This window comes from Prevotella sp. Rep29, from assembly GCF_019551475.1.
Taxonomy (GTDB): domain Bacteria; phylum Bacteroidota; class Bacteroidia; order Bacteroidales; family Bacteroidaceae; genus Prevotella.
Genome location: NZ_CP047159.1, coordinates 691565 through 1152937, shown reverse-complemented (window position 1 = coordinate 1152937; position 461373 = coordinate 691565). Strand labels below are relative to the sequence as shown.

378 protein-coding genes, 8 tRNA genes, 3 rRNA genes, 2 other RNA genes, 5 pseudogenes and 2 riboswitches (2 of these 398 only partly in view) are annotated in these 461373 nt (G+C 47.4%); of the genes and pseudogenes, 147 read left to right on the top strand and 249 right to left on the bottom strand.

Features of this window, described 5'->3' with window-relative positions; all coding sequences use genetic code 11:
* Positions 1-1410: the 3' portion of a transglutaminase family protein gene (locus GRF55_RS04895; protein ID WP_220369406.1), read on the top strand. The gene continues 1215 nt to the left of window position 1, outside the view; 1410 of the gene's 2625 nt are visible here — the last part of the coding sequence; its start codon lies off the left edge, out of view; the stop codon is at positions 1408-1410.
* 428 nt (positions 1411-1838) lie between these two features.
* On the opposite strand, the gene dinB is transcribed toward GRF55_RS04895, so the two are convergent.
* The 3 genes from dinB to GRF55_RS04880 all read right to left on the bottom strand — a co-directional run bounded on the left by dinB (position 1839) and on the right by GRF55_RS04880 (position 3601).
* Complete coding sequence (gene dinB / locus GRF55_RS04890; protein ID WP_220369405.1) at positions 1839-2918, bottom strand: DNA polymerase IV; 1080 nt, start codon at positions 2916-2918, stop codon at positions 1839-1841.
* Positions 2919-2988: 70 nt separating this feature from the next.
* The gene (locus tag GRF55_RS04885) at positions 2989-3357 is read right to left on the bottom strand and encodes a hypothetical protein (RefSeq protein ID WP_220369404.1); all 369 of its coding nucleotides are present in this window, start codon (positions 3355-3357) and stop codon (positions 2989-2991) included.
* A gap of 1 nt (position 3358) precedes the next feature.
* Positions 3359-3601 (bottom strand): hypothetical protein, encoded by a 243-nt coding sequence (locus GRF55_RS04880; RefSeq protein WP_220369403.1) that lies wholly within the window; start codon positions 3599-3601, stop codon positions 3359-3361.
* 290 nt (positions 3602-3891) lie between these two features.
* Here GRF55_RS04880 and GRF55_RS04875 point away from each other — a divergent pair, with 290 nt between their 5' ends.
* The 4 genes from GRF55_RS04875 to GRF55_RS04860 all read left to right on the top strand — a co-directional run bounded on the left by GRF55_RS04875 (position 3892) and on the right by GRF55_RS04860 (position 9287).
* Positions 3892-4839: an IS30 family transposase gene (locus tag GRF55_RS04875; RefSeq protein WP_220369626.1), complete on the top strand. Its 948-nt coding sequence runs from the start codon at positions 3892-3894 to the stop codon at positions 4837-4839.
* Between the two features lie 235 nt (positions 4840-5074).
* Positions 5075-5644: a hypothetical protein gene (locus GRF55_RS04870; protein WP_220369402.1), complete on the top strand. Its 570-nt coding sequence runs from the start codon at positions 5075-5077 to the stop codon at positions 5642-5644.
* Positions 5645-5839: 195 nt separating this feature from the next.
* Positions 5840-6676, top strand: a complete 837-nt coding sequence (gene ispE, locus GRF55_RS04865) for a 4-(cytidine 5'-diphospho)-2-C-methyl-D-erythritol kinase (protein WP_220369401.1) — start codon at positions 5840-5842, stop codon at positions 6674-6676.
* Positions 6677-6749: 73 nt separating this feature from the next.
* The gene (locus tag GRF55_RS04860) at positions 6750-9287 is read left to right on the top strand and encodes an ATP-dependent Clp protease ATP-binding subunit (RefSeq protein ID WP_220369400.1); all 2538 of its coding nucleotides are present in this window, start codon (positions 6750-6752) and stop codon (positions 9285-9287) included.
* Positions 9288-9384: 97 nt separating this feature from the next.
* On the opposite strand, the gene GRF55_RS04855 is transcribed toward GRF55_RS04860, so the two are convergent.
* The gene (locus GRF55_RS04855) at positions 9385-11910 is read right to left on the bottom strand and encodes an N-6 DNA methylase (RefSeq protein WP_220369399.1); all 2526 of its coding nucleotides are present in this window, start codon (positions 11908-11910) and stop codon (positions 9385-9387) included.
* A gap of 714 nt (positions 11911-12624) precedes the next feature.
* On the opposite strand from GRF55_RS04855, the gene GRF55_RS04850 reads away from it, so the two are divergent.
* The gene (locus GRF55_RS04850) at positions 12625-13845 is read left to right on the top strand and encodes a site-specific integrase (RefSeq protein ID WP_220369398.1); all 1221 of its coding nucleotides are present in this window, start codon (positions 12625-12627) and stop codon (positions 13843-13845) included.
* Between the two features lie 119 nt (positions 13846-13964).
* Here the strand turns inward: GRF55_RS04850 and GRF55_RS04845 are convergent, their stop codons facing one another.
* Positions 13965-14261 carry a helix-turn-helix domain-containing protein gene (locus tag GRF55_RS04845; RefSeq protein ID WP_220369397.1) on the bottom strand — a complete coding sequence of 99 codons (297 nt, stop codon included), beginning with the start codon at positions 14259-14261 and terminating at the stop codon, positions 13965-13967.
* Complete coding sequence (locus tag GRF55_RS04840; protein WP_220369396.1) at positions 14258-14578, bottom strand: helix-turn-helix domain-containing protein; 321 nt, start codon at positions 14576-14578, stop codon at positions 14258-14260. The genes GRF55_RS04845 and GRF55_RS04840 overlap by 4 nt, the downstream gene beginning before the upstream one ends.
* Before the next feature lie 525 nt (positions 14579-15103).
* Between GRF55_RS04840 and GRF55_RS04835 the strand changes: the two genes are divergently transcribed.
* Both GRF55_RS04835 and GRF55_RS04830 read left to right on the top strand, forming a co-directional pair.
* The gene (locus tag GRF55_RS04835; RefSeq protein WP_220369395.1) at positions 15104-16039 is read left to right on the top strand and encodes a hypothetical protein; all 936 of its coding nucleotides are present in this window, start codon (positions 15104-15106) and stop codon (positions 16037-16039) included.
* Between the two features lie 2 nt (positions 16040-16041).
* Positions 16042-16329 carry a hypothetical protein gene (locus GRF55_RS04830; protein ID WP_220369394.1) on the top strand — a complete coding sequence of 96 codons (288 nt, stop codon included), beginning with the start codon at positions 16042-16044 and terminating at the stop codon, positions 16327-16329.
* Positions 16330-16370: 41 nt separating this feature from the next.
* Here GRF55_RS04830 and GRF55_RS04825 read toward each other — a convergent pair whose 3' ends face one another.
* On the bottom strand, positions 16371-17324 hold the full coding sequence (locus GRF55_RS04825) for a DUF5677 domain-containing protein (RefSeq protein ID WP_220369393.1): 954 nt from the start codon (positions 17322-17324) through the stop codon (positions 16371-16373).
* Positions 17325-17365: 41 nt separating this feature from the next.
* Here GRF55_RS04825 and GRF55_RS04820 point away from each other — a divergent pair, with 41 nt between their 5' ends.
* The 3 genes from GRF55_RS04820 to GRF55_RS04810 are packed head-to-tail and all read left to right on the top strand — an operon-like array spanning position 17366 to position 20193.
* Complete coding sequence (locus GRF55_RS04820; protein ID WP_220369392.1) at positions 17366-18265, top strand: sce7726 family protein; 900 nt, start codon at positions 17366-17368, stop codon at positions 18263-18265.
* On the top strand, positions 18247-19191 hold the full coding sequence (locus GRF55_RS04815; protein ID WP_220369391.1) for a sce7725 family protein: 945 nt from the start codon (positions 18247-18249) through the stop codon (positions 19189-19191). The genes GRF55_RS04820 and GRF55_RS04815 overlap by 19 nt, the downstream gene beginning before the upstream one ends.
* A 9-nt stretch (positions 19192-19200) precedes the next feature.
* Entirely contained in the window at positions 19201-20193 is a 993-nt protein-coding gene (locus GRF55_RS04810; RefSeq protein ID WP_220369390.1) for an RES family NAD+ phosphorylase, read from the top strand.
* 1275 nt (positions 20194-21468) lie between these two features.
* Here the strand turns inward: GRF55_RS04810 and tilS are convergent.
* From tilS to GRF55_RS04795, 3 genes are read right to left on the bottom strand one after another with little or no spacing between them, the layout of a single operon-like run.
* A complete protein-coding gene (tilS, locus tag GRF55_RS04805; RefSeq protein WP_220369389.1) occupies positions 21469-22812 on the bottom strand; it encodes a tRNA lysidine(34) synthetase TilS in 1344 nt (447 codons plus the stop codon).
* Between the two features lie 15 nt (positions 22813-22827).
* Complete coding sequence (locus tag GRF55_RS04800) at positions 22828-24009, bottom strand: class I SAM-dependent rRNA methyltransferase (RefSeq protein ID WP_220369388.1); 1182 nt, start codon at positions 24007-24009, stop codon at positions 22828-22830.
* Positions 23978-24640, bottom strand: coding sequence for a 3'-5' exonuclease (locus GRF55_RS04795; protein ID WP_220369387.1), 663 nt, complete (start codon positions 24638-24640; stop codon positions 23978-23980). The genes GRF55_RS04800 and GRF55_RS04795 overlap by 32 nt, the downstream gene beginning before the upstream one ends.
* A 108-nt stretch (positions 24641-24748) precedes the next feature.
* Between GRF55_RS04795 and GRF55_RS04790 the strand changes: the two genes are divergently transcribed.
* The 3 genes from GRF55_RS04790 to GRF55_RS04780 are packed head-to-tail and all read left to right on the top strand — an operon-like array spanning position 24749 to position 29350.
* The gene (locus GRF55_RS04790) at positions 24749-27181 is read left to right on the top strand and encodes a DNA translocase FtsK (protein WP_220369386.1); all 2433 of its coding nucleotides are present in this window, start codon (positions 24749-24751) and stop codon (positions 27179-27181) included.
* Between the two features lie 49 nt (positions 27182-27230).
* Positions 27231-27839 carry a LolA-like putative outer membrane lipoprotein chaperone gene (locus GRF55_RS04785; protein ID WP_220369385.1) on the top strand — a complete coding sequence of 203 codons (609 nt, stop codon included), beginning with the start codon at positions 27231-27233 and terminating at the stop codon, positions 27837-27839.
* A gap of 2 nt (positions 27840-27841) precedes the next feature.
* Positions 27842-29350 carry a DUF5687 family protein gene (locus GRF55_RS04780; protein WP_220369384.1) on the top strand — a complete coding sequence of 503 codons (1509 nt, stop codon included), beginning with the start codon at positions 27842-27844 and terminating at the stop codon, positions 29348-29350.
* 67 nt (positions 29351-29417) lie between these two features.
* Here GRF55_RS04780 and GRF55_RS04775 read toward each other — a convergent pair whose 3' ends face one another.
* Complete coding sequence (locus GRF55_RS04775) at positions 29418-29753, bottom strand: PAS domain-containing protein (protein ID WP_370626759.1); 336 nt, start codon at positions 29751-29753, stop codon at positions 29418-29420.
* Between the two features lie 90 nt (positions 29754-29843).
* Here GRF55_RS04775 and GRF55_RS04770 point away from each other — a divergent pair, with 90 nt between their 5' ends.
* Positions 29844-31583, top strand: coding sequence for a bifunctional UDP-sugar hydrolase/5'-nucleotidase (locus GRF55_RS04770; RefSeq protein ID WP_220369382.1), 1740 nt, complete (start codon positions 29844-29846; stop codon positions 31581-31583).
* Positions 31584-31834: 251 nt separating this feature from the next.
* Here the strand turns inward: GRF55_RS04770 and pruA are convergent, their stop codons facing one another.
* The 6 genes from pruA to GRF55_RS04740 all read right to left on the bottom strand — a co-directional run bounded on the left by pruA (position 31835) and on the right by GRF55_RS04740 (position 39562).
* Positions 31835-33460 (bottom strand): L-glutamate gamma-semialdehyde dehydrogenase, encoded by a 1626-nt coding sequence (gene pruA, locus GRF55_RS04765; RefSeq protein ID WP_220369381.1) that lies wholly within the window; start codon positions 33458-33460, stop codon positions 31835-31837.
* Positions 33461-33706: 246 nt separating this feature from the next.
* Entirely contained in the window at positions 33707-34783 is a 1077-nt protein-coding gene (locus tag GRF55_RS04760) for an ABC transporter permease (RefSeq protein ID WP_220369380.1), read from the bottom strand.
* 56 nt (positions 34784-34839) lie between these two features.
* The gene (locus tag GRF55_RS04755) at positions 34840-35898 is read right to left on the bottom strand and encodes an ABC transporter permease (RefSeq protein WP_220369379.1); all 1059 of its coding nucleotides are present in this window, start codon (positions 35896-35898) and stop codon (positions 34840-34842) included.
* Between the two features lie 32 nt (positions 35899-35930).
* Entirely contained in the window at positions 35931-37391 is a 1461-nt protein-coding gene (locus tag GRF55_RS04750; RefSeq protein ID WP_220369378.1) for an ATP-binding cassette domain-containing protein, read from the bottom strand.
* Between the two features lie 2 nt (positions 37392-37393).
* The gene (locus GRF55_RS04745; protein WP_220369377.1) at positions 37394-38284 is read right to left on the bottom strand and encodes an HlyD family secretion protein; all 891 of its coding nucleotides are present in this window, start codon (positions 38282-38284) and stop codon (positions 37394-37396) included.
* 9 nt (positions 38285-38293) lie between these two features.
* Positions 38294-39562, bottom strand: a complete 1269-nt coding sequence (locus tag GRF55_RS04740) for a TolC family protein (protein WP_220369376.1) — start codon at positions 39560-39562, stop codon at positions 38294-38296.
* A gap of 168 nt (positions 39563-39730) precedes the next feature.
* Here GRF55_RS04740 and GRF55_RS04735 point away from each other — a divergent pair, with 168 nt between their 5' ends.
* Positions 39731-40630: a helix-turn-helix domain-containing protein gene (locus GRF55_RS04735; protein WP_220369375.1), complete on the top strand. Its 900-nt coding sequence runs from the start codon at positions 39731-39733 to the stop codon at positions 40628-40630.
* A gap of 328 nt (positions 40631-40958) precedes the next feature.
* Here GRF55_RS04735 and GRF55_RS04730 read toward each other — a convergent pair whose 3' ends face one another.
* Genes GRF55_RS04730 through GRF55_RS04720 form a run of 3 tightly spaced genes read right to left on the bottom strand, consistent with a single transcriptional unit; the run spans position 40959 to position 42419 of the window.
* Complete coding sequence (locus tag GRF55_RS04730) at positions 40959-41180, bottom strand: DUF2795 domain-containing protein (protein WP_094399307.1); 222 nt, start codon at positions 41178-41180, stop codon at positions 40959-40961.
* Between the two features lie 60 nt (positions 41181-41240).
* Positions 41241-41798: a cob(I)yrinic acid a,c-diamide adenosyltransferase gene (locus GRF55_RS04725; RefSeq protein ID WP_220369374.1), complete on the bottom strand. Its 558-nt coding sequence runs from the start codon at positions 41796-41798 to the stop codon at positions 41241-41243.
* 12 nt (positions 41799-41810) lie between these two features.
* Entirely contained in the window at positions 41811-42419 is a 609-nt protein-coding gene (locus GRF55_RS04720; RefSeq protein WP_220369373.1) for a hypothetical protein, read from the bottom strand.
* Positions 42420-42837: 418 nt separating this feature from the next.
* Between GRF55_RS04720 and GRF55_RS04715 the strand changes: the two genes are divergently transcribed.
* On the top strand, positions 42838-43833 hold the full coding sequence (locus GRF55_RS04715; RefSeq protein WP_220369372.1) for a hypothetical protein: 996 nt from the start codon (positions 42838-42840) through the stop codon (positions 43831-43833).
* 31 nt (positions 43834-43864) lie between these two features.
* Positions 43865-44977, top strand: coding sequence for a hypothetical protein (locus GRF55_RS04710; protein ID WP_220369371.1), 1113 nt, complete (start codon positions 43865-43867; stop codon positions 44975-44977).
* 209 nt (positions 44978-45186) lie between these two features.
* Here the strand turns inward: GRF55_RS04710 and rrf are convergent.
* The 5 genes from rrf to GRF55_RS04685 all read right to left on the bottom strand — a co-directional run bounded on the left by rrf (position 45187) and on the right by GRF55_RS04685 (position 50705).
* Positions 45187-45299, bottom strand: a 5S ribosomal RNA gene (gene rrf / locus GRF55_RS04705).
* A gap of 235 nt (positions 45300-45534) precedes the next feature.
* A 23S ribosomal RNA gene (locus GRF55_RS04700) occupies positions 45535-48445 on the bottom strand.
* 227 nt (positions 48446-48672) lie between these two features.
* Positions 48673-48746 (bottom strand) — tRNA-Ala (locus GRF55_RS04695).
* A 215-nt stretch (positions 48747-48961) separates the two neighbouring features.
* A tRNA-Ile gene (locus GRF55_RS04690) sits at positions 48962-49035 on the bottom strand.
* Positions 49036-49174: 139 nt separating this feature from the next.
* A 16S ribosomal RNA gene (locus GRF55_RS04685) occupies positions 49175-50705 on the bottom strand.
* Together the 16S, 23S and 5S rRNA genes with 2 tRNA genes alongside form the textbook arrangement of a ribosomal RNA operon.
* Before the next feature lie 17 nt (positions 50706-50722).
* On the opposite strand from GRF55_RS04685, the gene GRF55_RS04680 reads away from it, so the two are divergent.
* The 4 genes from GRF55_RS04680 (at position 50723) to GRF55_RS04665 (ending at position 54638) form a co-directional block, all read left to right on the top strand.
* Positions 50723-50860: a hypothetical protein gene (locus tag GRF55_RS04680; protein ID WP_220368030.1), complete on the top strand. Its 138-nt coding sequence runs from the start codon at positions 50723-50725 to the stop codon at positions 50858-50860.
* 951 nt (positions 50861-51811) lie between these two features.
* Positions 51812-52219: a DUF4332 domain-containing protein gene (locus GRF55_RS04675; protein ID WP_220369370.1), complete on the top strand. Its 408-nt coding sequence runs from the start codon at positions 51812-51814 to the stop codon at positions 52217-52219.
* 291 nt (positions 52220-52510) lie between these two features.
* Positions 52511-52807: an HU family DNA-binding protein gene (locus GRF55_RS04670; protein WP_255563859.1), complete on the top strand. Its 297-nt coding sequence runs from the start codon at positions 52511-52513 to the stop codon at positions 52805-52807.
* A 256-nt stretch (positions 52808-53063) separates the two neighbouring features.
* Positions 53064-54638 carry an Rne/Rng family ribonuclease gene (locus GRF55_RS04665; protein WP_220369368.1) on the top strand — a complete coding sequence of 525 codons (1575 nt, stop codon included), beginning with the start codon at positions 53064-53066 and terminating at the stop codon, positions 54636-54638.
* Positions 54639-54723: 85 nt separating this feature from the next.
* Here the strand turns inward: GRF55_RS04665 and GRF55_RS04660 are convergent, their stop codons facing one another.
* On the bottom strand, positions 54724-55476 hold the full coding sequence (locus tag GRF55_RS04660) for a tRNA1(Val) (adenine(37)-N6)-methyltransferase (protein ID WP_220369367.1): 753 nt from the start codon (positions 55474-55476) through the stop codon (positions 54724-54726).
* A gap of 327 nt (positions 55477-55803) precedes the next feature.
* Here GRF55_RS04660 and lon point away from each other — a divergent pair, with 327 nt between their 5' ends.
* The 5 genes and pseudogenes from lon to mltG all read left to right on the top strand — a co-directional run bounded on the left by lon (position 55804) and on the right by mltG (position 62928).
* Positions 55804-58266: an endopeptidase La gene (gene lon, locus GRF55_RS04655; protein WP_220369366.1), complete on the top strand. Its 2463-nt coding sequence runs from the start codon at positions 55804-55806 to the stop codon at positions 58264-58266.
* Positions 58263-59390 carry a tRNA guanosine(34) transglycosylase Tgt gene (gene tgt / locus GRF55_RS04650; RefSeq protein ID WP_220369365.1) on the top strand — a complete coding sequence of 376 codons (1128 nt, stop codon included), beginning with the start codon at positions 58263-58265 and terminating at the stop codon, positions 59388-59390. The genes lon and tgt overlap by 4 nt, the downstream gene beginning before the upstream one ends.
* 5 nt (positions 59391-59395) lie before the next feature.
* Positions 59396-60616, top strand: coding sequence for an LptF/LptG family permease (locus GRF55_RS04645; RefSeq protein ID WP_255563839.1), 1221 nt, complete (start codon positions 59396-59398; stop codon positions 60614-60616).
* Between the two features lie 13 nt (positions 60617-60629).
* Positions 60630-61892: pseudogene (locus tag GRF55_RS04640) on the top strand (DEAD/DEAH box helicase); the annotation flags it as partial.
* Positions 61885-62928, top strand: a complete 1044-nt coding sequence (gene mltG / locus GRF55_RS04635) for an endolytic transglycosylase MltG (protein WP_220369363.1) — start codon at positions 61885-61887, stop codon at positions 62926-62928. The pseudogene GRF55_RS04640 and the gene mltG, both read left to right, overlap by 8 nt.
* A gap of 273 nt (positions 62929-63201) precedes the next feature.
* On the opposite strand, the gene GRF55_RS04630 is transcribed toward mltG, so the two are convergent.
* Together GRF55_RS04630 and mtaB are read right to left on the bottom strand one after the other, a co-directional pair.
* Positions 63202-64230 carry a glycosyltransferase family 2 protein gene (locus GRF55_RS04630; RefSeq protein WP_220369362.1) on the bottom strand — a complete coding sequence of 343 codons (1029 nt, stop codon included), beginning with the start codon at positions 64228-64230 and terminating at the stop codon, positions 63202-63204.
* Between the two features lie 5 nt (positions 64231-64235).
* Entirely contained in the window at positions 64236-65600 is a 1365-nt protein-coding gene (gene mtaB, locus GRF55_RS04625) for a tRNA (N(6)-L-threonylcarbamoyladenosine(37)-C(2))-methylthiotransferase MtaB (RefSeq protein WP_220369361.1), read from the bottom strand.
* A gap of 323 nt (positions 65601-65923) precedes the next feature.
* Here mtaB and GRF55_RS04620 point away from each other — a divergent pair, with 323 nt between their 5' ends.
* The gene (locus GRF55_RS04620; protein ID WP_220369360.1) at positions 65924-66121 is read left to right on the top strand and encodes a hypothetical protein; all 198 of its coding nucleotides are present in this window, start codon (positions 65924-65926) and stop codon (positions 66119-66121) included.
* A 351-nt stretch (positions 66122-66472) separates the two neighbouring features.
* On the opposite strand, the gene GRF55_RS04615 is transcribed toward GRF55_RS04620, so the two are convergent.
* The 9 genes from GRF55_RS04615 to GRF55_RS04575 all read right to left on the bottom strand — a co-directional run bounded on the left by GRF55_RS04615 (position 66473) and on the right by GRF55_RS04575 (position 80705).
* On the bottom strand, positions 66473-68458 hold the full coding sequence (locus GRF55_RS04615) for a M13 family metallopeptidase (protein ID WP_370626758.1): 1986 nt from the start codon (positions 68456-68458) through the stop codon (positions 66473-66475).
* Positions 68459-68686: 228 nt separating this feature from the next.
* Entirely contained in the window at positions 68687-69160 is a 474-nt protein-coding gene (locus tag GRF55_RS11810; protein ID WP_220369358.1) for a hypothetical protein, read from the bottom strand.
* 9 nt (positions 69161-69169) lie between these two features.
* Positions 69170-70813, bottom strand: coding sequence for an alpha-amylase family protein (locus tag GRF55_RS04605; RefSeq protein WP_220369357.1), 1644 nt, complete (start codon positions 70811-70813; stop codon positions 69170-69172).
* 18 nt (positions 70814-70831) lie between these two features.
* On the bottom strand, positions 70832-71719 hold the full coding sequence (gene fabD / locus GRF55_RS04600; protein WP_220369356.1) for an ACP S-malonyltransferase: 888 nt from the start codon (positions 71717-71719) through the stop codon (positions 70832-70834).
* 236 nt (positions 71720-71955) lie between these two features.
* Positions 71956-73131: a type II restriction endonuclease gene (locus tag GRF55_RS04595; RefSeq protein ID WP_220369355.1), complete on the bottom strand. Its 1176-nt coding sequence runs from the start codon at positions 73129-73131 to the stop codon at positions 71956-71958.
* Positions 73131-74432, bottom strand: coding sequence for a DNA (cytosine-5-)-methyltransferase (dcm, locus tag GRF55_RS04590; protein ID WP_370626750.1), 1302 nt, complete (start codon positions 74430-74432; stop codon positions 73131-73133). The genes GRF55_RS04595 and dcm overlap by 1 nt, the downstream gene beginning before the upstream one ends.
* Positions 74433-74641: 209 nt before the next feature.
* Positions 74642-76480, bottom strand: a complete 1839-nt coding sequence (locus GRF55_RS04585; RefSeq protein WP_220369354.1) for an ABC transporter ATP-binding protein — start codon at positions 76478-76480, stop codon at positions 74642-74644.
* Positions 76477-78315: an ABC transporter ATP-binding protein gene (locus tag GRF55_RS04580; RefSeq protein WP_220369353.1), complete on the bottom strand. Its 1839-nt coding sequence runs from the start codon at positions 78313-78315 to the stop codon at positions 76477-76479. Before GRF55_RS04580 ends, GRF55_RS04585 begins: the two co-directional genes overlap by 4 nt.
* 452 nt (positions 78316-78767) lie before the next feature.
* Positions 78768-80705: an ABC-F family ATP-binding cassette domain-containing protein gene (locus tag GRF55_RS04575; RefSeq protein ID WP_220369352.1), complete on the bottom strand. Its 1938-nt coding sequence runs from the start codon at positions 80703-80705 to the stop codon at positions 78768-78770.
* Positions 80706-80828: 123 nt separating this feature from the next.
* Here GRF55_RS04575 and GRF55_RS04570 point away from each other — a divergent pair, with 123 nt between their 5' ends.
* Positions 80829-82994: a Tex family protein gene (locus GRF55_RS04570; protein WP_220369351.1), complete on the top strand. Its 2166-nt coding sequence runs from the start codon at positions 80829-80831 to the stop codon at positions 82992-82994.
* Here GRF55_RS04570 and GRF55_RS04565 read toward each other — a convergent pair.
* From GRF55_RS04565 to GRF55_RS04520, 10 genes are all read right to left on the bottom strand, one after another.
* The gene (locus tag GRF55_RS04565; RefSeq protein ID WP_220369350.1) at positions 82959-83585 is read right to left on the bottom strand and encodes a DUF2284 domain-containing protein; all 627 of its coding nucleotides are present in this window, start codon (positions 83583-83585) and stop codon (positions 82959-82961) included. The genes GRF55_RS04570 and GRF55_RS04565 overlap by 36 nt on opposite strands.
* A gap of 126 nt (positions 83586-83711) precedes the next feature.
* Positions 83712-84056, bottom strand: a complete 345-nt coding sequence (gene rplT / locus GRF55_RS04560; RefSeq protein WP_220369349.1) for a 50S ribosomal protein L20 — start codon at positions 84054-84056, stop codon at positions 83712-83714.
* A gap of 30 nt (positions 84057-84086) precedes the next feature.
* On the bottom strand, positions 84087-84284 hold the full coding sequence (gene rpmI / locus GRF55_RS04555; protein WP_220369348.1) for a 50S ribosomal protein L35: 198 nt from the start codon (positions 84282-84284) through the stop codon (positions 84087-84089).
* A 77-nt stretch (positions 84285-84361) separates the two neighbouring features.
* Complete coding sequence (infC, locus tag GRF55_RS04550) at positions 84362-85048, bottom strand: translation initiation factor IF-3 (RefSeq protein ID WP_220369347.1); 687 nt, start codon at positions 85046-85048, stop codon at positions 84362-84364.
* Positions 85049-85200: 152 nt separating this feature from the next.
* Positions 85201-85275 (bottom strand) — tRNA-Arg (locus GRF55_RS04545).
* 102 nt (positions 85276-85377) lie between these two features.
* Complete coding sequence (locus GRF55_RS04540) at positions 85378-87042, bottom strand: hypothetical protein (protein WP_220369346.1); 1665 nt, start codon at positions 87040-87042, stop codon at positions 85378-85380.
* Between the two features lie 23 nt (positions 87043-87065).
* On the bottom strand, positions 87066-88601 hold the full coding sequence (dnaB, locus tag GRF55_RS04535; protein ID WP_220369345.1) for a replicative DNA helicase: 1536 nt from the start codon (positions 88599-88601) through the stop codon (positions 87066-87068).
* 93 nt (positions 88602-88694) lie between these two features.
* Positions 88695-90329: a glutamine-hydrolyzing GMP synthase gene (guaA, locus tag GRF55_RS04530; protein ID WP_220369344.1), complete on the bottom strand. Its 1635-nt coding sequence runs from the start codon at positions 90327-90329 to the stop codon at positions 88695-88697.
* Between the two features lie 205 nt (positions 90330-90534).
* Positions 90535-91365, bottom strand: a complete 831-nt coding sequence (locus GRF55_RS04525) for a nucleotidyltransferase family protein (protein WP_255563838.1) — start codon at positions 91363-91365, stop codon at positions 90535-90537.
* Positions 91366-91395: 30 nt separating this feature from the next.
* Entirely contained in the window at positions 91396-91722 is a 327-nt protein-coding gene (locus GRF55_RS04520) for a multidrug efflux SMR transporter (RefSeq protein WP_220369343.1), read from the bottom strand.
* A gap of 154 nt (positions 91723-91876) precedes the next feature.
* On the opposite strand from GRF55_RS04520, the gene GRF55_RS04515 reads away from it, so the two are divergent.
* The 3 genes from GRF55_RS04515 to GRF55_RS04505 all read left to right on the top strand — a co-directional run bounded on the left by GRF55_RS04515 (position 91877) and on the right by GRF55_RS04505 (position 94677).
* A complete protein-coding gene (locus GRF55_RS04515) occupies positions 91877-93160 on the top strand; it encodes a putative DNA modification/repair radical SAM protein (protein ID WP_220369342.1) in 1284 nt (427 codons plus the stop codon).
* Between the two features lie 14 nt (positions 93161-93174).
* Positions 93175-93966, top strand: coding sequence for a TIGR03915 family putative DNA repair protein (locus tag GRF55_RS04510; RefSeq protein WP_220369341.1), 792 nt, complete (start codon positions 93175-93177; stop codon positions 93964-93966).
* 93 nt (positions 93967-94059) lie between these two features.
* Positions 94060-94677 (top strand): hypothetical protein, encoded by a 618-nt coding sequence (locus GRF55_RS04505; protein WP_220369340.1) that lies wholly within the window; start codon positions 94060-94062, stop codon positions 94675-94677.
* 95 nt (positions 94678-94772) lie between these two features.
* On the opposite strand, the gene GRF55_RS04500 is transcribed toward GRF55_RS04505, so the two are convergent.
* From GRF55_RS04500 to GRF55_RS04490, 3 genes are all read right to left on the bottom strand, one after another.
* Positions 94773-96341: an RNase adapter RapZ gene (locus GRF55_RS04500; protein ID WP_220369339.1), complete on the bottom strand. Its 1569-nt coding sequence runs from the start codon at positions 96339-96341 to the stop codon at positions 94773-94775.
* A 184-nt stretch (positions 96342-96525) separates the two neighbouring features.
* A complete protein-coding gene (gene groL, locus GRF55_RS04495; protein ID WP_220369338.1) occupies positions 96526-98154 on the bottom strand; it encodes a chaperonin GroEL in 1629 nt (542 codons plus the stop codon).
* 46 nt (positions 98155-98200) lie between these two features.
* The gene (locus tag GRF55_RS04490; protein ID WP_220369337.1) at positions 98201-98470 is read right to left on the bottom strand and encodes a co-chaperone GroES; all 270 of its coding nucleotides are present in this window, start codon (positions 98468-98470) and stop codon (positions 98201-98203) included.
* Between the two features lie 263 nt (positions 98471-98733).
* On the opposite strand from GRF55_RS04490, the gene GRF55_RS04485 reads away from it, so the two are divergent.
* Positions 98734-99606: a neutral zinc metallopeptidase gene (locus GRF55_RS04485; protein WP_220369336.1), complete on the top strand. Its 873-nt coding sequence runs from the start codon at positions 98734-98736 to the stop codon at positions 99604-99606.
* Between the two features lie 436 nt (positions 99607-100042).
* Here the strand turns inward: GRF55_RS04485 and GRF55_RS04480 are convergent, their stop codons facing one another.
* The 11 genes from GRF55_RS04480 to GRF55_RS04430 form a co-directional block, all read right to left on the bottom strand.
* Complete coding sequence (locus tag GRF55_RS04480; RefSeq protein ID WP_220369335.1) at positions 100043-101608, bottom strand: NAD(P)/FAD-dependent oxidoreductase; 1566 nt, start codon at positions 101606-101608, stop codon at positions 100043-100045.
* A 23-nt stretch (positions 101609-101631) separates the two neighbouring features.
* Positions 101632-102630, bottom strand: coding sequence for a glycoside hydrolase family 130 protein (locus tag GRF55_RS04475; RefSeq protein ID WP_220369334.1), 999 nt, complete (start codon positions 102628-102630; stop codon positions 101632-101634).
* Positions 102627-103850, bottom strand: a complete 1224-nt coding sequence (locus GRF55_RS04470) for an MFS transporter (protein ID WP_255563858.1) — start codon at positions 103848-103850, stop codon at positions 102627-102629. Before GRF55_RS04470 ends, GRF55_RS04475 begins: the two co-directional genes overlap by 4 nt.
* A 135-nt stretch (positions 103851-103985) precedes the next feature.
* On the bottom strand, positions 103986-106295 hold the full coding sequence (locus GRF55_RS04465; RefSeq protein WP_220369332.1) for a transglycosylase domain-containing protein: 2310 nt from the start codon (positions 106293-106295) through the stop codon (positions 103986-103988).
* A 160-nt stretch (positions 106296-106455) separates the two neighbouring features.
* A complete protein-coding gene (locus tag GRF55_RS04460) occupies positions 106456-107655 on the bottom strand; it encodes a transglycosylase SLT domain-containing protein (protein ID WP_220369331.1) in 1200 nt (399 codons plus the stop codon).
* A gap of 20 nt (positions 107656-107675) precedes the next feature.
* On the bottom strand, positions 107676-107993 hold the full coding sequence (locus GRF55_RS04455; RefSeq protein ID WP_220369330.1) for a hypothetical protein: 318 nt from the start codon (positions 107991-107993) through the stop codon (positions 107676-107678).
* Between the two features lie 111 nt (positions 107994-108104).
* Positions 108105-108308: a hypothetical protein gene (locus GRF55_RS04450; protein WP_220369329.1), complete on the bottom strand. Its 204-nt coding sequence runs from the start codon at positions 108306-108308 to the stop codon at positions 108105-108107.
* Positions 108309-108320: 12 nt separating this feature from the next.
* Positions 108321-110294, bottom strand: a complete 1974-nt coding sequence (locus GRF55_RS04445; protein WP_220369328.1) for a tetratricopeptide repeat protein — start codon at positions 110292-110294, stop codon at positions 108321-108323.
* A 48-nt stretch (positions 110295-110342) separates the two neighbouring features.
* Complete coding sequence (gene def, locus GRF55_RS04440) at positions 110343-110894, bottom strand: peptide deformylase (RefSeq protein ID WP_220369327.1); 552 nt, start codon at positions 110892-110894, stop codon at positions 110343-110345.
* 10 nt (positions 110895-110904) lie between these two features.
* Entirely contained in the window at positions 110905-111324 is a 420-nt protein-coding gene (gene ruvX, locus GRF55_RS04435) for a Holliday junction resolvase RuvX (protein ID WP_220369326.1), read from the bottom strand.
* A gap of 10 nt (positions 111325-111334) precedes the next feature.
* Complete coding sequence (locus GRF55_RS04430; RefSeq protein WP_220369325.1) at positions 111335-111829, bottom strand: SPOR domain-containing protein; 495 nt, start codon at positions 111827-111829, stop codon at positions 111335-111337.
* 249 nt (positions 111830-112078) lie between these two features.
* Here GRF55_RS04430 and GRF55_RS04425 point away from each other — a divergent pair, with 249 nt between their 5' ends.
* The 3 genes from GRF55_RS04425 to GRF55_RS04415 are packed head-to-tail and all read left to right on the top strand — an operon-like array spanning position 112079 to position 112970.
* On the top strand, positions 112079-112297 hold the full coding sequence (locus GRF55_RS04425; RefSeq protein WP_220369324.1) for a YtxH domain-containing protein: 219 nt from the start codon (positions 112079-112081) through the stop codon (positions 112295-112297).
* 24 nt (positions 112298-112321) lie between these two features.
* Positions 112322-112672 carry a phage holin family protein gene (locus tag GRF55_RS04420; protein WP_220369323.1) on the top strand — a complete coding sequence of 117 codons (351 nt, stop codon included), beginning with the start codon at positions 112322-112324 and terminating at the stop codon, positions 112670-112672.
* Positions 112673-112676: 4 nt separating this feature from the next.
* A complete protein-coding gene (locus tag GRF55_RS04415; RefSeq protein WP_220369322.1) occupies positions 112677-112970 on the top strand; it encodes a hypothetical protein in 294 nt (97 codons plus the stop codon).
* Positions 112971-113483: 513 nt separating this feature from the next.
* Here the strand turns inward: GRF55_RS04415 and GRF55_RS04410 are convergent.
* The 3 genes from GRF55_RS04410 to GRF55_RS04400 are packed head-to-tail and all read right to left on the bottom strand — an operon-like array spanning position 113484 to position 116136.
* On the bottom strand, positions 113484-114245 hold the full coding sequence (locus tag GRF55_RS04410; RefSeq protein WP_220369321.1) for an MBL fold metallo-hydrolase: 762 nt from the start codon (positions 114243-114245) through the stop codon (positions 113484-113486).
* 26 nt (positions 114246-114271) lie between these two features.
* Entirely contained in the window at positions 114272-115285 is a 1014-nt protein-coding gene (gene murB, locus GRF55_RS04405; RefSeq protein ID WP_220369622.1) for a UDP-N-acetylmuramate dehydrogenase, read from the bottom strand.
* On the bottom strand, positions 115282-116136 hold the full coding sequence (locus GRF55_RS04400) for a DUF4348 domain-containing protein (protein ID WP_220369320.1): 855 nt from the start codon (positions 116134-116136) through the stop codon (positions 115282-115284). Before GRF55_RS04400 ends, murB begins: the two co-directional genes overlap by 4 nt.
* 131 nt (positions 116137-116267) lie before the next feature.
* On the opposite strand from GRF55_RS04400, the gene pheS reads away from it, so the two are divergent.
* Positions 116268-117305, top strand: a complete 1038-nt coding sequence (gene pheS, locus GRF55_RS04395; protein WP_220369319.1) for a phenylalanine--tRNA ligase subunit alpha — start codon at positions 116268-116270, stop codon at positions 117303-117305.
* Positions 117306-117582: 277 nt separating this feature from the next.
* A complete protein-coding gene (locus tag GRF55_RS04390; RefSeq protein WP_220369318.1) occupies positions 117583-118905 on the top strand; it encodes an ATP-binding protein in 1323 nt (440 codons plus the stop codon).
* A 277-nt stretch (positions 118906-119182) separates the two neighbouring features.
* Here GRF55_RS04390 and GRF55_RS04385 read toward each other — a convergent pair whose 3' ends face one another.
* From GRF55_RS04385 to gap, 5 genes are all read right to left on the bottom strand, one after another.
* Positions 119183-119395, bottom strand: coding sequence for a hypothetical protein (locus GRF55_RS04385; RefSeq protein WP_220369317.1), 213 nt, complete (start codon positions 119393-119395; stop codon positions 119183-119185).
* Positions 119392-119898: a hypothetical protein gene (locus tag GRF55_RS04380; RefSeq protein ID WP_220369316.1), complete on the bottom strand. Its 507-nt coding sequence runs from the start codon at positions 119896-119898 to the stop codon at positions 119392-119394. Before GRF55_RS04380 ends, GRF55_RS04385 begins: the two co-directional genes overlap by 4 nt.
* 61 nt (positions 119899-119959) lie before the next feature.
* Positions 119960-123991: a leucine-rich repeat domain-containing protein gene (locus GRF55_RS04375; RefSeq protein WP_220369315.1), complete on the bottom strand. Its 4032-nt coding sequence runs from the start codon at positions 123989-123991 to the stop codon at positions 119960-119962.
* Between the two features lie 879 nt (positions 123992-124870).
* Entirely contained in the window at positions 124871-126061 is a 1191-nt protein-coding gene (locus tag GRF55_RS04370; protein WP_220369314.1) for a sialidase family protein, read from the bottom strand.
* Positions 126062-126177: 116 nt separating this feature from the next.
* Positions 126178-127206: a type I glyceraldehyde-3-phosphate dehydrogenase gene (gene gap, locus GRF55_RS04365; protein ID WP_220369313.1), complete on the bottom strand. Its 1029-nt coding sequence runs from the start codon at positions 127204-127206 to the stop codon at positions 126178-126180.
* Between the two features lie 166 nt (positions 127207-127372).
* On the opposite strand from gap, the gene mscL reads away from it, so the two are divergent.
* The 9 genes from mscL (at position 127373) to lpdA (ending at position 136130) form a co-directional block, all read left to right on the top strand.
* On the top strand, positions 127373-127747 hold the full coding sequence (gene mscL / locus GRF55_RS04360; RefSeq protein ID WP_220369312.1) for a large-conductance mechanosensitive channel protein MscL: 375 nt from the start codon (positions 127373-127375) through the stop codon (positions 127745-127747).
* 99 nt (positions 127748-127846) lie between these two features.
* Complete coding sequence (locus GRF55_RS04355) at positions 127847-128635, top strand: TlpA disulfide reductase family protein (protein ID WP_220369311.1); 789 nt, start codon at positions 127847-127849, stop codon at positions 128633-128635.
* Positions 128636-128913: 278 nt separating this feature from the next.
* Positions 128914-129276 carry a hypothetical protein gene (locus GRF55_RS04350; RefSeq protein ID WP_220369310.1) on the top strand — a complete coding sequence of 121 codons (363 nt, stop codon included), beginning with the start codon at positions 128914-128916 and terminating at the stop codon, positions 129274-129276.
* A 109-nt stretch (positions 129277-129385) separates the two neighbouring features.
* Positions 129386-130378: a lipoate protein ligase C-terminal domain-containing protein gene (locus GRF55_RS04345; protein ID WP_220369309.1), complete on the top strand. Its 993-nt coding sequence runs from the start codon at positions 129386-129388 to the stop codon at positions 130376-130378.
* Between the two features lie 12 nt (positions 130379-130390).
* Positions 130391-131482: a glycine cleavage system aminomethyltransferase GcvT gene (gene gcvT, locus GRF55_RS04340; protein WP_220369308.1), complete on the top strand. Its 1092-nt coding sequence runs from the start codon at positions 130391-130393 to the stop codon at positions 131480-131482.
* Positions 131483-131523: 41 nt separating this feature from the next.
* A complete protein-coding gene (gene gcvH, locus GRF55_RS04335) occupies positions 131524-131907 on the top strand; it encodes a glycine cleavage system protein GcvH (protein ID WP_220369307.1) in 384 nt (127 codons plus the stop codon).
* Between the two features lie 102 nt (positions 131908-132009).
* Entirely contained in the window at positions 132010-133326 is a 1317-nt protein-coding gene (gene gcvPA, locus GRF55_RS04330; protein ID WP_220369306.1) for an aminomethyl-transferring glycine dehydrogenase subunit GcvPA, read from the top strand.
* A gap of 13 nt (positions 133327-133339) precedes the next feature.
* Complete coding sequence (gcvPB, locus tag GRF55_RS04325) at positions 133340-134806, top strand: aminomethyl-transferring glycine dehydrogenase subunit GcvPB (protein ID WP_220369305.1); 1467 nt, start codon at positions 133340-133342, stop codon at positions 134804-134806.
* On the top strand, positions 134796-136130 hold the full coding sequence (lpdA, locus tag GRF55_RS04320; RefSeq protein ID WP_220369304.1) for a dihydrolipoyl dehydrogenase: 1335 nt from the start codon (positions 134796-134798) through the stop codon (positions 136128-136130). Before gcvPB ends, lpdA begins: the two co-directional genes overlap by 11 nt.
* A gap of 99 nt (positions 136131-136229) precedes the next feature.
* Here lpdA and GRF55_RS04315 read toward each other — a convergent pair whose 3' ends face one another.
* From GRF55_RS04315 to GRF55_RS04300, 4 genes are all read right to left on the bottom strand, one after another.
* On the bottom strand, positions 136230-137231 hold the full coding sequence (locus GRF55_RS04315) for a zinc ribbon domain-containing protein (protein WP_370626749.1): 1002 nt from the start codon (positions 137229-137231) through the stop codon (positions 136230-136232).
* Positions 137212-139092 (bottom strand): U32 family peptidase, encoded by a 1881-nt coding sequence (locus tag GRF55_RS04310; RefSeq protein WP_220369303.1) that lies wholly within the window; start codon positions 139090-139092, stop codon positions 137212-137214. The genes GRF55_RS04315 and GRF55_RS04310 overlap by 20 nt, the downstream gene beginning before the upstream one ends.
* Positions 139093-139240: 148 nt before the next feature.
* Positions 139241-140365 (bottom strand): DUF262 domain-containing protein, encoded by a 1125-nt coding sequence (locus GRF55_RS04305; protein WP_255563837.1) that lies wholly within the window; start codon positions 140363-140365, stop codon positions 139241-139243.
* On the bottom strand, positions 140362-141420 hold the full coding sequence (locus GRF55_RS04300) for an adenine-specific methyltransferase EcoRI family protein (protein ID WP_220369302.1): 1059 nt from the start codon (positions 141418-141420) through the stop codon (positions 140362-140364). The genes GRF55_RS04305 and GRF55_RS04300 overlap by 4 nt, the downstream gene beginning before the upstream one ends.
* Positions 141421-141827: 407 nt before the next feature.
* Here GRF55_RS04300 and pgk point away from each other — a divergent pair, with 407 nt between their 5' ends.
* Positions 141828-143075, top strand: coding sequence for a phosphoglycerate kinase (pgk, locus tag GRF55_RS04295; RefSeq protein ID WP_220369301.1), 1248 nt, complete (start codon positions 141828-141830; stop codon positions 143073-143075).
* A 396-nt stretch (positions 143076-143471) separates the two neighbouring features.
* Here pgk and GRF55_RS04290 read toward each other — a convergent pair.
* Positions 143472-143545: transfer RNA gene (locus tag GRF55_RS04290), tRNA-Thr, on the bottom strand.
* Position 143546: 1 nt separating this feature from the next.
* Positions 143547-143645: signal recognition particle sRNA small type (ffs, locus tag GRF55_RS04285), an RNA gene on the bottom strand.
* 152 nt (positions 143646-143797) lie between these two features.
* On the opposite strand from ffs, the gene GRF55_RS04280 reads away from it, so the two are divergent.
* The 6 genes from GRF55_RS04280 to GRF55_RS04255 are packed head-to-tail and all read left to right on the top strand — an operon-like array spanning position 143798 to position 148136.
* Positions 143798-144340 carry a DUF4199 domain-containing protein gene (locus tag GRF55_RS04280; RefSeq protein ID WP_220369300.1) on the top strand — a complete coding sequence of 181 codons (543 nt, stop codon included), beginning with the start codon at positions 143798-143800 and terminating at the stop codon, positions 144338-144340.
* Positions 144341-144342: 2 nt separating this feature from the next.
* Positions 144343-145308 (top strand): glycosyltransferase family 2 protein, encoded by a 966-nt coding sequence (locus tag GRF55_RS04275; RefSeq protein ID WP_220369299.1) that lies wholly within the window; start codon positions 144343-144345, stop codon positions 145306-145308.
* Positions 145296-145772, top strand: coding sequence for a DUF6452 family protein (locus GRF55_RS04270; protein WP_220369298.1), 477 nt, complete (start codon positions 145296-145298; stop codon positions 145770-145772). The genes GRF55_RS04275 and GRF55_RS04270 overlap by 13 nt, the downstream gene beginning before the upstream one ends.
* Complete coding sequence (locus GRF55_RS04265) at positions 145723-146415, top strand: DUF6048 family protein (RefSeq protein ID WP_220369297.1); 693 nt, start codon at positions 145723-145725, stop codon at positions 146413-146415. The genes GRF55_RS04270 and GRF55_RS04265 overlap by 50 nt, the downstream gene beginning before the upstream one ends.
* Positions 146412-147452, top strand: coding sequence for an FAD:protein FMN transferase (locus tag GRF55_RS04260; RefSeq protein WP_220369296.1), 1041 nt, complete (start codon positions 146412-146414; stop codon positions 147450-147452). The genes GRF55_RS04265 and GRF55_RS04260 overlap by 4 nt, the downstream gene beginning before the upstream one ends.
* Before the next feature lie 9 nt (positions 147453-147461).
* On the top strand, positions 147462-148136 hold the full coding sequence (locus tag GRF55_RS04255) for a Crp/Fnr family transcriptional regulator (protein ID WP_220369295.1): 675 nt from the start codon (positions 147462-147464) through the stop codon (positions 148134-148136).
* 79 nt (positions 148137-148215) lie between these two features.
* Here the strand turns inward: GRF55_RS04255 and rnpB are convergent.
* Both rnpB and GRF55_RS04245 read right to left on the bottom strand, forming a co-directional pair.
* Positions 148216-148630, bottom strand: an RNA gene (gene rnpB / locus GRF55_RS04250) — RNase P RNA component class A.
* 415 nt (positions 148631-149045) lie between these two features.
* On the bottom strand, positions 149046-149888 hold the full coding sequence (locus tag GRF55_RS04245; protein ID WP_220369294.1) for an ATPase: 843 nt from the start codon (positions 149886-149888) through the stop codon (positions 149046-149048).
* Positions 149889-150112: 224 nt separating this feature from the next.
* Here GRF55_RS04245 and kdsA point away from each other — a divergent pair, with 224 nt between their 5' ends.
* From kdsA to GRF55_RS04230, 3 genes are read left to right on the top strand one after another with little or no spacing between them, the layout of a single operon-like run.
* Complete coding sequence (gene kdsA, locus GRF55_RS04240) at positions 150113-150868, top strand: 3-deoxy-8-phosphooctulonate synthase (RefSeq protein ID WP_220369293.1); 756 nt, start codon at positions 150113-150115, stop codon at positions 150866-150868.
* Positions 150869-150880: 12 nt separating this feature from the next.
* Entirely contained in the window at positions 150881-151837 is a 957-nt protein-coding gene (locus tag GRF55_RS04235; RefSeq protein WP_220369292.1) for an SIS domain-containing protein, read from the top strand.
* Positions 151838-151853: 16 nt separating this feature from the next.
* On the top strand, positions 151854-153119 hold the full coding sequence (locus GRF55_RS04230; RefSeq protein ID WP_220369619.1) for a phosphatidylserine/phosphatidylglycerophosphate/cardiolipin synthase family protein: 1266 nt from the start codon (positions 151854-151856) through the stop codon (positions 153117-153119).
* A 56-nt stretch (positions 153120-153175) separates the two neighbouring features.
* On the opposite strand, the gene GRF55_RS04225 is transcribed toward GRF55_RS04230, so the two are convergent.
* Positions 153176-153805: a response regulator transcription factor gene (locus GRF55_RS04225; protein WP_220369291.1), complete on the bottom strand. Its 630-nt coding sequence runs from the start codon at positions 153803-153805 to the stop codon at positions 153176-153178.
* Positions 153806-154410: 605 nt separating this feature from the next.
* Between GRF55_RS04225 and GRF55_RS04220 the strand changes: the two genes are divergently transcribed.
* From GRF55_RS04220 to GRF55_RS04195, 5 genes are all read left to right on the top strand, one after another.
* Positions 154411-155232: a DUF2971 domain-containing protein gene (locus tag GRF55_RS04220; protein ID WP_220369290.1), complete on the top strand. Its 822-nt coding sequence runs from the start codon at positions 154411-154413 to the stop codon at positions 155230-155232.
* A 17-nt stretch (positions 155233-155249) separates the two neighbouring features.
* Positions 155250-157802 (top strand): leucine-rich repeat domain-containing protein, encoded by a 2553-nt coding sequence (locus GRF55_RS11695; RefSeq protein WP_255563836.1) that lies wholly within the window; start codon positions 155250-155252, stop codon positions 157800-157802.
* Between the two features lie 201 nt (positions 157803-158003).
* On the top strand, positions 158004-158798 hold the full coding sequence (locus GRF55_RS04205) for a DUF2971 domain-containing protein (RefSeq protein WP_220369289.1): 795 nt from the start codon (positions 158004-158006) through the stop codon (positions 158796-158798).
* A 7-nt stretch (positions 158799-158805) separates the two neighbouring features.
* Positions 158806-160182 (top strand): leucine-rich repeat domain-containing protein, encoded by a 1377-nt coding sequence (locus GRF55_RS11690; RefSeq protein WP_255563835.1) that lies wholly within the window; start codon positions 158806-158808, stop codon positions 160180-160182.
* A gap of 216 nt (positions 160183-160398) precedes the next feature.
* Positions 160399-160472 (top strand) — tRNA-Arg (locus GRF55_RS04195).
* Between the two features lie 561 nt (positions 160473-161033).
* On the opposite strand, the gene GRF55_RS04190 is transcribed toward GRF55_RS04195, so the two are convergent.
* Positions 161034-162593 (bottom strand): OmpP1/FadL family transporter, encoded by a 1560-nt coding sequence (locus GRF55_RS04190; RefSeq protein ID WP_220369288.1) that lies wholly within the window; start codon positions 162591-162593, stop codon positions 161034-161036.
* Between the two features lie 46 nt (positions 162594-162639).
* Positions 162640-163632, bottom strand: coding sequence for a hypothetical protein (locus tag GRF55_RS04185; RefSeq protein WP_220369287.1), 993 nt, complete (start codon positions 163630-163632; stop codon positions 162640-162642).
* Positions 163633-163779: 147 nt separating this feature from the next.
* Between GRF55_RS04185 and prmA the strand changes: the two genes are divergently transcribed.
* Complete coding sequence (gene prmA / locus GRF55_RS04180; protein WP_220369286.1) at positions 163780-164643, top strand: 50S ribosomal protein L11 methyltransferase; 864 nt, start codon at positions 163780-163782, stop codon at positions 164641-164643.
* Positions 164644-165009: 366 nt separating this feature from the next.
* Here prmA and GRF55_RS04175 read toward each other — a convergent pair whose 3' ends face one another.
* Both GRF55_RS04175 and GRF55_RS04170 read right to left on the bottom strand, forming a co-directional pair.
* Entirely contained in the window at positions 165010-165849 is an 840-nt protein-coding gene (locus tag GRF55_RS04175; protein ID WP_220369285.1) for a glycoside hydrolase family 25 protein, read from the bottom strand.
* Positions 165850-165876: 27 nt separating this feature from the next.
* Positions 165877-167538: a diphosphate--fructose-6-phosphate 1-phosphotransferase gene (locus GRF55_RS04170; RefSeq protein ID WP_220369284.1), complete on the bottom strand. Its 1662-nt coding sequence runs from the start codon at positions 167536-167538 to the stop codon at positions 165877-165879.
* Between the two features lie 250 nt (positions 167539-167788).
* Here GRF55_RS04170 and GRF55_RS04165 point away from each other — a divergent pair, with 250 nt between their 5' ends.
* Genes GRF55_RS04165 through GRF55_RS04145 form a run of 5 tightly spaced genes read left to right on the top strand, consistent with a single transcriptional unit; the run spans position 167789 to position 173795 of the window.
* Positions 167789-168058 carry a hypothetical protein gene (locus GRF55_RS04165; protein WP_220369283.1) on the top strand — a complete coding sequence of 90 codons (270 nt, stop codon included), beginning with the start codon at positions 167789-167791 and terminating at the stop codon, positions 168056-168058.
* Positions 168059-168076: 18 nt separating this feature from the next.
* Positions 168077-168622 (top strand): 1-acyl-sn-glycerol-3-phosphate acyltransferase, encoded by a 546-nt coding sequence (locus GRF55_RS04160; RefSeq protein WP_220369282.1) that lies wholly within the window; start codon positions 168077-168079, stop codon positions 168620-168622.
* 28 nt (positions 168623-168650) lie between these two features.
* A complete protein-coding gene (locus GRF55_RS04155) occupies positions 168651-171548 on the top strand; it encodes a fibronectin type III domain-containing protein (RefSeq protein ID WP_220369281.1) in 2898 nt (965 codons plus the stop codon).
* A gap of 27 nt (positions 171549-171575) precedes the next feature.
* Entirely contained in the window at positions 171576-171902 is a 327-nt protein-coding gene (locus tag GRF55_RS04150) for a hypothetical protein (protein WP_220369280.1), read from the top strand.
* Between the two features lie 57 nt (positions 171903-171959).
* A complete protein-coding gene (locus tag GRF55_RS04145) occupies positions 171960-173795 on the top strand; it encodes a YgiQ family radical SAM protein (RefSeq protein WP_370626757.1) in 1836 nt (611 codons plus the stop codon).
* Positions 173796-173840: 45 nt separating this feature from the next.
* Here the strand turns inward: GRF55_RS04145 and GRF55_RS04140 are convergent, their stop codons facing one another.
* Both GRF55_RS04140 and GRF55_RS04135 read right to left on the bottom strand, forming a co-directional pair.
* Complete coding sequence (locus tag GRF55_RS04140) at positions 173841-174416, bottom strand: hypothetical protein (RefSeq protein WP_220369278.1); 576 nt, start codon at positions 174414-174416, stop codon at positions 173841-173843.
* An 84-nt stretch (positions 174417-174500) separates the two neighbouring features.
* A complete protein-coding gene (locus GRF55_RS04135) occupies positions 174501-177947 on the bottom strand; it encodes a leucine-rich repeat domain-containing protein (RefSeq protein ID WP_255563856.1) in 3447 nt (1148 codons plus the stop codon).
* 1 nt (position 177948) lies between these two features.
* On the opposite strand from GRF55_RS04135, the gene GRF55_RS11685 reads away from it, so the two are divergent.
* The gene (locus GRF55_RS11685) at positions 177949-178140 is read left to right on the top strand and encodes a hypothetical protein (RefSeq protein WP_255563883.1); all 192 of its coding nucleotides are present in this window, start codon (positions 177949-177951) and stop codon (positions 178138-178140) included.
* Positions 178141-178732: 592 nt separating this feature from the next.
* Here GRF55_RS11685 and GRF55_RS04130 read toward each other — a convergent pair.
* Both GRF55_RS04130 and panB read right to left on the bottom strand, forming a co-directional pair.
* A complete protein-coding gene (locus GRF55_RS04130) occupies positions 178733-179947 on the bottom strand; it encodes an MFS transporter (RefSeq protein WP_220369276.1) in 1215 nt (404 codons plus the stop codon).
* Positions 179948-180010: 63 nt separating this feature from the next.
* Positions 180011-180832, bottom strand: coding sequence for a 3-methyl-2-oxobutanoate hydroxymethyltransferase (gene panB / locus GRF55_RS04125; protein ID WP_220369275.1), 822 nt, complete (start codon positions 180830-180832; stop codon positions 180011-180013).
* Between the two features lie 161 nt (positions 180833-180993).
* On the opposite strand from panB, the gene GRF55_RS04120 reads away from it, so the two are divergent.
* Genes GRF55_RS04120 through GRF55_RS04110 form a run of 3 tightly spaced genes read left to right on the top strand, consistent with a single transcriptional unit; the run spans position 180994 to position 183522 of the window.
* Positions 180994-181611, top strand: coding sequence for a flavodoxin family protein (locus GRF55_RS04120; RefSeq protein ID WP_220369616.1), 618 nt, complete (start codon positions 180994-180996; stop codon positions 181609-181611).
* 31 nt (positions 181612-181642) lie between these two features.
* Positions 181643-182809 carry an iron-containing alcohol dehydrogenase gene (locus GRF55_RS04115; RefSeq protein WP_220369274.1) on the top strand — a complete coding sequence of 389 codons (1167 nt, stop codon included), beginning with the start codon at positions 181643-181645 and terminating at the stop codon, positions 182807-182809.
* 23 nt (positions 182810-182832) lie between these two features.
* Complete coding sequence (locus GRF55_RS04110; RefSeq protein ID WP_220369273.1) at positions 182833-183522, top strand: DUF554 domain-containing protein; 690 nt, start codon at positions 182833-182835, stop codon at positions 183520-183522.
* A gap of 439 nt (positions 183523-183961) precedes the next feature.
* On the opposite strand, the gene GRF55_RS04105 is transcribed toward GRF55_RS04110, so the two are convergent.
* The 3 genes from GRF55_RS04105 to GRF55_RS04095 form a co-directional block, all read right to left on the bottom strand.
* On the bottom strand, positions 183962-184735 hold the full coding sequence (locus tag GRF55_RS04105; protein ID WP_220369272.1) for a hypothetical protein: 774 nt from the start codon (positions 184733-184735) through the stop codon (positions 183962-183964).
* Positions 184736-184919: 184 nt separating this feature from the next.
* Positions 184920-186884 carry a threonine--tRNA ligase gene (gene thrS / locus GRF55_RS04100; RefSeq protein WP_220369271.1) on the bottom strand — a complete coding sequence of 655 codons (1965 nt, stop codon included), beginning with the start codon at positions 186882-186884 and terminating at the stop codon, positions 184920-184922.
* A 138-nt stretch (positions 186885-187022) separates the two neighbouring features.
* On the bottom strand, positions 187023-187979 hold the full coding sequence (locus GRF55_RS04095; RefSeq protein ID WP_220369270.1) for a LuxR C-terminal-related transcriptional regulator: 957 nt from the start codon (positions 187977-187979) through the stop codon (positions 187023-187025).
* A 284-nt stretch (positions 187980-188263) separates the two neighbouring features.
* Here GRF55_RS04095 and GRF55_RS04090 point away from each other — a divergent pair, with 284 nt between their 5' ends.
* Positions 188264-189211 (top strand): IS30 family transposase, encoded by a 948-nt coding sequence (locus tag GRF55_RS04090; RefSeq protein WP_220369615.1) that lies wholly within the window; start codon positions 188264-188266, stop codon positions 189209-189211.
* Positions 189212-189531: 320 nt separating this feature from the next.
* Here the strand turns inward: GRF55_RS04090 and rny are convergent, their stop codons facing one another.
* From rny to GRF55_RS04070, 4 genes are all read right to left on the bottom strand, one after another.
* Positions 189532-191070 carry a ribonuclease Y gene (rny, locus tag GRF55_RS04085; RefSeq protein ID WP_220369269.1) on the bottom strand — a complete coding sequence of 513 codons (1539 nt, stop codon included), beginning with the start codon at positions 191068-191070 and terminating at the stop codon, positions 189532-189534.
* Positions 191071-191122: 52 nt separating this feature from the next.
* Positions 191123-191413, bottom strand: a complete 291-nt coding sequence (locus tag GRF55_RS04080) for a cell division protein ZapA (protein ID WP_220369268.1) — start codon at positions 191411-191413, stop codon at positions 191123-191125.
* 20 nt (positions 191414-191433) lie between these two features.
* Positions 191434-191730 (bottom strand): hypothetical protein, encoded by a 297-nt coding sequence (locus tag GRF55_RS04075; RefSeq protein ID WP_220369267.1) that lies wholly within the window; start codon positions 191728-191730, stop codon positions 191434-191436.
* Positions 191731-191849: 119 nt separating this feature from the next.
* The gene (locus tag GRF55_RS04070) at positions 191850-192485 is read right to left on the bottom strand and encodes a hypothetical protein (RefSeq protein ID WP_220369266.1); all 636 of its coding nucleotides are present in this window, start codon (positions 192483-192485) and stop codon (positions 191850-191852) included.
* Between the two features lie 577 nt (positions 192486-193062).
* On the opposite strand from GRF55_RS04070, the gene GRF55_RS04065 reads away from it, so the two are divergent.
* The 4 genes from GRF55_RS04065 to GRF55_RS04050 all read left to right on the top strand — a co-directional run bounded on the left by GRF55_RS04065 (position 193063) and on the right by GRF55_RS04050 (position 198394).
* Complete coding sequence (locus tag GRF55_RS04065; RefSeq protein WP_220369265.1) at positions 193063-194475, top strand: undecaprenyl-phosphate glucose phosphotransferase; 1413 nt, start codon at positions 193063-193065, stop codon at positions 194473-194475.
* Positions 194476-194488: 13 nt separating this feature from the next.
* Positions 194489-195373: a glucose-1-phosphate thymidylyltransferase RfbA gene (rfbA, locus tag GRF55_RS04060; RefSeq protein WP_220369264.1), complete on the top strand. Its 885-nt coding sequence runs from the start codon at positions 194489-194491 to the stop codon at positions 195371-195373.
* Positions 195374-195407: 34 nt separating this feature from the next.
* Complete coding sequence (locus GRF55_RS04055) at positions 195408-197894, top strand: polysaccharide biosynthesis tyrosine autokinase (RefSeq protein WP_220369263.1); 2487 nt, start codon at positions 195408-195410, stop codon at positions 197892-197894.
* A gap of 71 nt (positions 197895-197965) precedes the next feature.
* On the top strand, positions 197966-198394 hold the full coding sequence (locus GRF55_RS04050) for a BT0820 family HAD-type phosphatase (protein ID WP_220369262.1): 429 nt from the start codon (positions 197966-197968) through the stop codon (positions 198392-198394).
* A gap of 103 nt (positions 198395-198497) precedes the next feature.
* Here the strand turns inward: GRF55_RS04050 and GRF55_RS04045 are convergent, their stop codons facing one another.
* The 15 genes from GRF55_RS04045 to GRF55_RS03975 all read right to left on the bottom strand — a co-directional run bounded on the left by GRF55_RS04045 (position 198498) and on the right by GRF55_RS03975 (position 215314).
* A complete protein-coding gene (locus GRF55_RS04045) occupies positions 198498-199598 on the bottom strand; it encodes a nucleotidyltransferase family protein (RefSeq protein ID WP_220369261.1) in 1101 nt (366 codons plus the stop codon).
* 16 nt (positions 199599-199614) lie between these two features.
* A complete protein-coding gene (locus tag GRF55_RS04040; protein ID WP_220369260.1) occupies positions 199615-201546 on the bottom strand; it encodes a nucleoside-diphosphate sugar epimerase/dehydratase in 1932 nt (643 codons plus the stop codon).
* A gap of 24 nt (positions 201547-201570) precedes the next feature.
* On the bottom strand, positions 201571-202875 hold the full coding sequence (locus GRF55_RS04035) for a DegT/DnrJ/EryC1/StrS aminotransferase family protein (RefSeq protein WP_220369259.1): 1305 nt from the start codon (positions 202873-202875) through the stop codon (positions 201571-201573).
* Positions 202876-202883: 8 nt separating this feature from the next.
* On the bottom strand, positions 202884-203906 hold the full coding sequence (locus GRF55_RS04030; protein ID WP_220369258.1) for an acyltransferase family protein: 1023 nt from the start codon (positions 203904-203906) through the stop codon (positions 202884-202886).
* Between the two features lie 3 nt (positions 203907-203909).
* The gene (locus GRF55_RS04025) at positions 203910-204521 is read right to left on the bottom strand and encodes a sugar transferase (RefSeq protein WP_220369257.1); all 612 of its coding nucleotides are present in this window, start codon (positions 204519-204521) and stop codon (positions 203910-203912) included.
* Entirely contained in the window at positions 204511-205083 is a 573-nt protein-coding gene (locus GRF55_RS04020; RefSeq protein ID WP_220369256.1) for a transcriptional regulator, read from the bottom strand. The genes GRF55_RS04025 and GRF55_RS04020 overlap by 11 nt, the downstream gene beginning before the upstream one ends.
* A gap of 65 nt (positions 205084-205148) precedes the next feature.
* Positions 205149-206351, bottom strand: a complete 1203-nt coding sequence (locus GRF55_RS04015) for a glycosyltransferase family 4 protein (RefSeq protein ID WP_220369255.1) — start codon at positions 206349-206351, stop codon at positions 205149-205151.
* 109 nt (positions 206352-206460) lie between these two features.
* Positions 206461-207486 (bottom strand): glycosyltransferase, encoded by a 1026-nt coding sequence (locus tag GRF55_RS04010; RefSeq protein ID WP_370626756.1) that lies wholly within the window; start codon positions 207484-207486, stop codon positions 206461-206463.
* A 161-nt stretch (positions 207487-207647) separates the two neighbouring features.
* Positions 207648-208505, bottom strand: a complete 858-nt coding sequence (locus tag GRF55_RS04005) for a glycosyltransferase family A protein (RefSeq protein WP_220369253.1) — start codon at positions 208503-208505, stop codon at positions 207648-207650.
* Positions 208499-209644, bottom strand: coding sequence for an EpsG family protein (locus tag GRF55_RS04000; protein ID WP_220369252.1), 1146 nt, complete (start codon positions 209642-209644; stop codon positions 208499-208501). The genes GRF55_RS04005 and GRF55_RS04000 overlap by 7 nt, the downstream gene beginning before the upstream one ends.
* Before the next feature lie 16 nt (positions 209645-209660).
* Positions 209661-210647: a glycosyltransferase gene (locus tag GRF55_RS03995; RefSeq protein WP_220369251.1), complete on the bottom strand. Its 987-nt coding sequence runs from the start codon at positions 210645-210647 to the stop codon at positions 209661-209663.
* A 5-nt stretch (positions 210648-210652) separates the two neighbouring features.
* Positions 210653-211741, bottom strand: coding sequence for an acyltransferase family protein (locus tag GRF55_RS03990; protein WP_220369250.1), 1089 nt, complete (start codon positions 211739-211741; stop codon positions 210653-210655).
* Positions 211742-211832: 91 nt separating this feature from the next.
* Positions 211833-212834 (bottom strand): acyltransferase family protein, encoded by a 1002-nt coding sequence (locus GRF55_RS03985; protein WP_220369249.1) that lies wholly within the window; start codon positions 212832-212834, stop codon positions 211833-211835.
* A 150-nt stretch (positions 212835-212984) separates the two neighbouring features.
* Positions 212985-214280, bottom strand: a complete 1296-nt coding sequence (locus tag GRF55_RS03980; RefSeq protein ID WP_220369248.1) for a nucleotide sugar dehydrogenase — start codon at positions 214278-214280, stop codon at positions 212985-212987.
* A 47-nt stretch (positions 214281-214327) separates the two neighbouring features.
* Positions 214328-215314, bottom strand: coding sequence for a hypothetical protein (locus tag GRF55_RS03975; protein WP_255563834.1), 987 nt, complete (start codon positions 215312-215314; stop codon positions 214328-214330).
* 1282 nt (positions 215315-216596) lie between these two features.
* On the opposite strand from GRF55_RS03975, the gene GRF55_RS03970 reads away from it, so the two are divergent.
* Positions 216597-218138 carry an IS1634 family transposase gene (locus GRF55_RS03970; protein ID WP_172774742.1) on the top strand — a complete coding sequence of 514 codons (1542 nt, stop codon included), beginning with the start codon at positions 216597-216599 and terminating at the stop codon, positions 218136-218138.
* A gap of 347 nt (positions 218139-218485) precedes the next feature.
* Here GRF55_RS03970 and GRF55_RS03965 read toward each other — a convergent pair whose 3' ends face one another.
* The 59 genes and pseudogenes from GRF55_RS03965 to GRF55_RS03685 form a co-directional block, all read right to left on the bottom strand.
* Positions 218486-219472, bottom strand: a complete 987-nt coding sequence (locus tag GRF55_RS03965) for a glycosyltransferase (protein ID WP_220369247.1) — start codon at positions 219470-219472, stop codon at positions 218486-218488.
* A 125-nt stretch (positions 219473-219597) separates the two neighbouring features.
* Positions 219598-220440, bottom strand: coding sequence for a glycosyltransferase family 2 protein (locus GRF55_RS03960; protein ID WP_220369246.1), 843 nt, complete (start codon positions 220438-220440; stop codon positions 219598-219600).
* A gap of 13 nt (positions 220441-220453) precedes the next feature.
* Entirely contained in the window at positions 220454-221275 is an 822-nt protein-coding gene (locus GRF55_RS03955; RefSeq protein ID WP_220369245.1) for a glycosyltransferase family 2 protein, read from the bottom strand.
* Positions 221276-221360: 85 nt separating this feature from the next.
* Positions 221361-222245 carry an acyltransferase family protein gene (locus GRF55_RS03950; RefSeq protein ID WP_220369244.1) on the bottom strand — a complete coding sequence of 295 codons (885 nt, stop codon included), beginning with the start codon at positions 222243-222245 and terminating at the stop codon, positions 221361-221363.
* A gap of 83 nt (positions 222246-222328) precedes the next feature.
* Positions 222329-223348: an acyltransferase family protein gene (locus GRF55_RS03945; RefSeq protein WP_220369243.1), complete on the bottom strand. Its 1020-nt coding sequence runs from the start codon at positions 223346-223348 to the stop codon at positions 222329-222331.
* A gap of 11 nt (positions 223349-223359) precedes the next feature.
* Entirely contained in the window at positions 223360-224286 is a 927-nt protein-coding gene (locus GRF55_RS03940) for a glycosyltransferase family A protein (protein WP_220369242.1), read from the bottom strand.
* Entirely contained in the window at positions 224283-225161 is an 879-nt protein-coding gene (locus GRF55_RS03935) for a glycosyltransferase family A protein (protein ID WP_220369241.1), read from the bottom strand. Before GRF55_RS03935 ends, GRF55_RS03940 begins: the two co-directional genes overlap by 4 nt.
* A gap of 1 nt (position 225162) precedes the next feature.
* Complete coding sequence (locus GRF55_RS03930) at positions 225163-226152, bottom strand: glycosyltransferase family 2 protein (protein WP_220369240.1); 990 nt, start codon at positions 226150-226152, stop codon at positions 225163-225165.
* Between the two features lie 31 nt (positions 226153-226183).
* Positions 226184-227062: an ATP-grasp fold amidoligase family protein gene (locus GRF55_RS03925; RefSeq protein ID WP_220369239.1), complete on the bottom strand. Its 879-nt coding sequence runs from the start codon at positions 227060-227062 to the stop codon at positions 226184-226186.
* A 90-nt stretch (positions 227063-227152) separates the two neighbouring features.
* Positions 227153-228352 carry a hypothetical protein gene (locus GRF55_RS03920; protein ID WP_220369238.1) on the bottom strand — a complete coding sequence of 400 codons (1200 nt, stop codon included), beginning with the start codon at positions 228350-228352 and terminating at the stop codon, positions 227153-227155.
* Between the two features lie 137 nt (positions 228353-228489).
* Positions 228490-229548: a hypothetical protein gene (locus GRF55_RS03915; protein WP_220369237.1), complete on the bottom strand. Its 1059-nt coding sequence runs from the start codon at positions 229546-229548 to the stop codon at positions 228490-228492.
* 3 nt (positions 229549-229551) lie between these two features.
* Positions 229552-230829: an ABC transporter ATP-binding protein gene (locus GRF55_RS03910; RefSeq protein ID WP_220369236.1), complete on the bottom strand. Its 1278-nt coding sequence runs from the start codon at positions 230827-230829 to the stop codon at positions 229552-229554.
* Positions 230830-230922: 93 nt separating this feature from the next.
* On the bottom strand, positions 230923-231768 hold the full coding sequence (locus GRF55_RS03905; RefSeq protein ID WP_220369235.1) for an ABC transporter permease: 846 nt from the start codon (positions 231766-231768) through the stop codon (positions 230923-230925).
* A 173-nt stretch (positions 231769-231941) separates the two neighbouring features.
* On the bottom strand, positions 231942-232133 hold the full coding sequence (locus GRF55_RS03900; protein ID WP_220369234.1) for a hypothetical protein: 192 nt from the start codon (positions 232131-232133) through the stop codon (positions 231942-231944).
* A 337-nt stretch (positions 232134-232470) separates the two neighbouring features.
* Complete coding sequence (locus GRF55_RS03895) at positions 232471-233214, bottom strand: SDR family NAD(P)-dependent oxidoreductase (protein ID WP_220369233.1); 744 nt, start codon at positions 233212-233214, stop codon at positions 232471-232473.
* Positions 233215-233223: 9 nt separating this feature from the next.
* The gene (locus GRF55_RS03890; protein ID WP_220369232.1) at positions 233224-233982 is read right to left on the bottom strand and encodes an SDR family NAD(P)-dependent oxidoreductase; all 759 of its coding nucleotides are present in this window, start codon (positions 233980-233982) and stop codon (positions 233224-233226) included.
* Position 233983: 1 nt separating this feature from the next.
* Positions 233984-234202 carry a phosphopantetheine-binding protein gene (locus GRF55_RS03885; protein WP_220369231.1) on the bottom strand — a complete coding sequence of 73 codons (219 nt, stop codon included), beginning with the start codon at positions 234200-234202 and terminating at the stop codon, positions 233984-233986.
* Positions 234203-234224: 22 nt separating this feature from the next.
* On the bottom strand, positions 234225-235301 hold the full coding sequence (locus GRF55_RS03880) for a 3-oxoacyl-ACP synthase III family protein (protein WP_220369230.1): 1077 nt from the start codon (positions 235299-235301) through the stop codon (positions 234225-234227).
* Positions 235302-235329: 28 nt separating this feature from the next.
* Positions 235330-236085, bottom strand: coding sequence for an SDR family NAD(P)-dependent oxidoreductase (locus GRF55_RS03875; RefSeq protein WP_220369229.1), 756 nt, complete (start codon positions 236083-236085; stop codon positions 235330-235332).
* A gap of 5 nt (positions 236086-236090) precedes the next feature.
* Complete coding sequence (locus GRF55_RS03870) at positions 236091-237158, bottom strand: 3-oxoacyl-ACP synthase III family protein (RefSeq protein WP_220369228.1); 1068 nt, start codon at positions 237156-237158, stop codon at positions 236091-236093.
* Complete coding sequence (locus GRF55_RS03865; RefSeq protein WP_220369227.1) at positions 237158-237388, bottom strand: acyl carrier protein; 231 nt, start codon at positions 237386-237388, stop codon at positions 237158-237160. Before GRF55_RS03865 ends, GRF55_RS03870 begins: the two co-directional genes overlap by 1 nt.
* A 31-nt stretch (positions 237389-237419) precedes the next feature.
* On the bottom strand, positions 237420-238484 hold the full coding sequence (locus GRF55_RS03860; protein ID WP_220369226.1) for a 3-oxoacyl-ACP synthase III family protein: 1065 nt from the start codon (positions 238482-238484) through the stop codon (positions 237420-237422).
* Positions 238484-238714 carry a phosphopantetheine-binding protein gene (locus tag GRF55_RS03855; RefSeq protein WP_220369225.1) on the bottom strand — a complete coding sequence of 77 codons (231 nt, stop codon included), beginning with the start codon at positions 238712-238714 and terminating at the stop codon, positions 238484-238486. The genes GRF55_RS03860 and GRF55_RS03855 overlap by 1 nt, the downstream gene beginning before the upstream one ends.
* A gap of 3 nt (positions 238715-238717) precedes the next feature.
* Complete coding sequence (locus GRF55_RS03850; RefSeq protein ID WP_220369224.1) at positions 238718-239524, bottom strand: N-acetyltransferase; 807 nt, start codon at positions 239522-239524, stop codon at positions 238718-238720.
* Positions 239517-241052: an AMP-binding protein gene (locus GRF55_RS03845; protein ID WP_220369223.1), complete on the bottom strand. Its 1536-nt coding sequence runs from the start codon at positions 241050-241052 to the stop codon at positions 239517-239519. Before GRF55_RS03845 ends, GRF55_RS03850 begins: the two co-directional genes overlap by 8 nt.
* 520 nt (positions 241053-241572) lie before the next feature.
* On the bottom strand, positions 241573-242196 hold the full coding sequence (locus tag GRF55_RS03840; protein ID WP_220369222.1) for a GNAT family N-acetyltransferase: 624 nt from the start codon (positions 242194-242196) through the stop codon (positions 241573-241575).
* 44 nt (positions 242197-242240) lie between these two features.
* Positions 242241-243317 (bottom strand): hypothetical protein, encoded by a 1077-nt coding sequence (locus GRF55_RS03835; protein ID WP_220369221.1) that lies wholly within the window; start codon positions 243315-243317, stop codon positions 242241-242243.
* On the bottom strand, positions 243314-244531 hold the full coding sequence (locus GRF55_RS03830; RefSeq protein WP_220369220.1) for an acetyl-CoA carboxylase biotin carboxylase subunit family protein: 1218 nt from the start codon (positions 244529-244531) through the stop codon (positions 243314-243316). The genes GRF55_RS03835 and GRF55_RS03830 overlap by 4 nt, the downstream gene beginning before the upstream one ends.
* 13 nt (positions 244532-244544) lie before the next feature.
* Positions 244545-245009, bottom strand: a complete 465-nt coding sequence (locus tag GRF55_RS03825; RefSeq protein ID WP_220369219.1) for a hypothetical protein — start codon at positions 245007-245009, stop codon at positions 244545-244547.
* Between the two features lie 202 nt (positions 245010-245211).
* Positions 245212-245592, bottom strand: a complete 381-nt coding sequence (locus tag GRF55_RS03820) for a GxxExxY protein (RefSeq protein ID WP_220369218.1) — start codon at positions 245590-245592, stop codon at positions 245212-245214.
* A 393-nt stretch (positions 245593-245985) separates the two neighbouring features.
* Positions 245986-246591 (bottom strand): annotated as a pseudogene (locus GRF55_RS03815) (DegT/DnrJ/EryC1/StrS family aminotransferase); the annotation flags it as partial.
* A gap of 54 nt (positions 246592-246645) precedes the next feature.
* Positions 246646-246993, bottom strand: a pseudogene (locus GRF55_RS11680) (endonuclease domain-containing protein); the annotation flags it as partial.
* Positions 246994-247035: 42 nt separating this feature from the next.
* Positions 247036-247533: pseudogene (locus tag GRF55_RS03810) on the bottom strand (DegT/DnrJ/EryC1/StrS family aminotransferase); the annotation flags it as partial.
* A 44-nt stretch (positions 247534-247577) separates the two neighbouring features.
* Positions 247578-248237: a DUF1919 domain-containing protein gene (locus GRF55_RS03805; RefSeq protein ID WP_255563855.1), complete on the bottom strand. Its 660-nt coding sequence runs from the start codon at positions 248235-248237 to the stop codon at positions 247578-247580.
* 84 nt (positions 248238-248321) lie between these two features.
* Positions 248322-249626: a nucleotide sugar dehydrogenase gene (locus GRF55_RS03800; RefSeq protein WP_220369216.1), complete on the bottom strand. Its 1305-nt coding sequence runs from the start codon at positions 249624-249626 to the stop codon at positions 248322-248324.
* Between the two features lie 831 nt (positions 249627-250457).
* On the bottom strand, positions 250458-251429 hold the full coding sequence (locus GRF55_RS03795; protein ID WP_220369215.1) for a F0F1 ATP synthase subunit gamma: 972 nt from the start codon (positions 251427-251429) through the stop codon (positions 250458-250460).
* Between the two features lie 3 nt (positions 251430-251432).
* A complete protein-coding gene (atpA, locus tag GRF55_RS03790) occupies positions 251433-253019 on the bottom strand; it encodes a F0F1 ATP synthase subunit alpha (RefSeq protein ID WP_220369214.1) in 1587 nt (528 codons plus the stop codon).
* An 11-nt stretch (positions 253020-253030) separates the two neighbouring features.
* Positions 253031-253567 carry a F0F1 ATP synthase subunit delta gene (locus GRF55_RS03785; RefSeq protein WP_220369213.1) on the bottom strand — a complete coding sequence of 179 codons (537 nt, stop codon included), beginning with the start codon at positions 253565-253567 and terminating at the stop codon, positions 253031-253033.
* Positions 253568-253573: 6 nt separating this feature from the next.
* Positions 253574-254098: a F0F1 ATP synthase subunit B gene (gene atpF, locus GRF55_RS03780; RefSeq protein WP_220369212.1), complete on the bottom strand. Its 525-nt coding sequence runs from the start codon at positions 254096-254098 to the stop codon at positions 253574-253576.
* Between the two features lie 21 nt (positions 254099-254119).
* On the bottom strand, positions 254120-254371 hold the full coding sequence (gene atpE / locus GRF55_RS03775; RefSeq protein ID WP_220369211.1) for an ATP synthase F0 subunit C: 252 nt from the start codon (positions 254369-254371) through the stop codon (positions 254120-254122).
* A gap of 50 nt (positions 254372-254421) precedes the next feature.
* Positions 254422-255498 (bottom strand): F0F1 ATP synthase subunit A, encoded by a 1077-nt coding sequence (gene atpB, locus GRF55_RS03770; protein WP_220369210.1) that lies wholly within the window; start codon positions 255496-255498, stop codon positions 254422-254424.
* Entirely contained in the window at positions 255495-255896 is a 402-nt protein-coding gene (locus tag GRF55_RS03765; RefSeq protein WP_220369209.1) for a hypothetical protein, read from the bottom strand. Before GRF55_RS03765 ends, atpB begins: the two co-directional genes overlap by 4 nt.
* A 30-nt stretch (positions 255897-255926) precedes the next feature.
* Positions 255927-256187 carry a F0F1 ATP synthase subunit epsilon gene (locus GRF55_RS03760; protein ID WP_220369208.1) on the bottom strand — a complete coding sequence of 87 codons (261 nt, stop codon included), beginning with the start codon at positions 256185-256187 and terminating at the stop codon, positions 255927-255929.
* 40 nt (positions 256188-256227) lie between these two features.
* On the bottom strand, positions 256228-257754 hold the full coding sequence (gene atpD / locus GRF55_RS03755) for a F0F1 ATP synthase subunit beta (RefSeq protein WP_220369207.1): 1527 nt from the start codon (positions 257752-257754) through the stop codon (positions 256228-256230).
* A gap of 177 nt (positions 257755-257931) precedes the next feature.
* Entirely contained in the window at positions 257932-259323 is a 1392-nt protein-coding gene (locus GRF55_RS03750) for an SLC13 family permease (RefSeq protein ID WP_220369206.1), read from the bottom strand.
* A gap of 151 nt (positions 259324-259474) precedes the next feature.
* A complete protein-coding gene (locus GRF55_RS03745) occupies positions 259475-260455 on the bottom strand; it encodes a glycosyltransferase family 2 protein (RefSeq protein WP_220369205.1) in 981 nt (326 codons plus the stop codon).
* Positions 260448-261944, bottom strand: coding sequence for an oligosaccharide flippase family protein (locus GRF55_RS03740; RefSeq protein WP_220369204.1), 1497 nt, complete (start codon positions 261942-261944; stop codon positions 260448-260450). The genes GRF55_RS03745 and GRF55_RS03740 overlap by 8 nt, the downstream gene beginning before the upstream one ends.
* A 56-nt stretch (positions 261945-262000) precedes the next feature.
* The gene (locus GRF55_RS03735) at positions 262001-263008 is read right to left on the bottom strand and encodes a TerC family protein (protein ID WP_255563833.1); all 1008 of its coding nucleotides are present in this window, start codon (positions 263006-263008) and stop codon (positions 262001-262003) included.
* 10 nt (positions 263009-263018) lie between these two features.
* Positions 263019-263420, bottom strand: coding sequence for a (deoxy)nucleoside triphosphate pyrophosphohydrolase (locus GRF55_RS03730; RefSeq protein ID WP_220369203.1), 402 nt, complete (start codon positions 263418-263420; stop codon positions 263019-263021).
* A 430-nt stretch (positions 263421-263850) separates the two neighbouring features.
* Positions 263851-264249 carry a hypothetical protein gene (locus tag GRF55_RS03725; RefSeq protein WP_220369202.1) on the bottom strand — a complete coding sequence of 133 codons (399 nt, stop codon included), beginning with the start codon at positions 264247-264249 and terminating at the stop codon, positions 263851-263853.
* A gap of 15 nt (positions 264250-264264) precedes the next feature.
* A complete protein-coding gene (locus tag GRF55_RS11675) occupies positions 264265-264399 on the bottom strand; it encodes a hypothetical protein (protein WP_255563832.1) in 135 nt (44 codons plus the stop codon).
* Positions 264400-264691: 292 nt separating this feature from the next.
* Entirely contained in the window at positions 264692-265036 is a 345-nt protein-coding gene (locus tag GRF55_RS03720) for a DUF86 domain-containing protein (RefSeq protein WP_220369201.1), read from the bottom strand.
* A complete protein-coding gene (locus GRF55_RS03715) occupies positions 265020-265319 on the bottom strand; it encodes a nucleotidyltransferase family protein (RefSeq protein WP_220369200.1) in 300 nt (99 codons plus the stop codon). The genes GRF55_RS03720 and GRF55_RS03715 overlap by 17 nt, the downstream gene beginning before the upstream one ends.
* A gap of 689 nt (positions 265320-266008) precedes the next feature.
* Positions 266009-266731, bottom strand: a complete 723-nt coding sequence (locus tag GRF55_RS03710; protein WP_220369199.1) for an SDR family oxidoreductase — start codon at positions 266729-266731, stop codon at positions 266009-266011.
* Positions 266732-266928: 197 nt separating this feature from the next.
* Positions 266929-273441, bottom strand: coding sequence for a DUF4465 domain-containing protein (locus GRF55_RS03705; RefSeq protein ID WP_220369198.1), 6513 nt, complete (start codon positions 273439-273441; stop codon positions 266929-266931).
* A 52-nt stretch (positions 273442-273493) separates the two neighbouring features.
* The gene (locus GRF55_RS03700; protein ID WP_220369197.1) at positions 273494-277090 is read right to left on the bottom strand and encodes a DUF4465 domain-containing protein; all 3597 of its coding nucleotides are present in this window, start codon (positions 277088-277090) and stop codon (positions 273494-273496) included.
* Positions 277059-278120: a hypothetical protein gene (locus tag GRF55_RS03695; protein WP_220369196.1), complete on the bottom strand. Its 1062-nt coding sequence runs from the start codon at positions 278118-278120 to the stop codon at positions 277059-277061. The genes GRF55_RS03700 and GRF55_RS03695 overlap by 32 nt, the downstream gene beginning before the upstream one ends.
* A gap of 15 nt (positions 278121-278135) precedes the next feature.
* Positions 278136-279323, bottom strand: coding sequence for a YncE family protein (locus tag GRF55_RS03690; RefSeq protein WP_255563831.1), 1188 nt, complete (start codon positions 279321-279323; stop codon positions 278136-278138).
* Positions 279324-279337: 14 nt separating this feature from the next.
* Complete coding sequence (locus tag GRF55_RS03685; RefSeq protein ID WP_255563854.1) at positions 279338-281320, bottom strand: TonB-dependent siderophore receptor; 1983 nt, start codon at positions 281318-281320, stop codon at positions 279338-279340.
* Positions 281321-281391: 71 nt separating this feature from the next.
* A riboswitch (cobalamin riboswitch) is annotated at positions 281392-281574 on the bottom strand.
* Positions 281575-281680: 106 nt separating this feature from the next.
* On the opposite strand from GRF55_RS03685, the gene GRF55_RS03680 reads away from it, so the two are divergent.
* The 6 genes from GRF55_RS03680 to GRF55_RS03655 all read left to right on the top strand — a co-directional run bounded on the left by GRF55_RS03680 (position 281681) and on the right by GRF55_RS03655 (position 285986).
* Entirely contained in the window at positions 281681-282781 is a 1101-nt protein-coding gene (locus GRF55_RS03680) for a DUF2027 domain-containing protein (RefSeq protein ID WP_220369194.1), read from the top strand.
* Positions 282782-282990: 209 nt separating this feature from the next.
* Positions 282991-283623 (top strand): hypothetical protein, encoded by a 633-nt coding sequence (locus tag GRF55_RS03675; RefSeq protein ID WP_220369193.1) that lies wholly within the window; start codon positions 282991-282993, stop codon positions 283621-283623.
* A gap of 15 nt (positions 283624-283638) precedes the next feature.
* Complete coding sequence (locus tag GRF55_RS03670; protein ID WP_220369192.1) at positions 283639-283947, top strand: hypothetical protein; 309 nt, start codon at positions 283639-283641, stop codon at positions 283945-283947.
* A 70-nt stretch (positions 283948-284017) separates the two neighbouring features.
* Positions 284018-285220, top strand: coding sequence for a dimethylarginine dimethylaminohydrolase family protein (locus GRF55_RS03665; protein ID WP_220369191.1), 1203 nt, complete (start codon positions 284018-284020; stop codon positions 285218-285220).
* Positions 285221-285793: 573 nt separating this feature from the next.
* A tRNA-Ser gene (locus GRF55_RS03660) sits at positions 285794-285880 on the top strand.
* Between the two features lie 34 nt (positions 285881-285914).
* Positions 285915-285986: transfer RNA gene (locus GRF55_RS03655), tRNA-Glu, on the top strand.
* 79 nt (positions 285987-286065) lie between these two features.
* Here the strand turns inward: GRF55_RS03655 and proS are convergent.
* Positions 286066-287547 (bottom strand): proline--tRNA ligase, encoded by a 1482-nt coding sequence (proS, locus tag GRF55_RS03650; protein ID WP_220369190.1) that lies wholly within the window; start codon positions 287545-287547, stop codon positions 286066-286068.
* A 427-nt stretch (positions 287548-287974) separates the two neighbouring features.
* On the opposite strand from proS, the gene GRF55_RS03645 reads away from it, so the two are divergent.
* The 3 genes from GRF55_RS03645 to GRF55_RS03635 all read left to right on the top strand — a co-directional run bounded on the left by GRF55_RS03645 (position 287975) and on the right by GRF55_RS03635 (position 291856).
* Positions 287975-288661: an OmpA family protein gene (locus GRF55_RS03645; protein ID WP_220369189.1), complete on the top strand. Its 687-nt coding sequence runs from the start codon at positions 287975-287977 to the stop codon at positions 288659-288661.
* Positions 288662-288737: 76 nt separating this feature from the next.
* Entirely contained in the window at positions 288738-289481 is a 744-nt protein-coding gene (mtgA, locus tag GRF55_RS03640; protein WP_220369188.1) for a monofunctional biosynthetic peptidoglycan transglycosylase, read from the top strand.
* Positions 289478-291856, top strand: coding sequence for an ATP-dependent helicase (locus GRF55_RS03635; protein ID WP_220369187.1), 2379 nt, complete (start codon positions 289478-289480; stop codon positions 291854-291856). Before mtgA ends, GRF55_RS03635 begins: the two co-directional genes overlap by 4 nt.
* Positions 291857-291927: 71 nt before the next feature.
* On the opposite strand, the gene kdsB is transcribed toward GRF55_RS03635, so the two are convergent.
* From kdsB to ligA, 3 genes are all read right to left on the bottom strand, one after another.
* Positions 291928-292668 carry a 3-deoxy-manno-octulosonate cytidylyltransferase gene (kdsB, locus tag GRF55_RS03630; protein ID WP_220369186.1) on the bottom strand — a complete coding sequence of 247 codons (741 nt, stop codon included), beginning with the start codon at positions 292666-292668 and terminating at the stop codon, positions 291928-291930.
* Between the two features lie 464 nt (positions 292669-293132).
* Positions 293133-293801: a B3/4 domain-containing protein gene (locus GRF55_RS03625; protein WP_370626747.1), complete on the bottom strand. Its 669-nt coding sequence runs from the start codon at positions 293799-293801 to the stop codon at positions 293133-293135.
* Between the two features lie 22 nt (positions 293802-293823).
* Complete coding sequence (gene ligA, locus GRF55_RS03620) at positions 293824-295932, bottom strand: NAD-dependent DNA ligase LigA (protein WP_255563830.1); 2109 nt, start codon at positions 295930-295932, stop codon at positions 293824-293826.
* A gap of 435 nt (positions 295933-296367) precedes the next feature.
* Between ligA and recJ the strand changes: the two genes are divergently transcribed.
* The 4 genes from recJ (at position 296368) to GRF55_RS03600 (ending at position 302802) form a co-directional block, all read left to right on the top strand.
* Positions 296368-298101, top strand: coding sequence for a single-stranded-DNA-specific exonuclease RecJ (gene recJ / locus GRF55_RS03615; protein WP_220369185.1), 1734 nt, complete (start codon positions 296368-296370; stop codon positions 298099-298101).
* A 37-nt stretch (positions 298102-298138) separates the two neighbouring features.
* Positions 298139-300037 (top strand): ATP-dependent DNA helicase RecQ, encoded by a 1899-nt coding sequence (locus GRF55_RS03610; protein ID WP_220369184.1) that lies wholly within the window; start codon positions 298139-298141, stop codon positions 300035-300037.
* Between the two features lie 131 nt (positions 300038-300168).
* On the top strand, positions 300169-301569 hold the full coding sequence (locus GRF55_RS03605; RefSeq protein WP_220369183.1) for an aminopeptidase P family protein: 1401 nt from the start codon (positions 300169-300171) through the stop codon (positions 301567-301569).
* Between the two features lie 39 nt (positions 301570-301608).
* Entirely contained in the window at positions 301609-302802 is a 1194-nt protein-coding gene (locus GRF55_RS03600) for an aminopeptidase C (RefSeq protein ID WP_220369182.1), read from the top strand.
* 164 nt (positions 302803-302966) lie between these two features.
* Here the strand turns inward: GRF55_RS03600 and GRF55_RS03595 are convergent, their stop codons facing one another.
* Entirely contained in the window at positions 302967-304508 is a 1542-nt protein-coding gene (locus GRF55_RS03595; RefSeq protein ID WP_172774742.1) for an IS1634 family transposase, read from the bottom strand.
* Positions 304509-304735: 227 nt separating this feature from the next.
* On the opposite strand from GRF55_RS03595, the gene GRF55_RS03590 reads away from it, so the two are divergent.
* Complete coding sequence (locus GRF55_RS03590; RefSeq protein WP_220369181.1) at positions 304736-306985, top strand: family 20 glycosylhydrolase; 2250 nt, start codon at positions 304736-304738, stop codon at positions 306983-306985.
* Positions 306986-307006: 21 nt separating this feature from the next.
* The gene (gene trmD, locus GRF55_RS03585) at positions 307007-307681 is read left to right on the top strand and encodes a tRNA (guanosine(37)-N1)-methyltransferase TrmD (RefSeq protein WP_220369180.1); all 675 of its coding nucleotides are present in this window, start codon (positions 307007-307009) and stop codon (positions 307679-307681) included.
* Positions 307682-308202: 521 nt separating this feature from the next.
* On the opposite strand, the gene GRF55_RS03580 is transcribed toward trmD, so the two are convergent.
* A complete protein-coding gene (locus tag GRF55_RS03580) occupies positions 308203-308973 on the bottom strand; it encodes an acyl-[acyl-carrier-protein] thioesterase (RefSeq protein ID WP_220369179.1) in 771 nt (256 codons plus the stop codon).
* Positions 308974-309172: 199 nt separating this feature from the next.
* Positions 309173-310339, bottom strand: a complete 1167-nt coding sequence (locus tag GRF55_RS03575) for an OmpA family protein (RefSeq protein WP_220369178.1) — start codon at positions 310337-310339, stop codon at positions 309173-309175.
* 257 nt (positions 310340-310596) lie between these two features.
* Between GRF55_RS03575 and cobU the strand changes: the two genes are divergently transcribed.
* Genes cobU through cobC form a run of 4 tightly spaced genes read left to right on the top strand, consistent with a single transcriptional unit; the run spans position 310597 to position 313500 of the window.
* Positions 310597-311133 (top strand): bifunctional adenosylcobinamide kinase/adenosylcobinamide-phosphate guanylyltransferase, encoded by a 537-nt coding sequence (cobU, locus tag GRF55_RS03570; RefSeq protein WP_220369177.1) that lies wholly within the window; start codon positions 310597-310599, stop codon positions 311131-311133.
* A gap of 6 nt (positions 311134-311139) precedes the next feature.
* Positions 311140-312186 (top strand): nicotinate-nucleotide--dimethylbenzimidazole phosphoribosyltransferase, encoded by a 1047-nt coding sequence (cobT, locus tag GRF55_RS03565; protein ID WP_220369176.1) that lies wholly within the window; start codon positions 311140-311142, stop codon positions 312184-312186.
* A complete protein-coding gene (gene cobS, locus GRF55_RS03560; RefSeq protein ID WP_220369175.1) occupies positions 312161-312955 on the top strand; it encodes an adenosylcobinamide-GDP ribazoletransferase in 795 nt (264 codons plus the stop codon). Before cobT ends, cobS begins: the two co-directional genes overlap by 26 nt.
* 14 nt (positions 312956-312969) lie before the next feature.
* The gene (cobC, locus tag GRF55_RS03555) at positions 312970-313500 is read left to right on the top strand and encodes an alpha-ribazole phosphatase (RefSeq protein ID WP_220369174.1); all 531 of its coding nucleotides are present in this window, start codon (positions 312970-312972) and stop codon (positions 313498-313500) included.
* Between the two features lie 84 nt (positions 313501-313584).
* On the opposite strand, the gene GRF55_RS03550 is transcribed toward cobC, so the two are convergent.
* The 8 genes from GRF55_RS03550 to ffh all read right to left on the bottom strand — a co-directional run bounded on the left by GRF55_RS03550 (position 313585) and on the right by ffh (position 321588).
* Positions 313585-316386, bottom strand: coding sequence for a prolyl oligopeptidase family serine peptidase (locus GRF55_RS03550; protein ID WP_220369173.1), 2802 nt, complete (start codon positions 316384-316386; stop codon positions 313585-313587).
* A gap of 95 nt (positions 316387-316481) precedes the next feature.
* Positions 316482-317024: a 2-oxoacid:acceptor oxidoreductase family protein gene (locus GRF55_RS03545; RefSeq protein WP_220369172.1), complete on the bottom strand. Its 543-nt coding sequence runs from the start codon at positions 317022-317024 to the stop codon at positions 316482-316484.
* A 16-nt stretch (positions 317025-317040) separates the two neighbouring features.
* Complete coding sequence (locus GRF55_RS03540; RefSeq protein WP_220369171.1) at positions 317041-317811, bottom strand: thiamine pyrophosphate-dependent enzyme; 771 nt, start codon at positions 317809-317811, stop codon at positions 317041-317043.
* 2 nt (positions 317812-317813) lie between these two features.
* Positions 317814-318899 carry a 3-methyl-2-oxobutanoate dehydrogenase subunit VorB gene (locus GRF55_RS03535; protein ID WP_220369170.1) on the bottom strand — a complete coding sequence of 362 codons (1086 nt, stop codon included), beginning with the start codon at positions 318897-318899 and terminating at the stop codon, positions 317814-317816.
* 3 nt (positions 318900-318902) lie between these two features.
* Positions 318903-319133, bottom strand: a complete 231-nt coding sequence (locus GRF55_RS03530) for a ferredoxin family protein (protein ID WP_220369169.1) — start codon at positions 319131-319133, stop codon at positions 318903-318905.
* Between the two features lie 45 nt (positions 319134-319178).
* Positions 319179-319358: a tetratricopeptide repeat protein gene (locus GRF55_RS03525; protein WP_220369168.1), complete on the bottom strand. Its 180-nt coding sequence runs from the start codon at positions 319356-319358 to the stop codon at positions 319179-319181.
* A complete protein-coding gene (gene folD / locus GRF55_RS03520) occupies positions 319355-320233 on the bottom strand; it encodes a bifunctional methylenetetrahydrofolate dehydrogenase/methenyltetrahydrofolate cyclohydrolase FolD (protein WP_220369167.1) in 879 nt (292 codons plus the stop codon). The genes GRF55_RS03525 and folD overlap by 4 nt, the downstream gene beginning before the upstream one ends.
* A gap of 8 nt (positions 320234-320241) precedes the next feature.
* Positions 320242-321588, bottom strand: a complete 1347-nt coding sequence (gene ffh, locus GRF55_RS03515; RefSeq protein WP_220369166.1) for a signal recognition particle protein — start codon at positions 321586-321588, stop codon at positions 320242-320244.
* Positions 321589-321785: 197 nt separating this feature from the next.
* Between ffh and GRF55_RS03510 the strand changes: the two genes are divergently transcribed.
* Positions 321786-322409 (top strand): GYF domain-containing protein, encoded by a 624-nt coding sequence (locus tag GRF55_RS03510; protein ID WP_220369165.1) that lies wholly within the window; start codon positions 321786-321788, stop codon positions 322407-322409.
* Between the two features lie 445 nt (positions 322410-322854).
* On the opposite strand, the gene GRF55_RS03505 is transcribed toward GRF55_RS03510, so the two are convergent.
* The 6 genes from GRF55_RS03505 to GRF55_RS03480 form a co-directional block, all read right to left on the bottom strand.
* Entirely contained in the window at positions 322855-324366 is a 1512-nt protein-coding gene (locus tag GRF55_RS03505) for a tetratricopeptide repeat protein (protein WP_220369164.1), read from the bottom strand.
* 61 nt (positions 324367-324427) lie between these two features.
* Positions 324428-325174: a M15 family metallopeptidase gene (locus GRF55_RS03500; protein ID WP_255563829.1), complete on the bottom strand. Its 747-nt coding sequence runs from the start codon at positions 325172-325174 to the stop codon at positions 324428-324430.
* 34 nt (positions 325175-325208) lie between these two features.
* The gene (locus tag GRF55_RS03495) at positions 325209-325793 is read right to left on the bottom strand and encodes a hypothetical protein (protein ID WP_220369163.1); all 585 of its coding nucleotides are present in this window, start codon (positions 325791-325793) and stop codon (positions 325209-325211) included.
* 142 nt (positions 325794-325935) lie between these two features.
* Positions 325936-326898 carry an endonuclease/exonuclease/phosphatase family protein gene (locus GRF55_RS03490; protein WP_220369162.1) on the bottom strand — a complete coding sequence of 321 codons (963 nt, stop codon included), beginning with the start codon at positions 326896-326898 and terminating at the stop codon, positions 325936-325938.
* Positions 326899-326909: 11 nt separating this feature from the next.
* Positions 326910-327995 carry a bifunctional 3-deoxy-7-phosphoheptulonate synthase/chorismate mutase type II gene (locus GRF55_RS03485; RefSeq protein WP_220369161.1) on the bottom strand — a complete coding sequence of 362 codons (1086 nt, stop codon included), beginning with the start codon at positions 327993-327995 and terminating at the stop codon, positions 326910-326912.
* 22 nt (positions 327996-328017) lie between these two features.
* Positions 328018-328893 carry a lipopolysaccharide assembly protein LapB gene (locus GRF55_RS03480; protein WP_220369160.1) on the bottom strand — a complete coding sequence of 292 codons (876 nt, stop codon included), beginning with the start codon at positions 328891-328893 and terminating at the stop codon, positions 328018-328020.
* A 374-nt stretch (positions 328894-329267) separates the two neighbouring features.
* Here GRF55_RS03480 and GRF55_RS03475 point away from each other — a divergent pair, with 374 nt between their 5' ends.
* Complete coding sequence (locus GRF55_RS03475; RefSeq protein WP_255563828.1) at positions 329268-329975, top strand: hypothetical protein; 708 nt, start codon at positions 329268-329270, stop codon at positions 329973-329975.
* Positions 329976-330162: 187 nt separating this feature from the next.
* Here GRF55_RS03475 and GRF55_RS03470 read toward each other — a convergent pair whose 3' ends face one another.
* From GRF55_RS03470 to GRF55_RS03450, 5 genes are all read right to left on the bottom strand, one after another.
* A complete protein-coding gene (locus GRF55_RS03470) occupies positions 330163-332127 on the bottom strand; it encodes a cation-translocating P-type ATPase (RefSeq protein WP_220369159.1) in 1965 nt (654 codons plus the stop codon).
* Entirely contained in the window at positions 332127-332885 is a 759-nt protein-coding gene (locus GRF55_RS03465; protein ID WP_220369158.1) for an SDR family oxidoreductase, read from the bottom strand. Before GRF55_RS03465 ends, GRF55_RS03470 begins: the two co-directional genes overlap by 1 nt.
* Before the next feature lie 12 nt (positions 332886-332897).
* Positions 332898-333998, bottom strand: a complete 1101-nt coding sequence (locus GRF55_RS03460; protein WP_220369157.1) for a UDP-N-acetyl glucosamine 2-epimerase — start codon at positions 333996-333998, stop codon at positions 332898-332900.
* 3 nt (positions 333999-334001) lie between these two features.
* Positions 334002-334955: an SPFH domain-containing protein gene (locus GRF55_RS03455; protein ID WP_220369156.1), complete on the bottom strand. Its 954-nt coding sequence runs from the start codon at positions 334953-334955 to the stop codon at positions 334002-334004.
* A gap of 100 nt (positions 334956-335055) precedes the next feature.
* Positions 335056-335505 (bottom strand): NfeD family protein, encoded by a 450-nt coding sequence (locus GRF55_RS03450; protein WP_220369606.1) that lies wholly within the window; start codon positions 335503-335505, stop codon positions 335056-335058.
* Between the two features lie 469 nt (positions 335506-335974).
* Between GRF55_RS03450 and GRF55_RS03445 the strand changes: the two genes are divergently transcribed.
* From GRF55_RS03445 to GRF55_RS03425, 5 genes are all read left to right on the top strand, one after another.
* Positions 335975-336838: a gamma-glutamyl-gamma-aminobutyrate hydrolase family protein gene (locus GRF55_RS03445; protein WP_220369155.1), complete on the top strand. Its 864-nt coding sequence runs from the start codon at positions 335975-335977 to the stop codon at positions 336836-336838.
* A 33-nt stretch (positions 336839-336871) separates the two neighbouring features.
* Positions 336872-338101 (top strand): carcinine hydrolase/isopenicillin-N N-acyltransferase family protein, encoded by a 1230-nt coding sequence (locus tag GRF55_RS03440; protein WP_220369154.1) that lies wholly within the window; start codon positions 336872-336874, stop codon positions 338099-338101.
* 37 nt (positions 338102-338138) lie between these two features.
* A complete protein-coding gene (locus GRF55_RS03435) occupies positions 338139-340961 on the top strand; it encodes a sodium/glutamate symporter (RefSeq protein ID WP_220369153.1) in 2823 nt (940 codons plus the stop codon).
* 136 nt (positions 340962-341097) lie between these two features.
* Entirely contained in the window at positions 341098-342039 is a 942-nt protein-coding gene (locus GRF55_RS03430) for a DUF362 domain-containing protein (protein WP_220369605.1), read from the top strand.
* A 9-nt stretch (positions 342040-342048) separates the two neighbouring features.
* Entirely contained in the window at positions 342049-342621 is a 573-nt protein-coding gene (locus GRF55_RS03425) for a flavin reductase family protein (RefSeq protein ID WP_220369152.1), read from the top strand.
* 118 nt (positions 342622-342739) lie between these two features.
* Here GRF55_RS03425 and GRF55_RS03420 read toward each other — a convergent pair whose 3' ends face one another.
* The 6 genes from GRF55_RS03420 to GRF55_RS03395 all read right to left on the bottom strand — a co-directional run bounded on the left by GRF55_RS03420 (position 342740) and on the right by GRF55_RS03395 (position 351130).
* Positions 342740-344281 (bottom strand): IS1634 family transposase, encoded by a 1542-nt coding sequence (locus GRF55_RS03420; protein WP_172774742.1) that lies wholly within the window; start codon positions 344279-344281, stop codon positions 342740-342742.
* A gap of 202 nt (positions 344282-344483) precedes the next feature.
* A complete protein-coding gene (locus GRF55_RS03415; RefSeq protein WP_220369151.1) occupies positions 344484-345263 on the bottom strand; it encodes a metallophosphoesterase in 780 nt (259 codons plus the stop codon).
* A gap of 140 nt (positions 345264-345403) precedes the next feature.
* Complete coding sequence (mcrC, locus tag GRF55_RS03410; protein WP_220369150.1) at positions 345404-346477, bottom strand: 5-methylcytosine-specific restriction endonuclease system specificity protein McrC; 1074 nt, start codon at positions 346475-346477, stop codon at positions 345404-345406.
* Positions 346474-348972, bottom strand: a complete 2499-nt coding sequence (locus tag GRF55_RS03405) for an AAA family ATPase (RefSeq protein WP_255563826.1) — start codon at positions 348970-348972, stop codon at positions 346474-346476. Before GRF55_RS03405 ends, mcrC begins: the two co-directional genes overlap by 4 nt.
* 80 nt (positions 348973-349052) lie before the next feature.
* A complete protein-coding gene (locus GRF55_RS03400; RefSeq protein ID WP_220369149.1) occupies positions 349053-350054 on the bottom strand; it encodes a YhcG family protein in 1002 nt (333 codons plus the stop codon).
* 29 nt (positions 350055-350083) lie between these two features.
* Entirely contained in the window at positions 350084-351130 is a 1047-nt protein-coding gene (locus GRF55_RS03395) for a YafY family protein (protein ID WP_220369148.1), read from the bottom strand.
* 808 nt (positions 351131-351938) lie between these two features.
* Here GRF55_RS03395 and GRF55_RS03390 point away from each other — a divergent pair.
* From GRF55_RS03390 to GRF55_RS03375, 4 genes are all read left to right on the top strand, one after another.
* A complete protein-coding gene (locus tag GRF55_RS03390; protein WP_220369147.1) occupies positions 351939-352283 on the top strand; it encodes a hypothetical protein in 345 nt (114 codons plus the stop codon).
* A gap of 150 nt (positions 352284-352433) precedes the next feature.
* Entirely contained in the window at positions 352434-354533 is a 2100-nt protein-coding gene (locus GRF55_RS03385) for a TonB-dependent siderophore receptor (RefSeq protein WP_255563825.1), read from the top strand.
* A 57-nt stretch (positions 354534-354590) separates the two neighbouring features.
* Positions 354591-354830: a DUF6712 family protein gene (locus GRF55_RS03380; RefSeq protein ID WP_370626746.1), complete on the top strand. Its 240-nt coding sequence runs from the start codon at positions 354591-354593 to the stop codon at positions 354828-354830.
* Entirely contained in the window at positions 354827-355693 is an 867-nt protein-coding gene (locus GRF55_RS03375; protein ID WP_220369145.1) for a hypothetical protein, read from the top strand. Before GRF55_RS03380 ends, GRF55_RS03375 begins: the two co-directional genes overlap by 4 nt.
* Before the next feature lie 144 nt (positions 355694-355837).
* Here the strand turns inward: GRF55_RS03375 and GRF55_RS03370 are convergent, their stop codons facing one another.
* The 13 genes from GRF55_RS03370 to GRF55_RS03310 all read right to left on the bottom strand — a co-directional run bounded on the left by GRF55_RS03370 (position 355838) and on the right by GRF55_RS03310 (position 373222).
* Positions 355838-357385: a glycoside hydrolase family 10 protein gene (locus GRF55_RS03370; protein WP_370626745.1), complete on the bottom strand. Its 1548-nt coding sequence runs from the start codon at positions 357383-357385 to the stop codon at positions 355838-355840.
* A gap of 70 nt (positions 357386-357455) precedes the next feature.
* Positions 357456-359606, bottom strand: a complete 2151-nt coding sequence (locus tag GRF55_RS03365; RefSeq protein ID WP_220369144.1) for a peptidylprolyl isomerase — start codon at positions 359604-359606, stop codon at positions 357456-357458.
* A 176-nt stretch (positions 359607-359782) separates the two neighbouring features.
* Positions 359783-361117 carry a hemolysin family protein gene (locus GRF55_RS03360; protein WP_220369143.1) on the bottom strand — a complete coding sequence of 445 codons (1335 nt, stop codon included), beginning with the start codon at positions 361115-361117 and terminating at the stop codon, positions 359783-359785.
* A gap of 42 nt (positions 361118-361159) precedes the next feature.
* On the bottom strand, positions 361160-361750 hold the full coding sequence (gene lptC, locus GRF55_RS03355; RefSeq protein ID WP_370626744.1) for an LPS export ABC transporter periplasmic protein LptC: 591 nt from the start codon (positions 361748-361750) through the stop codon (positions 361160-361162).
* Positions 361751-361893: 143 nt separating this feature from the next.
* Positions 361894-363186 carry a hypothetical protein gene (locus GRF55_RS03350; RefSeq protein WP_220369141.1) on the bottom strand — a complete coding sequence of 431 codons (1293 nt, stop codon included), beginning with the start codon at positions 363184-363186 and terminating at the stop codon, positions 361894-361896.
* 161 nt (positions 363187-363347) lie between these two features.
* The gene (gene cbiB, locus GRF55_RS03345; protein ID WP_370626755.1) at positions 363348-364310 is read right to left on the bottom strand and encodes an adenosylcobinamide-phosphate synthase CbiB; all 963 of its coding nucleotides are present in this window, start codon (positions 364308-364310) and stop codon (positions 363348-363350) included.
* A 25-nt stretch (positions 364311-364335) separates the two neighbouring features.
* Positions 364336-365364 carry an aminotransferase class I/II-fold pyridoxal phosphate-dependent enzyme gene (locus GRF55_RS03340; protein WP_220369139.1) on the bottom strand — a complete coding sequence of 343 codons (1029 nt, stop codon included), beginning with the start codon at positions 365362-365364 and terminating at the stop codon, positions 364336-364338.
* A gap of 3 nt (positions 365365-365367) precedes the next feature.
* On the bottom strand, positions 365368-366894 hold the full coding sequence (locus tag GRF55_RS03335; RefSeq protein WP_220369138.1) for a cobyric acid synthase: 1527 nt from the start codon (positions 366892-366894) through the stop codon (positions 365368-365370).
* A gap of 122 nt (positions 366895-367016) precedes the next feature.
* Positions 367017-367865 (bottom strand): ABC transporter ATP-binding protein, encoded by an 849-nt coding sequence (locus tag GRF55_RS03330; protein ID WP_220369137.1) that lies wholly within the window; start codon positions 367863-367865, stop codon positions 367017-367019.
* 2 nt (positions 367866-367867) lie between these two features.
* Positions 367868-368884 (bottom strand): iron ABC transporter permease, encoded by a 1017-nt coding sequence (locus GRF55_RS03325; RefSeq protein ID WP_220369136.1) that lies wholly within the window; start codon positions 368882-368884, stop codon positions 367868-367870.
* A 4-nt stretch (positions 368885-368888) separates the two neighbouring features.
* Complete coding sequence (locus GRF55_RS03320; RefSeq protein ID WP_220369135.1) at positions 368889-370019, bottom strand: ABC transporter substrate-binding protein; 1131 nt, start codon at positions 370017-370019, stop codon at positions 368889-368891.
* A gap of 33 nt (positions 370020-370052) precedes the next feature.
* Positions 370053-371204 carry a YncE family protein gene (locus GRF55_RS03315; RefSeq protein ID WP_220369134.1) on the bottom strand — a complete coding sequence of 384 codons (1152 nt, stop codon included), beginning with the start codon at positions 371202-371204 and terminating at the stop codon, positions 370053-370055.
* Between the two features lie 11 nt (positions 371205-371215).
* Positions 371216-373222 (bottom strand): TonB-dependent siderophore receptor, encoded by a 2007-nt coding sequence (locus GRF55_RS03310; RefSeq protein WP_220369133.1) that lies wholly within the window; start codon positions 373220-373222, stop codon positions 371216-371218.
* Between the two features lie 37 nt (positions 373223-373259).
* A riboswitch (cobalamin riboswitch) is annotated at positions 373260-373443 on the bottom strand.
* A gap of 590 nt (positions 373444-374033) precedes the next feature.
* Between GRF55_RS03310 and GRF55_RS03305 the strand changes: the two genes are divergently transcribed.
* The 5 genes from GRF55_RS03305 to GRF55_RS03285 all read left to right on the top strand — a co-directional run bounded on the left by GRF55_RS03305 (position 374034) and on the right by GRF55_RS03285 (position 379989).
* Positions 374034-374903 (top strand): hypothetical protein, encoded by an 870-nt coding sequence (locus tag GRF55_RS03305; RefSeq protein ID WP_220369132.1) that lies wholly within the window; start codon positions 374034-374036, stop codon positions 374901-374903.
* A 54-nt stretch (positions 374904-374957) separates the two neighbouring features.
* On the top strand, positions 374958-376457 hold the full coding sequence (locus tag GRF55_RS03300; RefSeq protein WP_220369131.1) for a TolC family protein: 1500 nt from the start codon (positions 374958-374960) through the stop codon (positions 376455-376457).
* Between the two features lie 17 nt (positions 376458-376474).
* Positions 376475-377461: an HlyD family secretion protein gene (locus GRF55_RS03295; protein WP_220369130.1), complete on the top strand. Its 987-nt coding sequence runs from the start codon at positions 376475-376477 to the stop codon at positions 377459-377461.
* Positions 377462-377478: 17 nt separating this feature from the next.
* Positions 377479-378657: an ABC transporter permease gene (locus tag GRF55_RS03290; protein WP_220369129.1), complete on the top strand. Its 1179-nt coding sequence runs from the start codon at positions 377479-377481 to the stop codon at positions 378655-378657.
* Positions 378658-378771: 114 nt separating this feature from the next.
* Positions 378772-379989, top strand: coding sequence for an ABC transporter permease (locus tag GRF55_RS03285; protein ID WP_220369601.1), 1218 nt, complete (start codon positions 378772-378774; stop codon positions 379987-379989).
* Positions 379990-380397: 408 nt separating this feature from the next.
* On the opposite strand, the gene GRF55_RS03280 is transcribed toward GRF55_RS03285, so the two are convergent.
* The 8 genes from GRF55_RS03280 to GRF55_RS03245 form a co-directional block, all read right to left on the bottom strand.
* Positions 380398-381498, bottom strand: coding sequence for an Mrp/NBP35 family ATP-binding protein (locus GRF55_RS03280; protein WP_220369128.1), 1101 nt, complete (start codon positions 381496-381498; stop codon positions 380398-380400).
* Positions 381499-381520: 22 nt separating this feature from the next.
* The gene (locus GRF55_RS03275; RefSeq protein WP_370626743.1) at positions 381521-381856 is read right to left on the bottom strand and encodes a heavy-metal-associated domain-containing protein; all 336 of its coding nucleotides are present in this window, start codon (positions 381854-381856) and stop codon (positions 381521-381523) included.
* A 28-nt stretch (positions 381857-381884) separates the two neighbouring features.
* On the bottom strand, positions 381885-383900 hold the full coding sequence (locus GRF55_RS03270; RefSeq protein WP_220369127.1) for a TonB-dependent siderophore receptor: 2016 nt from the start codon (positions 383898-383900) through the stop codon (positions 381885-381887).
* A 10-nt stretch (positions 383901-383910) separates the two neighbouring features.
* Positions 383911-384681 (bottom strand): tRNA (guanosine(46)-N7)-methyltransferase TrmB, encoded by a 771-nt coding sequence (gene trmB / locus GRF55_RS03265; RefSeq protein WP_220369126.1) that lies wholly within the window; start codon positions 384679-384681, stop codon positions 383911-383913.
* Between the two features lie 116 nt (positions 384682-384797).
* Positions 384798-385820, bottom strand: coding sequence for a branched-chain amino acid aminotransferase (locus tag GRF55_RS03260; protein WP_220369125.1), 1023 nt, complete (start codon positions 385818-385820; stop codon positions 384798-384800).
* Positions 385821-385946: 126 nt separating this feature from the next.
* On the bottom strand, positions 385947-386141 hold the full coding sequence (gene xseB / locus GRF55_RS03255; protein WP_220369124.1) for an exodeoxyribonuclease VII small subunit: 195 nt from the start codon (positions 386139-386141) through the stop codon (positions 385947-385949).
* A 6-nt stretch (positions 386142-386147) separates the two neighbouring features.
* Positions 386148-387449 carry an exodeoxyribonuclease VII large subunit gene (xseA, locus tag GRF55_RS03250; RefSeq protein WP_220369123.1) on the bottom strand — a complete coding sequence of 434 codons (1302 nt, stop codon included), beginning with the start codon at positions 387447-387449 and terminating at the stop codon, positions 386148-386150.
* Positions 387450-388850 (bottom strand): S8 family serine peptidase, encoded by a 1401-nt coding sequence (locus GRF55_RS03245; protein WP_220369122.1) that lies wholly within the window; start codon positions 388848-388850, stop codon positions 387450-387452.
* A 199-nt stretch (positions 388851-389049) separates the two neighbouring features.
* Here GRF55_RS03245 and GRF55_RS03240 point away from each other — a divergent pair, with 199 nt between their 5' ends.
* From GRF55_RS03240 to GRF55_RS03230, 3 genes are all read left to right on the top strand, one after another.
* Complete coding sequence (locus GRF55_RS03240) at positions 389050-389691, top strand: lactate utilization protein (protein WP_220369121.1); 642 nt, start codon at positions 389050-389052, stop codon at positions 389689-389691.
* A 26-nt stretch (positions 389692-389717) separates the two neighbouring features.
* Positions 389718-391748 (top strand): DNA topoisomerase 3, encoded by a 2031-nt coding sequence (locus GRF55_RS03235; protein ID WP_220369120.1) that lies wholly within the window; start codon positions 389718-389720, stop codon positions 391746-391748.
* 75 nt (positions 391749-391823) lie between these two features.
* The gene (locus GRF55_RS03230) at positions 391824-393917 is read left to right on the top strand and encodes an OmpA family protein (protein ID WP_220369119.1); all 2094 of its coding nucleotides are present in this window, start codon (positions 391824-391826) and stop codon (positions 393915-393917) included.
* A 17-nt stretch (positions 393918-393934) separates the two neighbouring features.
* On the opposite strand, the gene GRF55_RS03225 is transcribed toward GRF55_RS03230, so the two are convergent.
* Both GRF55_RS03225 and GRF55_RS03220 read right to left on the bottom strand, forming a co-directional pair.
* Positions 393935-395104: a hypothetical protein gene (locus GRF55_RS03225; protein ID WP_220369118.1), complete on the bottom strand. Its 1170-nt coding sequence runs from the start codon at positions 395102-395104 to the stop codon at positions 393935-393937.
* A complete protein-coding gene (locus GRF55_RS03220; RefSeq protein WP_220369117.1) occupies positions 395088-396086 on the bottom strand; it encodes a site-specific DNA-methyltransferase in 999 nt (332 codons plus the stop codon). The genes GRF55_RS03225 and GRF55_RS03220 overlap by 17 nt, the downstream gene beginning before the upstream one ends.
* A gap of 922 nt (positions 396087-397008) precedes the next feature.
* Here GRF55_RS03220 and GRF55_RS03215 point away from each other — a divergent pair.
* From GRF55_RS03215 to GRF55_RS03200, 4 genes are all read left to right on the top strand, one after another.
* Positions 397009-398412 carry an RsmB/NOP family class I SAM-dependent RNA methyltransferase gene (locus GRF55_RS03215; RefSeq protein ID WP_220369116.1) on the top strand — a complete coding sequence of 468 codons (1404 nt, stop codon included), beginning with the start codon at positions 397009-397011 and terminating at the stop codon, positions 398410-398412.
* Complete coding sequence (locus GRF55_RS03210) at positions 398409-399203, top strand: thymidylate synthase (RefSeq protein WP_220369115.1); 795 nt, start codon at positions 398409-398411, stop codon at positions 399201-399203. The genes GRF55_RS03215 and GRF55_RS03210 overlap by 4 nt, the downstream gene beginning before the upstream one ends.
* Positions 399204-399221: 18 nt before the next feature.
* Complete coding sequence (locus tag GRF55_RS03205) at positions 399222-399716, top strand: dihydrofolate reductase (RefSeq protein WP_220369114.1); 495 nt, start codon at positions 399222-399224, stop codon at positions 399714-399716.
* A 151-nt stretch (positions 399717-399867) separates the two neighbouring features.
* Positions 399868-400575, top strand: a complete 708-nt coding sequence (locus GRF55_RS03200) for an SDR family NAD(P)-dependent oxidoreductase (protein WP_220369113.1) — start codon at positions 399868-399870, stop codon at positions 400573-400575.
* Between the two features lie 192 nt (positions 400576-400767).
* Here GRF55_RS03200 and GRF55_RS03195 read toward each other — a convergent pair whose 3' ends face one another.
* The 6 genes from GRF55_RS03195 to GRF55_RS03170 form a co-directional block, all read right to left on the bottom strand.
* Positions 400768-401265 carry an Lrp/AsnC family transcriptional regulator gene (locus GRF55_RS03195; protein WP_220369112.1) on the bottom strand — a complete coding sequence of 166 codons (498 nt, stop codon included), beginning with the start codon at positions 401263-401265 and terminating at the stop codon, positions 400768-400770.
* 99 nt (positions 401266-401364) lie between these two features.
* On the bottom strand, positions 401365-401817 hold the full coding sequence (locus tag GRF55_RS03190) for a biopolymer transporter ExbD (RefSeq protein WP_220369111.1): 453 nt from the start codon (positions 401815-401817) through the stop codon (positions 401365-401367).
* Positions 401814-402410: a biopolymer transporter ExbD gene (locus GRF55_RS03185; RefSeq protein ID WP_255563824.1), complete on the bottom strand. Its 597-nt coding sequence runs from the start codon at positions 402408-402410 to the stop codon at positions 401814-401816. The genes GRF55_RS03190 and GRF55_RS03185 overlap by 4 nt, the downstream gene beginning before the upstream one ends.
* A 20-nt stretch (positions 402411-402430) precedes the next feature.
* A complete protein-coding gene (locus tag GRF55_RS03180) occupies positions 402431-402916 on the bottom strand; it encodes a hypothetical protein (RefSeq protein WP_220369110.1) in 486 nt (161 codons plus the stop codon).
* On the bottom strand, positions 402916-403728 hold the full coding sequence (locus GRF55_RS03175) for a MotA/TolQ/ExbB proton channel family protein (protein ID WP_220369109.1): 813 nt from the start codon (positions 403726-403728) through the stop codon (positions 402916-402918). Before GRF55_RS03175 ends, GRF55_RS03180 begins: the two co-directional genes overlap by 1 nt.
* A gap of 217 nt (positions 403729-403945) precedes the next feature.
* Positions 403946-404033, bottom strand: a tRNA-Ser gene (locus tag GRF55_RS03170).
* Between the two features lie 392 nt (positions 404034-404425).
* Here GRF55_RS03170 and GRF55_RS03165 point away from each other — a divergent pair.
* From GRF55_RS03165 to GRF55_RS03100, 14 genes and pseudogenes are all read left to right on the top strand, one after another.
* Positions 404426-405169 (top strand): hypothetical protein, encoded by a 744-nt coding sequence (locus GRF55_RS03165; protein ID WP_220369108.1) that lies wholly within the window; start codon positions 404426-404428, stop codon positions 405167-405169.
* The gene (locus GRF55_RS03160) at positions 405166-407046 is read left to right on the top strand and encodes a leucine-rich repeat protein (RefSeq protein ID WP_370626754.1); all 1881 of its coding nucleotides are present in this window, start codon (positions 405166-405168) and stop codon (positions 407044-407046) included. Before GRF55_RS03165 ends, GRF55_RS03160 begins: the two co-directional genes overlap by 4 nt.
* A complete protein-coding gene (locus GRF55_RS03155; protein WP_220369106.1) occupies positions 407043-407264 on the top strand; it encodes a hypothetical protein in 222 nt (73 codons plus the stop codon). The genes GRF55_RS03160 and GRF55_RS03155 overlap by 4 nt, the downstream gene beginning before the upstream one ends.
* 189 nt (positions 407265-407453) lie before the next feature.
* Positions 407454-408362 (top strand): phosphate acyltransferase, encoded by a 909-nt coding sequence (locus tag GRF55_RS03150; protein WP_220369105.1) that lies wholly within the window; start codon positions 407454-407456, stop codon positions 408360-408362.
* 27 nt (positions 408363-408389) lie between these two features.
* Positions 408390-409448 (top strand): butyrate kinase, encoded by a 1059-nt coding sequence (gene buk, locus GRF55_RS03145; RefSeq protein ID WP_220369104.1) that lies wholly within the window; start codon positions 408390-408392, stop codon positions 409446-409448.
* A gap of 591 nt (positions 409449-410039) precedes the next feature.
* A pseudogene (locus GRF55_RS03140) lies at positions 410040-411451 on the top strand (MATE family efflux transporter).
* Positions 411405-412037: an AAA family ATPase gene (locus GRF55_RS03135; RefSeq protein ID WP_220369102.1), complete on the top strand. Its 633-nt coding sequence runs from the start codon at positions 411405-411407 to the stop codon at positions 412035-412037. The pseudogene GRF55_RS03140 and the gene GRF55_RS03135 overlap by 47 nt, the downstream one beginning before the upstream one ends.
* Entirely contained in the window at positions 412034-412522 is a 489-nt protein-coding gene (locus GRF55_RS03130) for a metallophosphoesterase (protein WP_220369101.1), read from the top strand. The genes GRF55_RS03135 and GRF55_RS03130 overlap by 4 nt, the downstream gene beginning before the upstream one ends.
* Before the next feature lie 35 nt (positions 412523-412557).
* Positions 412558-412737: a hypothetical protein gene (locus GRF55_RS03125; RefSeq protein WP_220369100.1), complete on the top strand. Its 180-nt coding sequence runs from the start codon at positions 412558-412560 to the stop codon at positions 412735-412737.
* A gap of 20 nt (positions 412738-412757) precedes the next feature.
* On the top strand, positions 412758-413891 hold the full coding sequence (locus GRF55_RS03120; RefSeq protein ID WP_220369099.1) for a dTDP-glucose 4,6-dehydratase: 1134 nt from the start codon (positions 412758-412760) through the stop codon (positions 413889-413891).
* Between the two features lie 38 nt (positions 413892-413929).
* On the top strand, positions 413930-414334 hold the full coding sequence (locus GRF55_RS03115; RefSeq protein ID WP_220369098.1) for an FdtA/QdtA family cupin domain-containing protein: 405 nt from the start codon (positions 413930-413932) through the stop codon (positions 414332-414334).
* Complete coding sequence (locus tag GRF55_RS03110) at positions 414322-415260, top strand: GNAT family N-acetyltransferase (RefSeq protein ID WP_220369097.1); 939 nt, start codon at positions 414322-414324, stop codon at positions 415258-415260. The genes GRF55_RS03115 and GRF55_RS03110 overlap by 13 nt, the downstream gene beginning before the upstream one ends.
* A complete protein-coding gene (locus tag GRF55_RS03105; protein ID WP_220369598.1) occupies positions 415257-416357 on the top strand; it encodes a DegT/DnrJ/EryC1/StrS aminotransferase family protein in 1101 nt (366 codons plus the stop codon). Before GRF55_RS03110 ends, GRF55_RS03105 begins: the two co-directional genes overlap by 4 nt.
* A 10-nt stretch (positions 416358-416367) precedes the next feature.
* Positions 416368-417105, top strand: a complete 738-nt coding sequence (locus tag GRF55_RS03100) for a nitroreductase family protein (RefSeq protein WP_220369096.1) — start codon at positions 416368-416370, stop codon at positions 417103-417105.
* A gap of 201 nt (positions 417106-417306) precedes the next feature.
* Here GRF55_RS03100 and GRF55_RS03095 read toward each other — a convergent pair whose 3' ends face one another.
* The 7 genes from GRF55_RS03095 to GRF55_RS03065 form a co-directional block, all read right to left on the bottom strand.
* Positions 417307-418959 (bottom strand): hypothetical protein, encoded by a 1653-nt coding sequence (locus GRF55_RS03095; protein ID WP_220369095.1) that lies wholly within the window; start codon positions 418957-418959, stop codon positions 417307-417309.
* Positions 418960-419025: 66 nt separating this feature from the next.
* Complete coding sequence (locus tag GRF55_RS03090; protein ID WP_220369094.1) at positions 419026-419256, bottom strand: hypothetical protein; 231 nt, start codon at positions 419254-419256, stop codon at positions 419026-419028.
* A gap of 12 nt (positions 419257-419268) precedes the next feature.
* Positions 419269-419469, bottom strand: a complete 201-nt coding sequence (locus GRF55_RS03085) for a hypothetical protein (protein WP_220369093.1) — start codon at positions 419467-419469, stop codon at positions 419269-419271.
* 329 nt (positions 419470-419798) lie between these two features.
* The gene (rmuC, locus tag GRF55_RS03080; RefSeq protein ID WP_220369092.1) at positions 419799-421145 is read right to left on the bottom strand and encodes a DNA recombination protein RmuC; all 1347 of its coding nucleotides are present in this window, start codon (positions 421143-421145) and stop codon (positions 419799-419801) included.
* A gap of 36 nt (positions 421146-421181) precedes the next feature.
* A complete protein-coding gene (locus GRF55_RS03075) occupies positions 421182-423656 on the bottom strand; it encodes a bifunctional UDP-N-acetylmuramoyl-tripeptide:D-alanyl-D-alanine ligase/alanine racemase (RefSeq protein ID WP_220369091.1) in 2475 nt (824 codons plus the stop codon).
* 160 nt (positions 423657-423816) lie between these two features.
* On the bottom strand, positions 423817-425031 hold the full coding sequence (locus GRF55_RS03070) for a carcinine hydrolase/isopenicillin-N N-acyltransferase family protein (protein ID WP_255563823.1): 1215 nt from the start codon (positions 425029-425031) through the stop codon (positions 423817-423819).
* A gap of 1 nt (position 425032) precedes the next feature.
* Positions 425033-426256, bottom strand: coding sequence for a hypothetical protein (locus GRF55_RS03065; RefSeq protein WP_220369090.1), 1224 nt, complete (start codon positions 426254-426256; stop codon positions 425033-425035).
* 233 nt (positions 426257-426489) lie between these two features.
* Here GRF55_RS03065 and GRF55_RS03060 point away from each other — a divergent pair, with 233 nt between their 5' ends.
* The gene (locus GRF55_RS03060) at positions 426490-428283 is read left to right on the top strand and encodes a helix-turn-helix domain-containing protein (RefSeq protein WP_220369089.1); all 1794 of its coding nucleotides are present in this window, start codon (positions 426490-426492) and stop codon (positions 428281-428283) included.
* A gap of 110 nt (positions 428284-428393) precedes the next feature.
* Here GRF55_RS03060 and GRF55_RS03055 read toward each other — a convergent pair whose 3' ends face one another.
* From GRF55_RS03055 to GRF55_RS03040, 4 genes are all read right to left on the bottom strand, one after another.
* Positions 428394-429458, bottom strand: coding sequence for a glycerate kinase (locus tag GRF55_RS03055; RefSeq protein WP_220369088.1), 1065 nt, complete (start codon positions 429456-429458; stop codon positions 428394-428396).
* Positions 429459-429461: 3 nt separating this feature from the next.
* On the bottom strand, positions 429462-430274 hold the full coding sequence (locus GRF55_RS03050) for a GSCFA domain-containing protein (RefSeq protein ID WP_220369087.1): 813 nt from the start codon (positions 430272-430274) through the stop codon (positions 429462-429464).
* Positions 430275-430818: 544 nt separating this feature from the next.
* On the bottom strand, positions 430819-433668 hold the full coding sequence (locus tag GRF55_RS03045) for a bifunctional fucokinase/fucose-1-phosphate guanylyltransferase (RefSeq protein ID WP_220369596.1): 2850 nt from the start codon (positions 433666-433668) through the stop codon (positions 430819-430821).
* Complete coding sequence (locus tag GRF55_RS03040) at positions 433668-436184, bottom strand: YfhO family protein (RefSeq protein WP_220369086.1); 2517 nt, start codon at positions 436182-436184, stop codon at positions 433668-433670. Before GRF55_RS03040 ends, GRF55_RS03045 begins: the two co-directional genes overlap by 1 nt.
* Positions 436185-436583: 399 nt before the next feature.
* Here GRF55_RS03040 and GRF55_RS03035 point away from each other — a divergent pair, with 399 nt between their 5' ends.
* Complete coding sequence (locus GRF55_RS03035) at positions 436584-437252, top strand: 5'-methylthioadenosine/adenosylhomocysteine nucleosidase (protein ID WP_220369085.1); 669 nt, start codon at positions 436584-436586, stop codon at positions 437250-437252.
* 1127 nt (positions 437253-438379) lie between these two features.
* Here GRF55_RS03035 and GRF55_RS03030 read toward each other — a convergent pair.
* The 3 genes from GRF55_RS03030 to GRF55_RS03020 all read right to left on the bottom strand — a co-directional run bounded on the left by GRF55_RS03030 (position 438380) and on the right by GRF55_RS03020 (position 442842).
* Entirely contained in the window at positions 438380-438559 is a 180-nt protein-coding gene (locus tag GRF55_RS03030; RefSeq protein WP_220369084.1) for a hypothetical protein, read from the bottom strand.
* Between the two features lie 111 nt (positions 438560-438670).
* The gene (locus GRF55_RS03025; RefSeq protein ID WP_220369083.1) at positions 438671-440713 is read right to left on the bottom strand and encodes a leucine-rich repeat domain-containing protein; all 2043 of its coding nucleotides are present in this window, start codon (positions 440711-440713) and stop codon (positions 438671-438673) included.
* 800 nt (positions 440714-441513) lie between these two features.
* A complete protein-coding gene (locus tag GRF55_RS03020; protein WP_220369082.1) occupies positions 441514-442842 on the bottom strand; it encodes a leucine-rich repeat protein in 1329 nt (442 codons plus the stop codon).
* Positions 442843-443718: 876 nt separating this feature from the next.
* On the opposite strand from GRF55_RS03020, the gene GRF55_RS03015 reads away from it, so the two are divergent.
* The 10 genes from GRF55_RS03015 to GRF55_RS02970 all read left to right on the top strand — a co-directional run bounded on the left by GRF55_RS03015 (position 443719) and on the right by GRF55_RS02970 (position 451096).
* Positions 443719-444960: an exo-alpha-sialidase gene (locus tag GRF55_RS03015; RefSeq protein ID WP_220369081.1), complete on the top strand. Its 1242-nt coding sequence runs from the start codon at positions 443719-443721 to the stop codon at positions 444958-444960.
* Positions 444961-445177: 217 nt separating this feature from the next.
* Positions 445178-446161, top strand: a complete 984-nt coding sequence (gene nusB, locus GRF55_RS03010) for a transcription antitermination factor NusB (RefSeq protein WP_220369080.1) — start codon at positions 445178-445180, stop codon at positions 446159-446161.
* 22 nt (positions 446162-446183) lie between these two features.
* Positions 446184-446519, top strand: coding sequence for a preprotein translocase subunit YajC (gene yajC / locus GRF55_RS03005; RefSeq protein WP_220369079.1), 336 nt, complete (start codon positions 446184-446186; stop codon positions 446517-446519).
* A 16-nt stretch (positions 446520-446535) separates the two neighbouring features.
* A complete protein-coding gene (locus GRF55_RS03000) occupies positions 446536-447504 on the top strand; it encodes a CdaR family protein (protein WP_220369078.1) in 969 nt (322 codons plus the stop codon).
* Positions 447501-448082, top strand: coding sequence for a dephospho-CoA kinase (gene coaE, locus GRF55_RS02995; protein WP_220369077.1), 582 nt, complete (start codon positions 447501-447503; stop codon positions 448080-448082). The genes GRF55_RS03000 and coaE overlap by 4 nt, the downstream gene beginning before the upstream one ends.
* A gap of 19 nt (positions 448083-448101) precedes the next feature.
* Positions 448102-448530, top strand: coding sequence for a DUF5606 domain-containing protein (locus GRF55_RS02990; protein WP_220369076.1), 429 nt, complete (start codon positions 448102-448104; stop codon positions 448528-448530).
* Positions 448531-448713: 183 nt separating this feature from the next.
* Positions 448714-449367, top strand: a complete 654-nt coding sequence (locus GRF55_RS02985) for a 50S ribosomal protein L25/general stress protein Ctc (RefSeq protein ID WP_220369075.1) — start codon at positions 448714-448716, stop codon at positions 449365-449367.
* Between the two features lie 49 nt (positions 449368-449416).
* On the top strand, positions 449417-450049 hold the full coding sequence (gene pth, locus GRF55_RS02980; RefSeq protein ID WP_220369074.1) for an aminoacyl-tRNA hydrolase: 633 nt from the start codon (positions 449417-449419) through the stop codon (positions 450047-450049).
* A gap of 4 nt (positions 450050-450053) precedes the next feature.
* A complete protein-coding gene (locus GRF55_RS02975; RefSeq protein WP_220369073.1) occupies positions 450054-450479 on the top strand; it encodes an RNA-binding S4 domain-containing protein in 426 nt (141 codons plus the stop codon).
* Between the two features lie 41 nt (positions 450480-450520).
* Complete coding sequence (locus tag GRF55_RS02970; RefSeq protein WP_220369072.1) at positions 450521-451096, top strand: phosphoribosylglycinamide formyltransferase; 576 nt, start codon at positions 450521-450523, stop codon at positions 451094-451096.
* Between the two features lie 87 nt (positions 451097-451183).
* Here GRF55_RS02970 and GRF55_RS02965 read toward each other — a convergent pair whose 3' ends face one another.
* A complete protein-coding gene (locus GRF55_RS02965) occupies positions 451184-454135 on the bottom strand; it encodes a TonB-dependent receptor (protein WP_220369071.1) in 2952 nt (983 codons plus the stop codon).
* A gap of 252 nt (positions 454136-454387) precedes the next feature.
* On the opposite strand from GRF55_RS02965, the gene aroB reads away from it, so the two are divergent.
* Entirely contained in the window at positions 454388-455425 is a 1038-nt protein-coding gene (gene aroB, locus GRF55_RS02960) for a 3-dehydroquinate synthase (RefSeq protein WP_220369070.1), read from the top strand.
* A gap of 6 nt (positions 455426-455431) precedes the next feature.
* Here aroB and GRF55_RS02955 read toward each other — a convergent pair whose 3' ends face one another.
* The 6 genes from GRF55_RS02955 to menC form a co-directional block, all read right to left on the bottom strand.
* The gene (locus GRF55_RS02955; RefSeq protein WP_220369069.1) at positions 455432-456418 is read right to left on the bottom strand and encodes an AMP-binding protein; all 987 of its coding nucleotides are present in this window, start codon (positions 456416-456418) and stop codon (positions 455432-455434) included.
* A 170-nt stretch (positions 456419-456588) separates the two neighbouring features.
* Positions 456589-457890 carry a PepSY-like domain-containing protein gene (locus tag GRF55_RS02950; RefSeq protein WP_220369068.1) on the bottom strand — a complete coding sequence of 434 codons (1302 nt, stop codon included), beginning with the start codon at positions 457888-457890 and terminating at the stop codon, positions 456589-456591.
* Between the two features lie 45 nt (positions 457891-457935).
* Positions 457936-458379 carry a PepSY-like domain-containing protein gene (locus tag GRF55_RS02945; RefSeq protein WP_220369067.1) on the bottom strand — a complete coding sequence of 148 codons (444 nt, stop codon included), beginning with the start codon at positions 458377-458379 and terminating at the stop codon, positions 457936-457938.
* A 355-nt stretch (positions 458380-458734) separates the two neighbouring features.
* Complete coding sequence (locus GRF55_RS02940; protein WP_220369066.1) at positions 458735-460009, bottom strand: HAMP domain-containing sensor histidine kinase; 1275 nt, start codon at positions 460007-460009, stop codon at positions 458735-458737.
* Positions 460006-460683 carry a response regulator transcription factor gene (locus GRF55_RS02935; protein ID WP_220369065.1) on the bottom strand — a complete coding sequence of 226 codons (678 nt, stop codon included), beginning with the start codon at positions 460681-460683 and terminating at the stop codon, positions 460006-460008. The genes GRF55_RS02940 and GRF55_RS02935 overlap by 4 nt, the downstream gene beginning before the upstream one ends.
* 137 nt (positions 460684-460820) lie before the next feature.
* Positions 460821-461373, bottom strand: partial view of an o-succinylbenzoate synthase gene (menC, locus tag GRF55_RS02930; RefSeq protein ID WP_220369064.1) — the 3' portion only. The gene runs 497 nt beyond the window's last position; only the last 553 of its 1050 coding nucleotides appear in the window; its start codon lies off the right edge, out of view — the gene reads right to left on this strand; the stop codon is at positions 460821-460823.

The window sequence follows — 461373 nt, the reverse complement described above, 5'->3', positions numbered from 1 at the left end:
AAGCGGAACAAAGAGCGCTTTGCGTATGAAGACTCTATCCGCAACGCCTACGTCGCCACCTTCATTTCTCAAGAGACAGCAAGCAACTTCCCCGCTGAAGCGACACCTTATTTAATAAAGGCGCGCGGCAACTGGCAGACGATTCTTGCGTTCCTCGAGAAATACAGCGACCGGAAAGAGCGCGCATACAAACTGCTCTCGACGCTGAGCGACAAAGATTTGCGCGACATGCAGATGGACATTCTGGATGATAACATGAACGCAACGAGCGACCAACTCTGCCCGCGTGTAGAAAACGAGATGATTATTCTCCCGTTCAAGCAGTTCTTCGAGAAGGCTTTCGACAAGAAAACGGCTGACCGCTTCCGCAAGAATCCTTCAGAACTGGTCGGCTGGGTGAAGAAAAACATTCGCCTCAATCCCGACAAGAAAGCCATCCGCATTGCACAGACTCCCGTCGGAGTATGGCGTTCACGGGTGACTGACACACGTTCGCGCGACATCTTCTTCGTTGACGTGGCGCGAAGCCTGGGCATTGAAGCGCAAAAAGACGGCGTCACCTCGAAGGTGCAATACAAGCAGGACGGCAAATGGGTAGATGTGAACTTCGATGCTACCGAACAGGCGAGCGCCCCGCAAGGCACACTCATGTTGGGATATACCCCGACGAAGATGGTGGACGACCCGAAATACTACAGCCACTTCACCATCTCGCGCATCGACAACGGAACGACATCGCTCCTCAGCTTCGACGAGGGGCAGGTAGATATGGGCGGCGGTGTCAGCTGGTCGAACACATTCAAGAACGGAACGTTGCTCGACGAGGGAACCTACGAACTGGTGACCGGTATGCGCCTTGCCAACGGCACGGTGCTCTCCACCTCACAGATATTCAACATCCGTGCGGGAGAAACGACCAACATCGAACTCACGTTGCGCTCTACCGACCAAGAAGTGAGCGTCATCGGCAGCTTCGACTCCGAAAGCAAATTCCTCACAATTGGCGACAAGAAGGAAGTTAGCATCCTCTCACAGACAGGCAGGGGCTACTTCATCGTAGGACTCATCGGCGTAGGACAAGAGCCGACCAACCATGCGCTGCGCGACATTGCCAAAGTGCGGAAGTCGTTCGAGACGTGGGGACGTCCGATTCTCCTGCTTTTCGAAAACGAAGAGGAAGCACGGAAATTTAACAAGAAAGAGTTCGGCGAACTGCCCAACACCATCATCTACGGTATCGACAAAGACGGCGCCATCAAGCAGCAAATCGTCAAGGAGATGAAACTCCAAAGCGACCGCCTGCTGCCTATTTTCTTCACCTCTGACACGTTCAACCGCGTGGTTAGCATCTCACAGGGTTACACCATCGGACTTGGCGAGCAACTGGAGAAAATCATCAAAAAACTCTGAATGAAATCATCACGTCATGATACGCAAAAGGTGTCTTTCCATTTTGGAGAGACACCTTTTTGCGTTGGCAGCAGATAGACTTTGCTCTTCATGAGCGCAAACGTGCCGTTTACGATGGATGAACGTGCTGTTTGAGAACGTGAATTCAATGAAAAAGAACCACAAAAACATGTTTGCATAAACATACGGAAAAGGGCGTATAAATATACGGTTGAACTTTCACTTTCCAAAAGTTCAACTTTTGCGTCCTGAAAGTTCAACTTTCATCGCCTAAAAGTTCAACTTTTGCAAGCTAAAAGTTGAACTTTTGGAAAGCAGTATTTAACATGTTGAAATTCAAGAGTTTACAAAACGAACGTCAACAGTTCCACCTCTGCATAAACATACATAAACAGCATCTGCCAGAGGGAGACGGTTTCCGCATGACGCTACGCCGAGAAGTCGAGTTCACCTTCTACCCAAACCGAATGGGTGTCGGCCAGATGGGGATTGGAGACGCTCACGCCTATCAGTCGGATGGCACGTTTCTCGTAATCCACTTGCTTCATCAGCTCCTTGGCAAGTGGCAATATCTGTTCTTTCGTTTGCAGGGGGTGCGGTTTTGTTACGCTGCGGGTGAGTTGTGTAAAGTCCTCGTATTTCACTTTCAGCGTGAGCGTGTAACCTTCGAAATGGCTCTTTCGGATACGCTGTATGAGTTCGAGGACGATGCGATAGAGTTCCACCAAGACGGCTACTCGCGTGTTGATGTCTTCCAGGAACGTCTGCTCACACCCTACCGACTTCCTCACGCGAGACGTGACGACGGGGCGGTCGTCTATTCCCCGTGCGAAATTGTAATAGATTCTGCCCACTTTGCCGAAGACGAACGACAGTTGTTCCATCGTCAGTTTTCGCAAATCGGCACCGTTGAAGACACCCATGCGATGAAAGCGCGTGGCGGTTTTCGGTCCCACTCCCCAGAATTTCTCAATCTTCAGTTGCGCGATAAACTCATCGGAACGGTCGGGATGAACCACACACATACCGTCGGGCTTGCGCATGTCAGACGCTATTTTCGCCAGAAACTTGTTATAGGAGATGCCTGCCGAGGCGGTCAGATGCAGCTGTTGGCGGATTCGTTCTCTGATTTCGCGGGCAATATCGACCGCCATTTCCATGCCTTTCTTGTTTTCCGTCACATCCAAGAAAGCCTCATCAATCGAGAGCGGTTCTATCACGTCGGTATATTCGCGGAAAATCTCCTGAACCTCCATCGACACTTCCTTATAATGCGTATGGTCGGGAAAGACAATGGTCAGCTCCGGACAGAGATACTTCGCCCGAACAATCGACATGGCGGAATGAATACCATACCGACGCGCTTCGTAGCTGGCGGTCGCCACCACCCCGCGCGGTCCGTCAAAACCGACGGCAATCGGTTTGCCCCGCAATTCGGGATGGTCTCTTTGCTCTACCGCCGCAAAGAACGCATCCATATCAATATGTATAATCTTTCTGTACGCCATTCCGCATGAAACAGAAGGCTATGCCTCCCCGTCGGAGAAGCATAACCCATGAGTGATGAGTCGATAAAGCTTAATCCAAAGCGAACTGCTTTTTCCAAGCCATGCGGTTGGCATTCTCCGCCTCAGCCATGCGCTTGTCTGCCTTAATCACTTTCGCCACAAACGCGTCGATGGTCAAGAGAATGGCTTTCTGTTCGTCGCGGTTGAAGCCTTCGAGCACTTCCTGCGTGTCGCGAACGATTTCCTCAAGCGTATATTTGCGGTCGATGGCTCCCGTCACTTCCTTCTTCAGCTCCTCGTCAATCGTCCCCACTTGCTCTATCTGAGCAATGAAACCATGGATGAAATCCTTCTCCGGCTGAGCATACTGACCGTCGCAATTGGCAAAGAACAATCCCGTTTTTGCCATCAGTCTCACAACATTAGCTAACTTTTCCATATCATTCCTCCTCTACTACTGTTTCGTCTTCAACTACTTCCGCTTCGCCTTCCGTTGCAACCGAATTGCCGGCAAGCCCAATAATACTCAACACGCTTTGGGCGAGGCTCCCGAGATCCATATTCTCCAGATTCAATTTCTCCTTGACAGCATCAAGGACTCCTCCTCCCAACTTCTCCTTGAGCCCTTCGAGAATTCCACTCTCTTCGCCCATCTTCAGGATGTTCTTAAAAAATTCTCCCATAATAATACCTTTCTGTGTTTTAGTAAAAAACTGCACCAAAGATACAAATAAATAAGGAAAATGCAAAAGGAAAACCTGCCTATTTTTGCCATTTTTCAAACCATAAGTTCCAATAAGAAGTGCAAATGGTTTTCAATTGTAAGCCCTCAACCATGTAAAACACTCGTGGAACGCTGTCGGCAAGGGGCAGACAGCCCCGGCGAGACATTGATTCACCAGTAGCAATACAAAAAAAAAGCAAAAAGGGAGACTGCTGTCTCCCAAAGATTAGTTAACTTTGTATTGTAATGATGTATCATCAACTAACCTCACAGCAAAGGTACACAATTTTCGTGTTACGGCAAAAGAATGTAGCGATAAAAGACATCGCTGATACGATAGGAGTGCATTACAGCACAGTCTATCGTGAGTTGAAACGCAACAAAGGCACACACCATTACCATTATGGTATAGCCCAGCATAAGTGTGACGAGCGTAAGCACAGGATGAGGAGACACCGCAAGTTCTCCATAGATATGCGAAGGAGAATCGTCTCACTCCTGGTGTGTGAGCAGTGGTCGCCGGAACAAATCAAGGGATGGATGGAAAGGAATGGAGAAAAGTGCGTTTCAGTAGAAACCATCTATCAATATATCCGATTTGACCGCAAGTGCGGAGGAGAACTCTACAAACACTGCAGGCACCGCCTGAAGAACATCAGAAGGACTGCCGAAACTGCACATACTGCCATAAAGGACAGGGTAATGATAGAACAGAGGGAAGAAGAGGCTGACGGAACACGATTCGGGGATTTCGAAATGGACACCATCATCGGAAAGGACGGAAAAGGGACAATCGTTACAATTGTCGAGAGAAGCCGGGACTTCTTCATGATGAGAAAACTCAGACACGGGAAAAACGCAAAGCAGCTGGCAAAAACCGTAGTAGCCATGATGACACCGTACATAGGAAGGATAAAAAGTATTACCACAGACAACGGAAGTGAGTTCGCTGAGCACAAATACATAGCAGAGAGACTCAAAACAAAGATCTTCTTCACACATCCATACTCATCATGGGAGAAAGGAAACATAGAAAACACCAACAAACTCATCAGGCAATATATACCAAAAGGAACTGACTTTAAACATATTTCAGAGGAACAAATAAAGAGAATACAACATAAAATAAACCGTAGGCCAAGAAAAAAACTAAACTTTTCCACACCTACTGCTGAATTCTTCAAAAAAATAACATAACTTTGCACTTGCTACTGGAATCTACAAACAGACCCCGTGAAAGATTTGGATGCGGGAATTTTGAGAATTGAATATAATTCGCTAAATTTACATAAGATAAGATGCACCTCGGCATAAAAAACAAATGAATTTATTTTGTTCTGCGCTCGGTTTTCATTATCTTTGCCGAGTATAACAGATATACTTCGCAAGCGGTAAAAATTCTTTCTGAAGTATAGTTCATAATATACATAACATGAAACATATCTTATCAATATTATTACTTTTATTATTTGGTTCAGTATTTCTGTCATGCAGAGGAGAAGCAACCCCCAAATTGGTAAATAGTGAATCTTCAGTACTTGAAGTAGAAAAAAAAGAAAACACTCTCTTCCAAATGAATTTAATTAGGGGTTTGGATAAATGTATCATAAAATATTATGGATCTGCTTCAACTTTAGGATATCAATTTGTCTTTGAATTAGATACTATGGGAGGTATTGTTCGGATAGTTGGGGAAAACATAATAGAAAAACTTCCGCAGTATGATTATTCTAAAATATTTTATTATGCTTATGAAATTTGCATAAAAAAGAAACCTATTATTGTTAAAAAAGAACATAAAGAATTGTATGTTGAAGCAGATTTTCCGTTTTTTACTATTACAGGATATAATAATAATCAGAAAATATTTTCCTATGATATGATAGTTGGAACGAGACAAGGCTACTACGAATATAACTACTCGAAAGAATTTACGGAATTATACGATCTAATTTCTTCAATTTCAAGGAATCTGTACCTAAACAATAAAGAAAAGCTATGAATACGACGCCAACGGCAACCTGACGAAAGATTTGGACGCTGGGATTTTGAGGATTGAATATAATTGCTTAAATTTGCCGAAGATGATACGTTTCGGTAACAACAGCAAGCATGTATATACGTACGACGCCACGGGCAGGAAGCTTCGTGCAGAGTACTACACGCCCATCATATCAACCATATTTATCAGAGAACGATGAAAATATATCCTTGTGCGAAAGTCAATCTGGGTTTGAACATCGTGGAGCGTCGCACCGACGGTTACCACGATTTGGAAACGGTGTTCTATCCCATCCCGCTATACGACACGCTGGAAGTAGAAGCCATGACAGGCAATAATGCGTCGGGAGAATGCGAATTCACGATGAGCGGCATCGAAATCGAAGGTGCGCCGACGGACAACCTCGTGTTGAAGGCTTATCGCCTGTTGGCTGCGGAGCACGCGCTTCCACCCCTCAGCATACACCTCCACAAAGCCATTCCCTCACAAGCGGGCATGGGCGGAGGCTCGAGCGATGCTGCCTACATGATTCGTCTGCTCAACGAGAAGTTCCGCTTAGGACTCAGCGTGGAAGAAATGCAGACGAAAGCCACCAGACTTGGTGCCGACTGCGCCTTCTTCATCGAGTCGATACCAGCATTTGCAAGAGGCATAGGTGACAAGCTGTCAGCAGTCGAAGGGAACTTGTCTCATTTGAAAGGGCTCTACATGGCGGTCGTAAAGACCAACGTGGCAGTATCCACCCGCGAAGCCTTCGCCCGGATTGTGCCGAAAAAGCCCGAACGCTGCTGCCTCGACATCGTGCAACAACCCGTCGAGACATGGCGCCATCAGCTCACCAACGACTTCGAAACGTCCGTGTTCAGCATTTATCCCGAGCTTGCCCGCATCAAGGAAAGGCTCTATTCCGAAGGAGCCATCTATGCACAGATGACCGGCAGCGGCAGCGCTATCTATGCCCTGTTCGACAAAAAGCCAGACAGCCTCAGCCTCATTTTCCGCGACGCATTCTGCCACATCGTCGCCCTATAGAAAATGTTTGGCACACTATTTGCATGAATGCCAATACATTATTCATATATAATATATAAAAGAAAGGCATACCATGAACAACCTGTTTTCAGACAGACTCTCTGAGATTCTCACCTTCAGCCGTGAGGAAGCAGAACGCCTCTGCTGCCAGTCGGTAAGTCCCGAGCATCTGCTCATGGGCATCATGAGGGGGAAAGGCGACGTTGTACACGATATGTTCGATAAACTGAACATCAATCTGCAATCCATAAAGACAGAACTTGAAAACAACGTGCGGAGAGAGCCAGCAAGCACCCATCCGACAGAGCTCGCTCTCAGCGAGCAGTCGAGCAACATACTCCGACAAGCAGTCATCGAGGCACGCACGCAGCACCGAGACACCGTCGACGTGCAGCATCTCCTCCTCGCTATCCTCCACGACCCATCGGGCAACGAGGCAAAACGAATCTTAGAACTCAACAAAATGAACTATCAAGACACCTTGGAATATCTCCAGCAGAAAGCCAACATGCCACAAAGCGGCATCGGGCTCCCCGATGAAGACGAGGAAGAACTCGAACCCATCGGACAAAACCCGCGCAACGAGGAGCAGAACGGCAGCCATACGACCACACAAGCACGCAAGAGTAGCGGAAAGACCCCCGTGCTCGATAACTTCTCGGTCAATCTCACGGCTGCTGCCCTCGAAGGAAAGCTTGACCCCGTCGTGGGACGCGAGCGCGAGATACAGCGTGTGACAGAGATTCTCTGCCGCCGAAAAAAGAACAACCCCATACTCATCGGCGAGCCGGGCGTCGGCAAAAGCGCTATCGTCGAAGGACTGGCACAACTCATCGCCAAGCGCAAGACATCGCCCGTGCTGTTCAACAAACGCCTCGTGAGTCTCGACCTCACCGCCGTCGTGGCAGGAACCAAATACCGCGGACAGTTCGAAGAGCGCATCAAGGCACTTATCAAGGAAATCGAGCAGAATCCCGACATCATCGTCTTCATCGACGAGATACACACCATCATCGGAGCAGGCTCGACACCCGGTTCAATGGACGCTGCCAACATCCTCAAACCGGCACTCGCAAGAGGCACCATCCAGTGCATCGGAGCCACTACTCTTGACGAATACCGCAACAGCATAGAAAAAGACGGAGCACTCGAGCGACGCTTCCAGAAAGTGCTCGTCGAGCCAACCAATACCGTCGAGACACTGCAGATACTCGAAAACATCAAAGACCGCTACGAGCAACATCACCACGTTGCCTACACCGACGATGCCATCACAGCATGTGTCAAACTGACAGAACGCTACGTGACCGACCGCTCCTTCCCCGACAAAGCCATCGACGCGCTCGACGAAGTGGGCGCACGCGTACATCTGCAACACGCACAAGTGCCGCCCGAAATCAACGAGAAGGAGAAAGAGATAGAACTCGTCAAGCAAAAGAAAGACGCTGCCGTCAAGAGTCAAGACTTCGAACTCGCCGCCAACTACCGCGACCGACAGACACAGCTCGAAGCCGAGCTCCAACGTCTCAACGAGCAATGGAGCAACGGCGAGGCAGGAACGCGCGAGACCGTCACCGAGAAAGAAGTGGCAGACGTCGTGTCGATGATGACCGGCGTGCCCGTACAGCGCATGGCAGAGGCTGAAGGCATACGTCTCAGAAACATGGCAGAGCGGCTCAAAGGCGCCGTCATCGCACAAGACGAAGCCATCGAAAAGATGGTCAAAGCCATCCAGCGCAACCGCGTAGGACTGAAAGAGCCCAACCACCCCATCGGCGTCTTCATGTTCCTCGGTCCGACAGGCGTCGGAAAGACCTATCTCGCCAAGAAACTCGCCGAAGAAATGTTCGGAAGCGAAGACGACCTCATACGCATCGACATGAGCGAATTCACCGAGAGTTTCAACGTCTCCCGACTCGTCGGCGCCCCTCCGGGATACGTCGGCTATGAAGAAGGCGGACAGCTCACCGAAAAAGTGCGTCGCAAACCCTACTCCATCGTCCTGCTCGACGAGATAGAGAAAGCCCACGGCAACGTCTTCAACCTCCTGCTGCAAGTGCTCGACGAAGGACGACTGACCGACGGCAACGGGCGACTTATCGACTTCCGTAACACCGTCGTCATCATGACCTCCAACGCCGGCACCCGACAACTCAAAGAGTTCGGACGCGGCATCGGCTTCAACACCGGAGGACAGTTCGGTGGCGTGCTCGACGAGAAAGACAAGGAACACGCCCGCTCCATCATCCAGAAGAGCCTTAGCCGACAGTTCGCCCCTGAGTTCCTCAACCGCCTCGACGAAATCATCACCTTCGACCAGCTCGACCTCGACGCCATCAAGCGCATCATCGACATCGAGCTCAAAGGACTCTTCAAGCGGATAGAGAACATGGGCTATCACCTGACCGTCAGCGACGCTGCCAAGGAGTTTGTTGCCACAAAGGGCTACGACGTACAGTTCGGTGCCCGCCCGCTCAAACGCGCCATCCAAAACCACATCGAAGACGGTGTCTGCGAGCGCATCCTGAGCGGTGAACTGCAAAGCGGCGACACCATCCACGCCGACAAACATCCCGAAAAAGAAGAACTCGTCTTCACCAAGAGCGAGTAACGTCGCAACTGTTCGACGAGGACACAAAAACATATAACTATCAAAAAAAGCACGGTACATTTATTTGTATCGTGCTTTTTTATTGTCCTATCAAAATTTACAGATTACCTATCTTAGCTTTATTTCTTAAGCCCATCAAATTCTCCTGTTTTGTCATGATGATATATGATTGCGCTTTCTTTTTTGCTTCATTTTTATTATTAATTATTATTTTCATGTCATCAATTATTCTACTTTTGAGTACATCATCGGTTGGTATTGGTATTTTCACTTCCATTAGCCTATTCCCCATTGTTGAAATAGTACCCTGTCTAAATGATTTGGATTCAATTTGTCTTTGAACGATTTCCATTCCCAACAGGGCCAAAAGCAAATAAGGAGACAGAATATCCTTTCTGTATATTTTGATTCTTCTAAAATGGCTTTGAAAGATTATCTTTAAATCAGACTCGGTTATCATTGCTGCTCTACCCATAAGATAGGTGCCATCATTTACGACAAGTATGTCTTCCGTCTCAAGATTTTGCTTATCTTTATACTTCATATAAATATCTTCTGAAAGGCAATGAGTACAGTCAGAAGTTATTTCCCAATTCGAAATTTCAGAAGTCCGGACAAAAGGAATATCTCCCGTCCCATAATGTTCGCTACCAACCTCGTGTCCTCTTGAAACTTTCAATATTTTATCATCCTGAAGTTCTTGCAAAGTTTTAAGTTCAAAATCTCCAGATTGTAAGTAAGAATCCAATTCCGTCTGAATGTCTGGATTGTAATATTTTGGCAATAATATATTGTCTTTCAAATCACTGATTCGCATAAACCATCCAAGATGTGAAGGCTTTTCTATTTTTCCGTTTCTCAACATTTTCAAATATTCTGGAATTTCTGCTATCTCATCATTTTTAATTTCACGACCTCGTTTATCATGACCACAACTTTTAGCGTAACTCATGAAAAATGGATAATCGTCTCTCGGGGTTGCTGTTTTTTTCAGAAAAATAAGATGTGTTTTCGTTGGCGTATATGGTAAAAAAGAGCTCATTGGTAAATCTATTAGTCCAAGAAGTTCCGTCTTGCTTAATAACTCTTGTACAATATATCCGTCTGTCGGATTACATAGTACACCATCTGGAACAACTATTGCAAGTTTTCCTCCTTCTCTTACCAAATCTATACACCTATCCAAAAAAAGAATCTGCGGAGCTTCACTTTCTTTTACTTTGTTTGTCTTTGTCCACAATTTGCCATCTCTATCATATTTCCATTTATGACCTAATGGATATTGTGAAAGTTTTTTCTCACCCTTCACGGGAATCTTTGCACCAAAAGGAGGGTTTGCTAAAAGAATATCAAAACAATCTAATTGAATACGAGCTTTTGTTTTTCCATCCCAATCTTTTGGTTCATTCAAACTATCTTCACAGAAAATGCCACTTTTGCCATCACCCATCAAAATCATGTAGGCTTTTACCACCTTGCTCAAAAAAGTATCTTTTTCTATTCCACAGAAATTTATATTTGCCTTGGCTATCTTCTCTTCTTTTATCATTTCCTCCGGCCAATTCATTTCTGCTCCCATTTTTTCCACTTTACCATGAAGATACTTGAGCCCCTCTATAAGAAAACCTCCAGATCCACAAGCAGGGTCTATTATTTTGTCATCACAACCTGGATCCAAAATTTGAATTGCTGTGCGAACTATATTTTTAGGCGTAAAATATTGCCCTTGCCCTCCCTTTAATGCACGATGGATAAACACTTCGAAAGCATCTCCAATCACATCGCGTTGCGCTGTCATCAATGAATAGGGCTGAAGTTCACCGACAATATAAGCTAATGACTTATCATCCAATGTTATGTTATCCGAATCATCCAAGACATCTTTGTATGTCCTTTTTGCTTCTTTGAACCTGTCAACAATTCTCTTTTTTATATCTTTAGGACTTTCATCTATTCCGGCTCTAAATGTCAGTACTTCGGTAGGACGGGTATATTTTTCATCATACAACTTGCAAAGGATAACGTTTATAATCTGTCTTGCATACTCTTCATCACGCGTAGTACCCACAGCATTACCAGCCAAATAGTTTCTAATTGATATAAACTTCTGTTTCAAGTTATGCGTAGGTATCAAATCCTCCTTTTTATATTTTCCTATATCCTCAAGTCTTTGCCCATACGCCGGGATGTTCAGAAGATTTTCATCAAACTCTATTCTTCCTCCTTTAATAACTTTTCTAATGTAATGAGTGTTTTCACCATTAAACCAAACTCCAAGTTCCGCTTCAGAAAACTTAAGATACAACTTCAACTGTTCTACACCATCTTCACGGGTTGGTTTTTTACATTCCACCACTATATATTCATCCCCACGTTTTTTCTCTTCCGTTTTAAATACAACAATATCAACAGGATATCTATACTCCGTATCTGATGGTGATGCCTTGACCCTAAACTGAGGATGAGTTTGTATTTGATTACGATTATAATTATAGTCTGCTACTAACATTTTCGAATAAACCTGTACAGCATTAACTTCTTCTGGAGTTGCCTTAACAGGTTCGTTAGATATAAAGTCTATAATATATCCATTTCCTAATTCTTTAACAGCATTTACATCCATCCGTTCTTTTGTTATAAATACTGACCGATACCCAAACATCAGCTGTTTTTTACCTTGTTTGCTACATAAACGAAAAACGGGGTATCCTCATCTGCTCGCCCGCAACTCAAGGTTTACCACAACCTGACCAGTGAACGAAACAGAGTCTTGAATACCCACGCTGGTAAGTATATATGCATCCCAAAAGTGTGCGTGAGGACACAGTTTGCCCTCGGCACACTCCGGGGAGTATATACTACACCCGTAGCATTCACCTCCGCAATGTTCTTGACTGGTCTTTTCTGTGGTAATTTTGAGTTGCCAAAAACAAAGCATCAATGACGCTTTTCCAATATGTAGTTGTCCCATCTGCGTTTTGTGCGCAAATTGGAACACTGCAAAGTTACGAAAAAAGCTTGTAAAAGCGAAGCGATTTTGGAAGATTAACGCAGTTCGGCCTAAAATAAAGGCAAGACGGGGAAGAATGAAGAAGTTCAATTTGGGGCTAAAAGCAAATTAGGGAGGATTGGTGAAGGAGTTAGGTTGCCAAATCGTAACCCAAAATTAGGGTTCTGATGCAGGTTAATCGACTAAGCAAATCGGGGCAGAATGGCGTACCTTTCACCATCCGTTCACTTCCAGTTTCTTATTCCGCAAACTGCTACATTTTGCATAGCGATGGATGCCAAAAGAAACAGTAGTTTTGCAGCCAAAATTAAAAAAGGAGTAAGAAACATGAGAAGTACTTTTAACATTCTGTTCTATGTGAACAAGAGTAAGGAGAAGAACGGTGTTGTGCCTGTGATGGGCAGGGTGACGATTAATGGGACTCAGTCGCAGTTCAGCTGTAAGAAGACGATTCCGCTTGACATGTGGGATGTAAAGGGCAATTGTGCCAAAGGCCGTAGCAAGGAGGCTTTGCAGATCAACCGCGAACTGAATAACATCAAGGCACAGATTATCAAACATTATCAGCATCTTTCTGACCGTGAGGCTTTCGTGACGGCAGAGATGGTGCGCAACTCCTATCAGGGATTTGGAAGCGAGTACGAGACATTATTGAGTGCTTTCGACAAGGACATCGACAATCAGAAGAAACGTGTGGGCAAGGACAGGGCTGCAAGCACGCTTTGGGCTATGGAGCGTTCGCGGAAGGATGTGGCAGAGTTCATTCAGTCGCACTACCGTCGCACAGACATGTCGATGTTGGAACTAACACCAGAGTTCATCAAAGACTTTGCCGCCTACCTCAGTACAGACCGTGGACTGGCCAACGGCACTATCTGGCAGCGATGTATGTGGCTGAAAGGTGTTGTTCTGAGAGCGCACTATAACGGCAAGATTCCCCGTAACCCGTTCGCGCAGTTCCACATCAGCCCGAACTGTAAGGAAAGGGAGTTTCTGACCGAGGAAGAACTGAAGGCTGTCGTGACCCATGAGTTCGACGACGACAGTCTCGCCTTCGTGCGTGACATCTTTGTATTCGTGTGCTTCACTGCCCTTTCGTTCATCGACGTGAAGAACCTGACGACGGCCAACATCGTGGACATCAACGGTGACAAGTGGATTATCAGCAAGCGACATAAGACCAACATTCCCTTTCAAGTGAAGCTGATGGAGGTACCCTTGCAGATTATCGACCGCTACAAACACCTACAGGAAGACAAACTGGTGTTCGGCAAGATGAACTACTGGTCAATGTGCAAGAAACTGAAAACGGTGATGTCAGCTTGTGGCATAGAGAAAGCCATATCCTACCATTGCGGACGTCACTCATTCGCAACCTTAGCGCTTTCAAAAGGAATGCCTATTGAGAGCGTGAGTCGCGTATTGGGACATACTAACATCGTGACCACCCAGATTTATGCCAAAATCACGAGCCAGAAACTCGACAATGACTTGACGATGCTCGGCAATAAGCTCAATGCCTCATTCAAGGATATAAAGAGAGCATAACCACTAACGACGCATAAATACTTCAAAGCAGAAAGACGAATGATTAGCGAAGTCTGTCATCCGTCTTTCTGCATTATATTCCCTCAGCACACAAGCCACTGACGGATCTTTCTTTTTCCCTATCGTATATACGCAGGGTGATAGCAACTTTCCAGAACCCTTTCCAAGTCACTCTCACGATATAGCACCTTGCCACCTAATAATATATAAGGTAGTAAACCATCATTTCGGTATTCCTGTAGCGTTCGTCTGCTGACCTTCAGGATCTGTGCCACCTCTCTGTCTGTCAGGTAGCGTTCACCATCAAGCAATGGGCGATAATTGCCTATCACCTTCTTGTATAGGGCAAGCACCTCTTTCATGTTCTCCAACGCATTCTTTACGCTGACGTTATGAGGCATTATCAGTTCGTTCATAGGCACTCCGTTTTGAGGTTACACATCTTGCTATCCTTATCTCTACCTGCCACAACATGAAGAATACTCTCCACATCCTCAGGCTTGTAATATACCTTACGATTGATTTGAGAATAGGCCAATGTTCCGTTGTCTCGTAAAGTTTGTAATGTTCTTGGGCTGATGTTCAGCATCTGGCACACGTCTTGGTTGTCAAGCCAGTTACCTAACCCTTTGTCTGTGCCTCTACTGGCCATCTCCTTCATCTTTGTGACGAAACTGTTGAAGCTCGTCAGCAGCTCCTCGTAGGTACTGCGCTCAATTGATACTACTTCCATGTCTGTTTAGTTTTTGAATTTTGCGTGCAAAGGTAGGCCATGATCTCCAGATAAACTCATTCTGATAATTCCTTGTTGTGAAATAACAATTCAGGGAAACAAAAGCCTAATGTCTGCCGAGCTTGCTTATTCGAAAGCAGACAAGCATCTTTGTGTGGTACTCCACAGAAAAGTGCGTATTAGGCTACACCCTTCATGGGAAATGTATGCCTTATAACATTGTCGGTTCTTCATTAATTCCTACTTGTATAGCCGCAAAAACACTAATTTCATTTTTTTTCTTCATTTTAGTCATAATCTCGAAATTATTTGTTATTTTTGCACTCGCAATCCGATAGGAGCGCAAAGACATAAAGCTCGATAGCCGCACAATCACCACCGTACTTGCTACGAGCGAACATAGAATATAGGAGCTGCCCCGTATAGGGCGCAGATTTCCCATATTTCTATGTGGTTTGTGGTGAACCGTGCGGCGTATGGCGAAAGTCTGCGCCTCTTTATGTGGAAATTTTAAAATAATCATATATGAATATCAAACAATTATTTCCATTGAAGAATCAAGCAGAATTGTGCTTTTTCTCTTCTGTTGCAGTATTGCTATCTATGCCTTCATATGGTTTTAGTACAGCGCATGTAATTTTGGCCATTTTATCGGTAATTTCTTTCTTCTGTGTAAAAGACTCGATTGTAGTTCGAGCTTTATGTGTTTCCGTATGCCTCAATTCCACTTATTCAGTTCTTGACTTATATTATGACAATATCATAAACGCTTTGATACTTTTAGTTATAGTTGTAGGCCCAATCGTATATGCAATAATAAAGGCTGGCGAAGTATCGACAAGAGTGTTTCTTGGAATCATTATATTGACCATATTGCCGAGAATGTGGAATGGTTATAGTTATTCTTTTGATACCAATACACTTCTCTGTCTTAGTTTCTATTTACTCATTATTTCACTAATCTTTCTTTTTCTCTCATCTGCTTTAGACACAACGGACATAATTACTCGATACATATCATTGGGAGCGGCAATTGCATCTGCCTTTATACTATTTGTCGCTGTTATAGGTATCATCTATGAATTTTGTGACCAACCAAAAAGTGGAAAATTCGGATATGGAATAATTTCAGAATATGATTTCACACCTGAAGAGTATCCCTTATACGCTGCTTGCCGAAATATCTTCAGTTTCTCAACAAATTGGGTTTTCTTAGCAGGTATTATTATGGCATCATATTTTGGTTACCTTCTTAAGAGATCTAAGATGGCTCTCAGTGGAGTGTGTATTCCTGCTATTCTTTCCATGATTGGGTTTGGTGTCATGTATGGAGCTAATACTATGTTTGCACATTATAGAGGCTTTGGCTTATGGAATGAAGCAGACGATGTGGTTTTACTTTATTTTGCTGAGTATGTAGTTTTGACTTATTCATTATATAAATTTTACAAAAAACTTTAAGTATGGGTAATTTAGAAAACATGTTGGAAAACCAACAAAAAGAACAAGCATCAACTGCAAGCAATCAAACCATTGGTTCTACACTTCTTGGTAAAGTTTCAACAATTTACAAATGGCTTGGAGGATTGTTTATCGTAATTGGAGTAATAGCGTTTCTTGCATCTTTAAGTAATGATAAAGCTGACGCAGCAATATTTGGAGCCAGTTCTTTCTTTGGCGGTTTATTCACCCTGTTTGGAGGATGTATCGGAGAGGCAATTGACGACATTAGAAATAGCGTCAAGAAATAAGAATACATAATGATACTAATGGATAGCCACTAACACATTTCTTATTTCGTCATAAACGCATCGGGGATATTTTCATATTCGTCTTTGATGTGTTCAAAAATCAGTCGAAGGACACGTTGGATGTCTTCGGCCATTGAAACCAAAGCGTCGCCTGCAATGACAACAGCTTTGGTTTCATTTATGTATGGAATGAACGCTTGTATTGCCAGTGTGATGATGTCTGCTATAGGAAGTATAATGCGATAATGATTATATACTCGTTCGTCTATATTCGGTACCATCATTCCATCCCCAATATCATTTAGGTGAATTTGACGTAGCTCACCCCAGTCAGAATGAATAGCATCAGATGAAAGTCCATATTCTAAAGTGTAAATCAAATCCTTTTCTTCCTGTGTATAAGTTTGATCGACAAGATTCAGTATTGTTTTGAAGTTCTTTGGATGGATAGACTTTAAGTCCTCAATAGTAAAACCGTCAGCTTTCAAATCGTCTAAAAACTTTGTGTTTCGAACAAGATTAACTCCATCAACTTTCTTTTCTGTTTTGTTATATACGTTGATTCGATTTTTGTATGAGGCTAGCCTAAAGTCATCCAATGCTTCCTTACCATTTACGATTAGATAGACCATTTTTGTAAATGCCTCATATAAGATGCGTTCATAGACAATGTATACGCCAAACTCTCCACGCTTGTTAACATCTATACATTCCTTCCAGAACTTGTAAATTTTTACATACAGACCAAGAATTGGAGCTTGTTCTCTTTGACAACAAATATAGTCATCATCATTGGGACTGATAGACTTTCTCATCAGAAATGTCAGATTGTCACACAACGACAGCACAAAATTATTGTCATTCAATAGAAGAATGACATCTTGCTTAGTTTTTATAGATGTGTATGGCGTCAACATATGATGCAAAAATACAAAAAAGTTGGCACATTGTGCACGTTTTTGCGAAAAAACTTCAAAAATCGTTGCTATTTTCAAGAAAAAACATTATTTTTGCACAGATTATTGCAATATCATGTATGAATAAGACTACACCATACGTACAGGGCGAAAGATTGAGAAGCTATTCTTCAGTCTTTACTCGAAAGGTGTTTTCAGATATTATCAACTATAACGATTTCTCTCATTTGAATTGGCTATATTCAACGTATGACCAGTATCAGAGAGGTATTGAATCATATTCTGACTATCTTCTATACCTATATAAGTATATTGCGAGATTTTATAGATGCGAGTATGTATACAAGAACGAAATTATAAATCAACTCTTGTTGAAGAAGTATGGTACAAAAAACACCATAGCATTCAATGAATTTCGGATAGGCAACTCTATCGTCGACTTTGCCATGATGAATGGAGAGAGTAAAGCTTTTGAAATTAAGACCCAGTTCGATACATCAAGAAGGCTTTCCAAACAGATGGGAGATTATAAGAAAGTATTCAACAAATGTTATATTGTTGTTGCTTCTGAAGATTTAGGTTATTATGAGAGTATTGTTGAACCAACTATAGGCATCATAGAGTTATTTTATGATAGAGGGAGAATAAAATTAAATGAATACAGACCTGCTGTTAAGAATTCAGAACTCGATTCCGAAATTCTAATGGGATGTCTGAGAACACAGGAATACAAGGACATCGTGTTATCATTTGATGGTTATCTTCCTGACGTTAGTGAATATCAAATGTACAATGCATGCAAAGCACGCATTATGCAAATACCATCCTTGAGGCTAAATGAGCTATTCCTTTATGAGATTAAGAAAAGAAAGAGTGTAACAAGCAAATTGAAGGATGTTCCGAAAGAACTCAGGCAAATATGTCTTTCTTTAAATCTCTCAGAAAAGCAAAGGCTCGAATTGGCTAACCAACTATGTAACCCAATAAAAAAGTCTGATTTATGTATTTCCCGTATTTAAGAGGTAAACAGTTTGAGTTATTGGCTTTGCGAGATTTCGCAACAGGAAATCAAGGCAAAGAAAAGGTAGTCCCCATTATAGAGCCTGTAAAGCAACAATTTGGAGGGCTTAACACAGCCATATCTACCATGTTGGATAGCGGGCTCCAATTTGCGATGATTCTTAACCCTAAGGATGGAGATTTCAAACATCCAAATGTAAATAATGACATTTTTGGAAGCCTGACTTCTTTAGCCGGTACGCATGATGGTTGGATTCCCGCTTATATATACAGACGAAATGCCAATGCCCTTCTCGATCATATTGATCAAAATAATCTCCAGCAAGTAATGATTATACTTCCTAATGGGGCTGATGTCAATGATGAAAGTTTGATGGACTTTCTTCGTAATGAAAGGGTTTCTTATATCGTGAATGGGAACAATGGAAATAGATCAACTCGGGCAAGGCTTCTTAGATTAAACAAGCAACTAATCTCGCTTGAAGACAGATTTAACAATAAGTCAAGAAATGCAGATTATGCGGAACCCGATGATGAATTCTTTAGTGATGATTTCGCGTATTACAATGCTGATGGCCTATATGGTTTTTCTGACTACACTTCATTGCCTAAAGACTTTATAGAGGGGGGCATGATGCCATATGCAATTGCCATTCATCTGACATACCAAAAGGCAGAAGACCAGATTTTTGTACATCATTTTGTATCAGATAGCAATTTTGACCAATCCAATGTTCGTGGAAAATTCCATGAAGCAGCCATAAAGATAGCTCCATTCTATAGTAATGGTATTGCCCATACTACTGCTGTTGACGAGTTAATTGAAAAAGCAAACCAGGAAGATGGCTACCCAGGGCTTGGCTATATAAAAAAGTTATCAATACTGAATCATCTTGAATTAATAAACGGCATTTTGTCCGACTGATATATAACTATGTTAATCTGTAGTAACTGCTTTAATGATGTAGAATTACAAATTTCTGTCAGCAACGAATCGTCAGTTTTTGGGATTTGCGATGCGTGTGGGCAAGAAGCATATGTTGTAGACATCGACATCTTTGCAGATTTCTTCAAGGAATTGTTACATTTGTTTCAGCCAGCCAGAGAAGGGGTAGATATAGTTGGTCTTCTTCAAAAGGACTGGGACATTTTTGTTGATGATGAAGTTGGCAAAAGAATCATAGGTCATTTTTTGTCATTAGACAATTATGGTTATGATTTAAACGAAAAAGTTGGATATGTTGATGCTATCAAGAGTGACATCTCAACATGGGATGATATAAAAAGGGAAGTTCGAGAAGAAAAGAGGTTCTTTGCAAATTTGTCATACTTTGATGGTAACAATATGATAGAAGCGAATACAACAATTCCCCAAGGCACTATTTTGTATAGAGCAAGAGTCATTCCATCAGAGCGAACCTATCTGACCAAAAACGATATGGGTTGTCCTCCGAGAGGGAAGGCAACAGCAGGTAGAGCAAATCCTCTTGGTATACCCTATTTGTATTTGTGCAAGAACGAGGAAACAACATACTACGAAGTCCGTGCGTTGTATTTGGATAAGTTAGCCATAGGAAGTTTTAAGACTACAAGAGACTTAAATATCTTGGATTTCACCTCTGCATTGAGTTTGTATTATGCGTATAACAATTCTACCATTTCGCTTTCAGAAGTAATTGCAAAACAAAAAATACTACAACTTATAAGTTCAGACTTGTCAAAACCCTTAAGACGATATGATTCCGAGTTAGAGTATGTTCCAACGCAACTAATTTGTGAGTATTGTAAGATTAATGGTATTGATGGTATATGCTTTAATAGTTCATTACATAATGGTGGCGTAAATGTCGTACTATTCGATTCCTCGTCCGCAGAATGTATCAAAGTAAAGAGTAGAGAGATAAAAGATGTACACATTTCAAGGTAGATTCTCCTGATGCAGTATTCTTAGGTAGTTCTGTATGCGACATATCATTTCAGAAGAAGGACGTAGCCTAATACGCACTTATCTGGCAAGTGCCACAAAAAATGCCGCAATCAGTTCAAGAGCGATGAGCAAGCTCAGAGGAAAAAAGAGATGAATAGATTTTGCTCTTTCAAAAGAAATGTTTACCTTTGCACCCGATGATGAGTTATTGAAACGGCTGGTGGCTCACCGTCGGGTGTTCATTGAATGCATTTCATAGCAGAATGTGGAATTGAGTACGGTTGCCAATTCGTAACCCTATTTTCTTTCAATTCCTCAGACAGCCTTTATACAAAGAAAAGCTGAGAATTCTTACAAAGTTACGAAAAATCGAGAGCAGAACAAAACAAATACATTTGTTTTTTATGCCGAGATGGTGTAACATTCATAATTCTTTAATTAAGGTATGACGCATGTAGGGGTCGATTGATGTATCGACCCGCAGGAGCAAATCGGGCGGATACACCAATCCGCCCCTACTCCAAGACAAAAGAAATGAGACTTTCCACTGATTCTACCGGCTTAACTTTCCTGACTTCCATTTGTCATTTTCCTTGACATTTTTCTGATGACGTTTTAGGTTTCTTTACAAATATTAACGCACTCAGAGGCTGTATATTTAAGTCGGTGGACTGTGACGAGGGCGGAAGCATTTTAAGCGCTCCTGTGAAAAGTTTCTTGAAAATCAGCGCGTTAGAAACGCAAAAAGCACATTTTATACCAAAAACATGCAGACGCGATTTGCGAAAGTTCAACTTTGACCTCCCCAAAGTGCCACTTTCGCATTCCCAAAGTTGCACTTTTGAAGCCCGAAAGTGGCACTTTGGGAAGCAATTTCCACCATTTTTCGGTGAAAAATATGCACGTTTTGCATAATTATTCGGAAACAGCCGTATATCTATTCAAAAACTTTCATCCCGTTTGTAAGCATTTTTCGGGTGAAATCTTGACATTTTAACAATTAAATGAAACGTCATTAACCGCAGATTGCACAGATTACACGGATTGTTTTCTGCGGATACATTGATTCACTCGAATAGTATTAACCGCAGATTGCGCAGATTATACAGATTGTTTCTTTGCGGGCGGATACATCAATCCGCCCCTACGAGGGATAAAACATTTTAGGTAGAAAACACCTAATCATATTTATATAATCGTCTCTAACGCTTTTCTTGCGCTCCGTAGGTGCTCAGGTGCAAAGCGAAATCCCAAGCGAAGCGACTAAAAGAACTATCAATTGTCAATTATCAATTTTATAGTGATTAGACTGCGCGTTTCGCCGGTAACAGCGAAGCGGTGGTCGGGTCGGTGGCTGACGACCCAGATGATGCGTCCGGTGGCGTCGGTGACGACGAGCTGGGCACGTTTCTCGAAGCGCGTCATCTTGCGGTCGGTCATGAAGTCGCTGAGCAGCTTGGAGCCTTTCATGCCGAGAGGCACGAAGCGGTCGCCTTTCGCTGCGCGCCTGACGGTCAGGGGGAACGTCACTTTCGCCTTGTCGAGAAGTGCACAATGTGGTCCTCTATCAAGAAGCATTCCGGGCGTGTACTCCTCTTCTGCCACCGTGAAGGTCTTGTCGCCGGAATAGGAATATGTCCCTGTCGCGGTGATGGTGAGCGGCGGAATATTTTCCCACCCCCGACGTTCCACAATGATGTTTCCGCGGTCGAAAAGCAGTTCGTAGGTATCGGAGCGGAACATCTTCCCCGTCGTGGTGTGAAGGTTGTCGTAGATTTGTTCTATCTGCTGGGGTTTGAAGCCGTAATCTTCCAGTAGGAGGTACAGGTGTTCTTCGTTTTTGATTAATGCTATGGAGATGAATATAGGTCTGTGTGTGCTGAAGAGGTCGAAGTCGCCAGTCCGTTCTTCCATCACGCGGTCGATGATGGATGCTGCATCGCGCATACGGCCGGCAGTCTTGGCGATGCACTTGCGCACGGAAGGGTTGATGGTCTCCAGCAGCGGCAGTACGTTGAGCCGGATTTTGTTTCTCACCACGTCGTCCACGAGATTCGAGCTGTCGGTGATGTAGTCTTGCCCGATGCTGCTGAGATAGTCTTCTATCTCCATCCGACTGACGCCGAGCAGCGGTCGGTAGAAAATCTCGTTGACTGGTGTGATGCCGCGCAAGCCATGAATGCCTGTACCGCGGATGAGATTGATGAGCAGCGTCTCAACGGAGTCGTCGCGGTGGTGGGCGATGCACACTCCAGCATACCCATATTTCCAGAACATCTTATAGAAATACGTATAGCGCAGCTGTCGGGCAGCCATCTCGATGCTTATCTTGCGCTTGGCGGCATGGGCGCGGGTGTCGAAATTTGTCTGATGCATGAAGATGCCTCTCTCCTTGCACAGCTGCTTGCAAAACTTGGCGTCCCTGAGCGACTCTTCGCCACGGAGATGGAAATTGCAATGTGCAGCTTTCACGCGATAGCCCAACGCCTGCAGGGCGCACAGCAGCGCCACGCTGTCGGCTCCGCCCGAGAGTGCCACCAGGTAGGTGCCTTCCTTCTGAAGCATCTGGTGCTTGGCGATGAAGGCTGAAACTTTCTTCAGGAAATCGCTGTTCGACATATCCGCTGGTGTGTGTTATTCGACGTACAAGACAAGTCCTTTCAGGTACTCGCCTTCGGGGTGGTAGATGTTGACAGGATGGTCGGCGGGCTGATGCAGCTGATGCAATATCCGCACCTTGCGTCCCGACTGTGCGGCAGCGGTGAAGACGGCGTTGCGGAAGTGGTCTTTCGTGACCACCTGGCTGCAGCTGAACGTGAAGAGGATTCCTCCCTCGCGTATCCGCTCGAAAGCCTTGGCGTTGAGGCGTGTGTAGCCTTTCAGCGCATTGTGGAGCGCTCCGCGGTGCTTGGCAAAGGCTGGCGGGTCGAGCACGATGAGGTCGTAGCGCCCGTCGATTCCGTCGAGAAACTTGAAGGCATCTTCGCAAAACGCCTGATGGCGGCTGTCGTCGGGGAAGTTGAGGGCGATGTTCTGACGGGTCAGCTCAATGGCTTTGGCGCTGCTGTCCACCGAATGTACCGTCTGCGCACCGCCGCGCATGGCATAGAACGAGAAGCCACCCGTGTAGCAGAACATGTTCAGCACGTCCCTACCCTTGGCATATTTTTCCAACAGGAGGCGGTTCTCGCGCTGGTCGATGAAAAAGCCCGTCTTCTGCCCTTTCAGCCAATCGACATGGAAGCGCAAGCCGTTCTCAACAGCCGTATCGTCGGCACTCCCGCCAATGATAAAGCCGTTCTCCTGCCCCAAATCTGCTTTGAAGGGGAGCGTCGTCTCACTCTTGTAGAAGACGTTGGCGATTCTGCCTTCCATCACGCTGACGAGCGTTTGGGCTATCTCGTGGCGTGAGACGTGCATTCCTACGCTATGTGCCTGCACGACCGCCGTCTTGCCATAGCAGTCGATGACCAACCCTGGCAGGAAGTCGCCCTCGCCGTGCACCAGACGGTAGGTGTCGTTGCCCGTCACGTCAGCCAAACCTACGGCAATGCGCATCTGCAAAGCCGCCCTCAGCCGGCGCTCCCAGAAGGCTTCACCCACCTCCTCGTCGTCGAACGAAAGCACACGAACGGCAATGGAGCCCACCTGATAGTGACCAACGGCAATGAAATCGCCATCGACGGTCAGCACGCGCACCACTTCGCCCTCGCCGATGCCCTCATCCACATGATGAATCGCACCCGAGAAAATCCACGGATGAAAGCGCTTGAGACTTTCCTCCTTACCCTTCTTCAGATATACTTTCCTGTACATATTCCTCTTTCTTTGCTTCACTTATAACGAGTTGATAATCACCCGTCTCCCGCAATCGGTTATATTCATTATACAAATTGATGCACGCCCACGCATCGGTGGCAGCATAGCCTTTCTGCTTCTCCGACAACGTGTCGTTCTCCCAGTTCGAGAGCTGCTGCCGTTTGCTGATTTTCTCGTGGAAAAGATTGGCATAGAGTTTCTGCAGACTCTTGTCCTCGATGCCTATCTCGGTCATCAAGTCCTGTAAATCGGCAAAACGCCCCGCCGTGAAGGCTCCCAGACGGTGGAGAGAAAGCAAATCATCGTGTAACGACAAGCCCACCTTCAGCGTCCTCTTGTCCTCCAGCAGCCGCACCACCGACGGCACCAAGCCCAAGCGGTTCAGACGGAAGAGGAAACAGCGCTGCGGCGTTGCCACCTGAAGGAGCGCCACCCGGTTCTGCTTGCCTTTCCTGAACGAGGGGCGCGTCTCCGTATCAACGCCCAAAAGCGGATGGGAAAGCAGAAAATCAACGGCACGGTCAGCCTCGGCAGCATCGACAATCACCACCACTTCACCCGGGAAAAGCACCTGAGGCAAACCGCCTATCAGAGCCTTATCATATTTATTGTAGATGACTTTTTTCATCAACCACTCTCTTTTGAAAGTGCAAAATTAAAAAAAAGTTGCGAATTTATCGGCTTTTCTAACTTTTTTCCTTACTTTTGCATGTAAATTCACAACAACATATTCCACATGGCAAAGAAAAAGAAAACGGCGCAGAAGAAAAAATCATTCCTCGAAGCATTGGGCGCCCGCAATATATTTCAAAAGAACGAAACATTCAACTTCGTCTCAGGCATCGTCCTGATACTGCTGGCGATAGTCATGGTCATCGCCTTCATCTCCTATTTCTCTACGGGCGAAGCCGACCAAAGTCTGGTGACCGATTTGCGACCGGGCGAAATAGAAAACACGGCGCGCAGCTTCCAGAACACCTGCGGGTCGGTGGGAGCCATCGTCTCCTACTTCTTCATCTCCCGCTGCTTCGGAATAGCAGCGTTCACGATTCCCTTATTCCTCATCATCTGCGGACTCAAACTCATGAACGCCTACCAGCTGAACCTCTGGAAATGGTTTTTCAGCCTCGCCATCATCACCATCTGGTGCTCGGTCACCTTCGCAAAATTCCTCAAACCCATCTTCGGCGACCGCATATTCACCCCCGGCGGAGACCACGGAGCGCACGTCTCGCAATGGATTGAGAACGTCATCGGAGCACCGGGACTCATCGCGCTGCTGCTCATCGTGGCACTCGCCTTCCTCGCTTTCGTCAGCTCCGAGACCATCAATATCATTCGGAAGATGTTCAATCCGTTCGGCTATCTGAAAAAAATACCCTTTGTCATCACCAACAATTCATCAAAAGAATCTAAGACCGCAGAAGTGGGAACCTTCGACGACGGGGAAACAACCGATGAAGCCGGCACTTCACAAGAGGAATACCTTCATCCACAAGAACAGGAAGAGGAAAAGCCGATTGCAGAAGAGCCCCTCAGCAATGAAGGCACGAACAACTCGAACGGGTTGGGCATGAAGGTTGAAGTGATGAAAGAAGAGGAAAAAGCCGATGGGAAGACCGTGGCAAACGTGGACATCAACACGCCCATCAACCCCCGCGAGCCCTTCACAAGATACAAATTCCCGACGCTCGAACTGCTCAAGAAATACGAAGACGACGGAAAACCATATATCGACCGCGACGAACAGGAGTCGAACAAGAACCGAATCATCCGCGTACTCAACTCATTCGGCGTGCAAATCAGCGAGATACGAGCAACCATCGGACCGACCATCACCCTCTATGAAGTCACTCCCGCACCTGGTGTGAAAATCTCGAGAATCAAAAACCTGGAAGACGACATCGCCCTCTCGCTCTCAGCCATGGGCATACGCATCATCGCACCGATACCGGGAAAAGGAACCATCGGTATCGAAGTGCCCAATGCCAAGGCAAATGTCGTCTCCATGCAGAGCATCCTCAACTCGAAGAAGTTCCAGGAAGCGGAAAAGAGCATGGAACTGCCTATGGCGCTCGGAAAAACCATCATGAACGAGGTCTATATGGTAGATTTGGCAAAGGTTCCACACCTGCTCGTGGCAGGAGCGACCGGTCAGGGAAAGTCGGTCGGCATGAACGCCATCATCACTTCGCTGCTCTACAAGAAACATCCCAACGAACTGAAGTTCGTGCTCATCGACCCGAAGAAGGTGGAATTCAGCGTCTATAGTCCCATAGCCGACCATTTCATGGCTGCGCTGGACGAGAACATGGACGAACCTATCATCACCGACACCTCGAAAGTAATCAAGACCCTGAACGGACTCTGCGTGTTGATGGACCACCGCTACGACCTGCTCAAGAAAGCCGGAGCACGAAACATCAAAGAATATAACACAAAATTCCTCAACCACCGGCTCAGTCCCAAAGACGGACATGCTTTCATGCCCTACATCGTGGTCATCATCGATGAGTTTGCCGACTTGATTATCACCGCAGGAAAAGAGGTGGAAACGCCATTGACACGTATCGCACAGTTGGCACGTGCCATCGGTATTCACATGGTAATTGCCACCCAGCGTCCTTCAGCGAAAGTCATCACCGGCGGAATCAAAGCCAACTTCCCCGGACGCATCGCCTTCAAGACAGCTCAACGCATCGACTCCAGTATCATCCTCGACCGCACGGGAGCCAACCAACTCATCGGTCGCGGTGACATGCTCTGTCTCGTAGGCAACGAACCGGAACGCGTACAATGCGCCTTCGTTGATACACCCGAAGTGGAACGCATCAACGAACACATCTGTAACCAACCTGGTCCGCAGCACCCGTTTGAAATTCCTGAACCCATCGTGGAAGAAAGCGCAGGCGGAGGCGGCTCATTCGACGCCAACGCACAGATAGACCCGCTCTTCAACGAGGCGGCACGCTCCATCGTCTCCTCGCAACAAGGCTCAACGAGCATGGTTCAACGGCGCTTCTCTATCGGCTACAACCGTGCCGGACGACTGATGGATCAACTCGAACAGGCAGGAATCGTGGGCGTGGCACAAGGCAGCAAACCGCGCGAAGTGCTCATACAAGACCTCAACACGCTCGAGCAACTGCTCGCCTCGCTGGCAAAATAAGTTAAACCTTGTTCGCAAACGAGCGTCATACTGACAAAAAGCAATAACGATGAAAAGAAAAAACATACTGATAGCGCTGACCCTTCTGCTCTCTTTAACCGCCTATGCGCAAAATGCGGCTCAGGCAAAGCAGATACTTGACAAGGCAGCAAAACTCATCACGCGCAAAGGAGGCGCAAGTGCCAACTTCACCATCGACGGAGGCGCCAGTGGAAAACTCTCGGGAACGCTCTACGTCAAAGGAAACAAGTTCTACGCAAAGACACCACAGGCAGCCACATGGTACAACGGAAAGACCCAATGGACCTATCTGGCGAAGAGCGAAGAGGTGAACGTCAGCAATCCGAATGCCGCACAACAGGCACAGATGAACCCCTACACGTTCATCACATTATATAAAAAAGGATATGCACTGGCGATGAAAACCGTCGGCAACAGCTATCAGATACATCTCAAAGACCAGAAAAAACAGTCGATACAAGAGATGTACGTCACCGTCAACAAGGCGACCAACCTTCCCACACAAGTAAGAATGCGGCAGAACAACAAGTGGAGCACCATCACCATCAGCAACTTCCAGATGAAGACACTCAGTGACGCGCTCTTCACATTCAACGCGAAGAATTATCCCAATGCGGAAATCATCGACTTGAGATAAACATGAACAAGTTCCAGCTCTTTAAGACATTGCGCACGCATAACAGTCTGGCAGACAAGCGCAATCCCGCCGTCACACAAAACAAAGTGGCAAAAGTATTTTTGTGGATTGGCGCTGCCTTCATATTACTCTACCTGATAGGCTTCGCCATCATGTTTGCCTTGATTGCCAACGAGAGCCATAGCACCACGGCATCAGAGCTGATATTCGGCATTGCGCCATTCATCCTTGCCTTGGATTTCTTTTTCAGGTTCATCGCACAGCAAACGCCTTCGCAGCAAATCAAGCCCTACATACTCCTCCCCATTTCCCGATACACGTGCATTGACTGCTTCATAGCCAATTCGCTGCTCAGCATCGGCAACCTCACGTGGTTTGCCATGCTCATACCCTACAGCATCATGTCCATCGTCTTTTCTGAGGGAATAGGAGTCACGCTCGGTTGCCTGGCAGGCTTCTACGTGCTGATACTCATCAACAGCCAATGGTACATGCTGGCAAGGAGCCTCATCAACCGCCATATAGCCTGGTGGGTGCTGCCACTCATCGTCTATGCCCTCATCTTCTTGCCGGCATACGCCTGGGAAGGTGCCGACATGGCAAAATGCTGCCAGTTTTATGCCGACGGGGGATACCTGCTTGCAACGTGGAAACCCCTTCCCTGGCTCTTTTTGTTTGCGGTGCTGGCGATACTTATCTACATCAACCGCCGACTGCAATACCGCTTTGTGTATGCGGAGTTGTCGCGCACGGAAACGACCAAGCTCCATCACGTCAGCCAGTTCAAGATGTTCGACCGGTTCGAGGAGACGGGCGAATACCTGAAGTTAGAGGTAAAAAGCATCATGCGCAACAAGAACATCAAGAAGGGATTTATCTTCGCTACGGTAGCGGTCGCGCTCCTGAGCTTCGCTATTTCATTTAGCGATATTTACAACAATATGGTCGTCTTCTGGTGTATCTACAACTTCGGCATCTACGGCGCCATGATTCTCGTCAAGGTCATGTGCCACGAAGGCAACTACATCGAGTGTCTGATGGTGCGCCAAGAGAACATTGTCTCGCTCCTGCGCGCCAAATACTACTTCTACACCGCACTCCTGCTGCTTCCCCTCCTGCTGATGCTTCCGATGGTCGTCACGGGAAAGTGCTCGCTGATGATGCTTCTCGCCGTCATGGTCTTCATGGCAGGATTTCTCTATTTCCTGTTCTTCCAGATGGCAGTATATAACAAGCAGACCATTCCGCTAAACAGCAAATTCGTCGGAAAAGGAAGCATGGAGACCAACTATCTGCAACTCTTTGTGAATATCCTCGTCTTCGCCGTGCCGCTCATTCTCATCTCGGTGCTTAAACTTGTCATTGGCGAGACACCCACTTACCTCGTGCTGATGGCCATCGGCTTTGCCTTCATCGCAACCCACAAACTATGGATACGCAACATCTACAGACGCATGATGAAGCGCAAATATGAAAACCTCGAAGGTTTCAGAAGCACGATAAGCAACTGACCCTTTCACGCACCGCAAAGAGCACGTTCACTCTTTGCAAAGAGCACGTTCACGGCTCGCAAAAGACCTATCCGCGCACATAGTGCGGCATCTCTTCAGGAATGACCATGGAGATTTCCACGAGCCCCATTATCTCGCCGTTCTCCCGCCACGGTGTCTGATAAATCATCTTCTTCACACCGTTCTTCTGAATCGTATAGCTGTTGCTCGTTCCTTTCTCCAACATCTCACGGATGATTCCCTGCGAACGCTCATTGTGGCAAGGTATCATGGAGCGACCAACCATCGACTCGCCATTCTTACAGAACGTCTCACGCGACTTCTGATTCATAAACACAATCACTCCCGATTTGTCACACACCGTGACGGCGCAGTTCATATCCTCCGCCCAGTTAAAACTCATTTCCATTTTTCGTTTTGTATTTGTTTATCTCTCTTTTGCAAAGATAAGAATTTTTGCTTACTTTTGCACACAAAATAAAAGATATTACACATGAAGAAAATATTTATCCTATGTATGGCAGCATTCTTCTTTAATTCATTCATCACGGCAAAACCAAAGACAGTCAAGTTGAGAATCATTCAGACAAGCGACGTGCACGGATGCTTCTTCCCTTACGACTTCATCAACAGGAAGCCGAAAGAAGGAACGCTGGCACGCGTCATCACCTATGTTGACAGCCTGAGAAAGCACTACGGCAACAATCTGCTGCTGCTCGACAACGGCGACATCCTGCAAGGCCAACCGACGTGCTACTACTGCAACTACATCAATCCCAACATTCCGAACGTCGCGGCGGAAGTCATCAACTACATGAAATACGACGCACAGACCATCGGAAACCACGACATAGAAACAGGACACGAGGTGTATGACAAATGGATACGAGAAGTGGAATGCCCCATGCTCGGAGCCAACATCATCGACACGAAAACCGGCAAACCCTACGTTGCGCCATACGCCATATTCAAACGCGAAGGCGTGAAAATAGCCGTCGTCGGAATGCTCACACCCGCAATACCCAACTGGTTGCGCGAATCACTATGGAGCGGACTACGGTTCGAAGACATCACCGCATCGGCACGCTACTGGGTGAACCACCTCAAGACGACAGAAAAGCCCGACATCATCATCGGACTCTTCCACTCGGGAAAAGACGGAGGCATCACCACCGACGAGTATGAAGAAGACGCCACCATGCGCGTGGCAAGGGAAGTGCCGGGATTCGACATAATTCTCTTCGGACACGACCACGCACAACACAAAAGCATCGTCAAAAACCAAGAGGGCAACGACGTGCTCCTGCTCAACCCCTCAGCCAACGCCTATATGGTGGCTGATGCGGAAATCAACCTCCAAATCAACAAGAAAGGACAAATCCTGAAGAAAGAAATAACAGGCGAAGTGGTCAACATCGAGCAACAAGAAATCGACGAGGCATACATGAAACGCTTCGAAGAGACAATCGACAGCGTGAGCAACTTCATTCACCGACCCATCGGCGTGTTCGAAGAAAGCATCTATTCGCGCGACTGCTATTTCGGAAATGCCGCATTCACCGACTTCATACACGACCTGCAACTGCAGATAACAGGTGCCGACATCTCGTTCAACGCCCCACTCGCCTTCGACATCAGCATACAAAAAGGCGTGGTGTATGTGAGCGACATGTTCAACCTCTACCGATATGAAAACCAAATCTACGTGTTGAGACTCACGGGCGAGGAGATACGCAAACACCTCGAAATGAGCTACGACCTGTGGGTCAACACCATGACATCGCCCGACGACCACATCATGCTCCTCAGCGAATACACGCATAACGACATGAAGCGATTCGGATTCAAAAACCTCGCTTTCAACTTCGACAGCGCCGCAGGTATTGACTACGAAGTGGACGTGACCAAACCCGACGGAGAGAAAGTGCGCATACTGCGCATGAGCAACGGAGAGCCTTTCAACGAGAAGCAATGGTACAGAGTGGCAATGAACAGCTATCGCGGAAACGGAGGCGGCGAACTGCTCACCAAAGGAGCGGGAATACCGAGGGAAGAACTCGTGAACCGCATCATTTTCGAGAGCGAACGCGATCAGCGATACTACCTCATGAACGAGATTGAACGCATGAAAATAGTCAAACCAAAGAAACACGACAATTGGCGCTTCGTGCCCGAAGAATGGACAAAGCCTGCCATCGAGCGCGACAGAGCCATCATATTCCCCAAGAAATAAAAGCCCCTGAATGGACTCTTGCCAGACAAAACGGCAACGTTCAGCAACCAAAGTTTAACTCTCGAAAACCAAATTCACTGAATTTGATTACCAAATCAAGTGAATTTGATGACCAAATTCATTTGATTTGAAAATTAAAGGTTCTACCCTTGACTGAAAAAACGAGAAACAATAAACCCCAAAAGCTTTCCGGCTTTTGGGGTTTATTCGTATTTACAGGTTAGCTGCGCCTTTCGGCTTCGCTACCTACATTATTTCAAATAGGTGTAACGGTAATCCGTCGGCGAAACAAGCGTCTCCTTAATCACACGCGGGATAATCCAGCGAATGAGGTTGAACTCGCCACCAGCCTTGTCGTTCGTACCGCTCGCACGTGCACCACCGAACGGCTGCATACCAACCACAGCACCTGTCGGCTTGTCGTTGATGTAGAAGTTTCCGGCTGCATAGCTCAACTTGTCGGCAAGTTTCTCTACTGCAAGGCGGTCACGTCCGAACACCGCACCTGTAAGTCCGTAAGGAGAAGTCTCGTCGCAGAGCTTAACTGCCTCGTCAACCTTGTTGTCGTCATAAGGATAAACGGTGAGAATCGGGCCGAAGATTTCTTCTACCATCGACTTGAAGCGCGGATTTGTTGTCTCGATAACCGTAGGCTCAACAAACCAACCCTTCGTCTTGTCGCACTTACCGCCCATCACGACCTTAGCGTCTTTCGCCTTCTTCGCATAGTCGATATACGACTTGCACTTGTCGAACGAAGCCTGGTCAATCACGGCGTTGATGAAGTTCTTCGCATCTGCCACGTCGCCCATCTTCACTTCTTTCGCCATGCGCTTGATATCTTTCAGCACATCACCCCAGAGGCTCTTCGGGATGTACATGCGAGAGGCTGCCGAGCACTTCTGTCCTTGGAACTCGAACGCACCGCAGAATGCTGCCGTTGCCACTGCCTTCGCATCTGCAGAAGGATGAACGAAGATGAAGTCCTTACCACCCGTCTCACCTACGAGGCGCGGATAAGAGATGTATTTGCCAAGGTTCTGACCTGCCTGACGCCAGAGTGAGTTGAACGTCTCCGTAGAACCGGTGAAGTGAATGCCTGAGAAGTATTTCGACTGCGTAGCCACCTCGCCTATCAGCGCGCCGCTACCCGGCAGGAAGTTGATGACACCATCGGGAAGACCTGCCTCCTTGTAGAGCTGCATCAGATAGTAGTTGCTCAGCAAAGCGGTCGTTGAAGGTTTCCAGAGCGCCACGTTACCCATCAGAACCGGCGTCATGCAAAGGTTGGATGCAATCGACGTGAAGTTGAACGGGGTGACTGCCAGGATGAATCCTTCCAGCGGACGATATTCCATGTGGTTCAAGTGTCCTACTCCATCTTTCGGCTGCATGCTGTAAATCTTCGAAGCGTAGTGCACGTTGTAGCGGAAGAAGTCGATTGTCTCGCATGCAGAGTCGATTTCCGCCTGATAGATGTTCTTGCTCTGTCCGAGCATCGTGGCAGCATTCAGGATGGGGCGATACTTCGTAGCGAGCAGCTCTGCCATCTTCATCACGACAGCTGCGCGTGTTGTCCACGGCGTACGGCTCCATTCCTTCCAAGCTTTCATGGCAGCCTTGACCGCCATTTCAACTTCCTTCTTGCCCACCTTGTGGTAAGTAGCCAGCACGTGCTTATGGTCGTGCGGACAAGTCACCTTGCCCACATCGCCCGTGCGAATCTCTTCACCGCCGATGATAATTGGAATGTCAACCACTAATTTGCTCTGGCGCTTCAACTCTTTCTCGAGTTCAACGCGCTCCGGAGAGCCAGCCAGATAGGCTTTTACGGGCTCGTTTGCCGGCACCGGGAATGTAATAACTGAATTTTTCATTTTGTTGTTAATTAAAAGATTAAGTTTCCATCTGTTTGCAAATATAAATAAAAAATGTAGATTTGACAAATGTAAAGCACTTTTTCTTTCATTTTTCTTATCAACAACGTGATTGACGACATGCATATTTCAACGCTCGCTCATGCTGCGCTCAACACAGCGGGGCGCTACGTTTAACAGAGCGAGGCGCTACGTTTAACAGTGCGGAACGCAGTGTTCGCTACGGCGGAGCGCGGCGTTCACGCTTCAGCTGTTTTTCTTATAGCTCCGCACCGCCCAGACTGCCATGAAAATGCCGATGGCGAGGAGGGCGGCAAGCTGGTGGGCGACCGCTGAGAAGGAGCCTCCGCGAACGAAGACGGTGCGGATGGCGTCGATGAAATAGTGCATCGGATTGACATAGGTGGTCATGTACGCCCATTGTGGCATGGAACGCGTCGGCGTGAAAAGTCCGCTGAGCAGCATGATGCACACCACGAAGAACCACATCACGAAGACTGCCTGCTGCATCGTGTCGCTATAGTTGGACACGATAAGCCCGAACGAGGAGAAGAACAGCGCAAGCAGCATCGCCAACACGTAGATGAGCCAGAGCGGACCGGCGGGCGCGATGCCGTAGATAAGCCACGCCAACAGCAGACACACGGTGATGACGAAGAGCGCAATGAGCCAGTAGGGAATCAGTTTGGCAAGGATGAACGCCCACTTCGGGACGGGCGTGACGTTGATTTGCTCGATGGTTCCAGCCTCCTTCTCGCCCACGATGTTGAGCGTAGGCAGAAAGCCCGTCATGAGCATCATCACGATAGCGAGAAGGGCGGGAATCATAAAGAGCTTGTAATTCTGACCCTTATTGTAGAGAACGAGCACCGAGGGCAAAGACGCAGCGGAGGGAACGGAGACCGAAGAAACGACAATCTGCGAAAGGTATGCGCTGCCCATCGACCCCTTCGTGCCGTTCACGGCGTTGGCGGCAATGAGCACCTGCGGCAATCTGCCCTTGACGAGGTCACGCCCGTAGTCCTTCGGAATGACCAGCACCACGTCGCTCCTCCCCTTCTCCACTTCGGAGAGGGCAAGCCGGTAACTGGATTTCTGCCCGCCAAAGATGAAATAGCGGCTCTGCTCAATGGCGTGAACGAGGCGCTGGCTGGCAGTCGAGCGGTCGTTGTCAACCACATCGACGCGAATGTTCTTCACCTCCATCTGCATCACCCACGGCATGACACACATAATGACAACGGGAAACGCAACGATGAGCCGTGGCAGGAAAGCATTGCGCCTGATCTGAAGGAACTCTTTTCGGATGAGATGTCTTAGCATTGTTATTATTTTCGTTATTTCGTGATGACGTGATGACGTTATATCGCTTTTCTTCATTACTCCAACCGCTTCTTGAACTTGGCGATGGCGACGGAAAGAAACAGGAAAGTCATTCCTGCAAGTATGGCAACCTCCTTCACCACCTCACCGATGCCCACTCCCATAATCATCAGCTTACGCATGGCATCAATGTAATAACGCGGAGGAACGACGGCAGCCCCCCATTGCAACACTTGCGGCATCGACTCCACAGGAAACATCATGCCCGACAGCATCACCACAGGCATCAGCAACACCATCGCCGACAAGAGCAACGCCACGAGCTGCGTCCGCGCGACATTCGAAATGAGCAACCCCAGCGAGAGCGCCAATAATATATATAATGTGGAGACAGCGACAATCCAGAACAACGAACCGACAAGCGGCACGTCGAGCACATAGTGCGCCATCAGCAGAATGACGACGAGAATGGTGAAAGCCAGCACCAGATAAGGAACCGCCTTGGCTATAATCACCATCAGCGGACGGACCGGCGACACGAGCAGCACCTCCATCGTGCCACGCTCCTTCTCGCGCACAATACTGATAGATGTCATCATCGCACAGACGAGCATCAGCAACATGCCCATAATGGCAGGCACAAAGTTGTACGCAGAACGCATCTGCGGATTATAGAGCATCTTCGAATTGACAACTGACGACGACGGATTGGCAACGACTTGCTGCGCATAGGTTGCCCATTGCTGCGCCATGTTCGGATCGGCGCCATCGACAATCAACTGGACACCCGACTTCTTGGCAGCAAAATCTTTCCCGAACACGACAGCCATGTCAGCCTCTTGATGGCGAATCATCCGCTCAGCATCGCGAGGAGTGGCAACGGCGGCGGTAATCGTGAAATATTCGGAAGCCGAAAGGCGCTCAACGGCTGCCTGGGTCTGATGGTCCATCTGCGACGTGACCACCACCGTCCGCACATTCCGCACGTCGGTCGAGATGGCAAAGCCGAACAGGAGCATCATCACCGTCGGCATACCGAAGAGAATGAGCATCGTCCGCTTGTCGCGCACGATATGGCGGGCTTCCTTGATGACGAATGACATGAATTGACGCATAAGCTTAATATCCTTTTTAGCCGTAGTGACTGTTAATCTGAAGACCTTGTTGCCTGACGCGCAAGATAGGTGAAGACATGATCCATATCGGGTTGACTGAAACGCGTCTTCAACTCGTCGGGCGTGCCGAGAGCGCTGATTTTCCCATCCACCATGATGGAGATGCGGTCGCAATAGTCCGCCTCGTCCATGTAGTGGGTGGTCACGAAGACGGTAATGCCACGACGGGCAGCATCGTAGATGAGTTCCCAGAACTGGCGACGCGTGGAAGGATCTACGCCTCCCGTCGGTTCGTCCAGGAACACGACGCCCGGCTCATGGAATATACTCACGGAGAACGCCAGCTTCTGCTTCCAACCAAGGGGCAGCGACGAGACGAGGTCGTCTTTGTGGGCTTCGAACTGGAGACGGTGCAAGAGCTCGTCCGTCTTTGTACGTATGGTGGAATCGTCCATTCCGTAGATTCCCGCAAAAAGCCGGATGTTTTCGGCGACAGTCAGGTCTTCATAGAGCGAGAAGCGCTGCGACATGTAGCCGATATGACGCTTGATCTGCTCATATTCCGTACGGATGTCATAGCCACATACGCGCCCCGTACCGCTCGTCGGCTGACTGAGTCCTGTCAACATGTGCATGGCGGTGGTCTTGCCTGCGCCGTTGGCTCCGAGGAAACCGAAAATCTCACCGCGCCTGACCGTGAACGAGATGTCGTCAACGGCATGGAATGTACCGAAAGCCTTCACCAAATGTGAGACCTCGATGACGTTTTCGTCTTCTACTTTCGTCTCGTTCTGTCGCGCTAATCCCGGCGGATTGAATATCTCTGCGAAGCGGTCGAGAATGATTTCGGGCGAGTCAATGCCACGAATCTTTCCTTGGTCGAGGAATGCCACCCGCTCACAACAGCGCACTTCATCGAGATAGGGCGTGGAAGCCACAATCGTGATGCCCCGTTCCTTCAGCATGAGCAGCATCTCCCACAACTCTTTGCGGCTCACGGGGTCAACTCCCGTCGTCGGTTCGTCAAGGAAAAGCACGCTCGGCGAATGTACCAATGCACAACTCAATGCCAGCTTCTGCTTCATGCCGCCCGACAATGCTCCTGCCCGCCGGTTGCGGAAACGCTCTATCTGCGAATAGATGGCACGAATGCTGTCGTAGCCTTCCTCAACGGTAGTGCCAAAAAGGGTGGCGAAAAACTTCAGATTCTCCTCCACCGTCAAGTCCTGATAGAGTGAGAAGCGTCCGGGCATATACCCCACTCGCTTCCGGATTTCCCCCATCTGCCGGATTGTATCGTAACCGTCCACCAAGGCATTCCCACCATCCGGCAAGAGCAACGTGCTGAGAATGCGGTAGAGCGTCGTCTTGCCGGCACCGTCGGGACCGATGATGCCGAACACCTCGCCCTTCCCCACCGTCAATGACACGTCGTGCAACGCTTGCACCCGTCCGTACCGCTTGCTGATTCCGTTTACTTCGATGGCATTCATGACTACAGCTTCACTTCGCCGTACATACCTATTTTAATATATCCGTCACTCTCGACGGCAATCTTCACGGCATACACCAAGTCGGCGCGCTCGTCGTCTGTCAGAATCGTCTTGGGCGTGAACTCCGAACGGGAAGAAATCCACACGACGGTGCCGCCGTATTCCTTCCGCTGACCATCGCCATAATCGGCAAACACCTTCACCCGACGCCCCACTTTCATGTCTTGCAACTGAGACGAGGTGACATAGGCGCGGAGAAACATCTTGCGTGTGTCTGCCATCTTGAACAGCGGTTTGCCAACGGCTACGAACTCACCACGCTCCACATATTTCTCCAAGACGGTGCCTGCCGTCGGAGCCACGACGTGGCATTTCTGCAGTTGGTCCCTGAGCTGACTGACTTGGACATCGACCGCAGAGCGCTGGGAGTTGAGCGTCGAAAGCTGCGTGGAGAGAGCGGAAATCTGGGCGTCAAGCTGCCGCTGGAGCACCTGCACCTGACTCTTCGCATCGTCGAGCATCTTGCTGGGAGCGGCTCCGTCGTTCACCAATTCCTGATAGCGCCGTTGCTCTTGTCGCGCCTTAACCAACTGTTGGCGTGTGGCGGCTATCTGTTTTTCCATGTCTGGTTTCTGACTCTGATACACCGTCTTCGTGGCTTCCGCCTGGCGAATCTTCAGCCATATCTGGGTGGTGTCTATCAACCCCACTTCGCGTCCTGCCTCTATCGCATCACCCTCATTGACGTTGAACATCAGTAAAGCACCGCTTTGTTCTGCCGAAACGGTAGTTTCAGTAGCCTCAAACGTGCCTGTTGCGTCGTATTCTTTTTCCGTTTTTCCGCAAGCTGCCAGCACGACGGCTACACTTGCAATGGCAAAAATCCTTTTCATATCTTGAACTTAGTTGTTGGTTGTAAATCTCAGGTCATACATCTCTTTCAGCATTTCAATCTCGTGGACGGACATCTGCAGGCGCGCGGCGTTCTCATTATTGATTTCGCGAACAAGATCGTTCACGTCGATGATGCCATGCGCCAGCTTCGACTCGGCAGCCTTACGGACGGAGGAGCGCAAGGCGATAATCTCCTCGTCGGAAGCCATCAGCCGGCGATAGCGCTCTATGTCTTCATTCTGCCGTATCTGTTCCAACTGATTGTTGAAGAGGAACACGTCGCGGTTGGTCGTTGCCATGTCGCGCTGCAACTGTATTTTCGCCTTATCGTTCTTCCGGGTATAGAGGGCACCGATATTCCACGAGAGCCGCGCCCCTATCAAACCATTCCACGACCAACGATGAGACATCATATCTTCGAACATGTTATATCCCGGATAGCCGTAATATCCCTGAACGAACACCGACAGCTTCGGCATGAGCGCAGCATCAAGCGCCTTCTCTTGGGCATCGGCGAGCCGCAATTGCGCATCGATGGACTTGAGCTCCGGGCGTTGTCCTGCCGACTGCATGCCCGACGAAGTCGCCTGTGGTTTTTCCAGCTCTTTCACTTCCAGCCCGCAGAACATGCTCAGCATTCTTGCCACCGCATTCCGCTGTGCCTGAAGGCTCGAAACCTGCTGCACCACATTCAGCCGCTCGGCTTTCACGGTTTGGTAATCGCTCTTTGCCGCCGTACCGCGTTCATACATCGACGACAGCTTTCGCTCGTTGGCTGCCAGCACCTCCTGCAAATCATGGTTCAACTGTATCTGTTTGTCCAACAGCAACAGCCCAAAGTACATCTCGTTGACCCTGCGCCGCACCTGATACATGGTCACTTCGTTCTGAGCTTCCTGCACCTTGCCCTGCTCGCGCACAATATTCTTCTGACTGCTGATTGCGCCGCCGTCGAACACCATCTGTTGCACATCAATGCCGACACGATACTGGTCTTTCCTGAGCCCGCGCATATCAAGCCCCATTTGCTGATACACCGATTGCATCTGCTCGGGCCACGACACCACATCGCTCTGCAGCGTGGCCTGTGCCGAAGCCGACACCTGCGGCAGCCAGCCTTTCCGGATGTTGCTCACCGTCAATTCTGTCGTCTGCGCTATCAGTCCATATTGCCTGATGAGAGGATAGTTGCGCTCTGCTGCCTGCTGACATTCCTCCAGCGACTGCGCACCTGCCATCACAGGCAACAAAGCCATGATTACGAATAGTTTCTTCATACGTCGTTCTTATTTTGATTTCATCGGTGCAAAGGTAACATGAAGATTCCGAAGCAGCACTATCTTTACAAATGGGAAAATGTTCTTTTTGTTCGATTTACGTACAAAAAGAATACCATTTTGCAGAATTTTATTATCTTTGCGACGCAATTTCGACAACAAAGCCTTATGGACAGACAACCGAAACTGATGAACTTCTCACGGATGCACGACATCTTTGAACCCCACTTCGCGCAGATACGTGAACAGATTTATTTCAGCCGTGAGCTGGGAATCGTTCATGCCAACTCACGGGTTTTTCAGCTGGTCATGCAACAGCATCCGCCTTTCGCTATCGACGACTACCGCCTCGGGCTCATACTGCGCGGGCATATCCGCGTCAACTTCAATCTGGTGGAGAAACAGTTGGAAGCCGGTACGCTCGTATTCATCGGACCTGGCACCATCATCAACCCCATCGCCATTTCCGACGACCTCGAAATCACCGGGATGGTCATCTTCTCCCAATTCCCCATGCCCTTTGCTGCCGGACAATTACCGTCAGCATTCAACGGACAGGTGCGCGACTTCCAACTGAAGGTCGATAAAACAGACTTCGACACTGCCCGAAACATCATTGACACGCTCTGGCAACTGGTTCACCAACAAGACTACAACCGCCCTGTCGCCAGCAGCCTCGTAGCGGCATTGATGCACCATTACGACAGCCTTTATCATCGGCTGAACGAACAGCAACAGGCAAGCAAGTCGCGCGAGCAGACCATCTTCGACCGCTTCATCTACCTGGTCAACCTACATGCCGCACAAGAACACCAAATCAAATTCTACGCGTCCAAGATGTGCCTCACCGAACGCTATCTCGGCACCATCATCCGACAGACCAGCGGCATCACCGCCAAGGAATGGATTGACCGCGCCATCATCCTACGCATCAAGGTTGAACTGAAACACACGGAAAAGACAGTAGCACAAATCTCGGACGAGATGAACTTCCCCAACCCCTCTTTCTTCTGCAAATATTTCAAACGGCTGACGGGAATGACACCCGCCGAATACAAAAAACGCTGACAAATCACAGACGAAACACGCTGACAAATTACCGACAAAATACGCCCGCATAAACATACAGGAAAGGACGTATAAATATGCAGTTGAACTTTCACTTTCCAAAAGTTCAACTTTTGCGTCCTGAAAGTTCAACTTTCATCGCCTAAAAGTTCAACTTTTGCAAGCTAAAAGTTGAACTTTTGAAAAGCACCACTTAACATCTTGAAATACAGAAGTTTACAAAACACCCCTCAACCATTCCACCCTTGCATAAATATACAAGACGACAAACGACTCAACAAAAAAATAAGCGACACAGCTCAAATGCCATATCGCTTATTTCTAAGTCCTAATACTCATCCTCGTTGAAAAGGAAGTCTTCCTTGGTGGGATAGTCGGGCCAGATATCTTCGATACTTTCATAGACATCACCCTCATCTTCTATCTCCTGAAGATTTTCAAGAACCTCAAGAGGCGCACCTGAACGAATAGCGTAGTCGATAAGCTCTTCCTTCGTTGCAGGCCATGGCGCATCTTCTAATTTAGAAGCCAATTCTAATGTCCAATACATAGTCTAAAAATTATTACGTTTAACAATTAGCGTGCAAATGTAGTAATTTTTATTATATAATCAAGGCTTCTTCCAAATTTTTTCACGCACGCCATCAACAAAATTCAATTTGCGCGCCAAAACAAACAAATAGTCGGACAGGCGATTCATGTATTGAAGGATTTCCCTTGACACGGGCGATGTCTCGTGAAGGAAGAATATACGGCGCTCTGCACGACGGCAAACCGTTCTGCACACATGACATATCGCCGCCTCGTGGCTGCCACCAGGCAACAGGAATGAGGTGAGAGGAGGAATGTTTGAGTTGATGGCGTCAATCTCTTCTTCCAGCAACTCCACCTCTTCTATCGGAAGCATATAAGAAGGTCCGACCGGTGTCTTCGACTGATCCGTGGCAAGATACGAAGAAATCGTAAAAAGATTGCGCTGCGCCCGGACAATCAACTCCTTGTCATCACCGTCTTTCATCCAAGACGTGAGCAGACCAAGGTTGGCACTCAGTTCATCCACCGTTCCGTACGCTTCAATACGGGAATTTGTCTTCTTCACACGATAACCGCCGACAAGACTGGTCAATCCCTCATCACCGGTCTTAGTATAAACCTTTGTTATCTTCATAGTCGTTAATGTTTAAAAGTTTATCTTATAATATTGTTTATAATGTTTCTTCTCAAACAAGATGACGCCACAATAATATAAATCGAACGCCACCGTCACAGTCTCATGAGCACACAGTTCTTTCCAATATCTGAACATCGACGCATCACGATGTATCTGTTCCACGACCAAAACACTCATCTCATGCGCACCAGCCAGTATCCGCTCACAAAACTCCTTATAACCGCCCTCCGGCACCACACGGATGAAACTCACCACGCCCGCCAATGCAAGAAGTTCCTTCTCCACTTCGGTCATCAACGCAGAACAATCCACGCTCACCACCCGCACAGCACGACGCCCAGCCGTGGCATAGGCACGAAAAGAATCCTGCTCGCCACCAAAACTCAGAGCGACTTCAGGCTGCTTCCAGTTTACTATCCTGAAGTACAGGCGTCCCAGTTTATGCGCTTTCTTGCCGATATCCGGCATCTGCCGCATCAGTCGCTCATAAGCATAATACGGATAATGCTCATTCACGACATAACGGACAAATCCGTAAGCAAAGGGCGACTGCACGCCGAAACCACGACTGTATCGGGAACGACGAAGCCACACAAATAGCCTTCGAATCCTATACATACCGAATGCAAATATACGAAAAAAGTAATAAACCGTCACAAAAAAATACTTTTATTTAACCATACAAACTATTTTTCATCTCCCCGCAAAATTATTGCATTCATATTTGGAACTTTTCCTCTTTTTCCATATCTTTGCAAATGGATATATATAAATATGTGTCCAAGACATCGAGGAAAAGAAGCGTTATGCTCATCTTGTCATTGGGAACCTGAGAAATTTCTATTAAGCACAAGAAAAGTATAATAGTTTCCACGCAAACTGGCGTGGGTATCTATCATTACATTCGTGCTTAAGGGTTTTCTCAGGACCTCCAATGAAGAAGTGGTGCATTAGTCCCCACGCTTTTTCATGTCTTTATCCAAAAGTTTAACCGCCCAACCGCTGGGGATAGAGAAAGGCACAACAAATAAAGATTATGAAAAATTGTATCAAAATCCTTGGTATCATCGGTATCATCACAACTCTGAGCATGCAGACTGTCTCTGCACAGAACGACAGGGTTAATTTACAACAACATATTAAAAACGTCTATCCTAATGGTATTCCCAAGAAGATTATTATTGAGCCTGAAGTGAAAATCTTTGAGAAATACAAGAATTCTGATGCTTCAGAATCAGCGGTCGCATACACTATAACAATAGAAGAAGCTGAAATAAAAAGCGGAAAGATTGGCGAAGTCGTGTTTAGCCAGCCAGCCGTAGGTGATTTTATTGTGACATATCCAGACTCTTCTACAGCTTTCATCAAATGCAACAATCATGGACTGGCAGAAGAAGTGAATAAGGTTATGCGCTACGATAGAACTATTGATGACGAGACTATTTATTTCGACCAAGAGAAATTATCTTACGATAATTCCCTTAATTTAAAATTAAGACATACAACCATTGCCCCTTACGACGGCCAATATAATGAACTTCCACGATTTTCTTATAACGATGGATGTATTACTGATTGTTATGTGGATTCCGACGGTCCCTATATTACAAAGTTTTGTTACAACACGAATGATATAACAAAGACCAAAAATACTTTTTGCGAAGAAGTGTCAGAGAAACAGTTTAAAGAGTTCTATGCTGATAAATTTTGGAAAGAGTATACAAACACCAATCCTTATCAGGAATACGACAATAACGGTTTTATCATTTTGGAAGACGGAAAGGACATCTATCTTGCTTTAGCTGGACTACTCGGGAATCCAAACAGAAAACTACCCATTGCTACATATTCTCATTACCACGGTGGCGATCACAGTGAAACACGCAAAATCTTTAAATGGACATTAAACGAAAAAGGGCTTCCTGTGAAATGTGAAGTACATGAATACGAGTATTCTTATGAGTATGGGAATGGAAAAGGAACAACACTGTCTTCTATTAAATACCAGACTACAAAATATATTTACGACTAATACTTTCAAACCATTTAATATCAAGGAAATTATGAAAAAGATTTTATTTCTATTGTTGTTTGTCTTAACAGCTAACAACAACGTGTTCAGTCAAAACAAAGATGACGAAAGTTCTGAAATTATTATCAATTTGGAACGCATTTTTCCCTATGGTCTTCCGAAAAACATCAAAGGCTATGCCACGGACCATAAAGGAAAAGACAGCCTTTTTTTGGACATGAAGTTCAAATTATGGTCTACTGAAGATGAAGAGATCAATTACAACCTCGTTCAGCAAATCATAAATGGAAGAGATACCGTCCATTTTGCGTATGGCATAGAAACACCTATTATGAATTATGGACTTTTCAAAGACGGATATATAGGATTTAAAGGGAACGATATAGGACAAATTGCCATCATCAATTATTCGATAAAACGCTTCATGGAAGAATTTGAAGAAGATGGAGGAAAATATGGAACAGACACCCGATTAGTCCTAAATAAAGAGGGATTTGCCAAATGGGCTTTGGATATAGAAACTGCCAGAGGATACGGAGGATACGTCTTCAATTATGATGAAGAACATCATATTATATCCATCTCTTCTCCACATGGTGACAACTATTTCAATCAGGATCAATTGCTTTCCCGTACATATCCGAACATAGAAGTACATGAACCAAGCATAGGCAACCTTCTATTCAGAGATTATGATGTAATCCCTTCACATGCTTTTGGACATTATTTAACGCGTTCCTATTATTGCAACCTCGAGAACCCCATATTTAATAATTCCGGTATCATGGTAGATATGCTTTTGGATTTCAATCCTGCCACTCTTCTCTATTATGCAGGCCTCCTAGGGCTTCCATGCTCGTTCTTACCTAATACTTGTTACGAATCGGGAACAAGATATGAATATGATGGTGATGGTTTGAATTTTGTCAAAAAAAGTACATTCACTTGGGCGTTTTCTAATTATACAAAAAAGACAAAGTCTGGGGAAACTGAATCTATTGAACTACCAACAGAGGTCGTAATAGACTATACTTATGACTTAGAGAAGCTTGACGGCACTAAGTTAACGAGAACGGACAAGAAAAAGATACTAAATGAGATACTAAATGAGCCCCAAAAAGTGGTTTTCACTTTTGAGTGGTAATACTCATATATGTTCTATCAAACATATTCAATCTTAATTAAGAGCTTCGTCAGTTAAGAGGGTATGCCCCATAAAAGGCTTACCCTCTTTCTGTTTATCCTTTCTTATTATATAATCAGCTCCTGTACTCATAGAACAGCCTTACCCCTTGCCAACAAAAAAGGCGGGTGCTCCAGTCAGGAACACCCGCCTCAAAAATAAATTCAAAAAAACGGCAGCCACCTACTCTCCCGCATTGCATTGCAGTACCATCGGCGCAAGCGGGCTTAACTGCTCTGTTCGGAATGGGAAGAGGTGGGACACCGCCGCAATAACCGCCATAAATCTCTCTGCCGACAAATCATCGTGAACGATAGCGTCATAACGAAAGGCGTAATAACGATATAACGGTATAACGGAATAACGCCAACACCACAACACGACATCGCGACATATACGATTGACATCATGCACAGGCAAAACGACAAGCAGAAGGAACTGCCATAACAATACACACTGTATTCATACGCCGGCATACTTGCCGGCACATCACGACAGACAGAAGAACATGCCACAACGGAAAAAAGCGTTCGGGCAATTAGTAAGGCTCGGCTTTGACGTCACCGTCTTTACACCTGCCTCCTATCAACGTCCTCGTCTCGGACGACCCTCAAAGGAGCCCTCATCTCGCGGATGGCTTCGCACTTAGATGCTTTCAGCGCTTATCCTTACCAGACGCGGATACCCGGCGGTGCACCTGGCGGCACAACCGGTAAACCGGAGGTCTGTCCAACACGGTCCTCTCGTACTAGTGCCAGACCCGCTCAAGACTCCAACGCCCGCGATAGATAGAGACCGAACTGTCTCACGACGTTCTGAACCCAGCTCGCGTGCCACTTTAATGGGCGAACAGCCCAACCCTTGGGACCTTCTCCAGCCCCAGGATGTGACGAGCCGACATCGAGGTGCCAAACCACCCCGTCGATATGAGCTCTTGGGGGGGATCAGCCTGTTATCCCCGGAGTACCTTTTATCCTTTGAGCGATGCAGTTTCCATACACTTGCACCGGATCACTATGCCCCAGTTTCCTGCCTGCTCGGCATGTCTGCCTCCCAGTCAAGCGCCCTTGTGCCATTACACTCCAACGGCCGGTTACCAAACGGCCAGAGGGCACCTTTGGAAGCCTCCGTTACGCTTTTGGAGGCGACCACCCCAGTCAAACTGCCCACCAAGCAGTGTCCGCATAAAAACACGCGTTAGGACTCAGGCGCAGGAAGGGCCGTATTTCAAGGATGACTCCATAAATACTGGCGTACCTACTTCAAAGTCTCCGGCCTATCCTACACATCCGGCGACCAAGTCCAGTGCTAAGCTGCAGTAAAGGTTCACGGGGTCTTTTCGTCCCATCGCGGGTAATCGGCATCTTCACCGATACTACAATTTCACTGGGCTCATGGTTGAGACAGCGTCCGGATCATTACACCATTCGTGCAGGTCGGAACTTACCCGACAAGGAATTTCGCTACCTTAGGACCGTTATAGTTACGGCCGCCGTTTACCGGGGCTTCAATTCAATGCTTCACCCAAAGGGCTGACATCTCCTCTTAACCTTCCGGCACCGGGCAGGTGTCAGGCTGTATACGTCATCTTTCGAGTTTGCACAGCCCTGTGTTTTTGATAAACAGTTGCCTGGACCTGGTCTCTGCGCCTCACAATAAAGTGAGGACCCCTTCTCCCGAAGTTACGGGGTCAGTTTGCCTAATTCCTTAACCATGAATCACCCAACGCCTCAGTATACTCTACACGACCACCTGTGTCGGTTTGCGGTACGGGTTCCCACACAATTAACGCTTAGCGGGTTTTCTCGGGAGTATGATTACCCACACTATCCACCGTCCCAAAAGGGACGACGGTACTCTCAGGGTCGGCTCTGCGTACGGATTTGCCTATACGCATCGGCGCCTACACCCTTCAACGCACTACTCCGGCAGTGCGCGGCGGTTCCACTGCTCCGTCACCACATCGCTCATGGGGGAAGTCACGGAATGTTGACCGTGAAGCCATCGGCCTCGCCACTCGGCTGAGCCTTAGGACCCGACTGACCCCGGGCTGATCAGCATCGCCCGGGAAACCTCGGTCTTGCGGCGGGGGCGGATCACACGCCCCTAATCGTTACTTATACCTACATTTGCGTTTCCGTGCGCTCCAGGATAACTCACGTACACCATTCAACGCACACGGAATGCTCCCCTACCGATACTATAAATCAATATACTATCCCGCGCCTTCGGTGGCTGCCTTATACCCGATTATTATCCACGCCCGGACCCTCGACCAGTGAGCTGTTACGCACTCTTTGAATGAATGGCTGCTTCCAAGCCAACATCCTGGCTGTCACGGGGACCGGACTTCGTTAGACTAACTCAGGCAGCACTCGGGGACCTTAGACGGCGGTCCGGATTCTTCTCCTCTCGGGCACGGACCTTAGCACCCGCGCCCTTACTGCCGCGCTACTACGCGTGAGCATTCGGAGTTCGTCAGGACTTGATAGGCGGTGAAGCCCTCGCATCCTATCGGTCGCTCTACCTCTCACGCGAAACACGCGACGCGGCACCTAAATGCCTTTCGGGGAGTACGAGCTATCTCCGAGTTTGATTGGCCTTTCACTCCTACACACAACTCATCGGGAAGCTTTTCAACGCTTATCCGTTCGGGCCTCCATTCCGTGTTACCGGAACTTCACCCTGGCCATGTGTAGATCACTCGGTTTCGCGTCTGCCACCACCGACTAAACGCCCTGTTCAGGCTCGCTTTCACTGCGGATAACGCGTCTCGTGACGCTTAACCTCGCCGGCGACGGCAACTCGTAGGTTCATTATGCAAAAGGCACGCCGTCACATGCAAAAACATGCTCCGACCGCTTGTAGGCGCACGGGTTCAGGAACTATTTCACTCCCCTGCCAGGGGTGCTTTTCACCTTTCCCTCACGGTACTAGTACACTATCGGTCTCACGGGAGTATTTAGCCTTACCGGATGGTCCCGGCAGATTCACGCAGGATTACTCGTGTCCCGCGCTACTCAGGATACCGCTAGGCCATGCATTGCTACGAATACGGGGATATCACCCTCTCTGACGGAACTTTCCAGATCCTTCTTCTCGCAATACACATACCACAGCGCGGTCCTACAACCCCGGACATGCGCAAAGCACACGCCCGGTTTGGGCTCTTCCCCGGTCGCTCGCCACTACTGGGGGAATCATTCAGTTATTTTCTCTTCCTCGGGGTACTAAGATGTTTCAGTTCCCCCGGTTCGCCTCCTTACAAAATACGTAAGGATGACCGTCCTTCAGACGGCCGGGTTGTCCCATTCGGAAATCCGCGGATCAATGGTCATTTGCACCTACCCGCAGCTTATCGCAGCTTATCACGTCCTTCATCGCCTCCGTGAGCCAAGGCATCCACCGTGCGCCCTTGCTCGCTTTATCTCCGCACTGCACGATACTCTGAAAGACTAACCCGCAAAAGCAGGAAAGCCGACAAAGCACGGCAGGCATATACTTCTGGCTGTCAAAATTGTATTGTTGTTGATTCAATCTACTTACAGTCTTGCCTGTGTCAATATGTCAAAGAACGATTCCATAGGATATCCGGACAACACGAACCGCAGCGCAAACCGCGGAAACGCGAAAAAACCAAGATACCGACGGACAAGTGGAGAATAACGGATTCGAACCGTTGACCCCCTGCTTGCAAAGCAGGTGCTCTAGCCAGCTGAGCTAATCCCCCGTGACTGGAATAATTGATAATTGATAATTCATAATTGATAAATATGATTACTAGTGGTATGTCAAGTCAACATATCTGTCAATTGTCAATTGTCAATTCTCAATTAACACTCGCGTAGTCCCAGGCAGACTTGCTACCTAGTACACATTGGCTCTCGCCCATGTGTAGTCCCAGGCAGACTTGCTACCTGGTACACATTGGCTCTCGCCCATGTGTAGTCCCAGGCAGACTTGAACTGCCGACCTCCACATTATCAGTGTGGCGCTCTAACCAACTGAGCTATAGGACTCCGTGATGGTATCCGAGCGGGAACAGCGCCCAGCCTCGCCTCTCTCAATAATATCCGATAGACAGGAAAAGTAGCGGGATGGACAAAACCATACAATATATAAATATACATACCATAAAAAACAGGCATCCATCTCCAGAAAGGAGGTGTTCCAGCCGCACCTTCCGGTACGGCTACCTTGTTACGACTTAGCCCCAATCACCGGTTTCACCCTAGGCCGACCCTCGCGGTCACGGACTTCAGGCGCCCCCGGCTTTCATGGCTTGACGGGCGGTGTGTACAAGGCCCGGGAACGTATTCACCGCGCCATGGCTGATGCGCGATTACTAGCGAATCCAGCTTCACGGGGTCGGGTTGCAGACCCCGATCCGAACTGGGAACGGCTTTCAGGATTAGATGACTGTCACCAGACACCAACTCGCTGTACCGCCCATTGTAACACGTGTGTAGCCCCGGACGTAAGGGCCGTGCTGATTTGACGTCATCCCCACCCTCCTCCACCTTGCGGCGGCAGTATCCACAGAGTGCCCAGCATAACCTGATGGCAACTATGGAAAGGGGTTGCGCTCGTTATGGCACTTAAGCCGACACCTCACGGCACGAGCTGACGACAACCATGCAGCACCTCCACAGCAGTCCCGAAGGACCTCATCATCTCTGAATCGTTCTGCTGCAGTTCAAGCCCGGGTAAGGTTCCTCGCGTATCATCGAATTAAACCACATGTTCCTCCGCTTGTGCGGGCCCCCGTCAATTCCTTTGAGTTTCACCGTTGCCGGCGTACTCCCCAGGTGGGATGCTTAACGCTTTCGCTTGGCCGCTCACCAATAAATGGCAAACAGCGGGCATCCATCGTTTACCGCGCGGACTACCAGGGTATCTAATCCTGTTCGATACCCGCGCCTTCGAGCTTCAGCGTCAGTAAAGCAGCAGCAAGCTGCCTTCGCAATCGGAGTTCCTCGTGATATCTAAGCATTTCACCGCTACACCACGAATTCCGCCTGCCTCCTGCATACTCAAGAACACCAGTTCGCGACGCAGTGCCATGGTTGAGCCACGGCATTTCACGTCACGCTTAGCATCCAGCCTACGCTCCCTTTAAACCCAATAAATCCGGATAACGCCCGGACCTTCCGTATTACCGCGGCTGCTGGCACGGAATTAGCCGGTCCTTATTCATAGGGTACATGCAAAAAGGTATGCATACCTCACTTTATCCCCCTATAAAAGCAGTTTACAACCCATAGGGCCGTCATCCTGCACGCTACTTGGCTGGTTCAGGCTTACGCCCATTGACCAATATTCCTCACTGCTGCCTCCCGTAGGAGTCTGGTCCGTGTCTCAGTACCAGTGTGGGGGACCTTCCTCTCAGAACCCCTAAGGATCGACGGCTCGGTGGGCCGTTACCCCGCCGACTACCTAATCCTACGCATCCCCATCCCATGCCGATCAAATCTTTCGTGCAAATCTGATGCCATCTTCGCACAACATAGGGCATTAATCCGTCTTTCAACGGGCTGTTCCCTGGCAGGGGGAAGGTTGGATACGCGTTACGCACCCGTGCGCCGGTCGCCATCAACAAGAGCAAGCTCTCGTCATGCTGCCCCTCGACTTGCATGTGTTAAGCCTGTAGCTAGCGTTCATCCTGAGCCAGGATCAAACTCTACATTGTAAAAAAAAATATCGACGATGACACGCCATATCCCAAAAGACCGCAAGACCCACAAAGGGAAAAGCGGGAAGGGAAACAAGCGCGCACCGAATAATCTGTCTCAGAACGCCTGTCCGGTAGTATCGGACCGCCCCACAAAGGGGCGGATGAATTGACGGTTCGTCACAACGTCTCCAGCGCCCAAAGGGCAAAGGGACGTCCCGTACTACTTCCTCGTCTATGGAAAACTTTCAAAGAACTCTTTCTGTGCAACCGGAAAAAAACCGGAAGGCTGACACCCGAAAATGGGCGAAAGCGAGTGCAAAGGTAACACTATTTTCCGAAACAGCAAACTTTTTACGGACTTTTTTTCGGAAAAATAAAAAAAAATAATGAAAGCAAGGAATAACGACAGGGAAAAAAGAAAATAAAACGAAAAACACACATTATTATATATAACGCGCGCGAAAGAAGAAAAAAGGGGAAAGGGAAACCGACCCAATAAAACAGGCGAACACACCAAGCCACCCCTACCCCAAGGTTGACAACCTGTGGCGGACAGCATACCAGCCTGCACGAAAAAGGAAAAGACTGCAACGGAACAAATCCTCATAACCACCAGATAATCAGAGGATATTGCAGCGAGCGTCGGCAGAAAACGCAAGGGACGTTGGGCGAAAGGGGAACTTTCATTAACCAAACTCGTACGAAGTTGCATACCAAACTCGTACGAGATTGCACACCAAAGTCGTACGAAGTTGCATACCAAACTCGTACGAGATTGCATAGCAAAGTCGTACGAGATTGGTCAACGACGGAGGAACTTTCGGGGAACGAAAGGTGCAGGACCGCCGAATGAACAGTGCAGAACTGCAGAACGGATGGCGCATAAAGAACAGATAAAGAAGGAGGAAAGGGATTAGAAACAGGAAGATGCCGCTCTGTTGACACACGGAAATGCCATGAATATAAAGCGACAAATAGCGTAATGGGGTCTTACGTTTTGGGGAGGATTATTAAGAACAGAACGTTAAAATATATTATAATCCCTAAGTTATTTCTCTTTTTTGAACCATTTTATGTATCTTTGCGTAAGTATTTTTTTATTAAACTAAATAAGAACGCTTATGATTTACAAGATTATTGACATTGAAGGCATCGGTCCTATTTATGCAGAGAAGTTGCTTGCTGCTGGTATTGAGACCGACAAGCAGTTGTTGGAAAAATGTGCCAAGCCTGCAGGGCGTAAGGCGCTTGAAGAGGAGACCGGAATCTCCGGTAAACTGATTTTGACATGGGCGAACCATGCCGACCTGATGCGTATTGACGGTGTTGGTCCTCAGTTCTCTGAACTGCTTGAGGCTGCTGGTGTTGATACGGTGAAGGAGTTCCGCCACCGGGTTGCGGAAAACCTCCAGCCGAAACTAGAAGAAGTGAACGGAGAGAAGCATCTCGTGGGACGCGTGCCCAGCTTGAAAGAGATTCAAGACATGATTGACCAGGCAAAAGCACTGGACCCCGTCATGGAGTATTAAATTCTCTTTTCCGATTGAGTAAGTGGCAGGGAGCTTCGCACGAAGCTTCCTGTCGTTTTTTTGAAGGGGTTCGTGCAGCGATGGTATCGCTGCTTACGGGGGAAGGCGTTTTTCGAACTATAATTCTGCTGATTCATTTGGGGCTTTTGCGGAGATAAATAGGTGTATATTAAGCATTTCTAAAAAGAAAAAAGGTCTGTTTGCGCAAAAAAAACAAAATAAATTTCGGTATCACAGCAAAAACTTGTATATTTGCACACCCAAATGGGATGATATAAAATAATCATTACAATAAAACAAGCTAAGAATATGACAAAAGCAGAAATTATCAACGAGATTTCCAACCAGACAGGTATTCCCAAGAAGGATGTATCTATCACGGTTGAGTCACTGATGGAAGTGATTAAGAACAGTTTACTTGAGAAAGAGAATGTTTACCTTCGTGGTTTCGGTAGTTTCATTGTGAAGCACAGAGCAGAGAAAACAGCTCGCAACATTTCGAAGAACACGACAATTACTATTGCTGCCCACGACATTCCCAGTTTCAAACCCGCCAAGAGTTTTGTCAGCAAGATGAAGGGTGAATAAGAACGTTAGGAGCAGGTAAGAATATTTATTTTATTAACATAACACGACTTTATTATTATGCCAAACGGAAAAAAGAAGAAGGGCCACAAGATGGCTACTCACAAGCGTAAAAAAAGACTAAGAAAGAACAGACATAAGAACAAGTAAATCTTGTCAAGTCAGTCTTTCCGACTGAGAGGTATGCCAAACGGCTTTTTGAGTAAGCCGATTGGCATGCCCTTTTTGGTATTCATTCACTAAGTTTAATCAAAGGAACATGACTAGCGAAGTAGTAATTGATGTGCAGGACAAGGACATTTCGATTGCGCTCATGGAGGACAAGAACCTCGTTGAGTATCAGTCGGAACCGCGTTCGGCATCATTCTCTGTCGGCAACATCTACATTGCGAAGGTGCGTAAGATCATGCCTGGTCTGAACGCCTGTTTTGTAGATGTGGGCTCTGAACGAGATGCCTTTCTTCACTACCTTGACTTAGGGAATCAGTTTAACTCTTATGCGAAGTATCTCAAACAAGTAGGGAGCGACAAGAAGAAACTTTATCCATTCTCCAAGGCGTCACGCCTTCCCGACCTGCCGAAAGACGGCAACATTGCCACAACCCTTACGGTCGGTCAGGAAGTGATGGTGCAAATTGTAAAGGAACCTATTTCGACGAAAGGTCCACGACTTACGGGTGAGCTCAGTTTTGCCGGAAGAAACATTGTGCTCATCCCCTTTAACGATAAAGTATCAGTCTCTTCAAAAATCAAGAGCGGCGAAGAGCGTGCCCGCCTCAAACAACTCATTCAGAGCATCAAGCCCAAGAACTTCGGCGTTATCGTGAGAACTGTTGCCGAGGGAAAACGTGTGGCAGAACTCGACTCTGAACTGAAAGTGCTTTTGAAGCGCTGGGAAGACGCCATCACCAAAGTTCAGAAGACGGAAACCCGTCCGCAGCTGGTGTTTGAAGAGACAGGAAGAGCGGTAGCCATGCTCCGCGACCTCTTCAACCCTACTTATGAGAACATTTATGTGAACAATGAGGAAGTCTGCAATGAGGTGAAGCACTATATTTCACTCATAGCCCCTGAAAAGGCGAATATAGTGAAGCTCTACACAGGCAACACTCCCATCTTCGACAATTTCAACATCACGAAACAACAGAAGTCCAGTTTCGGAAAGATTGTCAACTACAAAAAGGGAGCATATCTCATCATTGAACACACCGAAGCCATGCACGTGGTTGACGTCAACAGCGGAATCCGCACGCGCTCGGAAAACGGTCAGGAAGCCAACGCCCTCGAAGTGAACTTAGGAGCTGCCGACGAATTGGCACGACAGCTGCGCCTTCGCGACATGGGCGGAATCATCGTCGTTGACTTCATCGACATGAACAAGGCGGAAGACCGGCAAATCCTCTATGAGCGCATGTGCAAGAACATGCAGACCGACCGCGCCCGGCACAACATCCTCCCCTTGTCGAAGTTCGGACTGATGCAGATTACCCGTCAGCGAGTACGTCCGGCAGTCGATGTCAATGTAGAGGAGACCTGTCCGAGCTGCTTCGGAAGTGGAAAGATTAAATCGAGCATTCTTTTCACAGACCAACTTGAGAGTAAAATTGACAACATGGTCAACAAGATCGGCATCAAGAAATTCTATTTGCACGTACACCCCTACGTCGCAGCCTTCATCAACCAAGGCTTTATCAGCCTGAAACGAAGATGGCAGATGAAATACGGGTTGGGCGTGCATGTCATCTCCTCGCAGAAACTCGGATTCCTGCAATACGAGTTCTACGACGATAAGCGGCAGTTTATCGACATGAAAGAGGAAAACGACAAACACTAAAAACGGCGAGGAGTTCACCCAAAAAAGGTTGAACTCCTCGCTGTTTTCTCATGCCTCTTCCCTGCTTCGTGCTTTCAAGGAAAGCCTATCCCTGCGACGGTTTGAGGTAGAACCCCGAAGTCAAGTTTTCATACCATTCCGACCGCCTATGGTTCTCCCCTTCCAACACCGCTTCCGTACGCTCCAGTTCCAGCACGGGATGCTTGGAGAATGCCAACAGATAGCGCCGCGGAGCCTTTTGTGGTATAGTGCGCACCGCACATATTCGCGTCTGAAACAAACCTGCCAGCCGCGCCTCGTCCTGAAAATCCGCAAGACAATCGAAAGGTATGATTGAGGAAAACACCCCGTCGTCCGTCAGCAGACGCGAGACTGCCTTGAACAAATCCGCATAAGTCAACGTGTCAGTATGTCGAGCCGTCCTGCGCGCCATGTCCGGATTCTTCAACGAATGGTTGAAATAAGGCGGATTGGAGACTATCGAATCAAAGAACGCCGTTTTCCCATGACCTTCCACGAGAGCCCCTCCTCCCTTTTCACACATAAAATCCAATGCACCGACATGATTTATTTCCATACGCTCCGAAAAAGGCGAATCAGACACATTTTCCATTGCCTGCCTGCATGCCACGTCATCAATATCTATCCCCGTCACGCGAGCATCAGGAAAACGCTGTGCCATCATCAAGGCGATGAGTCCCGTCCCCGTTCCGATATCCAAGATTTGCCGACCGCCGGCAGCCCATGCCCCCAGCAGCACGCCATCGGTACCCACTTTCATCGCGCACGCACCCTGCCTGACCGTGAATTGCTGAAACTTGAAGTAATCGTTAGACATCGTGAAACCCATTTACTGCGACAAAGTTACTGCAAAGTATAGAAAACACGAAATAAAAACGAGACAAATTCACGACAGGAGGAAACGCCCACCTCCCCCTACCCCCTCACGCCTTCTATCCATAGGCAGCCGAAACAGGCGACAGAATGTTGAAAATCCCTAAATATTCGGTCGCATTTCCGTTTTCTCGTTTTTATTGAGTAACTTTGTCGCGTAATAGCTTCAAAGCGCTTGTCATAGGGAAAAATAAAGCAACTTTTATTTTGTATTCTCTATACTTTGCAGTAACTTTGTCGCTCAAAAAAATCATAACAGGATACGAAGAAGATGAACAAAGAAAAGAACAATACATTCCAGATGATTGTTGACTATGAAGGTGATGTGAATAATCTTTTCAAGATTGAGCCTCCTGAAGAAACGCCCATTCTGGCGACCCGAAACATGGTGCTCTTTCCCGGCATCATCTCCCCTATTCTCGTAGGGCGTGCCAACAGTCTGAACCTGATTAACTATCTGCAACAGCATGAGAATGTTGTCTTTGCCATATTTTGTCAGCGCGATGCCAACATTGACCATCCCATAAGCAGCGACCTCTTTGAGTATGGTGTATATGCTAAATTACTCAAAGTGCTTGACATGCCCGGACCCGGCAAGAATGTGACCGTCATCGTGCAAGGACTGGGACGCTGCCAACTGCATGAACTGAAAAGAACCCGTCCCTATCTCGTAGGCAGGACATCACTTGCAGTGGAAGCCTTTCCCGAACCGAACGATGCGGAATATGCCGCAGCTGTCGAAGACTTAAACAAGACAACGATAGAATATGTGCACGAGAACGAGGAAATCCCAGACGAGTCGCAGTTTGCCATAACGAACATCAGCAACCCGATTGTTTCTGTGAACTTTGTGTGTGCGAACATGCCATTCAGCATCCGCGACAAAGTCAAACTTCTCGAGTTCAGCAGCATGAAAGAGCGCGTGTTCGGCGTATTGAAAGTTCTCAACAAGGAATTGCAGTTGCTCCGCCTGAAACAAAACATCCGTTCAAAAACACGAGAAGACATCGATGAACAGCAACGGGAATACTTTCTCCAGCAACAGATAAAAAACATCAAAGAGGAGTTGGGCAACGGAGAAGGTTCGCCCGAACGGATGGAACTTTTGGAGAAAGCGAAAGGAAAGAAATGGTCGGAGGAAGTGGAAAAAGTGTTCCACAAGGAATTGGAGAAACTGGACATGCTGCATCCGCAAGGTCCGGAATACAGCGTACAGATGAACTATCTGCAAACGATGGTTGACCTGCCTTGGGGCGAATACACCGAAGACGACCTGAACATCAAGCGTGCAGAACGCATTCTCAACCGCGACCACTACGGAATGGAGAAAGTGAAAGAGCGCATACTCGAATACATGGCAGTGCTCGCACTCAGAGGCGACCTGAAATCGCCCATCCTCTGTCTGTACGGACCTCCGGGAGTCGGAAAGACGAGTCTGGGAAAGAGCATCGCCTCGGCAATGAACCGCAAATACGTGCGTGTGTCATTGGGCGGTCTGCACGATGAGAGCGAAATACGCGGACACCGCCGCACATACGTCGGTGCCATGCCTGGACGTATCATCAAGAGCATCCAGAAAGCCGGCTCGTCCAACCCCGTCTTCATACTCGACGAGATAGACAAGGTGACACAGAACACCATCCATGGCGACCCTGCGTCTGCCCTGCTCGAGGTGCTCGACCCTGAACAGAACAACGCATTCCACGACAATTACCTTGACGTGGATTACGACCTTTCGAAGGTCATGTTCATCGCTACCGCCAACGACCTCAACACCATTCCACGCCCACTGCTCGACCGCATGGAGATTATCGAAGTGAGCGGCTACATTACGGAAGAGAAAATCGAGATAGCCAAGCGGCACCTCATACCACGCGAACTTGAGAACACCGGTTTGAACCAACTCAAGGAAAAACCTTCGTTCAACAAAGGAGCCATCGAGAAAATCATTGAGCAATATACGCGGGAGAGCGGTGTCCGCCTGTTGGAGAAGCAAATCAACAAAGCTTTCCGGAAAATCGCATTCCAGATTGCACTCAACAAAGACGTTTCATTCAGCAAAATATCTGCAGACAAGATAGAGGGACTGCTGGGCAAACCGCCATTCTATCGCGACATCTATCAAGGAAATGACTATGCCGGAGTGGTCACCGGACTGGCATGGACGAGCGTTGGCGGAGAAATTCTCTTTATCGAGACATCGCTCAGCAAAGGCAAAGGCTCGAAACTGACCCTCACCGGAAATCTCGGCGACGTGATGAAGGAATCGGCAGTCATCGCGCTGGAATACATCAAAGCTCATGTAGATATCCTGAAGATAGACTATCGCCTGTTTGACCAATGGAATATCCACATCCACGTGCCGGAAGGCGCCACCCCGAAAGACGGTCCGTCGGCAGGTATCACCATCGCCACCTCTATCGCTTCGGCACTCACCCAGCGGAAGGTGCGCAAGAATACAGCCATGACAGGCGAAATCACCCTGCGCGGAAAAGTGCTGCCCGTCGGAGGCATCAAAGAGAAGATTCTCGCAGCCAAGAGGGCTGGCATTACAGATATCGTCATCTGCAAAGACAACAAGAAAGATATTGACGAAATACCTGCCATGTATCTCAACGGCATTGAGTTCCACTACGTCGAGAACATACAAGACGTATGGAAATTTGCCCTGACAAACGAGAAAGTTAAGCACCCCATCAAGTTGGACATAGAGGAAGAGGAAAAAGACAAGTGACATTCGAACTGCAACATACAGACAAAGCATCTGACGCCAGAACGGGACTGATTACCACCGTGCATGGTCAGATAAAGACACCCATCTTCATGCCTGTCGGAACATGCGGGTCGGTCAAAGGCGTTCACTTCTCCGAACTTACGGAACAAGTGCAGGCGCAAATCATCCTGGGAAACACCTATCACCTGTATCTGCGACCGGGTCTGGACGTTCTGAAATCGGCTGGAGGACTGCATCGGTTCAACACATGGGATAAACCCATATTGACAGACTCCGGAGGCTTTCAGGTGTTTTCGCTCACTGGAATCCGGAAACTGCGCGAAGAAGGATGCGAGTTCCGTTCACACATTGATGGGTCGAAACACATCTTCACCCCTGAAAACGTGATGGATACGGAACGGATTATCGGCGCCGACATTATGATGGCGCTCGATGAATGCCCACCGGGACAGAGCGACTATCAATATGCCAAGAAAAGCCTCGGATTGACCGAGCGGTGGCTTGACCGGTGCATCAAACGATTCAACGAGACCGAACCGTTGTACGGATACGAACAAAGCCTGTTCCCCATCGTACAAGGCTGCACGTTCAAAGACTTGCGAAGTGAGGCGGCGAAGTTTGTTGCCGACAAAGGTGCAGACGGAAATGCCATTGGAGGACTGGCAGTCGGCGAACCGACAGAAGTGATGTACGAAATGATAGAAGTGGTGAATGCTATTCTCCCCAAAGACAAGCCCCGCTATCTGATGGGAGTAGGAACGCCGCAGAACATTCTCGAAGCCATAGAGCGAGGAGTGGATATGTTCGACTGTGTGATGCCGACACGCAACGGACGCAACGCCATGCTCTTCACCTATCAAGGAACGATGAACATGCGCAACAAAAAATGGGAAAAAGACTTCTCACCCATTGATGCCGACGGCTGCGAGATAGACCGACTTCACACAAAAGCCTATCTGCACCATCTATTCAAGGCACAGGAACTGCTTGCCATGCAGATAGCAAGCATTCACAATCTGGCGTTCTACCTGCGACTCGTCGGCGACGCAAGAAAACATATCGAGCAGGGCGATTTCACGACCTGGAAGGCAAGTGTCATCCATCAATTAGGACAAAGGATATGAAAGGAATGGGAACAAAAATGAACGATGCACTCCATCGGTTGCAGGAAAACGGCAGACATATCAAAGAACGTCTGACGTGGATTCCCGTTCTTACCAATTGGTGCAAGACACACTTGGGATGGCTCAATCCCCGAAGATACATCAAGCGGTTGGATTGGTACATCATCAAGAAGTTCATTGGGACCTATATATTCTCTATTATCTTGATTATCTCTATCTCCATCGTCTTCGACGTAAACGAGAATCTTGCCAAATTCACGCAATACCATGCGCCTTTCCGGGCTATCGCACTCGATTACTATGCAAATTTCGTTCCCTACTTTGCCAACCTTTTCAGCCCGTTGTTTGTCTTTATCGCCGTTATTTTCTTCACCTCAAAACTGGCAGGGAACTCTGAAATCATTTCCATGCTCGCCTCAGGCATTTCGTTCAAGCGAATCATGCGTCCATATATGATTTCCTGTGTACTGATATCACTCGTCACTTTCTATCTTGGCGCATACGTCATCCCGCACGGAACGGTTATCAGGCAGAACTTCGAGGCGATGTACAAAAATAAGAAAAGGAATACTGCTGCCGAGAATGTGCAGCTGCAAGTAGGAAACGGCGTGATTGCCTACATCCAGCACTACGACGATAACCACAAACGGGGATACGGATTCTGTCTGGACAAGTTTGAGAACAAAAAGCTTGTCCAACACATGACAGCAACGGAAATTCAATACGATACCATCTCCGAAAGCAAGTACCACTGGAAAGCACGCAACTGGAAAATCAGAAGCCTGCACGGACTTCGTGAGAAAATCACCAGTGGCACCGTCATGGATACCGTTATTCAGATGGAACCTACCGACTTGGTTTATTCGAAAGGACAGCAGGAGACGTTCACCAGTCCGCAACTCAGAGAATATATCAGCAAGCAACAGAGCAGGGGCTCAGGAAATGTCGTGCAATATGAGGTGGAATATCACAAGCGCATAGCCTCCTCGTTCGCATCATTCATCCTAACCATTATCGGTCTCTCGCTCTCTGCCCGCAAGCGTAAAGGCGGCATGGGCTTATATCTGGGAATCGGATTGGCATTGAGTTTCGCCTATATCCTGCTTCAGACCGTATCGTCAACCTTTGCCATCAATTCCGGATGGCCGGCAATGCTCGCAGCATGGCTTCCGAACATCCTGTTTGCCATCATTGCCTATTTCTGTTATCGTAATGCACCCAATTAAAAAAAGATGAACGATGTATTTTGATGAACTGAATCTCAACCCAAATATTTTGGATGCACTCGACGACATGAGGTTCGAAGAATGCACACCCATACAGGAGAAATGTATTCCGCAGATTCTCGATGGCCGTGATGTAATGGGAATAGCCCAAACCGGCACAGGGAAGACTGCCGCCTATCTCCTTCCCATCCTCAGTCTGCTGGACGACGGATATTATCCTAAAGATGCCATCAACTGTATCATCATGAGCCCTACACGCGAATTGGCGCAGCAAATAGACCAAGCCATGCAGGGGTTCGGCTACTATCTGGATGATGTCAGCAGCGTAGCTGTCTATGGCGGCAACGACGGCACACGGTTTGACCAAGAGACAAAAGGACTGAGTCTGGGCGCAGAGATTATCATCGCTACACCGGGAAGGTTCCTGAGCCATCTCAAAATGGGACACGCCGACCTGTCGCGCGTCTCTTTCTGCGTGCTCGACGAAGCCGACCGGATGCTGGACATGGGCTTTTATGATGATATCCTGAAAATAAAGAAACTGTTGCCTGACACCTGTCAGACAGTCATGTTCTCCGCTACTATGCCCGACAAGATTGGAATGCTGGCAAAGAATATGCTGAAGAATCCTGTCGAGATAAAAATTGCAGTCAGCCAACCCGCAGAGAAAATCAGCCAAACAGCCTATGTCTGCCATGAGAGCCAGAAACTTGGAATCATCGAGCATCTGTTTAAAGACAACCAATTGAAACGGGTTATTATCTTCTCCAGTTCAAAAGTCAAGGTGAAAGAAATCAACCGCTCTTTAAGGCGGATGGAGATTAACAGCGACGAGATGCATGCCGACCTGCAGCAGTCACAACGCGACGATGTGATGCACAGATTCAAGAACCGCCATATTGACGTGCTCGTTGCAACCGACATCGTTGCCAGGGGCATTGATATTGACAACATCGCGACCGTCATCAACTACGACGTTCCGCATGATGCCGAAGACTACATACACCGCATCGGACGAACGGCACGGGCAGACCAAGCCGGGCAAGCCATCACTTTCGTGCGAGGTGCAGACATCGGAAAGTTCATGGCAATAGAGAAATTCATGCACCACGTCGTCACAAAACTCCCATTGCCCGAGGGCATGGGCGACGCTCCGGAGTATAAAGCTCAACCCGAGAAAAAGCGCACACACTACTCAAGGGGAAAAGGACGGAACGACAGGAACAGAAAAAGGAACAACAAATCGAACCAAGCTAAAAGACAAAAACATGAAAAATAAAAAGAGACGCATCCTTGTCGCATTAGGAACCATTGCGATATTGATTGCCGGTATCATTTACTACTATTTCTTCACTTCACTTACAAGTGGGAAAGATACACATTATATATATATAGATGAAGATGACAACATCGATTCTGTCTATGCGCAACTCCAACCCGTCGCAACAAACAAGGGAATGACGGGTTTCCGGACACTTGTGCGTCACAGCCAATACGATGAGCATATACGGACCGGACGATATGCCATCAAGCCCGGAGAGAGTGCATTCACAACCTTCCGCAAACTGAAAAACGGAATACAAGAACCCGTCATGCTGGTTATCCCATGTGTGCGCACGATGGACCGACTCGCCGGAACCATCTCGAAGAAAATGATGGTGGACAGCCTTTCACTCTATCGGGCTTTGAGCAGTCAGAACGTCTGCGAGAAACTGGGATATGACACGACGACCATTGCCTGCATGTTCATTCCAAATACGTATGAAGTATTTTGGAATATGCCGATAGAAAAATTTCTGGAACGGATGCAGAAGGAAAGCAAGAAGTTCTGGACAAAGGCAAGAACACAGAAAGCTAAGGACATGGGACTCACACATAAAGAAGTCATTACGCTGGCAAGTATCGTTGACGAAGAGACGTCCAACGATGCAGAAAAACCGGTGATTGCAGGATTATACTATAACCGACTCATGCTTCGCAACAGCGAATATCCCGACGGAATGCCCCTGCAGGCTGACCCAACCATCAAATTCGCATTGAAGCGCTTCGAACTGAAACGCATCTACACAAATATGTTGCGCACACAAAGCCCGTACAACACTTATCTCAACGCCGGACTGCCTCCCGGACCGATTCGCATTCCGACGATTGCCGGCATCGATGCCGTGCTCAACTATGACAAGCATGACTATCTCTACATGTGCGCAAAGGAAGACCTCAGTGGCACGCATAACTTTGCAGCCACCTATCAGGAGCATCTCGCCAATGCGGCAAAATATGCCAAAGCACTTAATGAGAGAGGTATCAAATAGCCTGCACATAGCGCCATCCAACCGACTTTCCAAAGGAGCGTAAGTACCTATAAATAAAAAAGAAACGCCCGTTCTTCACAGAGGAGGCGTTTCATCTCAATAGGTATTAGCTTTTTAAAGGTAAAAAGATTGTATTCAGGATAACGGTGCAAATATAGATATATTTTTTGAAACTCACAAATAATTTATCATTTTTTTTTGCGAAATTGTCGTGTTTTGTTATTTATTCTTCTTTTTTTTTGATAATTCAACAAAAAACACTTCATAAACGAATCATTTCTCAACTAATTTCGAGAAATGATGATTTCCTTTTACATAATATTGCCAAAGGATGGAATGGGCATACATCCCCATTGCCGTTCCCTCTGCCCTACGCTGTTGAATCTGCTCACGGTCAGCGGAAAAATCTTTTCGCCATGCCTTGAATGCCCGTCGGGCGCGATATACCGCCTTGAACTCCCCGACGTTCCGATCCAACAAAAGCATCTTCCATGCTGCCAGATAATCCAGGAACCACCGCCAGCGCATCACATGCCTCAGCTCACTTTCGGGAAGATTTTTATAGAGCATCGTCAGGTTATTCCGGAAATTCAGGAAGGTTTTCATCGGATTGCCCTTCGGCAAGCTGCCGCCTCCTAAATGATAGACCACACTCTCCGGAATGCAATATATCTTCCGTCCGCGCAACCTCAGGCGCCAGCAAAGGTCTATCTCTTCATTATGGGCGAAGAAACGTGCATCCAATCCACCGACATCCGCATAGTCTTTTGCGCGGATGAACAGGCATGCGCCTGTTGCCCAGAAAATTTCCTGCCGATAGTCGTACTGCCCGTTGTCTTCCTCCAAGGTGTCGAATATGCGACCGCGACAAAACGGATATCCATAACGGTCGATGAATCCGCCTGAGGCACCGGCATACTCAAAGAAATCTTTGTCAGTCAGTGAAAGGAGTTTCGGCTGGCATGCCGCCACTTCCTCATGGCTATCCATGAATTCAATCAGGGGAGTCAGCCAATGATGTGTCACCTCGACATCGCTGTTCAGCAACACAAGATACTCGGCATCTATCTCTGCCAAAGCCCGATTATATCCTTCGGCAAAGCCCCAGTTTTTCTCCAACCGAATCAGCTTGACCTCCGAAGCATAATGCTGCTGAAGGAAGTCCACGGAATCGTCGGTTGACGCATTGTCTGCCACATAGATATCGGCATCAGCCCGCGAATAGTCGAGCACGGACGGCAGATACTCGGCAAGCATCTTCCTGCCGTTCCAGTTCAGTATAACAATCGCAACTCGCTTCATACATTTTATATTATTACAGCTCTCAGGGCATCACCGCCACGGTTGAAATCCCCCAGCCTCACCTGCAGCAACTGGTTATCATACGCTTCATCAGCCTCTGCCGGCGGCAACTCCACTCTGACGTAATTTCTCGTAAACCCATGCATCGCCTTTCCCCGAACAGCTTTTTCGAACAACACTTCTGCCGTCTGCCCAATATGCTTTTCATAAAAAGCATGCGTCTTTTCATCGGACAGCTCAAGCAAGCGATGACTTCTTTGGCGCTTATCGGCTTCTGAGACCACGTGGGGAATCTTCAATGCTGCAGTTCCGGGACGTTCACTATATGGGAACACATGCAACTGGGTCACATCCAGCGAGCGCAGGAATTCGTATGTCTCCTCAAAAAAAGCCGGTTCCTCGCCCCGCGTTCCAACCATCACGTCCACTCCAATAAAAGCATCGGGCATACGTTCCTTTATCCGCTGAATCTTATGCGCGAACAAAGCGGTGTCGTATCGGCGGTGCATCAGTTTCAGCACAGCATCCGAACCGCTCTGCAACGGTATATGAAAATGCGGCATGAAGGCGCGGCTCGCTGCACAATAGTCAATCAGTTCGTCGGAAAGCAAATCGGGCTCCAGGCTGCTGATGCGGAAACGCTGTATGCCTTCCACACCATCCAAAGCCTTTACCAAATCGAGAAAAGTTTCGTTCGTCGTGCGCCCGAAGTCACCGATATTCACTCCCGTGAGCACAATCTCCTTCCCTCCCTCGCGCGCCGCCTGTTCTGCCTGCTCAACCAAGGAGGTAACAGAAGGATTGCGACTGAATCCACGCGCATAAGGTATCGTGCAATAGGTGCAGAAATAATTGCATCCGTCCTGCACTTTCAGAAAATAGCGGGTGCGATTGCCGCGAGAACAACTCGGTGCAAACGACTTGATATCTTTCGACTTGACGGAATGACAAAGATGCAGACTCTCCCTCTCCTGCCCTTCTCCTACTTGCCGTTCCTCTTTCATCACCCATGCGTCTGAAAGGAATTGCACCAGATGCTGCTTCTCATCCGAACCAAGCACCAAATCGACACCGTCCATCCGGCTCACCTGTTCGGGTTCCAACTGGGCATAACACCCCGTAACGACCACGAACGCTCCCGGATGTTGGCGCACCATCCGCCTGATAATCTGCCGACACTTGCGGTCAGCCACATCGGTCACCGAGCAAGTATTGATCAGACAAATATCTGCCTGCTCGCCTTGCCGGACCGTACGCACCCCCATCTCCTGAAGCAGTTTCCCGAAGGTGGATGTCTCGGAGAAATTCAGCTTGCAGCCCAATGTGTAATAGGCTGCCGTCTTGCCTTGAAAAGCCGAAGAATCTATCATCTTTTGATTATTGTTTCGTCACCGCTTTCGCCGTAAATACGACACAAAGGTAAGCAATATTATTGGATTTCAGAAACGAACCTACCTATTTTGCCACCACCAAAAATCACTTTTTGCCACTTTTTGCCAGAAAAAAACGGAAAATATTAATAAAATTAACAAATATTATCTATTTGCAAAATACTGTATATCAACAGTTTATAAAAAAGTTACACATAAAACATAAAAAAAAACGAAAAAAAAGAGCGGTGTATCAAAAAAATATTTACCTTTGCAACGTTTTAATAAACATGATTGTTTTACAGATTTAAAAAGAAAAGAAAATGAAAAAATTAGTTTTTGCAGTTGTAGCTTTCGCAGCTATCTCTTTCGCAGCAACATCTTGTGATCAGACAAAGAAGACTGAAGCTCCTGTTGACACAACAGCAGTTGAGGAAGTTGTTGACACAAACGCAGTTGAGGAAGTTGTTGACTCAGCAGCAGCAGTTGTTGAAGAGGCTGTTGAAGAAGTTAAGGAGTAATCCTACGACTCAATTCGAGAAAAACGACCGCCGGACGATAGTTCGGCGGTTTTTTTATTTCCATGAATCCGTTGAACACAAGCCGGGACTCAGTATTTGTTCTTCCACAAACCAAATCAAGTTGATTTGCCACATAAAAGTTCAACATTAAAAAAACAAATTCACTGAAATTGATTACCAAATTCAGTGAAATTGGTCATCAAATTCAGTGAATTTGGTTGGAGAGACAAAAAGAAAATGCCCCTGAAACATGGCGAACACTCATGTTTCAGGGGCATTATTTCATGGTGATATTCAGTCAAAGGCAAATCAATTCTTCATGAATTGCCGTCAGAACTGCAATCTGATTGCTTACCAAAGGTCAAGACGCTGCTCTTTCGGGATAAACATCTTGTCGCCTTCTTTCACGCCGAATGCTTCGTACCACATATCAACGTGTGGCAGCGCACCGTTTACTCGCCATTCGCCCAGAGAGTGCGGGTCGGTCTTCACGCGGTTGCGGATTTCCTGCTCGGTAATGTTCTGTCCCCACACGCCGGCGTAAGCGATGAAGAAGCGCTGGTCGCCAGTCAGTCCATCCTTCACTTTCAGCGGTTTCTTGGCTGTTGCGTTCTTGTATCCATACCATGCCACTTGCAGTCCGCCGTGGTCAGCCAGGTTTTCGCCGAGCGTGAAGTGTCCATTGGCATTCAGGTCGGGCAGCACCTTGATGTTCGAGAAGAAGTTGGCATACATTTCTGCACGCTCCTCAAATCCCTTGGCATCTTCTGCTGTCCACCAGTCCTTCATATAGCCTTCCGAGTCGAATTGGCGACCTTTGTCGTCAAATCCGTGCGTCATTTCGTGTCCGATAACGACACCGATTGCTCCATAGTTGAATGCCTCGTCAGCCTTCGGGTCGAAGAACGGATACTGGAGAATGCCAGCCGGGAAGCAGATTTCGTTGGTCGTCGGATTGTAGTATGCATTGACGGTCTGCGGTGTCATGTACCACTCGTCACGGTCAACCGGCTTACCTGCCTTTTCGGCAATGTGCAAATTGTTTCTCCATTGGCGACAAGCCATTACGTTTTCATAATAAGATTTCTGCGGATTGATTTGCAGCGAGGAGTAGTCGCGCCATTTGTTGGGATAGCCAATCTTAACGTAGAAAGTGCTCAACTTCTTGTGTGCGTTGGCTTTTGTCTCTGCTCCCATCCATTTCTGTGCATCGATACGCTCGCCCAGTGCAATCTGGAGGTTCTTAACAAGCTGCTCCATGATTTTCTTTGAAGAAGCCGGGAAGTAGCGGTCGCAATACATTTTTCCGAGAGCCTCTCCCATAACACTTTGCACGCTGTTGGTTGCACGCTTCCAGAGCGGATAATCCTCTTTCCGTCCCGACATGGTCTTTCCGAAGAATTCGAAGTTGGCTTCACGAATATCGTCAGAGAGCAGCGATGCCGAACTGGTAATCACATCCCACTGCATGTAAGCCTTCAGGTCGTCTGCGTTGAGTGCTGCCGACAGTTTGTCGAGTCCTTCCATGAATTTGGGCTGTCCCACAATCATTTCCTGAATATACTCGCTCTTCACGCCCTCGGCATTAGCCAATACCTCGAGCGGAATGTTCGGATAGTTTGTCTGGAATTCCTTCAGCGTCATCTTGTTGTAGTTCGACTGCGGGTCGCGCAACTCGGTGCGACTCTTCGAAATCAGTGCCAGAGCCGTCTCGTAGCGGAAAATGGCATCACGCTTTTCAATGGCATCATCTTCATCGAATCCGAAGAGTTTAAACATCTTCACGATGTGCTTTTTGTATGCTTCACGAATCTTTACCGTTGCCTCGTCGTTGTTTAGGTAGTAGTCTTTCTGTCCGAGTGTAAGACCGCCCTGACTCACGTGGAAGATATTCATCGTCACGTTTTTAGCATCTGCGCTAAATCCCGAACCGAATGGAACACCATATCCAAAGACGGCATATTTCTTCTGGATTTTGAACAGGTCGTCTTTCGTATCGGCTTCTTCCATCTCGTCCAACAAAGGCTTCACGGGTGCAATTCCCTCTTTGTTCCGACGTTCAGCATCCATTGCCAGTTTGTAGAAATCAGAGAGTTTGCGCTCTGTCGTTCCCTCCGCAAATTTCTTTTTCTGAAGCTCATCCAGAATAGAATTGATGCGCTTGTTGTTGTCCTCCTGCAGCTGGTCGAAGCTACCGAACCGTGAATAGGCAGCAGGGAGCGGATTGCGTTTCTGCCATCCTCCCGTCGCATACATGTAGAAGTCGTCCTGCGGCTTCACGGTTTTGTCCATGTTCTCAGGTTTGATTCCCGGCTGATTTTGCGCCGAGACTGCCATTGATGTCATTGCAATAGCCATTAGTGTCAATAATTTTTTCATTGTTTCAGTATTTATGATTAGGGTTATATGTTGCAAAGATAAACATTTTCCGAAAAAGTATCTACACATTGTTTGTTAATAAATACAAACTCAAAAAATATAGGAGTTACATAGGAGGCATATAGGAGGTAGTGAGTAGGCAAAAAGGGAACTGTCCTCCACTATATAATAAAATGTGTTAACGCCTTATTGAATGATTTTGAATCGTATTCTGAACGTACGTGTATCGTTATCCCAATTGGTTCCCAACATCTCGAACTTCCCGATTTGCGAGGTTGAACGGACGTGCTTTCCGATGCACGGGCATACGTCGAAGTCGCCTATTCTCACCAAGCGTATAGTGTCGCTGGCATCTTCGGGCAAACGGTCGGCATCAACCTCATCGGGGAGCTCATCTCTCGTCACATATTCGAAAGTCACCGGCAGGTCTTCGGCTATCAGTTCGTTCATGCGCCGCTCTATTTCCCGCTCCTCTTTCCTGTCGGGCTTATGGTCAACAACATAGCTGATTTTACTCTTCTTGCGCTCGATGTGTGCATTGCGCGACCGCTCACAACCGAACATCCGCACCATCAGTTGGTTCAGCAAGTGCTCAGCCGTGTGTGCCGGAGGAAATTCTTCCTTGTTGTGGTCATTGAACAGATAGTCTTCGTCTTTCATTCCTGGTATCTATTTTTGGTCTGTCATTTTCCATACTCTTCCTGACAAGGCAGGGATTTCCATTTTTACCATAGCGTCTGCCTGAAGTTCGAAGTTGCGTTGTTCTTCCGTCAGCAGGTCAACGGCGTGGAAATGCCTTCCCCGTATCTGCATGTAGTCGATGGCATGTTGCGGTATAAACACTTCGGTGCGTATCGCCCGTTCAGAGAAATTGGCAACAACGAGCAGCATCTCCCTGCCCTCTTTTCTAAGGAAAGCGAACTGCTGACTGCCAAGCTGCGGGTTGACATACATCAGGTCGAACATTTTTCCCTTCGTCACCGCTTTTTCTTGTTGCGCAAGATGAAAGATGTGGCGATAGAAATGCGCAAGTTGCTTTTGCTCTTCTGTCTGTTTCTCCCGTTCGAAATAGCCGGTTATGAGTGTGTCCAGACTCCAATAGTCGAAGATGGAAGTGCGCCCGTCCTCGCCACTGAAACCCTCCGTATCCATTCCCTGCTCCCCATATTCCTGCCCGTTGTAGAGCATGAAAGGATTCTTTCCCAACATGGTAGCCACCAACAAGGCGGGAAAAGCCTTCTGCGGACTACCAGCAAAGAAGGGAGATGCCAACCGCTGCTCGTCATGGTTTTCCAGGAAATAGAGCATGTGTGTGCGGATGTGGTCGGTGGCTTGCCACTCTCCCGTGATGGCTGCCGACGGCTGTCTGCCACAAACGACGTTGCGCAGGCAATTATACATGCCCACTTTGTCGTAGAGATAGTCGAACCCTGCCTCTAAGAAACCCTGATAGCGCACCGGCTGATAGACCTCTCCGATGATAATCAGATGCGGGAAATTTCCTTTCAGATCACTGATGACCCATTTCCAAAACTCTTCCGGAACCATCTCTGCCATGTCACAACGGAAGCCGTCCACTCCTTTTGATGCCCAGAAATGCAATATCTCCCGCATTTTCAGCCATGTGTCGGGCTTTTCGTTTTGCAGTTCTGTGCCGGCAGCATAGTTGAGCTTGACGGTCTCATACCAATCATTTTGCGTGGGATGCACGCTGAAACAATCGTTTCCCGTCGCCTTTGCCGGAAACTCTCTGTAGTCATCCACATTGAATTGCGGAGCCAACGGCTGGTTGGGATAATAGTAAAAATTATTGTTCGGTGAGAAATGAACGGTCACGTCCTCGTTTTCCCCCAAATCACGAATGCCTGCCGGCTTGGTCACGGAGTGATATTCACGAGCCACATGGTTGGGAACGAAATCGATAATCACCTTCATCCCTGCCTCATGAGTGCGATGCAGCAAAGCCTCGAACTCCTCCATCCGATGCCTCACGTCCACCGCAAGATCCGGATCAATATCGTAATAATCGACAATGGCATAGGGAGAGCCAGCCTTTCCCTTGACTATCGCAGGATGCTGGCGCGGTATCCCGTAGGCTGTATAATCGGTTTGCGTAGCATGGCGTATGATGCCCGTGTACCAAATATGGGTGACACCCAAATCACGAATCAATCCCAACACCTCACCACTGAAGTCATTCAGCTTTCCGCAGCCGTTTTCCGCAATGGTCCCGTTCTTCTTCCGAGTGCGATTGCGATTCCCGAAGATGCGTGGGAAAGCTTGATAGATGATGAGTTTACGGGAATCTTCCATGAGTTAATCCGTGCGATATTAGAGGATTCCGTGTGCTGCCACATCCTTATTGATGCGCCCGATCATTCCCTGCAGCGCTTTTCCAGGACCGCACTCCGTGAAGTCGTCGGCACCGTCGGCAATCATATTCTGCACGCATTGTGTCCAGCGCACGCTGCTTGTCAGCTGAGCTATCAGGTTTTGCTTGATTTCTTGCGGGTCAGTATGGGGTTTCCCATCCACATTCTGATAGACAGGACACTTCGGTGTCTTGATTTCCGTCTTCTCAATAGCTGCCTGCAACTCATCCTTTGCCGGCTGCATGAGTGGGGAATGGAATGCTCCGCCCACTTTCAAGGGCAACGCACGCTTGGCACCTGCTTCCTTGATTTTCGCACATGCCTCGTTGATAGCCTCCACGTTTCCAGAGATGACTAACTGTCCCGGACAATTATAGTTTGCCGGCACGACAACATGTCCTTCCCTGTTGATTGCAGCGCATATCTCTTCCACGTTCTCGTCGGGCAACCCTACGATAGCTGCCATGGTCGATGGTGCCATCTCGCACGCTTTCTGCATCGCCATAGCACGTGCATAGACAAGTTTCAATCCGTCTTCGAAGCTCAGCGCTCCGGCAGCCACCAATGCAGAAAATTCCCCGAGCGAATGGCCGGCGGTCATCTCCGGCTGAAATGCCTCTCCCATGCAGAAGGCACTGATGACACTATGAAGGAAAACGGCAGGCTGAGTCACCTTCGTCTGAGTGAGTTCTTCATCCGTTCCCTCGAACATGATGTCGGTGATTCTATAGCCGAGAATGTCGTTTGCTTTTTCAAACAACTCTTTCGCCAACTCATTACTCTCATACAAGTCCTTGCCCATTCCTGAGAACTGAGCACCTTGTCCTGGAAATACAAATGCTTTCATATTCTTTCGTTTTTTATCTGTTTACATTTTCAATTTGCAAAGTTACGATTAAGCGAGCGAAAAACCAAATTTTATTTAGTTTTTCCGAGCGTGAGAAGTTCCCTTGAGCTATGCGAAAAACTATGTAACGTTACGAAAAATTGAGAGCAGAACGAAATAAATCCATTTATTTCTTATGCCGGGATGGAACACTTTGCTAAAATCCCTGAATGTTAATAATATATTAAAACACACGACTAACATTGCCGTTCCCGAACCATCCCGATAAAGTCTGAAAGACACATGATGTTCTCATGAAATTCGGGCAAGAACAAAGATTTATTTTCTTTGGGAACAACAAGTGTCAGATGCTCGTCTTTCATTTCTTGAAGCTGATTTCTCGAAACACCACGCTGCAAGGTAAACAAGTGTTTGTTGGGTATTCTGTTAGCTTCATTAAGCACTTGGCGCCAACGGTCTTTGCATGTGGTCTTGGCTCCGAGCATTGTCAGTTTGTCTGCAGGGAACATGAAATTGTGATAACTCTCACCATCGGGGAAAATGAAATCTGGTTTCTTCTTGTTTTCAGTTATTACCTGTTCTTCAAACCTCAGATGAGAAGCACTAAATATTTCTGCCAAATGATGTTCCAATGACTTTCCCGCTCTCGACTTTCTTCTATTAAGAATCGTATTTGAGAACTCAACAAGACTTTGACAATTCTCAAAAGGTCGTGTAAAAACAGGGCGATAGATTTTTTCTTCTAACCCTCGAAATAGCTGATATTCTGCATCTATCCATTTTAATATAACTTTATCGGCTTCGCTTGAAATGGTACTTTCTGTATAACCATTGGCTGTTATTACACATTGACGCACGAATGTTGCCATCTGAATGGTATCTGGGAAATCAGTGTGGGCATCTATGAATGCTTGGAAATCATTGCTTAATCTTTCGTCTGGAGATAAAATGGAGGCTCTTTCTATGACTTGGTTTCCCTTAAATAAATCAAGACTGAAAGCGTCCATAAAGTCTTCTATATTGTCTTGATTCGACAATATGTACGCACAATAATTGCCTTCTCGGTTTCTTGTCATTATTTGAAGACTTCCAATGTAGTCGTCACGAAGGAATTCAAAACCTCTACCGAATCTTGTGATACGATATTCATTTCTTGTTCCTACGCCATAATAAATAGCGCGGCTTTGGGTCTTAAAAAGCCCTTTTTGCCAATCTATTTCTATAAACTCGTCTTTATTTAAACCTTTAACGCCAGGTTCATCGAAAAACATTTTATAGCACGGTTTGGCAAAAGTAAAACCATATTGATGGCTGCCTGTCTCACCAACATCATTAGGTGTAATATAATGACAATAAGCAAACTCAGATTCGTTCACTAATTGTATAGCATCTTGTAAACTCTCTTCAATCATCAGTTTTCCTCCATAGTATTAATAATTCTTTCTGATACGGCTGTTATCAACGGCACTATAACTGAATTACCACATTGCCTATAGGCTTGTACATCTGAAACCCGGTCAATCCTATATTTATCGGGATAACCCATCAGACGCGCACATTCGCGAGGCGACAATCTGCGAGGATTCTTGCCTTCTTCCTGCGGAATCAGTATCTCAGAACCATCCTTGTAGTATCTTGCGCTGAGCGTCCTGCTAATACCATTCAGGTCAACAAGTCCATAGCCGAAACCATTTCCCTTTGCGCGATGTTTTTCGGCGTAGTTCTGCAAATAAGCCCAAAGCTTATCGCTCAACGTGTATTTAGGGTCAATATTGGGCTCAAGTATTTCCTTAATAGCTCGTGTTGCCTCATGCTGTTCGGGAAACTCAAACTTCTCCTCACCATGATAACGTTTCTTGTCGAAACCAACAATCATAATGCGCTCACGGTGCTGGGGAACGTATGTCTGCCCGTCCATCACTTGGTAATGAATGGAATAGTTCAATTCCTCTAATGTTTCGCGAATGATGCGGAAGGTGTTTCCCTTATCATGAGAAGTAAGATTCTTAACATTCTCCAAATAGAATGCTTTTGGGCGATGCCGACTAATGATGTCTGCAACATCAAAGAACAGCGTGCCCTGCGTCTTGTCCTTGAAGCCTGTCTCACGTCCCAAACTTTTCTTCTTTGAAACTCCGGCAATGGAAAAGGGTTGGCATGGGAAACCAGCACAAAGAACGTCAAACTTTTCGGGTATATATGATTTCGTCAATTCTTTCGTAATGTCTCCAAATGGCATCTCTCCAAAATTGGCGAAATAGGTCTTTTGTGAATAGGCATTCCACTCCGAGGAGAATACGCATTTTCCTCCTTGTGCCTGCATTGCCAAACGAAAACCTCCCATTCCAGCAAACAAGTCGATGAATGTAAATTTCGGATGCTCCGGCGCAGGGAAGGGCACATCGAAAAAGTCGCGGAAGAGATCATTCTCCAGTGGACTTTCTGCCGCCTTCGTCACCTCTTCATCGTCCACGTCCTGCCACATCGGATTCTTTTTGTCGTGGACGCGTTTGTATTCAATATAGTCGCGGATGGCCGTCAGAATCTCATCGCGATTGACCCGCGCCTCCATGTCCTGCCTTCCGTCGAACGAGTGCAGATAGTGGCTCAGTATGGCTATCTGCGTCTCGTAGGACGTGAGGCCATACTCCTTCACGCCGTCGGCGGTAGTAGTTTCGGGCAATTCGGAAAGTTTTATTTTATTCTTAACCACGAATGCAATATCTTATTTTAATTCGCAAAAATACAAAATATTTTCGAGAATGCAATCAGACACCAGTAAAAAACGATGTTATCTTTTTTTATTTTGGCTATTTGCAAAAAAGAGGTACCCATAGTTACTCTAAGAAATGTGGGAAATTTAATGCCGAGCAAAATAAATCCATTTATTTCTTATGCCGGGATGGAGAAACTCGCCAATGCCTACAAGCTTCCGCCTGTATAGAGTTGATAGTATTTCCCTTGCAAGGCAATGAGTTGCTCGTGTGTTCCCTGCTCGATGATGCGCCCATGGTCGAGAACGATGATGCAGTCTGCATTACGAACGGTGGAGAGACGATGCGCGATGACAAACGTGGTGCGCCCTTTCATGATAGAGTCCATTCCTTGTTGCACGAGGCGCTCCGTGTAAGTGTCGATGCTACTGGTTGCCTCATCGAGAATCAACACCGGAGGATTGGCTACGGCAGCACGGGCAATGGCAAGCAGCTGGCGCTCGCCCTGACTGAGAGCCGCACTGTTTCCCTCTTGCAATTCTGTCAGATAGCCATTACTCAGACGACGGATGAAATCGTCTGCGCCTACCAGTTTTGCAGCCTTGACACAATCTTCGTCGGTCGCATCAAGACATCCGTAGCGGATATTGTCGATGACCGTTCCGCTGAACAGATGGGTTTCCTGGAGCACCATGCCCAGACTCTTGCGCAAATCGGTTTTCCGGATGTCATTGATATTGATGCCGTCGAATTGGATTTTCCCGTCCTGGATGTCATAGAAGCGGTTGATGAGGTTGGTAATCGTGGTCTTTCCCGCTCCTGTCCCGCCGACAAAAGCGATTTTCTGACCTGGCATCGCATCTATCTGCACATCGAAAAGGACTTGTTTTTCCGGCACATAACTGAAATCTACCATGTCGAACTTCACGCCGCCACGCACGGGAACGCTTGTCTTCCCGTCCGTCCAGCACCCGTCTTTCATCGTCCAATGCCCACGGTCGGGCTCCTGACTGTCATCCAACAGCCTGAACACCCGCTCTGCTCCTGCCGATGCCATGATGATACTGTTAATCTGCTGACTGACATGGGCTATCGGCTGCGAGAAATTCTTGTTCAGCGTCAGGAATGAAACAATCGTACCCAGCGTAAGACTGAAATTGCCGGAGAGTGCCAGCGTGGCGCCGACAACAGCAATCAGCACATAACCGAGGTTGCCGAGATTACCGTTCACTGGCATCACGATATTGGCAATCCGGTTGGCATGGTAGGCACTCTTACGCAATTCCTCGTTGATTTCCTCAAACTCCCTGATGGCTTCCTGCTCGTGGCAGAACACTTTCACGACCTTCTGCCCGCTCATCATCTCCTCAATAAAGCTATTGACGCGCGCGATATTCTGCTGCTGCAACGTGAAGTGGCGCCGCGAGCGCTTGCCGAGTTGCGTCGTTGCCACACCCATCACCACTGCCATCAAGATCGAGACAAGGGTCAGCGGTATGCTCAGCACAATCATGCTGGCAAACGTGACACACAGAGTTATCACGGAGTTGAACGCTTGCGGCAAGCTCTGCCCTATCATCTGCCGCAACGTATCGACATCGTTCGTATAGGTGGACATCACGTCGCCGTGCGACCGACCGTCGAAATAGGAGACCGGAAGTTTCTGCATGTGGGCAAACATATCGTTTCGCAGGCGCAGCATGGTGCCTTGCGTGACGTTGATCATGATGCGGTTGTAGGTGTAGGAGCATATTACGCCGAAAAGCAAGACGACTCCCAGAGTGAGCAGTGCCTGTGCCAACGACCCATACTGCGGATTGTCTGTCTGCGTGAGCGGCACGATATAATCGTCTATCAGCGTCCGCGTGAAGAGCGTTGACGTCAACGTCGTGACTGCCGTGACGAGGATGCAGAACGCAACGGTCAGGCACGAGAAGCGGTAATTCTTCAGCACGTAGCGTGTCAGTCGCAACAAGACACCCTTCTTGTCAACCCCTGCAAGGTTTTCCACCTTGTTCCGTTGATGAGGAGTAAAAGCGTTTCTCATTCGTCACCTCCTTTCGCCTGGCTGCCTGGCTCGTCAAAATCGCCGCCGTCTTCCGTCTGTATCTGATAAATCTCCCGATAGAGTTCATTCGTCTGCAGCAGTCTCTCGTGTGTGTCGAAGCCACTCACCTGTCCATTCTCCATCACAAGAATGCGGTCACAATCCTGCACACTGGCGATGCGCTGGGCGATAATCAGCTTGGTCATGGCAGGAAGTTCCTCGCGCAATGCCTTTCGTATCTTTGTATCGGTTGCCGTGTCGCAGGCACTCGTCGAATCGTCAAGAATCAACACCTTCGGCCGCTTCAGCAAGGCACGGGCGATGCAAAGACGCTGACGCTGCCCGCCGGAGAAGTTCGCCCCACCCTGTTCCACACGCGTTTCATAACCGTCGGGCAACTGGTCGATAAACTCATCGGCACAAGCACACCGACACGCCTCGCGGCATTGCTCCAGAGTAGCCTCCGCATTTCCCCAATGGAGATTGTCAAGAATCGTGCCCGAGAACAGCACATTCTTTTGCAGCACAACCGAAACTGAGTTCCTGAGCGCTGCGAGGGCATACGACCGCACATCCCTGCCACCGACCTTCACGGTTCCTTCGGTCGCATCATACAGGCGGCTGACAAGATTGACCAGCGACGACTTGCCGCTTCCCGTTCCGCCAATGATGCCGATGCTCTCACCCGACTTCACGCTCAGAGTGATATTGCGCAACGCATAGTCACCCTCAAGGGCTTTCTGACCGAGCAACTTTCGCAACGAGTCGAATAGTTTACCGAACCTCTCCAGCTGTTTCAGGCTCATCCCGTGGTAAGCAAAGCATACGTTTTCGAAGTCTATTGCACCGCTTTGAAGCTCGTAAACAGGCTTTTCAGGGTCCACAATGTCAGCCTTCTCGTCAATCACCTCAGCCACTCGTTTCCCACTCGCAGCACTCATGGTCAACATCACGAAAATCATGGAAAGCATCATCAGCGACATCAGAATCGACATCACGTAGGTGAACAATGACGTCAGCTCACCCGTAGTCAACGAACCACCCACCACCAGATGGGCACCAAACCACGAAATGGCGATGATACAACCATACACCACCATGTTCATGACCGGATGATTGAGTGCCATCAGCCGCTCCGAACGCACGTACAGGCGGTATAACCCCTGAGCAGCACGGCTGAACTTCAAGGTCTCATAGTCTTCACGCACAAACGCCTTTACCACCCGGATGCCCGATATGTTCTCCTGCACACACTGGTTCAACACGTCGTACTGCTGGAACACCTGCGTGAAAAGCTTTGCCACCCTGCTGATGACCAGATAAAGAAAGACAGAAAGAATCACGGTGGCAATAATAAAGATGAACGAGAGCTGCGGATTGATTACCACACACATCACAATGCTCAGCACCAAACGGTAAGGAGCCCGAACCGTCACGCGTAATATCTGCTGATAGGCGTTCTGCAAGTTCGTCACATCCGTCGTCATGCGCGTCACCAAGCCCGACGTGGAAAACTTGTCGATGTCGGAAAACGAAAAGGTCTGCACGTTGCGATACATCGCCCGACGCAAGTTGGCAGCAAAACCTGATGACGCATAAGCCGAATACCTGCCGGCAAGTATCCCGAACAAAAGACTCACACACGCCATTCCAACCATCACCGCACCATAGAAATACACATCACCCATGTTGCCGGCATTCAGTCCATCGTCAATCAACCGAGCCGTCACATAGGGAATCAGCACATCCATCACCACTTCCAACGAAGTGAAAAGCGGTGTCAAAACCGATGCGGTCTTATATTCGCCTATCTGTTTGTAAAGAGTTTTCAGCATTATCTCTGCAAAGGTAAATAAATTTCCGAGATTATAAGCCAATCCCATCAAGAAAACTCATCTTTCCCATCAAGAAAATGACGAACGGCGGAGTTTGAAATGATAGTCTGTCCAATCGACCAAATTGTCCTATTTCTTCATGGAAACCACCTTTGCATAAACATACGGAAAAGGGCGTATAAATATACAGTTGAACTTTCACTTTCCAAAAGTTCAACTTTTGCGTCCTGAAAGTTCAACTTTCATCGTCTAAAAGTTCAACTTTTGCAAGCTAAAATTTGAACTTTTGGAAAGCACTTCCTAACATACTGATAGACAAATATTTAGGAGCGAGCACCCGAAACTTCCACTGGTGCATAAATATACAATCGCGCGGTGAGGACCGACAAAACGTTCACTATCACAAAAAAAAGAATGGCTTTTCTTCTGTCCAGTCCTGCCGGCAGCCTCCACTAACCTTCAAGGCTCTCGAGCTCTTCAGACAGTTGTCCCCAGCGTTCCACCTCCTCATCCAGACAGCGTTTCGTAGATGTGTATTCGGTGACGAGGTTCATGTCCGAAGCATTCTCCGGCTGAGAGAGGATTTCATCGAGTTCCTTCAGGCGATTCTCCATCTCTTCAATTTTCGCTTCCGACTGACTGACAGCCTTTTCCAGCTTGCTCTTCGCACGCTGTCGCTCCTTGCGCTCCGCATAGCTTTCCTTCGGCGAAGTGTCTTTTTCCGTTTTTTGCGACGGCTGCTCTTTCGCGACGGGCACGGTCTGCCCCAACTGGTTGAGCGACTGGATGTTTCGCGACTGCAGGAAATCGTAGATTCCACCAATATGCTCACGCACTTTCCCGCCGGAGAACTCAAAGACTTTCGTCACCAGCCCATCGAGAAATTCACGGTCGTGCGAGACGATGATTGCCGTTCCGTCGAATGCGCGGACAGCTTCCTTCAACACATCCTTCGACACCATATCGAGATGGTTGGTCGGCTCGTCGAGAATCAACAGGTTGACTGGCTCCAGCAATAGCTTGATCATCGCCAAACGACTGCGCTCGCCGCCACTGAGCACCTTCACCTTCTTCTCCGATTCCTCGCCGCCAAACATGAAAGCGCCGAGAATATCGTTGATGCGCAGGCGTACGTCGCCCCTCGCCACGCGGTCGATGGTCTCGAAAACGGTCAGCGACTCGTCCAAGAGCTGCGCCTGGTTTTGTGCAAAATAGCCTATCTGTACATTGTGTCCCACTTTCAAGTCGCCCACATAGGGAATCTCGTTCATGATACACTTCACAAGCGTGGTTTTTCCCTCACCGTTTTTGCCGACAAAGGCAACCTTCTCGCCACGGCGGATTGAAAGATTGACTCCCGAAAACACCTCATGTTCACCATAACTCTTTCCCACCTCTTCGCAGATAATGGGAAAGTCGCCACTACGCAGACAAGGAGGAAACTTCAGGCGAATGGCAGACATATCCACTTCATCAATCTCCACTGGAACGATTTTCTCTAACTGCCTGATTTTCTGTTGAACCTGAACAGCCTTCGAAGGCTTGTACCGGAAGCGATTGATGAACTCTTTCGCATCAGCTATCTCCTTTTGCTGGTTCTCATAAGCGCGTATTTGCTGCTCGCGCCGCTCCTTCCTCAAGACAACATATTCGTCGTATTTCACCTTGTAGTCGATGACCTGTCCGCAAGAAATTTCCAACGTCCGATTAGTCACGTTGTTGATGAACGCCCTGTCGTGGCTCACCAAGACAACAGCCTGCCCGCTCTGCGAGAGGAATTGCTCCAGCCACTGAATGCTTTCTATATCAAGATGGTTGGTCGGCTCGTCCAACAACAACACATCAGGGCGCTGAAGAAGTATCTTCGCCAGTTCGATTCGCATGCGCCAACCGCCCGAGAACTCTTTCGTCGGACGGTCAAAATCTGTCCTGAGAAATCCCAGTCCCGTCAGCGTGCGCTCCATTTTCGCCTCGTTGTTCTCCGCACCGAGCATCTGATAGCGGTCGTGCTCCTGAGTGAAACGCTCCACCAGCGCCATGTAGTCTGGCGAGTCGTAGTCGTTCCGCTCCGACAGCTCACGCTCCATCCGGTCGAGTCGCTCCTTCAATGCGGTATGCGCAGAAAAGGCTTTCCGCGCCTCTTCGCACACCGTCGTGTCGTCAGCCAACCGCATCACCTGCGGCAAATAGCCGATTGTGGTGTCGTTGGGAATATTCACCGTGCCCGAAGTAGGACGCTGCTGCCCGCATAGAATCTTCAAAAGAGTTGATTTTCCTGCCCCGTTCTTTCCAACCAGCGCAATCCGGTCACGATCATTGATGACAAAGCCGACACCCGAAAAGAGCGGGCGCGCCGAAAATTCCACACTTAAATCGTCAACCGAAATCATCCTGTTTTTTCATTTAATTGCGCAAAGATACTGCAAAAAATCGGTTAAGACAATAAAGAACGGAAAGATTTCTTGCGCATTAGCGTGATTTTTCGTAATTTTACAAACAAAACCGAGACCGACATGAATATATTCACGAAAATGATTGCCAGCGAACTGGCACTGAAAGAAGGCAATGTGGAAAACACATTGGCGCTACTCGAGCAGGGATGTACCATCCCGTTTATTGCACGCTACCGGAAAGAGCGCACAGGAGGACTGGACGAAATACAAATCGGGCAGATTGCCACATTATATAATAAGTATAAAGAGATTGCCAAACGCAAGGAGAGTATCACCAAAAGCATCACCGAACAGGAACGCATGACGCCCGAGCTCCAGAAACGCATCGAGGAATGTTGGAACACAACCGAGCTGGAAGACATTTACCTGCCCTATCGACCCAAACGGCGCACACGGGCACAAGTGGCACGCGAACAGGGACTGGAACCGCTTGCACAACTACTTTTGCTCCAACGCGAGCAACGCCCGGACGAAGCCGCAAAGCGATTTGTGAAAGGCGAAGTGGAAGACGTTGAGAGCGCACTGAAAGGAGCCATGGACATCATCGCCGAGCAAGTCAGCGAAAACGAACAGGCACGCAACACCATCCGAATGATGTTCAACAAACACGCCACCATCTCGTCCAAGGTCGTAAAAGCAAAAGCCGAAGAGGAAAATGCACAGAAATTCGCTGACTACTTCAATTGGTCAGAACCGCTGAAACGATGCTCCGCACACCGGCTGCTCGCCATGCGCCGAGGCGAGGAGGAAGGCTTCCTGCGCGTCAGCATATCAGCCGACAACGAGGAGTGTGTCAGCCGGCTGCAACGGCAATTTGTCAGAGGTTCCTCACCATGCGGAAAACTGGTAGGAGAAGCGGTGGAAGATGCTTACAAACGATTGCTCGAACCGTCGATAGAGAACGAATTTGCTGCCCTCAGCAAAGAGCGGGCAGACGAAGAATGTATCGCCGTTTTTGCCGAAAACCTGCGGCAACTGTTGCTCGCTGCACCGTTAGGACAAAAGCGGGTGATGGGCATCGACCCCGGATTCCGAACGGGATGCAAAGTGGTTTGCCTCGACGCACAGGGAAACCTGCTGCACCACGAAGCCATATTCCCCCACCCTCCCGTCAACCGCCGCATGCAGGCAACCATGCACCTCATGAAGATGCTGAAAGATTATCAGATTGAAGCGATTGCTATCGGCAACGGCACAGCCAGCCGTGAGACGGGCGACTTTGTGAAAGACACATTGAAGGAACTGGAGAAAGAGACTGCAGGCACACATACAGTCAGAGTCTTCACCGTCAGCGAGGACGGAGCGTCGGTATATTCCGCATCGAAAACCGCTCGCGAAGAGTTTCCCGATGAAGACGTGACCGTGCGGGGTGCCGTGAGCATTGGCAGACGACTGATGGACCCGCTGGCTGAACTGGTGAAGATTGACCCGAAAAGCATCGGCGTCGGGCAATACCAACACGACGTGGATCAGTCGGCACTCAAGAGGAGTCTGGACATGACCGTCGAGAGTTGCGTCAACCTGGTGGGAGTCAACCTGAACACAGCATCGCAACACCTGCTCACGTACGTCAGCGGATTAGGACCGGCATTGGCAAAGAACATTGTTGAATACCGGCGGGAACATGGCGCTTTCACCGCACGCACACAACTCAAGCGAGTGGCACGCCTTGGTGAGAGCGCATTCGAGCAATGTGCCGGATTCCTGCGCATCCCCGAATCAAACAACCCGCTCGACAACAGCGCAGTACACCCCGAGAGTTATCCAATCGTCGAACAAATGGCAAAAGATTGCGGGTGCTCGGTGGCTGAACTTATCAACGACAAAGAGCGCCAAAAGAATATTCGCATCGAAAACTACACCACGGCAGACATCGGTCTCCCCACCTTGACCGACATTATGCGCGAACTGGAAAAACCGGGACGCGACCCACGCGAGCAGATTGAAGAGTTTGAGTTCGACCCAAACGTGCAAACCATTGATGATTTAGAAGAAGGAATGGTGCTACCGGGCATCGTCACCAACATCACCAACTTCGGAGCGTTCGTCGATATTGGCGTTCACCAAGACGGATTGGTACATGTCTCACAACTCGCTGACCGCTTCGTGCGCGATGCTAACGAGATAGTGAAACTCCATCAGCATGTGACGGTGCGCGTCAAGGAGGTTGACCATCGGAGAAACCGCATATCACTGAGCATGAAGGGCATCAAAACCAAGAAGTGAAGATGGCGTTTCGGCGATTTCGCCCTTCACAAACAGCGCCGTGACAAGCACCAGATATTCGGGCAGCTCTATTCCCGTTGCCCATTTCAGTTCCATGCCGAGCAACTGACTGGCTGTCTTGCTGATGTCGAAGCCCACCGACTCCAAGGAGTGACGCATCTGCTCCGGGTGACGGCAAGGCTCGTTCTTCAACCGTGCACACGGCTCAGGCGCACAGAGGAAACATTTGGCTCCCGTAAACGAAAGACTACCGGGGTATTCCTTTTCCAATTGGCGATGACACTCGTCCATCAGCTTGATGGCAGTCTCCATCGCCTCGTTTGATGCTTCATTGCGTTCCTTCGCAGTAGTAAACGAATGGCGGTACGCCTCGTCGAACGTAATCTTCGTGCCGAGAATCATCACTTGCTGATAGCCGGCGATATAGGTGTCAACATCAAAGTCATAAGGCGGACACGACCAACGCTTCCCATACTGACCGCATTGCTTGCAATAGCCCATAAAACGCTCCTTGTCGCGGTAATCGCGCACATAGTCTTCCAACGGAATGGTTGCCGTGACATGTGTCAAAGTAAATGCTTCGTGAGTCATCTTTATTTATGTTTTCAGCATACAAATCTACAAAAAATATCTGAAGATTTCTCTAATAACCACAAAAAAGTGGCGACAGCCCCGTCTGGAAGCTGCCGCCACTCTCGTCAAATATATTCATTCTTTTTACTTCACTTTTGCCACAATCGCCTTGAAGGCTTCGGGATTGTTTACTGCGAGGTCAGCCAGTACTTTGCGGTTGATTTCGATACCAGCCTTGTGCATAGCGCCCATGAACTGCGAATAACTCATTCCTTCCATGCGTGCAGCAGCGTTGATACGCTGAATCCACAATGCGCGGAATGTACGTTTCTTATTACGACGATCGCGATAAGCATAGGTGAGACCTTTCTCCCAAGTGTTCTTGGCTACTGTCCAAACATTCTTACGGGCTCCGAAATAACCTTTCGTGAGTTTCAGGATTCTTGTTCTTTTTGCTTTAGAAGCAACGTGATTTACTGATCTTGGCATAATTTTTCTCCTTTTTAATTTTTAATGTGATTAACGGAGGCAGAGCAAATCGCGTACCTGCTTCATGTTCGACCTGTCAACGAGTGTCTGGTGCACCAGATTTCGTTTTTGTTTCTTTGTTTTCTTTGTCAGAATGTGGCTGTGATAAGCGTGGTTACGCTTGATCTTGCCTGTTCCGGTGAAGCGGAAACGCTTCTTAGCTCCGGAGTTTGTTTTTACTTTTGGCATTGTTTTTATTGTTTTAAATTGTTATTAAATTACGAGCGGCAACGCATATACCGGGCGTTACGCGCATCGCGTTCTTCTCATTCCTGTTCTTTCAGTCTTTCAAGGGCATCGCTACTAATCTTCGCATTGGCGAGCAATCCATTCTCCACTGCCGACGCTTCCTTCTGCTGACGAGCCGTCTCCTTGGCTTCCGCCTCACGTTTCTCACGGTCCATCTTCTGTTGGCTCTTCTTAGCTACGCCCGCTTTCTTCGGCGACATGATGATTGCCATCTTCTTGCCTTCAAGTGCCGGCAACTGTTCAACCTTTCCGTACTCCTCCAAATCGTTGGCAAAACGGAGCAGAAGCACTTCTCCCTGCTCTTTGAACAGAATGGAGCGACCACGGAAAAAGACAAAAGCGCGCACTTTGTTACCTTCTTCCAAAAACTCCTTGGCATGCTTAAGTTTGAAGTTGTAGTCGTTCTCGCCCGTCTGCGGACCGAAACGAATTTCTTTCACTTCCACCTTCACCTGCTTCGCCTTCATTTCTTTCTGGCGTTTTTTCTGCTGATAGAGGAATTTGGAATAGTCGATGAGGCGACAAACTGGCGGCTGTGCATTGGGAGATATTTCCACAAGGTCAACACCCTCCTGGCGAGCCAAGTCCAACGCTTGGCGCAAAGGCATCACTGAAGACTCGCCATCGCTGACGACACGCACTTCACGTGCCCGAATCTGTTCGTTCACTCGATACTGATTTTCTTTTTTCTTGTCGTTTCTCATTCAACTGGTTTACATTAAGCGGCTGCAAAGGTACGAAAAAGAATGTAAAGTGCAAAACAAAAAGGACTTATTTTTTTGTTCCGTCAAAATTCATCGACAAAAAAGAACGGAAATCAGAATCAACTTCTAATTTCCGGTCTCTTGTCATTTCGTGATTCCGTTGGGGCTCGAACCCAAGACCCACAGCTTAGAAGGCTGTTGCTCTAATCCAACTGAGCTACGGAACCATCGTAATCGGCTGCAAAATTAGTCTTTTTTCGGTTTGCCACCAAATATTTGGACAGAAAGTTTGCAACCTTTGTCTTTGTTTTCTCTATTTTAGAAAGTTGTCATTTGTATTTATCAATGAGCGATTGTGCCTGCTCATTTCCAAGTTCTTTTGCCTTTTGCAGGTCGTCAAGCCCTTGTTTTTTCCGCCCTTGCTGAACGGCTGCCAGCCCTCTCAGCAAGTAACCTTCTGCATATTCCGGTGCCATTTTGACGCAGTTGTCGGCGGTGGCAAAAGCTTCCTCTTTCATGTTCACGCGAAGAAGCAGCGATGCTTTTTCTGCAAGGTACATCGGCTCGCCCGGTGCGAGCATGATTGCCCGGTTAATGTCTTCGAGTGCTTGCTTGTAGAGTTTTCCTTTCACCTCGCACTGCTCGCGCATATAGTAGAAGTCTGCTCCTATCCTTCCTACCATCAGAGTGTCATACACATTATAATCCCTGACAGCACGGCGATATTCCCCGATTTCTTCAAGATACATTCCCCTTGCCAAGAGGTAGGGAGCCGATATTGGCAGCAATGGTTTCGGACAAACAGCGACCGCACTATCAAGAAGCTCCAGCACTTCGCTTTGCGGAGCATTCAGCATTTTCTTGCATTGTGCTCCTTCATAATAGAGTTCTGAATTTCTGATCGGCGTTTTGGTCAGGTCTATAAATGTGTCGTATGCTTTTTGGTAGTCGCCCTTGACGTAATCTATCTGTGCCTGCAAGTGGCGATAGATGGGCAGCGGACTGACATCGTATGCTTTTTGCGCTTCTTCATAAGCTTTGTCAAGGCTCCAGGCGGTATATGGTTTGTCTGCCTGATAGAGTTCTTTCTGATAGATGAGATTGGCGTAGGCAAAGTGTACTTCATCCTTTTTCTCTGCATATTTAAGCGCCGTCTCCATGTCGCGTGTCGCTTTTTCGAAATCGCCGGCAGCCATGCTGATTCCGGCGCGTGTGACATATCCGTCGTGTGCCGTTGGGAATTTTTTGATAAATGACTCTACCAAAGCAACATATGCAGCAGAGTCATATTGTTCGGCTGACATCATCAACGGCAGCAACGCCTGTTCTTTGTCATCGGGCAAGTCGATACGGATTTTTGTGCGTCGCAAAGTTGAGTTATTTGCCGACAGTGCTTCCGGTTTGAAAGATGCTATGTAGAGGGCACTCGTACCGGAGCTTTTGCCTGCCTCTGAAGAGGGCTGCAGCAGAGCTACGACCTCTCCGTTCGCAGCGACCAACGGACATCCCGTCAATTCCGGCTCTACCGATGGCGTCAAAACATAATATAAATAGGTGTCCATGAATTTCTCCGTCTGCGACACATTCATCTCCATCGTCGAAGCTTTTTTAGCGGAAGGAGACACTGCCCACAGCTTGCTCTCCTTGTCGGACGGTGTTTTTGCCAGTGTCACGGGTGTGAAACGTCCTTCGACGCGAAACTTTACCACGTCGTAGAGTTCGTTGGCACCACAGACGCAATCCACGGGATAGGTTTTTCCGCTGCCATCTGTCACTTCCGCCCGCACTGCACCGATAAAGGGTTTCCACTCACTGAGTGCCAGTCCGTCGGAAGAAATGAAAAAGCCGTGCGAGGTGGCGATTACCGTACCATCCTCGCTATAAGTTGTCAGCGTGAAGACCGAGCGTCCCACTTTCTGCACAGCTGAAGATTGTGCAGATGCCTGTCCGAGTACTGTCAGCAGGCATACATATATCAATATTATTTTTTTCATGCGATGTTCGTCTTATCTGTTTATCATCCCTCTAAAAATGCGGGGCGTTCCATGTCGCCTCCGCCGAACGGGTCGCCTTCGGGGCCGTTCATCTTTGAATCGATATATCCGCCTGCCGGTGGAGCGGCATAGGATGTTGACGTATTCCGATTATTCTCAAAGCGTGTATATTCTTGCCTGAATGCAAGCAAGACATCACCCGTAGCGCCTTTACGATGTTTTGCTATGATGGCAAAAGCCTTTCCACGCAGGTTTCCGTTCTTGTTGTCTTCATATATCTTATAATATTCCGGTCGGTGGACGAAAATCACCATATCGGCATCTTGCTCTATGGCACCCGACTCACGCAAATCGCTCAGTTGCGGACGCTTGCCGTCAACTCCTTCCACCGAATTATCGCGTGTGTCCACACTACGGTTCAGCTGTGAAAGGGCTATAATCGGCACATTCAGTTCCTTGGCAAGTCCTTTGAGTGAACGGCTGATGGTCGAGACCTCTTCCTGACGGCTTCCAAAGCGTATTCCGCTGGCATTCATCAGCTGCAGATAGTCTATCATGATGATTTTTACGCCTTTCTCGCGCACCAGTCGCCGTGCCTTTGTACGCAACTCGAAAATCGACAAGTTGGACGAATCGTCCACATAAAGAGGTGTTCCATACAACCTGCTGATCATCTTGTCGAAGCGCATCCACTCCTCCTTGTCAAGCTGTCCGCTAAGGATTTTTGTACCTGAGATTTCGCAGACATTCGATATCAAGCGGTTAGCCAACTGCACGTTAGTCATTTCAAGCGAGAAGAAAGCGATTGGAATCTGGTGGTCAACGGCAATATTCTTCGCGATGGAAAGGGCGAACGATGTCTTTCCCATTGCAGGACGTCCGGCTATGATAATCAAGTCGCTCGGCTGCCATCCTGCCGTAATCTTGTCCAGGTCGTCCATGCCGCTGGGGATTCCCGTCAATCCATTCTCCTGCCGGCTCGCCGCACTCTGAATCGCCTCGGTAGCCAATTTCAGTACGGGGTCGATATGCATATAGTCGGAGCGCATATTCTTCTGCGACAGTTCAAATAATTGCGCCTCTGCCTCCTGCATCAGTTCATCTACGTTCACCGTCTCGTCGAACGCAGACGTACTCAGTTTGCTGGCATACGTTATCAACTGTCGCGCAAGATGCTTTTGCGCAAGAATCTGGGCATGGTATTCTATATGGGCGGAAGATACCACCTGCGAACTCAGCTCGACGATATATCCGGGACCGCCCACATTTTCCAACTCGTTTTCACGCTTCAGCTGTTCGGTCACGGTCATGATATCCACCGGACGCTCTTCGATACTCAGCGCTTGTATGGCATGGTATATCTTCTGGTGGCGCGGCTCATAAAATGTCTCGGGGTGCAAACGTTCGCTCACCACCGAAAAGGCGTCCTCATCAATCATCAAAGCACCGAGCACCACTCGCTCGATATCCGTCGCCTGCGGTTGCAGATGACCATACGACATGTCTATCTCCTGCGTCTTGCGTGCACGCGGTTTCGTGTTATTTGTTTTCTCTGGCATAAATCAATTCCATTTGTATTTTGGTTTGCAAAAATAAGAAAAAAAGATGAAAGGGACTGTAATATGCCTTTTCTTTTTTCTTATTCTCCACTCCTACTCCCACTCTATAGTCGAAGGCGGTTTGGAGGAGATGTCGTAGCAGACGCGGTTGACACCATGCACCTTGTTGATGATCTCATTAGACACTTTCGCCATGAAGTCGTAAGGCAGATGCGCCCAGTCGGCTGTCATCGCATCGGTACTGGTCACGGCGCGCAGGGCTACAGGATGCTCATAGGTACGCTCGTCGCCCATCACACCGACGCTGCGGACGGTAGAGAGCAACACGGCTCCTGCCTGCCAAATCTGGTCGTAAAGGGAAACTTCTATCTCGCCATCCTGCATCTGTGCGGGAACACCCGCAGCCAACACTCGGCGCGCAGCTTCTCCCGTGAGTTTCTCTTTATATTCGCGCAAGCCGCGGATGTAGATATCGTCGGCATCTTGCAGGATGCGCACCTTCTCGGGAGTGATGTCGCCAAGTATGCGCACCGCCAGTCCCGGTCCCGGGAACGGATGCCGGGTGATGAGATGTTCGGGCATTCCGAGTTGCCGACCGACACGGCGCACCTCGTCTTTGAACAGCCACTTCAATGGCTCGCACAACTGCAAGTGCATCTCTTCGGGGAGTCCGCCCACGTTGTGATGGCTCTTGATGACCTTGCCCGTGATGTTGAGCGACTCGATGCAGTCGGGATAGATAGTGCCCTGTGCCAGCCAGCGGGCATCGGTTATCTTCTTCGCCTCCGAATTGAACACCTCAACGAAGTCGCGACCTATGATTTTCCGCTTCTGTTCGGGGTCGGTCACGCCTTTCAAATCAGCGAAAAACTTCTCACTGGCATCTACTCCAATGACGTTCAATCCCAAGCCTTTATAGTCTTCCATCACCTGCGCGAACTCATTCTTGCGCAACATGCCGTGGTCAACGAAAATACAAGTGAGGTTCTTACCGATTGCCTTGTTGAGCAAAACGCCGGCAACACTCGAGTCAACACCGCCGGAAAGACCGAGAATGACACGGTCGCTGCCAATCTGCTCTTTCAGCTCTGCCACCGTCGTATCGATGAATGAGGCTGCGCTCCAATCCTGTCGAGAGCCGCAGATGTCAACCACAAAGTTATTCAACAGCAACGAACCCTGAACGGAATGGAACACCTCCGGATGAAACTGAACTGCCCAGACGGAAGCCTCACTCCCGCCCATGCCAAGTGGAGAGGGAGCCCAATAGGCTGCATACTTCACATCTGCCGTCGAAGCGATACATTTGAAGCCTTCGGGGATGGCGGTGATAGAGTCGCCATGACTCATCCACACCTGTGAGTTTTGCTCGAATCCTTTAAAGAGAGCATTCTGAGTATCAACCGTTTGCAGATGCGCACGACCATACTCACGCGTATCGGTCTTCTCCACTCTTCCACCATTTGTGTGGGAGATGAATTGCGCCCCATAGCAGATGCCCAGCACGGGTATTTTTCCTACAAATTGGCTGAGGTCAACCTGAAATGCCTCGGGGTCGTGAACGGAATATGGCGAGCCGCTGAGAATCACTCCGATGACTGATTCATCGCCTACGGGAAACTTATTGTACGGGAGAATTTCACAAAACGTATCCAGTTCACGCACACGGCGACCAATCAGCTGGGTGGTTTGCGAACCGAAGTCGAGAATGATAATTTTCTGAGTCATGGCTTCATTTTTTATAATGGTGTATTACGTTATTTCGTTATTACGACATTATGACATTTTGATATCATGGCATTCTTTTGTGCTACAAAATTAGCAAAAAAAAATCATCCGTGCAAGAAACGTATCGCAAAAACGCCACATCTACACCACGCAAACATATCATTTGCGTCGCACAAACATAGTATTTACATTTTAAGAAGCATAGTCAGACGTGCTCCTGGAGGAACGTTTCAGCAGCGTCGAGTGAGTCGAGTTTGCCTACGTCGAGGATGTGGAGGTCATCTTTGATACAGCCATAGATGCGGGTACGATGGCAGGTCTGCAGATAGAAGTCCATAATGGGGAAACGCTCGGGGAAGCGTTCCATCAAGGGGAACAAGCGGGGCGAGAAGGAATGGATACCTGAGAAAGCAAAGGCATAGAGAGCCTCCTCCAATCCGCCCTCTGTGGAGGAGGTTTCAAACGGTGGACGCTGTTCGCTGACAATCGCTCTGTAACTGTCATCTATAGTAACCTTGGCATTGCGCAGCCATGGGAACGGACTCTTCACTTCCCCCGTCTCCACATTCATCCATCCCATCAGCCGCATGGCATGGTCGAAAAGGAGATAGCGCTTGGTCTTCCGCCGGCTCACGAGCAACACGGCATCTTCGCTGTCGAGGTGCTGCCGGTAGAACCACTCGTAATCGACGTTGTCGAGAATATCGACATTATGGATGAGCAACGGAGTTTCGTCGTCGAACAAGGGAATGGCTTTCTTGATACCTCCGCCTGTTTCCAAGAGCGCCTCACGCTCATCGGAGATACGTATGTCGATGCCGAAATGGTCGTTGGCTACCAGATAGTCGATGATTTGCTGAGCGAAGTGGTGAACGTTGACGACAATATGCGTATATCCTGCGTCTTTCAGGCGGAGGACGACGTGTCTGAGCAGCGGCTCTCCCCCTACCCTCACCAATGCTTTTGGCATCGTGTCGGTCAGTGGTTTGAGACGTGTCCCCAATCCTGCTGCAAATATCATGGCTTGCTTGCTCATACGCCTTTCGTTCACTTTTTTGCTTGTTCGCTATGATGATATCATCTTCAATCCGATGATGGAGACGATGAGCATCGTGATGAAAAAGAGTCGCCAAAAGGTTGCCGGTTCATGGAAGATGAAAATTCCGATGAGCACCGTTCCCACAGCTCCGATGCCTGTCCACACAGGATAAGCCGTTCCGAGCGGCAGGGAATGCGTCACTTTTGCCAACAATCCCATGCTGATGAACGTGAAAACGAGGAATCCTCCCATCCATGCCCACCACTCAATGCCAGTAACCGACTTTGCCCGACCAAGGCAATAGGTGAATCCCACCTCGCAAAGTCCTGCAACGACTAACAATATCCAGTTCATAATCATGTACCCCCCCTTTTTTTCCTTACGCATCCCCTCGCTTGGCGGGGATTGTCCGAATCTCTAAGGGCGGTGCAAAGATACAACTTTTTGCGTGAAAAGTTTTTCTTTTTCATCGCTTTTCTTCTAAAAAAAACGTACCTTTGTCAGACCTATGCTGACGGAAAAGACCATAGAAAAGCTACGAATACTGACAGAATCGGCAAAGTACGACGTTTCGTGCTCGTCGAGCGGAACTGTGCGAGGAGGAAAGAAAGGCATGGTGGGCAATACTGTCGGCGGCGTGGGCATTTGCCACTCGTTTGCCGACGACGGGCGGTGCATCTCATTGCTGAAGGTGATGCTCACGAACCATTGCATGTATGACTGTGCCTATTGCATCAACCGCCGCTCGAACGACATCCAAAGGGCAACCCTCTCCGTCAGCGAACTGGAAGAAATCACGATGGAGTTTTATCGCCGGAACTATATCGAAGGGCTCTTTCTCTCGAGCGGAGTGGTGCGCAACCCCGACTATACGATGGAACGGCTGACAGCCATCGTACGCGACCTGCGGACCATACACCGCTTCAACGGGTATATTCACCTGAAAACCATTCCCGGGGCAAGCCGCGAATTGCTGACCGAAGCGGGACGATACGCCGACCGCATGAGCGTGAACATCGAGATAGCAAAGGAAGATTCGCTCAAACAGCTCGCACCGGAGAAAGACCATCAAAGCGTGTTCCGACCGATGCAACTCATACAACAAGGCGTATTGGAGAACAAGGAAGACCGACGACGCTACCGACACACCCCGCGATTCGTGCCGGCAGGACAATCCACACAGATGATTGTCGGCGCCACAAAGGAAACCGACCGCGACATACTCAAGATGTCGTCGGCTCTCTACGGACAACCGTCCATGCGGCGTGTGTATTATTCCGGCTACATCAGCGTGAACACGTACGACAAACGGCTGCCTGTGCTGAAACAACCGCCGTTGGTGCGCGAAAACCGACTCTACCAAGCCGACTGGCTGATGCGCTTCTATCACTTCAGAGTGGATGAAATCGTGGACGACAAACACACACACCTCGACCTTGACATCGATCCGAAACTGGCATGGGCACTACGCCACCCGGAGGTGTTTCCCATAGACATCAACAGCGCCGACTACGAGATGATTCTACGCGTGCCGGGCATAGGGACGAAGTCGGCATGGCTCATTGTCAACTCGCGACGCTTCAACCGCATCACCTCATATCACCTGAAGAAAATGGGTGTAGTCATGAAAAAGGCGAAATACTTCATCACCTGCGGCGAACTGACTGCCACCTACTCGCAACCCATCATCGGCATCAACGAACTTCGCCCCGAACGCCTGCGCCCACTGCTCATTAGCAAGGCTCAACAGAAAAGAGCCGCCGCAGAACGACAACTCACACTCGACTTCTAAACAAAGAAAAAAACGTGCTCGTCTATACTTTCGACCAGACATTTGACGGTGTGCTCTCTGCCGTCTTCGATGCCTTCTTCCGGCATCAAGAGCCCGACATGCTGATGGGTGAAGGCGAGCAACTGCCGCTCTTCTGTGACGAGACTTGGCACGTCACAACCACCGAAGAGAAAGCGTCAAGGGTATGGAAAGGACTCGAAAAGCTGCTCACGAAAGAAGCCATGCGGCTCATTATGGTCAGCTGGCTCTCAGAGGAAAAGGAACTGAGCACACCGCTCCTACATTATATATATAAGGTGTTCAAAACGGGGAAATCCGTTGAGCGCAACTTCTCCGATGCCGACGTGCTCCACGTGACGAACACGGCACGGCGAGTGATGCACGAACAGCTGAGAATGAAACAATTCATCCGATTCCAAAAAGCAAAAGACGGAACCTACCTCGGTGTCGTCTCGCCCGACAACAACGTGTTGCCACTCATCATCGACCACTTCCGCGACCGCTTTGGCGACCAGGCGTGGCTCATCTATGACGCCAAGCACAAATACGGCTACTATTACTCACCCTCGGAGACTGGAGACGAGGCGCTGACACGCATCACCTTTGAAGACGAAAACACCCTGCCCTTCTCGCTTGAAGATGGAAAAATGAGCGAGGGAATCCTAAGCGAGAACGACCGCTTGTTCCAAAACCTCTGGCAGACCTACTTCAAAGCCATCTGCATCAAGGAACGCATGAATCCCCGCAAACAACTCAGCGACATGCCCCGAAGATATTGGAAATACATGACCGAGAAACAATCATAAATATTTTTACCATCTGCTTGCTGTTTTTAGGATTTTTTCTATCTTTGTAACCGACAGATTTACTCAACCATTTCCTTTATAAACAAACTCAGAATGATGATGAAGAAAGTTTTTCTATTGTTGCTAACCTTGCTGCCTTCCATAACTGAGGCGCAAACCCTGAAACCTGAAGGTGCATCGGCAGAGGATGTGCTGCCTGAAGGATGGACGAGTAGCCATGCCTACGGCGACCTGAACAAAGACGGCATCAAGGATATGGTGTTGATAGCGCTTCCGCCTCGCCGGAACATGGCTCCCAAGCTTGCCGTCTATTGGGGAAAAGGCGGCGACCGCTATGTCCGTTGGCGCGTGTACGATGCTTTGTCGGCTATCGACAATGATAACGAGATAATAGACTACATGCTTTCCGTCACCGCCAGGGGTGTGCTGCGCTTGGACCAAAGCACCTTCTTCAGCAGCGGCAGTTGGAACAACTACAACGACACCTACATGTTCCGATTCCAGCAGGGCGATTTCTTCCTCATCGGCGAGGAGCATGAGACGATGGCGAGAAATACGGGTATTGCCGAGAAGGTGAGCACGAACTATCTCACCCATAAGCAACAGACGCAGAAGTATAGTGTAATGAAAGACGTCGAATACACCCCTACTGAGAGTTGGAAACAGTTGCCAAAGAAACCGCTCCAGTCGCTCTCAAAGTGGCATAATTAGTTGCGTTCCAACTCCTTGCCCTACTTCTTAAAGCTATCAATAAGAAAAGCAGGCAGCCGTTTGGTTGCCTGCTTTCTTTTATTCTTATCCATTTCCTATTTCAATACTTGCGTGATGCCTTGTTCGCGGTGGCACACGCGCACCTCAATGCCATACTTCTCATGAATGTGTTCCGCCAGATGCTGTGCGCAATAGACGGAACGGTGCTGACCGCCCGTACAACCGAAGGAGAACATCAGCGAAGTGAAACCGCGCTGCATGTATCGTTCCACATGGTGGTCGGCAAGTTGATAGACGCTCTCGAGGAAGGTGAGAATCTCCCCGTCGTCTTCCAGGAAGCGAATGACGGGCTCGTCGAGTCCTGTAATCTGCTTGTATGGCTCGTAACGACCAGGGTTGTGCGTGGAACGGCAGTCGAACACGTAGCCTCCACCATTGCCGCTCTCATCTTCCGGTATTCCTTTATGGAAAGAAAAGCTGAATATGCGCACGACGAGCGGTCCCTTACCGTCATATTTCGAGAACGTTGCAGGACCGTCTTTCGGATTCGCATCATACACGGTGCTGTCTGTTGTCTTGTAACCATCCGAACGCTGTTTCTTCGTTTCCTGTGTAGGCGCAAATTGCGGAAGCTCTGTCAGCCGTTGCAACAAGTCCATCAAGTATGGGTAAGGGAAAGCCATCGGGGCTGACTCTTCATCGTTTTCGTCTCCCTGAACATTCATTGCAAGCAACTCACGCAGATTTTCTATTGCCGGAGGAATGCTGTCGATGAAATGTTTCTTGCGCTCAAAATATCCGCGGAAGCCGTAAGCACCGAGCACCTGCAGGGTGCGGAACAGGACAAACAGGTTCAGTCGGTGAGTGAAATGGCGTATTGACGGCACTTCGGTATAGTTTTTCAGCGCCTCGTAATACTCCTTGACCAGTTCTTGACGCAACTTGGGGGAATATCTCGCCGACGCTTGCCATAGGAACGACGCCAGATCGTAATAGACAGGTCCTTTCCTTCCGCCTTGGAAATCGATGAAATGAGGGTTGCCGTCAGCATCGAGCATCACGTTGCGCGCCTGGAAATCGCGATAGAGGAAACTGTCCATCTTCTCTTCGGTGAGGTCTTTTGCCAGCAAGCGGAAATTGGCTTCGAGCTTCAACTCATGGAAATCAAGGTCGGTAGCCTTCAGGAAACAATACTTGAAATAGTTCAAGTCGAACATCACCCCGTCCATATCGAACTCCGGCTGCGGATAGCAGTTCTCCCACTCCAATCCTCTCGCGCCGCGTATCTGTATGTTCGGAAGCTCGCGGATGGTGCGCCTCAAGAGTTCTTGTTCTTCCAAGTTGTATCTTCCGCCTGCTTCCCTGCCGCCCTGAATGGCATCAAAGAGCGAACGGCTTCCCAAATCGCTCTGCAGATAGCGCATGCCGTCGTCGCTCACGGCAAGGATTCGGGGAACGGGCAACTGACGATGTGTGAAGTGATTGGCAAGGTACGTGAAGGCGTGGTTCTCGTCACGGCTCGTGCCGATGACGCCCACGACGCTCTCGCCATCTGCATCGCACAGGCGATAATAGGTGCGGTTGCTGCCCGCACCTGCCAGTTTGTCCACCTTGGCGGGCTGCTGCCCCTTCCATTTTTCATAGAGTGATAATAGCTGCTCCATGTCTCATTCTTTTCTTCTGTTTGCAAAATTACGAAAAAATCCGATTAAGCGAGCAAGAATAGGTTCACTTTTATTCTTCGGTCGGAAGCTATTTATTCGGAATCACGCCCAGGTATATGAACAAAAAAGCCGGGCAACTTCCGCTGCCCAGCCTTCTTTCATATTCAAACAATCATGTTATTGATTACATCATACCGCCCATGCCCGGGTTACCCATCGGCATTGCCGGAGTGTCTTCCGGTTTGTCAACAATCAGGCATTCTGTCGTGAGGAACATACCTGCGATTGATGCTGCGTTTTCGAGTGCCACTCGGGCAACCTTCGCCGGGTCGATGACACCTGCCTTGCGCATGTCTTCATAAGCATCGGTGCGGGCATTGTAACCGAAGTCGTCCTTGCCCTCACGCACCTTCTGAACGACAACTGCTCCTTCGCCACCAGCGTTGAGAACAATCTGGCGGAGCGGTTCTTCGATGGCACGCTCAACGATGTTAATACCCGTCTGCTCGTCGGCATTGTCGCCCTTTATTTTTTTCAGAGCATCGAGTGCGCGGATATAGGTGATACCACCACCGGCAACAACGCCTTCCTCGATGGCTGCACGAGTAGCGCAAAGCGCATCGTCAACGCGGTCTTTCTTCTCCTTCATTTCCACTTCGCTGTTAGCACCTACATAGAGCACAGCCACGCCACCGGAGAGTTTTGCCAGACGTTCCTGGAGTTTCTCCTTGTCGTAAGAGCTGGTCGTGTTGGCAATCTCGTTCTTGATAGCTGCCACGCGGTCGGCAATCGCCTGTTTTGTTCCGGCACCACCGACGATGGTTGTGTTGTCTTTCGAGATTTCCACCTTCTCACACGTTCCGAGCATCTCGAGTGTTGCCTGCTCCAGCGACAGACCTTTCTCTTCGCTGATAACCGTTCCGCCTGTCAGCACGGCGATATCTTCGAGCATTGCCTTGCGGCGGTCGCCGAAGCCCGGAGCCTTCACGGCACATATCTTCAGGTTCGAGCGCAAGCGGTTCACAACGAGTGTCGTCAGCGCTTCAGAGTCAACGTCTTCAGCAATGACGAGCAACGGGCGTCCGCTCTCGGCTGCAGGTTGCAGGATAGGCAGGAACTCCTTGATGTTAGAAATCTTCTTGTCGTAGATAAGAATGTAAGGATGCTCCATCACGCACATCATCTTGTCGGTATCGGTCACGAAATAGCCCGACAGATAGCCGCGGTCGAACTGCATTCCTTCCACCACGTCGATGTGTGTGTCGCGGCTCTTGCTCTCTTCGATAGAGATGACACCGTCTTTCGACACCTTGCGCATAGCGTCAGCCAGCAGCTTACCGATTTCGGGGTCGTTGTTTGCGCTGACGGTCGCCACCTGTTCTATCTTGTCGTAGTTGTCGTCCACCTTCTCTGCCTTGCCCTGGATGTATTCCACCACAGCCTTGACAGCCTTGTCGATACCGCGCTTCAGGTCCATCGGGTTGGCACCGGCGGTCACGTTCTTCAAACCTTCCGTCACGATTGCCTGTGCAAGGATGGTGGCAGTCGTCGTACCGTCACCGGCATCATCGCCCGTCTTTGAAGCCACGCTCTTCACCAGCTGCGCACCGGTATTCTCAAAGTGGTCTTCCAGTTCAATCTCCTTCGCAACGGTCACACCGTCTTTCGTTATCTGCGGAGCACCGAACTTCTTCTCAATCACCACATTGCGCCCCTTCGGACCCAATGTCACTTTTACTGCGTTAGCCAACTGATCGACACCTTTCTTCAAAAGGTCGCGGGCTTCCATCTCAAATTTTATTTCCTTTGCCATAGTTATATGATTTTTTCGTTATTTCGTTATTACGTCATTCCAAAAATCACTTGATAATAGCCAGTACATCGCTCTGGCGCATCATCAGATATTTAACACCCTCAAGCTCGAGTTCCGTGCCCGAATATTTTCCGTACAACACCTCGTCGCCTGCCTTGAGAATCATCTCCTCATCCTTCGTGCCGTTGCCCACAGCCACAATCTTTCCGTGTAGAGGTTTCTCCTTTGCGGTATCGGGAATGATGATGCCGCCAACTTTCTCTTCTGCCGCTGCCGGTTCTACAAGCACGCGGTCTCCTAATGGTTGAATGTTCATAATTCTAAGTTTTTTATTGTTTAATAATTAGTAAATTCTATTTTCCTTCATAGCGAAAACCGTGCCAAAACGCCAACTTGTCAGTTCTGACACCTGAAAAAGACCAAATTGTCAGTCCCGTCTGACAAGAAAACACAACACATTATTATATATATAAGGAACGGACAACTGACACACACCACTCAAAAAATAACGATAAAAACACGTTTTTAGAAAAATATTGCTATCTTTGCATTCAAATAAATCAAAAAAAATAAATCAAAATGAGACTTGACGGAAGACGCGAAAGCGAAAATTTTGAAGACAGAAGAGGTATGAGTACCGGCATGAAAGCCGGCATCGGAGGTATCGGAGGCATCATCATGGTGGTGCTCTTCTCACTGCTCGGCGGTGGAAACCTGAATCTTGGAGACATCCTGCAACAAGTGGGAACACAGCAAATGGAACAACCCACCGGCGAATACGTATCAACCCCAGAGGAAGAAGCACAAGTGAAGTTCTGCAAACAAGTGCTCGCATCGACCGAAGACGTATGGACAGAAGTGTTCCGGAGAATGGGAAAGACCTACACCCCACCCACCATCGTCTTCTTCACCAACAGCGTGCAGAGCGCATGCGGCGGAGCAACCTCAGCCGTAGGACCATTCTACTGCTCGGGCGACCAGAAGCTCTACATCGACCTGTCGTTCTTCAAACAGATGGAAACACAGCTCAACTCGGGCGGTGACTTCGCGCGGGCATACGTCATCGCACACGAAGTGGGACACCACGTGGAAAACCTGCTCGGCATTCTCGGCAAGTGCCACGCACAAATGCAGCAGTCAAGCAAGACGAAAGCCAACCAGCTGAGCGTACGCCTCGAACTACTTGCCGACTACTACGCCGGCGTATGGGGATACTACGAAGACCAGAACTTCAACTCCATCGACGACAGCGACATACGCGACGCCATCAACTGCGCGCAGCACATCGGCGACAACTACCTGCAAGAGAAGGCACAAGGCTACTCACAACCCGAATCCTTCACCCACGGCACCTCCGCACAACGCATGAAATGGCTCCGATTAGGACTCACAAGCGGACGCATGGGCGCCAACTACTTCCCCACATTCGAGGGCGACTACAGCAATTTGTAGGAAATAATACAATACCGGCAAACGAAAAAGGCTTTCGGCACATACACCGAGAGCCTTTTTCGTATCTTTACCAACCCGTTCGCCCACACCTCATCAACGCAAGTTTGACAATTTCGCATTTCGTCGCTTAGCAGCTTGCTGCCTTTGTATATTTATGCAAGGGTAAAACGAGTGCAAGTCATTATGTAAACCGTTGATTTTTAAGAGATTAGATGCCGCTTTCCAAAAGTTCAACTTTCAGCTTGCAAAAGTTGAACTTTCAGGACGCAAAAGTTGAACTTTTAGAGCGCAAAACTTCAACTTTTGGAAAACGAAAGTTCAACTGCATGTTTATACACCCTTTTCTGTATGTTTATACAGGGCATGATTTGTGGTAATCTTCACCGAATTTACACCGCATGACAGCGAGATTTCGAAACAACACTATGACGCAGTTTCAGGACCCCATCAATTCCTTACACATTTCGGCACACCGCTCGCCGTCGATGGCTGCCGAGACGATGCCACCGGCATAGCCGGCGCCTTCGCCGCAGGGGAATAGTCCGCTGATGCGCACATGCTGGAGGGTGTCGGGGCTGCGCAGGATGCGTAGGGGCGACGATGTGCGTGTCTCGATGGCTATGAGCGTGGCGTCGTTGGTGAGAATGCCGTGAGCCTGTCTGCCAAATGTCTTGAAGGCTTCTTGCAGGCGGTGCGAGATGGCTGCCGGCAACCAGAAGTGCAGGGGGCTCGAGAGGAGTCCGGGGGCGTATGAGGAGCGTGGCAGGTCGTATGAGAGGCGGTTGTTCACGAAGTCTGCCATGCGCTGTGCGGGTGCTGTCTGCCGCATGTTTCCCTGCTGCCATGCCATGCGCTCGAGGTGTTCCTGGAAGTGCATCACGGAGAGTGTGTCTGCCGGGGCTTGGTCATACATTGCCGGGATGTCTTCGGGGCGCACTTCGACGACCATTCCGCTGTTGCTCCACTGGGTGCCTCGGCTGCTGGGGCTCATGCCGTTGACGACGAGCTGCTCCTTGTCGGTGGCTGCGGGGATGACGAAGCCTCCCGGGCACATGCAGAAGGAATAGACTCCGCGCCCTTCGACCTGCGTCACGAAGGCGTATTCGGCGGCTGGGAGGTATTTTCCCCGCCCGTCTTTGCGATGGTATTGTATCTGGTCGATGAGCTGCGCGGGATGTTCGAGTCGCACGCCGACGGCGATACCTTTGGGCTCGATGTCGATTTTCGCTTCTGAGAGATAGCGATAGACGTCTCGGGCTGAATGTCCGGTGGCGAGAATGACTGGTCCTATCCACTCTTTTCCGCCTGCCACGCAACCTTTCACGCTGTCGCCTTCGATAATGAGGCGGGTCATCTTGGTTTCGAAGTGCACTTCACCGCCGCATCGGAGGATGGTGTTGCGCATGTTTTCGATGACTTGCGGCAGTTTGTCGGTTCCGATATGCGGATGGGCATCGGCAAGGATATCGGTCGAGGCGCCATGCTGGCAGAACACGCTGAGTATTTTCTCCACGCTTCCACGTTTCTTCGAGCGGGTGTAGAGCTTGCCGTCGGAATAGGCTCCCGCGCCTCCCTCGCCGAAACAGTAGTTGCTCTCGGGGGCAACACGCTGCTCCTTGGTGATGCGTGCCAGGTCTTTTTTGCGCTCGTGCACGTCTTTTCCCCGCTCCACGACAATGGGTCGCAGTCCCAGTTCGATGAGCCGGAGGGCGGCAAAGAGTCCGCCGGGCCCTGCACCGACCACGATGACTTGGGCGGCTTCTGACACGTCTCCGTATCGGATGGGCGTAAAGGCATCGTCGGCAGGTTCTTCGTTGATGTAAAGCCGAAGGGTGAGGTTGATGAAGATGGTGCGATGACGCGCATCGACCGACCGCTTCAGCACTCTGACGGAGGTGATTGTGCGGGCATCGATGCCTTTCTCCCGGGCGACGTATTCGCGGATGGTCTGCCCGGAAGCGGCTTGTTGTGGCAGCAGGCGCACCTGCAGTTCTTGTATCATCCTGTGGCGGAGCGGCTATGTTATTAGATGATGCTTGTGCGCTTGGTGAACGCTACGATTTCGGAAATGCGGCCGAAAGCCAATGACGTAACCGTGTCGGCACAGCCGTAATAGACTGCCACCCTGTCGGTCTCGGGGTCGTGAAGGGCTGCACACGGGAAGCATACGTTCGGCACGTCGCCCATACATTCGTATGGCGTCTGCGGAGAAATCAGGTAAGGTCCTGAACGATGAGTGGCTATCCACGGTTTTTCCAAGTCGAGCAACGCCGAACCGAAGGCATAGACGTAGCCGTTGCAGGAGCGGAGAACGCCATGATAGAACATCAGCCAGCCCTCAGAGGTCTCGATAGGTATGGAACCGGCACCGATTTTCATACATTGCCATGCGCTCACTTCGAAGGGTGCGGGCGACATGACGTGGCGGTGGCGACCCCAAAACTCCAAGTCGGGCGACTCGCTATAGAAGATGTCGCCAAAAGGAGTATGCCCCGTATCGCTCGGACGGCTGAGCATGGCAAAGTTGCCGTTGATTTTCCTGGGGAACATCACGCCGTTGCGATTGTAAGGCAGGAAGGCGTTTTCCACCTGATGGAACGTCTCGAAGTCGAAGGTCCACGCTACGCCAATCGTAGGACCGTGGTAGCCGTTGCACCACGTGACGTAATAGCGGTCGTCGATGAAACAGACGCGCGGGTCGTAGCCATATACCCACTCCTTCACGCCTTCGATATCGCACTCGAAACGTATCGTCTCCTCGTTGATTTTCCAGTCGATGCCGTTCTTGCTGAAACCTGCATGAAGGGTCATGCGGCGGTTGGTATCGTCGCAACGGAACACACCGGCATAGCCGTCTTTGAAGGGAACGACGGCGCTGTTGAAAATACTGTTCGATGTAGCGAGTAAATCGCGCGGAATGATGGGGTTCTTGGAATAACGCCACATCACGTTCTTGCAATCTGCCGGGCGCTCTTCCCACGGCATATTGGGCAATGGCTGCCCCTGAATCTTTAAGTTGCTCATTTTTCTGTTATGTTTTTGTTATCTGAATACGTAAAAGGTACAAACCATGTGATGAGAAGGGCGGGAATGGTGCAGAAGAGTACGAAGACGAAAAACATCTTGTAGCCAAGCCAATCGCTGATGGCACCACTCATCATGCCGGGAAGCATGACGCCAAGGTTCATGATGCCGCTCGCAAAGGCATAATGCGACATCTGGTGCTCGCCCGGAGCTATCTGCTGCATCATGAAAAGAGTAAGCCCTACGAAGCCGAAGCCATAGCCAAAATACTCTATGACAATACCGCTGCCTATCAACCAAAGACTCTCGGGCTGATAGATAGCCAAAAGGGTATAAGCCACGAACGGCAAATTGAAGACGACTGCCAACGAAAAGAGCGACTTCTGAAGTCCCCGATGGGCTATATAATATCCTGCCAGGATGGAACCGAGCACGAAAGCAGCTGCTCCGAACGTGCCGTAGCACAAGCCTATCTGCTGTTCTGTCAAGCCCAACCCTTGCTCGGCACGAGGGGCTTTGAGGAACAACGGCACAATCTTCATGACAAATCCCTCGGCAAAGCGATAGAGAATGATGAAGAATATATAATAGACAATGTGTTTCTTCTTGAAGAACTCTGTAAGCACGCGCCACAACTCATGCCATGTCTCTGCCAGTCCGCGCTTCTTGCTCACTGCCTGCCTGTCTTGCGGCAGCATGGAATAATGGTAAACGCCCAGGATAATCATGAGAATGCCTATCGCCAACATGACAATCATCCACGACTTGGTGACTCCCACCATGTCTTTCAACACACCTGCGAGATAGACAAGTCCGCCCGTAGCCGCAATCTTCGCTATGTTATAAAAAGCCCCTTGCCACCCTATCCATCGCGCCTGCTCATCCTTCGAGAGGACTGACATGTAGGTTCCGTCTGCTGCAATATCGTGAGTGGCACCGCTGATAGCCACAACCGCCAACAGCGCTATCGTGATGACGAAGAAGTCGGGCAGATGGAGCGCCATGGCAACCAAGGCAAACATCACACCGGAAAGAACTTGTGTCAGAACGACGAAAAACTTTTTCGTCTTATAGATTTCAAGAAACGGACTCCACAACGGTTTCAACGTCCACGGCAGCATGATGAGTGATGTCCAGAAAGCTATCTGCGTATCGGAAACACCCATGCCCTTATACATCAGCGCACACACCATGTTCAGCACCACGAAGGGCATTCCCATGGCAAAATACAACGTGGGTACCCAAGCAATGGGCAACACCTTCTTTTTACTTTCTACCTTCTCTGTCTGCAAGTCGTTTCTTGAAGTATCCACCTGCAGATTGTCTTCTACCCTTTTTTCCTGCATATTCCTTATCTATTCATAAACTTCATCTATACCTGTTTCATAGCCTAACACCTCTTCGGCACAGGGGTCGTAGTTGTCGGGAATGTCGAACTTGGCATCTGGAGAATAGTTCAGCGACTTGTCGGCATAGATTTTCTTCATGTAGTATGCCCAAATCGGCAACGCCACGGCAGCACCCTGACCTGTTGCAGTCGATACGAAGTGGATGTCGCGGTCTTCTCCTCCAACCCAACAGCCGCTGACGAGCTGCGGGGTGACGCCCATGAACCAGGCGTCGGAGTTCTTATTCGTGGTTCCTGTCTTGCCTCCAATCTCTCCCGGAACATTGTAGCGGGCACGCAGACGACCACCGGTACCGCCTTCGACGACCGCTTTCAGCAGGACGAGCATCTTGTAGGAATTGCTCTCGCTGATCACTTCGTTCATGCGCGGCTGGAATTCGGCAAGCACGTTGCCCGAATTGTCCTCGATACGGGTCACCATCATCGGTGCACAACGAATGCCGTGATTCACAAAGGCGGTATAGGCGCTGACCATCTCGCCGACCGACACCTCACAAGGTCCGAGACACAATGCCATCGAGGGATGGATGTCGGGATTGTTGATGCCGTATTGGTTGAGCAGTTGCACGAAAGCATGAGGATTGAGGCGGCTCATGAGGTAGGCGGAAATCCAGTTGTTCGACTGTGCCAATCCCCATTTCAAGGTCACCATCTGTCCGTATCGGCTTCGGCTACCGTTACGCGGCGTCCATGGTTTGCCAGCAACGATGTAGGTACGCGCCACGTTGGGTGCCACATCGCAGGGCGAATAGCCGTTCTGCATCGCCATTGAATAGAGGAATGGCTTGATGGTAGAACCTACTTGGCGCCGTCCCATCATACCCATGTCGTATTGGAAGAAGTTGTAGTTCACTCCGCCGACGTATGCTTTCACGGCTCCCGTCATCGGGTCCATGCTCACGAAGCCGGCACGAAGCATTTTCTTATAATACTTGATGGAGTCTCTCGGTGTCATCATCGTGTCGATTTCGCCTTTGTAAGAGAACACCGTCATATCTACTTTGGTATCGAATGCCTTATTGATGTCTTCTTCGGAGTAGCCCGCTTCCTTCAACACCCGATAGCGTTCGCTCTGACGAATGGAGCGGTTCATGATGGCTGTCACCTGGCTGGCGGTCAGATTGTCTGAGAAGGGAGCATTACGACGCAGCCGCAACTCGTTGTTGAACGTTGGCTGAAGGTATTTTGTCATGTGTTCATACACGGCTTCCTCGGCATATTTCTGCATACGTGTGTCGATGGTGGTGTAGATTCTCAATCCGTCGGTATTGACATCATAGGGGTCGCCGTTCTTCTTGAGGTTCTTGTTACACCATCCATAAAGCGGGTCGGTCTCCCATGCGATGGAGTCAATGTGATACTGCCGCTTGTTCCACGAAGGATAATTGGCAAGGTCGGGCTTCTTTGCCATCATGTATTGCCGCAGATATTCGCGGAAATAAGGTGCCGTCTGCTCGCGATGGCTGGCACGATGGAAGTTGAGTCCGAGTGGTTCGGCGGAATATTTATCGCATTCGGCGCTGCTCATATAGCCCGCTTTTTGCATCTGCGAGAGCACTACGTTTCGCCGCTCCACGCAACGCTCAGGATAGCGAACGGGGTTATAGAGCGACGGATTCTTGCAAAGACCTATCAGCGTTGCCGCCTCGGTGACCGTCAGGTCTTGCGGCTCCTTGCGGAAATAGGTATTTGCAGCCGACTTGATTCCCACGGCATTGTGCAGATAATCGAAATAATTCAGGTACATGGCGATGATTTCTTCCTTCGTGAAGTTGCGTTCCAACTTGACGGCAATAATCCATTCGATTGGCTTTTGAAGAAGACGCCCCAACGTAGAGTGTGCCTTCTCCGAATATAACTGCTTAGCCAACTGCTGGGTGATGGTCGAGCCTCCACCCGCACTATGCTGTTGCATGATGCCACGCTTGAGAATGGCTCTCGACAAGGCGATGAAATCGATGCCTGAATGCTCATAGAAACGCTCGTCTTCGGTAGCCACGAGTGCCTGGACGAGATAGGGCGACAGCTTTGCATAGCCGACAGCGATACGGTTGTCACGATTCTCGTTGTAGGTACCGAGCACCTTTCCGTCAGCGGAATATATCTGTGAGGCGTATTTGCTGATTGGATTCTGCAAGTCTTCGATGTCGGGCATGTAGCCTATCCACCCGTTCCAAATGGCAACGAAGATAACAAAAAGCACGCCGATGATTGAAAACAGCGTCTTCCAAAGTATGCGTATGACTTTTTTTCTCATTTTTCTTTCTTGATGTTTTGCCTACAAAGATAGTGGAAATTGAGGGAAACACAAAATAAAACAATGTTTATTTGCGCACGGGAGGTATTCATTCTTTCGAAAAATGCCGGAAGAATCATCGTTGAAAGCGCCATGCGGCAATCAGGGAAAGGGTTTCTCCCTACAATTTGAAGCGATGACGCCTGGTGGCTTGCTTGGGTGCCTGGCTGTCACCGAAGCCATACCCTCCGCCGCCAATGGCAGAACCGCGATAATGGGCATAGCGCTGGAGCACCAAGCGCACGTAATTATACGTCTCCGTCCCTCGCATATAGCCGCTTTTCACGACGGGGTCTTGATAGTATTGTGGCTGGCTCAGCAGCAGAATATACTCGGAAACGTCGCGCCAACGGTGGGGATTCTTCCCGTATTTGCGTGCCAGAGCCATAGCGTCGCGCACATGTGCCACTCCCCCATTATAGCTGGCAAGCACGAAGTTGAGGCGCTCGCCTTCACGAGGAATGTCCCGAAACTGGTCTTTCAGTTTCCGGATGATGCGGGTAGAGGTCTCTATATTGGCTTCCGGATTGAACAATTCTGATTGCGGAAGCCCATATTGGGCACCTGTTCTCGGCATAATCTGCATCAGTCCGCAGGCTCCTGCCCATGAACGGGCGTTAGGGTCGAAACACGACTCCTGATAGCTCAGCGCTGCCAACAGGCGCCAATCGACACGTGCCACCGGTGCATAGCGCTTGAAAAGATGGTCGTAGTTGGAGATGATGCCTTTCTGCTGATTGAGCATGGGCGAATACACCCGTCGCTGAACGCTTTGCGGGGAGAAGGCTGTCTGCTGTTCGCTCTTCACTTCCGCCAGATAGTCGGGACGATACCAGCGGCTGATGGTGTCTGCAAGTTCGGCATTCGTTTTCAATACCGCCCACGGTATGCGCTTGTCGGCAACAATAAGCTGCGCATTCTCCAGCGTAGAGGAGTCGGCTGGAATCATAATATCGCCCTCGCCCTTGAGCAAGCGCCCCACCATCTCCGACGTATCGCGACACACTTCCACCCGCACGGAGACCCCCAACTGCTGCGCGAACTTCTCGCAAAGCAGATATTGGGTGCCCAAGCCTCCACCCCGATATTCATAATAGGTGTCAGGACCTGACAGGGTGAGGAGGATGAGTTCACCGTTGGCGACAATATCGTAGAGCGAATAATGCTCTTTCGAGCTGACGCTGTCGCCTATGACCGTCCCCCAAGGGGTCGTCTGCAACGTGTTTCCCTTCTCGCATGCTGTCAACAAAAGGGCGAACAGCAAGAGGAAAAGTTTGCTGAACGACGAGGGGACGATATGTCGGAACAAGCCGTGTGCCATTGATTTCGGTTGAAAAGATATTATTCCGGTTGCTCTAAATAGCTGACCGCCTTGCCTGTTTCCTTGGCGTATGCTATCTCGCGACGCGTACTCTCGCCGATATAGCCACCGGGATTGACGACGAAGATTTCGTCTGCCATATCGATTTTCCGCAGGTGCATGTCGTCCAACATCTCCTTGACGCCTGGCTTCCACACCTCTTCGTCACCGGAATGCCCGAACAAGCCGACGCTGATGACGATGTTGCCTTCTAAAGAAAGGCGCTTCTGCACGTCAAAGAACGCATCCTTGAAACGTGTACTGCCACAAAGGGTTATCACTTTATAGTTCTCTACCATCTCTTTTCTATCGTTTATGAGTTATAAACATGCCGTTCAGGCATTCTAAAGCTACCGTTTACGGTTGCCATTCGTGCCGTTTGCGCTTGCCATTCGTGCCGTTTGCGGTTGCTATACGAGCACGATATCTGCCACGTCTTCCGGCGTATTGAAGAGAATTCCGTCGGCAAGTTCGTCATCGGTCAGCTGTTCCAACAACTTGCGTGCTTCCTTCTCGTCCATTGCCTTCTCGCCTTTGGCTGCCAGTTTTCCGAGCATGGCGTTCCAAATCGCTTCCCGATAGGCTTGTATTGTTTCTTTTTGTTCTTCTTCCATGGTCAAGATTATCTATTTTTCGGAATATTTTTTCATCACGCTATAAGCCTTATACAAACCCAATTCGCCTGCCTTACTGAGGTCTTGCAGCCCCTTTCGCTTGTTGTCGCTGTTGATATAGGCGAGTCCACGGTTGTAATAAGCCTCTGCCAAACTTCGGTTGATGCTGATTGCTGCCGTGTAATCTTCTATCGCTCGCTCGTATTCCTTCCGCTGCACATACAGGTTTCCCCTGTTATAAAACAGGAAAGCATTCTGCGGGTCGAGCGCAATGGCATGATTCAAATCGTCCAACACGCGCGCCATCTTGATTTTTGTATCCATCCCCTGGGCGGCACTAAACTCGCTCTCCATCGCCAGACACACCGCCCGTTGCCAATATGCCAGGACCGACGTGCTGTCGATTTGCAGGTAAGTGGTCATATCGTGCACGGCATCATCGAAATTCTGAACGACACCATACGCGACGGCGCGTTGCAACAGAAGCCTCTTGACCGACTGCATGTCGCGTTCGCCATCAATACGCCTCGACAAGGTGTCTATCAGATTGAGATAAATGGCTGACTGCTCTTCGTTGAGCGTGTGCGGATTGCACGTCACTTTGAGTTCATGAGACGGACGAGCGACGCGGTTGAAAGCCTCCACTTCCTTATCAAACACTTGGTTCATACTGACGACATTGGCGTATTTCAGATACGAAACCTCGTACATCGGCATATATTCCACGTCGATTTTCCGGTTTTGTATGCGCCCGCGGTAGGCACTTTCGTATTCACGCTCAACCACTTCCTCATCCTCTACCACGATCTGATTGTACTTGGAGAAGTCTATCTCGCTCTTCTTTCGTGTCTGCTTCCGCTGGTTCTTCGTCCATCGCGGCTGTATCCCGACGTGCTTATCCATCTGTGCCTTCAGAATACGGAACTCATCCAGCTCGGCTTGGCGATGCATACCGAGCCGCCGATAGCAATCCGCCCGGTTGTGAAGTCCCGTCCAGAAGTTAGGATACTGCTCTATCACCTTCGTATAGTCAACAATGGCAGCACGCAGGTTGCCCGTCCGATGGTGAAGGGTCGCACGGTTGTAGGTCGCCATCAAATTGCCGGGTTCCATCCTGAGCACATAGTTGAAGTCTTCTATCGCCCGGTTGTCATCGCCCACTTGCACACGGAGCAAGCCCCGGTTGTAGTGAGCAAGGAAATTGTTCGGGTCGAGGTCGATTGCCATGTCATAATCAGCCATCGCACCACGCAGGTTGTTGACATTCAGACGCACCAAAGCACGGTTCACATAGTTGCTTACCAGCTTCGGCTTCAAATGTATCGCCTTGGAAAGCTGCTGCTCTGCATCCTGCCAATTCCCTCGCGACATATTGATGCTTGCCCATACCATCCACGCCTCTCCGTCATAGGGATCTACTTTCAGGCTTTTGTCCAACCACGTGACTGCCGCAGTCGTGTCTTTCTCCCGCATATACATTTCTGCCTTGACGGAATACGCCCGTGAGAAGTCGCCCCAACGCTGAATCATGGAGTCGAGTTCCTCATGTGCGTGCTGATAATCTTTCAGTTCCACGCGGCAAAGGGCGCGGTTGAACCAAAGATTCTGCCCTGACGGTTGGTAGAGAAGTGCCTTGTCATAATCGCCAATCGCTTCTTCAAAATGGCGCTGACGAATACGGCACAAGCCTCTCAGTTCATAGATACCGGCAATATAGGGATTGAGGGTAATGGCTTCCGAGCAGTCGTTCTCCGCTCCGATGAAATCGTCGAGGTAGAACTTGGCGATGGCTCGATAATACCAAGCCTCATAAAGATAGGGCTTGTAGGAAATGGCACGGCTGAAATATTGTATCGAAAGTACGTAATCTTCATAATACAACGAGCTCCTGCCGCTCATAATCAGGCGGTCAACGTTGAACTGCGCCAAAGATGTGAGCGGAGAAAAACACAATAGCAAAAGAAGTATCTTCCGACACCTGCTCATCCGTGATATGCTTTTGTTGACACCCTTTTATCGGAAGGGTGCCGTGAGTTATCTCTTCGTACGGTATCCGCACTGGTAACGTCCTTGCATGAGAGCCTTCAGCTTACCTTTAATCAGCTGTCGGCGAAGCGGCGAAATGCGGTCGATAAACATCTTTCCGTCAAGATGGTCGAACTCGTGTTGCATGACCCGGGCAAGATAACCTTCTATCCACTCGTCATGCTGCTGCATTTCGCTATCCTGCCATTGCACTCTTATGCGGGTCGGACGCGTCACACTCTCGTGAATACCTGGCAGCGAAAGACACCCTTCCTCCATGTTTTTCGTCTCCGTATCGTCATATTCCACGATATGGGGATTGATGAAAGCCTTTCTGAAATCCTTATATTCGGGAAAATCTTCCGCAAGTACGTCTAAGTCTATGACAGCCACACGAATCGATTTCCCGATCTGCGGAGCTGCCAACCCTATTCCTTCTGAAGCAGAAAGGGTCTCAAACATGTTCTCCAACAGCTCATCCAGCCCGGGATAGTCGGCAGGAATGTCCTGCGCTTCCTGACGAAGCACCGGCTGCCCATATATATAAATAGGTAATATCATGTCTTTTTAGTCATTTCGGTCGTCGGGACTCCATATAGCCTTGGAGGATAATCGTCGCGCTGATTTCATCCACCAGCGCCTTGTTCCGACGCTCTTTCTTTTTCAAACCGCCGTCAATCATCGCCTGATGCGCCAAGACCGACGTGAATCGTTCATCGTAATACTCAACCGGCACGTCCGGATATGCCTTCCGCCACCTGTTGACAAACTGCTCCACTCGCTGGAGATTCTCACTCGGCTGCCCGTTTGGCTGATAGGGCTTCCCTATCACGATGCGCTCAACGGGCTCCCGGCTGAGATAATCTGCCAGATAATCGAACAGCGCAGAAGTAGAAACAGTCGCCAATCCGCCGGCAATAATCTGCAGCGGATCGGTGACTGCCAATCCTGTACGCTTCTTTCCGTAATCTATTGAAAGTATTCGCGCCACTCAGATGTCGTTAACGCTGGTTGAAAAGCAACCAAGCATCCGGATATTTTGCACGGAACTGATCGCGACTCTGAACGGCATCGCCCTTATTGTCGAAAGTAGAAGCAATCACACGATACATGTTGCGCTCGGAGTTGAACGCCAACTGCGCATCGTAACCTGCCGCACGCAATGTCTGCTGCAAACCTTCGGCATTTGCCTTCATCGAGAAAGAACCAACGACTACGCTGAAATTCTTCAATCCGGAACCGCTCACTACGGTGAGATTCTCCTGGCGGACAGACACGTTGTCATAGTTGTCAACCGTTGTCGTCTGTGTAGCAGGAACGGTCGTGATCGGTGTTACCACCGGAGCATCGGTCGTTGTATAACCATCGCCCTGCTGAGCCGCATCCTGAGCGCGTGCCTTTTCGTAAGCCTTCTTATAAGCACTCTCACTTGATTTACAGCTGGTAAAAGCCATCATTGCACATACTGCTGCGCACAAAATCATGATTTTCTTCATAATCAATATTATTTTTGAAATTAAACTTATTGTCTTTATTCAACGTGCGAAATTACATAAAAACATTTGAACTTGATAAAAAAAACAGCATAAAGTTTGTTAAATGTCCAATAATCTTGCCGATTTAACAAAAAATCACGAAAGAAATATGGCTATTCAAAAAACTTTCACTACATTTGCTTTCGAAACCTGGCCATCAAGTCATGGTTGGTTATTATCAAAACATTGTTTAATTAAATACTGAAACACATGAAAACATTAGGTTACATCGGCGCATTTCTCGGTGGCGCCATCGCCGGAGCAGCATTAGGACTGCTGGTAGCACCGGAAAAAGGAACAGACACCCGCACAAGAATCTCTGACACGGTCAAAGACTTTTGCGATAAACACAACCTGAAACTCAACCGCAAAGAGATGGAAGACCTGGTGGACGACATCAAGGATGCGGCTGAAGACGTTATCGACTAATCCCCCACAGCAACGCGAGAGATTATGTTTTCAAACGACAGAAACGTTGAATCGATAGCACAACTCGTTGAAGTGCTCAAGCATTACATCGGGCTCCAGTCGGAATACGTCAAGCTGGATGTGATAGAAAAGGTTGTGCGACTGATTACTGCCATCGCCGTCACGCTGACGGTCGTCCTGTTCCTGTTGATCATACTCATCTATCTCTCTTTCGCCGCAGCGTATGCGCTTGCTCCGCTCGTGGGAACCCCTGTTGCCTTCTGCATCGTGGCTGGAGTCTATCTGCTGCTTTTCATCATCATTCTCTACAACAGGAAACGCTGGATAGAGAAGCCGCTCGTGAGATTTCTTGCATCCATCCTCTTAAACAACTGACAACATGAACGACAATCCATTACAGACTTATCGCTCCCTGGAAGAAATTCGCATGCGCAAAGAGATGTTGCGACGCGAAATACAGAAAGACAACGGGCAGATAAAAAGCACTTGGGATGGTCTTTTTCATACCGAGAAAGCCACCACCCCATCCAAACGAATGTCCGGATTCATGTCAACAGGCGCAGGAGTGATGGACGGCATCATCTTGGGATGGAAACTCTACCGGAAATTTTACGGCGGAAAAAAGACAAAAAGCAAGAAGAAAGGCGGACTTTTAGGATTCTTCAAAAAGTAGCCGACAGCCCCGAAAGGTTGCCAAACGGGGAGCTCCGACACACAAGACGGGAGGCTCTATTATATAAAAGATGTGTAGCTGAAGAATATCGGCTACACATTTTTTATGTCCGACACACATTTTACACAGGATAAAGTGCCCGTTCGCCCACCACAAAGTGCCCGTTCAGGACTGCTGAAGGGGCGCGAGCCTGACACTGGAAATGCATCAGCCCGACGACACCTTTCGTTCCTCCCCCATCGTCTCCGTCATCTTGCAGTCTGCTGTTTTTGTATATTTATACTGAGGCGCACCCGTTGCGACGCAGCTTGTAAACTTCTGATTTTTAAGACATTAAGAACACCCTTCCAAAAGTTCAACTTTTAGCTTGCAAAAGTTCAACTTTCAGGCGCTAAAAGTTCAACTTTCAGCGTGCAAAACTTCAACTTTTGGAAAGTGAAAGTTCAACTGCATATTTATACGCCCTTTTCCGTATGTTTATACAAGGAGTTTATTGGTGTCCGTACGGCTTGGTCAAACCTCAATCACCTGTCCGTCGTAAGCCATTTCCACGCCGGCGGGCAACGTCCGGTTCACCTCATCATGCAGCCCTATCTGGTGACACGAATGGATAATGAACGTCCGCTTGGCTGCTACACGCTGCGAGAAGGCGATGGCATCGCCAAGCAGTTGGTGCGAATAATGCTCGTGGCTTTTCCGCAAAGCGTTCACCACCAAGAATTCCACACCCTCCAACAGCGCCTCGTCGGCACGGCTGATGGTCTTCATGTCCGTGATATAGGCAAAACGACCGATGCGATAGCCGAGGATGGGCATCTCGCCGTGCATCACTTCGATGGGAAGAACGTCCACATCGCCGATATGTATCGGAACATGGGGCGTCGCCGTCTGAAGATTCAGGAGCGGTACGCCTGGATAGAGATGTTCGCTGAAGCAATAAGGCATGGTCTGTTTCAGCGCCTCTGCCGTTGACAGGTTGGCATAGATGTCAATAGCTCCAAACACGCAGAAGGGACGCAAATCGTCTATTCCAGCCACATGGTCGTAATGGATATGTGTGAGCAGGACACCATCGATTTTCTTAAACGGCAACGGCAATATCTGCTGACGGAAATCAGGACCGCAATCAATCAGGATACGGGTGGTGTCTGTCTCCACCAAGACCGAGCAACGCAAACGCTTGTCATGCGGATTGGAACTGGTGCACACCTCACACTTGCAGCCAATACTCGGCACTCCGCCAGAGGTTCCTGTCCCTAAAAATGTTACTCGCATACCCTTCTGACGACCAAAAGATTAAACTAAATTACATAAACCTCAGGATGAAGTTCTATGGCAAACTTATTCCGCACGTCGGCAATGATGGTTTCGCAAAGCTGCAAGACCTCCTGACCCGTTGCTCCGCCTCGATTCACCAGCACCAAAGCCTGCTTGGAATGAACCCCTGCACGCCCCAAAGAGCGCCCCTTCCAGCCACATTGTTCTATCAACCATCCGGCAGGAATTTTAACATGCGACGCATCGACCTCATAGAAAGGCATCGACGGATAGCGGGCAGCCAACTCCTCGAAATGCTCCCGACCAACGACCGGATTCATGAAGAAGCTGCCGGCGTTGCCTTCCGTTTGCGGGTCGGGAAGTTTTGACTGGCGAATACTGATAACAACCTCCCTCAGTTGCTTGGCTGTGGGCGCTGTGATGTGCCTGTTTTCCAACTCCGTCCGGATGTTTCCATAATCCAGATGAGGGGTAAACGTGGTTGACAACCGATAGGTCACATGGGTGATGGCATACTTGTCTTTCCATTCTTTCTTGAAACGGCTTTGGCGATAGGCATAGGCACACTCTCCGTTATCGAAGCTCACGCCTTTTCCCGTGGCAAGTTCGATGGCTTCAACCTTCACTATCAGGTCTTTCACCTCCACGCCATACGCCCCGATATTCTGAACTGCCGATGCACCCACTTCGCCAGGTATGAGCGACAGGTTCTCCGCACCATACCACCCATTGGCAACACAGCGCGCGACCACATCGTCCCACACCTCGCCGCTGCCGCAGCGCAGCAAGATGGTGTCGCCACAGACAGTCGCCTCGCAGCCCTTGATGGCTGAATGAAGAACCGTCCCCTCGAAATCCTGAGTCAGCAGAATGTTACTCCCGCTGCCCATCATGAAGAGCGGCTGGTCGGCAGGCGACAGCATCGCAATCACCTGTTGCAACTCCTCCACCGAACTGTATTCGATGTAACGGCGACAACAGGCATCAATGCCAAAGGTGTTGTGTCGCAGAAGACTATAATTGCGGATGTCTTTCATAACTTTACCAGCTTCGTCAACTGCCATTTCCCATTGACGTTCCTGAAACTCATCTTTGTCTCCAAGCCATTGGCAATACCGCGTATCACGAACAACTTCTTTGCCTTACTCTTATACGTCTGCCCGTAAATGATGTTATACACCACATCGCGAGGGAGAATCTGCGGTTTGAAATCCACCCACTGCTCGGGATAAAGGTCAGCCGTCATCGTGTTAAAATCGTCGTTAGGGTCAGGCAAGACAATAGATACGGGCACATGCAGACTCCTCGTCTGGAACGCATCGTCGGTAGAAAAACGCTTATAGAAAGACAGGAATGATGCGTTCTGATTCTGCGAAAGAGCCGTCTCCTCCACCCTCGTCAGCATCCACAAACCGTTGATTCGCTTGAAGTCATACTGCCGGACGAGGTTTTTCGCAAGAAATATCTTTTCCAACACGACATGATTGACAGCCGTGTCATTGACTACCTCTATCTGTTTTTCATCATCGAAAATCAAGGAATAATACCCTTGCTTCATGAAGAAATAATCCATCTTCCACTCGGTTTTCCCCATTTTCCGCTCCTTTCCGTTCTCCTTGACAGGCAGCGGGAAGTTGATACGCGCCAACTGCAACTTACGGTTGGCGGCAAAGTTGAAGACGAAATCATCGAAAAGTTCGTCCGCCGCCTTCGCCACGGGCGAGTCGCCAAAAATAGATTCCAGCGAATCGGTTGCCGTCGTGTCGCCATACTGCTCGTCCGCTGCCTGCGTCTCTGTTGACGAACGGCGGTTGTCCAAACATCCCGACAGCAACATGACAGCCACAGGAACACACCATAACAAAAGTCTTAATACTTCTTTTTTCATAAAACTAACGTAATCCAAAGGCTTGTTTCTCTCATCAATTTCTGCAAAATTACAACTTTATTTCCAAACTTTTCGGTTTTTAAAGCAAAAATATTACCTTTGCAGAACTATTTTTATTTGAAGCGAACAATATGATACTTGAGAAAATAGAATCGCTGCTCAAGGAAGTGAGCGAAGTGAGTGCCTCGAATGCTGAAGAATTAGAGGCGTTGCGACTGAAATATCTGAGTAAGAAAGGCGAAATCAATGCGCTGATGGCTGACTTCAGAAACGTGGCTGCCGACCAGAAAAAGGCGGTAGGCATGAAAATCAACGAGCTCAAGCAGACCGCCATTGAACACATCAACGCCCTTCGCGAGCAGATGGAGACGAAGAACGACGACTCTGAGGAGCTGGACCTGACGCGCACGGCTTATCCAATCAAACTGGGTACGCGCCATCCGCTGACCATCGTGCGCAACGAGATTATCGACATCTTCTCGCGCATGGGCTTCACGCTTGCCGACGGACCTGAGGTGGAAGACGACTTGCACATCTTTACGAAGATGAACTTCGCCGCCGACCATCCGGCACGCGACATGCAAGACACCTTTTTCATCTCGCAACATCCCAACGACGTAACGAAGAACATCCTGCTCAGAAGCCACACCAGTTCCGTGCAGGCACGTGTCATGGAGCGCACACAACCGCCCATCCGCATCATCTGTCCGGGACGCGTCTATCGGAACGAGGCGATTACCGCCCGCGCCCACTGCTTCTTCCATCAGGTCGAAGGACTTTACATCGACAAGAACGTATCGTTCACCGACCTGAAGCAAGTGCTTCTCACCTTCTCGCAGGAGATGTTCGGACCTGAAACGCAAATCCGCTTGCGCCCGAGCTACTTCCCCTTTACTGAACCCAGTGCCGAGATGGACATCTCATGCCACATCTGCGGTGGCAAGGGGTGCGGATTCTGCAAGCACACCGGATGGGTAGAGATTCTCGGTTGCGGAATGGTCGATCCGAACGTGCTCGAGCTTTGCGGCATCGACAGCAATGTCTATAGCGGATACGCTTTCGGCTTAGGCGTTGAGCGTATCACGAACTTGAAATACTTGGTCAGCGACCTGCGCATGTTCTCCGAGAACGACACGCGATTCCTGAAAGAGTTTGAGAGCGCAAACTGATATATAAATATATAGATGTAATAACAATGATGCAGACGCTGCCTTGCGCATACGTCTGCATCATTGCTTTTATCCGACATACGGTTTGTTTCAACCCGAATGGGCAATTCATTATTCATGTAGTCCCTGATTCTAAAGGGCAAATTTATTCTCATTGACAGTATTGTAGAATGAAATAACAGGCTAAATATTTGTCGATTTCAGAATAAACAATTATCTTTGTACTGCAAAAACGGTCGAACCATTCGACCATATTTGCAGTAAAAAGTAAAAAAACATGATAATAAAGCGAGACAAATACGTAGAAGAGTTGCTGAGCAAACGGTGGAACAGGAAAGTGAAAATCATCACGGGTATCAGACGTTGCGGCAAGTCATTTCTCCTTTCAACCTTATATAAGGACTACCTGAAAGATGAGGGAGTCCCTGAAGATTGTTTTGTAGAAATTGCCCTCGATAGAAAGGAACATATCAAGTACAGGAACCCAAACGAATTGTACGACTATGTGCTCAGCCAGACTCAAGAAGAGAGCAAGCAGTATTATGTTTTCATTGATGAGATTCAGTTGTCATTCAAGGTAAAGAATGAGGATGTGAATGAGAATTTGATTCCCGACGAGGACAAAGACATGCTATATACTACGTTCTATGATGTCCTGAACGACTTGATGGCAAGAAGTAACCTCGACGTATATGTGACAGGCTCCAACTCAAAAATGCTCTCAACAGACATCGTCACCAATTTCCGTGACCGAGGAACGGAAATCAAGGTATATCCGCTGTCTTTCAAAGAGTATTATGCCGTTTCGGACTTGGAGAAGGCTGATGCTTTAGAAGAATATCTGACGTATGGCGGCATGCCACTGGCTGTTACCGAGAAGAAAGAAGCCGAGAAGCGCAAATATCTGGCAGATCTTCACAAAAATGTCTATATCAAAGATATTGTAGAACGCTACAAGTTGAAAGACGATGAGGTGCTTGAAGCGTTGATTGACTCGCTGGCTTCGGCTGTAGGGTCACTTACCAATCCGCATAATCTCGCCAATGCCGCAGGTACGCTGATGAGACGAACCACCTCCGATCATACCATCAAGAACTATCTGGATTATCTGCAAGAAGCCTACCTGTTTCTTGCAGCCAAACGCTATGATGTGAAAGGGAAACGCTACTTCGAGAATACCCAGAAGTTCTACTCAATGGATTTAGGACTGAGAAATGCCAAGTTGAATTTCCGGCAGCAAGAGAAGTCCCATCTGATGGAAAATATGATTTATCTTGAACTGATACGTCGAGGGTATAGCGTTGATGTGGGAGTTGTGGAAGTTACCCGTATCAACGAACAAGGCAAGAAGCAGCAGTCACAATATGAGATAGACTTTGTCGTCAATACAGGGAAAGAAAAAATCCATATTCAATCGGCATTAAATGTAAATACAAAGGATAAGCAGAGTCAAGAAACTTTCTCACTGAAGAACTCTGGAGATTTTTTCCGCAAGATTGTGATTGTGGACGGGAACACCAAACAATGGACGGATGAGGACGGCATCATGTACGTCGGTGTCATTCCCTTCCTACTCGAAGATGCGACACTTGGCTTCTGACAAATCCATTAAAGATGTATAACAATGATGTAGACGCTGCCTTGCGCATACGTCTGCATCATTGCTTTTATCCGACAAACGATTTGTTTAATGGGTATTTGGTAAAAATCTGCACAACCTACCACGAAGCCATTGTTGATGCATCGCCAAAAAAATCTCATTCATGAAGGGACTTGAATCTAAACGGACACTGAAAGTATCCCACTATCCTTAACCAGAGGTACGAGCGAAAAGATGTTTTTTCTTTGAAATCTATAATACATATTCTGTAATATCTCTACCACATATCCTTTTGTCTATCGTGTTTGTCTTTCAAAAAGAAAATCCTAACAAGGATAACACCATCTATAAGAAAACTTATACCTACGCCGATACATACAGATTCATTGCACTTTCCTATTAAATCTCCTATTGCACCCCCTATCACAATACCCGTGAGCAATATAAAACCAATTCCCATTATTAAATAACAAATTTTTGTTTCATTCATAATTTTATTTTTTTACAATATAATTTGTATTCTTGATATATTTCCTTTTTAAGTTTTCTCTTCCTCTTTGAAGTTAGTTTTCCTTTAATTCCCTCTTTCGTGATACCTTTCCATTCGATATCGCATGAGGCTTGTAAAAGTGCAACCAATTTCTTCAACGTTTCTTTTTCTGGGATGTTAATTAATGAATCAATCATCTCAACGATTTCTCCATCCCACCAATCAGGATATTCTATCGGATTGAGTAAGAGTTTCAGTTGATACGCATATTCTTTTTGCAGTCTTATGTTTTCTAAATTATCACTGTTTACTCGCAAATCTGTTATATAACAAAAATTTGCAGAAACATCTCTGAATGTTTTCAGATATTCCTTTCTTCCTTCAGTGACGACGCTACTGAATCTCTGTTTGCAATATTGCCATAAACCGAAATATGAAGTAATTAATACGGTGATAATGCCTCCGATAAAGGATAGAACTCCAACTATTAATGTATCACTCATTTCTATATTCAAAAATTTGTCCGCCGGCAAAAACAACATTGCCGGCAGACAGATTAACTCATTATTTTATAACAACTTTCTTTCCATTAACAATGTAGATACCCGCTTTTGTCGGTTTGCCGTTGAGCCGCACGCCGCTGAGCGTAAACCAAACGTCATTATCAATTGCCGATTGCGAATTATCTATTGAAATAATGCCTGTCGGCACGTCAATTTCTACGATAGTAAAGTGTTTCCAGAAGTCTGCATTTTCATATGCGGATTTCGTCCCTCGAGGTACATAAAGCGTTTTCCCTTCACCTTCGTTCCACTGGTTGTAATCATAAGATGAAGCTACTTCCGGAGGTGTTGCTGCGTACAAATATATATCTTTCAGTTTGGGACAGCAGAAAAAGACCAAATAGCCTATATAACTTGTTGTTGAGGGTAATATAAGTTTTTCCAATGCCATATCATAATGTACCCCTTCAATATGTGAATGTCCCTCTTTAAACTCTATCGTTGTTACCAATGGACAAATGTAGGTGGCATCACTATCCATCTTTGTAACAGGCAAACCATTGACAACAGCGGGGAACACGATATCGCCTTCATACTGTTTGAATCCTCTGACCATTTTCAAAGCTGTGTGTGTGTTGTCAGTATATTTGTAATAAATACCATTAATACACATCAGTCCGTCTGTCTCTGTCGGGTTCAATGAGTTGTAATACTTTCTTACAGGTTCTGCAGCATTATATGTGTCGTTCCCCTCTTGATAAGCCTCAATAATGGATGGTGCTCTATTTGAAAAATGTACCACATATTGTCCTTTAGCATTTTGTTTAATTTCCATTTTGCTGCAATAATCTTCATCCAAAGCCCTGTAGGCAACAGGAAGTCCAGACGAAGAAGTCGCTGATAAAATCAAACTATCTCCGACTACAGCTTCTATTTCTTGACTCCATGTTATTCTCTGTGATGTTTTTTTATTAATGGTAAATTCCTTTTCCACACTTGCTGGTTGGTACTCACTATTTCCATCCTGCTTCGCTTCAATGACAACAGTTCCTATTTTAATGCCCCTCAAAGAAGTTTTGTCTCCGCTCGTTATAAGTGTCGCACAATCACTACCAGATTTAATAACATAAGTGATAGGCAAACCAGACGAAGCAACTGCGGTCAATTCAATGTCAGAATTTAAACCAACTACATAAGCTTGGATTTGTGACCATGTAATAGTTTGTGCTGTTCTTAATTCACTAATGGTAAATTCCTTTTCCACACTTGCTGGTTGGTACTCACTATTTCCAACTTGTTTCGCTTCAACGATAACAGTTCCTGGTTTAATGCCTTTCAAAGAAGTTTTGTCCCCGCTCGTTATAAGTGTTGCACAATCACTGCCTGATTTAATAGTATAAGTGATAGGCAAACCAGACGAAGCAACTGCGGTCAATTCAATGTCAGAATTTAAACCAACTACATAAGCTTGGCTTTGTGACCATGTAATAGTTTGTGCAGTTCTTAATTCACTAATGGTAAATACTTTTTCCACATTTATAGGCTGGTACTCATCATTTCCAACTTGCTTCGCTTCGACAATAACAGTTCCTGCTTTAACACCTCTCAAAAAAGTTTTCTCCCCACTTGTAACAAGAGTAGCATAATCATTGCCAGACTTAATAGTATAAGTAATGGGAAGCCCTGACGATGCGACAGCAGTCAATTCTATTTCATTATTCACAAGCAATGTCGTTTGTGAATTATTCCAGGTTATAGTTTGTGCTATTCTTTCCTTCATCAAGTCTTCAACGATATTCAGGAAATTTTTCCAATAGTTCGCCGCTTCGTATTTCACCTTGCTTCCGACAGGCACATGAAGCATACAGGTGTTTGTAGGAACTCCATAAAATACACTCCACTCTATCGTCAATGGTTCTACTATGTAGCAATATATATCTGTCAGTTTATCACAGTCTTCGAACGCATACTCTTCAATACTCGTTACGGAGTTGGGGATGGTGACGGAGGTCAGACCAGTGCAACCTGAGAACGCACCAGCTCCAATGCTCGTTACAGAGTTGCCGATAGTGACGGAGGTCAGACCTGTGCAACCATAGAACGCAGCCCCTCCAATGCTCGTTACGGAGTTGGGGATAGTCACGGAGGTCAGACCTGTGCAGTAATAGAACGCCCAATCTCCAATGCTCGTCACGGAGTTGCCGATAGTCACGGATGTCAGACCGCTGCACTCAACGAACGCCCTATCTCCAATGCTTGTCACAGAGTTGGGGATGGTGACGGAAGCCAGACCGCTGCAACCTCGGAACGCATCATTTCCAATACTCGTCACAGAGTTGGGGATGACGTATGCCCCTTGCTTTCCCCTTGGATATAGAATCAGTTCTGTTTGCGATTTATTAAACAATACGCCATCTATAGAAGAATAGGCAGTATTATTCTCGTCCACATTGATTTCTATCAGACTGCTGCAATAAGCGAACGCCCCAGTTACAAAGAATAGTCCTACTCCCACGTCCGTGACGGACATGTCAATGTGCGTCACGGAACTGGGGATGGTGACGGAGGTCAGACCGCTGCAACCCGAGAACGCTGACTTTCCAATGCTCGTCACGGAGTTGCCGATGGTCACGGAAGTCAGACCGCTGCAATCTTCGAACGCATAGCTTTTTATAGTCGTCACTCCATCAGGTATTACCAAATTCGTAATTTCTGTATTCTCGTCACTATAGAGATGCTTTGCATAGGTTAAAGGATTAGAATTCCAGTCTGTAAATGAGATATTGCACCATGCTGCAATATCATTGACAATCACTTTTGTCAGACCGCTACAATATTCGAACGCCCTATCTCCAATGCTCGTCACGGAGTTGGGGATGGTCACGGACGTCAGGCCGCTGCATTTATAGAACGCATAACCTCCAATGCTCGTCACGCCATCACCAATCGTGTAACTTTTCACCTGTTCACCAAAGATACCTTTTAAGGAATTATAAGTATTATAATATTTTTCTGACATGATGGCGTTACTATTAATAGTGACGGAAGTCAGACCTGTGCAACGATAGAACGGCTCAAGTCCAATGCTCGTCACGGAGTTGGGGATAGTCACGGAAGTCAGACCTGTGCAATCAGCGAACGCCCTAAATCCAATGCTCGTCACGGAGTTGCCGATGGTCACGGAGGTCAGACCTGTGCAACCATCGAACGCATAACTTCCAATGCTCGTCACGGAGTTGCCGATGGTCACGGAAGTCAGACCTGTGCAACCATCGAACGCATAGTCTTTTATAGTCGTTACTCCATCAGGTATTACCAAATTCGTAATTTCCGTATTCTCGTCACTATAAAGATGCTTTGCATAGTATAAAGGATTAGAATTCCAGTCTGTAAATGAGATATTGCACCATGCTGCAATATCATTGACAATCACTTTTGTCAGACCGCTACAGCCCTCGAACGCCCTTTCTCCAATGCTCGTCACAGAGTTGGGGATGGTCACGGAGGTCAGACCGTGGCATCCAAAGAACGCCCTAGATCCAATGCTCGTCACGGAGTTGGGGATGGTATATTGTTTCCCACCTGGATATCGAATCAGTTCTGTTTGTGATTTATTAAACAATACGCCATCTATAGAAGAATAGGCAGTATTATTCTCATCAACATTGACGCTGCTTGAGAACGCAACCGATCCAATGCTCGTCACAGAGTTGGGGATGGTGACGGAGGTCAGACCGCTGCAACCATAGAACGCAAACGTTCCAATGCTCGTCACGGAGTTGGGGATGGTGACGGAGGTCAGACCGCTGCAATAATAGAACGCATACTCTCCAATGCTCGTCACGGGATAAATCATTCCATTATAAGTGACAGATTCTGGGATATTGACGACTCCAGAATATTCATCGGAATAATCACTAGAGTATGAGCCTCGATAGCTGACTGCCAACTCCGTCTTATTGTTCATGTACGTGTAATAGATGGTCACGCCATCTGCATTCTTAACCCCAATATCATGGGCGAATGCATTTGCTCCAACCATGCCCATGAGCACTGCGAGCAGAAATGTAAGTTTAAGTTGTTTTGCTTCCATTGTTATAAATACTATTATTGATTTTTATTTGATTGTTCATTTTTTACATAAAAAAAGGCGAGAACCTACTTCTGGCTAATCTGTCAGTGTAGGCTCTCGCATTGCCCGAATCATCAAATTAACAGAAGCGGCACTCACCTATACAATAAGGTAAGAACAGCCACATGCCTTGTTTGAATGATTCAGTTCAATTTGCGAGATTTACACCGATCAAATCAACAGCGTGACGTTAATCACATGTTTATGCCCTCAATGTCTTGTCGATGCTCCAACTCCGACGGAGTGGGGCGACTTTGCAAATCTACAAAAGTTATTTGAGATTGCCAAACATTTCTTGCAAAAAGCGATTTGCCACTTCTGTGTGTGCGATAACGGCTTTCGACGCTCGCCATCTCAATGCAAAGATATAATTATAATTATGAACGCGTATGCGAAAAATGGAAATGTCGGAAAAATGTCGGAAATGGAGAGCTACGCGATAAGCGCTTCGCTAAATGACAAATGAAAAATGATAAAGGAGCCCCACCCTAAGAGGGTGTGTCAAAATAGGAATTCAGTCGTCCTACGGACGAGAAATCCAACAAATCTATACAAATCTAACAAATCAAAGTGCTGATACACAGAATGAAAGATTTTGGATAGATTTGTGAGATTTGCCTACGGTGATTTTCAATTCTGCGCGAAGCGCACTTCCTCCATTTTGACACACCCTCAACGCCTGACGGGAGGAATAATATCTGAGGAGCCCCACCCTAACCCTCCCCCAAATGGGGAGGGAACGCCTGACGGGAGGAATATTATCTGAGTAATTGCGAGCGCTTTTCGGGCGAATACACCGATCCGCCCCTACAAACCTTTGGGATATATATAAATAATGTGTCAACGATATTCCCCTAACGTGATCTCACTGATGGATAGCGGGAGGTAATCGATGTTGTAGGCGGTTGGTCCTTCTTCCCACTGGAAGCCGATGCGCCCGTCGGCGAGCTGAACCATCGTTGAATAGGCTGACAGTTCGTGGCTCACCTGGAGCCCACGATGCCACTCCTCGCCTATCCTTTTCGCGTCGTTTTTCCCCGACAGTTCCTTATAGAAGAAGCCTACATTGCGGCGCTGCGGACCGAAAGGCACCGACTGCAAGAGCAGATGCACCCGCTTTCCGGTTGCTGAGGAGCGTGCTTTCACCAGAAGAATCTCGCCGTTGCAGGCGTTCTTGATGTCGGCAAAGGCACGGGCGGCAACGGGTTCGCCCCATGTTCCGCACGCTTTTTTCTTGTTTGAGAATGTAAACACGTTGAAGAAACGTCCCGTCGTGCGCGCACTCAGCACGACACTGCCGTCGGGCAGTTCCTCGCATTTCGGCTCGTCGCCCTTCGGACATGGCGACGTATCGGCATCGCCGAGCACCTTCCACGACTCGCCGAAGTCGTCACTATACAGCGCGAAGACGCCGGAGTGTGTCAGTACGGCAGCATAGAGGCGATAGTATCTGCCCACTTTGACCTTCCGGCTCTGGCAGATTTTTCCCGAACCGAAGAACAAGCCCTGCACGGGTCCTTCCTTACGCTGGTCGAACAAGCCGTAAATCTGGTCTGTTATCTCTTCCGCCGGCTGCCATGTGCGCCCGCCGTCGTGACTGCGGAAGCGTGCCACACGGTTCGGATTGTCGCGCCGGCTGTTGAAATACACCATCTTTCCAGACACGCACAGCATCAGCACCTCATCGCTCTGCCTGTCTGCCACGATGGTCGCATCGCCGTAGGCATAGCCGAACGTGTTGCTGTTGCCCTCAGCCGTGCCGCGTGCGAGCAACGTCTCCAGTCCCCATGTCTTGCCGCCATCGTGACTGATGCGCTGGTGCAAATCGACGGCACCATAACCGATGTCGTTGCCGCAATAGCGATAGTCGCTGACGGCTATCAGGCTGCCGTCGCGACAGACTGCCAGTGCGGGTATGCGGTACGGCACGGAGTCCTTGAAGGTTTCGAACAGACGGACACGCTGCGCGTAGGAAGCCTGCACGGAGAATGTCAAACTGAGTATGAGGAGGATGGTTTTTAGGCTTTTCATGATGCTGGATATATTGTTGATACTGTCGCTATGAAAAACGTCGTTTTAACAAAAGAGAAGAGAAAAGCCGCCCGGTAGTTGCCGGGCAGCTTTTTTCTGTTATGTGTAAGAGCGGATTACTTCAGCTCTGCGAGGTATTTGATGGTACGAATCATCTGAGAAGTGTATGAGTTCTCATTGTCATACCAAGAAACAACCTGTACCTGATAGGTGTCGTCGTCAATCTTAGAAACCATGGTCTGCGTAGCATCGAAGAGCGAACCGAACTTCATGCCGATAACGTCGCTGCTGACGATTTCGTCTTCGGTGTAGCCGAACGACTCGTTGCTGGCTGCCTTCATGGCTGCGTTGATGCCTTCCTTCGTGATGTCCTTACCCTTAACGACTGCAACGAGGATGGTTGTCGAGCCTGTAGGAGTGGGCACGCGCTGAGCAGAACCGATGAGTTTGCCGTTCAGTTCGGGAATAACGAGACCGATAGCCTTGGCAGCACCCGTTGAGTTGGGCACGATGTTGCAAGCACCTGCACGGCTGCGACGGAGGTCGCCCTTGCGCTGCGGACCGTCGAGAATCATCTGGTCGCCGGTGTAGGCGTGGATGGTTGACATGATACCGCTGCAGATGGGTGCGAACTTGTTCAGTGCGTCAGCCATAGGAGCCAGACAGTTGGTGGTGCATGATGCAGCCGAGATGACTGTGTCGGCAGGCGTCAGCGCCTTGTGGTTCACGTTGTAAACGATGGTGGGCAGGTCGTTTCCTGCGGGAGCAGAGATAACCACCTTCTTCGCACCTGCCTGAATGTGGGCAGAAGCCTTTTCCTTAGAGGTATAGAAGCCTGTGCACTCGAGCACTACGTCAACGCCGAGCTGTCCCCAAGGCAGTTCGGCTGCGTTGGGCATTGCATAGATAGTGATTTCCTTACCGTCAACGATGATTGAGTTGTCTGTGCACTCTACCGTGTGCTTGCCCTCACCATACTTGCCAGCGAAACCGCCCTGTGCGGTGTCATACTTCAACAGGTGAGCGAGCATCTTAGGACTTGTCAGGTCGTTGATAGCTACTACTTCATAACCTTCAGCCTCGAACATCTGACGGAAAGCGAGGCGACCAATACGGCCAAAGCCGTTAATAGCAACTTTTGTCATTTTTTTATTAGTTTATCTTTAAAGGGTTTATAAATATGTTATTTCGCTTGTTATTGCCGAAAAACACGTGCCTCACGGGCATTTTTTATTCTTTTCGTTTGCAAAGTTACAAATATTTTCTATATTTGCACTCGGTTACATTATTAAAAAACTAAAAAATTAAATTATGGGACTTATCAAAGAGTTTAAAGAGTTTGCCTTAAAAGGCAATGTGATGGACATGGCTGTCGGTGTAATCATCGGCGGCGCATTCGGAAAAATCGTTAGTTCGGTCGTTGACAACATACTCATGCCGCTCATCGGAACGCTGATCGGCAACGACTTTGCCAACCTCACAACTAAAATTAACGGTGCAGAGGTGAAATATGGAATATTCCTCCAGAATGTGGTTGACTTCCTCATTATCGCGCTCTGTATCTTCTTCGCACTGAAAGCCATCAACAAGCTGTCAAGAAAGAAGGAAGAAGAGCCGGCTGCACCCGCAGGACCGACACAGGAGGAGTTGCTCGGCGAAATCCGTGATTTGCTGAAAAACAAATAATTCCCCCAACCCACGAAAGTCCATGAGCTTTTTTCCGAAAAGGAGTTCATGGACTTTTTTCTTTTTCAGACATTATTTAAAATAAAAAGAGAAGCACCGATGAAAACGATTACGACATTCGCCTTATGCCTGATGCTGACGATGGCGACAACGGCTACTGCCCAAACGGCAAACGACACGGCACAACGCACAGACACCATCGTACCGCAATACTGCGTCAACGGCTATTTCTTCACCTCGAAACCCGACCTTCCTGAAGGGAACATATCTATGACGATGCTCAAAGACAGCAAAGGAAACAGGGTCATTGCGTTCACCATCGACGACGTCGAGCTGCCGGAAGAGCTGACCAGACAAGCCGTTCCCACAGAACGGGTGCACGACGGGCAGAAAATGCTGGAGGATTATCAGGTGCTGCGCGAGATGATCAGCCTCACCCGGAAACCCGACAACCAGCCAAACCACGACGCACCGCAACTGAACGAGCCTTTCCCGAAATTCAGCGCTAAAGATATCGACGGAAAAACATGGAACAACGAGGCGGTAAAGGGCAAGCCGATGGTCATCAACCTATGGTATTCCGGCTGCGGACCGTGCCTGAGAGAGATGCCCGAACTGTCCACCTGGAAGGAGATGTTCCCCGATGTCATGTTCTTCTCGGCAACCTTCCACGACGCCGTAACCACACGGAGAATCACCGAGCAGCGCCAATTCACGTGGACGCACCTCGTCAACGAGAAGGAAATGATGAAATGGATTGACGGCAAAGGCTTCCCGCTGACCATCGTCGTTGACAAGGACGGCATCGTGCGCCATCTCGTTCACGGCACCAGCAAGCAGAAACGCCAAGCCATCGTTGACTGCATCCGCCAGCAATCATCCCAATGACCGACTGGGATAATCCCAAAATCCCTGCCCCTCTTCACGCGAAATGGTGAAAAGCGGGCAGGGATTTTCTTTGTTTTCCCGCCACCGAAAATATGCAAAAATGCCACTCAAGCGTTTTACATTTTAACATTTAAAAATGCGTTTCTACGCAAAATGCAGCCCACTTTTCTGAAAAAAGTTTCCGTCGGTGCGAAATACGCAAAATATGAGACGTTTCGCAACTCGCTGACAGGGTGCGTTTTACGTTTTCAAAGCACCGAAAACACCCCCGGAAAAGCATGAAAAAAGCCCCTGAAAGTGCCACTTTTGAACGCCAAAAGGGCAACTTTTGCAATGTGAAAGTTCAACTTTCGCAACCCGAAAGTTCAACTTTCAGAATCAGGAAGTCCAAAAACGGGTTCGCGAAAGAAAACATTTTACAAAAAGAACGCCAGAATTTCATTTTTCGAATGTCAAACTATTTCATCTTTTTTCTTTACATTTTAACATTTCCAACTCCCGTATATTTATTCAAAAACTGCCGTTCCGCCAACCCTCCCAAGCAACTCCCCCACCCCTATCTTTTCCGTCCGGACAACTTTCCCTCGAAAGAAAGACGAACGACAGGCGAAGAGGGGCGCACAGAACGTTTTCTTTTATAAAAAGAACGCTGCTGAAAATATTTTTCGATAAAATGGCGGTCAATCGATTTATATTTAGTAAATTTGCACCACAATATTAAAAGAGACCTCAAATCTGGGCAGTTGAAGCATGGTATATATCGCATTACCGAAAGAAGAGAACCGGCGACTCGTATTCTATCTGGCGATGGAAGAATACGTGGCACGCTACATGGACGAAGACGACTGCTTCTTCATGTGGCAGAGCGACCCGACGGTCATCTTCGGACGCAACCAACTGATAGAGAACGAGGTGAACATGGACTACTGCCGCGCACACGGCATTCAGACCTATCGGCGCAAGAGCGGTGGCGGATGCGTCTATTCCGACCGCAGCAACGTCATGTTCTCCTACATCGCAAAGGACGAGCGGGTCAACTTCACGTTCAACCGCTACATCAACATGCTGGTGCTGGTATTGCACCGACTGGGCGTGGACGCGCAAGCCAGCGGGCGGAATGACATCCTCATCGGCGGGAGAAAGGTGTCGGGAAATGCCTTCTACCACATCCCCGGACGCAGCATCGTGCACGGCACCATGCTCTACGACACGAACATGGAACACATGGTGGGAAGCATCACGCCCAGCAACGAGAAGCTGGTCAGCAAGGGCGTGCAGAGCGTGCGCCAGCACATCGCCCTGCTGAAAGACCACATAGACATCACCATCGACGAGTTCAAGGCGTTCGTACGTCAGAACCTGTGCGACCGTGAAATCACGCTCGACGACGAAGCCGTGCGCAAGATTGAAGAGATAGAACAGGAATACCTCACCGATTCGTTCATCTACGGCAACAATCCGCGCTACAGCCTCGTGCGCAAAGGAAGGATAGAAGGCGTAGGCGAACTGGAGATACGCATGGAACTGAAGAACAACGTCATCAAGGAAGCCAACATCATGGGCGACTATTTCCTCGTGGGCGACATCGACAACCGCATTCTCCAGCCGCTGCACAACGTCGCGCTGACCGAAGAAGCCATCACCGACGCGCTGCCGGAAAGGCTCGACGACATCATCCTCAACCTCCGGAAGGAAGACTTCGTGAGGCTCATAACAAGTAACGAAACAATTATTCAACCTTAAAAACGTCATATTATGGAAATTAAAAAGACTTGTCTTCACGACAAACACGTGGCACTCGGTGCACAGATGGCACCGTTTGCAGGCTTCGACATGCCGATTATCTATACTGCAATCATCGACGAGCACAACGCCGTGCGCCAGCACTGCGGCGTGTTCGACGTATCCCACATGGGAGAAGTAGCCATCAAGGGAAAAGATGCAGAGAAATATGTCAACCATATCTTCACCAACGACGTGACGGGCGCACCCGACGGACAGGTGTTCTACGGAATGATGCTCTACGAGAACGGCGGTACCGTTGACGACCTGCTCGTTTACAAGATGGGCGAAAACGACTTCTTCCTCGTCATCAACGCTGCCAACATCGACAAGGACGTGGAATGGATGAAGAAGAACATCGGCTCGTTCGACATCGAGTTCAACCACTGCTCTGACTACTACGCACAGTTGGCAGTGCAAGGACCGGAGGCTGAAGCAGTCGTTGACGAGGTGCTCGGACTGCCCTGCAAAGACCTTGTGTTCTACACAGCCAAGCGCGTGGACATCGACGGCGAGACCATCATCCTGAGCCGAACAGGCTACACGGGCGAAGACGGATTCGAAATCTACGGCTCACACGACTTCATCCGCCGCTCATGGGACAAGCTCATCGAGAGCAAGAAATGCGTACCATGCGGATTAGGCTGCCGCGACACACTCCGCTTCGAGGTGGGACTGCCGCTCTACGGCGACGAGCTGACCGACGAGATTTCTCCCGTCATGGCAGGTCTGAGCATGTTCTGCAAGCTCGACAAGGAAGAATTCATCGGCAAGGAAGCCATCGCTCAGCAGAAAGCTGAGGGCGTGAAACAGAGAGTGGTGGGTCTCGAACTCTTCGACAAAGCCATCCCACGCCACGGATACGCCGTGATGAAAGACGGACAGAAGATTGGCGAAATCACAACCGGCTACAACTCTATCTCTACCGGCAAGAGCGTGGCAATGGCACTCGTGGATGCTGCCTACGGAAAGCTCGACACAGAGGTGGAAGTACAGATCCGCAAGAAGACCTTCCCCGCAAAAGTGGTGAAGAAACGCTTCTACGACAAGCACTACAAGAAATAAGAATCAACATTAAATCATAAAATAAAACAACTAAAAAAATTATGGCAAAATTTATTGAAGGACTCTATTACAGCGAGTCACACGAGTTTGTTCGCGTTGAAGGCGAATTTGGTTATGTAGGTATCACTGACTATGCACAGCATGCGCTTGGCAACATCGTATATGTGGATATGCCAGAAGTAGATGACGACGTTGAGGCAGGCGAAGACTTCGGTGCCGTTGAAAGCGTGAAAGCAGCCAGCGACCTCACCTCTCCCGTCAGCGGAAAAGTGGTTGAAGTCAACGAAGCACTCGAGGACACTCCCGAGCTCGTCAACCAAGACGCATTCGGAAACTGGATCATCAAGGTGGAACTCTCTGACAAGAGCGAGCTCGACAACCTGATGGACGCAAAAGCCTACGAGGAGTTCTGCGCACAGCAGTAAACCACTCACCACACGAGCTAAAGCTATCCTCCAACAACTTGGGGGATAGCTTTACAATTCACGAAAAACAATATTACATTTTTATCATTTCACGAAACAAACATGCAATACAAATATTTTCCTCACACACAAGAGGATTTAGACGTTATGCTGAAGAAAGTGGGCGTCGGCTCGCTCGACGAACTGTTCTCCGAAATACCGGAGAGCATCCGCTTCAAAGGCGACTACGACCTTCCTTCCGCCATGAGCGAAATGGAAATACGCCACTTTTTTGAGCAGCTCGGAAAGAAAAACGAGCAACTGACCGTATTTGCCGGTGCCGGTGTTTACGACCACTACACCCCTTCCATCGTACCCAACATCATCCAACGCTCGGAATTTCTCACCAGCTACACCCCGTATCAGGCAGAAATCTCACAGGGTACGCTCCACTACATCTTCGAATATCAGAGCATGATGGCAGAACTCACAGGCATGGACATCTCCAATGCCTCCATGTATGACGGAAGCACCGCCACTGCCGAAGCCGTGCTCATGGCTGTAGCCAATGCGAAGAAGGCAAACAAAGTGCTGGTTTCAGGCACCATCGACCCGAAAGTGCTGCGCGTCATCCGTACCTACGCACACTTCCAAAACATCGAAATCGAACTGATTGCTGAGAAAAACGGCGTGACAGACAAAGCCGACATGGAGCAGAAAATTGCTGCCGGAGGCGTGGCAGGAGTGGTTGTGCAGCAGCCCAACTACTACGGAATCGTTGAAGACTACAGCGGTTTTGCCGATACATGCCACGACAACAAAGCCCTGTTCGTCATGAACAGCATCGCTGCCGACCTCGCCCTCCTGAAAACACCGAGAGAATGGGGAGCAGACATCGCTGTGGGCGACGGACAGTCACTGGGCATCCCGATGTCGTTCGGAGGACCATACGTCGGATATATGTGCTGCACCGAGAAACTCATGCGCAAAATGCCGGGACGCATCGTGGGAGCCACCCAGGACAACCGCGGACAGCGGGCATTCGTACTCACCCTGCAGGCACGCGAACAGCACATCCGCCGACAGAAAGCCACGTCAAACATCTGCTCTAACCAGAGCCTGATGGCGCTTTTTGTCACCATCTATATGAGCATCATGGGCAAAGAAGGACTCAAAGAAGCAGCTTCGCTCTCCTACTCTGCCGCACACTATCTCTGTGAAGAACTCGTCAAGACAGGCAAGTTCACACTGGCTTACGAACAGCCCTTCTTCAACGAATTCTGCGTTCGCTACAACGGCAACGTCGATGCACTCCAGAAACACCTCGCCGACAACGGTATCCTCGGCGGCGTGAAAGTGGCAGACGACATCATCATGTTCGCCGTGACAGAGAAGCGCACGAAAGAAGAAATCGATCAATTAGTTGAACTCGTCAAATAAAAACATTGAAGCTATGAACAACAAGTTATATGGAAATCTGATATTCGAACTTTCACATAGCGGACGCAAAGGATGCACCCTCCCGGAGAACAAGTTCGGCAACTATGAGCTGCCCAAGAACCTGTGCCGCGAGAAAGATGCCGAATTGCCCGAATGCGATGAGTTGACAGTCGTGCGCCACTACACCAACCACAGCGCCAACAACTTCGGCGTGAACAACGGGTTCTATCCGTTGGGAAGCTGCACGATGAAATATAATCCCGTCATCAACGAAGAGATGGCAGCATTGCCACAGTTCACGGGCTTGCACCCCCTGCAGCCGATTGAGACTTGCCAGGGAGCGCTCGAAGTTTACTACAACCTCCAGAAGTCGCTCGCCGCACTGACGGGCTTGAGCGAATTCACCCTCAACCCGTTTGCCGGTGCACACGGAGAGCTCACAGGACTCATGGTTATCCGTGCTTACCATCAGAAGCGTGGTGACGTGAACCGCACGAAAGTGATTGTTCCCGACTCAGCACACGGTACCAACCCGGCATCTGCCGCTGTCTGCGGACTCGATATCCTCGAAGTGAAGAGCACTGCCGACGGCTTGGTGGACGTGAACGACCTCAAAACGCTCTTGGAAACTGAAGCGCCGAACATTGCAGCCATGATGATGACCAATCCCAACACACTCGGATTGTTTGAGCAACAGATACCCGAAATCGAGAAACTCATACACGATTGCGGCGGCTTGATGTACTACGACGGTGCCAACCTCAACCCGATGCTGGGCGCAAGCCGTCCGGGCGACATGGGATTCGACGTGATGCACATCAACCTGCACAAGACGTTCTCCACTCCTCACGGCGGTGGCGGACCGGGCAGCGGTCCCGTCGGCGTATGCGAGAAGCTCGTGGAGTTCCTCCCGAGTCCGCGCGTCATCAAGAATGGCGACAAGTTCACCGTTGACGCGAATGCCAACGACATCTCCGTAGGAGCATTCCTGGGTAACTTTGCCGTTATCGTTCGCGCCTATACCTATATCCTTACGTTGGGCAAGGAGAACATCAAGATGGTGGGTCCGCTCGCCACACTCAACGCCAACTACATCAAAGAGGCGCTGAAAGACGTGTTCGAACTGCCAATCGACGGATTGTGCAAGCACGAGTTTGTCTTCAACGGTCTGAAAGACAAGTCAACCGGCGTGACAACGATGGATGTTGCCAAGCGCCTGCTCGACTATGGCTATCACGCACCGACCATCTATTTCCCGCTGCTGTTCCACGAAGCACTGATGGTAGAGCCGACAGAGAACGAAAGCCTCGACACCATCAATGGCTTTATCGACGTGATGCGCCGCATCGCCGAAGAGGCAAAGAGCGAGCCGGAGACCGTGAAGAGCGCACCGCACAACACACCTATCGGACGTGTGGACGACGTGTTGGCAGCCAAGAACCCGATTCTCACCTATCAACAGATGCACCATGAAGACTGATTTGATTATCATCGGTAGCGGACCTGGCGGTTATCGCACTGCTGAATATGCAGCAAAGAACGGACTCCAAGTCGTCATTGCCGAAAGAGAACATGCGGGTGGAACATGCCTGAACTGCGGCTGTATTCCCACAAAGACGTTCTGCAAGAATGCCGAAGTCATCGATGCACTGCACGAAGGAGAAACCTTTGGTGTGGAAAACTTGAAATTCGACATCAATTTCAGCAAGATTTCCGAACGCAAGCAACAGGTGGTTGAGACACTCCGCAGCGGTGTCGAGACTCTGCTGTCGGCTCCCGGAATCACCTTCGTGAAGGGCGAAGCACGCTTCAAGGATGCCCACACGGTCATGATAGGTGGCGAAGAATACACAGCCGACAATATCATCATCGCTTCGGGTTCACGTGCGAAGCTGATTCCCATACCGGGCATCGACCTCCCCCACGTGGTTACCTCTACCGAACTGCTCGATATTGACTACATTCCCAAGCGCCTCTGCATCATCGGTGCCGGCGTCATCGGAATGGAGTTCGCATCTATCTTCAACAGTTTCGGCAGCGAAGTGACGGTTGTTGAGTTCCTGAAGGAATGTCTGCCGGCACTCGACAGCGACATTGCCAAGCGTCTGCGACAGACCATCGGCAAGCGTGGCGTGAACTTCTTCATGCAGTCGGGCGTAAAGGAAATCACGAAAGAAGCCGTGATTTTTGAGCGCAAAGGGAAAGAGGAGCAAGTGGAAGCCGACCTCGTGCTGGTAGCCACGGGAAGGGCAGCCAACACCGAGTCGCTCGATTTGGAGAATGCCGGTGTGGCATACACCAAACAAGGCATCACCGTCAACGACGACATGATGACCAACGTGGAAGGCATCTACGCCATTGGCGACGTCAACGCACGGATGATGCTGGCACATGCAGCCACCTTCCAGGGACTGCATGCCGTCAACCACATCCTCCGCAAGAAGGACAATATCCGTCTCGACATCATTCCTTCTGCCATCTTCACCAATCCCGAAGCCGGCGGTGTAGGACTGACCGAAGACCAATGCAAGGAAAGCGGTATCGCTTACACCTGCAAGAAGGGATATTATCGTGCCAACGGAAAGGCTTTGGCGATGAACGAAACCGAAGGACTTGTCAAACTGTTGGCTGACGAGAACGGAAAGATTATCGGCTGCCACGTGTTTGGTGCACATGCGTCTGACCTCGTACAGGAAATCAGTTCGCTCATGACACTCGACACAACCGTACAGCAACTGCACGAGATGGTACACACCCATCCCACGCTCGAAGAGATTCTTCAGGAAGTGGCAGAGCAGTTCTGATACGTGTGACAATAACGAAAAAGACGGCATTCCCAATTGCGGAATGCCGTCTTTTTTTCATTTCCCGATTCACCCCATCTCCGAATGACTCATTTGGGTTCAACGATTCTGGACCCCGCAGTTCGGACAAGTGCCTTTCTCCTTCATCCGCATCCCGCAGTTTCCGCAGATAAAGTGCATGCGGCTATACTTGAAATAGCGCCAAAGTGCGAAACCGACGTAAGCGGCATACAACAGATAGCCTATATAATAATAGGTGGTGATGGTGAAGATGATGTAGTTCAGAATACAGATGGCAGACAATCCGAACAGATAGAGAATGGCGGAAGAGGTGCGCAGATGGCGGAAGGTGTCGTCAACAGCCGCCAGCCCCACAATGACAATCGACCATACCGAGACGAGAAACACCATCAGCAGGGGCGGACAGATAAAGGGGTTCAGCGTGGGATGGAAGTAAAAATGCCGCCATGTCTCCGGAGCGAAATGCTGAATGGTTCCATAGAGCATGGCTGCCGTTGCCACTGTCAGCGCCAACAAGGTCGGATAGAACGAAGGAATATCGTTGAAATGCACGATATAGGCATGATGGCGCATCAGGGTGCGGAGCAGATAGGCGATACCTATGAGCAGTATCACGATGAGAAATATCATCAGATGGATGTTCGAGAAAGCCGAGATAAACTGCGAAATGGGGTCATCCGGATCGACATGGGGCAACAAGTCGCTCTCGTGTGTCCAGCCGATATCGTCCTGATTCAACGCCACTTGCACCCAGACGGAGTCGATTGTGTCTGTCGGCAGGATGCGAATGTCTGCCACCACCACATGTGTGTGGCGGGAAACGGCAAACGTATCGGTCGGCAGGTCGTTGATTTGCTCCTCCGGCAACTGCCGAATCAACTTCAGGGAGTCGGTGCGCACGACGAAATTGAAGTTGCGTCCATAGTGATGTGCCCGCAGAAACGAGATTGAGTCCAACTCATGCTCGGTGTATTCCACGGGTTGCCGCTTCATGTTCGCCGGACGATGGTAACATGAAGAGAGGCTCAAGATACAAACGAGCAACACCAAACAGAACTGATTATTCTTCCGCATATACATTCATCTGACAATGTTTGCAATCAAACTCCAGCCGGAAACGGCGACCGTCTGCCAGTCTCAGAAAGCCGGGCAGCCTGTTTCCCGATGACTTTTCGACTGACTTCGGACACATTCCCAACTCATATTTCAGGCAGTGACGGCACTGCATCAACAGTCTTGAAGGCGTGTGGGCATCCTGTTCGAACGCCGGCGACACGTCGCCCACTCCCCTTTCTGCATAAAACGTGCGGGCATATCGGTTCGACACATTATACATATATGGATGCGAAGCATATAAAGGAAGACGGGGAACGCTGTCTCCTCCATCCACCCTCGCTGCTTGTTCCTTTTCAGGAGAAGCACCGCGCATCGCCTGTATGGCTTCTTCCAACCGTGCCACAGCTTTTCTGCGGACGTCTGCCAGCATGCTCGAAGGCACGAAACGGGTCTCTGTACCCTCCTCCAACTCCACGCGAACACACTCAAACGCCGTATCACCCAAGCGCGATAACTGCCGACGCACATTCTCGCCCTGCGGCTTTTCTGCCTCTTGATGGGCATATATCAGCGATGCACTCGCCGACACGTCTGCCTCTTCCAGCGAGACGGTCAGCACATATCCATCCGCCGACAACGCCCAACGCATGCTGACAGGCATCTTGCGCACGGCTGACTGCTGCGACAGACGACGCTCGAAGTCGGCATCGCTGTTGCGATAGAGCGGCATACCAACCCGTAAACCGACAGGCATACGCTGTGGAAACAGGCAGTTGTTCTCCACCCGATTGATGCGAACGCCCGTCAGTTCGTGCGAAGCATCAAAGAAACACAAGCCGTCGCCATTGTTGAACACAGCCGTTCCGGCAACCGTAAAGGCGTTCCGTCTGATTTCCTTGACCTTTCCGACAGGCTCACCGATTGATTTCGGGGTATCAAAAGAAGCGATGCCCGAGGTGCGTCCATGCAGGAAATAGTCGGTGAAGCCGCGATTGAAACTCTTGTTCAGCTGCGGTGTAAAGTGGTGACGCGCCGTTCCGAGAGAAGCACGGCAGTATTTCTCCGGACACCTTCTCACCAGTTCGTCAAGCTCCCGACTGTAAGCTGCCACCACATTCTTGACATACGTCACATCCTTCAACCTTCCTTCTATCTTAAACGAGGTGACTCCGGCATCCGCCAGAGCCTCCACATCAGCGATGCGGCACATATCCCGAAGCGACAACAAGTGGCGCTGATGCACCAACTCGCGCCCCTCCGTATCCAGGAGGTCGAACTTCATCCTGCAGAACTGTGCGCACTCGCCCCGATTGGCACTGCGCCCGAAACAATGTTGCGAAGCATAGCACACGCCCGAGTAGCTCACGCACAACGCGCCGTGGACGAACGCCTCCAGTTCCACGTCGGGAACGGCTGCATGTATCTCGCCTATCTCGCCCAAAGACAATTCGCGCGCCAGAACCACACGGCTGAAGCCCTCACTATGCAACCAGCGCACCTTCTCCGCCGTGCGGTTGTCCGTCTGCGTGGAAGCGTGAATCTCAGGGAACGTCCGTCCTGCTTGCAGCCACTCGCGGCGCATCTGCAAGATGCCCATATCCTGAACGAGAATAGCATCTACGCCCACGTCCTGCAACCGCCCAATCAGTCGCTCCGTGTCGTCCAACTCATCATCATAGAGAATCGTATTGACCGTCACATAGACGCGTGCCCGAAAGCGGTGGGCATAGTCGCAGAGCGCTCCAATATCTTCCAACGAATTTCCCGCAGCAGCACGGGCGCCGAAACGTTCCGCCCCGATATATACAGCATCCGCCCCATGGTCAATGGCAGCGATGCCACACTCCAGATTCTTTGCCGGTGAGAGAAGTTCTAATGCACGCATCCCAGTTATTCCTTTTGTCCGACAAAGTTACAATTAAGTGAGAACAATACAAAATAAAAGCCTCATTTTATTTTTATAGTCGGACATGAATAACCGGGACGCAGCCAAAGCGCTTGAGCGAGAAAGCAGCAAAACAAAAAAGCTGTTTTTACCTCGCGCCCTTCCGCCTGTTACACTCTCGGCACAACATCTGGCAGTTCTCTGCCACCGTGCGCCCACCTTCGCGCCAAGGAGTGATGTGGTCGCCTTCCATGAACTCATAATCGAATTCCTTTCCGCATATCGGACAGATATGGTTCTGTTGTTCCCATACTGCCAGTTTGATATCTTCGGGGAAAGCACGAAGGTCGAGGTGGCGCTCATCGCCCGTCAGCACGTATGGAATGATGCCTTGCTGCCGCTGTATCTCACTGTCACGCATCAGAACAGAGATGCGATGTGCCAGTTCGGCGGTGTTGAGCGTCTCCGAATGATATTTGTCATAGAAGTATGCCCAGTCGAGTCCCTTCATGATTTTCTTAAAGCGCTTCATGTCGAAGTTGGTAATTGCCCAGTTCAACACTTGCTGGAAATACGACCACAGATTATTGGCATTAGGGTCGTGCTGATGGTCTGCCATATATCCGACGGCTGACTGCCGATGTCCCTCACGCGTCTCATGTTCTGATATCCATTCCAGCGCTTTCTTCAAGAAGTCTTGTCGGATAGGCGTGCCGTTTACCAAGTCTTTTCCCAATCGGAAAGCACCGCAGTTCGACTTGGAGAAATGGCGTTTGGCATCCGACACGAACGGACCGGCATAGACGGCATTATTGATTTCTTGTTCGTTCAATGGTTTGCCGGCGATGTTGATGGTTTTGAACCACTCCAGTTTTTCCGATGCTTCTCCTTCACACACATATACGGTCAGTTTATAGTTGAGTATGCGTTGCTGAATGTCTTTGGGTTGATTGAAGAAATTCTTAAACTCATACGAGAATTTGCCGTCCACATATTCGCAGAGCGAGAGTGTTCGTTGCTGACCATCCATCACCTCGTATGGGCATTCGGCATCGTCTGACCGCTTCACCCAGTACATCACGTTCAGCGGATAACCATTCAGCACGGTCGTAATGACAGCTTGCTGCTCCTTCTCGTTGTATATAAACTCCCGCTGGTAAGGCGGACGGATATCCAACTTTCCGTCATAGCCACGCACTCCTTGCTCATCGTTGTTCACGTAACCTTTGACAATATCACCAACGGTTACTTCTATCTGCTTAATTGTCATCATATCTTTTGTGGTTTTTTGTTACGGATGAGAATGCGAGCATATTTTCTAATCCCTCTTATATATGGTCTATCATATTTGTTATAACCAGGGATTCGGAGATTGATAACTGCTTTCGTGGCATCATTCTCTGTTGCTCCAAGAATTTCAAATTGCTCAGGATTATATTTATCAAGGAATGTTATTGGGACTCCCATTACACCAGAATAATCACATGGAATATCTGCTGTTTTTCCAATCTCAATTGCATTGTAATTATCATAAGTTGGATATTCTTCAGAAGAATATCTACATACCAAATCTAACTCCTCGTTTCGCTTTGGAATTTCAAGATTGGTAAACCAATTAACTCCTGATACACGAATCATATTCTCCTTATGGTCACCAGCCTTAGCAATATCTTCATAAGGCGAATTAAAATGTGCTGCGCCACCTTTAAATCCATATCCTAACCACACCTTATTTTCTTTTATAAGTGGAAATACTTCCTTATATGTAATGGCATTTTGATGTCCTACAATAACAAACTTCTTCTCATACTCCATCAACTGCGCTACATATTCCCTAAACAGAGAGAACGGCGGGTTGGTTACAACAATGTCGGCTTCTTTCAGTAGTTCGATACATTCCTTGCTACGGAAGTCACCATTACCACGAAGAATGGAAAGGACGTTCTTGTCGTTCTTAATCAGATACTCCACATCTGCCAAGTCCACAGCCCCGTCGCCATTCACATCGCTCACTTCCGTGATTTCCACTTTGTAGGCAACCTTCTTCTCTTCGCCCTCAGCGTCTAACGCAAAGAGCGATAACTCGGAGCCCATGACGGGAGAGCCATCGTAACAAGTACAAATCAGTTTTTTCAGTCCCAACTGATTAAACCTGAGGGCGAAATACTTAAAGAAATTACTCTCATAAGGGTCGTCACAATTACAAAGCACCGTCTTGCCACGGAAATGCTGCCAATAGTGCTGCAACTCCCGTTCAATGTCTGTCAACTGCGTGTAGAACTCATCTTTCTTTGCCGTCTTTGCGGCATTTAAGTTTTTGTTTGCCATACGCTATGCATGTTTTGCGTATTGCTTATCTTCGGAGAATTAGGGGCAGGATAGAGTACAAAAAAGACATGGACGTTTCCAATCCACATCTTACGGCTCTACCACAAGCCCCTAAATACCAGATAAGTTACGCCCATGCTAACGCATAGACGCTTGCACTTATTCATTCGGTATTTAGTTTTGTTGAATGTGGTAGATTCAAAGATGTTCCGAACAAAGCAAACGCTTGTTAATATTTTCCTCTATGTCACGCCGCCCTCTGCGCTCAGAGTATATGGCAGCGATTGAGTGCAAAGATATGAAAAAAAACACATATATGAAAGTTTTTCCCAATTTTTACTTATCTTTGCACGTGTTAAAGCTGCTATGCTTCAAACGGATTATCAATATTAAAAACAAAGAATATTATGGCAACAATCGACCAATTTGATTTCGCTGGCAAGAAAGCCATCGTACGCGTAGATTTCAATGTACCGCTCGACGAGAACGGACAAATTACCGACGACACACGCATACGCGGTGCCATCCCCACACTGAAACGGGTGCTCGAGGGAGGCGGCGCGCTCATCCTCATGTCGCACATGGGTAAACCGAAGGGCAAAGTCAACCCGAAACTGTCGCTCGCGCAGATTACCGAAGCCGTGGGAAAGGCACTGGGAACCAACGTGCAATTCGCTCCCGACTGCGCCAAAGCCAAAGAACAGGCCGACGCCCTGAAGCCAGGCGACGTGCTGCTGCTGGAAAATCTCCGCTTCTATCCCGAGGAAGAGGGAAAGCCCGTGGGCATCGAGAAGGAAGACCCTGCCTACGAAGAGGCTAAAAAGGCGATGAAAGCGAGCCAGAAGGAATTTGCCAAGACGCTGGCAAGCTACGCCGACTGCTATATCATGGACGCCTTCGGAACGGCTCACCGCAAGCATGCCTCAACGGCAGTCATCGACGAATATTTCGACAAAGACCACAGAATGCTCGGCTATCTCATGGAGAAAGAGGTGAACGCCGTGAACGCTGTGCTGAACAACATCCAGCGCCCCTTCACCGCCATCATGGGCGGCTCGAAGGTTTCCACAAAAATCGGCATCATCGAGAACCTGCTCGGCAAGGTGGACAACCTCATCCTCTGCGGAGGAATGACCTACACCTTCGCAAAGGCAATGGGCGGAAAAATCGGTAATTCCATCTGCGAAGACGACAAACTGGACGTCGCCCTCGCCGTCATCGAAAAGGCAAAGGAAAACAACGTCAACCTCGTGCTGGGAACTGACTGCATCGCTGCCGACGCTTTCTCCAACGATGCCAACACGCAGGTATGCATGGCAAACGATATTCCCGACGGATGGCAGGGACTGGATGCCGGTCCTGAGACGCAAAAGGCATTCGCCGAAGCCATCGAAAGCGCCAAGACCATTCTGTGGAACGGACCTGCCGGCGTCTTCGAGTTCGACAAGTTCATCGGCGGCTCCAAAGCCATTGCCGACGCGATTGCCAAAGCGACAGCCAACGGAGCATTCTCGCTCATCGGCGGCGGCGACTCGGTAGCCTGCATCAACAAGTTCGGCATGGCAGACCAGGTGAGCTACATCTCTACCGGCGGCGGCGCACTGCTCGAAGCCATTGAAGGCAAAGAACTGCCCGGAATCGCTGCCATGGCATAAGACGACACGTCTCCCACACAAAAAGGCTTCCTCAAACGGGAAGCCTTTTTTCATGCCCTGCCGACCATCAAAGAAATGCTGGGAAAATCACTTGAAAGTAAACTTTCAGGCGGAAGTCGGATTGGATATCCGATGCCCTGCCGGTGGGCAGGCCATCAAAGAAATGCAGGGAAAATCACTTGAAAGTAAACTTTCAGGCGGAAGTCGGATTGAATATCCGATGCCCTGCCGGAGGGCAGGCCATCAAAGAAATGCTGGGAAAATCACTTGAAAGTAAACTTTCAGGCGGAAGTCGGATTGAATATCCGATGCCCTGCCGGAGGGCAGGCCATCAAAGAAATGCTGGGAAAATCACTTGAAAGTAAACTTTCAGATGATTTTCCCAGCATTTCTTTGAGCCTCTTGTCGGATTCGAACCAACGACCCCGAGATTACAAATCACGTGCTCTGGCCAACTGAGCTAAAGAGGCGGGTGGGCAAGCTACTTGCATCGCGCCGCTACAACCAACTACCTTTGCTACGTTCCCGTCCTGGAGGATTCGAAGGGAGCTGGCCGTGCAAGACTTACCCGTCTTAAGCGGTTGCAAAGGTAACAATAAATTATGAATCAAAGGTATGAACGGTGGATAATTTTAGGATTTTAACATATTGACGAACAAAAAATGACTATTATCGATTATTTTTTCGTACATTTGCCGACACATATTTTATTATTATAGGAAATGGAAATCAATGAAAACAAAAATAACAGTAGTAATTCCGCAGGGAAAGACGGCTTGCGGTTCAGTGTCATCCTGATTGCTGCATTCCTCTGCATGATGGGCAGTTTCCGACAGCCGCTGCTGAATATGTTGTCGATGGGATTGCTCATTTATGCGCCGTTTTTCGTGGGCAGATGTGTCGGAAAATACCGCGACAGGAACCTGAACGGCAACATCTCTTTCGGAAAAGCATTCTTCTATGCCTTTCAGGTGTTTGTGTGCGGCATCATCATCCTGACCTTCGCACAGTACATCTATTTCCAATACTTCGACAAAGGCGCTTTCGTCAATCAATATGTGGAGATTTTCTCCAACCCCGAATATAAGGAGATGCTCCATTCGCTTGGCTTCACTGCCGATGTGCGCAAGGATTTTATCAACATGCTCACGGCGCTGCGCCCGATAGACCTTGCAATCCAGTTCATGTCCACCAACTTGTTTGTCGGAACATTTCTCAGCATTTTAGTTGGTGCGTTTATCAGAAAACGTAAAAATATTAGTTGATTATGGATATATCTGTTGTTATACCTCTCTACAATGAGGATGAATCGCTGCCCGAGCTGCACGCATGGATTGAGCGGGTGATGAACGAGAACGGTTTCACGTATGAAGTGATATTCGTGAACGACGGCTCGACCGACCGTTCGTGGGAAGTGATTGAGCAGTTGAGTAAGGAGTCGGAGCACGTGAAAGGCATCAAGTTCCGGCGTAACTACGGGAAGAGTCCGGCTCTCTACTGCGGATTCAAAGAGGCGCAGGGCGATGTGATCATCACGATGGATGCCGACCTGCAGGATTCGCCCGACGAGATTCCCGAACTGTATCGCATGATACACGAAGACGGCTACGACCTAGTCAGCGGATATAAGCAGAAGCGCTACGACCCACTGTCGAAACGCATCCCCACGAAGCTGTTCAATGCCACGGCACGGCGCATCAGCGGCATCAAGAACCTGCACGACTTCAACTGCGGACTGAAGGCATACAGGAAGGAAGTGGTGAAAAACATCGAAGTCTATGGCGAGATGCACCGCTACATCCCCTATCTGGCAAAGAACGCCGGCTTCGCAAAGATTGGTGAGAAGGTGGTACACCACCAGGCGCGCAAATACGGCTCGTCGAAGTTCATGGGGCTCAACCGCTTCGTGAACGGCTATCTCGACTTGCTGACACTTTGGTTCCTGAACAATTTCGGAAAGAAACCGATGCACGTATTCGGCTTTCTGGGCAGCATCATGTTCTTCATCGGACTGATTGCCGTCATCATCCTCGGCGCGGACAAACTGATTGCCCTGGCACACAACGTTCCGCACCGGCTCATCACCGACTCGCCCTACTTCTACATTGCGCTTACGATGATGATTATTGGTACACAGCTGTTCCTTGCCGGATTCATCGGCGACCTCATCAGCCGGTCGTCATCAAGCCGGAACGACTACCAAATCGAGGAGACCATCAGATGCGAAAAATAATCATCCTGTCCGTTTGTGCGCTTCTCATCGGAGCATGTTCCTCCGTTGAATGTCCGCTGAACAACACCGTGCTGTCGGTCTATGCACTGAAGGGCGATGTGGACACACTCGCCGACACGCTGACCATTTCCACCATCAAGCGAAACGGGAACGACACGGTTCTGCTCAACCAGGTGGTCAACACGAGCAGTTTCAAACTGCCTGTCAGCTATGCACAAGACGTGGACATGCTGATTTTCACGATGACAGACACGCTGAACGTGACTCGCAAGGATACCGTGAACGTGAGCAAGACCAACGAGCCGCACTTCGAGTCGGTAGATTGCGGTCCCAGCTATTTCCATACGATAACGGGCGTGTCTTACACGAAGAACGCCATTGACTCGATTGTGATTTCCACTCCCAGAATAACCTATGATGCGAACCAAGAACATTTCTACATTTATTTCAAGTCTCGCGATTAGTCTGCTGCTGTTCACACAGGCAGCCCATGCACAGTCAGCCAGGAAGGTTATCGCCGAACTGCAACGCGACACGATACCTTTCTTCCGCGGATTTGCCGTCTCTGCCGACTTGATTGGTCCGCTCGAATATGCGCTCAGCGACTACGGACAGTTTGAGGCGTCGCTTCGCATCAACCTGAAAGACAAGTATTTCCCGACGATAGAAGTCGGTCTGGGGAAAGCCAACCGCAGCGACGATATCACGCTCATGGAGTACAAGACGAGTGCCCCTTTCGGACGCATCGGCTGCGACTTCAACATCATGAAAGACAAGCACGACATCTACCGCATTCTGGTAGGTGCCCGATACGCATTCACCTCGTTCAAATATGACCTGTATCACCCCGACATCACCGACCCTGTCTGGGGCGGCGAATCGCCCTACCAGGCTGAAGGCGTGAAGTGTTCATACCACTGGCTGGAACTGGCTGCCGGTGTGGATGTGAAAATCTGGGGACCGCTCCATCTGGGATGGAGCCTCCGCTATAAACGACGCATCGCCCACAATGAAGGACCGCTCGGAAACGCATGGTACGTTCCCGGCTATGGAAAAAGCAGCGGTTCACGCATCAGCGGGCTTTTCAACATCACGTTTGAAATATGAAGAAAAAGAAACTTCTCTGGCAGATTCCTTTCCTCGCCTTCCTCATCATAGGCACCGTCTATATCGCCCATCAACAGCGCACGATGCCTTACCAAGACTATCACGGAAACATCTTCGGAACGGTCTATCACATCACTTGCCAGTATGACAAAGACCTGAAAGGTGCCATCGAAAAGGAACTGCAGAAGGTGGACGACGCACTCTCCATGTTCAACGAACAGAGCATCATCTCCAAAATCAATCAGGGAGACTCACTCGTCCCGCCTGACGAGACGGGGAAGATGTTCCTCAACGTATTCAACCATGCCATGCAGATTTCTGAAGAGACCGACGGCGCATTCGACATCACGGTGGCACCGCTGGTCAACGCCTGGGGCTTCGGATTCAAGAACGGCACGATGCCTACGAAAGAACAGGTGGACAGCATCCGGAAGTTTGTGGGATACCAGCAGGTGAGCCACTGGAAAAAAGGCGGCAAGAACGGCATCCATAAAGCCGATCAGCGCATGATGCTCGACTGCTCCGCCATTGCCAAGGGCTATGGGGTGGATGTCGTGGCTAAACTGCTCCGTCGGAAAGACATCAAGAATTTCATGGTGGAGATTGGAGGGGAAGTGGTCACGCGCGGAGTGAACCGACAAGGAAAGGCGTGGCGCGTGGGAGTGGCTAAGCCCAACGAGGACTCACTCAACACCAACCAAGAACTGCAAACCGTGCTCGAAGTGAAAGACCGCGCCATGGCAACGAGCGGCAACTACCGCAACTTCTACTATAAGGACGGCAAACGATATGCCCACACCATCAATCCGAAAACGGGATATCCGGTGAAGCACACGCTCCTGTCGGCTACCGTCATAGCCAAAGACTGCGCAACGGCAGACGCCTACGCCACCGCATTCATGGTGATGGGCGTGGAAAAGGCGCGCCAACTGCTCGAGCGACATCCTGAACTGCTCGCCTACCTCATCTATTCCGACAAAGACGGAAACTACCGCACATGGCAATCGCCCGCACTGAACGACATCATACAGCCATAGACTCCGCTTATGACTCCATCCCAGAACATCTACGAAAGGATTCTCAAGCTGCCGTTATTCAGTGGCATGAGCAAGAACGAACTCACACAGGTTGTCACCGAGACAAAGTTTGAGTTCATCAGCGTCGTGGCAAAGAAGACACTCATACGCGAAGGGGATGCATGCACACACATATATTTCCTGCTCGACGGCACACTGCACATGACGACAACGCCTGACGACCGGCGCTTCGCCGTCACCGAGACGGTCACTGCACCGGAAATCTTACAGCCGGAATATTCGTTCGGCATGACGCAACGATTCAACAGCACGTTTGTCGCTGCCACCGACTGCCGCATGCTGCGCATCCGAAAGAACGACATCACCACGCTTATCGAGCATTTTGACGTGTTCCGAATCAACCTGATTAACATGCTCGCCATGCAAAGCCAACGCCAAAGACACCACCTCTGGCGAGCCACGCTGACCGATGCGCGGCGGAAAGTGGTGCGTTTCTTTGAGACCCATTGCTACAGACCTGCCGGCGAAAAACTGCTCACCATCAGGATGCAGCAGATAGCCGACGACATCGGAGAGACACGACGCGACGTGTCGAACGAGCTCAACCGTCTGCAAGACGAAGGACTCATCACGCTCTCACGCGGACAGATACACATCCCCGCACTCGAACGACTGCTCATGTAAAAATCGGAAAAACCTCAAACCTCAAATCTCAAACCTCAAATCTCAAATCTCAAACCTCAAACCTCAAACCTCAAAAAAAGAAAATAGCGCCCCTATAAGCCGGGTTCTGTTCCTCATGCCCCTCTCAGGACACAAGGCGCCTGCCATTTATCTAATCCGCAAGTCACCCTGCGGCTTTAGCGTTCTACCCTCCATCGTACACCGTTCCCTAAGGAGTCGTGTTTGGGCGGGCACCCTCCATAAACGATGGTTTACATGAACTTGCAGCCTCCAGCCGACACAGCCCGACGATCACCCGCCGGCTGGTGGTCTCTTACACCACCTTCTCACCCTTACCGCCCACACGGGACGGCGGTCGTTCTCTTCTGCCTGAGCCTACTGTCGCCAATAGCTTCTAATTTCGGAAGTGGAGCTCCCTGTGCTGCCCGGACTTTCCTCCCGTTGCCCCACCCTCTTGCGGGCGGAGGCAACCAGCGGCAGAGCCGGGACACTATTTCCGGCTGCAAATTTACAACAATTTACTCGTAAATCGCACTTTACGGGAAAAAAGAAAAGAAAAAACTAAGGTTAACGTGATGTCAGGCATAAGAATTGCGTGAGTCTGACGACAGTTCTCATTCCGTTTCCGCCATTCCACCCGTTTAGCCATTTGCTGCTTTTGTATATTTATGCAGACGTAGAGCCTTCGAGGGACGTTTTGTATATTACTGAATTTCAATGCGTTAGAAGAGGTTTTCCAAAAGTGCCACTTTCGCACTCCAAAAGGGGAACTTTTAGACGCTAAAAGGGCAACTTTTGCAAGCTAAAAGTGGCACTTTTGGAAGACGAAAGTTCAACTGTATATTTATACGTCCTTTTCCGTATGATTATGCAGGTCGTTTTTAGGCGACCATCATCATCAGATTTACGTTAAGATGAGATGCCCGTATGGAAAGTAATAAGTCCCTCCATCGGCGACTGGACGACTGTTCCGACGGCATATCCTTCGCACCTCGCCGCTTCACGAAATTCCGCCTCGAAGAAGTAGGCGACGCTTCCCACGGCAGAGACGGTCAGGTCGGGACGCTGATAGGCAACGAGATTCTTGCGGAAAAAATCGCGGAAGTTTTCCACGACCAATGCCCGGAGCTCGCCGCAGTCGAGATGGCGACGGATAAACTTGCAGGCAGTTGCCAGATAGCGATTGGCTAAGGGCTGCTTATACACATTATATATAATATCCTCCATATCCTGTCCCGTATCGCTCAGGAACTCCTCACGCAAGCTGTCGGGAAGCCGGTGCTTGAACAGCGCGTTGATGAAGAGGCGTCCCAAGACCGCCCCACTCCCCTCGTCGCCGAGGATATAGCCGAGCGGCGGCGTGTTTTCGACGATACGACAGCCATCATACAGACCCGAATTGGAGCCGGTTCCCAAGATGCAGGCGATGCCCTCGCACTTGCCGAACAACGCCCGCGCAGCCCCCAACAGGTCGGAAGCCACCGCCACGTCGGAAGAGAAGAACCTGCCCAGCAAGCCTTGCATCCGCTCTGCCATCTCACCGCGAACGCCCGCACCGTAGAAAAAGACCGAAGCACGGGAGACACCGTCATCGCCCAACTGGGAAATCAGGGACGAAAGAATCGAGCTCATCTCATCGTCAGTCTGCACAAAAGGATTGATTCCCTCGGTCTGAATGCGGTGTTGCAGCATGCCGTCCGCCACTGCCGCCCAATCGGTTTTCGTACTTCCGCTGTCTGCTATCAATATCATGGTTGGAGAAATTTAATAAAAACGCCTGTAAAAGTAGGATTTTATCACAGAACCCGCAAATCATTTCGCCTTTTTTTTACAATCGTTCCCAAAATCTTTGCATATTTGGACCGATATAACTACCTTTGACAGCTATCCAAGGTACTCACATTCAGAAAAGTTCAAATAAATTTGGCTTTTCATTCACTAAGTCGTACCTTTGTAACGATAAAAACACATATTGTATGAAACCAATATTCATAGCCGGTCCCTGCGTGATTGAATCACAAGAATTGCTCCAGACAGTTGCCGAAGAACTTGTGCGCATCAATCAGCAACTGGGCACTGACATTATATTCAAGGCGTCTTTCGACAAGGCAAACCGAACGTCGCTCAACGCTTTTAGAGGTCCTGGCATGGAGAAAGGACTCACCATGCTCGCCGACATCAAGGAGAAGTACGGACTGCGGATTCTGACCGACATACACGAAAGCTATCAGGCGGAATGCGCAGGACAGGTGGTGGACGTGCTCCAGATTCCAGCCTTCCTCTGCCGACAGACCGACCTGCTCGTGAAAGCAGCCAAGACGGGGAAAATCATCAACATCAAGAAAGCACAATTCCTGAGCGGTCGCGACATGCAGTTCCCCGTGGAAAAGGCGATGGAAAGCGGTGCGAAAGAAGTGTGGCTCACCGAACGGGGAAACATCTACGGCTATAACAACCTGGTGGTTGATTTCCGGAACATCCCCGACATGCTCGAGATAGTGCCCACAGTGATTATGGACTGCACGCACAGCGTTCAGCGTCCCGGTGCCGGAGGCGGAAAGACAGCCGGCGACCGCAAATTCGTTCCGTCGATGGCACTCGCTGCCAAGGCGTTTGGAGCAACAGGCTATTTCTTTGAAGTGCATCCCGACCCGGAGAAGGGGTTGAGCGACGGACCGAACATGCTGTACTTAGACCAACTCGGTGAACTCATCAAAAAACTCATATCGTAACACCACGGCATCATGAAAAAGAAAAACGCCAAAGACTATGCAGCACAATGTCTGCGCGATGAAGCAGAAGCATTGCTGGAACTGATTCCACAGCTTGACGAGAACTTCGACAAGGCTGTGACGATGATATACAACTGTAAAGGAAAAGTGATTGTGACCGGTGTCGGAAAGAGCGGAAACATCGGAGCAAAAATCGCAGCAACACTCGCGAGCACAGGCACTCCTGCCTTCTTTATCAACCCGCTGGACGTCTTCCACGGAGACCTTGGCGTGATGACGCCGGACGACGTGGTCCTCGCACTCAGCAATTCCGGACAGACAGACGAACTGCTTCGATTTATCCCGATGGTATTGCACATGAATGTTCCACTCGTGTCCATGACCGGCAACAGCGAATCGCTGCTCGCCAAATATTCTAATGCCCACATCAAGGTGTGGGTGAAGAAAGAAGCATGCCCGCTCAACCTCGCCCCGACAAGCAGCACCACAGCCGCACTGGCAATGGGCGACGCACTTGCCATCGCCCTGATGGAAATGCGAGGATTCAAACCGACAGACTTCGCACAGTTCCATCCTGGAGGAGAACTGGGAAAACGCCTGCTGACCACAGCCAAAGACGTGATGCGGAGCAACGACCTGCCCATAATCCCGCCAGAGATGCACCTCGGAGAAGCTATCATCCACGTCAGCAAAGGAAAACTGGGACTGGGCGTAGCCATTGTTGACGACAAAATCGTCGGACTGATTACCGACGGCGACATCCGGCGCGCCATGGAAAAGTGGCAGGCAGACTTCTTCGACAAGACGGTGGGCGACCTCATGACGCGGACTCCGAAATGTGTCTCGCCAACAACAAAAATAACGGAAATACAACGTATCATGCACAAACACAAGATACACACCGTCTTGGTGACTGATACGAAAAAACACCTGCTGGGAGTAGTGGACCACTATTCATGTATGGTGTAAAGCACGCTTGAAGAAATTGAAAAGCAAGGTTCTGATAATCACAACCCTCCTATCTGTCTGTACAGTCTCTCTTTCACAGACAGCCGACACACTCATTGTCCGACAACTGGAAGAAGAGGGCGTGCAGTTCTCCCGCAACAATGCCGTCACCCTCTTGCAGAGCGGACAGGAGAAGTTTGACGACATGTTCACAGCCATCCGTCAGGCACGGAGCAGCGTCCACCTGGAATATTTCAACTTCCGCAACGACTCCATCGCCCACCTGCTCTTCGACCTGCTTGCCGAAAAAGTGAAAGAGGGCGTGGAAGTGCGGGCACTCTTCGACGGCTTCGGAAACGACTCCAACAACAAACCGCTCAAGAAGCGACACCTCAGGGAAATACGCAGCAAAGGCATCGAAATCTATGAATTCGACCCCGTCAACTTCCCGTGGATCAACCACGTCTTCTCACGCGACCACCGGAAAATCGTCGTGATTGACGGAAAGATTGCCTACACCGGCGGCATGAACGTGGCTGACTATTATATAAAAGGTACGGAAATGGTGGGAGAATGGCGCGACATGCACTGCCGCATCGACGGCGACGAGGTCAACACCCTGCAAAAGATATTCCTGCGGATATGGAATAAAGTCAGCCGCCAGAACGTCCACGGACCGCAATACTTCAGAGGCGAATACGGAGCCGACTACTTCGAAGGACTGAAACCCGACACATGCTGCACGGCAGGACGGAAAATGGTGGGCATCATCAATCGCGAACCGCTCACCTCGAACAAGATTATCCGGAAATTCTATCTCGAAGCCATCAACGTCGCACAAGACAGCATCAAGATTATCAACCCCTACCTCACGCTCAACAGAAAACTGAAACGGGCACTGCGCAAGGCGGTCGAGCGAGGAGTGAAAGTGGAAGTCATGGTCTCTGCACACAGCGACATCCCGCTTACGCCCGACTGCGTGTTCTACAACGTCCACCGCCTGATGAAACACGGCGTGGAAGTCTGGATATACAAACCGGGATTTCATCACACGAAAATCATTACGGTTGACGGCCGTTTCTGCACCGTCGGCAGCGCCAACCTCAATGCCCGCAGCCTGCGGTTCGACTACGAAGACAACGCCGTCATCATCGACCCATGCACCACACAGGAACTCGACCGCATGTTCAACGAAGACAAGCTGAACAGCTTCCGACTGACGGAAGAAAGTTGGGACATGTTCCGCACACCCTGGAAGAAATTCGTCGGATGGTTTGCCCATCTCCTGTCACCATTCCTCTGATGATTGAATTAGCCTGATTGGTCCAATTTAACCCAAAGTCCAATGACCGATTTGGGTTAAATTTTATTGATATCCACATATCCCTGCATCACCGCATAAATCGTCAGCTGGGAAACGCTGCGCATCCCCAGCTTCTCCATGATATTCTTACGATGCGTGATGACGGTCGTGATACTGATATTCAAAGCATCGGCAATCTCCTTATTCAGAAGTCCTTGCACAATGAGCGACAGTACCTCCATCTCACGGTTGGAGAGAATCTTTTCAGCCTGACGCCTCGCCACCGGCGGCAGATTGCGCCCATGTGCATGAGCCCTCTGCTCCAACATCAAGAGCGAACGCACCAGCTCCTGCTCGGGCACGTTGATGCAGAGGCAATGGAACTCGCCCAACTGCGTGTTGGGGTCCGTCGCTGTCGTAAGCACGATGGTCTTGTTACGACGAGCCGTAAAAAACGAGAGGTTGCTCAACACGATATTTGTCTCCACAAAATAATGGACAAACATCTCCGGCTCATCCGCTTCAAACTCGTTGAAACTGTTGAACACCTCAATCTCCGCCACGGGAACAACCGTCTGGAGAATCTGCCGCAAACCCATGATAGCCAACATATTGCTGTCTATAATGGCGATTCGCGGATAGTGGAACTCCGTTCCCATCCCGTGATGTGGCATATTCTCCTTCATGACCCTTCCCTATTTTTCAGCTGATTCCCTAAAAAAATCTGCAGCGTCGAATATTACATATAGCATCTGCAAAATTACACTATTTTTTCTATATTCCATCTTTTGGGGTGGAGAAATTAAAATTTTCCTCTTAACTCCTCATAATTTTATTATTTAAAAAACGAGCGATAAAAAAATAATTTTGTATCTTTGCGACATGATTTAGCCAGCCCTTCTGTGGGCAGGGCGAGTCAATACATTGATGGAATCCATGAGCCGAAGAAGCCATTTGTAGGGCTGGCTTATGGGAAAGGACGTTTTCTTAACGTTATCTTCTACGCTCAAATCTCGCAAATTTGAATCTCTTGGAAGATACCGCAACGAAGCGTCCATGCCGAGGCTGTATTATATCCCTGTGTTGTGTCCCATCAAAGGCATACAACATATCCCGTATAATACACGATGGCGTGGGCTGGCTAAGTTGCTTATCTTGAGAGAGGGCAATGCGAGAGCCTGAGCGTGGGATAAGCGACAGAAAGTTTACTCCCACGTCTTTTTTATTTCCACAAATTAATCTTATTATTAACCCGCTGAGGCAGGGAGAGCGATAGGCGAAAAAATCATATATGGCAACAAGTAAAATAAAATGCCCCAAGTGCAAAACAACTTTTCCTCTTGAACCAAGGAGGGCTTCTCTTCCTACATCTTTATATCATTACACATCATTTGAAGTTCTCACAAATTTATTAAAAAGCGACAGGGAAACAGATGGTGCGTATAATTTGCATTTTTGGTTTAGTAACCCTTTACAAACCAATGATAAAAGAGAAGTGCATTTCTTTAATGAGAAACTGTTTGAGACTAAAAAAGGAAAAGAATTAGAAAAGCAAATAGATGATATAAAAAATAAGGTTGGAAATCCTTTTACACTTAGTTTTGTTCACCAGAAAAAAAGTTGCTCAAATGAAATTCCTATGTGGAAAATGTATGGCAATAATTTTAAGGGTGTTCGTCTAAAATTTAATTTTAAAAAATTACAAAATCTCTTTCAAAACAAAAATGGGTATGATTTAATTCTTTGTGAATATCTTAATAAAAATCAAATGGATGTAATAACAAGAAACATAAGGAATTTTAAGGATAGGGAATTAGAGGACATATATAAAAAGGCAGTTTCTTACAAAATGAATGAATGGTCTTATGAAAATGAATGGCGAATAGTCTTTTGGACTAATGAAATTACAAAAGTTGAATATAGGACAAATGATGGCAGATTATATATGCCAATCAAAATCCCATTGGACTGTCTAGACCTGATTGAGATTGGTCCTAAAGCTGATCAGGATGCAATTGATGGGAGTTTGAAACTTATTAAAGAAAAAATAGGAGATGTTACAGAGAATCATTTTGATATATTAAAATCAAAATTACAAATAGGATATGTGTAACTAAAATATTGATATCTATGAAACAATTTAAACTTACATTTCTGCTCATTGTGCTCATGAGCATGGTTGGAGCAAATGCATTCGCCCATGACATTGAGGTTAAGAATGCAGATGGCAAGACCATCTATTACATGTACACGAACAATAAGACGGAGTTGGCAGTCAGCTCATCCTCTTCATCCTATTCAAATAAATATTCGGGAGTGGTCAATATCCCTGAATCCGTCACCTATAAAGGAACGACTTATCCCGTGACGAGCATTGGAGATGGGGCGTTCTCAAGTTGCAAAGATCTGACCTCCGTCACCATCCCCAACTCCGTGACAAGCATTGGAGATTTTGCGTTCTATTATTGCAGCGGTCTGACCTCCGTCTCCATCCCCAACTCCGTGACAAGCATTGGAGATCAGGCGTTCTCTGGCTGCATTGGTCTGACCTCCGTCACCATCCCCAACTCCGTGACAAGCATTGGAGATCAGGCGTTCTCTGGCTGCATTGGTCTGACCTCCGTCACCATCCCCAACTCCGTAACAAGCATTGGAGACTATACGTTCTATGAATGCAAAGGTCTAACCTCCCTCACCATCGGCAATTCCGTAACGAGAATTGGAGACTATGCGTTCTATAAGTGTAGCAGTCTGGTCTCCATCACCATTCCCAGCTCCGTGACGAGCATTGGACAGTCTGCGTTCTATAATTGCAGCGGTCTGACCTCCGTGATCATCCCCAACTCCGTGACGAGCATTGGACAGTCTGCGTTCTATAATTGCAGCGGTCTGACTTCCGTCACTATCGGCAATTCCGTAACAAGCATTGGACAGTCTGCGTTCTATAATTGCAGCGGTCTGACTTCCGTCACCATCCCCAACTCCGTGACGAGCATTAAAAGTTATACATTCCAGGACTGCAGCGGTCTGACTTCCGTCACTATCGGCAATTCCGTAACAAGCATTGGAGATAATGCGTTCTATGGTTGCAGCAGTCTGGGCTCCATCACCATTCCCAGCTCCGTAACGAGCATCGGAACGGATGTGTTTGATGGTTGGAAAGCGATTTGGTTACCTTCAACACCACCGAGCGGTTATAGTGGCGTGAGAGCCAATATACATTATGTACCCAGTGATTCTTATACCTCGAAAATGGTTTACCCATATCTCACTTCGATGTTTGAAGTGGATGGTATCAAATATGTGCCTGTTACAGCACGGACTTGCGAAGCGATAGACTGCACATATGATCCATCTGTAGAAAGTATAAAGATTGGGAGCACAGTTCTGTATAGAGGAATTTCGATGACTGTCAACAGTGTGAATTCTTATTTCTGTTACGCGAACCCCTATATAAAAAATGTAGAAGTGGAAAATAATGGAAGTATTGGAAATTATGCGTTCTATGGTTGCAAAGGCCTGACCTCCATCTCCATCGGCAACTCCGTGACGTACATTGGAGAACGTGCGTTCGAGAGATGCACTGGTCTGACATCCGTCACCATCCCCAACTCTGTGACGAGCATTGAAAGTTATACATTCCAGGACTGCGGTGGTCTGACCTCCATCTCCATCGGCAACTCCGTGACGTACATTGGAGAACGTGCGTTCTATGACTGCGGTGGTCTGACCTCCGTCACCATCCCCAACTCCGTGACGAGCATTGGAGATTATGCGTTCGAGAGATGCAGCGGTCTGACATCCGTCACCATCGGAAACTCCGTGACGAGCATTCGAAAGTCAGCGTTCTCGGGTTGCCGCGGTCTGACATCCGTTACCATCCCAAACTCCGTGACGAGCATTGGAAGTCAAGCGTTCGCTTATTGCAACGGTCTGACATCCGTCACCATCAACAGCAATGCCATTGCGTCTAAGAATTATACTTCATCTTCTTCGCTGGAGGATATTTTTGGTACTAAAGTGGGCAAGTATGTATTAGGGGATAGTGTAAAATCAATCGGAAATTATGCGTTCTGTAATTTCACTGGTCTGACTTCCGTCACCATCCCCAACTCCGTAACGAGCATTGGAAGTTCTGTATTCTCTGGTTGCACTGGTCTGACCTCCGTCACCATCCCCAACTCCGTGACGAGCATTGGAGGTAGGGCGTTCTATGGTTGCACTGGTCTGACCTCCGTCACCATCGGTAACTCCGTAACGAGCATTGGAAGTTATGCGTTCTGGGGTTGCCGCGGTCTGACATCCGTCACTATTCCCAACTCCGTGACAAATATCGGTCGTTCTGTTTTTGCAGGCTGCACGAATATTACCAAGTTAACAAGTTGCGCAACTACTCCTCCCATATGTGGAACACAGGCTCTGACCGATATTAATAAATGGGACTGCACACTCATTGTTCCCACAGGTAGTCTGTCTGCCTATCAGGCGGCAGACCAGTGGAAAGATTTCTTCTTTATTGAGGAAAGCGACGTGACAGCTATCAACCGTATCTATGATGATAAGGTGGAAGGCAGGATTGAGGGTATCTACGACCTGAACGGACGGAAGCTCGAACGCCTGCAGCGTGGCATGAATATTGTGAGGATGAGCGACGGCACGACGAAGAAAGTCGTGATTAAGTGAGCGCAGAGTGGAAATGATTTTTCAACTTTGCCGAACGTGAACGACTTCGATGAAATCAATGTCGTGATTAAATGAGTGCAAAGCGAAAATGAATTACCATTACAATGTTCAGAATGTGCTGTGAGTTTAGAATTAAATGCAGATAAGAACTATAGAATAGATTACTTGAAATGTGAACTATAAAAAAGATAGAAGAGAGCTATGAGTAACACCCCGAACCGATTATATCACTACACTTCTTTTGGTGCATTTGTACATATTTTTGATTATCAGCAAGAGAATTTTACGAAGAATAACTGGATTAATGTTAGGCTTGGTAACCCGATGAACATGAATGATAAAAATGAGATAACATTTTTTGAAAAGTCATTCTTTACAGGATCTAATATATCAAATGAAATAAAAGAATTTTACACAGAAATGAAAGAGAAGTCCCCGCATCCTTATATTTTTAGTCTCATCCATCATATAGGGAATAAATGGTATCCTAAGGATGAAATTCCCATGTGGTTTATGTATGGAGATAATGGTAAAGGTGTTAGGATTGCATTTGATTTCAAAATGGTAGAAGAATTCTGCGAGAAAAATCATTATCTTTTAAAAAGATGCCAGTATGTTAATCAAAATGAAATGCAAGACATTGCTCGTGGTCATAGAAATATTGTAAAGAAATTAGATAAGAATCATTGGAATACAAAATTAGAAGATATCTACATTGGTTCGCTTTGCTACAAAACGAAAGATTGGGAATATGAGCAAGAATATCGTATTGTAGCATTTGGGAATCATAATGAAAAGTATGATGCCTATTCTGAAGAAGAACAATATCTTCACATACCCTTACCTTTAAAAGCCGTAAAAGAGATAACTGTTGGTCCTCTCGCTGATGAATTACTTGTAAAAAGATGTATTGAACTTATTCGAAATGAGTTGTTTGCGATACTTCCAGACTTAAAACCATTCGACATAAAAAAAACTAAATTACAAATAAGATGATTAATCTATGAAACAATTTAAACTTACATTTCTGCTCACTGTGCTCATGAGTATGGTTGGAGCAAAAGCATTCGCCCAATTTGCGGTGGATAATGCAGATGGCAAGACCATCTATTACGGATTCAATGGTAAGGGGGGGGTGACTGTCTGCAATAATAACTATTCTTTTTATTATAAAGGAGTGGTCAATATCCCAGAATCCGTCACTTATAATGGGACGATTTATCCCGTGACGAGCATTGGAAAGGATGCGTTTTCAGGTTGTGATGGTCTGACTTCCGTCACCATCCCCAACTCCGTGACGAGCATTGGAGATGATGCGTTCTATTATTGCGACAAACTGACCTCCGTCACTATCGGCAATTCCGTGACGAGCATTGGAGTGGAGGCGTTCAAAAATTGCAGTGCCCTGACCTCCGTCATCATCCCTAACTCCGTGACGAGCATTGGACAGTCTGCGTTCTCAGGTTGCACAGGTCTGACCTCCGTCACCATCCCCAACTCCGTGACGCGCATTGGAGAAAGGGCGTTCTATAAATGCAGCGGTCTGACAAAAGTGATTGTCAATGATATTGCAGCATGGTGTAATATTTCATTTTCAGGTTCATTAAGTAATCCTTTAACCTATGCAAAGCATCTTTATAGTAACGAGAATACAGAAATCACGAATTTGGTAATACCTGACGAGGTAACGAGAATAAAAGACTATGCGTTCTATTATTGCAGCGGTCTGACGTCTGTCACCATCCCCAACTCCGTGACGAGCATTGGAAGCTCTGCGTTCTATTATTGCAGCGGTCTGACGTCTGTCACCATCCCCAACTCCGTGACAAGCATTGGAAGCTCTGCGTTCTATTATTGCAGAGGTCTGACGTCTGTCACCATCCCCAACTCCGTGACAAGCATTGGGAGTTCTGTGTTCAATGGTTGTACAGGTCTGACTTCCATCACTATTCCTAACTCCGTGACAAGCATTGGAGGCACTGCGTTCTATTATTGCAGCGGTCTGACCTCCGTCACCATCCCCAACTCCGTGACTAGCATTGGAAGTTCGGCGTTCTATTTTTGCAGCGGTCTGACGGATATTTATTGCCACATAGAAAAACCGTTGACGATATTGTCTAATGTCTTTTTCGATGTTCCTAAAAAAACTTGCACGCTTCATGTACCTATCGGAAGAAAAGTGTTATACAAAGCAGCGGCTGTATGGAACGATTTCTTGTATATCGTTGAAGACTTGCCGACGGGTATCGTTTCAATTGATAATTCACAATTGACAATTGATAATGACGTTTGGTTTACGCTCAACGGCGTGCGGCTCAATGGTAAACCGACAATCCCGGGCATCTACATCGTTAACGGAAAACGAGTCGTGGTGAAATAACCCAGTCGCTTGAAATCCGAATAACCAAATGGAGGCACTTCATCCCGAAGATGCCTCCATTTGTGTTGCAGCGAAAAGCAGAAACCCTCCTCCCCTTATCGCAAATGAATTTAATCGTTTGAGGGCATTTAATAAAGCATGCCTAAAAAAACATGCTAAAATATTTGGCTATATCAGAAAAAAGACATAACTTTGCAAACGCAAAATAAAAAATGAGGCTCCCTAGCTCAACTGAATAGAGCATCTGACTACGGATCAGAAGGTTGTGGGTTTGAATCCCGCGGGAGTCACAAAAGAAAGAAGCCAAGACGAAAGTTCACTTTCAGTTTTGGCTTCTTTCTTTTGTGTTACTCAGCCCGTGGCAGGGAGGGGATGGACGAAGTCAATCCCGCGGGAGTCACGAAGGAAGAAGAGGGTGTGTCAAAATAGGAATTCAGTCGTCCTACGGACGAGAAATCCAACAAATCTATACAAATCTAACAAATGAAAGTGCTGATACACAGAATGAAAGATTTTGGATAGATTTGTAAGATTTGCCTACGGCGATTTTCAATTCTACGCGAAGCGCACATCCTCCATTTTGACACACCCTCTTCTTTTTTTTGTGTAACTCAGCCCGTGGCAGGGCGAATGTTATCCCTGATTTCTACTCACAAAAAAGGAGGACATGTCTCACGACACATCCTCCGCACACTTACTAAAACTAAATTAACCACTAAAAAAATACTATATCTACTCTAAATATTGATGCAAAAATATACTTTTTTCTCCAATTAATGCGTTCTTTTCCGGATTATTTTTGACTGCACTATTTATTTAATGCCATTTCCAAAGCGCAATATCAGTGTTTTTTAGAAGTGATATCCCAGTGAGAACAGCACCTGATGACGTTTCTTGCTCACGTCAACGATATTTGCGATATTGTCCTCTGCAGGGTCTGTGTTGTCATAATAGTTCATGAACGGGCTGAAGGAACCATTGGTTGCGCTGTATTGGTATGCCAGATCGAGGCTCACTTTCCCAATGTTATAGCCGACACCGCAGGTGAAGCGATTGGTTGCTTTCCAGTTGGTGTAATCGGTTGTCGTGCTGTAATAGGTTCCGTAAGATTCGATTGTTCCGTCCTTGAATCCTTCTTCTTTGTACATCGGCGACACGTAATTGTATCCCAGACGCAGGGCGAGGTCGGCTATCGGTTTATATTCCAATCCGACTTTCAGCGTTGAAACGCCTTTCAGCGTCTGCTTGGTATGGTTATTCATCGCCTTATCGCTGGAGCTGCTGGAATAGTAGGTGTCATACCAATAATCGTAGTAGTCGCCATCATTCACGCGTGAGTCTGTGCTGCCATAATCGGCATACTCATAGCTGGCTCCCAATGCGAGATAGTTTCCGACGGTATGTCCTAAGCTCAGTCCGAATTTCCAGGGTGTATAGAGTTTGAAGTCATACACCTCGGTGTTGTATGGACGAGCACTGCCGTCTGTCAATACGGTATAGTTGGTTGTCTTCAGGTCGTACCACGTCGGGCTTGCAACAGACAGACCGATGCGGAAAGGCGAACTTTCTATCGGACGGACGATGACACCCGCCTTGATGTCGAAGCCCGAACCGGTTATCTCGCGGCTGTCTTCCACGTAGATACCTCCGAAGTTCTCCGGATTGCTCACGAAGGCTTCCGTATATTCGCCGTAGTGCTTGTAATGAACATCGTGGAATCCAAAGGTCACACCTAAATATATACGGTCGTTGATGTTTCCGCTGATGTTGAAGTCGTATTCGCCGATATATCCCGTATGCGCCCTGTTCAGCATATAATCAGTAGCCACATAGTTGTAGGCGTAGCCGTCACCTGCTACATAAAACAGGTTGCGCGCATAGAGGTCGTCCAACTGGCTGCAGGTGATGTAGGGAGCACTATAGTTCGGAGTTCCGTCTGTCTTGAATTCATACAGGTAGTCGTTGCGGAGCTTCTGATAGGACAACTTGTTCTGAGAAGCGTTCGACAGGTTGTCTGCCGCACTCAGGATGTGGTTGAAGTTCGTGCTCTTATGATAGTTGAACGCAAGGTTCAAATAGGAATTGCTATTTGACTTTTTCGAATAGACAAAACCTATCTGGTCGAAACTCATGTTGGTCTTGTTGCCGTCTGCAAAGTCTTTCCCGTCCTGCTGAGAGACAACGCCAAAAGACACATTTGCCTGAGAATGACGGAACAATCCGATTCCCGCCGGGTTCGTACTGATGGTGGAGAGGTCTGCTCCCAAAGCCTCCATCGCACCTCCCATACCGACGTAGCGTGCCGTTCCGTTCAGGTCGCCCGTAACGATTTTTGCATTCTCGTATGTTTCCTGTGCTGCCAATGGCATTACAGCCATCAAACTTGCAGCAATAATCAAATACTTTTTCATTTGTTTATCAGATTAATTATTGTTGTCAGAATCATTGTTCACTTCTTTATCTGCGGCCGCCAAAGCCTCCACCCGAACGGCTTCCGCCACCGACACTACTGCCGCCGAAGCCTCCCGAGCGACCACCGCCGATGCTACCGCCACTGCCGAGACCGCCTGAGCGAGAGCTGCCAAACGAGCCACTGCTGCTGGAGCTGGAACGAGACGGCTGGCTATAGGTTCCCGACGGACGTGAGCTGGAGCCCGTGCTGCGAGTTCCGCCAAATCTGCCGTTAGAACCTCCCGTAGAACCATCTCTATATACGCGGTTCGGAGAAGACGTTGCTGCGGAGCGGGAGCCGAAGGTTCCTGTGCGGGCACCGCCGAACGTTCCTGTCGTTGTTCTTCCTGTCCGGTTAGCGACGGTCGGGCGTCCATGGTTGAACGTTCCTGTATGACCACCGCGATAGGCGATGCCTCCATACGGTGGATACCATCCGCCCCAACCTCCATGATAATAGGGGCGATAGGGCCATCCCCAACCGTAATAACCGTATCCGTAATAGCCTCTGTACCAAGGATCATACCAACCGTACCAGCTGTCATACCAAGGGTCGAACCATGGATCGTACCATCCCCAGTAATATGAGCGCCAATAGGGTCGTCCCCAGCCCCAGTAGCTATAGAAATAGGGGTTGTACCAGCCGTGGAATCCATCGAAATATCCCATCCGGCGACTATAGGCAAAGTCATCAAAATCGTCGTATGAGCCATACACGTAAATGGTATCGGGGGCTCCTTCGGTGCCTTCCTCAAACTCAATCACGTCATTTCCCAATGAATCCGTACCTATCTTCTGGTAATAACTGCGCAGATGACGACGATTGTATTCGTCCACATCCCTTTCACTCCCTCTATAAACTACAGGCTTCTCCTGAACTTTTTCCTCAACAGGCTCTACCTTGGAAGATTTCTTGGGAGTGAAATACAAATCATCCTGTGCCTTCGATGTGACAGACACAAGTCCTAAAAGCAGTGTTAAAACAATTACTTTTTTCATAGTCATTACTCCTTTATTATCGTTAATAAATCGTTTCATACCGCAAAAGTAGATATTCTTACCATGCAAAAATACGGAAAAACCCTAAACAATGGTAGGTTTTTCCCTATTTTTTTATACTTTTGCAGAGAGATTTAACACTTTAATATGAAATATTACGCGGTACATTTTACTTTGGCCCCGAACACAGAGGCTGCCCGGGACATATTGGCATGCCTCTGCGGAGAGATCGGGTTCGAGAGTTTTGAGGACTCGAAAAGCGGACTGAACGGATATATCCAACATGCCACTTATGACGAAACGCGTCTCGGACAGGTCATTCAAGATTTTCCAATGACTGATGTCCAGATTGCGTATAAGACAGAGTTGATGGAAGAACACAACTGGAATGCGGCATGGGAGGAAGAGGGCTTCGAGCCGATTGTCGTGGACGACCGATGTGTCATCTACGATGCGCGACACCACTCTACCCCACCCTTTGTCAAGGAGGGTCAGATGAGCATCGGTATCGAACCGGTTCAGGCGTTCGGAACTGGCACGCACGAAACGACACAGATGATTGTAGCCGAACTGCTGCAGCGTGATTGCCAGGGCAGGCGCATAGTGGACTGTGGGTGCGGGACGGGCATCCTCTCGATTGTAGCCGCCAAATGCGGAGCCAGTGAGGTGATTGCCTACGACATAGACGAATGGAGCGTGGACAACACCCGCCACAATGCCCAACTGAACGGCGTCGAGAATATCGAGGTGCTGCATGGCGACATACATATTCTCTCGCATGTGGAGGGGCTTTTCGACATCGTTACAGCCAACATCAACCGCAACATCTTGCTCGAAGACCTCCCGACGTTCAAGGATGTCATGCACGAAAAAAGTATCCTGATTCTCAGCGGATTCTATGAGAACGATGCCCCGATACTGGTTGAGAAGGCTCAGGAACTGGGACTAAGCCTCCAAAAGGAAGAGAAGAAGAACCGCTGGTGCATGCTCGTTTTTGAACTTCAAGAATGAGTTGACCACTGAAACCTTCGAAAAATACCACTTTAATGATTACTAAAATATCCCGGTTCAGCCTCAAACCGGACTTGTATATTTATGCAGAACTGGTATCGTTGAAGTGCGTTTTGTAAACTCCTGAATTTCAGCATGTTAAAGAGCGCTTTCCAAAAGTGCCACTTTTAGCTCCTAAAAGGGCAACTTTTGGACGCTAAAAGGGGAACTTTTGCAAGCTAAAAGTGGCACTTTTGGAAAATGAAAGTTCAACGATGTGTTTTTATGCACATTTTCGCCTGTTTTTGCATGTTTATTCATGCCCTCCGTTTCCGCACTTCATGCAGTCCGGTTCTGTAGGAAAAACGACAGGCAACCATCGGATTTCTACCCACCGATGGTCAGTTTCTTCAGGTCGTAATAGCTTCCGTTATAGATATTTAGGTCCACATACCCCTTGATTCCCGGCAGTCGCCCCACGTCGGTATGCTGCCAGAACTTCCATTTCCCCTTATACTCGACCTTGTCCACATAGTAGTGGGCAATCCAGTATGGGTAATCATCGAAGCGCTGGTCGCTCAGATAGCTCTCCTTAAATTTATAATAGGTATAGATGATGGGCTTCACATGGTATTTGTCTTCCACGACATGCAGCCACGTGAGCACCTCGCGCTGGAAATCCTCGACCGAGATGTCTGCCGGAATGTTCTCCACATCGAGCACAGGCGGCAGGTCTCCCTCCTCCAGATGCACTTGGCTGAGAAAATAATTGGCTTGTTCCCTGGCAGGTGTCTTGATGCTCCAGAAGTGGTAGGCTCCCCTGATGAATCCGTACTCCCTTGCCTGATAGAAATTTTCCTGGAAGTTTTCATCTATATGCCCCGAACCCTCGGTCGCCTTGATCATGACAAAACGCAACGGACACTTGGCTATCATCGCGTTTCTCAGTTCACTCCAGTCTATTTTCCCCTGATGATGACTGATATCTATGCCATGTATCTCATAACCCTGCGGATAATCCGGCTCACCGAAAAGTGCTCTCCACCGGAACCCGAACGGACTGACAAAGAAGTAATAAAAAGCCCAGACATAAAAAGCGGTGATAACAACGGCGCCTCCCCATCGCATCCAGGAAGGCAGCCGTCGTATGGATGTGCGCAAGGAGCGGCTACGAGTGTTCCTGTTACCTGTAGCCTTAACGCTCCCCGTGCTCCGCTTTTTATTCATATCGTCTTATACTCAGTTATTTATGCGCTACGGTTCAAGGTTCAAATCAACCCCATGCTCGAGCGCCAAAGTCATAGTTGTCTGGTTGCAGACCTCATCCGGTCCCCACAGTTGGACGGGACCCGGATTGACGTAGAGCGTCTCTCTCGCCCACTGGTCTCTCACCTCCATATAGGCTTTGAACGGTTCGCCATTCAGATCGACCAACGCCTTGCGGATGACGGGCTTCATCTTGCCGTTTCGCCGCTCCATGTTCATCATCATTGTGATGGGTACGCCGCCTGCTTTCCAGTTTTCCGGACTGTCATAGGTATTCCTTACAACTGCCATATAGCCGGTTTTCCCGTGTGCGATGAGTTGTGCTGCACTCATTCCCAATGCGTAGCAATAGGTTGCGTCATAGTTTGACGGTGCGCTGCAACGTCCCTCATATCCGAAGAAATGGTGCATGACCTTGAATTTCCCGTTATAGGTTCCCTCCTTTTCCCTGCGTTTCAGGTTGGCTGCCACCATTTTAGAAAGAAGCCGCTCTGTCTCTATGAGAGAAACCTGGACGTTTCCGTGCGGGTCGCGGTCAAGCGAAAGCTGGTGGGCAACATCGTCTGGCAGCGTGTCGAACGTCTCCGCATTGGCTTTTGACAGGTGCGCCATGATGTAGTCGTGCTGCGCTTCCGGATCGAGATTGACATATTTAGAGCCGTGCGCTGCCAACAGGTCGTTGAGTTCGTCAATGAGGCGTCCGATTGCCGGTATAAACTCAATAAGTCCTTCCGGCACGAGCACTACGCCGAAGTTGTTTCCGTCTTGTGAGCGACAAACTACTGCGTCGGCTATTCGGTTGACGATATCGTTCAGCGTCAGGTCTTTCTCCTGAACCTCTTCTGAGATAATACAGATGTTTGGCTGACATTTAAGTCCGCATTCCAATGTGATATGGCTTGCCGACCGTCCCATCAGCTTGATGAAATGCCAATATTTCCGCGCCGAGTTGCAGTCTCTCTCGATGTTGCCGATAAGCTCTGAATAGACTTTTGTCGCCGTATCAAATCCGAACGACGCTTCGATATATTCATTTTTCAGATCGCCGTCAATCGTTTTCGGACAGCCAATCACCTGCACGCCGCTATGATGCTCGGCATAATATTCAGCCAGAACGCAGGCGTTCGTGTTCGAATCGTCACCACCCACAATCACGATGGCGTTGATTTCCAGTTTCCTGATAATTTCAAGTCCTTTCTCAAACTGTTCCTCCTGTTCCAACTTTGTTCTTCCGGAACCGATAAGGTCAAATCCTCCCACATTCCGATAGCGGTCAATCAGGTCTTGGTCAAGCTCCTTGTACTGATGTTTCACCAATCCGTCCGGACCCAGTAAAAAGCCATACAACTTGTTATCCGGATGCAATTTCTTGATGGCATCATATATGCCAGTGATGACGTTATGACCTCCAGGGGCTGGTCCTCCACTCAGGATGACACCCACGTTGAACCGTTTGCTTTCGTGCTCTTCTCCCGGCACGAACTCAACAATCGGGAGTCCGTATGTATTGGGGAAAAGTTTCTTGATTTCTTCCTGATCGTCTACGCTGTTCGTAGCGACACCTTCCTTTACCTTCACTGCATGTCTCAAAGCCAACGGAACCACGGGTTCGTAGTTGACTCTCGCTCTTTGCATAATGCTTCGTCTCATAATTTTTTACCTTTATAAAATACGCTAAATATAATCTCTCTTCTTTTACCCGACAAAGTTACTCAAAATTCGCGACATAGGGAAAGAAAATGGCATGAAAAACTTTTATTGGTACATTTTTTTTCAAATATTTTTGTGGTTTCACTATTTTTTCATATCTTTGAATGCTGTTTTTGTGAAAAACATCCGTGATAAGTGGATGATAACTATGAATATTACCTTAATTTTATAATTAATACCTGAATGATTTATGGCAAACAAAAGAACTTTGAAACGCACTATCAACTGCGTCTGTGAAGCGCTTTTCGCAGAGTGTGTCGCAGTTTCCATCTACGACCATGGCAGCAAGCCCAACGCTGATGCGCTATTAGGCTCAATCTTGGCAATCAACAACGACTTCATCAGCCGTGTTTCGCATGTTGAACCTGGCATGCAGCCGAAAGTGTATTTCCGCGACCTCATGGAACAGTTCAATAAACAAGTTTGTGAGATTGTTGACCAGATTGAAAATTTCGGATAGGTTACGCTTGTCTGGATTATGTGGAAGAAATTTTGCAATTGGCTTTTATATAGCCGCTTAGGATGGAGAAAGAACGTAACTGAGACTCTTCCGGAGAAATGTATCATCTGTCTTGCTCCTCACACAAGTAATTGGGATTTTCTTTTAGGACAACTGTATGCTGGCGCTGAAGGCTTGCGAATCAATTTCCTGATGAAAAGCGAATGGTTTGTATGGCCCCTGGGAGTTTTTTTCAAACGACTGGGTGGCATTCCTGTGCACCGCGACCGCAAATCGAGTTTGACAGACGTGCTGGCAGATACCGCCACGAAAAGCGATACGTTCCGCCTTTGCGTCACACCGGAGGGCACACGCTCTGCCAATGCTGACTGGAAGAAAGGATTTTATTATATTGCCGTGAAAGCCGGCATCCCGATTTTGCTATATGGTATTGATTATAAAGACCGTCTCATCGAATGTTCCAAAAGCATCATGCCTTCGGGAGACATTGAAAATGAGATGACAGAAATTAAAGATTATTTTCGTCCCTTCAAAGGCAAATATCCTGAAAAGTTTGCCCTTTGAATGCATCGAATGATAAAAAGCAACACAAATGAGAGGCTTTATCTTAATATTGACTTGGTTGAGTATATGCGTTTCGCCGGCTTTCGCCCAGGACAGTTCTTCTGAGGCAAAGCTGCGAGAACGCTTAGAGGAATATTTCAAGGATTACAAGGCGAAAAACGTGGACATGATTCGCAAACCACGGTTGCAAGACTGTCTGATAAACGACAGTACAAAAAGCCTGACGATAACTGTTGATGAAATCTTCTCCACGCAAGACTTCTCCCCTGAAGTTGTTGAGAAAATCTACAAAAAAATCCGCAAAACCGTTCCTGACGTCTATGAGGATTATCAGATCAGCGTCATCACAAACGGAATGGAAATCAGCGAACTTATTCCCAACCGCCTCTTGGACAATCCGGACAAGACACGTTTGTGGGGAGATATAGAATATCGTGGCGAGCCCTGGGTCTCCAACGTGTCGCGTCCCAACAAAATCACGCATGGACTCCGAAATCGCCATATATCACTATGGGCAAGCCACGGGAGATATTACGACCAGAAAAAAGGCTTCTGGAAATGGCAACGACCGAATCTGTTCGGTACGACAGAAGACCTGTTCACCCAAACAATCGTCGTGCCATATCTGATTCCAATGCTTGAAAATGCAGGCGCTGTGGTCTTTACTCCACGCGAACGCGACTGGCAAAAAAATGAATTTATCATTGACAACGACAAAGACTCCTCCCCCTATTACTCGGAGCGAAATGCGGCTGACGCATGGTCATCTACCGGTATTCCCGGCTTTTCTTACCGACAGGGAATGTATGTTGACGGAGAGAATCCCTTCACTCACGGCACAGCAAGAATGGCTGCCACGACCCACGGCAAGCATGTGAGCCAGATTACCTACCAGCCCAATATCACTCAAGGCGGAAGATATGCGGTCTATGTGAGCTATCAGACGGTTTCAAACAGCATCGATGACGCGCAATATATTGTTTACCATAAAGGACAGGCGACGGAGTTCCGTGTCAACCAGCGCATGGGCGGCAGCACTTGGGTTTATCTTGGCACGTTCGATTTCGACCAGGGATGCAACGCCTACAATCGTGTCGTGTTGACCAACCACAGCAAGAGGCATGGCGTCGTCACCGCAGATGCAGTCCGCTTTGGCGGAGGCATGGGCAACATTGAGCGCGGTGGTACTGTGAGTGGCTTTCCCCGTTGCCTTGAAGGGGCACGCTACTATAGTCAATGGGCTGGTGCACCTTACAGTGCATATAGTTCAAAGAACGGCGTAGATGACTATGCTGATGACATCAACACCCGCTCTCACGTCACTAACTGGCTTGCCGGCGGCTCTGTCTATGCACCGAACATTGATGGCAAGAACGTTCCTATAGAACTCTCACTTGGTGTACACAGCGACGCTGGTTTTTCTAAAGACTACTCATCGCTGATTGGTTCACTCTCCATTTGCACCACGAATTACAATGACGGCAAACTGAATGGCGGTCTCTCCCGAATGGCATCAAGAGATCTTGCTGACGCATTGTTAGACGGCGTCTATCGCGACCTTCGCTACAAATATGGGCGGTGGCGTATTCGTGCATTATACGACCGCAACTATTCGGAATCACGCCTCCCGGAAGTTCCTTCTTCTATATTGGAGACCCTCTCCCACCAAAGTTTTCCAGACATGATATACGGTCAGGACCCTAATTTCAAGTTTACCTTGGCGAGATCTATCTATAAAACCATTCTCCGCTATGTCTCCGACCAACATGAACAGCCGTTCGTGATTCAGCCATTACAACCGGATAACTTCCGCATAGAATATATCTCCAAAAACCGCGTGATGTTGAGTTGGGACCCTGTGAACGACCCGCAGGAACCCAGTGCACGCCCGTCATCGTATATCGTCTATAAGGCTTCCGGACCTTCAGGTTTCGATAACGGAACCGTCGTCAAATCACCATTCCTGTCTGTTGAGCTGAATCCCGACGTGCTCTATCAGTTCAAGGTGACAGCCATCAACAAAGGTGGAGAGAGTTTCCCCACAGAGACCCTGTCCGCGCTGTACACACCGAATGCCAAAAAGACCATTCTGATAGTCAACGGCTTCCATCGGCTATCTTCACCGGCAATTCACTCCACGGCACAAGAGCAGGGATTCGACTTAGACAAAGACATCGGTGTTTCCTATGGACCAACCGCTGGATGGAACGGAAGACAACTCTGTTTCGACAAAGCAAAAATCGGGATTGAAGGTCCTGGAGGATTAGGCTACGGAGGGGATGAATATGCCGGAATGTTCATTGCGGGCAACAGCTTCAACTACGTAAAGACCCATGCTGAAGCCATCCGGACAGCGCGCCAATACAACATTGTGAGCTGTTCAAGCAAAGCGGTAGAAACAGGAAAAGTCAACATCAATAAATATCCGTGCGTGGACCTTATCCTTGGCTTGGAAAAAAACGACGGGCGTTCGCTCGTTTCATACAAGACGTTCTCTCCCGCCATGCAACAGAAGTTGAGACACTACACCAAGGTCCATGGCGCATTATTGGTGAGTGGCTCGTACATCGGGTCGGACATGACGGAAATCAACGAGCAGCACTTCCTGTCACAGGTCCTGAAACTTCACTTTGCTGGCGACAACCGGTACTGTACAGACAGCAAGATATACGGCATGGGGACGTCATTCGATATTTACCGAACCCTGAACGAGACGCACTACGCCGTTCAGTCTCCTGACATCCTTCAAGCCGTAGCACCTGCATATTGTGCATTGCAATACGCTAACGGGCAGAGCGCTTGCGTGGCTTACCAAGGAAAGGATTATCGGAGTTTCACGATGGGATTCCCCTTTGAATGTATCACAGATCACAACATGCGAGGATGGATTATGAAAGGTATTCTGAACTTCCTGCTCGCACCATAATATTCACACGATATAATAAAATAATGTATGTATAAGATTCAAGCAAACAAATCGGGTACTCGCCATATTGCTATCAGCGAAGAACATCTTCAGACGCTCCGCCAATATCGGCTATTGGACAATCTCGTTGACAGCAACGGCATCATTGACGAAAGTGTGGTGGAGAAGTTGAAATTCAATGTGCGCGCCATCCTCGAGTCAGAGAATGGGAAAGACAAGAAACTGCTCGACCTCTGCCTTGATGTGATTTACAATAAGAACATGAAAGCCATCGGGCTCAAAAACCTTGTCACGCTTGCAAAGACATGGGACGCGGAGAAAGAATCACTCCCAAACACCGAAACAAATCAATAGAAGTTGCCTACAGCTCAACACCAACTCACCGACTGGCTCCCTACTACCAAAAAGGAAATGGAGCTCCGGGGATGGAATCAACTCGATGTCATCCTCTTCTCTGGTGATGCCTATGTTGACCACCCCTCTTTTGGTGCTGCCGTCATCGGAAGAACGCTTGAAGCACATGGATATAAAGTGGCCATCGTTCCACAACCCGATTGGCATGGAGACTTCCGCGATTTCAAGAAGTTGGGACGTCCACGACTCTTTTTCGGCATATCACCAGGCTGCATGGACTCGATGGTCAATAAATACACAGCCAACAAACGACTGCGTTCCGAAGACGCATATAGCCCGAACGGACGCCACGACTGCCGACCGGAATATCCTACGATAGTCTATACAAAGATACTGAAGCAACTGTTTCCTGACGTACCCGTGGTCTTGGGCGGTATCGAAGCATCCATGCGCCGCCTCACACATTACGACTATTGGCAGGACCGACTCCGTCCTTCTATCCTGTGCGACTCTGAGGCTGACCTCATCATCTACGGAATGGGGGAAAAAGCCATCCTGCAACTATGTCAGCAACTGGAGGACAATCCGAACATCAACCACACCCACGACATTCCACAGGTTGCATACCTAACGACAAAGGACAACATCCCGCAAGGCATACAACCTACAGACATCGTCCTCCATTCACACGAAGAGTGCCTGCAAGACAAAAAGCACGAAGCCGAAAATTACCGCCACATCGAGGAAGAATCCAACAAGATACATGCCTGCCGGCTGATTCAGAAAGTGGGGAAGCAATACGTCGTGGTCAATCCTCCCTACCCTCCTATGACAACTGCTGAACTGGATGCCTCTTTCGACCTTCCATACACACGGCTGCCTCATCCGAAATATAAAGACAAGCGCATTCCCGCCTACGACATGATTAAACTCTCTGTCAACATTCACAGGGGATGCTTTGGAGGATGCGCCTTCTGCACCATCAGCGCACACCAAGGGAAGTTCATCGTCAGCCGAAGTAAAGAAAGTATTCTTCGGGAGGTAAAGCAGGTGATTGGGCATCCCGACTTCAAAGGTTATCTCAGCGATTTGGGAGGACCTTCTGCCAATATGTACGGTATGGGCGGACGAGACAAAAAGATGTGTGAACGATGCAAACGGCCATCATGTATCCATCCGAAGATATGCCCGAATCTCAACACCGACCATAGCAGTCTGCTCGACATCTATCGGGCAGTCGATGCGTTGCCGGGAGTTAAGAAGAGTTTTATCGGGAGCGGCGTGCGCTATGACCTCCTGCTGCATCAGAGTAAAGACCGAAAGACTGATGATGCTGCAACGGAATACACTCGGGAACTTATTTGTCGGCACGTCAGCGGCAGATTGAAGGTCGCACCAGAGCACTCCAGCGACCAAGTGCTGCGACTCATGCGAAAGCCGCCGTTCCAACAGTTCGAGACTTTCAAACGCATCTTCGACCGTATCAACCGTGAAGAAAATCTCAGACAACAGATTATCCCCTACTTTATCAGCAGCCACCCGGGATGTCGTGAACAAGACATGGCTGAACTTGCCGTTCTCACAAAGCAAATGGATTTCCACCTTGAGCAGGTACAGGACTTCACTCCTACTCCCATGACCATCAGCACCGAGACTTGGTACACCGGCTACGACCCTTACACGCTGGAAAGAGTATTCAGTGCAAAAACACCAAAGGAAAAGTTGGCACAACGGCAATTCTTCTTTTGGTATCAACCCGAAGAGCGACGCTACATCGAACAACGTCTCCGAACTATCGGACGAGCAGACCTCATTCTCAAACTATACGGAAACACCAGCACCAACCGCCCACAACACCCCAACAAATCCTATAAGAAGAAAAGAAGGAGATAGTAAAACGTCCTAGTTGTACATTACAACTATTTACAAATATATTTTTTACCAATCTTCTAACCAAAATTCATCAAAAATATCACTACCAGAGGGGGGGGTAATATCCGTAACAAGTTCCTTTAAAGAAAATAAATCAAATCCTAAATCTTTCGCTTTGCCATAATATTGGTTAAACTTTTCATCCTCTCGTTGGATACAACTTATTAAACAGTAATGTCGTTCGTAAGAAGGTTCGTTTTCTTTATAATACTTATCAAACTTTTGTATATAATCTTCTAATTGGTTTTCACTTAATTTCCCATAATATTTATCTTCAATCAAAATTGCATGATCTTCATCGTTGAGTTTAAATTCAACCCAAAGATCAATTTCTACCTCCTGTTTATAGACGCAAATTTCAGAGAGGGAATCATTTTCCTCAATAGTCTTACCAATAATTTTTCCTAATATTTGCCTGCAATATAACCATAAAGTTTTTCCTTCTTTAAAATCATCTGCGGCATGCCGCAAAGTCCATGATATGATGTAATCCATCAATGGTTCTTTATTCCCGTCTGTTTCTGTTGAGTCATACATTAACTGCCCAATTGTTTTTTTTCTTTGTTTCTTATTTGTTGCCATATATACATATTTACAAAGATTTATTTTTATAAAATAATCCGTCCGCCTGCAATGTTATAATTGCTGGCGGACGGATCCATTCAATTATTTAATTACTACTTTTTTTCCATTTACAATATAAATACCTGCTTTTGTCGGCTTGCCGTTGAGACGTGTGCCGTTTATGGTAAACCAAACGTCATTATCGATTGCCGATTGCGAATTATCTATTGAAATAATGCCTGTCGGCACGTCAATTTCTACGATAGTAAAGTGTTTCCAGAAGTCTGCATTTTCATATGCGGATTTCGTCCCACGAGGTACATAAAGCGTTTTTCCTTCACCTTCGGTCCATTGGTCATAATCACAATATGAACTTACTTCTGGAGGTGTTGTTGCGTACAGATATACATCTTTCAGTTTAGGACAGCAGTGAAGCACTAGATAGTCAATATAAGTTGTAGTCGAGGGTAATATAAGTTTTTCCAATGCCATATCATAATGAATGCCTTCTATTCGCGAATGTCCTTCTTCAAACTCTATCGACGTTATTATTGGACATATATAAGTAGCATCACTCTCCATATTTGTAACAGGCAACCCGTTGACAACAGCGGGGAATACCATATCACCTTTATACTGTTTAAATCCTCTGACCATTTTCAAGGCTGTGTGTGTGTTGTCAGTATATTTGTAATAAATACCATTAATACACATCAGTCCGTCTGTCTCTGTCGGGTTCAATGAGTTGTAATACTTTCTTACAGGTTCTGCCGCATTATATACATCGTTCCCATCTTGATATGCCTCAATGATGAAAGGTGCTCCACTTGAAAAATATACCACATATTGTCCTTCAGCATTTTGTTTAATTTCCATTTTGCTGCAATAATCTTCATCCAAAGCCCTGTAGGCAACAGGAAGTCCGGACGAAGAAGTCGCTGATAAAATCAAACTATCTCCGACAACAGCTTCTATTTCTTGACTCCATGTTATTCTCTGTGATGTTTTTTTATTAATGGTAAATTCCTTTTCCACACTTGCTGGTTGGTACTCACTATTTCCAACTTGTTTCGCTTCAACGATAACAGTTCCTGGTTTAATGCCTTTCAAAGAAGTTTTGTCCCCGCTCGTTATAAGTGTTGCACAATCACTGCCGGATTTAACAGAATAAGTGACAGGCAGACCAGATGAAGCAACTGCTGTCAATTCTATATCAGAATTTAAGCCTACTACATATATTTGGGATTGTGCCCACGTTATACTCTGTGCCATTCTTGATTGTAAATCTTCAACGATATTAAATTCTTTCCACACATTCGCATTGCAATAAGCATCGCCAGTTCCTATAGGCACATGGAGCGTACAGGTGTTTTTACGTACGTTAAAAAACACATTAACATTTATAGTCAGTGGTTCTTCTATATAACAATAAATCTCAGTCAGTTCATTGCAATCTGCAAATGCATAGTTTCCAATGCTCGTCACGGAGTTGCCGATGGTGACAGAAGTCAGACCAGTGCAATATCGGAACGCTTCATATCCAATGCTCGTCACGGAGTTGCCGATAGTGACGGAGGTCAGACCGCTGCAACCATCGAACGCTTCACGTCCAATGCTCGTCACGGAGTTGGGGATAGTGACGGAGGTCAGACCGCGGCAATATTGGAACGCATAATCTCCAATGCTCGTCACGGAGTTGGGGATAGTGACGGAGGTCAGACCGCGGCAATATTGGAACGCATAATCTCCAATGCTCGTCACGGAGTTGCCGATGGTGACAGAAGTCAGACCAGTGCAGCCATAGAACGCATAACTTCCAATACTTGTCACGGAATTGGGAATAGTGACAGAAGTTAGACTTCTGCAACCAGAAAACGCATCGTTTCCTATGCTCGTTACGGAGTTGGGAATAGTGATGTTTTTTAGACCGCTGCAACCTTTAAACGCACGGTTTTCAATCGTCTTCACGGAGTTAGGAATAGTGACGGAAGCCAGACCTGTGCAACCTTTGAACGCACTAAACCCAATGCTCGTCACGGAGTTAGGAATAGTGACGGAAGCCAGACCTGTGCAACCTTCGAACGCACAAAACCCAATGCTCGTCACGGAGTTGGGGATGTCAATAGAAGTCAGACCTGTGCAATCTTGGAACGCATAGTTTCCAATGCTCGTCACAGAATTGGGGATAGTGGCGGAGATCAGACCACTGCATCCATAAAACGCATAGTTTCCAATTTTCTCTACATTATCACCTATCTGATATTCTTTGACTTGTTCACCAAATATATTTTTTAAAGAGTTCGAAGAAGAATAATTCTTAGACAATATGGCATTATTATTAATAGTAACAAAAATCAGACCTGTGCAATTCTGAAATGCAAGGTTTCCTATGCTCGTTACGGAGTTGGGAATAGTGATGTTTTTTAGACCGCTGCAACCTTTAAACGCATAGTTTTCAATCGTCTTCACGGAGTTAGGAATAGTGACGGAAGCCAGACCTGTGCAACCTTCGAACCACCGCCCAATGCTCGTCACGGAATTGGGGATGGTGACGGAGGTCAGACCTGTGCAACCACGGAACGCAAAATCTCCAATGCTCGTCACGGAGTTGGGGATGGTGAAGGAGATCAGACCTGTGCAACCAGAGAACGCAGAACTTCCAATGCTCGTCACGGAGTTGGGGATGGTGAAGGAGGTCAGACCTGTGCATCCATAAAACGCATAGTTTCCAATTTTCTCTACATTATCACCTATCTGATATTCTTTGACTTGTTCACCAAATATATTTTTTAAAGAGTTCGAAGAAGAATAATTCTTAGACAATATGGCATTATTATTAATAGTAACAAAAGTCAGACCTATGCAGCCCAAAAACGCATAATCTCCAATATTCGTCACGGAATTACCAATACAGACAGAAGTCAAACTATAACAACCAGAAAACGCAGAACTTTCAATGTTTGTCACGGAGTTGCTAATAGTAACGGAGGTCAGGCTGATACAATGTTGAAACGCATAGTCTCCAATACTCGTCACAGAATTACCAATAGTAACCGAAGTCAATTCACTACATTTATAAAACGCATAGTTTCCAATTTTCTCTACATTATCACCTGTCTGATATTCTTTGACTTGTTCGCCAAATATGTTTTTTAAGGACATAGAAGAAGAATAAGTCTTAGACAATATGGTGTTACTATTAATAGTGACGGAAGTCAGACCTGTGCAATCAGAGAACGCATTTTCTCCTATGCTCGTCACGGAGTTGGGGATATCAACGGAAGTCAGACCGCTGCAACCTTTAAACGCATAGTTTTCAATCGTCTTCACGGAGTTAGGAATAGTGACAGAAGTTAGACCTTTGCAACCAGAAAACGCATAATCTCCAATGTTCGTCACAGAATTGGGAATGTCAACGGAAGTCAGACCTGTGCAACCAGAGAACACAAATCCTCCAATGCTCGTCACGGAATTAGGAATAGTGATAGAGGTCAGACCACTGCAACCAGAAAACGCATAGTTTTCAATCGTTTTCACGGAATTAGGAATAGTGATAGAGGTTAGACCACTGCAACCAGAAAACGCAGAGTTTTCAATACTCGTTACAGAATATAGATTTACTCCAGATACTACGCTTCCTGGAATAACTAAATCCCCAGTAGGAGTTCCGTTTTTAGTTACACTTACTGTTGAGGAACTCGTTATAGTATATTTAAGATCTCCAATAATAAATCTTATTTGAGCAGAAACACCCAAATTACACAATACTGCAAAAACTAAAAAGATAATACCTTTTTTTACCTCTTGATTTTCTTTAATTTTAATTGTTTTCATCTTATAATATTTATTGATATATAATTGCGTAAAAGTATACATGAAAAAAGGCGAGGACCTACTTCTGGCTAATCTGTCAGTGTAGGCTCTCGCATTGCCCGAATCATCAAATTAACAGAAGCGGCACTCACCTATACAATAAGGTAAGAACAGCCACATGCCTTGTTTGAATGATTCAGTTTAAATGTGCGAGATTTACACCAATCAAATCAACTGCGTGACGTTAATCACTACTCTTGTCCTCAATGTCGTGTCGTTGCTCTAATTCCAACGAGGGAATGAACGACAGTGCAAAGATACAAAACTTTTTTGACTCTGCCAACATTTCCATACAAAACCAGCGAAAAGCCGCTCCTGTTACAAGATCTCTGCCGTACGACGGCATTACCGTTCGTCATTTCGAGTGCAAAGATATGCAAATTATGAGAGAGAAAAAAGGAAAAGGACAAATGTCAGAAAAATGTCGAATTTTTTAATGTTTTTTTAGTTGACGAGTCAACTTATCTATTCCGATGTTTCAAAAACCAAGGATAGGTAAAAAAGACATAGAAGAAAAAGGATATCAGAAGAAACACCGTACCCAGTTTGATGCCTAATTGGGGAAAAGCACACTCCTGTTCCATGTCATGAAAACACATAGAACCATGCTGAGGAGCGAGAAAAGCAAAGCCTAAGAACAACCCGATACTCATGCCCAGCTCCCACGACAGGAAAAAGGTGCTTTGCGAAGTTCCGCGCTGACAATGATCGCTCAGCTTGACGAATGACAACAGGAAGCCACTGCCCACTATTCCAGAACCAAGTCCCAGACACAAGGGAAAGAAGTAGGTATTCAAGAATTGATTGCCGTTCCCTGCAAACATCAATGACAGGAACATCAATGACAGCCCTGCCAAGATACTATTTCTTATCGGATATTTCAGCAAAATCTGCTCAAACAATATCGCCATGAGGAATCCACAGAGCATCATGACATAGAACATGATGGTATGTACACTTGCCAAGACTATGCCCACAAAAACCGTAACCAGGACCATATTCAGGAACAACGGCCAGGCTCCGGTCAGGAAGAAGCGGTCTAAACTGGCGCGCAACTGCGTGTCTTCCGGAGCCCTGAAAGGGAAACGCACCATCATAATCAACAGCAGTGAGAAAGATGCCACACCTGCTATTACGAGGAATATATCGATTTCAAGCCAAAGTCCCGTCAGCATGACAATCAGAGGTCCCATCCCCACACCGATACGACCGAACCACGACATGATATAATTGGCTTGTGTCCGCTGGAATGACTCGCAGCTATCAATGACCAACGTGCTGCACAAAACCATCTGAGCTACCCCGAAGGCTGCGCCATACAAGAAACGAACGCCTACAAACACCCACGCACTCGCCTGCCATTCCGCATGATTTTCCTTGCAGAGATAAGTAAGCAACGTCAGCAAGGCGATGACAAAGATTGCCAAGATGCAAACCTGATTGCGACGATAATGCTGAACCAAGAAACTGCAATACGGACCGAGAACGAACAGACCAAGTCCGTAACTGCCCATAATCAGTCCTGTTTGCAACGGAGTGAACTGCTGCAAAAGCCATTCCGAAAGTGAAGGAATGAGCATATAGACCGATACGGTCAGAAAGAAATTAGCCGCTGCCAACAAGCCGAATGACCGATGCCACAGATGCTGATTGGTGGGTGTTTCCTGAGTGTCCATTTTCTAAAATACCTAATGAGCCTTAACGGCAAACTGCCTTTCCGAAAAAACAACGAGAGACGATTAATACGACTCGCTCTCGTTCGGGAAATCGATATTCTTCACATCCGTCACATACTGACCGATTGCGTCTGTCATCACCGCATTCAGGTCTGCATAGCGACGAAGAAACTTCGGAGAAAAGCCCTGTGTCTTGCCGAGCATATCATCAACAACAAGGACCTGACCGTCAGTCCCATTTCCCGCACCGATGCCTATCGTCGGGCACTTCACGGTCTCTGACACTTTTTTAGCCAATGCTGCCGGAACCTTCTCCAAGACGATTGCAAAACAACCCGTCTCGTCCAACAAAGCTGCATCTGCCAACAGTTTCTCGGCTTCTTCATCTTCCTGAGCACGAACAGCATAGGTGCCGAACTTATTGATGCTCTGCGGAGTCAGTCCCAGATGCCCCATCACGGGGATTCCCGCATCGAGAATGCCCTTGACCGTCTCGATAATCTCAATGCCACCTTCCAGTTTGAGTGCATCGCAACCGCTACGCTTCATTATGTGCACCGCATTCTTCAAGCCTTCGTGGCGGTCAATCTGATAACTGCCGAAAGGCATGTCGCAAACGACCAGTGCACGCTGTACGGCACGCACGACCGAACTGGCATGATAAATCATCTGCTCTACAGTAATCGGAAGCGTCGTCACATTTCCTGCCATCACGTTCGATGCGCTGTCGCCTACCAGAATAGCATCTACGCCTGCCTTATCTACAATGCCTGCTGTCGTGAAATCGTAGGAGGTGAGCATAGAGATTTTCTCCCCTTTCTGCTTCATCTCCAAAAAGCGATGTGTCGTCACCTTGCGGGTGTCACTAACTAAATAACCTGCCATATCCTATGATGTTTGGTTTCAAAATCGGCTGCAAAGTTAATCAAAATTTCTATTAACCACATAGAAATCAAATACATTTCGCTTTTTGAACAAAAAAATTGTCCCATGTCAAGTTTTTTGTGTAAATTTGTTCCCATCAAACCAATCCAAGACAAAACATGATGAAAGTCATTTTACTCAATGGCAGCCCGAAAGCGAAGGGCTGCACCTATACGGCACTTGCCGAAGTAGAAAAAACACTGCGCGAAGGCGGTATCGAAACGGAAATCATACACGTCGGACATAAAGACATTCATGGCTGTATCGCCTGCAACAAGTGTGTGGAGCAGGGACGGTGTGTCTTCAACGACCTAGTAAACGAGGTCGCTCCGAAGTTCGAAGAGGCTGACGGAATCGTGATTGGCTCGCCTGTCTATTACGCATCGATAGCCGGAACGCTGAAGGCTTTTCTCGACCGGCTGTTCTACAGTACGCATTTTTCCAAGCGCATGAAGGTGGGAGCGGCGGTCACGTCTGCCCGCAGGGCTGGCACAGTCGCCACGTTCGACATCATCAACAAGTATTTCACCATCGCACAAATGCCCGTCGCATCGACTTTCTACTGGAACGAGGTGCACGGCAACACTTCCGAGCAGGTCATGCAGGACGAAGAGGGAATGCAGAGTATGCGCCAGCTTGGGCGCAACATGGCGTTCCTCATCCGTGCCATTGCTGCGGAGAAGGAGAAAAACGGACTTCCCGAAGAGGAGCAGCGCGTATGGACCAATTTCATTCGATAAACCAAATACACATTATTAAATATATATAACTATGTTAGGCAATTTCAAATATTCCAATCCGACGAAGTTATATTTCGGCGACGACTCGCTGAAATTCCTGAGTGACGAACTGAAAAACTACGGACCGACCGTACTCCTGACCTATGGAGGAGGCTCCATCAAGCGCAACGGCATCTACAATGCGGTTGTTTCTATCCTGCAAGAAGCAGGAAAGACCATTGTCGAACTGCCGGGAGTGATGCCCAACCCTACGGTTGAAAAACTTTATGAGGGTGCCCAACTGGCACGCGAAAACAACGCAGACCTTATCCTCGCCGTCGGTGGCGGTTCCACCATCGACTATGCCAAAGGCGTGAGCGCATCGGCATGGTGCGACGAAGACCCGTGGGAGAAGTATTATGAGCGACAGGAAGAACCTACCTGTAAAATTATTCCCGTGGCCAGCATCCTGACCATGGTGGGGACGGGTTCGGAAATGAACGGCGGCAGCGTCATCACCAACCACGAGAAGAAACTGAAAGTGGGCAAGGTGTTCGGCGACAACGTGATGCCGAAATTCTCCATTCTCAACCCCAAATTCACCTTCACCGTTCCACGCTATCAGATGGTGGCAGGATTTTTCGACATCATGTGCCACATCCTCGAGCAATATCTCTCCAACCACGACGACAACACAAGCGACTATCTCGCAGAAGGACTCATGCGCTCGCTGATTCACTCGAGCCGCATCGCCATCAAAAATCCAGAGGATTACGAGGCACGCTCGAACATCATGTGGACAGCGACGTGGGCACTGAACACCATGCTCAAATGCGGCAAGCACCAAGACTGGATGGTGCACATGATAGGACAGGCTGTCGGAGCCTACACCAACGCCACACACGGCATGACGCTCTCTGCCGTCACACTGCCCTATTACCGCCACCTACTGCCACATGCCGAACTGAAATTCCGCCATTTCGCTGAAAACGTGTGGGGTGTTCGGGGCGAAGGAAAGAGCGACCGGGAGATTGCCGAAGAAGGACTGAAGGAACTCGAGAAATGGATGCGCGAAATCGGCGTGTCACTCTCGCTGGCTGAACTCGGAGTGAAGGAAGAGATGTTCGAAGGCATTGCCAATGCCACCTTCATCATCCCCAACGATTTCCACACGCTCACCCACGAGGAAGTGGTTGAAATCCTGAAAGAAAGCATGTAACCGCCTTTCCCGAAACGACTGCCATGATAGGAACGATTGTCAATACCTGCACGATTATCGTCGGAACCATTGCCGGAAGCATCCTCCACCGAGGCATTAAGGAGAAATACAAGGAGGCACTCTATACCGCTCTGGGACTGGCAAGCCTGGGCATCGGGCTCAACGCTTTCGTGTCGAACATGCCGAAAAGCGAATATCCCGTGCTCTTCATCGTCGCCATGGCTGTCGGAACAATCATTGGAACGGCGCTCGACTTGGACGGCAGGTTCACCCGACTGGTGAACCGCCGTTCAAAAAACAAAGAGAACAAGCTCGCCGAAGGGCTCTCCACTGCCACCCTGCTCTACTGCATCGGACCGCTCTCCATGCTCGGACCGGTCGTCAGCGCACTCCAAGGCGACCACACATTTCTCTACACCAACGCCACACTCGACCTCATCTCTGCCATGGTCTTTGCCTCCACCTACGGCATCGGCATGCTGCTCGCTGCCCCTGTGCTCTTCTGCTGGCAAGGACTGTTCTTTCTCACAGCCCGCCTTTCGAGCGACGCCGTCAGCGATGCGCTCATGTCAGAGCTGCTCATCGTGGGCGGACTGCTCATCACGGCATCGGGCCTTTCGCTCCTCCGACTGAAAGACTGCAAAACCCTCAACATGCTGCCGGCACTCCTTGTGCCCGTGTTGTGGTTCGTAATCAAGGCTTTGTTCAACTAACATCACCCCATACTTATCCCTTTATTCATCGGGGATTGAAGTTTCATTGACCAAACTCGTACGAAATTGCATACCAAACTCGTACGAGATTGCATACCAAAGTCGTACGAAATTGGTCACCAAAGTCGTACGAGATTGGTCAACGAAGGGGGAACTTCCGGATAACCATTGATGCTGTTTGGGGGAACGATTCGTTATGTTCAAGACGTTTATTCCCGCCCGAAGATGTGTTCAACCCCAATCGGTCATTAGAACGCCATCAGATATGTTAGCACTGATGTTCTGCTCTTCGTGTCATAGTATCATTTGCTTCGGCATCTGCCTCCAACCTTTCTCTCACCGTAGCCCGCTACGCCGTCGAGAAAGGTTGAAGACATCTGCACAAAGCAAACAACACTCTGAACACAAAGTCTAATGACCGATTTGGGTTCAAGGAAAACTATCCCTTCGCAGGAACTGCGATATAGATGCCCGTGATGGCTGCACCGCTGCCGAAGCAGCCTGACGGCGAGCCCGAAACGGAACGAATGACGAGGAAATGGTCGTAGAACCGCACGCTGAACGTATAACCACAATACTGGATGGTGTAATCGAAATCGCCATGGTCGGGCAGGTAAAGTCCTGCAGCATCGACCAAAGCGTCGTTGCCTTTATTGTCCGGACCTCCGTCACGGCGTATGGACAACTCGAAAGTCTCATCCCGTGTGTTGCCCCACAGCGTGAGTTCGCCCTTGACGCGCATCGGGTTTTCATACTGATACATGCCGCCACGGCCCCATCCTTCGAAACGGAACACTTTGCCTTCGAGATAGGGACTGCTGTACACACCGGGCTCACGGTCTATCGGACTGGCATACTTGTCGGAATACTTCCTCAGCCGGAACTTCTCGCCGCTGGGCTGCACGATGCCCACCAGGCTGCTTCCTTTCAACTCGGCACGGAGAAAATAGATATAGTTGATGCCTTCACCGTCGTCATAGACACGGATATCGTACATCCCGTCCGTCTCATAGCCCGCCACATTATAGACTTCTGTGCTGCCATCAACCTCGCTGAACATCTCGCCCGTCATGACGCCATCTTTCACTGCGCAAGCAAGCCTAACGGGCTGCCCATCCACTTTTCCCTGCCAGAAATAATAGGAAACCTTACCCGCCTGCACCTGAAGGGCAAGCATTACCATCAACATCACGACAAAACCTTTTGCTTTCATATCCTTTGCTGATTTAGTTTGTATATCGGCAAAGATAATACATTAAATTGAAAATCGGAAACGGAATGGCAAAAATCTGCCCTTCTTCAACTTGTCCGGAGTCTTTTTCTGCCCGTCTATAAAAATAAAAGCACCCGTTCTGCCAGGCAAAACGGGTGCTTTCTGTCTCATAAATGACATCTTGTTAATCTCTCGGCTTCAGGTTGGTAGCCTTGAGCATTTCCAACACCTCTGCGTTGATGCGCTGTGCGAACTCCTGCATGGTCATCGTGGCTTGCTCGCCGCCACCTTGCTGGCGCATGGAGACAAGCCCCTCGGCAGCCTCTTTCTCACCGACTATCACCATGTATGGAACGCGTTTGAGCTCGTTGTCGCGAATCTTGCGACCGATTTTCTCGTTGCGGTCATCGACATTTGCACGAACGCCCACGCTGTCGAAATATTGCTGCACCTCCACAGCATAGTCATTGAATTTCTCGGAGATGGGAAGAATTGCCACTTGGTCGGGCGTAAGCCACAAGGGGAAATGACCTGCGGTATGCTCGATGAGCACCGCCGTGAATCGTTCCATCGAACCGAACGGCGCGCGATGCACCATGACGGGTGTCTGTTTCGAGTTGTCCTCTGCAGTATATTCAAGATGGAAGCGCTGCGGCAGGTTGTAATCCACCTGAATCGTTCCCAACTGCCAGCGGCGTCCGATGGCATCCTTGACCATGAAATCGAGCTTCGGTCCGTAGAAAGCAGCCTCACCCAATTCGATTTTCGCCTCCAGTCCTTTCTCCTTACAAGCATCGATAATCGCCTGTTCACTCTCTTCCCAAGCCTCGTCGGAGCCGATGTATTTCGTCGTATTCTTCGGGTCGCGCAGCGAAATCTGTGCCTCCACATTCTCGAACTTGAATATGGTGAACACTGCCTGAATGATGTCCATCACGCGAAGGAACTCGCCTTTCACCTGGTCGGGACGACAGAAGATGTGCGCATCGTCCTGCGTGAACGAACGGACACGGGTCAATCCGTGCAGCTCGCCACTCTTCTCATAGCGATAAACCGTTCCGAACTCAGCGATGCGCAACGGCAGGTCGCGATAGGAGCGCGGCTTGCTGGCGAAAATCTCGCAATGGTGCGGGCAGTTCATCGGCTTGAGCATGTATTCCTCGCCCTCTTCCGGTGTGGTAATCGGACGGAAAGCGTCTTTGCTGTAATGCGCATAGTGACCGCTGGTCACGTACAGATTCTTGCCACCGATGTGCGGGGTGATGACCTCCTGGTATCCGAAATTCTTCTGAATCTTGCGCAACATGTCCTGAAGACGCAGGCGGAGCTCCGTTCCCTTGGGCAGCCAGATGGGCAAACCTTTTCCCACGCGGTCGGAGAACATGAAGAGTTCCATCTCTTTTCCTATCTTACGGTGGTCGCGCTTTTTGGCTTCTTCCAACATGACGAGATACTCGTCGAGCATCTTTTTCTTCGGGAAGGAGATACCATAGACGCGTGTCATCTGCTCGCGCTCGGCATCGCCACGCCAGAATGCGCCGGCAACGCTTGTTATCTTGACTGCCTTGATGAGCCCCGTTGATACGAGGTGCGGTCCCCGACAAAGGTCGGTAAAGGCGCCTTGCGTATAGGTCGAGATGGTGCCGTCCTCCAAATCGAGGTCGATATGCTCACACTTATAGTCTTGTCCGTCGGCTTTGAACTCTCTCAGCGCATCGGCTTTCGACACTTCACGACGCACGACAGCCTCATCCTTACGAGCCAATTCCATCATTTTTTCTTCGATTTTCGGGAAGTCGCTCTCGCTGATAACTGCGCCGTCCTTTGGCATCACGTCGTAGAAGAATCCGTTCTCCACTGCCGGTCCGAAACCGAACTGGATGCCGGGATACAATTCTTTCAGTGCTTCAGCCAACAAGTGTGCGCTGGTGTGCCAGAAGGTATGCTTGCCTTCTTCGTCCTCGAATTTGTAGAGTGCGATGGTCGCATCTTCGTTGATGGGACGATTCAGTTCTACCGTTTCGCCATTGACTCCGCAAGATACAACGTTGCGTGCGAGAGCCGGCGATATGCTCTCGGCGATTTGATAACCAGTCACTCCCTGTTCATACTCGCGAACAGAGCCGTCTGGGAATGTGATTTTAATCATAACAACTTGATTTTAACGTTTAATTGCGTGCAAAGGTACGCTTTTCGCACGGAAAAACCAAAAATAAACCTGCTTGTTTTGTCGCCATCCGCAAAGAAAAAACGTTCCTTGCGCGTCACACGACTTATTCCTTCGATATTACAACTCGACCGCCGAGATGTCCACCAGATTATTGACGATGGCATAGATGGTCAGTCCCGCAGGACTGTGAATCTGCAGTTTCCGGGCAATGTTCCGACGATGCGTGATGACGGTATTGACGCTGATGAACAGATGTTCTGCAATCTCTTTGTTGGTCATTCCCTGCACAAGGCTGACGATGACGTCGCGCTCGCGGTCGCTCAGCACATCACCATTGTTCGGATTCTGATTGATCATGTTGGAAATCTTGGCTGACACGTCCGTCTGACGCAACTTCTTCTCCAACATCCGGATGGCTGGAACGAAGATGTGGTCCTCCACCTCCGCATGAAGAGACAGCCATTCCTCATTGTTGTAGATATCATAGAGCGTGGCAGACAACTGATTGTTGTGCAGACCGTCGCTTGGCAGATACTTGATAATGATATTCTTCAACTCACGCAGCTTGACGTCGGTCGCCCCATGGTGTTTCGAAAAGGTTTCAATATCATAGGTCTCATTGACTTTATTGTTCAGCAAAGCCTCTACATACGGGAAGAGCAGTTTCTCCTCATAGCGCATGTGGCGCTGTATGGAATGGGCATACTCGTCGTAGAGTTTCATGATTAGCCGCGCAAGATTGTCGTTCTCGTCGAGCGCATCTTGAAGTTCCTTGCGGATAAAGGGCAGCTGAAAATCCAGGAAATAGGCATGACTGGCACGCAGATACTGCATCAAAGTCGGAATGGAAAGTCTTTCCACATCGTCAAAATCGCGATAACCGTTGATGGTAAAGTTAATCACAGCCAAAAAGGTATAGGTATCTACCTGCTGCTGCTCGCACACTTCACGCACGGTCTTGTCACCAAAGCCAAGACTGATGCCGAAACTGCCCAGACTCTGCAACAGATTATAATTGTCCTTTATCAGCGAAATCATCTTATCATCCGCCTCATACATCTTCTGATTCTTCATTCGCGTACCTAAATATAATGTTTCCGTTGCAAAATAAATAAAAAAAAACGAATTACACAATAATCATTTTTAGGTATTTAACCCAAATCGATTAGCATAAGTTCCAATAAGAAGTGCAAATGGTTTTCAATTGTAAGCCCTCAACCATGTAAAACACTCGTGGAACGCTGTCGGCAAGGGGCAGACAGCCCCGGCGAGACATTGATTCACCAGTAGCAATACAAAAAAAAAGCAAAAAGGGAGACTGCTGTCTCCCAAAGATTAGTTAACTTTGTATTGTAATGATGTATCATCAACTAACCTCACAGCAAAGGTACACAATTTTCGTGTTACGGCAAAAGAATGTAGCGATAAAAGACATCGCTGATACGATAGGAGTGCATTACAGCACAGTCTATCGTGAGTTGAAACGCAACAAAGGCACACACCATTACCATTATGGTATAGCCCAGCATAAGTGTGACGAGCGTAAGCACAGGATGAGGAGACACCGCAAGTTCTCCATAGATATGCGAAGGAGAATCGTCTCACTCCTGGTGTGTGAGCAGTGGTCGCCGGAACAAATCAAGGGATGGATGGAAAGGAATGGAGAAAAGTGCGTTTCAGTAGAAACCATCTATCAATATATCCGATTTGACCGCAAGTGCGGAGGAGAACTCTACAAACACTGCAGGCACCGCCTGAAGAACATCAGAAGGACTGCCGAAACTGCACATACTGCCATAAAGGACAGGGTAATGATAGAACAGAGGGAAGAAGAGGCTGACGGAACACGATTCGGGGATTTCGAAATGGACACCATCATCGGAAAGGACGGAAAAGGGGCAATCGTTACAATTGTCGAGAGAAGCCGGGACTTCTTCATGATGAGAAAACTCAGACACGGGAAAAACGCAAAGCAGCTGGCAAAAACCGTAGTAGCCATGATGACACCGTACATAGGAAGGATAAAAAGTATTACCACAGACAACGGAAGTGAGTTCGCTGAGCACAAATACATAGCAGAGAGACTCAAAACAAAGATCTTCTTCACACATCCATACTCATCATGGGAGAAAGGAAACATAGAAAACACCAACAAACTCATCAGGCAATATATACCAAAAGGAACTGACTTTAAACATATTTCAGAGGAACAAATAAAGAGAATACAACATAAAATAAACCGTAGGCCAAGAAAAAAACTAAACTTTTCCACACCTACTGCTGAATTCTTCAAAAAAATAACATAACTTTGCACTTGCTACTGGAATCTACATAGCCGGGAAAAGGATTCATAACCAGCTGGGATAAAAAAACAGGGACTTCAGACCGAACTGAAATCCCCGTCATTTCTTTATAGGTGTATTCTATCAATTAGCTTTAGATGATGTTTGATTGATTGTTGAGCAGTTTTCTTCTTTTACTTTCCGAAGGCGCATAGCGGGCTATGCGTCAAGGATAAAAGGAGAAAAATGCCGACAAGAAACAAAGAGCATCAAAGCCAAAGAACGCTACCTGAATGAAACATACATACTAATTGATAGAACACACCTATAATCAACGTCCTGACTTATTTCGCATAAGCCACCGAACGGGTCTCGCGGATAACGGTGATTTTCACCTGTCCCGGATAAGTCATCTCGTTCTGAATCTTCGCTGCGATTTCGCCCGACAGCTTTTCGGTCTCCGCATCGTCCATTTTGTCGGCACCGACAATCACGCGCAACTCACGACCTGCCTGTATTGCGTAGGTCTTTGTCACGCCCGGATAGCTCATGGCGATAGCCTCCAGGTCATTCAATCGCTTGATGTATGCCTCCACAATCTCACGGCGGGCACCCGGACGGGCTCCGGAAATGGCGTCGCAAATCTGGACAATCGGCGCCAGAAGCGTGTTCATCTCCTGCTCGTCGTGGTGAGCTCCGATAGCGTTGCAGATGTCTGCCTTCTCTTTATACTTCTCTGCTATCTTCGCTCCGTAGAGTGCGTGTGGCAATTCGCTTTCCTCATCGGGCACCTTTCCGATATCGTGCAGCAGTCCTGCGCGCTTGGCTTTCTTCGGATTCAGTCCCAGTTCAGAAGCCATCACGGCACAGAGATTTGCTGTCTCACGGGCATGCTGTAAGAGGTTCTGACCATAAGAGGAACGATATTTCATCTTTCCGATAATGCGGATAAGCTCCGGATGCAGCCCATGTATGCCGAGGTCGATGGTGGTTCGTTTTCCCGTCTCGATAATTTCGTTCTCGAGCTGTTTTTTTACCTTCGCAACGACTTCCTCAATGCGCGCCGGATGGATACGTCCGTCGGCAACCAACTGATGGAGCGCCAAGCGGCATACTTCGCGGCGGATAGGGTCGAAGGCTGAGATGACGATTGCCTCCGGGGTGTCATCTACCACGATTTCCACGCCGGCTGCTGCCTCCAATGCACGGATATTCCGACCTTCACGACCAATGATGCGTCCTTTCACCTCATCATTATCTATATGGAATACGCTGACGGAATTCTCAATAGCTGTTTCCGTTGCCACTCGCTGGATGGTTTGTATCACGATTTTCTTTGCCTGCGCGTTGGCATTGAGCTTCGCCTCGTCCATAATCTCGTTAATATAGCTGGCGGCATCGGTCTTTGCCTCGTCTTTCAGGCTTTCAATCAGGCGGCTCTTAGCCTCGTCGGCACTCAGTCCTGAGAGTTCTTCCAGCTTCTCACGCTCTTGCAGACGCATCTTTTCCAATTCATCCTGCTTGATTTGCAGAAGTTTTTTCTCATTGTCTATGCGTTGCTGGAATTGTTCCACCTCCTGCTTGCGGCGCCCGATTTCTTCCTGTCGCTGATTCAACGATATTTCGCGCTGCTTCAACCGGTTCTCATTCTGCTGAATCTTCTGGTTGCGCTGCTGGACTTCTTTTTCCAGTTCGGCTTTCTTGTTCAAGAATTTTTCTTTTACTTCCAGAAGTTTCTTTTCCTTCACTACTTCAGCATCCCTATTGGCTGCTTCAAGCATTTCATTATATTTTCCCTTGATTACATAACGGAAAATAAGGTATCCGGCAATTCCTCCCACGATGAGGCAGGCTGCCGAAACAATCAATGTTAAAAGTTCCATACTATACTATCTATATTAATATTCTCTATAAATGTTCCTTACTCCAGTCTCCCTACTCTTTCAACGCGTTTTCTATTTCTGAAGTAATTTTTACGAGAATATTACTGATGGGGGCGGTATCATTGCGCTTTGATTCCCGCATGTACCTCAAAGCGATGTCGATCAATGCCATATACAACAAATCCTTGACGGTCTTGTTTTCCTTGTATATCTTGGCATAATCGTTTACCGTCCCCGTTATAAGCTTTGCTGCATTACGATACAATTCTTCATCTTCGCGATTGATATTCACCGCGATATCCATATCGTAAACATGCAATCTTATATGTAGTTTCTCACTCATTCTTCAGACATCATTTGCGTTTACTTCTCACTCAGCAGGGTGATGCACTTGTTAACGTCTCTAATCAATTTGGCTAATCGCGCCTTGGCTGACTCCATGTCGCCATCGGTGATTTCGACCATTTTTGCCATTTTCAGCATATCATAGTCACTTCGCAGCTGATCAATCTGCCCTTTCAGCAGCTTGATTTCTTCATCACGTTCGTCAAGCTTCACCTGCAGACTACGATTCTCCGCCTTTACTTCTTTGTATTGGAGAATCATCTGCCTGACACGTGTCGTAAACAACGTCAATGTATTCTCATTCTTATCTGCCATGAACTATAATTTGCCCACAAAATTACTTCAATATTTTGAATCTACCAAATATTTTATATCATAAATTTAATTTAAATCCGGATTTCACAGATTATCACTGATTTACGACCGTCGCCCAACTACTTCTTCTCGAGTTCTTGGTCGTCCTTTTTCCGGGGCTCTTTCTTTGCCAGCATGACAATCTGATAGACATAGTCAACTATCCACTGCTGGCTGAAGCCGAGGCGCTGATCGTATTGCCTTACTGCCATAACCGACTTGATGACTCCCGGATCTTTGTAGTCGTTCTTATTAAAGATATCGCTGACCGTCTTTTCCGTCATCGCATAAATTGCTTTTTTGAAGAACGAAGGCACCCGAAGCTTGAACTTCATCAGGTTGCCAACCAGCATCATCAACTCTTGGGAAAGTCCCTGGAATTGCAGCATATAGGTTTGCGTGTCCTGCAATTTCCTGCAATTTTTCTTAATGCTCTCATCAATTTCCGTAAAGAAATTGTCATTCGTACGGTATAGTTCTTTCAGCATTTTCTTGCACTGGTTCTTCTCCCCCACGCCCAACTTGTTGTTCACGGTCGGGACATGCAAGGTCGTTTTGAACATGCGCAGGTCCGGGAGCATCGCCAGATTTGTTATCCCCAGTTTCGAGGCAATCGATGCCTGGAAATACACACGGATAAGCGTCATGTAGTCTTCCATGCCTCCCACCTTTACTTCCTGAGCGTTCTTCTTGAATAATTTCGAAAATATTCCCATATACTTAATTTGTTTAATTTGAAATTTGCACCTGCAAAATTACAACAAAAAGACTGAACGACAAAATAAATCCGTTTTTATTGAGAAAATATTGTTCGTCGGAGAACAATCATCGGTTCATCATGAGAGCATCCAAACTTCAAAAAAGTTGTCAAGTTTGTAAACATATTTCCCTTACTTCCAACTCCGTTTTCAGGCAATTGAGCCGAGGAACGTTTTGTATATTTATGCACATTGCGCCATTTCTGAAGCAAGAATCTAACCCGTTGTAAAACAAACAGTTAGATGCAGCTTTCCAAAAGTTCAACTTTCAGGCGGTAAAAGTTCAACTTTCAGCGTGCAAAAGTTCAACTTTTGGAAAACGAAAGTTCAACTTTTGGAAAACGAAAGTTCAACCGTTATATTTATACGGCTTTTCTGTATGTTTATGCAAGTGGATTTAGGACGTTTTTTAAGATAAAAAAGGACAAAATCGGGACAAAAAACGACAAAACAGAAAAAAACTCCGTCTTCGCCTATTTATCTCAATAAAATTTCGTAACTTTGCGCGCAAATTAAAGAAACAACCAGTTTTTAGATGAAATATTATTCGAACGGCAATGAATTGATAAAATACATTGTGGTATTGATTGACTTTGTGTTGCTCAATATCACCATGGCGCTGTTCTATCACTATGCGCAGGAAATCGTGCCAGCCTATTTCCGTGCTAATCCCCGTATCATCTATCTGATTGCCAACATTGCGATGGCCATTGCACAATTCTTCGTTCCGTCAGTCATCCATTATCGCCGGATTTCTTTCGAACAGGTGGCAAGCCGTGTGTCGCGCATGGTCATTCTGCAGGCAGCGATTACGTTTATCTTCGTACGTCTGATATGCGATGGTGGCGGTTTTTTCCGCTATCTGTTCATCTACATGTTCGCCCTCTTCGTCATCATCATGCTTGCCCGCCTGGCTGAACGCCATCTGCTCAAGTATATCCGACAAATGGGGCGCAACAACCGCTCAGTCATTTTCATTGGTGACGACCCCGCCGTCTTACAGATATACAACGAGATTACGGAGGACCCGTCAACCGGATACAAGATAAAAGGCTACTATAGCAACAACGCTATTCCCAACTGTCCTGAGAAGTTCACGCACATTGGCAATCTGGCTGACCTGGACGACTTCATGGACAAAGAGCAGGGACACGACAGACACGTAGATGAGGTCTTTTGCAGCCTTTCGCATGACGAAGCCGAACAGCTCGTGCGCATCATGCAATATTGTGACAGACACGTGATGCATTTCTACTACATCCCACGCATGTTTGGTAATTTCCGTCTGAATCTGAAACCCGAAAGATTTGGTGACCAAATCATCTTCACCAACCGCAACGAGCCGCTGGCGCAATACACTAACAAATTCATCAAAAGGACTTTCGATGTCGTCGTCAGCCTCGTGGTGTGCATCATCTTGATTCCGTTCATCCCCATCATTGCCCTCATCATCAAGAGACAGAGTCCCGGTCCCATCTTCTTCAAACAGGAAAGGACTGGATTCAACGGGCAGTCGTTCACCTGCTATAAATTCCGCTCTATGCACGTCAACAAGGCAGCCGACATGCAGCAGGCATCTATCGACGACCCGAGAAAATTCCCGTTCGGCAACTTCATGCGGAAGACCAACATTGACGAATTTCCCCAATTCTTCAACGTTCTCCGGGGTGACATGAGCATTGTGGGACCACGTCCACACATGACCTATCACACGGAGATGTATTCGCAGATTATAGACAAATACATGGTCCGCCACTTCTCAAAACCCGGAATAACGGGATACGCCCAAGTGACAGGTTTCCGAGGCGAGACCAAAGAACTTTGGCAGATGGAGGAACGCATCAGAAGAGATATTTGGTACATTGAAAACTGGACATTCTGGCTCGACATCAAGATTATCTTCCTGACTGCCGTCAGTCTGTTCAAACCGGACAAGAAAGCATATTAAACAGAACAAGTATATGAAAGGAATTGTATTAGCAGGAGGTTCAGGCACACGCCTCTACCCGATTACAAAAGGAATCAGCAAGCAATTGCTTCCGATTTTCGACAAGCCGATGATTTATTATCCTATCTCGGCGCTCATGCAGGCGGGCATCCGCGACATACTCGTCATATCGACACCGCACGACCTGCCGGGATTCCGCCGATTGCTGGGCGACGGCAGCGAACTGGGAGTCAACTTCCAATACGCGGAGCAGCCGAGTCCGGACGGATTGGCACAGGCATTCATCATCGGTGAGGAGTTTATCGGAGACGACACCGCATGTTTGGTTCTTGGAGACAACATCTTCTGTGGCGCAGGCTTTGAAGAATTGCTGCACGAAGCGGTTAAGAATGCCGAGAACAATACCGCTACCGTCTTTGGCTATTACGTCAACGACCCAGAGCGTTATGGAGTGGCGGAATTTGATGCTGAAGGAAACTGCCTGAGCATAGAAGAGAAACCAGCGAATCCGAAAAGCAACTATGCCGTTGTCGGATTGTATTTCTACCCGAACAGCGTGGTGGACATCGCCAAGAACATCAAACCCAGCGCAAGAGGAGAGTTGGAAATCACAACCGTCAATCAGGAATATCTGAAACGCCATTCCCTGAAAGTGCAAACGCTTAAGCGTGGTTTTGCATGGCTTGACACAGGTACACACGACAGTCTTTCAGAAGCCAGTACGTTTATCGAAGTCATTGAAAAACGCCAAGGACTGAAAGTAGCCTGTCTCGAAGAAATCGCCCTGCATAATGGCTGGATTACACCCGAACAGGTTCGAAAACTGGCAGAACCCATGATTAAAAATGAATACGGACAATATCTCATCAATATTGCCAATGAGGACAGATCATTCTGAAACATTGAAATTATAAATCAATAAATACAATACCATGGAAGAAAACAAAAAAATTGACTCCGGGAAAGTGATGGAAATGGCAGAGAAATCTTTCTTCAATTTCCAAAAATTATTGACCACCTATCTCCTTAACTGGAAGTGGTTCGTCCTTTCCCTCATTATCTGTTTAGGAATAGCAGCCATTAAGTTGCGCTATGCTACTCCCATCTATCAGTCTCACGCCAAACTCCTTGTCAAGGCAGAAGACAACTCAAGCGGTCGTGGTCGTGGCATACAGGGCATGACAAACTTGGGTATCATGAGTAACTCTGCCGGACTTGACAACGAGATGGAGATTCTCAAATCACGCACATTGGCAGCCGATGCCATACGCGATTTGAAACTGTACGTCACCTACACCGCAGAAGGAAGACTCAAGGATGTAGATATGTACCGAAGCCAGCCTATTAGCGTTGACTTGGATTCTGCTCATCTGGAGCGCCTCAATGCCCCGATCAATCTAACGATTGAGCGCAAAGACAATAAATATGTCGTGACTGGAACATATTATGTATCAGTAAGTGATGAGCATTCAACCGGTCCCTACTCTATCGAGAAGTCTTTCAACAGCCTCCCCGCAACAATTGGAACACGTGCAGGTATTATATCACTTAACGCAAGTGGCGGCTCGTTCAGTAACGGATCAGAGATGAAAGTTACCATTAACTCACCTAAAAATATGGCTGGTAGCTATGCAGGAAGACTGTCTGTCAACAACCTCAACAAAGCAAGCAGCATCTTGAATTTGGGCATTACAGACCCCATTTCAAAACGCGCATCTGACTACCTGCGCCAACTGGTCATTTGCTACAACCGTCAAGCCAATGACGATAAAAACATGATTGCGCTACGCACAGAAGAATTTATCAACAGTCGTCTGGAGAAAATCAGCGGCGAACTTGGAACAACCGAAGGTGCACTGGAAAGTTATAAGAAAAGTCAGGGCATGACCACTTTAGGTGCAAGTGCAGGAGCTGCATTTGGAAATACTGATGCAGCTGAAAAGGAATTAGCCGATGCCAGCACTCAGTTGGCACTGCTCGATGAGCTGTCTTCCATCATGAATCAATCGGGCAACAAATACCAACTTCTGCCTGCCGACGTGGGATTGAGTGACGGAATGACCGCTTCGCTCATCAATCGTTATAATGAAATCGCTTTGGAACGTACCCGCATGTTGAGAAGTTCTTCAGAAAGCAACCCTTCCGTAGTGCCACTCACCACACAACTGGATGATTTAAGTAACAGTATCCGTCGCTCGATGACACAGAACCGTCGTAATCTGGAGATTAAACGTAACGCATTGTCTTCTCAATATAGTAAATATGCAGGAAGAGTTGCCGCCACCCCTGAGCAAGAGCGAATCTTGAACCAAATCGGACGTCAGCAGGATGTGAAGTCAGGTCTCTACCTCATGTTGCTCCAAAAACGTGAGGAGAACTCTATCTCACTGGCAGCTACAGCAGACAAAGGCCGTTTGATTGACCCACCTCTGCCCGGAGGAAAGATCAGTCCTAAATCTGCTTCCATTTTACTTGTCGGAGGCATTCTGGGATTAGCAATTCCCGCTCTTATCTTCTTCCTCCTTCAGTTGATTCGTTACAGAATCGAAGGTCATGAAGATGTGGTTGAACGGACCAAACTTCCAATTTTGGCAGACGTGCCTGTTGCCAGTGAATCGGCAAAGACAAAGGCAGATATCGTTGTCCATGAGAACAAGAACAACCAGATGGAGGAAATTTTCCGCTCAATGCGTACGAATCTACAGTTCATGCTGCATCAAAACGAGAAAGTCATCCTGCTAACCTCTACCACATCTGGTGAAGGTAAGACGTTTAATGCTGCCAATCTTGCTGTCAGCTTCGCCTTGCTTGGCAAGAAAGTAATCCTTGTCGGACTGGATATCCGCAAACCACGTCTGGCTGAACTGTTTGAGATCAAAGATCACAAGCGTGGCATTACTCCACTGCTGACCCATGAGCATCCGACAGAGGATATGGTAAGAGAAAATATTCTTCCGTCAGGCATCAACGACAACCTTGACTTACTGATGGCAGGTCCTGTTCCTCCCAACCCGACTGAGTTGATTTCCCGTCCAAGTCTGGAAGATGTCATGGCTGTTCTCAGAAACCACTATGACTACATCCTGATCGATACCGCTCCGGTTGGATTGGTAACCGACACATTGCAAATCGGACGTGTGGCAGATCTTACGATATATATGTGTCGTGCAGACTTTACCACGAAAAATTCATTCGACCTCATCAACAGCCTCGCAGAAGAGAACAAGCTGCCGAACATGGCTATCGTGCTCAACGGTATTGATATGTCGAAGAAGAAATATGGCTATTATTATGGCTACAAGAACTATGGAAGATACGCCTATTACGGAAAATACAGCCGCTATAGCTCGTATGGTTCTTATGGCACTTATAACAATAGCAATTACGGAAACAAGAACGACACCTCTGTGAAACGTTAATAAAAGCAAGAAGAGGAGATACACAGCTTCAGTCTGTGCATCCCCTCTTTTACACCGAACAATAAAATTATATGATTATAGCAGTTGACTTTGACGGGACAATAGTAGAGCATGAATACCCTAAGATAGGGAAAGAACTGCCATTCGCAACCGAAACACTCCGAATGTTGATTGCCGATCAGCACAAACTCATACTATGGAGTGTCCGTGAAGGCAAGTTGTTGGAGGAAGCTGTAGAATGGTGTCGCCAGCGAGGTGTCGAATTTTATGCTGTCAACAAAGATTTCCCAGAAGAGAAAGTGGAATACAACAATCACTTCTCACGTAAGATTAAGGCTGACATTTGGATTGACGACCGAAATCTGGGAGGACTTCCAGATTGGGGTACGATATATCACATGATCAAAGATAATCTTACATTCCAGAACATCATTGAAGAAACAGTGCAACGCCGCACCATAGACTCTGCACCTGTAAAAAAGAAATGGTGGCAACTATAAACAGAAGCAAAGACTTTATGCTCAAGCTATAGTCCAAGATATAAAAAGGGCAATCTCCCATCAGGAAATTGCCCTTTTGAATTAAGAGAAACACAGTTGTTTCTTATCTTTTCACTGCCTGTAATATTTTCTTCGGGACATCCAACGCCAACACCGCCCTACACTCCTTGGGTGAAAGCTTGTACAAATGCCAATAGTGAGATAGTTTCGTCTTAAAACTATCCATATAATAGCCTAAGCCACTTCGCATCTCATATTTACGCCTATGCATCCCGAAGTTTCCATGTTCGAATATGATATCAAACATATACCCCACATGTTTTCTGTCCTTTCGGGATAGTTGAAAAGGAAACTTTTCTTTTGGCAATCCCAAATAATCGACAAGGATACACCCGACCGTCTTGAATGCACGCATAAAGCCAATGTCATTTAACATCGTTTCCAATAAATCCTTGCGAATCTGCAGATGGTCTGCCAATACTGCCAAGTCACAAAATTGCCTGATAGAGACTCCTAATTCTATCAAGTGGTGATATAAGTGAAGGAATGTATATAAAATATTCAGCTCGGGATTTAATATCGGGACCTCCACATCCCCAATGGATATCTTATCCCATTGTGATTCCTTCATATAAGCATCAAACTTTCGCTGATTAGAAGGACTGGCAAATTTCATCAAACAGAAATGCAACTCAAACGTGACATCTTTATATGAAAAGGCAACATGTTGCTCGGATTCTGTATCATCTTCATATTCAACATGCCAATTCTTAGCTATCACATCTTTTGCTTTTTGGAAATTCTGCTCATCACAATAGAAATCAATATCGCCCGGGGTTCGCATCTCTGGGACACGATACAAAGCCGCAATGGTCTGCCCTTTGACTACGACAAATTTTACATGATTTTCAGTCAACAACACACATAATTCTGAGAGAGCTTTGTTGATAATCGCATTACTTTCTGTAACATCCCGATTGATTTTATAAACCTGAAAAGCATCTTCTTTGGGCAGACGGACATTGTTTCTCATCAAACTCTCACTCACCAACCCTTCAACAGTTTGTTCCTTCGCTAATCGAAACAATGAGCGAACAGCATTGGACGGCATCTCAAAAGAAGCAAATTCTTCTTTCCAGAGAGCTGAGCGCACTAAATGCAGGAGAAAGCCTCGCCGCCTTGTCTGTTTCTTATAATCTGCCATGAGAGATCACTTTCAGCTAATCTAATCTGTCCAATGCCCCAAAAACAGAGTTGTTTGAAATATACTCTGGTACAATATCCTTCATCTTTTTCACGATAGCCATGTCATCATAGGTCTTAGACAAAGCTATCAATTCGTCTATCTGTTTGCTGACCGTATCATAATCATACTTTCTGACATTGGCTATGCGTATTTTTTCGTGAAAACTCTCAATCGTGTTCTCTTCATCCGAAAGTACTTCTTCATACAGTTTTTCCCCAGGACGAAGCCCCGTATATTTTATTTCTACACCATGAGCCCCGCTAAGACTAATCATACGTTTTGCCAACTCAGCAATCCGAACGGGGGTTCCCATGTCGAACACAAAAATCTCACCACCATGCCCCTGGGTTCCTGCTTCCAAAACCAACTTACAGGCCTCCGGAATCAGCATAAAATACCGAATGATGTCTGGATCTGTCACCGTGACTGGACCGCCCGCCTGAATTTGCTGCTTAAACAACGGTATGACGGAGCCATTTGAACCAAGTACATTACCAAACCGAGTGGTCACAAACTGCGTTGTGCTTGAAGCACCTTGCGCTTGTCTTTTTATTGCTGCATCCAAACTCTGCACATATATCTCGCAAATTCTTTTCGAGCATCCCATTACATTGGTTGGATTGACTGCTTTGTCCGTCGAAAGCATGACAAACTTCTTCACACCATATTTAGCACTCAAATCTGCTACCACCTTTGTGCCATAGACATTATTCTGAACGCTCTCACTGGGATTTTCTTCCATCAACGGAACATGCTTATAGGCTGCAGCATGGAACACATAATCGGGGCGGAAGTCTTCAAAAATACGTTCCATGCGCTCTTGATTCGTAATACTTCCAACAACGACATGCGTTTTAATCTCTGGAAAATTCTTCTCCATCATAATCTTCACGTCATTCTGTGGAGTTTCAGCGATATCAATCAGAACCAATTCAGAAGGCTTAAACGTAGCCACTTGTTTCAGTATCTCATTACCAATAGAACCTGCAGAACCCGTGATTAGAACTTTTGTTCCTTCTATCATCTTGCCCACCTGCTCTAAATTTATTTGAATCTCATTCCTCGGCAATAAGTCATCAATGCTTATCTCCTTCAATTTGGTCGCTGAAAAATCGTCATCAGCACTCCACTCCTTGGACTCTGACGACATATAGATTTTCACGCCGGCATCAATCAATATATCCTGCAAAGCTGTATCTTTCCGGAACACCTCATTTTGCAGCGGAGAAACCAAAAACGCCGTTATATGTTTTTCCCGAATCAAGTCTTTCAGATTGCTGTTGACTTGATACACCTTCACTCCCATCAATATGTGGTTCTGGTAGTCAGACTCATGAGTAACAAAGCCATTCAACTGAAATCTGGCAGGCTTCTCGTTACGGATATTTTTTGCAAGCCCGACACCACCATCACGTACACCATAAATAAGCGTCCGTTTACCTTTATCAGAACTAAACGACACATCATACAATGTCTTCACCAACACACGTACTGCCCACATGAGGATGGTAGCGACAACATACATCGCTAATATCTGTCGCCCTTGCAAAGGAACAAATCTCCAACTCTGATGCATCGGATAAATCAGATAATGGACAATTTCCGCAATAATGCACGACAGCGCCATTGCACTTGCCACACGCTGCAGGTCAACGAATGACGAATATCTGAAGATACCGGAATATGTTCGGAACACCTTGAAACCGATAAGGTTAAAGATCATATAGACAAAGATGGTCTTGGACAATACTCCTATATTCCCCAAAGTGACTGCCCCATGATAATAAAGCCAGAATACAAATATTCCGGAGAAATAACATATTAGGCAATCCAATATCAGTACCGACCAATAAGGCAAAGCATTTTGGGAAAAATACCAATTAGTGAGTTTCTCTATAAAATTCATATCTATTCCTTTCTCTTGAATTACTTAGCGCTGAATGGCATTCAAAATGACAGAAACGATTCTCTGCACGTCCTCGTCCGACACGTAGGGACCAGAAGGCAGACATAAGCCTTTCTTGAACAGGCTTTCGCTCACGCCATTTACATAAGAAACGCTACTATCTGACGTCACACAAATATAGTTGTCTATCCTTTCTTCCCGTACTTCTCCTCTTAGATATACTGGTTGCTTGTGCATTGGTTTCCACAGCGGACGGGCTTCAATCCCTTCTGCATCCAAAACCTTACGCATCGCTTCCACATTCCTGTTCGGCTCACAATCCGTATGAATGCCACCACCAGCATGCACGACCCCTGCTGCACCACCTACGGCACCGATGACAGCCTCATCATAAGCATGCGCTTCACCTTTTACATGCAGATGCTCATCAAGAATGATTGTTGAAAGCCAGAAATTTGATTCCATTCCAGGCATTTCATCATGGAAAGTAATTCCTTCCACCTCAGCAAATGCCTTTTTATATAATTCAGCAACATGACGATGATGCTTGATATGGTCATCCAATACCGTCATTTGTCCTCGTCCGATACCTGCGCAGATATTTGACATCCTGTAATTATATCCTATCGCTTCATGCTGGTAATACGGATAAGCCTCACGCGCTTGCGTTGCATACCACATGATTTTATTCTTTGCTTCCATATCCGGACAAATCAGCGCTCCACCACCAGAAGTGGTAATCATCTTATTTCCATTGAAACTTAACACTCCGTATTGTCCGAACGTTCCACAAACCTGTCCATCGTATCGGGATCCCATTCCTTCTGCGGCATCTTCAAGTACAGGAATATCATAGCGCTGAGCAATCTCCATGATTTCATCTATCTTTGCTGGCATTCCATACAGATAAACAGGAACTATTGCTTTCGGTTTTTTCCCTGTTTTTGCAATTCTATCTTTGATTGCTTCTTCCATCAATTGGGAATCGATATTCCATGTGTCTGGTTCAGAATCAACCAGCACAGGCGTCGCACAAAGATAGGTTATAGGATGGGTTGATGCACAGAAAGTAAAACTCTGTACTATCACTTCATCACCAGGGCCTACGCCACAAGCCAGCAATCCCAAATGAATAGCAGCTGTCCCCGATGACAAAGCCACAATATGTTTAGGGCAGTCTATAAATTCTTCTAAATCCTTTTCGAATCCATTCACATTTGGTCCCAGAGGCACCACCCAATTTGTATCAAATGCCTCCTGTATATATTTCTGCTCCATGCCATTCTCGGACATGTGAGCCAAACACAAATATATTCGTTTATTTGCCATAACTTAAATTATTTTTTCTTAAACCCAAATAGATAAAAAGCAAGTATGTCGCTTGTTCTTAATATTTCACTAACAAGCAAACATAAAAATATAGTTATTATTGATACTGCTGTAGCTAAAGTTACCTGTACTAATATTTCGTTTGGCAGCATCCATTCTTTCAGGTATTCCATATGTGGTAAAAAGAAAAAATGAATTAAATATATATCAAGAGTTCTTCTACCTATATATAAGAATATTTTTGCCATCTTACTATTGTTGTCAAAAAAGGACCGCCTTGAAAAGAAAAATACGAAAACAACCATCAAGCCAAAATATCGAACAAGAATATCATGAACAAATGAATATAAAAGATATGATGATCCTTTAAATTTCTCATTATAAATAAGGATAAGACAAGTAATAAATATTACAATAAAAATTGTTCTATATTTATCGGACGAAACTATTTTCATAAAGCCACTGTTATATTTCCTACATAAAACTCCTAACGTAAAGAACTGTATATATTTGGCTAAGTTTTCAAAACATGTAATATTATAAATATTAAGACTCCTATTAGCTTTTGCTAACCAAACGATTCCTGCAATGGATAGTATTATCATCCCGATATCAACTACTTTATCTGACGTATATTTTCCAATTAATGACAAACAAAAATAGCATATATACATTTCAAATAGAACAATTGTAAACCAATAACTTAACCAGCCATATTCAATTGGATTAATAAAACTCCCCATAAAACTGTAACAGAACAAAGAGAAGAAAATAGTGGTAGGAATAATCTGAATACGGGCTTTAGCCCACATCCTATGCTGAAAAAAAACTAATGACCAATACTCTGTACCTTTATATGCAATAAATCCACTAATAAAGAAAAACATTGGCATTCTAAACGTCAGCAGAAAAGAACTTATAAATGTAGAATTCGGTTCTATCAAAAAAGATTTGCTTAAAACGTGACCAAATACAACCAGAAACATCGTAAAGCCCCGAAGTCCATCTATATAATTTATTCGTTTTGTCATAACTTAAATTATTTCTCCTCCATATTTCATCTTCTTCCCTAATACCGTACAAATTATCATTTGAATATCCTTAAGAAAAGAATAGTGTTCCAGATAATACAAATTGATTTTTATCTTATCAGGATATATCACTTCATCGTTATATTTTTGCGGATTCTCTATTTTTGCCAATAGCTCCTCCTCATCCCGATATTTCAGACTTGCAGGACCAGTAATTCCTGGTTTTAACTTAAGAATATTTCTATCACGCCCCTCTAGTTTATCTGCGTAACCGGGCACATCTGGACGTGGCCCAACGAAACTCATATCTCCTTTTAACACGTTCCACAACTCTGGAAGCTCGTCCAATTTATATTTCCTCAATTTAGCTCCTAATGGTGTTATACGACTCTCTCCTGCCACAGAAACTGAACTCCCCGAATGTGAGTCTGTCATTGAACGGAACTTATACATCGTAAATAACTTTCCATCTTGCCCTACTCTTTTTTGCTTGAAAATCACAGGACCTCCCGGCATCTTTACTCGTATCATGATTGCTACAAGAAGCAATATGGGCCATAATATGAGTAATCCCATCGTAGATGCCAACCTATCAAATATCCATTTAAGAATCATAACTCACATAATAATCACCATTCTTCAGTTGCTTAATTATTTTCGCATTCTGCGATTTCATAGAAGCCATATTATCCGGTGATATTGTTCCATAAGAAGGTATATCTAAGAGCTTAGTTATATCTGTCATAACCTTAGCAGTCAATTTTGATATTCCCTTATTCCTATGCTGATAATCCACCATATATCCACGAAAAGCCTTACCTATGAAATAGCATCTCAAGAAGAAATATCCTACCACCTCTTTATTTTCTTTTACTATATACGTTAAAAACGATTTGCTCTTTTGAATTTTTCTAATTGTCTTTTCATCAAAACCATGCGGTTTGAAAAAAATGAAAGCCTCCTCAGGCTGCCTATTGAAAAAATCCTGTAACTGAGTTATACTGTCAACATTCAGACTTTCCACAGAATACATACCACAATAACCCGCTAACACACCATCCACTTTCTTCAACCTACTTCCATATCTCATGTAAAAAAGCCAAGAGTTAATCCATTCGATGGTATCCCAGATCCATGGGCAATTATTTCTTATCCAATGTGCAATTGCATATAACATAATTTTGGCTACACCGCTTTCTTATTTACTAATAAAAAGCACTTTACCCGCACTCTATTTTGCTTCTAAACAATCTCCTCATAAAACTCATACAGACACTTGCGGACGAATCCCTGTTCGAATCGACTTTCAATCATCGGACGGGCGTTCTTTACCATTCCCTCTCGCATTTCCTTATCTACCACCATTCGCATCATCGCCTCATACAGCGCTTCTACATCCTTTGATGGGATGATTATTCCATTTTGTTTAACGCTAACAGAAACGGGAGCGTTCATAACTTCATTATCTCCATCTACGGAAGAGAGTTGGTGGGGGACTCCTGTTATGATCTCTCTACTTCCATTGATATCTGTCACGATACACGGCAACTCCATGGCACCTGCCTCTATCACCGTATTTGGAAATCCTTCCCGATAACTGGGGAATACGAAACAATCAGCAGCAGCATAATAAGCAATAAGATCATCTCCTGATTGCTCCCCCGCAACAATAATATCTGGAGTTTTTTCTATCAGCTCTTTCGCTGTAGGTGATATCGGGTCTAAACTTTCCTCAAAGGAACCAACCAATATAAGCCTTACATTACGATATTTATCTTTCAAACGGATATAAGCTTCAACCAACTCATTGATTCCTTTATCTTTTACAATCCGCCCCACAAAAAGAAAAGTGAAAACATCATCCTTGCGAATGGTCTTTGCCTTTTCCATGATTTCCGGTCGATGTGAGAAACGAGCCATATCAAGGCCCTTAACATTTCCATAGCCCAAGACTTTCATCTCTTTGTTGGTGATTCCTCCAGCTTTTAAGTCATTCAATACTCCTTGCCCTTCAGGAATCACATGCGTAGCACAAAAACAGGTGATTCTATCCGTCATCTTCAGAATCCACCTTTGCAGTCCTTTTGCAGTTGGCCATACCAATCCGGTAAAAGTATGTATGCGAACTGGCACCCGTGTCATCCATGCAGCCACCATACATAACAATCCTGCCTTCGGAGTCATGGAGTGTACCATATCAGGTTTTTCTCGCTTAAATATTCTTATCAATTTGAAAAGCGCCACAAGGTCTTTAACCAAAGAGATGTGTCGCTCCATAGCCACCTCGATGGTCCTCACCCCAAACTTCTCCTTTGCATCCTTCATCTCAGAGCCTGGAGAAGATAGCAACACCACCTCATATTTCTTTGTCAAGTCTGGTAGCATGCCCTTGACAAATCCCACAGACATGGACACCGTACAAGCTCGGATTATCTTTTTTTTCATATTCTAATTATCTCGCACAGATTACACAGATTTTTGTTGTGTTCTCATATTATAATCCTTCTTATGAAATTTAATATATCCTCTGTGTTGAAATTTACTAATAAAAATATTAATGAGAACACTGTTCGTATAATTTATTATACCTCTTCACTGTTTCTGAGATATCGAACTGCTTCGCCCGCTCATAACAACGGGTGGCAACATTCTCATAATACGCTTTATCTTCCGACAAATCCTTGATAACCTCAGCTAATTTTTCCGAATTTCCATGGGGGAAAAGAATACCATATCCATCCGTCACCTCTCGAAGCCCATTCACATCACTAGCAATAAAAGGCTTTCCTGCTGACAGACCTTCTATATTGGAAAGCGACAGACCTTCCCAATGTGATGACATCACCACGACATCTGCCGTTTTTAAGATATTGGGGACATCAGACCTTATCCCTAAAAATTTTACTTGACCACAACATCCTAGATCTGAAACAAGAGTCTCTAAATCATTTTTCCGTGCTCCATCTCCTACCAACCACAACTCATATTTCTCTTGAGGTAATTTTGCCATTGCTTTTATAAGGGTATCTTGATCCTTAGCTTCTCGAAACCCTGCTACCATCACAGTCACAAATTTTAAAGACTTCATCTCTGCAATCGGCTCCGCATGATGTATCTTCTCTACATCTACCCCATTATTGATGGTTATAATCTTTGCCCTTCCGTTATACAGATATTTCCTCAGCGTTTCCTCAGCTATTTTTGATATACATACCGTATAGTCATAATGTCTATACATCCACTTATCTATGAGCCGGAGTATTCCACCTTTCTCGCGTTTTCGGTTATTCGTACTATGCTCCGTCGTCACCATTTTTTTCTTGCAAAACAAGTTTGCAATAACAGCATATAACTGCGGAGAAGAGTTATGAGTATGCACCACGTCGTACTGGCGCATTATCCCAATAAGTTTTATAATGTACCAAGGATTATAATATGATGTGCCGAGGCTATATACTTGGCATCTTGGACAATCGCTCTTTAAACGCTTCAACAGCAAAGTTCTTTCTCCGTTGAAAATAACCAATCCAACTTCATGCCCAAGTTCCTGGAACCGGGGTAACATATTGGTGACCAACACCTCCGCGCCACCTGTATGTAAGGATGTTATTATATGGAGAATTTTCAATTTAGTGCAATATATTAACTATGAATTGTCCAAATTTACATGAATATATCAGAACTATAGTGTTTTTTGTATAATTAACACTATTCGTGTTCATACGCACAACTCATATTCACTCATTTATCTCTCAAATGCATCATCCATCCCAATGGTGCCGTCCACAACCACCACCACTCAATCTGTGGTTTTTCGTTTGCATCCGAACAAAAACGGAAACGCCAATAGTTAATTGCAGCCTTCACTTTAGCAAAAAACGGGATATTAAATTCGGTCATCTCCGCATACGTCATCATTGATGCAATGGGACTATTCATACGTATTTTTACAATCTTATCTGTCAATCCCCCCTCTAAATAATCACGAAAATAGACCACCTCATGAAACACCCGCAATTTATATTTCCTTGCTATACGGTTCCATACCAAAGCCTCTGGTACAAATTTCTCTTTCGAAATTTCTGGAAAAGGTATTTCTTTTAGCACAGAAGTGCGGAACACCTCCAACATATCACCCTCTACATGATATTTGTACCTCAGATCAATAGAACTGGTATCCAACACGTCTATATCGCAGCCTTTTCCTATAACCGTGCCATCATGGTGTGCCATATAGCCACAAACGCCCCCAAAAGAATTGTTATCCTTGATCTGCTGATAATAAAAATCTATCCGCTCTAACGAGTTAGGAGGGAGCATGTCATCACTATCTAATATGAGGAACAATTCTCCTTTTGCTTCTTTTACTCCGCGATTGATTGCCCGATGTTTTCCGCCATTCTCTTGATAAAAATATCGGATAGGAAAGAATTTATCATTTGTGAGTTGTAAATTATCAATTATGACGGAAGTGTCATCAATGCTTCCATCATCCACAATGACCCACTCAAAATCCTTGAAAGTCTGTTGAAGTAAACTCTCAAAAACCTTTAATAGATATGCAGCACGATTATATGTCGGTGTAAAAACTGTTACCATTTGTACAACTTATCCTCTGCATAACGAAGATCATACTCATACTGTTCCCAGATTGGATCATATGCACGCACTCCATTTGTCAAAAATGTTTTATATGGAGATAACTGATACCCCCAAGCAGATAAAATTCGTAAATACAAGAATATCATTATCACATACGACACCCATTTTATCCACACATCTTTTCCTGCTTGGATAAGCACTTCAGGCATCATACATGACGCAGCTATGATATAACACCACGTCAACCTTCCTCCGTTCATGAAACGACTGAACATCAACAACGTCAAAGCAAACAAAAATACGATATTCATCAGACACAAAGTCGTTTTATTTAATTGGAGTTTGGTATATCTGCTATATATGATTATAATGAAAAACAACGCCTCCATAATATAATCCAAACGAGTACTCCCAACATATTCCATTGTTTCTCCAGCTTTTCCTTCATTGATTGGCGTACCAAAGGTTCCAACCAACCATGATGCAACAGGAGTCAATCCCAAGACAAATGCAAAAAAGAAAATGGGAATCAGTTGATCTTTCCTAAACTTGACATTTGCCACGAAATAAACAGGTGCAAACATAATCGCACTACTATGAAACAGCACTCCTCCCGCTACAATGGCAAAAAACGGGATGGGTTTCCTCTTAACGGCATAGGGAATCGCAGCCGTCACAATCAACACCGCCAGAATCTGTCTGATATACACCCACGTAAAAAAATAATATAAACAGAGGAAGAAGAACAAGGCAATAAAAGGGTAGCGTGAAAACTTGCGTAAATACACATATAGCACGCTGTAAAACAACAATGCTGTAATCAAAAGATAAATATAACGATTAGACGTGAGATATGCCATAAGCACCGTATATACAGCATATCCCCGTTCGCTATGTTCCCAAGTCATGGCTGCCGTCGCAAAAAAATCCACTCCGTTACGAAGATCTCGGGCCGTTGCGTCAAATATCTCTCCGTAGATATAATTATCATATCCACCAAGCATATCGCGCAGACCACAAACAATTGCAATAAACGCAACGACTAAAGCCAAGAGTCCTTTCCGTTCTGATTGCTCTTTCGATTTGATGCCGACAGCACAACCAAGAACTACTGCCAATATTAAATAATAAATCATATTAAAATTTTCTTTTTTACACTTTATACTTTTTCCTTTTGTTTTTAACGGATATACCAACTCTCATTATCAAAAACATCAGAGACTTCCGATTAGACAACCAAAGGAATAAATCACTTTTCGCATTTCCCGTTGGTTTCAGTGGATATAATCCCATTCTCTGATAATCGTTAACATATCTTTTAAGAGTTCTCACGTTGTCAAACCGCATTATCGTGTATAGATGAGCATTGATGGAAAAGTTAAGTTCCTTTTCGAGATATTTTCTTTGCTCCAATGCTGCACATTCCATTTCTTTCTGCAAAGTTTGATAAACTAAGAACGAGTCCGCATTCGCTTTAACCCGGTCTCTGAGTTGACGATTTTGCGAAATCGACTGCAAATTACATCGATTATAATAATACCCCACATCCGGTACGACCGCCACACGTGCAAATCGCATCATTGTCTGCACATTAAAACAAGTATCTTCGATATGACTTACGCCATCCAAGAAACGGGTTTCTCCTATGGACGTTCTTTTATAGATATGATTCCATAAATAAGAACCATCTTTTTGTTGATATAGATACTCCAATCCCGAACACACATAAGATGATGCGACTTGCTCATGCTGTTCTTTATGGTCTGGATATTGGGAAATATAGCTAAAAGAAACCATATCTATCAATGGGTCTGCAACAATCAAATTTTTCAGAACCGAAACTATTTTAGGCTCGATGCTATCATCAGCATCCACAAACCAGACATAATCTCCCTTTGCAATTTCCAACCCCTTATTACGTGCTGTTGCAGGTCCCTGATTCTTTTGAAAGATATATCGTATGTTAGAATGTTGTCTTTCGTATTCTTTGCATATCCTCGCGCTGCCATCAGTTGAGCCATCGTCGATAAGAACTACCTCAAACTCATCGGTGGCTAACCCCGCGCTGATAATACCATCAAGACACGATGCCACATAAGTCTCGCAGTTGTAAATGGGAATGATGAAAGAGAGAAACATGAATGTTATTTTGCGTTAAGCGAAAAGCGTTTACTTGTTTTGACTTGCATTATAGAAATATATCTATTTAATAGCGGAACAGACACAATCACTATAATTCCAACAAACAAGCACATCATTAAAAATTGCATATTTGCAGGGAACAGATTTCTAAAAAAAACATTATAAACAAGCATCGCCCAGAAATGAACAGCGATTATTGGTAAACCGTTTCGGCTGATATATTGAAAAGGCAACATTAAATAATTCAAATTACAAAATTTAACTCTTTCCAATATCTCAAAAAAGAAGAGTAATATATAGATGCCTGAACAAACATTCAACACAAACAGGAGAGGAGAATTTCCAAAATTCCCGTTAACAAAGCCATTAGCATTTCCAAGATCGATTGCAAAATACAAACAGCAAGAAATAATCAAACCGAGAGTTTTAATTTTATATGATAAATGATGAATGTGTTTATTATAGAAAAACCCTAAAGTATAAAAGGCGAAAGCCATAAAGAACGGCTTAATATGCAGATATAATAAAATTGTGTTGTTTGGAAGAAATAAGGCCATGAGCATAGAAAAAAATCCTATTAGTAGAACCCATTTTTGCATCGTTTTATATATAACGCTAAACGTAATACTGACGAGGTATAAGATAAAAACGAACCATAAAGGCATCGAACTTCTGCTACCGAGTCCTATTAAAACACAAATTATATCCCCAACCAACCATTCGATTAAAGCTACAACATGGGTGGGAAAATACATGTTCAAGAATCCATATCGAGGATAATTCAATTGATTGACAAGGTAATCAGGAACATAAATATATGGGCACAGGATAATAAATAATAACGATAAGAATAAATATGGAACTAATAATGATTTTGTTTTTTTATTTATATATCCCTTTATTGTTGTAAATTTAGTAGGGTTGTATAAAATTCCCGATATAAAAAAGAACAGAGGAACCGTTAAATTCATCAGCAGCTCTATAGTTGTTCTCCCATGCAACGGAGGAACAGCTTGCATCAAATGAGATAGGCAGATTATCAGTAATGCAAATCCTTTTATGTTATCTATGTAGAGAAGTCGCTCCTTCATAAATAATAATTCTCACTTTCGAAATTATCAAAAATATACCCGGAGTATCCCGTACGTTTGTAAATGGGAATGATGAAAGAGAGAAACATTTTTATTTTAGTTTATTATATCCTCCACCAAAGAAAAAGAAATCTAATATCTTATTTTTGGAAAGAATATGTATCAGACATATACATATTGCAAGGAATCCCAATGCAAGCCATGGGGCTATAAGAACGTCCAAGACAAATTCACTTTCCACGTACCAGGAAAAGTTAGGAAAGATGTTCACGACAATAATCGTCTGTAAAACATATATTCCAAGTGTCCATTGACCATATTTGGTAATGTCGTGATTTGATATATTATTCCCACAACACTTAATAACAGAAGCAATGATAAAGATGGTTGCCATGCTCCCACTGAACCCCACCATATAGCGGTATAATATCAAATGTCCACTGGTTTGTAAAGAGGTATAGTTGATCTCTATGTAGTTAGGAATTTCCCAATACACCTGTAAGCCATACAAAACCACAAATAGTACGGTGAACACCATAGCTAACTTCCATGTTGAATCTGCTTGCTCAAAGACATTATACTTTTTCAGCATATACCCCCCCCAGAAATATGGGAACAGTAGATTTACCTGCAAGCTTGAGCAGCCGGGAATGACAAACAAAGCCGCACACGACACGACACACAACGTCCAGTCATCAAAAGGAAGACGCTTCAAAAGAGTGAAGATAACATAGTAAACAAACAATGTTTTTAAAAACCACGAATTACCTACGATATCATCTCTATAGTCTGGATGATCTTTGGTAAAAAATAGATATATACAACAAATCAGCGTACACGTAACCGCAGGAAGTAAAAGTTGCTTTGCCTTTTTTGCAACAAATGGCAGGAAAGGAGTTTCACCAGATTTACTGCTCGCAAAATAGCCACTTAGTAACATGAACAACGGCACATGAAAGGAATATATCATGGGCCAGACATGTTTATCAACGCCCCACCCATTTTTCATCATTTGAATAGTATGACCAAGTATCACCAAATACATCGTGAACAATTTCACGACATCTAAATAAACAATCCTTTGCTTTCCCATCTTTACATTTGTTTCTTCCCTGTTCAACTTCACAGTCCTCAAAGCGAAGCCGCTGTGATACATTTTCTTGTCACGAACAAGTATTACGCTCTGAGCGTGGGAAAGTACATAACAGTCAACAAACAACAATCATTGCTCCTGCTCTTGTTTCTACAGCCTCCCATCTACATATTCCCTGTCAAGCACCCCTTTTACATCGTATATCACACCGATTTTGCTATCTTTGAGGAAGTCGCGAACGTTCTGCCCAAGAAATTGTTTATGCGCAACACCAAGAATCACGGTATCAAATTGCCGTTTCAGTTCTTCCATTGTCCCACCGAATAAATCTATTCCATATTCTTTCTTTACCTCAGCTGCATGCGCCCATGGATCAAATATGGTAACATTGTCCGTATATTCCCTCAGAGTAGAATAAATATCAACAATCTTTGTATTACGAATATCTGGGCAATTTTCTTTAAACGTAATGCCAAGCAGAAGAATTTTAGCGTCTTTTACCATCACGCCTTTTTTATTCATCAACTTGATAGTCTGGTTTGCAACATATTCACCCATACCATCATTTAACCTGCGCGCTGAAAACATCACACGCGGGAGCACACCATACACTTGTGCTTTCTGTATGAGATAATATGGGTCAACACTGATACAATGTCCTCCTACAAGTCCAGGACTTAACTTGATAAAGTTCCACTTTGATGATGCCGCTTCAATGGCATCATGAGTATCAATACCCATGGCATTGAAGATTTTTGCCAACTCATTCATGAATGCAATATTCACATCGCGCTGAGAGTTCTCGATGATCTTTGATGCTTCTGCAACCTTGATACTCGGCGCCTTATGAGTACCATTGATAAGCACAGTGTTGTACACATCATCTACGAGATCGGCTATCTCTGGTGTAGAACCAGATGTTACCTTACATATTTTCTCAACTGTATGCTCTTTATCACCAGGGTTAATACGTTCAGGTGAATAACCTGCAAAGAAATCCTCATTGAACTTCAAGCCTGAAACTTTCTCGACGACAGGCAGACATTCCTCTTCTGTCACCCCTGGATAGACTGTTGATTCATAGACAACAACGTCACCTTTAGAAATCACCTTTCCCACCGTTTCTGAAGCTCCCCACAAAGGTTTCAGGTCTGGACGGTTATTCTCATCAACAGGTGTAGGCACTGCTACTACATAAAAGTTACAATCACGTATTTTCTCCAGATCTGTGGTACAGATGAATCCATGATTGTTGATTGCATCCTGCAGTAGTTCGTCACTAACCTCCAAAGTTGCATCATGACCCATCATCAGGCCATCTACACGAACTTGATTCATGTCATAGCCAATGGTTTTAAACTTCGTTGAGAACAGTCGGGCAAGTGGCAGTCCAACATAGCCCAAGCCAATTACGGCAATTCTGATATCTTTATTAATTGTATTCATATCTCAGGAATTATCATTTTATTTTTAACAACATGAATTATGCGTTTTTACGTCATCCACTCCTCTTTATATTCCGCCCCATTCAGCATCGCTGCCCTTAAAGCGAAGCCGCTGTGATACATTTTCTTGTCACGAACAAGTATTACGCTCTGAGCATGGGAAAGTACATAATAGTCAACAAACGACTTCATATATGTTTTCTTAGAAGCATCATAGGTAAAACCGACATGAACCACTTCGCCAGGGATAACATATACATAAGGCAATCCTGAAACACGATTCAGGAACGTGATACTATCTGAAGTTACAAGTAGCCGTTTCTCAGGATGTGTTTCATGGGCTTTTTCGATTACATTCACACAACGCTGTATATACTGTTCACGCTCATTTTCAGGAAGCGTTTCGCCCCCCTCCTTAAAATCGCCCAGCAACTGGCGGAACCGGAATACCATGGCATTATATTGTTTCTCACCTCCCATGGCTGTCACATGCTCTTCCACTAATCCCTGAAGCTCTTTTGTCGGTCTAAACAGCTCATTAAATAACGTTCCATATTCATTGTCGCCCGAACGCATGTTGGTATAAACATGTATTTGTTCATAATCCTTTTTCAGATACCACTGCAGAATCCTTTTCTGAACTTCCGACTCGTGCTTATTCTCCTGATTATGATAAGTCAGTATTGTGCAGGGATAAACCCGTTTTGTGTCATAACAGATTTCTTTTTCGTCAATATACCAATCATACAGATTGGGCTCTAAATAGTCGATCAAGTTTGGCGTCTCAAAATGAATCTTAAAATCCACCCCCTGACGCTTACATTCCTGATAGACAGAAGTTATTCCCCGAAAGCGATCTGACAAACCGCCACAAAAGGTCGTCTCGTTACGGACCATCAGAACAATAATCTTCCCCTGATGCACCCTACCGCGACTCCGACTACTGTTCAGTACTTTGTATTGGGGCAACAGCTGTCGCCAGCGACAATAAAAATTGTGACGCAGAATTTTTATAAAAGATATGATTGCTTGCATATTAGCAAAAAAGTCGTTAATGACAGAAAAGTTCCGTTAGTGCAACCGACCGTCCACACCCCTTCCTCCTCCAATGAATAGGCATTCCCGAGTTACAGCGAGCTGAGAACAAGAATTCATTCATCCACAGAGCAGTATAAATAGTTGTGCGACACGCCGTTGCACCGCATAGGAGACTTGGTCTCGCAGTAGCCTATCCGCGCATGCGTATATATATATTGTGTGCAAAGTTAACAAAAAAAATGATTATGCGGATGAAAAAACAAAATTTATTTGTATTTTCTAAAAAATCACAAAAGGAAAAATCAAATTAAGGGGATGCACCGATGTGCCCCATTGACAGGATGTTGAGATTGACTGAAATAACAAACCATGTAAATAGGAGTAAAACATCTCTGCCATAATGGCTAACAAACCAATTGGGATAAAGAATGCCTATGTTACCATTATCATTTAGCGAAGCATTCATCCCTTTGCCAGACGTTCCCATCCCATATTGGTAGCTGTCCCCACCATGAGGGGTGGAGAGTGACAGTCCATCATTTTACTGCAAAAAAACTCATACTCTCACGTAACGTTCTCCTTTTTATTTTAAGTTAAAAAATCGGGATTTTAACACAAAAATTTTGACACCTAAGGCACATACTTCTCCACTGAAATTTGGAGCAAGAACGAATATGTATGCAAAATAGATGTGTTTATACCCCAAAACTGCATATCTACATCATAAACATTCCAATTCCGTTTCTAAAAGTGCCCATTTTGCATCCCAAAAGTGTTACTTTTGCAACCTAAAAGTTAAACTTTGAGGAAGTAAAAGTTCAACTTTCACAAAACCAGAAAATCGCATAAAAACGTAAATCGTTTATTTTCAACAGTTTAAAAAACTGTCAAAATTACGTATTTTTTCGACCAACTGACTCCCATTCTCAAAATAGCGGCAGAAAATAACGAAAACAACGAAAATCGGAAAGCCAACAAAGCGTCATACATGCAACTAAAAATGGTATTTTTGTTAAAGAACGTAAATGCCCCAATCGGACATATAAAACCCGAATATAAACGAAATCGGGGAGGCATCACCTGATGTCTCCCCGATTTTTATTGCAGTGTTGTGAACGGCTTGATCCTAAATCAGCCATTATTTATAGATGAACATTTATGCAGTCCTGACTTCATCACTTTTTTGCGCCATCATATAGCGCACAATGATAATCAGCGAGTTACGTAAAATTATTGGGTGGTTTGGGTGGCGCAAGCGAAAAACGTGTACCTTTGCACCATGTATGTACGCAAGAAACACAATCGTTCCGGCTCTACAAGTGTGGTAGTGGTCAGTAAAGCGAGTGGAAAGTATAAAGAAATAAAATCGTTTGGCTCCTCTACATCCGAAGAGGAAATACATTCATTATGCGATAAGGCTGCTGCATGGATACGTTCATTTGGCGGTCAGCAAGAACTTGACTTTGATGACCGCAAGGGAAAGGAAGTCGAGGAGACAGAGCGTTTCCTTAGCAATATTGACAACGTGTTGATAAACGGTACTCGGCTTCTGCTTGATCAAGTCTATGACAGCATCGGCTTCAACCGGATTCCCGATGAGATTCTGCGTCATTTGGTAATCGCAAGGGTGTCGCAGCCCAGAAGCAAACTTGCCACAGTAGATTACCTGAAGTCATATTATGATGAAGATGTTGACCTCAACCACATCTATCGCTACATGGACAAGCTCTACAATACCCAGATGGAGCTTGCGCAGCAGATTAGCGTAGAGCACACCCGGAAACTGTTCGGAGGCAAGATTGGATTGATGTTCTACGACGTGACGACGCTCTACTTTGAGACAGCACAGACGGACGTATTGCGTGAACCGGGGTTTTCAAAGGATGGAAAGACGGCAGAGTCACAGGTTATACTCGGTCTGCTTGTATCAGAAGGAGGCTACCCGCTTTCATACTCTCTGTTCAACGGCAGCCAGTATGAGGGCTTCACCATGATACCAATGATAGATGACTTCAAGCAGCGTTTCAATCTGGGGAAAGATTTTGTTGTGGTGGCAGACTCAGGCTTGATGAACAAGAACAATGTCACTTTGCTGCAGGAGGCTGGCTACAACTACATACTTGGAGCCCGCATCAAGAGCGAGAGCGCAAGCGTGAAGCAATGGATTCTCTCTTTAGAGAAGGTTGATAAAGCCTGTTACGACTACAAACGTGAGAATGGGGAAAGACTTATCGTCAGTTATTCCGACAAGCGTGCAAAGAAGGATGCCTACAACCGTGACCGCGGAATTGTCCGATTGAGAAAAGCCTATAAGACCGGACGCATCACGAAGAGTCAGGTGAACAAGCGTGGCTACAACAAGTTTCTTGAAATCAGCAAGGACATAGAAGTCGTCATCAGCGAAGAGAAGATTGCAGAGGACTGCCAGTGGGACGGACTCAAGGGCTACATCACCAATACAGACCTTGACGCCGAGCGTGTCATTGCCGAGTATCATGGACTCTGGGTGGTGGAACGTGCATTCCGTATTTCAAAAGGAACTCTGGAAATGCGTCCGATGTTTCATTTTACAGAACGTAGGATAGAGGCACATGTCTGCATTTGCTTCATCGCCTATAAGGTATATAAGGAACTGGAGCGACTCATTGCCATTAACAAGATTGGGATGAGTGTCGATAAGGTGCTTGAGGCAGCCAAAACTATCACGACAATCAGGGTAAGGATGCCTAAAAACGGGACTTACTTCACTAAGACACTCTTCTTGACGGAGAAGCACCTCGCAGTGAAACCACTTTTCGACATATCTGGCAACAAATCTTAATTTGGGTGGCGCATTGACGAAGTCAGGAAGAACGTAAATGCCCCAATCGGACATATAAAACCCGAATATAAACGAAATCGGGGAGGCATCACCTGATGTCTCCCCGATTTTTATTGCAGTGTTGTGAACGGCTTGATCCTAAATCAGCCATTATTTATAGATGAACATTTATGCAGTCAGCAAACATCTTTGCTCCTGCTCGGGTTAGATGCAATCCGTCATGACTAATAAGTTTTTTGTTCGGAGTTTTATTCACAGATTTACCTCTAACCCTTTAGTTTTGAAATATATGGAATCGTCAATCTATAAATAAAATAGAAAAAATTACACAATGCGTGTTGTCTGTCTTATATATCTAATGACTTATAATCCTTATTACTCTTCAATATTATATTTAAAAAAGGAATTAATAAAGATGTTTTCCATGAGAGAGTTTTTCCTTTTAAAGGATAAAACAGACTCTTCATCTTAGTTAAAAGTGTTTTTTTTGTTTTATTTGTAAAACTTCTATTTTTTATTATCCCCAATAGCAATGAGACTAACATTGAATTATTGTGCTTTAAATAATATTCTTTTAAATCCTTATCAAAAACATAAGTCTCTGCAAAATCCGTTATACTCTTTATGATAATAAATTCATCACAGATCTGCTTTATCCTTTTATCATGATAAAGATGTCTATCTGTAGAATTCGGATTCCATGTATAAGAATATGCAACTATATCTAAATACATTATTCTTTTTATGTATGCATACATTCGTAATACGAATTCAACATCTTCATGATATATGCCTTCTAAAAATTTCAAATTATTTTCTATAAGAAATTTATGCTTGTATAGATAAATACATGAGGAGCCGATATCAGCGCCATGCATAATAGCATATTTGCCATCATATACTTTGTCCGATGAAAAAGGTTGACATGCTGCGTCATGCATATTCCCTTTAGAGTCATAACAGACCATTTTATAAGCACAAACATCCAAATCATACTCTTTTGCTGTTATAATAATATTTTTGAGGACATTTGGCAGGAGCATATCATCCGAATCCACGAACATAATATATTCTCCGTTTGCTTTTTTCACTCCCCTATTTCTAACAGCGGCTTGTCCTTTGTTCTCTTGAGTTAAGAGGATGATATTTTCATGTGTATCTTTATATCGCTTAGCTATTTCAAAACTTTTGTCAGTAGAACCATCGTTAATAAGGAGAATTTCATAGTCAATTTGAGGAATATCTTGTGCCAATAATGACTGAATACATTGCTCAAGATATCTTTCTACATTGTAGACAGGAACTATTATTGTTAATAATTTATTATATGACATGTTATGACTTAATACAAAGAACGTAGCACCTTTATTATTCAAATATTTCTTAATAAAGATGCTTTTTCTCTTTTTTCAATTGTACTAATTGCTGTCTATCGGAGCAACAATACTCAGTTTATACTTCATATCTTTTGCTTTCTTAATCTGATGGGATAATCTTTTATCCACCCGCGGTTAAAAGTAATTATCTTAACAAAAAGGACTACCAAGGTATAGACATATTTCCTTAGCTTTGCAAAACTCAAGGTATAAAACAATGAATGATAATAATCATCCTCGCCCATAAAATTCCTATAGTCTGCCCGCACACGTGGAGGTATCAAACAATCGGTCAGATGATTTATCAATGCTCTGTCAGCATCCTTATTCGTACTTGTACAACTGATTCCCGAGACATCAAAAACGGCAACGAACACATTTACCTTCCGATAGCTCACATTTTCTTTTATCAGGTGATGCATGAAGAAGTCACGATCGCCCATGATCTTATATCGCTCATCATATTTGTACACGTCAAATAAAGCTCTTTTGATAAAGGACACTGGATGCAATAAAGTGCCGGTCAGCATATACGCCATGGAAACTTCATCGGGCGAAATGCGCTCGTCTCCCCTTGATGTGTACATATTCCCACAGACGATGTCTTCGTTGAACTGATTTGCAAAAACTTTTTCCAAAACACGCTCGTCACATAGATAGTCACCAGAGTTCAAAAATTGGGTATATTCCCCATGAGCAGCAAAGGCTCCCTTATTCATCGCATGATAAATTCCATGATCCTTTTCGCTCACCCAGTAGTCAACCCTATCAGCATACTCTTTAATCACATCAACACTGCCATCCGTACTTCCCCCGTCAATAATGATATACTCAAAATCACGGAACGTCTGACTGACCACGCTCTTTATCGTCTTACGCAGACCTTCGCAGTTGTTATAGTTGATGGTAATAATTGATAGTTTCATTTCATTTAATATCTCATTTCAACTTCCGTATCCAGTCGCTCTTCAACCAAAGATTCATGACTTTCAGGATACAGATATTTATCTTATATATTATCTTTCTGACTGGTGGAATCTGCTCTACCGTCGTAAACATCTGGCGATAAGGCGTGCAACCGAACACATAATCCTCATAATCTGCCAATACGCGCTCGGGGAAACATGCTTTCAACTCATTGAACACTTCCTGACGGGACACTTCGCTGTTAGCGGTGCTCACCCCCCCACTCTCAAAACGTGCAACCACGACAGGCACATGCCGATAAGTGGCGTTCCGGAACACCAACTCATGCATAAAAAATTTCCAGTCGGCAGCACTCCGCATGGTCTCATCATAGGGATGTTCCCTTAACAACCGAGTCTTTATAAAACTCGCTTGGTGATATAATGTATGCTTATAAAACGTCCGCATCGTCACGACGTCGGGATTGGGAGAAATATTGTTTTCTCCAAAACAGATGTCTCCACACACAATGTCTTCAGTCAAATCTAACCTTGCAAATTCCGTAATGACATCCGGAGCATAAAATTCATCACCGGAATTCATAAAGATGCAATAGTCCCCATGCGCAGCCTTCACGCCTTTGTTCATCGCCGGGTAGATTCCCCCATCCTTCTCGCTTATCCAGAAATCGATTTGAGAGGCATGTTCCCTGATTATTTCCACACTACCATCTGTACTTCCTCCATCAATCACAATATACTCATAATCATGGGAAGATTGGGACGCAACACTCTCAATAGTCCGTTGCAATCCCTCTGCATGGTTGTAATTAATGGTAATGACAGAAAACTTCATTCTCTCACAAAAATTATTTTAAGCTTATTCTCTTTTGAAATATTTCAATTACCCATAAAAAGCCATTCCAAACGACAATCCGCAACTAATCTATCAAAATAGCTACCATAAATATAAGTAAAATAAATCCTACAGAATACAAACTTGCAAGAATATAATGGTTTGAATTGTAGAAATTAAGACAAGTGCCTCTATACCATTCCAATATCACGCAATGAAACAGGAATGCAGCATAGGCTGACTTTCCCATCCAATTCACAACTCCGCTTTGTAGCTTCAACTTTGAGAAAAACAATGTGAAAAAGACACTTGCTAATATCATCAATGGTGAATTATAGGCACGCAAATAATACTCACCACCAGCAGACTTTCCTATATATTCGCTATAAGACATAAGAAAGGCACTTATCAAAGTAAACAAAACAAACAAAAAGAGATCATTGCGCTTGTCTAATGAACACCATCGTCCTCCATGAATCTTTATATAACGGGCAACCATGTAAAGGAAAATAAATGCTTGAAAAGAATACCCCCTATCGAACTTTAAATAATCGATAGCGTATCCCATTACAACTTCGACCATTGCCCATAAAACCAAGAACCACTGAAACTGCCTTTTTGTGGCTTTTTCAGCATAAGCATTTAAAACTGGCGAAAAAACATATAACGCAATATATGCATTAATAAACCATGAGAAATTTATAAAATTAAAACTTGTGACCGAAGCCTTACCCCCACAAAACGAGATTAGATTCCCTATTAAAACAAAGAACAATATCTGAAATATGAAAGAGGAAAAACTCTTTATTTTGGGGTGAATTCCAAAATATCCGGAAATAAGCACAAAACAATTGACCCCGGCATCTGCACCTATCAAAATAAACCAACGAGGTATAGAATGTGGTATCAAATAAAACTGCGCATGAATCATCATGATAAGAATCATCGAAATGACTCTTAATAATTCCATATTCGATTGGCGTGAAATATTTTTTACCATCTCATTATTTTTTACAGGCTCCTCAAAGACTTATAATCTTTCAGTGTAAACAATTAAAATTTTCCTTTCAGAAATCTTGCATGTTTATCTATCACAACATCCAACCATGCACAGACAAACGCTGTAAACAAAATTAAGAATAAAGCAACAAAATATTTAGAGATACCCACTTGCCAATGGAGGTACCCTTTAATAAGAACAACCATTATACTTTCTTGAAGCAAATAAATCGTAATTGTGTGCTTGCCCAAATATTCTAACCAACCGCATTTTCCAATCCATCTACATATGACAAACAACATTAAAGAACCTGAGACACCCATTAAAAAACACAACCAAAAATTACCCCAAAACATGCCAACAACCCCAACTATATATGGGTATGGTAAATGGAATAGCTTCATCAATATTGCCACCAATATAAATCCCAAACCAAGACACACCAATAACTTTTCTTTATCCAACCACTGCGAGTGTTTTTTTAACACGTTTCCAAAGAAAAGGAATGGAAGTAACATCAGTGCATGCTCAAAATACCATATATTTAGAACCATTTTCTTATTATAGATGGAACAACCGACCAACATCCCAAATAATAAAATCAGGAAAATCCAAACATCCCCAACTTTAATCCATTTCCTAATACCATACATGATTATCTTGGCGACAAACAATGCTATCAGGAACCAAGGACCACAAGTCAACAATATTCCATACCAATTTTTGTCTAAAAAATTATAGCAAGAGAGTCCTTCTGATGTAAAGAATGATGCTATCCATGAAGAAAGAAACACCCCTATCAAGATACTGGGGATAATCAAACTCTTGAAATTCTTTAATGCAAAGTCTTTAAACGGTATATCAAAATTTGTACAATAGCCAGTTATCACAAAAAAGGCAGGCATATACCAAGTGATAAAGAATATGTGTGTATTTGTAACAAACTCAAAATCATCTATTCCTGCAAAGTCGTGAGCAAAATAGTTGACATGCCCCAGCAACACAAACAAGATTAGAATCCCTTTAGCTATATCTATCCAAGGCTCTCTCCTTTTACCTGATGCTTTATTCAAACTGTTCTCCACTATCTAATCCTTTTTTGAAACGACCTCAATATAATTGAACATTTATCTTTGAGTGAGAATGTGTCACATGCCCACAGTTCCTTTATGCTTTTTATCCAATGACTACAAGTCAACATACTCATTGTTGTGATCATCGTCAGCTTATTGTAAATCGGCAGATATTCCGTAACTGTTCGCTGATAAAACGTCTTCCATTTTTCATCTTCGCCAACTGCCACCTGATGCTCTTGAAGCCATTTTGAAAACAATAATCTAGCTTGGAATTTCTCCAAACCGCATCTCCTGTCATTAGAAATATTGATACAGCTCCAACGGAAACGCACCAAATGCTCCTGGCTGTTGACAACCCCGCAATCTGACATCAACAACGCTGTTGCATCATCCGAAGCCCATGCTTTCGGAAAATTCACAAAACCACCTTTCTCGACTAAAGTCCTACGTTTGAAAATATACTGCGGAATACCGCCTCTCATTCCATGCAACATATGATAACGAAACTCCACAGGTGACAGATATTCCTTATAGCAGGCATCTATATCTTTAACCACGTTTTGGTCATCCACCTGCAATATCCTCGCACGGAACAGCCCCACTTCTGGATATTTCTCAATCAGGGGTACAAATGAAGACAAGAAATTCGGCTCATACAAATCATCGTCTGTTGCAAGAACGACATAATCTCCCTTGGCATATTCAAGACAATGGTTCCACTGTGCCACTAAATCATGTCCTCCTATATTATCCTCATTCAGGTAATAAGAAATGTGGTCATCATGAAATCCTGACACAATTCCCCGAATATCATCCGGAGAGCAATCATCCACGACAACCAATTCAAATTCTTTATAGTCTTGGGCGATAATACTACTAATCGCCTGTTCAAGGTATTTCCCCTTATAGGCGGGAAGGACGAAAGAGAAAATCATTTACGAATACGATTCAGTAATTCCTTTATTTTAATGAAAGGATATAAAATCGCATATCCTAAACGAAACACCTTCGAAGAGAACAATATATCGTGTTTGTTTTGATTCATTACACGCTGTTCTCTTTCTTGAATGACCTTAATAAAATCCTGATAGGTTTCATCGCTTAAACTCAATCCACGCCTCATACAAGCATTACGTCTCACCTCCAAATTCCAAAACCACGTCCGATACCAATTACTCGTTACAGCCGTCGAAACTCCCTGTCTGTATTTATAAGTAAACTCATTCAAAACATAGATATCTCCAACTTCCTCCATCTTAAAATACAAATCCTGATCCACTCCAGCTAAGATGTATGGGGCTATTCCCTCTGTCTTATCGTAAAATGCTTTTTTGAACGTTGCCAAATTCATTGGTCCATACCATCGATAAGTATAAAAGGACTCTCCTTCTCTCAACTTTAGCAAATTATTCTCGCCATTTATATTCATTTCGATATCACATCTGTAACAGCGAGAATACACGATAGAAACTTCAGGATGGTTTTCATGTACCTTTACCATCTTCTCCAAAGCATCTGGCAATAACACATCATCGGGATCTAAGAAACCACAAATTTCCCCATGCGCTTCCTCTACACATCTCCATTTAGTATATCCACATCCCCGATTTTGCTCATTATAAACTATGTGAAAACGAGAATCCTTCTCATACTTATGGTAGATTTTACTCGACTGATCGGTAGAACCATCATCTACGACAACGATTTCCCAATTATGATAACTCTGTTCAAAAACACTATCTATCGCCTCTTGCAGATAATGCCCATTATTATAATTGGCTATAAGAACAGAAAACAAAGGAATCTCCATATTAACAACAGTCCTTTCTTTCAAAAAATGCATTTATATTATGATACATGTAGCCCCTTATGCGAGCTTTTATATTTGCTTCTTTATAGAAAAATCTTTTTCTATATAAAATCATCAATATCCCCATCTTATAGAACTTTCTCCTAAAAAAGAGATTTCTAAACGTCACATATAATTCATTAAAACCATATTCACCCTTAGATGCACCATAATATGTAAGAAACTTATTGTAATATGTGAATAATTGTTCATCATAACATGGTTCATCTATAGATACTACAAAATCTTTCAAAATAATTCCTATATTCCGAATCTCTCTTTCCCTTGTCAAGGAAGTCATGGTAGAGCCTTCACGAAGATATCTAATATAAGTTGGTTGAAATACAAATGCTATTTGGTTTACCTTCTTAACCATATAATTTAACCAATGATAATCCTCAAGAATAATGCCTTCTTTAAAAAACAGATTATTACACAATATAAAGCTCTTCTTTATTAACTTATCACATGCAGATTCCAACAAAAAAGAATTTCTAGAAAAAAAGAGTTTCCTTATAGATCTATTATCTTTTACAAAAGACATGTGATTAACATCTACGTTTCCATTATCCAATGCATGAACCATAGTTCCTTGTATAATCTCAACTTCTGGAAAACCTTTTTGTTTCTCCATCATATTATTAATCGCATCATCTGCCAGTTCATCATCACTATCTAAAAAATACAAAAAATCACCCGTCGAATTTCTTATTCCCGTATTTCTTGCTCCACTTTGCCCCAAATTTTTTTCGTGTTTTATAAACTGGAATTCTGTTGATGTTGGAGAATTTTCTTCTATTGTCCGCTTTGCTATTTCTATACTTTTATCATTAGAACAATCATCAACAAGAACAACTTCCAATGGACGATATGTCTGTTTTAATACAGAAAGGACACACCGTTCTATATATTCTTCCACATGATATACTGGAATGATTATTGAAACTTTCATAATTCCTAATTATAAAAAGAATTTTTTCCTATTACTGCTTTCGAGGCAAAATCAACTTACTACCTAAACGATTCAGAAACACATCATTATATTTAGACAAGATATTACCTGCAGGAGTGAATGTCAATTCTGCAAAATAAATCTTTCCGTCAACAACATAGAAATCTGCCCTTACAAAAGGGAAAGGCTCTGACAATATCCGTGCATACTTGAGAATGGAATCTTTTATTGGGTCGTCAGCCACATGAAAGATATCTGTCTCACCCTTCCTTTCAAAAAGAGGTGCCCAATCCAAAGAATACGAGCGAGCATCGTAGGTCCCGTCAAAGTTCTTACGACAAACAAGAAAAGAGTCAGGTTCCCCATTGATACACCACACTTGATATTCTATAGGAGCTGTCTGACTAATCAATTGCTCACATACTATCTTCCGCTTGATTTTCCTATAATGGATCTCACCGAATATCTTGGAATAGTCCTGAGCCATCCATTTCTTTAATTGTGCTTTTGCAGCTTCCACATCAAGTTTCGACTTATCTGTACAGATAATATTACAGCCGGATCCATGATTACATTTAAGGACGAATTGATTTGGCAATAAATTAAAATCTATCTCATCTACATGATCATAAACATTGATTAGCGGTACCAATATATGCGACAGTTGCTTGTCTCCCCCCACATACTCGCGAACCCTATACTTGTCGGCACACTGTGTCTTAAGAGAGCTGTGCCAATATCGGTTCAGCCAATGAAGTTTCTCATTGATGTCTTTTGGATTGCGATAGTCAAGCTGTTTCCCAGTTTCCCGACGATAACGAACTTTTGTTTTTTCCCAAATGAGGAAATCCCATTTACTGTTTAACACAAATGTCTCATATCTGTACTTAAGACTTGCAAATAAATTCATAATCCTTATTTTAGAATTTGAGGTGTGAGGTATCTAAGGTATCTTATAAAAAGTCATTAATAAATGTATATGCTACTATGAAATGGAAGTCTAACGCCTCAACTGCCCTAATGTCATCCTATAGCAAAGACTTTTCAACTTATAGAACGTATCTCTGAAAAAGTTTGACGGGGGGGGTAATTTGATTCCGTTTTCGGAAGCATATTCGTATAATTCACAATAAAACTGATCGGTTTTTCGCTGGTCAACTATCTGCCTCAAATAATATGATTTGCCTTGATAATATTTTTCCAGGTCAAACACTTTATTGTATTTTTGCAATCCTCCCAACCAATCCAAAGCCACCTGTGTCCTGATACATTTAGGACAGACACCGCAATTTTTTTTGCCATTCCAGCATACCATCAGGTGATTGTAAGAAGGCTCGAAATCTGATATATATTTGGTTTTTTCAATACGTGTCATTGCCATATTTGCTGGTATGACAGCCAGATTATCTGAAGAAAAAAGAGGTAATGACCACCACTCGTTATGCTCTAAGCCTTTATGTATATCCATGACAAAACCCATAAATGTAGCATAGCCCGTTGCGTGATAGTATTTTGAAAAATGATTTTGCATCATTAACATCACAGCAGAATTCCGATATTCAAAAACTTCAAAAAAGTCATGTGTTCCCCACATCTGATTGGAGAGTGTATTGATATTAGAATCAACTATTATTAACGGATAACTATACTTTTTACAGAAACTTTTAACGACCTGTAGTTCATCCCTGAAAATACGATTTTCAAGTTCTTCCGGCACAGGTTGCGCATGTCCGCCATGATGCGCCCCTATCTTGAAATACAACAAATGGGTCAGCTTATAATCGTCTGCCACATCTTCCGTTGTATATTCTTTCAGTGTTGCCATGGAGTCAACACCACAGGAAATACCCGTACCAACCCACTTACCTGTAAATTTCTTATTACTCAGTGGAGCATCGATATGAATCGGCTGCAAGTGATTCATCGCACACATGTGCGGAATGAAATGTTTTGTCAGATTATAATAGAGTTTTTCTGAAATAGGATACTCCGATTTAAAATCATAGCCATTCAGAAGTGCATCATATAGGAAACTTACTATAGGGCTGTCACAATACGCCGCGATTTCTCCCTCCCACGAGCCTGATATTTGATACTCAAGCAAAAACGAACTATCGTTCACGCCAATTTCATAAACGACCTCCAAAACATCATTTTTTTGATGTTGATTGATGCTTTTTATTTCTATAACTTTCGACATATTATAAATGTTTATTATACAGAAACTATTTCCCTTATTTGATTATTGCCCTTACTCTAGCATAATCTTTATAAATTGGGGGCTTATAACTAGATTGCGCATCCGGTTTCTATGTAAACATTTCATTGCCACTAATGTCATGAAGAAAGTTTGACCTTTTTCCATATTTTACATATGAATTGATATTGCTTACTGTATTTGTAAGTCACTATCTGCCAAAAGTAATCTTCCCGGCATTCTTTTTTCAACTTGAAAATATTAATAAATTTAAGGTAACTCTTAAAAGTATCTGCATCAATAATCCGTCTGTACATCAAAGTCCTAGCAAAAGCCATTATTCTATAATTCACCTCAGCATCAAACTTATATTTTGTTTCTTTATTAAATTCTCCCAACCATTCTACCTCGTTCAAAAAATATTCATACATTTTCTCTCCATGGTTCCTTTGAGTCCATGAACCAGCAGACATATACCTATAGTGACTCATGACATTAGGGAAATAATGTACTTTACCCATAAGCCCCATATGCAATACTAAAGGATAATCACCAACGTTTGCTTTTTCCCGAAAAAATGGAATATTTTTATTATTTTCCGATCTTAATACGAGCGAACAAGTAGATAAAAAATCTCCGCCATTAGTAATTAAGTCGGGTAATGACAATTCACATTCGCTCTCAGAAATCCGATCCACCTTTAATAACTCTCCATCTTGAATATAATTTACAGCATGAGCACATAATGAGTACACACTATTCCGTTCCAAGAACCCCACCTGCATCTCCAACTTTCCACCATCCGTCCAGAAATCGTCACCCTCGCACAATGCGATATATTTTGTATCAGCCCATTCTCTTATTAATGGTACCTTGTCTTTCATTATACTATAAAAATTATATTTCAGCAACACAACCGCAAAATAACAATTCGCATTTTCCTTATGCTGGGCATAGATGAAATGAGCATCGTCCGTTTCCCACTTTCGTGAAACGGAATTTTCAGAGAAATCAAACTTATCATCCAGATATTTCTTAATGACTTCTTGTTCTCCATCGGTTGATGCATCATCAATAATAGTGGCAACAAACGGGAACGTGGTTTCTTGCATGCAAAAGCCATTCATTGCATCCTCAATATAAGGTGCATGATTATATGTTATACAACCTATACGAACTAAGAAATTAGGATAATTCATTACTTACAATTTATTCTCATTGAATTCAAATATTGGCGTAATATCACCTGGTTCCTTACCCATCCATGACCCTAATGCCATTGCTCTGTTGCCAAGAGTGAACGATATGATGTCATCTTCAACAACAATTGCTCTACTACTATCTTTTACCACATATAAATCAATAAAATAACTTCCCCAGTTCAGGAAGTTTGCTGGGATACTCATTATTTGCTCATATACTCCTTCTTCATGCTCCAATGAATAACAACGAGTGCCACCGCTACAGGAGAATATCTTCTGCCCCTGCTCATTCTTGAAATGGTATGTAATATGGAGTTTATCATACTTATGTATTACACGATATCTTACTACAACTTCTATATTGTCGTCAACACACATGGTTTCACGAAAATCACCACCTTGCTTTCTCACACCAATCTCCAAAAGTTCAAAGCTGTCTTTCTTTATTTCCGGTTCTGCCCAACATTTATGGTTTGCAACCTCATTATTACCTTTGAGGTAATGCCCGACAATGGTATCAACGTCTCCCGTCTCTTTTACCATACCATTTTCCAAAAGAACTCCCGTCTTACACAAACTCTTCACAGCAGCCATATTGTGACTGACAAACAGGACCGTACGCCCACCACCTTGCGAAACATCTTTCATCTTGCCAATAGCTTTCTTTTGGAACTCTGCATCACCGACAGCAAGAACTTCATCCACAATCAAGATTTCCGGCTCCAGATGGGCTGCAATGGCAAAACCAAGACGTACAGTCATACCAGAAGAGTAACGTTTTACTGGAGTATCTATATAACGTTCACAACCTGAGAAATCGACAATTTCATCCAACTTGCGAGAAATTTCTGCCTTTGTCATACCCATAATGGCACCATTCAAATAAATGTTCTCTCGACCGGTCATTTCGGGATGGAAACCTGTACCCACCTCTAAAAGTGAGGCAATACGCCCACGAACCCGGATTTCTCCAGTCGTTGGTGTCGTAACGCGGGAAAGGAGTTTCAAAAGGGTGGATTTGCCTGCTCCATTCTTACCGATAATACCTACGACATCACCTTGCTCTACACTGAAATTAATATCTTTCAATGCCCACACATACTCACTCTCGCCTTTCGTGGAACGGTCATTAGTCTCCCCTATTTTCAGATAGGGGTCTTCCTTGCGGAGGACATTCATCGTCCACCACCGATTCAAGTCATGGGCTATCGTACCTGTAGAAACAAGTCCGAGCCTATATTGTTTACTTACATTTTCAATTTCTATTGCAGAACTCATATTACATTATTTATTGAACACAAATTACTTGAAGCCCACGAATACTGCATTATATTATTTTTTCAATTAGTGTGATTCGTGTTCGTTTATAATTTACACAGTATCCATAAAACTCCGTTGCACCCGATTGAATATAACGATGCCAAGTGTTAACAACACACACATAAAAACAAAACTATACCCTAATGCTCCCCAAGAAAAATACCCTTCTCCAAAGAAAGAATACTTAAATGCTTCTATGATAGATGTCATCGGATTTAACAGAATGATTGTTTTAAGTTTCCCGTTCGGCACCATACTCATTGGATACACAATCGGAGTTGCATACATCCACAATGAAACAATAAAAGCAAACAGGACAGACAAATCACGATACTTAGTTGTCATCGATGATATCAATATACCGAATCCAAGCCCAAGACCTGCCATCATCAAAACCAATATTGGCATCAGCAGGATGGTGACATTAGGATGCATCGGCACACCGATTCCAAAAAAGTAAACATACATCGCAATAAACAAAAGCAACTGTATGCCAAAACGTAATAGGTTTGAGAGCACAGTCGATATCGGAACTACCAATCGCGGGAAATAAACCTTACCGAACATTCCTTGATTGGCTGTGAAAGTACTTGATGTCTGATTCAGACAATCTGAGAAATAAAACCAGCAAACATTTCCAGCCAAATAGAACAAAGGTTGTGGGATTCCATCGGTACTCATTTTGGCAATTCCACCGAAAACAACCATATTCATGATAACTGTCAGTACAGGCTGAATTAGAAACCAAAGCGGACCTAATATCGTCTGCTTATACTGCACGATGATATTTCTTTTTATAAATAAAGTAATCAAATCGCGGTACCGCCAAATTTCCTTAAAATCCACACTCCACAATTTCTTGTGGGGCTGAATGACTAATGTCCATTTTTTATCCATAAAGTTAATTATTTTTTCGTATTATTTATTTTAATGGTTCCCCACTGGTATTTCTATGTCTCACTTTAGAAGTTACAACTTAACGCGACCACGACCTTTTTCCCAATTGGTTTCTTTAAATGATGAAACAGATTAGACTATAAGGATTGTTTTCAACATATTTAACCTTAATATCACATGGCTACCATCTCGTGATCAAGTCTGAAAGTCTTGTCTTTAACAAATACACCATTCTCAAAATTCACGAAATAGTATGGATTAATATCCAAACACTTCTTATACTCTATGGATGCGTTCTTTTCGTCAACAATGGAGATTGTTCCGTCGCCACAATTCGCAATAAAAGCAGTTCCGTTGTCATACATCTTCTGTTCATAGTTATATGAAGCAATATTAGGTATTACACTCTTATAGCGAACAAAGAGAGCATACTCTTCAACAGTTGTTTTATCATCAATCGTTACGTTACCACGAAAAACACGATTATAATGGTAATCAACGGAATATCAACTAGTTTAAGGTATTACCAACAAGAAAGCAATAGGATGGACGAAAAATAATTTTGGTAAGGAATCGGTATCAAGCCAGTCCCTTCTTATTCTAGAATTAAATAAAAAAGGTTGTTGAGAAACCAAGAATCTCATATGATTTTTAAAAAATGGATAGTAGAACCGTTTCTGTGCTCCTCGTTCCATAAAAGATTTAACCAGTAATATTCACAGTTCTTCCCCCATCAACTATTATTTGCTGACCAGTAATCCATCTTGCCTTCTCACTCAACAAAAAGCGAACGACTTGATAGATATCGTTAACCTTTCCTAATCCCAGTGGATATGTAGCAGCCATACGATTAATCAAATCTTCATCCTCATACATATGTTCAGTCATGCGTGTGCGAATACCTCCTGGCAGTACTGAATTAATACGCACTGCAGGTGCGAGTTCCATAGCTAGTGAACGCATCAGCCCATCTAAACCAGATTTAGCCGAACTATAGACACTAAAAGCTTTCGCCCCGAAATTACTGATATTACTTGAAATAAATACTGCATTTTCTAATGCTTTTTTGTTCTTACGTCCAACAAGTGTTTTAGTGATTAAAGCAGCAGATACAACATTAATGTTATATGATGTATTGAACAATTCTGCTGTCAGCATTTTTACAGGATACATTTTCATAAATCCAGCACAATGAACAAAATACGAAATCTTGATACCTTTCTCAGAAATAAGAGAAAGCAAAGACTGTTCAACATTCTGTACATCATCTAAATCATATTGCCATACAACATGATTCTCCCCTGTCAACCTTTCGCAAACTCCTGACAGCCTTGCTGTATCACGACCATTGAGAATGATATTATAATCGCGAGACAACTGAACAGCAATCTCCTCACCCATTCCTGATGAAGAGCCTGTTACAAGAACGTACTTTCTTTCTTCCATAGTTTTTTCTTATTGAGCGGTAAAACCTCCATCTACGTTAAGCACTGCTCCTGTCATCCAACTACTCATGTCAGAAAGAAGAAAGAGTATGCCTTTAGCAACATCCTCAGTCCTTCCCAGCCCCATTGGATGTAATAGGTTCAAGCGAACATCGTATTCCGAATCCATCATACCATCTACCTTATCTGCCATCGGGGTCTTTATAAAGCCGGGGGCGACACAATTCACACGAATGCTATTATTTACTAATTCCATTGCAAGCGATTTGGTGATAGCGACAATTGCTCCCTTGCTCATGGCATAACCAACATTTGCAGCTGAGCCTACTAATCCATATACGGACGAAATCAACACAAATGACCCATGCTCACCCGTATAAATCTGTTTATTAGAACAAACTTTTGCTAGTTCTATAGCTGCATATGTGTTCAACTTATAGACTTTCTCTACTTTTTCTGCACTAACCACTTTCAATGGGGCAATATAAGGGATTCCCGCACAATGTACAAATCCATGCAATTTACCAAAAGAAGAAACTTTATCCTTAATAGCTTGCTTTATAGTTTCTGTTTTCATCAAATCAATTATCAGCGTATCGCCTTCACCCTTACATTCTTCCCGAACTTCTTCCAACTTCTCAGCATTGATGTCAGCGAGCAACACCTTTGCTCCTAAATCAGAGAGTAGCAGAGCCGTTGCTCTGCCGATCCCTGATGCAGCGCCCGTCACCAGATAGCGACGGTTCTTTACTTGTAATAAGTCTGTCATACTACTGTTTGTTGTTTATAACTGCCTCACAGAACTCCTTTATAGAGTCGAATGACATCACCTCTTTGTTTTTCATCGTCATATGATAGTCCGAATCAAGCAAAGCGATTAGCGACAATCCAGCAAGGCTATCCCATTCTTCGTAATCAGTAAACTTTTTGTTGATGTCCAACTCGTCCACCTCAAGGATTTCAGATAGTTTTTCAATTAATTCTTTCATTGTTTCTAAATTAAGTTTATTATTAAATAACATGTATCTTGTCGTCACCATCCTCATTAACTTCAACCAAATCGGATATATTGCACTCAGGGCCAATCTTAAACGAAACGGTTCCCCATGATAATCCAATACCGAAACCACAGCACAAAATACTTTTCTTCTCCCTTAAACATGCTTTTTTAAGCATAGTAACTATCGTTAGTGGTATGGAAGCTGATGAAGTATTTCCAAAGTCATGCAGACTATAAGGAACACGTTCCGGCTTCAAGTTCAATTTCTTAACAATTGCATCATCCATCTTTTTGTTAGCTTGATGAAGCACATAATAATCAAAATTTTCTAATGTGATATTGAAATGCTCGCAGAATTTCTTTAACGACTTTGGAACTGTAGTTATTCCAAAAGAGAATACATCCATGCCCTTCATTCTGGCTTGAATACGATGCATGGGCTTACCATCAACATTTTCAATAATAAATGACTTTTCAGACAATTGATTTCTTGCGCCTCCATCAGGAATAATAAGAGCATCATATCCGCTACCATCAGTCCCCATATGGAAACATATTGGTTCAGCACTCTCGTCATACTCTAAAGCAGTCACCGTTCCTGCAAATCCAAAAAGAGGATCCAAAGGATGCTGTGCTCGAAACCTTGCATCACCAGCCATTAATAGTACCTTCTTCATATTTCCAGATGATACAAGTGATACGGCATTACATAATCCATAAACCCATCCTGAGCATCCTAACAAAATATCCTCAGCAAAACATTCTTTACTCAGAGCCAGCCGATCTTGCAAAATACCTGCTGTTGCAGGTTGCATATAATCGGGCGAGAGTGAAACAAATACAATACCCTCTATTTCACGTCTATCCCAACCAATGTCTGCAATTAGACGTTCTGAAGCCCAGTAACATAAGTCACTAGTCGTTAAACTATCGGATACTCTTCTCTGATAGATACCTACAGATTTCGAATAATCCTCTGCACTATATTTAGTTCCTCCTAACGATTCTTGATCAATCTTGGATATTTTACTGGGTACGCCAGCCGACAGACCTGCAATCTTTACATTTTTAAATTCGAAAAAAGCCATAATTTTATAATTCCATATTATACTAGTATCACAAAACTGTCACACCTCCGTCTATATAGAGTTCTATTCCTGTTACCCAAACTGTAGCATCTGACAGCAGATAGACTGCTCCATATGCAACTTCTTCAGGTTTACCATATCTTTTCAATGGATAGGTTGCAATATCCGTCTTTAGTTGTTCTTCTGAAAATTCACAACTATCTACCATTGGTGTTTGAATCATTCCTGGACATATACAATTTACTCTAATACCTTTAGCTGCAAATTCTTTTGCCGCAAATTTCATAATTGAATTAAGTGCAGCTTTTGCTGCGCCATAATCACCATTTCCTGTGGCAAACGCCTTAACTCCACCTATTGAGGCTATTGTAACAACCGAGGCTCCGTTTTTAAGCTTCTTTGATTTATACAAAGAACGCATTAACTCGAATGGAGCAAAGAAATTTGCTTCAAAAACTGGATTTATTTTTTCTCGTTTGTCAAACTTAATGGGTAGCGCATTCCCAGTCCTTCCTGAACAAAGAACAATTCCGTCAAGGACTGGTACTCTCTTTACAAGTTCATTAAGTTCTTCCTGCACAGTCAAATCTGCCACTAATATCTGATGGATAGACTTATCGCCTTCCATCATTGAAAGAGTTTCTTCCAAACGTTTAATATTGCGTGCTGATAATACGACTTGGGCTCCAAGTCGTGAGCATTCCAATGCCGTTGCCCTACCAATGCCTGATGATGAACCAGTAACCAATATTTTCTTACCCTGTAATGTGAATGGATTATACATATCATTTATATTTTGTAAACAATAACATCAGGACAAATTATTCTGTCAGTTTCTAAATAGACAGTACCCCATGATAAGCCTGTACCAAAACTACATGCGATAGTGCTCACCTTCCCTCTACTGTATTCTTCATGACATTGAGAACATATTGTCAGAGGTATAGAGGCGCTTGTAGTATTTCCGTATTCTTTTAGGCTAATGGGAGCCTTCGAAGGTTCAATCTTAAGTTTTTTTACTATTTTTTCCACCATGAACAGATTTGCCTGATGTATGATAACTTTATCGACATCTTCTAATTTCACATGTACATATTCACAAAGTTTCTTTATACTCTTTGGAGGTACTGTTATACCAAAAGAAAAAACGCTCATACCATCCATGGTATCTGCATTACCTTCAAGCTCTAAGGTTCCTTCTCTTAATCTCATCTCTTTCTCAAAGTTCTCTCTATTGTATGGGAAACGAGCTCCACCTTCTCTGCGTACTAACGCCCAACCATCAGAACTTTTAGTTCCTATATTAAAATACATGGGGGGGGCGGACTCTTGAAATTCGAGTGCTGTAGCGGTTCCACAATCGCCAAAAAGTGGTCTACTCTCTCTATCGTTTTTATATCCCCATGGAGTTGTACTATCTCCATCAAATAGAAGAACTCTTTTCAACGAGCCAGTTACCATCATAGAAGATATCGAGCACATTCCTACAACCCATCCTGGACACCCATGATAAACATCAAGGACAGAGCAATCATCGCTGAGTCCTAGTTTTTCATGAATTACAAAACCCGTAGGATGATTGATGTAGTCTGGAGTTTGAGTAACATAACATATAGCATCGATACTATCTTTCTCCCATCCCAGCTCTTGGATAAGATTTTCTCCTGCTTTTAAGCAGAGATCAGAAGCAGTAAGCCCATTTTTAACGACATGTCTTCTCTCAATGCCTGTTGATTTAATGACTTCTTCGACTTCCCCTTCTTTATAAAATGGGAGCAACCTGTTATCTTCGATGAAAGGGGGGACACAGGCAACCATCCCCCTAATTGAAACATTTTTGATAGAAAAGAATGCCATTATGCTCTTTCGCTTACAATATTAAACAAATTCTCTATAGTTTTAGAATTACGGATGTCGTCACCTTTGATAGTAACGTCATACTCCTCATCGACCATTGCAATCACACTTAGAGCAATCAGTGAAGACCACTCGTCAAGTTCTTTGAACTCGGTTTCCGGTTTCAACTCGCTGATATCCGTTTCATCAAACTGATCAGCAAAATTCTCAATAAATTCTTTGATTTCCATTTTCGTTTACTTTTAATGTTATTACTTTATTTTAAAATTCTATTATTTTGTTAAAATTTAGATTTCCTACTTTCATCATGATAGAACTCCAAGTCAGTCCCACACCAAAACCAGCCATACAAAGTTGCATCGTTTCATTACACAACTTTTCACCAAGATTGAAACTAATACAAGTTGGTACCGTTACACCACTGGCATTACCGAAGTTCTCCACTATATTGGCAGGCATCTTTTCACGTGGCACGCCCAATTTGTCTGCCAACTTATTAAGCATAAACTTATTTGGCTGATGGAACATATACCAGTCAATTTCTTCTTTGGAAACTCCGCTTTGCTCACATAAATGCTCTATCATCGGAGGTACTTCACGCTGAACGAAATTAAACACATCATCGCCCTGCATTACCAAATTGTCCTTACTACGCCAGTTACCAGCAGCATCTTCTTCCATTATAGCCGTTTCAGGAGTGCTTGGCATACGAAAACCACCTGCAGGGATGTTCAAGGCAAAAGCTCCTGTACCATCCATCTTAATATTGGCATAAATTGTAGAATCATCATTCGACTTTTCTACAATAGTGATAGAGGCACCATCGCCAATAAGAGGCTTGCTATTACGGTCTTGGTCTGACACTTTAGGACTTAATACATCTGCATTCATCAGTACGACCTTAGTAATTGTGGGCTGCTCAAGAAGCATAAAGGCTTGTATTAATCCCAGTTCAAATCCTGCACAACCTTGGTTGATGTCCATACACAAACAATCATGCTTCAAGCCAAATGCACCATGGAGGATATTACTAGTAGGTGGCATATAATAATCGGGGGATTGGGATACAAATAGTAATGCATCAATTTCCTCCTTCCTCAGCAAATCGTTGTCAAACAGATACTGTAATCCATACTTACAAAAATCCGACGAACACTGTCCTGGTTCTGCGATGCGATGCTCATTATAGCCCATTGCTAACTTCAGTTTCATACACTTGGCTGGCGAGAAACTATAGTTTGCCATCTCGTCCTCAAACTTCACCGCCTTTTTAGGCAGAATAGTGAGAACACCACTAATTCGCTTGTTTTTAAATACGAAATCCATTATTTTGCACCGTTTTTCTTTAGCAAGTTTTCAATAGATTCTATAGATGAAAAATTTTCTGGTATAACATCAACACCATCAATAGAAATTCCATAAGTAGAATCTAGTTCATCTACCAAACTTACCACATCAAAGGAATCCAACATTCCTTCTTCGATAAAATCAACTTTTTCTGTAAAATCAAACTCTGGTCGGAGTTCGGTCAAAATTTCAATAATCTTTTCTTTCATAATTTATTTTCGTTTTATCATTACATAGTCATTAATGTTTTCTTTCTTAAAACCATAATGCTCATAACGCTTGATGGCATTATCGTTGTCGGAAATCACCCATAACTGCTGACGTTTGGTTTCTTTTCCTATGAGTAAAGCGTTCTTTAATAAACTGGCTCCGATTCTTTGATTGCGGTAATCTGGTGAAGTGTACCAGTAGCGCAAATACCATGATGTTTTGCCAGAAAGTTCAAAGATCAAAAAACCGCAAAGATTTACGCTATCTTTAATGACAAGCAATTGCTTACGATGGGCATAGTCTTTCACTTCTTGTAAAGAAGGCAATTGCTCACATAGCGGGTCAAAGTTTTTTTGTAAAATTTTATACACCAAACAAGCATCTTCGCTATTGCCATATTCAACTTTATCAGACTTTTCCCAATTATCGTCTGCCAGAATGCCAATATGACTCATACGGTAAAGATGCTTATATGGCATGAATCCCGCATTTTGCAGTGAAGCGACTTCGTCTTTACCTTCATTCTTACAGACAACATCTATTACTCCATCACAAACAAGGTTTACTACAGAAAGAGCTTTCCCAACAACAGCCATAGAGGTCGCTATATAGAAAAGGTTGCAGAAATTTTCTTCCTGATGTTGTAGGATATAACATGACTCATGCTTTTCCCAGAAGAAATGACCTTTAGTAACCCAATAGGAATGTTTCTGCTCATCCCAAAAGAGATTCGTTACAAAACCCTGTCGGAGATTTCTAATTTCACCGATAAAACTTTGGATTTGCTCGTATGATAGGATTTTATCCATTTACTAAATTCTTGTAATACAGACGATCTATCTTACCATTAGTGTTACGCTGGAGCAGCTCCAAGTGCTTGTAGACTGTAGGTATCATATATTTGGGCAGTGCCTGACCAATTTTTTTGCGGAACTCTGAAACAGGAATCTCCTGTTCTGATTCATAAAAAAGAGTGATTTCCTTTTCAGTTTGGTTATAAACGATACAGCCGTTTTTCACCAGTTTCAAGGTATTGATAATTACGTGCTCAATCTCACCAAGTTCAATGCGGTACCCCATATGTTTGATAAGACTATCTTTGCGCCCCTTGAACACGATTTCACCACGCTCGTTAATGAATACCAAATCTCCCGTACGATAGATAAGTTCCGAATAACTGTGGTTGAGCGGATTTTGTACAAAAGCAGCGGCAGTCTTCTCTGGATTGTTATAATACCCCATAGCTAACGAAGTGCCACGGACACAGAGTTCACCCTCTACATTGGGTTCTGTTACCCTTTGGTCGTTTTCATTGAGTATGAGTATGTCGGTATTGCGGAACGCTTTACCTATAGGAATAGGTTCATCGTCAGCAATCTCACGCTCAACGGTATAATATACACAATCAAGCGTAATCTCTATTGGACCATAGAAATTTGCAAATATTGTCTGTGGTAAACTATGACGCCACATGTTGAATTGTTTAGTTGGAAACACCTCTCCTGCATACCAACAGAGACGAAGACTTGGTAACTTTATCTGCTGTAGCAATCCCATGTTAGCAATATTTACCATGATGGTTGGTACCCAGAAGATATAGCTCACCTGTTGCTGCTGCATCAACTGTAAGATTTTTACAGGAAAAGCCGACCAAGTATCGGGTATCACCACGATGCTAGCCCCCTTTCCTTGCAACAGGCATAATTCATAACTCCAAATGTCAAACACGACTGGCGATAAAGAACCAATGATATCATTTTCTGTGAAACAATATTCATCAAACGTCTGAGCCATGAAATCTATGAAACTCTTGTGATTTAGAACTACCCCTTTAGGTGTCCCCGTAGAACCGCTGGTATTAATGATGCAATAAGGGTCGGTATCTATAAGGTCAGATATGCGTACGAGTAATTCCTCCTGTGAAGGCACAACGGCGTCTTCGGCTATTTCATCAATGTTGACAACAACTACATTATTCGCGACAGCAATCGGTTCGATAATAGCCTTAAATCTGTTATTCGTCACAACAGCTGTTGGCTGTATCAATGCCAAGATGTTACCAAGACGTTCTGCTGGATTTTTGACATCGAGGTTCATATAGGCATTGCCGCTATATGTAATGGCAAGGTCTATTATTGCAGCCTCACCACATTTGGGCACAAACATCGCTATTGGACGATTCTTGCACTGGCAGGAATCTATGATTACCTGCGCCAACTGCCGTGCACGCATATCCACCTCATTGAATGTAATATTTCGTTCACCATCAACTACGGCTATTTTCTCCCCGAAATGTCTGACCGTCTCAACAAAAAACTCAATTAAATTTATTTTCATATACACTAATCAATTATAATAATTTTCTAACATCAAAATTCTAATTTCTTTGCCGGATTTTTATAAATCGTTTCTCCATATTTATTTTTTTTAATAGCAATAACTCTTGCGTCAACTGTACAATTGTATCCTTTGCCACGAATAAGCATCTGGAAATAACTTAACATCAGACAGTAAGCATAGTACTGTATAGAGTCGTGCCGGCAGATTCGAATGATTATCTTGTTTATTCAAAGTAGTTGGAAACTGACAGTAATCTTCCGATTCTGCAAAAATATTCTTATGGCTAATTCCTCGTATCATTACATGATAAATACCGAAATCTGATAAACGTCTGGACTGCTGAAACATCTTTATATTATTTATAACCTGTTCTTAGTGAGACATGCCCCAATCCCTCTATTCTTTAGTTTCAACTCGCCAATGTCAATATTATCAAACTAAACTATAAATTACAAATGCATCTAAAGTTTTCATTAAAAAGTCATTAATAAAAAGAAATTAAATGATAAAGAATTTATCAATTAGAATTAAGTTTTTCTTGTTTACGCAACCTCATTACTATTTTGGCAATTTTTAAAGTAAGATCTGAGTAATCACCATTTTTCAAATGTTCGAAGTACTCATCTCTCAGTATTGAATAATGACAGATATCATGATACTTCCCATTCTTGAATATTGCTTGCCTTTCAATACCTTCAAGAGTCCAATAGCCTGCTTCCATAACAGCTCTTGACAAAACATGTTCACGAAGACAAGATCCTGATATGCGATTCATATTAAGCTCATTAATGATATATTGAAAAGCCAAATCACCTGCTTCTCTGTAAGCTGCGCCATCCCTATATTGTCTATCGCCTATTACTTCACCGCTACAATGACATTTACGGTTCAGAAAGTCTATATTAGAAATAGAATACCAGCCTATCATTTCATCTGTTTCATTTAGACAAATTGCTAAATATATATTTTCCTGATTATTCGTTGTTTTTGATTGTACCCACCGACGTTCTATGTCCTTTGACACCAACCGTAAAGGTCCACAAGTTGATTTCATTAGATTGAAATCACTATGCCACAGATAAGTTTTTTCATAATCCTCCGGTTCAAACAATCTCAGATAAACAATTTTTCCTTTCAACATAATTATTAATTTTTGCCCTTATATTCTTTACCCAAAAGGGGATATCATCTATTATAAAAATCAACTAACAATTTAAGAATCCTTTTCATATCCGCCACATTATATCGCTGGTCACAAGGAATGGCAAGGAGATGCTCATATATATATATTACTTCATCATTGATTAAAATATTTTCATCTTCCACTGGCCAAATAACAGGAGCATAGATTGCGTCTTTAATCAACTCGGATTGCAATGCGTTTCTATCTTGTACATAAATAGTAAAATACAAAGGAGCTGTAGTTAGGTTGTCAAGACTGCTACACACTTTTGTTATTTTATCGTTATCATGTATATGCTCAAATAAAAACTGAAAGTTTTCTTTACGTACTTGCTGATTTCTTATTTTGTCCTCTTTTTGTAAAAGATTATATGCAACTTGCGACATTTTATGGGGACGAATATTGTTTTCTGCAACATTATCAGCAGATTTACTTAAACGAATGGAAATATCTTTTGTTCGCAACTCTCCATTCCCAAAATACTGACCGCGCAAATACATTGCTGCAAGTTCTCTTTCCACAAATTCTACATTTTCCTGCTCTGGTTGGATAATATTATTAGCCACCTCTGTTTTTATCAGAAAACCACCATCAGGAATTGGGAACCACTTTCTATAACTACCAACAACATAATCGGCAAAAGAAGTATCCTGCTCAGAAAAAATGCACTGCGTTAAATCTAAGACCACCTTTACTCCATTGTTGTGTATAGTTCCAAATGCCAACCGTTCTTCAGGATTTAAATCCATCCCGAAATATGGGTGTGCCACAACCAGAGATGGATGATAACTATCAACTAACTGCAACAAATGGCTAACATCAACTCGAAGAGATGTGTGTATTGAGTAATATTGACACTTCCACCCAGCCTCTTCAAAAGGTGTTATAACAGTTTGACACGTATAAGCAGGTATCAACACACATTTATTAGTGTCAGCAAGAGACAATGCTATGTCATGCAGAGCCTCACGACAAAGAGAATAATATATACGCCCCTCTGCAAATGAAGCACATTTATCTTCAGCTGAAGAAATCTGCTGGTCATTTAATGGAAAGATGCTACCTATCTCTTTTTTCATTTCACGACAACCTCAAGCCATTCACGCTGATGCGTGATGGCATATTCTAACTCTTTTGCTGTATTGAATTTCAAAACCAACGTGCCAATGGCGTTGTTTGCACCTTCAAAAGATTCAACTTTATCTCCTTGCCTTACCCAGAGGTCTTGTTCTATAATATCTACAGGCAATTTATCATCTATCTCAATTCGGTCAAAACGACCATTTTTGTCAGCATGAAGAATGATTTCAGCCCAATGACCTTTATATGGCTTCTGCTCAACAGGTTCTAATATAGAGTCGCCAACTACTGCACGAGTAATGGCTGTAATCATGTCAACCCCAGTAGCATAGTGCAGCATTTCGCACAAACGATTACCACCTCCACGTGGGGTCAGCTCCATGATGTAGGGTTGACCATTTACACCTATACGAGTTTCAACATTATAAACTGCTGTTTTTAAATTTAACAAAGTTATCAACCTTTGAATTTCTAATGTCAAATACTCTTCTTCCTTCCTTGTAAAAGTGGAAGGCCAAGAATATGCAGCTGGAGTAAACGGGTTACTTGCATTGTCATCAAACCGTTGAGCATTGAAACTTACAAATGTTAATTTTCCATCTATTGAAAAACAATCTGTATCAGACGAACAGCCTTTTTTCTCAATGAATTCTTCAACAATAACATGTTTCGACATAGAATGTGCAAAAGCATAGTCTAAAGCGACAGACAATTGATTCTCGGAATCAACTTTTGTAACTCCTTTTGAACCTGCCGAGTCTGTAGGCTTCACGATAACAGGAAAATCATACCACGACAAATCACTCAATGCTTCTTGCTTGGATGAGAATCCCTTAGCTTTAGGCACATTGAAACCATGCTCGGTCAGAAAAGCACGGAACTTATCCTTATTTTGAAGAATCTCAACTGACTCGAAAGGACCAAAAGAGGGAAGTCCTATTTGATTTTGCACGTAAGATGCACTAACAACACCAGGATCAACTCCAAAAGACATAATCCCGTCAATTTGCTTTTCTTGTGCTACCTTTAGTACTGCATCCTTATCAATAATGCTCACATTGACATACTCGTCACTATACTTGTGAGCAATATTGTCTGGTAGGTAATCTGCAGTGATAACATAATATCCCTGCTCGTGTGCCGCTTTGATAACTGGCAACAAGTAACGTATACCACCAAGAAGCATTAACTTCTTTTGTCTTGTTGTCAACATGTTTTTTTGCATCTTATTTCATATCTCCCGACCACCCGTGACCGAGATCCCAGTGCTCGTCATATACATACTCAAAATAAGGAAGGGAGAATTCTTGTTCGATAAGAGTGGTCAGTTCTGCTTGAATCGGTTCTGCCCACTTGCCGACAAGGACAATAAACTTATTAATATTCCATGCCACACGTCCTCGTGGAATCTGAGTGTAATCTCCTTTGAATTTTGTATCCTCCTTCATGGCTTGGGCGCGGAAATATTCTTTTGCCCAGACTTGACGGTGAAGGTGAGGATAGTTGATAAAAGGAAGTCCTTTCTCTGCTGCCTCTTCCACCATCTTGGGGGTTAGCTCCGATTTCCTAACACCAAAAAAAGAATGGTCAGTGGGGGCATACCAAAAAATTCCTATGCAAGGCATCGACTCGTCAAAAGCCTTCATACTCTGCATTTGGGCTTGATGTTCTTTTTTTGATAATTCTGTCATAATGACCTTATTCGTAAATTATTGGTGTTCCGAAAGTATCGAAATACCCAGAAATAAAAGTTTTAGTCATGTCCAACTTTTTAGGGTATTTTAGATACCTAAATTTATCTTTTATCCCGAAAATGCCCTAAAACATCGAAATGCCCGAAAATAAAGGTTTTCGCTACTTTTCGTTTTTTAGGGTGTTTTCGGAAACCATTTTTTATTTTAAATTTGTATTAAGTACCCTAACTGGTTCCATGTACAGCTCGTTAAAGTTGCACAAAATTCCGAGTTCATAGCCCGTTATCGTAAGATAATTACGAACCTGAGCCTTGTGAACATCTGTAAGTTCGCTCACAGCCTTTATCTCCACTATTATTTTGTCATAGCATATAAAGTCTGCAATGTATTGTGCATCGAGTTTTTGATTCCTATAGTAAACGTCAAACCGTTTTTCCCTTTCAAAGGGAATATTTCGGTATTTTAGTTCTATTGCAAGTGCCTCTTGATATACTTTTTCTAACAACCCTACACCAAGACGTTTGTGTACTTCATATAGTGCTCCGCTAATCTTGTACGACTCGTCCTTATATACGAGCATTTTTAATTTGTTGTTTTAATTCCGAAAGTTTCCTAAAATGTCGAAATACACGAAATATAAGTTTTCGCTACTTTTCGTTTTTTAGGCATGTTCGGAATCCATAAATTATCTTTATTCCGAAAGCATTCGAAAACATCGAAATGCCCGAAAATTGTAGTTTTCGTCGTGTTCGGCTTTTTAGGGTGTTTTCGGAATGTTGAATTATCTTTTATCCAGAAAGTTTCCTAAAATGTCGAAATACCCAGAAATAAAGGTTTTAACTACTTTTCGGTTTTTCGTGCTTTTTCGGAAACTACTCTTTTTGTATCCCGAAAGTATTCGAAAACATCGAAATGCCCGAAAATTGTAGTTTTCGTCGTGTTCGGCTTTTTAGGGTATGTTCGGAATATAAAATTATCTCGCTATGAGTTTTATTATTCTATCTACCTCATCCTCACTCAGCGCATGGTGCATCGGCAGGCAGATGACTTCCCGTGCCATTTCGTTGGCTACGGGCAGATTTTCTTTCGTCGCACTGGGCAAACCACGATAAGTGGAGAAATCGCTGATGAGTGGATAGAAATAACGACGGGCGAAAATGCCTTGTTCTTTTAGTTTGAAGTAAAGCTCGTCGCGTGTCATGCCGAAAGTCTTCTGATGAACAAAAATAGGGAAATAGCTGTAGTTGTGTTTTACTCCTGGCAGGTCATTCCAATATTCTATGCCATCTACATCTTTCAATGCCTCACGATATCTGATAGCCACCTGATGACGTGCTTCTATCGCATCATCCACTTGTTTCAGGTTTAACAAACCGTATGCTGCGCGCATTTCGTCCATCTTGCTATTGATACCCGGACCTACTACTTCCGTTTCTCCAGCAAACCCAAAATTCTTTAAGTAATCAATGCGCTGTTTCGTTTTCTCGTCATGCATGACCATTGCACCGCCTTCGATTGTGTTATAGACTTTGGTAGCATGGAAACTCAAAGTTGACATGTCGCCAAATGATAAAACAGAGACACGACCAGCCCCCCTATCCCCCCTAAAGGGTGGGTCTTGAAGGGCAGTGCGGATTTGCCCTAAAGTATTGTCAAGGTGATGAAGTACTTGCTCGTTAGAGAAACGAATAACACTATAACCCTCTTCATTCAAATACTCAGTGCGAATAAGATCATCCTCGCTGACTGGAGGCAGGCTGTGATGACGCCCGTCTAGTTCAATAACAAGGCGCTTGTCGAGACAAACAAAATCGGCGATGTATTGGCCTATGATATGCTGACGGCGGAACTTAACCCCATCAAGTCCTTTGCCACTAAGCACGTTCCACAAAAGGGCTTCAGCCTCTGTTGGATGATTGCGATTTTCCTGTGCATATTCCTTCAATTTACCATAGTAAACAGGGTCTGCTGAATGCAACACCCTGCCAGTATTCGCCCCCTTTAGGGGGGATAGGGGGGCTGGTACTTCCACCCCAAAAGCATGTGCTGCGTCGTAAATGACTTTCAGTCCGTATTTATCGGCAATCTCTTGAATAGCTTTTACATTGCAGGGCTTGCCATAAACGTGTACTGGCATGATAGCTGTGGTCTTAGGCGTGATGGCTGCCTCAATCTTATTGGGGTCCATACAACCTGTTTCCCACTCTATATCCACAAAAACCGGTTTAATGCCATTCCACCACAGAGCATGGGTTGTTGCCACGAAACTATAAGGTGTCGTGATAACTTCGCCAGAAATTCGCAGTGCCTGCAAAGCAGTCAACAACGGCAACGTCCCATTGGTAAAAAGGCTGACGTATGGCACTTTTAAATATTCTGCCAGTGCCTGCTCCAACATCTGGTGGTAATGCCCATTGTTGGTAATCCACTTCCTATCCCAAATATCCTTGAGAAGTTCACGGAACTCATCAAGATTGGGAAGCAATGGTGATGTGACTGTCAAAGTTTTATTATCTTGCATTTGTTTTATGAGCATTGTCTATTTTCACAAATAATTGTTAGCCATCAGCTTTTATCATAATTATCATTAAACCACTTTACAAAATCAAAATCATCATAATAGCGACGTCCAAAAAACTGTCCTTTGACATAGTCTGACACTACAAGACAATGGCCATATTCTTCAAACCCCCGTATGTAATATGCACATTTAATGTCTGGATATGGTTTGTGTGTCAATATCACTTTATTTCTATAAGGCAATGCATCAAACTCACGCATCAATTCTATTGTGCAATCATCTTTTTCTGTGAGAATATAGAACATGTTCTTTTGTACCATTCTTTTTTTTCCTATTCGCCAAAATGATTGAGCTTGCTTTTCTGATTTATAATGAGCAAAACAATACTTTATATCATTTATCTTTGCGATTGGACACTTATAAATTGGATCTGTGACAAATTCCAATGGTTCATTCATATAATAGTCGAAGTTCTTCAGTAGTTTTACAAAATCAAGTGTCCCCATTCCACCATTCAAAAAGGGAGTATTAAAATCAACGTCCAAATCATTACACAACAATCCAGCCATACAGTTATCTGTTATAATCGTAAATGTTTTATTCTTTAATTTCCTGCGCTTTCGTTTCCACCGCAATTTGCGAAACCGAGTATTAATGGCTAAAAACCATTTACTATTTGGATTATTCCAGAAAAACTTTATCATGATTGAAATGCTATTCAAATAATTGATACTCTGACCTTGAAGTTCGATTGTCTTCAAACACACCCATGGTGCTTATTTCTTTCCTCAATCCCTCCGAAACAAATCTCTTGTATAGACTTTGTTCTGCACGTCGTCAAGGCGGGTGTCATAACGGTTGGCGATGATGGCATCGCTCTGCTGCTTGAATTGCTGCAGGTCGTTAACTATAAGGCTTCCGAAGAAGGTGGTTCCGTCTTCGAGTGTCGGCTCGTAGATGATGACTTTCGAGCCTTTCGCCTTAATGCGCTTCATCACACCCTGTATGCTGCTCTGGCGGAAATTGTCGGAGTTGGACTTCATCGTGAGTCGGAATACGCCAATGGTTACTTCTTTCTCCGTATTGCTGTCGTAGTGGTTTTCTGAACTGTAGCTGTAATAGCCGGCTTTCTTCAACACCTGGTCGGCAATGAAGTCCTTACGGGTGCGATTGCTCTCGACGATGGCGGTCATCATCTGCTGAGGAACGTCGGCATAGTTGGCGAGCAACTGCTTGGTGTCTTTCGGCAGACAGTAGCCTCCGTAACCGAACGACGGGTTGTTGTAATGGGTCCCGATGCGCGGATCAAGCCCTACACCTTCGATAATTGCCTGTGCATCAAGCCCTTTCACTTCGGCATAGGTATCCAGTTCATTGAAATAGCTAACACGCAATGCAAGATAGGTGTTGGCAAAGAGTTTCACGGCTTCCGCCTCTTTCATCCCCATATAGAGAACGGGGATGTCTTCCTTGATGGCACCTTGCTGCAATAGCTTCGCAAATGTTTCTGCAGCCATACGCAGTTTCTCCACATCGGTCACTTTCCGAATGGCTTCGTTCTCCTCCGGGAATTGCGGAATCAGTTTGGGGTAACCCACAATAATCCGCGAGGGATAGAGGTTGTCGTACAGCGCTTTGCTTTCCCGCAGAAACTCGGGTGAGAACAACAGGTTGAACTGTTTCACGCCCTTTGCTGCATACTTCATATACAGCGAGCGGCAATAACCCACGGGGATGGTGCTCTTGATGACCATCACCGCATCGGGATTGACCGACAGCACCAGGTCGATAACGTCTTCGATGTGATGCGTATCGAAGAAATTTTTCACCGGGTCGTAGTTAGTCGGTGCCGCAATGACCACAAAGTCTGCATCGCGATAAGCGGCAGCACCGTCCAGCGTAGCCGTCAGATGCAATTCCTTCTCTGCCAAATACTGCTCAATGTAGTCGTCCTGAATCGGCGAACGGCGGCGGTTGATCATCTCCACCTTCTCGGGAACGACATCAACAGCCGTCACGCTATTGTGTTGCGACAACAGCGTTGCGATAGACATGCCCACATAGCCTGTTCCTGCTACAGCAATCTTCGTCATAAAAATCTCAAAAAACAAAATACCGATTCAAACAAACTCCGAGACATCCGGGCACACACTCTCCCCTTTCCCCCATTTCAAAAAAGTGCAGAAATGAGAGTTGAAGACAACATGTCCAAGCCTTTCCAATGCCTCCGCCTTTGAGACGTACGGATAAGGAGAATATCAGCATTTAAAGGGGATAAACCATACACCCCTTCGTGCTTCCCTCATCTTAACTAACGCTCGCAGATTTATTTAAATCGACTGTTACTATATATAGTTTTCCACACGCCTGACGCATGTGCTGAATTCGGATGCAAAAATACAAATTTTATTTGTATCTCACAACTTTTTAAACATTTTGTCTGCCTGCCTGAAATAAAAAAACATGAAAATAAGAACCGACATCAGCCGCAAGCGTTTGATGTATCGGCATTTATCCCGCTTAAAACTTTTTAAGAAAGATGTTTTTCCGAACACTCAGAAAAGGGACGTTTTCCGGCAAATTGCCGTTGTATTTTTATGCAGTACAACTATCGCTTTCCGAAAGTTGAACTTTTAGCCTCCAAAAGTTCAACTTTTAGAGTGCGAAAGTTCAACTTTTAGGAGCCAAAAGTTGAACTTTTGAAAAGCACCCCTTAAACTATTGGATATCAACAGTTTAAGCACACGAATAAATATTCACTCACTGCATAAAAATACAACTCCACTTTCTCCTGTTCGTGAGTTGACTACCAGACTCCAGAACGTGCTCTCAAAAAGTTATCCACGACATAGACATCCACTGAAAAACAAGAGCCTGCCACGGGAGTATTCCCATGGCAGGCTCTTGTAGTATTAACAATATTGTCAGTTATTGACGGAACCGCCGACAATATCGAGCAGTTCGCTGGTGATTGCCTGCTGGCGGCTCTTGTTGTACTGCAAGTTCAGTTCGCGCAACAGTTCATCCGCATTATCGGTTGCCGTCTGCATTGCCACCATACGGGCGGCGTGCTCACTGGCATTGCTGTCAAGAAGCGCTGTGTAGAGCATCAGGTGCAACATCTTTGGAATCAGCTGATTAAGCACCGTTTCCATATCCGGCTCTACGATAAAATTATCGTTAAGCGGTTTGACATTCTCCTCTTTGTGCTCTGTCTTCCGTTCGCCACGTTTCCGCAGATACTCCTGTGACTGCAGGGTTGCGACAGTAGAAGTCAGGTCGCGCTCATGGTCACGCTTCAGTTCTTCCGTGATGTCGATGGGCAGGAAGGTCTTATGCGTGAGAATCTGCGAACCGGCAGACTTGAAGTGGTGATAAACCATCTCCACGCGGTCTATTTCATGGTCAACAAATTTCTTCCCGAGCTCTTTTGCCAGACTGATGCACTGCGGCACATTTGGCTTATCGGCAAGCGCTGTGAAGTCACCTCCCGACTGCAGTCCGAGCTTTGCCACTTTCTCCGCAACCTTCCGTCCGATGGGATAGATGACTATATTCTCTTTGCCGAGATGCTGATAGCCGTCTATCACCTGCTGCATCATCTTTAAGATATTGGCATTGAAGCCTCCGCAAAGGCTGCTGTTGGAAGCATAGACGACAAGCGCCACCCGCCGGACGACAGGGCGCTCCTCGTCGTATTTACTCTGTGCATGTGCCTCGGAAGCGAGGAATGTCTTCAGAATATGCTCAAGCATCTCCTCGTAGGGCAGCATGTTCTCTATCAGCTGCTGCGCATGATGGAGCTTGGAGGAAGCCACCATCTTCATGGCACTCGTAATCTTACGGGTGCTGTTGACGCTGGCTATGCGGTTTTTTATCTCTTTGAGTGACGGCATAGGTTATCCTTTATAAGATCCGGCAATATCTTCCATGACACGCTCGATGGTTGCAGTCGCCTCGTCCGTTAGCTGTCCGCTGCCGAGCAAGTCGAGCACATCCTGGTGATTAGAGCGCATTTTCTCAAGGAATGTGTCTTGGCACTCACGAACCTTTTCAACCGGAACGGCATGCATCAGCCCGTGCGTACCGCAATAAAGGATGGCAATCTGTTCTCCAACCGCCATCGGTGAATACTGTGGCTGAATGAGCAACTGATTGTTTTTGCGTCCGCGGTCGAGCGTCATGGCTGTCACGGCATCCATATCGCTGGAGAATTTGGAGAACGCCTCCAACTCACGATACTGCGCCTGGTCGATTTTCAAGGTTCCTGCCACTTTCTTCATGGACTTAATCTGTGCCGAACCACCTACACGGGATACGGAGATACCTACGTTGATGGCTGGACGGAAGCCCTGATTGAAGAGGTCGGACTCCAGATAAATCTGTCCGTCGGTGATTGAAATCACGTTGGTGGGGATGTATGCCGACACGTCGCCTGCCTGTGTCTCGATGATTGGGAGGGCTGTCAACGAACCGCCTCCACGCACATGTCCCTTCAGACTCTCGGGAAGGTCGTTCATCTGTTCTGCCACTTCCTGCTGCTCATTGATTTTCGCTGCACGTTCCAACAGACGACTATGCAGATAGAACACATCACCTGGATATGCTTCACGTCCAGAAGGACGACGAAGAATCAACGACACCTCACGGTATGCGACTGCCTGCTTCGACAGGTCGTCATACACCACCAAGGCAGCATGTCCGCGGTCACGGAAATATTCTCCGATGGCTGCACCGGCAAAAGGTGCATAATACTGCATGGCTGCAGGGTCTGCCGCTGTGGCTGAGACGATGATGGTATAAGGCAGTGCTCCGTGTTCTTTCAGATTCTGTACGAGCGCTGCAACGGTTGATGCTTTCTGACCGATGGCAACATAGATGCAATACACCGGTTTTCCTGCTTCATAGAAGCTCTTCTGGTTGATGATGGTATCGACTGCAATAGCCGTTTTTCCCGTCTGGCGGTCACCGATAATCAACTCGCGCTGTCCGCGCCCGATAGGAATCATCGAGTCAACGGCTTTCAGACCGGTCTGCAGTGGCTCTTTCACGGGCTGACGGTAGATTACACCAGGCGCCTTACGGTCGAGCGGCATTTCGAAAGAGTCGGTCAGGTCGATTTCGCCTTTTCCGTCGATAGCCTGTCCCAGCGGATTGATTACACGTCCGAGCATATTGTCGTTCACCCGAATAGAAGCGATGCGCTTCGTGCGCTTGACGATTTGTCCCTCCTTGATACCTGCTGTAGGTCCCAAGAGCACACAACCGACATTGTCTTCCTCGAGGTTCATCACGATTGCCATCGTTCCGTTCTCGAACTCAAGCAGCTCATTTGCCTCTGCATTGCGAAGACCGTATATGCGGGCAACACCGTCACTCACCTGAAGGACGGTTCCCACCTCATCAAACTTCTCTTTGTCTTTGATGCCTTGCAGTTGCTGAAGGAGCACTTCAGAGACTTCACTTGGTTTTATTTTGTCTGACATTTTTCTTTTATTTATTTCTTCAACTGTGTCAAGATAGAACGCAGCTTGCTTTGCACGCTGGCATCCATGCGATAAGTATCATACTCGAGGATGAACCCGCCGATAATGTCGGGATTCACCTCGGTTTGGAATTCAACAACACCTTTCGTATTCTGTTCCACCATCTGCCGCATTTTCTGCTCCACATCGGGACTGACGGCAGCTGCGGTAATCAATTTCCCGTTGGTGATGTTGCGCTGTTTCCGGTAAAGAGTGATATAGGAGTTTGCCATGAACTGCAAGGCATTTTCCCTGTCTTCGTCAAGCACAAGTCGGATAAACCGCTGCGTCTGCTCCGTCGGAGTTTTCCCACAGGCAGTCAGCAACAGTTTCTCTTTCTCTTCTTTCGGAAGCATAGGGTTGTCTATCGTAAACCGAAGTTCGGGTACTTGCAGGTAGCTCTGCGACAACGTCTGCATGTCAGCATATACTGCCTCTTCGAGACTTGCCTGGACACTGCTTTTCAGCAATGCCTTTGCATACCGCATCGATATTACACCTAAGTTCATATACGTTTACTCCATCTGGTTTTTCGAAGCCACCTCGTTCAACAGCCGGTCTATCAGTTCCATCTGCTGTGTCTCGGTGTCCAACTTCTCCCGCAGCACTTTTTCTGCTATCAGTACGGAGAGTTCTGCCACCTGACCGCGAATGTCACGAATAGCGTTCTGTTTTTCGGCTTCAATTTCTGCCTTAGCCTCACTCAACAACCGGGCACCCTCATCTTTTGCTTTCTCCTGTGCTTTCTGCACGATTGTGTCCCGCGTCTCGGCAGCCTCTTTCATTATCTGAGCCTGCTTCTCACGAGCTTCCTGGAGAATCGCCTCACCTTCTTGCTTGATGTTCTCCAATCTTTCCGAAGCCTCGTGTGCCTTGCGCAGACTTTCATCAATGAAATCCTTGCGCTCCTGCACCATCCCGGTAATCACTGGGAAACCGAACTTGGCAAGAAGGAAGAACACCACCAGAAATGCCACCAGCATCCAGAAGAAGAGTCCGAAGTCGGGGGTCAATATGGCGGGCAAATTTAATGACTCCATGAGCGAAGTTGATTTGTTGGTTTACAAAAATACGCAGAGTGCACAAACAACAACAGCGAAAAGGGCAACACCCTCGACAAACGCTGCGGTAAGAATCATGTTCGTACGGATTGTTCCGGCAGCCTCGGGCTGACGTGCAATAGCGTCCATAGCGTTTCCACCGATACGACCGATACCAAGACCGGCACCAATAGCTGCGATACCAGCGCCGATACCAGCGCCAAACTTTGCAAGACCTGCAGCAGCAGCTGCTTCTAATAATAATGATACCATAGTTTTAAATGTTTTAATTGTTATACTTTATTTCTTATTATATATTTTCTTTATTCATGATGCTCCGGATGAGCAAGACCGATGAACACGGCGCTCAACATCGTAAAGACATACGCCTGAATGAACGCCACCAGGAACTCCAGACAGTTCATAAAGAGCATCATCACGAAACTCATGATGGTAAGTCCGGAACCGAGGACAGCATTCATCTGCCAAGCGATGAATATGATGGCTGTGAACGAAAGGATAATGGCATGTCCTGCCATCATGTTGGCAAAAAGACGAACCATCAGGGCGAACGGCTTGGTGATAATACCGAACAGTTCGATAAACGGCATGATTGCCACGGGATATGCTTTCAAGAACATCGGCACATCGGGCCAGAAGATTTCCTTCCAATATTCTTTGTTTCCGAACAGGTTGATGGCAAGCATCGTACACAGTGCGAGGAAGAAGGTGACATTGATGTTACCCGTCACGTTTGCTCCACCCGGGAAGATGGGAAGGAGTCCCAGCAGGTTTGTCACAAAGATGAAGAAGAATGCGGTCAGCAGATAAGGAGCATAAGGACGATAGTGCTTTTCGCCAATGGAATCCTTGATTAAATCATCATGGATAGACATCACCAGCATCTCTATCATTCCCACGAAACCGCCCGGTGCTTCTTTCTTCGCATCATGCTTCTTATACCAACGTGCACACGACAGGAATACCGCCAACAGGATGAACACAACAATCCATATCTGCAGGACACTCTTCGTAATGCTCAGATCCCAAGGACGTTTGGTGGTTCCGTCCGGAAGAATCTCATATATCTTGCCATTCTTCTCTTCATTGATATAGAACCCCATATAATCGCGCCCCTCATGGGCTGCCTCTACGATACGGGAACTACTGAAAACATGCCATTTACCGGTAGCCTCACTCCTCACAATCACGGGGAGGGGGATACTGATATGCTTATGATTGAACGTCGTGATGTGCCATTCATAAGCATCTGCCATGTGTCCCAACACGATTTCCTTCACGTCCACTCCCTTTTCTTCTGCAGCGCGCAGATTCGCCTGGTCGCAGACAAACAACGAGAGGAACAGCAGGAAATATCTCAATGTTTTCATTTGCTTCATATCTTTTTTGATTTCTTCTCTACGCTGACGAAATATACCGTATCGTAGATGAGAATGATGAAATAATAGATGAGGAAAATGATGATAAAGAAACGAATTGATGCTTTGTCGTCTGCAAGAAAACAAAACAGCAAGACCGTGATGGCACCTGCCAATATACGCAGTCCTGAAGCCGACATATAGAGTGTCGGAAGACTTTCCGGAGAGCTCACGGCTATCCGTTTCCAAAGCAAGCCATACACCAGACAACAGACTAATTGGAACACAACGGTAACCACCAGTGGCACAATCATCACCTCCCTGTCTCCACATAATTGTATATAGAGAAGGGACAACAAGAACATCGCTGCGATGAGCAGGATACTCTGTTTGATGTATTTATGCGCAACTGCTGTCATGTCTCTCTTCAAACGATTCAACTCCGTTTCTTATTCACTCAGTTCCTCTTTTAATTCCACACAAAGACTCACCTGGTTTTTCTTCACTTCGACAAAACCTCCGGCAACTCCTATCGAATGCCTTCCGTCTGCATCCGTATAGATGACATCGCCTTTTGTCAGCAAAGAGATGATTGCGGCATGCCCTGTCAGAATCTCAAACTGCCCCATGACACCGGGAACGAAAACGTTCTCGACTTCGCCTTGGAACTCGACCCTGCGCGGAGAAACTATCTTTAGATTCAAACTCATACTCTATCAGTAATTTACGTGAAACCGCTGAGTCTATTCTTTAACCTTTGGCAGCTTCCATCAGGCGCTTGCCTTTCGCTATGGCATCTTCGATTGTTCCGACATTGAGGAATGCCTGCTCTGGCAGATCATCTACCTCGCCATCGAGAATCATGTTGAAGCCCTTGATGGTGTCTTCGATGCTAACCATCACGCCCGGCACACCCGTAAACTGTTCTGCTACGGAGAACGGCTGAGAGAGGAAACGCTGCACGCGACGTGCACGGTTCACCGTCAGTTTGTCCTCATCAGACAACTCGTCCATACCAAGGATGGCAATGATGTCTTGCAACTCCTTGTAGCGCTGCAATATCTGCTTCACGCGCTGAGCGCAGTCATAATGTTCTTTTCCGACAATCAGCGGGTCGAGAATACGCGATGTACTTCCCAGCGGATCCACTGCCGGATAGATTCCAAGCTCGGTAATTTTTCGGCTCAACTCTGTGGTTGCGTCGAGGTGTGTAAACGTTGTGGCTGGTGCCGGGTCGGTCAAGTCGTCAGCCGGCACATATACTGCCTGAACGGAAGTAATAGACCCCTTCTTGGTTGAAGTGATTCGCTCCTGCATCGCACCCATCTCCGATGCCAATGTGGGCTGATAACCTACAGCTGAAGGCATACGTCCGAGAAGTGCTGACACCTCTGAACCTGCCTGAGTGAAACGGAAGATATTGTCGATGAAGAACAGGATATCTGCTGCTTCTCCGTCCTTGCCTCCATTGTCACGGAATTCCTCCGCAACGGTCAGTCCCGACAACGCCACGGACGCACGTGCTCCCGGCGGCTCGTTCATCTGACCATAGACCAATGTTGCCTGTGACTTTTTCAGTTCCTCCGGGTCAACGAGTGAGAGGTCCCATTTGCCCTCTTCCATCGCTTTCTGGAACTTTTCTCCATAACGAACGACACCACTCTCAATCATTTCGCGGATGAGGTCGTTTCCTTCACGGGTACGCTCTCCTACTCCTGCAAATACTGAATAGCCGTTGTGTCCTTTTGCGATGTTGTTAATCAGCTCCATAATCAAGACGGTCTTACCTACACCGGCACCACCGAAGAGTCCGATCTTTCCACCTTTCATGTAAGGTTCCAGAAGGTCAATCACCTTGATACCTGTAGCCAGCATCTCCTTGCGTGTAGAGAGCTCTTCAAACGTAGGAGCAGGACGATGGATAGGATATGCTCCCTCCATATCGAGTTCTTTCATACCATCGATTGGCTGACCTATCACGTTCAGCATTCGACCTTTAATCTGGTCGCCGGCAGGCATTCTGATTGGTGACCCCATCGGAATGACTTCAAGGTTTCGCTGCAATCCGTCGGTATTGTCCATAGCTACGCAGCGTACTGTATCTTCACCGATATGCTGCTGCACTTCGACAATCAGTTCACGCCCGTCAGAACGCACAACTTTCAGAGCATCATGAATTTTAGGCAACACCTTTTCCGCATCAAGACCCTTCGTATCAAAATAAACATCGATAACCGGTCCGATGACTTGGGATATACGCCCATTGATTTGTGACATAAGATTTATATTTTATTAGATTTATATTTTCAACAAGAATCCAACTAAGGACGTGCAAAATTACGAATTTAATATTTCTGGTGCAAATATTATCAATAATTTGTTCAGAATATATCCTAAAAAACCTTGTTTTTCTTCTTTTTTTCGAGAACATGCGTTAATTTTCCCAGGTGGGAATCATGAAAATGCCCACAAAACGACAAGTCCTGCCACGGCTCCCAACAACACTTTCCACCCGACATGCCGCAAATACCATCCTACGTGTATTCGCTCCATCTTCATCAGTGCCAGTCCGCTCATCGAACCGATGCATAGCACATTACCGCCTACGGCAGTCGCATAGGCAATGACCTTCCAATAGATTCCATTCTCCATGAACGAGCTGTTATAAGCGTCTGCCACGCCATGTACCCCCGGAATCCATACATCGTGGAACGAGAAGAAACTCATGGCAGAGGCAAAACTGTCCAACACACTACTGAATGCTCCTGCAATGACTCCCATAATCCAGACATCATGGATGTGTTCGTCACACAGATGCGACAACCAGCGAATGGCTCCAGTCTCCTGAACGACACCAATGGCAAGCATCAATCCCATCACAAACAACATCATCTGAATAACACCATATTGCAGGACGCGGGGAATGCGTCGTTGTGTCATCTTATCGACATCGTTCAACTTGCGGTTGAATATCTCATTAACAATCCACAACACCGACAGTACGCACAACGCCCCGAGGAACGGGCTCAGTTTGGTGATGCTGTGGAAAGTAGGAATGAACCACAGTCCGCCGATGCCGACAAGGAGCATCAGCAGGCGCTGCCACAGATTCAGGTTGGTATCATCGCCCCGGTAGGGCATGACCATGCTTTCGATATCCAGACGCGAAGGCAACATTCTGCCTAACAGATAGGTGGGCAACGCCCATGCTATCAAACATGGTGCCAGCAGGGAGAAAGAGAAGTTCGATGCCGTAACTGCCCCGATGTTCCACAACACCAGTCCCGACGTGTCGCCTATCACCGTCAGTGCACCGCCGGTATTGGCTGCAAGGACGACCGCCGAACCGTAAATCATGCGTTGACGACGATTGGAGACCATGCTACGCATCATCGTCAGCATCATCACCGTGGTCGTGAGGTTGTCCAGATTGGCAGAAATAATGAAAGTGAATGCCGACAGCATCCACAGGAAGCGCTGACTGCTTCGTGTACGCATCCATCTGGCAAGAAAATCGAAGCAGCCGTTATTGTTGAGTATCTCCACTATTGTCATGGTTGACAAGAGGAACAGCACGACTTCTGCCGCGCGCCCCACATATTTCAGGAAGATATTTTCTGCGATATAATGTTTGACAGCCGAACTGGTTGCCACCGCACCGTTAAGCCAGTTTACATATTCATCGCCGTGCTGGCTCATCACGAAGTCTGTTCCCCAACAGATATAGAGCACCCACCCCACCGTTCCGGCAAAGATGGCAACGGCAGCCTTGTTCATTTTTGTCACCGTTTCCGTGGCAATGAGCAGAAAACTTATCAGTAGTATTGCAACAATCAGTAGCGTCATAACAAGAGCACGATGTATTCTGATTGCAAATTTAAATATTTTTTTCGAAAAACAAATCGATTACGGGACAGAAAATCATTTCTTTCCGTTATTTTCTTTGTTTGAGGGCATGAGACGCTTTCTTTCTCCGATGCCTATCATTGCCTTTCCTTCACTTGCCTTTTATCAGTTTCCGCAGCGTGAAGTATGTTTCTTCCTGCAGCCGGAAGAGCCGCCAGGAGAAATGCAGGGGCATGTATCCGAATTTGTAGCGGTTGCGCCATTTCAGTGCCGACGGGTCAATGGTATTCCACACCCTTTTCATCTCGCTGAGTCCGTATTGGCATTCGTCTTGCGACAACCTGTGGCGGTTCTGAAAATAGAACATATATGTGTCTATCAAATTCAGCCATCGCACGTTCTCATACATCTTGACCCACTTGTAAAATACGCCTCTGTTAACCAATTCCCCCATCATGCTCTCATTGGCACGCAGATAGTCGAAGCGCCGCACGCTGACTTGATGCGTGACCGACTCCGCATGTTGCCTGTAATAGTAAATCCCCTTACACTGTCTCACCTCTCGTGAATGCAGAAAATGGATGCGTGTGGTGTTGTCGTCGCTGTATGAATGTGCTGTTTCGTCGTAAGGAAATTCCTGATACAATTGAGTCCGCGCCATGTAAATGCCATGAATCTCCCATGTCAGACTTTTCTCAAACGCCTCCTCTCCCGAAAGCCATTCAAACGCAGGCATCGGATAGGTTTCCTCTGTCTCCCCACTGACCATTTGCGCCTGAAAAAGCACGCAGTCGGTCTCGGGATTCTCATCAAACGTATCCACTGCCTGCTGCAACGCATCGGGCGAGAACCAGTCGTCGCTGTCGAGGAAACAGACATATTCTCCCTTCGCCACTTGCAGCCCTCGATTTCGTGCCCGCGCCTGTCCAACGTTCTCCGGCAGTGCTATTACCTCCACCCTATTATCTCGCGAGGCATATTCATCTAATATGTCCCGCGAGCTGTCCGTAGAAGCATCGTCCACACAAATTATCTGTATTTCGCGAAGATGCTGTTCAAGCAGCGAGTCCAAACACTTTCGAAGGTACTTCTCTGCGTTATAAACCGCCACAAGTATTGAGACCTTAGCCATGTCTGAATTTGTCTTTTATTTTGTTCAACAACGCCTCCCATAAGCGGGATTTGCTGCGCAACACATAAAAACTAATCAAGAGACTCCCTGCCGACAAGAGCCCTCCTATCCCCCAATATATCCAGCCTTCAAAGTTGGACACGCAGAGGGATGCCAAGATGCCGAACGGCAGCTGCATCAACAGATAGCGACAGGCAGCCTTCGATATCACATATTTATATTTATAACGCGCGTAAAGCATGATGCCTATCACGTCCAGCACGCCCGTCAGCACAATCGCCCAGCCGACGCCCGTCAGTCCCCAGTGACGATAACCGACAATTACCGAAACGACCAACAGGATATCATAAAACGCTTCTATGAAAAAGTATGACCACGAATCGCCTTTCGCCAATGGAATATAGGCAATCGGAAGCTCGACGGCACGCATATACATGGCGAGCAATGCCGCCTGCATCATCCCGATGGTGGGCAGGAATTTGCTGCTATACAACAAGGGAACCAGTATCGGCAAACCGAAGATGAAGATGACCAGCATCGGAGCGATAATCAGCAGCGATACTTCAATCTGGCGATTCACCATCAGGTTCAAAGCGTCCCTGTCGCCACCCACTGCTGACAGGCGCGGAAAATAGTCCGACTCCAACGAAGCGAACACCACGCCAGCATAAGTCATGGTCAGCATCAGTCCCGCATTATAGTAGCCCACGTCGGCAAGTCCGCCTTCCGTATTGAGGAACGTGCGAATCAGAAATTCCGCGCCACTGCCTAAAATTCCTGCCGAAACAAACGCAATACCCAGCCTGACCATCCCCACACCGTCGCCCAAGCGGAACGCATGTCCTTTCAATCGCAACGGATAAAAGTTGTAGGAATAGGCTATCGTCAGACACATCTGAACCAACGCACCGATGACCAGCGACGGCACGATACCCGCCTGTCCCCAATAATAATAGACGGGGACGGTAATCAATGTCAGCAGAATCACGTTATAGATGGAAATCTTTGCCAGCGTTTTCAGCCTTCTGATTCCTTTCAGTATCGCCAGTTCGCCACCAGTGATGGCTGTCAGAGCGATAACCGGCGAAAGCAGGAAGAAATGCAGCGTATGGTCGCCCCATGTGAACGTCCACATGTTGAGCAACGGGCTCAACGCCATACACACGAACATGCCGAGCAACGCTGTCAGCAGACTCCATGAGCGTATCACCTGAACGGCAGAGCACACCTGCTCCTCATCTCCCCTGCCATACGCCTCCGACACTTGCCGGACCGCACTCATGGAGATGCCCAGATTTGTTGAGTCTGAAATCAGCTTGATGGTTGAGTTGAAGAGCGAGATAAGTCCCATTCCCGCCGGACCAAGAATCATCGCAACCAATTTGTTACGAACAAGCCCCACAAGGATGTTTAATCCCTGCACGCCACCGAACAGTCCCGTATATTTCACAATATGGGAATATCCGTCTGAGCCCTCTGGTTTCTTCATTCTTCTTTATAACGGAATGCGTGGGGATTTATTGTATCTCCCAAATCCTCACATCCCTACTCCGCAGCTTCCTTTTTCCTGCACACCAGCGACAGGACGATGGAGAGAGTCAGTACACCGAAGATGACCAAAAGGCTGACCAGGGTCGGTATCTCAACGTGGGGAACATTCACACTGATGCCCAGCATGGCGAAAAACTCGTTGAAATACTCGGTGGTGGACAATAGCATCTTCACTCCCACAAAAACCAGGATGAGCGCAATGCCGTATTTGAGATAGGTGAAATATTTCGCAAGGGCTGCCAGCGCGAAATAGAGCGACCGCAAGCCCAGAATGGCGAAGATGTTACTCGTGAGGATGATGAAAGTGTCGCGCGAAACGGAAAAAACGGCAGGAATGGAATCGACGGCAAAAATCACGTCGCTCGTCTCAATGGCTATCAGCGCAACGAACAAGGGGGTCGCCATCTTCCGACCGTTTTCATGGACAAAAAACTTTCCGCCGTGCATCTTGTCGGTCACGGGATAGACACGCCGGAACAGCCGCACGAGGAAGTTTTCGGTGTGCACATCCGTCTGCGAATCGTTGTGGACGAACATCTTGAAGCCGGTATAGAGCAGGAACAGTCCGAACAAACCGAGAACCCACTCGAAGCGACTGACGATGGCGGCACCGGTAAAGATGAAGATGCTGCGCAAGACCAAGGCACCGATGATGCCCCAGAAGAGCACTTCGTGCTGATATTTCCGCTCGACACCGAAAAACGAGAAGAGCATCAGGAAGACAAAAAGGTTGTCCACCGACAACGATTTCTCTATCAGATAGGCTGCGAGGAACTCCATCGTCTGCTCGTGGGGATCCACGGGATAGAACAGATAGATGCCCAACGCGAAGAGCAGCGAGACCGCTATCCATACACCTGTCATGAACAGGGCTTCGCGCATACCAACCTCATGCTGTCCCTTACGCCCAAAAAGTTTCAAGTCGGCTGCCAACATCAACAGCACCGAAACATAGAACATCACCCATCCCCACACCGGGATTTCCGCAACATGCATATTCATAACTGTTTCTTCAGATAATCATTTCCAACAATTTGCGGTCGGCTTCGGTCCACTCCAACGCTGTCATCTCGCTCTTGTCGAGCCATTTATAGTCGAGATGTTCGAGCATCTTAAACTCGCCGTCGCCACCCTTGCACCAATAGGCTGTGAGGGTGATGGTGAAGTCGGGATACTCGTGTGTCACCTGTCCAAGCTGCCTACCCACGTACACATCCCAATCCATCTCTTCTTTTATCTCACGAACGAGGGCTTCATGGTCGCTCTCCCCTGCCTTTCTCTTCCCGCCGGGAAATTCCCAGCGCTCGCTGATGTAAGGCAGACGGCTCCTGCAACGCTGCATGCAGAGAATCTTTCCATCCTCCTCAACGACAGCGGCAACCACCTGATAGTGTTTCTTTTCCTTCTTTATCATGTTTATGCATAAGTTTTTTCCGCACAGACTTTCCCGCTGCACGGACGAACAACGTTACTTTTAGCGAAGCAAAGTTCCGAAAAATCTATGACATCAGCAAACAATTCCCCGAATTTTCACAAAATTGTAACGTCGGCATCATTTTGGGAAAATTGGTAAAAGAAAGACAGCTAGATGGAAATTTCAACTCAAATAAACTCGTTACTCTGTGAACAAATAATCAGGATTTTTACATTAATACATTTTATTTTATTGAGGGTGTGTCAAAATGGCGGAAGTGCGCTTCGCGCAGAAATCTCACAAATCTATCCAAAATCTTTCATTCTGTGTATCAGCACTTTGATTTGTTAGATTTGTATAGATTTGTTGGATTTCTCGTCCGTAGGACGACTGAATTCCTATTTTGACACACCCTCAATCAGTTTTTACATCATTTTGAAATAATTGTTATATAATAATGAACTGTCTCTCCATACCCATAATCAATATCTTCATCTTCTAATAATTTAAATGAATTTTTATTGAGCGACACAATTTGAAAACTCTGCTTGCCAAAAGCAATATAGGTTTTACCGTTTTTGCGAAGGATAGAATACTTTTCTTCCAAGAAATATGAAAGCTCAGAAGTTAACGAAATTCCATTCTCTCTATATATATTCCCCTGTTTATCTCTTAGATAAATTTTAGAAGAATTATGGATATAACAGTCCTTATTTTCCGTAAATTCTATCGTTCCTGTATAGTCTCCTTCCCATTTCAAATCATAATCTTTAGTCCCAGTATAGTCTCCTTCCAATACTATATCTGAATATACATAGTCTACCCTCACTGTGCCTTTTATATCCTATTTACCGGTCAGCATATTCACAATTTCCTCCGTAGTCAAATCGGTGGCATTATCATCATCGCCACAAGATACTATCAAAGGAAGAGCGACAAACATGAGCATTATCATGCTCCATTTTTTTATTTTTCTCATAATTGTTTTGTTTTAAATTGTTATTAACTATATTGTTTGAAACACGCACAAAAAAACGTGGACAAATTACTTCGTCTACGTCATCTTGGTATCGGCAAACACCATGTAATCCAAACGAGTAAAAGCCCACGCCATGTGGCGTGAACTTCCAACTTCAGTTCTTGATTACATTTTGAAAATTTGCCGATTTCAGATGACAAGAATCAAAAGTGGATGTTCATCCTATATTTTCTTATCTACTATTTTCAACCCATAGGCAATCATTGTTTGTTAGTTCAACATTTTTATAATTCTACATTTCAGCCAGATATGATTCTACCTGCTCTTTCAAAGGTTGAAGGTCATTATCTATGACATTCCACAACAAATCCTTACGAACTTGAAAGTATCCATGCACAATATGATGACGCATGCCCTCTATCTGCCGCCAAGATGTAGCCGGATGAGCATCCTTAAATTCTTTGCTCAACATATATGCGGCTTCGCCTATAATCATTGTGTAATAGGCAAGCCCGCCATAAACAACTTTGTCGGCATCAATGTTTTCAAGCGTCATGCCTGCGCACCTCTTCAAGATGGTGTCTATAGCATCTAACATATGCGCCAGACTACCTTTATCTTTAACTGGCTCTCTCATATATCAGAATTTTATCTTTTTCCGCATCCCCTGAAGCAAAAGGGAGTAAAGAACCTTCAGGAACGAGGTCAACCTCCCTGCCCAGAATCTCTTTTAAGTCCATATACATACCCCCAAGGGTCAAAAGACTGAAACGCTGGGACATATCGGGCTCGAAAAGTATGTCAACATCAGAGTCCTCATGCTCTTCTCCACGGGCATACGAACCGAAGAGCCATGCCTTCAAGACGGGCTGCGTCTTGAAATATTCGGCTATAAGTTGGGTCATTGCTTGAGTACTCATATCGTCTTACTTCAGGTTACTACCCTGCAAATATAAAGAAAATTTCTTTGTGAACAAAGTTTCAACTGATTTTTTCAAGCGAAGAGCAAGAAAAGTGGTCCTTTTTTTCAGTTATAACCTGCCCGATAGAACTATTGACTTAACTTCAAAACGACCTAAAGCCGTGACAAATTCTCTACTACTTAACTACAGAAATTTGAGTAAAAATCCTAAAAAATGCTTGACTTGTATCCCGAGATGTGTTCTATATGCAACTAACTCGGCATTCCCGTTTTTCGGTTTTTTGCGTTATTTTGCCCGTTTTTTGGGAAAAGATGCTGTTCGGTGGGGAAAAATGGCGATTTTTGACGATTTTTTAAGGCGCTGACTATCAACTTCTTACGATTTTGTGCTATTTTTTCGTTTTCCCAAAGTTCAACTTTCGCATCCTAAAAGGGGAACTTTTGCAAGCTAAAAGTGGCACTTTTTGACGACAAAAGTTGAAGTTTTAGAACGAGAAAACGCATACTCATCGCGGAAATATGCAGGTTTGACCCATAAATCACATATTCCCCGTTTGTTTATGCAAAACTTTCGCCCGCAAATTCCTCAGAATCGACTCTCTGTTTGTAAAACATTCTGCCTTAAAGCGTTCGTTTTTTAAGTTAAAATAGTTATTGGATGTTAACGTGTTTTTTAGCAGCGGTTCGTCATAGTTTGAGCCGTCGCCAAATCCAGTTGGGAAGGCATCGCCATCCTGCTGTGAGCAATCGGTAGCGCCAGTCGATAATCGCCACGTGCTTCCGCCTTTCAATCGCCCGGACGGCTTTTCGTGCCACATATTCGGCTGTCATCATCATCGGATAGTTATTGTCGCCACTGAGCAGTTCGGTATCCGCAAATCCCGGACGTATGTCGGTAAAGTTGATGGGGAGTTTCCTGCTGTTCGCCAACTGCTCGAGCGACTGGATGTAAGTGGCTTGGAAAGCTTTCGTCGCTGAATATGCCGGTGCCGGTCCCAGTCCTTTGGTGCCTGCAATGGAAGAGATGACAGCGATGTGTCCTCCACCGTGCTCAGCCATGTATCTGAACACCTCCCCCACCATGCGCGTAAATCCCCAGACATTGGTCGCCGCCGTACGGTTCTCGATGTCTGCATCAAGCAGCCGGTTCTGCCGTCCGATGCCTGCCACGTGGATATAGAGTTCGACGCCTTCCATGTGCGTGATAAGTTCGTGGAGCTGTTCGGGAGCCGTATCCTGGTTTACGTCGAGCGCGATGGGAATGACCCTTTCGGGAGCCAACAGCCGTAAAGGCTCCAGCCGCTCGCTCCTGCGCGCTGCCACAGCCACGGTCCACCCTTTCCCTATCAGCAGCCGACTCATTTCGAATCCGATGCCGGACGACGCTCCTATGACGATTGCTCTTTTCATTGGTAGCTGCAAATATAGCGATTATTTTCCGTTCGCTAAAAAAATCGGGAGGTTTCTTGACGAGGCGACGCACCAAAAGGGGCATAGAGACTATATAAAATAGAGAGACGATATAGGCTATATGAACTGGAAATAAAAAAACAGCCATGTCCCTCTGCGGAACATGGCTGTTGCAAGCAAAACTGTCGAGTGAGAGGTTATCTCACAATCAGTTTCTTCGTTTCTCCATTCTTCATGCGTACGATGTTGATGCCACGCTGCGGTTGGTCGATGCGCTTGCCGTCGAGGGTGTAGTAACCTTCCACGTCGGCTGCATCGATACCGATAAGGCGGATACCCGTCGCAATCGTTACAGGAATGCGCACATACTCGACCTTACCTTTTTGCGTCACTTTGACAACAATCTCGTAAGTGCCGTCGGTTGTTCCCGTCACGTTCAGCGTACCGTCAGCATTGACCGTTGCGGTAATGCCTTCGGGCAACTGATCGACAATCTCATAGGTCTTCGTCGCACTGCCTTCATTGAGTGTCGTGAAGTCGTCCACATCCACCGTCAGACTGCCGTTGTCAGCGGTCTGTGTGGCAGCAGTCGTCTCGTTGCGCTCACCGTTGAAATTGTCAAGACAGAAGTAGGCTGGTGTCGTCAGACCGTAGCTGTTCTTCTTGCTGCCGTCGAACGTGAACGAGAGGTTCTTCACCTTACCGAGCGACGTGAGGTCCACCCACTGCCATGTGTCGAGATAGTAGTGGTCGGCTGCATTGCTTGCACGGTAGTCAGCTAGGTAAGCCTCCACCGATTTACCGTTGTCGCCACTGATAATCACCTTGAGGTAATCACCCTGTGCGAATGCACCCAGAAATCCGTCGCCATTGACTATTGCGTCAGCAGTCCAAGCGTTGTTCGTGATATAGAATCCACGGATAGAGTCGCCCTCGGCGTTGTTCATCACGTGAATCTTACCGCCCTGCGGATAAGCCACCACATAGTTCTCTGAACCGTTGACACCGCTTCCCACAACCGACTTGTGCTGGTCGGCGAGTGTTTCATAGACGGTAGAGGTCTGGTTCGAATAAGAGAAGTCATAGTAGTAGTTATATCCAGGCATTGCGCCGCTGTCGAACTTATAGCTTCCGCTAACGAACGAGGTACGGCTGTCGTTGCAGTGCCAATAGCTTTCGCTGTCGAGATAGAGGTTCTCGAACGTAGCCGTAACGGCATCGCCAGTCACATAAGCACGAACGAAGGCTGTATCGGCTTTCTCTGCATTGTCTTTGACGATGAAGATATAGTCGGTACACTCGGTCGGCGTATGAGTAGTAGTGAAGATGGCGTCGATATCATCTGCACTCTCGAAGGTTTCGGTCAGCAGGACATTGTGCTTGCCGTCCATCCATGTGAGCGTGTAGGGAGCGGTGCGCTCATCGACGGTCACCATTGCCATGAGGGTAACGCCCGTTCCTGCCTCAACCGTCTCTTCGTCGGTAGAGTTGTTGATATAGACGTCAGCCTCCGGCTTGTCGGTTACAGGAGGTGTCGCAGTCATTGTGAAGGTCTCTGTCTGACTGATTTCACCTTCTGCACCGCGCAGTCCGACGGGCAGGAAGTATGCGATATACTGCTCGCCAATCTCCAGACCTTCCACCTCGATGGTCGTCTCTGTCTCAGCAGAAACGTCCTTCTTTATCTCTGACGCCTTGAGCTCGTCAACGGTCGGAGCCGTCTCGGTGGCTTTCTTCACGATGCAGTAAACCGTTGCTGCGAGGTCGGTCTTCACGGCGAGTGTCGCCTTTCCGTCGATAGCCGTAACCACCTTCGGATAGGTCTCGAGCATCACGGGTGCCTGGTTGTCGGCACTATATTCGTATGCACCGATGGTGATGTTCTCCGTCGGGCGAGCCTTTCCGGCGATATCAGTGGTCACGTAGCTCAGTGCCGTTGCCGTGAGCAGGTCACCATCGAGGTCATCAGCCGGTTCCAGCACATTCTCGCTCAAGAAGTTGACCTTCTTGTTCACACTACCCGTTGCACCTGTCTTTGTGACGAAGAAATCGAAGTCGCCCTTCGTTGCAGAAGCTGCGCGGAAGAAGTCGGTTCCTTCGGTATAGACAACGTTGTTCTGGAAGTTGATTTTTCCGAGGTTGTCATCATTGTAGAGGTTGACAGCCAAGCCGTTGGTCTCGTTCTGAATGATGTTGTTCACGACGTTGATGTTGCCGTAACCTGCATCCAGCTTACTGTTCAGCCAGAACGCTGCACCACCGTTCGTACCCGTCATGCGGAATGTGTTATGGGCGATATTCACGTTCTTGATTTTCGCAGCTGCGAGCTTGAACGAACTGTAGCTTGCGTTGAGCGAAGTCAGGTTGACAACGTTGTTGGCAATCAGCATCGGTGCTGCTGCAGAAGCTTCCACCTGACGCAGATTGAATACTGGGGCATAAGTCTTCGGAGCCACATTGAAGATGTTTCCTGTCACTTCGAATGGCTCATCATACTCATCGCGCAGCTGCATATCGAAGATACCCACGCTGATCTTTGTCTCTGCATCGGCATCGATAATGACCGTATTGTTGCGAATCTTCGCACCCAGCTCGTCCATCACGTAGATAGACTTCGTACCGCCGTTGCGGATGGTGTTGCCCTCGATGACAGCACCTACTTCCTTCGGCAGACGGACATAACCGGTACCACCGATACGCATACTGATGTAACCACCTTCAATCAAGTTGTCCTTGACGGTGATATAGTCGTTGTTGCGGTTCGCTTCATCGATAGCCGTCATATTGATAATACCAATACTTTGTTGTGCATTGGTCGATACTGAAGCATGCAGGTAACAGCCTTCGATGGTCACGTGGCGGCTCTCGTTCTTCAACTGGATAACACCCGGATAGGCATTGTCGGTGGTTGTCACCTCAAGGTTCTTCAACGTAAGCCAGTCACATCCGGCAACTGTAATGACACCTTTTTGTCTCACCTGGTGCTCAGCGCCAAACGGATAGGTGTAACTGTCGTGATAAATCTTCACATCGAGATAGTCACCGCTTTCAGACTGCAGCGTAATGGTGTTCGTCGACGAAGTGCCCGGGATATGCGGGATAACCACCTGCTCGTTGTACTCACCATTCTTGATGTTGATGACAACCGGTCCGTCCACGCCGGAAGAAACAGCGTCAACAGCCGCCTGAATCGTAGCATAGTCACCACCCGTACCGACAGTGAACGTACCGTGCATACCGGATTTGACGGTAACCGAAGCCGTCACATCTTCCGTCACATTAGTCTGCGCTCCGTTGATTGTGAACGAAGTCAGTTTCGCAGATGCCTGTGCACCGACAGTTGCATCGCTCTTGATGTTGTAAGCGACCCAGAACTTATATACGCCTTCCTTGTCGATGGTATAACTGCCCGTCACATTGGTTGTGCCTTGTGCTTCACCAAACTTGTTGACTGCCGAGAAAGCACCAATCGTGTCTGTGGTATAGACAAACACCTTGTCGAGCGCAGCATTCTGAGTTGCGTCAATGGTGAACTGCTGAACCTCCAGCGGAGTATAGTCGCCCTCCACCGTCATGTCCACGCGCAGCATCTGCACGTCTTCCTGACCAGCCATCACGTTGGTTGTGCTGACATCGGTCACCGTGTAGTTCTTCACCTCGAAGGCTTTCTTCTGATAGCCTTGCACTTCGATAGCGAAGTTCGGACGCGTGTAGCTTCCTTTACCGACATATTTAATGGTTATCTTGCCATCGGCTGAGTTAGACACAATCGGATCGAACTTAGCAGACGAACCGCTCAGATCGACAATCAGCTTGTCATTATCAACCTCTCCACCTTCATATATATATAGGTGTGCTGTAGAAGCAAATGCGATTCCTTTGTCAATGAGTTTGATGGTCGCGCCTTCTTCGAGTGGAGCAAACGTAATGGTCGCTTCTACGCCATCGGCACCATCGGCGTTGGGACCTCCATCATCATAGAACATGACGCTTTTCCCAGTTCCGACTTTGATTTCTCCGTTGTCACCATTGGTTGCAATAATCATGCTCTTCAGGAGACGTTCTCCTTCAGGGTCGCCGTTTGTTGCGTTAACGTTGCTTTCGCCCGCCTTGACAGAAATAATCTTTGCGTCGATGGTTTCTCCATCATCAGCCGTTGGACTTACATCGACAGACATCTTGAAGGTGTTTTCACCTTCAGCGAGTTCTACTGGTGTTGTCAAAGTAACGGTGACGGTTTGCTCTTCGGCAACAGTTGTTTCACCGATTACAGCATCGTTCTGAGTCACATAGAGTTTTTCCACATTCTGCTGCTTGCCCTTCAAGTCGAAAGTCATCTCGCTCAGGCTCACAGCGTCTTGGTCGCCGGTTGTGAAGACTTTGACATCGAGCAGTTCCTGCTTCTTGGCACCAACCGATACGACAGCAGTAGAAGGATGAGTAGCAACGATGCTGTCGATTTGCATCGGCTGTGACTGGTATTCGCTGACGGTGGCGGTCCAACCTGCAGCGCAATAGGTAGATGTGGATGCTTTCGGATTGAAAACAATGGTCATTGAACCGTCAGCTGCTGTAGAACGGAGCACTTTTCCAGGTCCTTTCTGGTTGTCGATACTCCAAAGGAGTTCGCCACTGGTTCCTTGTCCGCTATATACTTTGAAGTCAGCTTTCTGTCCCCATGAAGAGGTGGAATAATAAACATCAAAAGCGGTGAAATCGAGTTGGATAACTTTTCCTTCGTGCATCGGTATGAAGACGTTGGTTCGGTCGTCCGTTCCCGGTTCATATTTCGATGGCACGGCGCTGTATGGCTTTGTCTTGAATTCAAGCGAGCCGTTGACTTTTTTGGTTATGGTTCCCATATTTTGATAGGAGAGTGCCACATTTTCAACGATTCGTTCGCCATCCGGGCTTCCGTTGACAACATTGGTTGTTGTTCCACTGATTGTTGCAGAAAGAATCGCTGCATCTACCTTCTGTCCGTTGATGGCTTCGTCGTTGATGTTGTATGCCAACCAAAAATAGTTGTCGCCTTCTAACAGTGTCACAGGCATTGTTGCTGTAATCTCAAAAGCATCAGCGGAAATGACGGTTTCTCCAACTTTCTTAGACGTTTTGAACGCATTTTCCGCAGCAGTGTAATACAATGTAGCCTTTGTGATTTGTGGATAGGTTCCGTTGGTGTTGAATGCAAATTTCTGTGCCTCCAAAGCAGGTTCGGTATTTTCGGTTGTGATGTTGAATGACAAGATTTGTTGGTCTTCGTCAGCAGCCACCAATGTTTCGTTAGTAGGATGGTTGGCCGTGATTGTATTGAGCGTCATTGCCTGCGGTGTGAATAGCGAAACAAGTGCTTCAAAACCATCGTTGAGTGTAGCCGTCAATGCATCGCTGAACAACACAATGGTAAGCGCTCCGTCGGGAGATGTAGAACGCACTGTTCCTGTTTCTCCATCTTGGAAAGTTTTGACCAAGTTGTCTGCATTAGCGGATGTTCCATTGTAAACGCGTATTTCTTGGTTGTAGAGTGAACCTCTGAAGATGTCAATCATGCTGAAATCAACCATTACTTTTTTACCGGTAACTCCAGGAATGAAAGTAACAGTTCCGTTTGCACGACATTCGACACCAGCTTGAGGTCCTCCTTCGTCAAAGAAGTTAAGTGGCGTTTCGTTTACGGTAATCGTCTGTGGGGCAGTAGTCATCAAGACAATTGCAGGATTGGTGACTTCAACAGATGTTCCAGGTGTAAACGGAGTGACGCCGTCAGGTATTCCGTTTGTCGTGACTTTGGTAATGTCGATTTGTACTTTCGCACCAATTTCGGCAGTTCCTAAGAAGTCTCCTTTCACGGTAAATGATGTGGTTCCTTCGCCGAGCGCTTCGTTCAAGGTAAATTTATAGCCAGTACCATCGGCAACGACCGTCGCATCAACCTGTGTATTGTCTTTGAAAAGTTTTAAGGCTGTAGGATCGATAGCGTTCTCGTTTTTTGTGAGATTGAAATGAATTCCCGTTACATGGTCGGGACTCATCACACCAGTTGCCGTAACAAAAACATTTGCTAAAGAGATGTTTTGCTTAGCATTTGGGGTGTTAATGACTCCGTCATAGTTAGAACCAGCACCGGTCACGGTCATGTTCTCAAGCTTAATGCATTTTACTTTTGCAACCCATCCTGCACATTTATTGGAATTACGGTGCATGAATCCAACAGAAAGGGCACCATTGGCAGTCCCAGCAGTATAAACAACAGGAAGGGACGGCTTGTTTGAGTTATTGATTTTTTCTGCGATAAGAGTTCCCGATAAACCAGTTAAGCTGGAAGATGATGTAACTTGACTTGAAGAGCTTGCCCAAGTGAATGTATTATCGGCATCAGCTTCTCCGTCATAGAGGTTCATGTAGAGGAAATAATTGGCTGAATATTGATTCAAATCTATCGTTTCGAACGTGATTTGAATAGATTTGCCTTCCTCTGCGGGCTTAAATACTGTCAGAGACTGACTATTGTAACTATTGTTGTCAACAATGTCAGCAGTCCCCCAAGGGTCATAAAACGTAATCTCTTCGTCGGAAGCAACCGTGACGGTCTGCTTTCCGAACTGTAGCTGATTGACCGTTCTTGTTGACTGCGCATACATCTGTATTGGTATGCAAAGCAACAATAAGGTCAAAACAACCATCAACTTTTGTAAATGTTGTTTCATCTTGTTTAAAATTAAATGTTAGTTATTAAAATATTAAATGTGATTTTCTTGTTTATTTTATTATTTTTCGGAAGCTTCCATCGCTCATTTTTACGATGTTCAATCCGCGTTGTAATTTCGTGAGGCGTTTTCCTTCAGCTGTATATATGGCTTTTATAGTTGCTTTGGAAGGAGGTGTGTTGCCTATTGATGATGTGTTTCCGATATTCAATCGTATAAACTGAATTTTTCCGCGCTGAATAGCTCGTATGATAACGCTGACGTCTTTCTGCCCGTTGGTGTTCAGTATTCCTGTTTCAGACAATGAAAAGGATGTGTTCTTATCGTCGATAGTGTATTTTATCGTTGCGGTGGGATGGTCGAAAGAGAAATATTGTGAGATGTCCACAAGAGAAGAATTTGCTTCGAGCTGCACTTCAGTAATTTGGCGCTCTCCATTGAAGTTGTCAATACAGAAATAAGAAGGAGTAGTCATTCCATAGAGATTGCCACGTGTGCTTCCCATTGTAAATACAATCTTTTTCATTTTCCCTAATTCGCTCATATCGACCCATTGCCATGTGTCAAGATAATAGTGGTCTTCCTCTTTTTCTGCGCGATAATCGGCAAGGAAATAGTCGAAACTCTTTTCTTCTCCGAAAGAATCAATACCTTTGACGTTCAATCGAAGGTAATCTCCCTTTCTAAATCCTCCTTCTGTGTATCCGTCACCATTGCGTATGGCATCTATGACCCACGCATTGTTGGTAACATAAAATCCTTTGATATTATCTTCGAAATCGTTCAGAATTTCAATGGCTGTTCCCTGTGGATAGCAAACGACATAATTATTTGACCCGTTGTAACCGGCTCCTGCTGCTGAATTGAACTGGTCGGTACGAATGTTTTCAAAAAGGATAGAAGTGCGGTTGGAGAACGAACAGCCATACCAATAGTTCATTTCGGGTACACACGTGTTGTTGAACAGGTATGTGCCGCTAACAAAGGAACCAGGCAGGCGCTCGCCGTCGTTATAAGATTCGGGAGTGAGATAGAGATTTTCAAAGGTAGCAGTGATTGCTTCTCCCATCACAATCACCCGACAAGTGTCAATAGCGGTTTTCCCATTAGCATCGGTTACTTTTACCAAGTAATCATCACATTCGGTCGGAACGTGTCGGAATGTCAATGTCTCAGCATTAGTGGTCTCTTCACTGAGAACTTGATGTTTTCCGTTCATCCATACGATATTATAGGGCTTAGTTCCGTCTTTTACTTTTGCTTCCAATGTGATTTCAGTACCCAAATCAGCTAGCGTATTTTTTGCCTCTATAACAGGAGCTATGGGGTCATATTCCCGGACAATAGCCTCGAATCCCTTTCCTGTATGTGCAAATTTTTTAGCATCGCTATTAAAAACGATGGTAAGGGCACCATCTTCAGATTTCGAGGAGATGGGAGTATTCGGACCGTTTTCTATGTCTGATGATGTTTTAGCTTCCCATAATAGTTCGCCTTCAACGCCATAACCGCTATAGATTTTGAAACTGGCCTTTACAGGTTCATCTCCGTCTTTCCAATAAAGTACAAATTTGCTGAAATCGATTTGACAACGCATGTTCTCATGTTTTGGAACAAAAATATTGATACGGTCATCTTTCCCGAATTCATAATATTCTAATTCGCCAAGAAATGGTTTGTTCTTGAAAGTCAGGAAATCATTTACAACGCTGACTACAATGCCTTGTTCTTTATGTGAATATACAGTGTGTTTGACCATGCGATTGCCGTATGGGTCACCTTCATTAACCGTGTGGGTATTCCCGTCCACGATAAAAGAAAGCAGCTGGGCGTCAATGCGCTGTCCGTTTAAGGCATTTTCATCAATATCGAACGTCAGCCAGAAATAGTTGTCTCCTTCTATCAAGCGAACAGGCTCTTCTGTGGTCAAGTCTATATTTGTGTCAGAAACAGTAATTTCACCAATCTTTTTTGCTTTTTCAAACTCATTTAGCATTCTACCGTAGTAAAGGGACGCTTTTGTAATAGGGGCATCCGTCCCGTTTGTCGTAAAAAAGAATTGTTCTGCAGAGAGTGCGTTCCCGTTTTCTTTTGTCTTTATATTCCAGTATATGACAGGTTGATTGATATCCCCTGGACTAACGACATCTTTTACATATTGTGAAACTTTTATTTCATCAATTGTCATAGGTTCTGGAACGATTTGACTGACTTTAGCCTCAAAACCTTCGCTGTTGGCTGAACTGACAGTGCTTAAGAATGTAACGGTCAGAGCACCGTCTTCAGAACTGGATTTGACAATAGGTTGTTGGTAATTCTTCACTTCCATGAGGAAATTATCCTCATCCGTATTCATTCCGTTATATACTTTAATATATTGTCCGTAGTTTCCATATTGTCCAGCAACAAAAAGTCTTACTTTGGAAAAATCTATTTGTACTTTTTTGCCTGCCGTTTCTGGTATAAAAGTCACTCGTCCCTCAAAATAGGGAGAAATGTTTCCATTCAATCCTCCGTCGTCAAAGAAATCTAACGGATAGTCTCCAACGACTATTGTGTCGTTCGTTGCTATCAGAATAATTCCTGGGCAGTGTACGGCAACAGGATCTTTTTTCTCAAAAGGAGCGATTCCGTCAGGACATTTTAAGGTAATTAGTCTTGTGATGTCAATACTTACTTTTCCTCCGATAGTTCCATCATCCAGAAAGTCACACAAAATGGCAAAGGTATTATTTCCTTTTTCAAGTGTCTGATTCAGGTTTATCTTATACCCACTGCCATCTTCAGTGACGGTACTGTTAATAAGCATAGCCCCGTCGGCATCAATATTCTCTTTCAGATAAACTTTTATTGATTGAGGGTTGATGACGTTTTCGTTGTCTGGCAATGTGACGTTTATAGCAGTCAGCCTATCGGCATTATTTTCTCCCTCAGTCTCTATATAGAAATTGGTTAATAAGATGTTATCCTTTGTACGTGGATTGACCACTACATTTGAATAATACTCTCCAGCATCCTTTACTTCCATAGTTTGAGGTTCAATACAACGTACTTTAGCGACCCATCCTTTGCCGGCTTTTCCTCTTTTCCATAGCATTCCAACAGACAGACAGCCATCTGTTGACGTGGAAGTGAACGTTTTGTTTGTATAAGTGCCGTCCATTTTTTCCATAATATCTCCGCCACAAATACTTGGATTCTCCGTTACGTCATAAACGGATGAAGCCCATGAGAAACTATTGTCAGCATCGGCAATTCCGTTATAGATGTTTACATAGCCCGGCCAACCTTGGCCATCGCTCTGCACATCAAACCGTTCAAAAGTAATCTGAATTACAGCACCGCTTGTTGCCGGTTTGAAAACCGTCAGTGATTGGGTGTTGTTCAAATAGGAGTCGGTAAATCCTTTTCCCTCCTTGAAATCATAATACGTTATTTCTTCATTTGCTTTTATGGTAACCATCTGCTTTCCGAACTGTCTCTGCACGACCTTGTCCGTAGCAAGAAGCCGTGAAGGGATAAGCAGCAACATGGCTAACGATGTTAGTTGAAGGATTAGCCGATGGTTTATTTGAGCGTGCAATCGTCTTTTTACATTTAATACACTGCTCATTTTTTTATCGAATAAAGATTTTCTTTGTTTTTCCATTTTTTATTTTTAAGATATTCAAGCCATGCTGTAATTTCTCAATCCGTCTTCCGTCAATTGTATAGATTGCCTGTATTTGCTGGCTGTCATCGTTTTCATTGATGTTGTCAATTCCTGTCAATGCATTGTTGATAGCAGCGATGGATTCCTCCAGATGCAAGTCCTCGGCTCCTGTCACTTCGGTACTGGTTTCACCAAGCCATCCTGCATTTTGATTGACCGCTGTATAGACGCGGACGAAATCGATAAAGTCGAGTGTGACGGGATTGCGCTCAGCATCCACAGCCCACTCAATGTTGAAACCATTGGCGATGCTGTCTGTGTTGGATTTATTATCTACATAGCCGTAGTTGAAAGATGTCAAGACCCAATACTGATTTTCGCCTTCACCGCCAGTGTTGGTACCATTCTTCGGCAGACAGGTGCCTGTGAACGTCAAGGGACTGCTCATCCATTGGGGAAAATATTCCTGTTTATGAAACCCATTACGCGGAACCGTACCTGACGCTCCCTGATTATCCGTCCAAGGAATGTCGTGCATGGGCGCTGCGGTATAGGTGATTTGGTAGTTATAGGTCACTTTTTCCGGACAATCCGTGTCGGCGCTGCCGCTCAGTTCATACCACGGATCATCGGGAAGTCCGTTCTTATTGAGGTCTTTCGACACCATAACGATACCAGGTTCTCCACTTCCTGAAAAAGCATTTCCGGCAACATAGAAGTCGGCTTTGCCTGCAATGTTGGCAATGCTATGGTCGAAATGGAAGGTGATATACCCACCATAGGCGCCAAGCGACACAAGTCCTCCCTTGTTTTCCGCCAGTCTGGCGGTACATTTGTCTGCCATATCCTGCGCAGAGTTGCCCTCAGCGTACGGCGGAAGCTCGTTAACGAATTGTCCGGGTGCAGGACAATATTCGTCCACAGCCTGAATATACTTGCTGTGTTCCGTCTTGTCGTCCATCCGCTGTGCTGCGAGATGGCTTGTTCCACCCAAAAAGAGTGCTGTTAAAAGTAAAAGTTTCTTCATAAGCTATCTTGGTTTTTATTCTTCTCGTTTCTTATATACAAACACGGCATGCGCCGGAATGTCGCCCGTCCACACGCGCCAGTCAAACGTTCCGTCGGCATGGAAGTGCAGCAGTTCGCCACTGGACACATAGTTCTTTGCATCCATGATATAGAAGTCGCGGTTAATCGGGTTGACGATAATACCATACGGCATCTCGATGCCGGCAATCTCCGGTGCGGAAAAGAGCTGGGTCGTAACCGCCTGGTGCGTTCGCACGTTGATAATGCCGTAAGTTATCTGATTGGAGAACGTCTCATAATTGAACGCCACACCCACATAATAAAGGGAATCGCCCACAATGCACATGTCGGAGACTGCTGTATTGATGGTATCGCCGACCACCATCTCGCCGCTGTTGTTCTCATACATCCATATCAGGCATGCCGGGTTTTTGTAATAATCTCCACGCGAAGTCACCCACAACTGCCCGTATTTGTCGGCACGGATGCGGTGCAGGTTCGGATACACATCTATCGAACGCTCCACCGTGAAGGTGCTGATATCGATGACACTCACCCGTTTGTCATAGTTGGGCACCCGATAGCCACCGCTATTTGCCACATAGATTTTTCCGTCAAGTATCGTCAATTCGTCCGGCTGATAGCCTACGACTACGGAATCCACTTTCTCGAAGGTCAGAGTATCTACTTTATAGATTCGCCCGAGGGGGGCATCGTTTGAGATTGAAACGGGACCGACATAAGAGCTGACATAGGCATAGCCGCCGTCGAAAGCGAGGTATCGGCAGTTTGGAATATCTATCTTCGCGATTTTTCGACAACTATCGGCTATTGCCACCTCTACCTTGTTGGAGCAGTTGATCACCATCCAAAGTTGGCTGCCGTATATCTGAATATCATTGCCCACGTCGCCCAACTCCTTGACCGTATTCGGATTGCGCTCCGAATAGATGTTGCGGAAGTAGCGGACCGTCTCATGGTTTCCCGACAAATCGAGATAATCGACGGTCGCTTTATTGCTTCCCATGTTCCCCTCGTTGAGGACGTACATTCCGACAATATCGCTCAACACGACTTCGCCGCCCGTGTCCGTCTCTTCTGAAAAGACGATGTATTCGTCGCCACGACACGAACTGACCAGCATCAGCAAGATGCTCATGCCAATATATATATAATAATGTGTGTTCATAGACTGTTTCATTTTCTTTCTTTATTTTATATCGTTACGTCCAGACTGATTCCATAGTTGCGCTTCGGCATCGGATAGTTGAGAATGACATCGTAGTCCTGACTGAACACGTTGTTCACTTCCAACGTCGCTTTCCACAAGGTCTTGCCCCATTTGAAACGATACATCAGGCTCAAGTCGCTCGTGTACCAGGGCTGCATGTGGTTATATCGGATATTCTCCTGCTGATTATACCGCTCACCGGCATAGATAAAGCTATAAGTAAAGTCCCAGTCTTTATAAGTGACATTGAGGATGGCAGAACCGCTGTTCCATGGAATGTAGGGTATCTGGTCCTTGTAGAATGAATTTTGCGGATTGGTCACGTCTCTTGCGTCCTGATAAGTGTATTGCAGTCTGCCGGAAACCTGCAGGTCTTTCGCCGGCTGGACGGTCAGTTCGGTCTCCACATCGACGCCTGTGATATGCACCCTGCCGAGATTCATCATCGTCCAACGGAACTGCTGTCCTTTCGGATAGGCGATAATCTTGTCATGAACGGTGTTGTAATAGCCGTCGGTCTGAATGCGAAAGTGTTTCCAGAAGCCGTCTTTCCATGCCTTGTCATAAACCACGCCTACGTTATATTGCAATGCCGCTTCTGGTTTCAGGTTGGCATTCCCCACTTCCGTATAATACATATCGTTGAATGTCGGCATGCGGAAGCTACGTTTCACAAAGGCACGCACCGAGAAGCTCTGCGTCCTGAACGGATATACATTCACGAAGATGGCTGGTGTCAGCTCGTGGGTCGATTTCTTGTCTGCCCTGTTTTCTGTATGGTCTTTGATGAATGTAGCCAACAGGCTTCCTTGAATCTTCAAGCGCTTGAGGTCTAATGCGGAAGCCAGGGCTATAAGATTGGAAAAGCGGTGCGGGAAAGCGAAGTTCACCATGTCGCTCCGCAGCTTGTTCCAACGGAAATCATAGCTGAGTGACGCACTCCAGTTGGGAAGTATCTCATACACGTTCGACGTGGATATGTACAGTTCCTGCTGTTTATAGCGGTTGTCCACATGCATCTGCGTGGTGTCGTTGTTCACGTAACGGGTGTCGTAATAGGCATATTTTGCCTGTAAGCGTGTGCTGAAACGGTCGCCGAAGCTCTTCTGCCACGATGCCTGCGTGAAATAGTTATGGTCCCACTGCCGCTCTCCCCTGCGCCAGACGTTATTAACGATAGCGCCGGGAATGCCTCGCTCGGAATGATAGGTGTAGAGTTTGAAGTTCCAATAGCCCTGCTCGAGCACTCCATGCACGTTTCCTTCCATGCGCACAGCCCATATATCACCGTTCTGGCGGGTCGCCGTCGTGTCATACGCCACTGTCTTGTCCAGATTCAGACGGCGATAGCGGAACTTGTACTTGCCGCTTGACGTCAACACTCCTCCTGCCAGCGAGGCACTGACTGCCTGCGAAAGTTTCTGCTCACAAAGCGTGGAGAAGCGGAACATATCGCTGGAGCCATACTTCGCCTTCAGTTTCAGATTGTAACTCTTGTCGTAGGAGAAGCGGGGAAGGCGCGTCCGGATATACACAGAGCCGGCATTGCCGAAATCGCTGGCTGTCTGGAAGATGGCGCTCTTCTGCCCATTGTACAGCGTTATCTCCTGAACATTGTCCAGGGAGAACTGTCCGAGGTCTATCTGACCGTTCTGCGCATTGCCCAGTTCAATGCCGTCATAATAGATGCCCAGATGGTTGGTACCCATCGAGCGGATATTCACCGTCTTGATGCCTCCCACGCCCCCGTAGTCTTTTATCTGCAATCCCGAGAAATAGCGCAAGGCATCGGCAACGGAATGGGTGTTCAAACGCTCCAACTGCTCACCTTTCAGTTTTTGCGAAGGCATTACTTCCTGAAACGTGAGCTTGCCGGTGACAACCACCTCGTCGATTCTTCTTACCGAATCCTGCAAATCACCTGTGACCTGCTGCGACCACATATTTGCAACAATGGCGCATAGCATCGCCATAGCAGCAATTCTTTTTCCCATAAATCAATAAGTATTTTGCACCTTCTCAGTCTAACCCCAGAGACTTATGAAGTGTCAGCAATGGCAGGTCTTCTGACTTACAGCTAACAAGTGAACGTCTTCCCAATAATATCAGTGACATGTGTTCACTTCTACAAAGCTGCTTACAGCAGCGGGACTGTTCAGGATTCGCACCTGATTCCCATTTTAATCACATTCGGTTGTGAACCAATTGCGGGTGCAAAGTTAAGTATAAATATTAATATGCCAAACAATGTTCTGTTTTTTTTGAGTAAAAAATGCAAAACCAAGAATATTTTTATAACTTTGTGGACGGTTAAGCAAATTGAGACGATGAAAATAGGTGATTATGTAAGATTCCTGAACGAGACGGGCGGTGGAAAAATCACTGCCTTCCAAGGGAAAAACATCGTGCTCGTCGAGGATGAAGACGGGTTTGAGATTCCGATGATGACCAACGAGGTCGTAGTGGTGGACGATGGCGATGGAGAGAAAGACCGGAAACCGACGTACAAGGCTCCGCAATACATCAAAAAAGCGGAGGGGCCGAAAGCGGACACGGAAAAAGAAAAGACTGCCACCCAGCCTCTGACGGTGCCCGAACCCGTTTGGGAGCGACAGGGAGGAGACGCCCTCTCCGCCTATCTCGCATTCGTGCCTGTCGATATCAAGGAAATCACACAGACACGCTTCGAAACCTACCTCGTCAACGACAGCAACTATTTCCTCAACTACACCTACCTGTCGGCAGAAGGTAACAGCTGGACACTGCGCGCACAGGGGGAATTGGAACCCAACACGAAAGAGTGTGTGGAGGAATTCGGACGCGACATACTCAATGATTTCGAGCGCGTGTGCATCCAAGTGATTGCCTACAAACGCGACAAGCCATTCATGCTGAAGCCTGCCATCGAGGCTCAAATCCGCATCGACCCCGTCAAGTTCTACAAACTTCACACGTTCCAGGAGAACGATTTCTTCGACACACCCGCACTGCTCTACACGATTATGGAAAACGACGAGGTGAAAAGACCGCTGGTCATCGATGCCAAACAACTGAAACAGCAACTTTATGCCAAGAACGATGAAGCACGGCAGGACAACACGGCAGTGAGAAAGTTTGATGCCACCCAGGCACGACACGCCGACCCGGGCATCATCGTCATCGACCTCCACGCACACGAACTGTTGGAAACCGAGGCGGGCATGTCGGCAGCCGACATACTGAACTACCAGATAGAGACCTTCCGGAAGACCCTCGAACAATACAAGAAGCGGAAAGGACAACGCATCGTCTTCATCCACGGAAAGGGCGAAGGAGTGCTCAGGCAAGCACTCATCCATGAACTGAAATACAGATACAAACAATACACCTACCAAGACGCTTCATTCAAAGAATATGGCTATGGCGCCACACAGGTAACCATAAAGTGAGAAAATGCCCAACTAATGGTATTTTTTTAACAACGTCCTTTTATATATGTTTTGCCGTAAGTTTGATAAAAGAAGATTTAAAAATATTACTATTATTGCTCCGAACGGAAATACTCCAGACTCCACTTTTAAAATGCAGAAAGATTCTCCTATTTGGAACAAAACAACAATGAAATTTAAAAAATATCAAAATACAATAATAAAAGAAAATGGTTATGACTGATAATAAAACGTTTATAATGTCATTTATTTTGTTTTGTTTATGTGGATGTACCAATGAAGCAACAAAAAATGTACATGGTGAGTTTTTATGTGTCACAGATTCGAAACCTTATTCGGACTATTTATTTACCGAATGGTTAAAAGAAGGAAATGCTATTAATCCAAGAGAAATAGAATTGCAGTATGTTATCCACAATTATACAGTTGAGAAATTATACCTTCCTATTCAAACATGGTCTGACAGCACAACACATTCATCTATAAATGTGTTCTTTATTAATAAAAAAGATACAATTTACCCTATTTATTCCATAAAGAAAATCCCTTATAAATCTAATTATATATGCAAAGGAGATTCTTTGATTGTATTTGTAAAAATTTACAATTTTGAAAAGTGGAGTAAAAAAGAAATAAATGTGAGTACTAACCTTGATGTTCTTATTGATAAATTGCATATTGAGTATCATAAAAGTCAGAAAGATGTAAAAAAGGATTATGAAATTCCTAATATAAAATTCGGTAATTCGCCTCAGTTTTATTATGAGATACCACAAGATAAATCTATATTGAAAAAAGAACATCGGGACAGAATTTTAGTCCGAATTGGTCAGCGTAAGTAGAGGAGAATAAATTCTATGAACACTAAATTGCTTGAAATGAATGATCTCAGCAACGTACCGAAACAGATATACTTCGCAAGCGGAAGCGTGATAAAACATATGTATAATACAGGAAAGAGAATTCCCTGCGAAGTGACAACGGTAGATTATTGTGGAGATTTTATCTATGTCAACGGCACCCTTAAAAGGATGCTTTTCCCTGGCGGGTACATGACTTTTACCAATGATGATATTAATCAACCAGAATACCATTTCTATATCACCGACCATCAGGGCAATGTGAGAGTAGTTGCCAACCAATCCCACCCACTTTTTGATAAATAACACAAAAATATCAAAAAACTTTACGTTGTTTCGTATTTTTTTTGTATTTTTGCACACAAAATCATAAGTTATGGAACGAAATACGCTCAATCAAAGGATGGATTTCCCGCAGGCGGAATGGTCGCAGGCGGGCAGTATTCTCATGCACACACCGGGACAGGAACTCTTCAACGGCGTGATACATCCGTCCGCAGGACTGTTCGAATATTATTTTGACGTGGACAAGGCTGCCGCAGAACACAAACAATACATCAACATGCTGGAAGCCAACAACATCCGCGTATATACCATCAGGGAAATCTTTGAAGAGGTGGACATCAACAATCTGCGCTCGCTCGCCGAAAAATTGCTGACCTACGACATCAGCCACATCGACGGCGAAGACGCCACGAAGATGGCAGAATACCGACTCTACATCCTCTCGCAGATGAGCCGGGCAGACCTCATACGCTGCATCCTCCTGCAACCGACCGTCACGCTCTACAGGACCAGCCTCAACACAGGCTACGCAGCACAATATTCGCAGCGACCGCTGATGAACCTCTACTTCACCAGAGACCAGAGCATCACTACCCCGCGCGGACACATCATCTGCCACATCAACACCACGCAGCGCTCACCAGAGGCTGATATCATCGAACTGTGCTACAAACATCTCGGGAAAGACCCCATCCTCCGCATCACGGGAGAGGGACGACTCGAAGGCGGCGACTATATCCCCGCAGGCAACATGTCGCTCATCGGATGCGGCATGCGCACAAACGACGAAGGCATCCGGCAGCTGATGGAAGCCGATGCGTTCGGACACGACACCGTCATCGTCGTGCGCGACCATAAATTCTGGCAGATGCAAATGCACCTTGACACCTATTTCAACATCATCGACAAAGACCTCTGCACACTCTGCAGCAGCCGTCTGGAAGCCCAGCCCGACGAACCGGAATACCTGACGTGCGACATCTACACACGCCCCGAAGGAACGAAAGAATACACACTGGCAGAACAAAACCGCCCATTCGTGGAATTCATACGGGAAAAAGGCTTTCAGATTATCCCCATCAACCACCAGGACGAGATGCACTATGCCAACAACTTCCTGACCATCTCACCGCGCCACATCATGGCAGTAGGCGGACAGTCAGAAGAACTGCAGCATGCACTCGACCGCGCCGGCGTCACCGTGGAATGGATTCCGCTCGAAAACCTCATCAAAGGCTATGGCGCCGCACACTGCATGACACAAGTGCTGCAACGCGAGACCTACCTGCCCTAAACGGCATTCACAACCACTCTCTCGCTATTTATATTATATAATGTACGCGCGAGAGAGCCCTGTCTCCCCTATACCGTGGCGTTGTCATTCAGCATCACAGCAAGAAAAAAACAGCAAACGAAAACTTGCATATACATAAAGAAAAGGGTGTATAAATATACCGTTGAACTTTCACTTTCCAAAAGTTCAACTTTTGCGTCCTAAAAGTTCAACTTTCACCGCCTAAAAGTTCAACTTTCGCAAGCTAAAAGTTGAACTTTTGGAAAGTCATCCATAACAAACTGATAATTAACCACTTACATCTCACAACACAAAACAACCGAGACCGTATAAATATACAATCGTGGAGTAAAGCAGCAAAACAAAATCATTATTATGAAAAGGTTAGCAATATTATCAGTAACTATCATTTTATCTGTATTTTCTATAAAAGCACAAGACACGAAAGGCATAAATTTCTTATAAATTCGACGGCAATCCGAAATTATTGCGCCAAAAATTTGGAGAATAAAAAATAAACCATTACCTTTGCATCCGCATTTTAGTGAAAATGTGGCGGTGATATACCGTAAAGGAAGTTTGGGTGAGTGGCTGAAACCAGCAGTTTGCTAAACTGCCGTGCGGGTTACCGTACCGGGGGTTCGAATCCCCCAGCTTCCGCGCTTTTCTCGAAAAGGCGGAAAAAGAAAACAATGGTCGATTCATCTAATGGTTAGGATACAAGATTCTCAATCTTGGCATAGGGGTTCGATTCCCCTATCGACTACAAAAAAACCTCACAAGCAAAGGCTTGTGAGGTTTTTTCTTTTCATGTGTTTTTTATCCTTATCAGCACGGACATGTCATCAGTAGGCGCGTGCGATGATGACGCGACACTTCGATGGCTTGCCGCTCACCATGTCCACGCCGGGTGTCTGCTCGTAGCCGTAAGGCACGCAGCGGATAGTTGCCTGTGTCTCTTCCTTGATTTTCGCTTCGGTCTCTGCCGTTCCGTCCCAGTGACAGAGGAAGAATCCACCGTCCTTGATGCGCTCCTTGAACTCTTCGTAGTTGTCGCATTCGTAGATATGTTCGTCACGATAGCGGCGTGCCTTTTCAAAGATATTCTTCTGGATGTCGTCAAGCAAAGCATGTACATGCTCCACGATACCTTCCAACGGATAGGTTTCCTTTTCGAGCGTATCGCGACGCATCACCTCGACCGTGCCGTTCTCCAAATCGCGTCCACCCATGACGAGACGCACTGGCACGCCCTTGAGTTCGTAGTCGGCAAACTTGAAGCCCGGCCGTTTGTTATCCGCATCATCATATTTCACGCTGATACCCTTGCTCTTCAGTTCTTCGATGACGGGCTGAAGCCGCTCGGTAATGGCTGCCAACTGTTCCGGTCCCTTGGTGATGGGGATGATGACCACCTGAATCGGAGCCAAGCGCGGTGGCAGTACGAGTCCGTTGTCGTCGGAGTGGGTCATGATGAGTGCACCGACCAGACGGGTGGATACGCCCCATGACGTCGCCCAGACATATTCAGGCTTGTTCTCTTTATTAAGGAAAGTCACGTCGAAAGCCTTTGCGAAGTTCTGTCCGAGGAAGTGCGACGTTCCGCTCTGCAGTGCCTTTCCGTCCTGCATCATCGCCTCAATGGTGTATGTGTCGAGCGCACCGGCAAAGCGCTCGGTCTCGCTTTTCACGCCCTGCACGACAGGCACGCCCATCCATTCTTCTGCAAATTTAGCATAAACACCCAGCATTTTCTGTGCCTCTTCTTCAGCCTCCTCGCGGGTGGCATGCGCCGTATGTCCTTCTTGCCAGAGGAATTCCGACGTGCGCAGGAACGGACGTGTACGCATCTCCCAACGCATCACGTTACACCACTGGTTGCACATGAGCGGCAGGTCGCGATACGACTGAATCCAATTCTTGTAGGTATTCCAGATGATGGTCTCCGATGTGGGGCGGATGATGAGTTCTTCCTCCAGTTTAGCAGCCGGATCCACCTCTACCCCACTCTTGTCTTCCTTTGCACGCAGGCGGTAGTGTGTCACGACGGCACACTCCTTGGCAAAACCTTCCACGTGTTCCGCTTCACGAGAGAGGAACGATTTCGGAATCAGCAGCGGGAAATAGGCATTCACCGCACCTGTCTCCTTGAACATCAGGTCCAGCTGGTGCTGCATCTTCTCCCAGATAGCGTAGCCATAGGGCTTGATGACCATACAGCCACGCACGGCAGACTGCTCTGCCAACTCAGCCTTGACGATCAAGTCGTTATACCATTGGCTGTAATTATCAGCCCTTTTCGTAAGATCTTTCAATTCTTTTGCCATACTTTTCTATTGTCTTTTTAGGGATTTCCATACTTCATTTTAGGAAAAATCCCCTGCCTCTTTCCGGGCATCTTGTTAATTTTGCTGCAAAGTTAGTGCAAGTTGAGTGAAATACAAAAAGAATCACATTCTTTTTTAGTTCCGAAACGCAGCCTAACTTATCAAAAGTTACGATTAAGTGAACGAAAAGCCAAATTTATTTGAGGTTTTCTGAGCGTGAGTAACTTATCAAAAGTTAGTGCAAGTTGAGTGAAATACAAAAAGAATCACATTCTTTTTTATTGCCGAAACGCAGCCTAACTTATTAAAAGTTACTTTAAGTTTGTAACATAAAAGAAAAAAAGATGAAGAAAAAAGACGCTATGTTAATAAAAAAAATTATCTTTGCAGATAGTTAATAATAGTATTCACTAAAACAAATGAGATTATGAGAAAATTGAGAATTGCAACATTAGCAATGTGTGTGGCTGTACTTTTCAGCTGCCAGACAAAACAAGGAACCGGCTCGCTGATTGGTGCCGGCGGTGGCGCTGTCCTGGGCGGTATCATCGGTAATATCATCGGTAAAGACAGCAAGGCAACTGCTATCGGTGCTGCCATTGGCGGTGCTGTGGGTGCCGGTGCCGGTGCGCTGATTGGCAAGAAGATGGACAAGGTGGCTGCTGAGGCTGCTCAGATTGAGAATGCGAAAGTAGAGGAAGTGACCGACGCAAACGGTCTGGCTGCCGTGAAGGTGACTTTCGATTCCGGTATCCTCTTCGCAACCAACAAAGCTGACCTGAACGCTGCTTCAAAAACCAGCCTCGCTAAGTTCTCTGAAGTGCTGAAGACCAACAGCGATTGCCATGTGGACATCTACGGTCATACCGACTCCACAGGTAACGATGGCATCAATATTCCTTTGAGCAACAACCGCGCACAGAGCGTGAGAAACTATCTGCAGTCATGCGGTGTTTCTGCTGCACAGATTCAGAAAGTAGAAGGAAAAGGTAGCTCTGAGCCCGTTGCAGACAACTCAACAAAGGAAGGCAAACAGCAGAACCGCCGCGTAGAGGTTTATCTGTATGCCAGCCAGGCAATGATCGATGCTGCCAACAACGGCACATTGCAATAAGACAAGACAACATCATTAGTACGGCGTTTAGTGTTCATAGCCTTGGCTGTAGCACTAAACGCTACACTATGTCATAATGAACGTATTTAAGACAATAAGAAAAATACTTCGTTGGATAGTGATAGGCTTTTTCGGTTCGACCATTCTCGCCGTGATAGCCTATCGCTTTTTACCCGTTTATGTCACGCCGCTGATGTTCATCCGCACCGCCGAACAGATAGTGGACGGAAAAGACATTATCTGGCATCACGGCTGGAAGCCGATAGAAAAGATTTCCCCACACCTCCCCGTGGCGGTAATGGCAAGCGAAGACCAGCGCTTCCTGCTCCATCACGGCTTTGACTTCGACGCCATCCAGCGTGCCATCAAACACAACAAGACCCACGAACGCAAACAGGGAGCCAGCACCATCAGCCAACAGACGGCAAAGAACGTGTTCCTGTGGAATGGACGCTCGTGGCTACGAAAAGGTCTGGAGACCTACTTCACGTTCCTTATCGAACTGTTTTGGAGCAAACAGCGCATCATGGAGGTCTATCTCAACTCCATCGAAATGGGCGACGGCATCTACGGAGCTGAAGCCGTAGCAAAGCGCCATTTCAACAAATCAGCCAAAGAACTGTCACGAGCCGACTGCGCACTGATTGCTGCCACCCTGCCCAATCCACGCAAATTCAGTTCGAAAACACCCAGCGCCTACATGCTGAAACGACAACGGAAAATCGAACACGAAATGAAATTCATCCCCTCCTTTCCCAGCGAAGGCGAAAGCTACGACCCGAAGACTGTAAAGGGAGGTATCTATCATAAGAAGAAATGAGCAACGATATCCTCGAACAACTAAACGAGCAACAGCGCGAGGCGGTCGAATACATCGACGGACCTTCATTGGTTATTGCCGGTGCCGGCTCTGGCAAGACGCGTGTATTGACCTACAAGATAGCCTATCTGCTGAGCCACACCAACCTGAAACCATGGAATATCCTTGCCCTCACATTCACCAATAAGGCTGCCAACGAGATGAAACAGCGCATCGGAGCGCTGGTAGGCATGGAACGAGCACGCTATCTGAACATGGGAACGTTCCACAGCGTCTTTTCGCACATCCTGCGAAGGGAATGCATGGCTCTCGGTTACCAATCCAATTTCACCATCTACGACGAATCGGATGCACGCTCACTGGTAAAAAGCATCATTAAGGAATTTGAACTGGACGACAAAACCTATAAGCCTGCCAACATCCATCACCGCATCTCCCGACTGAAAGACCGGCTCATCTCGCCTGCAAGCTACAGAGAACACCCTGAGATGCAACGGGCAGATGCTGAAGCAAAGACTCCCCGCTTCAGCGATATTTACGTTGAATATCAGAATCGCCTGAAAACTGCCAATGCCATGGACTTCGACGACTTGCTGGTGAACACCTATATCCTTTTCCACAATTTCCCCGATATACGTGAGAAATATGCCGGACAATATCAGTTCGTCCTGGTCGATGAGTATCAAGATACGAACTACGCACAACAATGCATTATCCTCCAACTGACCCAAAAACATCAGCACGTCTGCGTGGTTGGCGACGACGCACAGAGTATCTACGCCTTTCGTGGGGCCAACATTGATAACATATTGGGGTTCAGTGAGAAATACAACAACGCAAGACTATTCAAACTAGAACGGAACTATCGCAGTACACAGCGCATTGTGCAAGCAGCGAACAGCCTCATCAGACACAATGAGCGACAGATTCCAAAGGAAGTTTTCAGCCAAAAAGACGAGGGCGACAAACTCATTTTGAAGCCCGCTTACAGCGACAAGGAAGAGGCGATGATTGTGTGCAATGAAATCAAACGGCTGAGACGGAAAGAAGGATGCGAATTCAGCGACTTCGCCATCCTCTATCGCACCAACTCACAGAGCCGCTCGTTCGAGGAACAGATGCGCAAGGAGAATATCCCTTACCGCATCTACGGCGGACTCAGCTTCTACCAACGAAAGGAAATCAAGGACATCCTCGCCTATTTCCGCCTCGTGGTCAATCCCGACGACGAGGAGGCATTCAAGCGCATCATCAATTATCCCGCAAGAGGCATTGGCGACACGACGGTCAACAAAATCCTCACCGCCGCGCGAACGAGCAACGCCAGCCTGTGGGAAGTCATCTCAAACCCCGTCAGCCACAGCCTGAACGTCAACAAGGGAACGCTGACAAAGATTGGCACCTTCCGCGAACTCATCGCGACACACATCAACAAAGCGACCGATACAGACGCCTACACACTGGGCTTTGAACTGGTCAAGGCAAGCGGCATATCGGCTGAAATCCTCAGCGACCACAGCCCGGAAAACCTGGCACGCCAAGAGAACCTCGAAGAGTTTCTCGGAGGTATGCAGGAATTTGTGGAAAGTCGGCGCGAGGAAGGACGAGAAGAGGAAACGCTGTTGACCGATTTCCTGCAGGAAGTGTCGCTACTGACCGACCTCGACAGCGACAAAGACTCTGACGCCAGCCGCGTTTCGCTGATGACCATTCACAGCGCAAAGGGACTGGAGTTCCCCACCGTCTTCATCGTCGGACTGGAAGAAAACATCTTCCCCAGCCTTCTTTCGAGCGGTTCCATGCGCGAACTGGAGGAAGAGCGCCGGCTGTTCTACGTAGCCATCACCCGTGCAGAGAAGCACTGCATCCTGACCTGCGCACAAAACCGCTACCGTTACGGCAAGATGGAATTCAATCCGAAAAGTCGTTTTATCAAGGACATAGACCCGCAACTGCTCTTGGTGGAGGACGAAAGCATGGAACAAACGGCGTTTGGCGAAAGGTCGTTCCCGTCTGCCCGCTATCAGAACTCCCGCCCCGTAGCGTCGCAGTTCCGTGCCGACCCCAAGCCGAAAATCACGTCACCACGTCGTCCAGAGCCGGCAACCGACCCGTTCAGCGAACGTTTCAAACAGCGTTTAGTTGCCAGCGGCGGCAACCTGCGCAAAGTGAGTCAAGCCATACAAAAGGGCTCCGCCTCATCTGCCCCGTCACCGTTGTCTGTAGGGCAGACCATTGAGCACGAGCGCTTTGGCATCGGCACCGTGACTACCGTCGAAGGCTCCGGCGAGAACACCAAGGCCACCGTCGAATTCCGCAATGCCGGAACCAAACAACTGCTCCTGAAGTTCGCCAGGTTTAAGGTGATTGGGTGAAAAAAACGCCCCAAACTTTCAAGACGAAAGTGTCATTTCTTTGAGTTCTGCGGGGAAGGAAGCATGCCTGTTTACCTCCGTCGCATCCACTCCTCTGCCCTTTCCAGGTCGTCCGGCGTGTCGATGCCGATGGTTTCCACGTCGGTGAGTCCCACCTTGATGCGGTAGCCGTTTTGGAGCCAGCGCAGTTGTTCGAGGCTTTCGGCGAGTTCGAGCGGCGACTGCGGCAGTCGGGTGATGTCGCGGAGCACTTCGGTGCGGTAGGCGTAGAGCCCGATATGCTTGAGGAAGGGGAAGTGTTGCAGCCACGCGTTGCGCTCTTTGCCGCGCACAAATGGTATCACGCTGCGACTGAAATAGAGTGCATAGCCCTGGTTGTCGGTAACGATTTTCGGCGAATTGGGATTCTCCACGGCATCCATCTGGGTGAAAGGCTTTCCGAGCGTGGCTATCTGCGTCTGCTCATCGTCGAACAGTCGGCAGACGGTTTCTATCTGCGAGGCGGCGATAAACGGCTCGTCGCCCTGCACGTTGACCACCACGTCGAAACTTCCTCCGACTTTTTCCACTGCCTCTGCTATGCGGTCGGTGCCGCTCTTGTGCTCCGAAGACGTCATGACTGCCTTTCCTCCGAACGCCTCCACTGCACGGAGGATGCGCTCATCGTCGGTCGCCACGCAGACGTCGTCCAACACGGCTGCCACTTTCTCATAGACATGCGCTATCATCGGCTTGCCGGCGAGCAGCGCCAGGGGCTTGCCCGGGAAACGGGTCGAGGCGTAACGGGCGGGTATAATTCCTATGAATTTCATTCTTCCAACTGTGTTTAATTTGCTGCAAAGATAATGATATTATGCAAATTAAGCAACATCCGCATCCTTTTTCCTGCCCTTCCGCCAATCTTTTCCTACCATTTCATTGGTCTTTTCCTGCCCTTTCGTCGGGCATTCCGTATTCCTTTGTTAATCAGGCGTTGAGGTTTCGTTAACCAAACTCGTACGAAATTGCATACCAAACTCGTACGAGATTGGTCACCAAAGTCGTACGAGATTGCACACCAAAGTCGTACGAGTTTGGTTAATGAAGTCGTACGGGATTGGTCAACGAAGGGTGAACTTTCGGACAACGTCCGTTCAACACCCGCCCAACGAAAGGGTTCAGACGAGGGGACAAGCGCAGCCTGCCCATGTCGGCTTTAACACCGAAACGGGGCTGCTGAGAAGAAGAAAAAACGTTCTGTGATATAGTCCGGCGCACTGCTCCAGACGGGGTTCGGCTATCGGTAGATGGCGTAGGAGGCGCCGACAGCCCCACAATACTTTTGCAATCGGTCAATCAAGAAAACGGCATTGGCGCGCACCTGCTCCTCGCAGCCGTCGTATCCGTTGATGAGTACGGCAAGATGCGTGGTCGAAAGCGTTATCTTCGTGCGCTCATGGTCACTTGTGGGCGTCCCCACTCCGCCCTCGGCATCGCGATAGACGGGCAGCCCCTCGATATTGAGCGTCCCGCGCCCGATGCCCTCATAAGGCTCTCCGGCACGCCCGATGCCCAGCGTCAGCCCGTCGCCCACAAACTTCGCCGCATCAAATCCGCCAATGCTATAACCGAATTTGATGCTTGCCAGATTGATGACATCGACCAGCGTGTTCACCCGATACAGTTCCTTTCCCTGCAGCATCCGGCGAATCAGCGCTTCAGAGGCTGGACGATAGCGCGACGGATCTTTACCGCAGGCGCGATAAACCCGCCGCGTAGCTTCGATGGCGGGCAACTGCTTCAGCGACTCCGTGGTCAGCTCCGCCCGATAACGCACAGAAAACGCATCGATTTCCTGCCACAACTCCTCACTGAACGGCGTGTTAACGACCTCAGCCTCGACACATGCGCCCACGAACCCCGGGCACACCGCTTCTATTTCCGGCGACACTACAACCTTCACCATACATTATTATATATATAAGACATCAAAACAGCGAACCTTCCACATACTCACCACGACTCTCTGACGATGACTCCGCATCATCAGCGACAGACGACGGCGATTCAGAGAAGTAGCGATTCAGGAATTCATCTTCACTCACAACCTCGACGCCCAGCTGCTGAGCCTTCTCCAGTTTGGACGGTCCCATGTTTGAACCTGCAAGCACGAACGAGGTCTTGCTGCTGATGGAGCTCACGTTTTTCCCGCCGTAGCGCTCAATCATCTCCTTGTATTCGTCGCGACTGTGATGCACGAACACTCCGCTGATGACGATGTTCAGCCCCGCCAGCCTATTGTCCTGCGGCTGCTGCGCACTTTCCGAGAGCTGCATCTGAACGCCATACCCGCGCAAACGGCTGATAATCTCCCGATTGACGGGGCTCTCGAAATAAGCCATCACCGAACGGGCAATCATCTCGCCGACACCCTCCACCTGCTGAAGTTCCTCCATCGACGCGGCAGCAAGGGCGTCAATGCTCTTGAAATGGCGCGCCAACAACTTGGCGGAAGTCTCTCCCACGAAGCGGATTCCCAACGCAAACAACACCCGTTCGAAAGGCACCTTGGTGGATTCCCTAATCGCCTGCACAATCTTTTGCGCCGATTTCTCACGGCTTCCGCCTTGATTGATGTCGCTCACCCGTATCTCATACAAATCGGCAACGTTGCGAATCATGCCCCGCTGGAAATAATCGTCCACCGTCTCCGGCCCCAGCGAGTCGATATCCATCGCCTTCCGCGCAATGAAATGCTCAATCCGTCCCTTTATCTGTGGCGGACAACCAGCATCGTTCGGACAGTAATGTGCCGCCTCTCCCTCATACCGCACCAGTCCGGAACCGCATTCCGGGCAACGGGCAACGAACGTAACCGCCTGAGCACCAGCCTCACGCCTGCTCACATCCACACCGACTATCTTCGGAATTATCTCACCGCCCTTCTCCACATACACGTAATCGCCTATATGCAGGTCAAAGGAACGGATGAAATCTTCGTTGTTCAACGTGGCTCGCTTGACCGTCGTTCCTGCGAGCTGCACGGGCTCCATGTTTGCTACCGGCGTGATTGCCCCCGTGCGCCCCACCTGATAGCTCACGCTCAGCAAACGGGTACACACCCGCTCCGCCTTAAACTTATAGGCAATCGCCCAGCGCGGACTCTTCGCCGTATATCCAAGCTGCTCCTGCTGACGCAGGGAATTGACCTTCAAGACGATTCCGTCGGTGGCCACAGGCAGGTTTCGTCGCTCCACATCCCAATAATGAATGAAGTCATAAATCTCTTCCAAAGTCCTCACCTTCCTCATTCCCTCTCCGACTTTGAAGCCCCACTGACGAGCTACTTCCAGATTTTCAAAATGCCCGTCCGTCGGAAGTTTTTCGCCCAACAGGAAATAGAGATACGCATCCAGTTTCCGGGAAGCAACGACGGCTGAATTTTGCAGTTTCAAAGTGCCAGACGCTGCATTCCTCGGGTTTGCAAACAACTGTTCACCAGCAAGTTCCCGCTCTTTATTCAAGTTTTCAAACACTTTTATCGGCATCAATATTTCGCCGCGAATTTCAAAGGATTCCGGAACGGGAAATTGCCCTTTTTGCCTACCTTCAACCTGCTGCAACACCAACGGAATTGCCCGGATGGTTTTGACATTTGCCGTCACATCATCGCCACGGACACCATCACCACGAGTAACGGCGCGCACCAGCCGCCCGTCTTCATAGGTAAGCGAAATACTCAAACCGTCATACTTCAGCTCGCAACAGACTTCAAAAGGCGCTCCGCCAAGCCCTTTCTCCACACTCTCGTACCAGCTGCGCACCTCGTCTTCGTTGTAGGTATTGGACAAAGAGAGCATGGGATAGCGATGCTCCACCTGCTCGAAGCTTTGACTCAGGTCGCTGCCTACCCTTACGGAGGGAGAATTGGGGTCAGCAAGTTCGGGATGCCGAGCCTCCAAATCCTGTAACTCGTGCATCATAAAGTCAAATTCCTGGTCGCTAACAATAGGCTGATTCAGCACATAATAGCGATAATTATGCTCATGCAACGCCTGTCTCAGTGCGACAATTCGGGCTTTCTCATCCACAATCATACCTTTTTATCGTTTTATTTAATCATTTACAAACCAATATTTTACGTATAATTCGTTGAAGAAAGACTAACAGACCCGCCATATCTTCTAACCAAACGACTTATAGCATCTGCAAAGATACAAAAAATGTATGACTCAACAACAAAATGAAAGAATAAGTTTTTTGCAGCCTTCCCATCACTTTTCCAACATCCATTCCGGCCTTTCCCTCCCCGAGCGTTTCGAACATCTCCACACCGATATGACGACTGAATGTATAAAAATATTTTAAAAAAGACATGGCTGTTGCAGCTATCTGATTTTTTCTTTGTATCTTTACGGGCGATTTTGCATGCAGAATGAGCTGAAAACTTTTCCAATCAGCCGAAAACATGGAGAATCGGCAGCCCGAAGAAGGGCACATAAACACCGGAAATAATAAAAACAAATACATAAATGCAATTCAAATGGAACTACGAACCACTGACATCAGACCAAAGACAAGCAGCTGAAGAGCTGGGAGAAAAGATCGGCATGAATCCGATTCTCGCCGCCATGCTCATCCGGCGTGGCATCACGACCGAATCGGCAGCAAAGAGGTTCTTCCGACCTCAGCTTTCAGACTTGATCAATCCGTTCCTGATGAAAGACATGGACATCGCTGTTGACAGGCTGAACGACGCGATGGGAAGAAAAGAACGGATACTGGTGTACGGTGACTACGATGTGGACGGCTGCACTGCCGTTGCATTGGTTTACAAGTTTTTACAGCAATTCTATTCCAACATAGACTACTACATCCCCGACCGTTACGACGAGGGATACGGAGTGAGCAACAAAGGAATAGAATACGCTCGGGAAACAGGTGTCAAACTCATTATCATTCTTGACTGCGGCATTAAGGCAGTGAAGCAGATAGCGTATGCGAAAACGCTCGGCATCGACTTTATCATCTGTGACCACCACGTGCCCGACGAAGAGATGCCACCGGCAGTGGCCATCCTCAACCCAAAACGTCCGGATGATACGTTTCCGTTCAAGGACCTCTGCGGATGCGGCGTGGGCTTCAAGTTTATGCAGGCATTTGCGAAAAACAACGGGATCCCGTTCTCTCGCCTGATTCCACTACTCGACTTCTGTGCCGTCAGCATTGCTGCCGACCTTGTCTCGGTGACAGAAGAGAACCGTATTCTTGCTTTTCACGGACTGAAACAACTGAATATCAATCCGAGCATTGGACTGAAAGCCATTATTGACATCTGCGGTCTCAACGGCAGGGAACTCTCCATGAGCGACATTATCTTCAAAATCGGACCGCGCATCAACGCCTCTGGCAGGATGGAGAGCGGCAAAGAGTCTGTCGATCTGCTCATTGAGCGCGACTTTGCCGTAGCGCTGAACAAGGCTAAACACCTCAACGAGTACAACGATCTGCGACGGGACATTGACAAGCAGATGACCGAAGAAGCCAACCAAATCGTTGCCAAACTCGAGAGTCAGCAACACCACTCATCAGTTGTGCTCTATGATGAGAACTGGAAGAAGGGCGTTGTCGGTATCGTGGCTTCCCGACTGACGGAAATCTACTTCCGCCCGACGGTCGTGCTGACCCGCGAAGACGACCTCGCCACGGGCTCTGCACGCAGCATTGCCGGATTCGACATCTATTCCGCCATCAAGGAGTGTCAGGACCTGTTGCTGAATTTCGGCGGACACACCTATGCCGTCGGTCTGACACTGAAGTGGGATAAGATACGCGAATTCAGGGATCGTTTCCAGAAATACGTGGACGAACATATCCTGCCCGAGCAGAAAGAAGCGCTCCTCAACATTGATGCAGAGATTGATTTCAAGGATATAACCAAACGCCTGTACAACGACTTGAAGAAATTTGCACCTTTCGGTCCCAACAACCCGAAACCGATATTCTCGACATTGGGCGTTTACGATTTCGGGACAAGCAAAGTCGTGGGACGGGAACAGGAACACATCAAGCTGGAACTCGTCGATTCGAAATCAAACAACGTCATGAACGGCATCGCTTTCGGGCAGAGTGCTGCCGCACGATATATCAAATCGAAACGCTCGTTTGACGTGGCATACACCATCGAGGAAAACATCTTCAAGCACGGACAGATACAGCTACAGATAGAAGACATCAGGGTTGAGAGTGACGAAAACAAGGCATAAGGCGGTCCACTGCCTGTGAACATGAACTCCGAGCAAGATGGACAAATATCGTCAAATACTTCAAGAGAACTGGGGCTATGATGATTTCCGCGGCATCCAGCGAGAGATTATCGAGAGCATCGGAAGCGGACGCGACACATTGGGACTGATGCCTACCGGAGGAGGCAAGTCCATCACGTTCCAGGTACCTGCCCTCGCACAGGAGAAAGTCTGTATTGTCATCACACCGCTCATCGCATTGATGAAAGACCAGGTGTTCCACCTCAGACAGAAAGGAATACAAGCCGCAGCCGTCTATTCAGGCATGTCACACGACGAGATTGTCATCACACTCGACAACGCCATATATGGCGGCATCAGGATATTATACATCTCGCCCGAACGACTGGCATCCGAACTGTTTCAGATAAAAATCCGACGCATGAAAGTCAGTTTCATCACTGTCGATGAAGCACACTGCATCAGCCAATGGGGGTATGACTTCCGCCCGGCATACCTGGAGATTGCCAATATCCGCAAACTGGTTCCTGACGTTCCCATCCTTGCCCTCACTGCTACCGCCACGCCACGCGTGATAGACGACATCCAGGAAAAACTGCTTTTCAAGGAGAAGAATTTCTTCCGCATGAGCTTTGAGCGCAAGAATCTCGCATACGTTGTGCGGGTAGCTTACGACAAATACGACGAGATGCTCCACATTTTGCGTTCCGTAGCAGGCAGTTCCATCGTCTATGTGCGCAGCCGAAGACGCTCAAAAGAAATCTCCGACTATCTCAACCAACACGGCATCACAGCCACCTTCTATCACGCCGGACTTGAGAATGTCGTGAAAGACCAGCGCCAACAGGACTGGCAGCATGATGAAATCAGAGTGATGGTGGCAACCAACGCTTTCGGAATGGGTATCGACAAGCCTGACGTACGAACGGTGTTACACATTGACTGCCCCGACTCCATCGAAGCCTACTTCCAAGAAGCCGGACGCGCGGGACGAGACGGAAAGAAGTCCTATGCCATACTGCTCTACAACGACAGCGACAAACACAAGTTGCTGAAACGTGTTACAGACAATTTTCCTGAGAAAGACTATATCCGAAGTGTGTATGAACACCTCGCATTCTATTACGAGATTGGTGTCGGAAGCGGAATGGATGCCAGTTTCCAGTTTGATGTCGACAAATTCTGTCATACGTATCGCTTCTTCCCCATCCAAGTAGATTCTGCCCTGAGAATCCTGCAACGGGCAGGCTACCTTGACTACGACACCGACCCTGACACCAAAGCGAGGGTTCTCTTTCTGCTCAATCGCGAAGAACTTTACCGACTGAAGAACGTCACGCCGATAGAAGAGGCTGTCATCACATCCATATTGCGAAACTACGGCGGCCTGTTCACCGACTACTGCTATATAGACGAGGCATTCATCGCCCAACAGACAGAGCTGAACCAACATCAGGTGTATGTGGCACTCAAATCGCTCAACCAACAGCGCATCATCAGTTTCATACCACGCAGCAAAGTGCCGCAAATCACCTACAGGACACGCCGCATGTCAACCGAGGAGATATACCTCTCCCCTGCCGTCTATGAAGAAAGACTGGAACAATACAAAGAACGCATACAACAGGTCATCAGCTACGCGACAAATGACCAAATATGCCGAAGCCGACAACTCTTGCGCTATTTTGGCGAAGAGCGTTCTACTGATTGCAGGCAATGCGATGTCTGCATCACACACAGCAGCGACTATCTCTCGGAAGAGAAGCTGGCTCCTTACAAGCAAAAGATTCTCAAGCTGCTGGCAGACAAAAAGCGTCACCACATCACCGAACTGAAACAAATCGAGGGTTACAACGACCTGCTGGACATGGCGTTGGAATACCTGATACACGAAGAAATCATCTATATCGACGGCAGCTACATCTTTACAACCTGAAAGAGTATTCACAAATAAATCACAATATTTTATTTTTTTAAGTTATATCCTATCTGTTTTATCACATTATTTATTATCTTTGCAAAAGATTTTAATCTTAAACCTCTAAAAAACAAACACACGTAAGAATTATGTTTGATAAAAGCACCTACGTCAGAAGACGCAATGAGTTAAAGAAACTTGTAAAAAATGGCGTGATTGTTATATTCGGAAACAACGAATCGCCGTGTAATTACCCAGCCAACGCCTATACTCCGTTCCGGCAGGACTCATCGTTCCTGTACTATTTCGGACAGAAGCGTGACGGACTTGTCGGCGTTATCGACATCGACAATGACAGCGAAACACTGATAGGCGATGACATTGACATCGAAGATATCGTCTGGTATGGCTCCGTTGACAGCGTGAGCGACATGGCGGCACAGGTCGGAGTTGGAAACACAGCACCGATGGCAGCATTGGAAGGAATCTGCAAAACGGCTCAAGAGCAAGGCAGAAAGGTCCATTTCCTCCCACCCTACCGCCACGACATTAAGATACAAATCATGGATTTGCTCGGCATTCATCCCTCCAAGCAGAAGGAAGCCGCTTCCATGGAACTGATTATGGCTATCATCAAGATGCGCTCAGTCAAAGAAGCGCAGGAGATTGAAGAACTGGAACGCGCTGCAGAGATTGGTTACCTGATGCACACGACCGCCATGCGTCTCACCAAGCCTGGCGTGACAGAGAAGTTCGTGGGCGGACAAATCGACGGTATCGCACGCTCATACGGAGCGATGAGCAGTTTTGGAACCATCTTCTCACAGCATGGTGAAATCATGCACGGCAACCCATCAATGGCAAAGATGGAAGACGGACGCCTCGTCTTGTGCGACTGCGGAGCCGAGACCATCAACCACTACTGTTCGGACAACACCCGAACATTCCCCGTGAACGGCAAATACACCCAGCGACAGCTTGACATCTACAGCATCGTTGAGGCTTGTCACGACTATGTACTCGAAGTTGCAAAGCCTGGAGTGAAATACATGGACGTGCATCTCGCCGTCTGCCGCCTGATGACCGAGCGCCTGAAAGAACTCGGACTCATGAAGGGAGACGTTGACGAAGCCGTACAAGCCGGCGCACACGCCATGTTCCTCCCCCACGGACTGGGACACATGATGGGCATGGACGTTCATGATATGGAAGGTTTCGACCAGCGCTATGTCGGCTTCGACGAGGAGACACAGCCACGACTCGACCAATTCGGCACCAATGCACTGCGCATGGGACGGCGACTGGAAGAGGGATTTGTCGTGACCGACGAACCGGGCATCTACTTCATCCCGGCACTGATAGACGACTGGCGCAAGAGCGGACACTGTGCCGAGTTCCTGTGCTTCGACAAGATTGAGACATACAAGGATTTCGGAGGCATCCGCATCGAGGACGACGTGCTCATCACTAAAGACGGATGCCGTTTCATCGGAAAGGAAATCATTCCTTATCACCCGAAAGACGTCGAGAAATTTATGGCAGAAAACTAATTAATTTTTATAAACTCAATTCAACAATTAACACACAACATGAAAAAGATTTTGATGTTTGCGCTGCTTGCTACATTCGCAATGGGCGCTCAGGCACAGGACAAGAAAAGTGCCAACAAACCTGTTTTCACAATCGTGAAAGAGATTCCTATCACGAGCATGAAGAACCAGAGCCGTAGCGGTACGTGCTGGAACTATTCTACGCTGAGCTTCTTCGAGGCTGAAATCCTCAAGAAGAGCGGAAAAACCTACGATCTCTGCGAGTCTTTCATCGCTAACAAGAACTACATGGACCGTGCCATTCAGGTGGTTCGCCTGCACGGTGACTGCCAGTTTGCACAGGGCGGTAGCGCTTACGACGTGCTCTATTGCCTCCAGAACTATGGTATCTGTCCGGAAGAGATGATGCCGTTCCCCGGCAAGCTCTACGGCGACTCGCTCAACAACTACAACGAGTTCTTCTCACTGCTCTCACCAGTAGTAAACGCTGTAGCAAGAAACAAGGCTTCAAAAATCTCCAGCCAGTGGAAAGAGAGTGTACAGGGAATCCTCGACGCTTACCTCGGCAAGTGCCCCGAAGAGTTCACTTATCAGGGCAAGAAATACACTCCGAAGTCATTCGCAGCAAGTCTCGGACTGGACTGGAGCGACTATGAGACTTTCACCAGCTACACACACCGTCCTTTCTGGACCGCATTCCCCGTTGAGGTACAAGACAACTGGCGCAACCCTGCCAGCTGGAATCTGCCTGTTGACGACATGATGCGTATCATTGACAACGCCGTAATGAACGGCTACACCGTAGCATGGGGTGGTGACGTGAGCGAAGAAGGATTCACCCGCCAGGGATTGGCATATATGATTGACACCAAAGCAACTGAATCACTCGCCGGTAGCGATATGGCACGCTGGCTCAACCTGCCGAAAGCAAAACGTACCAGCCTGCTCGACTCACTCGGATGCAAAGTTCCTGAAGTAAAAGTCACACAGGAAATGCGTCAGCAACGTTATGACAACTGGGAACTCACCGATGACCACGGTATGCTTATCTTCGGTATCGCAAAAGACCAAAATGGTAAGGAATACTACATGGTGAAGAACTCTTGGGGTGAGACTGGCGACTATAAAGGCGTTTGGTACATGACCAAGACCTACATCGCAGCTAACACCATGGACTTCATGGTCAACAAGAACGCTGTTCCTAAGGACATCCGCAAGAAACTCGGCATCTAAAAAGCCACGTTTAAGCGACATCAACCTCCCCGTCTTTCCGCATGAGAAAGACGGGGATTTTTGTTTTATTCCCGTGCTATCGCTCCTAAAAACACAAAAACTAGAATTACCGGCATCTCAATAATATCGCCGAAACACCTGACTTCGTCAATGCGCCACCCAAATTAAGATTTGTTGCCAGATATGTCGAAAAGTGGTTTCACTGCGAGGTGCTTCTCCGTCAAGAAGAGTGTCTTAGTGAAGTAAGTCCCGTTTTTAGGCATCCTTACCCTGATTGTCGTGATAGTTTTGGCTGCCTCAAGCACCTTATCGACACTCATCCCAATCTTGTTAATGGCAATGAGTCGCTCCAGTTCCTTATATACCTTATAGGCGATGAAGCAAATGCAGACATGTGCCTCTATCCTACGTTCTGTAAAATGAAACATCGGACGCATTTCCAGAGTTCCTTTTGAAATACGGAATGCACGTTCCACCACCCAGAGTCCATGATACTCGGCAATGACACGCTCGGCGTCAAGGTCTGTATTGGTGATGTAGCCCTTGAGTCCGTCCCACTGGCAGTCCTCTGCAATCTTCTCTTCGCTGATGACGACTTCTATGTCCTTGCTGATTTCAAGAAACTTGTTGTAGCCACGCTTGTTCACCTGACTCTTCGTGATGCGTCCGGTCTTATAGGCTTTTCTCAATCGGACAATTCCGCGGTCACGGTTGTAGGCATCCTTCTTTGCACGCTTGTCGGAATAACTGACGATAAGTCTTTCCCCATTCTCACGTTTGTAGTCGTAACAGGCTTTATCAACCTTCTCTAAAGAGAGAATCCATTGCTTCACGCTTGCGCTCTCGCTCTTGATGCGGGCTCCAAGTATGTAGTTGTAGCCAGCCTCCTGCAGCAAAGTGACATTGTTCTTGTTCATCAAGCCTGAGTCTGCCACCACAACAAAATCTTTCCCCAGATTGAAACGCTGCTTGAAGTCATCTATCATTGGTATCATGGTGAAGCCCTCATACTGGCTGCCGTTGAACAGAGAGTATGAAAGCGGGTAGCCTCCTTCTGATACAAGCAGACCGAGTATAACCTGTGACTCTGCCGTCTTTCCATCCTTTGAAAACCCCGGTTCACGCAATACGTCCGTCTGTGCTGTCTCAAAGTAGAGCGTCGTCACGTCGTAGAACATCAATCCAATCTTGCCTCCGAACAGTTTCCGGGTGTGCTCTACGCTAATCTGCTGCGCAAGCTCCATCTGGGTATTGTAGAGCTTGTCCATGTAGCGATAGATGTGGTTGAGGTCAACATCTTCATCATAATATGACTTCAGGTAATCTACTGTGGCAAGTTTGCTTCTGGGCTGCGACACCCTTGCGATTACCAAATGACGCAGAATCTCATCGGGAATCCGGTTGAAGCCGATGCTGTCATAGACTTGATCAAGCAGAAGCCGAGTACCGTTTATCAACACGTTGTCAATATTGCTAAGGAAACGCTCTGTCTCCTCGACTTCCTTTCCCTTGCGGTCATCAAAGTCAAGTTCTTGCTGACCGCCAAATGAACGTATCCATGCAGCAGCCTTATCGCATAATGAATGTATTTCCTCTTCGGATGTAGAGGAGCCAAACGATTTTATTTCTTTATACTTTCCACTCGCTTTACTGACCACTACCACACTTGTAGAGCCGGAACGATTGTGTTTCTTGCGTACATACATGGTGCAAAGGTACACGTTTTTCGCTTGCGCCACCCAAACCACCCAATAATTTTACGTAACTCGCTGATTATCATTGTGCGCTATATGATGGCGCAAAAAAGTGATGAAGTCAGGAAAACTAGAATTACCGGCATCTCAATAATATCGCCGAAACAGAAGGAAAACACGTCTATTTTTCTCACTTACCCATTTTTTTACTATCTTTGCAGAAACAAATTTGTATTCAGATGAAAAGAAACAGAATCTTATTTACGCTATTGATTGCATTTACAGGCTTGCTCCCATTGCATGCCACGCGCGACATAGTGCCCATTCCCGACCAAATCACGTGGGAGAAGGGCGAGTTCTCCATCACTAAATCGACCACTATCGGTCATGGCAACTTCGCCGACGGGCGACTGGCTGCGGAGTATCTGCAGGCTGCCATCCGACAGATGACCGGACTGACGCTGAAAATCGTGAAGGGCGAAAAGGCGAACATCGTCATCACGACGAGACGGCACGGCGACGATAATTACGAACTGACGGTGAAGAAGAATCGCATCACCATCAACGGCGCTGACTATAACGGCGTTGTGTGCGGCATTGCCACGCTCCGCCAACTGATTGACGGCAAGGCAGTTCCCTGCGTCACTATCACCGACAGTCCGCGCTTCGGATGGCGCGGTTTCCATCTCGACTGCTCCCGACACTTCTTTTCGAAGGACGAGGTCAAGGAAATCATCGACCTCATGGCGCTCTATAAACTCAACCGCTTCCACTGGCACCTCACCGACGACCAGGGATGGCGCATTGAAATCAAGAAATATCCGTTGCTCACCGAGCGCGGAGCATGGCGCACCTACAACAATCAGGACTCTATCTGTCTGCGCCGTGCCGTCACTGAGGACACCGACTACATGCTCTTGCCCGATGCCAAGAAGCGCGTAGAGAACGGCGATACACTCTACGGCGGCTACTATTCGCAGGACGACATCCGCGAAATCGTTGCCTATGCCCGCCAGCGAGGCATCGAGATTGTGCCCGAAATCGACATGCCCGGGCACATGCTGGCAGCTATCAGCAACTACGACGGACTGTCATGCTTCAAGCAAATCGGCTGGGGAAAGGTCTTCACGTCCCCACTCTGCCCGGGAAAGGACAGCATGCTCCGGTTCTGTCGCGACGTGTGGGACGAAGTGTTCCAGCTCTTCCCCTATGAATATGTGCACATCGGTGGCGACGAGGTGGAGAAGGACAACTGGAAGAAGTGTCCCGACTGCCAGCAGCGCATCAAGGACCACCGCCTCAAAGACGAGAAAGAGCTCCAGGCATGGTTCATCAAGGACATGGAGAAATACATCAACAAGCACGGAAGGAAGATGATTGGATGGGACGAAATCATCGAAGGCGGACTCTCTGAGACTGCCACGCTCATGTGGTGGCGCACATGGGAGCCCAACGCCATTCCTCATGCCACGGCACAGGGCAACGACGTCATCTACTGTCCGAACGCACAGTTCTACATCGACTACTCCGAGGACAAGGCGAAACTGCCTGCCATGTACGACTATGAACTGCTTCCCAACACGCTGAACGATGAGCAGAAAAGCCATGTGCTCGGCGTGCAGGCGAACCTTTGGACGGAATGGGTGCCCTCGCGCGAACGGGCATTATATATGTATTTCCCGCGCATCCTGGCACTCTCCGAACTGGCATGGAGCAAACCTGAACGCAAGAATTTCGAGGATTTCCAACGCCGACTGGTGGGACAATACGATTTGCTCAACCGGCTGAACGTTCCCTACCGCATGCCCGACCTCGAGGGATTCTACAACGTGAACGCCTTTACCAACACGGCGACCGTGAGCATCATCAACCGCGACCCGCACGCCACCGTGCGCTACACCACCGACGGCAGCTTCCCCGACAGCAACTCGCCGAAGGTGACACCATCGCTCACCTTCAACGAGACGACCAACCTCATCCTCCGCACTTTCGGACACGGCGGACGGCCGGGCGAAATGTTCAGGACACAATTCATCAAACAGGGCTATCTTGAGCCGGTCAGCGTGACGGAGACGCTGAAAAACGGACTCAATGCCGCGTGGTACGACTTCGTGGGAGAAACCTGCAAACGGATTCCCAAGGCACCGTTCAAAGGCAACTATCCCGTCAGCGATGTCAAAATCCCCGACGGCGTGCGTGGAAATATCGGACTCATCATCACGGGCTACATCCGGGTTCCTGCCGACGACATCTACACGTTTGCACTCAAGAGCGACGACGGCAGCTGGCTGAAAATCGACGGCAACATGATTGTCGATAACGACCGCCCGCAATCGCCTCACGAAGAGACGGGACAGGTGGCGCTCCGGGCTGGCTACCACACCATTGAGGCGCGCTATTTCGACAGCAACGGCGGCATGCTGCGCCTGCACGTGCTCGACAGCAAAGGCAACATTATCAGCCCCCAGCAGCTGTTCTACAGCAAATAGGGGCTTATCACGACGAAAAATATGAGAATAGATATCATCACCGTACTGCCCGAGATGCTCGAAGGATTCATCCACGAGTCCATCCTCGCACGGGCACAGAAGAAAGGTCTGGCAGAAATCCGGCTGCACAACCTGCGCGACTACTCGTCCGACAAATGGCGACGGGTGGACGACTATCCCTATGGCGGCTTCGCAGGCATGGTCATGCAGTGCGAGCCCATTGACCGCTGCATCAGTGCGCTGAAAACGGAAAGGGACTACGACGAGGTCATCTTCACATCGCCCGACGGCGAACAGTTCGACCAGCACGTTGCCAACGATCTCTCGATGAAAGGCAACCTCATCATTCTCTGTGGCCACTACAAAGGCATCGACCAGCGCATACGCGACCATCTCATCACGCGCGAAATCAGCATCGGCGACTATGTGCTCACGGGCGGCGAACTGGCAGCGGCGGTCATTGCCGATGCCGTCGTGCGAATCGTTCCCGGCGTGATTGGCGACGAACAGAGTGCGCTGAGCGACTGCTTCCAGGACGACATGCTCTCCGCACCCATCTACACCCGACCAGCCGACTACAAAGGCTGGAAGGTGCCGGAAATACTGCTGAGTGGCAACGAAGCGAAAATCAAGGAATGGGAAATGGAACAGGCAATGGAGCGCACCCGCCGACTGCGTCCCGACCTGTTGAAATGAGCATGCAGCGGAAACATCTAAAAACCACACTGATTTCAGGGAACGGAATGTGTTAAAATCACATTCCGTTTTAACTTAAAAATTTTCCTTTTTAAGGAATGTATCTTGACAAACGGGTTCTCAATTCTACGAAAACCGAATGCCGATATTTAACTTTCATTTCACAAAACACCCTACCTGTTTAACTTCAGTTTTGTTAATTTCCAAGAAAACGGCAGTTTTCAGCACATAAAAGTGGCACTTTTAGCTTCTAAAAGGGGGACTTTTGGAACCTAAAAGTGCCACTTTCGCATCCTGAAAGTACCCACTTTTACAAAACCGAAAAACGACTTTAAAACCGCAAAACGGTCAGAAACATCTGTAAACACCTCAACGTCAGCCATTTAGAAAAACGATTGAAAAACGGGCGTTTTTCCCATTCGAGGTAGAGATTTTCGCAAAAAACGGCGTATTTTCGCATGATTTGCATTTTCAGCACCTGCGAGTTAGTTGCATATAGCACATATCTCCGCCTGTCGGTGTCACGATTTTTCGAACACCAACTGGCATCGGCACACCTCAATCTCTTCATCGGCACCGACAGGAAGTTTACAGATGCGCACGCAGAAGGTGTCAGGCTCCGTCTCCTCCCGATAGAAACGCAGTTGTTCGCCACAGCGTGTCTCCACCACATAGGCTATCTCGAAGCGGCGCAGGCGGTGCGTCTCATAGAAAGACAGCGGGAAGAGGTCGAGCACATGCTCGATGTATTTGATGCTGTTCACGTGACCGTTCACGTCAATGTCGCTATAGCCGGTGGCTATCTCCCGCACAAACGCTGCCGTCTCGCTCATCTTCACCCGCGAGCTCTTGGCTATCGGACAGACTTTCTCCGCATCCACATAGCCCGACAGCGCCCCGTCGTTCACCTCGAGGATATTGACGGGCTGGCGCGTCTCCGTGTCAATCATCGCCCAGACGGAACGCCCGTAGCCGATAGGTTTTCCCGCTGCATTGACAACGGCGAAGTTTCGGCTGGTGAAATAGCGCATGGCACTCTCCACCCATGTCTCTACGGTGAAACGGTCGTAGGCGCACGGCGTCTCGTCCATCTCGACCGCAAGTCGCGAGAGCACCCACGAACGGCTGATGCTGCTGAGGTATAGCATGCCGAATCCGCGCGCCTCGGCGTGGAAGTCGGCTGCATTGAGCAGGTGATTGCCCAAATGTCCCATCGTGATGCGCTTGTTGAAATCGCAGTGGAAGGGTTCGGCAAGAAATTCATAGCTCCCTACTTTCTCTATCTTTTCCATGATTCGTCTTTTCGTTAAGCTGTTGTTTCCACCTGCAAAGGTACGTCATTTTTCGCAAAACGCTATGCCCCGACAAAAGAAAAACCGGGTCGATAGGAATTTTGGCGGACGATGCAGCAGCTCCACCAAGCACCTGGCACAAAAAATCCCCGCTGCCGAAGCAACGGGGACTTTCTATTCAGTTATGCTTATGTCTTTATTATTTTACATAAACGATAGCCAGACGGTTAGATGTGTTGCCCTGAACACCCTTACCTACAGCCTCGTCAACGATAACGCCGCGGCCCTTCAGGTATTCAGCAACTACGTTTGCACGGTTCTCAGAGAGCTTCTGGTTCAGAGCTGCAGGACCTTCCGGAGAAGCTGTACCTACGATCTGTACGTGAGCACCTTCCTTCACGCCGTCGAGAGCTTTCTTAGCGTCAGCGGTGAGAGTAGATTTGCCCTGTGCGAAGGTTACGAATACGAGGTCGTCAACGCGAACTTCCTTACCAACGGGAACTTCCTTAACAACTTCCTTGATCACTTCCTTCACTTCCGGCTTGCGGTTGCGGAGGTCGTTGATGATACCGTTCAGACGGTCGATTTCGTCCTGATCATAGAGACGAGCGAGTTTGAAGTTGTGAGTACCGTTAGAGTTCTTGAACTTGTAAACAACACCTGCGTTCAGCTGAACAGTAGAACGGTCAACGTTGTATTTGAAGTCTTTCAGACCAGAGAATGTGATAGAAGGCTCAACGAAGATCTGAACAGCCTTTGCAGCACCGAGGTTGAACGCGAAGTTCAAAGCTGCCTTAGAGTTCAGCTCGTTAGCACCATCATTGTAATCATAAATGCCTTGTTGTGCTTCAGCAAGTTCTGAACCATAGAAACCAGATTCGCCCTGATCCCAACGGTTGTATCTACCGAAGCCTTTGCCCCAGCCGAAACCGTAGAGTGCACTAACTTCGAATGTGCGCGGCTCACCTTTGTAACCACCGAAGAGGTTGCTCAGGTTAACCTTTGCCAACAGGTTCACGTTCAGAGCCTTAGCAAAAGTGTTGGTACGAACCTCACGGCTGCGAGCTGTCAGATCATAATCTGCAGTTTGTCCGAGACGATCCATCAATTTTGTCTGTGCGCGGTCGTTGAAATAAACGATACCTTCAGCCACCAAACCGAAAACCGGAGTGATTTCTTTTGTCAAACGAAGACCTGCGTTAGGGTTCGTGTTGCTCAGCCAACGGTTCTGAGTTGTCTTAGTAGCAAGACCACCCTGGATACCGATTGACCAGTTGTCTGAGAATTTGCTTCCTTCAACAGTTACCTGTGCAGAAGCCGTTACTGCCATAGCTGCAGCAGCGAAAAATAAAACTAACTTTTTCATGTTTCTGAATTTGAATTTAATTTATAAATAAGTTAAGAAATGTTTCTATTTCGCTGCAAAGTAAGAAAAAAAACTTGTAACCACCAAATATTTTTCACAAAATATGATGTTTTTCGGGGTAAAAATGTTGATTTTATGGGGTATTTGCCCATTTTCCCGACGTTTTTTCGTAAATTCTTATCAAAAAAGCCTACCTTTGTAGGCATAAGAAAAAGCGATACAAAACCATACGCGCGCGTATTAATAATAATGTGTATATGAAACGAATCATTTTGATTACCGGCGGGCAACGCTCAGGGAAAAGCCTGTATGCCGAACGGCTCGCACTGAGCCTGTCGGAAAATCCCGTCTATCTGGCAACGGCGCATATCTGGGACGACGAGTTCCGGCAGAGAGTGATACACCACCAGCAGCGGCGCGGCAGCAACTGGACCAACATCGAGGAGGAGAAAGCGCTCAGCCGCCATTCGGTAGCAGGACGTGTGGTCGTGATAGACTGCATCACGCTGTGGTGTACCAACTTCTTCTTCGACCGGACGGTGAACGACTGGGAGCAACCCACCGTGGACGAAGCCCTCAAGGCGCTGCAAAAAGAGTTCGACGCATTCACCGCTCAGGACGCCACGTTCATCTTCGTGACCAACGAGATTGGCAGTGGCGGGGTCAGCGACAACGCCATTCAGCGGAAATTCACCGACTTGGAGGGCTGGATGAACCAGTATGTGGCGGAAAGGGCTGACGAAGTGGTGCTGATGGTCAGCGGAATACCCGTAAAAATCAAAGGAAACAAATAAGAAAAGATGAAAGCATTCGACATACGGAAACCCGAAGAGAAACTGCGTGCCAGCATCCGCGAGAAGATAGACAACCTGAACAAGCCGAAAGGTTCGCTCGGCAGACTGGAGTCGCTGGCTGAACAAATCTGCATGATTCAGCAGACGCTCTCACCCACACTGTCACATCCTTGCCACCTGTTGTTCGGCGGCGACCACGGCATCGAGCGCGAGGGTGTCAGCGTCAGTCCGCGCGAAGTGACCTGGCAGCAGATGATTAACTTCACACGCGGTGGCGGCGGCGTAAACATGTTTTGCCGTCAGCACGGCTTCCACCTCCGCATCATCGACGTGGGAGTCGATTACGACCTATCCGACAATCCGCGCATTCTCAACCGGAAAATCGCACGGGGCACCCGCAACTTCCTCTACGAGGCAGCCATGAGCGAGGAAGAATTTGGAAAAGCCATCGATACAGGCATCGAGATGGTGGATTATTGCAGGAAAGAAGGGTGCAACATCATCTGCATGGGCGAGATGGGCATAGCCAACACATCCCCGTCCAGCATCTGGATGAGCATCTTCGGAAACATCCCCTTGAATGAATGTATCGGTATCGGCTCGGGACTGGACAGCGAAGGCGTCAACCACAAGCAACAGATCTTGAATCAAGCTGTCAACAACTTCCAGGCAACCAATCCGAATCCCGCACCGGCAGACATCATCCGCTACTTCGGCGGATTCGAAATGGTGGCTGCCGTCGGTGCGATGCTACGGGCGGCAGAAACAGGAATGGCTGTGATGGTCGATGGCTTCATCATGTCTGCCTGTATGCTGGCAGCATCGCAGTTGGAGCCGAATGTGCTCGACTACGCCATCTTCGGACATTGCGGAGACGAGAGCGGACACAAACGAATGCTTGAACTGATGAATGCCGAACCCTTGCTCCAACTGGGCATGCGGCTCGGCGAAGGGACGGGAGCGCTCTGCTCGTACCCGATTATCGAGAGTGCCGTGCGAATGTTGAACGAAATGAATAATTTTGAAAATGCGAATATCACTAAATACTTCTAAATGGTGGCAGAACGCCTGGGCAGCATTGCTGTTTTTCACGCGACTTCCCCTTTGGCGCATCTACCAACCGCCCAAAGACAGTTATAAGGCTGTCGTGGAGTTCTGGCCACTGGTGGGCTGGCTCACGGGCGGTGCCATGGCTGCGACCCTCTATTTCGGCAGTATGCTGTTCCCCTATCCTATCGCCGTTTTGCTCACCATCCTGCTGCGACTGCTGCTGACGGGCGCCCTGCACGAAGACGGACTGGCAGATTTCTGCGACGGCTTCGGCGGAGGAAAGGACCGACAACGCATCCTCGACATCATGAAAGACTCCCACATCGGGACTTACGGGGTCATCGGACTCATCGTATATTTCGCCCTGCTCTTCACGGCACTTGTCAGCCTGTCGCCGAAGATGGCAGCCCTGACCATCCTTGCTGCCGACCCGTTCGCCAAGATGGTTGCCGGACAGATTGTGCAGATGATGCCCTATGCACGGACGGAAGAAAGCGCAAAAGCAAACGTCGTCTATCGAAAAATCACGCTCTCTTCAGCCATCGTACTGGCTTTTCAGGGCTTGCTGCCACTCGTTCCTTTCATGTATAGCTTCGGAGCCGATATCCGATGGGAATATATCATCTTCATCCCCTGCCTGACAATGTACGGACTCTACCTGCTCATCTGGCACCGGCTGCGCGGATATACGGGCGACTGCTGCGGCGCATTGTGCCTGCTGATTGAGCTGACGTTTTACATCGTTGTCGCAACGGTCAGTTTTCAAGGATAAATCTCTTCACGAACATGGAAATCATACTCATCAGACATACCCGTGTAGGGGTAGAAAAAGGCACCTGCTACGGCTGGAGCGACGTGCCGTTAGCCGACACATTTGAAACCGAAGCCCTTGCCACGAAACGGCAGTTGGAGACGTTCGGCACTTTCGACGCCGTATTCTCCTCACCACTGAGTCGTGCACGCAAGTTGGCTGACTTCTGTGGCTATCCGGATGCCAGGCTCGACGACCGCCTGAAAGAGATGAACATGGGCGATTGGGAGATGCAGAAGTATGAGGAAATCACCGACCCGTACATCCAGGAATGGTACAAGGACTACCTCCATCTGCCCACTCCGCACGGAGAAAGTTTTCCGATGATATATCAACGAGTGAGCCAGTTCCTCGACGAACTCAAGCGGCAGCCTTTCAGACGCGTAGCCATCTTTGCCCATGGAGGCGTGCTCATCTGCGCCGGCATCTACGGCGGACTGTTTCCCAAGGACAGTTGCTTCAATCACCTGACCGACTATGGCGGCATAGAACGCATCGAAATCTGAAAAGCCACTCGCTCCTGAAAAACAAAAGAGCGGTGCTCCTCAAACATGAGAAGCACCGCTCTTTCTTGATTATCTTCGTGAAACTTACTCTGAAGCCTCTTCAAAACCGAAATACTGTCCTTTGCGGAGCGACGGAATACCATCCTTCATCCATGCCGGGCACGGAGCTCCTTTCAGATAATGGTCGAAGAACTGCTGCAGACGAACGGAAAGGTCCTTGCGATTGCGACGCTCCTTCAGGTTATGAGCCTCGTTGTTGTATTGAAGCATCCACGCCGGCTTACCCAACCGTCGGAGTCCCATGAACATCTCTATTCCCTGATACCAAGGCACGGCACCGTCGGCATCATTATGCATAATCAGCACCGGTGTCTGCACATTGGGCAGGGTGAACAAGCAGGAATTGCGCAGGTAAAGGTCTGGCGCTTCCCAGAGGTTCTTTCCGATGCGGCTTTGTGTCTGCTCATACTGGAACTGCCGACTCATACCACTCTCCCAACGGATACCGCCATAAGCACTGGTCATGTTCGAAACCGGAGCGCCGGCACCCGCTGCCTTGAACATATTGGTACGCGTGATGAGGTAAGCCACCTGATAGCCACCCCACGACTGCCCTTGTATTGCCATATTGTCGCCATCAATCCAAGAATATTGGTTCTTGAGCGACTCCGCGCCACTGCAGATACAGTTGTAGGCAGCCTCGCCGGGAAGACCGTCTTTCTTATACAGGATATCGGGTACGAACACGATATAGCCACGGCTGCAATAGAACGCGAGGTTGACCGTTGACCAGCTTGGCTGCGGCGCCACGTAACTATACAGACTTTCCGAACGCCGTTCATAGAAATAAATCATCACCGGATATTTCTTGTTCGGGTCAAAATCCTCGGGCTTATACAAGATGCCCTCCAAAGGAGTTCCGTCATAGGCGGTCCAATGATACAACTCCGCCGTTCCCCAGTTATAGTCTTTCTGCTGCGGATTGATGGCTGTCAGCTTCTCCTGAGTAGCAAAGCGGTCGGTCGTCTCATACACATCCATCGGCTTTTCAAAATTGCCTTTGCAATAGATATAGGCATCAGCCTTCTCGGCACGACGCACTTGCGAATAAGTATGTCCGTCAAGTGTCAGCATCCGTGGTACGGCTGCGGTGGCGGCATTGACCATCGCATAGCCATTCTCCTTGGTCGTGCGGTCGAACACTCTCAACAACATATTCTCAGACGGAGCAATGAAGCGTGCCTCCTCGTCATATTTCTTATTTTCATAACGGAATACGCGATTGGTCTTTCGTCCTTCACCGGCGGTCAGACAAACAGCCTTTCCCTTTCCGTTAGCGGGAATCTTCCAAATATCATAGCGGTCGTAAACCATCACTTCACGGTCGCCTTTCGTCCATCCCGCAATACCGTAAGGATCGGGCATCAAAGGATGGTCATCGTCCTCGTCCCAGAAGTTCACGCCTAATGCTGCTGTCAGATTTCTGGTATGACCAGCCGCCACATCATAAATCATCCACTGCTGTTCACGCAGGTCGAACCAGACGATATATTTTCCGTCGGGTGATGCGGACGCTCTGGAGAACGCTCCTGTAGCTATTGCCCGACGGCTGCCATTATCCAGACTGACGAGAGACAGCGTCTCCTCGTTCTGTCCGTTCCATTGCGTTTCAACCACCGTCCGGGTCTGGTCTATCGACAAGGCATAACCTGTATTACCACGGTTCAACAACCGAATCTGATCATATTTCGACAGCGTGAGTGGTATCATCTGATTGGAAGACGCGTTATACACTGCCAGATTGGTACGGCGCTGATCCCGTCTCAGGTTCACATTCATCATTGGAGGCAGTTCCGGGGCATCCCATCGCCACACATCCAGTCCGGCAGTCTCGAAAGGTACCAGCGTGGTGTCTTTCGGTGCCAGTTCTTGTGCTACGCCGGCAAATATGCGCTTCCCGTCGTGGCTGAAATAAGGTGTGCTATACTCATTCAGTCCCCATCCCTTAGGCAGATTTCCGAAATCAGAGAGGGAAATCAGTCGACGGGCTTTTGCCGACATAAAATCCTTTGATGATTTCGGCAGCGAGAATGTGTATAATTCACAATGCTTAGAGCCTGAGCTCAGCGTATCGTTCGCCACGAGATACAACAATTGTGTTCCCTCCTCATTGAATACCGGCTGTGTATGGAAACGATAATTGTCTTTCAGTGTATTCACGTGACGGCTCTTCATGTCAACAACAACCACCGCCGAACTGTCTTTCTTCGGTTGTGTCATCAGTGCCAAAGTCTTTCCATACTTATCAAATGCATAGTTCGCCACATGCTTGAAGGTATCTCTATCTTCCGTTGAGAAACGGCACACGATGAGCGGACGACCGATATCTTTCTTGTCGCGTTGCTTTTTCGGAATCAATGCTGTGTCGGACGAAAGGAACGCAAAGCCGTCAGATGCTTTCTTACCTATCTTATAGGAAGACACATGGGCATATTTTTTCACTTCTCCCGTAGCGAGCGTGATGACAGCCAACGTATCTTTCGGCATCTCGAAAGCCTTTTTCTTCTTTATCTTCGCCTGTCGGGTGTCTTTAAAGAATGGTTTTATCAAACAAAGGGCATACTGCTCATCGGGCGTAAGCGTGAGCCGATAGCCGCGTGGAATTTCGATTGTCTTTCCCTGACGCGAACGAATCGACAGGTTTCCGTCGCCCTCTTGCGGACTGACGATATAGGCGATATAGTTTCCGGTGGGGGAAATGATGGTTGTGTCCACCTTCTGCCAACTGTCATAGACCGTATGGTCGAGCGGCTTTTTCTGCGCACTTGCAGGGAGTGCGAACAACAGCAAGGCAAAAATCTTCAGTTTCATATCAGATAGAATCATAATTCTTAGTGGTTATTTATAATAAGGTATAAGGTATAAAGGGGCAGTACTAAAAACGTTTTCAGCACTGCCCCTTCCATGTAAAGCCTCTTAGTTTATTGCTTTTCCATAATCTTCTGACCCTCTGCCACGGCATCCATATTGAGAGGAATCAAGCCGTGATGGCGCTCGGGAAGCGTCTTGTAGAGCGCTTTCTCCAAACCGTTGAGTGTCACTACAGGGCAGACTTTCAGCAGTCCGCCGAGCACGATCATGTTGAACACCTTCGTATTCTTCATCTCCACAGCCTTGTCGGTTGCGCTGATGCGATAAACCTCGATATCTTTCCGTGTAGGAGGATTGATGATACCGTTGCTGTCGTAAATCAGTACACCGCCGGGCTTCACCTTCGACTCGAACTTGTCAAGTGAAGGCTGGTTGAGCACGATGGCTACATCATACTTACTGAGGATGGGCGATGACACGCGGTCGTCACTCACGATGACTGTCACATTGCAAGTTCCGCCTCGCTGCTCCGGTCCATATGCCGGCATCCATGTCACTTCTTTATCTTCCATCAGTCCGGAATAAGCCAGAATCTTACCCATAGAGAGCACACCCTGACCACCGAATCCTGAAATAATTATTTCTTTTTTCATAGTTTTATTGTTTTAATTACATACCCGTTGTGTCTTTGAGGTCACTCTTCTCATAGAAGGGGAACATATTCTCCTTCATCCATTCATTGGCTTTCACAGGAGTAAGTTTCCAACCACTGTTACAAGTGCTTACAAATTCCACGAGACTTGAGCCTTTTCCTGCCATAGAGGCTTCGAAAGCTTTGCGAAGCGCCTTCTTTGCCTTGCGGATAGAAGCTACGCTCTCCACGCTCTGGCGTGTAACGAAGCATGTACCCTCCATCTGTGCTGCCATTTCGGTAATCTTCAATGGGTATCCGTGCAAGTCTGCCTGACGACCGTAAGGACAAGTTGCGGTCTTCTGTCCGAGCAGTGTGGTCGGAGCCATCTGTCCACCTGTCATTCCATAGATGGCATTGTTGATGAAGATGATGACGATGTTCTCGCCACGGTTGAGTGCGTGGATAGACTCTGCCGTACCGATACATGCGAGGTCACCATCGCCCTGATAGGTAAACACGAGGCGGTCTGGCCAGAGACGCTTAATAGCTGTAGCAACAGCGGGAGCACGACCGTGGGCAGCTTCCTGCCAGTCGATGTCAATATAACGATAGGCAAATACCGAGCATCCTACCGGCGATACGCCGACAGACTTGTCTTCCATGCCCATTTCTTCAATTACTTCCGCTACCAACTTATGTACGACTCCGTGTGAGCATCCCGGGCAATAGTGCATGGGAACGTCGTTCATGAGCGTCGGCTTCTTGTACACCAGATTCTCCGGTGCTATGATTTTGTTCTCTTCCATCTTTACTTCATCAATTTAGTTTTCAATGCATTAACAATCTCTTCGGGGTCTGGCACCATACCGCCCAGACGACCAAAATGCTCAACAGGTACTTCACCGTTGATGGCAAGACGCACGTCCTCCACCATCTGTCCGGCATTGATTTCAGCAACGAGCACACCCTTCTTTCCGTGTGCCATCGCAGCAATTTCCTTTGTCGGGAACGGCCATACGGTAATCGGACGGAACAAACCGACCTTGATACCTTCTGCACGGGCGTTTTCGATAGCTTTTTCTGCAATACGCGCTGCACTTCCGAAGGAAACGATGATGTAATCAGCGTCTTCGCAGTTCTGAGTTTCATAGCGAACTTCGTTCTCACGAATCATCTGATATTTTTTCTGGAGATGGATGTTGCGCTGTTCCATTACCTCTGACTGAAGTTCAAGAGAGGTGATGATGTTCGGCTCGCGGTCTTTTGTGCGTCCGAATGTTGCCCACGGGCATTCCTTCTTGATTTCTTCTTCGGTACGACGAGGTTTTTGCGGAGGCAGAATCACTTTTTCCATCATCTGTCCGATGACTCCGTCTGAGAGAATCATTGCCGGGTTGCGATACTTGAAGGCAAGTTCGAAGGCAAGATCCATGAAGTCTGCCATTTCCTGAACGGAGTTCGGGCAGAGGGTTATCACATAGTAGTCGCCGTTACCACCGCCACGGGTTGCCTGGAAGTAGTCACCCTGTGAGGGCTGGATGGTTCCCAGACCGGGACCGCCACGCTGTACATTCACGAACACGCCGGGCAATTCTGCACCTGCCATGTAGGCGATACCTTCCTGCATCAATGCGATACCGGGACTTGATGAAGAGGTGAAAGCACGCTTACCTGCACCTGCAGCACCATAAATCATGTTGATGGAAGACGTCTCGCTCTCTGCCTGGAGCACAACCATTCCCGTCGTCTCCCAAGGCTTCAGCTCTGCGAGTGTTTCCAATACTTCACTTTGCGGTGTAATCGGGTAACCGAAATATCCGTCGCAACCGCATCTGATGGCAGCGTGAGCTATCGCTTCGTTGCCTTTCATCAATTTTACTTCTTGTTCTGCCATTCGTTAGTCCTCCATTTTTTTACGATAAACCGTGATACAGCCGTCGGGACATACAATCGCGCATGATGCACATCCCACACAAGCCTCTTGTTTGACTGGTTCAACGTACGGATAACCGTGAACGTTCACCTTGTTTGCCAGGGCAATAACATCCTGAGGGCAAGCAACGACGCAGAGCGAGCATCCTTTACACCTGTCTGTGTTTACCACAATGGCTCCTTTAATTTTACTCATAATGCTTTTTAGTTTTACGACTGTCCGAGAACAGTCTTGGTTTATTTAAGGGTTATAAAAATCTTTGCAATAGTAGTTCATGATGCTCTCGAGCATCTCCTTGGCGTGCACCGCCGGACTGTCCGCATCGAGTTCTATCGCTGCCCGATAGTGGTTCAGCGCCTCTTGATAGTTTCCTTTCTGGCGATACTCGTTTCCTTTGATATAATATTCTTCTGCCGTCATCCGTAGAACTCCTTTCTGCCTGCTGCGAGCGTATTCTTCATCAGTGAACAGATGGTCATCGGTCCGACGCCTCCGGGGACGGGGGTGATGTATGAGCATTTCTCTGCCACTTCGTCAAACTTCACGTCGCCATTAAGCCTGAAGCCGCTCTTGCGGGTTGCATCCGGCACGCGGGTCGTTCCCACGTCAATCACGACGGCACCTTCCTTGACCATATCTGCTGTCACAAAATCAGGTTGTCCTATCGCGGCGATGATGATATCTGCCTGCCGGCACTCTTCCTTGAGCGTTTTTGAATGGCTGTGGCAAACCGTCACCGTGGCATCGCCGTAGTTTTTCTGCATCATCAGCTGTGCCATCGGCTTTCCTACGATATTGGAACGTCCGAGTATCACGCATTTCTTTCCCGACGTCTCTATTCCCCATCTCTTCAGAAGGGTGATGATGCCGAGCGGTGTCGCCGAGATGAAACAAGGGAGTCCGATTGCCATTCGCCCTACATTGACGGGATGGAATCCATCCACGTCTTTCCGATAGTCGATTGCCATGATGACTTTCTGCTCGTCAATATGCTTAGGCAGCGGCAACTGCACGATAAATCCGTCCACGTCGTCATCCTCGTTCAGTTCGTTCACCTTTGCCAGCAGTTCGTCTTCGGTCACGTCTTCCTCGAAGCGGATGAGCGATGACTTGAACCCACATGCCTCGCACGCGATTACCTTATTTTTCATATATGACTCTGAGCCGCCGTCGTGTCCCACCAGGATGGCTGCGAGGTGCGGGCGCTTGCCGCCTGCTGCCACGATGTTGTTCACCTCCTCAGAGATTTCAGCCTTGATGGCTGCTGCTGTTGCTTTTCCGTCAATCAGTTCCATATTCTGTATTACATTCTCGGCATTCCGCCTTTCATGTTCATCATGTTTTTCATCATATTCATTTTCGAGCCGCCGGCAACCATCTTCATCATTTTCCGGGTCTGGTCGAACTGCTTAATCAGTCGGTTCACTTCCTGGATATCAGTCCCCGAGCCTTTGGCGATGCGCATTTTCCGGCTTTGGTTGAGCACCTCGGGATGCGAGCGCTCGTGCGGTGTCATGCTCTGAATGATGGCTTCAATGCCCTTGAACGCATTGTCATCGATGTCCAGGTCCTTGATGGATTTCCCCACGCCGGGAATCATCGCTGCCAGGTCTTTCAGACTTCCCATCTTCTTGATTTGCTGAATCTGCTTCAGGAAGTCTTCAAAGTCAAACTGGTTTTTCTTGATTTTCTTCTCCAGCCGCTTTGCCTCTTCCTCATCGTACTGCTCCTGGGCACGCTCCACGAGTGAGACGATGTCGCCCATTCCAAGGATTCGGTCTGCCATTCGTTCGGGATGGAACACGTCGATGGCTTCCATCTTCTCGCCCGTACCCACAAACTTGATGGGTTTCGTCACCACGGTGCGGATAGACAGGGCTGCTCCGCCTCGCGTGTCGCCGTCAAGCTTTGTCAGGATGACGCCGTCAAAATCCAGCCGGTTGTTGAATTCCTTGGCGGTATTCACCGCATCCTGTCCGGTCATGGAATCGACCACGAACAGTGTTTCGTCGGGATTGACTGCCTTTTTCAGCGTCTCTATCTCGTTCATCATCTCCTCGTCAATCGCCAGACGTCCGGCAGTGTCGATGATGACGATGTCGTTGGCTTTCGCTTTTGCTTCCTGAATGGCGTGCTGGGCTATCTCGACAACATTCTTGTTTCCTTCTTCCGAATAGACGGGCACATCTATTTGCGCTGCCACCACTTTCAGCTGCTCGATGGCTGCCGGGCGATACACGTCACACGCCACGAGCATCGGCTTCTTGTGCTGCTTGGTCTTGAGCATGTTGGCAAGCTTGCCTGAGAATGTCGTCTTACCTGAACCTTGCAGACCCGACATCAGGATGATGGCGGGGCGGTTCTCCAATTTCAGTCCGACGGCTTCGCCACCCATCAGCTGGGCAAGCTCGTCATGAACGAGTTTCACCATCAGCTGTCCCGGCTTCACAGCCGTCAGCACGTTCATTCCCAGCGCCTTCTCCTTCACCCGGTCGGTAAAGTCGCGCGCCACTTTGTAGTTGACGTCGGCATCCACCAACGCCCGACGCACGTCCTTCAGCGTCTCGGCTACATTTATCTCAGTAATCTTTCCTTCTCCCTTAAGTATTTTAAAGGAGCGCTCCAGTCTGTCACTTAAGTTCTCAAACATTGATTCTTTCCTTTTCGGTTTTTCATTTTTTCAGCGGTTCCCGAAGGAGTTCCGCTTTTCCCATGCAAAAGTAATAAAAAAAATACATATAATCATATTTTGAAATGGTTTTTTTGAAGAATTCACGATATTCATTTCAATATTTTGTCATTTCCCGATTTTTTATTACCTTCGCCCCGTATTTAATCTTTACAAATATGAAATATTACATCGCAGTGAACAACGAACGCCAGGGACCTTTCACCACAGAGGAACTGGCTCAGAAAGGCATCACCGCCGACACGCTTGTGTGGACTGAAAACATGGTTGACTGGCAACCGGCAGGTTCGCTCGACGAGTTGCGCCCCTTCATCAGGCAAGCACAGGCAGTGCCGTCACAGGTTTCTGCTCCCAAGAAGAAAAAGAAATCGGGTTGCATGATTACGCTCCTCATCGCACTGATAGTGCTCGCACTGGCTGTCGGCGCGGCAGCACTGACCAATCCCTCGAAGGAAACGCATCAAAAGGAACTGTCGGGCATTCTGAGTGAGGCTATCAAAGAGACACTCAAGACCAAAAACACATCTGGCTTTGAACTTGACGCTGTTTACGACAAGGTCGTGCCGAGAATCATTGAGAACGTCTCCAACGAACTGCTGGACTACAACAATTATTTCGTATTCTCCACCTGCAACCTCAAGACCGACGAGAACAAGCGCGCCACAATCGGTGCCTTCGGAAAGGTTTACACCGCCGATAAAGACGAAGTGAAGAAAGTGCTTATGGACGCTCTGAAGAATATGGAATCGCTCGGAGAAAACCTCTCGAACTTCGGCGTTTGACCACTCAAATCTCACGATTCGACGCAAATCCGACGATTCTTGTTGCCGTCCTGACAACTCATTCAGCGCCTTGCTGCAATTGTATATTTATACACAGGCACAGGTTTGGGAATGCATTTCGTAAACCATTGATTCCCAACCTGTTAAGAAGTGCTTTCCAAAAGTTGAACTTTTAGCTTGCAAAAGTTCAACTTTCAGGCTGTAAAAGTTCAACTTTTAGAGCGCAAAACTTCAACTTTTGGAAAACGAAAGTTCAACCCTGTGTATTTATTCACTTTTCCACCCGTTTTTGCATGTTTATTCACATAGTCAGTTTCCACATTTCATCTATTGTCTCTTGCACAACATTTATAACGGGTTCTATGGTAAACAGGATAAAAACCAAATATTTCAGAAATGAAGAATCCACACTCTCATACAGAAAGCGTGGATTCTTATAATGCTATTATTTGTTGTAGTTTTCTTCTATGAAATTCTTAAAGCCATCACCTTCACTCATGAATAGCTCCAACAGTTTTTCCAAATTCTCATTTTCACCAAGAACATGCTTGTTGGAATTGTACAACTTCAGCACCTCTAACACACCTCTTTCAAAGATTTCCTTGTTCCATTCCTTCTGATGTGAAGTTAAGGAATAGAAAGAGCAACCAGCCAAATAAGCTGTCAGATAATCAGCGTTTGTATTTGCCCAATCCATCACCTTCGCTCCAATATTGACATGCACATCAGGTGAAGCTACAGACCATGCAAGTATATATTTCCTTACATCAGGAATATCCTTTGAGTCTATTGTATGTGTCATAAAGAATTTGCAGGCAGCCATAGCGTCTATATTATGCCTACGCGCTTCCTCCGCCGTACTGAACTCCACAAAATCGGGAACATATCCAAATTTCAGGTCACCCTTGAACACTCCAAGTTCATCTATAGTATTCCATAAGCGTTCCTCCTCGCTTTTATGACCTGTAAGCCAGTTGGCATTAGATATATACTGTACCTTGGCATTTTTCATAGCCACATGGAAGAAACACTCCAACAGTCCCTGTCGCTTCAACTCGGAAAAGAAATGCACAATACCATCATTCACCAAGTCGTATGCATACGAGAAGGGAACAGGAACACCAAGAGTGTCACTGCATATTGCAGGAATGACGGTGGTAAATATGTCATACAACCTACCGAATTCGGATGGCTCAGCCTTTAGCACTTCCTTCACTTTGTTCAGTGAAAGAGTGGTCAATGGTCCGGAATCAGGATCTAGTTCCTTATTTTCCCATTCGTTTAATGCTGCTTCAAGTGCGCCAATCCTTTCACCTGCCAACAGGGCGGTTATTCCCAAATAGGCGATAGCATTATAATATGCACCAATATCAGCCATAAGTCGCCCATAAATTAAGTAACTACTAGGATGAGTGGCTTTACATTCTATTGAATTATCAAGATGATCGGAAATCTGCTGCTCACGATCTTCAATCTTTGCCTTATCCTCATCTTTAAGATTATAGAGAGTCAAAGCCTTGTTGTAATTAATAAGCTGAGTGGTGGAGACATCAGAAGGAGAAACATATTCCAATGCCTTATCATACACCTCCAGAGCCTGCATTGCCTCACCATCATCATCTAGGAGATTTGCATAAGCCATGTAAGGGAGCGACACATCTTCGCCGGTATTTCCTTTCTTATACAACTTCCCAAGTAGTTTCTTAGCCTCTGCCCTCTTGCCCATAGCCTCCAGACTATATGCTTTCTCGTATATCAGCGTAGCGTTGTAAGGAAGCAGTTTCAATCCTTCATCATACTTTTTGATAGCCTCTTCAAATTTTCCCTGATCATGAAGAGCTATACCTTCCTTACACAAGGCTTCTGCCTTTCCCAATTTCTCATCCGCTTCTTGTCCATATGCAAACGAAATGGTAAATATCACCATCAACAGGAATAAAATTCTTTTTGTTTTCATTTAACTATGTAATTTATATAATTTACAAAAACTCCGTTCGGGGGATATGCAATCCGCCCGCTCACTCTCCAATCAGTTCAAAATGCTGGAAGTCCTTACACGTTCTCCAGTCACCGCCCCACTCAAAGCCTGCCTCGGTGAAAAGTTTGAAGCAGAGGTCGTTGTGGTCTATCTTATAGGGGAATGACTTCGTGCGGTCGCAGTATTCAGCAGCCGTAGCAGGTTGGATGAAGCGAGTGCCGTCGGCTCTGTCCTTGTAGTAAGGATTATAGAGCGTATTGATGTCCACTGCCAGCCCACGGGCATGTTTTGACAGCTTGGTGGAGCCAGCGATGGCGCGGTAGCAAAAACACGACGAGTTGTTGTCGCGCATCTGCGTCTCGTCGTCAGCGTTATAGACGTCGGGCAGCACCATCCGCTGGATGGGGTATTTCGCATCGAAGAGCTGACGCAGGATGCGTGCCACGCGGTCGGCAATCTCCTTGTTGCAAATCATCTCGCCGACATGCATCTGATTGTCATAGTCCCAGTGCAGTGCGCGGATATGGCGCAGGTCACCACGCCCAATGTGCGGATTCTCCTTATAAGTCTTTCCCTGCATCCTCGCCCATACGCCATCGGGGATAGGTTCCGCAGCGAAACACTTGTCGATGCCTCCGTAGGCTGCCACGGCTTCAGCTAAGACAGTCTTTCCTGCCTGCCATTCCGTGAGCACCGTCAAGTCTGCTATCGTATTGTCATCACTCTTGCTGCACGCTGTCAGCACAGCCATCAGGAGTGCTGAGATAAAAATCGTCATTCGTTTCATATCAGTTAAGTTTTTACTGTTGAAAGTTGTGGGACTATTCTTCCCCCAGATACTTTTCGCTGACGAAGGTTCCGTCATAGGTGAAGACCTTTTCTACCGAATAGCGGCCGCCTTCGGGGTGGTAGCGGTAGTCAGAGAGGCGAATCTGGCGATGCTCGGCATCGATGCCAAGGAGCCCTTCCGTTGCATGCAGCTGCTTGGCGGTGCGCTTCTTCAGGTCGATGATGTATGTCCAGATGTTGCGGGCATCGGGGCATCCCTCGATGATGACCAGATGGTCGGCGCCTGGGATGAAGACTGCTTTGTCGGCAGCGGCAATATTGCTGAGCTCGACGGCTGTGCAGCCGTTCTTCATCTTCCCCCACACTGGCTCGGCATTGGCGTTGGTAGAGAAGAGGATGCACGCCTCGTTGGTGCGCTTGTCCTTGTACCACACGGTCACAACGCCAGCCTCGTCTTCGGAAGGTGCTGCCAACTGGTCGAAATAGATGGCATGGTCAGCGTTCTCGGCGGCTAACACAGCGGTTTCGGGCAGTCGCGCGATGGCGCTGTCTGCAAAGGCAGGCATTGCAACAAACAAGATACTGAGTATCATGAGCAGGATTGTTTTCTTTTTCATCTTTTTAATTTAAGTAGGTTTAAACCTGTATCACGTAATTTACTGATGCAAAGATAATTATTTTCTTTATTGAAAACAAAAAAACGATGGTTTTTATTTGAAAATAAAAGCAGAAAGCAAATTATTCGGAAAGAGGAGGGAATTATTCATTGCCTGTTTCCGTGGCTGGAAGGAGAAAGCGCGCCACCAGTGGCAGGTGGTCGCTGAAGCCGTCATGATAGCGGAAACCGACGTAGGTGCGGCGCGGCTGCATGCCTCCGTACTTCTCGTCTTTCTCAAGCAGGAAGGGCAGGTCGTGAATCCGACAGTCAACCAACCGGCTGCTCCAGCTACTGCTTACAAAGATATGGTCCAGACTCCCCCACTTCCCTTGATACTTGTACGTGCCTTTAGCGCCATGCGTGCCCTCCACACCCTCCGACACGTCTGTCAATCCATGCTGCGCCAGTCTGACAAGGGTGCTGTCGCCCGAATAGTCGTTGAAGTCGCCGGCAACAACGATGTGCGGATTCGGCGTCGTCTGTCGCAAGGAGTCAATGGACTGGCAAAGCCGCTCTGCCACCTTCAACCGATAGGGACGCGACGCACGTTCCCCACCCGACCGGCTCGGTGCGTGCACTACATAGACGTGGAGCGTGTCGCCACTGACCAGCCGACCCGAGGCATACAGGATGTCGCGTGTAGGATGGCGATTGCCGACGGGCTCGACGCGGAGTGTGTGGTGACGAAGAAGCGCAAAAGAATAAGGCGAATACATCAGTGCCACATCGATGCCGCGCTCGTCGGGCGATGTCGTCATGACGTAGTGGTAGCCGGCTTTTCTGAGCAGCGACTTGCGGGTAAGGTCAACCATTACCGAGTCATTTTCTATCTCACAAAGCGCCACGAGGTCGGGCAATGCCCATTCCGCTCCTTCCCCACCGCAGGAGATAATCTCCTTGGAGAGGTTGTTCAACTTGCGCCAATATTTTTTGTAACTCCAGTGTCTTCCTGCGTCCGAGAGCCACTCATAATCGTTCTTCCCCTCGTCATGACGGCAGTCGAACACGTTCTCGCAGTTGAGCTGGACGAGCGTGAGAAACGAGACCAACAGCGTGCCTATCATCAGAACTCCGTTTATGCGTTTTCCTGCTGACTGTTCACTATATCTATCTGCTGGCGCACCGATTCCTCGTGGATGTTCTCGAAAATCCTTTTCACGAACGACGGGCTCAGTCCGCACCTCTCGCCCTGTGCCGAACGCTTATCGAGAATCTCACTGTAGCGCATGAGTTGCAGTACAGGCATATTATGTTCCTTCTTATAAATTCCCATCTGACGGCTGATTTTCATTCTCCGAATAAGCAGTTCCATCATCTGGTCGTCAACTATCTCCATCTCTTTTCTGAGGGCAGTGATATTTTCTGTCGGCACTTTCTCGTCACGTATGACGATTTGCGCCAGCAGCCGGTGGAGCTCTTCAGGCGTCACTTGCTGCATGGCATCACTCCAAGCCTCATCCGGGCTGCAATGGCTCTCAACAACGAGTCCGTCGAGTCCCAGTTCCATTGCCTGCTGGCAGAGCGGGAGAATCAAGTCGCGCCGCCCACCGATATGGCTTGGGTCGCAGAAAATAGGAATCTCGGGAATGCGCCGCCGCAACTCTATAACGACCTGCCACATGGGAGCATTCCTGTACATCTCGCTTTCATAAATCGAAAAGCCCCGATGAATCGCTCCCAAGCGTTTCACTCCCGAATGGTTCAGCCGCTGCAAAGCCCCTATCCAGAGTTCGATGTCCGGATTCAACGGGTTTTTCACCAGCACGGGGATGTCCACTCCCCTGAGCTCGTCTGCCACCGCCTGCATCGCAAATGGATTGGCAGTCGTCCGTGCTCCTATCCACAGCAGGTCGAAACCGTTGTTCAGCGCTTGCTCCACATGTATGGGAGTAGCCACCTCGGTAGCGATGAGCATTCCCGTCTCTTCCTTGACACGCCTGAGCCACGGCAATGCGCGCTTTCCTTGTCCTTCAAAGCCTCCGGGATGGGTTCGCGGCTTCCATATTCCTGCACGGAAAATCTTGTAGCCCAATGCCTTCAGCTGAAGGGCGGTCGCCATCACCTGCTCCTCAGTTTCAGCCGAGCAGGGACCGGCAACGACGAGCGGTCGCCTGCCCTCACCAGGCAGTCCCAACGGTTCCAAACACAGTTCTTCAGTCATATTCCTACCTTCTTCCTTTTTCTCAGTTCGTAAAAATGCCGTAAGGGTCCACATCCCGATATTTCTGCAGCACCTTTTGCTCGATTCCTTCCACGGAAATATCTGTCGGAGTGTCCTCATCCAACTCTTTGTATTTCAAGAAGTCTTCTTCTGCGCCAGCCTTGTCTCCAGCCGCCAGCTTCACCAATGCCCTCTCCTGATATGCCGGCAAGCTGAACGGATTGGCATCAACCACCTTATTATAATAATAGAGTGCTTCATCATCGTTGCCCTTTTTCCTTTCCACGCGAGCCTTCAACAAGAGCACATCCTCGTTGTCTTCCACATGTTTCAGCAGATGCGTCACGTCCTCATCCGCCTTTTCAGCATTGCCCATTCTCAGATAGGTGTCGCCTCTCAACAAATATGCCTCTCCGTAGCTGTCATTCCGCACGATGGCTTCCGTCAACATGCCGATTGCCTTTTCCAACTGATTCTGCCCGATGAAGGCACGAGCGTGCAGACAATAGACTTCCGGATTATTTTCATCGACAGACAATGCCCGTTGGCACAGGTCATCCATCGTGTGATAATCCTCCATCATATAAGCCACCCGCGCCATGCGCAGCCATATCCCCTGATTGCGGGGCTCGGCTTTCGCGAGCATCTCCAACTGGGCGAAAGCCTGTTGCAGTTCATTCTTATGTATATAAGCTACCGACAGATGGTCGCGTATTTCCAGGTCGTCCTTGATTTCAAGTGCCTGCAAGAAACACTGGACAGCCACGTCCACCTGACCGACTTTCAAAGCCCGGACACCGCCATATTTCAGCTTATCAAAGTCCTGTGCCTCCTGAGCACGGGCTTTCTCCTCTGGGCTTTCCTCTTTTCCTCCGAACAACGTCTTGAAAAAACTCATTTATTCCGTATTTTAACAGTTTAACCCCATGCAGCCTCACGGAGCTGCCATTCGTCTAAAAATCTCTACAAAGATAGGCAAAAGTGACAAAAAAACAAAATAATCATTGTTTTTTCGCCTTCTCACTGCCCACACGTCTAACTCGCGTTTAACTTAAATTGGTCACCAAATCAACTTGATTTACTCATCAAATCAACTTGATTTGTTTGATGAAAGTGCAACTTCTGAAAAGCAAATTCACTGAATTTACTCACCAAATTCACTGAATTTGGTCATCAATTTCACTGAATTTGGTATGGGGAAGTTCTGAAAATGCCGTCTATTTTTTCTTAACTTTTTTGGGATTTCTGACACTTTTACCTATCTTTGTCGCCATGAAACGCTATTTGTTATATTGCATATTCATGTCGGTCAGTGCGCTCGGATTTGCGCAAGAGCATGTCACTTCCATAGGAGCAGAGGAGCAAGAAGGGACGAAGACACCTGCCACGGCTCTCTCTCCCATGCCCTTGAGTCCGCTCCACACGTTGCAGGCAGATGACAGTCTCCACCTTCCGGTTTTGAATGAATACGGACAAATACCGCCGCGCTACTATTACTATTACCCCTATGCCTTTAACCGCTGGAACAGCTGGGAGCTTCACAAAGGTCTGAACGTCAGTCTTGGGGCGTCTGTGTTTGCACAATTCGGCAAACATGCGTACCACGGTGCAGGGTTCTCACAGAACATCAGTGCCATGTATGCACTGCCCGTCACCAATCGACTGTCCCTTGCCATCGGCGGCTATTTCAACCACATCAGCTGGATGCACCGCTCGTTTAAGGATGCCGGCATTTCTGCGATTCTCGGATATCAATTCAACGAACGCTGGTCCGCCTATATCTATGGTCAGAAATCGCTGGTCAAAAACGACTACATGCCGCGTCCGCTCTATCACATGCATGCACTTGGCGACCGCATCGGAGCCGCCGTCCGTTATAATTTCACGCCGTCATTCTACATGGAAGTTTCCGTCGAGACACAGAAGATGCCGACCACGGAATATCATAAGCAATATGACTATCCGGTACCTAACAGATAGTCACGTTCCTATTGTCTCTTTAACCCAAATCGGTCATTAGACTTTGTGCTCAGAGCGTTGCTTGCTTTGTGCAGATGGCTTCAACCTTTCACGAAAGCGTAGCGGGCTACGGTGAGAGAAAGGTTGGAGGCAGATGTCAAAGCAAATAATGCTATGGCACGAAGAGCAGAAAAACAGTACAAAAAATCTAATGGCGTTCTGATGACCGATTAGGGTTCAATAACCTCAAACTATTCAAAACGACACTGATACTTGAAAAAGCCATCAGCGCTGCCGCCCATGCCGGTGTAATCTGGAAATCCATGTCAAACAGACGCGGCACACCGGCAGCCAAGGGAATGCAGACAATATTGTAGATGAACGCCCAAAAGAGGTTCTGCCGAATCGTACTTACCGTACGGCGCGACAACCTGATTGCATCTGGAATACGGCGCAAGTCGTCGCCCATCAGCGTCACCTGCGCCACGTCCATCGCGACGTCGGTTCCCCTTCCCATTGCGATGCTCACGTCGGCAACCGCCAAGGCTTGTGAGTCATTCACCCCGTCGCCTATCATTGCCACCGTCTTTCCTTCCTGTTGCAAGGTGCGCACCAGGTTTTCCTTGTCCTGCGGCTTCACACCACTCTGGTAATGAGAGATGCCCGCCTTGTCAGCCCAAAAGCGGACCGCCTCATCCTTGTCGCCACTCATCAGGTGGATATCGATGCCCTCTTCCTGCATGGCACCCACTGCCTCCTGCACATGCGGCTTCAGCGTCTCACGCTCTTCGTAAGAGAGATGGTCTGCCTTTGTAAAATCGATTTGCTGGTTTGCAATGGTCAGCGTTCCCGTCTTATCAATGACAACCGCATTCACCTTCCGCAAGACCTCCATTGCCGTTGCGTTCTTAACCAGCACATTCTTCCGGGCGGCACTTCCTACAGCAATCATGATGGCTGTCGGTGTAGCCAATCCCATGGCACACGGACAAGCGATTATCAATACAGAAACGGCAGAGAGGAGTGCCTGTGAGAACATAGACATCCCACCTATCAGCAACCACAGGAAGAATGTCAATACAGAAATGCCTATCACAACCGGAACAAATATCCGCGCCCACTTGTCAACCATCCGCTGAACGGGCGCTTTGCTGCCCTGTGCCTCCTGCACCAGACGTATCATGTTTGCGAGTGCCGTCTGCTCTCCAACCTGTCGGGCACGGAAACGGAGTTTTCCCTGTACGAGCAGCGTACCGGACAGCACTTCCGAGCCGGAACGTTTCAATACGGGCGTCGGTTCGCCCGTCATCATCGCCTCGTCCACATACGCACCGTCATCGGTCATGAAACTCTGCGCCCACGTCACCGCACCATCCACCGGCACTTTCTCCCCTGCACGCACCTCAATCATGTCGCCGACGCCAATGGCGGCTATCGGTATTTCGGAGAAGCCGCCGTCCATGGTCCCATTATCCGGCGTGACGATTCTTGCCGTCTTGGGGCGCAATCCCATCAACGCCCGTATATTGCCCGTCATGCCCTTGCGTGCCCGTTCCTCTATCAGGCGACCGGTCAGCACAAAGGCGATAATCATGCACGGCGCATCGAAATAGGTGTGCCAAGCGATGCCCTGTGAAGTCCATACCTTGTCTCCGAAGAAAGTATTGAAAACGCTGAACAGAAAAGCCACAGCCGTACTGAGCGCTACGAGCGTGTCCATACTGGCTGTTCCGTGCCGCATCTGCCTGAAAGCCGAAACATAGAACGAACGTCCGCACAAGATGATGGCTGCCAAAGTCAGAATCAGTGCTATCTGATTGGAGAACGATGCATCTAAGTTGCGTCCGAAAGAAATCCAACGCATAGAGACAGCCATGACCAGCACGGCAAAAATCCAAGCGAGTATCGTCTTTCTCCGTAACAACTGATAGGCACGATGCTCCAACTCTTCCACCGAGCGGTTTTCCTCAATCACCAAATCATAGCCAATGGACTTGATTTCTGCTTTCAGTTGTTCCAGAGAAATCACTTCAGGGTCATACTCCACAGTGGCAGTACGCCCTGGCAGACTGACCGTTGCCTCGTTGACACCTTCTAAGCTGTTGAGTTTTCTTTCCACATTGGCAGAACATGCAGAGCACGCCATGCCGATGACAGGGATGGTCTTCTTCATTATTTCCGGACGATGGTCGAACCGTTTGCCTGATGAGTTGCCAGCACCGTTACTTCAGCTATCTGCACGTGTGCCGGAGCCGAAGCGGCATAGAACACCACGTCAGCAATATCGTCACCCGTCAGCGGCTTGATTCCTTTATAAACATTGTCTGCCCGCTCCCGGTCTCCATGAAAACGTGTCACACTGAAATTCGTCTCCACCAATCCCGGTTTTACATTTGTCACCCGCACAGCCGTGTCTGCCACATCAATACGCAACCCGTCTGAAAGGGTTTTCACTGCTGCCTTCGTTGCACAATACACATTTCCGTTGGCATAGGCAGCATCGCCGGCGATGGAACCGATGTTGATGACGTGCCCGTGGTCACGTCTGACCATATCCGGAACAATGAGGCGGGTCATCGTCAAGAGTCCTTTAATATTCGTGTCTATCATCGTTTCCCAATCCTCGAACGAGCCTTTGTATTCAGGCTCAAGCCCCAAAGCGAGCCCTGCGTTATTGACGAGGACGTCAATTTCCTTCCACTCCTGCGGCAGACTTTCAACAGCTTGCGTTGCCTGTGCCCTGTCACGCACATCGAAACACAGCGTCAGCACTTCGGCGCCCGCCTTTTCCAATTCTTCCTTCAGCGCCACCAGACGCTGCTGATTACGTCCCGTGACAATCACGCGACAGCCTTCCTTTGCAAAACGCTGTGCGCAAGCCTCTCCGATTCCACTGGTTGCACCAGTTATCAATACAGTTTTCTTTTCCATTTTTATAGTCTCTTATGTGTTCTTTAACGACAAGAGTGTCTGGACGATGCGTTCTGCCGAGCGCCCGTCCCAGCGGTCGGGCAGACTGCCTTTCTTCCAGTTGCCGCTTACCATGTCGCTTACGGCATGTTCCAACTTTTCAGGGTCTTCGCCGACCAGGACGTTAGTTCCCTGCCGCACGGTCTCAATATGTTCCGTATAGCTGTTGAGCGTGATGCATGGCACTCCGTTGAAGGTAGCCTCCTCTGCCACGTTGCCCGAGTCGGTGATGATGCCGCAGGCGTGAGCCGTGAGGTATCCGAACTCCAGATAGCTCAGTGGGGGTAACAACTGGATGGCAGACAGATTGGCATCGGAACAGATTTTTTCCACCGCTGCATACACTTTTCCCCGCAACGGTGCTACGACAGGCATCTCTCCCGCTGCCTTCTCTATTCCAAGCAACATTTCCCGGAGGTTTTCTTCGTTTTCTATCAGGGCGCGCCGATTGAGGGTAAACACGATGTAGGAGCCCTCTTTCAGTTCCAGTTCGTCACAGACGGCAGGACGCTTGAGCCGCGGCAGGTTGAAGCGGAGTGTATCCATGAGGATGTTTCCTACCATATAGACTTTGGAGAGGTGTGCTCCTTCACGACTGACGATGCTGCTTGCGCCATCGCCTGCCGTAAAGAGGAAATCGGACAATCCATCGATGACGAGGCGGTTGATTTCTTTCGGCATCTTGATATCGAACGACCGTGTCCCAGCTACAAGATGTGCAAGCTGTACGCCTTGCTTTTTCGTGACAATGGCTGCCGCCATCGTAGAAGCCAAATCATCCACGACGATGACGACATCCGTCGGATTTTGCAACAGGTGTTTTTCAAACGCTGCCATCACCCGTCCCGTCAGCTCGTTCAGACTGGCGCAATCAACGCCCAGATATACGTCGGGGCGCTGAATCTGCAGGTCCTCGAACAGGGACTGCTCCAGCGAGGGGTCATCCTTCCGCCCTGTATAGACGAGTTGATAGCCTATGTCTTGGTGTTGTTCCTTGGCACGGTTGACGGCACGGATAATGGGTGCCACCTTGATAAAATTCGGTCGCGCCCCTGCAACAATACAAATATTCATCAACTACTCTCCCTTAAACAAGTCTTTGATGCCACCGATGCTTCCGAGCAGGTTGCTTGCTTCGTATGGCAGATATACCGTCTTTGTCTTATCACCCTTTGCCAGTTCCTCCATCATCTGAATGTATTTCTGTGCAAGGAGGTAGTTGGCAGGATTGGTACTCTTTCCGACGGCTTCGGTAATTTTCTCGATTGCCACGGCTTCGGCTTCGGCTTTCCGGATGCGTGCCTGTGCTTCACCTTCCGCGCGGAGAATCTCCTGTTGCTTGGCAGCTTCGGCACGATTGATCATCGCCATCTTGTCACCTTCAGACTGCAATATCTGCGACTGCTTGTCACCTTCAGACGTAAGGATGGCTGCACGCTTATTACGCTCTGCCTGCATCTGTTTTTCCATCGCTGTGAGCACGCTCTCTGGCGGCATAATGTCTTGCAGCTCAACGCGATTGACCTTGATTCCCCACTTATTGGTGGCATCGTCGAGCACGGCACGGAGCTTGGTGTTGATGGTGTCGCGACTGGTGAGGGTCTGATCGAGCTCCAGTTCACCGATAATGTTACGCAGCGTGGTCTGCGTCAGCTTTTCAATCGCGTTCGGCAGGTTGTTGATTTCATAGACAGCCTTGAAGGGGTCCACGATTTGGAAATAGAGCAGCGCATTGATTTGCATCTGGATATTATCCTTCGTAATCACGTTCTGGCGGTCGAAGTCGTAAACCTGCTCGCGGAGGTCGATGCTGTTGGAATAGATATAGCGTCCGCGACTCATGGTGATGAAGGTCTTCGCCCTGTCGATGAAGGGGATAATCAGGTTGACGCCCGGCTTGAGCGTGGCATAATACTTACCCAGGCGCTCAATGATTTGCGTTTCCGACTGCGGTATAATTACCAATGCTTTCTTGGCGAACACAAGCACCAAGATGACGACTGCGATTAAAACATACGTTGTTACTGACATATTTGTAAAGATTTTAAATGTTAAAATAATCGTTTTTCAGTATAGGACTCATATAGGAGTTACATAGGAGTCATGTAGGAGTCAGGGAAATGTTAATTTGTCATGACTTTTCCACCGTCAGGATGATGCTCTCCCGACCCACGACCGTCACCCGTTCGCCTTGTCCTATCGACTGCCCGTCGAGAGCGACAGCCTTCCAGTCGTCTCCATCGATAGCCACGCGTCCGTAGCCACCTTCCTCGATGGTCTCGCTCACGGTTCCGACGCGCCCCATGAGTGCATCGGCATTACTCAGACGGTTATCTTCGTTTCGGTGTAACCACCGCAAAGCAACCGGTCGCACGAAGAAGATGCTCAACAACGTGAAGAAGGCGAAAATAAGAATCTGCAACACCCATCCCACACCCAACGCTGCCGCTACGGCAGAACAAAGTGCTCCGATGGAGAAACAGAGGATGAAAAGGTCACCCGACGTCAATTCAAGCAAAAGGCAGATAATGCTGGCAAGCACCCATATCAACCATACATTCTGTGAGAGATATTCTATCATAATCATATTGGTTTTGTAAAACTGATGTAAAGTTACACTTTTTTTCTGAAACGGACAAATTTTTATTTAGAATTATCGCAAATCCGATGAAAATAACCACAAAAACAGACCCGTATAAACATGCAGAAAAGGGTGCATAAACATACAGTTGAACTTTCACTTTCCAAAAGTTCAACTTTTGCAAGCTAAAAGTTGAACTTTTGGAAAGCATTACTTAATGTCTTGAAATTCAGAAGTTTGCAAAACATCCGTCCGAACCGCACCCCTTGCATAAATATACAAAAGCAGCGAGGCACTCATCTAAAAAAAACAGACAACCACCTGACATAAATTCCAATGACCGGTCGGAGATAAAAGGACAATGTTTCACGTCAGGCTGAAACATTATCCCTTTCAAAATAAAATCAGAAAAAATGCCGTCACGATACACTTTTTTTCCTTATATTTGCAGAAAATCTTATTTAAACTTATGAAAAGAATTCTATTTATCGCATTGGTCTGCCTCTGCACATTTGCAGCCAGCGCACAAGTCAAGAAAGGAACCGTTTTAGCTCCCAAGCTTCAGTCGCTCTACGACAAAGCCGACCAGGCTAAACCTGTCAAGAAATCCAAGAAACCCGTAATCGGCATTACGACGACACTGAAGGGCAACAGCCTCTCCGTCGGCTATGACTGTCCGCAGTCTGTCAAGATGGCAGGAGGCATTCCCTATCTGATTCCCTCCACGGACGACCCTGCTTTGATTGAAGAGATTGTTTCCCGTCTTGACGCTGTTCTCGTGACGGGCGGTCCCGACGTTGACCCGGCTTATTACGGTGCGGAGCGCCATGAGTTCCTGGGAGAGGTGAACGATGCGCGGGACATTTTCGAATTTCTCCTCATCAAGAAAGCCATTGAGCACAAGCTGCCGGTTTTCGGCATCTGTCGCGGGCTGCAAATCATCAATGTCGCCATGGGAGGCACGCTGTATCAGGACATTCCCTCCGACTTCCCGGAAAGCGAACTGAAACACCGACAGATGGATGACAGCCGCACGCCGGCACATATTATAAATATATTGCCGAACAGTCTGACAGCGGAGTTGTTCGGAACAACCGAATTGGGCGTCAACAGCCGTCACCACCAGTGCATCAAGGACGTGGCACCCGGTCTGCGCGTCACGGCATGGAGCCCCGACGGTGTACCCGAATCCCTCGAAGGCTATCCCGACTATCCCATCTACGCCCTTCAGTCACACCCCGAAATCTTCGTGGCAAAGAACGGCGACATGGTTGCAAAACGCTTCTTCGACCTCCTCATAGAGAAAGCTTCGAAGAGCAAGAAACGCAAATAATCCCGACACAAACGACAAAAAAGAAACGAGACGATGAGAAAGAAACTGTTTTTAACCCTTTGCGCACTATTGTCGGCAGCCGTCAGTCTTGCCTGCACGACAGCCATTGTTTCCGGCAAGATGACAGCCGACGGGCGCCCGCTGATGTTCAAGACAGCCGACGGCTCCGCGGAGACACTCCGCACGAACATCTATATCCACAACAATTCGGGTAAGTATGCCTATATCGGCTGCGCCCGCTTGAACTTCCCGACGATGAACAGCATCTTCTACGGGCAGAACGAAAAGGGCTTCGCCATGGTCAACAATACGGCGAAAGACCTGGATGCCCCGATGAGTGGCACCTACACCTACGGCAACATCATTCGCATAGCACTGGAAAACTGTGCGACGGTTGACGAGTTCGAGGCGCTGCTGAAGACACTTTCACCTTTTGCCTACGGCAGTAACTACGGTTGCATCGATGCCGCAGGCAATGCAGCCTACTTCGAATGCGGTGCGAACGGCTACAAGAAGTTCGACGTGAACGACCCCGCCGTTGCCCCGAAGGGATACCTCGTCCGCAGTAACTATGCCATCTCCGGCGATGTCAACAAGGGAACAGGTGTCTCCCGCTTCAAGAAAGCGACCGAGCTCATGGAAAAGAGCGTGGCAAAAGGAAAGGTCACCTATCGCCAACTGCTCACCTTCGGCTCGTGCTTAGAACACGGACTGACGGGTGTGAACCTGTATGACATGATTCCGCAGGACGAAAACACGGAAACGCCCATCAACTTCACCGACTTCATTCCCCGCTACACGACTGGCGGAATGGTGGTCATCCAGGGCGTGAAACCCAATGAGAATCCACTTCTTACGACCAGTTGGCTGGCGATGGGCAATCCGCTCATGACCGTCGTGATTCCACTATGGATTACACCTTCCGGACAACTGCCCGCCTCTGTGGGAAGAAACAGCGAAGGACGATGCACAATCGGAGACTGGTCGATGAGGCTGAAAGACTACGTCTGGGCATATAAAGGCGGAGAATGCTATAACTATCTTGCACTGAACCGCCTGATCAACAAACGAGAGACTGGTATTCTGCAACAAGTGAGAAAAGCCGAAGAACCGATATTGGAGAAAGGCGATGAACTGCTCAGGCAATTCCGTGCGAAAGGAAAAGTCACAGATGCCTACCAATCTTTCTACAACTGGGTGGATCAGTATATACAAAAGGAATATACGAACATAGCCCGCTCTCACCAAATCCGTATCGACTAAGTCAAATATCAATCGACAGAAAACACCAATCAGACCTATGAGAAAAACGATTTCCACCTTTATAGCCATCTTCGCAGCGTGCCTCATCAGTACGGCACAGACTGCCCTCCTGCCTGTCAGTGAGAAAGCACTCAACGATAAGCGCTCACGCTTCTATCTCGACTTCAAGAACTATCCGCAGGCATTGCGCACATTGCCTATCGGCGTGTTCGACAGCGGAACGGGCGGTTTCACCGTCTTGGAGCGCATTCTCGCCCAGGACCGCTTCAACAACAAGACCGGTGAGGAGAAACCCGACGGCATACCCGATTTCATCAACGAGAATTTCGAGTATTTGGCAGACCAAGCCAACATGCCTTACGGGCAATATGACTCAAAGGGGAAAGCGGATTTTCTGCGCGAACTGACCGTCAAGGATGCCCTGTTCCTGATGAGTTCCAACTATTGGACAAGCGCTTCCGAGCAACAGCCAAGCGGCAAAAAGAATCCCGTCAAAATCATTGTCATCGCCTGCAACACAGCAACGGCTTATGGACTGGAACACATCCAAAACCTCCTGACAGCCGCCAAGAGCAACGTGAAAGTGATTGGTGTGGTGAATGCCGGTTCAGCCAGTGCGCTGGAAGCTGTCAAAGGTCGGAAAGAAGCATCGATTGGCGTGCTGGCTACAGTGGGCACCATCAATAGCGGGGTCTATGAACGCACGCTGAAATCCTTAGCTCCCGGCACACTTGCCCTGACCGTTGTGAACGAGACAGGCGACGGCTTTGCCGAGGCGGTGGATGGCGAGAAGGTGTTTGTTGACCGAACGCTCAAGAACTTTTCCGACAGCTACAAAGGTCCCGCTATCGGCAACACCGATGACGGCTGCATTGATGCCAGCCTGTTGGATGCCTACAACTTTGACACCAAGAACGGTGGCGCATTCATCGAGCGCGACAAGAGCGGGAAAGTCATCCGCGTCCAAATCAATTCTGCGGAGAACTATGCCCGCTACAACCTGCTGAGCCTGCTCGAACGGGCACGCAAACAGCACATCAAGACTCCGCTCCGAGCCATTATCCTGGGCTGCACACACTATCCCTTCCACTTGGAAACCCTCCAGAAGCACCTGAAGGAACTGAAAAGCTATAAGGACAAGAACGGAAACATGCCGTATGCTGCATTGATAGCCGACGACTGCGTATTCATCGACCCGGCTGTCAATACCGCCTACGAATGCTACAAGACATTGCTCGCCGACCACAACCTGAACGACAACGAACAAGCGGGAGTGCTGGAGCCCTACATCTCCGTTGCATCGAAACTGCTCCCTGCCGAGCTGCTCGATGCCGACGGGAACCTGAACTACGACTTCAAATATGGGCGCGATGCGGGAACAGAAGACCTGACCACCATGTTTGTGCCTTTCTCCAAAGAGAGTGTAAGCGCTGACAACCTGGACCGTATCAGCAAACTGCTGCCCCTCTGTTCGGAAAAAATCGACCAGTTCATGAATGGTAACGAGGAAGCCGTCGTGAAAGAGAGCGGCACGCCTCCATTCACTCCGTGGACACTCTTCATCGATGCCGGCATCATCGGTCTGTTGCTCTTGCTGGGCAAGTGGATTCGCGTAAAGGTGAAATGGGTTCAGCAACTCTTTATCCCGCCATCGCTGATTGCCGGATTCATGGGCTTGGCGTTCGGTCCGAACGGCTTTGGGATTATTCCCCTTTCAGGAAACACGGGCACCTATGCCAGCATCCTCATTGCCTGTATCTTCGCCTGTCTGCCGTTCACGTCGGGCGGTGCAAAGGGTGCCAACAAGAACATCGGACGCATGTGGGTCTATTCGCAAATGGGCATGTTGCTCCAATGGACGCTCGGCGGACTGATGGGCATTCTGATACTGAAGTTCTTCTGGCCTGACATCAGCAGTGCGTTCGGATTAGCCATGCCTGCAGGCTATTGCGGCGGACACGGGACGGCAGCGGCGCTTGGCTCTGCCTTCAAGACCTATCACTACGACGATATGCTCACGCTCGCCATGACGGCAGCCACGGTGGGAATTATCGGCTCTGTGATTATCGGTCTGCTCATCGTCAAGCGCGGCACGAAGAAAGGGCATACCTCTTTCCTCAGCGACTTCAGCCAGTTGCCCGACGAATATCGTTCGGGACTGCTGCCGGAAGAGAAACGCACTTCTATGGGTGAGAACACCACCTCATCTATCTCGATTGACTCGCTGACGTTCAATTTTGCCATGGTGATGGCTGTGGCACTCGGCGGTTACGGACTGAGCAAGCTGGTCCAGGCGTTCGTTCCGAAACTCGAACTGCCCGTATTCAGCTGCGCATTCATCGTGGGTATCATCATCGTGGCGGCACTGAAAAAGACCGGTGTGACGAAATACGTCTGCAAAGAGACGGTCGGTCACCTCAGCGGCACATTCACCGACATCCTCGTGGCATGCGGCATCGCCAGCATCAAACTGTCCGTCGTGCTTCAGAACATCGTTCCGCTGCTGATACTGCTCATTACCGGCTTGGCTTGCACGTTCTTCTATATCTTTATCGTTGCGCGAAAAATCATGCCCGACTATTGGTTTGAGAAGGCGATGTTCTCATGGGGATGGTTCACGGGTACGATGGCAATGGGCATCGCACTGCTCCGCGTGGTCGATCCGGAACAGCGCACACGCTGTCTCGAGGATTACGCCCTCGCCTATATCTTCATCGCTCCCGTCGAAATATGCCTCGTCACATTCGCCCCACTGGCATTCATGACGGGCTTCGGATGGCTCTTCATCGGCATCTGCGTGGCGGCAATCCTGGCTGTTCTCATCGTAGGAAAAATGAAAGGGTGGCTGGCGAAAGCATAACGACCGATTTTCATATTTGAGAAATAATGCTTATCTTTGCAGAAGATAAGCTGCATCTCAGCAATTTCAAGTTTGACTTGATTGCGCTTGATTTGCGTTATCTTTGCAATCCAACTTTATAAAACACAAGAAGATGATGAAAAGATTAGCATTATGGGCATTGGCATCTGCCTTCGCCATTGGTTTGTCGGCACAGTCGAAAGTGTATTTCACGAAAGAAATCACCCCCGAATCACTCGTTAAAATCTACAAGGCGCTCGGCGTTGAAGCCAAAGGGCGCGTGGCTGTAAAAATCAGTACGGGCGAGCGCGGTGGAAACAATTATCTGAAACCGACACTCATCCGTCAGTTGGTGGATGAGGTGAACGGCACGCTTGTCGAGTGCTGCACGGCATACGGCGGCAGTCGTCAGGACGTAAAGAAACACTGGGAGACCGTCCATGCGCACGGCTTTGACAGCATCGCCGCCGTCGATATCATGGACGAATACGGCAACCTGCGCATTCCTATCAAAGACAAGAAACATCTGAAATACAACATCGTGGGCGAGCATCTCGGCAACTACGACTTCATGATTAACCTCGCCCACTTCAAAGGCCACGCCATGGGTGGTTTCGGCGGCGTGCTGAAGAATGCCAGCATCGGCGTTGCCTCGTCTGACGGAAAGGCATATATCCATACCGCAGGCAAAGTGCAAAGCCCGAAAGAACTATGGCAGAACCTGCCGGCACAAGATTTCTTCCTGGAGTCGATGGCAGCTGCCGCACAGAGTGTGCACGACTGGTTCTCCGGCAACATTATATATATTAATGTGATGAACAACATGTCCGTTGATTGCGACTGCAGTTCACATCCAGCCGATCCCCAGCTCAAAGACATGGGAATCCTTGCATCGACCGACCCCGTGGCGCTTGACAAAGCTTGCCTCGATATGATATTCAACCACAAGCCGTCTGCCGGCAATGATAGTCAACCGTTGATTGAACGCATCAACCGCCAGCATGGTACCTATATCGTGGACTACGCTGAGCAAATCGGCTTGGGAAGCAAGAAATATAAGATTATTGAACTTAAATAAAGGAAAAACATGAGAAAGAACTTCGATCCAAAGAAAACCGTCGTCACTCCCCTGCCCGTACTGATTATCGGAACGTATGACGAAAACGGCACACCCAACGCCATGAACGTGGCATGGGGCGGACAATGCAGCGAATATCACGTAGCCATCAACATCGGACATGTGCGCAAGACACGCGACAATATCGCCCTGAAAAAGGCGTTCACCGTCAGTTTCGCCACCAAAGACACCGTTGTGGCAGCCGACTATGTGGGCATTGTCAGTGGATTGAAAGAGCCGAAACTGATTGAGAAAGCAGGATGGCACGCGGAGAAAGCCGAGAAGGTTGACGCTCCAGTGTTCAAGGAATTGCCACTGACCCTCGAATGCCGCTTCCTCCGCGAGGAAGAAACGCCCGAAGGAGAAATCCGCATCGTAGGTGAAGTGGTCAACATGAGTGCTGACGAGTGCATTCTCGACGAGAAAGGCAACGTTGATCTTTCCAAACTCCAGCCCATCATGTTCGACTCAGCCGCCCTCGCCTACCGCGTTGTCGGCGAAAAAGTCGGAAACGCATTCAAGGACGGAACGCAATTGAAATAGTTACTACATTAAGACAACAAACATAGAGGGGGGATGATTAATACTACCCCAAAAACAAGCTACCGAGGTTTGCTCGGTAGCTTGTTTTTTTCCTGACTTCGTCAATGCGCCACCCAAATTAAGATTTGTTGCCAGATATGTCGAAAAGTGGTTTCACTGCGAGGTGCTTCTCCGTCAAGAAGAGTGTCTTAGTGAAGTAAGTCCCGTTTTTAGGCATCCTTACCCTGATTGTCGTGATAGTTTTGGCTGCCTCAAGCACCTTATCGACACTCATCCCAATCTTGTTAATGGCAATGAGTCGCTCCAGTTCCTTATATACCTTATAGGCGATGAAGCAAATGCAGACATGTGCCTCTATCCTACGTTCTGTAAAATGAAACATCGGACGCATTTCCAGAGTTCCTTTTGAAATACGGAATGCACGTTCCACCACCCAGAGTCCATGATACTCGGCAATGACACGCTCGGCGTCAAGGTCTGTATTGGTGATGTAGCCCTTGAGTCCGTCCCACTGGCAGTCCTCTGCAATCTTCTCTTCGCTGATGACGACTTCTATGTCCTTGCTGATTTCAAGAAACTTGTTGTAGCCACGCTTGTTCACCTGACTCTTCGTGATGCGTCCGGTCTTATAGGCTTTTCTCAATCGGACAATTCCGCGGTCACGGTTGTAGGCATCCTTCTTTGCACGCTTGTCGGAATAACTGACGATAAGTCTTTCCCCATTCTCACGTTTGTAGTCGTAACAGGCTTTATCAACCTTCTCTAAAGAGAGAATCCATTGCTTCACGCTTGCGCTCTCGCTCTTGATGCGGGCTCCAAGTATGTAGTTGTAGCCAGCCTCCTGCAGCAAAGTGACATTGTTCTTGTTCATCAAGCCTGAGTCTGCCACCACAACAAAATCTTTCCCCAGATTGAAACGCTGCTTGAAGTCATCTATCATTGGTATCATGGTGAAGCCCTCATACTGGCTGCCGTTGAACAGAGAGTATGAAAGCGGGTAGCCTCCTTCTGATACAAGCAGACCGAGTATAACCTGTGACTCTGCCGTCTTTCCATCCTTTGAAAACCCCGGTTCACGCAATACGTCCGTCTGTGCTGTCTCAAAGTAGAGCGTCGTCACGTCGTAGAACATCAATCCAATCTTGCCTCCGAACAGTTTCCGGGTGTGCTCTACGCTAATCTGCTGCGCAAGCTCCATCTGGGTATTGTAGAGCTTGTCCATGTAGCGATAGATGTGGTTGAGGTCAACATCTTCATCATAATATGACTTCAGGTAATCTACTGTGGCAAGTTTGCTTCTGGGCTGCGACACCCTTGCGATTACCAAATGACGCAGAATCTCATCGGGAATCCGGTTGAAGCCGATGCTGTCATAGACTTGATCAAGCAGAAGCCGAGTACCGTTTATCAACACGTTGTCAATATTGCTAAGGAAACGCTCTGTCTCCTCGACTTCCTTTCCCTTGCGGTCATCAAAGTCAAGTTCTTGCTGACCGCCAAATGAACGTATCCATGCAGCAGCCTTATCGCATAATGAATGTATTTCCTCTTCGGATGTAGAGGAGCCAAACGATTTTATTTCTTTATACTTTCCACTCGCTTTACTGACCACTACCACACTTGTAGAGCCGGAACGATTGTGTTTCTTGCGTACATACATGGTGCAAAGGTACACGTTTTTCGCTTGCGCCACCCAAACCACCCAATAATTTTACGTAACTCGCTGATTATCATTGTGCGCTATATGATGGCGCAAAAAAGTGATGAAGTCAGGAGGGGGGATGATTAATACTACCCCAAAAACAAGCTACCGAGGTTTGCTCGGTAGCTTGTTTTTTTCTGCATTTCGTAGCATTGAAATACTATTTAACGGCAACGATTTTCTTTTTGTTTTCACTATCTATCATGAAACATTGCTGGGAGTCAATCATACAGAAATTATCATATTCTATTTTGTCACACCCCTCAATAAGCATTGAGTGCCCAAACACTTGAAAAACTTTATTCAGACCGTATGCTTTAGGGGCATTAGGAATAGCATGTTCTTCTATATCTGCCCAAAGAACGCTTCCTGTCTTTTCTCCGAAGCCCGAACGATAACTTCCAATGACCGCCAGCATTTCCTGTCCGCGCCCCTCATCGTCCAATAGGTTTATTCTTTCTATAATTTCTGGGTCTGTCACGGAAATCTTACTGTCAAACAGATGCCACACTTTTTCATTTACTTTCTTCAGCCAATAAAGTGTCAAACCTGCATGCGAGAATACATACGGCATCTTACCTACCTGCTCATAATGTGCAATTCGGAACAAATCCTTGTATTTCATGAACGTCTGATGATACTTGTTCCAGTTCTGCTGATCCATGCGCGTGCCACCAGCCATTATCTCAAATAGTTCCGAAATATAATGCTGGTCATGATTGCCTTTCAGTAGCACAACCTTTTCCATGTTGCTCTGCTTCAGTGCTATAATCTCCATCATATTTTCGAAGATATCATCAGCCAATCCATCTTCACCCTCGTACGGATCAAGATAGTCACCAAGAAATACCACCCTATCAACAACATCCAAATACTTCTTGACAGGTTCTTTCCAAAAGATGCGCCCATGCACATCGGGGATGACCATTACTTTCTTCATTCCTCTATCTATTCAATATATTAATTACTTTTTCTGAATCTTCTTTAGTAATTCCGACTTCTGGATTTATTGTACGAAGTTGGATTGTTGTTCTGTTTCACGATGCAAAGATAATACAGGGTTGCGAAGCGCAATTTCTCTCAACAGTGTTGAGAGTTTTGAAATTCTATTGTATCACAACAAATAAAACTATCTAAACGTTTTCTTATTTCATCAAAATCGGAGTTTAAATCCAACGTACGAATATAAAGCGTAAAGCCATCACGATGAGAAATTTGTGCATCTGTAATATCATCTACTTGAGTCTTGGCATATAACAACATACCATCCACATTATGAAGATGGTCCCTGTCATACTCATTTACATAAGTCCGTATCTGATAAAGATGACTATTACGAAGACTCTCTTTCCCATATTGCTGTTGCATAATCTTTGAATAATATTTTGTATCGATAATCAAGGTCCTTTGCCCCAACGATAACAAAACATCTGTTTGCATTATTGGTAATATGGAAACATCCGTAGTTTCATTCACAACATTCCAACCTATCTGTTCTGCACAAGGCTTTAATTCTGGATAATGTTTCTTATAATACTCTAACACAAACTTCTCGAAAAGCCGACACATATTATCGTCTGAGAATTCTCGCATCTTAAAATCTCCTTCTTCTGTTGTCATAAGCCATTCGCACACTATGAAATAGCAAAGATAAATCAACATGCGATAATTCCTATTATTACGATCAAATCGCAAGGAGTTCCAACGTATAGTATGCAGATCTATAGACTCAACATTTTGGAAGAACAGCATTACTTGTTTTAGTTTTGCCTTTGTTTCTTTTTTTACATCAGAATGTCTTATCAAAATAGTTGACGTAGTCAAGAGTATCTGGTTGTACACATTGTTCTCTGACAACTCATCATAATCACACACTACCTGACGAATGTTGCGCACTCTATTGGCAATAGTACCATTGATATCTATCTTCCCTTTTATAGTGTGCATCGATTCGTTTTTAGCCACATATTCACGATGAAGTCCCTGTTTCAGTTGATAGGATATACCTCTGGCTAATATCTCAGCAAAGAGGTCGTATATATTATCAAACGTCTCGCCCTCTATCTCCGCATAGTTATTCTGCCTAAGCTCTTGAAAAGCATAAGCCAACATATAGTAAATATTATGAATCAGTTTGCCTTTATCTTCCGTCATAGCAAAGCATTCCTTAATTTCTGCGCTTCTTGATTGAATTTACTGTCATTATCAAACCAATATTCACGAAGCATTGGGATAATGTCATATTCCACAATACTATTCAAATCGTAATCTTTTTCTAAATTACATAGATAGCTATGACCTATACAGAAACCTGCCCCAAGCGAGCCATCGTTTTCAATAACTTTATTCAATTCAACAATGGCCTTAATCAGTTTTCTAAGCTGAGGTGTATCCCACTTGGAAATATACGCATTAAACGCATTTGTTTCAAATCCAGGCTTCATCTCATAGAAACTGAACCTACGACGCAGAGCATAATCAATCATCGCCAGACTTCTGTCGGCTGTATTCATCATACCAATAATATACAAGTTGCTTGGCACTGAGAAGCGCTGCCTGTTATAAGCCAACTGGATAGGATGCTCACGATTGTCAGCTTCTATCAGTTGTAACAACTCACCGAAAATTTTACTCATATTTCCGCGATTGATTTCGTCGATAATCAAGAAATATTGCATTTCGCGATGTAATTTTGCTTGTTGACAAAAGTCGTAGAAAATACCATTGATGAGAGAAAAGCCACCTTCTTCATTCGGTTTATAGCCCATTACAAAATCTTCATAGCTATAGTTCTGGTGGAACTGGATAACTTTCACACGAGACTCATCTTTCATACCCATAATAGCGAAAGCAAGCCGTTGGGCTGTAAAGGTTTTGCCAACACCAGGAGCGCCCTGCAGAATCAGATTCTTCTTACGCAGCAACAAGGATTTCAACGTCAGCAACTGATATTCATCCATGTACACTTCCGCCAAGAAGTCTTCATCCGTATAATTAGCATATTCTTCTGTTTGCTCTTCCTCTTCTATGATCGGCTCTGGATTTTCTTTGCGAATGAGTCGCATCACTTCATCATATTCATCATTGGCAAGTCGGAAAAGGCTACCTTGACAACGATTCATAACTGGCTCCGATTTTTTTAGAATAGGATTGTTCAGGATCTCGGAATATGGAACTGGCGACAACAATTCTTCAATCTTACGAATATACAGGACCTCTCCATCTGTTTCTGAAACCACACGTCCTATTGCAACAATTTGCAACACAGGTATTGATTCATATACAATCACGATATCGCCAGGCTTTGCCTCATGGAAATGTTTGAAAATGCGCCGCTTGTTTCCTTTCTCATTATAAAGTGTATAGTCTATATCATCCCCTAATTCCCAATTCTTTGACGGACTCCAGTATTTCGGACTACCTGTTAACCACCAATATTGTTTTGTCGATGAATCATTGTTGACTGGGTTGATGACGCCTTCAACAATTTCTTTTAGTCTTTCCACATAATCAGTATATTTTGTAACATTAGTCAGTGTTTTCATCGCATGTTTATCATCTGTTGTCCATTCCCCGACATGCGTCCATTGAACTTTCCTTATATGCTTGTAAGTTGTGCGCGAGGGGGCATATATGTAATCTGACACGACTATGCCTCGTCCAATGATTTTCGTCATTCCTTTTTTCGCAAACACAATATCCCCAATTCTCATTTCATTCGCAAATTGCCAAAGAGCCAAAGAGTCATTTTTAGCGTTGCCATCAGAAGGATAATGCTTTTTTACGTCTAACCTCATGTCTTCACGAGATGAGTATTGTGACAAATCACCTATCTCATCCCAACCAATACACATAATTCCTTCTTCTATACATTGCGACCACTTTGAGGCTTTCTCACCAGGTGAAAAGGTCCAATACTGTGTACTAGTATTTATCTTTCTCAAATTATCCTCTTTCACCACATCTTTTGTCCCGTTTTCTTCTATGTAAGCGTCGTGTGAGAACTCTACAAAGCTAGTACAACCAACAATCTCTCCAGATTTCATCTTTTCAGTAAGACGCTTCATTATTTTTTCATATTCGCTATAAGAGACAAAATTCCCATCAAAAGATGCAATTCCTAGCGAAGTCAATTTATCTCTATTATGACCATCTAATGCGAGATATTTATCTGGTTGTATCCAAAACAAGCCAATAGTAATATTGTATTTGATTAGAAATTGACCATTAAGAGCATTATATGAATCTTCAATATTCTTATCTAATACTGCATCCTCAAAAAGCTTCCACAATCTTTCTATATCTCCATCTTTACGACGATCTTCAAATGCCATAAAGTTTGTTCTTTGGGCATTCATCTCTGGAACACCAATAAAATCTTGAGGAACTGGCGCAGAAACATTTAAGAAATTCTTAAACTTGATACAGATATCTTTTTTCTTTTGCCAAGTAATGCTACGATTAATGATCGCAAAAACTGAGAATGGGTCTATATCTGGCACCCGCCTACCATCAGGTGCATCTTTCAGATGGTTGATATGACCTTGCAGGTTGTCATATATCCAATCTACCAACGGTTTCCTGTCATTTCTAAATAGTAAGAGTTCTTTAGCAAACTCTTTATAAAAAGGTATCCATGTAAATGTCATATTTTAAAGTTTTAAATTTTTAGTACAAAGTAACTACACTTGAACAAAATTAATGTTCGCATTTCGGAATATTATTCATTTCAAGAATCTTGTTCTATTATGTCATGCAACTTTTGTTGCAAAAGCGTCTTATCTGGAAGGCAAAGCTGATATTCCGCTACCATTGTAGGCGAAAGACTACGACTCAAAGCATATTCCACCACCGTATCATCCTTGTCTTTACAAAGGAGTATGCCTATGCTTGGATTCTCCTTCGGTTTTCTGACATCTCTATCAAGAGCCTCCAAATAGAAATTCAACTGGCCAAGGTGCTCTGGCTTGAATTTCTCTGTCTTCAGTTCGAAAGCCACAAGGCATTGTAGCTCTCTATGATAGAACAACAAATCAATACGGAAATCACTATTGCCTACCTGTAAACGGTACTCTTCGTCGATGAACAGGAAGTCTTTTCCGAGTTCTAGAATAAACCTCTTCATCTGTTTAACCAGCGCTGCCTTCATGCTGTTCTCGTGCTGATACTCCTTTCCTCCGATAAACTCCATGATATATTGGTCTCGGAATAACTGTTCTGCCTGGGGCGCAATTTCTCTCAACACTGGTGAGAGTTTTGGAGCCCCTATTTTATTCCTTTCATAAAGAGCACTATCGATTTGGCGATTTAACTGGCGAAATGAAAGATGATCATGAATACATAGATTCAGATAAAATTCCCTTTCTTCATGGGTTTTGCAACGACTCATTATTGTCAAATTATTCGACCAACTAATTTGTCTCAACAGTGTTGAGAGTTTTTCGTCCATGCCATTATATGTCTCATAGAACTGCTTCATTCGCCAAAGGTTTTTGTCAGAAAAGCCTTTTGTTTCAGGACTATTCCTTTCAATATAATCAGCTAGTTGTTTGACTACGCCGTCACCCCATTCTGAAACGGAAATTTTATCAAAGATGTACTTGCCTATTCTCCAATAGAGGTCTATAAGAGAGGTATTGGCTAGTCTCACGACTTCATTCCTTGTATGCTGAATCATTGAAACGACCTCAGCAAACTGCTCATTTCTGTTTTGGAATACTATTTCGTTCATATTTACAATCATTCGATTTTATCAATTCTCTACTTTTTGCTATTTAAAATACAATTATATTGCTCATTCATCTCGCAAATTCTTTTCTTCACTTCATCCGCAACGATTCCGTCAGAGCTTAGTACGATGAGTTCTTTGCCATAGGAACATAGTTCGCGGATAAGCTCATAATTGTTGATGCAGTCCAAAGTGAAGAACAAGCCGCCCTGAAGTTGGGGATATTGTTCATGCAACTGTTGGTCTTTTTCTCCTTTTATAGGTGTATAACTTCCATGAATGGGTTTGGTATCGATATATCCCTTAGAGGCATCACTTACCCAACAGAGGATATGTTCAACAGGACGATCTTCATAATAGGTAACTCCTACGATATCTTCAAAACGCTCATAAAAGTCTTCCGAACACTCAGCATATTTCTTTTCGGGAAGAGGTTCGACCTTGTCGATTCTGTCAAGGGCGAAAGTGAGAATCTTTTTGTCACCATCGGTAGCACCAAGCAGGAACCAACGGTCATTATACTGCTTCAACAAATAGGGATGGAAAACGATGTCGCGAACAGTTGTATCAGCAAAAGTGTGATACGAAAGGCGAATAACTACTTTGTTGGAAATCTGGTCGAAGAGGGTTCCCAACAGACTGGAGTTTACCAAATAAGGATTGTTGCTGAAGCTGATAATCTGTCGACATTCCTCAAACCCCAACCCAATCTTGAACATCTCCAACCATTCGAAGTGGGCTAAACCCTCGAATTGTCCAAGGGTATTGAGCACCTCGTGAAGTAGATGTCGCTCCTCACCGCTTAATTCTTGTTCGAAGATAGAAAAAGAGGAATTCTTGTAGGTCACACAGTTCTTCCCATTCCACTTGAAACGCTTGATAGGTGCATTGAAAGGACTTTCCGTAAGAGACACAAGATCTTTCTCTATGCAACGACGTGTGACGGTCTTAAAACCATTATTAGAAAGCATGGAATTTACCATCTCTGTCAGGTCGTTAATATCATAATAATGATGACGATCTGATAGAAGCACATCTAAATGTTTATAGCGTATGAGAGCGTTTTTATTTGTTGCCATAATTTTCTTTTTGCTGCAAAGATAAACTATTTACGCGAACTCCATGTTCGCAATTTGAATTACTTTTATTTTTCCTGAACATATCAAGATTATATATATTCCATGAATCGCGACACCTTTCTTTAAGTAGCCATTACCTGGCATCTGTCATTTCGACTTCAAATATAGCAATTTTTTCGCAATCCTGCAAACTTATGGGGAAGGATGTGGTGTCTTGGGATGAGATGAGGAGGCGGAAAAACTTTGGCGATGGGAGGTGTTTATTTATACGCAGTTTTGCATATTTAGAGGAGTAGTTTTGCCGTTATAACGCCAAATGCTTGCGTTTTTTCCGACTGAGTTGAACTTGGGTCGCAAATACGCGAATCTCGCGCATCGGCGCAACTTACTATGGCACAACGACTTCTGCTTTTTAACACTCAAAAACGTCGCGAAAATCTGCCTGAAAGTGCCACTTTTAGCTTCCAAAAGTGTAACTTTTGCGATGCAAAACGACAACTTTGGGCTCCTGAAAGGGCAACTTTCGCAACATCAAAGTGGCACTTTCACTTTTTTACGCTTCAAAAACGGATTTTCAATTGTTAAAAAAGCACTTTTTTCTTCCTATTTTTCCATTTTTTCGTTGTCGCGTTTTTTTACTTCAAAATATGCAGTTTCGAGACTGTTTTTGTATAATTATTCATGTGAAAGCTGGGAGTTCGTGAGTGAAAGAAGCACGTTGAGTGACGGAAAATCGGTAAAAGACATCTACATTTTGAAATAAATTTCACGTATTCGGAATAATTGATTATCTTTGCAACGAGTTAATATGGAACTGCGAAAACGCATCAATGCCTGGATTCTGCTGGGGCTGTTCGTTCCGCTGATGATGACCGCCTCGCTGCATCGCCACGAAGTTGTTGGCGAGCAGGAGACGTTGTGCGAAGCGTGTGTCCACCATCAGGCGCATAGCGGACACCTGTCGAGCGGTTTTTCGTGCGGAATCGAGTGTATTTTCTGCCAGTTCCTCACCTTCAGTTTCATCAAGGCTACGGCTATTTGCGTCGCCGCTCTCACGATGCTGGGCGTTGTGATGCGCAGGACTGACGACCGTCCGTATGCCTATTTACCCATATCTTACAAATCATCGCGCGCACCGCCAGTCATCCTGTAGAGATTTTTTAACCGCATTTATTAACGGTGTGTTCTGTCAATTAATATGTTTGTTTCATTCAGGCAGCGTTCTTTGGAAAACTGCGCAACAATCAATCAAACATCATCTAAAGCTAATTGACAGAACCCACCTAACAAAAAATTCAACAGGATGAAAAAAAGTTTTTTCCTGCTGTCACTATTATATATATGTATAATGGCGACGGCACAGGAGACGCCCGATTCTACGGACGTTTTCTTCCGACACCTCAATCTGAGCGAGGTGGTCGTGACGGGTGTGGCTGGCGAAACAAAGCTGAAGAATGCTTCCACTCCCATTTCGCTCATCACCAACGATGAGCTTCACCACACAGCGGCATCGAACATCATCGACGCCATCGCCCGCAAGCCGGGACTTTCGCAAATCACCACCGGCAGCGGCATTTCGAAACCCGTCATTCGCGGACTGGGCTACAACCGACTGATTGTCGTGAGCGACGGCATCCGCCAGGAAGGACAGCAATGGGGCGACGAGCACGGCATAGAAATCGACGGCAACAACGTCGGCAGCGTCGAGATTCTGAAAGGTCCGGCAAGTTTGATGTACGGCTCCGATGCGATGGCTGGCGTACTGGTGTTCAACAGCGAGCCGATTGTTCCGCTGGGAGAAGTGCGCGGAAGCCTCTCAAGCGAATACCAGTCCAACAACGGGCTGCTGGGCTACTCGCTCCGCATCGGCGGTAACCAGAAAGGACTGGCATGGAGCCTCCGCTACAGCGGCAAGCACGCCCATGCCTACAAAAACCGCTACGACGGCTACGTGAGCAACTCGCAATTCAGCGAACAGGCGCTGTCGGCACTGCTCGGCATCCACCGCGACTGGGGCTTTTCGCGTTTACGCCTCAGCTATTTCCAAACCACACCGAGCATCATCGAAGGCGAACGCGATGAGGAGACGGGAGAACTGGAGCGCCCATACGAAAAGGTGAAGACCTACGGGCACGGTCTCCCCTACCAGAAGGTGTACCACTACAAAGCGGTGTGGGACAACTCCATACGAATCGGAGACGGACGGTTGAAAGCCATTGTCGGCTACCAGCAAAACCAACGGAAGGAGTTCGAAGAAGAGGACGACCCCAACCGCTATGGGCTCTACTTCCAACTGCACACGCTGAACTATGATTTCCGTTATACCATCAACGAGAACGAAGGTTGGAAAACTGCAATCGGAACAAACGGAATGTACCAGCGCTCGCTGAACAAAGGCGACGAATACCTGATTCCGGCATACAGGCTGTTCGACATCGGACTCTACCTGACGACGGGAAAGGAATTTGGACGATGGAGCGTGAACGGCGGCATACGGTTCGACCGCCGCAACATCCACAGCGAGGCACTGACCGACGACGGGGAGGAGCGCTTCGAGCAGTTCTCACGCCACTTCAACGGCGTGACGGGAAGCATCGGGGCGGTGTGGCATCTCACGCCAGTGCTCAACCTGCGTGCCAACATTGCACGGGGATTCCGCGCACCGAACATCAGCGAACTGGGGTCGAACGGCGTGCACGAAGGAACCATCCGATACGAACTGGGCAACCACCAACTGAAAGCGGAATACAGCTGGCAGGCAGACTTGGGGGCAGACTTCTCTTCGAAATGGGTTTCCGCACAAGTAAACCTGTTTGCCACAGCCATCGACAACTACATCTTCCTGCACAGAATAGACGGCGTGCAGACGGAAGGCTACAACACTTACAAATTTGACAGCGGGGACGCACGCCTCTACGGGCTTGAAGCGGAACTGGATTTCCACCCGTTCCACAGCCTGCACATCGGAAACACCTTCTCAATGGTCAACGCCACACAGCGCCACCAACCGCGCGAGAGCAAGTATCTGCCGTTCACGCCCCCAGCAAGATGGAACGCCGAGGTGAAATACGAGATTACGCACGACGGACAGTTGCTGAACAACGCCTTCGTCGCTGTGGGCATGACGTGCAATTTCCGACAGAACCACTTCTACGCAGCTGAACAAACGGAGACAGCAACGCCCGGCTACACGCTGTTCAACCTCTCGGCTGGGAGCGACCTGACGGTGCGCGGAAAGAAGGTTGCCAGCCTGTTCATGGAAGTGAGCAACCTGACGAACAAGGCTTACCAGCATCATCTCAGCCGGTTGAAATATGCGGACGTGAACCCTGTCACCGGACGAAGGGGCGTATTCAACATGGGACGCAACATCATCGTCAAACTGCAAATACCGATTATGTAGGGAGCAGACTCCGTCATATCGGATTAACGCGGACGGGCACTTCTCTCCCATCCGCTGATGCTACAAGTCATACGAATACTTCAATCCTTAGAACTGATGCTGCTGGTGGATATTGATATTCACCAGCAGCAGTTCTTTGACCTGGTGAACATCATCCGCGAACATGCCGATGTGTTCCCCGAATGGCACGCTTCAGCAATGGAAGAATTGTACATCCCGAAACTTTTTAAAACAAAAAGTCGTCGGGAGGGTACTGGTTCTGATTTTTTTTGTAACTTTGCGAAAAAGAAGAAATGACATACACCGAACTTCTACAACAAAATGAATGGTCGCAAAAATGTGATGAAATCTTAACTAGAGACCATTACATTTGTCAAGACTGTGGCTTATTCGGTTTTCACAATGGAAGCATTATTTGTCTTGAAGACATTAAGGATTTAGATTCTATATTTAAACAATGGAGCCTTATGGGGCTTTCTCCATCTGCTTTTTTTACAAATCCTCCATTAAAAAAATATACTGAAGTTAAAGAAACAAATTTAGATGTTATAAAGAAAAACAAAAATCTTTATATATGTGAATTTAATGTACTAGAATCAGCAAATCGGAAAGATTTAAATATAGCTATATTTGAGCCCATATCTATGTCTAAGATTATATGTGAATATGAGATTGAAACTTCAAATGCAATATTTAGTTACGCGCATGCAGTAGGACACAAAAAGAATAAAGACCTTAGTGATTGGTTATACTTCGTAGAATTTGAAAAGAAACTATCTGATAAAGTTTTTTTAACTATAGAGAATTTATGTTTCTATGGTGTTGTCGCAAGCATAACCGCCGGGTATAGACATCTAGCAATTTATTTCCCCAGTACATGTACTGAAATAAAAGGCCTAAATATTCATCACACGCATTATATTTTGAGAAGAATGCCATGGGATTACTCTAATGAGCATTTAATTACTTTATGCAAAGACTGCCATCAAAAACGTCATGAACAAGGTTCAATTCCATGTTATAGTTCAGAAGGAGAACAACTTGGACTTCTTAAGCCCTGTGATAGATGTAGTGGCAGTGGATATCTACCACAATACAAGCATGTCCAAAATGGCATATGCTTCAAATGCGGAGGAGAAGGATCTGTAATAGATGATTAGGCGCTATTATTGTCTTTCCTCACACAAAACTGCTGCTGTACCTTTGCGGTATGGAAGCTGTTTTTGATTTATCCCTGCCCACAAATTGGACTGAGCTTTCCGACAAGATGCTCAGAATATGGCGTGAGCAAATGACAAATGTCATCAGTGCGTGACTTTTGCCTTTGCCGGTTTGCTCTCGTTGCTCATCCTGTCGAGCGTCGTCACGACATAGGTAAACCGCTGTCCACCAGCGTCAGGGAGACGGAAGAAAGTCTGTTTGGTCACGGCTACGATGTGTTTCGGGTCATTGATGTTGACAGACTCGCCCTTCGCAAACCGATAGACGACATATTGATGCGGCTGGTCGCCCCACTTCTTTCCTGATGGTGCCGTCCAAAAGAGCACCATGCCGTCTTCGGTCATGATGGGCTTGAGACGCTTCGGCTTTTTGGGTGCCTTGCTGTCGATGAACGGCATGAGCGGCTGAAGTGCGGGATAGCGCCAATAATTGTTTCTGAGCGCGGTGCCGTAGTTTCCAGTGTTGTCAACAACCGCCTTGGCATACCAAAGCACTGTTCCCTTGACATTCTTCATCTGCGCATGCAACTGTCTCTTGATTCCGAGCTGATGGCTGCGCGGATTGTTGGGGTCGGGATGTTTGACGGTTCTTTCCACATCTTCGCCGATGTAGAGCGGGCGGGCTCCGGCATATTTATTCCACCAGGTGATGAGCGTCTGATAGTCGGCAGCCTTGTTACCTATCTCCCAATAGATTTGCGGAACACAATAGTCTATCCATCCGTTGTTGACCCACAAAAGGACGTCGGCATAAAGGTCGTCATAATTCTGCAGCCCGTTGGTATTGCTTCCGATATGTGGGTCGGACTTCTTATTTCTATAGATTCCGAAAGGAGACACGCCGAACTTCACCCACGGCTTGGTCTTGCGTATGGTTTCACCAAGTTGCTTCACAAAGAGGTTGACGTTGTCGCGTCGCCAATCGTTGATATTGCTGAATCCGTTGTTATATTGCTGGAACTGACGCTGGTCGGGAATGTTCTGTCCTGCTGCAGGGTAAGGATAGAAATAGTCGTCAATATGGAGACCATCCACGTCATACCGCTTGAGAATATCCTCTACGACTTGGCAGATGTAGTTCCTGTTCTCCGGTATTCCCGGGTTGAGGATGAAGAGCCCGTCGTATGCAAACACCCAGTCGGGATGCTTGATGGCGACATGGTTGTTGGCAAGCTGCGTAGTGTTTTTAGTTTTCGCACGGTAGGGATTGATCCACGCATGAAGCTCCATGCCCCGCTGATGGCATTGTTCTATCATCCACTGCAACGGGTCCCAATAGGGCTGTGGTGCCTGTCCTTGCTTGCCTGTGAGGAACCGGCTCCATGGTTCTATATTGCTTTGATAGAGTGCGTCGCATTCGGGTCTGACTTGGAAAATGATGGCATTGACACCGTCTTTTTTGAGTTCATCCAACTGATAGAGCAGCGTTTGTTGCATCTTCTGGGTGGACATACCCAAAAACTGTCCGTTGACGCATTGTATCCATGCTCCCCGGAACTCACGTTTGACTGGAGTCTGCGCATGGAGCAGCGAAGGAGTATGGAGCAGTGCGAGAAGTAAGATAAGAATGCTGCGACTGATGATAGGCTTCATAAGCGTGAAATAAATTAGGTGTTTTTTGATGGGGCTCATCAGCATGAACCGTTATTGTAACGAGAAAGAGGGATCTGGCAAAAGCAGGACCCCTCTTTCTGTTATCATCTTACATAAATAAATATCTGTTGTCGGTCACGTCAGCTTTCCGCTGCAGTTCGTATTGTATCGCCTGGAAGAGCCGTTGCAGTTCTCCCATTGCCGCCTTCTGTCCGTATTGTTTCTGCTCGAATTTTCCCGGCAGTGTCTTTTTGTCGGTCACTTGGAAGAGATATACGGCAGCATTTCCTACGATTGGGCGTGCTGAGAATTTGCCTTTGGCTGTTGCCGTGGCTGCTCCGCTGAGTGCAGGCTCTGACACCATGAGTGCCGGAACCATTGCCGGTGCAGCGAATGTGATTTGCTCAACAGTTGTTGTCTTACAGCCTTTTTGCTTAGCGGCTGCGATAGAGTTCACGCCTTTGAGCTTTTCGATAATCATCTGCGCTTTCTTGTCTTTGATGACTTCAGCCTTCACGGTGCTGTTCACCTGCTGGTGAGAGAGCGCCATGTGTCCTTTCGGATTGATTTTAGTGAGTGCTACTACCAGCAGCTCGTCGTTGTTTCCACACTTGAACACGTCCGACAGGTCGCCTTCTTTAGCCTCGAAGGTCCACTTGAGGGCATCGCGTGTTCCTTGTATTCCTGCGATGTTACCTGCAGAAGTCGTTACCATCGGCAGCTCTCTTACGATATATCCTGCCTTCGGCGCATTCTTCTCAAGGTCTTGGAGGTTTCTATTGCTTGCCACGAACTGATTGAATTTGTTGTAAATCTCCTGCGATGTCTCATCAGAGAAATCAATCGTACGCTTGATGACTGCCACGTCATATTTCTCTTTCATTGCTTTCTTGTCGAGCACTTGCAGGATGATGTTTCCTTGTGTCAGGTGGATGTTTTTGAGTTCGTTGACAGCCATCGCATTCATCGCGTCGAAGACAGTCTTGTTTTCTCTCGACTGGCTGACTGCCTGGAACTGCTGTGTACCGGTAATCCATTCAGCTTCACCCGTCTGGTTGTACTTTTTAGCGATAGCAGCGAAGTCCGCTCCATTCTGCAGGGCAGTGAGCACGCTGTCTGCCTTTGCCTTTGTCTCAGCTGGAGTTGCAGCCATGACAGAGATGGCTCTGTACTGGATAGAGTCTGGAAGATTGCTCTTTCCTATCAGTTTAATGATATTGAAGGTATTGTCCTGTGTGTTTTCAGTCACCTTGGTCGTTGTTCCCACGGCGATTGAGTCCAGTCTGGCTGCGACATCAAGCGGCAGGAGGTTTCTAGTCACCGGCACGCCGGCATATTTCATGAGCGACTGGCTTTTGTTAACCACCTGCTCCGGGTTCTCAGCTGTCTGGAGCTCTTCAGCAAACTGTTCCATTTTCTTACGGAGGTCTGCTTTATCGGCTGCCGAAGCAACTTTCTTCACCTCGATATATTTGATTTCTCTGATTTCCTGCGGGATGAAGAAACGCTCTTTGAGTTGGTCGTATTTAGCCTTCAACTCTTGGTCAGAAACCTTCACGTCATTGTCATTGATAGAGTTGTATTCGATATATGCGAGTTCGACGTTGGTCTCTTGTTTTTCAGCATCGAACGCAAATTTTGCCTCTGCCGGATTGGAGAGAACGCTTTCCTGCAAGAGCACCATGTATTTCTGTGCGAGCAGGTTCTGTTTGAGCTGATTCTCCTTGAAAAGCCAATATTTGTAAATGGGCGCAAGCTGCTCTGCAAGCTGCGGATTGTTCTGCTGCGCCTGTTTGTAAGATGCGAGGAATTGCTTGAGTGCGTTTGCATCGAAGCGTCCTGTCTGCTGATTGTGGAACTGTGGAATGGGAATTGAGAGGAGCATTTGGTTGGTTCCCTGGTTGATGATGTTCTGTATCTCCTCATCTGTGACAGTGATACCCAGTTCTTTGGCTTCTGCTTCAATCATTTTGTTATTGAGCAACTCCTGCCATGCGCTTTGTCTGATTTCCTCGTCTGAAGGAGTTCTTCCCTGCATGGCAAATTCCGTCTTCATAGCTTCGGTGTACTCTTCAACGTATCTCTGATAGTCGATAGCATTGATTTTTTCTCCGTTAACTACTGCAAGTCTTTGCTTTGTTGCTACATTAGATGATTCGCATCCTCTGAAGAGGTCTCCAGCTACGAATGCGAAGAGTGCGAGTCCGATTACTCCTACGAGTATCGGTCCCCAGCTTCTGATTTTTCCTATTGCTGCCATATTTTAATTATGTTTTATTTTTTATTATCTTAGAAAAAGCGCACAAATTTACAAATAAAAAATGGAATAGATGAAATTTTTAGATGCAAAAATTGGTTTGTGGGCATTGGAAGGGGGCTATTGGTTGGTTTTTCGACCGTTTTCCTATGTATTCCTCCCCCGCATCGCTACTTTTTTCACTCGTTGCTGTCTTCTGGCGGCTGCGGTTGGTTGAGCTTCAGTTCAACGAGTTGTATCTTGGTATTTGTTTTTTTGATGACTTTGCATTGGAAGTCATGAATTTGTATGGTTTGATTGATTTTGGGGAAATTCTGGTGGTAGTGCAGTATGAGTCCCGCAAGTGTATTGTACTCGTCATCTTCCGGCAGGTTGATGTTGAGCATGTTGTTAATTTTATTGATTTCGAGTCTTGCCGAAATAATATATGTGTCGGGATCTGTCTGCTTTGCGACAAGCTGTTTGTTGTCGTGTTCATCCTCGATTTCTCCGAGAATTTCCTCTATGATATCTTCGAGTGTGACGATTCCTGCCGTTCCACCGAATTCATCGATAATGGCTGCAATGGATTTTTTCTCTTGCAGGAGTGTGTGCATGAGTTTGTGGAGCGCAATTGTTTCAGGCACAATAGGAATAGGTATGATACTGGGAAGTTTGTCGCTTGTTTCTTTTGTATTAAAGAGTTGTGCGGCGTGTATGTAGCCGATAATGTGATCGATATCTTGTTGATAGATGATGATTTTCGAATTTCCTGTTTCGATGAATTTTTGTTTGAGCTGCTGCGGTGTAGCATTGTCAGGGAGGGCATTGATTTCTGTTCGCGGAATCATGCAGTCGCGCCCTTTCTTCTCGTGGAGCTGAAGGGTATTCTTGATGAGCTGTGTGTTCTGTGAAGACTGAGAAGGCTGCGATTTCTGTGAAGACTGGGAGGCATAAGCGCTCGGTTCATTGTCTGTCGTGATGATGGTATTTTGTATGAGATTGTCAAGGTCGTCTTTCGTAAATATGTGTTGCTGCTGTTTATCAGAGGATTTGAGTCCTGTGAGTCTTAAAATTGCGTTTGCAATGTTGGTCGTGGTTTTCGCAATGGGATAGAGTACGACGTATGTGATATAGGCGGGTATGGCGAGTGTATTAAGGAACTTGTGTGGATTGTTTTTGAAGATGTTTTTGGGGAGGAATTCTGCAGTAAAGAGCACGATAAGTGTTGACACGATGGTGTCGATGGCAAGTTTGATTGCCGGATTAATGGAATCGGCGGAGAAATGTTGCGTGAGGAGTTGGTCGGTAAGGTATGCGAATATGATTCCGTAGATAACGAGTGCGATATTATTACCGACGAGCATGGTTGAGATAAAGTTGTCGGGGTGCTGATAGAATTGTTTGAGGCATTTTTGCGTGATGCCTGTTTTTTGCTGATTGATTTGTGCAATCATCTTGTTTGATGCAACAAATGCGATTTCCATTCCCGAAAAGAAGGCTGAGAAGAGAAGAGTTATGATTAGTGGAATCATCTTTAACTGGACATTTGATTATTAAAAACGAGCATCCGAGGACTATCGTGTGAGTGGCATAGGCTGCTTGGGCGGACGGCTTATCATCTCCTCTGCACTTCCATCTTCAGGCACAGCCGGCTTGCTGTCGATGTCGCCCCTCTCGAATGCTGCCTTGGTGTTCGTGACGTGATATTTTGTCATCTGCTCATTGGACACGAAGTGTGTTCCTTGCAGTTGGCGCTCGGGTGTGTTGAGCTGTGAGAACTTGTTGGAATAGAGTTGGTGTTGGTTCTCATCCCAGAATAGCTCTTCTGACTTGAATTGCAGTTGATTCTTGGTGTGTATGCGCACTCGTCCCCGGAGTTCCCAGAGCCGTTTCGTATCATAATAGTATGCGGTATCGGCTTCGATATGTGCCTGGACGTGCAGTTTTTGGTCGAATTGCTGAAGGTGCAGTCCTTTTGTGAAAAGCCATTTGGAAGGGTTGGTGTTGGGGTTAACTTCCCACTGTTCGGTGATGATTCTGTATTTGATGACTCCTGAGTCGGATATGAGGGTATTGACTCCGTAGGTTGTCATGACTGCGACCGAGTCTTTCGGATTGATGGCGGGAGCTGTGTGTTCTTTCTCTTGCGAACAGGATATTGTCACTACGCTAATCAATAAACAAAAAATGATGATTGTCAAATGCCGAACAGCACAACTGACTCGAAAGAAACCATGACCTCTCCCTGCCCTTCTCAATGGGAGGGAATAAACAGGAAGAGGGATGATGTCGTCGTTGGCCGCAGGCTTTATTCGAATTTCCATTTTTGGAACCATTTTTCGTTGAATGTGAGCCCGATATTGAAGCGTATGGTGTTCTCCTTTAGGGCACCTTTAGCTTGACTCTGAACATATTGTGCCGAAATATTCAACACGGAACGGTTGTTGTAAGTGTTGACAATGGGAATTCCGAATCCTGCTGAAATGGATATTTCTTTGGGACCGTCTTGGTTGTTATATTTGAAATAAGGCGTGGCGTAGGATGCTCCTGCGCGGTATCTTATCCTTCGGAAGAAGTTTCTTGATGCCGTATTGGGACAGAATTCTGCTCCGACATTGACTTTGTGACGGTCGAGGAAATACTGGTCGTTGAGCACATAATCCGGTTGATTGCCAATTGTCTGATATTGTGGGAATGAGACTGATGCCCATTTCTGAAGGGTATAATCTACTCCGATTTTGATTCTGTTCTTGTGGTTCCACATGATTCCCGCGCCGAACATCTGCGGAAGTTCAAGCTTCTGCCCGATTTTGTAAATTGTGGTATCAGAGAGACCTGTCTGTGAGTTGGTTGAGATGACTTTGCACTGCGGGTCGGCACTGATTTTATGTCCCGGTGTGTAGGTGAGTCCGAGCGCTATGCGGTCGTTTTTGGTGATTTGGCGTGAAAGTTGCAATGCGAGGTCGATTTTGTAGGTATTGACATCTGCCGTATAATATTTGGACAGTGTGTTGATATAAGCATCGCTGTATGAGTTGACGATAGCCCGGTCATATCCTCCCCAGACATATGAGAAGTTGGCACCGACGGCGATTCCGCGGATGGGTTCATAGCCTACGCCGACGTAAATCTGACGGAGTCCTCCCGAACCAGTATAGGTATTGGTGTATGTGGTGTTTCCTTGCGGTGATACGTTTTGGGTCGTTGCGTAGTTATATCCCACGTTGGTGAAGGGCAATATACCGAAACTGACTCCGAGATGCCGCATCACTCTGAATCCTGCCACTGCGTATTCGAAGTTGGCATTCTTGGCGTTCAACTGTTGACCATTCTCCTTGAACTTCGCTATCTGGAGCGATGCCCCTGCGTCGAAAAGGAACATGAGTGAGTCCATGTATGCGTATGATGCGGGGTTGGCATAGTTGACCTGAGTATTCTCCTGAAAAGCAATGCCCACTCCGTTCATTCCTCTGTTGAAGCCGCTTGTCTGATCAGCATGCACTCCCCATCCATACTGGCTGTAAGGTGAGTTGGTTCCGCTTTGTGCGTAGGTCGCCAATGCTACCATAACGAAGCAGGCGGTGATATATATTTTTTTCATGTTTCCGATATTACGTTTTGTTTCAGTCTGCAAAGTTAGTAAAAAAGCAGTCAAGTATGTTCTTCTTTTCGTTTTTTTTATCTTTTTTATTGTTTTATCGGGAGTTTGAGGGTGTTTTCTTCTCGCACTTCACTCAAAAACAGGTTGCTTTCCCATGACTTTCATGCCCCGAGACCAAACACAAACAGATTGACTACGAGAACGAGAACAAGCATGACCACCTCCGTCAGGACACAGATACGGACAGAATGTTTCATATCAGTATCGTGGAGCTGTCGGTCGTTGGTGCCGATAAAAGGCTTTTCGATATACTGCCCGAAATACACATGTCCTCCTCCAAACCTGCAATTCAGTATTGCTGCCAATGCCGCTTCCGGGTATCCGCTGTTGGGACTGATATGATTGCGTGCATTTTGACGGAGGAAGCGGAACTGCGTGGAAAGCGGTTGCCGATTCTGGTTGCCCACGATTCGGCCAACAAAAATCATGAGGACTGCCGTCAAGCGTGCAGGAAGATAGTTGGCGATATCGTCCGCATGTGCTGCAAAGGCACCGAACTGCCGATATCTTGGGGTGCGATAGGCAATCATCGAATCGAGTGTATTGACCATCTTGTAGGTCAGCATGCCAGGTATTCCGAACAAAGCATACCAAAAGAGCGGTGCAATCACTCCGTCGCTCAGGTTTTCAGCTAATGTCTCGAGAGCCGCCGTTCGTATTTCCTGTGGCGACAACTGACTGGTGTCTCGCCCAACGATGCGCGCTAATTGCTGACGTCCCTGCTCTACTGACACATTGACCGCCCTGAAAACGGCTTTGACTTCTCTCACAAGCGTCGTCCCTGCAAGTGAATAGAAAACGAGTATCGCTGTCAGAATAAGCCCCCACACCGTGTCTTCAAATGGTGTTGCATGAACGAGCAGATAGGTTGCAACAAAGGTTACGACAATGAGTGTGGCTGCCATGAGTGCGCCTTTGAGTTTCCGATAGCGTCCCTTGTTCAAATGTCGTTCTCCAAAGGCTATTACTTTTCCGAAAAGCACGATAGGATGTGGCAGCGATGGCGGGTCGCCAACAAGGCGGTCGAGGAGCCATCCGGCAATCAACGGAATCGTAACGTTCATCATCTCTTGTTCAGTTATGTGTCAGTTATACATCTGCCATATATTCTTTAACAGCCGCCACCAATGCCCTATTCTCTTCAGGCAATTGGGTTGTCACACGGAAGTGTCTTTCCGAGAGTCCTGTAAAATTGGAGGCATCGCGTATGAGTATGTGGTGTTTTTCGGCAAGATATGTTTTCAGTTGAGCTGCTGTCCCTTTGTCCATTGTGCAGAGCATGAAGTTGGTCTGCGTGGGAGCAACACTGATTCCCCCAATCCCGCTCAGTGCCGTTCGGAGCAGTTCCGTTTCATGAAGGTAGTCATCCAAAGCGGGAATCAGGTTGTCATGCTCTTTCAAGAGAAAAAGCGATGCCTCTATCGCCAATGCGTTCACCGACCACGGGTGCTGACATTGGGACACTCGCTGAATCAGCTCCGGGGTTGCCACGATATATCCGATGCGCAAACCTGGTATGGCATAATTTTTCGTCATCGAATGGACGAGTATGACGTTCCCCATCTTAACAGCATCCGCTGCCGTGAGAAGTTTTGCCTTGGTGTAATGTTCATAAGACTGGTCTATTGTGAGCAACACACCGTCGTGACTGGCAACAGCGGCTATCTCCTCCTGCGGTGTTATTTCACCCGTCGGATTGTTGGGATTACACATCCACACCAAGCGTTCCTCACCGCTGGCAGGAACGGGCATTTCTGCCTCCACGTAAGAGAAATTGCGCATCGCATCTTCATACTCGCTGAACGTGGGATTCTTCACGTAGAAGGAGGGTGCCCTGCCTGTCTTCTGCACCCCATTCCTGAACGCCTGAGCAATCAGGTATATCGCCTCCGTGGCTCCGTTAGTTACTAAGACCGACTCCGGCTCAACGCCATGTCTTGCAGCCAAGCAGTTCCGCAACTTATAAGGCTGCGGCTCCGGGTAGGAGGATATCAGATGTAGATGCTCCTTCAGATGTCCATACAATCCGCTGAGGTCTGCATGGGAATAGATATTCGAACTGAAATTCATCCGAATGTCACTATATTTATAGATGTCATCACCGTGTCCTTCTATCATATTTTATCGGTTTTTTCCCTGCAAAATTTCATACACTCTTTCCATATCAACATGCTGACGCACATGGTCTGCCAAACGGTCATACTGCCGATTACGAAGGGTTTGATAATCTTCATCCCATGCATTGCTGCCTGCGTCGCCACCCTTTCCTATCAGATAGTCGATAAAAGCAGCATTGTCGAGTATGCCGTGGATGTAGGTTCCCATGCAAGTTGCTGTTGCCATACATCCTTCCGCCAACATTCCGTCTTCCGTACAGATATGGTTCATTGGCGATGCTCCCTGCTCTGTAAAGACGGTCTCGCCCATGTGTATCTCGTAACCGCTCAACAAATCTGCCGACACATTGTCCCACACTCCCTGAAAGCGCACCTGGCGGGTGATTTTCTCCTTGGTCATGGTAGTCTCTATCGGCAGGAGCCCCAAACCGGGCATCATCTCCACATCACTCTCCGTATGATGAGGATCTTTTATGCGCTGTCCCATCATTTGGTAACCACCACAAATACCCAAGATTTTCGCTCCTCGCTCATGGGCACGAACGACTGCCTGTGCACAACCATTACGGCGCAATTCGCACAAATCGGCAACGACCGTCTTGCTGCCAGGAACGATAATGACATCCGCTTTCTCTATTTCCTGCACGTCATCCGTATAGAAGAGATGCACACGCGTATCGTGTTCCAACCGACTGAAATCCGTGAAGTTGCTGAGATGCTTCAGCAATAAGACGGCGACATTTGTTTTCCCTGCGACGGCTGTCTTTTTCTTTGAAACGAGTGCCACACTGTCTTCCTCGTCGATGACGATATCATCCACATAAGGCACCACGCCCAACACAGGCACTCCTGTCAGGCGCTCAAGCAAACGTTTTCCCTCTTCAAAAAGGCGCAGGTCACCTCTGAACTTATTGATGATGACTCCTTTTATGCGCTCCCTATCCTCAGGCGTTTGGAGAAAAATACTTCCATACACACTGGCGAAGACCCCTCCCCTGTCGATGTCTGCCACCAAAAAGACCGAAGCGTCAGCATATCGCGCCATGGGCATATTCACCAAGTCGGTCTCTCGCAGGTTCATCTCACTGATGCTGCCTGCTCCCTCCAACACTATCGGACTGTAGCGTTTTGCCAATCGGTCGTATGCCCGATGCACCTGCTCCCGCAGTTCCTCTCTCCCCTCTTTCCGGAAATAGTCGTATGCCTTCTGCGTGCCGAAAGGCTTTCCATTTAACACAATCTGCGACGTGTGATCCGACTGCGGCTTCAACAGAATCGGATTCATGTCCGTGTGCGGAAGGATTCCAGCCGCCTCTGCCTGCACCGCCTGTGCCCGACCAATCTCATATCCTTCAGGTGTCGCATACGAGTTGAGTGCCATGTTCTGTGCCTTGAAAGGAGCTGGTTGATAACCGTCTTGACGAAAGATGCGGCAGAACGCAGCAGCAATCAGGCTCTTACCCACGTCGCTGCCAGTCCCCGCAAACATCACAGGGCGCAATTCTCCTTTCTTACACGGCTTTTCATTCATGCCTGCAAAGATACATGAATTTCGGCAAATAACGAAATTTCCCAAAAAGGCTTTTACAAGAAGTACACTCTAACCACCTTTTATTCTTAATTCTCAAGAGAGGTTTACCATTGGATTAACGCTTAGCCTTGTTTTTCGACACGGATGCTGAGATGTTCGCGGTTGAACATGATGCCCTTGCGCTCGATGAAAGCGGTGAGTGCGTCGCTCTGCGCAAGTTGTTGCGGTGTTCCGATAGTAAGTTGTGAAAGGGAAGCGTCAGTTGATGGCGCGGTATCAGTCTTGCTCATCAACCAAAGGATGTCAGAGAGCTGGAGTGCCAGTTCGATGTCGTGTGTAGAAAGGAAAATGGTTTTTCCTGATTGCCGTGTGAGGCGGTGCAGAAGTTGCATGACTTCGACTTTGCTGGGATAGTCGAGGAAGGCGGTGGGCTCGTCGAGAAAGATGACGGGTGTCTGTTGTGCGAGTGCTTTTGCAATCATCACTTTCTGCCGTTCACCGTCGCTGAGTGTCTGTATCATGCGGTGCTGCAGGTTTTCTATTCCCACATTGACGATGGCTTCTGTGACGATTTCTTCGTCTGCCGCCGTCAGTTTCCCCCAGAATCCGGTGTAGGGACTTCGCCCGAGTCCTACGAGCTCGCGGACAGACATGTTTTGCAGAGCAGGTCGCTCAGTGAGCACGACGCCTATGAGCCGCGACAGTTCTTTGTTGGTATATCGTCGCAACGACTTACCTTGTATTAGCACGTCGCCGGCGAGTGGAGGCTGGAAAGCGGAGAGTGTGCGCAGGAGGGTTGACTTACCGATTCCGTTGGAGCCTATCAGACTGGTCAGCCGTCCGCCACAGAGTTCGGCATTGATGCCTGCTGCGACTTCCCTGAAGCCAGTCCGCTTGGCTTTGTATCCAATCGTGAGTTCCTTACATTCTACGCTGATGACGGCAGGGTGCGTTTCCGGAGTTGGGGTCATACTTATTTCTTTTTATTTGAGATGATGACGTAGATAATAACCGGTGCACCCATAATCGGTGTGACGGCGTTCAGCGGTATGACACCGTTCTCGCCCGGCAGGAAACAGATGAGGTTGCAGAGCAATGCGATGACTGCTCCTGTGAGCATGGTTGCCGGGAGCAGCGAACGATGGTTGTCGGTGGTGAGCAGCAGTCGGGCGATATGCGGCACGGCGAGTCCGATGAAGGCTACCGGTCCGCAGAAAGCGGTGGTCACAGCGGTGAGCAGTCCGGTGATGATGATAAGCCAGTTGCGCACTCGCAGGGTGTTCACGCCCAGATTTTCCGCATATTGTTCACCGAGCAGGAGGGCATTCAAAGGTTTGATCAGCAGTGCCGATGCGAGGAGCCCAATGAGGGTGATGGATGCGAAATAGGGCATGTGGCTCATCGGCACGCCGCCGAAGCTTCCCATTCCCCACACCATATACGACTTCACGCCCTCGTCGGTAGCGAAGAAGTTCAGCAGTGAGATGGCTGACGAGGCGATGTAGCCTATCATGATTCCGATGATGAGGAGCATGACATTGTTGTGCACGATGGTCGAGAAGAAGAAGATGAGCAGCATGACCGCCATGGCTCCGATGAAGGCTGCGATGAGGATGGCGACGAAGCCGGACACATTGAATACGCCCACGCCAAACGAGCCGCCAAAAAGCAACATCACAAGTGCCACTCCGAGCCCGGCTCCGCTATTGATACCGAAGATGGAGGGACCGGCGAGCGGATTCTTGAATGCCGTTTGCAGCATGAGTCCGCTCACGGCAAGGGCTGCTCCGCAGAGAATGGCAGTCAACGCCTGTGGGAGGCGCGACTGGAGAACGATGAAGCGCCAGCTTGCCTTGATGGTCTCATCGCCTGAAAGAATGGCAAGGACATCGCGCACGGGAATCTTGATTGAACCCATGATGAGATTCAGCCAGAACAGCAAGATAATCAGCGCTGTCAGTCCGATGCAATATTTCAGTCCTTTGCCCACGCTCTCAGTTGTTAATCTTAAAATAATAACGCAGTGGATGCAGTCCCTTCAGGTCGGGATGGAATATCTGGATGAAATCGCTCAACAGATAGTCGGGACGGAAAGGCGACTGCTCGTAGAACAACGTCTTTGCCACGTTGCATCCATAGACCTCGCCCGTATTGAAGGCTTTCAGTTGTGAGTAGCCTTGCTTTTCGGCGAGCAGGTCTTTCATGGTCATGGAACGGTCGCTGTTGTAGCGATAGAGCCACACATCGCAGTCACCGGCTTTCTCCAACACCGACTCGAACGGCAGCGAAAGGCTTCCGCTGTGTGTGTCGCCGGAGAAGGGATATACGCCGCCGGCATCTGCCAACATCTGTCCGATGGTGCTTCTTCCGCCGGGCACATACCACACGCTGCCTGTCACCTTATCGACGATGACGGAACGGGAGACTTTCGAGGTCTTTGCCAGCTCTTTCAACGCATTGTAACTGCTATCGACTTCAGCGAAGAGTTTTTCTGCCTGCGCCTCCTCACCGAGCAGCAGCCCATAGAACTTCATCCATTCGGCGCGTCCCAGCGGTGAGGTTTCCATGTATTCTGCACACTCTACAATGGGGATGTTGATTTCTTCGAGCTTGCCGTAGCCGCCACTGTTCTCAAAGGGCGAGAGGAGCATCACGTCGGGATTCATGTCGATGACTTTCTCCACGACGGGACTCAGTCCCTCACCGCAGTCGGCGATAAGTCCTTTTTTGCACTGCTCCTGAATCCAAGGAATCTTGATATATTTCAGGTCTGCCACGCCCACGATGCGGTCTTGCTGTCCGAGCGTCATGAAAAGACTGCAATGGACGGTCGTAAAGACCACTGCCCGCTTGACCGGCGTACGGATGATGGTACCTTCGGGCAGGTCGGCGGGCAACTCATTGGCTTGCGGCACGAGGATATAGGTATGCAGCGTCTTCCCTTCCTTCCACGGGTTGCGCAGCTTGACTTCCGTATAGCCGTCGTGCTGGACAATGGAGAGGTTGGAAGAGTATTTCAGCGCAATGGTGTCGCCTTCTGCAGAGTTGACAGAAGTGCTGCCGCCCGTACATGAAGAGAGGGCGGCAAGCACAACAATCAATGCGAAGGACAAAAGTGTCCTCATTCGTTTGCCTGTTTTTTTCATTCGTAACTGAAATTACTTCCAGTAGGCGTTAAACACAATAGCGTTCGGTCCCACACCACAGTCATACGTATTCAGTAACTCACCGCTCGGAGAGTATTCTGCTACATAACCATTCACAGCGTAACCCGCTTTTCCGGGACGGCTTGGGTTCTCGTTGTAAGAAGCGATGTAAATCTTTCCTGTGGCGGGATCTGCTGCTATAACGTTCGGATTGAAGAAACGGTCCAAACCTACTTGGTAGGTGGTTTTCTCACCTGTGAGTATATTATACGAGAAGAATTCGGTAGGATTTGTTCCATACACAGAGTTGACAGCATAGATATTGGTGCCAGCAAATCCTACGTGGGTGCAGTCGAATAAGGTCGTGGTTTCTGAACCCATTCTATTTGGAATCAAGCGAAGTCCACCCATTACTGTTGAATAGTTACCCATATCGAGCACATAGATGTCACTACCTGCCACAGCAACAGTCATCGGATTGACGATTTTGTCGCTCTTAATCGGGCTGTCAATGCCTGTCTTCAGGTCAATAACCGAAATGGAAGGCTCGTTAAGCATGCCATAATCTGAATTTGCTACGTAGAGGTGTCCGTTAGCAACTGCCACTCCTTCAGGATAGCGACCTGCAATATAGGTTGATGCCAGTCCCAACGTCACCGTATCAAGAACAGCCACATAGCCGTTACCTCCTGAGGTGCCCGTACCAAAGTCAGAAACTGACGAACCGTAGGTAGAGAAATACACCTTACCCTCTGAGGCTGTCAGGTGACGAGGGCTGACGCCTCGCTCCACACCCATGAGGTCCGTAGTTTTAATCTGCTTGATACTTTCCAGCGTTTTTGCATCTACCACTTCGATGGTGTTTTCGTTTGTTACGGCAATATACATTTTATTTCCATAGATAATTGCATCGTTCACTGTCATTCCCAAACTACGTCCATTTTTGCTCATGAACTGATTTTGGGCTGCAGTCTGTGTGGCATAATCAATGTAGGTCAGGCTACCATTGATGCTACTACCCATGTTTCCCCCACAAATTACGTAAGCGCCATCACTCACGACTACCGGGAATGGATAGTAAGGACCGTCGTTGTCATCATTACAAGCGGTGAAGAGGGCTGCGCCCATCAGAAGAACCGCAAAGGATAATAAATACTTTTTCATTTTTTCTTTTTTTAAAATTTATAACTGATTGAAAATTGATAACTTCTTCCTGGCATGGGATAGCGACCTACTATCTCATATTGCTTGTTGAACATGTTTTTCAGATCGAAACGGCATTCCAACACTGTGCGTCCTATACGGAAATTGCGATAAGCTGTCAACGCACAGTCGATATAGCCATTAATCATCGTTCCTTCGTAGTGCTCGTTATTGGGCCAGCGGCTACTTGTTCCTACACTGTGGAATGAAAGGTTTACCCAAGGATTTTCATAAGTCAGTGCTACACTTCCTGAGTGCTTTGGCATATATGCAATCTGATAGCCGTAGGTATAGGACGAGGGATTGTTTTGGTTTTTCACGCGCTGATAACTGTAATTGGCAGACAGCAAAAGGCGATGGCTACCTCCTAATTCTTTAATGCCTTTCAGCGTAAGGTCTACCCCATAGGCATTGACTTTATCTACGTTTACACATGTCCAAACGAACATATTATATGGCACAGCAACAATCATATCTCTAATGCGATTATAATATCCGTCTGCCGACACTTGCACATAATCGCCCTTACCGATGCGTTTGCCGTAGGTTGCTCCAAGATTCAGCTGCCATGTTGACTCTGCCTGCAGGTCTGTACTGCCATAATGATAATAGTAACTTTCGTTGAATGTCGGCACTCGGAAGATATTTTTATAGGAGATACGGACAAAGAAGTCTTCACTCTCGAAAGGCTTATAAGAGAGTGACAGCGAGGGGGATAACCTGCGCATATTACGGGCATGATATCCTCCGTTACGATCGCCGTTGAGATAAAGCGAATAGAGAATGCGCGCCAAGACCGTCAACTGCTTTCCGCCATACTTTGCTGTAGCACTTTGCAGTATTCCGTGTCGATAAGGGCGGCCGACAATCGTGCGCCATGAACTACCACTAAGATTATTAAATATGTAGTCTGCTGAATAGTCGAAGACCCAGTTTCCTCTGGGTGCATATAGAAAGCTGACAGAGGTATATGCCTCTCGCTGCCAATAATCTGCGTCGTTCACTCCACCTGCCATCAATGCATCCCGATAGACGGAGCCTACCCAATTGAACTTGCCAATCCATTTCAACGAAAATTTGTCTGCCCAGTGTGTAAGGTAGTGCAGTTGTGCGAAGAAGTTGCGGTCGTGGAGGCGCTCTTTGCTGATGTTGGTGTAATAACGCACCTGTCCTGGCAACTGACGGTTGTTATCGTAATAATACAGTTTTCCGCTCAGCCTGTTCCACTTATTCAGATTCCAAATAAAATCCACCTCTCCATGTCCGCTGTTCATCCGGCTGTTTGTCCGGTGCTCTTTTGTCACAAGTGTGACATTCCTGAGTGTAAACGGATAGTCGTTTTCGGCATACGTGTATTCGCCCGTCAGTGAGAGGGCGAAGTTTTTCGAAAAGCTTTGCTCGTAACGCACAAACGGACTCACATATCCGAAGGAGCCGAATTTCAGCTGAATGGTGAGATGCGGTCGGCGGTCGGCGGTCGGTGGTGAGATGGTCTTGACGTTCAGCACCGAGGTCGTGCTTACCTGTCGTGCCGGAATGAAAATGTCATCGTTGTCGCCGATGACGAGCGACAACTCATCCACATTTTCCAATGAATAGCGCGACAAGTCTATCTCGCCACTCTGACACTCACTGAGCATCACACCGTCGTAGCTTACCCCCGTGTGCTTCGAGCCGAATCCACGCACGGAGACGGTTTTCATTCCTCCCGCCCCTCCGTAATCACGCAGGGTGATGCCCGGAAGCCGATGAAGCGCATCAGCGATATCGGTCACACCTGCCGACAGGAACTCGCCCCGTCCGAGGATATGCAATGGGGCTGTGCTCGACAACACCTTTCGCTGTCGAGTCTCCAACACGAGCACCTCATCCAGGTCGTGGACGGAAGCTATCACCGTGTCGCTCTTTTCGGTCTGCGCATGAGCATGGAGTGCTATGCACAGGCATGTTGCTGCCAACAAAAACTTTTTCGGTTTCATGATATTTTCGTTGCAATCTTTTCCGCGAGACGCATAGAAACATGATACACGACAAGGCAGGTCTTCTGACTTTCCTCAGTCTGTCTCGCCTTCCCAACAACATGCAGTGGCATTCATGAAACAGACCTCTTAAATGAGGATTACAGCAGCGGGACTGTACGGGATTCTCACCCGATTCCCTATTAATCACAATAACGTGAACCGTTGTCGCGGTGCAAAGGTAATACAAATCGAGCGCAGAACAAAATAAATTCATTTATTTTTTATGCCGAGATGCAGTTTACCTTCTGTAAATTCCGAAAAAGAGAAAAATGAAAGGAGAATTTCCTACCCTCTATTTACTTAAGTCCAAACCGACCTGAACGCCTGTTCGTACCCCCCATTCCGACACTGCATAAACATACAGTTGAGGACGCATAAATATGCAGTTGAACTTTCACTTTCCAAAAGTGCCACTTTTAGCTTGCAAAAGTTCCCCTTTCAGCTCCTAAAAGTGCCACTTTTGGAGTGCGAAAGTGGCACTTTTGGAAAGCCCATTCTAACGTATTGAAATTCAGGAGTTTGCAAAACGCACCCAAATCACCCTACTATTGCATAAATATACGGTTGCGGCGGGATGCTAACCGAATTGACCGAGACAACAAACAACAACTATTTTCGCGTTAAAACCACTTAAATTTGCATTAATAAAATCTTTTGAATGCTGTTTTTTTGCTCAACTCGGGCAAAATAATTACCTTTGCCGCCATGATACTCAATCAGTATGATTGAGCATCGCGGATTGAGAAATGACTAATGGCGAATATAAACGATGAAGAGAAACAATATTATTTTAGGGATTCTTGGCGTGCTGCTCGTCGGGGCGGTTGCATTCCTTGGTGTCAGCCTCAAGCGGGAGCGGGATGCGAATGAGGACATGCGCGAACTGGCTGCGCTCGACAAGAAGGAGATGGAAAACGAGTACCAGCAGTTTGCTGACCAATATAGCGAGATGAAGACGAGAATCAACAACGACTCCATCATCGCACAGCTGACCGAAGAACAGCTGAAGACGCAACGGCTGCTGGCTGAGCTCAAGAAAGTAAAGAGCGACGACGCCCGCGAGATTACCCGCCTGAAAAAAGAGCTCGCCACCGTGCGCGAGGTTCTGAGAAGCTATGTGCTGGAAATTGATTCTCTGAACAGACTGAACCAGAAACTGCAAGCGACCAACGAGGAGTTGCGCGTAAGCAACGAAGAGGCTACACGGAAGATTGAGGGACTGAGCAGCGAACGAATCTCATTGACGGAAAAAGTGGCGATTGCCGCACAGCTTGATGCCACGGATATCAATCTGACTGCGAAAAACAAACGAGGCAAGACGACGAAAGAAATCAGCAAAGCCAAAACATTGCAGCTGAACTTCCGCATCGCAAAGAACGTGACAGCAACCACTGGACTGCGAACGCTATATGTCCGCATCATGACTCCTGCCGGAAACATACTGGGAGGTAGCGGCTCGTTCCCGTATGAAAACAAAACGCTGCAATATTCCATCAAGAGAACCGTTGAATACAGCGGTGAAGAGATGCCTGTCACGATGTATTGGGACGTGGCAGAGGCGTTATCGTCAGGCACCTATCAAGTGAGCATCTTCGCTGACGGAAACATGATTGGTTCGAGGAGCGTTGCCTTCAAATAGCCAATCACCTTTACCTCAATAAAAAAGTTATCATCACATTATTATATATATAACATGAAACGAACTGGCATTATTTTCATCTTTCTTGTGGGATTTCTCACAATAAAGGCGCAACGCGTTCTGACGCTTGACAGTTGCCGGTCGATGGCTCTGCGCAACAATAAGCAGTTGCACATCTCACGCTTGCAACGGGAAGTGGCAGTCAATACCCGCAAAGCTGTCCAGACAAAATATTTGCCCAAGGTGAATGGCATCGGCACATACCAGTTCTCGGACAAGGAAGTGTCGATTCTCAATGCGTCACAGAAAAGTGCGCTGAGCAATGTGGGTACCCATCTGACTTCACAGACCGGCGAAGTGATTACGGGAATTGTCAGCGATTTGGTTCAGAAAGGGATTATCTCGATTCAGCAAGCCCAGTTCTTCGAAGGCATCCTTGAGACGGCGGGCGCATCGGTCGGTAGCATGCTCAACAATGCGGGCGAACGCATTAAGAATGCTTTCCGGACAGACACCCGCAACATGTTTGTCGGGTCGGTCAATGTCACGCAACCCATCTACATGGGAGGTGCCATTACGGCTGCCAACAAGATGGCGAAGATAGGTGAAGAGATGGCATCGGACGGTGTTGAACTGAAATTACAGACGATTCGCCACGAGACAGACCAGGCTTATTGGCTGGTCGTTTCGTTGAAGCAGAAACGGCGCCTTGCCGAAAGCTATCTGCAACTCATCGAGCAGTTCAACAATGATGTGAAGAAGATGATTGATGAGGGCGTTGCCACACGGGCTGACGGATTGCGCACCGACGTCCGCGTGAACGAGGCGGAAATGACTAAGATTCAGGTGGAGGACGGATTGGTACTTGCCAAGATGTATCTCTGCCAGCTGTGCGGCATTCCGATGGATGAGGATATCACACTGTTCGACGAGGATAAAGAGGAGTTGGAGCCTACGACCGGGATGACTTTGGAAACGGCGAACGACAGCGTGCTTCTCAATCCCGACAACAGACCTGAATTGAGAATCCTGCAGAACACGGTGGATCTGACGAAATGGAATACGAAACTGACACGCGCGGCATATCTCCCTCAAATTGCTGCCATCGGCGGCTACACCATCTCCAATCCAAGCGTGTTTAACGGCTTCGAGCGGAAATTCAAAGGATTGTTTCACATCGGCGTGGCAGCCCGGATTCCAATATGGAGTTGGTTTGAAGGACGCTACAAGATACGCGCCAATCGCGCAGCAACGCAAATAGCACAGCTGGAGTATGAAGACGCACGGGAAAAGATAGAGTTGCAAATCAATCAGAATCGTTTCAAAGTGAAGGAGGCTTACAAGAAGCTTGCCATGACACGCAAAAACGTGGAACAGGCGGAAGAGAACCTGCGCTGTGCAAAGCTCGGCTTCCAGGAGGGCGTGATGCAGATTACCGAGGTGATGGCAGCCCAGACAGCCTGGCAACAGGCACATACCCAGAAGATTGATGCGGAAATTGAAGTGAAACTCAGTCAGGTGGACTTGCTGAAGGCGCTTGGCAGATTACAATAATAAAAACAAAGAATATCATGTCAGCAAAATCACAACACAACAACATCTTACTTGCAATCATCGGATTTGCGGCAGTCATCGCCATTGTGGCACTCATCGGATTTTTCACGCTCGGGAGAGAGGACAGCATCATCCAGGGCGAAGTGGAAGTGACGGAATACAGGGTATCGTCAAAGTTGCCCGGGCGCATTCTGAAGCTCCTCGTCAAGGAGGGTGACCTGGTTCGTGCGGGCGACACGCTCGCCATTCTCGAAGTGCCTGAGGTGAATGCACAGAAGAAGGCTGCCGAAGCAACTCAAGGAGCTGCCGACGCCATGAGCGAAATGGCGGACAACGGAGCACGGAAGGAACAGATACAGGCGGCATACCAACTATGGCAACAGGCAATTGCCGCAAGGGATATCGCGCAGAAATCATACAACCGCGTGCAGAATCTCTACGACAGCGGCGTGATGAGTGCGCAGAAACGCGACGAGGCACTGGCTGCCTATCAGGCGACAGAGGCACAGGTGAATGCTGCCAAGAGCCAATACGACATGGCTAAGAACGGTGCACGCTGGGAAGAGAAGAAGGCTGCTGCGAAACAGGCACAGGCAGCAAAGAGCGCAGTTGACGTCTTCAAGTCGCTCCTCAGCGAGACGGTTCAGGTGGCAACCATGGACGGGGAAGTGAGCGAGGTCTATCCCGAAATCGGCGAACTGGTCGGCACGGGCTCACCCATCATGAGCATCGCCGTCATGAACAACATGTGGGGAACGTTCAATATCCGTGAAGACCAACTCAAGGGAATGAAAATCGGCGACACGTTCAAGGCTTACGTTCCTGCATTTGACAAAGAGATTCAGATGAAGGTGTACTACATCAAGGACCAAGGAGCGTATGCCGTGTGGAAAGCGACCAAGAGCAACGGGCAGTATGACCTGAAAACATTTGAGGTGAAAGCCAAGCCGCTCACCAAGATTGAAGGATTGCGCCCGGGCATGTCGCTCATCATCAAAGAATAGGGACTGGCACGCTAATCATGCAAAAGGGAAGTCGATACAAGCAGATCTACCGGATTGCACTTCGGGAATGTGGCATTCTGAAGTCCAATCCCGTATATATATTCTGCATGGTTATCTTCCCGATTGCCGTCACGGTATTCTTCACCTCCATCATGGATGAGGGACAACCGGAGAACATGCCGATAGGCGTCATCGACAACGACAACTCTTCCACGTCCAGAGCACTCATCCGCCAACTGGATGCGTTCCAGTCATCGAAAGTCGTTGCACACTACCCCACCATCAACGAGGCACGCAACGCAGTACAGAAAAACAAGATTTACGCCTTCCTCTATATTCCCGAAGGAACCGAAGGAGCGCTGCTCGCCTCCCGACAACCGAAAATCTCGTTCTACTACAACAATGCCTATCTCACTGCCGGCGCACTGCTCTTCAGAGACCTCAAGACCATCTCCACACTCGGCTCGGCAGCCGTCGGCAAGGCGAAGCTATCGGCGCTCGGCAAGACTTCTGCCGAGATACGCAACTTCCTGCAACCCGTCACGATTGACACGCACCCCATCAACAATCCGCAAATCAACTACAACGTCTATCTCAGTTCCTCCCTCATTCCCGGATGTATCCTCCTGTTTATCTTCCTGATTACAGCCTACTCCATCGGTACGGAACTCAAATTCAACCGCTCAAAGGAATGGTTGGCTGCTGCCGACAACAATATCATCGTCGCGCTCATCGGGAAGCTGCTGCCGCAGACGCTCGTGTTCCTCACCATCATGTGCGCCTACGAGTTCTACGTCATCTATATCCTGCATTTCCCGCATTCCGGAGGCATGTGGCGATTGATACTGCTCAATATCCTTTCCGTGCTGTCCGCACAAGGTTTCGGCGTTTTCGCATTCGGACTGACTCCCTCGCTGCGCATGTCGATGAGCATCTGCTCGCTGTGGGCAGCACTGAGTTTCTCGGTGATGGGATCCACCTTCCCCGTCGATGCCATGGACAGCGAGATACAGGCGCTCGCCAATCTCTTCCCCATGCGCCACTATTTCCGCATCTACCAGACCTGCATCTTCAACGGCTTCCCTATTTCGCATGCATGGCTGAACGTCGGTGCGCTCGTTCTCTTCTGCCTTCTGCCGGTCATCGTGCTCCGGCGCATCAAGAAGGCAATGCTCGAATATGTGTATATCCCTTAAAGAAAAAGAGCAATGAAAGAACAGCATACAGAGAACAGGCAGACTAACCGGAAAGCTGAGACGCAGAACGGCTGGAGGGGATTACTTCATAAAATCAACGAAGGAATCCACGACATGTCCCACATCTGGGCATACGAGATGAAGAACACCGTGAAAGACGAGGGCGTACTCATATTCTTCATCCTCGTGCCGCTGCTCTACCCGATACTCTATGCCTGGCTCTACAACAATGAGACCGTTCACGAAGTACCCGTTGCCGTGGTCGATCATTCACACTCGCAACTCTCGCGCAAGTTCATCCGGCAGTTTGACGCATCGCCCAACGTCAAGGTGGCTGCATACAGCAACAGTATCGAAGAAGCAAAGCCCCTCATCGGCAAACAGGAAGCACGCGGCATCATCTATTTCCCGTCTGACTTCGCAAGCAACCTGAACACCGGCAAACAGGCACACGTCAGCATCTACTGCGACATGAGCATCATGCTCTATTACAAGGCCATCTACCAGACAGCCACCGAAATATCGCTCGGAATGGGCGAACAGATACAGAAGAAAGGCGGCATGGGCATGACCGAGCGCGACGACGAAATCACCATACAGCCGCTGGCGTATGAAGACGTACCCATCTTCAACCCATCAGGAGGATACGCCGCATTCATCCTGCCCGGCGTACTCATCCTCATCCTCCACCAGACACTCCTGCTCGGCATCGGGATGGCAGCAGGAACGGCACGAGAGAACAACCGCTACCGCGACCTCGTTCCCGTCAGCCGTCACTACAACGGCGTCTTCAGAATCGTACTCGGCAAGTCGCTCTGCTATTTCATGGTCTATGCAGTGATGGGAGCATTCGTCACACTGTGCATACCCCGGATGTTCAACCTCGTCCAACTCGTGCAGATGGACGACTACATCGGGCTCATGGTGCCCTTCCTCCTATCGACCATCTTCTTCGGGATGATGATATCGTGCGTCGTCCGCTATCGTGAAAACGTCATGCTCATCATCGTCTTCACGTCCGTCCCCCTACTTTTCCTCTCGGGCATCTCGTGGCCGCAGAGCAACATCCCGGGCGCATGGCGAGCCATCGCAGCCCTTTTCCCCTCCACCTTCGGAATACGGGGATTCGTGCGCCTCAACACCATGGGAGCCACCCTCGCCGACATCCGTTTCGAGTACCAGGCACTATGGATTCAGACCACCATCTATTTCTTCGCCACCTGCGCCGTCTATCGCTACCAAATCATACAGGCACGCCTCCACGCCACAGAAAGTGCACGCAAGATGAAGGAAAAGATTATGAAGGCGAAAGCATCATCCGAACCAGCCTAACGTTTGATAGTTGAAAAACAAATCAAGTTGATTTGGTGACCAAATCAACTTGATTTGATCACCAAATTCACTGAATTTGGTTGGAGAAACTTTTCGGGCGGATACACCGATCCGCCCCTACGGGAGGCTGACAACCCTAATCATAATTCTTAATTCAAACACGGCGCATTGTAGGGGTGGATCGGCGTATCCGCCCGCATGAGAGAGTATTTTTTATTATGTGGTTAGAGATTGTCTTCCACCCCACCCCTGCCCCTCCCCTAAGAAGGGAGGGGAGCGCCTAACGGGAGCATCAAATCTATCTCAAAAAGATTTGTGAGATTTGAACAGATTTGTGAGATTTCTGTCACGAAGTGACACTCAATATAAATAAAAAATAACGGGCGGATGCATCATCCGCCCGCATATTCAGTGCTTCACTTCTACTATCTTCGTCGGGTTCATCATCTTGTTGCGTCGATTAACCATCGTCACGACCGACTGCGCCAGCGACAGATACATCTGCGCTTCCTGCGCCGCGGCATCCAGCGACACCGGCTTGCCGCCGTCGGCATGCTCACAAATGCCCTGCACGACGGGAATCTGCGCCAGCAAGGGAATCTGATGCTCCTCTGCCAACCGCTTGCCGCCCTCCTTTCCAAAGATGTAATAGCGGTTGTCGGGTAGCTCTGCCGGCGTGAACCACGACATGTTCTCCACCAGTCCGAGTATCGGCACGTTCACTTTCTCGTTACGATACATGTCGATGCCCTTCCTGGCATCTGCCAGCGCCACCTCCTGCGGTGTGGTGACGATGACGGCGCCGGTGATGGCAAGCGTCTGGAGGAGCGTCAGATGAATGTCGCTCGTGCCCGGCGGCGTATCCAGGATGAGATAGTCCAGCTCGCCCCAGTTGGCATCGCCGATGAGCTGCTTGAGCGCGTTCGAAGCCATGCCACCGCGCCACAGCGTCGCCGTCTCCGGATTGACAAAGAAGCCGATGCTCAGCAGCCGCACGCCATATTTCTCGATGGGCTCTATCAGGTCGCGACCATCGACGCGGGTGGCACACGGACGGGCATCTTCCACTCCGAACATCTTCGGCATGGAGGGTCCGAAAATGTCGGCATCCAACAGTCCCACGCGGAAGCCGAGCCTTACGAGCGAGATGGCGAGATTGGCAGCGACGGTCGATTTGCCCACACCGCCCTTTCCACTGCTCACTGCCACGACGTTCTTCACCTGCGGCAAGAGCTTTCCGACTTCGGGGCGGGGCTTTGACTTGTATTCCTGCTTGATGGTCACCTCCACCTCTTTAGACACATGGTAGTGGATGGCAGCCTCTGCTGCCTTGATGGTTGACTTGAGAAACGGGTCGGTCTCGCGGGGAAAGATGAGCGTGAACTCCACCTTCATCCCATCGATGTGCAGGTCTTCTGCCACCATCTCGCTCTCTATGAGGCTCTTTTTCGTGCCCGGATACGTCACTGTTGCGAGCGCATCGAGTATCAGTTTCGGATAAAGTGTCATACGATATATATAATAATGTGTATCAATCGTGTTTTTCGCAAGAAGCGTCGGAGGCGGTCTCCTGCTTACATACTGCCTTCACTTCCTTTGCATCGTAGCCTATCTTCTCAAAGCCCCGCTGCAGTTTCTCGACCGAAGTCTTGTCGGCATCGTAGGTGACGACCACCTGCTGTTTCTCGATATTGGTCTCTATGTTCTTCACCCCTTTCTCAAAACGCAGGTTGCCCTTGATCTTGTTCTCACAACTCTCGCAATGCATCTGCGGACTCGTCGTGAAGACCACAGTCTTTATGTCCTTTGCCATACCGCATGTCGCAGTGAACATCATGGCAATTATCAACATGGTCTGTTTCATCATTTATTCTTTTATGTGTTTGATAATAATGTTATAATCTCCCAATATTAACTCTGATGCCCGCATAGAACATCGCTCCCATGACCGGTCCCCATATCATCGTGGGCTCAAACGTCTTCGCCCAGGGGTCGGCGGCTCCGATGATGGGATGCTTCTGCTTGAAGTTGGTCAGGTTCTCACCACCCACATAGACCGAGAAATGGCGGAACCAGCGTGTCACCTGCGCATTCAGGACTGCGTATGCACCGAAAGAACGGCTCCACGACAGCTCTCCGCTGCCCGTCGTATATGGCTCCGGCATCCGTCCACCTCCGTTCAACTGGCAGGTCACATCCGCCTGCCACAGCCCCAACGGTGTCTTATACGATGCGCTGAGAAGTGCCTTATAGCGGCTGTTCAACGGCTTTTCACGCAACTGCCCGCCATAGACGGCTTTCACGAAATTGCGCCGATAAGCCGCCAAGAGGGTCATCCCTTTGAAGAGTTCGTAAGACGCATCTATCTGAAGCGTGTGTGAATAGGATTTCCCCTCCTTGTTCCTAATATACAGTTCCAGCGGATTCTCGTCATAATCAATCAGTGTCTGCTCCATGAAGTGCGTATAGTAATACTCTGCATTCAACCTGAGCGTCTTGCTGAACAGCGGGATGTTCCATGCCGTTGACACGCCATAGTTCCATGCCTCCTCCTGCTTCAGTTGGTCGTCGATAATCAGTGAGCGTCCGCTTGTCAGAAGGAAGTTGTTTTCCGCCAACGCATGAACCGTCCGATAGCCCTTTCCGGCACTCAGACGAAGGCTGAACAAGTCCGACGGACTATACTTCAAGTGCATGCGGGGAGTCCAGAACGTCCCGTAAACACTGCTGTGATCAACCCGTATTCCTGCCATCAGGGTCAGCCATGTTCCTTCGTTGAAGGTGTACTGGACGTAGGCTCCGGGCGTTGTTTCTATTTCTTTCGGCAACGGCGCACCCACAGACGGCTCCGTATGGTTGTAGAGGTGCTGTGCCAGATGATCATGATTGAGGCTTATGCCCGAAGACAAGTTGTGGTGTCCAGCAATGTTCGTCTCATATATCAGCGACATATAGGCGTTTTTCTGCCTGACATCATAGCGCTTGTGCCCATAGGAAGCGTCCAGTTCATGCTGCGATGCGGAAGCCATTAGGGCAATGTTTCCGCCCGTCTCCTTGTTCAAGACGAACGCATGTTTCATATAAGCCTCATAGCGGTCGGTCTCCATGCCGATGCGGTAACGATTGTTGTGATGCTTCGTCTGTCCGCCGTTGCGCTTTTCCTTCATGATTCCGACACCGGCATGCATGATATAGCGGTCGCCCATGTACGCCCATCGGTTTTGCAGATGCCACTGCCTCACTTTCGGTTGGTCAATCAACCCATCATGGTTGCTGTCATGGTCTCCCCATTCGTTTTCGTAGTGCCCCAACAGTTCCGTACTCAGATGTTTATTGAAATGATAGTTGCCGTCGATGTTGGCTTCCACACGCCCCTGAGTGTTGCCAAAGAGGTTGACGGTCAGCCCCTGCTCGTCTTCCGGTTGCAGGTATTGCACATTGATTTGTCCCGTGATGGATTCATATCCGTTCTTCACCGACGAGCATCCTTTCGATACCTGGATGCTTTTCATCCAGGGTCCCGGCACATATCCGAGTGCGTAAGGCATGGCTGCTCCGCGGAAGTTGGGCATGTTTTCCGTCAGCATCTGCACATAGGTGCCGGCAAGTCCTAAGAGTTTGATTTGCTTTGCTCCCGTCGTGGCATCACTGTAATTGACATCGACCGACGGATTGGTCACGAAACTTTCGCCCAGGTTGCAGCATGCCGCCTTGAACAACTCATCACGGGTAATCAGCTGTCCGTTTACCGCCCCACTGACCCGTCGCGTTCCCTGTCGCCGTGAGACGACCGTCACGTCATCCAACTCGTGGGTCTTCATCGGCGCAACGCTGTCCGTTTCCGTCTGCGCCATCAACAATGAAGGACAGAACAAACTGAAAAGTAAATAATATTTCCACTTCTTTTTCATACGGTCTCAACTATTTTGCGACATCCAACGAACTGCGTTTCGTTCGCTTATAACTCCGATAATCGTCGAGCGGAATCTCCACGTCGCTCTCTTCCAGCCGCCCCACATGCGGCAAACGGAAACGCATGTACTTGATGTTCAGCCCTCGCGAAATCCATTGCTGCTCATAGTAGGTCTGGATGGTGAGCAAGGGCGAGCCGACGATTGTTGCCGGCGTATCGTGATACAAATCTTTCGTGCTGACTTCGATGGGCAGTTGGTTCTTTTCTGCCATCAGCTGCGTATAGGTGAACAGGAAATCGCTGTCGGTCTTCAGGTGAATCAGACCGTTGTCTGTCAGGAAACGGCGGTATCTTTCCATGAAGTAGGTGCTGGACAGGCGTTTGCGGGGATTCTTCATCTGCGGGTCACTGAATGTCAGCCAGATTTCCTGCACCTCCCCCTCGCTGAAGAAGCGGTCGATAAATTCGATGTTCGTGCGGAGGAACGCCACATTTTCCAGCCCTTCATCCAAAGCTTCTTTTGCACCTTTGTGCATGCGGGCTCCCTTGATGTCAACCCCGATGAAGTTCATATCGGGAAAGAGGCGTGCCAGTCCCACCGTGTATTCGCCCTTTCCGCATCCTAATTCAAGGACGACAGGATGGTCATTATGGAAATATTCTTCCCGCCATCGTCCTTTCAGCGGGAAGGGAGTGTTCTCAATGACCGCATAGGGATACTGAAAGACGTTTCTGAACGTCTCCATCTCAGCGAATTTCTGCAGTTTTCCTTTACCCATAATTTTGTAAAAAACGGTTGCCACACTACTATTTACCTATTGACGGCAACCTCCTTTATAGTCAACAATATCCCCTCCACAACTTGGTGTGAAGGGGATATCCATGTATTGAAAAATTACTCTTTAATCACAGTGGTCCATCCGTGCTTGTCCTCTTCAGTACCGTACTGAATGCCACGGAGCAGGTCGTAGAGCTTCTTGGAGATAGGTCCGGGCTCTCCCGTCTTCGAAATGGTGTAACGGTGGTCGTTCTCCAAATCGTCGATATAGGATATCGGACTGATGACTGCTGCCGTTCCGCAAGCGCCTGCCTCCTCGAAGGTTGACAGTTCTTCTTCGGGAATCGGACGACGCTCCACTTTCATGCCCAAGTCCTCTGCCAACTGCATCAAGCTGCGGTTGGTGATACTCGGAAGAATGGAGTCAGACTTAGGTGTGATGTATGTATTGTCTTTGATACCAAAGAAGTTGGCAGCACCACACTCATCCATATATTTCTTCTCTTTCGCATCCAGATAGAACTCTGCCGCATAGCCTTTATCGTGTGCAAACTTGCTTGCGAGCATCGAAGCGGCGTAGTTTCCACCCACTTTGTAACGTCCGGTTCCCAACGGTGCCGCACGGTCATACTGACGGGTGATGACGTATGGGTTGCACTTGAATCCGCCTTTGAAGTAAGGTCCTACCGGTGTGACGAAGATGAGGAAGCAGAATTCGTCGGCAGACTTCACGCCCACCTGAGCTCCCGTACCAATGAGCAGCGGACGCAGATAGAGCGTTGCTCCCGTCTCGTATGGAGGAATCCAGTCTTCGTTCAGCAGAACAACCTTCTTACACATCTCAGCGAAGAGCTCTGTAGGAACTTCTGCCATGAGGAGTCCGCGTGCTGTCTGCTGCAGACGCTCTGCATTGGCATCTACACGGAACAGGCGCACTTTCCCGTCTTTTCCGCGATAGGCTTTCAAACCTTCAAAACCTTCCTGTCCGTAGTGAAGACAAGTGGCTGCAATTGACATGTTGATGTTCGGGTCTGAGCTGACTTCAATCTCTCCCCACTTCCCGTTGCGATAATAGCAACGAACGTTGTAATCTGCCTGCACATAGCCGAACGGCAGATTAGCCCAATCTAAGTTTTTCATTTTTCGTTGTATTTTTAAGTGTTATCATAGATTATTTCAAAACGAATTGCATCGTATGAGCAGACAAAAGTAGTAAGTTTATCGCGAACTCGCAACTATTTTTCTATAAAAAACCTGAATAAACATCTATTTTCCCTGTTCTTCGAGCAGTTTCCTGATTTCCTCATCGGTCTTTGTCAGCTTATCCTTGCATAACTTGATGAGTTCCTGCGCTTTCTTCAACTGTTCTGCCAGCGAATCAATATCCAACTCATCATTTTCCATCTTGCGGACAATATCTTCCAATTGCCGCATGGCTTCCTCATATTTCATTTGTTTCATTGTTTTTTAAGATTTCGTTACTACTGATTTGATGGTTCCTTTTTCCATCGTTGTCTCTATCTCATCGCCTGCTTTCAACTGTTCCGGACTTCGCACGACACGCCCGTTACTCCGCGTAATGGAATAACCTCTCTGCAAGAGTTTCTCCGGATTCACGGCATCCACCCGATGTTCCAACAACTCCATGCGATGGTTCTCTTGCAGCATCCTGCGTTCAAGCACACCGCGCATAGTGGCTGCAAGGAGGTCGAGATTGCCGCGCTGACTGGTCAGACATGCAGCAGTCTGCCTGGGGAGCAACTCGACGAGTCGCCCGAGACGGGCATGCTGGGCAGTCAGGAATGCAGCCAACTGCTTGGGAAGCAGCTCTATGAGCCGGTCTATGCGCAGACGTTCTTTCTGCAGACGGTCGGTCACGCAACGGATAACATCATCTTCTGCTTCCACAATAAGGCTGTACACATCCTGAAGATGTTCTATCAGGAAGGCTGCCGCTGCTGTCGGGGTCTTCACTCGTGTGTGGGAAACCATGTCCAGCACGCTCTCGTCCCTGTCGTGACCGATACCCGTAATGACCGGCAAAGGGAAGTTGGCAACATTCTCTGCCAGGGCGAGTGTATCGAAGCCGCTCAAGTCGCTGGTGGAACCGCCACCTCGGATAATCACGACGCAGTCGAAATCCTCTCTCCTTTCATTGATTTCATTGAGGGCGGCGATGACCGTCTGCTCCACCTGTTCGCCCTGCATCACGGCAGAGAATAGTTCCACGGCAAACTTGAAACCTTGTTTATTTTCCGACAATTGCTTGCAAAAGTCGCCGTATCCTGCTGCCGAATCGCTGGATATCACGGCAATGCGCTGTGCAAAAAGTGGCAATTCAAGCTCTTTGTTGAGGTCGAACACCCCTTCTTCTTTCAACCGACGGATGATTTCCTGCCGACGACGCGCCATATCTCCGAGCGTGTAGGTCGGGTCAATATCCGTCACAATCCACGAAAACCCGAAATTCTCGTGAAACTGGGGATACACTTGCAGGAGAACTTTCAGTCCGCCTCGTAATGTCTGCCCCGTCTCACGCTCAAAATGGGGCTTCAACAATGCCCATGTAGAGCGCCAGCACCGTGCCGAAGCACGGGCAATCGGTGTATTCGAACCGTCCTCTTTCTGAATCAACTCCATGTAGCAGTGTCCACCCGATTCATGTGCAGATGCCAGTTCAGCCTCCACCCAGTATTCGTCGGTCACATACTCCTCAATGGCTTCGCGCACCAATGAGTTCAGTTCAAAAAGAGAAAGCGCACGATTCATTTATTTCTTATTCTGTTCGTATGCCTTCCAGAAGTCGGGAATTCCATATCCGAAGATATTGTCGGGCGTCTCATAGTTGTCGGCACTCCGACGGATGATGTCGATTATCTCGTGCGCCGTCTTGTCGGGCAGTGCCTGCCAGAGGCAAGCCACCATTCCGCAGAGCACGGGCGAAGCAAAAGAAGTGCCGCTGGCAGTGGTGATGATGCCTCGTCCGCTGATGACGGCTGCGGGATTGCCAAGCGACATCACATCGGGTTTCACACGTCCGTCAGCCGTATTGCCTACGGAACTGAACGTGGCATTCTTCTTCATCGGTGTCAGTGCGCCAACCGTCAAGATATGGTCTGCGTCTGACGGGAAGTTAATCTTTTTCCATGTGCTCGCTCCCGAGTTTCCTGCACTGTTTGCCAAGACCATCCCTTTGTCGGCAAGCATCGATGCCGTCCGCGAGATGAGGGCTGTCTTTCCGTTGAGGTCACGGTATTTGTGGTTCATCGACTTGTCGTCATACCCCACATATCCGAGTGACGAATTGATGACATCGGCTCCCACCGAGTCGGCAAACTCCACTGCCATCGCCCAGAAATCTTCCTCGCACAGACTCTCGTAAAAGCCTACTTCGCTGCGGATAAGCCAATAGGATGCCTCGGGTGCTGTGCCGATAAACATATCGGGAAGGTTGGTGCCCATGCACGACAACACTTTCGTGCCATGGTCTCCCTCTGCAAAGATTGATTCCACACGCGGATAACCACAATCGCACGAACCTAAAATCGTCGTATTTTTGAAACCTTCCACCTTATCGGCATTCATAAAGCCGCCGTCGAGAATGGCAATCACCATTCCTTTGCCTCTGAAACCTGCTTCATGGAGGGGCTTACCGTTGATGATATCAATGGACTTCTCGCCTACTCCATAGACGCTTTCCGGTGTCTTCTCGGCACGTTTCAACTCAGGAACGACATATTCACGCTTCTGCGCACGCATCGAATCGGGCGATGCCCAGATTTTCTTCACGTCCGACACAAACGACAACTGCTTCAGTTCCTCTGCCTGCAACGTGTCTTTCACGCTGACCACGACCGTATTGTTCCACTTGCTCGTGCCCACAATCCCCGCACCTGTGGCAGCAATCTTCTTCACATATTTCGGCGATACGGGCAGGTCGCTCTCGGTCACCGAGATATGCTGACGCTTACGGCGGTCGATGGCACGCTGGGAGAGAAATGCCTGTGGCTTCTTCACACTGAACGGAGTGCCTTTCTTATCCGTCAGGGTTAAACGATAGAGATAATGCTTCCCACCGGGGATGGCTACTTTCACTCGTTTTTCTGCCGATTGGGCATGCGCTACGGTTCCCAAACAGAGAACAAACAAAAATACGATGGCTTTTTTCATACTTATATATATTATTAAATGTGTAACTTCTACATACCGCTTCCAGTTGCCTGTCCTGTTCTTTCTGGCACCTCGTCTGCAATTGTGTACAAAGGTAAACAAAAATATCGAGCGGGCAAAAAAGGAAAGAAAAATATTTCTCTCCGCCTACACGGCATTTTTGTGGAATTTTAGTTATCTTTGCACAAAAATAAAAACGATGAATCAACCAAAGGACATTCGCAACAGGAAGTTGGCGGAGCAACTTATCCGCCATCTTGAGATGCGCCATTTCGAGGCACACTATTGCCCGGACACGGCGACGATGAAAGAAAAAGTACGCGCACTGATACCTGCAGGGAGTTCCATTTCGTGGGGTGGTTCGATGAGTATCCGCGACACGGGTCTCACTACGGAACTGAAAGCGTCGGGAGAATATCAGATTTACGACCGTGAAGATGCGCAGACACAAGAGGAGAAAATCAACATCTATCGCAAGAGTTTCGAATGCGACTTCTACCTTTCCAGCGTGAATGCTATCAGCGAGGATGGCGTCATCGTCAACATCGACGGCAACGGCAACCGCGTGGCAGCCATCACATGGGGACCGAAGCGGGTGATTTTCATTGTCGGCATGAACAAGGTGGCAAGGGATGTTGACGCAGCATGGACACGTGCCCGCTCAACGGCTGCTCCCATCAATGCCGCACGGTTCGACATCAACACGCCTTGCCAGAAAGATGGCATTTGTCACAGCTGCCATTCGCCGCAAAGCATCTGCAACCAGGTGCACTTCCTACGCAACTCCTATCCCGAGAAACGCCACGTCGTCATCCTTGTGGGCGAGGACTTAGGGTATTGATTCATTCAAAAAATCGTTATTCAAAGATGATTGTTTGTATTGCAGAAAAGCCCAGTGTGGCAAAAGATATTGCACGCATTATCGGAGCCAATCAGTCGAAAGACGGCTACATGGAGGGCAACGGCTTTCAGGTGACATGGACGTTCGGTCATCTCTGTGAACTGAAAATGCCCGAAGACTACGCTCCCCAATGGAAATCATGGCGACAGGAATACCTGCCGATGATTCCGCCGCGCTTCGGCATCAGACTCAAGGACGACAAGGGTGTGAAGAAGCAGTTTGACGTGATTCAACGACTGATGAGCAAAGCCGAGCGCATCATCAACTGCGGCGATGCCGGACAGGAGGGCGAACTCATCCAACGCTGGGTGATGCAAAAGGCTGGAGCGAAATGTCCCGTCAGCCGACTTTGGATATCATCGATGACCGACGAAGCCATACGCGAAGGATTTGAGAACCTGAAAGACCAACAGGAATATCACCAACTATACATGGCAGGACTCTCACGCGCTATCGGCGATTGGCTGCTCGGCATCAATGCCACGCGACTCTACACCATCAAATACGGGCAACCGGGACACCCGCTGAGCATCGGACGCGTGCAGACGCCGACGCTTGCACTCATCGTGAAACGGCAACAAGAAATAGAACAATTCAAACCGGAGCCCTACTGGGTGCTTTCCACTATATACCGCGACACCACCTTCACCGCAACAAAAGGACGATTCACCAACAAGGAAGAAGGCGAGAAATCGTTTGAACTCATCAAAGACAAACCGTTTGAAATCACGAAGGTGGAAAAGAAGAACGGCAAGGAAGCGCCACCCCACCTCTACGACCTCACATCGCTGCAGGTGGACTGCAACCGCAAGTTCGGAATGAGTGCCGAAGTAACCCTCAACACCATACAGGCGCTCTACGAACGGAAACTGACCACCTATCCGCGTGTCGATACACAGTTTCTCAGCGAAGACGTATATGCCAAGTGCCCCGCAATCCTCAACGGCTTGTACCAGGCGAAATTTGCCGGCGAAGCACCCTACGCAGCCTTCATCAAGCCCCTCGGTGCGAAGAAACTTCCGAAAAGCAAGAAGGTGTTCGACAACAGCAAGGTGACCGACCACCACGCCATCATCCCCACAGGCGTACCGCCGACTGCGCTATCTGACCTTGAGCGCAAAGTCTATGACCTCATAGCACGACGGTTCATCAGCGTGTTCTATCCCGATTGCAAATTCGCAACGACCACCGTACAGGGAAAAGTGGACAAGGTGGAGTTCAAGGTGACGGGAAAGGAAATACTCGACCCGGGATGGAGAGCACTCTATCAGAAAACAGAGAAAAGCGACACGGAGGAGGAGAACAAAGACGACGAGGAGCGCACGCTGCCATCATTCGAAAAGGGAGAGAGCGGACCGCATCAGCCGACACTCACCGAGAAGATGACCACACCGCCCAAACCCTACACCGAAGCGACACTGCTCAGGGCGATGGAAACGGCTGGAAAACTGGTGGACAACGAGGAGTTGCGCGCTGCCATGAAAGAGAACGGCATCGGACGGCCATCGACCCGGGCTGCCATCATCGAGACTCTCTTTCGCCGTCACTACATCCGAAAGGAACGCAAGAACCTCATCGCCACACCGACCGGCATCGAACTCATCGGAACCATACGCGACGAATTGCTCAAAAGCCCTGAACTGACGGGCATCTGGGAGAAGAAACTGCGTGACATTGAACATAAAAAGTATGATGCCGCACAGTTCATCGACGAACTCAAACAACAAATCAACGACATCGTCAGACAGGTGCTGACCGACAGAAACGACAAGCGCATCACCATCACGACCGACGAGGACTTGAAAAAACTGAAAAAAGTCCGACGCACGACGACGAAAGCCACTGCCGCCACAGCCAAAAAGACAGAAGGGGCTGCTCCCGTCGAGGGCACCACTTGTCCAGTGTGCAAGCAGGGAACCGTCATCAAAGGGAAGACAGCCTACGGATGCTCGCGGTGGAAAGAAGGCTGCAACTATCGGGTGCCGTTCAAGTCTTAGCCCCCTCTTCGTCCTGACATCCTACAATAAAACGACGATTCATGCGTTTAAGAATAAGTAAACGCTACGACAAAGATGTTTCAAAAGAGCTGCAAACGGTATTTGTATTTCATACTCATCATGATGCTTCTCGCCTCCTGCGGAATAGACAAAAACCTCAGGAACGGAGAGAAACATCTGGCACTCGGCGAATACCACGAGGCAGCCAACCAGTTCAAACAGGCATACTCAAAGACTCCTGCCAAGGAGCGCGACAACCGGGGCATACGAGCCGCCAAACTGGCGTTCTGCTACGACAAAATCAATGCCACGCAAAAAGCCATCGCAGCCTATCGCAACGTCATCCGATATAAAAAGGACGATGTGCAAACACACCTGCGGCTCGGTCACCAACTACTGAAAAACGGCAACTACAAAGAGGCTGAGAAAGAGTTCATCTTCGTGCTCGACTCCATGCCCGACGACCCATTGGCTAAAAGCGGACTGCTGTCTGCACGGCAGGCTGCCACATGGAAAGAGGATGGCTCACGCTATACGGTCAAACGGATGGAGGTGTTCAACTCCCGACGGGCAGACTACTCACCCATGCTCTTAGGCAATCCCGCCGACCAACTCTATTTCACCTCCACACGCAACGATGCCATGGGCGATGAAAACAGCCTCATCACCGGAGCAAAAGCCGGTGACATCTTCGTCTCCACAAAAGACGACAAAGGGCAGTGGAGCAGACCGCAGGCAGTGTCTGGCGGACTGAACTCCGCCTACGACGAGGGGGCATGCTGCTTCTCTACCGACAACCGCGAGATGTATCTCACACAATGCAAGACGGATCCCGCATCGCCACGCTTCGCAGAAATCGTCGTATCCAACCGCGCAGATGCCACATGGGGCAAGCCGACCGAACTCAAAATCACCGGCGACACGCTCTCCAGCTACGCACACCCCGCCATATCGCCCGACGGACTATGGCTTTATTTCACCTCCGACATGCCGGGAGGACTGGGCGGACTCGACATCTGGCGGGTACGAATCACGCCTGCCGGACTCGGCGGCGTGGAGAACCTCGGACCATCCATCAACACAACCGGCGACGAATGTTTCCCGACGTTCCGCCCCAACGGCGACCTCTACTTCTCCAGCAACGGGCATCCCGGCATGGGCGGACTCGACATCTACATCGCAACGCCAGTGAAGGACGTTGACGAAGAAGGAAAAGTCATCATCCGCTACCAGCTGGACCACCCCGGATATCCGCTCAACTCCTCTGCCGACGATTTCGGAATGACGTTCGACGGACCGTACAACCGCGGATTCTTCTGCTCCAACCGCAACGACGGACGCGGATGGGAACACATCTATTCGTTTGAAAACCCCGAAGTCATACAGACCATCAAAGGGTGGGTCTATGAGCTGGAAGGCTACGAACTGCCCGCCGCACAGGTATATATCGTAGGAAACGACGGAACGAACACGAAACTCAGCGTGCGCAGCGACGGCTCGTTCCTATACACCGTCAAGCCCGGCGTTGACTACATCCTGCTCGCTTCCTGCCGCGGATATCTCAACCACCAACAGCAGCTCCACGTCAACACGGCTGAAGAGTCGGAGGAATACGTGCTGCAGTTCCCGCTTGCAAACATCGGCGTGCCCGTGCTCATCGACAACATCTTCTACGATTTCGACAAAGCGACACTGCGACCCGAATCCACAGAAGCACTCGACCAACTCGTCAAGCTGCTCAACGAGAATCCGAACATCACCATCGAACTGGCTGCCCATTGCGACTACAAGGGCTCCGAGCAATACAACCTGCGGCTGTCACAACGACGGGCAGAGAGCGTCGTGCAATACCTCATCAGAAAAGGCATCGCCCCGGAACGCCTCACACCGAAGGGCTACGGAAAGGAACGGCCAAAAACCATCCGCAAGAAGCAAGCCTCACGATACCCGTGGCTCAAAGAAGGCGACATCCTCACGCAGGAATACATCAGCAATCTGGATGCCGACAAGCAGGAGATAGCCAACCAAATCAACCGACGGACAGAATTCTCCGTCCTCAGAACGACCTACGGACTGTTCGACAAAGACGGTAAACTGAAAAACCCACCGAAACCCAAGACCAAACAAAAGGAAAACCTCGAAGAAGAAGACATCTACTTCGACTTTTGAAATGTAAGATTACTGTTTTATCGACTTAACAATTTTTTTATAAATTCCATTGCCACTTTTATATCTATTTTATTTTTGAAATCGGTAATTTTAAGCATTTTATCTATTGCCGTTCCTTGAAACTGTGACACCCCTCGGCTTTCCCTTCCTGCCCAATGATATTGTAATATTGTACTATCTATAAGCTCTTTATGATAAACGGAACAAAGTAAAGTTTTGAATATTTGATGTTCGTCTATACCAATAAAAAAGAACATGAAAACACTTCGTGAATCTGCCATTTGTTTTAAGAACTTATCTATATTGTATGCTTTAGGATTAGAATTTAAATAAATAACTTTTGTTTTTATATCTGTATATGTATCTGCATTACTAAATTCAACATGATAATCACCCAAACCATTCTTTGTATCATATGAAGGTAAAGCATTTTCTAATTCTTTCAGATTTTTTATCAAGAATATTCTTTCCTCATCATTTGAAGTTATTAGACTTTCTATCAAACGTCCTCGTATATTCGTATTCTCAATATGTGATGCTATTAATATTTCATTACGACACTTGTTACAACGATTATTTAGATCATCTTCAAGAATTTTATAGTTTGCTGATTGTACAAAAATTTTAGCTCTTTTTATGGAATCATAAATAATACATTCTTCTGAATATGTTGGTGTGAATTTTTTACCAACTCCTTTTATATCCGACGTAGCATCAACCAAACGCCTTAAATTGTCTTCCCAATCAAGACCTTGATGTACGGCAAACAAATAATCAAAATTGTCGGGTGCATTTATTGTTCCATCGAATTCTCTCATTATATCAGAACCATTAAAACTCCCTCTTATATTAGTCATACTAAGTTCATGTGAACTATGACTAATTTTCTTTAAAAATGTTGTGTTTGCCAATAATATTAAGTTATCTGCATCTCGTCGTACCAACACTACAAAAAAAGGAATCTTGTCATATTTTTCTAATGCCGATAATGAAAGTACTGTATTTGAGAAAGAATCTGAAGCAGATTTAGAGTAACTAAATCTAACAGCAAAATATTGATTATGATATACTTTTCTATCTTTAACAAAATTATATTTCCGATTCGCAGCATTTTCAACTATCATTTTGTCATGCTTGGGTGCTTCTTTTACAATAAAATGCACGAAATCTTTACACACCGTATTCATCGTTTTCAAATTTTATTTTTAACATCTCATCATTTTGAGTCTTTTTCTGTTCATTCAAAGAGTTTCTCTCCCAAAACACACCATCAAAATAGCCTTGTATTGATGGATTTTTTAGAGAATTAATCAATCTCTTTATTGTCCAAAGGCAATACTCGCGATTAATCTCTATACCAAAGAAATGGCGTTCTAATTTTCGAGCTACAACTGCAGTAGTTCCACTTCCCAAAAAAGGATCAAAAATCTTATCTCCTTTTTTTGATGATGCTAAAATCAACTTTGCATAAAGTTTTTCTGGCTTTTGAGTTGGATGATCAGTGTTCTCTGGCATTGACCAAAATGGAATACTAATATCATCCCAAAAATTAGATGGATAAGTCAAACGAAAATTTCCCGAACATGTTTGTTCCCAATCTTTTGGTTTTCCGTTTTCTTTATACGGAGCAATAACTTTACGCTTCATCATTACTGAAGCTACATCAAAATAATACTTTTTGGGATTTTTTACGGCAAACCATATATCTTCCATCCCATTTTTCCAATTACTCTTAGCCCCTCTACCTTTTTCCCTTTGCCATGTTATTCTATTTATAACAGTTAATTTTTCTTCAATAATGCGTTGCATAGATGATGTACATTTCCAATCCCCACACATATAAAGGGTTCCATCATCTTTCAATTTATCACAAATCTTATAAAACCAACTTCGTAAATAATCTTCATAATCAGAAGATTTCATAGAAGTAAATTTGCAACCATGAAAATCTTTATCAAGATTATAGGGAGGGTCTATAATAATAAGGTCAAAATAATTATTGGGTATATAATCAATACTTTCAAAAATATCTGCATTTACAATAGAATCATCTTCAAATCCTCTTTGTAAATCATTAATACTTTTGATAAATGTTTCCAATACAGGTCTTTCATGTGGTAAAATCATCAAAGTCCTGTTTCTTTTAGCCCGTTGTTTACTCTTGTTCATAAAAAATTGATAGTTGTTAATACTACGCATCCAACTATCAATCACGCCAAGACGCAAAAAGGGCGTGATGCTCTTATTGCGTTCAGCAAGAGGTGGGCCTAGGAATATTGGAACCTCTGACAATCACAAGAAACATCACGCTTTTCACGTGTTGCTATGCTATTATGATTGTACAGAGATGCCAAATGGCTCACCTGTCACATATTATTCCGTGCTTGTTATTCCAATTGAAGTTTCCTAGGCTTTCTTGGCTGAACGCGAAATAATAGCGAATGCTTTTTCTTTATCGGGAATTTCTCCTCCCGATAACATCTGCAAAGCTACACAAAATTATTGAAAAAACACCGCTCTTACGGTAAAAATCAAAGAAATTTGTGGCTTCTCTCAACTTGAAAGTTGGCGCAAATCCAACAAATACGGAAAGAAAAGAAATGATGAAGTTCAACTCTTCGAAAGCAAATTCAGTGAATTTACTCATCAAATTCAGTGAAATTGGTGACCAAATTCACTGAATTTGGTTGAAGAAGCCTAAAGGCGATGGTCATGAAGCCGTTCATCTGGATAACTTACTCACGCTCGACAATAAAAATAAAATCAGGCTTTTATTTTGTATTTTTCGCTGTCGCTCAACAACTCGTGTTCTGCTTAATCGTAACTTTGACTGGCGTCCAAGTTAGGCAGCGTCTCGGAAAGAAAATGCAAACGAGGGCAAAGAAAGTTTACTTTCAATTTGCCGAGTGCAGCTTTTCTTATGAAAGAAAAAATAAATGAATTCTGAAGATTTTGTCCGATTAAGGACAAAATCGTGTTCTTCTCTCAACTTGCACTAACTTTCCATAAGTTACTCACGCTCGACAATAAAAATAAAATCAAGCTTTTATTTTGTATTGTTCTCGCTTAATCGTAACTTTGTGGCGAAAAGATGAAACTCCCGGAGGATTTTGAAAGGCAGATGCAGGATTTGCTCGGAACCCAGCGCTATGAGACGTTTAAGGATGCGCTGGGACAGATGCCGCCTGTCAGCATACGGCGAAACCCTCTGAAGACTACGACAAACGGGAGGGACGGGGAAGAGACGGTGCCTTGGTGCCCGAACGGCGTGTATCTGAATGAACGCCCGAACTTCACATTCGACCCGCTGCTGCATGCCGGCTGCTACTATGTGCAGGAGGCGTCGTCGATGTTTATCGACCAGGTGCTGCGCCAATACGCCAACAAGCCACTGACAATGCTCGACCTGTGTGCCGCACCGGGAGGAAAGTCAACCGCCGCACGGGCGGCACTGCCCGCCGGAAGCCTGCTTTTCTGCAACGAACCGATGCACAACCGGGCACAGATTCTCGTTGAGAACATACAGAAATTCGGTGCAACGGACGTCATCGTCACCAACAACTATCCGAAGGACTACCGCAAGGCGGGCATCACGTTCGACATCATTCTCTGCGACGTGCCTTGCTCCGGAGAAGGGATGTTCCGCAAGGACGAGGGGGCTGTGGCGGAATGGAGCCTTCAGAAGACGGACAACTGCCAGCGGCTGCAACGGGAAATCGTCGGCGACGCATGGGAATGTCTGGCTGAAAACGGACTGCTCATCTACTCCACCTGCACGTTCAACACCCGAGAAAACGAGGAAAACATCCGGTGGATATGCAGCGAAACGGGCGCTGAAGTCCTGCCGGTACAGACCGAAGACGGCTGGAACATCACCGGCTCGCTGCTCAAAGGGTTCGACAAACCGGTTTACCGATTCATACCCGGATGGACAAGGGGGGAAGGGCTGTTCATGGCTGTGCTCAGAAAAGGAGCCGCAACACACGAAAAGCAGGAACAAGGGAACAAGAAAAAACAAGGAAAACAGAAGGGGAAGAACGGCGACTTGCCCGCCCACAACATTCCCATACTGAGGAAAGAGGACTTCGACATCACACAACGGGGAAACGACATTTATGCCATTCCCGCTGCATGGCGAAACGAATACGACACGGCAAGCCGACTGCTGAAAGTGATGCATGCCGGTATCAAGGTGGGAACGCTCAAGGGAAAGGACATGGTGCCCGACCAGTCGCTGGCACTCTCCTGCGCACTCGACCGCGAAGCGTTTCCGAACGTGAGCCTGGACTATGCCGAAGCCATCGGCTATCTGCGGAAAGAAGCGGTAACACTCCCACCCGACACGCCCTGCGGAATCGTGCTGCTAACCTACGGCGGGCACCCCATCGGATTCGCAAAAAACATCGGGCGGCGAGCCAACAACCTCTATCCGCAGGAATGGAGAATAAGAAGTACGCACATACCTGACGAAAAAACAATCACTCAACTGATATGAAACAGTATTTAGACCTATTGAACCGCATCATGACGGAAGGCATCGAGAAGACCGACCGCACGGGCACCGGCACGAAGAGCGTGTTCGGACACCAAATGAGATTTCATCTGGATGACGGCTTTCCGCTGCTCACGACCAAAAAGCTGCACCTGAAAAGCATCATCTACGAACTGCTCTGGTTCCTACAGGGAGACACCAACGTGAAGTACCTGCAGGAACACGGCGTGAGGATATGGAACGAATGGGCTGACGAGAACGGCGAACTGGGACCCGTCTATGGGCATCAATGGCGCTCATGGCCCGACTATCAGGGCGGCACCATCGACCAGATACAGAACGTGCTGGACCTGATAAAAAACCATCCCGACTCGCGAAGGATGATTGTGAGTGCATGGAACGTGGCTGAAGTGGAGAAAATGGCGCTCCCACCGTGCCACACGATGTTTCAGTTCTATGTGGCTGACGGACGGTTGAGCCTGCAACTCTACCAAAGAAGCGCCGACACGTTTCTCGGCGTGCCGTTCAACATCGCATCATACGCCCTGCTGCTCATGATGATGGCGCAAGTGACCGGGCTCAAACCCGGAGACTTCATCCACACGACGGGCGACACCCATCTCTACCTGAACCACATGGAACAGGTGAAGCTGCAGCTCACACGCACACCGCGACCGCTGCCCACGATGCGAATCAACCCTGACGTGAAGTCGCTGTTCGACTTCCGCTACGAAGATTTCTCACTGGAAAACTACGACCCCTATCCGCATATCGCAGGAGAGGTTGCCGTATAAACACAAACCGACTGCCCTATGAAAATCAACATCATCGCCGCCGTTGCACGCAATCGTGCCATCGGTTTCCAGAACAAACTCATTTACTGGCTGCCCAACGACCTCAAACGCTTCAAGGAACTGACCAGCGGACATACCATCGTGATGGGACGGCGCACGTTCGAATCACTGCCAAAGGGCGCACTGCCCAACCGACGCAACATCGTGCTCAGCCGCACGGTCAAAGAGTTGCCGGGATGCGACTGCTATCCGTCGCTCAAAATCGCGTTGAATCATTGCGCCGACGATGAAGAAATCTATATCATCGGCGGACAAAGTGTGTATGAACAAGCCATGAAACATGCCGACAGGCTGCTGCTGACGGAAATCGACGACGAACCGGAAAACGCTGACGCCTTCTTCCCTCCTTACGAGGACTGGAAGGAAGTGACACGCGAAGCACACGATACTGACGAGAAACACCAGTACCGATATGCTTTCGTGGACTACATACGCAAAGAAGAGAAACAATAGGAAGCCGCACACCTCGGCAGATACCGTTACCTATTACCGCTGATCCTGTCAACAATTTTTACAGTTCGGCGATAATAATCAGAAAAATGTGTATCTTTGTCCGCGTGAAACCAATAATAAACAAATCACAAAAAGTAACTCAAAAAATAGCATGAACAAAACAGCATTGATTACTGGTGCCAACAAGGGCATCGGATTTGGAATAGCCAAACATTTAGGGCTGAGTGGATGGACCATCATCATCGGAGCACGAGACCAAGAACGGGCAGAACAAGCCATCGACCAACTTAAAGCGCTCGACATTGACGTCGCGGGCTGGGTAAACATTGAACTCAAAGATGGAGAAAGCATCAAAAGAGCTGCCGACGACATCAACAAAAAACATCCGCAACTCTCGCTGCTGATAAACAACGCAGGCATACCCGGCGACATGAGCGTTGACAGTCAGCAGACGCAGCTCAGCGACATCGAAGAGACCCTTCAGGTAAACTTTGTCGGCACATTCCTGCTTACAAAAGCCATGATGCCGCTGCTGGAGAAAAATAACGGAAGAATCATCAACATCACAGTACCTTCTGAAATCAGTCCCTATTGGCACCCATTGGCTTACGTCACAAGCAAAGCGGCACAAAACGCAATGATGGGTGTCATGGCAATCGAATGCCAGCAAAAAGACAAAAACCTAGAAATCTTTTCAGTACATCCCGGACCAACGACCACCGACCTTAATGGCAATATGAGCCTGCCCGGATTCCACGATATTGACACCGTGGGCAAAAAAACGGCTGAACTCATCAACGACGGGAAAAAGCATCAGGGCGAATTCATTGAACTCTACCCTATCGTAAAAGAAGACTGAAGCCACTCCTGACCTTCATCGCCAGTCATTGCTCCCCACAATCAAGACGAAATGAAACCGAATGAGTAGGGGCGACATGATGGAGATGCTGCCATACGAAAATAGCAGCATGGGATTATATTCCGCAAAATCATCGTTTGCCCTTACCCCTCAAAGCTAAAACTTTCCCGGAAACTTAGAAGCGGCAGGTGACTATTTCTTTTCCACCCGAAGCAGTTTGTTGCTCTTCATTTCACTGACGGGCAACATGCGTGAGAAAACTGTGTCGTACGAGATAATCGTCTCTGTGCGAGCCAATCCCAACGGCTGAATCTTCTCGTGAAGAATCTTAAGCAGATGCAAATTGTCTTCTGCGTAGATCTTGATAAACATGTCATAGTCACCTGTCGTGAAATGACATTCCACCACTTCAGGAATTTTCTTCAATCCATCTACGGCATCCTTGAAATTCTCGGGATTCTTCAAGAACAAACCCATGTACGCACAAGTCTCATAACCCACCTTTGCCGGGTCAATCAAATACTGCGAACCTTTTAAAACACCAAGAGCAGTTAACTTCTGAATGCGCTGATGAATTGCAGCTCCACTTACGTTACACGCCCTTGCCACCTCCAAAAAAGGAACCCGAGCGTCATCAGCAATCATGCGAAGGATCTTTTTATCCAACGAATCTAAATAATGTTGTGCCATAATATTTCTTATAACTTGGCACAAAAATATAAAAAATATTTGAAGTTTGCAACATTCTCACTATTTAATCTTCAAAAGATGTACAAATTTTAACTAAAATCATCTTTTTTCTGACACAGCGGAATAATTGATTCGCAGCGCATTCGCCTGTCGCAAAGCCTGCTTGACATCGGTGATAAGCCCCATATCTGCCTGTCGGTCAGCCTTGATGGAGACCGTCATTTTCCCCACATCTTCAGGCGACATCCGCTTACGTTCCTCAACGATATAATCAACAATATCAGACACTTCCGACAGCTTGTCGTTCAGCTGGACGCGCATTTTCGTATCGGAGCCTCCCACTCCGCGCCCTATATAAATATAGGTGACGGTGGATTTCTTCGTCAGACGGGATAACTCCGTTCCTGCAGGGACTTGATATTTCACTTTCAGTTCCACTTTGCGCATGTGGGTGACTATCATAAAGAAGAACAGCACGGTGAATATCAGGTCGGGCAGCGCTGCCGTGTTCAGACCCGGCACCTGATGGGAAGCACGGCGATAAATGTTCATCGGGCACCTCCTTCCTCCTTGACGTATTCCTCTGATATGCGTTGCGGATAATATTCACGCAAAGCCTCCTGCTCTTTCTCCGAACATTCGACATAGGAACGCCCGAAACGCTGCCGTGCCAAGCGGTTGCGTAACGTTTGATAGGCTGCTACGATTTCGTTCTGAACCGAAAAATAGGTGTCGTATGATGATGTTCTTTCTGCTTTCACCTGGATAATATGCTTGTCGGTCACCATACATTTGCCGAGCAAGGCGATGGTCCGCTCATGTTTTTCGGGCAGCTGGGCGCTGTTTTGCGCATTCTCCACAAAAGTTTCCACCTTACTTTTGAGCGCGCTGATGTCTGTCAGCTCGTCGTTCACTGCCACCTGATTGTTCGCTAAGACATGGATTCTCAACACATTCCGTGCACTCACCTGCCGTTCCGTCACCATCTCTTCGGTCGGTTCTATCGGTGGCAACTGCCGCGAAAGTCCTTTGTCCATATCCATTGAGGTGGTCACCAAAAAGAAAATCAACAGCATGAACGAGATATCGGCTGTAGAAGTCGTGTTCAGCAAAGGAAGTTTTCTTTTCTCACGGCGAATAATCATATCAGACTGCGTTTAACGTATTACCGACGGTGCTTCACGTAATCGTAGAAAATGGCACACAGGGCGACGAGTATCATCACGATGGATGCCGCGACAAACATGCCTGCCACTTTCAACCAAAATGCGTTTTCATAATTCTCTGCGTTGATTCTTATTGCTGACGACGGAGCCAACAGGAATGCTCCCAAAAGCAGAACAACCGTCCCGGCGATGACCAGGAAAGCCGTTTTCCGCACCGGAACCAGATTTTCCGTACCTACATCGCTGCGGCAACGCACATGCTTTGCCACCGACCATAAGGTTACCACGACAGCAACAAAAACGAGCAACAGCATGAACACGAGGAGTGCGTCTGTCAACGCTGGGGCGGAAAATGCCGGATTCTCCTCATACGGACGATGATAGCCCACGAGAAAGAATGCCCCGAACACCACAAGCGTGAGGGCAATCAGCGCATAAAAAACACGCTTGGACGTTCCTACCGACTTCCCTGTCAAAAAAGCCATTATCTATGCTGTTTATATTTCACAATGGCATCAAGCAGCGAGATGGCACTATCCTCCATTTCTGCCGTCAGCCGTTCTATCTTTGTCAAGATATAGTTGTAGAACACCTGCAGAATCAGTGCCACAATAATACCGAATATGGTCGTGATAAGCGCCACCTTCATTCCTGCAGCGACAATAGTCGGACTGATGTCACCGGCGTTCTGAATCTGATCGAACGCCATGACCATGCCGATAACCGTACCAAGGAAACCCAGCGAAGGTGCCATCGCAATGAAAAGCGTAATCCATGAGCAACCTTTCTCAAGGTTGGCTGCCTGTACCGAGCCGTAGGATGCCACCGAACGCTCTATGTCGCCGATATTCTCGTCTATCCGTAACAATCCCTGATAACAGATTGAAGCAACGGGACCGCGCGTTGTTCGGCACAACTCCTTTGCACCCTCAATATCGTCTGCCGCGATTTTTGCATCCACATCCTCCATGAATTTCCGGGAATCTATTTCGGAAAGGGTCAGGTAGATGATCCGTTCAATGCAAAAAGCGAGTCCCAGCACCAACGCCAACGCCACCAGCGACATAAAGCCCGGCGTCCCTTCAATAAACTTGGTTTTCAACGACTTAAAGAGACCGGCGCTCTCTACTGGCGCCACAACCACGCCTTCATCGTCCGCCGATGCGACAGATATGGAATCGTCGTCCACCACCTCAGTAGGCTGTGCGTTAGAAAGCGAATCTTGTGCAAACACGACTACGGACGTGCAAGTCAACAAGAACGCTGTCAGTATAGTATAAAAGAATATCTTTTTCATGATAAATCTAAATTCTGGCTATATATATAATAATGTATATGACTTACCATCTTTGGCTCTGCCTGCGGAGAGAGGCAACCTTTTCGAAGAAAAGCTTTGAATCCCACTCTACCTGCGGAGAGCGACAAACCTTTCGAAGAAAAGCTTTGAATCCCACTCTGCCTGCGGAGAGAGGCAAACCTTTTTCGAAGAAAAGATTTGAATCCCACTCTGCCTGCGGAGAGAGGGGGATTCGAACCCCCGAAACGGTTTCGCCGTTTACACGCTTTCCAGGCGTGCCTCTTCAGCCACTCGAGCATCTCTCCTTGGCGTTTCCGAGGTGCAAAAGTAATCTTTTTATTCCGAATACGTGCAATTCCGCTCATAATTTATATTTATTTTAGAATTAAAAACCGCCACGGGAACGGAATCACCCCAACGCCGAACCACTTCTCATCCCAAAATTGAAAAGGGTTGGCACGCCACAAAATAATCTTGCAAAATAATCAAATAAAAATATGCACTTTTTCTATAAAAGTGTGCAATAATTAAAATGAAATGACTACCTTTGCAGGCGATTTGCGCTTTTGAGGCTCAATAGGACGATAGGAATAGGTTAAAAGTAACGCAATAGGTTCAACGGACCATAGCATGTCTGACCAGCTAAACAGCAAGCAAATAAAAAAAGTAGAATAATAATTTTAATAATAATAAAATCATGAGAAAATTTTTACTATTAATCAGTGTAGCGCTGATGTCGGCAACGGCAATGGCGGATAAAGACACTGAAGGTTACATGTTCAAAGACGCACAAGGCTGCTATTATCTAATTATTAGCGAAACCGAAGTGATGTTAACTGGTGTACTGAATCAAAATGATGTTACGGAATACACGATTCCAGAAACAGTTACTCACCCTGACGGGAAAACATTTACAGTAGCATCAATCGCTACGAATTATCGTAGTGTGACTACTGCATCAGGGAAGAGTAGTAAATTGGTGGCATCAAACCCAACTGATGCCCAAAAGGAAATGAATGGCGTAAGTCAGCTTCAACAATTCATGACACCATTTTATTATATGAAAAAGTTGGAGAGACTAATTATCCCCAAAACAGTTAAAGATATCACAACTGCAGGTTATTATTGGACAACTGGAGGAAACAAAACATCTCTTTCTGAAAATAGCTGCAATATCTTATATAATAGGGGCAATAGCGATTTTCCTAAACAAGTTGAAATAATTATAGATGCCGATAATCCCTATTTAGAAAAAGTGGACGATGTTATTTTTACAGAAGATGGTAAAAAGTTATTGTTGTATCCCACAACAAATACACGAACATCATACACCGTGCCTGAGGGTGTAGAGGAAATAGAGCATGCTGCCTTCACGAGAAGTTCTCAATCACATGTCGATTTTCTTGAGAAAGTCGTTTTGCCCTCTACGATAAAAAAATAGATGATTATGCTTTCGCCTTCAATGAAAAACTTAATGATATCAATTTCCCAGAAGGTTTTACCCATATCGGAAATTCTGCTTTCCGAGATACAAAAAGTTTAAGAAACATATCATTACCATCAACTCTGACTTATATAGGTGCGTATGGATTTAATTATTCGGGACTTGCTTCAGTTAATGTACCTGGTGGCGTGAAAACCATCCAAATAAGTACTTTTTCACATTGTAAAGAAATGGAAAGTGTTGTTTTGAATCCTGGAACGGAAACCATATCGGAATCTGCTTTCATGGATACTCCCAAAATGACTTCCATGACTTTGCCTGAAGGTCTAAAATCAATAGGGTCATTTGCAATAGCAGGCTGTACGATGTTGCCGAATTTAACGTTACCTTCAACGTTAGAGACGATATGGAACTATACTTTCATGTTTAATACCAATATGACATCCATCAACATCCCAACCAGTTTGAACAAAATTGGAAAGGGTATTTTCACAGCATGTCCTAATCTGGAAACAATTACCGTTGATTCAAACAACAAACGCTATACGCTCGATAACGATGGCGGAAAACTCGACAAGGGTGTGCTCTATGGCAACTCAGGAAGCAATGGAGAAATGGACGAATTGGTGTTCTTTATTCCAAAGAACAAAATAGGTGCCGACAACAAGACGATGATTAAACAATGGATTATACCTAACTCTGTTAAGAAAATCTGCGCTGGAAGTATGGGTGAGCATTACATAGAGAGTCTGGTATTGTCTTCTGAATTACAGACAATAGAAGAATTGGCTTTTTATAGGGATCAATCATCATCACTGGCTCCTAAAGGAAGTAACCTTGAAACCATTGCTACAGAATACTATAAACTAAGAGAATTGACCATTCCTGCGAAAGTGAGTAGTGTACATGCTTCTGCTTTTTTACAGACATATGGAATAAATAAGAGGACATTTATAAAAAATATTTTCTTCATGGGCGCCCCAACGATTGCCCTTACAGAAGTTAAGACAATGCAATCAAATGGTTCTAATATTACTATGAGGACCGATAACTGGAAATACAATCTCACGAACGATGACTTGGCAATTTATGTAAAGCCGAGTTTGATAGACGATGCTAAATTTACTGATCTGAAATCAAAAGCCAAAACCTTTTCTGCAGAAATTCCCCTCCGCGATGCGCAGGTGGGAGAAAACAAGGTTTCTTCCATGTGCCGCGACTTCGATATGGACTTCTCGAACGCTACAGGCGTTTCCGCATACATCGCTACAAGCTATGATGCTTCTGTCAACGAAGGAGCAGGTGGTTACAAAATGCAGAAGGTGAACTATGTGCCTTCGAGAACAGGAACAGAAAATGACGAATATCATGGTGTCATCATCCGCATGGAAGACCCCTCTGCTGTAGTTACCTACCGCATCGGTGAGAACGACTATAACAGCGACAGCCCACAGGTGGCATTCAAAGACGCATCGGACGCCAACGTGGAAACCACAGCCAACCGATTGGTGGGCGTAGTAGTCAACAGTCATGTGCAAGGCACTGAAGACGGACTACAAACATGGGGACTCTCCAGCGGCAAATGGCAGCGCATTGTAAACACAGGAAAACTGACACCTTACAACCGCGCTTATCTGAAACCAACCGCCAGCGAGACAGACAGCATGACTGGAAAGGGTGGACAGAATGCAAAAATCGCCATGAGCTTTGTGGACGATGACAACGAAACAACTGGCATCAAAAACGTCGGCAACAACAATGTCGAAAATACAGAGAGCGACCACTGGTACACCATCAGCGGACAGCGCCTCTACGGCACACCAACAGAAAAAGGTATTTACATTCATAACGGCAAAAAGGAGATTATCAGATGATACGCAAAGAATATATACAACCCATGGCGGAAGTCGTTCGCCTAAACGTTAGTGAAAACATTACGGAAGACAACCTGCCTGTGGGCTCCAATACGGTTGACTCAAGTGAGATTGAAGGCAAAGAGAACATCTTTGAAGACGAAGGAGACGGAGGCTGGCATAGCTTCACTTCATGGAGCGCTTCAAACAGTTTCGATGACTTTGACAAAAACGAATAGGGTCATTCTAAATGACTTTATATTTTACTTTTATTATTTTATTATTAGGAAACTCCTTCTGTTGTGAAACGGAAGGAGTTTTTTTGCACTTTTTCTACTAAAGTGTGCAATAATTAAAATGAAATGCTTACCTTTGCACCACGAAAAACATAATCTATACATCTTAATACAAAAAGAAAAGCGTAAGCTATGGAAACAATTAAAAACTTTGATGACTTGATTGCTCACCTCTCACAAAAGGGTGAAAGAAAACGGGTTGCCATCGTCTGGGCATCTGACGACCACACACAGGAAGCCGTTGCCGAAGGACTGAAAGGCGGCTTCGTAGAAGCATTGTTCGTTGGTGCAAGAAAAGAGATTGAGAGCAGCGACCTGCTCCGTCCCTACGCCGACCACTTCACCATTATCGACTCCGACGACAAGGACGATGCTGCGGCAAAAGCCGTCGCATTGGTGCGCGAGGGAAAGGCAGACGTTTTGATGAAAGGTCTCATCAACACCGACAACCTGCTGCACGCCGTGCTGAACAAAGAGACTGGCATCCTGCCCAAGGGAAGAGTCCTCACACACGTGACGGCAACGGAAATCCCCACCTATCCGAAACTGATTTTCTTTACCGACCCGGCTGTCATACCCTATCCCACACAGGAACAGCGCATGGAACAAGTGCGCTACGTCGCCGACCTCTGCCATTCGTTCGGCATCGAGGAGCCGCGCCTGTCGCTGATTCACTGCACAGAGAAGCCCAACGAGAAATTCTTCCCGTTCACCATCGGCTACAAAGACATCATTGACGAGGCAAAGAAAGGCACGTTCGGAAAATGTATCGTTGACGGACCGCTCGACGTAAAGACCTCATGCGACCTCGAAGCCATGCAGACCAAAGGCATCGAATCGCCCATCGCCGGAGAGGCTGACGCACTCATCTTCCCCGACATTGAGGCAGGCAACGTCTTCTACAAGACCGTCACCCTGTTCTGCGGAGCCGAAACCGCAGCCACGCTGAAAGGGCCGCTCGCTCCAGTCGTACTGACATCCAGGGGCGACAGCATCAAATCAAAGTTCTATAGCCTCGCCCTGGCAATCATCAGTGCATAACCTTAATCAAAAATACTCTGAAATCTTATGCTAATATTAGTTATCAATCCCGGCTCTACGTCCACGAAGATTGCCGTCTATGAAGACGAGAAGCAGATTCTGAAAAAGAACATCTCGCACTCTATCGAGGAACTGAGCGCCTACGAAAACATTATCGATCAGTATGAATTCCGCAAAAACCTGGTTGTAAAAGAAGTAAACGAAGCCGGTATCCCTTTCAAGTTCGATGCCGTCATCGGACGTGGCGGATTGGCAAAACCCGTTGAGGGCGGTGTCTATGAAATCAATCAGCGGATGATTGACGACACCCGTGCCACACTCCATCACCACGCCTGCAACCTCGGCTGCATCATCTCGTTTGAGATTGCAAAAGAAATCGGATGCCGCAGCTTCATCGCCAACCCCGTGCTCGTTGACGAGCTGTGCGACTATGCACGCGTCAGTGGTTCGCCGCTCATGCCGCGCAAACCCATCTGGCACGCACTCAACCAGAAAGCCATTGCCCGCCGCTTCGCAAAAGACCAAGGCAAGCGCTACGAGGAGATGGACATCATCGTATGCCACCTCGGAGGCGGTATCTCCGTTGCCGTCCATCAACACGGACGCGCCGTTGACGTAAGCAATGCGCTCGACGGCGAGGGACCATTCTCTCCCGAACGCGCCGGTACGCTCCCCGCAGGCGACCTCGTGCACCTCTGCTTCAGCGGCAAATACACACAGGCACAGATTGAGAAGATGATTGCCGGACAAGGCGGACTCGCCGCTCATCTCGGCACCAACGACATGCGCCTCATCGAGCAATGGGTGAACGAAGGCAATGAAAAAGCCAAGTTCCTCGTCGATGCGATGATTTACCACGTAGCTAAAGAGATTGCCTCCAAAGGAGCCGTGCTCTGTGGAAAGGTCGATGCCATCCTCTTCACCGGCGGCATTGCCCACTGGAAATATGTGGTGGATGAGCTCTGCCGCCGCGTTGACTATCTCGCGCCCACCTATCGCTATCCCGGCGAGGATGAGCTGGAAGCCCTTTCGTTCAACGCCCTTTCCGTGTTGCGCGGAGAGCGCGAAGCGAAAGAATACGTATAAACCGCACTATCAATACGATAGTCGAAGCTAATAACAGAATCTCCGTATGCCGCTGTCAAGGCGGCATACGGTTTTTTGTTTAACCAACCGGACTTTTTAGGCGCGCCAGACTATATAGAGGCTATAGATTATATAGACTTTCCAGGCTATCCTGGCGGGATAGATTCCTGGAGAAAACGAAGCCATGATTTTGCCTTCACCCACCCTGCATAAACATACAGGAAAGGGCGTATAAATATACAGTTGAACTTTCACATTCCAAAAGTCCAACTTTCGCATTCCAAAAGTTCCCCTTTTGGCTCCTAAAAGTGCCACTTTTGGAATGCGAAAGTGGCACTTTTGGAAAGTATTCTATAATATCCTGAAAACCAACGGCTTACAAAGCACCTCTCAGTGACGCCCGTTGCGCATAAATATACAAAACGGAATTTGACAATTATGTGCTGCCGTGAAGAAGAAGATTAACAAAAAACGGTCATCAGACCACAAAAATGACCGATACGGATTAAAAGATAAATGGAAATGATTATGGGCGAATTACTCGGAAAATGAAAAATAATTCGTACATTTGCAGCACTATATCAGTTGGTGATGACAGACAACAAACAAGCAACACTCGAATTAGGCACACGACCGGTGAGCAAACTGCTGCTGCAGTATGCCCTGCCGGCTATTATTGCGATGACCGCCTCGTCGCTCTACAACATGGTCGATTCGATTTTCATCGGGCGCGGTGTGGGAGCACTTGCCATCTCGGGACTTGCCATCACCTTCCCGTTCATGAACATCTCGGCAGCCTTCGGAGCAGCGATTGGCGTGGGTGCCAGCACTTGCCTGTCGGTCAAACTGGGACAGAAAGACTATCAGACGGCGCAGCATATTCTCGGCAACACGGTGAGCCTGAACCTCATTATCGGCATCGCCTTCGCAACCATTGCACTGCTGTTTCTCGACCCGATACTCTATTTCTTCGGAGCGACGGAGAACACCATTCCCTATGCCCGCGACTATATGACGATTATCTTGCTTGGAAACGTCATCACCCATCAATACTTCGGGCTCAACGGCGTGCTCCGTGCTGCGAGCAAGCCTCGCGAGGCGATGTACGCCACGATTTTCACCGTCATACTGAACACGGTTCTCGACCCTATTTTCATCTGGACATTCGGCATGGGCATCCAGGGGGCAGCGCTGGCCACGATACTCTCGCAGGCGACAGCCCTCTGCTGGCAGTTCCGTATTTTCAGCGACAAGCGGCAAATGCTCCATTTCACAAGCGGCTGCTACCGGCTGCAGAAGCAAATCGTGAAAAACATCATAGCCATCGGTCTCTCACCATTCTCGATGAACGCCTGTGCCTGTCTGATAGTCATACTCATCAACACGGCGCTCGTCCGCCATGGAGGCGACCTGTCCGTCGGGGCGTTCGGCATTACCAACCGCCTCGTATTCCTGTTCTTCATGGTCGTGATGGGAATCAACCAAGGCATGCAACCCATTGCCGGCTACAACTACGGTGCCCAGAAATTCGACCGCATGCTCCAAGTGCTGAAACTGTCGATTATCGCAGGTGTCTCGGTGCTGACCGTAGGCTGGCTCGTATGCGAACTGCTTCCCTACCCCTGCGTGCGCCTCTTCACCAGCGACGAAGAGCTGATACGGATAGCCGAACATGGCATTCGCATCAACGCCATTGCCTTCCCACTGATTGGCTATCAGGCGGTTGTGACCAACTTCTTCCAAAGCATCGGCAAGGCGAAAGTGAGCATATTCCTGTCACTCTCACGACAGCTCATCTATCTGCTGCCGCTACTCATCATCCTCCCCCCATTCATGGGCGTGGACGGCGTGTGGTGGTCACTGCCCATCAGCGATGCACTCGCATTTTTCACGGCGCTCATTATCATGATGAGATATATGAAACAATTTAAGCAACAACATCAAGACGTGTGAGATATGGACGACAAGAAAATAATCATCAACATCGGACGACAACTCGGTAGCGGCGGACTTGCCATTGCCCGCATACTGGCAGAACGGCTGGACTGCAAGTTCTACGACAAAGAGATTCTCAATCTCGCAGCAAAGGAGAGTGGATTCAGCGAGAAATTCTTTGAGCAAAATGACGAAAACAAAGGATTCCTCCGCTCCCTGTTCCATCTCCGCGCGCCATATATCGGAAGCGGAGGCAGCAATTACTATACCAACAACTTCTCGCAAGAGAGCCTGTTCAAATTCCAGAGCAATGCCATCCGGAAGGCGGCAGAAGAAGGAAGTTGCATCTTTGTGGGACGTGCCGCCGACTATATCCTGCGCGACTATGCGAACGCAGTCAATGTCTTTATCACCGCCGACCTCGACGAGCGCATCAACTGCATCGCCGAACGCCATCAGTGCAGCAGGGAAAAGGCACAGAAAATCATCAAAGACAAGGAAAGTCAGCGGGCATCGTTCTATAATTTCTATACCGGAAAGCGATGGGGCTCGTCAGAGAGTTACGACCTCTGCATCAACTCGTCGCTGCTCGGACTGGAAGGCACTGCCGACTATATCATGGATTTCGCCCTAAAAACCATCAACAGGAAATGAAACGCATCGGCATCATCAGCGACACACACTCGTTCTGGGATGAGAAATACCTGCACTATTTCGAACCCTGCGACGAGATATGGCACGCCGGAGATATCTGTTCCACCGAACTCATTGAGCGGTTCCAGGCATTCCGACCCGTGCGAGCCGTGTGTGGCAACTGCGACGGTGGCGACCTGAGACGCATGTTCCCGGAGATTCTCCGGTGGAAATGCGAGGACGTGGATGTGCTCATGAAACACATCGGAGGCTATCCGGGACGCTACGACCCGTCTGTCCGCCAGCAACTGTACGAACGACCGCCACAACTCTTCATCAGCGGACACTCGCACATACTGAAAGTGCAGTACGACAAAACGCTCAACCTCCTCCACATCAATCCCGGAGCCGCAGGCATTCAGGGATGGCAGAAAGAGAGAACACTGATAAGATTGACCATCGAAGGCAATAAATTCACTGATTGTGAAGTTATTACATTAGGATAGGAAACATTTGGCTAACAAAAAAAAGAGAAAAACAAATGAATCGGAAAAAAGGCATTCTGCTCATTGCAATCATCGAGATGATACTTTTCGCTATCATCACCATGCTGTTTTTCACAGCAGTCATACCGCTGAAAGCATTCATCGCATTTCTGCTGCTGGTAGCTGTGCTCACATCTTCGGCGCTCTTTTTCGTGATAAAAAAGACTAATCAATAATCAAAAAACAATAATAAGATATGAAAACAATCGTCATCACCGGCGGAGCCGGCTTTATTGGAAGCCATGTCGTTCGCCTTTTCGTGAACAAGTATCCCGAGTATCACATCATCAACCTCGACAGTCTGACTTATGCGGGCAACCTTGCCAACCTGAAAGACATTGAGGACAAGCCCAATTACGAGTTTGTAAAGATGGACATCTGCGACTTCGACACCTTCTACCAGCTCATGCAGGACAAGAAGGTGGACGGCATCATACACCTTGCTGCCGAGAGCCACGTTGACCGCAGCATCAAAGACCCGTTCACGTTTGCAAAGACCAACGTCATGGGTACGCTCTCGCTCCTTCAGGCAGCCAAACTCTATTGGGAGTCACTGCCCGAGAAGTATGAAGGCAAGCGCTTCTACCACATCTCTACCGACGAGGTGTACGGCGCTCTGGAACTGACACACCCCGAGGGCATCGAGCCGCCGTTCACGACGAAAGCATCGTCGAGCGAGCACCATCTGGCGTACGGCGACCAGTTCTTCCTGGAAACGACCAAGTATAATCCGCATTCACCCTATTCAGCAGCCAAAGCATCGAGCGACCACTTCGTGCGTGCCTATCACGACACCTACGGAATGCCTGTCATCGTGACCAACTGCTCGAACAACTATGGTCCTTACCAGTTCCCGGAAAAACTGATTCCACTCTTCATCAACAACATCCGCCATCGCAAGCCACTGCCTGTATATGGCAAGGGAGAGAATGTGCGCGACTGGCTGTTCGTTGAAGACCACGCCCGTGCCATTGATCTCATCTTCCACAAAGGCAAGATTGCCGAGACCTATAACATCGGCGGTTTCAACGAATGGAAGAACATCGACATCATCCATGTGCTCATCAACACAGTTGACCGCCTGCTCGGACGCAAAGAGGGCGAGGACATGGACCTCATCACCTTCGTCACCGACCGCGCCGGACACGACCTGCGCTATGCGATAGACTCGTCGAAACTGCAGCGTGAACTCGGATGGGAACCGTCACTGCAATTCGAGGAGGGCATCGAAAAGACCGTGCGCTGGTATCTGGACAACCAGGAATGGCTTGACAACGTGACGAGCGGTGACTATCAGAAGTATTACGAAAACATGTATAAGGACAGATAAGGTCCGCATGAAGACGAACGCTTCAACCGACAGAGGTGATGATAGGCAAACTCATTGAACTTCCAAAGATTACGGACCCGCGCGGCAATCTGACCGTCGCTGAAGGTGCACTGCATATCCCGTTCGACATCAAACGGGCATATTGGGTGTATGACGTTCCCGGCGGTGAGAGTCGTGGGGGGCACGCTCACCGGCAGTGCAGGGAATTGTTGGTGCCGGTCGGTGGGGCTTTTCACGTCACGCTGGACAACGGAAGGGAAAGGGAGACGCACCTCTTGAACCACCCGTGGCAAGGATTGCTAATCGAAACGGGCATCTGGCGGACGTTGGAGGATTTCTCGAGCGGTGCTGTGTGTTTAGTGCTCGCCTCAGAACCATTTGAGGAAAGTGATTACATTTATGATTACGATGACTTCTTGAAATACGTCGGATGTTCGAGATAAAACGATATTCACCTGAGCAGCAAGAAGCATGGGACCGATATGTAGCCTCGTCAAAAAACGCTACATTCCTGTTCTATCGCCGCTATATGGATTATCATGCTGAACGATTTCACGACCATTCACTGATGTTTTTCGTTGGCAGCCGACTACACTCCATTCTCCCTGCTCACGAGGAAGGCACCTCTTTTTGTTCACACCTCGGACTCACGTATGGCGGACTGCTGATGAATCAAGAAGTGACGACGAGCGGAGTGCTGACACTCTTTACCGAACTGAACGATTATCTGCGCAAACAGGGATTCACACAAGTGGTTTACCGCACCATACCCTGGATATTCCACCGCCTACCTGCAGAGGAAGACCTGTATGCCATTTTCTGGAAATGTGGTGCCCGTCTGAAACGGCGAATGGCAGGAACGGTGATATTCATGCAAGAGAACCTTCCCTGGCGAAAGGACCATCGTCGCAGACTGAATGATGCCCATGAAGCTCGCCTGCAAGTGGTGCGCAACGGAAGCATGGCTGAGTTTTGGGAAATCTTGGAGGAGAATCTTAAACAGCGGTTCGATGCCAGCCCTGTGCACACTTTACAGGAGATGGAACTGCTCAAGTCGCGCTTCCCGGATAAAATCATTCAGTATAATGCCTATCAAGACGACGTTATTGTCGGTGGCATCACCTTCTATGTCATGGGCAACGTCTTGCACGGTCAGTACAGTGCTACCAATGACATCGGGAAACGCACCGGTGCGATGGAAGCCATCTACGAACAAGTGATGTATCACGATTTCAAGGATTTCCAATATCTCGATTTCGGAACATCCAACGAAGACGGCGGAAAAATTCTCAACGAAGGGCTCATCAGTCATAAGGAGGGATATGGCGGGAGAACTGTTACGTACGACACTTACGAATGGACACTATGATAGACTACCTTCCCCTGAACAGGATTACAGCGTTGCATGCTGACGAAATCCATCAAACCGTCTCCCAAGTGGTGGACGACGGATGGTATTTGCAAGGCAAGGCGGTCAAGACATTTGAAGAACAATATGCTTCATACATCGGTACCGACTATTGCGTATCATGTGCCAACGGACTGGATGCCTTGACACTCATCCTGCGGGCTTATATCGAATTAGGAATCATGAGCAAAGGCGATGAGGTGATTGTTCCTGCCAATACCTATATTGCATCCATTCTTGCCATTACCGAAAACCAACTCACTCCGGTCCTCGTAGAGCCCGACGTGCAAACGTTAGAGATAGACGACACGTTGATTGAACGTGCCATCACTCCGCAAACAAAAGCCATCATGCTCGTACATCTCTATGGACAATGCGCATACACTGACACCATAGGTGACATCTGCCGACGCTACCAGCTAAAACTTATCGAAGACAATGCACAGGCACACGGATGCACCTATAATAACAGGAGAACCGGCAGCATAGGCGATGCTGCAGGACATAGTTTCTATCCCACCAAAAATCTCGGGGCACTTGGCGACGCGGGAGCAGTGACCACTGACGACAGACAATTGGCAACAACCATACGGGCATTGGCAAACTACGGCTCTCCGCAAAAACATGTATTCGACTTCAAAGGACGGAACAGTCGCATGGATGAGTTGCAAGCAGCCGTTTTGTCGGTAAAATTGAAGTATCTTGATACGGAGAATGAACGACGGAAGGAAATCGCGCAATCCTATCATCAACATATTGACAATCCGCTAATTAAAGTTCCGTTCGCTCATGGAGACAGAGACCACGTCTTCCACGTCTTCCCTATCCTCTTATCCGAACGCGACCGATTACAAAAATACTTGGAAGAGAACGGCGTACAGACAAGCATTCACTACCCCGTGGCACCTCACCAACAGACATGTTATAGCGAATGGAAACATCTGCAACTGCCCGTCACAGAACGCATTCATCGGGAAGAACTGTCACTCCCCTGCCATCCTGCCATGACCGACGAGGAGGCAGCCACTGTTATCCGCATATTAAACACATTCAAATAAGGAAAGAGAGATGAAAAACATTGAAACCCGACGCACCATACGACGGTACACATCACAGGAGGTTAGCGAAGAACTGCTCCAAAAACTTCTTTCACAAGCCAGCCGCACGCAGACGATGGGCAACCTGCAGCTATATAGCGTGGTGGTGACGCGCGACGAGAAGATGAAACAGCGTCTTGCACCAGCCCATTTCAATCAAACGATGGTAACACAGGCGCCCGTCCTGCTCACATTCTGTGCCGACTTCCGACGCACGACAGACTGGTGTGAACAACGGAACGCAACGCCAGGTTACGATAATTTCCTCTCGTTTATCAATGCGGCAACCGACTGTCTGCTCTACTGTCAGACATTCTGCAACCTTGCCGAGGAAGAAGGACTCGGGCTCTGCTATTTAGGGACAACCGTTTATATGCCGCAACTCATCATCGACACGCTCGAACTGCCACCACTCACCATGCCCGTTGCAACCATCACCCTCGGATGGCCCGATGAGCAGCCGCCACTCACCGACCGTCTGCCCGTCGATGCAATCATACATGATGAAGTTTATCGGTCTTATACGCCACAACGCATTGATGCCATTTATGGAGAGAAGGAGGCACTACCGGAAAACAAGGAGTTTGTGCGCATCAATCATAAGGAAACATTGGCACAAGTATTCACCGACTGCCGCTACACCAAACGCGATAACGAGAGCATGTCGAAAGGACTCATCGAAACACTAAAGCGACAAGGATTCTTGTAAGAAAAAATCCCCAGCGTTTCGCAACGTTGGGGAGTTTTTACAAACTAAATAATAAAGTAGATAATAATAAAATGATGTAAATAAAGTCTATATAGCGGGAGAAGATGTCTGTTTCACAACAAACTGCGAAAAGCATTCTCCCCAATGGTTTCTTCTATATTTTCTGTTGATTATGAATTTCTACTAATGCGGAAAAGGTCGCTACTTAAACCAAGAGGGAACAACCATACGTCCTTGATTACGACCGTTGCGATTGAGGGGGTTTACAGAATTACTGGTGAATCCCAGAGAGTAAGATTCTTTATCGCCTACACCTGGGCGCGGAGAAGATGACCAGTAGCAGCCGTGAATATCATCTCTTCCTTCTCCCAACCTTCCGTCAGAAAGGATATGAGGAATAGCAGGAAGGAAGAAATAGTTTTCGATCTCTGTATTGCTCGGGCGACCCTTGGTCTTGTAGTCGTTGGTTGAAACTATGTATTTATCGGCTGAAAGCTGTGAGTAATGACCATCCTCACCTAAGGGGGTCTGTGGGCAGTCGCGTTTCGTGTATTCAGTAGGTTTGTCCGGAATATTATCCCATTGCAAGAACCATGCCCCGTAAGTATAAATATGGGCACCACCAGAGCCAGTTATGAACCAAGGATAGTTCGTCTCCCAACGCGGGTCACCTTTCAATACGTACCAAGTCATGGCATTAACATTGGGTAGTTCTTTACAAGAATTCTTAGCTTGTTCGGGAGCATTAGTCTCAGTGTTATACCAACGGTCGGGGGCTGCTTCAGCACTTGTTGGGTAGTTGGCTGCTGGGTTTTTATGATTGACATAATAGGGTACATTTTCAACCGCTTGATCCTTCCAACAGGGTTGCTCGGCATCCCACAGATGGAACAGATATGGAGAATACATTTCTGCGCCCAACTGATGTTTGATGGTTGTCACACCGCCAATATTGTAGGTGCGTAAAGCAATCGTTTTTTCGATGGTGAATGTTGCACCTTCAACGCCGTTCACCATTATTTCTGGTTTAATGGTGTAGCGAATGGTTATCGTGTGTGTGCCTGGTTGGATGACCGCAAAACAGCTTTTTCCCGGAGCAGAAGATTCAGGTTTGAAGTCAAGGTCGAAACCAGCCGTTCCGCAGGTGAGTGTCACCGTGTTAGAAGTATTTGTGGCGTTGTCAACGTCAAGTTGTCCTGTGCCGAAAGGATAGGTTCCTGCAACATTTGTCGTGCCGTCTGTGATGATTTCTATTTTCATCAGCGTCCATTTTTTCGTTACATCTGCTATCTTGTAGGGCTGGAATACTAAATAGGCTGCTTTGTGATTGAGCTTGAACGTGTATTTTCCAGACGTTTCGTTTCTTGTGGCTATGTCCAAACCGCAGTCGCCAGACGGACCAACATGGTCACCATTGTCCCATTCTGTCTGTGTCTGAGAATTTAGTATGGTTACTTCCATGTCATCGGTTGTCGTACTTGCGGTATTCGTGCCGTTGCCGATATACATCACGGAACATGTGGGTTCTTCCAGACTGACACCTTCAAGCAGGAAGCTTGCTGTTCGTTTGTCTTCTGCAAGCGTGCTGGAAGACGTTTTCTGGTAGGTAGTTCCAGTAGTGTTCACATAGATTTGGTCGCCTTCCGACCAGTAGAACTTGCGGTTAGCATCCATTGACGTACGCGTGTTGTCGCCAGACGAGAATAATGTTTGTCCTTTCGTTACCTCTATTTCGTTGTTTTCGTTGTTTTGGTGGTCTTCTGGTTCCAAAACGTCGTTGCTACAGCTAACGATGGTGCTACATGTAACGATTGCAGCCACAAGCACCATGGAATGGTATAAAAACTTTTTCATATTTTAAATTGTTTGTTATTGAAATGCCTGATCGATTATATGTAGTATATGGGTTCATGCCAGTTATTACCACAAATAATCCTCCCAAGGTTTAAATTTCCATACTTTGTCTTCTTTTTTATCCATCTCCAGCTTATCGCTGTCGTCCCAAAAGACAATCTCTTTGGCGCCAGTTATCGTACCGTCGTCGTTACCATCGCCGGCATGCCCGCCGAGAGAAGTGGTCATGATGTGTTGAAACTCGCACTCTTTACTCTCAATGAATGGGGGAACATACTTCCTTAAATCTACTTTCATAATGCTAATTAATTAAATATTGAATAATGTACTTTCAGTTTTCTCATGAATCATCTTATTTAAACCAAGGCAGACCGTTTGGACGCACTCCGCATAAGAAACCTTGGCTTCTTTCGCCTTGCCAACAGTCAAGGGATATATGGACTGCAGACTCGCCCGTTCCTCGGGACGCACATACTCACGTTTTGCGTCTTGTTCTTTTGTCATTTTCATTTCACTCTTTGTTTAAATACATTTTATTACTGATTAAATAATATTTCTTAAGTAGTTTTCAGCGACAAACTGAGAGTGCGCTGTGCGTTGTTATTTAACGCGGGGCCTTCACAGTTGTTCTGATACAGCCTGTAGAATATTGCCATAATTGAAATTGAATGTTATAATTATACATTTTTTGAATTTTCGCTGCAAAAGTACGAATAATAGAGTTAACTAAAAAAAAAAAGCGTTAATTATAGTTAACGCTTTTTTTGAATGTGTAAAAATTATTCCGCTTTGCAGAGAAATCTGCCCCTATGTATATAATAATGTGTATGTGCGTCGCGCTATGCCTCGCCTCCCTTCATGTCGTCGGGCAGCGACTTCTTGGGGCTGACGCCGAGCTGCTTCATATTCTCCAATCGGCGGACGACGTTGCCCTTGCCCTCGCTCAGCTGCCCGCGCGCCGTCTCGAAGTGCTGGCGCAGCGTCTCAATGTCGCGGTCGATGCGGAGGAAAGTCTCTGCGAACGTGACGAATTTGTCGTACAAATCGCTCGACTGGCGCATGATTTCCTCCACGTTGCGGTTCATCCGATAGTTCTGCCACATCGTATGTGTGAGCTGCAGCGTCATGAGCAGGTTAGCCGGAGAGATGATGATGACCTTCCGCTTGTAGGCATACTGCAAGACGGACGGGTCGGTGCGCAGCGCCGCAGCGTAGCCGCTTTCGTAGGGCAGGAACATCAGCACGTAGCCGATACTGCCCTCGACGAGACGGTCATAGTTCTTCACCGTGAGCTCATCCACATGGCGGCGCACCGAAGCAACGTGCTCCCGAAGCAGGGCTTCCCGCTTCTGCTGGTCGTCGCACCGCGCAGCCTCGAGATAGGCAGTGAGCGACACTTTCGCGTCAATCACTATTCGCTCGCCGTTCGGGAAGTTGACCACGGCATCCGGACGGAAGATGTTCCCCTCCCCGTCGCGATAAGTTTCCTGCAGCGAGTATTGCTCGCCCTTGATGAGACCGCAGTCCTCAAGCGTCTTGTCCAATATCATTTCGCCCCAGTCTCCCTGTGCCTTTGAATCACCTTTGAGCGCCTGTGTGAGGCTCGCCGCATCGTTGCCGATACGCTCGGTCTGCTCCCGAAGCTCGCGCACCGTTCGCTCCTGCTCGTCGTGCAGCTTCTTCATCGCCTCCTCAAACGCCGTCTTTATCTCCGTCTTGTGGGCTTCGCTGTGGCGGCTGTTTTCGCTCACAGCCTTCGCAAAGGTGTCGAGTTGCTGCCGCAACGGCGTAAGCAACGCGTCCAGACGCTCCTTGTCGGCGGTCGTCAGCTCGTGCCGACTGTCCTTGAGCATTCGCTCCGCCATGTTCTTAACCTCTTCCTGCATGAGGCGATTGCGCGTCTCTGCCTGAGCAAGAATCTCCGAACGCATGTCCTCCGCATGCCGCTGCTGCTCGCTCAGCTGCGTCTCAGCCACCGCACGGAGCCGCTCTGCCTCGCCCTTCGCAGCCGAGAGCTCCTGCAACTGTTGCTGAAAACTTGCCGCCAACTGCCGCTCCGACTCCGCGCGCTGGTCGTTCAACTGCTGCCTCACGTTGCTCTCTGCAGTGAGTGCACGCTGTTTCATGAAGAAGAAACCGATAAAGAAACCGGCTGCCACACCTATTATTACATATACTGCTATCATATCGACGAAAGTGTTTAGTTGTTCCGCGCCATGCGCTTAATCCTGAAAATAAACCCGCTTCACCCGATTGCTGATGCCCGTGAGCACCTCGTACGGAATCGTATCCATCACGTCTGAAAGCCGCGTGACAGGCAGATGGTCGCCGAAAATCTCAACACTGTCGCCCTCTTCGCAGTCGATTCCAGTCACGTCCAGCATCGCAACGTCCATGCAAATATTACCAACGTAAGGCGCTTCCTTCCCGTTCACCAAGGCAAACGAGCGCCCGTTGCCCAACTTCCGTGAAAGACCGTCGGCATAACCGATGGGCACAGCGGCAATCACACTGTCTCGCCCGAGCACGCCGCGACGACCGTAGCCCACCGTTTCCGTCGCCGGCACCTCGCGCATTTGCAAGATTGTGGTCTTCAACGTACATACATTCGCCAACACGCGGTTATCCCTCGGCGACACACCGTACAAGCCAAGCCCGAGCCTACACATATCCATCTGACGCTCAGGGAAGTGCTCTATGCCCGCAGAGTTGCATATATGCCGCAGGATTTTATGCGAGAACGCCGCCTGAAGACGCTCACTGCCCTGCGCAAAGAGCGCAAACTGCTCGTCAGAGAACGCATCAAGCTCATCGCTGTCGGCACCCGCGAAGTGCGAGAACACCGACCGCGGAATCAACGCCCTCTGCCCCTGCAGACGGCTAATCAGCTCATCCATGTCCGCAACGGGATGGAATCCGAGCCGGTGCATACCCGTATCAAGTTTCACATGTACGGGGAAGCCAGCCACACCGTGGTGCCGCGCCGCCCTGACCAGCGCATCCAGCAGGCGGAAAGAATACACTTCCGGCTCCAGACGATAGTCAAACAGCGTCTTGAACGACGACATCTCCGGATTCATCACCATAATATTCGCCGTGATACCGTTGTTCCGAAGCGCCACTCCCTCATCAGCCACTGCCACCGCCAGATAGTCCACGCGGTGGTCTTGCAGCGTCTTTGCCACCTCCACGGCACCCGCGCCATAGCCGTCAGCCTTAATCATACAAACCAGTTTGGTCGTCGGATGGAGGAACGAACGGTAATAGTTCAGATTGCTGACCAGCGCACTGAGGTTCACTTCGAGAATCGTCTCGTGCACTTTCTTCACCAACAGCTCCGTCAACTGATCAAAACCGAACGAGCGGGCACCCTTCAGGAGAATCACTTCGTTGCGAAGCTGCGCAAACTCCGGAGCCCTGATCAACTCCTCACAGCTATCGAAAAAGAAACGCTCAGCCACACCGAAGAGCGCCGACTGCGCCTTAATATGCGGTCCGATACCGATGAATTTCTGCACTCCGCGCGTCGAAATCAAGTCGGAAACCTTGCAATAGAGCGTCGCATCGTCCATCCCCGTCTGCTGAATGTCGCTCAAAATGAGCGTCCGCTTCCGCCCGTCGTGGTCGGGACGGCGGTTCATAAAGTCGAGCGCAATGTCCAGAGAGTGGATGTCAGAGTTATAAGAATCATTGATGAGCGTACACCCGTGCTGCCCTTCCTTTACCTCAAGGCGCATGGCAACAGGCTCCAGACGAGCCATCTGCGCACATATCTCATCGACGCCAACTTGCAAATACAAAGCCACGGCGATGCAGTGAATGGAGTTCTGCACCGAAGCATCGTCAATCAACGGCAACGTGTAGCTGCCCGCTGCGCCTTGATACACGAACTCAATAATCGTCTCGCTCGCCCGCTTCTCCACCTTATTTATATATAAAGGACACGCCGCTGATTTCATTGACCACGCCACCAACTGCCTGTCAGCATAGGTCTCTCGGATGAGGCGCGCAGCCAACTCGTCGTCGGCACAGTAAATAATGGCTCTCGAAGAAGCAAACAGACGGAGTTTCTCGCGACACTTCTCTTCCAGCGACGAGAAATTCTCCTGATGGGCACCGCCAATGCTTGTCAGCACTCCGACGGTCGGCTGTATCATCTGTTGCAAAGCCTCCATCTCGCCAGGCTGACTGATGCCTGCCTCTATCACCCCCAACTGGGTCTGCTCGTTCAACAGCCAAAGCGAAAGAGGCACACCCACCTGCGAGTTGTAGCTTCGCGGTGAACGCGTGATGTTCATCTGCGGTGAGAGCAACTGGAAGAGCCATTCTTTCACCACCGTCTTTCCATTACTTCCGGTAATGCCCACCACTGGAACGGATATGCACTCACGATGCCAGCGTGCCAGCGTCTGCAATGCCTTGAACGAACTATCCACCACGAGGAAGTTCGCTTCAGGATAGGACTCAGCCCAATCACTCGGAGCCTCCTCCACCACGAAACTGCGCACGCCGCGCTGATAGAGCTCAGGGATGTAACGATGTCCATCGTTGCGTTCCGTCTTTAGAGCGAAGAACAATGTTTCTTCAGGAAAACCGAGCGAGCGGCTGTCCGTCAACAGGAAAGCAACGTGCGTGAAAGCTGTTCCTACCCGTTGCCCGTGAATCACTTCTGCTATTTTGTCTATTGTATATATCATTTTCCCTTCTTTTTATCTTCTGCAAAGATAATGAAAACTATTGAAGTAACCGGCAGTTGCTTTGGAAAAGTTTTCTTCTCTGCATGAAATAAAAACAATCCGTGCAACAAAAGCACATTGACTCTTGCTGCACGGATCAAGGAAAGTTTATTCAGTTTGCTTATTGAGGATAGACTTCCTGCACATAAGCGTCCACCCAGCGGTAATACTCGCCCGCCAACTTATCCGCCTTCTTGCCTTTCCTCATCTGCTCAATCATTGTTTTTCCACTTTCTATTATCTTTTCTTCTATAGGGAGCACTCGCTGCAAGATACCTGTACCAGCCTGATTGATGAGCTTGGAGATATCAATATAGTCGTGCACGTTTCCCGATGCTGCGTTGAACACCTTTTCTTTCTGCGCAAATGCTTTCTGGCAGAGCCATGAACTTCCGTCTGCACCATGTCCGACAATTGTTGGCATCACACCTGAAGGAGTAATCAACAATGGTATTGCCACCGATGCCGCAGGCCATCCGATATTGGTCCAACTGACGGTCATCAGTGGCGATTCTCCGGTCTTGACTCCTTGAATCAGAATGGCAGAAGCTGTGCTCCAACGGGTAATATAGTCGCGAAAAGCAAACATCTTCGTATCGTCATAGTTTTTCGGCATGATGTCGTAGAGATTGATTTTCGTCAGTCCGTGCGTCAGATAGCGTGGAACCACCGTCAAAATATGCTCCATGTCTATCTTTCCTGCTTTGTATGTGTCTGCCATGAAATCGGTGATTGCCATATAGCGTTCCACACCGATATCTATACTGCGACAACCCGTCATGCCGTGGTTGGTACGCATCAGGTATCCATCTGGGGCAACAGAAGGGTCATTCACATCGAACTTCACATAGCTATTGCTACCGGTCTCATAATAGGCGCAGCCACCTTTTGCATCCATCACGCCGAAGTTGGAGTTGATATCCATCGGCTTGGGCAAGGTGTCCAACAGATGCTCGAAGTCTTCCAGCGAACTACATATTTCCAACGCACGCCGTATGAACTCGCCGTCACCGTTAGAGTCTTTTCCTTCACAACCATTCAGGTTATAGGCGGCAGTATTGATGATGGCAAACCCCGTCTCGTTGTGCCCGCCCCAAGCAGCCTGAGGCTTCATGTCGTCAGCAGCTACGATACCGATATATCTATAGCGTTCACCCTGCACCAAGACGGCTACGTTATTGGTACGACTGGTATCGCGGTTCTTGAAAAGAATCGGACGACCATCCTTCGTCATCTTTCCCGACACGATGACCGACGTACATGCTTCTGCCTTGGGTATGACACCCCACACGAGAAGCATCAAAAACGAATAAAACAATATCTTACTGTTCCGCATATTAGTTCTTTTTTAAATGATGACTATCTCCTATTTTCTGATATTCTTTTGCCACAAACTCATCCACCCACTCGTAGTAAGATTTCAGTTTGTCGGCATCAACATGTTTTTTCTTATAAAACTGTGCCTGAAGCTTTTCGCCACGCTTCAGGATTTCCTCTTCCACGGGGAGAATCTGCTGCATGATGCCCGTTCCCGATTTATTGATAAGTCGTCCCAGACGGATGTAACTCTGACCGTCGCTGTATTCCCATGGCCAGATGTAGCTCTTGAAAGTGTTCGCCCAGTCAACGAGCAGGCACCTGCCGTTCTCGTCGCGACGCACCACCTGCGGAAAGAGACTTTCCTTCGTCCACCAAATCGGAATGGCAACAGATACAATCGGGCATGAGATGCAGGTCCAACCTGTTGTCAACGACGGATTCTCACCTGCCTTCACTCCTTGTACCATGTAGGTTGACATTGTTGAATAGCGGGGAATGAAGTCTGCAAAACTGACCACCAACTCATCATTCTCGTCAGCGGGCATCTGGTCATAGAGGTTCACTTTCGTCATGCCATGTTCCAGACAACGAGCCATGCTGAGCAGCGTCTTCCAACTGATGTTCTTCTGTTGATATGCCTTTTCCATGATGTCGGTAGCTTTCTGATAGCGGGCAAAGCCTTTTCCTTCTTTGATGTCGCCCGTCATACCGAAATTACTTCTGATGATATAGCCGTGCGGAGCAACAGTTGGGTCGTCGGCATCAAACTTCTTATAGCCGAGGTGTCCACACTCGAAATATGCCACGTGTCCCTGTGCATCCATCACACCGTAATTACTGCCGTAAGAGAAATATTTCATCTCGGCAATCATCGCCTCAAACTCATCGACCGTGGCGCAACGCTCCAGTGCCCAGCACATGATATTCCCGCGCTTGAGCTCATTGGTGGTTTTCTGCTCCAAGTTATATGACGTGGAATTCATCACAACCAGTCCCACCTCATTCTGACCGTACATCACTCCCCGGTCGCTCTTATCGCTGATGGGCACGACTGCCGTCCACGCATACTTCCCGCTATTTCCCGTCACAAAGACATTGTCACTACCCGAACGGTCACGGTTTTTCAACATCAACGGTCTGCCGTCAACGGTATATTTGCCACTGACAATGGCTGTCGTACATGGTAAAGCAGTCAGTGCTATACCGAACAGCATGAGAACTGCGATAACGTTTCTTTTCATTTTTTCGTGGTTTACTAATACATTAAAATCTGAAAAATCTGATTGTGCAAATATAGAGATTAAAGTTGTACGCTGCAAGTTTTTTATTCTCGTTGGGATAAATTATCCCGTCTTTTTTGCTAAATGGGAGAAAATGTCCATCAACTTTGTCGTTTTTCCTTGCTTTCTTGATAGTTATTCCCATAAAAAGATGTATCTTTGCAGTAAAGGAGATAATCAATCAGCATGAAGTCATGAAAAAACTACTCATATTTCAGTTAGGCTTGTTAGCCATATTACTTTCAGCATGTCAGCAGAAGAGTGCCACTACTCAACAGGCAACACCCGACAGCATCTATTCCGTTTCACATATCAGCAGCGTTTATGGGAAAGATCGTCCGAAGGCATTTGAACTCATTCGCATTGCGGAAGAGAAAAAGCAGTTGGAAGCATGGCAGGCGGACAGCCTGCGCGCAAAAATCTGTCTGGACGATTTCTATGACCTCAACAAGAGCATTGAATATGCACTGCGCACACTCACCTATGACGAGGTGGTCTCCAATCCGCAGCGCCACCTGAACATGCTGACGCTCATCTCGCAGATTGAAGTCAGTCTGGGACGTTTCTCCGAGTGCATACGTTTCAGCGACGAAGGCATGAAACTGGCAGAGGAACTCAACGATGACAACAGTGCCTGCCAACTGATGATCAACGCCGGCTACAGCATGTATTTCATGAAAGAGAAAAAGAAAGGACTTGAATATATGCTGCGGGCAGAAAGCATTCTTGAGAAGAAAACTGATGAACGCAATCTGAGAACGCTTTCTTTCTGCTACGGACAGCTGATGCTCGCATTATGGGTGGACGATACGGATGCCGCAATCCTGAGAGGAAAAAAACGCGAGGCTCTGCTCGACAAGATGGAGACCGACATGCCTGATATTCCGAAAGCATTTTTCGATACCCGGAGAGGACTGACTTTCTCAAAAATGGCTGACTTCTATGCGCTGAAGAACGACAAAGAACAAGCACGCCTATACGCAGATAAGTTCAAACAAACGGAATTGTCGAAAACTGCACGCGGACATCAGCTCATCCTCGACTACTACTGCACCATCCACGACTTCCCCATGATTTGCGAGACGTACCAGAAATCACTTCCTTATTGGGAGCACAAAGACTCGTTCTGCAACCGATATGCAAGTGTGCTGGGAATGCTGACCAAAGCCTACGCAAAAGAGGGAATGCTCAGACAGGCATTCGACCTCCGCACACGGCAGTTCAACATCAAGGACAGCATGCTCGTGCGGGAGGCTTTAAACGAGGGGCTCCGCTTTGCTGCCATCTACCAGACACACGACAAGGAAATTGCATTGGCAAAGGAACGTGCCGACGCCCAGCGATATCTCATTCTCGGTATTACTGCGCTCATCCTGCTGACGCTCGTCTGCGCCTTCGCATTCTATAGACACCAGCAACACAAAAAGACCCGGGAGAAAAACCGAATGCTGCTCCGACAGCTTGACACCATCAACGAATACCAAAAGAAAATCCAGCAAACAACTGTCACCACAACAGAGGAAGACGTGGAAGATGAGGTAGAGGATGAGGTGGAAGACCTGACGGAAACCGACGACACGGAAGAAAAGCAGGAGATAGCACAGGACGAGGAGGCTCCCGTCTCTGCTGTCAACAAGAGACGCATGATGCAGATACGAAAATTCCACCAGCTGATAGAGGAAGAACAGGCTTTCTTGCAGCCCGACTTCAGTCGCGACAAGCTACAGACACTGATGGGCATCAGCAAAAACAGTCTCTCGCCGATTCTGAACGAAGTGCTCGGCGACGCTCCCAACCTCTCGGAATATATCAACAGTAAACGCGTCACCTTTGCTTGTCAACTGCTCCGCGAACACCCGCAAATGACGATTGATGCCATCGCTGCAGACAGCGGATTTTCCACCACACGCAACTTCCGCCGCTGCTTCAAAGCCCAGACGGGCATGTCGCCCGCAGAATACCGCGAGGCGTCAATGGGTCTTGAATAATTGATAATTGTCAATTGATAAATGATAAATATGGTTAGGGGTAACTTTTTTGAGTTCGAACTAACTTGACTGGTAAGGCTAGATTGGCTATATCGGCTAGAAAAGCCGGCTTATGATCTCAGCCTGAAAAAACGCTCCATCAACTTACGGATATTTTGCGCCGCCACCGCTTTTTCCATCGCTTCTTCTAAGGAAAGTGTGGGTGGATTGATGCTCTCCACGTAGGCAAAGCCTGCATCAAGCAACATTTGACGGTCGGTGACCTTTCCGGCAATCAATAGTGTTGGAACGTGATATCGCGATGCCCGCAACATGATTCCGTGCGGCAGTTTTCCCATCAGCGTCTGTCCGTCGGCACGCCCCTCACCGGTAACCACCAGATTGGCGCCCTCCACCTGTTTATCAAACCCTACGGCATCGAGCAACAAGTCGATACCCGACCGACACCCGGCACGCAAATATTGCATGAACGCATAACCCAAACCGCCGGCAGCACCAGCACCGGCAGCTAACGAACAGTCGTGACCGCAATGCTTTGCCGACTGTTCAGCGAAAGCCGCTGCCCGTCGGTCGAGCTCGACCACCATCTCAGGCGTTGCACCTTTCTGCGGACCAAAGACATGGGCTGCACCTTGCGGACCGCAAAGCGGATTCGTCACGTCCGTAGCAAGGGTGAACTGCAGGTCTTTCAGCGCCGAAACACAATACAAATCTTCTCTCCCGAAAGCATCTGAAAGGGCTTGAAGCATGCCCTTTCCCGCATCGCTCGTGCCGCTGCCTCCCAGTCCGATGACAAAACGGCGACAGCCTCTGCGGATAGCATCGGCAACCAGTTGTCCCACTCCGTAACTGGTGGCAGTCAACGGGTTGCGCTCCTCCGCCTTGAGCAAGGTCAGACCGATAGCACGTGCCGTTTCTATCACAGCCAGGTCGTCTTTCCGCAGATAGCAACAATCTGTCTGCCGCATCAACGGGTCGCACACCCGGACGCTCACCATTTCCCCGCCGACGGCAATACGGTAAGCATCCAGCCATCCTTCACCCCCATCACTCACGGGAATGTCCACCACCTCCGCATCGGGACAGGCAGCAAGAACACCTGACTGAGCAGCCGCATTGGCTTCTGCCGATGACAGGCAACCTTTAAATGAGTCTATCGCAACAATGATTTTCATTTATTAAGCGTCCATTTCTGGATATTTCTTCTTTAACGCATCCAGTTTCTCTTGTGTCTTTGTCATGAACTGCTGATATTCTGCCGATTCGGGATGGAACGGACGGTGCGCCAAAGCCGCTTTTACGGGGCGGTATTCCTCGATGAAATGGCGGGTTTTTGCACTAAAATAGGTATTGGAGAGTCGCTCCCAGATGTATTCCACCGCCTGCTCGGAAGGGTGCAGCATGTCGGAAGCATAGAAACGATAGTCGCGCAGTTCGTCGTTCACAATCTCATAAGCCGGGAAATAGGTCACCACGTCGGGATATTTCTTCGCCAGTTCATCGGTTGCAAGCAAGAGGACGGCTTTCGACAACTGACTGCCATGAAACCCATACTTCGCATAACGGATGGGACTGACCGTCACAATCACCTTCTCCACCCCATCGCGTTCACGCAGTATGTCTATCGCCCGGGAGAGATGGTCCACACATTCGCCGACCGTCAGTTCCCGCTCCTCAAACAGATGGGCAGGACGCTTGCCGCAGTTGTCCACCACCTCTCCTGTTGCCTTTTCCACATACACATGATTCGTGCCCAGCGTCAGCACTGCCACGCGCCACCGCGTCTGCCCGTCTCCCACCCGCTCGATGGTGTGGAGGATGCTGACGGGGTTATACATCACTCCGAAAGGATTGACCGTTACCCGGAAATGCTCTTCCTGAAAGCGTTTCCCGATGCTGTCGGCAAAGCACGAGCCTACGAACAGCATCTGCTCAAACGGCTCTATGGCGAAGTCTGCCTGCGCTATCTTGACAATGGTTCTGAAATCCATAACATTTGGCTATTTGATGCAAAAATACGTCTTTTTCGGCAAAAACAGCCGAAATCGGGCGGATTTGTTGATCTTTCTCATGAGTTTATTACACATTATTATATATAAAGGACCTATGACAACAAAAGAGAAGGCATCGGGAGAGGGCTACACCTATCGCTATCCGCATCCTGCCGTGACTGCCGACTGCCTGGTGTTCGCGCAGGGAGCACAGATGCAGAAGTAAAACGAAGAAAACGCCTGCATGAATATACGAAAACACCCGTATATTCATACAAAAAAGCGATAGTAAAACTTCCGTTTTCTGAAAGTTGAACTTTTGGCTCCTAAAAGTTTAACTTTTACCTCCTGAAAGTTCAACTTTTGCACGCTAAAAGTTGAACTTTTGGAAAGCACACCCTAATCCATTGATTATCAATACGATAAAAACTACCCCACGATACCGCCGCCAAGTGTATATTTATGCAGTGAGGCAAAGTGGATTTTCGCAAAGAATAAAGACACGACAGACAGGCTGTATGGGATAGACAATCTTAAAAGGACATCAACTCCTGCTCACTTGCAACCCACTGTTACTCAGCGCCATATCCACGAAGCGGGCGTTGCTGTTCAGCGGATGGTCGGTGAGCAGCTGGCGGATACGGGCTGCCGCCTCATCGTCTTTGGCTATCATGTAGAGATAACCGCCACCGCCGGCACCGGGCAACTTATAGCCCAAGCACAGGTCATCGACCATCGCCGTGAGCTGCTGCACATTCTCGGGATTCGTTCCGCTGTCCAAGAGTTGGTTCTGCTGCCACGTTTTCCGCACCAGTCGTCCCAATTCCTCAAACTGATTGCGCTGCAACGCCTCATACAGACAATGGGCGTGTGCCTTCATCTCGCGCAGCAGTGCCAGTTCGGCATGCTGGTTGAGGAACATTTTCCGAACGATTTCAGCAAGTATTTTCTTGGCTGTCCGCGTGATGCCCGTATAATATAGAAGATGCAGATGGCGGTATTCAGGATTGGTAAACAGCGTGTCGGGCAGCCAGTGCACCACCGGACTCTGCTCGAATCCCTGTTCGGTCTGCAACAGCTTCACGCCGTGCAGCAGTCCGCCGAACTGGTCTTGCCATCCACCGCCGGTCGTCAGCAGTTGTTCCAAGACAAGGGTCTGCCTGCCAATCTCGTTTTTGTCCCATCCCAGACCGCAAAAGTCGTTCAGTGCCCCGAGCACGGTGGATGCCAGCAGACTGCTGGTTCCGAGTCCGCTGCCTGCGGGGATAGCCGACAGGAGAGTCACCTCGATACCGGCTCCGAAGGCGTTCAACTGCTCGTCGAGACTGCTGAAATGTTCTTCCGAATAGGCGGGAAGGAACCCGGCGAGCGCCAGTGCTGCCTTCGGGATGGAGAACGGGCTACCCACCTTCTGGAAATCAGCCAGTTGTTCATAGGTCGTCACTTGCTCCATGGCTCCCATATCGATACTGCGCAACACAATCTTCCGCTCGGCAGAAGGGCGTACGTAGGCTTGCAGGGGCGGTTGCCCGTTGAGTTCGATGGCGATATTGACCACGCTGCCGCCTTCCATCAGGCAGAACGGGGGCGTATCGGTCCATCCGCCGGCAAGGTCGATGCGCACGGGTGAGCGTCCCCACACAATCTGGTCGGAGCAGACAGACAGGCGCGGTGCCTGTCTTGCCATCGCAACGGCAGAGGTCAGTCCCTCGCTCAGCAGCGAGAAGGCTTTCCGCTCGTCGTCTTCGCCGCCCGTTCCTTTCAGTCTTGTCATCTCCGAGCGGAACATCGCGTCGTGGATGCGCGTCATCAGCGGCTCATCGTCGCTCAGCGGGTGTGGAACAGCTACGTTGTGCTCCACGAACTGCCGCGCCGTGTCCTCGAGGTCGAGCTGATAGAAAATGTTGTGGCGGTGGTTCTTCGCGAGGAAGGGCAGACACTTGCCACGATTCTCCCGCCGCTGGTCGTTCAATCGCCTGAGGTTGGCTTGTGCGGCAATCTCGTCGGCACTCAGTCGGGACGACATGTTCCAAATCATCCGTCCACCGTCTTGGAACGGCTCGTTGAGCATCCACCGGAGCACCAGTCCGGCATCGCTCTCATTGTTCACCACTGGGAAGATGCGTGCCCGCTGTAAGTCATCGCCCTGCTCAATGGCTGTAAGGTCTATCCGCCGCTCTTCCGCCCATGTGGGGAAGGGTTTGCCGATGAACGTGGTGTCCATCGACGTGACGGCACCGCGGAAAGTATCATCCATGCCATACGGACGGACGGCATATTGCGTCTCGCCTATCGGCACGATATCCACACACTGCCCGGCTGTCAGTTCTATCTGCCAGGCATTGTCGGGCACACCGGTAATCACGTGGTCGTGTTCCAGTGTCCACTTCTCACTCACACAACTGTTCTCCACCCACAGATGGTGGTTCTTTTCGGTGATGGTGACCCACGTTTCGGCATTCTGCACAAACATGGCAGGATGGGGTTTGAGCGAGTGATGGAGCACCCGCCGCTGGTCGTTGGTCAGATTCTGCACGGCAAGCATCGAGGAAATCAGTTCGCGCGACGTACCGAAATGATAGAACTCGCCGCCCTGCAATGGCACGACCGCCACGCGCAACGGATTCACGTCGGCATCTTTCAACGTAGGACAAGCGCCTAACGCACCGCCGAAATCGGTATAAAGGTCATAGAAATCAATTTCGTCTCCCTTCCTGCTCTTCCGCATCAGCACCTCCACGGCACGGTCGCTGAGCAGCCACACCCCAATATCGGTCAGATAGAAATGGTCTTTCTGCAGCTCGCCCAGTGTCTGCACGGTAGGTTTCTGAAGCATGCACTTCAGTTCGTTGGGACGCCGACGGTCGCAGACGAACACTCCGTGGTGACTGGCAATGGTGCTGTCAAGCCACAACCCATAGCACACCACATCGGCATCGGGTATCGGTAACAGCGGCTCGGTGGCACGGATATAGACATCGCCGCTGACAATCATCGTGTGCAACGACTTCGGAGCAGCTGCCATCATCTGCTCATAGAGCGGCAACTGCAGCGAGAGCAGGTTTTGCGACAACTGCTGTCCGCGCTCCCAACGGAACACCGGCATCGGGGTCAGTATCTTTCCCGACGGCGCATACGAGGGCAGCCGCCGGCTTTGACCGCCGGCATGGAGCAGGATTCGCTGCTCACCGCCCAGCCACTGCATAAAATCGCTGTCAGCGCCAGCACCTTTTTCTGCATTGAAAGCCTCTTTCAACAGCCACGCCGTGCCACCGCCCGACCCCAGTTTCCTATCGACGGGGTCACTCGTGCAGAACCATTCCCGCCCGGGAAGTCCGGTGATATCGTGAAAACAATCTACCACATGCGGTGGCAGAGACAGCAATTTCTTCATCATTCCTCAGTCTTTTTGGTTGTTCTGACAGCACTCCATATCGCATATGCAAAGCCCAACAGCAACAGGCAAAGGGCTATATAGGCAATGGTCTCGGTCTCCTTCACCGTCTTGGGGAAGAAGCTGAGCACCACTTCATGCTCGCCGGCAGGCACTTTCAGCGCACGAAGCACATAGTTCACACGTCCCAGTTCGGCTTCCTGACCATCGATGGTCGCCGTCCAACCAGGATAGTATATCTCTGAGAAGACCACCACGCCGCCCGTCGCCGAACTCAACTTGTAGGTCAGTTGGTTGGGCTCGTAGGCAGTGAGCGTCACTTGCGCCGTACTGTCTTGCGGCTGGCTCTCGCCCAGCACATCCTTGAAGCGGGCATCTGCCACCGCCTCGTGGCGCAGGTCGGTCGTGCCAACTCCGTCCAGTTCTTCATTGGCATTGGCTACGTACGTCACCTTGTTGACAAACCAGCCGTTGCCGAAGGCTGACTGGTTCAAGACGGGCGTCGCACCGCCCTGCAGAGGAACGATGAGATAGCGGGCATTGAGCATATTCAGCACGGGGAAGATGCTGTCGTTGTCTGCCACCGTCACCATCTCGCCCGGCACGAACTGCGCCTTCGAGAGCCCCTGCAGCTCAGGAGCGATGTGTGCATCGATAAGTTCTTGATAGCGGCGCAGTTTGGCAGCATGATAACCGCCAATGCTCTTATGATAGAACGAGGTGTTGTTTTCGTTGAATGGTCCCTGCGAGTCGGTGAGATTCATGACACGATAGTTGAGGGTCTTGTCCTCCAGAATCTTCTTATCGGCAGCCGTCATCTCCTGCGGCTGCTCGCGAACGCTCTTGCTCACAAACATCTTGTCGTTCAGATAGCGCTTGTTCACCATCCACATATCCACCAGACACAGCACGGCGATGCAGCCAATCATCGGAACGGCCTTCAACTTGCCGGCACGATAGAGCAGCAACAGCAGCGTGCCAATGACGATAACGATGACCGTGCGCCAGCAGTCGGCGGTGAAAATGGGGATGCGCATCGACTCAAGACTTGCCAACACGGAAGCCAGATATTCCTGCGGAACATACTGCGACAGCCTGTCAGTATCACCTTGCGACACAAAACTGAAGAAAGTCGTGGGCAGCAGGGCGAACAGCAGCGCAATGCCTGCCGTCAGACCAAAACTCACATAGAGATATTTGGCTTGCTTCTTGAGCAGCTCGGGCTCGTCCACGATGCGCTTCAATGCCAGCATCGCCAGCAACGGAATGGTAAATTCGGCAATGACCAATATCGAAGACACCGTGCGGAACTTGGCATACATCGGCACATAGTCGATGAAAAAGTCTGTAAAAGGCATGAAGTTCTTACCCCATGAGAGCAATATCGAAAGAATGGTGGCGCCAAGCAGTGCCCACTTCATCGGACCCTTGACGATAAACAGTCCCAAGATGAACAGCATCAGCACGAACGCTCCCACATAGACGGGACCTGCCGTGAACGGCTGCTCGCCCCAATATTGATACCACTGACCAAGGAAATCGGAGAACTGCGGGTCGCACTTGCTCATCGCCTCCCGACTCTCCGCCAACTGGTTGTTGTGCGAACCGCCCTTTGCGTTGGGCACCAACAGTGTCCATGTCTCACCGATGCCATACGACCACTGCGTGATATAGTCGCGCTCCAAGCCGCTCGAAGTCTGGTTCGACGCATCGGCATCCTTCTTCACCAACTCGCTCTTGCCACGCATCGACTCTTTCTGATATTCCCACGTGTGATACAGATTCGATATATTCATGCCGATGGCAATCAGTGCAGCCACCGCACACACTGCCGTAGCCTTCCAGAAACGTGCCAACTGTTTCTCCCGAACGGCTTGAACGAGGAATGCCACCACCATCAGCAGGATAATCAGCAGATAGTAGTAGGTCATCTGAACGTGGTTGGCGCTCACTTCAAAGGCGGCAAATATTGCCGTCACGATGAAGCCCCACAGGTATTTGCCGCGATAGGCAAGCACCATTCCGCCAATCATCGGCGGCAGATATGCCAGCGCCATCACCTTCCAGATGTGCCCGGCGGCAATGATAATAAAGAAATAGGAGGAGAATGCCCACACGATGGCTCCCAGCGCTGCCAGCCACTGGCGGAAATTGAACGCACGCAGCAGGATGTAGAAGCCCAACAGATAGACGAAAACATACCACACATTCTCGGGCAGCCACAGGTGATAAGCCTTCACCGCCTGATTCAGCACCGCCGTACTGTTGTACGAAGGAGCCGTCTGATAGGTCGGCATGCCGCTGAACAGCGCATTCGTCCAGCGCGTACGCTCTCCCGTACGCTCATAATATTCCGCCGCTTCCTGCCCCGCGCCGCGACCGGCAGAGGCATCATGCTGATACAAGATGCGCCCCTCGATGTCGGCAGGGAAGAAATAAGCGAAAGAAATCAATGCAAAAATCACGACCACCAACACGTCTGGCAGCCACAGTTTCCAGTTATTCAATGTCTTCATCTTTATCTGATTATTCCTTTAATTTTAGTTCCGGAAGTGTTAAAACAACCAATATTCAGTCGCCTACGGCGAGAAATCGTTCAAATCTGTACAAATCTATTTTGAAAGATTTGAAAGGATTTGTGAGATTTCTGTCACGGAGTGACACTCATTTTCAGATGTTTTTCAGTCGCCTACGGCGAGAAATCGTTCAAATCTGTACAAATCTATTTTGAAAGATTTGAAAGGATTTGTGAGATTTCTGTCACGGAGTGACACTCATTTTCAGATGTTTAGCACAAGCGAAACTTGAACCTTTAATATAAACAGCTTTCATATTCTCGCCACAAAATTACGAAATAAATCGAAATTCTCCGATATATTTTGTAATTTTGTAGTCCAATTAAACAGAACATCAACATGAAAATCGGTATCATTGTAGCGATGGATAAGGAGCTCACGCAGCTCAAGTCGCTTTTCGACAGCAAAGAAATATTGGTAGAGAAGTGCGGAATCGGCAAAGTGAATGCAGCACTCGGTGCCCAGCGGATGATTAACGAGTTCCGTCCCGATGTACTCATCTCCTCAGGATGTGCGGGCGGAAACGGTGACGAACTCAACATTCAGGACGTGATAGTCAGTTCCGAACTGTGCTATCACGACGTGCATTGCGGCACTGCCATCGACCACACGACGCAAGACGGTCAGGTGCAAGGCATGCCGCCGCGCTTCAAGGCTGACCCCTGGCTGCTGGAAAAAGCGCAGCAAATTGCAACTACCCAGTCAACGCTCAAGATTCATCAGGGGCTTATCGTCACTGGCGACTGGTTTGTTGACACGCGTGAGAAGATGCGTGAAATCGTCGGGAAGTTCCCCGAGGCAAAGGCAGTGGATATGGAGTCGTGCGCTATTGCTCAGACCTGCTACATCCACAATGTGCCGTTCATCTCTTTCCGCATCATCAGCGACATTCCCCTGCGCGACACCAACGCATCACAATACCACAATTTCTGGGAAACCATCGCGGAAAACTCTTTCCAAGTAACAAAAAACTTTGTTGCAGCGTTGCGCGAAGAGACGCTCCGCTAATCGACAACTCAAGTTTCACTTGTACTAAACATCTGAAAATGAGTGTCACTTCGTGACAGAAATCTCACAAATCCTTTCAAATCTTTCAAAATAGATTTGTTTGATTTGTACAGATTTGAAAGATTTCTCGCCACAGGCGACTGAAAAACATCTGAAAATGAGTGTCACTTCGTGACAGAAATCACACAAATCCTTTCAAATCTTTCAAAATAGATTTGTTTGATTTGTACAGATTTGAAAGATTTCTCGCCACAGGCGACTGAGACGCTCCGCTAATTGACAATTGACAAAGAGTAGCCCCTCCCTGACCCTCCCCCAAATGGGGAGGGAATGCCTGACGGGAGCAAATTGCAAATTCAGCAGAACGGAGCTGTCTGTCGGGGGAACGAGTGTTTTTATCCCGAAAATGTCCGAAAACATCGAATGCGTCCGAAAATAAAAGTTTTCGCCTTTTTCGTCGTTTTAGTTTTTTTCGGAATGCTTATTACTTAATTACCCTAATTTTACCGCTGAATGGCGGGCAGCCGCCCCCTTCCCCTCTCACCGTTCTGTCGGATTTGCAATCCGACAGTAAATAAGATATCAGGATTTACAATCCGCTTAATACGTTTTTTTGTTTTATCGGATTGCAAATCCTTATGGCAAATGCGTCTGGATTGCAAATCCAGACGAACGGGGACGCTCCGCTAATCGACAACTCAAGTTTCACTTGTACTAAACATCTGAAAATGAGTGTCACTTCGTGACAGAAATCTCACAAATCCTTTCAAATCTTTCAAAATAGATTTGTTTGATTTGTACAGATTTGAAAGATTTCTCGCCACAGGCGACTGAATTGAAAATCAGCGACCGAAGGGAGAGCTAATATTAGTATTTCGCATACTTGCGAAACTTAATTGATAATTGACAATTCTTTTAGTCGCTACGCTTGGTAAAAGCGTCAGAGACGATTAGACAAATATGGTTAGGGATTCCCAGGGCTCCCAGAATTCCCAGTCCTCCCACTCCTCCCAGCCCTCCAAAAAGTCAGCGGGATGCGCACACCATGCACATCCCGCTGCTTAGTTTCTAAGGCTGTCTCCCGCCAGGCTTATTCCTCCCCCATTTGGGGGGAGGTCAGGAGGGGGCTACTCCAACTCATCGTCCCACACGTTTGGTCCTTTGGGGAATCCTGGACTTTCAGCCGTTCCTGGGTCAACCGGCGGCACGGTCGGATCTACCGGCAGCGACACAGCGATGTCGTTCTCTGTCTCTATGCCCAGCTTCTTAATGAGCGGGGCTGCGTACACTTTCTTTTCTCTCTTCATATCTTTATCTGTTTTCTATTTTTATCTCTCAAACAAGCCTTTCTCCCCCCTATCTAACTCCCTCCCTTTGGGAGGGATTAAGGGTGGGTTGAGGGGCTTTAGTGCTGGGCTTTACTTCACAACCACCTTTTTACCACCACGAACGTAGATACCCTTCATGGTCGGTTCGCCCTGCAGGCGTGTACCGTCGATGGTGTACCAAGCACCGTTATCAACGGTATTTTCTACGTTATCAATAGTACGAATGCTTGTCAAGTCATCAAAAGTGAGTGACAGTTCTTTAGCTTCACCACCTTCGAATGTTCTAGGCAGATAAGCCAAACCAGCAGCCAGCGTACCGTCATTAGCCTTCACGAACTTACCATTACTCAAAAGTAAGTTCCATGTGTTTCCTTCCTGACCTTTGAAATTGGTATTCTCTGTTACGTTAGCAACGAGGAGGTTGTCTGTGAATTCATCTGCACTCTCTGAACCGTCGAAGAGAACTTGAACTTGTACACCTGCAAAACTTACATCTTTTTCCATCACAGCACCAGTATTGGCTGGCAGCTTTTTGCTACTGATTTCCTCCAACTGAGCAGAAGCATCGTTTGTTGCAGTCACTTTGTAGATAGCAGGTGTGCTCGTATATATGAAATGTAAAGGCACATCACAAGACACCGTACCATATTGATTGGGTTTATTCACGTATGCAATAAGCATATAATTTGCATTAGTACCATCAAACAAAACTTTCCAACTATCATTGTTAGCATAGTTGCTTGCCTTTGTATAACTATTGGTCGGATAGAGAAGAAACGCTGCAGTCGATTTAATTCCACTAAATGCGTCTGCTCCTAATGCAGATGGGGTCATATTTTGAAGAATAACAGTTTCAAGATTTGTACATCCTTTAAATGCATTAGCACCGATTGTTTCCAATGTTGTATTAGCATCATTAAGATAGACTGCCGTCATTGATGTACAATTTTCAAAAGCGCTCGTGGTAAGTAATGTCACTTTTGGAAGATATACATAAGACTGAGTATCACTTGAACCAATTCCTACCAATGAAGATGCTCCAGAGAAAGCCCTTATGCCAACTTCTTTAACATTATATTTGGTAATCACCCTTTGTAAACTTGTACACCCATTAAAAGCATCTTGGTAGAAATAAGTATAATATCCTGTTGATTGATTCATTTTTACCGTTTCTATACTTTCGCAATTATAAAATGCATAAGCACGAGCCAGATAAACTTTTGGCAACGAAACTACATTTTCTGTACTGCCGATTGTTTTAAGTTTAGTACATTTGTAAAAAGCAAAATTTCCTAAAGACGTAAGATTTTCACACCCTGTAACTGTGTGTAATTTATAAGTTGTTAAGTTATTATAGAAAGCTCTTTCTCCAATAGATTCGATTAAAGGAAGTTGAATCGTCGTCATAGAAGTACTATTAAAGAATGCGCGCAGTCCTATCGACGTAACTTGAGGTAGAGCTATAATATTAGCCGTTTTTCCTACTCTCGTAAGAGATTGACAATTAAAAAAGGCAGAATCTGGAATCTCTGTAATAGAAGGGTCATATCCACCAAAAGTTACAGTTGTTAATCTCCGACAACTACTAAAAGCCGAAGAGGCAATACTCACACAAGATCTTCCCAATTCTGCTGATGTCACATAATCACACCCCTTGAAACAACTCCCTTGTAAAGTTGTATTTGCATATCGACTTTTAATCGAAGTTATTCCTGTACAACCTTGGAAACAATATTTAGGAATTACATTGTTAAGTAAATGCACTATATTTTCTGTAGAATAGGTGCCTTCCACCCATTTTAAAGTTTTCAGTCCTGTACAGCCTTTAAAAGTCCCCTCGCCTAATACTGGCTTAAAACTTGCAGGAGCTAATACAATTTTTGTAATACTCGTCTTGTTTTCAAATGCGTAATCACCAAAACCTGTTACTGTTATGGAATCTTCACCATATTTAAATTTCTGACTAATTGTCAACTCTGTAGCTGAACCTGTATAACCAGTAATTATTGCAGATGTTCCATCTATAGAATACACAACTCCTTGATCATCGGTATAAGAAGTCTGTGCGCTCACGCTATTTGCTCCCACGAACAGCATGGCGAGCATTACAATTAAAGTGTAAGTTTTTCTCATAATTGTCATTTTATTATTGTTATTAATGTTAAATCTATGTCGTGTGCGGACACATTATTATATATTCCGACATGTAAATGTAACTATTTTCTACGAACGAACCAAACTTTTGACACGTTTTTTGCCGTTTTCCTAACATTTTATATCCATATTGGCATATATATTGAATAAAACACAAAGGGAAGCCCCCTCCAACCTCCCCCCATTGGGGGAGGCTTTCTGCTGCCAGACACCTGTCCTCGTTCGGGCGGATACACCGATCCGCCCGCAGTTCATTCTCCGTCCTGCTGAATTTACAATCCGCTCCCGTCAGGCGTTCCCTCCCCATTTGGGGGAGGGTCAGGGAGGGGCTACTCTTTGTCAATTGTCAATTAGCGGAGCGTCTCAGTCGCCTGTGGCGAGAAATCTTTCAAATCTGTACAAATCAAACAAATCTATTTTGAAAGATTTGAAAGGATTTGTGAGATTTCTGTCACGGAGTGACACTCATTTTCAGATGTTTAGTACAAGTGAAACTTGAGTTGTCGATTAGTGGAGCGTCCCCGTTCGTCTGGATTTGCAATCCAGACGCAATTATTATAAGGATTTGTAATCCGATAAGGAGCACATTAAGCGGATTGTAAATCCTGATATCTTATTGGCTGACGGATTGCAAATCCGACAGAACGGTGGGGGAAGCCCCCTCCAACCTCCCCCCACTGGGGGAGGGACTAAGGGTGGGTTATTACTTAACCACTACCTTTGGCTTCGCCGAAATCGTTCACGTTCGGCAAAGAAAGAGTGTGACTCTTTCTCTGCGCTCACTTAACCACGATTTTCTTACCACCACGAACGTAGATGCCCTTCGTGGTCGGCTCTGCCTGCAGGCGCTTGCCGTCGATGGTGTACCATGCGTCGTTGCCATTGAGAGCATCGTCGGCAGAGATGGTGGTGATGCCAGAAACGGCATTACCGTTTTTCATTTCAATATAGCCCGAACCTATATTAATGGTAGTCTCTTCAGTGACTTTAGACCAAGTGCCTTCGCTGCCCTTCGTAGTTACAGGAGCAAAAGTGTAGTAGTTGGTCGTGCCATCAGAAGCGGGGAGCGTAACGGGTGCTGTCGATGCGCCCGTCAGATAGTTCGTATAAGTCACTTCCGGATTCTCCGTCAAGAAACTCATTACCCAATAAGGACTGGTACCGGTCCCAGTATATTGTATTATGAGTGCATTGCCAGCTGCCAGCACCCTATCTTCTCCTGTCAATTCTTCCAAATCCACCGTGATGCCAGCACTCGTTTCTGTTACACCTGACACATAATACACGTTTAGTCCGTTACCTGTCAACTTATAAGGCACCTGAGTGCTGACCACTCGCTTATATCCTCGCGTTGCACTTGTACTGAAAAGAACATATGCTTTTACCTGGGATGCATAGTCACCGACTTGATTCATAAACTCCCACGTAACCTGTTCCGGGTTGTACATCATAATCCTTGTTCCTGCTGCAATTCCCGCAAAGGTCGTCGGCGTTACGGTAGGCGTCACATACAGGAGGAGATTAGTCAGTGCATCACAGCCTTCAAAGGCATTACTGCCGATGGTAGTGGCGTAAAGTTGGATATTGGTCATACTGCTCATGCCTTTAAATGCGCAATTGCCAACCGTCAATTTGTTTGACCAGCGCGCATAGACATAGGTCACTGCAGAACAGCCTTCGAAACAACTTTCCGGAACGACACCACTCGTCGTTATATAGAAGCGGTCGGTAATATAGTTGCCCGTTGCACCTGAAGATGGTGCCCATGAAAAGAACTTCAAGGCCGTACAACCCTTGAATGCCTTAGGACCAAAGGTGTAACTGTTGTTCCTGCCAAGCACAATCTTCTGAATGGTTGTATTGTCCTCAAAAGCACTGGGCCCGAATCCTGTCACGTTGACGGTCGTGTCTTTGCCTTCCTTGTTGTAGGTAATGGTAGCAGGAATGTTGACTGTCGTCTCGCTGCCGAGATAGCTCGTCACGTATGCATTACCACTTGTGTAGAAGTTGAACGTGAAGTCGCCCACGGTCACGTCGTCAGCTGCTTTCGCCACGTTCACAAACAGGATGGCTGCTGCCATCATCAAAAAGCGTAAATGTTTTCTCATAATCGTTATGTTTTAAGTGAATAATAGTCTTTGTTTTGCTAAGAACGACGCATCAAATATAGTATTTATTTCGCTATCTTCCAACAACTTTTTTCTCGTTCGGGAAAAATTGTCCATAGTAAGTGACAAAATGTCCCTAATTTTGCATAAAACACTTACCTTTATTCTGTTTTTCGGAGGAGAAAGTGACATTTTTCCGACTTCCAACCCATTCGACGTAACACGTATGGATTGCCATCATTTTACTTTTCGTCACCCGTTTCTCCCCTTTCCGCAAATGTTAAAATGTAAAGATTTCACCCGAAAAATTTTTACACGAAAGACGGAAGTTTTTGAATAAACATACAAGAGTTTCTGCATAATCATGCAAAACGTGCCCGTTTTCACCCGAAAAATGATGAAAATTGCGCCCAAAAGCTCAACTTTTGCACTTCAAAAGGGGAACTCTTGGAATGCGAAAGTTCAACTTTCGCACACTGAAAGTTGAACTTTCACAACGCGACGCCGCATATATTCAGCATAAAACCCAAAAATCCACTTTCTAACTCACTGATTTTCAGAAAACTTTTCGCAGGAGCGCATAAAATGCTTCCGCCCTCCCAACAGTCCACCGACTTAAATATACATCAATACAGCGCGTTAATTTTTGTAAAGAAATGTAAACAGGGGACCTCACACAAGCTAAGCCCCACCCCTTCTCCATTCCTCCCTTCGGGAGAGACTGGGATGGGTTCACGTCATTTGGGGGACTGGAAATTAAGACGGGACTCCCGCTTTTCTCAATCATTAAATTTGTCCGAACGAGGAAAAATGCGTATCTTTGTATGTGTTTTGCTCCGACCAGAGCACATGTAACAAAAAGTCTTATATATAATAATGAGAAATCCGATATACCGCCGCCTTCCGATTGCCGTGCTGATTGCCGGCATGGGCATGATTGCCAGTCCCACACACGCCAGCGACACGCGTGACAGCAAGGGAGACACGACACGCATTACAGCCACCTTCCAGTTTATCACACCCGCCGTCGATAAATCCTCCGACAAGGAGAAGTCGCCAGCCTTTCCGCCCTCCGTACACGCCTCGACGATTGTGGAGCTGCAGAACGGCGACCTGCTTGCCGCATGGTTTGCCGGGGCGTATGAAGGTCACCCCGACGTGAAGATATGGACCGCACGGCGGGAGAAAGGGGCGCTGACATGGACGACGCCTGTGGTGGCTGCCGACGGCACATTTCCCACCTCATCGCCGTCCGAACGGGAACTGGCACGCATGGCAGGGATTGACTCCACCGACCACGGGCGAAAAGCATGTTACAACCCCGTGCTCTGCCAGATGCCCGACGGCGAAGTGGTGCTGTTCTACAAGATTGGGCGCTTCGTGCAGGACTGGACGGGCTGGCTGGTGCGCTCGAAGGACAACGGACGCACTTGGTCGGCAAAGGAGCCGCTGCCGGAAGGGTTTCTCGGACCGGTGAAGAACAAGCCCATCGTGCTGGACGGCAGCCTGCTCTGCCCATCGAGCACGGAGAAAGGCGGGTGGAAGATACATTTCGAACGGTATGAGCTGGACGCTGGCGGGCACTTTCCCGACGGCAAAAAGCTGACAGGCAGCGCCACGATGGTCGGTCCGGTGGCAGCGGAGAAGGCAGAGAAGACATTCGAACAGGGCACGCTGTCGCCCATCGGATGCATCCAACCCTCCATCCTGCGACTGAAAGACGGCAGACTGGCGGTGCTCTGCCGCACACAGAACGGACGGCTGGCAACGAGCTGCAGCAGCGACGGAGGCCGCTCGTGGACACCCGTCACACTGACCACGCTGCCCAACAACAATTCAGGAACCGATGCCGTAACGCTGCGCGACGGCAGACAGTTGCTCGTCTATAACCCCAACGCCACGCAGCCCGGCGAGCATAACGCACCGCGCACACCGCTCATCGTAGCCGTCAGCGACGATGACGGGGCGCACTGGCAACCCCTCCTCACCCTCGAAGACAGCCACATCAGCGAATATTCCTACCCCGCCGTCATCGAAGGGCACGACGGCACCATCCATATCACCTACACCTGGCGACGCGAACGAGTGAGGTATGTGAAGGTTATAATTGATAATTGATAGTTGATAATTGATAAATATGGTTAGAGTTTTAAAGAATTAAGAATTAAGAATTAAAAATTAAGAATTGTGATTAGGAACCTCCAACCATATTTATCCATTGTAAAATTTTCAATTATCAATTATTTTTCTTGCACGAGTAAAAAAAAAATACTACTTTTGCACGACATTGAAAAGAATTGTAGCGACATAACATTTATCAAAAATACTAAAACACATGATTAACAGGGAATTGATTCGCATCAAGATTGTCCAGCTGACTTATGCCTATTACCAAAACGGGAGCCGCAACATGGACAATGCGGAAAAAGAATTGATGTTCAGCCTCTCCAAAGCATACGACCTTTATATACTGTTACTCGCCCTGATTGTTGCCATCACCAAAGAGATGCGCCATCGCACAGAAATCATGGCAAACCGTGCCGAACGCGAGGGAACGGAAATGCCGTCGGAGAAATTCATCAACAACAAATTTGCCGAACAACTGGAAATCAACAAACCCCTGAAAGAGATTCTGGAAAGTCAGAAACTGACGTGGGACAACGACGTGGAATTCATCAAACGGCTTTGCATCAACATCGAGCAAAGCCAAATCTACAAAGACTATATGGCTGACGAGGAAGACTCCTACGAAGCAGACCGCGAGGTGTGGCGCAAACTATACAAAGCACTCATACAGGACAACAACGACCTGGAAAGTCTGCTCGAGGAGAAAAGCCTCTACTGGAACGACGACAAGACGGTGGTGGACACGTTCGTGCTGAAAACCATCAAGCGCTTCGACCCAAAGGCAAAGGCAAAGCAAGAACTGCTGCCCGAATACAAAGACGAAGAAGACCGCGAGTTTGCACGCAAACTGTTCAGGGCTGCCATCCTCAATGCCGACCAGTATCAGCGATACATGAGCGAGACGTCACGGAACTGGGATTTCTCACGACTGGCATACATGGACATCATCATCATGCAAATCGCCATCGCCGAGATGATGACCTTCCCCAACATTCCAGTCAGCGTGACAATCAACGAATATGTGGAACTTGCCAAACTCTACTCCACACTCAAAAGCGGAGGATACATCAACGGCATGCTCGACGCCATCGCGCGGCATCTCATCAAGACAGGAAAGATGTTCAAGCCCATGGCAACAGACAAAGACGACGCAGCCGAAGAGGGACAAGAACAGGAACAAGAATCAAACTAATCATTAAAATAAACAAAGCACTATGAACACATCTATTTTATTACAGGCTGCCAACGGACAGGGCGGCGGAATGGGATTCCTGATTATGATGGTAGCAATCTTCGCCATCATGTGGTTCTTCATGATTCGCCCGCAGCAAAAGAAACAGAAAGAGATTCGCAACTTCCAAAACGCACTGACCGAAGGCACCAGCGTGGTGACCGGCGGCGGCATCTACGGAACAGTGAAACGCATCGACCATGCAACGGGAAAAATCGACGTGGAAATCTCCAAAGGCGTAGTCATCACCGTTGACAAATCGTTCGTTTACGCCGACGTGAACGCATCACAGATGCAAAACACCAAGGCAGAGAAATAAGCACATGGGAAGCACGGTGGCACGCAGCTTTCAAGCCGTCAAGAACTTCTTGTTCAGGTTTGTGAACAGGAAGTTCCTCGTCTTCCTGTTTTTCCTCGTCATCAGTGGTGTATTCTGGCTGATTACAACCCTCAACGAGACGATGGAAAAAGAGGTCACGATACCCGTCATACTGACCAACGTTCCCAAGAACATGGTCATCATGAGCGACGGCAACGACACGGTGCGCATCACCGTACGCGACAAGGGATACACACTGGCAACCTACTTCTACACAGACCACATCAAGCCGATTGTTGTCAGCCTTCCCTCATACATCAAGAGCGACGAGCATGCCAGCGTCTCACAGGCTGAACTGCAGAAAATGGTGCTTCAACGGATTTACGGCTCATCGCAAGTCATCAACATCAAACCCGACAGACTGGAATACTATTTCGTGAACCACAACTCACAGAAAAGCGTCCCCGTAAGGTTTGCCGGAAATGTGCACGCCGAGCGAAACCATACCATCACCGCCATCAACATCACACCGAAAAACGTGACGGTCTATGCACCACAAAAGATTCTGGACAGCCTGCAGAGCATTCCCATCGGACTGTTCAACATGAGCAGCATCACCGACACGGTACGGAAAGACATCAAACTGCAACGGATGAAAGGCGTGAAAACCGTGCCCGACCAGGTGAGAATCGAAATATGTGCCGACAGGCTCACGGAAAAAACGGTGGAAGTGCCGGTCGAAACCATCAACGTGCCCGACGGAAAGAAGCTGCGCATCTTCCCTTCACGCATCAACATCAAATGCACCGTCGGAGCAAGCCAGTTCAAGAACATCACGGAAGATGACTTCAAGATTGTTGCCGACTACAACTCACTGACAGGAGCAGTGGGCGAAAAGTGCGTCATCCGCCTGGTTGCCGTATCCGAGAAAGTCTCGAACGCCAGACTGGAAGTCAGCGAGGTGGACTACCTTATAGAACAATGAGAAAAGCAGCAGTCACCGGAGGCATCGGAAGCGGCAAGTCGTTCGTCTGCAAACGGCTGGAGGAGAGAGGTATCAACGTCTATGACTGCGATGCGGCTGCCAAACGGCTGATGCACACATCGGAAACTATCCGCAGGGAATTGCAACAGACGGTGGGTAAAGAAGTGTACGCCGACGGACAACTCAACAAAAACAAGTTGGCACAATTCCTCCTTGCATCCGAAGAAAACAAACTGAAGGTCAACAGCATCGTCCACCCCGCCGTGGCAGAAGACTTCGAGAAATCGGGAATGGAGTGGCTCGAAAGCGCCATCCTCTTTGAAAGCGGGTTCGACAAAAGAGTGAAGTTCGACCTCATCGTCTGCGTCACCGCGCCCTTAGCCACACGCATACGGCGCATCATGCAACGCGACGGCATATCACTCGCCCAGGCATTGATGTGGATACACCGACAGATGCCGCAGCGAGAAGTGCGACAGCGAAGCCAGTACATCATCATCAACGATGAAAAACATGGACTGGAAAAACAAATAGAAAACATGATCAACAGCTGGAACATCCCGGCAAAAACTGATTAACAAAAAAGATAAAAACACTATGCAAGAAACCATTCTTTCAATAGCCGGAAAACCAGGGCTCTACAAACTGGTGTCAAGAGGAAAAGGAAACCTCATTGTCGAGACATTGGACGAAACAAAAAAACGCCTGCCGGCATTTGCCACCGACCGCGTGACAAGCCTCGGCGACGTCGCTATCTACACAGAGATGGAAGACGTGCCACTGACCGACGTGTTCGCTTCCATCCTCGAGAAGGAGAACGGAAAACCCTGTTCCATCGCCTACAAGAAAATCGACAGCAAAGAACTGCGTAAGTATTTTGCTGAAGTGCTGCCGGAATTCGACCGTGACCGCGTGCACGACAACGACATCCGCAAACTGCTCTCCTGGTATGACATCCTTGTCAACAACGGCATCACAGACTTTAAGGAAGAAGAGCAGGAAGAAAGCGAAGAAACCGAACAGTAAGGTCCGCAAGGCAACAAAACACCCGATGGCTGAAGCTTTTCAAGAAAAAGTCTTCAGAAAATTCGCTATTCTCATTAAAAAGCATTACCTTTGCACCGCTTTTTCAAAAACACCGAAGAAAGTTATCGTGTGATGGCGAATTAAGCATGTCATTTATTAACAACTTAATTTAGAGTAACACAAATGAAAGAAATTGAAGTAAAAGGTCAGAAACGTAACGACACTGGCAAGAAAGCAGCCAAGCTGCTGAGAAAAGAGGGACTCATCCCCTGTAACCTCTACGGAGAAGCTAAAGACGAGAACGGACTCCCGAAGTCTATGCCGCTCGCAATTCCCATGACGGAACTCCGCAAGGTGGTTTACACACCGCACATCTACGTCATCAACCTCAACATCGACGGAGAGCACCACACAGCCATCCTGAAGGAACTGCAGTTCCACCCGGTGACAGACACACTGCTCCACATCGACTTCTATGAGGTGAACGACCAGAAGCCTATCACTATTGGTATCCCTGTGAAACTCAACGGACTGGCACAAGGTGTGCGTGACGGTGGACGTATGAACCTCGTTGTTCGTAAGATTGACGTAACCGCTCCTTATCAGCAGATTCCCGAGCATCTCGATATCGACGTAACACACATGACCATCGGCAAGAGCATCAAGGTCGGAGAACTCAACTTCCCAGGTCTTGAACTCGCTACCAGCAAAGAGGTGGTGGTATGCTCAGTGAAGATGACACGTGCCGCTACATCTGCCGCCGCAGCCGCTGCCACTGAAGAGGCTCCTGAAGAGGGAGAAGCACCCGCAGAAGAAGCTGCACCCGCTGCAGAATAACAAAGCTCTCATTTGTCCAACCGAACAATCGGAGCAGAGATAAAACAATATGGATAAATATCTCATCGTGGGACTGGGGAACCCCGGCACCGAATATGCCGACACCCGCCACAACACTGGATTTATGGTATTGGACGCTTTCGCAAAAGCGTCCAATACTGTTTTTGAGGACAAACGATACGGATTCGTTGCCGAAACATCCCTGCGGGGAAGGAAAATCTTCCTGCTCAAACCAACCACCTTCATGAACCTCAGCGGAAACGCTGTCAGATATTGGCTCAACAAAGAAAACATCGAACAGGAACGAATGCTCGTCGTGGTCGATGACGTGGCATTGCCACTGGGAAGCATCAGGATAAAAGCAGGGGGAAGCGACGGAGGACACAACGGACTGGGACACATCCAACAACTCATCGGTGCCCAATATCCTCGAATGAGAATGGGAATCGGAAACGACTTCCCCATCGGAGGACAAATCAACTGGGTCCTCGGAACATTCGACGAAGAAGAAAAAAAAGTCCTGCAACCAGCTATCGACACTGCCGTTGAAGCCATCAAAAGCTTCGTTCTTGCAGGTGTCAATATCACCATGAACCAGTTCAACAAAAAAGGTAAGCAGGAAAAGAAAGCTACTGAAGAAAAGAAAGCCGAGCAACAACCGACAGGCAACATCAGCGAGTAAGAACATGAACGAAGCAAGAATTGACAAATGGCTGTGGGCTGCACGCATCTTCAAGACACGCTCCATCGCCGCAGACGCCTGTAAAAACGGACGTGTGACGATCAATGGCGTCAACGTCAAACCGTCAAGACCGCTCAAAGAGGGCGAGGTAGTCAGTGTCAAGAAACCACCAGTCACCTACTCTTTCCGCGTGCTCAAATGTATTGAACAACGAGTAGGCGCCAAACTCTTGCCTGAAATCTACGAAAACGTGACGGACCCGAAACAATATGAAATCCTCGAGATGAGTCGCATCAGCGGATTCATCAACCGGGCGAGAGGAACAGGACGCCCTACAAAAAAAGACCGGCGTTCGATCGAGGCTTTCGTGGAGCCCGCCATGTTCGGATTCGAAGACGATGATGATTTCTTCGACGAAATCACGGAATAACGAAATTACGTTATAACGACATAACGAAACAACAACCAGCCATGAAAAATATTGCCATTTTCGTTTCCGGAAGCGGAACAAATTGTGAAAACATCATCCGACATTTCAGCGGCCACCAGCAGGTCAACATCGCATTGGTGCTGAGCAACCGGGCGGATGCTTATGCCCTCGTCAGGGCGCAACGACTGGGAGTACCGACTGCCGTCGTCAGCAAGAGCGAATTCAACGATGAAAAGAAAATGAACTCCCTGTTAGACTCATACCATATCGACTTCATCGTACTTGCCGGATTCCTCCTCATGGTGCCGTCATTTCTCATCCGCCGATACGACCACCGCATGCTCAACATACACCCTGCCCTACTGCCCAAACACGGGGGAAAGGGGATGTACGGTCACCACGTACATGAAGCGGTAAAGGCAGCCGGCGACACTGAGACAGGAATGACCGTCCACTGGGTGAGCGACGTGTGCGACGGCGGGGAAATCATCGCACAATTCTCCACACCCCTATCGCCTGACGATACCCCTGACGACATTGCGCACAAAGAACATCTGCTCGAAATGGAACACTTCCCGAAAGTCATTGAGAAAACCATACTAGGTTTGAAGGACTAAATACGCAGCTGCCTCAACTTTATACAAACAAAAAAAGGAGCGAAACCGCTCCTTTTTTGTTTTTTCCATTCCCACAAAACATCGTCATCAGAATCCACCAGGGCGACCGCCACCGAAGCCACCTGGACGACCACCAAAGCCGCCACGTGTGCCGCCAGGACCACGCTGATAACCTCCGCCATTTCCGCCACGTGCATCTCTGCCGCCAAAGGCATTGAATCGATAAATCAGATGCAACATGGCATAGGAGTTGATGCTATTATATTCCGTATCACGACGCAGACGCTCATTGATCATACGACTGAGATTGCTCTGGTTGTGCAGAATGTCATAGAATTGCAGCGTTACCGACAATGGCTTTCCTTTGAGGAAACTCTGACTGAATTGCGCATTCCATATCAATTCGTTCGTATTCATCGACTTATCGCTGTAACCGCGACGGGAGTTATTGTTTAATCCCGTAGAGACCGTCATTCCCCAAGGAGCCATCAGGTTGACATTCAGACCATACGAGAACTCCCATGTGTCGAGATCGCTCTGGCTCTGGAGTTTGTTGCGGGCATGGGTGTAGTTCACAGAAGCATTGGGCTCGATTTCTATCCAACTGTTACGATAACTCAGAGAGAGGCGTTCGCCGATGGTCATCGTGCGAGTGGTGTTCTTCTGGGAATCAGACATTCGGTCGAGGCTCAGATAGCCCACATAGTGATTGTAGTTGAAGTTCGTGAACGTATTGACGTTCCAATAGCCCGCAGAGTCGATAGCAGTATTAAACATAAAAGCAGCCATCGTGTTCCAGTTGCCGTTGATGTTTTCGGGTTGCGTGGTGCGTCCACCAGTCCGTTCGTCGTATGTCACCTTGCTACTGATGCTGTTGCGTGTATTCGAATAGTTGATGAAAGTCATAATCGCACGCTGATGGCTCTGTATATAATTATTGTAGAAGAGTCGGAAATTGTTCGTAAACGAAGGTTTCAGACCCGGATTACCTTTCGTGACATTGAGCGGGTCGCTGTCATCGGTGATATCAAGCAGGTCGGTCATACTCGGTTGCGAGGACGTTCCGCGATAGTTGATTCGCAGATTGCTGACACGCGAGAAGCGGTAACGGAACTCTATCGTCGGGCTCCAGTTGGTCACCGTGCGGGTTGTATCAACGTGTATGCCCTGATAGTCTTGCATGTATTTCGATTTCTGCGGTTGAATCATGATACCGGCATTCAACTGGAACTTCGGCTGAATCCAGCGATACATCAACTGCGCCTCGTGTATATAGTTCCGATACTCAGAATAGCGGCTCAGGTCAGTATCCAGATAGTCGCTGATTGGACCTGCCACACGCGACAGATAGGCATTCCAGTTGCGATATTCCGGTGTGATGCCATCAAAGAATGCACGCCCCATTTCGCTGAAATCATACGTTGAGCGGTCACTCTTGTTGAAACGATACTGGTATCTGTAGCTGAATTGCAGAAACATCGCCTTGGCAATCGGCTCACTGTACGTGAATTGCAGGGCATAGCTCCAGTTGCGGGTCGGTGTCACATTGTATCGGTTGGTCTGATAGGTGGAATCCAATCCCAAAGCCGTCTTAATCATGTAAAGATGCACGTCATTTGTGGACAGGCTCGTGTTGTCATTATTTCCAAACGACCAGTCGGTACGGAGTGTCAGGTTTCTTCCTTTCGTGTTCAGTTTGCGATTAAATTGCAGCATCGCGTTGGCACTGTTCGACTTGCCATAGCTCAGATTCATCGTGTTCTGGCTGTTCACCATCAAGTCATCGTCAGCCAACTTCTCAATATCTTCCGGCGACAGTGGGTCCAACACATACAGATAGGGGTCTTCCTTATAAGAAGCCGTGCGCTCCACACGATTTCCATCGCTGGTCGAGAAACTGAAGCTCGGGCGGAACATGATATTGGTCATCGAGTCGGGAGTCCATTCCACACGCATGTTTCCGTTCCACGAATTGCTGCGCGTATAGTTCTGGGATATGCTGTTTGAGAATGAACCGACCGTGCTCACAAAGTTCTCTGTAGCACTGCGTGACCAGATGTCGCCATTACGATGGTTCCAACGTAGGCTGGCATCCAACTTCAGGTGTTTGCTATCATCGTAATTGAAGTTCGCTCCTATCATTTTCGAGGTGTTCAAACCATTGCGGTTGCCACCGAAGCGTCCTCGTCCGCCACCGCCCGGGAAGCCCATATCGTTCGTATTATTGGCATTCCCGAAAAGCATGAAACGGTATTTATCATTGAAATAGCCTCCCATCAAACGCTCTGCGTAGCGGTGCTTCGTACCGATGGCAAGGTCGATATTGCTCATAAAGCCTTTATTCATGCCTGGCTTGATACCGAAGTCGAGCACCATCTGCTCATTGCCGTCATCGATACCTGTTACACGTGCCAGGTCGCTCTTCTCGTCATACGCCTTTATATTGTCAACGATGGAAGCGGGAAGGTTCTTCAGGGCGGTCTGCGTGTCGCCCGTCATAAATTCCTTTCCGCCCACTTTTATCTTGTCCACCGTACGTCCGTTCACCGTTATCTTTCCGTCTTCAGTCACCTCTGCACCGGGAATCTTCTTCACCAGTTCCTCTACCGCCGAGCCTTCCGGCACACGATAAGCCGAGGCGTTGTATTGGAACGTATCTTCTTTGAGTACGACCTTCGCCGCATGACCGGTTGCCGTCACGCCTTTCAGCATGATGGCGTCTGAAGCCATGACAATCGTACCCAAATCGACATCCTTATCATCGGCAATCGCCACATTGCGGGTGACGTCCTTATAGCCGACACTCGTCAGACGAACGATATATTGCCCGTTCTCCGGAGCCGTCAGAGTGAATTTTCCCACGTCATCAGAAATAGCACCTCCGACAAACGTACTGTCTTTTTTCAGCAGTTGGACCGATGTCTGCACCATCTCTTCCTTGGTATCATTATCCACTATCGTACCCGAAATTTTACGTTCCTGAGCATATAAAAGGAGTGATGTAGTCATCACTGCACATAACAATAATACACGCTTCATAGCCTAACTTTAATTCGTTTCTCTTTTGGATGCAAAGTTAGGAAAAAAGTTTAATTCCGATTCACTTTTAAATCTACCCATTTCCTTAGTATAGAGCAAAACCGGATGACGAAACATCTCTTTCCTTTGCACTCGAAAAGCAAAGAAAAATATTCTTTTGACGGAATGTTAAAATTCAGAAATCATGACGGTCATTTTTCCTTTTTTCCTATCTTTGCTGCTGTTCAGAAACAAAACAAGGAGGAATTGCTTATGAGAAATATCGTTTATTCCACACAGTTGAAGCATGACTTGGCACTCACCATCTCTGAATGCGAACACGACAGGATTTTCCTACTGGTCGATGAAAACACCGAAACACATTGTCTGCCACTCATCATAAGCTTCTTCAGCCTGAAAGAAGCCACCATTATCCGTATCCCTGCAGGCGAAAAGAACAAGAACGTCAATGCGCTGACACATATCTGGAGCGCACTGAGCAACGGCTGTGCCACACGCCACTCACTGCTCATCAGTCTCGGTGGCGGAACGGTGACCGACGTCGGCGATTTCGCTGCCTCTACGTTCAAACGGGGAATCAACTTCATCAATATTCCCACGACGCTGCTCGGCATGGTCGATGCTTCCGTAGGAGGAAAGAACGGCATCGATTTCAACGGACTGAAAAATGAGGTCGGTACGTTTGCACAACCCCGATTCACGCTGATTCACACACCTTTCCTTCAGACACTCCCCTACTCCGAACTGCTCTCCGGCTTTGCAGAGATGCTCAAGCATGCGCTGCTCGACAAAGAACAGACGTGGAGCGACATACTGACATTCGACATTGACAAGCCCGACCTCACACAACTGCAACGCATGGTAGAGACTTCGGTGCGCATCAAAGAGAAGTTTGTGGACTCGGACCCACACGAGAAAGGCATCCGCAAGGCACTCAACTTCGGACATACTTTCGGTCATGCCTTCGAGGCGTTCAGCAACGGAAAGCTGCTCCATGGGCACGCCGTAGCACACGGAATGGTTTGCGCACTATATCTCAGTGCGCTGAAAACCGGATTTCCGACGGAACGTATGCACCAGACGGTCTCTTTCATCCGCGAACACTACGGCAGACCAGCCATCTATTGCGATGATTATGAGCAACTCTATGCGCTCATGCTACACGATAAAAAGAATAAGGGCGACAACATCATGCTGACCTTGCTTGCCGGTTTCGGAGACATCAAGACCAATCAGACTCCGTCAAAAGAAGAAATTTTCGAGGCACTCGATTTTGCGCGGGAGGGATAACCCATCTCAGAGGACAGATTGTGAGGCAAGTTCTTCGGCTCCCCTGCGGTCGGGCTTACCCGTTGCCGTCAGTGGAATCTCATCCACCGTTATGAAATGACGGGGCTTCCAATATTTAGGCAATACACGCTCACACACACTTTCAACAAGAGCCAGGTCGCGACTTTCCGTCAGCAAGACGACCGTCTCGCCCAACCGGCTCTCACGCGCGCGTGTTATTAAATAAGGTGTGTTCAGATGCGGGCGCAAGAGGCGCTCCACTTCTTCTATCTGGATTTTGATTCCCCCAGAACAAATGACGTTATCCCGCCTGCCGAGAATGCGGAAACGGCGCCCATCCGGATGAAGCACAGCGATATCGTTCGTCTGCAACGCTTCCCCACATAACGCCGGTGCATCGATGCGCAGACATTCCTCGTCGCCGAGCGACACACTCACGCCCTCCATCGGTGTGTACCAGTCGCTCGCCTCGGTGCCGCTGAGTCTGCGAAGTGCGACGTGCGACAGCGTTTCGGTCATGCCATACGTGCTCCAAACAGCATTTGGAAACGAGCGCAACTCGCGCTCCAACGCTTCATCAACAGCCCCTCCGCCTATGATGAGATGACGAATGCGCCGCAACTGTTCGCGCTCCTCTTCCACCTGTAGCGAACAAGCCACCTGATAGGGAACCATCGCCACAAAGTCGAATCCCTCTTCTTTTCCGATGAACCCGCACAGGGGATGGGAGGATGGCTCGACAGCAGTCAGCCGCAGTCCGCGCACCCACGCCCGAACAGCCATCATCTTTCCTGCAATAAAATCGAGCGGCATGCAGAGCAGCGCCGTGTCGCCCTCGCGCAAACCGAGGAAATCGCAGGTCATCCGCGCCGATGTTTCCATGCGCCGCTTCTCCACCCACAACGGTTTCGGAGTGCCGGTCGAGCCGCTGGTATGAACCAAGATGCGGTCGCTCTCATCATGCCATTCGGCAGAAAACTCAGATAAAGTCATTTTTTTGATTCATGCTTTTCGATGCAAAGATAAATCTTTTTGCACAAACATTTGTAAAAAGCATCACAAAAAAGCGGAACAGCTCAAGACCTCTGTCTCTACTGTTCCGCCAACCAATTAGTAAAGTTAGTAAGTAAAAATACCTATCTTCACAGACGGGGTTTCTTCAGTCAGGAGTTGATGACCGTACCATCGGGACGGATTCTCAACTTCACATCCTGTTGTCCTTTCTTCTCCAGCTCCAACTCATAATACTCATCGGTCGGTGTCTGGATGAAATCAGCATCGTCGATGCTCCAGCCTGAATAGTTGGCTGCGACATAGTTCTTGACTGCCTGCGGGAGCGTGGCGGTCCGGAGATTGATTTCCGACTTTGTCCGAACCCAAGTTCCGTCAGCCTGGAACCATGCTTCATACTCAACGCCGTTCAATACAAACTCTGCTTCATACAAGTGAGCGTTTCGCTCCCACTCCACCTGCTGTGCACCGGGATAGCGTCCAGAGAACGCATCGCGCACTGCCGTCGGAACAGAATTCGCATTCAAATCGTTGTCGTTGTTGTGGCTGGTGCCATTATTATTCACGGTGTTGAGCAGCGTTCCGTCGGCACGGATTTGCAACGTCACATCCTGCTCATTGCGTTTCTCCAAGTCCAAATCATAATACTCATCGGTGGGTGTTTGGATGAAGTCAGCATCGTCGATGCTCCAGTCAGCGTAGTTTGCAGAGAGATATTCCTTAATGGCTTGCGGAAGCGTAGCGGTCCGGAGATTGATTTCCGTCTCTGTGCGCAACCAGGTGCCGTCTGCCCGGAAGAATGCTTCGCTCTTGGCATTGTCGAGGATAAACTCCGCCTCATATTGGCTGCCTTCACGCTCCCACTTCGTACGCAACGCTTTCGGGTAGCGCTCATTGAATGCATTGACCACTGCGGCAGGGATGGCTGATGAATTCACATCCGTTCCCGTCGTATTTACGTTTTTCACAAACGAGTTGATCAGCGTTCCGTCGGCACGGATAAACAAGGTCACTTCTGGCTCGCCACGCTTTTCAAGCTCTATCTCATAATACTCATCCTTAGATGTCTTGATGAAGTCAATGTCATCAATCGCCCATGCCGGATAATTCGTTGCGATGTAGTCCTGAATCGCCTGTGGCAATCCACTGCCCTGCTTGCCGAGGTTCATTCCCGTACGCGTCAGTTTCCACGTTCCTTCCTTTTCAAACCATGCGTTATATGCAGCATTTTCCACAGAAAACTCGGCTTCCAAAAGCTCACTTTTCTTCTCCCACGTCACATTCTGAGCCGCAGGGAAACTGGCTTCAAACAAGGTCTGTACCGCTTCCGGAACAGTTACTTCCTGCTGAACATCATCTGTCAGCACATCATTTTCTTCATTTGTACAACTTTGCAGTCCCATTCCCAAAAAGGCAATCGCTGCAATCACTAATAATCTTACTTTCATTTTCATCTTTTTTTAGCTAATAACATTTCATATAAACTCACTCATTCCTTATCAACTGTCGATTTCTATCACCTGAAACTTCTTGTTGAACTTGATTTCAAGCCGATTCGACAGATTGACTTCATAATAGTTATCCTTTCGCCCTATCTCCATAATCTGCGCCCCATGGTAGTTCTTTCTCACATAGTTGACGATGGGCGCGGGAACGATACCGGCAGGAACGGGTGCCGACTTACAGTCGATTTCCGTCCATTCGCCGCTCCTGCTGAATTCCACCTTGTCGCCACTTGTGAAAATCACGTCATAGCTCCTTCCGATAACCTCTCTTTCCATTTTCGCCAACGCTATCTTGTGACGGGGGAAATATTTCTTGATGAATTGCTGTGCCGCTACCGGAAGCTGACTGTACGTAATCGGTTTGTCGTGCCCGGCGTGCAATACCGACAGACAGGCAAAGGCAAAGACAACGGTCAATATCAGTTTTTTCGTTCTCATTTTTCTATCCTTTCTTCTATTATATATTTAATAATGTGATGCAAATATCCGAACCAAATCTGAAAACAATCTGAATATCCCGGAAAAAAATGAGTTTTTTCGCAAAAAAAAGAATGCGCATGCGGACAGCCCTCCGTTTTTGTATATTCATGCAAAACATGCATACGTTATGCAGTTTTGTAACATTCAGATAATCAACGGGTTGCGAATACGTTTCCAAAAGTGCCACTTTCGCGTCCTAAAAGTGCCACTTTCGCAGTCTAAAAGTTCCCCTTTTGCGAGCTAAAAGTGCCACTTTTGGAAAACGATAGTTTCACCCCCTCAAAATGAATAAATATACATCGCCGGGAAAGCGTCAGTTTTTGACTATCGTGAACGCATGTTTTCCGTTGTTGAAAGCATAGTCTATCCTCAGTCCATAACGCTGGCAGATGGCTTTCACGACTGCCAAGCCGAGTCCTAACGACTGGCGGTTGTCCGAGGAATGATAGAAGCGCTCGAAAATATAGTCCTTGTTCAGGCTTTCCGGTGCGCCTGTGTTTTCGAACAGCAGCGAGTCGGTCGTTGCCTTTATCGTGATTTCCCCGCCCTCGTGGTTGTGCACAAAAGCGTTTTTCAGCAGGTTGGAGAGCAGCGTCTGCGCCAGCGATTCGTCCATGCTGACGATGAAATCGCCCTGCAATTCGGTCTGCAGACGGATGTTTTTCGAGGCATAGACCATCTCGTAATCGGGCAGCAACCGCTGTATCGACTCCGTGAAATTCACATCCGCCACGTCGGCAAACTGCCCGTTGTCGATTTTTGTGAGCAACAGGAGCGAACGGTTCATGCGCGACAACTGCTCCAGAGTCTGCCGCGTCTTGACGATTTCTTCCATCTGCCGTTCGGTGAGCGACGGGTCTTCGAGCAGCATCTCCAGGCGGCTGCTGCAGATGGCGAGCGGTGTCTGCATCTCGTGCGAGGCGTTGCCGATGAACATTTTTTGCTGTTCGTATGCCACTTCCGTCCGCTCGATGCTCTCTTTCACCACCTCATTGAGCTTCCTGAACTCGTAAATCCTGGTCGGATTGTCCAGCGGCCGGTTGTCTTCTCCCACACGGTATCTGTCCAGCCATCGCAGCAACTTGCGCAACGGGCGCATCGAATGACCGATGGTCCACAGGTTCAGGAGCAAGATGCAAAGGAGGATGGCAAGGAAAAGAAAGACAATCCAGTAGAAAATGGCTCCGCGCAGGTCTTTCTTGTCAATATGTGGCGTAGATACTTCGAGCTCAAAAAACTTCCCGTCGTCATTCTGGAAGATGTAGGTCAGCACGCGTGCCGGCTCAAACTCGTCTTTCTCTTCGATGAACACGTCACGGTCTTCGTAGCGCACGTGTGGTGTCTGTGCCGCATACTGCGGCGTTATCTCGCGCAGAAAGAACTGGTTGTTGGAGCCGCTCGACGCCGTTGGGAGGGCTTCGTTGCGCACCGAGCGGATGATAATCATTTCGGCATAGTCTTCCAGCGAATCGTCCACCTCATCGTTTACTTCGTTCATAATCGTATAATAAAAGAACACCGACCAGCAAAACAGAATCAGTGTTGCCAGCAGCGACAGGCGAAGTGTGATGACGTGGAGCAGTCTCATGGCACAACCAGTTTATATCCGAATCCGTAAACCGTCTTTATCTCAACCTGCGCACCAGCCTCTTTGAGCCGTTTGCGAAGGTTTTTCATCTGCGCATAGATGAAGTCGAAGTTGTCTGCCTGGTCGATAAAATCCCCCCAGACAGCCTCTGCCAGCGTCTGCTTCTCTACGAGCCGCCCCTGACGATTGATGAGAAACATCAGAATGTCGTATTCCTTGCGTCCCAATTCTATCGCCTGACCGTCAACGGAGACGGTATAGGAAGCCGTATCGATGGAGAGATTGGCTATCTGCATCGTGTTGTCCACCTGCTGGTTGACCCGCCGGAGAAGACTCCTGATGCGCGCATGCAGCTCCGAGAGATGGAAAGGCTTCGGCAAATAGTCGTCAGCCCCCAACTGCAAGCCCGCCACCTTGTCCTCCACCGAATCCTTGGCAGAGAGTATAATCACGTTCAGGCGCAGCCCTCGCCGCGATGCCTCGCGCAGCAGGTCGAGCCCGTTGCCGTCGGGCAGCATGATGTCGAGCAGAATGCAGTCGTATTCATAGATAAAAACTTTCGAGCATGCCGACGAATAGTCTTCTGCCGTCTCCACCACATAGCGCTCCGAGCGGAGCGAATGAACCAGCAGTTCGCGAAACTCACGATTATCCTCTATCACCAATATTTTCATACTTTCATCGTTCTAAACAGATGTTCTTTCTTCATTATCTCACGGCAAAAATAGCATGACAATCTGAAAAAAAACTGAATTTTGCATTTTACCGCAGATTCCGCATATATATCTTCCGTTAGGCGCTCCCTCTCCATTTAGGGGAGGGTTAGGGTGGGGCTCCCTTCTACCACCCACAGCTCATCGCCACGGATTTCGAGCGGCAAGGGGATGTTATCCACAAACAGCTGCCCCGTCCCGAGCCCCTGCGGAAACTGGATATCAGGACCATAGACATGGGCGGCAAGCTGGGCAACGGCATTCAGACCGACGTTGCTCTCCAACGCACTCGTTATCCACGAGCCGATGCCGCGCTTCTGAGCTTCCGAAATCCACTCTTGCGTACCTCGAATGCCGCCGTGTAACGATGGTTTGAGCACGATATACTGCGGCTGAACGGCATCCAACAACTCTTGTTTCTCCCGCAGACGGTTGGCACCTATCAGCTCCTCGTCGAGGGCTATCGGCACGGGCGCCTCCCTGCAAAGCCGCGCCAACGCCTCCCACTGTCCTGCGCGGACAGGCTGCTCGATGGAATGCACATCGAACCGTGCCAACGCTTCCAGCTTCTTCGGAGCCTCGTCCACAGAAAAAGCGCCGTTGGCATCGACGCGCAACTCCACATCCTGACGGGAGAAACGACTACGAATC

Excerpts from the sequence above, each read along its gene's own strand:
- GRF55_RS03120 (WP_220369099.1), top strand. The coding sequence starts at position 412,758 with ATGAAAACAATCGTCATCACCGGCGGAGCCGGCTTTATTGGAAGCCAT.
- GRF55_RS03800 (WP_220369216.1), bottom strand. The coding sequence starts at position 249,626 with ATGACGAAGATTGCTGTAGCAGGAACAGGCTATGTGGGCATGTCTATC.
- GRF55_RS04225 (WP_220369291.1), bottom strand. The coding sequence starts at position 153,805 with ATGAAGGAGAATATGCCACATCACGGGATGGGAACGGAGTTCCACTAT.
- GRF55_RS03035 (WP_220369085.1), top strand. The coding sequence starts at position 436,584 with ATGAAAATCGGTATCATTGTAGCGATGGATAAGGAGCTCACGCAGCTC.
- GRF55_RS04050 (WP_220369262.1), top strand. The coding sequence starts at position 197,966 with ATGATTATAGCAGTTGACTTTGACGGGACAATAGTAGAGCATGAATAC.
- buk (WP_220369104.1), top strand. The coding sequence starts at position 408,390 with ATGCTAATATTAGTTATCAATCCCGGCTCTACGTCCACGAAGATTGCC.
- GRF55_RS04205 (WP_220369289.1), top strand. The coding sequence starts at position 158,004 with ATGAGTAACACCCCGAACCGATTATATCACTACACTTCTTTTGGTGCA.
- coaE (WP_220369077.1), top strand. The coding sequence starts at position 447,501 with ATGAGAAAAGCAGCAGTCACCGGAGGCATCGGAAGCGGCAAGTCGTTC.
- GRF55_RS04715 (WP_220369372.1), top strand. The coding sequence starts at position 42,838 with ATGAAAAATTGTATCAAAATCCTTGGTATCATCGGTATCATCACAACT.
- groL (WP_220369338.1), bottom strand. The coding sequence starts at position 98,154 with ATGGCAAAGGAAATAAAATTTGAGATGGAAGCCCGCGACCTTTTGAAG.
- tilS (WP_220369389.1), bottom strand. The coding sequence starts at position 22,812 with ATGTCGAACAGCGATTTCCTGAAGAAAGTTTCAGCCTTCATCGCCAAG.
- GRF55_RS04730 (WP_094399307.1), bottom strand. The coding sequence starts at position 41,180 with ATGTATTGGACATTAGAATTGGCTTCTAAATTAGAAGATGCGCCATGG.
- GRF55_RS03235 (WP_220369120.1), top strand. The coding sequence starts at position 389,718 with ATGATTGTTTGTATTGCAGAAAAGCCCAGTGTGGCAAAAGATATTGCA.
- GRF55_RS03595 (WP_172774742.1), bottom strand. The coding sequence starts at position 304,508 with ATGTATGTACGCAAGAAACACAATCGTTCCGGCTCTACAAGTGTGGTA.
- GRF55_RS04580 (WP_220369353.1), bottom strand. The coding sequence starts at position 78,315 with ATGCTGAAAACTCTTTACAAACAGATAGGCGAATATAAGACCGCATCG.
- GRF55_RS03535 (WP_220369170.1), bottom strand. The coding sequence starts at position 318,899 with ATGGCAGAACAAGAAGTAAAATTGATGAAAGGCAACGAAGCGATAGCT.
- xseB (WP_220369124.1), bottom strand. The coding sequence starts at position 386,141 with ATGAAACAAATGAAATATGAGGAAGCCATGCGGCAATTGGAAGATATT.
- GRF55_RS04525 (WP_255563838.1), bottom strand. The coding sequence starts at position 91,365 with ATGAGCAAGCAAGCCATGATATTTGCAGCAGGATTGGGGACACGTCTC.
- GRF55_RS03890 (WP_220369232.1), bottom strand. The coding sequence starts at position 233,982 with ATGACAGACTTATTACAAGTAAAGAACCGTCGCTATCTGGTGACGGGC.
- GRF55_RS03085 (WP_220369093.1), bottom strand. The coding sequence starts at position 419,469 with ATGAAAATGACAAAAGAACAAGACGCAAAACGTGAGTATGTGCGTCCC.
- GRF55_RS04025 (WP_220369257.1), bottom strand. The coding sequence starts at position 204,521 with ATGATTCTTAAATGGATATTTGATAGGTTGGCATCTACGATGGGATTA.
- GRF55_RS04425 (WP_220369324.1), top strand. The coding sequence starts at position 112,079 with ATGAAAACATTAGGTTACATCGGCGCATTTCTCGGTGGCGCCATCGCC.
- GRF55_RS03280 (WP_220369128.1), bottom strand. The coding sequence starts at position 381,498 with ATGACACTTTATCCGAAACTGATACTCGATGCGCTCGCAACAGTGACG.
- GRF55_RS02975 (WP_220369073.1), top strand. The coding sequence starts at position 450,054 with ATGAACGAAGCAAGAATTGACAAATGGCTGTGGGCTGCACGCATCTTC.
- GRF55_RS04190 (WP_220369288.1), bottom strand. The coding sequence starts at position 162,593 with ATGAAAAAGTATTTGATTATTGCTGCAAGTTTGATGGCTGTAATGCCA.
- GRF55_RS03820 (WP_220369218.1), bottom strand. The coding sequence starts at position 245,592 with ATGCTCGTATATAAGGACGAGTCGTACAAGATTAGCGGAGCACTATAT.
- GRF55_RS11695 (WP_255563836.1), top strand. The coding sequence starts at position 155,250 with ATGAAACAATTTAAACTTACATTTCTGCTCATTGTGCTCATGAGCATG.
- GRF55_RS03830 (WP_220369220.1), bottom strand. The coding sequence starts at position 244,531 with ATGTTGACAACAAGACAAAAGAAGTTAATGCTTCTTGGTGGTATACGT.
- GRF55_RS03290 (WP_220369129.1), top strand. The coding sequence starts at position 377,479 with ATGCAAAAGGGAAGTCGATACAAGCAGATCTACCGGATTGCACTTCGG.
- GRF55_RS03270 (WP_220369127.1), bottom strand. The coding sequence starts at position 383,900 with ATGAAAAAGAAGTGGAAATATTATTTACTTTTCAGTTTGTTCTGTCCT.
- GRF55_RS03495 (WP_220369163.1), bottom strand. The coding sequence starts at position 325,793 with ATGAAAAAGAAAACAATCCTGCTCATGATACTCAGTATCTTGTTTGTT.
- GRF55_RS03320 (WP_220369135.1), bottom strand. The coding sequence starts at position 370,019 with ATGAGGACACTTTTGTCCTTCGCATTGATTGTTGTGCTTGCCGCCCTC.
- GRF55_RS03825 (WP_220369219.1), bottom strand. The coding sequence starts at position 245,009 with ATGACAGAATTATCAAAAAAAGAACATCAAGCCCAAATGCAGAGTATG.
- GRF55_RS03210 (WP_220369115.1), top strand. The coding sequence starts at position 398,409 with ATGAAACAGTATTTAGACCTATTGAACCGCATCATGACGGAAGGCATC.
- GRF55_RS03030 (WP_220369084.1), bottom strand. The coding sequence starts at position 438,559 with ATGAAGAGAGAAAAGAAAGTGTACGCAGCCCCGCTCATTAAGAAGCTG.
- GRF55_RS04615 (WP_370626758.1), bottom strand. The coding sequence starts at position 68,458 with ATGGCAGTCTCGGCGCAAAATCAGCCGGGAATCAAACCTGAGAACATG.
- GRF55_RS03135 (WP_220369102.1), top strand. The coding sequence starts at position 411,405 with ATGGACGACAAGAAAATAATCATCAACATCGGACGACAACTCGGTAGC.
- gcvH (WP_220369307.1), top strand. The coding sequence starts at position 131,524 with ATGGCAAAATTTATTGAAGGACTCTATTACAGCGAGTCACACGAGTTT.
- GRF55_RS03925 (WP_220369239.1), bottom strand. The coding sequence starts at position 227,062 with ATGAATTTATTTGCAAGTCTTAAGTACAGATATGAGACATTTGTGTTA.
- GRF55_RS03550 (WP_220369173.1), bottom strand. The coding sequence starts at position 316,386 with ATGATTCTATCTGATATGAAACTGAAGATTTTTGCCTTGCTGTTGTTC.
- GRF55_RS04570 (WP_220369351.1), top strand. The coding sequence starts at position 80,829 with ATGAATATATTCACGAAAATGATTGCCAGCGAACTGGCACTGAAAGAA.
- GRF55_RS03875 (WP_220369229.1), bottom strand. The coding sequence starts at position 236,085 with ATGTATAATCCATTCACATTACAGGGTAAGAAAATATTGGTTACTGGT.
- GRF55_RS03990 (WP_220369250.1), bottom strand. The coding sequence starts at position 211,741 with ATGAAGGAGCGACTTCTCTACATAGATAACATAAAAGGATTTGCATTA.
- GRF55_RS04105 (WP_220369272.1), bottom strand. The coding sequence starts at position 184,735 with ATGAAAGCAAAAGGTTTTGTCGTGATGTTGATGGTAATGCTTGCCCTT.
- GRF55_RS03685 (WP_255563854.1), bottom strand. The coding sequence starts at position 281,320 with ATGCTATGCGCCATTGTTGCAAATATGTGGTCGCAGCAGGTCACAGGT.
- GRF55_RS04620 (WP_220369360.1), top strand. The coding sequence starts at position 65,924 with ATGAAAAAATTAGTTTTTGCAGTTGTAGCTTTCGCAGCTATCTCTTTC.
- GRF55_RS03480 (WP_220369160.1), bottom strand. The coding sequence starts at position 328,893 with ATGAGTTTTTTCAAGACGTTGTTCGGAGGAAAAGAGGAAAGCCCAGAG.
- GRF55_RS04170 (WP_220369284.1), bottom strand. The coding sequence starts at position 167,538 with ATGAGACGAAGCATTATGCAAAGAGCGAGAGTCAACTACGAACCCGTG.
- GRF55_RS03095 (WP_220369095.1), bottom strand. The coding sequence starts at position 418,959 with ATGAAAAAGTTTTTATACCATTCCATGGTGCTTGTGGCTGCAATCGTT.
- GRF55_RS04145 (WP_370626757.1), top strand. The coding sequence starts at position 171,960 with ATGGAGCTCCGGGGATGGAATCAACTCGATGTCATCCTCTTCTCTGGT.
- GRF55_RS03285 (WP_220369601.1), top strand. The coding sequence starts at position 378,772 with ATGTCCCACATCTGGGCATACGAGATGAAGAACACCGTGAAAGACGAG.
- GRF55_RS03215 (WP_220369116.1), top strand. The coding sequence starts at position 397,009 with ATGAAACTCCCGGAGGATTTTGAAAGGCAGATGCAGGATTTGCTCGGA.
- xseA (WP_220369123.1), bottom strand. The coding sequence starts at position 387,449 with ATGAATCGTGCGCTTTCTCTTTTTGAACTGAACTCATTGGTGCGCGAA.
- GRF55_RS03165 (WP_220369108.1), top strand. The coding sequence starts at position 404,426 with ATGAGAAAATTTTTACTATTAATCAGTGTAGCGCTGATGTCGGCAACG.
- GRF55_RS04345 (WP_220369309.1), top strand. The coding sequence starts at position 129,386 with ATGGTATATATCGCATTACCGAAAGAAGAGAACCGGCGACTCGTATTC.
- GRF55_RS03760 (WP_220369208.1), bottom strand. The coding sequence starts at position 256,187 with ATGAGTTTGAATCTAAAGATAGTTTCTCCGCGCAGGGTCGAGTTCCAA.
- dinB (WP_220369405.1), bottom strand. The coding sequence starts at position 2,918 with ATGGCGTACAGAAAGATTATACATATTGATATGGATGCGTTCTTTGCG.
- GRF55_RS04245 (WP_220369294.1), bottom strand. The coding sequence starts at position 149,888 with ATGATATTGATAGCAGACAGCGGAAGTACGAAAACCGATTGGGCGGCA.
- GRF55_RS04645 (WP_255563839.1), top strand. The coding sequence starts at position 59,396 with ATGGGAACAAAAATGAACGATGCACTCCATCGGTTGCAGGAAAACGGC.
- GRF55_RS04725 (WP_220369374.1), bottom strand. The coding sequence starts at position 41,798 with ATGAAGATAACAAAGGTTTATACTAAGACCGGTGATGAGGGATTGACC.
- GRF55_RS03720 (WP_220369201.1), bottom strand. The coding sequence starts at position 265,036 with ATGAGAGAGCCAGTTAAAGATAAAGGTAGTCTGGCGCATATGTTAGAT.
- trmD (WP_220369180.1), top strand. The coding sequence starts at position 307,007 with ATGAGAATAGATATCATCACCGTACTGCCCGAGATGCTCGAAGGATTC.
- GRF55_RS03995 (WP_220369251.1), bottom strand. The coding sequence starts at position 210,647 with ATGTTTCTCTCTTTCATCATTCCCATTTACAACTGCGAGACTTATGTG.
- GRF55_RS03400 (WP_220369149.1), bottom strand. The coding sequence starts at position 350,054 with ATGAACGAAATAGTATTCCAAAACAGAAATGAGCAGTTTGCTGAGGTC.
- GRF55_RS04110 (WP_220369273.1), top strand. The coding sequence starts at position 182,833 with ATGATAGGAACGATTGTCAATACCTGCACGATTATCGTCGGAACCATT.
- GRF55_RS03675 (WP_220369193.1), top strand. The coding sequence starts at position 282,991 with ATGGTTATGACTGATAATAAAACGTTTATAATGTCATTTATTTTGTTT.
- GRF55_RS04430 (WP_220369325.1), bottom strand. The coding sequence starts at position 111,829 with ATGAAGAAAATCATGATTTTGTGCGCAGCAGTATGTGCAATGATGGCT.
- GRF55_RS03970 (WP_172774742.1), top strand. The coding sequence starts at position 216,597 with ATGTATGTACGCAAGAAACACAATCGTTCCGGCTCTACAAGTGTGGTA.
- GRF55_RS04080 (WP_220369268.1), bottom strand. The coding sequence starts at position 191,413 with ATGAGTGAGAAACTACATATAAGATTGCATGTTTACGATATGGATATC.
- GRF55_RS03130 (WP_220369101.1), top strand. The coding sequence starts at position 412,034 with ATGAAACGCATCGGCATCATCAGCGACACACACTCGTTCTGGGATGAG.
- GRF55_RS04045 (WP_220369261.1), bottom strand. The coding sequence starts at position 199,598 with ATGGCAGATTATAAGAAACAGACAAGGCGGCGAGGCTTTCTCCTGCAT.
- thrS (WP_220369271.1), bottom strand. The coding sequence starts at position 186,884 with ATGATTAAAATCACATTCCCAGACGGCTCTGTTCGCGAGTATGAACAG.
- guaA (WP_220369344.1), bottom strand. The coding sequence starts at position 90,329 with ATGACTCAGAAAATTATCATTCTCGACTTCGGTTCGCAAACCACCCAG.
- GRF55_RS03500 (WP_255563829.1), bottom strand. The coding sequence starts at position 325,174 with ATGAAACGAATGACGATTTTTATCTCAGCACTCCTGATGGCTGTGCTG.
- cobS (WP_220369175.1), top strand. The coding sequence starts at position 312,161 with ATGCGAATATCACTAAATACTTCTAAATGGTGGCAGAACGCCTGGGCA.
- GRF55_RS03450 (WP_220369606.1), bottom strand. The coding sequence starts at position 335,505 with ATGATAGAATATCTCTCACAGAATGTATGGTTGATATGGGTGCTTGCC.
- GRF55_RS03795 (WP_220369215.1), bottom strand. The coding sequence starts at position 251,429 with ATGCCGTCACTCAAAGAGATAAAAAACCGCATAGCCAGCGTCAACAGC.
- cobU (WP_220369177.1), top strand. The coding sequence starts at position 310,597 with ATGAAACGAATCATTTTGATTACCGGCGGGCAACGCTCAGGGAAAAGC.
- GRF55_RS03225 (WP_220369118.1), bottom strand. The coding sequence starts at position 395,104 with ATGAATACGGTGTGTAAAGATTTCGTGCATTTTATTGTAAAAGAAGCA.
- GRF55_RS04675 (WP_220369370.1), top strand. The coding sequence starts at position 51,812 with ATGATTTACAAGATTATTGACATTGAAGGCATCGGTCCTATTTATGCA.
- GRF55_RS03175 (WP_220369109.1), bottom strand. The coding sequence starts at position 403,728 with ATGAAAAAGATATTCTTTTATACTATACTGACAGCGTTCTTGTTGACT.
- GRF55_RS04065 (WP_220369265.1), top strand. The coding sequence starts at position 193,063 with ATGAAATATTATTCGAACGGCAATGAATTGATAAAATACATTGTGGTA.
- atpB (WP_220369210.1), bottom strand. The coding sequence starts at position 255,498 with ATGAAGCAAATGAAAACATTGAGATATTTCCTGCTGTTCCTCTCGTTG.
- GRF55_RS03920 (WP_220369238.1), bottom strand. The coding sequence starts at position 228,352 with ATGTCGAAAGTTATAGAAATAAAAAGCATCAATCAACATCAAAAAAAT.
- GRF55_RS02970 (WP_220369072.1), top strand. The coding sequence starts at position 450,521 with ATGAAAAATATTGCCATTTTCGTTTCCGGAAGCGGAACAAATTGTGAA.
- GRF55_RS04745 (WP_220369377.1), bottom strand. The coding sequence starts at position 38,284 with ATGAAAAGGATTTTTGCCATTGCAAGTGTAGCCGTCGTGCTGGCAGCT.
- mtaB (WP_220369361.1), bottom strand. The coding sequence starts at position 65,600 with ATGATAGATTCTTCGGCTTTTCAAGGCAAGACGGCAGCCTATTACACA.
- GRF55_RS03260 (WP_220369125.1), bottom strand. The coding sequence starts at position 385,820 with ATGAAAAACTTAGATTGGGCTAATCTGCCGTTCGGCTATGTGCAGGCA.
- mltG (WP_220369363.1), top strand. The coding sequence starts at position 61,885 with ATGAAAAATAAAAAGAGACGCATCCTTGTCGCATTAGGAACCATTGCG.
- pheS (WP_220369319.1), top strand. The coding sequence starts at position 116,268 with ATGATACTTGAGAAAATAGAATCGCTGCTCAAGGAAGTGAGCGAAGTG.
- GRF55_RS04120 (WP_220369616.1), top strand. The coding sequence starts at position 180,994 with ATGAAAGTCATTTTACTCAATGGCAGCCCGAAAGCGAAGGGCTGCACC.
- GRF55_RS03100 (WP_220369096.1), top strand. The coding sequence starts at position 416,368 with ATGAAAAACATTGAAACCCGACGCACCATACGACGGTACACATCACAG.
- GRF55_RS03335 (WP_220369138.1), bottom strand. The coding sequence starts at position 366,894 with ATGAATGAAAAGCCGTGTAAGAAAGGAGAATTGCGCCCTGTGATGTTT.
- GRF55_RS02965 (WP_220369071.1), bottom strand. The coding sequence starts at position 454,135 with ATGAAGCGTGTATTATTGTTATGTGCAGTGATGACTACATCACTCCTT.
- GRF55_RS04420 (WP_220369323.1), top strand. The coding sequence starts at position 112,322 with ATGTTTTCAAACGACAGAAACGTTGAATCGATAGCACAACTCGTTGAA.
- GRF55_RS03310 (WP_220369133.1), bottom strand. The coding sequence starts at position 373,222 with ATGAAACCGAAAAAGTTTTTGTTGGCAGCAACATGCCTGTGCATAGCA.
- GRF55_RS03805 (WP_255563855.1), bottom strand. The coding sequence starts at position 248,237 with ATGATAAAGTTTTTCTGGAATAATCCAAATAGTAAATGGTTTTTAGCC.
- GRF55_RS03455 (WP_220369156.1), bottom strand. The coding sequence starts at position 334,955 with ATGTCAGTAACAACGTATGTTTTAATCGCAGTCGTCATCTTGGTGCTT.
- GRF55_RS04095 (WP_220369270.1), bottom strand. The coding sequence starts at position 187,979 with ATGAAGAATCAGAAGATGTATGAGGCGGATGATAAGATGATTTCGCTG.
- pgk (WP_220369301.1), top strand. The coding sequence starts at position 141,828 with ATGGCAACAATCGACCAATTTGATTTCGCTGGCAAGAAAGCCATCGTA.
- proS (WP_220369190.1), bottom strand. The coding sequence starts at position 287,547 with ATGGCAAAAGAATTGAAAGATCTTACGAAAAGGGCTGATAATTACAGC.
- GRF55_RS03090 (WP_220369094.1), bottom strand. The coding sequence starts at position 419,256 with ATGAAAGTAGATTTAAGGAAGTATGTTCCCCCATTCATTGAGAGTAAA.
- GRF55_RS02945 (WP_220369067.1), bottom strand. The coding sequence starts at position 458,379 with ATGAGAACGAAAAAACTGATATTGACCGTTGTCTTTGCCTTTGCCTGT.
- GRF55_RS03610 (WP_220369184.1), top strand. The coding sequence starts at position 298,139 with ATGGACAAATATCGTCAAATACTTCAAGAGAACTGGGGCTATGATGAT.
- GRF55_RS04480 (WP_220369335.1), bottom strand. The coding sequence starts at position 101,608 with ATGATACAAGAACTGCAGGTGCGCCTGCTGCCACAACAAGCCGCTTCC.
- GRF55_RS04140 (WP_220369278.1), bottom strand. The coding sequence starts at position 174,416 with ATGGCAACAAATAAGAAACAAAGAAAAAAAACAATTGGGCAGTTAATG.
- GRF55_RS02985 (WP_220369075.1), top strand. The coding sequence starts at position 448,714 with ATGAAAGAAATTGAAGTAAAAGGTCAGAAACGTAACGACACTGGCAAG.
- GRF55_RS03065 (WP_220369090.1), bottom strand. The coding sequence starts at position 426,256 with ATGAAAAGAAACGTTATCGCAGTTCTCATGCTGTTCGGTATAGCACTG.
- GRF55_RS04680 (WP_220368030.1), top strand. The coding sequence starts at position 50,723 with ATGACACGCCATATCCCAAAAGACCGCAAGACCCACAAAGGGAAAAGC.
- GRF55_RS03885 (WP_220369231.1), bottom strand. The coding sequence starts at position 234,202 with ATGAAAGAATTAATTGAAAAACTATCTGAAATCCTTGAGGTGGACGAG.
- GRF55_RS03715 (WP_220369200.1), bottom strand. The coding sequence starts at position 265,319 with ATGAGTACTCAAGCAATGACCCAACTTATAGCCGAATATTTCAAGACG.
- GRF55_RS04115 (WP_220369274.1), top strand. The coding sequence starts at position 181,643 with ATGTTAGGCAATTTCAAATATTCCAATCCGACGAAGTTATATTTCGGC.
- GRF55_RS03430 (WP_220369605.1), top strand. The coding sequence starts at position 341,098 with ATGAAAAGATTAGCATTATGGGCATTGGCATCTGCCTTCGCCATTGGT.
- GRF55_RS04255 (WP_220369295.1), top strand. The coding sequence starts at position 147,462 with ATGACTCCATCCCAGAACATCTACGAAAGGATTCTCAAGCTGCCGTTA.
- ligA (WP_255563830.1), bottom strand. The coding sequence starts at position 295,932 with ATGATTGTGGATGAGAAAGCCCGAATTGTCGCACTGAGACAGGCGTTG.
- GRF55_RS04385 (WP_220369317.1), bottom strand. The coding sequence starts at position 119,395 with ATGAATGAAACAAAAATTTGTTATTTAATAATGGGAATTGGTTTTATA.
- GRF55_RS03275 (WP_370626743.1), bottom strand. The coding sequence starts at position 381,856 with ATGATGAAACAGACCATGTTGATAATTGCCATGATGTTCACTGCGACA.
- GRF55_RS03180 (WP_220369110.1), bottom strand. The coding sequence starts at position 402,916 with ATGGCTTTTTTGACAGGGAAGTCGGTAGGAACGTCCAAGCGTGTTTTT.
- GRF55_RS03600 (WP_220369182.1), top strand. The coding sequence starts at position 301,609 with ATGAAAAAGATTTTGATGTTTGCGCTGCTTGCTACATTCGCAATGGGC.
- GRF55_RS03385 (WP_255563825.1), top strand. The coding sequence starts at position 352,434 with ATGAAAAAAAGTTTTTTCCTGCTGTCACTATTATATATATGTATAATG.
- GRF55_RS04660 (WP_220369367.1), bottom strand. The coding sequence starts at position 55,476 with ATGTCTAACGATTACTTCAAGTTTCAGCAATTCACGGTCAGGCAGGGT.
- GRF55_RS04790 (WP_220369386.1), top strand. The coding sequence starts at position 24,749 with ATGGCAAAGAAAAAGAAAACGGCGCAGAAGAAAAAATCATTCCTCGAA.
- GRF55_RS03910 (WP_220369236.1), bottom strand. The coding sequence starts at position 230,829 with ATGAGTTCTGCAATAGAAATTGAAAATGTAAGTAAACAATATAGGCTC.
- GRF55_RS03340 (WP_220369139.1), bottom strand. The coding sequence starts at position 365,364 with ATGATAGAAGGACACGGTGATGACATCTATAAATATAGTGACATTCGG.
- GRF55_RS03705 (WP_220369198.1), bottom strand. The coding sequence starts at position 273,441 with ATGAAACAACATTTACAAAAGTTGATGGTTGTTTTGACCTTATTGTTG.
- GRF55_RS03020 (WP_220369082.1), bottom strand. The coding sequence starts at position 442,842 with ATGAGAAAACATTTACGCTTTTTGATGATGGCAGCAGCCATCCTGTTT.
- trmB (WP_220369126.1), bottom strand. The coding sequence starts at position 384,681 with ATGGGTAAAGGAAAACTGCAGAAATTCGCTGAGATGGAGACGTTCAGA.
- GRF55_RS04785 (WP_220369385.1), top strand. The coding sequence starts at position 27,231 with ATGAAAAGAAAAAACATACTGATAGCGCTGACCCTTCTGCTCTCTTTA.
- GRF55_RS04305 (WP_255563837.1), bottom strand. The coding sequence starts at position 140,365 with ATGATGACAATTAAGCAGATAGAAGTAACCGTTGGTGATATTGTCAAA.
- cbiB (WP_370626755.1), bottom strand. The coding sequence starts at position 364,310 with ATGAACGTTACGATTCCGTTGATTGCCGGATGGCTCCTCGACCGCCTT.
- GRF55_RS03980 (WP_220369248.1), bottom strand. The coding sequence starts at position 214,280 with ATGAATACAATTAATAAAGATATCAGAATTGCCGTAATTGGCTTGGGC.
- GRF55_RS03785 (WP_220369213.1), bottom strand. The coding sequence starts at position 253,567 with ATGAACTTAGGTGTAATATCGATGCGGTATGCAAAGGCATTGCTGAAA.
- GRF55_RS04870 (WP_220369402.1), top strand. The coding sequence starts at position 5,075 with ATGAAACATATCTTATCAATATTATTACTTTTATTATTTGGTTCAGTA.
- GRF55_RS03190 (WP_220369111.1), bottom strand. The coding sequence starts at position 401,817 with ATGAACATTTATCGCCGTGCTTCCCATCAGGTGCCGGGTCTGAACACG.
- GRF55_RS11810 (WP_220369358.1), bottom strand. The coding sequence starts at position 69,160 with ATGAAAGACGAAGACTATCTGTTCAATGACCACAACAAGGAAGAATTT.
- GRF55_RS03880 (WP_220369230.1), bottom strand. The coding sequence starts at position 235,301 with ATGGCTTTTTTCGAATTTAAAAATGTAAAGATTGCAGGTCTGTCGGCT.
- GRF55_RS04575 (WP_220369352.1), bottom strand. The coding sequence starts at position 80,705 with ATGATTTCGGTTGACGATTTAAGTGTGGAATTTTCGGCGCGCCCGCTC.
- GRF55_RS03710 (WP_220369199.1), bottom strand. The coding sequence starts at position 266,731 with ATGAAAAGAGCAATCGTCATAGGAGCGTCGTCCGGCATCGGATTCGAA.
- GRF55_RS04450 (WP_220369329.1), bottom strand. The coding sequence starts at position 108,308 with ATGGAAGAAGAACAAAAAGAAACAATACAAGCCTATCGGGAAGCGATT.
- GRF55_RS04185 (WP_220369287.1), bottom strand. The coding sequence starts at position 163,632 with ATGAAAAAAGTAATTGTTTTAACACTGCTTTTAGGACTTGTGTCTGTC.
- GRF55_RS04505 (WP_220369340.1), top strand. The coding sequence starts at position 94,060 with ATGATGATGAAGAAAGTTTTTCTATTGTTGCTAACCTTGCTGCCTTCC.
- GRF55_RS04315 (WP_370626749.1), bottom strand. The coding sequence starts at position 137,231 with ATGTATATGCGGAAGAATAATCAGTTCTGTTTGGTGTTGCTCGTTTGT.
- GRF55_RS03635 (WP_220369187.1), top strand. The coding sequence starts at position 289,478 with ATGAGCAACGATATCCTCGAACAACTAAACGAGCAACAGCGCGAGGCG.
- GRF55_RS03575 (WP_220369178.1), bottom strand. The coding sequence starts at position 310,339 with ATGAAAAAGTTAGTTTTATTTTTCGCTGCTGCAGCTATGGCAGTAACG.
- dnaB (WP_220369345.1), bottom strand. The coding sequence starts at position 88,601 with ATGCCAGAGAAAACAAATAACACGAAACCGCGTGCACGCAAGACGCAG.
- GRF55_RS03420 (WP_172774742.1), bottom strand. The coding sequence starts at position 344,281 with ATGTATGTACGCAAGAAACACAATCGTTCCGGCTCTACAAGTGTGGTA.
- GRF55_RS03105 (WP_220369598.1), top strand. The coding sequence starts at position 415,257 with ATGATAGACTACCTTCCCCTGAACAGGATTACAGCGTTGCATGCTGAC.
- GRF55_RS04070 (WP_220369266.1), bottom strand. The coding sequence starts at position 192,485 with ATGGGAATATTTTCGAAATTATTCAAGAAGAACGCTCAGGAAGTAAAG.
- GRF55_RS04515 (WP_220369342.1), top strand. The coding sequence starts at position 91,877 with ATGCTGACGGAAAAGACCATAGAAAAGCTACGAATACTGACAGAATCG.
- GRF55_RS04160 (WP_220369282.1), top strand. The coding sequence starts at position 168,077 with ATGTGGAAGAAATTTTGCAATTGGCTTTTATATAGCCGCTTAGGATGG.
- GRF55_RS03200 (WP_220369113.1), top strand. The coding sequence starts at position 399,868 with ATGAACAAAACAGCATTGATTACTGGTGCCAACAAGGGCATCGGATTT.
- GRF55_RS04465 (WP_220369332.1), bottom strand. The coding sequence starts at position 106,295 with ATGAGAAAAAAAGTCATACGCATACTTTGGAAGACGCTGTTTTCAATC.
- recJ (WP_220369185.1), top strand. The coding sequence starts at position 296,368 with ATGCAATTCAAATGGAACTACGAACCACTGACATCAGACCAAAGACAA.
- GRF55_RS04490 (WP_220369337.1), bottom strand. The coding sequence starts at position 98,470 with ATGAACATTCAACCATTAGGAGACCGCGTGCTTGTAGAACCGGCAGCG.
- GRF55_RS03540 (WP_220369171.1), bottom strand. The coding sequence starts at position 317,811 with ATGGAAGAGAACAAAATCATAGCACCGGAGAATCTGGTGTACAAGAAG.
- GRF55_RS04280 (WP_220369300.1), top strand. The coding sequence starts at position 143,798 with ATGGAAATCAATGAAAACAAAAATAACAGTAGTAATTCCGCAGGGAAA.
- prmA (WP_220369286.1), top strand. The coding sequence starts at position 163,780 with ATGAAATATTACGCGGTACATTTTACTTTGGCCCCGAACACAGAGGCT.
- gcvPA (WP_220369306.1), top strand. The coding sequence starts at position 132,010 with ATGCAATACAAATATTTTCCTCACACACAAGAGGATTTAGACGTTATG.
- GRF55_RS03445 (WP_220369155.1), top strand. The coding sequence starts at position 335,975 with ATGAAAAGAATTCTATTTATCGCATTGGTCTGCCTCTGCACATTTGCA.
- GRF55_RS04885 (WP_220369404.1), bottom strand. The coding sequence starts at position 3,357 with ATGGAAAAGTTAGCTAATGTTGTGAGACTGATGGCAAAAACGGGATTG.
- GRF55_RS03375 (WP_220369145.1), top strand. The coding sequence starts at position 354,827 with ATGACATACACCGAACTTCTACAACAAAATGAATGGTCGCAAAAATGT.
- ffh (WP_220369166.1), bottom strand. The coding sequence starts at position 321,588 with ATGTTTGAGAACTTAAGTGACAGACTGGAGCGCTCCTTTAAAATACTT.
- gcvPB (WP_220369305.1), top strand. The coding sequence starts at position 133,340 with ATGAACAACAAGTTATATGGAAATCTGATATTCGAACTTTCACATAGC.
- GRF55_RS03670 (WP_220369192.1), top strand. The coding sequence starts at position 283,639 with ATGAACACTAAATTGCTTGAAATGAATGATCTCAGCAACGTACCGAAA.
- pruA (WP_220369381.1), bottom strand. The coding sequence starts at position 33,460 with ATGAAAAATTCAGTTATTACATTCCCGGTGCCGGCAAACGAGCCCGTA.
- GRF55_RS04840 (WP_220369396.1), bottom strand. The coding sequence starts at position 14,578 with ATGGAAGTAGTATCAATTGAGCGCAGTACCTACGAGGAGCTGCTGACG.
- GRF55_RS03380 (WP_370626746.1), top strand. The coding sequence starts at position 354,591 with ATGCTACAAGTCATACGAATACTTCAATCCTTAGAACTGATGCTGCTG.
- infC (WP_220369347.1), bottom strand. The coding sequence starts at position 85,048 with ATGAGAAACGACAAGAAAAAAGAAAATCAGTATCGAGTGAACGAACAG.
- GRF55_RS03070 (WP_255563823.1), bottom strand. The coding sequence starts at position 425,031 with ATGCGGAACAGTAAGATATTGTTTTATTCGTTTTTGATGCTTCTCGTG.
- GRF55_RS03470 (WP_220369159.1), bottom strand. The coding sequence starts at position 332,127 with ATGAAGAAGACCATCCCTGTCATCGGCATGGCGTGCTCTGCATGTTCT.
- GRF55_RS03850 (WP_220369224.1), bottom strand. The coding sequence starts at position 239,524 with ATGGATAAAATCCTATCATACGAGCAAATCCAAAGTTTTATCGGTGAA.
- GRF55_RS04310 (WP_220369303.1), bottom strand. The coding sequence starts at position 139,092 with ATGCGTGCATTAGAACTTCTCTCACCGGCAAAGAATCTGGAGTGTGGC.
- GRF55_RS04585 (WP_220369354.1), bottom strand. The coding sequence starts at position 76,480 with ATGAGAAACGCTTTTACTCCTCATCAACGGAACAAGGTGGAAAACCTT.
- GRF55_RS03750 (WP_220369206.1), bottom strand. The coding sequence starts at position 259,323 with ATGACGCTACTGATTGTTGCAATACTACTGATAAGTTTTCTGCTCATT.
- GRF55_RS04740 (WP_220369376.1), bottom strand. The coding sequence starts at position 39,562 with ATGAAGAAACTATTCGTAATCATGGCTTTGTTGCCTGTGATGGCAGGT.
- GRF55_RS03300 (WP_220369131.1), top strand. The coding sequence starts at position 374,958 with ATGAAACGAACTGGCATTATTTTCATCTTTCTTGTGGGATTTCTCACA.
- GRF55_RS04165 (WP_220369283.1), top strand. The coding sequence starts at position 167,789 with ATGGCAAACAAAAGAACTTTGAAACGCACTATCAACTGCGTCTGTGAA.
- def (WP_220369327.1), bottom strand. The coding sequence starts at position 110,894 with ATGATATTACCTATTTATATATATGGGCAGCCGGTGCTTCGTCAGGAA.
- GRF55_RS04300 (WP_220369302.1), bottom strand. The coding sequence starts at position 141,420 with ATGGCAAACAAAAACTTAAATGCCGCAAAGACGGCAAAGAAAGATGAG.
- GRF55_RS04710 (WP_220369371.1), top strand. The coding sequence starts at position 43,865 with ATGAAAAAGATTTTATTTCTATTGTTGTTTGTCTTAACAGCTAACAAC.
- GRF55_RS04720 (WP_220369373.1), bottom strand. The coding sequence starts at position 42,419 with ATGTATAGGATTCGAAGGCTATTTGTGTGGCTTCGTCGTTCCCGATAC.
- GRF55_RS04030 (WP_220369258.1), bottom strand. The coding sequence starts at position 203,906 with ATGACAAAACGAATAAATTATATAGATGGACTTCGGGGCTTTACGATG.
- GRF55_RS04000 (WP_220369252.1), bottom strand. The coding sequence starts at position 209,644 with ATGATTTATTATTTAATATTGGCAGTAGTTCTTGGTTGTGCTGTCGGC.
- GRF55_RS03905 (WP_220369235.1), bottom strand. The coding sequence starts at position 231,768 with ATGGATAAAAAATGGACATTAGTCATTCAGCCCCACAAGAAATTGTGG.
- GRF55_RS03730 (WP_220369203.1), bottom strand. The coding sequence starts at position 263,420 with ATGATAAAGAAGGAAAAGAAACACTATCAGGTGGTTGCCGCTGTCGTT.
- GRF55_RS03740 (WP_220369204.1), bottom strand. The coding sequence starts at position 261,944 with ATGAAGAAACCAGAGGGCTCAGACGGATATTCCCATATTGTGAAATAT.
- GRF55_RS03835 (WP_220369221.1), bottom strand. The coding sequence starts at position 243,317 with ATGAAAAAAGAGATAGGTAGCATCTTTCCATTAAATGACCAGCAGATT.
- atpA (WP_220369214.1), bottom strand. The coding sequence starts at position 253,019 with ATGTCAGACAAAATAAAACCAAGTGAAGTCTCTGAAGTGCTCCTTCAG.
- GRF55_RS03360 (WP_220369143.1), bottom strand. The coding sequence starts at position 361,117 with ATGATTCCACTAATCATAACTCTTCTCTTCTCAGCCTTCTTTTCGGGA.
- GRF55_RS03870 (WP_220369228.1), bottom strand. The coding sequence starts at position 237,158 with ATGGCATTCTTTTCTATCAAAAATGTTTCAATTAGGGGGATGGTTGCC.
- GRF55_RS04400 (WP_220369320.1), bottom strand. The coding sequence starts at position 116,136 with ATGAAAAAAGAAGTATTAAGACTTTTGTTATGGTGTGTTCCTGTGGCT.
- murB (WP_220369622.1), bottom strand. The coding sequence starts at position 115,285 with ATGAAAGACATCCGCAATTATAGTCTTCTGCGACACAACACCTTTGGC.
- GRF55_RS04460 (WP_220369331.1), bottom strand. The coding sequence starts at position 107,655 with ATGGCACACGGCTTGTTCCGACATATCGTCCCCTCGTCGTTCAGCAAA.
- GRF55_RS03440 (WP_220369154.1), top strand. The coding sequence starts at position 336,872 with ATGAGAAAGAAACTGTTTTTAACCCTTTGCGCACTATTGTCGGCAGCC.
- GRF55_RS03695 (WP_220369196.1), bottom strand. The coding sequence starts at position 278,120 with ATGAAGAAACTTTTACTTTTAACAGCACTCTTTTTGGGTGGAACAAGC.
- atpF (WP_220369212.1), bottom strand. The coding sequence starts at position 254,098 with ATGGAGTCATTAAATTTGCCCGCCATATTGACCCCCGACTTCGGACTC.
- GRF55_RS04075 (WP_220369267.1), bottom strand. The coding sequence starts at position 191,730 with ATGGCAGATAAGAATGAGAATACATTGACGTTGTTTACGACACGTGTC.
- ispE (WP_220369401.1), top strand. The coding sequence starts at position 5,840 with ATGAAAATATATCCTTGTGCGAAAGTCAATCTGGGTTTGAACATCGTG.
- GRF55_RS03060 (WP_220369089.1), top strand. The coding sequence starts at position 426,490 with ATGAAAAAACTACTCATATTTCAGTTAGGCTTGTTAGCCATATTACTT.
- GRF55_RS04880 (WP_220369403.1), bottom strand. The coding sequence starts at position 3,601 with ATGGGAGAATTTTTTAAGAACATCCTGAAGATGGGCGAAGAGAGTGGA.
- GRF55_RS04775 (WP_370626759.1), bottom strand. The coding sequence starts at position 29,753 with ATGAGTTTTAACTGGGCGGAGGATATGAACTGCGCCGTCACGGTGTGT.
- atpE (WP_220369211.1), bottom strand. The coding sequence starts at position 254,371 with ATGGTATCATTATTATTAGAAGCAGCTGCTGCTGCAGGTCTTGCAAAG.
- rplT (WP_220369349.1), bottom strand. The coding sequence starts at position 84,056 with ATGCCAAGATCAGTAAATCACGTTGCTTCTAAAGCAAAAAGAACAAGA.
- GRF55_RS04835 (WP_220369395.1), top strand. The coding sequence starts at position 15,104 with ATGAATATCAAACAATTATTTCCATTGAAGAATCAAGCAGAATTGTGC.
- GRF55_RS04020 (WP_220369256.1), bottom strand. The coding sequence starts at position 205,083 with ATGTTATATGCAATTGCACATTGGATAAGAAATAATTGCCCATGGATC.
- GRF55_RS02935 (WP_220369065.1), bottom strand. The coding sequence starts at position 460,683 with ATGAAAATATTGGTGATAGAGGATAATCGTGAGTTTCGCGAACTGCTG.
- GRF55_RS02955 (WP_220369069.1), bottom strand. The coding sequence starts at position 456,418 with ATGACTTTATCTGAGTTTTCTGCCGAATGGCATGATGAGAGCGACCGC.
- GRF55_RS03860 (WP_220369226.1), bottom strand. The coding sequence starts at position 238,484 with ATGGATTTCGTATTTAAAAACAAGCGAATTAGTGGTGTTCTCACTATT.
- aroB (WP_220369070.1), top strand. The coding sequence starts at position 454,388 with ATGAGAAATATCGTTTATTCCACACAGTTGAAGCATGACTTGGCACTC.
- GRF55_RS04855 (WP_220369399.1), bottom strand. The coding sequence starts at position 11,910 with ATGGATGTAAATGCTGTTAAAGAATTAGGAAATGGATATATTATAGAC.
- GRF55_RS04735 (WP_220369375.1), top strand. The coding sequence starts at position 39,731 with ATGGACAGACAACCGAAACTGATGAACTTCTCACGGATGCACGACATC.
- GRF55_RS03845 (WP_220369223.1), bottom strand. The coding sequence starts at position 241,052 with ATGAAAATAAATTTAATTGAGTTTTTTGTTGAGACGGTCAGACATTTC.
- GRF55_RS03350 (WP_220369141.1), bottom strand. The coding sequence starts at position 363,186 with ATGAAAAAAATATATATCACCGCCTGCTTCGTTATGGTAGCATTGGCG.
- GRF55_RS03195 (WP_220369112.1), bottom strand. The coding sequence starts at position 401,265 with ATGGCACAACATTATTTAGATTCGTTGGATAAAAAGATCCTTCGCATG.
- GRF55_RS04815 (WP_220369391.1), top strand. The coding sequence starts at position 18,247 with ATGTATTTCCCGTATTTAAGAGGTAAACAGTTTGAGTTATTGGCTTTG.
- GRF55_RS04260 (WP_220369296.1), top strand. The coding sequence starts at position 146,412 with ATGAAGAAAAAGAAACTTCTCTGGCAGATTCCTTTCCTCGCCTTCCTC.
- rny (WP_220369269.1), bottom strand. The coding sequence starts at position 191,070 with ATGGAACTTTTAACATTGATTGTTTCGGCAGCCTGCCTCATCGTGGGA.
- GRF55_RS03220 (WP_220369117.1), bottom strand. The coding sequence starts at position 396,086 with ATGAACAAGAGTAAACAACGGGCTAAAAGAAACAGGACTTTGATGATT.
- GRF55_RS04275 (WP_220369299.1), top strand. The coding sequence starts at position 144,343 with ATGGATATATCTGTTGTTATACCTCTCTACAATGAGGATGAATCGCTG.
- GRF55_RS04485 (WP_220369336.1), top strand. The coding sequence starts at position 98,734 with ATGAGACTTGACGGAAGACGCGAAAGCGAAAATTTTGAAGACAGAAGA.
- GRF55_RS03765 (WP_220369209.1), bottom strand. The coding sequence starts at position 255,896 with ATGACAGCAGTTGCGCATAAATACATCAAACAGAGTATCCTGCTCATC.
- GRF55_RS03315 (WP_220369134.1), bottom strand. The coding sequence starts at position 371,204 with ATGAAAAAGTATTTATTATCCTTTGCGGTTCTTCTGATGGGCGCAGCC.
- GRF55_RS04750 (WP_220369378.1), bottom strand. The coding sequence starts at position 37,391 with ATGAATGCCATCGAAGTAAACGGAATCAGCAAGCGGTACGGACGGGTG.
- GRF55_RS03390 (WP_220369147.1), top strand. The coding sequence starts at position 351,939 with ATGGAACTGCGAAAACGCATCAATGCCTGGATTCTGCTGGGGCTGTTC.
- GRF55_RS03950 (WP_220369244.1), bottom strand. The coding sequence starts at position 222,245 with ATGGAATTATTAAGAGTCATTTCGATGATTCTTATCATGATGATTCAT.
- GRF55_RS04040 (WP_220369260.1), bottom strand. The coding sequence starts at position 201,546 with ATGAATTTTATAGAGAAACTCACTAATTGGTATTTTTCCCAAAATGCT.
- GRF55_RS03205 (WP_220369114.1), top strand. The coding sequence starts at position 399,222 with ATGAAAATCAACATCATCGCCGCCGTTGCACGCAATCGTGCCATCGGT.
- gcvT (WP_220369308.1), top strand. The coding sequence starts at position 130,391 with ATGGAAATTAAAAAGACTTGTCTTCACGACAAACACGTGGCACTCGGT.
- rmuC (WP_220369092.1), bottom strand. The coding sequence starts at position 421,145 with ATGATAGCAGTATATGTAATAATAGGTGTGGCAGCCGGTTTCTTTATC.
- GRF55_RS03545 (WP_220369172.1), bottom strand. The coding sequence starts at position 317,024 with ATGAAAAAAGAAATAATTATTTCAGGATTCGGTGGTCAGGGTGTGCTC.
- GRF55_RS04410 (WP_220369321.1), bottom strand. The coding sequence starts at position 114,245 with ATGCGAGTAACATTTTTAGGGACAGGAACCTCTGGCGGAGTGCCGAGT.
- GRF55_RS04630 (WP_220369362.1), bottom strand. The coding sequence starts at position 64,230 with ATGAAGCGAGTTGCGATTGTTATACTGAACTGGAACGGCAGGAAGATG.
- GRF55_RS02990 (WP_220369076.1), top strand. The coding sequence starts at position 448,102 with ATGCAAGAAACCATTCTTTCAATAGCCGGAAAACCAGGGCTCTACAAA.
- GRF55_RS04005 (WP_220369253.1), bottom strand. The coding sequence starts at position 208,505 with ATGGTAACAGTTTTTACACCGACATATAATCGTGCTGCATATCTATTA.
- GRF55_RS03530 (WP_220369169.1), bottom strand. The coding sequence starts at position 319,133 with ATGAGTAAAATTAAAGGAGCCATTGTGGTAAACACAGACAGGTGTAAA.
- mtgA (WP_220369188.1), top strand. The coding sequence starts at position 288,738 with ATGAACGTATTTAAGACAATAAGAAAAATACTTCGTTGGATAGTGATA.
- GRF55_RS03055 (WP_220369088.1), bottom strand. The coding sequence starts at position 429,458 with ATGAAAATCATTGTTGCGATAGACTCATTTAAAGGTTGCCTGTCATCG.
- GRF55_RS04130 (WP_220369276.1), bottom strand. The coding sequence starts at position 179,947 with ATGGACACTCAGGAAACACCCACCAATCAGCATCTGTGGCATCGGTCA.
- GRF55_RS04540 (WP_220369346.1), bottom strand. The coding sequence starts at position 87,042 with ATGAAAAAAATAATATTGATATATGTATGCCTGCTGACAGTACTCGGA.
- GRF55_RS03680 (WP_220369194.1), top strand. The coding sequence starts at position 281,681 with ATGAAAATAGGTGATTATGTAAGATTCCTGAACGAGACGGGCGGTGGA.
- GRF55_RS03370 (WP_370626745.1), bottom strand. The coding sequence starts at position 357,385 with ATGAGCCCCATCAAAAAACACCTAATTTATTTCACGCTTATGAAGCCT.
- gap (WP_220369313.1), bottom strand. The coding sequence starts at position 127,206 with ATGACAAAAGTTGCTATTAACGGCTTTGGCCGTATTGGTCGCCTCGCT.
- GRF55_RS04350 (WP_220369310.1), top strand. The coding sequence starts at position 128,914 with ATGAAAAAAGCCCCTGAAAGTGCCACTTTTGAACGCCAAAAGGGCAAC.
- GRF55_RS03975 (WP_255563834.1), bottom strand. The coding sequence starts at position 215,314 with ATGCAAGCAATCATATCTTTTATAAAAATTCTGCGTCACAATTTTTAT.
- lon (WP_220369366.1), top strand. The coding sequence starts at position 55,804 with ATGAACAAAGAAAAGAACAATACATTCCAGATGATTGTTGACTATGAA.
- GRF55_RS03025 (WP_220369083.1), bottom strand. The coding sequence starts at position 440,713 with ATGAGAAAAACTTACACTTTAATTGTAATGCTCGCCATGCTGTTCGTG.
- GRF55_RS04755 (WP_220369379.1), bottom strand. The coding sequence starts at position 35,898 with ATGCGTCAATTCATGTCATTCGTCATCAAGGAAGCCCGCCATATCGTG.
- kdsA (WP_220369293.1), top strand. The coding sequence starts at position 150,113 with ATGAAACCAATATTCATAGCCGGTCCCTGCGTGATTGAATCACAAGAA.
- GRF55_RS03625 (WP_370626747.1), bottom strand. The coding sequence starts at position 293,801 with ATGGTGAAGGTTGTAGTGTCGCCGGAAATAGAAGCGGTGTGCCCGGGG.
- GRF55_RS03460 (WP_220369157.1), bottom strand. The coding sequence starts at position 333,998 with ATGAATATTTGTATTGTTGCAGGGGCGCGACCGAATTTTATCAAGGTG.
- GRF55_RS04860 (WP_220369400.1), top strand. The coding sequence starts at position 6,750 with ATGAACAACCTGTTTTCAGACAGACTCTCTGAGATTCTCACCTTCAGC.
- GRF55_RS03435 (WP_220369153.1), top strand. The coding sequence starts at position 338,139 with ATGAGAAAAACGATTTCCACCTTTATAGCCATCTTCGCAGCGTGCCTC.
- GRF55_RS04175 (WP_220369285.1), bottom strand. The coding sequence starts at position 165,849 with ATGAATAAAAAGCGGAGCACGGGGAGCGTTAAGGCTACAGGTAACAGG.
- GRF55_RS04265 (WP_220369297.1), top strand. The coding sequence starts at position 145,723 with ATGATGCGAACCAAGAACATTTCTACATTTATTTCAAGTCTCGCGATT.
- GRF55_RS03505 (WP_220369164.1), bottom strand. The coding sequence starts at position 324,366 with ATGAAAACAAAAAGAATTTTATTCCTGTTGATGGTGATATTTACCATT.
- GRF55_RS03015 (WP_220369081.1), top strand. The coding sequence starts at position 443,719 with ATGAGAAATCCGATATACCGCCGCCTTCCGATTGCCGTGCTGATTGCC.
- GRF55_RS03930 (WP_220369240.1), bottom strand. The coding sequence starts at position 226,152 with ATGAAAGTTTCAATAATCATTCCAGTATATCATGTGGAAGAATATATA.
- GRF55_RS03895 (WP_220369233.1), bottom strand. The coding sequence starts at position 233,214 with ATGGAAGAAAGAAAGTACGTTCTTGTAACAGGCTCTTCATCAGGAATG.
- GRF55_RS04770 (WP_220369382.1), top strand. The coding sequence starts at position 29,844 with ATGAAGAAAATATTTATCCTATGTATGGCAGCATTCTTCTTTAATTCA.
- mscL (WP_220369312.1), top strand. The coding sequence starts at position 127,373 with ATGGGACTTATCAAAGAGTTTAAAGAGTTTGCCTTAAAAGGCAATGTG.
- lpdA (WP_220369304.1), top strand. The coding sequence starts at position 134,796 with ATGAAGACTGATTTGATTATCATCGGTAGCGGACCTGGCGGTTATCGC.
- GRF55_RS03040 (WP_220369086.1), bottom strand. The coding sequence starts at position 436,184 with ATGAAGACATTGAATAACTGGAAACTGTGGCTGCCAGACGTGTTGGTG.
- GRF55_RS02940 (WP_220369066.1), bottom strand. The coding sequence starts at position 460,009 with ATGAGACTGCTCCACGTCATCACACTTCGCCTGTCGCTGCTGGCAACA.
- GRF55_RS04355 (WP_220369311.1), top strand. The coding sequence starts at position 127,847 with ATGAAAACGATTACGACATTCGCCTTATGCCTGATGCTGACGATGGCG.
- GRF55_RS04445 (WP_220369328.1), bottom strand. The coding sequence starts at position 110,294 with ATGAGCAGGTGTCGGAAGATACTTCTTTTGCTATTGTGTTTTTCTCCG.
- GRF55_RS11675 (WP_255563832.1), bottom strand. The coding sequence starts at position 264,399 with ATGAGAAAAATAAAAAAATGGAGCATGATAATGCTCATGTTTGTCGCT.
- cobT (WP_220369176.1), top strand. The coding sequence starts at position 311,140 with ATGAAAGCATTCGACATACGGAAACCCGAAGAGAAACTGCGTGCCAGC.
- GRF55_RS04035 (WP_220369259.1), bottom strand. The coding sequence starts at position 202,875 with ATGGCAAATAAACGAATATATTTGTGTTTGGCTCACATGTCCGAGAAT.
- kdsB (WP_220369186.1), bottom strand. The coding sequence starts at position 292,668 with ATGAAATTCATAGGAATTATACCCGCCCGTTACGCCTCGACCCGTTTC.
- GRF55_RS03985 (WP_220369249.1), bottom strand. The coding sequence starts at position 212,834 with ATGGGAAAGCAAAGGATTGTTTATTTAGATGTCGTGAAATTGTTCACG.
- rfbA (WP_220369264.1), top strand. The coding sequence starts at position 194,489 with ATGAAAGGAATTGTATTAGCAGGAGGTTCAGGCACACGCCTCTACCCG.
- GRF55_RS03415 (WP_220369151.1), bottom strand. The coding sequence starts at position 345,263 with ATGAAGAAAGTAATGGTCATCCCCGATGTGCATGGGCGCATCTTTTGG.
- GRF55_RS03955 (WP_220369245.1), bottom strand. The coding sequence starts at position 221,275 with ATGAAGTTTTCTGTCATTACCATTAATTACAACCATGCAGAGGGATTG.
- GRF55_RS03405 (WP_255563826.1), bottom strand. The coding sequence starts at position 348,972 with ATGACATTTACATGGATACCTTTTTATAAAGAGTTTGCTAAAGAACTC.
- GRF55_RS03155 (WP_220369106.1), top strand. The coding sequence starts at position 407,043 with ATGATACGCAAAGAATATATACAACCCATGGCGGAAGTCGTTCGCCTA.
- GRF55_RS03075 (WP_220369091.1), bottom strand. The coding sequence starts at position 423,656 with ATGATATATACAATAGACAAAATAGCAGAAGTGATTCACGGGCAACGG.
- GRF55_RS11690 (WP_255563835.1), top strand. The coding sequence starts at position 158,806 with ATGAAACAATTTAAACTTACATTTCTGCTCACTGTGCTCATGAGTATG.
- GRF55_RS04830 (WP_220369394.1), top strand. The coding sequence starts at position 16,042 with ATGGGTAATTTAGAAAACATGTTGGAAAACCAACAAAAAGAACAAGCA.
- GRF55_RS03240 (WP_220369121.1), top strand. The coding sequence starts at position 389,050 with ATGAATCAACCAAAGGACATTCGCAACAGGAAGTTGGCGGAGCAACTT.
- GRF55_RS04820 (WP_220369392.1), top strand. The coding sequence starts at position 17,366 with ATGAATAAGACTACACCATACGTACAGGGCGAAAGATTGAGAAGCTAT.
- GRF55_RS03395 (WP_220369148.1), bottom strand. The coding sequence starts at position 351,130 with ATGGCAACAAATAAAAACGCTCTCATACGCTATAAACATTTAGATGTG.
- folD (WP_220369167.1), bottom strand. The coding sequence starts at position 320,233 with ATGGAACTGATTGACGGAAAAGCAACAGCAGCAGCCATCAAGGCTGAA.
- GRF55_RS04235 (WP_220369292.1), top strand. The coding sequence starts at position 150,881 with ATGAAAAAGAAAAACGCCAAAGACTATGCAGCACAATGTCTGCGCGAT.
- GRF55_RS03050 (WP_220369087.1), bottom strand. The coding sequence starts at position 430,274 with ATGGATTTCAGAACCATTGTCAAGATAGCGCAGGCAGACTTCGCCATA.
- GRF55_RS04665 (WP_220369368.1), top strand. The coding sequence starts at position 53,064 with ATGACTAGCGAAGTAGTAATTGATGTGCAGGACAAGGACATTTCGATT.
- GRF55_RS03665 (WP_220369191.1), top strand. The coding sequence starts at position 284,018 with ATGGAACGAAATACGCTCAATCAAAGGATGGATTTCCCGCAGGCGGAA.
- GRF55_RS04850 (WP_220369398.1), top strand. The coding sequence starts at position 12,625 with ATGAGAAGTACTTTTAACATTCTGTTCTATGTGAACAAGAGTAAGGAG.
- GRF55_RS04055 (WP_220369263.1), top strand. The coding sequence starts at position 195,408 with ATGGAAGAAAACAAAAAAATTGACTCCGGGAAAGTGATGGAAATGGCA.
- GRF55_RS03365 (WP_220369144.1), bottom strand. The coding sequence starts at position 359,606 with ATGGCAGCAATAGGAAAAATCAGAAGCTGGGGACCGATACTCGTAGGA.
- GRF55_RS03110 (WP_220369097.1), top strand. The coding sequence starts at position 414,322 with ATGTTCGAGATAAAACGATATTCACCTGAGCAGCAAGAAGCATGGGAC.
- GRF55_RS03935 (WP_220369241.1), bottom strand. The coding sequence starts at position 225,161 with ATGGAGATTCCTTTGTTTTCTGTTCTTATAGCCAATTATAATAATGGG.
- GRF55_RS03915 (WP_220369237.1), bottom strand. The coding sequence starts at position 229,548 with ATGAATTATCCTAATTTCTTAGTTCGTATAGGTTGTATAACATATAAT.
- GRF55_RS04015 (WP_220369255.1), bottom strand. The coding sequence starts at position 206,351 with ATGAAAAAAAAGATAATCCGAGCTTGTACGGTGTCCATGTCTGTGGGA.
- GRF55_RS04475 (WP_220369334.1), bottom strand. The coding sequence starts at position 102,630 with ATGAGCAACTTAAAGATTCAGGGGCAGCCATTGCCCAATATGCCGTGG.
- GRF55_RS03150 (WP_220369105.1), top strand. The coding sequence starts at position 407,454 with ATGGAAACAATTAAAAACTTTGATGACTTGATTGCTCACCTCTCACAA.
- cobC (WP_220369174.1), top strand. The coding sequence starts at position 312,970 with ATGGAAATCATACTCATCAGACATACCCGTGTAGGGGTAGAAAAAGGC.
- GRF55_RS03525 (WP_220369168.1), bottom strand. The coding sequence starts at position 319,358 with ATGACGGCAGAAGAATATTATATCAAAGGAAACGAGTATCGCCAGAAA.
- pth (WP_220369074.1), top strand. The coding sequence starts at position 449,417 with ATGGATAAATATCTCATCGTGGGACTGGGGAACCCCGGCACCGAATAT.
- GRF55_RS04760 (WP_220369380.1), bottom strand. The coding sequence starts at position 34,783 with ATGCTAAGACATCTCATCCGAAAAGAGTTCCTTCAGATCAGGCGCAAT.
- GRF55_RS04470 (WP_255563858.1), bottom strand. The coding sequence starts at position 103,850 with ATGGGAATGCCCTTCGTGGTGCTGAACATGGTGTGTGCGCTGATGTAT.
- GRF55_RS04380 (WP_220369316.1), bottom strand. The coding sequence starts at position 119,898 with ATGAGTGATACATTAATAGTTGGAGTTCTATCCTTTATCGGAGGCATT.
- GRF55_RS03865 (WP_220369227.1), bottom strand. The coding sequence starts at position 237,388 with ATGGAAATCAAAGAATTTATTGAGAATTTTGCTGATCAGTTTGATGAA.
- GRF55_RS03230 (WP_220369119.1), top strand. The coding sequence starts at position 391,824 with ATGTTTCAAAAGAGCTGCAAACGGTATTTGTATTTCATACTCATCATG.
- GRF55_RS02950 (WP_220369068.1), bottom strand. The coding sequence starts at position 457,890 with ATGAAAATGAAAGTAAGATTATTAGTGATTGCAGCGATTGCCTTTTTG.
- GRF55_RS03510 (WP_220369165.1), top strand. The coding sequence starts at position 321,786 with ATGAAATATTACATCGCAGTGAACAACGAACGCCAGGGACCTTTCACC.
- atpD (WP_220369207.1), bottom strand. The coding sequence starts at position 257,754 with ATGTCACAAATCAATGGGCGTATATCCCAAGTCATCGGACCGGTTATC.
- GRF55_RS03465 (WP_220369158.1), bottom strand. The coding sequence starts at position 332,885 with ATGGAAAAGAAAACTGTATTGATAACTGGTGCAACCAGTGGAATCGGA.
- GRF55_RS04810 (WP_220369390.1), top strand. The coding sequence starts at position 19,201 with ATGTTAATCTGTAGTAACTGCTTTAATGATGTAGAATTACAAATTTCT.
- GRF55_RS03690 (WP_255563831.1), bottom strand. The coding sequence starts at position 279,323 with ATGAAACAGTCTATGAACACACATTATTATATATATATTGGCATGAGC.
- GRF55_RS04780 (WP_220369384.1), top strand. The coding sequence starts at position 27,842 with ATGAACAAGTTCCAGCTCTTTAAGACATTGCGCACGCATAACAGTCTG.
- GRF55_RS03590 (WP_220369181.1), top strand. The coding sequence starts at position 304,736 with ATGAAAAGAAACAGAATCTTATTTACGCTATTGATTGCATTTACAGGC.
- GRF55_RS03185 (WP_255563824.1), bottom strand. The coding sequence starts at position 402,410 with ATGATTATTCGCCGTGAGAAAAGAAAACTTCCTTTGCTGAACACGACT.
- GRF55_RS03115 (WP_220369098.1), top strand. The coding sequence starts at position 413,930 with ATGATAGGCAAACTCATTGAACTTCCAAAGATTACGGACCCGCGCGGC.
- GRF55_RS03305 (WP_220369132.1), top strand. The coding sequence starts at position 374,034 with ATGAAGAGAAACAATATTATTTTAGGGATTCTTGGCGTGCTGCTCGTC.
- GRF55_RS04795 (WP_220369387.1), bottom strand. The coding sequence starts at position 24,640 with ATGAAAAAAGTCATCTACAATAAATATGATAAGGCTCTGATAGGCGGT.
- GRF55_RS03965 (WP_220369247.1), bottom strand. The coding sequence starts at position 219,472 with ATGTCATATAATAAATTATTAACAATAATAGTTCCTGTCTACAATGTA.
- GRF55_RS03490 (WP_220369162.1), bottom strand. The coding sequence starts at position 326,898 with ATGATAGGCACGCTGTTGGTCTCGTTTCTCACGCTCGTCCAGCTCAAC.
- GRF55_RS03330 (WP_220369137.1), bottom strand. The coding sequence starts at position 367,865 with ATGACCCCAACTCCGGAAACGCACCCTGCCGTCATCAGCGTAGAATGT.
- GRF55_RS04800 (WP_220369388.1), bottom strand. The coding sequence starts at position 24,009 with ATGTACAGGAAAGTATATCTGAAGAAGGGTAAGGAGGAAAGTCTCAAG.
- GRF55_RS03940 (WP_220369242.1), bottom strand. The coding sequence starts at position 224,286 with ATGATTTTCTCTTTCGTCCTTCCCGCCTATAAGGGGAAATACCTTGAA.
- nusB (WP_220369080.1), top strand. The coding sequence starts at position 445,178 with ATGATTAACAGGGAATTGATTCGCATCAAGATTGTCCAGCTGACTTAT.
- GRF55_RS04845 (WP_220369397.1), bottom strand. The coding sequence starts at position 14,261 with ATGAACGAACTGATAATGCCTCATAACGTCAGCGTAAAGAATGCGTTG.
- GRF55_RS03745 (WP_220369205.1), bottom strand. The coding sequence starts at position 260,455 with ATGGCTAAGGTCTCAATACTTGTGGCGGTTTATAACGCAGAGAAGTAC.
- GRF55_RS04520 (WP_220369343.1), bottom strand. The coding sequence starts at position 91,722 with ATGAACTGGATATTGTTAGTCGTTGCAGGACTTTGCGAGGTGGGATTC.
- rpmI (WP_220369348.1), bottom strand. The coding sequence starts at position 84,284 with ATGCCAAAAGTAAAAACAAACTCCGGAGCTAAGAAGCGTTTCCGCTTC.
- GRF55_RS03485 (WP_220369161.1), bottom strand. The coding sequence starts at position 327,995 with ATGACTGAAGAACTGTGTTTGGAACCGTTGGGACTGCCTGGTGAGGGC.
- GRF55_RS03245 (WP_220369122.1), bottom strand. The coding sequence starts at position 388,850 with ATGAAAAAAGCCATCGTATTTTTGTTTGTTCTCTGTTTGGGAACCGTA.
- GRF55_RS03125 (WP_220369100.1), top strand. The coding sequence starts at position 412,558 with ATGAATCGGAAAAAAGGCATTCTGCTCATTGCAATCATCGAGATGATA.
- GRF55_RS04565 (WP_220369350.1), bottom strand. The coding sequence starts at position 83,585 with ATGACTCACGAAGCATTTACTTTGACACATGTCACGGCAACCATTCCG.
- GRF55_RS03840 (WP_220369222.1), bottom strand. The coding sequence starts at position 242,196 with ATGTTGAAAGGAAAAATTGTTTATCTGAGATTGTTTGAACCGGAGGAT.
- GRF55_RS03855 (WP_220369225.1), bottom strand. The coding sequence starts at position 238,714 with ATGAAAGAAAAGATTATTGAAATTTTGACCGAACTCCGACCAGAGTTT.
- GRF55_RS03580 (WP_220369179.1), bottom strand. The coding sequence starts at position 308,973 with ATGGAAAAGATAGAGAAAGTAGGGAGCTATGAATTTCTTGCCGAACCC.
- GRF55_RS04605 (WP_220369357.1), bottom strand. The coding sequence starts at position 70,813 with ATGGAAGATTCCCGTAAACTCATCATCTATCAAGCTTTCCCACGCATC.
- GRF55_RS04595 (WP_220369355.1), bottom strand. The coding sequence starts at position 73,131 with ATGATTGAAGAGAGTTTACAAGATGCTATACAATTAGTGAACGAATCT.
- GRF55_RS03295 (WP_220369130.1), top strand. The coding sequence starts at position 376,475 with ATGTCAGCAAAATCACAACACAACAACATCTTACTTGCAATCATCGGA.
- GRF55_RS04390 (WP_220369318.1), top strand. The coding sequence starts at position 117,583 with ATGATAATAAAGCGAGACAAATACGTAGAAGAGTTGCTGAGCAAACGG.
- GRF55_RS03645 (WP_220369189.1), top strand. The coding sequence starts at position 287,975 with ATGAGAAAATTGAGAATTGCAACATTAGCAATGTGTGTGGCTGTACTT.
- GRF55_RS04370 (WP_220369314.1), bottom strand. The coding sequence starts at position 126,061 with ATGAAAAGCCTAAAAACCATCCTCCTCATACTCAGTTTGACATTCTCC.
- GRF55_RS03045 (WP_220369596.1), bottom strand. The coding sequence starts at position 433,668 with ATGAAGAAATTGCTGTCTCTGCCACCGCATGTGGTAGATTGTTTTCAC.
- GRF55_RS04150 (WP_220369280.1), top strand. The coding sequence starts at position 171,576 with ATGTATAAGATTCAAGCAAACAAATCGGGTACTCGCCATATTGCTATC.
- GRF55_RS04375 (WP_220369315.1), bottom strand. The coding sequence starts at position 123,991 with ATGGAAGCAAAACAACTTAAACTTACATTTCTGCTCGCAGTGCTCATG.
- GRF55_RS04415 (WP_220369322.1), top strand. The coding sequence starts at position 112,677 with ATGAACGACAATCCATTACAGACTTATCGCTCCCTGGAAGAAATTCGC.
- fabD (WP_220369356.1), bottom strand. The coding sequence starts at position 71,719 with ATGAAAGCATTTGTATTTCCAGGACAAGGTGCTCAGTTCTCAGGAATG.
- panB (WP_220369275.1), bottom strand. The coding sequence starts at position 180,832 with ATGGCAGGTTATTTAGTTAGTGACACCCGCAAGGTGACGACACATCGC.
- GRF55_RS03900 (WP_220369234.1), bottom strand. The coding sequence starts at position 232,133 with ATGTATGACAACGGAACTGCTTTTATTGCGAATTGTGGCGACGGAACA.
- GRF55_RS04155 (WP_220369281.1), top strand. The coding sequence starts at position 168,651 with ATGAGAGGCTTTATCTTAATATTGACTTGGTTGAGTATATGCGTTTCG.
- GRF55_RS04090 (WP_220369615.1), top strand. The coding sequence starts at position 188,264 with ATGTATCATCAACTAACCTCACAGCAAAGGTACACAATTTTCGTGTTA.
- GRF55_RS03960 (WP_220369246.1), bottom strand. The coding sequence starts at position 220,440 with ATGAAACTATCAATTATTACCATCAACTATAACAACTGCGAAGGTCTG.
- GRF55_RS03700 (WP_220369197.1), bottom strand. The coding sequence starts at position 277,090 with ATGGAAAAACAAAGAAAATCTTTATTCGATAAAAAAATGAGCAGTGTA.
- GRF55_RS03605 (WP_220369183.1), top strand. The coding sequence starts at position 300,169 with ATGTTTGATAAAAGCACCTACGTCAGAAGACGCAATGAGTTAAAGAAA.
- GRF55_RS04455 (WP_220369330.1), bottom strand. The coding sequence starts at position 107,993 with ATGGTAGAGAACTATAAAGTGATAACCCTTTGTGGCAGTACACGTTTC.
- mcrC (WP_220369150.1), bottom strand. The coding sequence starts at position 346,477 with ATGACGGAAGATAAAGGCAAACTGATTCATAATATTTACTATATGTTG.
- yajC (WP_220369079.1), top strand. The coding sequence starts at position 446,184 with ATGAACACATCTATTTTATTACAGGCTGCCAACGGACAGGGCGGCGGA.
- GRF55_RS03735 (WP_255563833.1), bottom strand. The coding sequence starts at position 263,008 with ATGAATATGCATGTTGCGGAAATCCCGGTGTGGGGATGGGTGATGTTC.
- GRF55_RS03475 (WP_255563828.1), top strand. The coding sequence starts at position 329,268 with ATGAAACGCTATTTGTTATATTGCATATTCATGTCGGTCAGTGCGCTC.
- GRF55_RS04270 (WP_220369298.1), top strand. The coding sequence starts at position 145,296 with ATGCGAAAAATAATCATCCTGTCCGTTTGTGCGCTTCTCATCGGAGCA.
- GRF55_RS04220 (WP_220369290.1), top strand. The coding sequence starts at position 154,411 with ATGGCAACAAGTAAAATAAAATGCCCCAAGTGCAAAACAACTTTTCCT.
- GRF55_RS04875 (WP_220369626.1), top strand. The coding sequence starts at position 3,892 with ATGTATCATCAACTAACCTCACAGCAAAGGTACACAATTTTCGTGTTA.
- GRF55_RS04500 (WP_220369339.1), bottom strand. The coding sequence starts at position 96,341 with ATGGAGCAGCTATTATCACTCTATGAAAAATGGAAGGGGCAGCAGCCC.
- GRF55_RS03425 (WP_220369152.1), top strand. The coding sequence starts at position 342,049 with ATGAGAAAGAACTTCGATCCAAAGAAAACCGTCGTCACTCCCCTGCCC.